This window comes from Grimontia celer (genome assembly GCF_900055185.1).
GTDB classification, from domain to species: domain Bacteria; phylum Pseudomonadota; class Gammaproteobacteria; order Enterobacterales; family Vibrionaceae; genus Enterovibrio; species Enterovibrio celer.
This window is the reverse complement of sequence record NZ_FIZX01000002.1, coordinates 1,499,459-1,845,124: the sequence shown is the minus strand read 5'-3', so window position 1 is coordinate 1,845,124 and position 345,666 is coordinate 1,499,459. Positions and strand designations below refer to the sequence as shown.

334 protein-coding genes and 1 pseudogene (1 of these 335 running past the window's edge) are annotated in these 345,666 nt (G+C 47.7%); 147 read left to right on the top strand and 188 right to left on the bottom strand.

Annotated features, from left to right (window positions below; translation table 11 throughout):
• The first annotated feature begins 189 nt into the window (after positions 1 to 189).
• On the top strand, positions 190 to 717 hold the full coding sequence (locus tag GCE9029_RS18585; RefSeq protein WP_062665564.1) for a DUF4395 domain-containing protein: 528 nt from the start codon (positions 190 to 192) through the stop codon (positions 715 to 717).
• A 59-nt stretch (positions 718 to 776) separates the two neighbouring features.
• Here GCE9029_RS18585 and GCE9029_RS18580 read toward each other — a convergent pair whose 3' ends face one another.
• Positions 777 to 3,023, bottom strand: coding sequence for a DNA/RNA non-specific endonuclease (locus tag GCE9029_RS18580; RefSeq protein ID WP_062665563.1), 2,247 nt, complete (start codon positions 3,021 to 3,023; stop codon positions 777 to 779).
• A 203-nt stretch (positions 3,024 to 3,226) separates the two neighbouring features.
• Here GCE9029_RS18580 and GCE9029_RS18575 point away from each other — a divergent pair, with 203 nt between their 5' ends.
• A complete protein-coding gene (locus GCE9029_RS18575) occupies positions 3,227 to 3,457 on the top strand; it encodes a DUF3820 family protein (protein ID WP_062665561.1) in 231 nt (76 codons plus the stop codon).
• A gap of 182 nt (positions 3,458 to 3,639) precedes the next feature.
• Positions 3,640 to 4,002 (top strand): MerR family transcriptional regulator, encoded by a 363-nt coding sequence (locus GCE9029_RS18570; protein WP_062665559.1) that lies wholly within the window; start codon positions 3,640 to 3,642, stop codon positions 4,000 to 4,002.
• Between the two features lie 53 nt (positions 4,003 to 4,055).
• Here the strand turns inward: GCE9029_RS18570 and GCE9029_RS18565 are convergent, their stop codons facing one another.
• Entirely contained in the window at positions 4,056 to 5,018 is a 963-nt protein-coding gene (locus tag GCE9029_RS18565) for an aldo/keto reductase (RefSeq protein WP_062665558.1), read from the bottom strand.
• Between the two features lie 241 nt (positions 5,019 to 5,259).
• Entirely contained in the window at positions 5,260 to 6,087 is an 828-nt protein-coding gene (locus tag GCE9029_RS18560; protein ID WP_062665556.1) for a hypothetical protein, read from the bottom strand.
• Positions 6,088 to 6,661: 574 nt separating this feature from the next.
• Between GCE9029_RS18560 and GCE9029_RS18555 the strand changes: the two genes are divergently transcribed.
• The 4 genes from GCE9029_RS18555 (at position 6,662) to galM (ending at position 10,595) form a co-directional block, all read left to right on the top strand.
• Positions 6,662 to 7,144 (top strand): YbaK/EbsC family protein, encoded by a 483-nt coding sequence (locus tag GCE9029_RS18555; RefSeq protein ID WP_062665553.1) that lies wholly within the window; start codon positions 6,662 to 6,664, stop codon positions 7,142 to 7,144.
• 147 nt (positions 7,145 to 7,291) lie between these two features.
• Complete coding sequence (locus GCE9029_RS18550; protein ID WP_062665550.1) at positions 7,292 to 8,344, top strand: UDP-glucose--hexose-1-phosphate uridylyltransferase; 1,053 nt, start codon at positions 7,292 to 7,294, stop codon at positions 8,342 to 8,344.
• Between the two features lie 15 nt (positions 8,345 to 8,359).
• The gene (galK, locus tag GCE9029_RS18545) at positions 8,360 to 9,532 is read left to right on the top strand and encodes a galactokinase (RefSeq protein ID WP_438356869.1); all 1,173 of its coding nucleotides are present in this window, start codon (positions 8,360 to 8,362) and stop codon (positions 9,530 to 9,532) included.
• A complete protein-coding gene (galM, locus tag GCE9029_RS18540; protein ID WP_062665548.1) occupies positions 9,525 to 10,595 on the top strand; it encodes a galactose-1-epimerase in 1,071 nt (356 codons plus the stop codon). Before galK ends, galM begins: the two co-directional genes overlap by 8 nt.
• A gap of 63 nt (positions 10,596 to 10,658) precedes the next feature.
• Here galM and GCE9029_RS18535 read toward each other — a convergent pair whose 3' ends face one another.
• Positions 10,659 to 11,621, bottom strand: a complete 963-nt coding sequence (locus GCE9029_RS18535; protein WP_062665546.1) for a nucleoside hydrolase — start codon at positions 11,619 to 11,621, stop codon at positions 10,659 to 10,661.
• A 232-nt stretch (positions 11,622 to 11,853) separates the two neighbouring features.
• Positions 11,854 to 12,420, bottom strand: coding sequence for a hypothetical protein (locus GCE9029_RS18530; RefSeq protein ID WP_062665544.1), 567 nt, complete (start codon positions 12,418 to 12,420; stop codon positions 11,854 to 11,856).
• A 202-nt stretch (positions 12,421 to 12,622) separates the two neighbouring features.
• On the opposite strand from GCE9029_RS18530, the gene GCE9029_RS18525 reads away from it, so the two are divergent.
• The gene (locus GCE9029_RS18525; protein ID WP_062665541.1) at positions 12,623 to 13,822 is read left to right on the top strand and encodes an iron-containing alcohol dehydrogenase; all 1,200 of its coding nucleotides are present in this window, start codon (positions 12,623 to 12,625) and stop codon (positions 13,820 to 13,822) included.
• 136 nt (positions 13,823 to 13,958) lie between these two features.
• A complete protein-coding gene (locus GCE9029_RS18520) occupies positions 13,959 to 15,293 on the top strand; it encodes a DEAD/DEAH box helicase (protein ID WP_062665539.1) in 1,335 nt (444 codons plus the stop codon).
• A 45-nt stretch (positions 15,294 to 15,338) separates the two neighbouring features.
• Here the strand turns inward: GCE9029_RS18520 and GCE9029_RS18515 are convergent, their stop codons facing one another.
• The 3 genes from GCE9029_RS18515 to GCE9029_RS18505 all read right to left on the bottom strand — a co-directional run bounded on the left by GCE9029_RS18515 (position 15,339) and on the right by GCE9029_RS18505 (position 18,432).
• Positions 15,339 to 16,730, bottom strand: coding sequence for an MATE family efflux transporter (locus GCE9029_RS18515; RefSeq protein ID WP_062665537.1), 1,392 nt, complete (start codon positions 16,728 to 16,730; stop codon positions 15,339 to 15,341).
• 84 nt (positions 16,731 to 16,814) lie between these two features.
• Positions 16,815 to 17,453 carry an acyltransferase gene (locus GCE9029_RS18510; protein WP_269449280.1) on the bottom strand — a complete coding sequence of 213 codons (639 nt, stop codon included), beginning with the start codon at positions 17,451 to 17,453 and terminating at the stop codon, positions 16,815 to 16,817.
• 40 nt (positions 17,454 to 17,493) lie between these two features.
• Positions 17,494 to 18,432, bottom strand: coding sequence for a glycosyltransferase (locus GCE9029_RS18505; RefSeq protein WP_062665533.1), 939 nt, complete (start codon positions 18,430 to 18,432; stop codon positions 17,494 to 17,496).
• Positions 18,433 to 19,619: 1,187 nt separating this feature from the next.
• On the opposite strand from GCE9029_RS18505, the gene GCE9029_RS18500 reads away from it, so the two are divergent.
• Positions 19,620 to 20,684: a DUF3541 domain-containing protein gene (locus GCE9029_RS18500; protein WP_062665531.1), complete on the top strand. Its 1,065-nt coding sequence runs from the start codon at positions 19,620 to 19,622 to the stop codon at positions 20,682 to 20,684.
• Positions 20,685 to 20,758: 74 nt separating this feature from the next.
• Here the strand turns inward: GCE9029_RS18500 and yegD are convergent, their stop codons facing one another.
• Positions 20,759 to 22,111: a molecular chaperone gene (gene yegD / locus GCE9029_RS18495; protein ID WP_062665529.1), complete on the bottom strand. Its 1,353-nt coding sequence runs from the start codon at positions 22,109 to 22,111 to the stop codon at positions 20,759 to 20,761.
• Between the two features lie 247 nt (positions 22,112 to 22,358).
• On the opposite strand from yegD, the gene GCE9029_RS18490 reads away from it, so the two are divergent.
• Together GCE9029_RS18490 and GCE9029_RS18485 are read left to right on the top strand one after the other, a co-directional pair.
• Positions 22,359 to 22,700: a hypothetical protein gene (locus GCE9029_RS18490; protein ID WP_062665527.1), complete on the top strand. Its 342-nt coding sequence runs from the start codon at positions 22,359 to 22,361 to the stop codon at positions 22,698 to 22,700.
• A 492-nt stretch (positions 22,701 to 23,192) separates the two neighbouring features.
• Positions 23,193 to 23,942, top strand: coding sequence for a phosphoglycolate phosphatase (locus GCE9029_RS18485; protein ID WP_062665525.1), 750 nt, complete (start codon positions 23,193 to 23,195; stop codon positions 23,940 to 23,942).
• 29 nt (positions 23,943 to 23,971) lie between these two features.
• Here GCE9029_RS18485 and creD read toward each other — a convergent pair whose 3' ends face one another.
• From creD to grxC, 4 genes are all read right to left on the bottom strand, one after another.
• On the bottom strand, positions 23,972 to 25,423 hold the full coding sequence (creD, locus tag GCE9029_RS18480) for a cell envelope integrity protein CreD (RefSeq protein ID WP_062665524.1): 1,452 nt from the start codon (positions 25,421 to 25,423) through the stop codon (positions 23,972 to 23,974).
• Between the two features lie 295 nt (positions 25,424 to 25,718).
• On the bottom strand, positions 25,719 to 27,485 hold the full coding sequence (locus tag GCE9029_RS18475; protein ID WP_062665523.1) for a choice-of-anchor Q domain-containing protein: 1,767 nt from the start codon (positions 27,483 to 27,485) through the stop codon (positions 25,719 to 25,721).
• A 364-nt stretch (positions 27,486 to 27,849) separates the two neighbouring features.
• Positions 27,850 to 28,347, bottom strand: a complete 498-nt coding sequence (locus tag GCE9029_RS18470) for a YkgB family protein (RefSeq protein WP_062665522.1) — start codon at positions 28,345 to 28,347, stop codon at positions 27,850 to 27,852.
• Between the two features lie 41 nt (positions 28,348 to 28,388).
• A complete protein-coding gene (gene grxC / locus GCE9029_RS18465; RefSeq protein WP_062665521.1) occupies positions 28,389 to 28,658 on the bottom strand; it encodes a glutaredoxin 3 in 270 nt (89 codons plus the stop codon).
• 109 nt (positions 28,659 to 28,767) lie between these two features.
• Here grxC and GCE9029_RS18460 point away from each other — a divergent pair, with 109 nt between their 5' ends.
• The 8 genes from GCE9029_RS18460 (at position 28,768) to GCE9029_RS18430 (ending at position 34,549) form a co-directional block, all read left to right on the top strand.
• On the top strand, positions 28,768 to 29,616 hold the full coding sequence (locus GCE9029_RS18460) for an AraC family transcriptional regulator (RefSeq protein WP_062665520.1): 849 nt from the start codon (positions 28,768 to 28,770) through the stop codon (positions 29,614 to 29,616).
• A 156-nt stretch (positions 29,617 to 29,772) separates the two neighbouring features.
• Positions 29,773 to 30,225, top strand: a complete 453-nt coding sequence (locus GCE9029_RS18455) for a pyridoxamine 5'-phosphate oxidase family protein (RefSeq protein WP_062665519.1) — start codon at positions 29,773 to 29,775, stop codon at positions 30,223 to 30,225.
• 95 nt (positions 30,226 to 30,320) lie between these two features.
• Complete coding sequence (locus GCE9029_RS18450) at positions 30,321 to 30,983, top strand: CatB-related O-acetyltransferase (protein ID WP_062665517.1); 663 nt, start codon at positions 30,321 to 30,323, stop codon at positions 30,981 to 30,983.
• Positions 30,984 to 31,288: 305 nt separating this feature from the next.
• The gene (gene msrB / locus GCE9029_RS18445) at positions 31,289 to 31,729 is read left to right on the top strand and encodes a peptide-methionine (R)-S-oxide reductase MsrB (protein ID WP_062665515.1); all 441 of its coding nucleotides are present in this window, start codon (positions 31,289 to 31,291) and stop codon (positions 31,727 to 31,729) included.
• 110 nt (positions 31,730 to 31,839) lie between these two features.
• A complete protein-coding gene (locus GCE9029_RS18440) occupies positions 31,840 to 32,769 on the top strand; it encodes an alpha/beta fold hydrolase (RefSeq protein ID WP_231870152.1) in 930 nt (309 codons plus the stop codon).
• 93 nt (positions 32,770 to 32,862) lie between these two features.
• Entirely contained in the window at positions 32,863 to 33,000 is a 138-nt protein-coding gene (locus tag GCE9029_RS26570) for a hypothetical protein (RefSeq protein WP_165015169.1), read from the top strand.
• A gap of 148 nt (positions 33,001 to 33,148) precedes the next feature.
• Positions 33,149 to 33,787, top strand: coding sequence for a glutathione S-transferase family protein (locus GCE9029_RS18435; protein ID WP_062665513.1), 639 nt, complete (start codon positions 33,149 to 33,151; stop codon positions 33,785 to 33,787).
• Positions 33,788 to 33,799: 12 nt separating this feature from the next.
• Entirely contained in the window at positions 33,800 to 34,549 is a 750-nt protein-coding gene (locus GCE9029_RS18430) for a class I SAM-dependent methyltransferase (RefSeq protein WP_062665511.1), read from the top strand.
• Positions 34,550 to 34,587: 38 nt separating this feature from the next.
• Here the strand turns inward: GCE9029_RS18430 and GCE9029_RS18425 are convergent, their stop codons facing one another.
• The 4 genes from GCE9029_RS18425 to opgC form a co-directional block, all read right to left on the bottom strand.
• Positions 34,588 to 35,097, bottom strand: coding sequence for a MerR family transcriptional regulator (locus GCE9029_RS18425; protein WP_062665508.1), 510 nt, complete (start codon positions 35,095 to 35,097; stop codon positions 34,588 to 34,590).
• Between the two features lie 161 nt (positions 35,098 to 35,258).
• Entirely contained in the window at positions 35,259 to 36,014 is a 756-nt protein-coding gene (locus tag GCE9029_RS18420; RefSeq protein ID WP_062665506.1) for a YadA C-terminal domain-containing protein, read from the bottom strand.
• Between the two features lie 283 nt (positions 36,015 to 36,297).
• Positions 36,298 to 36,612, bottom strand: a complete 315-nt coding sequence (locus tag GCE9029_RS18415) for a hypothetical protein (RefSeq protein WP_062665498.1) — start codon at positions 36,610 to 36,612, stop codon at positions 36,298 to 36,300.
• A gap of 158 nt (positions 36,613 to 36,770) precedes the next feature.
• Positions 36,771 to 38,321 (bottom strand): OpgC domain-containing protein, encoded by a 1,551-nt coding sequence (opgC, locus tag GCE9029_RS18410; protein WP_062665496.1) that lies wholly within the window; start codon positions 38,319 to 38,321, stop codon positions 36,771 to 36,773.
• Between the two features lie 591 nt (positions 38,322 to 38,912).
• On the opposite strand from opgC, the gene GCE9029_RS18405 reads away from it, so the two are divergent.
• Positions 38,913 to 39,188 (top strand): hypothetical protein, encoded by a 276-nt coding sequence (locus GCE9029_RS18405; protein WP_062665494.1) that lies wholly within the window; start codon positions 38,913 to 38,915, stop codon positions 39,186 to 39,188.
• 442 nt (positions 39,189 to 39,630) lie between these two features.
• Positions 39,631 to 40,377 carry a DUF805 domain-containing protein gene (locus tag GCE9029_RS18400; RefSeq protein WP_062665493.1) on the top strand — a complete coding sequence of 249 codons (747 nt, stop codon included), beginning with the start codon at positions 39,631 to 39,633 and terminating at the stop codon, positions 40,375 to 40,377.
• A 602-nt stretch (positions 40,378 to 40,979) separates the two neighbouring features.
• Here GCE9029_RS18400 and GCE9029_RS18395 read toward each other — a convergent pair.
• Complete coding sequence (locus GCE9029_RS18395) at positions 40,980 to 43,094, bottom strand: methyl-accepting chemotaxis protein (protein WP_062665491.1); 2,115 nt, start codon at positions 43,092 to 43,094, stop codon at positions 40,980 to 40,982.
• Between the two features lie 398 nt (positions 43,095 to 43,492).
• Here GCE9029_RS18395 and GCE9029_RS26820 point away from each other — a divergent pair, with 398 nt between their 5' ends.
• The 6 genes from GCE9029_RS26820 (at position 43,493) to GCE9029_RS18365 (ending at position 49,160) form a co-directional block, all read left to right on the top strand.
• Positions 43,493 to 44,188 carry a hypothetical protein gene (locus GCE9029_RS26820; protein WP_062665490.1) on the top strand — a complete coding sequence of 232 codons (696 nt, stop codon included), beginning with the start codon at positions 43,493 to 43,495 and terminating at the stop codon, positions 44,186 to 44,188.
• Between the two features lie 4 nt (positions 44,189 to 44,192).
• The gene (locus tag GCE9029_RS18385; RefSeq protein ID WP_157487827.1) at positions 44,193 to 44,675 is read left to right on the top strand and encodes a hypothetical protein; all 483 of its coding nucleotides are present in this window, start codon (positions 44,193 to 44,195) and stop codon (positions 44,673 to 44,675) included.
• Between the two features lie 38 nt (positions 44,676 to 44,713).
• Complete coding sequence (locus GCE9029_RS18380) at positions 44,714 to 46,027, top strand: hypothetical protein (RefSeq protein WP_062665486.1); 1,314 nt, start codon at positions 44,714 to 44,716, stop codon at positions 46,025 to 46,027.
• Positions 46,028 to 46,040: 13 nt separating this feature from the next.
• A complete protein-coding gene (locus GCE9029_RS18375; RefSeq protein WP_062665484.1) occupies positions 46,041 to 47,498 on the top strand; it encodes an OmpA family protein in 1,458 nt (485 codons plus the stop codon).
• A gap of 202 nt (positions 47,499 to 47,700) precedes the next feature.
• Complete coding sequence (locus GCE9029_RS18370; RefSeq protein WP_269449279.1) at positions 47,701 to 48,591, top strand: DMT family transporter; 891 nt, start codon at positions 47,701 to 47,703, stop codon at positions 48,589 to 48,591.
• Between the two features lie 365 nt (positions 48,592 to 48,956).
• Positions 48,957 to 49,160, top strand: coding sequence for a hypothetical protein (locus tag GCE9029_RS18365; protein ID WP_062665481.1), 204 nt, complete (start codon positions 48,957 to 48,959; stop codon positions 49,158 to 49,160).
• Between the two features lie 129 nt (positions 49,161 to 49,289).
• On the opposite strand, the gene GCE9029_RS18360 is transcribed toward GCE9029_RS18365, so the two are convergent.
• Positions 49,290 to 50,810 carry an FMN-binding glutamate synthase family protein gene (locus GCE9029_RS18360; RefSeq protein ID WP_062665479.1) on the bottom strand — a complete coding sequence of 507 codons (1,521 nt, stop codon included), beginning with the start codon at positions 50,808 to 50,810 and terminating at the stop codon, positions 49,290 to 49,292.
• Positions 50,811 to 51,098: 288 nt separating this feature from the next.
• On the opposite strand from GCE9029_RS18360, the gene GCE9029_RS18355 reads away from it, so the two are divergent.
• Entirely contained in the window at positions 51,099 to 51,635 is a 537-nt protein-coding gene (locus tag GCE9029_RS18355; RefSeq protein ID WP_062665477.1) for a DUF924 family protein, read from the top strand.
• Between the two features lie 50 nt (positions 51,636 to 51,685).
• Here the strand turns inward: GCE9029_RS18355 and GCE9029_RS18350 are convergent, their stop codons facing one another.
• Positions 51,686 to 52,579: an MBL fold metallo-hydrolase gene (locus GCE9029_RS18350; RefSeq protein ID WP_062665475.1), complete on the bottom strand. Its 894-nt coding sequence runs from the start codon at positions 52,577 to 52,579 to the stop codon at positions 51,686 to 51,688.
• 104 nt (positions 52,580 to 52,683) lie between these two features.
• Between GCE9029_RS18350 and GCE9029_RS18345 the strand changes: the two genes are divergently transcribed.
• Positions 52,684 to 53,571 carry a LysR family transcriptional regulator gene (locus tag GCE9029_RS18345; protein WP_062665474.1) on the top strand — a complete coding sequence of 296 codons (888 nt, stop codon included), beginning with the start codon at positions 52,684 to 52,686 and terminating at the stop codon, positions 53,569 to 53,571.
• Here GCE9029_RS18345 and GCE9029_RS18340 read toward each other — a convergent pair.
• Together GCE9029_RS18340 and GCE9029_RS18335 are read right to left on the bottom strand one after the other, a co-directional pair.
• Positions 53,568 to 54,791, bottom strand: a complete 1,224-nt coding sequence (locus tag GCE9029_RS18340) for an allantoate amidohydrolase (RefSeq protein ID WP_062665472.1) — start codon at positions 54,789 to 54,791, stop codon at positions 53,568 to 53,570. The genes GCE9029_RS18345 and GCE9029_RS18340 overlap by 4 nt on opposite strands.
• Positions 54,792 to 54,794: 3 nt before the next feature.
• On the bottom strand, positions 54,795 to 55,448 hold the full coding sequence (locus GCE9029_RS18335) for a DUF1028 domain-containing protein (RefSeq protein ID WP_062665470.1): 654 nt from the start codon (positions 55,446 to 55,448) through the stop codon (positions 54,795 to 54,797).
• Between the two features lie 160 nt (positions 55,449 to 55,608).
• On the opposite strand from GCE9029_RS18335, the gene GCE9029_RS18330 reads away from it, so the two are divergent.
• The 6 genes from GCE9029_RS18330 (at position 55,609) to GCE9029_RS18305 (ending at position 62,265) form a co-directional block, all read left to right on the top strand.
• Positions 55,609 to 57,192 carry an ABC transporter substrate-binding protein gene (locus GCE9029_RS18330; RefSeq protein ID WP_062665468.1) on the top strand — a complete coding sequence of 528 codons (1,584 nt, stop codon included), beginning with the start codon at positions 55,609 to 55,611 and terminating at the stop codon, positions 57,190 to 57,192.
• A gap of 118 nt (positions 57,193 to 57,310) precedes the next feature.
• On the top strand, positions 57,311 to 58,258 hold the full coding sequence (locus tag GCE9029_RS18325) for an ABC transporter permease (RefSeq protein ID WP_062665466.1): 948 nt from the start codon (positions 57,311 to 57,313) through the stop codon (positions 58,256 to 58,258).
• Positions 58,255 to 60,132, top strand: coding sequence for a dipeptide/oligopeptide/nickel ABC transporter permease/ATP-binding protein (locus GCE9029_RS18320; RefSeq protein WP_062665464.1), 1,878 nt, complete (start codon positions 58,255 to 58,257; stop codon positions 60,130 to 60,132). The genes GCE9029_RS18325 and GCE9029_RS18320 overlap by 4 nt, the downstream gene beginning before the upstream one ends.
• Entirely contained in the window at positions 60,129 to 61,082 is a 954-nt protein-coding gene (locus GCE9029_RS18315; RefSeq protein WP_062665462.1) for an ABC transporter ATP-binding protein, read from the top strand. Before GCE9029_RS18320 ends, GCE9029_RS18315 begins: the two co-directional genes overlap by 4 nt.
• Positions 61,054 to 61,833, top strand: a complete 780-nt coding sequence (locus GCE9029_RS18310) for a FadR/GntR family transcriptional regulator (RefSeq protein WP_082804382.1) — start codon at positions 61,054 to 61,056, stop codon at positions 61,831 to 61,833. The genes GCE9029_RS18315 and GCE9029_RS18310 overlap by 29 nt, the downstream gene beginning before the upstream one ends.
• A gap of 156 nt (positions 61,834 to 61,989) precedes the next feature.
• Entirely contained in the window at positions 61,990 to 62,265 is a 276-nt protein-coding gene (locus GCE9029_RS18305; RefSeq protein WP_062665459.1) for a DUF3081 domain-containing protein, read from the top strand.
• Positions 62,266 to 62,292: 27 nt separating this feature from the next.
• Here the strand turns inward: GCE9029_RS18305 and GCE9029_RS18300 are convergent, their stop codons facing one another.
• Positions 62,293 to 63,363 (bottom strand): acyltransferase, encoded by a 1,071-nt coding sequence (locus tag GCE9029_RS18300; RefSeq protein WP_062665458.1) that lies wholly within the window; start codon positions 63,361 to 63,363, stop codon positions 62,293 to 62,295.
• Between the two features lie 481 nt (positions 63,364 to 63,844).
• On the opposite strand from GCE9029_RS18300, the gene fusA reads away from it, so the two are divergent.
• Positions 63,845 to 65,932, top strand: coding sequence for an elongation factor G (gene fusA / locus GCE9029_RS18295; RefSeq protein WP_062665456.1), 2,088 nt, complete (start codon positions 63,845 to 63,847; stop codon positions 65,930 to 65,932).
• Positions 65,933 to 66,004: 72 nt separating this feature from the next.
• Here the strand turns inward: fusA and GCE9029_RS18290 are convergent, their stop codons facing one another.
• The 3 genes from GCE9029_RS18290 to GCE9029_RS18280 all read right to left on the bottom strand — a co-directional run bounded on the left by GCE9029_RS18290 (position 66,005) and on the right by GCE9029_RS18280 (position 69,148).
• The gene (locus tag GCE9029_RS18290) at positions 66,005 to 66,472 is read right to left on the bottom strand and encodes a DUF302 domain-containing protein (RefSeq protein WP_062665454.1); all 468 of its coding nucleotides are present in this window, start codon (positions 66,470 to 66,472) and stop codon (positions 66,005 to 66,007) included.
• Positions 66,473 to 66,987: 515 nt separating this feature from the next.
• Positions 66,988 to 67,659: a response regulator gene (locus GCE9029_RS18285; protein ID WP_062665452.1), complete on the bottom strand. Its 672-nt coding sequence runs from the start codon at positions 67,657 to 67,659 to the stop codon at positions 66,988 to 66,990.
• Positions 67,652 to 69,148, bottom strand: coding sequence for an ATP-binding protein (locus GCE9029_RS18280; RefSeq protein WP_062665450.1), 1,497 nt, complete (start codon positions 69,146 to 69,148; stop codon positions 67,652 to 67,654). The genes GCE9029_RS18285 and GCE9029_RS18280 overlap by 8 nt, the downstream gene beginning before the upstream one ends.
• 160 nt (positions 69,149 to 69,308) lie before the next feature.
• Between GCE9029_RS18280 and GCE9029_RS18275 the strand changes: the two genes are divergently transcribed.
• A complete protein-coding gene (locus GCE9029_RS18275) occupies positions 69,309 to 70,841 on the top strand; it encodes a cytochrome-c peroxidase (RefSeq protein WP_062665448.1) in 1,533 nt (510 codons plus the stop codon).
• A 301-nt stretch (positions 70,842 to 71,142) separates the two neighbouring features.
• Here the strand turns inward: GCE9029_RS18275 and GCE9029_RS18270 are convergent, their stop codons facing one another.
• The 4 genes from GCE9029_RS18270 to GCE9029_RS18255 form a co-directional block, all read right to left on the bottom strand.
• Positions 71,143 to 71,322, bottom strand: coding sequence for a hypothetical protein (locus GCE9029_RS18270; protein ID WP_002538184.1), 180 nt, complete (start codon positions 71,320 to 71,322; stop codon positions 71,143 to 71,145).
• Positions 71,323 to 71,519: 197 nt separating this feature from the next.
• A complete protein-coding gene (locus GCE9029_RS18265) occupies positions 71,520 to 72,179 on the bottom strand; it encodes a c-type cytochrome (RefSeq protein ID WP_062665446.1) in 660 nt (219 codons plus the stop codon).
• A gap of 4 nt (positions 72,180 to 72,183) precedes the next feature.
• The gene (locus GCE9029_RS18260) at positions 72,184 to 73,497 is read right to left on the bottom strand and encodes a molybdopterin-dependent oxidoreductase (RefSeq protein WP_062665444.1); all 1,314 of its coding nucleotides are present in this window, start codon (positions 73,495 to 73,497) and stop codon (positions 72,184 to 72,186) included.
• Between the two features lie 220 nt (positions 73,498 to 73,717).
• A complete protein-coding gene (locus tag GCE9029_RS18255) occupies positions 73,718 to 74,992 on the bottom strand; it encodes an amino acid deaminase (protein WP_062665442.1) in 1,275 nt (424 codons plus the stop codon).
• 127 nt (positions 74,993 to 75,119) lie between these two features.
• Between GCE9029_RS18255 and GCE9029_RS18250 the strand changes: the two genes are divergently transcribed.
• Both GCE9029_RS18250 and GCE9029_RS18245 read left to right on the top strand, forming a co-directional pair.
• Positions 75,120 to 76,565 (top strand): N-acyl-D-amino-acid deacylase family protein, encoded by a 1,446-nt coding sequence (locus tag GCE9029_RS18250; protein WP_062665440.1) that lies wholly within the window; start codon positions 75,120 to 75,122, stop codon positions 76,563 to 76,565.
• Positions 76,562 to 76,954 (top strand): RidA family protein, encoded by a 393-nt coding sequence (locus GCE9029_RS18245; protein WP_062665438.1) that lies wholly within the window; start codon positions 76,562 to 76,564, stop codon positions 76,952 to 76,954. The genes GCE9029_RS18250 and GCE9029_RS18245 overlap by 4 nt, the downstream gene beginning before the upstream one ends.
• A gap of 118 nt (positions 76,955 to 77,072) precedes the next feature.
• Here GCE9029_RS18245 and GCE9029_RS18240 read toward each other — a convergent pair whose 3' ends face one another.
• From GCE9029_RS18240 to GCE9029_RS18230, 3 genes are all read right to left on the bottom strand, one after another.
• Entirely contained in the window at positions 77,073 to 77,930 is an 858-nt protein-coding gene (locus GCE9029_RS18240) for a sterol desaturase family protein (RefSeq protein ID WP_062665436.1), read from the bottom strand.
• Positions 77,931 to 78,051: 121 nt separating this feature from the next.
• Positions 78,052 to 78,330: a VF530 family protein gene (locus GCE9029_RS18235; protein WP_062665434.1), complete on the bottom strand. Its 279-nt coding sequence runs from the start codon at positions 78,328 to 78,330 to the stop codon at positions 78,052 to 78,054.
• A gap of 118 nt (positions 78,331 to 78,448) precedes the next feature.
• Entirely contained in the window at positions 78,449 to 78,778 is a 330-nt protein-coding gene (locus tag GCE9029_RS18230) for a hypothetical protein (protein ID WP_197475383.1), read from the bottom strand.
• Positions 78,779 to 79,111: 333 nt separating this feature from the next.
• On the opposite strand from GCE9029_RS18230, the gene GCE9029_RS18225 reads away from it, so the two are divergent.
• The 9 genes from GCE9029_RS18225 (at position 79,112) to GCE9029_RS18185 (ending at position 85,818) form a co-directional block, all read left to right on the top strand.
• Positions 79,112 to 79,510, top strand: coding sequence for a PleD family two-component system response regulator (locus tag GCE9029_RS18225; protein ID WP_062665432.1), 399 nt, complete (start codon positions 79,112 to 79,114; stop codon positions 79,508 to 79,510).
• 106 nt (positions 79,511 to 79,616) lie between these two features.
• On the top strand, positions 79,617 to 80,387 hold the full coding sequence (locus GCE9029_RS18220; protein ID WP_062665430.1) for a DUF3450 domain-containing protein: 771 nt from the start codon (positions 79,617 to 79,619) through the stop codon (positions 80,385 to 80,387).
• Complete coding sequence (locus tag GCE9029_RS18215) at positions 80,384 to 81,718, top strand: MotA/TolQ/ExbB proton channel family protein (RefSeq protein ID WP_082804380.1); 1,335 nt, start codon at positions 80,384 to 80,386, stop codon at positions 81,716 to 81,718. Before GCE9029_RS18220 ends, GCE9029_RS18215 begins: the two co-directional genes overlap by 4 nt.
• Positions 81,715 to 82,266, top strand: a complete 552-nt coding sequence (locus GCE9029_RS18210; protein ID WP_062665420.1) for a MotA/TolQ/ExbB proton channel family protein — start codon at positions 81,715 to 81,717, stop codon at positions 82,264 to 82,266. Before GCE9029_RS18215 ends, GCE9029_RS18210 begins: the two co-directional genes overlap by 4 nt.
• The gene (locus GCE9029_RS18205) at positions 82,263 to 82,667 is read left to right on the top strand and encodes an ExbD/TolR family protein (protein ID WP_062665418.1); all 405 of its coding nucleotides are present in this window, start codon (positions 82,263 to 82,265) and stop codon (positions 82,665 to 82,667) included. The genes GCE9029_RS18210 and GCE9029_RS18205 overlap by 4 nt, the downstream gene beginning before the upstream one ends.
• Entirely contained in the window at positions 82,667 to 83,326 is a 660-nt protein-coding gene (locus GCE9029_RS18200; protein ID WP_062665416.1) for an energy transducer TonB, read from the top strand. The genes GCE9029_RS18205 and GCE9029_RS18200 overlap by 1 nt, the downstream gene beginning before the upstream one ends.
• Entirely contained in the window at positions 83,323 to 84,507 is a 1,185-nt protein-coding gene (locus GCE9029_RS18195) for a tetratricopeptide repeat protein (RefSeq protein ID WP_062665414.1), read from the top strand. Before GCE9029_RS18200 ends, GCE9029_RS18195 begins: the two co-directional genes overlap by 4 nt.
• Before the next feature lie 220 nt (positions 84,508 to 84,727).
• Entirely contained in the window at positions 84,728 to 85,276 is a 549-nt protein-coding gene (locus GCE9029_RS18190) for a hypothetical protein (protein ID WP_062665412.1), read from the top strand.
• A gap of 143 nt (positions 85,277 to 85,419) precedes the next feature.
• The gene (locus GCE9029_RS18185) at positions 85,420 to 85,818 is read left to right on the top strand and encodes a GFA family protein (protein WP_002538202.1); all 399 of its coding nucleotides are present in this window, start codon (positions 85,420 to 85,422) and stop codon (positions 85,816 to 85,818) included.
• Between the two features lie 49 nt (positions 85,819 to 85,867).
• Here the strand turns inward: GCE9029_RS18185 and GCE9029_RS18180 are convergent, their stop codons facing one another.
• From GCE9029_RS18180 to GCE9029_RS18160, 5 genes are all read right to left on the bottom strand, one after another.
• Positions 85,868 to 86,107, bottom strand: coding sequence for a hypothetical protein (locus GCE9029_RS18180; RefSeq protein ID WP_062665410.1), 240 nt, complete (start codon positions 86,105 to 86,107; stop codon positions 85,868 to 85,870).
• Between the two features lie 195 nt (positions 86,108 to 86,302).
• The gene (locus GCE9029_RS18175; protein WP_062665408.1) at positions 86,303 to 87,106 is read right to left on the bottom strand and encodes an AAC(3) family N-acetyltransferase; all 804 of its coding nucleotides are present in this window, start codon (positions 87,104 to 87,106) and stop codon (positions 86,303 to 86,305) included.
• A 10-nt stretch (positions 87,107 to 87,116) separates the two neighbouring features.
• Positions 87,117 to 88,898 carry a beta-N-acetylhexosaminidase gene (locus GCE9029_RS18170; protein ID WP_062665406.1) on the bottom strand — a complete coding sequence of 594 codons (1,782 nt, stop codon included), beginning with the start codon at positions 88,896 to 88,898 and terminating at the stop codon, positions 87,117 to 87,119.
• Positions 88,899 to 88,919: 21 nt separating this feature from the next.
• Positions 88,920 to 89,999, bottom strand: coding sequence for an ROK family transcriptional regulator (locus GCE9029_RS18165; RefSeq protein ID WP_062665404.1), 1,080 nt, complete (start codon positions 89,997 to 89,999; stop codon positions 88,920 to 88,922).
• Between the two features lie 452 nt (positions 90,000 to 90,451).
• The gene (locus tag GCE9029_RS18160) at positions 90,452 to 91,201 is read right to left on the bottom strand and encodes a calcium-binding protein (protein ID WP_062665402.1); all 750 of its coding nucleotides are present in this window, start codon (positions 91,199 to 91,201) and stop codon (positions 90,452 to 90,454) included.
• 276 nt (positions 91,202 to 91,477) lie between these two features.
• On the opposite strand from GCE9029_RS18160, the gene GCE9029_RS18155 reads away from it, so the two are divergent.
• The 5 genes from GCE9029_RS18155 to GCE9029_RS18140 all read left to right on the top strand — a co-directional run bounded on the left by GCE9029_RS18155 (position 91,478) and on the right by GCE9029_RS18140 (position 95,672).
• On the top strand, positions 91,478 to 92,647 hold the full coding sequence (locus tag GCE9029_RS18155; protein WP_062665400.1) for an MFS transporter: 1,170 nt from the start codon (positions 91,478 to 91,480) through the stop codon (positions 92,645 to 92,647).
• Positions 92,648 to 92,738: 91 nt separating this feature from the next.
• Entirely contained in the window at positions 92,739 to 92,888 is a 150-nt protein-coding gene (locus GCE9029_RS26565; RefSeq protein ID WP_197475382.1) for a hypothetical protein, read from the top strand.
• A 177-nt stretch (positions 92,889 to 93,065) separates the two neighbouring features.
• The gene (gene grxB, locus GCE9029_RS18150; RefSeq protein WP_062665398.1) at positions 93,066 to 93,737 is read left to right on the top strand and encodes a glutaredoxin 2; all 672 of its coding nucleotides are present in this window, start codon (positions 93,066 to 93,068) and stop codon (positions 93,735 to 93,737) included.
• Between the two features lie 234 nt (positions 93,738 to 93,971).
• Positions 93,972 to 94,973 (top strand): cytochrome-c peroxidase, encoded by a 1,002-nt coding sequence (locus tag GCE9029_RS18145; RefSeq protein ID WP_082804379.1) that lies wholly within the window; start codon positions 93,972 to 93,974, stop codon positions 94,971 to 94,973.
• Between the two features lie 12 nt (positions 94,974 to 94,985).
• Positions 94,986 to 95,672 (top strand): MOSC domain-containing protein, encoded by a 687-nt coding sequence (locus GCE9029_RS18140; protein WP_082804378.1) that lies wholly within the window; start codon positions 94,986 to 94,988, stop codon positions 95,670 to 95,672.
• Between the two features lie 48 nt (positions 95,673 to 95,720).
• Here the strand turns inward: GCE9029_RS18140 and GCE9029_RS18135 are convergent, their stop codons facing one another.
• Positions 95,721 to 96,074, bottom strand: a complete 354-nt coding sequence (locus tag GCE9029_RS18135) for a DUF2750 domain-containing protein (RefSeq protein WP_002538220.1) — start codon at positions 96,072 to 96,074, stop codon at positions 95,721 to 95,723.
• A gap of 72 nt (positions 96,075 to 96,146) precedes the next feature.
• A complete protein-coding gene (locus GCE9029_RS18130; RefSeq protein ID WP_062665395.1) occupies positions 96,147 to 97,490 on the bottom strand; it encodes an aminotransferase-like domain-containing protein in 1,344 nt (447 codons plus the stop codon).
• A 186-nt stretch (positions 97,491 to 97,676) separates the two neighbouring features.
• On the opposite strand from GCE9029_RS18130, the gene GCE9029_RS18125 reads away from it, so the two are divergent.
• The gene (locus GCE9029_RS18125) at positions 97,677 to 98,543 is read left to right on the top strand and encodes an NAD(P)-dependent oxidoreductase (protein WP_062665393.1); all 867 of its coding nucleotides are present in this window, start codon (positions 97,677 to 97,679) and stop codon (positions 98,541 to 98,543) included.
• A 65-nt stretch (positions 98,544 to 98,608) separates the two neighbouring features.
• Here the strand turns inward: GCE9029_RS18125 and GCE9029_RS18120 are convergent, their stop codons facing one another.
• The 5 genes from GCE9029_RS18120 to ectA form a co-directional block, all read right to left on the bottom strand.
• On the bottom strand, positions 98,609 to 100,930 hold the full coding sequence (locus GCE9029_RS18120) for a M4 family metallopeptidase (RefSeq protein ID WP_062665391.1): 2,322 nt from the start codon (positions 100,928 to 100,930) through the stop codon (positions 98,609 to 98,611).
• A gap of 642 nt (positions 100,931 to 101,572) precedes the next feature.
• Positions 101,573 to 102,991 (bottom strand): aspartate kinase, encoded by a 1,419-nt coding sequence (locus GCE9029_RS18115; RefSeq protein WP_062665389.1) that lies wholly within the window; start codon positions 102,989 to 102,991, stop codon positions 101,573 to 101,575.
• Positions 102,992 to 103,060: 69 nt separating this feature from the next.
• The gene (locus GCE9029_RS18110; protein WP_062665387.1) at positions 103,061 to 103,447 is read right to left on the bottom strand and encodes an ectoine synthase; all 387 of its coding nucleotides are present in this window, start codon (positions 103,445 to 103,447) and stop codon (positions 103,061 to 103,063) included.
• A 14-nt stretch (positions 103,448 to 103,461) separates the two neighbouring features.
• Positions 103,462 to 104,727, bottom strand: a complete 1,266-nt coding sequence (gene ectB / locus GCE9029_RS18105) for a diaminobutyrate--2-oxoglutarate transaminase (protein ID WP_062665385.1) — start codon at positions 104,725 to 104,727, stop codon at positions 103,462 to 103,464.
• A 32-nt stretch (positions 104,728 to 104,759) separates the two neighbouring features.
• Positions 104,760 to 105,296 (bottom strand): diaminobutyrate acetyltransferase, encoded by a 537-nt coding sequence (ectA, locus tag GCE9029_RS18100; protein ID WP_062665383.1) that lies wholly within the window; start codon positions 105,294 to 105,296, stop codon positions 104,760 to 104,762.
• Between the two features lie 571 nt (positions 105,297 to 105,867).
• On the opposite strand from ectA, the gene GCE9029_RS18095 reads away from it, so the two are divergent.
• Entirely contained in the window at positions 105,868 to 107,313 is a 1,446-nt protein-coding gene (locus GCE9029_RS18095) for a glyceraldehyde-3-phosphate dehydrogenase (protein ID WP_062665381.1), read from the top strand.
• Positions 107,314 to 107,383: 70 nt separating this feature from the next.
• Here the strand turns inward: GCE9029_RS18095 and GCE9029_RS18090 are convergent, their stop codons facing one another.
• Positions 107,384 to 108,253, bottom strand: a complete 870-nt coding sequence (locus tag GCE9029_RS18090; RefSeq protein ID WP_062665379.1) for an aldo/keto reductase — start codon at positions 108,251 to 108,253, stop codon at positions 107,384 to 107,386.
• 186 nt (positions 108,254 to 108,439) lie between these two features.
• On the opposite strand from GCE9029_RS18090, the gene GCE9029_RS18085 reads away from it, so the two are divergent.
• Positions 108,440 to 109,705: an RNA polymerase sigma factor gene (locus GCE9029_RS18085; RefSeq protein WP_062665377.1), complete on the top strand. Its 1,266-nt coding sequence runs from the start codon at positions 108,440 to 108,442 to the stop codon at positions 109,703 to 109,705.
• Between the two features lie 4 nt (positions 109,706 to 109,709).
• Here the strand turns inward: GCE9029_RS18085 and GCE9029_RS18080 are convergent, their stop codons facing one another.
• From GCE9029_RS18080 to GCE9029_RS18065, 4 genes are all read right to left on the bottom strand, one after another.
• On the bottom strand, positions 109,710 to 110,060 hold the full coding sequence (locus tag GCE9029_RS18080; protein ID WP_062665375.1) for a YciI family protein: 351 nt from the start codon (positions 110,058 to 110,060) through the stop codon (positions 109,710 to 109,712).
• 85 nt (positions 110,061 to 110,145) lie between these two features.
• Positions 110,146 to 111,309, bottom strand: coding sequence for a glutathionylspermidine synthase family protein (locus GCE9029_RS18075; protein ID WP_062665374.1), 1,164 nt, complete (start codon positions 111,307 to 111,309; stop codon positions 110,146 to 110,148).
• A gap of 3 nt (positions 111,310 to 111,312) precedes the next feature.
• Entirely contained in the window at positions 111,313 to 111,885 is a 573-nt protein-coding gene (locus tag GCE9029_RS18070) for a DUF1190 domain-containing protein (RefSeq protein ID WP_062665366.1), read from the bottom strand.
• An 11-nt stretch (positions 111,886 to 111,896) separates the two neighbouring features.
• Complete coding sequence (locus GCE9029_RS18065) at positions 111,897 to 112,313, bottom strand: DUF350 domain-containing protein (RefSeq protein WP_062665364.1); 417 nt, start codon at positions 112,311 to 112,313, stop codon at positions 111,897 to 111,899.
• A gap of 299 nt (positions 112,314 to 112,612) precedes the next feature.
• Between GCE9029_RS18065 and GCE9029_RS18060 the strand changes: the two genes are divergently transcribed.
• Positions 112,613 to 114,661, top strand: a complete 2,049-nt coding sequence (locus tag GCE9029_RS18060; protein WP_062665362.1) for a prolyl oligopeptidase family serine peptidase — start codon at positions 112,613 to 112,615, stop codon at positions 114,659 to 114,661.
• A 37-nt stretch (positions 114,662 to 114,698) separates the two neighbouring features.
• On the opposite strand, the gene GCE9029_RS18055 is transcribed toward GCE9029_RS18060, so the two are convergent.
• On the bottom strand, positions 114,699 to 114,884 hold the full coding sequence (locus GCE9029_RS18055) for a Flp family type IVb pilin (RefSeq protein ID WP_062665360.1): 186 nt from the start codon (positions 114,882 to 114,884) through the stop codon (positions 114,699 to 114,701).
• A gap of 456 nt (positions 114,885 to 115,340) precedes the next feature.
• Between GCE9029_RS18055 and GCE9029_RS18050 the strand changes: the two genes are divergently transcribed.
• The 3 genes from GCE9029_RS18050 (at position 115,341) to GCE9029_RS18040 (ending at position 116,914) form a co-directional block, all read left to right on the top strand.
• A complete protein-coding gene (locus tag GCE9029_RS18050; RefSeq protein WP_062665358.1) occupies positions 115,341 to 116,186 on the top strand; it encodes an enoyl-CoA hydratase/isomerase family protein in 846 nt (281 codons plus the stop codon).
• Between the two features lie 116 nt (positions 116,187 to 116,302).
• Complete coding sequence (locus GCE9029_RS18045) at positions 116,303 to 116,545, top strand: HP1242/YdcH family protein (RefSeq protein WP_062665349.1); 243 nt, start codon at positions 116,303 to 116,305, stop codon at positions 116,543 to 116,545.
• Positions 116,546 to 116,680: 135 nt separating this feature from the next.
• Positions 116,681 to 116,914, top strand: coding sequence for a hypothetical protein (locus tag GCE9029_RS18040; protein WP_046303691.1), 234 nt, complete (start codon positions 116,681 to 116,683; stop codon positions 116,912 to 116,914).
• Between the two features lie 79 nt (positions 116,915 to 116,993).
• Here GCE9029_RS18040 and GCE9029_RS18035 read toward each other — a convergent pair whose 3' ends face one another.
• Positions 116,994 to 117,233, bottom strand: a complete 240-nt coding sequence (locus GCE9029_RS18035; protein ID WP_062665348.1) for a hypothetical protein — start codon at positions 117,231 to 117,233, stop codon at positions 116,994 to 116,996.
• Positions 117,234 to 117,449: 216 nt separating this feature from the next.
• Positions 117,450 to 117,905, bottom strand: coding sequence for a cupin domain-containing protein (locus tag GCE9029_RS18030; RefSeq protein WP_062665346.1), 456 nt, complete (start codon positions 117,903 to 117,905; stop codon positions 117,450 to 117,452).
• Positions 117,906 to 118,040: 135 nt separating this feature from the next.
• On the opposite strand from GCE9029_RS18030, the gene GCE9029_RS18025 reads away from it, so the two are divergent.
• Complete coding sequence (locus tag GCE9029_RS18025) at positions 118,041 to 118,607, top strand: TetR/AcrR family transcriptional regulator (RefSeq protein ID WP_062665344.1); 567 nt, start codon at positions 118,041 to 118,043, stop codon at positions 118,605 to 118,607.
• Between the two features lie 56 nt (positions 118,608 to 118,663).
• Here the strand turns inward: GCE9029_RS18025 and GCE9029_RS18020 are convergent, their stop codons facing one another.
• The gene (locus tag GCE9029_RS18020) at positions 118,664 to 119,515 is read right to left on the bottom strand and encodes an SDR family oxidoreductase (RefSeq protein WP_062665342.1); all 852 of its coding nucleotides are present in this window, start codon (positions 119,513 to 119,515) and stop codon (positions 118,664 to 118,666) included.
• Positions 119,516 to 119,845: 330 nt separating this feature from the next.
• Between GCE9029_RS18020 and GCE9029_RS18015 the strand changes: the two genes are divergently transcribed.
• Together GCE9029_RS18015 and GCE9029_RS18010 are read left to right on the top strand one after the other, a co-directional pair.
• Positions 119,846 to 121,984, top strand: a complete 2,139-nt coding sequence (locus GCE9029_RS18015; RefSeq protein WP_062665340.1) for an LruC domain-containing protein — start codon at positions 119,846 to 119,848, stop codon at positions 121,982 to 121,984.
• A gap of 5 nt (positions 121,985 to 121,989) precedes the next feature.
• A complete protein-coding gene (locus tag GCE9029_RS18010) occupies positions 121,990 to 122,532 on the top strand; it encodes a hypothetical protein (RefSeq protein WP_062665338.1) in 543 nt (180 codons plus the stop codon).
• 88 nt (positions 122,533 to 122,620) lie between these two features.
• Here GCE9029_RS18010 and GCE9029_RS18005 read toward each other — a convergent pair whose 3' ends face one another.
• The 10 genes from GCE9029_RS18005 to GCE9029_RS17960 all read right to left on the bottom strand — a co-directional run bounded on the left by GCE9029_RS18005 (position 122,621) and on the right by GCE9029_RS17960 (position 130,417).
• On the bottom strand, positions 122,621 to 123,121 hold the full coding sequence (locus GCE9029_RS18005; protein WP_062665336.1) for a GNAT family N-acetyltransferase: 501 nt from the start codon (positions 123,119 to 123,121) through the stop codon (positions 122,621 to 122,623).
• A gap of 111 nt (positions 123,122 to 123,232) precedes the next feature.
• Positions 123,233 to 123,505: a transposase gene (locus GCE9029_RS27025; protein WP_062665334.1), complete on the bottom strand. Its 273-nt coding sequence runs from the start codon at positions 123,503 to 123,505 to the stop codon at positions 123,233 to 123,235.
• Between the two features lie 96 nt (positions 123,506 to 123,601).
• Positions 123,602 to 124,210 (bottom strand): hypothetical protein, encoded by a 609-nt coding sequence (locus GCE9029_RS17995; protein WP_231870149.1) that lies wholly within the window; start codon positions 124,208 to 124,210, stop codon positions 123,602 to 123,604.
• On the bottom strand, positions 124,207 to 125,127 hold the full coding sequence (locus GCE9029_RS17990; RefSeq protein ID WP_062665332.1) for a 5-oxoprolinase subunit C family protein: 921 nt from the start codon (positions 125,125 to 125,127) through the stop codon (positions 124,207 to 124,209). The genes GCE9029_RS17995 and GCE9029_RS17990 overlap by 4 nt, the downstream gene beginning before the upstream one ends.
• Positions 125,124 to 125,810, bottom strand: coding sequence for a 5-oxoprolinase subunit PxpB (gene pxpB, locus GCE9029_RS17985; RefSeq protein WP_062665330.1), 687 nt, complete (start codon positions 125,808 to 125,810; stop codon positions 125,124 to 125,126). The genes GCE9029_RS17990 and pxpB overlap by 4 nt, the downstream gene beginning before the upstream one ends.
• Positions 125,797 to 126,537, bottom strand: coding sequence for a 5-oxoprolinase subunit PxpA (locus GCE9029_RS17980; RefSeq protein ID WP_062665328.1), 741 nt, complete (start codon positions 126,535 to 126,537; stop codon positions 125,797 to 125,799). The genes pxpB and GCE9029_RS17980 overlap by 14 nt, the downstream gene beginning before the upstream one ends.
• Before the next feature lie 49 nt (positions 126,538 to 126,586).
• A complete protein-coding gene (locus GCE9029_RS17975; RefSeq protein WP_046303681.1) occupies positions 126,587 to 127,897 on the bottom strand; it encodes a TRAP transporter large permease in 1,311 nt (436 codons plus the stop codon).
• Entirely contained in the window at positions 127,894 to 128,460 is a 567-nt protein-coding gene (locus tag GCE9029_RS17970; RefSeq protein ID WP_062665326.1) for a TRAP transporter small permease, read from the bottom strand. Before GCE9029_RS17970 ends, GCE9029_RS17975 begins: the two co-directional genes overlap by 4 nt.
• A 93-nt stretch (positions 128,461 to 128,553) precedes the next feature.
• The gene (locus GCE9029_RS17965; protein WP_062665324.1) at positions 128,554 to 129,531 is read right to left on the bottom strand and encodes a TRAP transporter substrate-binding protein; all 978 of its coding nucleotides are present in this window, start codon (positions 129,529 to 129,531) and stop codon (positions 128,554 to 128,556) included.
• Between the two features lie 52 nt (positions 129,532 to 129,583).
• The gene (locus GCE9029_RS17960) at positions 129,584 to 130,417 is read right to left on the bottom strand and encodes a putative hydro-lyase (protein ID WP_002538258.1); all 834 of its coding nucleotides are present in this window, start codon (positions 130,415 to 130,417) and stop codon (positions 129,584 to 129,586) included.
• Between the two features lie 401 nt (positions 130,418 to 130,818).
• Here GCE9029_RS17960 and GCE9029_RS17955 point away from each other — a divergent pair, with 401 nt between their 5' ends.
• Positions 130,819 to 131,937: a T6SS phospholipase effector Tle1-like catalytic domain-containing protein gene (locus tag GCE9029_RS17955; protein WP_062665321.1), complete on the top strand. Its 1,119-nt coding sequence runs from the start codon at positions 130,819 to 130,821 to the stop codon at positions 131,935 to 131,937.
• Here GCE9029_RS17955 and GCE9029_RS17950 read toward each other — a convergent pair.
• The 5 genes from GCE9029_RS17950 to GCE9029_RS17925 all read right to left on the bottom strand — a co-directional run bounded on the left by GCE9029_RS17950 (position 131,928) and on the right by GCE9029_RS17925 (position 136,483).
• Positions 131,928 to 132,815: a LysR family transcriptional regulator gene (locus GCE9029_RS17950; RefSeq protein ID WP_062665319.1), complete on the bottom strand. Its 888-nt coding sequence runs from the start codon at positions 132,813 to 132,815 to the stop codon at positions 131,928 to 131,930. The genes GCE9029_RS17955 and GCE9029_RS17950 overlap by 10 nt on opposite strands.
• A gap of 439 nt (positions 132,816 to 133,254) precedes the next feature.
• Positions 133,255 to 133,752 (bottom strand): thiol peroxidase, encoded by a 498-nt coding sequence (gene tpx / locus GCE9029_RS17940; protein ID WP_062665315.1) that lies wholly within the window; start codon positions 133,750 to 133,752, stop codon positions 133,255 to 133,257.
• 143 nt (positions 133,753 to 133,895) lie between these two features.
• Positions 133,896 to 135,029: a serine protease gene (locus GCE9029_RS17935; protein WP_062665313.1), complete on the bottom strand. Its 1,134-nt coding sequence runs from the start codon at positions 135,027 to 135,029 to the stop codon at positions 133,896 to 133,898.
• A 38-nt stretch (positions 135,030 to 135,067) separates the two neighbouring features.
• Positions 135,068 to 135,691 (bottom strand): hypothetical protein, encoded by a 624-nt coding sequence (locus tag GCE9029_RS17930; RefSeq protein WP_062665311.1) that lies wholly within the window; start codon positions 135,689 to 135,691, stop codon positions 135,068 to 135,070.
• Positions 135,692 to 135,787: 96 nt separating this feature from the next.
• Complete coding sequence (locus GCE9029_RS17925) at positions 135,788 to 136,483, bottom strand: outer membrane beta-barrel protein (protein WP_231870148.1); 696 nt, start codon at positions 136,481 to 136,483, stop codon at positions 135,788 to 135,790.
• A 706-nt stretch (positions 136,484 to 137,189) separates the two neighbouring features.
• Between GCE9029_RS17925 and GCE9029_RS17920 the strand changes: the two genes are divergently transcribed.
• From GCE9029_RS17920 to GCE9029_RS17910, 3 genes are all read left to right on the top strand, one after another.
• Positions 137,190 to 138,113: a winged helix-turn-helix domain-containing protein gene (locus GCE9029_RS17920; protein WP_062665309.1), complete on the top strand. Its 924-nt coding sequence runs from the start codon at positions 137,190 to 137,192 to the stop codon at positions 138,111 to 138,113.
• Entirely contained in the window at positions 138,062 to 138,583 is a 522-nt protein-coding gene (locus GCE9029_RS17915) for a hypothetical protein (RefSeq protein WP_231870147.1), read from the top strand. Before GCE9029_RS17920 ends, GCE9029_RS17915 begins: the two co-directional genes overlap by 52 nt.
• A gap of 63 nt (positions 138,584 to 138,646) precedes the next feature.
• Positions 138,647 to 138,940, top strand: a complete 294-nt coding sequence (locus GCE9029_RS17910) for a DUF6506 family protein (protein WP_062665307.1) — start codon at positions 138,647 to 138,649, stop codon at positions 138,938 to 138,940.
• A gap of 296 nt (positions 138,941 to 139,236) precedes the next feature.
• Here the strand turns inward: GCE9029_RS17910 and GCE9029_RS17905 are convergent, their stop codons facing one another.
• On the bottom strand, positions 139,237 to 139,695 hold the full coding sequence (locus GCE9029_RS17905) for a hypothetical protein (RefSeq protein WP_062665306.1): 459 nt from the start codon (positions 139,693 to 139,695) through the stop codon (positions 139,237 to 139,239).
• A 1,507-nt stretch (positions 139,696 to 141,202) separates the two neighbouring features.
• On the opposite strand from GCE9029_RS17905, the gene GCE9029_RS17895 reads away from it, so the two are divergent.
• Entirely contained in the window at positions 141,203 to 142,420 is a 1,218-nt protein-coding gene (locus GCE9029_RS17895) for an EAL domain-containing response regulator (RefSeq protein WP_062665802.1), read from the top strand.
• Positions 142,421 to 142,451: 31 nt separating this feature from the next.
• Here GCE9029_RS17895 and GCE9029_RS17890 read toward each other — a convergent pair whose 3' ends face one another.
• Positions 142,452 to 142,745, bottom strand: a complete 294-nt coding sequence (locus tag GCE9029_RS17890) for a hypothetical protein (protein ID WP_062665303.1) — start codon at positions 142,743 to 142,745, stop codon at positions 142,452 to 142,454.
• Positions 142,746 to 142,868: 123 nt separating this feature from the next.
• On the opposite strand from GCE9029_RS17890, the gene gcvA reads away from it, so the two are divergent.
• Complete coding sequence (gcvA, locus tag GCE9029_RS17885; RefSeq protein WP_063856897.1) at positions 142,869 to 143,777, top strand: transcriptional regulator GcvA; 909 nt, start codon at positions 142,869 to 142,871, stop codon at positions 143,775 to 143,777.
• A 62-nt stretch (positions 143,778 to 143,839) separates the two neighbouring features.
• Here the strand turns inward: gcvA and GCE9029_RS17880 are convergent, their stop codons facing one another.
• On the bottom strand, positions 143,840 to 147,163 hold the full coding sequence (locus GCE9029_RS17880) for an alkaline phosphatase (protein WP_062665301.1): 3,324 nt from the start codon (positions 147,161 to 147,163) through the stop codon (positions 143,840 to 143,842).
• A 491-nt stretch (positions 147,164 to 147,654) separates the two neighbouring features.
• Complete coding sequence (locus GCE9029_RS17875; RefSeq protein WP_062665299.1) at positions 147,655 to 148,515, bottom strand: AraC family transcriptional regulator; 861 nt, start codon at positions 148,513 to 148,515, stop codon at positions 147,655 to 147,657.
• Positions 148,516 to 148,747: 232 nt separating this feature from the next.
• On the opposite strand from GCE9029_RS17875, the gene GCE9029_RS17870 reads away from it, so the two are divergent.
• Positions 148,748 to 150,370, top strand: coding sequence for a methyl-accepting chemotaxis protein (locus GCE9029_RS17870; protein ID WP_062665297.1), 1,623 nt, complete (start codon positions 148,748 to 148,750; stop codon positions 150,368 to 150,370).
• Positions 150,371 to 150,531: 161 nt separating this feature from the next.
• Entirely contained in the window at positions 150,532 to 152,142 is a 1,611-nt protein-coding gene (locus GCE9029_RS17865; protein WP_062665800.1) for a methyl-accepting chemotaxis protein, read from the top strand.
• Between the two features lie 43 nt (positions 152,143 to 152,185).
• On the opposite strand, the gene GCE9029_RS17860 is transcribed toward GCE9029_RS17865, so the two are convergent.
• Entirely contained in the window at positions 152,186 to 152,764 is a 579-nt protein-coding gene (locus GCE9029_RS17860; RefSeq protein WP_062665295.1) for a NapC/NirT family cytochrome c, read from the bottom strand.
• A 55-nt stretch (positions 152,765 to 152,819) separates the two neighbouring features.
• The gene (locus GCE9029_RS17855) at positions 152,820 to 154,277 is read right to left on the bottom strand and encodes a multiheme c-type cytochrome (RefSeq protein ID WP_231870145.1); all 1,458 of its coding nucleotides are present in this window, start codon (positions 154,275 to 154,277) and stop codon (positions 152,820 to 152,822) included.
• 421 nt (positions 154,278 to 154,698) lie between these two features.
• Between GCE9029_RS17855 and ompW (GCE9029_RS17850) the strand changes: the two genes are divergently transcribed.
• Positions 154,699 to 155,343, top strand: a complete 645-nt coding sequence (ompW, locus tag GCE9029_RS17850; RefSeq protein ID WP_062665291.1) for an outer membrane protein OmpW — start codon at positions 154,699 to 154,701, stop codon at positions 155,341 to 155,343.
• Between the two features lie 50 nt (positions 155,344 to 155,393).
• Here the strand turns inward: ompW (GCE9029_RS17850) and GCE9029_RS17845 are convergent, their stop codons facing one another.
• Complete coding sequence (locus tag GCE9029_RS17845) at positions 155,394 to 155,678, bottom strand: LysR substrate-binding domain-containing protein (RefSeq protein WP_231870146.1); 285 nt, start codon at positions 155,676 to 155,678, stop codon at positions 155,394 to 155,396.
• A 57-nt stretch (positions 155,679 to 155,735) separates the two neighbouring features.
• On the opposite strand from GCE9029_RS17845, the gene GCE9029_RS26375 reads away from it, so the two are divergent.
• Positions 155,736 to 155,882 carry a hypothetical protein gene (locus tag GCE9029_RS26375; RefSeq protein WP_157487826.1) on the top strand — a complete coding sequence of 49 codons (147 nt, stop codon included), beginning with the start codon at positions 155,736 to 155,738 and terminating at the stop codon, positions 155,880 to 155,882.
• 161 nt (positions 155,883 to 156,043) lie between these two features.
• The gene (locus tag GCE9029_RS17840) at positions 156,044 to 157,654 is read left to right on the top strand and encodes a methyl-accepting chemotaxis protein (protein ID WP_062665800.1); all 1,611 of its coding nucleotides are present in this window, start codon (positions 156,044 to 156,046) and stop codon (positions 157,652 to 157,654) included.
• Positions 157,655 to 157,697: 43 nt separating this feature from the next.
• Here the strand turns inward: GCE9029_RS17840 and GCE9029_RS17835 are convergent, their stop codons facing one another.
• Both GCE9029_RS17835 and GCE9029_RS17830 read right to left on the bottom strand, forming a co-directional pair.
• The gene (locus GCE9029_RS17835) at positions 157,698 to 158,276 is read right to left on the bottom strand and encodes a NapC/NirT family cytochrome c (RefSeq protein WP_062665295.1); all 579 of its coding nucleotides are present in this window, start codon (positions 158,274 to 158,276) and stop codon (positions 157,698 to 157,700) included.
• 55 nt (positions 158,277 to 158,331) lie between these two features.
• Positions 158,332 to 159,789 carry a multiheme c-type cytochrome gene (locus GCE9029_RS17830; protein WP_231870145.1) on the bottom strand — a complete coding sequence of 486 codons (1,458 nt, stop codon included), beginning with the start codon at positions 159,787 to 159,789 and terminating at the stop codon, positions 158,332 to 158,334.
• Positions 159,790 to 160,210: 421 nt separating this feature from the next.
• On the opposite strand from GCE9029_RS17830, the gene ompW (GCE9029_RS17825) reads away from it, so the two are divergent.
• Positions 160,211 to 160,855: an outer membrane protein OmpW gene (gene ompW / locus GCE9029_RS17825; protein WP_062665291.1), complete on the top strand. Its 645-nt coding sequence runs from the start codon at positions 160,211 to 160,213 to the stop codon at positions 160,853 to 160,855.
• A gap of 50 nt (positions 160,856 to 160,905) precedes the next feature.
• Here the strand turns inward: ompW (GCE9029_RS17825) and GCE9029_RS17820 are convergent, their stop codons facing one another.
• Positions 160,906 to 161,787, bottom strand: a complete 882-nt coding sequence (locus tag GCE9029_RS17820; RefSeq protein ID WP_062665288.1) for a LysR family transcriptional regulator — start codon at positions 161,785 to 161,787, stop codon at positions 160,906 to 160,908.
• Between the two features lie 112 nt (positions 161,788 to 161,899).
• Here GCE9029_RS17820 and GCE9029_RS17815 point away from each other — a divergent pair, with 112 nt between their 5' ends.
• Together GCE9029_RS17815 and GCE9029_RS17810 are read left to right on the top strand one after the other, a co-directional pair.
• Positions 161,900 to 162,403 carry a lactoylglutathione lyase family protein gene (locus GCE9029_RS17815; RefSeq protein ID WP_039849885.1) on the top strand — a complete coding sequence of 168 codons (504 nt, stop codon included), beginning with the start codon at positions 161,900 to 161,902 and terminating at the stop codon, positions 162,401 to 162,403.
• Positions 162,404 to 162,587: 184 nt separating this feature from the next.
• Entirely contained in the window at positions 162,588 to 163,781 is a 1,194-nt protein-coding gene (locus tag GCE9029_RS17810) for a hypothetical protein (protein ID WP_197475381.1), read from the top strand.
• Positions 163,782 to 163,847: 66 nt separating this feature from the next.
• On the opposite strand, the gene GCE9029_RS17805 is transcribed toward GCE9029_RS17810, so the two are convergent.
• Positions 163,848 to 164,732, bottom strand: a complete 885-nt coding sequence (locus GCE9029_RS17805; protein ID WP_062665284.1) for a LysR family transcriptional regulator — start codon at positions 164,730 to 164,732, stop codon at positions 163,848 to 163,850.
• Positions 164,733 to 164,849: 117 nt separating this feature from the next.
• Between GCE9029_RS17805 and GCE9029_RS17800 the strand changes: the two genes are divergently transcribed.
• The gene (locus GCE9029_RS17800; RefSeq protein WP_062665281.1) at positions 164,850 to 165,713 is read left to right on the top strand and encodes an MBL fold metallo-hydrolase; all 864 of its coding nucleotides are present in this window, start codon (positions 164,850 to 164,852) and stop codon (positions 165,711 to 165,713) included.
• Between the two features lie 52 nt (positions 165,714 to 165,765).
• Here the strand turns inward: GCE9029_RS17800 and GCE9029_RS17795 are convergent, their stop codons facing one another.
• Positions 165,766 to 166,605 carry a LysR family transcriptional regulator gene (locus tag GCE9029_RS17795; protein ID WP_062665279.1) on the bottom strand — a complete coding sequence of 280 codons (840 nt, stop codon included), beginning with the start codon at positions 166,603 to 166,605 and terminating at the stop codon, positions 165,766 to 165,768.
• Between the two features lie 89 nt (positions 166,606 to 166,694).
• Between GCE9029_RS17795 and GCE9029_RS17790 the strand changes: the two genes are divergently transcribed.
• Positions 166,695 to 167,123: a Cif family virulence factor gene (locus GCE9029_RS17790; protein WP_062665277.1), complete on the top strand. Its 429-nt coding sequence runs from the start codon at positions 166,695 to 166,697 to the stop codon at positions 167,121 to 167,123.
• Positions 167,124 to 167,182: 59 nt separating this feature from the next.
• Here GCE9029_RS17790 and GCE9029_RS17785 read toward each other — a convergent pair whose 3' ends face one another.
• On the bottom strand, positions 167,183 to 167,764 hold the full coding sequence (locus tag GCE9029_RS17785) for a hypothetical protein (protein WP_062665275.1): 582 nt from the start codon (positions 167,762 to 167,764) through the stop codon (positions 167,183 to 167,185).
• 212 nt (positions 167,765 to 167,976) lie between these two features.
• Positions 167,977 to 169,980 (bottom strand): PhoX family protein, encoded by a 2,004-nt coding sequence (locus GCE9029_RS17780; protein ID WP_062665273.1) that lies wholly within the window; start codon positions 169,978 to 169,980, stop codon positions 167,977 to 167,979.
• Positions 169,981 to 170,745: 765 nt separating this feature from the next.
• Here GCE9029_RS17780 and GCE9029_RS17775 point away from each other — a divergent pair.
• From GCE9029_RS17775 to GCE9029_RS17750, 6 genes are all read left to right on the top strand, one after another.
• Positions 170,746 to 171,033 carry an acyl carrier protein gene (locus tag GCE9029_RS17775; RefSeq protein WP_231870144.1) on the top strand — a complete coding sequence of 96 codons (288 nt, stop codon included), beginning with the start codon at positions 170,746 to 170,748 and terminating at the stop codon, positions 171,031 to 171,033.
• A complete protein-coding gene (locus GCE9029_RS17770; protein WP_062665271.1) occupies positions 171,026 to 172,276 on the top strand; it encodes a beta-ketoacyl-[acyl-carrier-protein] synthase family protein in 1,251 nt (416 codons plus the stop codon). The genes GCE9029_RS17775 and GCE9029_RS17770 overlap by 8 nt, the downstream gene beginning before the upstream one ends.
• Positions 172,277 to 172,302: 26 nt before the next feature.
• A complete protein-coding gene (locus GCE9029_RS17765) occupies positions 172,303 to 172,812 on the top strand; it encodes a 3-hydroxyacyl-ACP dehydratase FabZ family protein (RefSeq protein ID WP_062665269.1) in 510 nt (169 codons plus the stop codon).
• 117 nt (positions 172,813 to 172,929) lie between these two features.
• Entirely contained in the window at positions 172,930 to 173,379 is a 450-nt protein-coding gene (locus tag GCE9029_RS17760) for a GNAT family N-acetyltransferase (RefSeq protein ID WP_231870143.1), read from the top strand.
• Entirely contained in the window at positions 173,372 to 173,974 is a 603-nt protein-coding gene (locus tag GCE9029_RS17755; protein ID WP_062665266.1) for a GNAT family N-acetyltransferase, read from the top strand. Before GCE9029_RS17760 ends, GCE9029_RS17755 begins: the two co-directional genes overlap by 8 nt.
• Positions 173,975 to 173,976: 2 nt before the next feature.
• Positions 173,977 to 174,582 carry a CPBP family intramembrane glutamic endopeptidase gene (locus GCE9029_RS17750; protein ID WP_062665264.1) on the top strand — a complete coding sequence of 202 codons (606 nt, stop codon included), beginning with the start codon at positions 173,977 to 173,979 and terminating at the stop codon, positions 174,580 to 174,582.
• Positions 174,583 to 174,593: 11 nt separating this feature from the next.
• Here GCE9029_RS17750 and GCE9029_RS17745 read toward each other — a convergent pair whose 3' ends face one another.
• From GCE9029_RS17745 to GCE9029_RS17715, 7 genes are all read right to left on the bottom strand, one after another.
• Complete coding sequence (locus GCE9029_RS17745) at positions 174,594 to 175,838, bottom strand: ABC transporter permease (RefSeq protein ID WP_062665262.1); 1,245 nt, start codon at positions 175,836 to 175,838, stop codon at positions 174,594 to 174,596.
• On the bottom strand, positions 175,835 to 176,497 hold the full coding sequence (locus tag GCE9029_RS17740; RefSeq protein WP_062665260.1) for an ABC transporter ATP-binding protein: 663 nt from the start codon (positions 176,495 to 176,497) through the stop codon (positions 175,835 to 175,837). The genes GCE9029_RS17745 and GCE9029_RS17740 overlap by 4 nt, the downstream gene beginning before the upstream one ends.
• Positions 176,484 to 177,572 carry an efflux RND transporter periplasmic adaptor subunit gene (locus GCE9029_RS17735; protein ID WP_062665258.1) on the bottom strand — a complete coding sequence of 363 codons (1,089 nt, stop codon included), beginning with the start codon at positions 177,570 to 177,572 and terminating at the stop codon, positions 176,484 to 176,486. The genes GCE9029_RS17740 and GCE9029_RS17735 overlap by 14 nt, the downstream gene beginning before the upstream one ends.
• A 224-nt stretch (positions 177,573 to 177,796) precedes the next feature.
• Positions 177,797 to 179,407 (bottom strand): ABC transporter transmembrane domain-containing protein, encoded by a 1,611-nt coding sequence (locus tag GCE9029_RS17730; RefSeq protein WP_231870165.1) that lies wholly within the window; start codon positions 179,405 to 179,407, stop codon positions 177,797 to 177,799.
• Between the two features lie 973 nt (positions 179,408 to 180,380).
• Entirely contained in the window at positions 180,381 to 180,938 is a 558-nt protein-coding gene (locus GCE9029_RS17725) for a hypothetical protein (protein WP_062665256.1), read from the bottom strand.
• On the bottom strand, positions 180,935 to 181,480 hold the full coding sequence (locus GCE9029_RS17720; protein WP_062665253.1) for a sigma-70 family RNA polymerase sigma factor: 546 nt from the start codon (positions 181,478 to 181,480) through the stop codon (positions 180,935 to 180,937). Before GCE9029_RS17720 ends, GCE9029_RS17725 begins: the two co-directional genes overlap by 4 nt.
• 19 nt (positions 181,481 to 181,499) lie before the next feature.
• Positions 181,500 to 183,173 carry a vWA domain-containing protein gene (locus GCE9029_RS17715; RefSeq protein WP_062665251.1) on the bottom strand — a complete coding sequence of 558 codons (1,674 nt, stop codon included), beginning with the start codon at positions 183,171 to 183,173 and terminating at the stop codon, positions 181,500 to 181,502.
• A 334-nt stretch (positions 183,174 to 183,507) separates the two neighbouring features.
• Here GCE9029_RS17715 and GCE9029_RS17710 point away from each other — a divergent pair, with 334 nt between their 5' ends.
• Genes GCE9029_RS17710 through GCE9029_RS17700 form a run of 3 tightly spaced genes read left to right on the top strand, consistent with a single transcriptional unit; the run spans position 183,508 to position 185,668 of the window.
• Positions 183,508 to 184,266 (top strand): amino acid ABC transporter substrate-binding protein, encoded by a 759-nt coding sequence (locus tag GCE9029_RS17710; RefSeq protein ID WP_062665248.1) that lies wholly within the window; start codon positions 183,508 to 183,510, stop codon positions 184,264 to 184,266.
• Positions 184,266 to 184,940 carry an amino acid ABC transporter permease gene (locus tag GCE9029_RS17705; RefSeq protein ID WP_062665246.1) on the top strand — a complete coding sequence of 225 codons (675 nt, stop codon included), beginning with the start codon at positions 184,266 to 184,268 and terminating at the stop codon, positions 184,938 to 184,940. The genes GCE9029_RS17710 and GCE9029_RS17705 overlap by 1 nt, the downstream gene beginning before the upstream one ends.
• Entirely contained in the window at positions 184,937 to 185,668 is a 732-nt protein-coding gene (locus GCE9029_RS17700; protein WP_062665237.1) for an amino acid ABC transporter ATP-binding protein, read from the top strand. Before GCE9029_RS17705 ends, GCE9029_RS17700 begins: the two co-directional genes overlap by 4 nt.
• Before the next feature lie 96 nt (positions 185,669 to 185,764).
• On the opposite strand, the gene GCE9029_RS17695 is transcribed toward GCE9029_RS17700, so the two are convergent.
• The 8 genes from GCE9029_RS17695 to GCE9029_RS17660 form a co-directional block, all read right to left on the bottom strand.
• Positions 185,765 to 186,790 (bottom strand): Tle-like phospholipase domain-containing protein, encoded by a 1,026-nt coding sequence (locus GCE9029_RS17695; RefSeq protein WP_197475380.1) that lies wholly within the window; start codon positions 186,788 to 186,790, stop codon positions 185,765 to 185,767.
• Between the two features lie 309 nt (positions 186,791 to 187,099).
• Positions 187,100 to 187,867 carry an IclR family transcriptional regulator gene (locus tag GCE9029_RS17690; protein ID WP_062665236.1) on the bottom strand — a complete coding sequence of 256 codons (768 nt, stop codon included), beginning with the start codon at positions 187,865 to 187,867 and terminating at the stop codon, positions 187,100 to 187,102.
• 124 nt (positions 187,868 to 187,991) lie between these two features.
• Complete coding sequence (locus GCE9029_RS17685) at positions 187,992 to 189,488, bottom strand: CoA-acylating methylmalonate-semialdehyde dehydrogenase (RefSeq protein WP_062665234.1); 1,497 nt, start codon at positions 189,486 to 189,488, stop codon at positions 187,992 to 187,994.
• Between the two features lie 31 nt (positions 189,489 to 189,519).
• Positions 189,520 to 190,680: an iron-containing alcohol dehydrogenase gene (locus GCE9029_RS17680; protein ID WP_062665232.1), complete on the bottom strand. Its 1,161-nt coding sequence runs from the start codon at positions 190,678 to 190,680 to the stop codon at positions 189,520 to 189,522.
• A 65-nt stretch (positions 190,681 to 190,745) separates the two neighbouring features.
• A complete protein-coding gene (locus tag GCE9029_RS17675) occupies positions 190,746 to 192,101 on the bottom strand; it encodes a TRAP transporter large permease (RefSeq protein ID WP_062665231.1) in 1,356 nt (451 codons plus the stop codon).
• A gap of 5 nt (positions 192,102 to 192,106) precedes the next feature.
• Entirely contained in the window at positions 192,107 to 192,706 is a 600-nt protein-coding gene (locus tag GCE9029_RS17670) for a TRAP transporter small permease subunit (protein WP_062665230.1), read from the bottom strand.
• A 73-nt stretch (positions 192,707 to 192,779) separates the two neighbouring features.
• On the bottom strand, positions 192,780 to 193,856 hold the full coding sequence (locus GCE9029_RS17665) for a TRAP transporter substrate-binding protein (RefSeq protein ID WP_062665229.1): 1,077 nt from the start codon (positions 193,854 to 193,856) through the stop codon (positions 192,780 to 192,782).
• A gap of 351 nt (positions 193,857 to 194,207) precedes the next feature.
• Positions 194,208 to 194,552 carry a cupin domain-containing protein gene (locus GCE9029_RS17660; protein WP_062665228.1) on the bottom strand — a complete coding sequence of 115 codons (345 nt, stop codon included), beginning with the start codon at positions 194,550 to 194,552 and terminating at the stop codon, positions 194,208 to 194,210.
• Positions 194,553 to 194,763: 211 nt separating this feature from the next.
• On the opposite strand from GCE9029_RS17660, the gene GCE9029_RS17655 reads away from it, so the two are divergent.
• The 3 genes from GCE9029_RS17655 to GCE9029_RS17645 all read left to right on the top strand — a co-directional run bounded on the left by GCE9029_RS17655 (position 194,764) and on the right by GCE9029_RS17645 (position 198,887).
• On the top strand, positions 194,764 to 195,312 hold the full coding sequence (locus GCE9029_RS17655; protein WP_062665227.1) for a glutathione peroxidase: 549 nt from the start codon (positions 194,764 to 194,766) through the stop codon (positions 195,310 to 195,312).
• 167 nt (positions 195,313 to 195,479) lie between these two features.
• A complete protein-coding gene (locus GCE9029_RS17650; protein WP_062665224.1) occupies positions 195,480 to 197,189 on the top strand; it encodes a hypothetical protein in 1,710 nt (569 codons plus the stop codon).
• A 549-nt stretch (positions 197,190 to 197,738) separates the two neighbouring features.
• The gene (locus GCE9029_RS17645) at positions 197,739 to 198,887 is read left to right on the top strand and encodes a Na/Pi symporter (protein WP_062665222.1); all 1,149 of its coding nucleotides are present in this window, start codon (positions 197,739 to 197,741) and stop codon (positions 198,885 to 198,887) included.
• Positions 198,888 to 198,947: 60 nt separating this feature from the next.
• Here GCE9029_RS17645 and GCE9029_RS17640 read toward each other — a convergent pair whose 3' ends face one another.
• The 5 genes from GCE9029_RS17640 to GCE9029_RS17620 all read right to left on the bottom strand — a co-directional run bounded on the left by GCE9029_RS17640 (position 198,948) and on the right by GCE9029_RS17620 (position 202,245).
• Positions 198,948 to 199,718, bottom strand: a complete 771-nt coding sequence (locus GCE9029_RS17640; RefSeq protein WP_062665221.1) for an ABC transporter permease — start codon at positions 199,716 to 199,718, stop codon at positions 198,948 to 198,950.
• The gene (locus GCE9029_RS17635) at positions 199,715 to 200,344 is read right to left on the bottom strand and encodes an ABC transporter ATP-binding protein (protein ID WP_062665220.1); all 630 of its coding nucleotides are present in this window, start codon (positions 200,342 to 200,344) and stop codon (positions 199,715 to 199,717) included. The genes GCE9029_RS17640 and GCE9029_RS17635 overlap by 4 nt, the downstream gene beginning before the upstream one ends.
• Complete coding sequence (locus GCE9029_RS17630) at positions 200,341 to 200,775, bottom strand: acyl-CoA thioesterase (protein WP_231870142.1); 435 nt, start codon at positions 200,773 to 200,775, stop codon at positions 200,341 to 200,343. The genes GCE9029_RS17635 and GCE9029_RS17630 overlap by 4 nt, the downstream gene beginning before the upstream one ends.
• 125 nt (positions 200,776 to 200,900) lie before the next feature.
• On the bottom strand, positions 200,901 to 201,314 hold the full coding sequence (arfB, locus tag GCE9029_RS17625) for an alternative ribosome rescue aminoacyl-tRNA hydrolase ArfB (protein ID WP_062665218.1): 414 nt from the start codon (positions 201,312 to 201,314) through the stop codon (positions 200,901 to 200,903).
• A 49-nt stretch (positions 201,315 to 201,363) separates the two neighbouring features.
• Positions 201,364 to 202,245: a LysR family transcriptional regulator gene (locus GCE9029_RS17620; protein ID WP_062665216.1), complete on the bottom strand. Its 882-nt coding sequence runs from the start codon at positions 202,243 to 202,245 to the stop codon at positions 201,364 to 201,366.
• Between the two features lie 120 nt (positions 202,246 to 202,365).
• Between GCE9029_RS17620 and GCE9029_RS17615 the strand changes: the two genes are divergently transcribed.
• Positions 202,366 to 202,860: an ester cyclase gene (locus GCE9029_RS17615; protein WP_062665215.1), complete on the top strand. Its 495-nt coding sequence runs from the start codon at positions 202,366 to 202,368 to the stop codon at positions 202,858 to 202,860.
• 323 nt (positions 202,861 to 203,183) lie between these two features.
• Here the strand turns inward: GCE9029_RS17615 and GCE9029_RS17610 are convergent, their stop codons facing one another.
• Positions 203,184 to 204,113, bottom strand: coding sequence for a DMT family transporter (locus GCE9029_RS17610; RefSeq protein WP_062665214.1), 930 nt, complete (start codon positions 204,111 to 204,113; stop codon positions 203,184 to 203,186).
• Between the two features lie 194 nt (positions 204,114 to 204,307).
• Here GCE9029_RS17610 and GCE9029_RS17605 point away from each other — a divergent pair, with 194 nt between their 5' ends.
• Positions 204,308 to 204,709, top strand: coding sequence for a DUF805 domain-containing protein (locus GCE9029_RS17605; protein WP_062665213.1), 402 nt, complete (start codon positions 204,308 to 204,310; stop codon positions 204,707 to 204,709).
• A 179-nt stretch (positions 204,710 to 204,888) separates the two neighbouring features.
• Positions 204,889 to 205,428 carry an NAD(P)-binding domain-containing protein gene (locus tag GCE9029_RS17600; protein ID WP_062665211.1) on the top strand — a complete coding sequence of 180 codons (540 nt, stop codon included), beginning with the start codon at positions 204,889 to 204,891 and terminating at the stop codon, positions 205,426 to 205,428.
• Here GCE9029_RS17600 and GCE9029_RS17595 read toward each other — a convergent pair.
• Complete coding sequence (locus GCE9029_RS17595; protein ID WP_062665209.1) at positions 205,394 to 206,482, bottom strand: mandelate racemase/muconate lactonizing enzyme family protein; 1,089 nt, start codon at positions 206,480 to 206,482, stop codon at positions 205,394 to 205,396. The two genes, GCE9029_RS17600 and GCE9029_RS17595, sit on opposite strands and share 35 nt — an antisense overlap.
• Positions 206,479 to 207,321 carry a LysR family transcriptional regulator gene (locus GCE9029_RS17590; protein WP_062665207.1) on the bottom strand — a complete coding sequence of 281 codons (843 nt, stop codon included), beginning with the start codon at positions 207,319 to 207,321 and terminating at the stop codon, positions 206,479 to 206,481. The genes GCE9029_RS17595 and GCE9029_RS17590 overlap by 4 nt, the downstream gene beginning before the upstream one ends.
• Positions 207,322 to 207,477: 156 nt before the next feature.
• On the opposite strand from GCE9029_RS17590, the gene GCE9029_RS17585 reads away from it, so the two are divergent.
• The 5 genes from GCE9029_RS17585 to GCE9029_RS17565 all read left to right on the top strand — a co-directional run bounded on the left by GCE9029_RS17585 (position 207,478) and on the right by GCE9029_RS17565 (position 213,075).
• Positions 207,478 to 208,491 carry a 2-hydroxyacid dehydrogenase gene (locus GCE9029_RS17585; RefSeq protein WP_082804374.1) on the top strand — a complete coding sequence of 338 codons (1,014 nt, stop codon included), beginning with the start codon at positions 207,478 to 207,480 and terminating at the stop codon, positions 208,489 to 208,491.
• A gap of 33 nt (positions 208,492 to 208,524) precedes the next feature.
• The gene (locus tag GCE9029_RS17580) at positions 208,525 to 209,262 is read left to right on the top strand and encodes a class II aldolase/adducin family protein (protein ID WP_062665205.1); all 738 of its coding nucleotides are present in this window, start codon (positions 208,525 to 208,527) and stop codon (positions 209,260 to 209,262) included.
• Between the two features lie 18 nt (positions 209,263 to 209,280).
• Positions 209,281 to 210,180, top strand: a complete 900-nt coding sequence (locus GCE9029_RS17575) for a HalD/BesD family halogenase (protein ID WP_197475379.1) — start codon at positions 209,281 to 209,283, stop codon at positions 210,178 to 210,180.
• A 9-nt stretch (positions 210,181 to 210,189) separates the two neighbouring features.
• Positions 210,190 to 211,110 (top strand): NAD(P)-dependent oxidoreductase, encoded by a 921-nt coding sequence (locus GCE9029_RS17570; protein ID WP_062665204.1) that lies wholly within the window; start codon positions 210,190 to 210,192, stop codon positions 211,108 to 211,110.
• Between the two features lie 372 nt (positions 211,111 to 211,482).
• Positions 211,483 to 213,075 carry a BCCT family transporter gene (locus GCE9029_RS17565; RefSeq protein WP_062665784.1) on the top strand — a complete coding sequence of 531 codons (1,593 nt, stop codon included), beginning with the start codon at positions 211,483 to 211,485 and terminating at the stop codon, positions 213,073 to 213,075.
• A gap of 62 nt (positions 213,076 to 213,137) precedes the next feature.
• Here GCE9029_RS17565 and GCE9029_RS17560 read toward each other — a convergent pair whose 3' ends face one another.
• Together GCE9029_RS17560 and GCE9029_RS17555 are read right to left on the bottom strand one after the other, a co-directional pair.
• Positions 213,138 to 213,428 (bottom strand): DUF2218 domain-containing protein, encoded by a 291-nt coding sequence (locus GCE9029_RS17560; RefSeq protein WP_062665203.1) that lies wholly within the window; start codon positions 213,426 to 213,428, stop codon positions 213,138 to 213,140.
• Between the two features lie 62 nt (positions 213,429 to 213,490).
• Complete coding sequence (locus tag GCE9029_RS17555) at positions 213,491 to 215,491, bottom strand: TonB-dependent siderophore receptor (protein ID WP_062665201.1); 2,001 nt, start codon at positions 215,489 to 215,491, stop codon at positions 213,491 to 213,493.
• Between the two features lie 119 nt (positions 215,492 to 215,610).
• On the opposite strand from GCE9029_RS17555, the gene GCE9029_RS17550 reads away from it, so the two are divergent.
• Positions 215,611 to 216,594, top strand: coding sequence for an AraC family transcriptional regulator (locus GCE9029_RS17550; RefSeq protein ID WP_062665200.1), 984 nt, complete (start codon positions 215,611 to 215,613; stop codon positions 216,592 to 216,594).
• A 14-nt stretch (positions 216,595 to 216,608) separates the two neighbouring features.
• On the opposite strand, the gene vctC is transcribed toward GCE9029_RS17550, so the two are convergent.
• Genes vctC through GCE9029_RS17530 form a run of 4 tightly spaced genes read right to left on the bottom strand, consistent with a single transcriptional unit; the run spans position 216,609 to position 220,185 of the window.
• Positions 216,609 to 217,364 (bottom strand): iron chelate ABC transporter ATP-binding protein VctC, encoded by a 756-nt coding sequence (gene vctC / locus GCE9029_RS17545; protein ID WP_062665199.1) that lies wholly within the window; start codon positions 217,362 to 217,364, stop codon positions 216,609 to 216,611.
• 1 nt (position 217,365) lies between these two features.
• On the bottom strand, positions 217,366 to 218,316 hold the full coding sequence (locus GCE9029_RS17540; protein WP_062665198.1) for an iron chelate uptake ABC transporter family permease subunit: 951 nt from the start codon (positions 218,314 to 218,316) through the stop codon (positions 217,366 to 217,368).
• Positions 218,309 to 219,244 (bottom strand): ABC transporter permease, encoded by a 936-nt coding sequence (locus tag GCE9029_RS17535; protein ID WP_002538339.1) that lies wholly within the window; start codon positions 219,242 to 219,244, stop codon positions 218,309 to 218,311. The genes GCE9029_RS17540 and GCE9029_RS17535 overlap by 8 nt, the downstream gene beginning before the upstream one ends.
• Positions 219,245 to 219,273: 29 nt before the next feature.
• Complete coding sequence (locus GCE9029_RS17530; protein WP_062665197.1) at positions 219,274 to 220,185, bottom strand: siderophore ABC transporter substrate-binding protein; 912 nt, start codon at positions 220,183 to 220,185, stop codon at positions 219,274 to 219,276.
• 418 nt (positions 220,186 to 220,603) lie between these two features.
• Between GCE9029_RS17530 and GCE9029_RS17520 the strand changes: the two genes are divergently transcribed.
• A complete protein-coding gene (locus GCE9029_RS17520; protein WP_062665194.1) occupies positions 220,604 to 220,987 on the top strand; it encodes a DUF805 domain-containing protein in 384 nt (127 codons plus the stop codon).
• Positions 220,988 to 220,997: 10 nt separating this feature from the next.
• On the opposite strand, the gene GCE9029_RS17515 is transcribed toward GCE9029_RS17520, so the two are convergent.
• Together GCE9029_RS17515 and GCE9029_RS17510 are read right to left on the bottom strand one after the other, a co-directional pair.
• Positions 220,998 to 222,104 (bottom strand): flavin monoamine oxidase family protein, encoded by a 1,107-nt coding sequence (locus GCE9029_RS17515; protein WP_062665782.1) that lies wholly within the window; start codon positions 222,102 to 222,104, stop codon positions 220,998 to 221,000.
• A gap of 16 nt (positions 222,105 to 222,120) precedes the next feature.
• The gene (locus tag GCE9029_RS17510; RefSeq protein ID WP_062665193.1) at positions 222,121 to 222,795 is read right to left on the bottom strand and encodes an SDR family NAD(P)-dependent oxidoreductase; all 675 of its coding nucleotides are present in this window, start codon (positions 222,793 to 222,795) and stop codon (positions 222,121 to 222,123) included.
• A gap of 675 nt (positions 222,796 to 223,470) precedes the next feature.
• On the opposite strand from GCE9029_RS17510, the gene GCE9029_RS17505 reads away from it, so the two are divergent.
• Positions 223,471 to 224,427, top strand: coding sequence for a LysR substrate-binding domain-containing protein (locus tag GCE9029_RS17505; RefSeq protein WP_062665188.1), 957 nt, complete (start codon positions 223,471 to 223,473; stop codon positions 224,425 to 224,427).
• Between the two features lie 63 nt (positions 224,428 to 224,490).
• Here the strand turns inward: GCE9029_RS17505 and GCE9029_RS17500 are convergent, their stop codons facing one another.
• From GCE9029_RS17500 to GCE9029_RS17475, 6 genes are all read right to left on the bottom strand, one after another.
• Positions 224,491 to 225,270 carry an MBL fold metallo-hydrolase gene (locus GCE9029_RS17500; protein ID WP_062665183.1) on the bottom strand — a complete coding sequence of 260 codons (780 nt, stop codon included), beginning with the start codon at positions 225,268 to 225,270 and terminating at the stop codon, positions 224,491 to 224,493.
• A 12-nt stretch (positions 225,271 to 225,282) separates the two neighbouring features.
• The gene (locus tag GCE9029_RS17495) at positions 225,283 to 225,924 is read right to left on the bottom strand and encodes a glutathione S-transferase family protein (protein ID WP_062665177.1); all 642 of its coding nucleotides are present in this window, start codon (positions 225,922 to 225,924) and stop codon (positions 225,283 to 225,285) included.
• Between the two features lie 60 nt (positions 225,925 to 225,984).
• A complete protein-coding gene (locus tag GCE9029_RS17490; protein WP_062665176.1) occupies positions 225,985 to 226,683 on the bottom strand; it encodes a cupin domain-containing protein in 699 nt (232 codons plus the stop codon).
• Positions 226,684 to 226,908: 225 nt separating this feature from the next.
• Positions 226,909 to 228,903, bottom strand: coding sequence for a transketolase (gene tkt, locus GCE9029_RS17485; protein WP_062665175.1), 1,995 nt, complete (start codon positions 228,901 to 228,903; stop codon positions 226,909 to 226,911).
• Positions 228,904 to 229,012: 109 nt separating this feature from the next.
• On the bottom strand, positions 229,013 to 229,963 hold the full coding sequence (gene tal / locus GCE9029_RS17480) for a transaldolase (protein ID WP_062665173.1): 951 nt from the start codon (positions 229,961 to 229,963) through the stop codon (positions 229,013 to 229,015).
• Between the two features lie 257 nt (positions 229,964 to 230,220).
• On the bottom strand, positions 230,221 to 231,216 hold the full coding sequence (locus GCE9029_RS17475) for a sugar-binding transcriptional regulator (protein WP_062665780.1): 996 nt from the start codon (positions 231,214 to 231,216) through the stop codon (positions 230,221 to 230,223).
• Between the two features lie 326 nt (positions 231,217 to 231,542).
• Between GCE9029_RS17475 and GCE9029_RS17470 the strand changes: the two genes are divergently transcribed.
• Positions 231,543 to 234,113, top strand: a complete 2,571-nt coding sequence (locus GCE9029_RS17470; protein ID WP_062665171.1) for an EAL domain-containing protein — start codon at positions 231,543 to 231,545, stop codon at positions 234,111 to 234,113.
• A gap of 12 nt (positions 234,114 to 234,125) precedes the next feature.
• Here GCE9029_RS17470 and GCE9029_RS17465 read toward each other — a convergent pair whose 3' ends face one another.
• Complete coding sequence (locus GCE9029_RS17465; RefSeq protein WP_082804373.1) at positions 234,126 to 235,253, bottom strand: anhydro-N-acetylmuramic acid kinase; 1,128 nt, start codon at positions 235,251 to 235,253, stop codon at positions 234,126 to 234,128.
• Positions 235,254 to 235,374: 121 nt separating this feature from the next.
• On the opposite strand from GCE9029_RS17465, the gene nagZ reads away from it, so the two are divergent.
• Positions 235,375 to 236,394 carry a beta-N-acetylhexosaminidase gene (gene nagZ, locus GCE9029_RS17460; protein WP_062665166.1) on the top strand — a complete coding sequence of 340 codons (1,020 nt, stop codon included), beginning with the start codon at positions 235,375 to 235,377 and terminating at the stop codon, positions 236,392 to 236,394.
• Positions 236,395 to 236,570: 176 nt separating this feature from the next.
• Here nagZ and GCE9029_RS17455 read toward each other — a convergent pair whose 3' ends face one another.
• On the bottom strand, positions 236,571 to 236,882 hold the full coding sequence (locus GCE9029_RS17455) for an ArsR/SmtB family transcription factor (RefSeq protein ID WP_062665164.1): 312 nt from the start codon (positions 236,880 to 236,882) through the stop codon (positions 236,571 to 236,573).
• 107 nt (positions 236,883 to 236,989) lie between these two features.
• Here GCE9029_RS17455 and GCE9029_RS17450 point away from each other — a divergent pair, with 107 nt between their 5' ends.
• Positions 236,990 to 237,898 (top strand): permease, encoded by a 909-nt coding sequence (locus tag GCE9029_RS17450; protein WP_062665778.1) that lies wholly within the window; start codon positions 236,990 to 236,992, stop codon positions 237,896 to 237,898.
• Between the two features lie 58 nt (positions 237,899 to 237,956).
• On the opposite strand, the gene GCE9029_RS26555 is transcribed toward GCE9029_RS17450, so the two are convergent.
• On the bottom strand, positions 237,957 to 238,118 hold the full coding sequence (locus GCE9029_RS26555) for a hypothetical protein (RefSeq protein ID WP_197475377.1): 162 nt from the start codon (positions 238,116 to 238,118) through the stop codon (positions 237,957 to 237,959).
• Between the two features lie 655 nt (positions 238,119 to 238,773).
• Here GCE9029_RS26555 and GCE9029_RS17445 point away from each other — a divergent pair.
• Positions 238,774 to 239,103, top strand: a complete 330-nt coding sequence (locus GCE9029_RS17445) for a MaoP family protein (RefSeq protein WP_062665162.1) — start codon at positions 238,774 to 238,776, stop codon at positions 239,101 to 239,103.
• Positions 239,104 to 239,210: 107 nt separating this feature from the next.
• Here the strand turns inward: GCE9029_RS17445 and GCE9029_RS17440 are convergent, their stop codons facing one another.
• The 5 genes from GCE9029_RS17440 to GCE9029_RS17420 all read right to left on the bottom strand — a co-directional run bounded on the left by GCE9029_RS17440 (position 239,211) and on the right by GCE9029_RS17420 (position 245,812).
• Positions 239,211 to 240,674 carry a hypothetical protein gene (locus tag GCE9029_RS17440; RefSeq protein WP_062665161.1) on the bottom strand — a complete coding sequence of 488 codons (1,464 nt, stop codon included), beginning with the start codon at positions 240,672 to 240,674 and terminating at the stop codon, positions 239,211 to 239,213.
• A 90-nt stretch (positions 240,675 to 240,764) separates the two neighbouring features.
• A complete protein-coding gene (locus GCE9029_RS17435; protein ID WP_062665160.1) occupies positions 240,765 to 240,935 on the bottom strand; it encodes a XapX domain-containing protein in 171 nt (56 codons plus the stop codon).
• A gap of 318 nt (positions 240,936 to 241,253) precedes the next feature.
• Entirely contained in the window at positions 241,254 to 243,455 is a 2,202-nt protein-coding gene (locus tag GCE9029_RS17430; protein ID WP_062665159.1) for an immunoglobulin-like domain-containing protein, read from the bottom strand.
• Between the two features lie 665 nt (positions 243,456 to 244,120).
• Positions 244,121 to 245,011 (bottom strand): aspartoacylase, encoded by an 891-nt coding sequence (locus GCE9029_RS17425; protein WP_062665158.1) that lies wholly within the window; start codon positions 245,009 to 245,011, stop codon positions 244,121 to 244,123.
• Positions 245,012 to 245,155: 144 nt separating this feature from the next.
• Entirely contained in the window at positions 245,156 to 245,812 is a 657-nt protein-coding gene (locus tag GCE9029_RS17420) for a pyridoxamine 5'-phosphate oxidase family protein (protein ID WP_062665157.1), read from the bottom strand.
• Positions 245,813 to 245,918: 106 nt separating this feature from the next.
• Between GCE9029_RS17420 and pdxR the strand changes: the two genes are divergently transcribed.
• The gene (gene pdxR / locus GCE9029_RS17415) at positions 245,919 to 247,388 is read left to right on the top strand and encodes a MocR-like pyridoxine biosynthesis transcription factor PdxR (RefSeq protein ID WP_062665156.1); all 1,470 of its coding nucleotides are present in this window, start codon (positions 245,919 to 245,921) and stop codon (positions 247,386 to 247,388) included.
• Here the strand turns inward: pdxR and GCE9029_RS17410 are convergent.
• Entirely contained in the window at positions 247,378 to 247,893 is a 516-nt protein-coding gene (locus GCE9029_RS17410) for a M23 family metallopeptidase (protein WP_062665155.1), read from the bottom strand. The two genes, pdxR and GCE9029_RS17410, sit on opposite strands and share 11 nt — an antisense overlap.
• 209 nt (positions 247,894 to 248,102) lie before the next feature.
• On the opposite strand from GCE9029_RS17410, the gene ybiA reads away from it, so the two are divergent.
• The 4 genes from ybiA to GCE9029_RS17390 all read left to right on the top strand — a co-directional run bounded on the left by ybiA (position 248,103) and on the right by GCE9029_RS17390 (position 252,094).
• Positions 248,103 to 248,561 (top strand): riboflavin biosynthesis intermediates N-glycosidase, encoded by a 459-nt coding sequence (gene ybiA, locus GCE9029_RS17405; RefSeq protein ID WP_062665153.1) that lies wholly within the window; start codon positions 248,103 to 248,105, stop codon positions 248,559 to 248,561.
• Positions 248,562 to 249,135: 574 nt separating this feature from the next.
• The gene (locus GCE9029_RS17400; RefSeq protein ID WP_062665152.1) at positions 249,136 to 250,485 is read left to right on the top strand and encodes a sigma 54-interacting transcriptional regulator; all 1,350 of its coding nucleotides are present in this window, start codon (positions 249,136 to 249,138) and stop codon (positions 250,483 to 250,485) included.
• 238 nt (positions 250,486 to 250,723) lie between these two features.
• On the top strand, positions 250,724 to 251,038 hold the full coding sequence (locus GCE9029_RS17395) for a hypothetical protein (protein ID WP_062665151.1): 315 nt from the start codon (positions 250,724 to 250,726) through the stop codon (positions 251,036 to 251,038).
• A gap of 348 nt (positions 251,039 to 251,386) precedes the next feature.
• The gene (locus GCE9029_RS17390; RefSeq protein WP_062665776.1) at positions 251,387 to 252,094 is read left to right on the top strand and encodes a UTRA domain-containing protein; all 708 of its coding nucleotides are present in this window, start codon (positions 251,387 to 251,389) and stop codon (positions 252,092 to 252,094) included.
• Here GCE9029_RS17390 and GCE9029_RS17385 read toward each other — a convergent pair.
• From GCE9029_RS17385 to GCE9029_RS17375, 3 genes are all read right to left on the bottom strand, one after another.
• Complete coding sequence (locus tag GCE9029_RS17385; RefSeq protein ID WP_062665150.1) at positions 252,081 to 252,497, bottom strand: response regulator; 417 nt, start codon at positions 252,495 to 252,497, stop codon at positions 252,081 to 252,083. The genes GCE9029_RS17390 and GCE9029_RS17385 overlap by 14 nt on opposite strands.
• A gap of 106 nt (positions 252,498 to 252,603) precedes the next feature.
• Positions 252,604 to 253,821: a glycosyltransferase family 4 protein gene (locus GCE9029_RS17380; protein ID WP_231870141.1), complete on the bottom strand. Its 1,218-nt coding sequence runs from the start codon at positions 253,819 to 253,821 to the stop codon at positions 252,604 to 252,606.
• Between the two features lie 182 nt (positions 253,822 to 254,003).
• Positions 254,004 to 255,851, bottom strand: a complete 1,848-nt coding sequence (locus GCE9029_RS17375) for a diguanylate cyclase domain-containing protein (RefSeq protein ID WP_062665148.1) — start codon at positions 255,849 to 255,851, stop codon at positions 254,004 to 254,006.
• A 1,064-nt stretch (positions 255,852 to 256,915) separates the two neighbouring features.
• Between GCE9029_RS17375 and GCE9029_RS17370 the strand changes: the two genes are divergently transcribed.
• From GCE9029_RS17370 to GCE9029_RS17360, 3 genes are all read left to right on the top strand, one after another.
• Positions 256,916 to 257,263 (top strand): hypothetical protein, encoded by a 348-nt coding sequence (locus tag GCE9029_RS17370; protein ID WP_062665147.1) that lies wholly within the window; start codon positions 256,916 to 256,918, stop codon positions 257,261 to 257,263.
• Between the two features lie 408 nt (positions 257,264 to 257,671).
• A complete protein-coding gene (locus GCE9029_RS17365; protein ID WP_062665146.1) occupies positions 257,672 to 258,040 on the top strand; it encodes a hypothetical protein in 369 nt (122 codons plus the stop codon).
• 183 nt (positions 258,041 to 258,223) lie between these two features.
• The gene (locus tag GCE9029_RS17360) at positions 258,224 to 259,750 is read left to right on the top strand and encodes a GGDEF domain-containing protein (RefSeq protein ID WP_062665145.1); all 1,527 of its coding nucleotides are present in this window, start codon (positions 258,224 to 258,226) and stop codon (positions 259,748 to 259,750) included.
• Positions 259,751 to 259,761: 11 nt separating this feature from the next.
• On the opposite strand, the gene GCE9029_RS17355 is transcribed toward GCE9029_RS17360, so the two are convergent.
• A complete protein-coding gene (locus GCE9029_RS17355) occupies positions 259,762 to 260,337 on the bottom strand; it encodes a DUF6151 family protein (protein ID WP_062665144.1) in 576 nt (191 codons plus the stop codon).
• Positions 260,338 to 260,380: 43 nt separating this feature from the next.
• A complete protein-coding gene (locus GCE9029_RS17350; RefSeq protein ID WP_062665143.1) occupies positions 260,381 to 261,535 on the bottom strand; it encodes a GNAT family N-acetyltransferase in 1,155 nt (384 codons plus the stop codon).
• 324 nt (positions 261,536 to 261,859) lie between these two features.
• Between GCE9029_RS17350 and GCE9029_RS17345 the strand changes: the two genes are divergently transcribed.
• A complete protein-coding gene (locus GCE9029_RS17345; RefSeq protein ID WP_062665141.1) occupies positions 261,860 to 262,495 on the top strand; it encodes a 2OG-Fe dioxygenase family protein in 636 nt (211 codons plus the stop codon).
• Positions 262,473 to 263,711, top strand: a complete 1,239-nt coding sequence (locus GCE9029_RS17340; RefSeq protein ID WP_062665140.1) for a cysteine desulfurase-like protein — start codon at positions 262,473 to 262,475, stop codon at positions 263,709 to 263,711. The genes GCE9029_RS17345 and GCE9029_RS17340 overlap by 23 nt, the downstream gene beginning before the upstream one ends.
• A 56-nt stretch (positions 263,712 to 263,767) precedes the next feature.
• On the opposite strand, the gene yqfB is transcribed toward GCE9029_RS17340, so the two are convergent.
• From yqfB to GCE9029_RS17315, 5 genes are all read right to left on the bottom strand, one after another.
• Positions 263,768 to 264,088 (bottom strand): N(4)-acetylcytidine aminohydrolase, encoded by a 321-nt coding sequence (yqfB, locus tag GCE9029_RS17335; RefSeq protein WP_062665139.1) that lies wholly within the window; start codon positions 264,086 to 264,088, stop codon positions 263,768 to 263,770.
• A gap of 162 nt (positions 264,089 to 264,250) precedes the next feature.
• Entirely contained in the window at positions 264,251 to 265,480 is a 1,230-nt protein-coding gene (gene gltS / locus GCE9029_RS17330; protein WP_062665138.1) for a sodium/glutamate symporter, read from the bottom strand.
• A gap of 164 nt (positions 265,481 to 265,644) precedes the next feature.
• Positions 265,645 to 265,977 carry a DUF4144 family protein gene (locus tag GCE9029_RS17325; RefSeq protein ID WP_062665137.1) on the bottom strand — a complete coding sequence of 111 codons (333 nt, stop codon included), beginning with the start codon at positions 265,975 to 265,977 and terminating at the stop codon, positions 265,645 to 265,647.
• Positions 265,978 to 266,042: 65 nt separating this feature from the next.
• Entirely contained in the window at positions 266,043 to 266,597 is a 555-nt protein-coding gene (locus tag GCE9029_RS17320; RefSeq protein WP_062665136.1) for a cytochrome b, read from the bottom strand.
• A 149-nt stretch (positions 266,598 to 266,746) separates the two neighbouring features.
• The gene (locus GCE9029_RS17315; RefSeq protein WP_082804371.1) at positions 266,747 to 267,526 is read right to left on the bottom strand and encodes a class I SAM-dependent methyltransferase; all 780 of its coding nucleotides are present in this window, start codon (positions 267,524 to 267,526) and stop codon (positions 266,747 to 266,749) included.
• 273 nt (positions 267,527 to 267,799) lie between these two features.
• On the opposite strand from GCE9029_RS17315, the gene GCE9029_RS17310 reads away from it, so the two are divergent.
• From GCE9029_RS17310 to GCE9029_RS17300, 3 genes are all read left to right on the top strand, one after another.
• Positions 267,800 to 268,303 carry a hypothetical protein gene (locus GCE9029_RS17310; protein ID WP_062665135.1) on the top strand — a complete coding sequence of 168 codons (504 nt, stop codon included), beginning with the start codon at positions 267,800 to 267,802 and terminating at the stop codon, positions 268,301 to 268,303.
• A gap of 186 nt (positions 268,304 to 268,489) precedes the next feature.
• Positions 268,490 to 269,221 (top strand): glycosyltransferase family 2 protein, encoded by a 732-nt coding sequence (locus tag GCE9029_RS17305; RefSeq protein ID WP_062665134.1) that lies wholly within the window; start codon positions 268,490 to 268,492, stop codon positions 269,219 to 269,221.
• A gap of 41 nt (positions 269,222 to 269,262) precedes the next feature.
• Positions 269,263 to 270,540, top strand: coding sequence for an LssY C-terminal domain-containing protein (locus tag GCE9029_RS17300; protein ID WP_062665132.1), 1,278 nt, complete (start codon positions 269,263 to 269,265; stop codon positions 270,538 to 270,540).
• 87 nt (positions 270,541 to 270,627) lie between these two features.
• Here GCE9029_RS17300 and GCE9029_RS17295 read toward each other — a convergent pair whose 3' ends face one another.
• The 3 genes from GCE9029_RS17295 to GCE9029_RS17285 all read right to left on the bottom strand — a co-directional run bounded on the left by GCE9029_RS17295 (position 270,628) and on the right by GCE9029_RS17285 (position 273,333).
• Complete coding sequence (locus GCE9029_RS17295; RefSeq protein WP_062665131.1) at positions 270,628 to 271,968, bottom strand: ATP-binding protein; 1,341 nt, start codon at positions 271,966 to 271,968, stop codon at positions 270,628 to 270,630.
• On the bottom strand, positions 271,958 to 272,617 hold the full coding sequence (locus tag GCE9029_RS17290; protein WP_002538405.1) for a response regulator transcription factor: 660 nt from the start codon (positions 272,615 to 272,617) through the stop codon (positions 271,958 to 271,960). Before GCE9029_RS17290 ends, GCE9029_RS17295 begins: the two co-directional genes overlap by 11 nt.
• A gap of 86 nt (positions 272,618 to 272,703) precedes the next feature.
• The gene (locus GCE9029_RS17285) at positions 272,704 to 273,333 is read right to left on the bottom strand and encodes a LysE family translocator (RefSeq protein WP_062665130.1); all 630 of its coding nucleotides are present in this window, start codon (positions 273,331 to 273,333) and stop codon (positions 272,704 to 272,706) included.
• 149 nt (positions 273,334 to 273,482) lie between these two features.
• Between GCE9029_RS17285 and GCE9029_RS17280 the strand changes: the two genes are divergently transcribed.
• Positions 273,483 to 274,271 (top strand): DODA-type extradiol aromatic ring-opening family dioxygenase, encoded by a 789-nt coding sequence (locus tag GCE9029_RS17280; RefSeq protein WP_062665129.1) that lies wholly within the window; start codon positions 273,483 to 273,485, stop codon positions 274,269 to 274,271.
• On the opposite strand, the gene GCE9029_RS17275 is transcribed toward GCE9029_RS17280, so the two are convergent.
• Together GCE9029_RS17275 and GCE9029_RS17270 are read right to left on the bottom strand one after the other, a co-directional pair.
• Positions 274,272 to 275,102, bottom strand: coding sequence for a helix-turn-helix domain-containing protein (locus GCE9029_RS17275; protein WP_062665128.1), 831 nt, complete (start codon positions 275,100 to 275,102; stop codon positions 274,272 to 274,274).
• A 13-nt stretch (positions 275,103 to 275,115) separates the two neighbouring features.
• Complete coding sequence (locus tag GCE9029_RS17270; protein WP_062665127.1) at positions 275,116 to 275,709, bottom strand: LysE family translocator; 594 nt, start codon at positions 275,707 to 275,709, stop codon at positions 275,116 to 275,118.
• A gap of 470 nt (positions 275,710 to 276,179) precedes the next feature.
• Here GCE9029_RS17270 and dcuC point away from each other — a divergent pair, with 470 nt between their 5' ends.
• Positions 276,180 to 277,541: a C4-dicarboxylate transporter DcuC gene (gene dcuC / locus GCE9029_RS17265; protein ID WP_062665120.1), complete on the top strand. Its 1,362-nt coding sequence runs from the start codon at positions 276,180 to 276,182 to the stop codon at positions 277,539 to 277,541.
• A gap of 98 nt (positions 277,542 to 277,639) precedes the next feature.
• The gene (pepT, locus tag GCE9029_RS17260; protein WP_062665118.1) at positions 277,640 to 278,881 is read left to right on the top strand and encodes a peptidase T; all 1,242 of its coding nucleotides are present in this window, start codon (positions 277,640 to 277,642) and stop codon (positions 278,879 to 278,881) included.
• 55 nt (positions 278,882 to 278,936) lie between these two features.
• Here the strand turns inward: pepT and GCE9029_RS26550 are convergent, their stop codons facing one another.
• Positions 278,937 to 279,101, bottom strand: a complete 165-nt coding sequence (locus tag GCE9029_RS26550) for a hypothetical protein (RefSeq protein WP_197475376.1) — start codon at positions 279,099 to 279,101, stop codon at positions 278,937 to 278,939.
• Positions 279,102 to 279,275: 174 nt separating this feature from the next.
• Between GCE9029_RS26550 and GCE9029_RS17255 the strand changes: the two genes are divergently transcribed.
• On the top strand, positions 279,276 to 279,695 hold the full coding sequence (locus tag GCE9029_RS17255; protein ID WP_231870140.1) for a hypothetical protein: 420 nt from the start codon (positions 279,276 to 279,278) through the stop codon (positions 279,693 to 279,695).
• 409 nt (positions 279,696 to 280,104) lie between these two features.
• The gene (locus GCE9029_RS17250; protein WP_062665116.1) at positions 280,105 to 281,322 is read left to right on the top strand and encodes a diguanylate cyclase; all 1,218 of its coding nucleotides are present in this window, start codon (positions 280,105 to 280,107) and stop codon (positions 281,320 to 281,322) included.
• Between the two features lie 73 nt (positions 281,323 to 281,395).
• On the opposite strand, the gene GCE9029_RS17245 is transcribed toward GCE9029_RS17250, so the two are convergent.
• The 4 genes from GCE9029_RS17245 to GCE9029_RS17230 all read right to left on the bottom strand — a co-directional run bounded on the left by GCE9029_RS17245 (position 281,396) and on the right by GCE9029_RS17230 (position 285,693).
• Positions 281,396 to 281,866, bottom strand: coding sequence for an ASCH domain-containing protein (locus GCE9029_RS17245; RefSeq protein ID WP_062665113.1), 471 nt, complete (start codon positions 281,864 to 281,866; stop codon positions 281,396 to 281,398).
• A 54-nt stretch (positions 281,867 to 281,920) separates the two neighbouring features.
• Positions 281,921 to 282,451 (bottom strand): MltR family transcriptional regulator, encoded by a 531-nt coding sequence (locus GCE9029_RS17240; RefSeq protein ID WP_062665111.1) that lies wholly within the window; start codon positions 282,449 to 282,451, stop codon positions 281,921 to 281,923.
• A gap of 76 nt (positions 282,452 to 282,527) precedes the next feature.
• The gene (locus tag GCE9029_RS17235) at positions 282,528 to 283,676 is read right to left on the bottom strand and encodes a mannitol-1-phosphate 5-dehydrogenase (protein WP_062665769.1); all 1,149 of its coding nucleotides are present in this window, start codon (positions 283,674 to 283,676) and stop codon (positions 282,528 to 282,530) included.
• A gap of 67 nt (positions 283,677 to 283,743) precedes the next feature.
• On the bottom strand, positions 283,744 to 285,693 hold the full coding sequence (locus GCE9029_RS17230) for a PTS mannitol transporter subunit IICBA (protein WP_062665110.1): 1,950 nt from the start codon (positions 285,691 to 285,693) through the stop codon (positions 283,744 to 283,746).
• Between the two features lie 567 nt (positions 285,694 to 286,260).
• On the opposite strand from GCE9029_RS17230, the gene GCE9029_RS17225 reads away from it, so the two are divergent.
• Positions 286,261 to 286,524, top strand: coding sequence for a DUF5062 family protein (locus tag GCE9029_RS17225; protein ID WP_039850626.1), 264 nt, complete (start codon positions 286,261 to 286,263; stop codon positions 286,522 to 286,524).
• A 59-nt stretch (positions 286,525 to 286,583) separates the two neighbouring features.
• On the top strand, positions 286,584 to 287,045 hold the full coding sequence (locus tag GCE9029_RS17220; RefSeq protein ID WP_062665107.1) for a DUF3429 domain-containing protein: 462 nt from the start codon (positions 286,584 to 286,586) through the stop codon (positions 287,043 to 287,045).
• Between the two features lie 85 nt (positions 287,046 to 287,130).
• Here GCE9029_RS17220 and GCE9029_RS17215 read toward each other — a convergent pair whose 3' ends face one another.
• Complete coding sequence (locus GCE9029_RS17215; RefSeq protein WP_002542441.1) at positions 287,131 to 287,403, bottom strand: hypothetical protein; 273 nt, start codon at positions 287,401 to 287,403, stop codon at positions 287,131 to 287,133.
• 175 nt (positions 287,404 to 287,578) lie between these two features.
• Between GCE9029_RS17215 and GCE9029_RS17210 the strand changes: the two genes are divergently transcribed.
• Positions 287,579 to 288,970: a class II fumarate hydratase gene (locus tag GCE9029_RS17210; protein ID WP_062665106.1), complete on the top strand. Its 1,392-nt coding sequence runs from the start codon at positions 287,579 to 287,581 to the stop codon at positions 288,968 to 288,970.
• A 16-nt stretch (positions 288,971 to 288,986) separates the two neighbouring features.
• Here the strand turns inward: GCE9029_RS17210 and GCE9029_RS17205 are convergent, their stop codons facing one another.
• Both GCE9029_RS17205 and msrB (GCE9029_RS17200) read right to left on the bottom strand, forming a co-directional pair.
• Positions 288,987 to 290,366: a sensor domain-containing diguanylate cyclase gene (locus GCE9029_RS17205; RefSeq protein WP_062665103.1), complete on the bottom strand. Its 1,380-nt coding sequence runs from the start codon at positions 290,364 to 290,366 to the stop codon at positions 288,987 to 288,989.
• Positions 290,367 to 290,606: 240 nt separating this feature from the next.
• The gene (msrB, locus tag GCE9029_RS17200) at positions 290,607 to 291,050 is read right to left on the bottom strand and encodes a peptide-methionine (R)-S-oxide reductase MsrB (RefSeq protein WP_062665767.1); all 444 of its coding nucleotides are present in this window, start codon (positions 291,048 to 291,050) and stop codon (positions 290,607 to 290,609) included.
• A 142-nt stretch (positions 291,051 to 291,192) separates the two neighbouring features.
• On the opposite strand from msrB (GCE9029_RS17200), the gene GCE9029_RS17195 reads away from it, so the two are divergent.
• Both GCE9029_RS17195 and GCE9029_RS17190 read left to right on the top strand, forming a co-directional pair.
• The gene (locus tag GCE9029_RS17195) at positions 291,193 to 291,837 is read left to right on the top strand and encodes a hypothetical protein (RefSeq protein WP_231870139.1); all 645 of its coding nucleotides are present in this window, start codon (positions 291,193 to 291,195) and stop codon (positions 291,835 to 291,837) included.
• Between the two features lie 128 nt (positions 291,838 to 291,965).
• Positions 291,966 to 292,637 carry an HAD family hydrolase gene (locus tag GCE9029_RS17190; protein ID WP_062665100.1) on the top strand — a complete coding sequence of 224 codons (672 nt, stop codon included), beginning with the start codon at positions 291,966 to 291,968 and terminating at the stop codon, positions 292,635 to 292,637.
• Between the two features lie 19 nt (positions 292,638 to 292,656).
• Here GCE9029_RS17190 and GCE9029_RS17185 read toward each other — a convergent pair whose 3' ends face one another.
• From GCE9029_RS17185 to GCE9029_RS17145, 9 genes are all read right to left on the bottom strand, one after another.
• Entirely contained in the window at positions 292,657 to 293,544 is an 888-nt protein-coding gene (locus GCE9029_RS17185; RefSeq protein ID WP_062665098.1) for a lipase secretion chaperone, read from the bottom strand.
• An 18-nt stretch (positions 293,545 to 293,562) separates the two neighbouring features.
• Complete coding sequence (locus GCE9029_RS17180; protein WP_062665096.1) at positions 293,563 to 294,501, bottom strand: lipase family alpha/beta hydrolase; 939 nt, start codon at positions 294,499 to 294,501, stop codon at positions 293,563 to 293,565.
• Between the two features lie 284 nt (positions 294,502 to 294,785).
• Positions 294,786 to 295,853, bottom strand: coding sequence for a succinylglutamate desuccinylase/aspartoacylase family protein (locus GCE9029_RS17175; RefSeq protein ID WP_062665093.1), 1,068 nt, complete (start codon positions 295,851 to 295,853; stop codon positions 294,786 to 294,788).
• Positions 295,837 to 296,745 carry a 30S ribosomal protein S6--L-glutamate ligase gene (rimK, locus tag GCE9029_RS17170; RefSeq protein ID WP_062665091.1) on the bottom strand — a complete coding sequence of 303 codons (909 nt, stop codon included), beginning with the start codon at positions 296,743 to 296,745 and terminating at the stop codon, positions 295,837 to 295,839. The genes GCE9029_RS17175 and rimK overlap by 17 nt, the downstream gene beginning before the upstream one ends.
• 4 nt (positions 296,746 to 296,749) lie before the next feature.
• Positions 296,750 to 297,241: an ATP-dependent zinc protease family protein gene (locus GCE9029_RS17165; protein ID WP_062665089.1), complete on the bottom strand. Its 492-nt coding sequence runs from the start codon at positions 297,239 to 297,241 to the stop codon at positions 296,750 to 296,752.
• A 453-nt stretch (positions 297,242 to 297,694) separates the two neighbouring features.
• Positions 297,695 to 298,543, bottom strand: coding sequence for a type 2 periplasmic-binding domain-containing protein (locus GCE9029_RS17160; protein ID WP_062665086.1), 849 nt, complete (start codon positions 298,541 to 298,543; stop codon positions 297,695 to 297,697).
• Between the two features lie 101 nt (positions 298,544 to 298,644).
• On the bottom strand, positions 298,645 to 299,133 hold the full coding sequence (locus GCE9029_RS17155; RefSeq protein ID WP_062665084.1) for a GNAT family N-acetyltransferase: 489 nt from the start codon (positions 299,131 to 299,133) through the stop codon (positions 298,645 to 298,647).
• Between the two features lie 29 nt (positions 299,134 to 299,162).
• Entirely contained in the window at positions 299,163 to 299,636 is a 474-nt protein-coding gene (locus GCE9029_RS17150; RefSeq protein WP_062665082.1) for a GNAT family N-acetyltransferase, read from the bottom strand.
• 310 nt (positions 299,637 to 299,946) lie between these two features.
• Complete coding sequence (locus tag GCE9029_RS17145) at positions 299,947 to 300,810, bottom strand: DMT family transporter (protein WP_062665079.1); 864 nt, start codon at positions 300,808 to 300,810, stop codon at positions 299,947 to 299,949.
• Between the two features lie 122 nt (positions 300,811 to 300,932).
• On the opposite strand from GCE9029_RS17145, the gene GCE9029_RS17140 reads away from it, so the two are divergent.
• The 10 genes and pseudogenes from GCE9029_RS17140 (at position 300,933) to GCE9029_RS17095 (ending at position 307,274) form a co-directional block, all read left to right on the top strand.
• On the top strand, positions 300,933 to 301,415 hold the full coding sequence (locus GCE9029_RS17140; RefSeq protein ID WP_062665077.1) for a MarR family winged helix-turn-helix transcriptional regulator: 483 nt from the start codon (positions 300,933 to 300,935) through the stop codon (positions 301,413 to 301,415).
• A gap of 72 nt (positions 301,416 to 301,487) precedes the next feature.
• Entirely contained in the window at positions 301,488 to 301,751 is a 264-nt protein-coding gene (locus GCE9029_RS17135; protein WP_062665075.1) for a hypothetical protein, read from the top strand.
• A gap of 155 nt (positions 301,752 to 301,906) precedes the next feature.
• Positions 301,907 to 302,830, top strand: coding sequence for a YeeE/YedE thiosulfate transporter family protein (locus GCE9029_RS17130; protein ID WP_062665073.1), 924 nt, complete (start codon positions 301,907 to 301,909; stop codon positions 302,828 to 302,830).
• 33 nt (positions 302,831 to 302,863) lie between these two features.
• Complete coding sequence (locus GCE9029_RS17125; RefSeq protein ID WP_062665071.1) at positions 302,864 to 303,277, top strand: BLUF domain-containing protein; 414 nt, start codon at positions 302,864 to 302,866, stop codon at positions 303,275 to 303,277.
• Between the two features lie 335 nt (positions 303,278 to 303,612).
• Positions 303,613 to 303,954 (top strand): DUF1428 domain-containing protein, encoded by a 342-nt coding sequence (locus tag GCE9029_RS17120; protein ID WP_062665070.1) that lies wholly within the window; start codon positions 303,613 to 303,615, stop codon positions 303,952 to 303,954.
• Between the two features lie 174 nt (positions 303,955 to 304,128).
• The gene (locus GCE9029_RS17115; protein WP_062665068.1) at positions 304,129 to 304,608 is read left to right on the top strand and encodes a cupin domain-containing protein; all 480 of its coding nucleotides are present in this window, start codon (positions 304,129 to 304,131) and stop codon (positions 304,606 to 304,608) included.
• 3 nt (positions 304,609 to 304,611) lie between these two features.
• The gene (locus GCE9029_RS17110; protein ID WP_062665066.1) at positions 304,612 to 305,370 is read left to right on the top strand and encodes an SDR family oxidoreductase; all 759 of its coding nucleotides are present in this window, start codon (positions 304,612 to 304,614) and stop codon (positions 305,368 to 305,370) included.
• A gap of 52 nt (positions 305,371 to 305,422) precedes the next feature.
• The gene (locus GCE9029_RS17105) at positions 305,423 to 306,001 is read left to right on the top strand and encodes a hypothetical protein (RefSeq protein ID WP_062665063.1); all 579 of its coding nucleotides are present in this window, start codon (positions 305,423 to 305,425) and stop codon (positions 305,999 to 306,001) included.
• A gap of 164 nt (positions 306,002 to 306,165) precedes the next feature.
• Positions 306,166 to 306,459, top strand: a pseudogene (locus GCE9029_RS17100) (SDR family oxidoreductase); the annotation flags it as partial.
• A 14-nt stretch (positions 306,460 to 306,473) separates the two neighbouring features.
• The gene (locus tag GCE9029_RS17095) at positions 306,474 to 307,274 is read left to right on the top strand and encodes a hypothetical protein (RefSeq protein ID WP_062665061.1); all 801 of its coding nucleotides are present in this window, start codon (positions 306,474 to 306,476) and stop codon (positions 307,272 to 307,274) included.
• A gap of 75 nt (positions 307,275 to 307,349) precedes the next feature.
• Here GCE9029_RS17095 and GCE9029_RS17090 read toward each other — a convergent pair whose 3' ends face one another.
• From GCE9029_RS17090 to GCE9029_RS17080, 3 genes are all read right to left on the bottom strand, one after another.
• Positions 307,350 to 307,817, bottom strand: a complete 468-nt coding sequence (locus GCE9029_RS17090; RefSeq protein ID WP_062665059.1) for a hypothetical protein — start codon at positions 307,815 to 307,817, stop codon at positions 307,350 to 307,352.
• Between the two features lie 312 nt (positions 307,818 to 308,129).
• Positions 308,130 to 308,684: a GNAT family N-acetyltransferase gene (locus GCE9029_RS17085; protein ID WP_062665057.1), complete on the bottom strand. Its 555-nt coding sequence runs from the start codon at positions 308,682 to 308,684 to the stop codon at positions 308,130 to 308,132.
• Between the two features lie 366 nt (positions 308,685 to 309,050).
• On the bottom strand, positions 309,051 to 309,743 hold the full coding sequence (locus tag GCE9029_RS17080; RefSeq protein ID WP_157487825.1) for a hypothetical protein: 693 nt from the start codon (positions 309,741 to 309,743) through the stop codon (positions 309,051 to 309,053).
• A gap of 315 nt (positions 309,744 to 310,058) precedes the next feature.
• Here GCE9029_RS17080 and GCE9029_RS17075 point away from each other — a divergent pair, with 315 nt between their 5' ends.
• Complete coding sequence (locus tag GCE9029_RS17075; RefSeq protein WP_062665052.1) at positions 310,059 to 311,021, top strand: transposase; 963 nt, start codon at positions 310,059 to 310,061, stop codon at positions 311,019 to 311,021.
• Between the two features lie 128 nt (positions 311,022 to 311,149).
• Here GCE9029_RS17075 and GCE9029_RS17070 read toward each other — a convergent pair whose 3' ends face one another.
• The 3 genes from GCE9029_RS17070 to GCE9029_RS17060 all read right to left on the bottom strand — a co-directional run bounded on the left by GCE9029_RS17070 (position 311,150) and on the right by GCE9029_RS17060 (position 313,318).
• Positions 311,150 to 311,620 carry a hypothetical protein gene (locus GCE9029_RS17070; RefSeq protein ID WP_062665050.1) on the bottom strand — a complete coding sequence of 157 codons (471 nt, stop codon included), beginning with the start codon at positions 311,618 to 311,620 and terminating at the stop codon, positions 311,150 to 311,152.
• A gap of 644 nt (positions 311,621 to 312,264) precedes the next feature.
• Positions 312,265 to 312,606: a hypothetical protein gene (locus GCE9029_RS17065; RefSeq protein ID WP_062665048.1), complete on the bottom strand. Its 342-nt coding sequence runs from the start codon at positions 312,604 to 312,606 to the stop codon at positions 312,265 to 312,267.
• A 103-nt stretch (positions 312,607 to 312,709) separates the two neighbouring features.
• Positions 312,710 to 313,318, bottom strand: coding sequence for a Shedu immune nuclease family protein (locus tag GCE9029_RS17060; protein ID WP_062665046.1), 609 nt, complete (start codon positions 313,316 to 313,318; stop codon positions 312,710 to 312,712).
• Positions 313,319 to 313,730: 412 nt separating this feature from the next.
• On the opposite strand from GCE9029_RS17060, the gene GCE9029_RS17055 reads away from it, so the two are divergent.
• On the top strand, positions 313,731 to 314,126 hold the full coding sequence (locus tag GCE9029_RS17055; RefSeq protein ID WP_062665763.1) for a hypothetical protein: 396 nt from the start codon (positions 313,731 to 313,733) through the stop codon (positions 314,124 to 314,126).
• Positions 314,127 to 314,148: 22 nt separating this feature from the next.
• Here the strand turns inward: GCE9029_RS17055 and GCE9029_RS17050 are convergent, their stop codons facing one another.
• From GCE9029_RS17050 to GCE9029_RS17010, 9 genes are all read right to left on the bottom strand, one after another.
• Positions 314,149 to 315,027 carry a helix-turn-helix domain-containing protein gene (locus GCE9029_RS17050; RefSeq protein WP_062665044.1) on the bottom strand — a complete coding sequence of 293 codons (879 nt, stop codon included), beginning with the start codon at positions 315,025 to 315,027 and terminating at the stop codon, positions 314,149 to 314,151.
• A gap of 8 nt (positions 315,028 to 315,035) precedes the next feature.
• Positions 315,036 to 316,514, bottom strand: coding sequence for a xylulokinase (gene xylB, locus GCE9029_RS17045; RefSeq protein WP_062665041.1), 1,479 nt, complete (start codon positions 316,512 to 316,514; stop codon positions 315,036 to 315,038).
• A 4-nt stretch (positions 316,515 to 316,518) separates the two neighbouring features.
• A complete protein-coding gene (locus GCE9029_RS17040) occupies positions 316,519 to 317,328 on the bottom strand; it encodes an L-iditol 2-dehydrogenase (protein ID WP_062665040.1) in 810 nt (269 codons plus the stop codon).
• On the bottom strand, positions 317,325 to 318,725 hold the full coding sequence (locus tag GCE9029_RS17035) for a mannitol dehydrogenase family protein (protein WP_062665038.1): 1,401 nt from the start codon (positions 318,723 to 318,725) through the stop codon (positions 317,325 to 317,327). The genes GCE9029_RS17040 and GCE9029_RS17035 overlap by 4 nt, the downstream gene beginning before the upstream one ends.
• Positions 318,718 to 319,824, bottom strand: coding sequence for an ABC transporter ATP-binding protein (locus GCE9029_RS17030; RefSeq protein ID WP_062665036.1), 1,107 nt, complete (start codon positions 319,822 to 319,824; stop codon positions 318,718 to 318,720). Before GCE9029_RS17030 ends, GCE9029_RS17035 begins: the two co-directional genes overlap by 8 nt.
• Complete coding sequence (locus GCE9029_RS17025; protein WP_062665035.1) at positions 319,821 to 320,654, bottom strand: carbohydrate ABC transporter permease; 834 nt, start codon at positions 320,652 to 320,654, stop codon at positions 319,821 to 319,823. The genes GCE9029_RS17030 and GCE9029_RS17025 overlap by 4 nt, the downstream gene beginning before the upstream one ends.
• Positions 320,655 to 320,663: 9 nt before the next feature.
• Positions 320,664 to 321,524, bottom strand: coding sequence for a carbohydrate ABC transporter permease (locus GCE9029_RS17020; RefSeq protein ID WP_062665033.1), 861 nt, complete (start codon positions 321,522 to 321,524; stop codon positions 320,664 to 320,666).
• Between the two features lie 63 nt (positions 321,525 to 321,587).
• Complete coding sequence (locus GCE9029_RS17015; protein WP_062665031.1) at positions 321,588 to 322,904, bottom strand: ABC transporter substrate-binding protein; 1,317 nt, start codon at positions 322,902 to 322,904, stop codon at positions 321,588 to 321,590.
• A 237-nt stretch (positions 322,905 to 323,141) separates the two neighbouring features.
• Positions 323,142 to 324,041 carry a mechanosensitive ion channel family protein gene (locus GCE9029_RS17010; protein WP_062665028.1) on the bottom strand — a complete coding sequence of 300 codons (900 nt, stop codon included), beginning with the start codon at positions 324,039 to 324,041 and terminating at the stop codon, positions 323,142 to 323,144.
• Positions 324,042 to 324,520: 479 nt separating this feature from the next.
• On the opposite strand from GCE9029_RS17010, the gene GCE9029_RS17005 reads away from it, so the two are divergent.
• On the top strand, positions 324,521 to 327,160 hold the full coding sequence (locus tag GCE9029_RS17005) for a M4 family metallopeptidase (protein WP_082804370.1): 2,640 nt from the start codon (positions 324,521 to 324,523) through the stop codon (positions 327,158 to 327,160).
• Between the two features lie 18 nt (positions 327,161 to 327,178).
• Here GCE9029_RS17005 and GCE9029_RS17000 read toward each other — a convergent pair whose 3' ends face one another.
• Positions 327,179 to 327,763 (bottom strand): chloramphenicol phosphotransferase CPT family protein, encoded by a 585-nt coding sequence (locus GCE9029_RS17000; protein ID WP_062665026.1) that lies wholly within the window; start codon positions 327,761 to 327,763, stop codon positions 327,179 to 327,181.
• A gap of 427 nt (positions 327,764 to 328,190) precedes the next feature.
• Here GCE9029_RS17000 and GCE9029_RS16995 point away from each other — a divergent pair, with 427 nt between their 5' ends.
• Positions 328,191 to 329,549, top strand: coding sequence for a DUF4397 domain-containing protein (locus GCE9029_RS16995; protein ID WP_062665024.1), 1,359 nt, complete (start codon positions 328,191 to 328,193; stop codon positions 329,547 to 329,549).
• Positions 329,550 to 329,591: 42 nt separating this feature from the next.
• Here the strand turns inward: GCE9029_RS16995 and GCE9029_RS16990 are convergent, their stop codons facing one another.
• From GCE9029_RS16990 to GCE9029_RS16960, 7 genes are all read right to left on the bottom strand, one after another.
• Complete coding sequence (locus GCE9029_RS16990) at positions 329,592 to 330,872, bottom strand: cytosine deaminase (protein WP_062665022.1); 1,281 nt, start codon at positions 330,870 to 330,872, stop codon at positions 329,592 to 329,594.
• 18 nt (positions 330,873 to 330,890) lie between these two features.
• Positions 330,891 to 332,129 carry a cytosine permease gene (codB, locus tag GCE9029_RS16985; RefSeq protein WP_062665020.1) on the bottom strand — a complete coding sequence of 413 codons (1,239 nt, stop codon included), beginning with the start codon at positions 332,127 to 332,129 and terminating at the stop codon, positions 330,891 to 330,893.
• Positions 332,130 to 332,563: 434 nt separating this feature from the next.
• Complete coding sequence (locus GCE9029_RS16980) at positions 332,564 to 333,094, bottom strand: DUF4136 domain-containing protein (protein ID WP_062665018.1); 531 nt, start codon at positions 333,092 to 333,094, stop codon at positions 332,564 to 332,566.
• Between the two features lie 100 nt (positions 333,095 to 333,194).
• Positions 333,195 to 333,854 (bottom strand): hypothetical protein, encoded by a 660-nt coding sequence (locus GCE9029_RS16975; RefSeq protein ID WP_062665016.1) that lies wholly within the window; start codon positions 333,852 to 333,854, stop codon positions 333,195 to 333,197.
• Positions 333,855 to 334,023: 169 nt separating this feature from the next.
• Complete coding sequence (locus tag GCE9029_RS16970) at positions 334,024 to 334,773, bottom strand: LytR/AlgR family response regulator transcription factor (RefSeq protein WP_062665014.1); 750 nt, start codon at positions 334,771 to 334,773, stop codon at positions 334,024 to 334,026.
• Positions 334,761 to 335,780, bottom strand: a complete 1,020-nt coding sequence (locus GCE9029_RS16965; RefSeq protein WP_062665012.1) for a sensor histidine kinase — start codon at positions 335,778 to 335,780, stop codon at positions 334,761 to 334,763. Before GCE9029_RS16965 ends, GCE9029_RS16970 begins: the two co-directional genes overlap by 13 nt.
• 348 nt (positions 335,781 to 336,128) lie before the next feature.
• Positions 336,129 to 337,937, bottom strand: coding sequence for a GGDEF domain-containing protein (locus GCE9029_RS16960; protein ID WP_062665010.1), 1,809 nt, complete (start codon positions 337,935 to 337,937; stop codon positions 336,129 to 336,131).
• Between the two features lie 258 nt (positions 337,938 to 338,195).
• Between GCE9029_RS16960 and GCE9029_RS16955 the strand changes: the two genes are divergently transcribed.
• Entirely contained in the window at positions 338,196 to 339,788 is a 1,593-nt protein-coding gene (locus GCE9029_RS16955) for an ABC-F family ATPase (protein WP_062665008.1), read from the top strand.
• A 67-nt stretch (positions 339,789 to 339,855) separates the two neighbouring features.
• Here GCE9029_RS16955 and GCE9029_RS16950 read toward each other — a convergent pair whose 3' ends face one another.
• Both GCE9029_RS16950 and GCE9029_RS16945 read right to left on the bottom strand, forming a co-directional pair.
• The gene (locus tag GCE9029_RS16950) at positions 339,856 to 341,652 is read right to left on the bottom strand and encodes a M3 family oligoendopeptidase (protein ID WP_062665006.1); all 1,797 of its coding nucleotides are present in this window, start codon (positions 341,650 to 341,652) and stop codon (positions 339,856 to 339,858) included.
• 121 nt (positions 341,653 to 341,773) lie between these two features.
• Positions 341,774 to 341,953, bottom strand: coding sequence for a DUF2986 domain-containing protein (locus GCE9029_RS16945; protein ID WP_062665004.1), 180 nt, complete (start codon positions 341,951 to 341,953; stop codon positions 341,774 to 341,776).
• A 364-nt stretch (positions 341,954 to 342,317) separates the two neighbouring features.
• On the opposite strand from GCE9029_RS16945, the gene GCE9029_RS16940 reads away from it, so the two are divergent.
• Entirely contained in the window at positions 342,318 to 342,839 is a 522-nt protein-coding gene (locus GCE9029_RS16940) for a DUF3332 domain-containing protein (RefSeq protein ID WP_062665002.1), read from the top strand.
• A 132-nt stretch (positions 342,840 to 342,971) separates the two neighbouring features.
• Positions 342,972 to 343,322, top strand: coding sequence for an SMR family transporter (locus GCE9029_RS16935; protein WP_062665000.1), 351 nt, complete (start codon positions 342,972 to 342,974; stop codon positions 343,320 to 343,322).
• A 30-nt stretch (positions 343,323 to 343,352) separates the two neighbouring features.
• On the opposite strand, the gene GCE9029_RS16930 is transcribed toward GCE9029_RS16935, so the two are convergent.
• Positions 343,353 to 344,300: a GGDEF domain-containing protein gene (locus GCE9029_RS16930; RefSeq protein ID WP_062664998.1), complete on the bottom strand. Its 948-nt coding sequence runs from the start codon at positions 344,298 to 344,300 to the stop codon at positions 343,353 to 343,355.
• A gap of 123 nt (positions 344,301 to 344,423) precedes the next feature.
• A protein-coding gene (locus GCE9029_RS16925; protein ID WP_062664996.1) for a methyl-accepting chemotaxis protein crosses the window boundary here: on the bottom strand, positions 344,424 to 345,666 show its 3' portion. It continues 713 nt past the right edge of the window; only the last 1,243 of its 1,956 coding nucleotides appear in the window; the start codon falls outside the window, past its right edge; the stop codon is at positions 344,424 to 344,426.

The window sequence follows — 345,666 nt, the reverse complement described above, 5'->3', positions numbered from 1 at the left end:
TAACGCAAGGGGTGTGCCAGTGATGGAGTTCAATGAAAACAGAGACTTAACTGATTTCCAAAAAGGGGAGAGCAAGGTATTGCTTGTGCGTTGGGCGAAAAGTTGCTCAGCGAGCAAGATTTGGCCGGGACTCAGGTAGGAATTTAACCAGCGTATAGACTTAAAGGAAAATGATTCAGGGAAAGGTTCATGCGCGCTGACGAATTAAAACAATACCATACCTTCTTCACCACCCCGATTTTGGCAATGGGACAGAGTATTCCGGGTGAAAGCGATCTGCGGATCAACGAGACTGCCACGCGTGCCCGAGCGGGACTATTGAATGTTTTATCCGCGGTCACCATGGTGATCCTTCTGGTTCGCCCTGAGTGGGATCCTGTGATTTATGTCGGCCCTTATGTGATTTTCGATATGGTGATGGCGGCGATGTTCGGGCTGACGCCCTTAAGCCCGTCAGGATTGTTGGGAACGGCGATGACCATGCACTCCAAGGCCATTTGGAAACCGATAAAGCCCAAACGCTTTGCATGGAGCCTGGGTGCCATTATGGGGATCACCTGTCTGACATTTCGCTTACTGGAAATGCCGGATATCTGGCTGTTTGCTGTGTTGGGCATCTGCTTTATGTTGACCTGGCTTGAAGCGGTGCTGGGGTTCTGTGTGGGCTGTTGGATGCATGCAAAGATGTTTGGTTGCGAAACCTGCGCTTTGGATTGACGTATTGAAAGAAGAAAGGCGCGGAGTTCCGCGCCTTTGGCTTTGGTTGCGAAGATTCGTTAACTGAAGTTCAGTACCTGCCCCTCAGCGCGTCGGCTCACCGATTTGTATTCCACTTTGGAAATGACAGTATCTTCCGTATCCAAAAGCTCAATCACTGTCCCTTTATTCGAAAGTGCTGCCCCGCCGCCCCCTGCGCGAACAACAATTTTGTGCTCACGACCTGGTGGTAACTTGGTCTTCTCGCGAAGGACTGTGGTGCCGGATTTAGTTCGGATTTGCCAGCCCGTCACGTCAATCAGTCCCGGCGTTTCATTTCGAATGGAGACCCACTCATTTTGATCGCCGACACCCGGTGGATTTGGCATCGCAGAAGCAATGACCACATCGCCTTCGTCATACAGCAAGACATCGGTATTGGAATGCGGAGCCAATAACGGATCGCGATTATCGCGACTTTTAAGTACCGGATAGAAAGAGCGTAAGTGAAAGCCGCGATCCTGGTTTTTCAGGGTCTCGCGGTATAGCACCAAATCGTAGCGCCAGCCGTTGATGGCGGCTCTGCGTTTGGATTCGCCATCAAAAAACGACAGTGGCTGGGTGTCGTTGCGGAAGCTTTCAAACGTCAGCATGGTGCCCAGTGCCAAGAGGCATTCCGGGCTCATACCCACGAAGAATCCGCCTTTCTCTTTCCATGCGATCTTCTCGCCCACGCGCCAGCTCATCGCCAATGTCGCGACATCGGTATTCAGGTTTCCTTCAGGGCCGTCGTAGAAAGAGCCTAGATACTCCAAATCGGCTTTTCCGCCGTTACCATTTTGCTCATCCCAGAAGAACTTCGCCCAGAAGTGATAACCCCCGATTTCATAGCGGGAGCCCTCACGCTTAATCTCGCCAAGAAAAACATGCTCAAAGCCCGAAGCATGTTTCACCTGACGGTTGCCAAAGTTGTTGGTATAGAGCCCGAACCAAATATTTCTGACTGTTTCGCGGAAGGTCTCGATGCTGGTTAGGTCTATGTACTGTCCTTCACCAAAAGTGGTGCTGGTAAAAGGCATTTCAGTGAGTTTGGCTTGGGCAAATCCAAGACCGCCTTCACTTTGATCATCCGTGATGTATTGGTAGACCGACTCCATGAGTGAAATCCGGTCTTCATCGTCGTAGCGGGCAAAACAGGTATCGAGGAAATGCTCAATCTCGGCCAGTTCAACATCGCTGTATTTCTCTTCGTCGCGTTCAAGCTCGTTATAGTTATCAATCAATCGCTTAAATGCCTGATAAGAAGGCAGGAACATCAGCTTGTCGGTATTCACTTCATCGAAGAGGAAGAACTTGGCCAAATCACGTTTGCCTGGGCGTCGGTAGCCTTGCTCATAGAGGCGGATATCTGCGTTCTCGTTCATCCAGCGACCATCTGCAAGACGGGTGACATCGAAGCGGTTGTCATCGGCATCCCAAAGTTCCTGGATGATGTCGGTGTATTTTCCTCGGTTATCCACGATGTCAGTCGGCGATTCGATAGGGCGCATTTCTGGCGTGTCGATATCGTTTGATGTGGTGAAGTTGTTTGGGGAGTAGAACATGGGGTTTGTATCGTAGAGCGCTTGCTGGAAATAGAGGTCAGTGAGCTCTGTGATTTGGGTAAGCGAAACCTGATAGCTTTCCAGATTAAGGGTATTCCGACCATCGTGATCGTCCCAGAACTCGCTTTGCTTCATCAAAAACGCGCGGCATTGAAGTTCGCCACCTTTGGTGAACACAATCACTTTCCAGAACGCAGACGGGATGTAAGTGCCTCGGTAAGGTTGGTCATTGATGGTGTTGATTGGGCCAGTGAATACAGAAAGTTTATCGTCGAGGTCTTCTTCTTCCAACAACCAGTTTTCCAGTTCCAGCCATTCATCCTGATTGAACTTCGCGTGCTGCAAATTGGCGTTGGTATAGAAAAAAGAGTCTTTGTTTGCCTGACTTGCCTCAGGACGGGAGCCCCAGGTAATGGCCGCACGACGCACCATATGGCCACGGTCCCAGACGTTGTTTTTGTACACCTCGGGGCCCGCCTGATAGTCAATGTCGACGCGGGGATCGAGCTTCCATCTGGCGCGCTTCAGGCTCATGAGTGTTTGCCTGTCGATATTGTGGGCGGTGTAGAACGCCATTTTTGTTTCCCGGTTCATCACCAGTGAAAAGTGTTCACAGTGCAAAGGCTCACCGTATTCCCAAGCCACATCTAACAGGCTCTCGCCCAGTCGTGGCAGTGAAACAGGAACACTCAAAAACTCGGTATTAAATCCTTGTGAAGGCATGGCAGTCACCTCTAGCTGTCATCATGAAGTGATACACATTAGTCAGCGTTTATGTCGCTATTGTTTTAACTAAGGATGAATAACCCATTTTGCCTACAACTGAGACGCTATCTCATGCTTGCTTTGACAGGTGGGGAGAACATCGCGCGAGCTGCACAGCGTGATAGACTCTCATTCTGCCCAATAGGAAGTGAAAAACGACCATGCTCGAAAAAGAAAACATGCTCAAACTGGCGAGAATGAAAATGCCGTTTGGCAAATATGCCGGAAGGGTGTTGATTGACCTACCAGAAGAATATTTGCTTTGGTTCGATAAGCAGGGGTTTCCCAAAGGGGAGTTGGGTCAACTCTTGGCCTTGTGTCTAGCACTGAAAATTGAAGGGCTGGATGAGGTCGTTAAACCACTAAAAGATGGACATACTTATCGCCAATAGTGCTGCCTTATTATATTGAAATTAAAAAGGATATATTGATTTATTAGACTCGCATTTTTCACTTTGAGCGATAGGGTTTCCGCTCCAGCATGTATATCGTGATGCCTACAACTAAATAGAGTTAAGGTGTTTTCGCCTATCGTTGGAGGAATCGTTTTAACCCGCTGTCATCAAGGTCATCTATGCGAATTCAAGAAGCGTCGGCTGCGAGTGGTTTGAGTTGCCACACGCTGAGATATTACGAACGAAGTGGTTTGATTTATCCAATTCCTCGCGATAGTTCAGGTCATCGATATTACCGTGAGCATGATATTCGCTGGTTGCAGTTTGTTCAGTGTTTGAAAGTGACCGGAATGCCGCTGAAAGATATTAAATCGTACGCAGAACAGGTCCAAGACTCAGAAAACAAAGCGAACCAACTGTTGAACATTCTGTTCAAGCACAAGGAAAGGCTCGAAAATAAGTTGGCTGAAACGCAGGATTTTCTTAAACACATCGACTGGAAGATAAACCACTACTCCGAAATTCTTCATGATCATCAATAGATTGTAGCGAGTGAAGCAGGCTTAGAGCCTGCTTTATCGTACGATGATTCTTCCTATACCGTCGCCATATCTAAAAAATCACTAATCTTCGAAAAATCCTCTGCTGATAGCGATACCTTTGACGCGTTTATCAACCCTGACAATTGATCAGGAGTTCGGGCACCAATAATCGAGCCTGTGGTTGCAGGATGAGATAGCGTCCACGCGATGGCCACTTCCGCAACGGTGCAGTTTCTTTCGTTCGCAATATCTCTCAGCGCCTCAACGAGAAGCAGGCTTTGCGAGAACCCTGGCTCCTGAAACAAATGGTTCTTGTGACGCCAATCTCTCTTGTCGAGCTGCGCAAACCGCGCTTTTGTCATGGAGCCAGTCAGGAGACCAGAAGCCATTGTTGAGTGGTGGATGGTGCCAACATTGTGCTCCGCGCACCAAGGTAATACTGCTTCTTCAATCGTGCGGTTGAGTAGGGAGTAAGCTGATTGGTTGGAGGTAATCGGTACGATCTGATGAAGCATCTCCATCTGTTTTACAGAAAAATTGGATACGCCTATGTGACGAACCTTGCCTTGCTTTTTGAGTTCAGCAAGCGTTTCCCAAGCCTCGCTAATGTTGGCTTCAGGAAGTGGCCAGTGTATTTGGTAAAGATCGATAGTTTCTACATTCAGTCTGCTGAGGCTATCTTCTACTTCTTTGGTTATCGATGCTTTTGAAAGTCGATTAAAAAGCGCTGTCTCGCCTTGGTTCCAACACAAACCGCATTTGGTAAAAATGTAAGGTTTACGCTTGGCTTGTCTTAGCGCTTTATTGATAACCACTTCTGCATTACCCAACCCATATGCGGGTGCGGTATCAATCCAATTTATACCGTTGTCTAGCGCTGTAAGGATGGTATTGATTGAGTCCTTTTCGGATTGCTGACCCCATCCCCAATCGCCAATGTTGCCACCAATAGCCCAACTGCCGAGTCCCAGTCGGCTAATATTCAAATCCGAATGACCAAGTTTCTTTGTATCCATTCTCGTTCCTTTGTCTTAATAGGTTTAATCGAACGACGACAGGAATAAGGGTTTGAGTAAGCTCTAAGTCAAAGGCCAATTCGATAGAACGTTGAGTTGATAGTTTTCTTTTCGATGGATGTCACGATGTATCAGGGTGGATTTCTTCTCCTCTTTGGACTTGGGGCTTCCTCTAATATTGAAAGGTAAGAAACAAAAAACGCGAGCCCGAAGACCCGCGTTTTTGCACCGATGAGTGACTTTACACCCACATAAACTCATCAGCTGCTGGCATTGGGTCAGTGCCACAGCCACACGCTGTTTCACCGTGACCACCATGGCCACCAGTACCATGTTCACCTGAACCATGCTCACCAGAGCCATGACCTTCATGCTCGCCAGTCAGCCAACCCATGCCCATTTCAGAGTGGGAAAGACCATCGACTGTGTTGCCGAACACTTCATTGTTCAGATGTTCCCAACCTTCGACAGCGGGTACAAAAATGCCGTCATGAATCACGTCGTCGAAGACAAAGCTCTGCGCGTCATCAAGCACCAATGGTGCTTGAGAAATGTGGTTTTCGCCGATAACGCCTGTCAGCAGTTCGCTTGTCGCTTCAGAGACGACTTTGATTGGGATCTGAAGAAGTTCGATGTCGTGCTCCAGGTGCATCGCCAAATGCTCTTCGGCCGTTTCAACGATGTCACCAACGCCATCTTTAATGATTTCCGGTACGCAATGCCCATTGCCTTCTGCGACAGCTTCAATTACTTCGCCTGTGGTATCGATGACTTCGCCAACGGCTTGACCAACCTGAGCCACGTTCATGGCAAAGTGGTGGGTGACAATCTCAGCCGCATCGGTCACACCGTCCACCACGGTAGCAACGGCGGCTGTAATGCCGTTGATTATCGGTATGTCTGCGGTGGCTTCCGCAATTTTGTCCCCAACCCAGCTTAGGCCTTCATCGATAGCACTGACTGCTGTACTTACAACGTTCGCAATGCCAGTTGCTACATCAGCAATCGCTTCGCCTACTTTTGAAATCGCTTCACCAATTCCACTGAACAGATTTGCAAAAAATCCCATGTTAAATTTCCCCTTTGTCGTGAAGTATTTTCACGTTTCCTTTTTGATGTCTCGTACTGCTAATCCGAGCCCTGCGAGTGCAAGCTGACGGTGTTTGAACTCCGCGAGCTGCAATGCTCTTTTCTCTGTGCCTACCCTTTTTATTGGAAAGGTCACGTCGTAAATTGCCTGTGCGTGGCACATAAAAAATACTGTTCAATTAGAAAGGGAAGGACAACCGAAAAGTCATGTTGTTAGGGGGTTTAATACGTTGATTTCTCACAAGGATTCAGGTGACTCGATGACTGAAATGTGCTGTAAAAATTGATAGAAGACTGAGAGAAAATTAAATAGGAATGAAGCCTATCAATCGGTGCCCATCAGCCATAGTTCCTTTTAAGCGGTGAGTTCGGTGTGCTAAACGCTGCGTGTTGGTCAATATCACCACTCTATGTGCGGGTACTGGGCGTATCAGAAACAGGAGAATTCAGGCTTTTTTGATGGCGCTCACTTGCAGGGATTTCTTATTACCCGTTCACTGGGCTTAACGACATTTTGGCAGGATAGGAAAGAAATATTGAAGGAGGTGGTCTAAATGGAAAACGCACTGAAACCAGCATCACAAAGGGTACAGACATTTTTGTCAGAACGCGGAAAAGCCTTAAAGGTGAAGCAGATGCCGGCCTCTACACGTACCGCTTCGGAAGCGGCTGAAGCGATAGGATGTACAGTTGGTCAAATCGCAAAATCCCTGATCTTTGAGGATAAAGCGTCGGGAAACCCCGTGCTGATTGTGGCCTCGGGTACCAACATGGTAAGCATGGACAAAGTGAAAGTTAATGCAGGATTAGATCTGAAAAAATCCAATGCGGATTTTGTTCGGGAGCAAGTGGGTTTTGCAATTGGTGGTGTGCCGCCTATTGCGCACAAACAAAATGTGATCACTTTGCTTGATGCCGATCTCAAACAATTCGAAGTGATATGGGCGGCAGCAGGTACGCCTAACTCAGTGTTCGAACTGACTCCCCAGGATCTTGATGATCTGACTCAAGGACGTTGGGTAGAGATTTCCCAATAAACCAATGTCCGCTTTTTTCATCAACAAACTGGTTATGTTTCTAACGGGTGCTATCATTTCTTTGTAAACGTTTACAATTAAGATAATTGCTCCGATACGAGAAGCGTTGTCTGAAGGACGCAATAGAGAAACAAGGCAGTTGATACCGTGAATACCCCGTTTGATCCAACCGATCACCCACATCGCAGATATAACCCCTTGACTGGGCAATATGTACTAGTCTCACCGCACCGTGCTAAACGGCCATGGAGCGGACAGGATGAAAAACCGTCAGAAGAGACACTTCCTGCTTATGACAGTGGCTGTTTTCTTTGTCCCGGTAACACACGGGTTTCTGGTGATGTGAATCCGGCCTATAAAGGCACTTTCGTGTTCGACAACGATTTTGCCGCTTTGATGACGGATTCTCCTAATCCAGAGGAAAGCGACAACCCACTGTTCAAAATCGAGGGTGCACGTGGTCTGAGTCGGGTGATTTGTTTTTCACCGGACCACAGTAAAACGTTACCAGAGCTTTCCCTAAAGGCGATTCGGGGTGTGATAGAAACCTGGAACGAGCAGATTGAATCTTTAGGTAAAGACTACCTCTGGATTCAGGCGTTCGAGAATAAAGGCGAGGCAATGGGATGTTCTCAGCCCCATCCTCACGGACAAATCTGGGCAAACAGTTTCCTGCCTAATGAAATTGCCAGAAAAGACGAACTCTTGAAAGCGCACTTTGAACGCTATGGAAAGAACTTGTTGGTGGAATACGTAGAGTCAGAGCAGAAAGAAAGAACGCGCATCGTCGTGGAAACGACACATTGGCTTGCAGTAGTCCCATTTTGGGCTGCGTGGCCTTTTGAAACCATGCTGCTACCAAAAGCACCGGCAAAACGCATGAATGATCTCGGGGAAGAGCAGCGTGAAGATTTGGCGCTGGCACTGAAAAAACTCACATCGCGTTACGATAACCTCTTCCAATGTCCATTTCCCTACTCTATGGGTTGGCACTATGCGCCGTTTTTCCAAGATGGTTCAGACACAGAACACTGGCAACTGCACGCGCTGTTTTACCCACCTTTGCTCCGCAGCGCAACGGTACGAAAATTTATGGTGGGCTATGAAATGTTGGCTGAATCTCAGCGCGATATTACACCAGAACAAGCCGCGGAAAGGCTTCGAGCCCTCAGCGACATTCATTATAAAAGCCTCGAATAAGGAACTATTTAGGGTATGAAGAGCGTAATGACGACGGATCTAGAAACGATAACTTCGGCTGCTTTTTCCCAGCATTTTGGCGACGCGCCGAGTCATCTTATTCAAGCGCCTGGCCGGGTCAATCTGATTGGCGAACACACAGATTATAACGATGGTTTTGTCTTGCCGTGCGCTATCGATTATCAAACAGTCATTGCTGCAAGCCGCCGTGACGACGATTTGGTAAAGGTAGTCGCACTGGATTATGGCAATGAGGAAGACAGTTTCTCTCTGGATGAAGATATTGCCTTTCTCCCTGAAAAAATGTGGGCGAACTATGTGCGTGGTGTGGTGGATTGCCTGAAAAAGCGGGGATTGGTTTTTGGCGGCGCGAACCTTGTGATAAGCGGTAATGTTCCGCAAGGCGCGGGATTGAGTTCGTCGGCAGCGTTAGAAGTGGTGGTGGGTCAAACCTTTCAATTGCTTTATGGCTTGCCCATCTCGCAGGCCGAAATCGCGTTAAATGGCCAGAAAGCGGAAAACGAATTTGTTGGCTGCAACTGCGGCATTATGGACCAATTGATCTCTGCAGAAGGTCAGGCAGATCATGCTCTGCTGATTGATTGCCGCTCCCTAAAAACTAAACCGGTTTCGATGCCGGAAGACATCGCCGTAGTCATCATCAACTCAAACAAAAAACGTGGTTTGGTTGATAGCGAATACAACACCCGGCGTCGTCAATGTGAAGAAGCATCTTCGTTTTTCGAAGTCAAAGCGTTGCGGGACGTATCGCTGGATACGCTGAATGAGCGTCGTGAAGCATTGGACGACGTGGTGTTTCGAAGGGCTCGCCATGTCATCACAGAGAACCAGCGAACTTTGGATGCGGCAGATGCACTTCGCCTTGGTGATATGACCGCGCTCTCTGCGCTAATGGCAGAGTCTCACACATCTATGCGTGATGATTTTGAAATCACTGTGAATGAAATCGACACACTGGTAGAGATTGTTAAAGAGGCGATTGGCGAGCAGGGCGGTGTGCGAATGACTGGTGGTGGTTTTGGCGGATGTGTGGTGTCTTTGGTGCCTGCCGCACTGGTAGAAACCGTCAAGTCGGCGGTTGAGATGCACTACGAAAAAGCCACAGGGCTTCGCGCTGAGATTTATGTTTGCCATGCCAGCGAAGGTGCGGGAGCAGTGAATGTCTGAAACCTATCTTGAAGCCTTAACGTCTTCGATGACCGCCACGCCTGCTTTCGATGGTTTACCGGCAAAAATTATCCACCTGGAAAACGCGGTGGGCATGACGGTTTCTCTGATGGATATTGGCGCCACATGGTTAAGCTGCAGAGTGCCTGCTGGTAATGAAAAAAGAGAAGTTTTGCTTCGTGCCAAGGACATGCCAGCCCACCAGGCTCAATCTGCCTATTTAGGCGCGACGGTTGGACGTTTTGCCAACCGGATCAAAGCCGGGCAGTTTGAAGTAGATGGGCAAAGCTTTGACGTGACCACCAACAACCTTGGCAATGCATTGCATGGCGGCACTGAAGGGTTTGATAAACGCCGCTGGGATGTCATTGCTGCATCCAAACAATCGGCGGCTTTCCGACTCATCTCACCGGATGGCGATCAAGGTTTCCCGGGAAACCTGTCAGTGACCGTCACTTATACGCTCAGTGATGACAACTCGCTTTCTATCGATTATGAGGCTCAGTGCGACCGCACTTGCCCGGTGAGTTTGACCAATCATGCATATTTTAACCTTGATGGGGAAAGTAGTGGCGAAAGTATCAAGAAGCATGCTTTATGGCTGGGTGCGGCGCGTTTTCTTGCATCGGATGAAGCACTTATTCCAACAGGTCAAGTGCGGGATGTGAAAGAAACAGGGCTCGACTTCACCCAACAAAAAACCATCGAACGTGATTTCATGAAGGATGAGGCGCAGCGTTTGGCTGCGGGTTACGACCACGCTTTCTGGTTTGATGAAAAAGATTGTGATGGTGAAAAGCGGGTAGCCAGACTAGTCTCTTCCTCTGCAGACTTAGCGATGTCTGTTGCGACGACAATGCCCGCGATTCAGGTTTATACAGGGAATTTTCTTGAGGGCACCCAAGGAGCGAGTGGAGATTATTTAAATCGTGCTGGCATTGCGCTCGAAACCCAGTTTTTGCCTGATGGTCCGAATCATCCAGAGTGGGGCAAAGCAGGCGGTATATTGGAGGAAGGTGAGGTCTACCGACATGTCACCCGCTATCAATTTTCGGGCAAATAACGCACAAAAAATGGTGAATCAAAAAAGGGGCACTCGCCCCTTTTAGTTTTTGGTGATTAGCGACTAATCGCTGTAGCTGGTGATGGCGTCGAGATACAAATCCAGCAGAGCCTGATCGTTAACACTCACCGCCACATTCTGTGGGGGATAGTTTGCCCACTCATCTGTCTTATGACCCGTATCTTTGTATTTCTGCAGCGTCAGACCTTCAGCGGGGCCTTCGCATACTACGCGGATTGGGCCTTTTCGCACTTCAAACAGGTCTGGGTCAATCACGTATGCAATGGCGGAGGGGTCATGCACAAAGCAGCCATCAACGCCCATACGTGTTTTGTAGAAGTCGAGATAGAAGCGGCTGATGTCCCACATAAATTCTCCAACCTCGCCACAGGTATCGCGCAATGTGTCGATGTAGTCAGTCGAGAAGAAGGCTTCATGGGTGACATCCAGGCCGACCACGGTGACAGGCCAGTCAGCAGTGAATACGATATCCGCCGCATGAGGGTCGTCGTGGACATTGGCTTCGGCGAAAGGTGTCACGTTGCCCGTGTGTTCATGAGTACCAAAAGCGCCACCCATAATCACCACTTCTTTTACCAGTTTGGTAATTTCCGGTGCCTGTTCGAGTGCCAGTGCAAGATTGGTCAGCGGACCAACAGCCACTAAGGTGATCTCGCCGGGCGAAGCCTTCAGCATTTCGATAATGTACTGGTGGGCAGGTCGGGAGTCAGCGCTGATGGTGGGGGGCTCAATGGGGACATCACCAAACCCGTTTTCACCATGAACGGCGACACTTGCGCCAACAGGTTCTCGTTTTAAAGGTTGCGTTGCGCCCTTTGCCACATCGCATTGGAAACCAAAGCGTTGTTTGAGGTATAGGGCATTTCGTGTGCTGGTGTCGATGTCTGCATTGCCATAGATTGTGGTTAAGCCAACCAACTCGATCGCCGGGCTTGCCTCTGCAAAGAGAATCGCCATTGCGTCGTCGATCCCTGGATCAGTGTCCAGAATAATTTTTGTTGTCATTGCTAATATCCGGCAGAAAAACTTCCCTTATTCTATGACGGCTTGAGGTACTCCACCGCCCATGAATTGACTTAATATTGTGATTCCGTTCAATATTCAGCAGCAAGCATGAGTAAGGTGTATTCATTTATTCAAGGAAGAACTAATAAATATGCAAGATCAGTTTTAAAAGCCAAGTTTTTGGACAAGCAAGGCAGGAGTGAGAACGCGGCATTAGCCGCGCTCGAAAGGGCTATTCGTCGACGCTAATACCCGCTTTCGCGGCGATGTCGGTTTCAAAACCATCAAGGCTGACCTGATTCTTCTTCAACCAATATTTTTGTATGCCTTCCGCACCTTGACGCTCAGACCATTTCGCCAATTCTTCCCTGTCACCTTCATAGTTGTAGAAGGGCACAGACATTCCGCAGGAAGCCTGCACCATATCAATATCCAACAGAAATACTTGGCGTGAAGCGATGCTTTCCGGGAACAGTGAAATGTAGATCTCCCATTCCGGATCGTTTCGATGTAGTGCCCGTGCCTGCCCGTAAGCGCGCAGAATCAATGGGGCACCTTCAAAAGCACACCACATCACGGTCATTCGGGCGTCTTTCATCACATGCGCAGCGGATTCATTGCCGCTTCCTGTCAGGTTGAGCCAAGCCAGGGTTTTGTTATTGATCACGCGAAGCGAATCGCCACCTTTGGGGGAGATATTCACTGAGCCGGAATCGGCAGCAGTGCCAACAAAATAGATTTTCTGCTGTTCAATAAAACTGATTTGTTTGTCGTTGAGCGATTTGGTGGTTTGTCCCATCAGTGTATTTCCGTCCTTTTGGCTGAAGTTTAACCAACATAACACCCAGTGAACTAATGACCAATTCCATCAGCGCTATTGAAATCCGTTTCTTACCGAAATATGAGTTCTGCGTGATGAATCGCTGTTTTCTATGGGAAATTTCTAGTGGACGCTTCAATGCTTGCCTAGTCTGAAATGACAGTAACAGGAGGTTTTATCCATGTTGGTGAAAGCAACTCACAAAGGCTATATGAAGGCGCTGAAAATAGCGGCGCGTGTCATTCCTATTCCCCGCCCCACGCTTTTTACAGGGGCTGAAAGTGCGGAGCAGCTTTGTGAAGCGATTAGTCTGATGAACCTCGGAAAGCTCTTGCTCGTCACCGACGAAGCTTTGGTGGAAGTGGGAATTGTAGACCAAGTAGAAAGCGATTTACGTCGACACGGTGTCGAATTTGTCAGGTTTGATAAAGTGACGCCTGATCCAACGTATCCGCAGGCAGAAGAAGGCTTGGCGGTTTACAAGCGAGAAAGTTGTAAGGGGATTCTCGCTGTGGGTGGCGGTTCACCGATTGATTGCGCCAAAGTGATCGCTGCGCGGGTGACTAACAACAAAGCAATCAAAAAGCTGGCAGGGCTGTTGAAAGTATGGCGTTCACCGGCACCTTTGTTCGTGATCCCAACGACGGCAGGCACTGGTTCTGAAGTAACCGTCGCCGCCGTTATTTCTGACCCAGCCAATCACCAGAAAACACCCTTGATGGATCCCAAGCTTGTGCCTCTAATGGCAGCGTTGGATCCGCAGTTGATGACAGGTCTGCCACCGCATATCACTGCAGCAACCGGGATGGATGCACTGACGCACGCTGTTGAAGCTTATATCTCGCTCAATGCCACCACAGAAACCGATGCTTACGCCACAGCTGCGCTGAAACTCATTCATGGCAATTTGATTGCTGCATACAAGGATGGTCAATCGCTGAAAGTCAGGCTGAATATGGCGATGGCATCTTATTACGCTGGGTTAGCATTTACGAAAGCGAGTCTGGGTTACACGCATGCCATTGCCCACAACCTGGGCGCTAAATATGGTACACCTCATGGCGCAGCCAATGCGCTGGCTTTACCTCATGTATTGGAAGTGTCGATACCTTCCGCTAAGGCGCGTATTTCGAATTTGGCCAAGATGGTGGAAGTAGGGGATGAAAGCTGGGATGACCAAACCAATGCCAGCGCCTTTGTGAATTACGTGGTGTCACTGCAGGAGGCAATGAACATGCCGCGTTCCTTGCCGGACATCAAACCGGAAGACATCACCCAGATAGCGAAGAACGCCATTCGCGAAGCCAACTGGAATTATCCTGTTCCACATTATCTCACCTTGGGTGAATGCGAACAGCTTGTAGCCAAGATTAGGGCTTAGCGCCAACTCAGCCCAACGGTCAACAGACCCTAACACTGTCATTTCATCTTCCACATGTTAGAATGCGCGCCCTTTGGTCAGGCGCGCTTTTGCCGTTCTGCCGTACTTTGTCTTCTCAACTATGCCGAGATTTCTCATGTCATTCTCCAAACTGGGCCTCAGCCAACCGATCGTTTCCGCCGTGACGGAATTAGGTTATCAGCATCCAACGGCTATTCAGGAAAAAGCCATTCCTGTCATTTTGCGTGGTGAGAACCTATTGGCAACAGCGCAGACAGGCACTGGTAAAACGGCAAGCTTTCTGCTTCCTTTGATGGAAATGCTGAGTCAGGGCGAAACTCAACGCAAAAAGCGTGTGCGTGCGCTGGTGCTGGCTCCGACCCGAGAACTGGCCGCGCAGGTAGAAAAGAATGCTAACGAATACGGTAAGCTGTTGTCTCTTAAAACACTGGCAATGTACGGTGGCACAAGTTCAGCATCTCAAAAGCAAAGTCTGATCGAAGGTGTGGATATTCTGGTAGCCACGCCGGGACGTCTGCTGGATATGATGTCACAGCGCGCTGTTCACTTCGATGAGCTGGAATGTCTTGTTCTGGATGAAGCTGACCGTATGTTGGATATGGGCTTTATCGAAGACATCAACAAAATCATTGAACGCCTGCCAGTTGACCGCCAGAACCTGCTGTTCTCTGCAACCTTGTCAGACAAGGTTCGTTTTCTTGCTAAAACCGCCGTGCCTAATCCGGTTGAAATCAGTTCAGAAGGGAATAGTAAAGCGGACATTGAGCAATGGCTGACAACCGTCGACAAAGACAAGAAATCGGCACTGCTTGCGCATCTCATCACTGAAAATGGTTGGGATCAGGCGCTGATCTTTATTGAAACCAAACATGGTGCAGCCAAGCTGGTGGAGCAACTGGGTAAGCGCAGTATTGAAGCAGAGTCTTTCCACAGCGGTCGCAGCCAGGCTATGCGCGAGCAGTTACTGGAAGATTTCAAATCCGGCAAGCTGCAATTCTTGGTTGCCACCGGTGTCGCAGCGCGTGGTATCGATATTGAAGAGCTGAAGCGGGTAATTAACTATGACCTGCCGTTCCCAGCCGATGACTACATTCACCGTATTGGCCGTACCGGCCGAGCTGGGGCAAAAGGCGAGGCAGTCTCTTTTCTTTCAAAAGACGATTTCAAGAACCTTTGCATGATTGAAAGCCGTCTGGGGCATTTGATTGAACGACGTGAAATCGAGGGCTTTGCCCCAAGAAAACCCGTGCCTATTTCTATTCTGAATTACGTACCGAAAAATAAGCGCGAGCCAAAAGCGGGTGGCGAGAAAAACACGAAAAACAGCAAGCCTAAGCAGGCGGCAAAACCATCAAGAAAGCCGCAATCCAACAAGCGCGCTGAACGCAAACCATCAGGCGAAGATCGCGTTAATCCTTGGGCGACATTGAGCCCTAAGAACACTAAGTAAACCTGACCCGTGCTGAAAAAGGAGCCAAATTGGCTCCTTTTTTGATCAACTCATCGCTGCGGCAAGGTTACGAATCCATCTTCCTGACTTGAGTCGCCAAAGGCACACAACCAGCTTTAAGCTTTCTTCTACAAGCACCAAGCCAAACAGATAAACGGCAGGCCATTGAAGCCAGTGAGTCAGCAAAAAGGCGCAGGGTAACAGCACAATCCATTGGGCGAAAATATCGGTGAACAGACAAAATGAGGCATCTCCGCCTGCCCGTAGTACACCCACGATAAGCATCATAGAAAGACTCTTTATGACCAATGAAAACGCCATAATGTCATAAAGAGTGAGTGCCAATGCTTCTGCATTTGAAGGAACGTCATTGTGGAAGAACAGCGATACCAAAGGCGTTTTGAACAACATCAATAACACCGCTGAACCTATCCCAACCACCAAGCTGGTAATGAGGTTGGCACGCACGGTATCGGAAAGCTCGCCTTGCTGTTCTGCGCCCACTTTATTTCCCACCAGAATCGAACCTGCAGTCGCCAAACCGATCAACAGGGACATGGCTAAGGCTTCAATCGGTGCTAATACGGAAAGCGCAACCAGAAGATCCGCATCTCTGTATCCAAGAATGGCATGAAAGGCGAAAAGGCCAGCAGCCCAAACCACGCTGTTAATCGCAGCAGTTATTGAAAGCTTACTTACTATCCGAATGTCGCTGACTTTCAATGTGGTGAATTGGGAAGGGCGAAGAATAGCGAGAGGGTGCTTGGTGAGTTTTAGGTAGCCAATGAGCAGCAGACACTCAACAACGGCACTGATCAATGTGCCGATAGCCGCGCCTTTAATTCCCATGGCTGGCATTCCCCAATGACCAAAGATCAGAACCCAATTCAGTAACAGGTTGAGGACGACACCAATAAGGCTAACTTTAGTGGCGATGCCGGGTTGGTGCATAGCGCGCAGACCACAAGCCAGAGACGATGTCACGGCAAAGCAGAAAAGGGTGAATGCAATGGGTTTTAGGTAGTCGGCACCTTTAGCAATAACATCAGGTGACTGGGTGCCCAATGCCATGAGGGCTTCCGGGAAAACAAAGAGCAAAACGAAGAAACAAGCTGCTGTCGCCAGACTTAGCAACAGAGTGATTAAAACGGTGTTGAGGAGCTTTTTCTCTCCGCGCACTCCCTTTTCGCCGAAGCATTGCGCAGCGACCTGTCCGCCACCAATGCTCAAACCAATGATGAAAAAACTGATGATCATTTGCGCTTTTGCAGCGAGACCAACGGCTGCTATTTCTAGCTCTCCAATCCCACCAAGCATCAAGGTGTCAACGACACTCTTACTAGAAAATACTGCGGTTTGGAGAGCGACGGGTAAGGCGAGGGCGAATAAAGGTCCATTCGCCAGAAGTCTTGATGACAAGGCGTAAGATTTTGACATAGGAGTATCCGGAAAAAGCAGATCCTTCGAGCTTTTCGAGGGCTTAATGACTTCAGTTTGAAGAATGAAGGATCTGCAAAAAGGTTAGGAAACAGCGTCCAGTTGTTTAACGATGGTCGCGGGGTTTCCCATTGCTATACAGTTGTCTGGCACATCTTGGTAAACAACACTGTTTGCGCCAACGACGGCATTTTCACCAATGGTCACGCCTTTGAGGATCGTGGCTCCCATACCAATCCAGGCATTGTCTTTGATGGTGACTTTGGCGACGCGTGTGCGTGCTGCTTCATCATCACTCCAACGTCCTGTTACCGGATGACCACTGCTGTCCATAATGGTCACTTTTGGGCCAAACAATACTTTGTCGCCAATTTCTACTTCGTTGTAAGAAACAATCGCTGTGCCTTGCATGACACAACCTTCACCGATCGAAATCTTGCCGGACTGACTGCTATTCACCTTCACAACCGTCAGACGTACTGCGCGGTTTTCGAAGGCTAGATTGTCTTCGGAGTACAAAACCGTTCCTTTACCGATGGAAATGCTTTGAGCGAAATCCTGCGCATCAATCAGCGAGTACTGAGCATCTCGGGCGTAGTTATCGGAATCCCTTGCGAGCGTAAACGCGATATGAGGGTCTCCGATAAAGGTGGCATCCTCATCCAGAGCTATCTGTTCGCAAAAAAGAGTTCGGACATCTTCCGTTGTTCTTCCTTCAGACACGGGGAAGATATTTTCATAAACACACGGCATAAATCTGATCTTATTCCTGCGCTACGATTGGCTGGGTTTTAGGTTGTGGTTTATACAAAGAGGGGTCAGCCATAGGATGATTAGGGCTGCTTTTCAGCACTTTGATCAGCTTGTTTAAGGGGAGATCGTTAATCTCATGGTCCAAGCCGTAGTAGCTGGTTTGCCAGATGTTGTATTTGCTGTGAATTCGCTCAGCAGCGCTGCGTGAACTTTCACTGGTATCTTTCACTTCTTTTGGATGAGGCCAGTGGAAGGAAGACATCGCTTTATCAACGATAAACATGTTGTTGTTGATGAAAAGGCGAACGCCCAGATCAACGTCTTCACCACCCCAGCTATTAAAACCTTCATCAAACAGACCAGCCTTGATCAGTTGCTCGCGCTCTGCCGAGACGTGGCAAGTCCAGAATAAGTCAAAAGGCGCAGGCCAGTCACAGATGTTGTGTCCAAGGTCATCGTACTGAGATTGGCGTATGTCGTAAGCACCCTGTGAATCCAGCTCAGCCAGAATTTGGTCAACGTTCGTAGGTGTGATGACAGATTCCATTTTTTTAATGCCTTCGTCATCAAGATCAAAGCCATAAACATAACCAACAATCGCAATAGGGTGCGTGGAAACCTTATGTCTGAACAGATGTTCTTCCAAGGTACCAGTGCCTGGAAGCACACCAGTGTCGAGATAAACGATGTATTTGCCTTCTGCAATAGCAGTGCCTACATTTCTAGCTTTCCCCGCTCGAAAACCTTTGTCCTCTTGCCAGAAGTACTTAATATTTAGTCGGTCTGAAAAAGACAGAGCAACATATTCGGAATCATCCATTCCACCATCGTCAACAACAATAACTTCGAAAGTTTCTTTAGGAAGGGTTTGCTCAGATAAAGCCGTTAACGTATGTGAAAGAAGATCTCTTCTGTTATAGGTGGGAATAACAACACTTAATTCGATCATTTTTACTTCTCTATTATTTTCTAACCAACGAAAGGAATAATAAGAGCTGTGTTTTTAGAATCAACATCACATTTTTTCAATTATTTACAATTGCAAACCTCTGATTTTGATTATTGTTCTTAATAAACAATTAGTTAAATGGTTTTCTCGGCTTTATTTACGTTTTGATTCATGCGATAGATATCACATTGAGTGTTGTGTACATTGCAGGGTATTGCATGAAGCACATTTTTAAATCGCATTAATTGCGGCTGTTTTAATCAATCTGAAAATAGTTTAGGTATATCCATTGTTGAAATTATATACAGATTGTGAATGAGAGATATAAGAATGAACCAGAGATTTATTCTTTAATTAAACGCTATGTTTCTTAATTTTTGGTAATTATTGATGTACACAATAAAGTTCTAAAAAATAAAGACGCTCTAGAGTTTTCGTGTGTCTTGAAACTTGTATTTTCTGCTGAGTGTTGATACTGGGTTAGGGTTCAAACTAATGTTTTGTTTGGGCTAGTAGTGAGATTGGGGGGTGTTACCAGAATATAATGTGCTAATGATAACTATTACCAACTAATCATCTAAGAAAGATAATGTGAAAGATGTCGCAGTGGAATAAGCGAAAACTGTCTCAACGTAGATGTGCGCCGCACTAAGGGTTCTCTGAGCTCCAAATCAACTTAATTTGTGTCATAAATGATGTCTATCTCAATAGCGGAATGCGTTGAGGTGCTTTTTAACTATCAGCTATCCACTGCCTTTTGTTTGCTGATGACTCTCTTGTCACTGGTTGTTGTCCTTTGGTGCACTGGAGAGGTTTCGTCAATACTTGGCGAACACCCACCTGAACATTTCTCCCTACGAAAATAGGTTCAGGTGGGTGGTTTCTTCCTTCTTCCCAGCTCTCTTGTTCAAGCTACGTGCTTCCAAACCTTCGATTTCATCTCAACAGCCCCTAGCAGCGAATCGACTTTGCTCAGCGCCTCCGGCCGCTTGGTTTACAGCATACTTCCAAACCGTTTGCCAGTGTTCAAATAATGGTTTGTCAGAAAACTTTGCACAGTCCTGTTTGTTTAATGACACAGCTGCGATAGCTTGAGCGCGAAACAAGTTCACTGTGCCAGAGTGTATGTGTTCAAAACCGGAGAACGCATATGACCAGAACCGAGAGAAGCCGAATTGAAAAGACGAATGACTAGGGTCGCTGTAGGTATGTTAACCGCTGCCCTTTTGCTGACTGGATGTGCACAACCTTCAACGGAAAAGCAAGATGCAGCAGTCATCAAGAATACGTACGACACCAATTTGGCGGAACTGTCAGCCTACCAATTGGGACATTATGGTTTGCGTATGTACCGCCAGACTCAGGACGACAAATACAAAGCTGCGGTTTGGACGGACATGGCGCGTGTGGCTGATCGTCTCAATGAATATGCAGCGACCATTCACAACAAAGAAGATGTGGTGAAGCTGGGTAAAGTTAGACTGAAAGTGTATGACTCTGGTGACTCCGAGCGAGATGCGCTGCGTCATGCGGCTGCGCAAGGTCGGGAAGAGTATCTGGTTCTGGGGGCCGGCTTGATTAGCAGCATGGCTCGCGCCAATGAATATGGTCTTGAACACATTGATGACGAAAGGCTGCACGAAATCCTGAGCTGGTATGATTTCAGTGAATACGCGACGAATCCTCAGATGATCCGAGCATGGGCAGCGCAGCTTGCCAATCAGGTTTACTGGTTGAAGCAACTTGGCGAGCAGGACCATACGGCAGCATTCGATAAAGCCTTCCGTGATACCTATCCTGATAGTCAGGACGTGAACCTTACAACTCAGCAATTCAACAACAAACTTTATGGGATGACACACATCATTCTGGCCGCCTCTGAGTACTACAGAAAGCCCGTCAACGAAGCGGACTTCCAGTGGATTTACGATTACTTCCGCGACAATTTCGATGAGATTGCAGCACGTTCAAAAGAAGATGTGATTGCAGAAATCGGTATTACTTTCCTGCTGGCAGGGCTTGATGATGATCCTATTGTTGCTCGTAGTCAGGACATTATTCAGGAAGCGATTAACCGTGATGAAGGCATGGTGCCATCCGTTACCGGCAGTACAGACTTGGCCAAGGGGGAACACCGTAATGTTCTGGCTATTATGTTGCTGGATTGGCAGGGTGCGAATGCAGTGCCAATGGCCGGGCAGGACAGTCGTGTCGTATCCAATGCACCTTGGGGACTGGAAGCCAAAGAATAGGCGAAAGACACCGTGGGAAAAGACACAGTGAGACAAGGGTCGGCATGCCGACCCTTTTTGTTATCAGTAAAAGTTCAACGGAACGACTTTTCGGCGTAACGTGCCAGGCCAGAGGTGACTGAGCCAAAGAAGTCGCCGGCAACGATAGGCACACCTGGTAGAGTGCTTTCCAGCAAGGCGCGCAAGATAGGTGAACGTGCGCTGCCGCCAGTCATAAAAATAGCGTCCGGTTTGGTTGCGGATTGTGCCAGCGCTTCGTTAACCAGTTCACTGACTTTGGCCACTGGATTGGCAATGGCATCGGCTAACTGTTGTGATGTCACATTCGCGCTCAGAACTTCCTGAACAATCGGTAGGTCAATGTGTGCGTTGTCGCGCTCAGATAGGCTGATTTTCAGCTCTTCAGCGCAGCGGACAATCTGATAACCCAGTGTTTCACGGTGAACGCGCAGCAGGCGGGCAATTTTCTCCGGCTCGCTGGCATCACGCATCAGTTGCTCCAATACGGCGCGGTTTGCCGACGCATAAAAATCAGATTGCGCAACCACATTGTTTATAGCAATCGGGTTCCAGAACTGGGTCACAGGCATCGCAATACCACGCTGTAGGGTCGAGTCTTTACCAAACATCGGCATCAGCTGTTCGAATGCAAGATGAATATCCAGATCGTTACCGCCTACTCGACAACCAGAATGCGCTAACAATGAAGCACGACGGTCTTCTTTATTTCGCCAGCTCGGCCCCATCTCAATCAAACTGCAGTCCGTTGTACCACCACCGATATCCACAACCAGTACAGTACTGTCTTTTTCCAGCGTACTTTCGTATTCAAGGCCAGCGGCGACCGGTTCAAACTGAAAAATGATGTCTTTAAAGCCTGCGCGTTTTGCAGCACGGGTCAGAATAGATTCAGCTTGCTCGTTGGCTTTATCGCCACCGATACCCTGGAAGTTGACCGGCCGACCGATAACGGTCTGCAAGATATCCTGCTGAGTTTCAGCTTCGGCTTGTTGTTTAATGTTCGCCATCATGGCGCAGACCAGATCTTCAAAGAAGCTGATTTGCACATCGCGCAGTCCGGTGGCACCAAGGAAAGATTTTGGAGATTTAACGTAGTAAACCTCTTCAGGATCCTCGAGGTAAGTGTCGAGAGCTGCTCGGCCAAAGCGGAGATCACCCGGCTCAACATCAATGCCTTCTTCACGGTTAAAACTGACCGCACGGCGCAGGAGTTGCTCGCCGACCTGATCGGTGGGTTTGATGTTGAAGTGACGCCAAAGGTATTCACTCACTGCTTCACGGGTAGGTGCGCAGAGGGTGGACGGAATAAATGGGCTATTGCCTTCAAGGGGTAACAGGCGCGGTGTGCCGTTTTCCATCATGGCGACAGAACAGTTAGCTGTTCCATAGTCGAAGCCGATAAACATCGGAGATCTCCAGCGTCAAAAAGGCGAAGTAGTTTACGTGAACGGTGAATGATATCAAGCGAGAAGAGCTGAATGAAAATGACCGATACGCGTTAGCGCTTCCTAATCAAGCAATTACGAGAATGTCGTGAAACTTTATAAGTGAAGTTGCATAAACGATACATGATGTGATGAAGATCAAATTAGGCTTTAGACATGCCACTTCAAATAGGTGGAAGTGTAATTCCTTGATTTTAAGGAGGACACCATGAAAAGTGCCAAGGAGTTTGCGGCTTGGTTAATGGAACGCTTCGACACACATTCTGATGTCTGGCTCACGCGAAATGATATTACTGAGCTCACTAGTCGTCAGTCAGTGAGGAGCGAGTTCATCCATGATGTTCACTGTGAGTTGATGAACTTTGGACGCGCCCTCATCGCCGACATTAAAAACAATCGCTACTACATGGTTTCTCTCAGCGATACCTATTGGAAAGATGTTGGTGATATCTATGCAGAACAGGCCAACAAGTCTTCGAGTCAGCTTAACGACGTTGAGGCCCTCCCTCCTGATAGAGACAACACGAGGGTGACGCCACTTCGAAAATAGATTTCTCTCTTAGTCCACTGCCATTGTTTCTCTTTTTGTCTTCTATCTTGGGCCTGTATTTCAGGCCTCTTTTTTGTTCAACCCTAGCAATACGAGATCCTATACGACGGCCCTCTTGATTGTGCGCTGAAATGAGACAAAGTGAAGATTTTTTGAAAATTTAATCTCTCATTAAAACAGAAAGATAGACTGGTTTTTTATCCTGTAAGGTCAAAGATCAAAGACATAGACAACGTACGGAAAAGCAGTCCCGTTTGCTTTTCCCACGACTCTGCTAAATTAGAAATACGACGTCATTTCTTACGGACTGCCGCCTTCAAATTTGTAGTCAAACGTCGTCAGGGTTAGCGGACAAAGACAGTGCATTTTCGATATTCCCCGCCTTTACAGAACTGAAAGGTCTGACACCAAAAACGCGCGCCAGAAGTGGCTCTGGCGAACTCTGGGATCTGCAGGCCGGATCCTCATCATAAGAAAAACATGGAGTGACCTATGTTGCCAGCAACAGAGGTAAAAGCAGTCGTTTTTGAATTAGATGGTACTTTGGTGAACACGGCGGCGGATGTGCGCTATGCTGCGGAAGAAATGCTCGCCGACCTAAAACTTCCCAGTCTGAATGTTGAACATGTCAGCGACTGGCTGGGCGATGGTTCAGACAAACTGATTCACCGTATTCTTTCGCGAAAAATAGATGGCTCGGTGCCTGATCCGGTATTCCGGTTAGGGAGCGCGTTATTCCTTAAAGCATATCAACGCCGCAATCATGCCAGCGCAGAGCTCTACCCGGGCGTAGAGGTGTGTTTGCGTCAACTAACAAAAAAGAAAGTGCCGATGGTGGTCGTCACCAATCAGGCAACGTCATTGGCTAATGACTTACTTACCCAACTCGGGATTCGACATCACTTTGCCCTGGTGCTAGGTCGAGATGCATTGCAAGAGCCCAAACCTTCACCTGACGGTTTGTTGGAAGCGGCTTTGCTGTTGCAGGTTAACCCTGATCAACTCGTGATGGTCGGTGGCAGTGTGAATGATGTGAATGCGGCTAGAGCAGCAGGTTGTGGCGCAGTATGTGTCAGCTATGGATACAACTACGGTGTGGACATTCGCTACGCTGCACCTGATGCGGTTTTGGATTCTCTGGCTGACTTCCCCACTTACCTGCAGGACGATAAACCACGAGCCACGAAGGCAAGATCAAGGCGGGGTAAGAGCACAGCAACATCTGCAAAAGAAAGGCGCTGAAAAGCGCCTTTCTTTTCCCACTAGGATAATTACTCCTCGGCCACTTGTTCTGCTTTGTTGGCCTGCCTTCTGGTGAGATACATCAGCGTCAGAAGCACTGCAACCAATAAGCCACTTCCCATCAGGAGGGCATAATCTTCAAGACGGAGAATGGAGTAGAGAAGGGTGTACAAACCCAGCAGCATTGAGAGCATGATCAGCCCAGCATTGCGATTCCCTGTCGCGCTTCCCACGTATGCAGGGATACTGACTATCGGCATTACAGCGGCTGCAATGTATGCCATGGTGAAGCTCAGATGCTCGGACAACGCAAGCAACACAAGATAGAACAGTGTCATCGCGGCACCGACCATCACATATTGCAGCACTGAAAGGCTGTGTCCCTGACTGAGCTCGAACATCAGCAAAACAATAAAGGTCAGCGCGACGAACAGAAGACCGTACTTCAGTGAACGCTCGACCTTTCCGTAGTGGGTCACAGGTTCGAAGAGCTGGGTGTGTGCTTGCGCTTCGACCAGATTAGCACCGCGGCTTTCCACAAAGATCTGAGGATAGTTGCGGCTCAGATGACTGATTTCCCACAATGCCGAAAAGCCAGTATCTGAGATATTTCTCTCTGTTGGCAACATACCGCTGAAGCTTGGGTGCGGCCAGTCTGTGGTCAGAGCAAAGGTCGATGTTTCCCCAAGAGGAAGGAACCCAATGCCTTGCGAACCGCGAAGGCGGATTTTGAAATTCAATGAAAAAGGGACCGGATTTTCTGATAGTGCTATTGGACGGTGAAAGCCTCTTCTCAGTGCTTCGGTGGTGACGCCAGTACCAGACATCAGGTTGGCTTGAGGTTCGAGCCCCTCACCTGTCACAGTAAACACATCAACGCCATCAATGGCTTTGTTGGCTGAAAGCCCGAACACCAAACGTGCAGCATCAAAATAGATGTGTTCAACGTTGTTGATAGTTGGCACCTCGAAATCAAACTGGGCTTTACCTTCAATGGTGCTTTGGTAAACAAGGGAGTGGTAAATGCCACGGTCGCGGAAATCGTGGTTCAGTTGTGCCTTGATATCGAGGTCTTTTGGTAAAATGATCAACTCATCTTGCATCACGGTTCGGCGCTCTTTTCGTTCACCGTCGTCGTTAGTTTCCTCGGTGATGACCACGTAGCTATAGGGTATTGCCAGTACCGGGCCAGCCAGCAGCTGTTCGCTGCCCCAAGATTCGCCAATTTCATGGACGACATCGCGATACAGGCTCTCGCGTTCCCAGGCCATGTCTTGCACCATTGCCAGCGGTGCGATAATCAGCACGCAGAGCACAGCGGCTAACACGCCTTTTAGAAACAGTGAGCTTTTTGCTTTGAACACGGGGCTTTCGATATTGCCGCCGAAGCGGGCCAATCCACCCTTGATAAGCGCAAATGCGCCAAAGCCGAATACGGCAACGATGATGAGGATGACTATCCCTGCAAAGAATTCAATCATGATGCTTCCTTGGTGGTAAGTGAAATATCAATTGGTTTAGTGAATGCCATTAAACCAAAGGAAGTCACTCACAGGAGGGCAGACTGATGATCAATTGTGGCGAAAAAAGGGCGATGCGAAGGGGGATTAGTTTAAGGCAAGAGGTAACTGGAAGAATTCAGTCTCAACAGAGGAGAAAAAACTACCTCGTGAAAAGGTGGCTTTTTCTCCTTCGACTTTCGTCATTTAAATCTGAGTGGGAATTAAATGACGGTAGATATAGTGAGAGTAGGTGTTTATCAGATCTGAGTGTGGATCAGTTAAAAATATCAGCGGGGTCTGGCAGTTCTACCGCACCGATATCTACTTCTATTCCCACAATACGAGGGTGTCCGCGCTGGTCTGTTATCGGGTTACTCGCGGCTCCTCCAACTCCAAGATCAACGAGTGGGCTACCCGGAATTGGCATATGAGTGGGAATAGGGCCACTACCATTGTAATTCAGCGGGGCTAACTGAGAAGGGCCAACCAGTGTCGCGTTACACGTTCCATCGTCAATGTGAACACCGCCGTTCAGTGTGACGTTACTGCTGGCATCCAAATCGCAATGGCCTCCAGCCAAAACCGTATTTCTCAATACACTGCCTGTAGAATTAAACGAAAACAGTGAGCCGCCGTCATTCTCGGCAAACGTACTGTTGTCTATTTTTACCGCAGAGCTGTTATTGGCATAAAAGGCCCCGCCTCCAATGCCAGAGTGATTGCCAGAGAGCGTGCTGTTGGTTAGTTCAACAATGCTCATGTCAGATTTGATTGCGCCACCATGAATACTTGCACTGTTAGCGGATAGAGTACTTTCGCTGACTATGATGTGTGCATTGTATTTAGCAACGACTGCCCCACCGATATTGGCACTGTTTTCCGAAAAGAAACTTCTGGTGAGTTTGATGATGCTAGGGAACACAGAGCTCCCCCTAGCGCTCATCACCCCCCCACTAGAGGAGTGGTTGCCTGAAGCCATGATCGAGTTCAGATTGACCGTACCTGAGTAAAAGAAAAAGGCACCACCTTCAACGCCGGCATGGTTGTTTGAAAAGGTACTATTTATCGCATCGAAAGCGACATTACCCTCTGTGTAAACCGCCGCAGCATAAACCCATGCATGGTTATTTGAGAATTCACTGCGGGCAACGTTTAACGACGTAAATTGTGAGGATCCCGCTTGAATCCGAATCGCCCCTCCAGTGTGAGCAACGTTACCTTCAAACACACTGTCGATCACGTTGGCTTCCACGCCTGGACCGGCAAAAAAAGCGCCGCCATAACCTACTGTGGAGTTGTTAGAAAAATGACTGTTCCGGATGTTTATACCGGTAGGTGATGACCAGCCAAAGGCGGCAATTGCACCACCAAAAGCGGTGCTTACCGTGGATGCACTGTTGCCCGTAAAGGTACAGTCAGCTATCTCTATCTGAGCGCCTTGATGGGCATAAATAGCGCCGCCATAGTTGGCTGAATTGTTTGAAATGAGGCAGTTTGACAGGTGGACGGTGGAAGATGATTCAGCATGAACGGCTCCTCCACTTCCCTGGGCAACATTGTTGAGGAGTTTACTATCAGTGGCGGTGACAATAGCCCCGGATAGGGCGGCAATGGCCCCTCCGCTTGCCCCGAAGATACTCGAAGTTGTGCCATACCCCTGCACTAACTCCAGATTTGATAGATTCAGTCTGACCCCATCTACAACAAAAATTGAATAGGCATCGCCACCGCTGATAGTTAGCGTATTACCGCCTGTGGGGCCAGTGATGGTTAGGTCATCTGTGATCAGCGGTAAGTCTGCGCTTAGCGCAATCGTGCTGTTATAGAGATTGCTGGTGAAGATAATTTCGTCGCCGCCATTGGTGCCAGCGGCACAGCCAGCGGAAGTGCTGCCCGTGTTCGCTGCAACAATGGCATCGGCCAAGCTGCATTGGCTGCCTCCACTACCTCCATTGGCTGTATTTACTGTGATAAGCGCTGCTTGAGCGTTAAAAGACATGAATACGATGAACAATAAAATCAATTTCGAAAGTCGATGCATAACGTTATCTCCTAGTGGTATGAAATAAGGAAGCTAACTGTTTAATGCTCAGCGCTAAGATCGTGTTCAAACGACCAGAGCTAGTTGGCACTGAGTCTATTCTCCGAGTTGATTAGGCTCGACATTAATCATCGGGCTTCCTTGGTGGTAAGCGAGATATCAATTGAGTTGGTGAATGCCATTACAGCAAAGGATGAGATTCAAAGGGGGGCAGACTGGTGATCAATTGTGGCGGAAAAGGGGCGAAGAATATTTAAAAGAGGATTTAACAAAATGACGTTCATATGTCGTCGATGGTTAAGCGTGAAGCATGACAAAAAAAGATAGACCCTGAGGCCTATCTTCATTTAGCAGTTTTTGTTTTTTATTCATCACGCAGTAGCGCTTTTGCAAGCAGGGAAACCGCTGCTGACAACAGAACAATATCTTTCAGCAGGAATTGTCCTGGTACGACTGAGATTGCAGGGAAGCCACCTAGGCTTGCTTCAGCAATCGGCGCAGTAAACAGGAAGCTGGTGGTTACAGCGAATGTTACTGTCGCGCCTACTGCACCGATAATGGCAATAGTGCGATGAAACGGCGCCAACAGCAGGGCAACAGCTGTAGCAATTTCCACTGCGCCAATCAGGTTAGAAGCGCCCTGCAGACTGAATACACTGTATAACCAGCTCGTCAGTGGGCTTGATGCCACAAGACCTTGAATCGCTCCTGCCTCATAGCCGGTAAATTTCATGGCGCCAATCCAAGCCAGCACGATAACGATAGAGAAACGCACTGCGTTGTCCGCAATATTATCGAGTGTGTAAACCCAGTTGGCACGTTGGTTGTTGATTCGGCCGTGTACATTGTTAATCGTCGTCATGATGCTTCTCCTTAAACTTGTATGTCGTCTTATTTTTTTGATTAAACCGCGTTGGTTTGGCTTTCCAGAATCTTTTCGAATTGCCCGTTTCTGATGGCGCGTTGCAAGTCGTCATTACCGCCGACATGCACGTCTCCGACAAAAACCTGTGGCACTGTGCGGCGTTGGCTCCTTGTTTTCATTTCGTTAAACAAGGTTGCGTCGTCACTGACTTCAATTTCGCGATAAGCGATTCCCATGCGCCCCAGTGTCTGTTTTGCTGCTCGGCAATGAGGGCAGTAGCTCTTGGTGTAGATTTCAATCTTCGGCATGGTCTTGCTCCGTTGTGTTTGTGTATGGCTTTACTTTAGGTGTTGCGCTCAGGACTATCTATGCACAATAATCTTGAATAAATACATCGATCGTACAGTAGGGCTATCAATGGAAGTGATGAGCGATATCCTCCGTGCCATTCGGGTGGTAGGCAGTGTGTATTTCTGCAGTCAGGTAGAAGCGCCGTGGACGAAAACCTTTCAAGATCTGGATTACGCCAGCTTCCACATGATTCGTCGTGGTGCCTGCTGGGCAAACATCGATGGACAGATTGAAAAGCTGGAAGCGGGGGATTTGATCTTCCTAGGCCCTGGGCAAAACCATGAGCTTTCCAGCCAGTCTCCGGAAAAGGGAAAGCCGGATCTGAATGACACGACACTGCTGCTCTGCGGTTCATTCAGCTTTTCGCGTGCTGCGACAACGCCTCTGATGGATGTGTTTCCCCGCATCACAATTGTGCGAGATAAAGACTTTGCCAATCATCCTTGGCTGCGCAGCACTTTTGATCAGCTAAGCGCCGAATATATGTCGCAAGGGCCAGGCTCTGAGCTTATCGTCAACAAACTCACTGAGATCATTCTTGTCGAACTCATTCGCATTAACTTTGGACGTGAACAATCGAGCCCATTTCTGGATGCGCTGAACGACAAACGCATTTCCCGCGCGCTACAGCTTCTTCATGACAACCCAGAGCAAAGTTGGACGCTGGAATCAATCGCCAGTCAAATAGGCATGTCCCGGGCGGCGTTTGCCAACCGATTTTCATCGTTGGTCGGTCAGCCCATGTTTGGTTATCTCACCAACCTTCGAATGCAAAAAGCCCAGGAACTACTGCGAGAATCTCTGCTGCCGATTTACGAGATTGCAGAACAGGTGGGTTACGAATCGGAGCGCGCTTTTACGCTCACCTTTAAAAAACATTCGGGAACCACGCCTAAGCGGTTTCGGACCCAGTAGCACCCTGCTCAATAGTGCCCTGTCCAATTGTCACCATGACAATTTTTTAATTGAATTCAAAGAAGTGGGGCATTGTTCTCTGCCGTACATGCAAGAGAATGGTCGTAGAGAAGAGGGTATTTATAAGATGTCAGCGATGGGAATTAGGAGGCTAAAATGACGATTAAAGAATATGCAGACAAAAGCGTACTTTGCTGGCTGGCGACAGTCGATGAAGGTTTGATGCCCAATGTGTCGCCGAAGGAGCTTTTTGCAGCGCTTGATAATGAAACCCTACTCATCGCGAATGTCGCGTCACCCGTCAGTGAAAAGAACATTCAGGTCAACAACAAGGTATGCGTTTCCTTTATCGACGTTTTCGAACAGCGTGGATTCAAGGTGAAAGGCACAGCGAGAGTGATTGATGCTGCAAGTGCGGAATGGAAGGGGTATTTGGCTGAACTTCGAAAGCTGGCTGACGAAAGATACCCGATTAAAAATATCTTTGAAGTGAAAATAGAATCCAGCGCAAGGATTATTGCTCCCAGCTATTTCCTGTTTCCAGAGACGACGGCAGAAAGTCAGGTAGAGTCAGCACTGACAACTTATAAAGTACGAAGGAACGGGTGATTCAAAACTCATCAAGTATTGCTTGCTAGCCCGTAAATTCAGTGCTTTGATTGCACCAAATGCCCTCCCTGTTTTCGCATTCTCTGAGGCACTGAATGAATTCTGACAAACTCTATCCCATCGAAGGCTTTACCAACACTCTTCTCCTTAAACCCTTGATAGCCCAGAGCGATGTAAGGAATGTCGAGGTAGGTGAATTCAGCTATTACAGCGATTTCGAAGACCCAACTAAATTCCTTGAAAACAATGTGCTGTACAACTTTGGGTTTTCAGGTACATCCCTACGAATAGGAAAATACAGCGCCATTGCCCATGGCACCAAATTCATCATGGCTGACGCAAACCATGCAACCCAAGGGGTAACCACTTTTCCGTTTGCGGTGTTTGGCGGTAAGTGGGCAGAAGCCAAACCACTGACCGATTACCCCTTTAAGCAATACAAAGACATTGTGGTGGGTAACGACGTCTGGTTGGGTTTTGAAGTGACCGTGATGCCTGGTGTGACGATTGGTAACGGCGCGATTATCGGTGCTAAGTCGGTGGTCGCCTCAGATGTTCCTGCCTATGCAGTGGCAGCAGGTAATCCTGCGAAAGTCATTAGACAGCGCTTCACTGATACAGAAATTGAAAAGCTGGAAGTCATGCGCTGGTGGGATTGGCCGCAAGAGCATATAGAGAAGGCGATCCCGATGCTGGTTGAAGGAGGTGTTGAGACAGTTTGGGACTACGCGGTTAGTCACTCGCTCGTCTCAGCGTAATTCTGTGGGGTGCGACCTGCCCCAAAACAGGCCTGGTTACTGTCACCTTTCTGTTCAGGACCTGCCCATAATACGTGGGAAGGCTCGTTAAGATAAATCATTGTTATCAGAAGGGATTAATGGAAAGTGTTACTCAAGGTTCTTTTCACGAAAAAGCACTTTTTATTTGCAGTAAATGAACCCAGACAATCACGGGAATCACTCAGCGAATCAACCTCGATCATTTTTTGGTTAGAAAGGTGCCAAAAATATACCAGTTCTGGTATCTAGGTTTTTGAGACATTACTAAACCATTGGATACTGAAATGACGACTTACTCTAAAGATCAGGACGCGATTGATAAGCTCACCGAAGAGCAGTATCGCGTGACACAGGAAAACGGCACGGAGCGCCCGTTTTCAGGGGAGTACAACCGCCATTTTGAATCAGGCATTTATGTCGATATCGTTTCTGGCGAGCCGTTGTTTTCCTCCTCTGCAAAGTTCAGCTCAGGTTGTGGATGGCCCTCGTTTTCAAAACCCATCATCAAAGAACATGTCACAGAGCACTTTGATACCAGTCACGGCATGCGACGCGTTGAAGTGCGTTCCAAGCATGGTGACAGCCACTTAGGGCATGTGTTTACTGACGGTCCTAAAGATCAAGGGGGCTTACGCTACTGCATTAACTCCGCATCTCTACGCTTTATTCCCAAGGCGGAAATGGAAGCGGCAGGTTATGGGGATTACTTGGACCAAGTAGAATAAACCCGACTTCTTTCAACGTTAACGTCCCTGTTGATCGGCTATGCTGAAGCTCATGCTCAAAATCCGGACGATGAAGAGCAATAAAAACTTCAATAACAGGGACGGACAACGTGTTTTATATCCTCGTATTTATATTGCTGCTTGTTATCGCCTATGTGATGACGCCTGCTGAAAAACGTTTTGAATGGGGTGTTGCCACCGAAAGGAAAATGGCAGGCCTTGTGCTTAAAACGACCACTATTTCCGAAGGGGAAGTTCGCTATTTGGAAGGTGGCTCGGGTACACCTCTCTTGCTACTTCATGGCTTTGGCGCCGATAAAGACAACTGGGTACGAATGTCGAAACACCTCACTGGCAAGTATCGGGTTATAGCGCCAGATCTTCCCGGGTTTGGCGAGAGCCTCAAGCAACCTGATTTAAACTACGATGTACCTGCTCAGGTAGAGCGTCTGAAAGCATTTGTAGAAGCTATTGGCCTGTCAGAGTTTCACATTGGTGGCAATTCAATGGGAGGTTATATTGCGGGAAATTATGCAGTGGAGCACCCTGAACAAGTACTGAGTTTGTGGCTTCTAAACCCGTTAGGCGTCGCCACTTCACCAGACAGTGAGATGTTTGCCATGTTGCGCCAGCAAGAGCGTCCTGCAGTGCTGGTGGGTGATGCCGAGCAATACAAAGAGCTTTTGGCCTTCGCATTTCACAAGCCGCCATTTATTCCCGGTTTTATCATCAAAGAGCTGGCCAAAAGAGCTCAGGTTAGCTTTCCGTTAAACAGCCAAATCTTCCAGCAGATCCACCACATCGATGATGGACAGGTTCATTTCACTGTGCCGTTGGATACTGTGCTTGAAGGCTTTCATAAGCCAACGCTGATTACCTGGGGAGATAACGACCGTGTACTGCACGTTGCCGGAGCTGACATCCTCGGTAAATTAGTCCCTCAATCAGAAGTACAAGTGATGAAGGATATGGGGCATCTTCCGATGATTGAAGCTCCTTCCCAAACGGCGAAGCAATTCCTTCAATTTCACCAAGCGTAAAGCAAGGTAAAGCTAAGTAAAGCGCCTTCTTTTTCCTGAAAAAATCACGATACTTGCGCGTATTGTTGAGCATGAATAAGAAGGAATAACTCAATGAAAAAATTAGCGATTGCCGCTTTGGTATTGTTTGGTTTGATGGGCACCGCTTTTGCTTTCGATACGCATTGGACGCACGGGTTGGAAATGCCAGAAATGTCCTTGTTTGGTTGCGATCACGGTAGCCATCACTGAGATTGAAACGCGCGATTGATGAAAAGGCAGGAGTATATACCTGCCTTTTCTATTTGCGAGTTGTGATGAATGTTCCTTTCCCGATAAATCAACGCCTTATGCTTCGGTGTTATGATTCATACACATAGCAGCTACCCGGGACATCGCTTTGTATAAGCTCTTTTACTATCCACGTAATGCAAGTTGGGCGCCCCACATGTTGATGGTGGAAATAGGATTGCCCTATGAGCTGATATTGGTCGACAGAAAGGCCAATGCTCAGAAATCCGAAAGCTATCTGAAACTCAATCCGACAGGGCGCATTCCAGTGCTTGTCGATAATGAACGAGTGATTCATGAAAGTGCAGCTATCGGACTGCACCTATGTGAAAAACACCCGCAGTCTTGTCTAATTCCTGAACTTGGAAGTTCTGAGAGAGCTTCGTTTTTCCAATGGTTGTTCTACCTGACATCCTCGCTTCAATCTGAGCTAATGGTCTATTTCTACCCGCAAAGACATACAGAGAACGTCAATGAAGTGGCGGCGATCAAAAGTGCACAAGAAGACCGAATCACAGAAATGTTTGCTTTGATCGATAGCGCACTGGAAGGAAAAGACTTTCTAGTTGGAAACCGGGTCAGTATGTGTGATTTCTTTCTGTTCATGCTTTCTCATTGGGGGAGCGATTTGCCTAGACCGCCGCTCTCTTTTCTTCACTTAGGCCAGTATCTGAAGGCAATGGCAAAACGGCCATCAGTTGTGCAGGCAAGCGCATTGGAAGGAACCAACTTGGACATCTATCGCTAAAGGAGTGAGGAAATGAAAATACATAGCCTGTTTAACGACAAATCAGATCTATACGAGAAAGCGAGGCCCGTTTATCCCGATGAGATTTATCGCTATCTGGTAAGTATCTCTCCATCGAACCTTAAAGCATGGGATTGTGCTTGTGGAAACGGCCAGGTGTCAGAAGGGTTGTCACATTGTTTTGAAGGTGTCATAGCGACGGATGTCAGCGACCAGCAAATTGCGAATGCAAAACGGTTCGACAACGTCATTTACCGTGTTATGCCATCGGAAAGCACAGATTTCCCTGACGATAGCTTTGATTTGGTATGTGTGGCTCAGGCTCTCCATTGGTTCGATTTCCCCGTTTTCTGGCCGGAAGTTAAACGTGTATTGAAGCCAGGTGGTGTATTCGCTGCTTGGGGATATATATGGCCAGTGTTGCCATATGAAATAGAGAGAATTTTCCACGATCAAATTCTCAATGTGATTGCGCCTTACTGGGCGACCCAAAATTCACTTCTGACCGGTCACTACAAGGATGTGGAGTTTCCTTTTGAAGGACTGAGTTCACCAAAATTTGAGATGAAGGTTGAATGGAACCTCGATCAATTCTTCGATTTTATTAAGACGTTCTCTGCCACCCGACGGTGCATTGAGGAACATGGCGAGGCATTTCTTGATGTTGCTTACGAGCAGATTGAAACTTATTGGTCTGCCGATGAAAAGGCGAGGGTCATTCCGCTTGAGTTCGTCTTTTATGCTGGCCGGAATACCGAGTAAAATGAAAACCCGCCTGCAAGGCGGGTTTGGTTATTCACCTACAGTGCACGGATTCGGGTTATTTCATCCGCCCCAATGCCAAGTGATTCCAAAAACTTCTGGTGTTCAGCAGGCTCCATTTCTTCGAATTTCTGATGCCATTTGACCATGTCATTTTCCGAAAATCCGGCTGCGGCCATAATCTGTGTCCAACGTTCTTTATTCACGATGTTTTCCTCCAAAAGATGGGGTGCATGCAGCAGCGCGACAATCGCTTTCTGCTGCGCTTTCAGGTTCTGGATTTCATTCTCAAGCGCATGGAAATGCGTTTTGAGGATCTGAGCCTGATCCATATCTTTCTGCTCAAGCAATGTTCGAATGCTGGAAACCGGTAACCCATAAGCACGATAAGCCGCGATATTCCTTAACCGTTCAACCTCCTTTTTTCCGTACCAGCGATAGCCATTATCACTTCGACAGGCAGGTGTCAGGAGGCCTTCTCTTTCGTAATAAAGAATGGTGGCACGTGAGATATTAAACTCCCGTGCGAGTTGGGTAACTGTCAACATAAAAACACCGTTTGGCTGAAAGAACAGGCATCGTGAACCCTGATCCTATAGTCGGGTCAAGCTAGCATTATGTAGGAAAAATCAAAAGGGGGGGCTAGTGGGATGAAAATGGGGGAAAACAAAGCGGCCCCGTCTCCGGGGCCTAAGTTCGCTGAGAGAACTTAAAACTTGTATTGGATGCCGACACCGCCAGCAACTTCTGAACCAGATACCTTGCCAGATGTTTCGTAGTGGAAGGTGCCTGAAACACTGATTTTCTCGTTGAAGCCGTAAGCACCACCGATAGCCAAGGCTTCTTTGCTGCCTGAGAAGCCCACACCGGCACCGATTGCAAATTCACCTTCGGTCACAAATGGGCGTGCATTAGTAATAGCGTGCATACCTGCTCGAACGCCATCCATGTGCTCTTCCATCTCAGCAAAGCGTTCGTTCATTTGCTGCTGTAAGTCAGCAATGAGTTCACGATCTGAAGTAGGTGTAACACCAAACTCAGGATCAATGACGATAGGGTTTTCTGGCTGCGTTGGGTCTACACCAAAATCAGGGTCTGCTGGCTCTGGACGGTCAGGTGTAGAGTCTACATCTACACCGAAGTCTGGATCAGCTGGCTGAGGGCGTTCTGGCGTATAATTTGGACCATCACGGTCTGGTACGTTGCTATCCGGAGTGACACCGAAGTCTGGGTCAGCAGGTTGAGGGCGCTGTGGCGTATAGTTTGGGCCATTACGATCTGGCACATTGCTATCGGGTTTAACGCCGAAGCCTGGGTCAACAGGCTGCGGGCGCTCTACAGGAATTTCAATACCGTTCCCAGGTACGTGTGGCACGCTGTTGTCGATGTCAATATTGATAGAGTTTGCCATTGCGCCAGCAGAAAACAGGCCAGCAAGCGAAAGTGCGATTACAGTCTTTTTCATAAATTTGCTCTCTTAGTAAGTTTCAATCAGCGAGAGCATCCTTGCATCGAGTGTATAACTCGTTGTGATTCCTTATCTTTGACTGCAAGTCTACGGACGGGAGAGCACCCTTTCTAAGTAGGTGTGGTGATGTCGGTAATAAGCATTACTTATTAGATGAAATTGAATTTTCAACCTTTCTTCTTAATCAAGGTCAGCCCTTCATTTGCTCGGCGTATGAAAAGAAAAAAGCCGCCAGATAAATGACCTGGCGGCTTTGCTGATTGTTTCTAGGAATGGTTTTTTACCCTAGCACCCAATCCACCAAGTCTTTTGAGGCCGTGTTGTTGATTTGATAAGGCTGACCGAGCAGTTTGGCTGCTTGATTGCTATCTGCGTGGATGTGGAGTTCCTGACCATCTGTAAAAGTAAGGCGAAAGCCCATGAACACACTGGTGAACATGCCATTTCCTTCAAATTCTTCATGAATTTCGCGACAGCTTTTTACGCGGCGGTTGGACTTTCCGTCGTTAAAGTAAAGGGCAATGCCTTGTTCGAAAGCGTTGTTTTTCAGCAAGGGACCGATAAGTGCGGCTGAATCAATGTTAAAAATAATCACTTTTCCGTGTTCTCATATTTATGGAATGTATGGCGCGGTGTGATTTCTATCACGATTTAACATGGGTTGTGGTCGGAGGTGTGTAATTTAGAGGGTGGTAACATGTTTAAAAGTAAGGCATTTCGGTTGCATCTTGAGCCGAAATGCCTGTTTGGGATTCAATATAAGTTCAATAAGTGAATGGTTTGGTCTTGTGCTTCATGGTGGGCGAACTTGATCAGTGCCATAGAGGGTGGCCCTTGCGGCGCAGGGTTATTTGAAAAACCAAACCCTTCAGAAGGGATCCCATTCGCACCAAACGACAGCGTGTTGTTACCATCTATATCTTGATACGCCATGATGCCGTAAAAGCCTGATGGCAGTGCTTCCAACGTGATGCCCTCACGGGCTTCGTCTGATGTATAATGGTTGGCATGGGCAGTTGGCGCGCCTCCCATCAAATTGTCTGTTTCGTTGTAAACCAACACCACCACCCCCGCTTCTTCCACTTGAATGTCCGTGATTTTAATCGTCAGCGGATAGGATTCACCCTGTGCGAATGTCGGCGCTTCTTTGGGCTGCTTGCTGATTAAACTGGCACTTAATACCACAACAAAAATCGACGCAAGAGCCGTAACAGGTATCAATGTATTACCAGCCTGCTTGCGGCGTTCTTGAAGCCAGGATGCCATCCACAATGTCGCCGTCAGAAGCAGCACAAACAAGGTGTAATAACCATTGAGAACGGTTTCGCTGAGGAAAGGTGCGGCAAAGTAAATCAGCACCGCGTGCCAAGTGAAAACCTGAAGTGAGTTTTTACCAATGTAGCTCAATGGACGGAATACCAGCGCTGATGGCCATTTATGGATAACAGTCGCGACAAGGTATACCCAAACCATCAGGTTCAGCATGCGCAGCCAACCCAGCTCGGGCTTGTCAGCAAAGGAATAAAGCACACCCTGATGGATACCCATTGAAAGAAACGCGTCGTGGTGAGCAGCAAATAGCAATGCAGCGATAGCCAAACAGACCGTGGCAACGGCAGGGTGATGCCAGCGCAAATTGCCTTTGGCATTGGAAAAGCCAATGGCAGCGCCACCAATAAACAGTAACTGCCACGCAAACGGGTCGAAGTAGCCGACCTGAACGTTTGTGTTAAACAGTGATGAAAGGAGGCTGGCGTTAATCTGTGTGCTGATTGCCCAAACCCCGACACTGATTGCCAGCACCAGCCATATCCACCCACGGCGGAACGCGTATAGCGCGATGGGTAGAATCAGCATGAAAATGACATACAGAGGCAGTATTTCGAGGTAATCCGGTTTGTTGATCAGCAGGGCGCTCAACAAAATGGTGGCCAGTGGCGCTTCCCCGAGATTGTTAAAGCTGCTGCCGAGGGATTGCGCGACAGCGGGCAACGCAAACGCGCAATAAGAGAACCACACCATCACCAGAAGCAGGCTGACCATATGGTATTTGTAGATGGTAAAAGCGCGTCGCAGGACTTTACCTGTGGCCTCCCTGTCTGACAGCTCCGCGCGGCTATAAACCGCGCCTGCCAGCAGGCCGGAAATCATCACAAAGCCTTCCGCCGCACCAAACTGACCGAGTGGTTGAAGGGTAAAGTATTGGAGCAGGCTTCTGCCGCCACTGAGCCATATCAGGTGGTTAATGGTCATTAAAACCAGCAGCAAACCGCGCAGGCTATCGAGCGCAGGTATTCTTTTCATAACTCGTCTCCCTGTGACTTATACCCAAACGACCTGAATCCGGTAGCTTCAGGTCGCTTGGGTATCTTGCAACTGATTGTGTCGCAAGAAAAAAAAGAGCATCTGACAAAAATTGCGGTTTTGAATTTAGAAAGAGTTTTGTAGGAAGGATTGATAGACGCGTCGAAAAAAGAGCCTCCATTGAGGCTCAATTGCATATCAGTGTGTGACGGTTATTTCTGAACTCTTTGTTCGATGATGTTGAGCCAGAATGACAAGCTGTTGAGCTTGTAATCGAACTGAACCTAAGCCCTGCTCCTTTGAGCTAAATCGTTTTTGGACATCAACGTGGCAAAACGGTTCGGCCTGACAAGAGGCGGTACAGAAACGGGTTAGAGGCAACGATCTATTTTATTTGGTTCGGATTAGTTTAATTTGTGTGAAATGTATAGTGGCTATTCCCCTAAAGTTGGCCAGATGCTTTTGCTGGCATCTACTCATCACACTTTGCAGATACCCGATAACCAAAAGGCAATTCTGCGGATGTCTGGGAACCGAGTAAACGTTTAGCGAATCTATCAGCTTTGACCAAGCAAAAGGACAAATTCAAACATGGCAGATATACAACCCATTGGTAATCAGCTAGCAGAGCGTGTTTATGACCTTGTCATCGAGGGACACACGCTTGGGTTCTGTCATTACGGCTACTGCGGTGTTGGTTTTGTCAGTGAAGAAGGCATTGTTCAATACACCCACTTCGATGAGTGGCTTTCCACTCAAACTGACCATTCCTTATCAGGCTCTGAAGCCGAGGATAAGTGGTATAGTTATAATCAACGGGTAACAAAAGATAGATTGGAAGATTTTGCCACAAAACTCACTGTTTAATTCTAACGATCTCGATACATTAAACTTTGAGTTAACTTAAGAAGAAACAGGACCATCAAGCTAATCTAACCTCGCCTAATAACCATGTATCGCATCAGCCTGTTCGGATGGCGCTTTCAACTTCTTTTATGCACCATCTAGCATCAAACCCAATGTATCTACACTCTCTTTGGGGCGAAAAAAATTAAGCTAGTAGATGCAGATTGCTGGTGGCTATTTCGGGGGGCGATGCGTGTCTTTCTCATTGTTTAGAAAAGAGATCTTTAGTGGATTCGCTCGGACAATGTGTTGACGCTTTCAATTGAAATTCATACATTAGCGCCACGGAGGCTATTGGCCAAATAAAATTCTGCGTTGATGGCTGTTTATTTTTTTTGATTAAAAAAAGTCAGACCACATAGTTCAGCTAGCTGAGACGAGTAAGAAAAATCTAGGAGAGTATATGGAGTTTTACCTAAAAGGATGGCAGGAGTGCTTCAATTACAGAGGTCGGACAGGACGAGAAGAGTTCTGGATGTTCAACCTGTTTAGTCTTATTCTAGCTTACTTTGCAACGATATTGGACGATATTTTAATTAGCTTCAGATATTTTAGGTTTGAGGAAGATTATTACGCCAGTGTCACTGAGGGTTTAGCCTTCACTTTAAATGATATTGTGTTCGGTCCTTTTTATTTTGTTTTTATAACTTTGTCAGTGTTTCCTGCATTGGCAATTACCGTTCGACGTTTACATGACGTAGGTAAATCAGGTTGGATGATGCTCCTACCACTCATTCCACTTATCGGTACTGTGTGGTTAATTGTTTTGATGCTCAAGAACTCTGATGCAAATGAAAATAAATTTGGTCAAGGTACGCAGATATCAGATGAGGATAATGAAAGTCGTCGCGATTCGCTGGTCCTTTCTGGAGTTATTCTTATTATTTATGGGCTGGGTGGACACTATATATTTCTAACAACAGATTTAATGTCCTTTCAATTTGAACCCACTTCTGTTTACTTCGCTTACACAGGAAGCTCCTATGAAGTGCTGACGCATATTTGGAAGACACTAGACCTTAGTTCAGTTTTTGGTATTGGTTTACTGTTACTGAGTTTAAGGAGTAAGACTATAAAAGGTATCCTGTTTACTTTACTTGCTATTTTGATTGCCTGGGTGTGGTTTAGCTATTCTTATCCAATCTCCTAATACAGATACAAAGTTTCTGGTTCAAACCTATTGTCTGAAATCTAGCTCTTTACTACTCGATTTTTGCACACTCCACATTTGATTAAGCATCATAAGTGATCAGCCCCCTTTTAGGGGGCCGTTTCAAAGCCAGCTGCTTTGCCGGTGAATTTTTACTTGGACTAGTTTTGCGCATTGAGTCCGCTTCTAAATGCGTGCGACTGGACACAATACTGTTATTTGCCTTCGTGGCGAAATTCACGCTTGTACGTTCAATTCCTTCGCGTTAAATCTCAGGTCTGTTCCTCGCGAGTCTTGACCTAGAATATGTGGATATTAGTGAAGCGGTAACTACATCCACATCACATTGGTTCTAAAAAGCTTTTGGACACAACCAAGCCTGAACAAACCGCCAATTAGATTGCGAATTTCAATAAAAAAGAGCCTCAATTGAGGCTCTTTTGCATTTTAGTGTGTGAAGATCACTTCTGAACTTTTGGCTCGATAATATTGAACCAGAATTCGAAGTTATCCAGCATTACCGCGATGTCGGTCAGCGCTTTACCTTGACCTACCATTTTGGAGATAGAGGTTTTGCCCATCACCACTTTGTTAAGCCGAGACTAGACCGTGAAATGGCTGACCATTTTATCCAGAGATTCCGCGGTTTCTTTCAGCTGCTGGCTGCTGCTCTGTGATTGGCCTGCCGCGCTGGAAAGTTCGGTCACTACCTGGCTGATCTCTACCAGATCCTGACTGACTTGCTCTGACACCATGCTTTGCTGCATGGCAATGCTTGCCACTTCTGTATTTAGCATCGAAATGTTGTCCACCTCGTCTGTCATCTGAGTGAGCTGCGCAGCCGCATTATTTGCCAGTTCGACGCAGGCCTGCGCACTCTGACTACCTGCATCCATCACTTCAACCGCACTTTCAGCATCAACCTGCAACTGGTTAATCAAATCGTAGATTTGTTGGGTAGAAGACTGGGTGCGTAGTGACAGAGAACGTACTTCGTCAGCCACCACGGCAAAACCACGGCCGTATTCGCCGGCGCGAGCAGCTTCAATCGCCGCGTTCAGTGCCAACAGATTGGTTTGGTCTGCAATGCCTTTGATGACATCGATAATGCCATGCACGTTCTGGCTGTTTTCACCAAGGCGGGTGATCACGTTAGACGCTTCCGACACTTCGCTTTCCAGCTTTTCGATCGCCTGTTGTACCTCGTTCAGCATTTGCTGACCGCGAGCGGCGGCGTGTTGTGTGGTTGTCGCGGCAGTAGCGGCACTTTCTGCATGTTGTGCCACTGTTTGCGCCGTGGTACTCATCTCGGTTGCTGCGGTAGCGACCTGGTTCACCATCTGCATTTGGCGACTGACACCTTCCAATGTTTGCTGGGAAACCGCAGAAGACTGAACAGCGTTGTCAGACACCGTATGGCTGGTCGCAGTCACTTGCTTGATCACCGCCTGAGTCTGGTCAAGGAAGGTGTTACAAGCACGCGCCAGCTCACCGGTTTCATCCGGGGCGTCTGCTTCGCTGCTTAATCGGCGGGTAAAATCACCATCAGCGACTTGAAGCATAAATTCAGACGTACTGCGGATCGGGGCAGCAATGCGGCCTGCAATTACCCAAATCAGGGCAATATTTGCCAGCAAGACGACCACACCCATTAGTAGCGAAATCAGGGTTTGTTCGCGCTGATCTTCCCGTGCTTGCTGCTGCAGTGCGATAACGTTTTTCAGCACCAGCGCCTTGTCCAGTGTGACGACTAAGGTCCAGGGCGCGATGTCGGAATTGGCTCTGACAGGGATCATGGCCGTGATGCGTTGATCATCAGCACTGGTAAAGCTGTGATAGCCGTCACGACCTAAACGGTTTGCCCATTGGTTAGCATCTCCGCCGAGCGATTTGACAGAATCGCCCAGTGCGCGGTCGTTGCTGTCTGCGGCAATCGTTCCGCGATCGGTTACCAGCATCACGTGGCTTTGACCTTGGTAAAGGCGTTGGCTTAAAGACTCCGCAACGTGCGAAAGCTCTGCCAAAGAGATATCCAGACCTGTTATGCCGGCAAATCTGCCGTTGACCAGAATGGGTGAGACGACAGAGGTCAGCAGCACGTTCTGGCCGTTAACGGGATAGACATAAGGGTCGAGCAGACAGTTTCGGCGACTGTCGCGGGAACATAGATAGTATTCACCCACACGCGCGCCGCCTTCCGTGCGGGTTTCATCCGCATAGCCTGCCAGTGGTTCCAGTTGGAAACGACCTGCAGCATCACGGTTCCAATAAGGAATGAAGCGGCCGCTTCCATCGTGACCGGTTTGTCCTGCATAGAGGTTATCCATGCTATCGAGGGCATTCGGCTCCCATGCGGTGAAGACACCGAGAGCATTTGGGTTGCTCTCCAGCAGCCCCTTCAATTGGTGGTTTAAGGTGGCGCGTAAGTTATCTCGGGTGTCCTGATCACTCGCTTTTTGCTGGCGGGAGAAGTTTTCTGCCATCAAAGAGGTTTGCAGGAAGCTGTCTGACAACTCTCCGGCGATCATTTCAGCGGCAGAGCTTAATTCCGCCTGCAAGCCGTTGTTAAACATCTCCAGTAATAACGTCTGGTTTCGATGGTTTGACTGAGTTTGCAGTTGGGTTGAGGAGTAGAGTGAAAAAGCCGTCATCGCACTGATTGCGGCTAAGGTGGCAACACCAGTAAAAGTACTGATCTTAAGCTTAATGGACTTCATAAAAGTGTGTCTTTAGATCCGAAAAAGGAAGGAACTAAATAAACCCAACATCAGAAAATGGTGCACATTTCGTCCGTTGAGCGTAAAAGGCGCGCAATATTCGATGAAGTCGTCATAAATGTCTATATCTCCGGCACAAAATAATTTCAATATTTAACAGCTAATGCTTCATTGGTAAGACAGGGTGAAGTATTACCGTTTTTTCTAAATCTTTAATTCAATTTCTTTATCGAAACGCCCGAAAGCTTTGTTTTTGATAGTCTGGAAGTGTCGAGTGACTGGGGCTTTTGGCCTTTCCTAATTAGTGGCAAGTCTAATGAATAAAACATTGGGCATATCGACGTACCGTGTCGGGGAGATTATCGTTTCATCTTGACTCACCAGCCGCAGGGACGTGGATGGACACGCAATACAACGACCTTTACTGGGGCGCCCGCTATCACCTCAAACAAGATCCCGATGGAAATTTCTACCTGATTGGGATGCAACAGAAAATTTGGAAGGTATTTGGCTTTATAGCGCTGGTACCAATGAGCGCGTCAATCGTCATGGCGTTTGTCTCCTGGATGGAAAGCGATAATCAGATGTACTTCTTTCTGATCGTGGCTGCCTTTCTTTTTCTTATTTCTCTCATTCTGATGCGTCGTACAGAGCGTTTTGTTTTCAGCGGTGGTCGCGTTTCTCATCGTCGGGGTTGGGGAAAAACACCCCCTGAAAAAGCCTCATGGTCCATTCGTGATTGCAATGTCACGGTAATACCGATTGTTGCACATAAGTCTGGTTGTTGGTTGCAGTTGAATGCGGACGGGAAGTCCATGACCAGAAACAGCATTGGTCAGTTTGATCAAACTGCGGAAATGGCTTTATTTCTCACCAAAGAAGTCGGGATTACCGCGCTTGATAACGTCACTGATTGGCCTGAAATCCGTTCTTTGGAAATGACTGCAGCAGGCAAACCCCGCTACGTAAAACCGTCACGCATTGAAGGCGCAGAGTTTGAGGTTCAGGGTTCGATATGGCGTTTGCTTTGGATATTCCCGTTTACGTTAACCCTCGGGACGATGCTGTTTGTGCTTAATGGGATTCAAGGGTGATGCCATGGTGAATGCAACTCATGACACAACAAACAGCGTTCGAAAACTGCATTTAGGCGGAGGAGGTTTGCTGAGGTTTTTCGGCATTCTGTTCTTCGTGATGGCAGGGCTTTTGATTTGGTATCGCACAGTGGATTCGCTGCAATCGATACTTACATGGGCAATGTGGTCAGGCTTTGCCTGGCACATGATGTTTCTCGACCACCATATAAAAATAGACCTTCGTAAAGGGACCTTAACCCGGCAAATTACCAGCCTTTATCCCGTCTATCGACTAAAGGCAAACCTCCACACTATCAGCGGATTTTCTGTGGCAAGAAGCCTTCGTTCCCGTGACAGTCATGGTGGAAAACTGCATGAGCTGGTCATGCTTTTTGATACCGGAGAAAGAGTAAAACTGATGTCTGGCGGCCAAACCAAATTGATTGACCAAGGTAAGAAGATTGCCGAAATGTGCGACAAGCCTCTTGTGGTCGATGGACAGTGAACGTTTGCATCGTTCAAGCGGTTAGAAAGGAAATGAGTATGTTGAATTCCAAGCGCCATACAGTCAGTAAGACAAGCCGATTGGCAACCCTGTTGTTTGCCGCCATGCTGTCTTTGCCCTCTGTGGTATATGGGCAGATTGACCACAACATTCAGTTGGTGGAAGATCTGCAAAGAAAGACAGCATCCTTGATGGAAGAAAGTCAGCAGAACGGCGAGGCTTACCAAGAAATTATCGCAGCCATGACAGATGTGCTTGAAAAGACGGAAAGCCCTTTAACAGCAGTTCGTAGTGGTGACCTTGGTCGTTTGGCTTCACTGGCACGGAGTAACGCTTCGCTGGGGAATGGTTATGTCACTGAGTACAAAGCTTTCCTTGATAAAGTCGATCAGAGCTCAACCTGCTACAGACCGGATTTGGTGACGGAATACCGACAAAGCATCGAGGAGCTTAATGACTTTGCCGATGCGATTCCCTCCTTAAAAGCTGCCGCGAATACTGACATGGCAGCATCAGATGTGATGATGGCGTTGAACATGAATGCCATGTTAATGGCCACGGTTCCCTCAACCTTCATGGTCCATAACCTTTGTGTGGTAGGGGATGCTGAACCTATTCTGCAGCAGTTTAATGAAGTGGAAGGAGCTATTGTTAAGGCGTTGGTTGGGCAGGCTATTTTGGCTGAAGACTCAGATTTTGATTTACCGCCTGAAATGCTTGGTGATGAGTTTGCGGATGAATACTTGGCGAATGCTGACAGCTACCCGGATGCTGGTTTTGTAGAAGGCGACCATTTCCAAGATGAGTATGAGGAAACGGTGTCACCGCTGATCAGTGAGTTGGCTTTCGCCGATCCTCAAATCGAAAAATGTCTTAAACAGTCCGCGGAAATGGATCAAGCAGAGCGCGTCAATGATCTGTCTACGGTCATTTGTGAACTACCAACATCCGCCAAGATCCGTCTGAATGATTTGGCGCAGTTCCCAACTATTAGCGATGTCATGCTCAGTGGAGGGGAGATTGAATCCCTTTCGCCGCTTAACAGTGCGGAGTCTCTTTCTCAAATTCTGATCGACCACAGCACTATCCATAGCTTCGGCGATCTTTCCAATGTTTCGGCAACTGCCGTGTTTTCAAATGTGAACTCTGGAGACTGGGGGTCACTCACTCAATCAGGCATGGACTACATCGTAATTGAACAGCCTGGCGATTGCGGCCAATTAGCACCCCTTCTGGGGTCAGGAGCAGTTATCGTCAAGTTTGCTGGGGATGATGCACCTAACCTGACCTATGAAGACGTGAAATCGTCCAAAGTCGTGGTTACCGACTGTCGTAAAGACAGCGTGTTTTGAAGAGGGATAAGCAATGAAGTTGTGGCTAGGGAAAGTAAAAATAGAATTCGTATTAGGTTTAGCGCTTACGACATTGCTGGTAACCACTGCATCGGCTGGAGAGCTGTTTAGTGCGCCGCCGGAAAGTGAACTTAAAGAAAGAACAGTTCAACATTACACCAAGTTTCCTTTAGTGATGGGAATAGATGGTGGAGCCCCAATAGTGCAGAAACAAGGGGGTAGACTGACTCGTTTAGGCTATGAGCTTCCTGCTGGCTTCGAACCCTTTCACCTAGTTAACAATTACAAAGCTCAAATCGTAGCATTGGGAGGGGAAGTTCTATTTGAATGCGAGGAAAAGGCGTGTGGTAGGGTGAAGGGCTTGAAGAACCTACTTGAACCTAGCAGCAACATATTATCCGGTAAAGCGGCTCTTCTAGTGGCTAAATTGAGTCACGAAACTAAACCGATTTATCTATCTCTTTACTCGGTAAAGACCAACAATAGAACAGGATTACAGGTTGATGTTATCGAAGACGTTGAGGAGCCTCTTGACCTGATTAGCGTCGATGCAGCTTATTTGAGTGCGCCCGTGGAAGTGCTGACCTTTGAGGATAAATCCGGTAAAGACAGACAAGGTAGCAAAGATCATCCAATGGTGCAGAGACTGCCAGGTGCCCGGATCGTCGAGTATACCCAGCTTGGATTCGGGAGAACTAAAGTGCTAACGGCAGTCACAGAAAAGCGAGAGCACCAGATTGTGGCCTTAGATGGAAAAATCACAGATATTGGGTACAAACTGCCAAGGCAATATTCAGAATACGAAGCGTTTGCCAACTACCAATCAGCGTTGAGTAAACTGGGTTTTGTTCCTCAGTTTCGTTGTGAGGGAAAGGAATGCGGTGATGAAGACAAGCTTCATGAGGGATTGAACACGCTTGTTCATATCGGTAATGAAAAAGACCAATTTTATGGCCTATACAAGCTTGACCGTCCAGAAGGCAATGTTTATGCAATGGTCTACGTGATCGGTTTTTCCGGTGGTCTTTGGGGAGAGTTGCGCGTTATCGAAGAAACTGAGCTTAAAGATGACCGTTTAGTTATCGACCTCGAAGGATTAACAGACAAGATTGCACAGACGGGGCATGTGGCGTTGGATGGCTTGCTGTTTAAGTTCGACAGCGATCAGATGTTACCAGAGTCGAAAGCGGTGATTAATACTCTGGCGACCTATTTGAAAGCACATCCAGACTGGAAATTTTATGTGGTGGGCCATACCGATGACAAAGGCAGCGAATCCTACAACCAAAAGCTTGCGGATAAGCGGGCAAAGTCTGTGGTGAAAGCGCTGACCAGCGAATATCAAATCCCCAAAAGACAGCTGGTAGCGAAAGGGGTAGGTGAGTATGCGCCCGTTGCCAATAACCTGAATGAAGATGGCCAGAAGCAAAATCGCCGGGTTGAACTGGTATTAAGGTCCGACACGAAATAGCTCGCCCTCAATGTTCGAGTTGGCGGGATGCAAACACCCGCTAATTCGAACGGTTTCTTTGCGAATGGAATGGTCGCTCACAAAACTCAGGCATTCGCTAAATCTCAATAAAACATATTGTTATAGTTGAGCGCCACAGAGACAGCCGTTCTCTATACCACACGCCGCAATAAGGCCTCCTATCTAACCTATCAGTCAGCACGTGGAGTTTACCGTTATCGTTAAAGCAATTTTATGGATGTCTGGGACGCTCTTATCTTTTTGTTTAATGGCGGTTGGAGCAAGAGAACTCAGCGGAGAAATTCATACTTCACAAGTCATGCTGTTCAGGAGTGTGCTTGGCCTGCTGGTTATTTGCTCTATTCTATTGATCACCCAAAACAACCGCGGTTTTCTCACCACGCGGATCGGCTTACATGGCCTGCGAAATACGTTTCACTTTGCCGGGCAATACGGATGGTTACTGGGAATTACTGTCCTGCCCCTTGCGGAAGTTTTTGCACTGGAGTTTACCGTTCCACTTTGGACAGCCATGATTGCGTGGTTGTTTTTAGGTGAATCCATTACTGCTCGAAAACTCGCCGCCATTGGATTGGGGCTGGCTGGTGTGTTAGTCATATTGAAACCCGGTGTTGAGGTCTTTAATTGGTATTCACTGATCGTGCTGGCAGCCGCTTTTTGTTATGCCATCTCACATGCTTCTACCAAGTCACTTTCAAACACTGAAAGTCCGCTGACTATCCTGTTTTATATGTGTCTTATTCAGCTACCAATAGGGTTTATGTTTGCGCTGAACAACTGGACTGCACCTGTTGGGATGCAGTGGTTTTGGTTGGTGATCGTAGGCCTAACTGCCCTGAGCGCGCATTTCTGTATGACAAAAGCGATGCAATACGCTGAGGTTAGTACGGTGGTCATTCTGGATTTCCTGAGATTACCGGCGATTGGTATGGTGGGTGCGCTGGTCTATGGAGAAAGTGTCGAAGTCTCTTTGTTTGTGGGCGCGTTAATCATGCTGATTGGCAATTTGCTTATCATGTTTAAACCTCAACGAAACCCGCAGAAGATGTCAGGTGGCGATGCACCATCTTGATGGTCATCGCCCATCACTTGTCTGCAAGTCGTACTGGGTAAATTGGGTGGCTGGGTCAACCTTACTGCTGTATGCGGTCGTTAACCTTATGATATTCAGGATATAAATAAATTAGGCATAGAAATTCCTATCTATTCCCTCAGCAACCTGTATAGTTTGGCGAGCTCTGGAGTCAGAGCTATAAATGAAACATTTAGTCCAAGTATTTTCTCAGTCTCCATTCGATTCATTTCGTCTTCAGTGAATTCTTCTTCTTAATCGCCCATTTAGTAGCTTCTCTCTGCGAGCCTAATTTCCGTCGTTCAAAGTGAAAATCCCACACTGAGACATTCAAGTTTCAGGGGGTTTCAAAAAAGGACCTAGCAATGAGAAAGAAAAGAGCAAACCTTCAGAAACAGGCTTGGAAAAATGGCCATGAAGCCAGATTTGAACAGATGGTAAGTGAATACCACAAAGAAAAAGCAGTGCTGGAAGCAATGACCGCGGGTTCTGAAGAATATGACAAGCAAAAGAAGCTGTGTGAAAAACTGTTTGCTAACGCTGAACGCTTCTTCAAGCAGCATCAGTAAACTGACATTGAGCAACTGACAGCTGGAATCAGTGGTAAGCCCGGCAGGATTCGGGCTTAAGCTTTCTTTCTACGTCATTTCTGCGGTATCTGGACCATCAATCTCCTGCGACACCCTCCAAACGCTCCACTATAACTTAGCTTGATACTCAGGCTTCACTTCTGCTGGTGGGTGCAGTTCATCCAACGATTGCGGTAATCCATGGTCGTTGATCATCTGGGCATGGAAGCGGCGTAACCTGCGCGGCTCCGCGACACCACAGGAGTGGGCTATCACACCCACTTCATACATCATGTTTTTCGCATAATGGGCGACTCGCTCAGCTTTGTCGGATACCACCAAGCCCTTTTGAAGTTTGGGATCATGTGTGGTGATGCCCGTTGGACAGGTGTTTTTATTGCACTGAAGTGCCTGAATACAACCCAGTGAAAACATAAAGCCTCGGGCTGAAACTACGAAATCTGCGCCGATACACATCGCCCAGGCGACTTCCGCTGGGTTAACCAGTTTGCCGGAAACGATCACTTTCACCCGTTGTTTCAAGCCATAGCTTTCCAGCACATCAACCAGCAAAGGCAAGCTGCGTTTGATAGGCAGACCCATAAAATCCATCAGTGACTGCGGCGCTGCACCGGTACCGCCATCGGCGGAATCGAGCGTGATGAAATCCGGTGCGGACTCAATACCACGTTCATGTATGGCTTTCATCAAACCATCCAGCCAACCGTAAGCACCCAGCACCATTTTGAAACCGACAGGTTTGCCCGTGACTTCCCGAACTCTCGCAATCATATCCAACAAATCATCGATGCTTTGAATATCAGTGTGACCATTCGGGCTGATGGAATCTTGACCTTCCGGTATACCGCGAATTGCAGCAATTTCAGCATTCACTTTGTTGCCAGGGAGTATGCCGCCTTTGCCCGGTTTGGCACCCTGGCTCATTTTGATCTCAAACATCCGCACCTGCTCGTGGGCTGCAATCTGCTTGAGCTTCTCGTCACTCAAGTTTCCTTCTTCATCACGCACACCGTATTTGGCGGTACCAATTTGGAAGATGATGTCAGCGCCTCCTTGAAGGTGATACGGCGAGAGGCCACCTTCTCCGGTGTTCATCCAAATACCGGCCTTCTTTGCGCCTTTGGAGAGGGATAACACGGCGGGTACGCTTAACGCACCAAAGCTCATACCGGAGATATTGAAAAAGCTCGACGTGATGAATGGTGTTTTCGCTACGCCTTCACCGACGGTGACAGAGCTAGCGGGCACAGCATCTTCAGAGAGTGTCGGGAAAGGACAGTTGAGAAAAATGACATCCCCCGGCTGGTTTAGCGGACGTGTTGAACCGAAAGCAATGGTACTGTCGACGTTCTTTGCCGCGCGGTAAACCCAACTACGCTGAGCCCGGTTAAATGGCAGTTCATCGCGGTCTTGCGCGAAAAAGTACTGGCGGAAAAATTCGCCCATATGTTCAAACCAGTAGCGGAAACGGCCAACCACGGGATAGTTTCTGCGAATGGCTTGCTTGGTTTGTGTAATGTCGCGGACGTAGACATAGATAAGTGCTAATACACCGCATCCAATCAGGAAAACGAATAAAGCGGCACTGATCTCGAGCACACGGGATGCCCAGCTGGTAACAACTTCCATTTTATATCCTTATTAAATCACCAGAGATAAACAGACCCTATATTTGGTGGGGATTTTTTTTGCTCACGATTCGATAGACCGGATAGGTAAGCTTACGCTTTCCACTACTTTCAGGAGGCTCGTTATGAGGCTTGGAAGAATCGTTTTCATTCCGGACACTTGCATTTAAAGTGAGTGTTTGGACAAAACATCAAATTATCTGAGTGGCGAGACAGTTATATTCAACGAAGTGCGCTATACCCTATCAAGCTAGTAACAACGGAAGTTATAAAAAGAGGGAGGGAGAAGATGTACAGAAAGGTGCTGACATTCTGGTTTGAGGAGCTCACACTAAAGCAGTGTTTTGCCAAAGATGAGCAGTTGGACCGAACCATCAAGTCGCGCTTTGGTGAGGTGCTGGAGCAGGCATCTGTATCCGAGTGTTTCAACTGGCGTGAAGAGCCAGAAGGGCGTCTGGCGGAAATTATCGTACTCGACCAGTTTTCCCGTAACATTTTCCGGGATACACCACGTGCTTTTGCGCAAGATCCTCTTGCTTTAGCGCTGGCGCAGGAAGCGGTTTCTTTAGGTATTGACCGTGAATTGCCGCCGATTCAGCGTAGCTTTCTTTATATGCCTTATATGCACAGTGAATCTAAGATTGTGCACGAGGAGGCACTGAGTTTGTTTAATCAGCCGGGGCTTGAAAACAATTATGAGTTTGAAGTCCGACACAAAGAAATTATCGATCGTTTTGGGCGTTATCCGCACCGAAATGAGATTTTGGGGCGCGAAAGTACGTCAGAGGAAATTGAGTTCCTGAAACAACCGGGATCCCGCTTCTAACGACACCACCAGAAAGGCCGGAGATGACTCCGGCCTTTTGTGTTAACTGCTCAGTTCTTCACTTCGTACCATGGATAAGGCCCCATAAATTCGTCGGACAAAATCCGCCAAACGTTCATTTCCAGCCATTGGTCATAACCTACCCAGTTTTCATATTTTGGCAGTTTGAGTACTTTAGGAATTTGCATGGGGTTAGTGCCTTTTTGAAGCTCAGCATAGAAACCTGCCCGTAAATCCTGAATGAATTCGAGCTGGGATTGTATTTCTGCTTTACCACCGCCTTGCAGTGGATTTTCCGCTTCATTGTGAGAAAACACTGCCCGGTCAAAATCCAGCTCTAATATCTCACCCAGCGATCGTTCCCATTCGCGGGGATTGAAATCCGGCACCACGGCGAACACAACACGGTTTGGCGTGACCAAATCGGCAATGTAGGCAATGCGTTGTTGCGGCAGAACGAAAACCGTCATGCCAGTACCGTGGTTCAATCCCAGAAAATGTAGCTCGACTTTCATATCCCCAAAGATGAGGTCTTTGCGTGCGCCAGACCAGGTGTCGGTTGGGTTCACCATGTCTGGATACGGGTTGGCTTTGATCCAGGCTGCGGCATCTTCATGGGCGAGGATTTTGGTGCCTTCGTTAAGGAACACCTGACCGCCACTGGAGTGATCCCAATGATTGTGGGTTTGAAGCGCCCAGATAATCGGTTTGTCCGTCACGGATTTTATGGCTTCGACCATGGCTTTCGCGTGGGGCGTATTAACGGTTTCAAACACGATCACACCATCGTCTGTGACTGCAAACATCGAAATGTATTCACCGCTTTGTGAAAAGGTATAAATGTTATCCGCAATTTTCACCACGCCACTTTCTTCTGCTTGTGTTGTGCTGATAAATGCAAAATATGCAATAAACAACCCGATGAATATTCTTAGCTTTCTCATCTTGTTACTCCTGTCTTTCCTTATATAAAGCAACGCTAACAGCTGTGACAGTGAGAAAAGAAGGTGCTAATTTGCATTTATGGATTGTTAAAAATGCAATAAGTATGCTGACTCCAGAACAGGCTTTTCTTCAGGTGGTTGAGTCGGGCAGTTTTAAAAAAGCTGCTGTTCATTTGAATGTAGAAGCGTCCTCACTTAGTCGAAAAGTGGCGGCGCTGGAAGCGAGGCTTCAGGTTAAGTTGCTTCAACGCTCGACCACGCGCTCTTTGCCAACAGATCTGGGAAAGGAGTACTACAAAGGGCTTCGTAAACTGATCAGTGAACAATCTGCGCTTGAGGAAGAGATAACCGGTGGCTCTTCTTCTGTACGCGGAAAATTGCGGGTGAGTGCGACGGTGGACTTTGGTGAGCGCTTTCTGGTTCCAGCTATCCAGCACATCCAAACCCAGGCGCCTGATCTATCTATAGAGCTGTTGCTCGGCAGTGATGTGGAGAACCTGCTGGAGAAAAACCTCGATGTTGCCTTTCGGTTTGGTCCGCTTGCAGATTCATCTCTCTATGCCCGTCATGTTGGAGACATTCCACGTGTATTGGTGGCGAGCCCAGATTATCTCTCACGCTTTGGGAAGCCCGATAAAATCGAGGATCTGTCATCCCATCAATTTGTGCTGTATTCCCTCTCTCAGGCACGGGTAGACATTGCGTTCGACGATGGCAGTGTATTCTCTCATCAGGGCATTCACAGCAATGTGGCGGCGAACAGTTTAAGGGCGATCCGTCCTCTAGTGATTGGTGGAGCTGGGGTCCATTGGGGCCCGAGATGGTTATATCAAGACGACCTGATGTCCGGAAGCGTAGTGGAATTGCTTCCGGATGACCCGGTAAAAGGATTCTCGATCTTTGCGGTCTACACAGCCAGAGATTACCTGCCGCAAAAGACGCGATTATTCATTGATTGTGTCATTGAACAACTCTCTGATTTAAAGAGTTAACACTGTAAATCGCTCAGTAACGCAATTAAGGCATCGATCGCCAAACCCATATCTTGGTCACTGGCATATTCGGCTGGATTGTGGCTAATACCTTTCTTACAGCGAACGAATAGCATTGCAACGCGTGTGAGATCAGCCATCGCCGAAGCATCATGCGTGGCACCTGAAGGTAAGTGGTGAACCCGGTTATTGGTGGAAACGATGGCACGAGCTAACGCCAGTTGCAGCGAATCGTCACACTCAGTCGCCTGCTGGCTGTAAGTACGGGTGATTTCGCAACCAAGCTCCCTCAATTGGGCAGTTTCTTTGGCAAACGCCTGAAGCATTTTCCCGGCTTTTTCCCGAACTTCATCTACCGGTGAGCGAAGCTCAATGACCATAGAAACACGTCCGGGCACGGCGTTTGGAACATTTGGTGTAACGTCCAGTTGGCCGACTGTCGCGAGTAAATCAGGAAGTTTTATCGCAAGTTTTTCAGCCTCGATTGTGATTGCAGCGGCTGCTGTTAATGCATCTTTACGAAGATGCATGGGCACAGTCCCTGCGTGCGCAGCCTGACCAGTGAAGGTCAAATGGTGCCTCTCAATGCCGCATATGGCTGAAACGACACCTAAAGGAAGCCCTTCGTGTTCAAGCACTGGCCCCTGTTCTATATGGGTTTCGATAAACCCGAGGATATTGTCGGGATTGCGTTTTAGCTGACTAATCTTGTCTGGTTCAAGCCCGAAATCCGACAATGCTGTTCGAAGGGAGGTGCCCCCTTTATCTTTTCTATCAACGACGCTTTCGTCTATGGTTCCTGCTAACGCGCGTGGACCAACAAGCGCGGTAGGGAAGCGCACACCTTCTTCATCAGCAAAAGCAAGGACTTCGACAGAATAGGGCAGTTTTCTTCCCTGACGATTCAAGTAATCTAAGGCAACGATAGGCAGCACTATCCCCATGATCCCATCATAGGCACCGCCTTGTTTGACGCTATCCTGATGGCTACCCATTAAAAGGGTGGGTGCGTTATTTCCTGCATCATAGCGGCCGACCAATGTCCCTGCTTCGTCCATGTGAACACTGAGACCAGCTTCTTGCATCCAAGCTGTCAGCAAGGCATTGGCGCGTTTATGTTCCGGTGTAAATGGAAAACGGGTGACGCCGATTTCTGATGCAGAACAATCGGCAAGTTGTTTCAAATATTCCTGGGCCCTTTGGCCTAAAAGGTGGTTCATCGTTTAACGCTCCGGTTGTTCTAATGTTGGCAAGGTTGCCCTCCATGCCTGATAGTCGGGATCACAGTGTTTTTCATACAAGGTTCGTAGAGCGAGTAACGGTGAATCGTGGTAATCAATACGCAGAGTGGTGGGTGGTGAATCTGGTTTGTAAATGAGAAGAGCTGCCGACATCAGGCCGCGATAATCGCCACCTGATCGCTCTGCAGCAAAAAGAGCAGCAAGCAATCTCTCTTCAAAACCAAGCTGGCTATTTTTGAAAGCCAGCATCATGGCGTCGAGCACTTTAGTGTCTGACAGTAGATTGCCACACACGACAACGTTGTTTTCTACCAAACTGCCATGGGCTAATCCATTTTCACTGCCAGTATGAACGGCCCCATTTCCATGAAGATCTAACGCAGCAAGTTGCCGGTACGCGGCACCTGAATCCACGCTGGTCACTGCATTCACCGCAGATGAAGCCGTCGAACCCGCAGCCATTTGGGACAGTACATCTTCGCCCCAGAGTGTATTGGGTTTTGCGCCCTGAGATGCGGACATCCCCGCGCGTAGATCACCCCTGATCACCCAACCGCCTACGCACAGCGCGCCCGTGGCGGCTGCAGCACCTATCGAGCCAGTTTCTGGATCTCGTGCCAATATTGAATAAGTCATAGGTCTCGCTCCTGAGCCAGTGAACTAAGTGTGACTTGGACACTCATTAGTGTCAATTTATCATGATAAATACTTGCGGCAAGTAATTTATAGTGATAAATGTGAATAAAAGTTAACCAATGCTTAACTTCACATCCACAAACTGGGAAGGAGTTTCCCCATGAAACAAATGAGAAGTGATTTCATGACAAGGCTGCGGCGTGCAGCCAAGACCGCATTGATCGCGGTGTGTGCGATAGTGCCTTTGTCCGCTGCAGCGCAAACACCACCTAATGTGCTGATCGTGGGTCAGGTCGCTGAACCTAAGTCTCTCGACCCTCATGCTGTGACGGCCGTGAATGATTTCCGGATCCTGATGAACCTTTATGAGGGTCTGGTGCGCTACAAAGATGGCACTCTGGAAGTTGAACCTGCGCTGGCAGAGGGCTGGACAGTCAGTGAAGATGGTAAAACCTACACGTTTAAGCTCCGTGAAGGTGTGAAGTTCCATGATGGAACAGCGTTAACGTCAGAATCGGTGAAGTTCAATTTTGACCGTATGCTTGACGAGAAACACCCATACCACAATACCGGCCCCTTCCCGCTCTCTTTCTTTTTCTCGTCGATAGAAAACGTGGAAGCGGTTGATCCTCAAACTGTGAAATTCACCCTTAACGCTCCCTATGCCCCTTTCCTTTCCAATCTTGCGTACCCTACGGGCCTCATTGTCTCCCCTGATGCCGTGAAAAAACATGGTAAAGACTTTGGTCGTCAGCCTTCGGGAACGGGACCTTTCCGTTTCGCGGAATGGGGTTCAAATACCAAAGTGGTTGTGGTTCGCAACGACGACTACTGGGGTGACAAAGCCAAGTTGGAAGCGGTGGTATTCCGCCCCATCACTGATGCCAATACTCGCGTCGCTGAAATGCTGGCAGGGAGTATCGACATGATGGTGGAAGTGCCGCCAAACGCGTTGTCTGAGTTCGAGAATAATCGTTATCAAGTGGTGGAGCAGGCTGGCCCACACGTATGGTTCCTTATCCTGAATGCCAAGGAAGGCCCCTTCGCGGATAAGCGAATGCGTCAGGCTGTGAACTATGCCATCAACAAAAAAGCCTTAGTGGAAGGTGTATTGGAAGGAACGGCTGAAGTCGCTGCTGGGCCAACACCTCCTGCTTTTGCTTGGGCGTATAACGACAGCTTGCAGCCCTATCCTTATGACCCTGAAAAAGCCAAAGCACTGATCAAAGAAGCAGGTCAGGAAGGTGCGAAGCTGACATTTTACGTCACTGAAGGCGGATCGGGCATGTTAGATCCTGTTCCTATGGGGACGGCGATTCAGGCAGATCTGAAAGCAGTGGGCCTGAATGCTTCGATTGAAACCTACGAGTGGAATACCTTCCTTGGCAAAGTGAACCCTGGTCTGGAAGGCAAAGCCGACATGGCGGAAATGGCGTGGATGACCAATGACCCGGATACTCTGCCATACCTGGCGCTTCGCACTGATGCCTGGCCGGATAAAGGCGGTTTCAACTCGGGTTACTACTCAAACCCTGAAGTCGATAAATTGTTGGAAGCAGCACGTGAAGCGACAGACCAAAGCGAGCGCGCCAAGCTGTACCGCAAAATGCAGAAAATTGTGCAGGAAGATGCGCCTTGGGTTTTCGTGGCGAACTGGAAGCAGAACGCCGTGACCAATAATCAAGTGCAAGACTTCAAATTACAGCCTTCTTTCTTCCTTATTCTCAAGGATGTACAAAAATAAACTTAACGGCCAAATGACCTGAATATGCTTTTATTCAGGTCATTTGGATGAGCAACGTCAGTTAGCAACATAGGGCGGGGAAACCCGCCCATCTTTTTTGCAGAAGGGAGCACTGCGCGTGGGTAACTATTTTCTTCGACGATTGCTGTCCGCGATCCCGGTGCTTCTCGGGATAACGGTTATCGTCTTTCTCATCATGTCGATGATTCCCGGCGATCCGGCAACCGCCATTCTTGGCGCCTATGCAACGCCGGATAATGTCGCCAAAATCAATAAAGATCTCGGTCTTGACCAGCCTTTGGTGAGCCAGTATTTCATCTGGCTGTCGAACATGCTTCAGGGAGATTTTGGCCGCTCTTACTCGCTGAACCGACCCGTGATTGATGAAATTCTCGAGCGTTTCAATGCCACGTTGATTTTGGCAGGCGTTTCATTTGTGCTCTGCGCTCTGTTGGGCATTATCGCCGGTGTGGTCTCGGCGGCACGTCAATTCTCGATGGCTGATAAAGGCATCACTTTAGTGGTGCTGCTGGGTATTTCCATTCCTTCTTTTTTCCTCGGCATGATGATGATTTTGCTGTTCGCAATTAATCTCCGTTGGCTGCCGGTTTCAGGTATGTACGCAATTTATGGCGGTGGTGATTTACCTGACTTGCTGAAGCATTTAGTCATGCCAGCTGTCGCTTTGGCATCGGTGGCAACAGGTGTCATTGCCCGGCTTTCTCGCTCAGCCATGTTGGAAGTACTAAGGCAGGACTATATCCGTACAGCGCGAGCTAAAGGTGTGCATGAACGTCAGGTAGTCTGGAAGCATGCACTGAAAGCGGCCATGGTCAGCATTATTCCCGTGCTAGGTATTCAGGCCGGGTTTGTGCTTTCCGGCGCAGTGTATATCGAGATGGTCTTCCAGTGGCCGGGTGTCGGAAAAATGCTGGTAGAGGCGATCCTGAAACGTGACATTTTACTTGTGCAGGGCGGGGTAGTGTTTGTTGCGTCTTGCTATGTGCTTTTCAATATTGCTGTAGACATGCTGCAAAGTTGGCTCGACCCGAGGATCAAAGCATGACGGCATTTTTAAAACTTCTGGCTCGGAACCGACTGGCTGCCTTTGGCGGCATTGTGATGTCCATTATCGTCTTTCTGGTTTTGGTGACACCTTTGTTGGGTCTGCAGGATCCTGCCGTTACAGACACGGCAAACCGCTTTTTGCGTCCTTTCAGCGATGGGCATCTTTTAGGCACTGATCATTTGGGGCGGGATTTACTTTCCCGCTTGCTTTGGGGAACTCAACTGAGCCTTGCGGTTGGCTTTGCTGCAGCTTTAATTGCTGCCTTGATTGGCTCAGCGATTGGTATTGTTGCCGGGTACTACGGCGGCCGCGTCGATAACGTCTTTATGCGTTGCATCGATGTGTTGATGGCGTTTCCTTATATCTTGTTGGCGTTGGCCATTGTCGCGGCATTGGGCCCTGGATTATTGAATGCACTGATTGCTGTCGCGGCGGTCAATATTCCTTTCTTCGCAAGAAACATTCGTGGCGTGACTGTCTCTTTGGCACAGCGTGAATTCGTTGAAGCTGCCAAGCTTTGCGGTATGTCTGACTTACGCATTATCTGGTCCGAAATTGTGCCTAATGTTATCCCTGTGATTGTGATTGCTATGTCTACCACGATTGGCTGGATGATTCTGGAAACCGCAGGGCTTTCATTCCTTGGTTTGGGCTCTCAGCCACCACAGGCTGATCTGGGTTCGATGCTCGGTGAAGCGCGAAACTCATTGATCACGGACCCACATGCCAGCGTGGTGCCGGGCATCATGATTTTCCTCATCGTAATGAGCATTAACCTTTTGGGTGACGGCATACGTGACGCGTTGGATCCAAGATTGAAGTCTGGTGCGCTCACCCGTCCTCAACCTGCCACCAAAGTGAGTGATGCGTTCAATGCTGTTGGTGCTGATGAAACCAATAACGCGGTATTGAAAGTTGAGAAACTTGAGACGCAATTTCACATTAACCGCCGTGTTTACAAAGCGGTGAATCAGGTGTCATTTGAAATTGCACCGGGAGAATGTCTGGGGTTGATTGGAGAAAGTGGTTCAGGGAAATCGGTGACAGCATTATCAGTCATGGGGCTTGTGGCTTCTCCTCCCGGCGTGATTTGTGGCGGTGATATCCGCTTCAAAAACGAATCCCTGATTGGCGCGAGCTACGAGAAACTGCGTGCACTGCGCGGTAAAGATGTCGCCTATATTTTCCAGGATCCGCTCGCCACCTTGCATCCGCTCTATCGGGTGGGAGAACAGATGATGGAAGCGATACTGGTGCATGAGAAGGTGCCAGCAAATGAAGCAAGAGAGCGTGCGATTTCGCTTCTGGATGCGGTGCATATTCCCAACGCAGAAGAGCGGATGAAGGCATTTCCTCATGAGCTTTCCGGCGGGATGCGTCAGCGTGTGGCGATTGCAATGGCTTTGGTGAACAATCCTTCACTTATCATTGCGGATGAGCCCACCACAGCGCTGGATGTGACTGTTCAGGGGCAGATACTTGCACTATTGGATGAACTTCGCCGCACCAGAAATGTGTCGGTGCTGTTTATTACTCATGACTTTGGCGTCGTGGCTCAGCTGTGTGACCGTGTAGCCGTGATGTATGCAGGAAAGATTGTAGAAACTGGACCAACCGAAGTCGTACTGGATTCTCCCGCACATCCATACACTAAGAAGCTTATTGCCTGCGTACCTGAACTCGGACGAGGAAAAGGGACATTGGAAGCTATTCCAGGATTGCCGCCTGTGGTCGACAAATTGCCCAAAGGTTGCGCGTTTGCCGCAAGATGCAGCAAAGCAGCAGAAGCTTGTCAGCAAGGAGAGGTGGCCAGAGATGAAGCATCAGGCCGTATGGTGCTGTGTCATTATCCAGAGGAGAAGTTGGTATGACGGCTGCGTTGCAAATTCAGGGATTGAAGAAAACCTACTTTTTTAAAAAGCCAATGTTTGCTCCCGCACTTCCGGGTGTAAAAGCGGTACAGACCATCAGCCTGGATGTAGCTCAGGGCGAAACACTGGGCATTGTTGGCGAATCCGGCTGCGGCAAATCTACGCTGGCAAGAATGCTGGTGGGACTGACGACACCGACAGAAGGTCAGGTACTTGTTGAGGGGGAGGTGCTGTCGCCGGATAGTCCCGAAGAGAATGGAAAACGCATTCAGTATGTTTTCCAGGATCCTATCAGTAGCCTTAATCCACGCAAAACTATCCGCCAGTTGATGGAAGTACCTCTGGTTTATCTTCACAACATGGATAAAGCCAGCCGTGATTCACGTATTCGAGAGATTTTTGCGAGAGTAGGTCTTCGTGAAGAATTTCTTGAACGTTACCCTCATGAATTCTCCGGCGGTCAGGCACAGCGCATTGGCATTGCCAGAGCCTTAGCGGCCAACGCCAGAATATTGGTCCTGGATGAACCGGTTTCTGCACTGGATGTGTCAGTCCAGGCACAGGTATTGAACCTTTTGGCTGAGCTAAAGCAATCGCTCTCGCTGACATATCTTTTCATCAGCCATGATCTTGCGGTAGTCGAAGCGGTCAGTGATAGAGTTGCGGTGATGTACTTTGGTTCGTTGGTAGAACTGGCTCCCGCTGAAATGATTTTCAATTCCCCAAAACATCCGTACACTCAGTTATTGGCGAACAGTGCTCCGGTTGTTGGCAGACCGCTACAGGTACCAACACAACACGCAGAATTGCCTGACCCGCTTAACCCTCCTCAAGGTTGTGCATTTGCGGGTCGATGCCCCAAAGCGCAATCTGACTGCCTCGCTGCTCCACCACCGCTAACAAAAATAAAGGAGAACGAATTTGTCGCCTGCTACTTCCCGCTCGAATGACTCCGTTTCGTCCGCAAAAATGCGCCGCCCCTATAAAGTGGCGGAAGCGATCAAAAGCTGGATTGTGGAGCAGGGCTTACAACCGGGAGATAAATTGCCTCACGAGCAAACCCTGATGGAGCTTTTTGGCATGTCAAAAGGCACCATTCGTGAAACCATGCGTGTGCTGGAAGCCCAAGGCCTGATCGTGACCAGAACCGGTCCTAAAGGCGGAGCTTTCATCAATGCGGTTTCTGAGCCAATGGCAAGCAGTTTGCTCAGCAACTATTTTTTCTTCAATAAACTTTCAGTGAAAGATATCTACCAACTCCGCTGCCTGTTGGAGCCGGAATTGGTGGCATCTCTGGCTGGAAATATGTCTGAAGAAGATTTGGCAAGGCTCGAAGCCAACATTCAAAAATATGCCCAACCGGCTCTAGATGCTGAGGGCGAGCGCCTTCAACACATCGACTCCCTCCAGTTCCATATCATCTTGGCAGAACTTGCAGGCAACGAACTGCTGGGTTTCATTATCCGCTTCATGGTGAGAATGCTGACAGATCTGACGGTTTACCGCCGTTTGTATGAGCCGCCTAATCATGAGCTTTGGGAGCAAGGTTTTATGCACCAGAAAGATCTGATTGTCGCGTTGCGTGAAGGCCGATCAGACGATGCTCGCGACATTATGCGCGAGCACATGGAAGTAGCTAAAAAACTGATGGAAGCTCAGGAAGCGGAAATGGCACGTCGTTTTATGTTGCACGCGCCTTAAGTTCTCCAAGCGTTGAATTTGCCATATGTCATATCGTTACTGATCGACCTTTGGTGATCCCTGATTGGCGTGCCTCTGTATTAAAAATCATACTTTTAATGCAGAGATACCGCTCTGCACTTACTGCCAGAGAGTGGCAGTTGTGAGGGAATGGCGATGAAAAATGAACTCAACCCGGCGAAACTGCTCGCGGCCTTTGAAGTTGTGATGGAAAAAGGCGAAGACACTGAGTTTGGTAAAATCTATGAGGGTGTAGAGGCGTCAACCGACTACGATGGTTACAACGTCTACTTAAGGGGGAATGGTGTAGAGCTACACATTGGTTTCCACAACACCTATGATCTGAAATACGATCAAGCCCATCTAAGAGACAGTTTCCTAAAAAAAGTGGATGCATTGGTGACCGACAGGGTCGTCGACGACCATCATTAAAAAAGCCCGGAGAATCCGGGCTCATGTCTATTTTGTGGTTTCTACTTCGGCCAAAGGCTCTCTTTTGCTATGCGTCATTTGCACCAAATAGTGTGTTAATGGCGTTTTCTCTAAAAGCCACACCAAGCCTAATGTCAGTAAAACGGTCAAAGGCACGACGAGGATGTCTTTAACTGGCCCTTCAATGCCGTAAAAGCCGAACAAATTAAAGAGCAGAATAAGTGGCACGAAATGCGCCACGTAAATACCCAGAACACGTTTGCTCAATGCAAATGTTATCGGTCCATTGCCAAGGTTAGGGTGATTCAAAAGCAAGGCGAAGAGGCCCAACGCCATCAAAGGCGTGCCAAGCAGAAAGTCATGGTTTGCCATCCAAACATCGTAACGAGAGAGGTTGAAGCCTTCAGCTAGGCAAAGCGCCATACCGCCAAGCATCATGGACCAAGCCGCCTTATTGGAGAAACTCATTTTGCGGCGCCTTACTTCAAACCCTGCTGTGACCATCAATAAACTGAAAAACGGACCGTTGCGCGTAAAAATTGGTGCCTCACCTTCCATTATTGGTTGATAACTGCCAGCACCCAGCCCCCAAACGTATAAGCCCAGTGCTAGCGGCATAATAAGACTTTGCTGGTTTTTCTGGATCAACAAAGCCAGTATGCCGAGCGCACACAGCAGCCCTGGGATATACCAAAGATGCACCAGGCCACCTTCAAACAGGGTGTTGAAAGGTGTTTCCAGAAGGTAGTTCCAGTACCCAGAACGTTCTGTCAGGTATCCGTCGGTCATGGCGATATCCAGTCGGAAAGGCATGGCCAGATAAATAACACTCCAGGCAAGCCAAATCGTCATCAAAGGCTTGGCGTAAAGGACGAAGGTCTTTGTTGGGGCTTCAACCAGTTTGGGTTGAACAAAGTAACCAGTCATTAAGAAAAAGAAAGGGACGGCAAAGCGGCAGATTTGGTTAATCACATCGGAAAATGTATTGAAGCCTTCACTGTATGCCTCACCACGCAGTGGGCCTGCATGGATGATAATAACGGCCAGAATAGCCAATAAACGACCCATCTCTAATGAAGGGATACGGGCGTTGGACATGTTGTCTCCTCAATTTGCACAGCGTGCACAAGTAGAAAAAGCAGAGTGAGCACGAACTATATGTAATTTTTGTCGTTAATCTGAGGGGTGATTCTCGAATATGCGAAGGCAGGAATTAAAAGCGTTGCAAATTGTAAGTGATTGGTTGAAAAAGCATCGGCAAATCTCCACATAGAAAAGCCAAACCTAATCACGCATTCGGGTCTACCCTGTATAGTCGAACGACCCTATTCCCGTGGGAAGCGATTTCTCATGAAGGGTGTTTGGATATTCTGAGCTTGCCGAAACGTTGAAGGCGAGCACAAGGGTCAATAGACCCTAGAAGCGAGGAAAGTGGCACCAAGATGCGCAGAAATGTATCGAATCGGCTATCAGTGAAAACTTATCTGATATCACTGTGTTCTACATGTTTCTTTACGCGACGACGCCTGCTATACTCCCGGCCCTGATATAAGCCAGTAATTGTTTATAGAGACGAACAATGACAGATCTAAGTAAATACAGAAACATTGGTATTTTCGCGCACGTTGATGCGGGTAAAACCACTACTACCGAGCGTATCCTGAAGCTAACCGGTCAAATCCACAAGACTGGTGAGGTTCATGATGGTGAATCGACTACTGACTTCATGGAACAGGAAGCTGAGCGTGGTATTACTATCCAGTCTGCAGCTGTAAGCTGTTTCTGGAAAGACCACCGCTTCAACGTTATCGATACTCCGGGACACGTTGACTTCACCGTTGAAGTTTACCGTTCTCTGAAAGTACTTGATGGCGGTATCGGTGTTTTCTGTGGTTCTGGCGGTGTTGAGCCTCAGTCAGAAACCAACTGGCGTTACGCTAACGAATCAGAAGTTGCACGTATCATCTTTGTAAACAAGCTGGACCGTATGGGTGCAGACTTCTTCAACGTTGTTGAGCAAGTTAGAAACGTTCTGGGTGCAAACCCAGTAGTTATGACTCTGCCAATCGGCCGTGAAGATGAGTTCGTAGGTGTTGTAGACGTTCTGAACCGTCAAGCGTACGTTTGGGATGACACTGGTCTGCCAGAAAACTACGAAATCAAAGACGTTCCAGAAGACATGCTGGACCAGCTGGAAGAATACCGTGAGATGATGATCGAAACTGCTGTTGAGCAAGACGATGATCTGATGATGGCTTACATGGACGGCGAAGAGCCTTCTATCGAAGACATCAAGCGCTGCCTGCGTAAAGGTACTCGCGACTGTTCATTCTTCCCAACTTTCTGTGGTTCTGCATTCAAGAACAAAGGTATGCAGTTGGTACTGGATGCAGTTGTAGATTACCTGCCGTCTCCAACAGAAGTTGACCCACAGCCGTTGACTGACAAAGAAACTGGTGAGCCAACTGGTGAAGTTGCAACTGTTTCTGCTGACGAGCCACTGCGCGCGCTGGCGTTCAAGATCATGGACGACCGTTTTGGTGCCCTGACCTTTATCCGTATTTACTCAGGCGTAATGAAGAAGGGTGACACCATCCTGAACGCAGCGACGGGTAAAACTGAGCGTATCGGCCGTATGGTTGAGATGCAAGCTGACCAGCGTAACGAGCTTACTACAGCGCAAGCGGGTGACATCATCGCTGTTGTTGGTATGAAGAACGTTCAAACTGGTCACACTCTGTGTGATGTTAAGCACGAATGTACTCTGGAACCAATGATCTTCCCTACTCCAGTAATCTCTATCGCTGTGTCTCCTAAGGACAAAGGCGGCTCTGAGAAAATGGGTATCGCGATCGGTAAGATGGTTGCAGAAGATCCATCATTCCAAGTTGAGACTGACGAAGATTCTGGCGAAACCATCCTGAAAGGTATGGGCGAACTTCACCTGGATATCAAAGTTGACATCCTGAAGCGTACTTACGGTGTAGATCTGATTGTTGGTCAACCACAGGTTGCTTACCGTGAAACTATCACTCAGCCAGTTGAAGACAGCTTCACTCACAAGAAGCAGTCTGGTGGTTCTGGTCAGTTCGGTAAGATCGACTACCGTATCAAGCCAGGTGAGCCAAACTCAGGCTTCACTTTCTCTTCTTCTGTTGTTGGTGGTAACGTTCCTAAGGAATTCTGGCCAGCAATCGAGAAAGGCTTCGCGGGCATGATGGAAAACGGCGTACTGGCTGGCTTCCCAACTCTGGACGTTGAAGTTGAGCTGTTCGACGGTGGCTTCCACGCAGTTGACTCATCAGCAATCGCGTTCGAAATCGCAGCGAAAGGTGCGTTCCGTCAATCTATGCCAAAAGCTGGTCCACAGCTTCTTGAACCAATCATGAAGGTTGACGTGTTCACTCCAGAAGATCACGTTGGTGACGTAATCGGTGACCTGAACCGTCGTCGTGGTATGATCAAAGACCAACAAGCTGGCGCAACTGGCGTTCGCATCAAGGGTGATGTACCACTGTCAGAAATGTTCGGTTACATCGGTACCCTGCGTACTATGACTTCTGGTCGTGGTCAGTTCTCTATGGAGTTCGCACACTACGCACCATGTCCAGCAAACGTTGCTGAGAAAGTTATCGCTGAAGTTAAAGAGCGTAACGCTAAGAAGTAATTCTTAACGACTTTCTAAAAGAAAACCCCGCAGCTTGCTGCGGGGTTTTTGTTTGTCTGAAGAATGTCTTTTTTATTGCTGAGGCGTTGGTTGTGTCGCCAGTTTTGCCAGAGAGACCAAAGCCTTTTCTACCTTCTTCACTGCTAAATCACACTTATCCAATCTGTGTCGCTTCACCACGTAGTTTGGATTGTTATAGCCAAGCCAGACTGTGCCATCATCATCTTCCCAAATAAGGGCTTTTTGCGGCAGGTCTATCCCAGCTGTTTGGCTGCATTCCATTAACGGCGTACCCACCTTAGGGTTTCCGAAAATTACCAACTCTGTGGGGCGCAAGTCTTTGCCTGTTTCTCGCGCTCCATCCTCATGGTCAATACGGCCAATGACATTCAATCCTCGCGCTCTCACTGCCGCAATAAGACGGTCTGTGGTAGTTCGGACATCGTATTGACTCTGTACCTGAACCATTCCTTCCAGCGCCGTTGAAGGCAGGCTAAAGAAGGCAGCAATGAACGCGAAAAGTCGGATGTTCAATCTCATAGTTGAATCCTTTTTTGCGAATACCAAATCAAAAAATCGTCAATACCCGATCCATCAAGTTAGCGGGACTGATTGGCTTTAACTGCCCGAAAATCCAGTTTCACCTGAGTGATTGGGTATGCAGAAGACACCATTCATCACACTTTAATGGATGAAGTAGAACTGCATGCCGACACATAAAGACTAGCAAATTGTTTTAGAAGTCACTTAAATGACTGAGAATCAAATGTGGGATTCTAGGGGCTGTTGTTCTTTGGTGATGGTTTTTGCAGCAGTTTGTGGGGATTTTATGCAAGGCAGAGGCTTCGAAATGTAGCAGGCCTACATGAGAAGCCGATAACGCAGGAGAAAGTCCCCACAAACGCTGCCCGAAGGGTTCTTCCCTAAGCGTTTTATGCTTTGTTGAGGTGTATTTGCTTAGAATGACTAGGCGGCATACACCTCGCCGCGCCTAAAACGCTTAGGGATAGAACAAAATTCAACCACCAAAGGTCAACAGCCCCTACTCAAGCTGTTTAAAGTACCAGCTTGTAACCGACGCTATAGACGGATTGCACAACCTCGTCTTCAGGGTTGATAGCATTGAGTTTTTTGCGCAGCTTTTTGATATGACTATCGACGGTCCTTTCACTGACAACTCTATGATCTTGATAAATATTATCAATGAGTTGCTGTCGAGAAAATACCCGTCCTGGGTCGCTAAACAGAAGATTCAACAGGTTGAACTCGATGGCAGTTAATGCTACTTCCTGTTGTTTGAACGTCACGATGTAACGTGACTCGTCTAGCTCGAGATTATTTTGGGTTTCTTGTTGGTTCGTCTGATTTCCAAGGCGACGAAGCACGGTTTTTACTCTGGCAACCACCTCTCTGGGGGAGAAAGGTTTACAGATATAGTCATCGGCTCCTAACTCCAATCCGAGCAATCGATCAATCTCTTCGACTTTCGCGGTAATCATGATAATGGGAACACCGCTTTGCTGTCGGATTTCACGGCATACAGTCAGTCCGTCTTTCTCCGGTAACATCAGATCTAACAAAATCATATCCGGTCGATGGGTTTGTTCCCACTCTACCGCTTCAGCACCAGTAAACTGTTGGGTAACGTCATGCCCAGCTTGAACGAGATAGTCTGTGATCAATTGAGAAATTTTAGGTTCGTCTTCAACAACAAGTATCTTAGCCATGCTCTTTTCCTGTGTTAAAGGCATTGGGTAAGTTCACGATTATTCTTAGCCCGCCTAATGGTGAGTGGCTGGCCTGAATACTTCCAGCATGCGCTTCGGCAATTTTCTGTACGATAGCGAGCCCAAGGCCTGAGCCGCCTTTTTCCCGATTTCTTGAGCTTTCTACCCGGTATAGCTTCTCGAACAAACGGGGTAACGATTCATCTGGTACGCCGGGTGCAGAGTCTTCGACAATCAGATTAACTAGGTTATGCTCTCTTGCCAGAGATAATCGAATAGTGCCCGGAGAATCGGTATATTTCTCGCTGTTGCTCAGCAGGTTCTCAACAAGCTGTTGTATTCGTGTCTCGTCACCGTTAATCCAGATCGATGCATCGCCTGCTTCCCATTCCAGATTTAGCCCAAGCTTTTGCATTTGAAGCGCGCGTCGCTGACAGGTTTCTTCCACCAGCTCGCTGATATCCAAGTCAGACATTTTATAGCGATACGCACCTATGTCCGCGTTTGTCAGCTCATACAAATCCTCGATCAATTTCTGTAGATGAATGATCTCTTCTTCAATGGAGGCTAACGTTTTTTGGTTAGCAGGTCGGATTCCGTCAATGATTGCTTCGAACTCTCCCTTGATGATGGAAAGAGGCGTCCTGAGTTCATGGGCTGTGCTGGCTAGCCATTCTTTGCGGGCACTTTCTGCAGACTCTAGTGTGGCTGCGAGCGTATTAATGTCAGCCGCTAACTTGGCCACTTCGTCTTTTCCGTAAACCTTCGTGCGGGCAGAATAGTTACCTTTCGCTATCTCCCCAGTGGTTGAGGCGATTTGGGTGACAGGCCGGATAAAAGCTCTTGAGAAGAACAAAGCAGCAATGGCACCAAACAACAGCGCTACCAAAGCTAACAAAAGAAATGCATGTTTCTGGCTTTCTGCGAAGGCTACATCATAGGAAGCTTCCGGCACTTTGGATGGCGGCCAGGCAAGGTAAGCGATAAGCGTGTCATCGACAGTGATGGGTAAAATAGAGAAATCTTTCTTAAAAGGACCTTTGACGGGTACACGATTTTCGTTGAGCAGCGAAACGCGGAGTTGATCTTGTGGGTGAGGATGTCGACCACGCTTCCTCTCGTGAGGCTGCGGTGGTTTGTTGCCAAACTCTCTTTTCCTTGGTGGCGGCCGGTGGGCTTTATCTGGCTCAAAAAGCTTAGTCATCACCCAGTTGTCCATCAATTCATCGGTAAGGGTTTCGCCTTGCTTTGAACTCTCCAGAAGTTGTCGCCAGTAATAGGGCTCTTTCTCTATCAAAGACAGGTTGCCATTTAACTCATGGAAGCGCTTGATGTTGTCCGCCAATGTTTGGAAAGCAACAGCTTCACGTTGATTGATATAGCGGATTAAACCCTGGTCAAAACTCCATTGAATGGCCATGTAGAGCAGCATGAGAATCGCGCCCAACGTAATGAGAAAACTAAGCCATAAGCGGACAAACAGTGACATGAAAACTCCAATTCTTTGACTTAACAAGAGTATAAGTAGAGTGATGTCGCTGCGAATACCTCGTGGCCAACTTGCACAATTGATCCACATTTCTTGCACAAGGTCTGCACTTTTCCTTTGTAACCTAAAAAAGACACAGGTTGTGTTTAGGGGAAAGACAATGGAAATTGCAGCAAATAATAAAAGTCATTGGGCTGCACTGATGTTATGTAGTAGTGCGTTGATCGGGTGTGGCGGAGGCGGCGGCGATGACGGCAGTGCCCAAACGATGCAGACAGCAGAACAAACTGAACTGGCGGGGATAATAGATAGTTTGGGGTTAGCCGTGAGCCCACTGTCGGGCAGGACGGTTCCTAATATCAATGATCCGCTCCCTCAGCTCGGGAAAAAGTTGTTCTTCAGTAAAAGCTTGAGCGGCGATCAGGACGTAGCATGTGCCAGCTGTCATCACCCCATGTTGGGTGGCGCTGATGGACTGAGTCTTCCTGTTGGTGTCAATGCGATACAACCGGAAGTCATGGGAGAGGGCAGGGTTGATGCGGACAATCTGCCTGATGTTCCAAGAAATAGCCCAACCATTTTCAATGTCGCACTCTGGGATACCAGTTTGTTTTGGGACTCTCGTGTTGAAAGTCTGGGTAAAGAGGCTGGGCAAAATGGTTCAGTCTCTGGTATCAGTACGCCGGACTCCGGTTTTGGTGTTGCAGATTCTAATGCGGGTAACAATCTTGTTATGGCACAGGCTAGATTTCCGGTGACATCCGATGAAGAGATGAAAGACACCACCTTTGAGTCTGGCGAAACCAATGATTCAATTCGCGACCATCTTGCTGCACGGATCGGCGATTATGGTGAAGGTTCTGGCGAACTTGCCACTAACGAATGGCTGACTGCTTTCCAGACTGCATTCAACAGCAGTGATGGCGCAGCAACACTGATTACTTTCGATAACATTGCGTTGGCTCTGTCTGAGTATCAACGCTCCATGGTATTTGTGAATTCGCCCTGGCAGAACTACCTCGATGGAGATACCAGCGCGTTAAGTGATGATGCCATTGAAGGAGCGATTCTGTTTTATACCTCAACGGATGATGATGGCGGAGGCTGTGTAAACTGCCACAGTGGATCGCTGTTTAGTGATGGTCAACAGCACACCATTGGCTTTCCGCAAATTGGCCCGGGCAAAGGGGTAGGGAATGATGATGATTTTGGCCGTGAGTCCATCACTGGAGATAGCGACGACAGGTATCGTTATCGCACACCATCGCTGCTAAACATCGCAGTGACCGCCCCCTATGGTCATGCTGGCGCGTATGCTGATTTGAATGATGTGCTTCGTCACTACAATAACCCCAGAAACACCGTCGACGACTTCTTTGATGACGATGAACTGTGCGATTTACCGCAGTTTGAAAATGTATCGGGTTGTACCAGTCTATACCCAGATTCCCGCCAGAATTCATTCCGCGCATTGAACAAGTTGGATGATGAGCAGGACGACGGAACATCGCTTTTTGGCAACATCAATATTAACGGTAACGAGAGAAATCAACTAGAAGCGTTTCTGAATGCGTTGACCGATCCCTGTGTGACGGACAGGGACTGCATGAGCTCATGGATTGCTGATGAAGTCGCGGATAACCCAGACGATAATGTACTGATCGCGACGGACCAATTCGGCTCGCCACTATAGTGTTTAAATACTTGCCCAAAATTGGTCAGATTCTCTCTTGGCCAGGTTGTTGTTCTGGAAAAAGGAGCATTAACCATCAACGCCAAGGGTGACCGCAGAAATAAAAAATGCCCCGAATGGGGCATTTTTTCTTGAGCGAGAAAAAGCTTAGGCTTTCTTAAGCGCTTTTTTGATTTTCTTCACTTTCGCTTTTGCTTTCTTCAGTGATTTTTTCAGTTCTTTCTTTGACTTTGCCATGATGCAATCTCCATTTAATTCTCAAATGAAGCCCTTTGGTAATGCTTAATCCGAAGAACTCCTGTTAAAGGCCGTTTGACCCATTTTCCTTTAGGAACTGTTTAATAAACTTGCGAATTTCCCGTGCCGCCGAACTGTCCAGTTCTTCACAGAGCGACACAAATTCATCCCTTTGTTGGCCGTTGATCCGGATGATGAGTTGGCTGTCTTTTTTGTTGGTGTCACTTTTCTTTTTACTGGCCATGCACAAAATCCGTATCGCCATTAGATATACAATGTATATACACAAAGATGGCCAGCATCTAGCAAACTGTCGGCTTTTTGGAGGAGGATAACGTTGCGGTGCAAGCCGAAGCATTTCAGGTCGAGGGTGATGGGATTTGAGTTGGAAAATGGAAACGCCTGCCAATGTAACCAAACAAACGTTTCCGGTAGTGGGATTTATAAACCGTAGTAGGTAGAGAGATAAACCAGTACCGCTTCGTGGTCATCAGGATCTAATTCGTCCATGCCTTGCTCATCCATCATCCATTCAAGGGTTTCATCCCAACTGTCTTTACTCAAACCTTGCTGGACGACAAGATGAAGCGAGTGGCAGGCTGAACAAACAGCAGCAACCAGCGCCATGTTTTCTCCGGGCTTGAGAATACCGTCGCCCACAGACTTCACAGGAGCACCAGCGTAAGCGGTCGTCCAGAGCGGAGGATTCGGATTTTTAGTGGCAAGCCAGGCAATAATGGCAGCCCTTGCACCAGGGTCTTCAACACCGGGAAACACCATATTGGTGCCCGGAGCGAATGTTGCTGGAGACTGCAAAAAGGCATCAAGCTTTTCTGCGTCCCATTGCCCTTGATGCTGTTTGAGCCCGCCGCTGTAGTTAAAGCCTTCCACCGACGCGATGTTCCTATCAGCCAACCCCCACAGGGGCGGGCCGACAACCGCAACACCATCAGGCTCTACCTGATGACAGGCTTTGCAAACCAGAGCTTGCTGTTCTCCTAACGCTATCAATTCTTCATTGGCGAAAAGCGCAGTACTGAAGAAAAAAAGCAAAGATAAAGAGAGCGGATTAAACCGCTCAATGAAGTTGAATCCATGCATCCACTTACCCCTTCACGACAACCGCAACACGGTGAAAGCTGTTGTTGAGATAGCCTTTGGGGTTCCATGCAATGGCAAAGGGTTGGCTCACGCCCTGATCATCAGTGGCTTTTGCCCACACTTCGTAGTAGCCGGGTTGGGGGAATTGCACCTTAGCATTGAAGGTTTGCCATGCGCCTTCGTTTGCTGGATCTGATAGATCCGTATCCATCCATGTTGCTCCGAAGTCTGTGGAGAGTTGTACGCTGTCTACTTTGCGGTCTCCTGACCAGGCGTGGCCTTTCACCATTAACTCATTACCACTGATTTCAGTATTGGTTTGTGGCGACGTGATGAGCGACTTCACTGGCATACGCTCAATGATGACGAAATCTTCTTTCGCCACTTTCTCGCCCGGTGCGACAGGACGGTTGGGAACTCGGTAAGCCTTGCCCGTCATTTTTGGACCGTCATGAACCTGATCCCTAACCTGAATGCGAGTTAGCCATTTCTGTGAACAGGAACCTGGCCACCCTGGGACCACCAGACGGAGTGGCGCGCCATTCATTGGATGAAGAGGTTCGCCATTTTGTTCAAAGGCAATCAGATTTTCTCCGCCCATGGCTTTAGCAATGGGTAATCCACGGGAGATAGGGAGCTTATCTGCTTTGCCGGAAAGGTGCTTGTCAGCGCTGTAGTGCGCGGTGTAGACAGCGCCATCCCGAACCCCAGCTGCTTTGAGTACATCGGCGAGCCGAACGCCTGTCCAGTTTGAGCATGCCACGGCACCGTAAGTCCACTGGTTTCCTTTGGCTTTGGGCTCAAAGAAAGCGCGGCCATTACCGCCGCACTCCACCACTAGTTGCTGTTCAACCACATCGAAGTTTTTCTTAAGATCCCCAATGGTCAACGTCATCGGCTTATCAACCAGACCATCAATGGTGAGTGTCCAGCTATCTGCATCGACATCTGTTGGGGGAATACCATTATTACGGATAAAGTGTCGTGTGGTGGGCGTGATGTCATCGTTCAATAGGTGAGGTGGCGTTTCTGCATTCATGGGTCTGTCGTTTAAAACGGTCAAACCGTCCTTTCCCTCAATCACCACATCTTCAAGGCCTTCTGCAAAAGCGGCGGGAATCATGCCCGCAGGCATATTTCGGTGAAAGGGAATAGCTCCTCCCAACACGGCAGCCATAGTGGCTAACCCTGCGCCTTTCAAAAAGCCTCGTCTGTCTGGGTAACTAACCCTTCCGAACACTTTGTCATCCGCTGTTTCTGGATTTTTTTCGTAGTACTCGTAGATACCTTTTGGTGCGTTTTTGTCTTCTTCTTTCATACTGCGTTCCTTCTTTTAGCCAACATCCTGGTAACTAGTGTCAGTTACTCATCTACAAGCCCGTTTTAAATGTGCTGCAAAAAGCGTAGTCAGCACCTTGAGAGACGGATCTCTCGGAACCGATAAAACAGTGAGGTACAAACAAAGGGACGGTGAAAGAAAGTCGTTAGATGCGATAGAGAGACAAAAAAATGCTCACCGAAGTGAGCATCTTAGGAAGTTAAAATTGAGTGGGTAACCAATGCTCAACAGTAAAGTCGTCATCAGCTAACGCGATATAGCGCCACTTATCGAAAGTCAGGCAAGGATGTGACGTTGAAAAGGCGATGACATCACCTACCTGTAAATCGCAGTTTTCCGGGACATCGACAAAGGTGTGCTGATCCATCACGGCTGTGGCGATCAACCCGTCGATATCGATTGCCGAGCCGTTTCGGAAGCCGCGCTCTGCAATAGGTAATCCGGCATCATAGGAGGCATCACGTTTGCCCATACCAATCACTGCCTTGCCCGGCTCTGGAGTAGAAACTACGCAAGCCCATACCTCCAGCGCGTTCTTCAAATCGCCACCCATGCGGCAAGCGACTCCCTGATTTTTCTCTGCACGGGCCATCACTTTCTTCTGCGCAACATCGTAAATACCGGTGTCATGGGTGAGATAACAGCCGGGGCGGATAACAGGGAGTAAGTCGTTATATTGGGAGAAGGTCTCTGCCACCAAATCATACCAAGCCGAACCTGCACCAGTGACGATGGCATCTTTGGTGTCAATTAGACCCTGGTCTTTGAGGGATTTTGCAAATTCAGCCGTTTCGGCAATGAAGGCACGGACACGCGCTTCGGCATCGTCACCGGAAATGACGCCTTCGTAGACTTCGACACCTGAAAGGGCAGTACCAGGTAATTTGTGAATGCGTTTAGCAAGTTCAGTCGCCGCTTCAATTCCCCGCACCCCACACCGTCCACCAGCCACACCAAGCTCAATGAATACCTTCACTTGCTGGCCACGTTCTGCGAAGAAGTTTGATAACTGCTCCACATTCAATGTGGAATCGACACTACAGTAGAAATTCACATCGAAACAGGACTGCAGTCTGGCGACTTCTGCCATGTTGGTTTTACCTACCAGCTGGTTTGCCATAATGATGTTCTGAGCGCCTGCCATCGCAGCAATCTCGGCATGAGCAGGGGTTGCTATTGTCATGCCCCAGGCACCTTGTTGAAGTTGTCGTTTGAACAGGTAAGGTGTCATAGAGGTTTTGCCGTGGGGGCACAAATTCACTTGATGCTGGTTTGCGAACGCTTGCATCCACCGGATATTACTCTCTACGGCACTTTGCAGTATCACTGCAGCGGGTAAACTGATTTCCTCTTCGATCAGGCTGTAGCGCCCGTTATCTTTCTGCTCTGCCCAAACACCTTTGGTACCCGGCGGGAAGTTTTTTTGGAGTGACACTTGATAGTTATCAATAGGTTGTTGCGCATAGTGACTCATTCCTTATTCTCCTAACATCCACTGTGTGCCATTGCGCTGGCTGATAAGTATTCAAAATACTAAGTCTTCCATCCGGCGCTGGCTACAGCAAATCTCTCCCAATTCGACAAGCAACAAGGACAGATCGATGGACTTCGATTTTGTGGTAAGTCGCGTAAATCTAATAGACGGTTCGGGTAAGCCAGCCTTTGAGGCTGATGTGGCAGTGAAGGGCGATCGGATAGTAGCCATTGGCGACCCGGGTTCTCTATACGCTGAGAAGCAGATAAACGGGAAAGGTCTGGTGCTGGCTCCCGGTTTTATTGATGTTCACACTCACGATGACACCAATGTAATACGCCAACCGGAATGTTTGCCAAAGATCAGCCAAGGGGTCACGACAGTACTGGTCGGTAACTGCGGGATCAGCGCATCCCCTGCTTTGCTTAAAAGCGATCCGCCAGATCCGATGAACCTGTTGGGTAAACGCAGTGATTTTGATTACCCAAGCTTTGCGGAATATGTGCATGCGGTGGAAAAAGCGCAGCCTTCGGTCAATGTTGCAGCGCTGGTGGGCCACACTACCCTTCGCAACAATGTGATGGACGACTTGCACCATCCTGCGACTGAGCTTGAAGTTCAGAAGATGCAACGCACCTTGCGTGATGCACTGGAACAAGGTGCTTTGGGATTAAGTTCAGGATTAGCCTATGCCTCTGCAAACAGTGCACAGACGGAAGAATTGAAAACACTGACGGCAGAATTGGGGGCATTTAATGGGATTTACACCACTCATCTTCGCAGCGAATTCGAACCTATTTTGGAAGCGATGGAAGAAGCGTTTGATACTGCTTCCCATGCCAACGTTCCGGTTGTTATTTCGCATCTGAAATGCGCAGGTGCGGGCAATTGGGGACGTACAAAAGATGTGATCTCTCTGATGGATATGGCAGCGGCTAAACAGGATATAGGCTGCGATTGTTATCCCTATACAGCAAGCTCTTCCACGCTGGACTTGAATCAGGTGACTGATGAAATTGAGATCTTTATTACGTGGTCGGAACCGCATCCAGAGCATGCGGGTAAAACACTAAAAGCGATTGCGAAAGCTTGGAACCTGCCGCTAATGGATGCAGCCAAAAAGCTGCAACCGGCGGGCGCTGTTTATCACTGCATGGCAGATGAAGATGTAGAACGGGTATTGCAGTACCGCCTTACCATGATTGGTTCCGATGGCTTACCGAATGACCCTCATCCTCATCCTAGGCTTTGGGGGGCTTTTCCACGTGTGCTTGGGCATTATTCAAGAGAGCAAAAGCTGCTCAGCCTTGAAGTCGCAGTGCACAAAATGACAGGGCTTTCGGCTTCAAGATTCAACCTAAAAGATCGCGGAGTTATCCGTGAAGGTGCATTGGCGGACTTGGTGTTGTTTAACCCTGAAACCATTAGAGACAGCGCTACGTTTGAAATGCCGACGCAAGCGGCACAGGGCATTATTCGCGTTTGGGTGAATGGTACCGAAACATGGACAGAACAAGGGGCGACAGGTCAACGGGCAGGTCGCTTTTTACGAAGAAACGGAGAACGGAAATGACGATTAAACGCTATGGCGTAGAAGGTGGCACTGGCACTGGTGGACAACATTTACCCTTTGCACGCGCGGTAGAAGCGGGCGGATTTTTGTATGTGTCTGGGCAGACGCCAATGACTGATGGCGAAGTTGTGGAGGGCGGGATCGTTGACCAAAGCCGTCTGGCGATTCAGAACTGTGTCGATATCATGGAAGAAGCAGGCTATGGCCTTGAGGATGTGGTACACGTCAAAGTGGTGCTGACGGATTCCCGTTATTTTCAGTCATTCAACAAAGTGTTCAAAGAATTCTTTGGTGCTAACCCACCAGCACGGATTTGTTTGGTCGCGGATCTAGTGGTTGATGTGAAAGTGGAAGTGGACGTGACCTGTTACCGCGACGACCGTCGATAACAGTATTTGTGGGGAATTTTCTACTGCGTTATCGGCTTCTCATTTAGGCCAGCTACACATTGACGCCTCTGCCTTGTATAAAGCCCCCACAAACTGTTGCAAAAATTATCACCTAAGGTCACTGCCTCTTGATTTCCGCGTTATCTGCTATTTTCGGCGCTCCGAAAAGATAGGCTATTCGCGTTTTGAAAGGTACACCCGGTGACAACGCCAATGTGAGCATCGTCTTCCACTGATGAAACGTAGCGACGAACGGGTTCCAACTATTGATCGGTTTTGGGATGCCGTAATCAATGTTTATGTCCTGTCTCTCTTCCACAAAAGTGCCAAACATCTTGTCCCAGATGATCAAAACGCCCGCAAAGTTACGGTCGATATACTCTGGATTTCTCGCATGATGCACGCGGTGGTGAGATGGCGTATTGAACACTTTTTCAATCCAGCCAAGTTTGCCAACCACCCGGGTATGAACAAAAAACTGAAATCCGAGGTTAAGCGCGACAACCAGAATCACCAGCTTAGGCGGGAAACCTATTAAAACCAGCGGCGTCCAGAACAGCCACATGCCGGAAATTGGGTAGGTCAGGCTTTGGCGGAAGGCAGTGGTAAAGTTCATGCGTTCTGAGCTGTGATGGGCGATATGTGAGGCCCAGAGCCAGTTAACGTGGTGAGAAGCGCGGTGAAACCAGTAGTAAAAGAAATCCTGCAGGATGAAAACAGCAAACAGGGTGAAGGGGGTCAGTGTGATATCAAAAAGACGGAACTGAAATAGCCCAAGGAAGAAAGGCATCAAGAGCAATGTCGCGATGACATCTGCCCCTTGGTGAAAACCGGCAAGGCTGAAGTTACAGAACAGTTCTTTTAGCGAGTAATCCTTCTCTCCCTGCTTTTTCAAGATCCGGAATTCTAGGATCATGCACAGCAGAAAAATCGGGGAAAGGAATAGCAGTGTGAGTGACTCCCAACCAGTATCCATGTCATTTCCTTTGCCATTGGTTAGATTAGCCAAACCAATGGTCTGGCCAGTTACCTCAACCATACATCAGGTAAATGTTGGTGACAAAATGCTCAGGATGTTTTTGGGGCGTTAAGTCAACTCACTCATTATCGAGCTTTTTGAGCGCCGCTGCCCAAGGGTCGGCTTTTTCAGCTTGGTCTTGGCCGAAGAAAGTGTCGATATAAAGCTGTTCGACTTTCTCTCGTGCCCAAGGTGTTTTGCGCAGAAACTTCAGGCTGGATTTAACAGAAGGGTCGCTTCGGAAACAGTTAATGGCGATTTCATTGCCAAGTGCCTGCCAACCATAGTGCTCCACCAGCTTGTTGATGATTTTTTCGAGCTTCACGCCATGAAGCGGGTTGTTTGGTTGATGGTCCATAATACTGCTTGAATAGGTAATGACAGCGGCGAATGTGCCACAATGAGTGGGGCTGTTCAATGAAAAACAGGAGCTCAATAGCTCCTGTCTAAGTTTTTATGTTTCAGCGGGGCTGGACTTAGCGACGCATTGAAAGGCTTTGGTCACTGAACTGGTTCATGCGAAGACGGGTTTTGATGTCTTCACAAGCACGTTGGATGCTGAAGGTATCTTCATCACTCATGTGCAAAGAGAGAGTGCCGCTAAAGCGAACATCTTCACAGATGTCGGCAAGACCGATCAGATCGGCAATCTTTGCATCCTCAGGATCTTTTAGCAGTTTCTCGTGCTGTTTTTGAATTTGGATTGCATAGATTTTGCTGGAATAGGTGATGGAAAAGAGTGTCAGGCCAATCATTGCAATCAATAAAACGGCGGTGGCGATAAATATAGGTTTGTTGTTAGACATAGCGCAATTCATACCAACTGAAGTGAATTTAAGTATCTTATTTTGTAGGGGGAAGTCTACGCTTCTGGGCATTATGTTCGCAATAGTTTCAAATTTATAAATAACAGAAAACTGAGACTGCGCTCCAAAAAAAGTAAGTTACTCTTATTCAGAGATAGATACCCACACAACCTGCAGATGCTGGATTCTGCGAGTTTGACTGGCGTTGTGAATGCGAGCACCTCCAGGTCATTTGGTTAAAAGGGAGCATTCCCCCAATGAAAGTGAGTTGTATTTAGCGCAATGGATGTGAGATAGTAATGAGAATGAATATCATTAGCGGTTTTGAATGCCATGCGTGAACTACTGCTTATAGAAAATGTATTGTCACCTTGTGGCTGGATAAAGAGCGTGCTCGCAGAGCATGGTTGTAAGGTCACAAGGGTGCTGCATGTCAAACAGGCCGAACGGGCACTAAGCCAGACCCGCTTCGATATGATCCTGTTGGCTGGGGAAGGCACACTGCCGTGCGTGACCGATGTTAAACGGCTGCGCCAGTCTACGTCTTTACCTGTTGTTGTCATGCTTCCACAAACCAACTCTGACGATGAGTCTCACCTTTACTATGTTGGTGTTGACGGATTGGTGAGTGCTTCGATGCCCCGCAACGAATTGTGGGAAGTCGCGAAAACAGCTTATGACAATGCTATTCCCGAGCCTGTCGTCAGACAAGGTTTGGCTCGACACACATAGTTCTGACACCGCGCGCTGGGTGGATTAAAATCGCAACCTGCCGCGCTTAACCTGAAAAGTGTGTGCTGTTATACACTATGCTTTACGCCCAGAGAGACACAACTTCATGAATGCTGTAAAGCGCTTCGGCGCTGCAACCCTTTTAAGCCTGCCTTTATTCGCGCACGCGACGGACATTGATAAAGCGGCTGCTATCGAGACCCAAACAGTGAAAGCGGCAGCGGTATCGCAACACCGTATTAATGTTAGCGACGAGCAAGCCCAATCCACCAAAGCGGAAATCGAAAGGCTGCAACGCGAAATCGAAAACCTCACGCTTTACCGCAATCACCTTAAATCTCTGGTAGAGAATCAAGAGCAGGAGCAGGCTAGCCTGAACCAGCAATTGACGGACATTGCCCAAACACGGCAGGGTATTGTGCCATTGATGTACCGGATGATTGATGATCTCGATATCTGGGTGAACCAGGATCTCCCGATTAAACCTGAACAGCGTCAAAGCCGTGTCGATGGTTTGAAGACTTTGATGACACGCGCTGATGTGGCAGATGCGGAAAAATTTCGTCGTATTCTGGAAGCCTACCAAATCGAGCTTGATTACGGCGCCAAGCTTGGCGTTTATCAGGAAACCCTGACACTTGAAAATGTTGACCGAGAAGTCGATGTACTGCACCTCGGTCGCCTTTCTCTAGTAGCAAAAAGTCTGAACGGTGATGCGTTCTGGTTCTATGACCAGTCTGCGGCGAAATGGTTGCCAGTTGATAAGCGTGCTCATGAAGCGATACAGCAAGCGTTTGACGTGGCGAATAAGAAACAGCCTCCAACACTGATGTCGCTGCCACTTTCTATTTCCATGGCAAAAGGATCAGTGCAATGAAAAACATCTCTGCATTTGCGCTGAGCGCCATGTTGCTCGTTGCACCCGCATCGGCGGATTTGGTGAGTGAAACCAAAACTGCTCAAGCTGAGTCGCAACGACATAATGCGACCCGTGAAGCTGGATTTAATGCGTCAGAACAAGAACTGAAAGCCAAACTTGAGGCGCTAAAAGCCCAACAAGTGGCTTTGGAAACCGAAACCGAGCAGCTCAGCGACGTGTTCAGCGCCAATGAGGAAACACTGGCCGCGCTGGAAGAAACATTGAGACTCGAAACCGGTAGTCTGGGTGAAGTGTTTGGTGTTGTTCGTCAGGCGGGTCGTGAAGTGAATGCCGAGCGCTACAATGCGCCCGCCACTATCAATCAGGCTGATATGGATAGCGCATTGGATGCGATATCAGACGCAAAATCCTTACCTTCTCTTCCGACACTGTCGGCGTTCTGGAAAGGCATGCACGAAGAGCTCAAAAACAGTGGCGAGATCGGTTCAGAAACGGTCAGTGTGCGTGACAACAGCGGTGTGGTGACTCCTCAAGAGGTGCTGCGTCTCGGGAATATTGGTCTTGTTAACAATGACGGATATCTTGAGTGGGACAGTGCCCGCCAACAGGCCAACCAGCTTCCTATGGTTGAAGGGGGCTTGAACAGTGCATTGCTATCTTCGCTGCCGAGTGGTGAGTTAGCATTGGTGGATCCGACTCGTGGCACTGTGATTAAGCAACTGGCAAACACGCCGACACTGGCAGACCGCTTTGATCAAGGTGGGATAGTTGGGAAAATTATCGCTGCGCTGTTAGCAGTTGGACTGATCATCGCCTTGGTTCGCGGCTTTAGCATGTTCCGAGCGCGTATTGCCATTGCTAAACAAATCAAAACACCTATGCAGCCGGGTGATAACCCATTGGGTCGAATTCTTAATGTCTATCGCAATGAGCCGGACCGATCGCTCGACACGCTGGAACTGCGTTTGATGGAAGCCATCATGGATGAGCAACAGCATTTCGAGAAAGGTCTGTCGATGCTGAAATTGTTGGCTGCGCTCGCTCCAATGTTGGGTCTTCTGGGAACAGTAACGGGGATGATTGAAACCTTCCAGGTAATCACCCAATACGGTAACGGTGACCCCACTATCATGGCGGGAGGCATCTCAATGGCGTTGGTGACCACAGTTCTTGGTCTTGTCGCCGCCATTCCGCTTTTGCTTGCTCATAACATTCTCAGCACCCAAGCTGATACGTTGCGTGGCACGCTGGAAAAAGTGGGTGTTAGCTTGGTGGCTGAACAGTCTGAAACCTCAAATAACGTTCGACCAATAGTGAAACTGGCATGACAGAAATAACCATTCTGCAGTTGCCAGGTGTTCAAGACTGGTGGCTCTCCCTTAATGACTTTATGACCCAAGGCGGCCCAGTACTTTGGGGCTTGGCCTTGGTTGCAGCACTATGTTGGTTGCTGGTGTTTGAACGTTTACTGTTTCTTATCACCACCTTTCCCGGCCTGAAAAAGCAAACTATTGAGAAATGGCAATCAAGGGAAGATAAAACCTCATGGGTGTCGCGGTCTATGCGCGAAAGCTGGTTGTTTGAAGCGCGTACCCAACTCTATCGTAATCTCAATTTCCTGAAAGCTTTGGTAGCGATTTGCCCAATGCTCGGTCTGCTCGGCACAGTGACGGGGATGATTTCGGTGTTTGACTTGATGGCGCTGGAAGGGACGGGCGAGCCCCGCTCAATGGCTGCGGGTATTTCACTGGCGACTCTGCCAACCATGGCTGGTATGGTCATTGCGCTGGCAGGGCTGTTTGCCCATGCAAGGCTTCAGAAAACCTGTGAGCGCCGTGAGGCATCATTGACTCAGGCACTAAGGAGTCAGGCATGAGATTTCAACGTCACCAAAAACAGCGTGAAGATGCACAAATCGATCTGACTTCGATGCTCGATATCGTCTTTATCATGCTGATCTTCTTTATCGTCACGAGTACCTTTGTTCGTGAGTCTGGTGTGGATGTGAACCGTCCAACGGCGAGTAATGCCACCGCACAAAAGAGTGTTGGGATTTATGTCGCGGTCACCGCAAACAACGACATTTTCATCGACAAAACCCGTGTTGATGAAGAACGTGTCGAAGCGACCCTGACCCGTCTGGTCAGTGAACAGCCTGAAGCCTCACTGGTTATCCAGGCGGACGAGCACGCTTACAGTGGCACAGTTGTGAAAGTGATAGATGCAGCGAAAGGTGCAGGCATCGTGAAAATTGCGTTGGCAGCGGAGAAGCCATAATGCTGCGAATGCTATTGGCATTGCCGATGGGGTTATTGAGCGCTTTTGGTCTTTTCGCGCTCATGGCTACCATGGTTGCTGCACCGTCTGGCTCCCCGAAAGACGAAGACTTGCCGTTTGCTTTCGACGTTTTTATGACTGAGCCGGAAAGTGAAATTGAACGTCGTGATCGTGTCGCACCACCAAAACCTGACGTGCCGCCACCGCCGCCGAGTATGCAAATGAGCGCGCCAACTGCAGCAGCGACCACGCCATCAATTCAGCCTGTGATGCCGGACATCGCGATGGATATGCAGGTGGATGGTATGAGCATCAATATGCCAGCCATAAAAGCTGCGCCTGCGCCGGCAGTAGGTGAACTGACGCCTTCATTTGGGCAGGGTAATCAGGCAGCAATGCCTCTGGTTCGTGTTCAGCCAAGCTACCCGGCTAAAGCGCTAAGGCGCGGAATTGAAGGGTATGTCATCGTGAGCTTTACGATCAATCAAGAAGGCCGACCGACAGGCATGAAAGTGATCGAAGCGTCACCAAAGCGTATTTTTGACCGCGAAGCATTACGAGCTTTGAAAAAGTGGAAATACACACCATTGCTTATCGACGGTAAACCGGTATCGCAACCTGGTCAGACAGTAAAACTGGAGTTTGCACTCACAAAATGAAGCGTCTCATCCAACAAATAATCAGTCGTCGTTCAATGCTTATTTTGCTGGTGGGCGCATTCTATTTGTCTCCTGTGCATGCTGCTGAGCTAACTGCAGCAACCGCGAGGCAAGTTCAGAAAGCTCTGGAACTCCAAGCCGAAGAACAGTGGAAAGACGCTGCAGCGGTGCTTGAAAGTGCCGGTACGCCGACTGAGTACGATAAAGCATTTGTGAACCGTATGCTCGGGGTGGTCTATTGGCAGAAGGGAGATGCACTGAAAGCCATCAATGCTTTGTATGCGTCCGTGAATAGCAAAGTGCTGGAAGAAGAGGCGCAATTAGCATCCGAGCGTATGCTGGCAGATTTGCTGATGACGCAATCGCGCTATCAGGATGCATTAAAACTCTATTATCCACTGTCAAAATCCAAAACGCTGCGTCAGAAAGATCGTGGAGAAATTTGGCTGCGAATTGCTCAGGCACATTATCAGAATGAACAGTACAACGATTCACTGAAAGGTATCAATGCCCATTTGAAGCTGGTTTCTGCGAAATCTTCTTCGTTGTCGCTGAAGTTAGGATCGCAACTCAAACTCAAGCATTGGAAAGGTTCGACCCGAACGCTAAAGCAACTAATCGCTATTGAGCCAGAAAAGAAAACCTGGTGGATCCAGTTGGTAAGCAGCTATCAACGTCTCAACGATCAAAAACAGATGCTTAATACGCTGGTGTTGGCAAAACGTGAAGGTATTGCTCTATCAGAGTCTGAAAAGGTGATGATGGCGCAGTTATACCAACAACGGGGTGTACCTGAAAAGGCGGCTGCACTAATGCGCGAAGTCAACCAAGGTGACGCAGAGACGACGCGCTTGGTGATGGAAGCGTCTTACTGGCAACAGGCCAAGGAATGGAATAAGGCCATTGTTGCCTGGGAGCGCGCCGCTGCTGAAGCACCAAAATACTATTGGGTTGCTTCACAGCTGTCGCTTCAACATGGTCAATACCAAAAAGCGTTGTCGTTGCTAGAGAGGGTCAACAGCCCAGAAAAAGCCTCTGATGTTGAACTTGCCCGTGCGTTGGCATATGACAAACTCAATGAGTTTGATAAGGCGCTTCTCCACGCCAAAAGGGCGAACGAACTGAAGCCGTCAAACCAAAGTGAGTCGTGGATTCAGTACCTTAGCCAGAAGACCCAATAGGCTTGATGCAGAGAAGCATCAAGCCCTCTAATTCTCACATCCTCAATCCCCAAAATACTCGTTGATTAGTACATCAATATCACTTTATTATCGGTCTCAGCCCCGATAACCGTCTGCAAGCACGTTAATGAGTGGTTATATACTCGGCAAGACATACCTGCCGGTGATGGAAAACACACCTCCGAGCTAATCACGCTCACCTGTAAGAGAAGTACCCTGAATGACGTTAGATCTCATCACAGAAATCCTAGGATGGACCTCTGTTGCTTTTTACATTGGTATTACGATTTTCAACAGCATGAAATTTACCCGTTTTGCTGCATTTGGCTCGGCGGCAAATGACACGCTTTGGGCATTTCTTATGGGCTGGTGGCCGAAAGTTATCCTGAACCTTTCGGTTGCGTCTCTGAACACTTATCGCTATGCGAAAGACTTCACCAATGCATCAAAGTCAGTGATTCTGACGCTGGGGGCTGTAATGGCGGCGGGCATTGTTTACATCGCCTATGTTGCGGTTACCGCTTTCATTGCGGACCCAACGCTGCCAGTGGCGCTGCAATTCGCTGATTTGGGTATTATCTTGCTTGCGCTCTACATGACGACATTGACCAATTATCGCAAGTTGATGCTGCTATCAGGCTTCATTGGTATGGCTGCCTACTATGGCAATCCGCAGATGATGATCATCAAGGCTCTAGTTATCGGCATCATGAGTTACAAGCTGATGTTTGATAAATCGCAGAAGCTGGAAACGGCCGAAGCGGCATAAATTGATAGAAGTGTATAAAAGGCATCTCATAGAGGTGCCTTTTTTATATTGTTGATTTATAGATAAAACGATGAGATTGTTGCCTGAATAATAAACAGGATTACCGGAGCAGTAGAAAGGTGATCACTCAATAAGGAGAAGTGATGAAAGGAAGCTGTCTTTGTGGTGCTGTTCAATATGAAGTTAAAAAGTTAAGTTCACCGATTACACACTGCTCGTGTAGCGCTTGCCGAAAATCTAACGGGGCTGCGTTTAACACGGCAGCTGCAGTTCTTCCAGAAGACTTTCAATGGCTGAAAGGTGAAGAGAAAGTTTCCCAGTTTGAATCCTCACCGGGCACAAAGCGTCACTTTTGCTCGGTGTGCGGCAGTCCTTTGGTGAAGATGAAAAAGGGTGGTGCGTTCCATGCATTGCGGGTTGCTTCGCTGGATGAAGATCCTGGTCAGATCCCAGAGCTTCGCATATGGAAATCAGACGAAGTCAGTTGGCTGAGTTACGAACATGACATGCCACAATATGATGAGTGGCAACCAGGCCGATAACAAAAAAGCACCGAAAGGTGCTTTTTTAGCTTTGGGTATGGCTGTTGGCTTATCGAACAAAGCCATCATCGATGCACATTCTCACACAGCGCTCTGCAGCCTTGGTTGCATCTTCCTGACTTTTGAAAATTGAGAGTGACTTGTCAGAGTTCATTAGCTCATAGGCTTTCGAGACGGCATCACCTTGTTCTGAGGAAGAGGTGAAAGAAAACGAGGCAGCAAACCCGCCTAGATCTTCTCTTTCGTTCACCTTAACTATGTAACTGATATTATTGTGGGTTCCTTTCATATTTTATGTCCATTTTTGTTACATGTGTTTAACAAAGTAGACATAAAAGCTGAGGTCGTCAAAGTTCTTTCAGTATAAGTGCTGGTATGTGTGCTCAGTTGACTAAAGAATATAAAAAAAGCCTGAAAAGTGACGGCGTCACTAATTTCAGGCTAAGGGCAGAAATAAGGATGGTCAGGTTCTGATTTCAGCGAGCTAATTTAAGGTTTTAACTCCACCAAGTGTCATATCTTCACATCGCGGACAATCATCAGAACAACGTATTATTGAGGGATTCGTCCGAAATGCTTGCGCGCATGCATCGAGCAGTGCTTCAAGTGGATATGCTGTCCAAGTGCTTTCCCCGACCCGCTTTTTAGTCTGGATTGGTGACAGGTACGGCTGAAGATAGATAAATCCTTCGGAACAAGATCCCACACATGTCTCAACGACGCCCCGATTGGCTGTAAGGGCCCAGCGACGGAAAAGCGCTTTGCCAGCCAATTGCTCTGCATAATGAATAGGTGTAATGCTGTTTGGCGTAACTCCCATTGAGAGCACAACTGCATTTCTGGCTTGAGGCGATTGGTAAACGCCATACACATTGAAATCATCTTGGGGGGCAAGGGCCGCTTCAGCGAGCGGACCCACTGCGGCATAGCTGTTCATCGGATGTTCAGTTCTGATGCGTTTGGGGTGGTTAAGCACAGCTTTGGCAAAGGCACCCATTGAAGGCTCAATGTCATTGGCATGGGCGTCGTAAGGAGATGGGTCTATTTCAAGCTCCCCACGATAACCATTTTGAGGATATTCGATACCATCTGGCGAATGGCACATTGGAAAATAGGTAAACGTCGGCGCGACCACAGTGCAGCCGGCAGAAAGAAAAGTGTCCAGCAGCCTGTCAGCGCCGCCTTCAAATCCGCCAAATGAACGCATAGCGCAGTGGGCAAATATAATCTTGTCAGCCAGGTTCAGTGCTTCTATCGCAGTCTTGATGTTTTGTTCTGTGGTACTCACAGAGCGCCTCCTAGTGTGTTTGATTTATCTCATTGACGGTCAGAAGCGAAGACAAATACTCAAGACGACTGCTACTTTGCATCATGCCTCCGGGTCGGTAATGTTCTTGCCAAAGTTCGCGATAACGCTGAATTAATGGCTGCAATCTCGCTTTTAAGGCCTGTTTGCGTTCATCGCTGAAATCCTGTGTAAGGCGGTGTTCTTCCTCTGCGTACCCTTTTACAATCAGGCAAGCCATCTCTAACGCATCAATAGTCCAAAGAAGGTCATTTCTCAGCTCGTTGTCTGGGAGCGGGTCGAGGCGCACCTTCCAGCTTTTCAGCTCGGTGAGCGAGTGTTCAAGGTTATGGGTTGTGAGCCCCTTCATCCGCTTAATATGACGCCCTGATTGTTGGTCAAATAATACTGGACCAAAAAAGGCGCAGTTAGGTGTTTCAATACCGCTTGAGTGATAGATATCCTGAAGCTCGATCAGCGCATTCAACTCAATCTCAGACGCGTCAGGATAATACCAACTGAGCGGAATGATCATGTCACTGTCTGTTTGCTGTTCTTCACCCCATGCCATGGCGCTTGCGAAGGCATAACCTGGAATTGGCATTGCATGTTGCTGGCCATGCCCCATGTCACCCCATTCGGTCACCATGTAGCCTTCTGCACCAAAGCGTTTGGCTGATTTAGCGGCGCGGCGCATATGTGTCGTAGCGGCATTCCATCTTCCTGCGACAGAAGCAAAACAATCGGTAGAGACCACGACATGGAATGGATAGCCAAACAAAGCTAATTGCTTATGTTCAGCATCGAACGGGTGATCAGCTTCGTAACCCCAGTTCAGCAGGGTGAGGTTTTCGGGGAGCTGGTCGATAAGGTTCGGATATCGGAACAACATGTCACTGAAAATCTGGCATTGTTTCCCTTTCGACTCGGCAATTTCCAACACCTTGTTGAGGTAATTGAGGAATACTTTTCCTTTGCCGAATATCTCGCAAGCCGACTTACTGGCATTCACACCCAAATCCATGGTTTCGTCGAAGTTGATGTTCAGAATGTCGCTGGAAAAATTTGGCGTGACTTCCGTTAGTAGCTGATCAACAAATTCTGCGGTTTGTTCACTGATGGGATTCAGCCCAAAAGCGCCGGGTCTGAAATCACCTCGCTGATCAAGAAAGCCTGTGGTTTGCTCTGCAAGATGTTGGTATTCGGGATGGCGGAGCCACTTTTCCATGTGTCCGAACGTTGCCTGATTGGCGACCAATTCAATACCGAACTGTTGGCAGTATGCGTCGATTTCACGGATTTCTTCTGCCGTCATTGGCGAGTAATCTCGCCACACTGTTTCATGTTTACGGTAAGCGAAGGTGTGCTCAGTATAGAGCTGGAACTGGTTAAAGCGCAGAGCACTGAAGTAATCAATCAGTCTCTTCAGTGTATCCATGGTGGGCACACGATCCCGGCTGATATCGAGCAGCACTGAGCGCGTGGGAAAATCTGGCCAATCTTCAATCACAGCGTCTTGTTTGACGACTGCCTGAGTATCAATGAGCTGATTGATGGCGAGATGAGCATAGCGAATCCCTTGAAGGTCACTGTATTCAATGGTGACTCCATCACTGGGAAAGCTAACCCGGAATCCTTGTTCGGGCAAATCCGGATCGTGCCGATACGTGAGAGCTGCGTGATGTAGTTTTGCGCCAAAATTGACCGGACAGATCGCGATGATGCTGGAAACACAAATGCGTTCACTGGCGTATCCGGGCAAGTAGCGTTTTGGTGCGGGAAAAATGGTTACCATCAGACTTCCTTGTCATTCACCCTAAATCGAAAGATTACCGTTCTCGGGCAGGCTTAGGCTCTCTGCCAGTTTCAGTTCTGCCGTGAGTAATTTCTGCCAGGCCATTGAGGCCGCCCCCATCGCCGCGGCCTGAGGCCCCAGCAATGAAAATTCAATGTTTGGTTTTAGAATCAGGGAACCCGATAGAGAATCGCTGTGTTTGCGAAGAGAAGTCGCGAGTTCAGAACCGAAAGAAAGACCATTCCCGCCGATGACAATACGGCGAATACTCATCAGGCTACAAAGATTGACGGCGAGTGCAGAGAATTCTTCGATGATGACACTGGGAGTCGGCTCTGCGCCGCGCATGAGCTCCTGACTGTTAAATTGGCCTGCCATATAGTTCTCGCCATAGAAAAGCTGACGGTTAAGTACAACACCAACACCAACACCAAGACGATGATAAAGCTCTCGGGCATGGTGGGTAGAAAGCAACACGTAGAGGAAATGGTCATAGGGTAGACTGCGTTGCTGCATCAGTTCGCCCCAGGCACCGCAATTGGCATCGTTATCCAGAAAAACCGGGTAAGGGAAAAGTCGTTTGAACTGGGTAGCGAAGTTAATTGACGAACGCACCGACAGTGCATGGGAGACTAAAAGTTGGTTTTTGTCAGGATCGATGACACCGGGCATACCAATACCGATCGCAAGGATTCGGGGAAACAGCTTCTGAATAGCATTAACACTGGGAACAAGCGCCGCCAACATTGCTTTGTCGATAGTAGTGTGAGTGTCGATAGGAAGCATGTCGTGATAAACGACCTGACCGAGCAAGTTGACGACGGAAACTTTCAAGGTATCAGAGTTAACATCGACCCCGATGAGCACGCCAAAATCCGGATTAAAGACGAGGGAAACCTTAGGGCGACCGCCTTTACCCGTCACCATTTGCGGCTGTTCGAGGATCATCCCGATATCCAGCAGGTGGTTGACGGTTTTGGTGACGGTGGATTTATCCAACCCTAGCTTGGCTGCGACATCAATGCGGGAGACGCCCGGAGATTGCCAAAGGGAATTGATAATGCCAGCCGTATTTGTCGTGCGGCTTAACTTGATCGACAAGGCTTTAGTTTCCAAAAACAACTTAACTATCGAATATGTTATTGGTGGTGTTTAAAAAAACAACGAAATGCCCAGAATTCACGGCGCGTTTCACTACATAAATTCAATAGATTGAAGTGAGTCGAATTGATTTTGAAATAAGCGAGTTGAATATCAAATACCTTCGAGTGGTGACATCTTAGGATGCAACCAAATGTTAATGGGATAATTAGGCGCGTTCGTGGGCGCCAGTGTCATGAAACAGTGACTCTATTTTCATGTCACTGAAACATGGGAGCATCAAGATACCCCTGCTTTCCGATACATCATTCACTCTCTGGTTATGTCCCTGAAAAGGGCATTGAACACCACGGTCACAGACCATGGCCTCAGCCTCTTTGCGCTGAGGTTTTTTTTCGCAGTCACCAAACAAGAAAGCATCGCCTGAGCGATGCTTTTCCGGTTGTTTCTATTCAATACAAGATCGGGTCTATTGGATCGGGTTGGTTGTTGGCGAAGAGATCGCTCATGGTAACGGTATTGCTATCAACACCGTGCAGCATAATGGTCACTTTGTCCTCAAAGTCGATGACCATATTAGAACCCATTTGTTTGATGATGTAGGAGGTATCCTCATTCGTCCGGTATTCATCGCTGTAATAGTGGAAGTTGAGGCTGTCGACACCGACTTCAAAGTCTTTGATGCGAACCACTGAGTTAGTCGGGTCGATATCTTCATGGGCTTCGAATTCGTAGAACCGGAATATGTCCGCGCCTTCTCCACCAATACAAAAGCTGACGCCAGACTGCGCCGCCCCTAAATCGCGGAAGGAGAAAATGTCGTCGCCTGAGCCGCCATCCATGGTGCAGTTTTGGGAGCTTTCTGATGACAGCACATCGTTACCTGAGCCACCTGAAAGCACATCACGGTATTCACCACGATCATCATTGGGGTGGTTTTTACTCAGCAGTTGATCGTCGCCCGAGCCTCCGCGCATGACGTTGCTACCATAACGAGAATAGATGAAGTCATTACCAGCGCCGCCAACGAGCAGGTCGTCGCCGTAGCTTCCAAAGATATCGTCATCGCCCTTGTAAGCAATGACGGTGATATCATCAGTGTCTTGTTCCAAGTTGAAATAATCGCGCTGGGTTGACCCGTAAAGGAAATCGACATCAGACTCGCCATAAATCTCGACTGGCTCATTCGAAATCACCGACATGTTCAGCACCTTCCTTGTTGATTTGATAGTGAATTCCTACCACATACAGATTCACACAAATTGTCGGACTTGCATGAATTAATTTCGAGACAGGAGTGTTAGAACTCCTTACACCAAGTAGAGCGCGGGTTTGGGCGGATTCGCAGATTTTCCGGATGACTGTATTGTTGGAAGCTCTGATTTGCAGTGTCGATAAAGTCAGGCCAAGAGGTTGCTGTATGTCACATGCTGCGGGATACTCGAATCTTCGTCCCGCCTTTTCAGGAATTTCATGGAATGAATAGAAATGTCTGGTTGTTGGCACTTTGTCAGGCGCTGCTAATGAGCGGCAACATTGTGCTGATATCTGTAAATGGATTGATAGGCCAACAGCTTTCACCCAGCGATACTTGGGTCACTCTGCCCGTTTCAACCCAGTTTGTCGGCCTGATGATGGCGACGATTCCTGCATCGCTTATCATGGCGAAAATTGGACGTAAGAATGGCTTCCGACTCGGCAATATCATCGGTATTTTCGGGGCGCTACTTTGTGTCTATGCCCTGCAACAAGGGGCGTTTTGGCTGTTTTGCTTTAGTACCTTGTTATTAGGTATCGGGATTGGTTTTGGCACCTTGTACCGTTTTGCGGCGATAGAAGTGAGCGACCCGGAAAGTCGTGACAAGGCCATTTCGCTTTCCATGGCAGGTGGCGTGTTGGCAGCTATTCTAGGACCAAACCTCGCTATTGCCAGCCAACATTGGCTACCTGGTACCCACTTCAGTGGCGCTTTTATCGGAATCACAGTCCTCTATATTCTCTCTTTACTGGTACTGAATTTTATTGCCTTACCTGCTGCTGTACCGACAGAGGATCAACCAGCCCAAAGCTCTGTAGGGCAAATTCTTAAAGCGCCGGGTTACCTTGTGGCTGTTATCGCTGCCGTTGTGGCTTATGCGGTGATGAATCTGTTGATGACAGTGACACCGATTGCCATGCATAAACACGGTTTTCACTTTGAGCAAGCGGCATTAGTGATTGAGTGGCATGTGCTGGGGATGTTTGTACCCTCTTTCTTTACTGGCAGTATTATCGGAAAAATTGGTGCACGCATGACGATCCTTCTTGGAAGTCTGTTTTTCGTTGGCTGTATTCTGGTGAATCTAAACGGTGTCTCTGAATGGCATTTCCGTATTGCGCTTGTGCTGCTGGGTGTCGGGTGGAATTTCATGTTCATTGGCGCGACCAGTCAACTGACCCAAACTTACCTGCCACAAGACAAACCACGTGCCCAGGCAATCAATGAATTTGCCGTGTTTGGCAGCGTTACACTCACAGCGTTGATGGCCGGTAACCTTGAGGTGAACTTAGGCTGGCAGACATTGAATTTGGTGATGCTTCCTTTTGTTTGTGCGGTTCCGCTTATTTATCTGTTGTTTACCAGAACACCAAAAAAGGTTGAGGCTTAGCCTCTTTCTTTTGCTCTGCTTTTCGGGTTTAGAAAACCCGCTTTCAGTGCCTTTCGACTGCTATCTTTATTGAAGTATAGGAGTGAATGATATGGAACTGGAAAACGAGCGTGGAGAAACCATGCATCTTGCTGACGACCTGACATTAAAAGAGATGGTTGATATGGGGCTTCTGGTTGTGTTGTCAGATGCCAACGATGAAGCTGAAAATTGCTGGATTCCCACAGAGCCACTCGAATAATCTGAAAAGCCCCGACAAGGGGCTTTTTTGTGGTGATGAGATTTTGTTCGCGAATTAATCGCGGTGTGATCCTGCTTGAAACATCATCATTTTCCTTTGAGAGAAAAAACTCTACAATCTGCGCGTCATATTTGTGCCACAAAAGTGTAGGCGCACCTGTTTCAATAAGGATGTTTCATGAAACTGTTTGTGTTTGACCACTGCCCGTTCTGCGTAAAAGCGATGATGGTTGCCGGATTGAAGAAGGTAGACCTGGAACTTGTTTATCTTCAAAACCACGATGTCGACGCCCGTATCGAAAAAGTTGGCGCCAACCTGGTTCCGATCCTTCAAAAAGAGGATGGTAGCTACATGGCAGAGAGTCTGGATATTGCTGCGTACCTCGACAATCTCGATGGTAATCCAGCGGTTGCTGAGGGCACAATGAGTGATCGTATTTCAGCTTGGATGGACGTTGCCGGGCAGTTCGGCTCGCGCCTGATTTATCCGCGTTGGATGATGATTGAACTGCCGGAATTCCAGAGTGAAGAAGCTAAAGCCTGGTTTACTAAAAACAAATCAGCCATGATCAAAATGTCTTTCGATGAGGCGTTTGCTAACAGTGAAGAGTACATTGCTAAGCTGAACGTTGAACTGCTGAAGCTCGATTGGTTGGTTCCACCTTCACAGCGCAATAACGTGCTGACCTATGACGACATCAATATATTCCCATTTCTTCGAAACTACACAGTGACGAAAGGTTTGCGCTATCCAGGTAATGTTCGTCAGTACTTGGATGAAGTGTCCAAACTGACGGGGGTTGCGCTGTTCGATAGTGTGGCAGTTGGGGCGCCAGTCGCGACAGCCTAACTAGCAAAATTGAGAAAAGTGGGGCGAAATAGCGCCCCTTCTTTTTTGGCCATTCTTCCGCCTAATCTGCACTTCTGATCGATATTTTCCCGTGTATCAATGAACTAGGTCAGTTTGAGATTGATAGCGTTCATCTTCATTGATAATTCCGAGGATTACTATCGGATAAATTAATTGTATTGACTCGAAACTATGTGTTAAGTGTTTTCTATCCTCAGTGAAAGGAAAATGCACATGCAAATAAACAGTTTGGCAAGGTTAAGCAAAGCTGCGTTAGCAGTTGGGTGGTTGTTTTCGTTGGATGTCATGGCATCAGAAGATCTTCGGCAATTGGGTTTAAGTGTTTTTGGTATCATGCCGTATGCCATGCCCGGTAGTGAGAAAGACACGCCAGAACAAGTTGCTCTGGGAAAGGCCCTTTACTTTGAAACCGCACTATCAGGCAATGGCAGTCAGTCGTGTAATAGCTGCCATGACCTGGATAAATCCGGCTCGGGTACAGAGCCGTTATCGGTGTCTGTGGGGGCATTAGGGAAACAGGGTAGCCGTAATAGCCTCACTACCTGGAACGCGGGCTTCCAATTCGTACAGTTTTGGGATGGCAGAGCGAAAACGTTGCATGAACAGGCAAGAAGCCCAATTCTGAACCCGATTGAAATGGCGCTGTCTTCGGAGGAAGAAGCAGTGCGAAGACTGAAAGAGAAAGGCTACCAACCTAAGTTCGACCTTGCTTTCCCTCGTGATGAAAACCCACTGGTGTTTAACAACATCACGCAAGCTTTAGCGGCGTTCCAACGTACATTGGTGACGCAAGACAGATTTGATGAATGGCTGATGGGTGACGATACCGCACTATCAGCGCAGGAAAAGCGGGGAATGAAGCGGTTTATTACGGTGGGTTGTCATGCCTGCCACAATGGCCCTTTGATGGGAGGCCAACTCTTTATGAAAATGGGATTGGTGAATCCATATCCCAATGAAATCGACAAGGGAAGAGCGTCAGTGACTGGAAACAGCGCAGATAATTTCATCTTCAAAGTTCCCACCATGCGAAATGTCGGTCAGACTTCACCTTACTTCCACGATGGCGCAGTATTTTCACTGGAACAGGCGGTGCGCGATACGGCGTGGCATCAACTGGGTGTCAAACTCAATGAGCAGGATGTTGACGACATGACGGCGTTCCTGCAATCGCTCGACAATAAAAAGAAAATCGAATTCTCGAACCACGAATAACAGGGAAGGACGATGCAAAAAATGTATTCCATCAACAAGGTCTTTACCGGAAAAGTGAAAAGTCAGTTTGGCATGATGACTGCCATGGGAAAGCAGCCGATCGAAGGGGAAATATTCCTATCCGCACTGGGGCTTCAGGGGGATGAGTGTGCGTCTGACAAACACCATGGTGGTGTTGAAAGGGCATTGCATCAGTATCCTTCTGAGCATTATGACTTTTGGCGCACAAAGTTTGGTGATAAGGCCGACTGGCAGCCCGCAGGGATGGGGGAAAACATCAGCACTGAAGGCATGACAGAAGACGATGTCTGCATTGGTGATAAATATCAGTGGGGTAAAGCAGTAATTCAGGTAAGTCAGCCCCGCTCACCGTGTTACAAGCTCAACAAGCGTTGGGATGTAGAGACGTTTTCAGAGGTGATGCAGGAAACGGCCAAATGCGGCTGGTTGTATCGTGTGATCACGCCGGGGTTTGTCAGTGCTGCAGAGCCTTTGATTTTGATTGAGCGCGCTGAAAACGCTTTGACCATCAAACAAACCTGCGATTACTACTTTGGCGATCCATTAAACCCGGAAGGCTTGAGATTAATTGCGGCGCAGGAGGGGTTGTCAGCTAGCTGGACGCGTACCGTCCACAAACGCATGGAAACGCAGCAAGTAGAAAACTGGACGCCAAGGCTGAAAGGCATTTTCGCCTAAACGAAAAAGCCGCGAACATGGTCGCGGCTTTTTGGGAAATGATGACCCTTACAGGTACATCTTCGCCAGCTCAGAAGGCTCGACTTCTTTGCCTTCCAGCTCTGCATTCCAGTTGGTACCGACCAGCACGCCGTCTTCATCCAGCGTGATAAGCCAGTCTTCAACAAACACATCCAGTGGGATTTCAGTGATTTCGAAATCAGCCCACTCATCGACGTTGTGTTGCGCAGCGTCTTCTTTTGAAGACCAGAATGGCATCACTTCGCTTTCTTCGAACTCGCTCGAGTCACAAGCTAGCCAGCCTTCCTCTTCGTTTTTCAGACCCCAAACCACGTTAGTACGCTTGGTTTCTTCAACGAACAACATCAGATTTGCCTGAACGTCTGCAGTTAGTTTGCTCATTTTTCAATTCTCATGGGAAATTTCGCCGTAAGAGTAACACTTTCATTCCAAAGGTGCTTTATTCCTGTGTCGTTAATTCAGGAAATCACTGAATGGCATAGGTTTGCTGGCCAATAATTCTGCGAATTGGATTAGCCCTTCTTCAAACCGATCTCTTGAGCTTATAGACATCAGCGACAGTCGGACGCAATTAGGGGTGTCACCGACTGAAAAATACCCGCCGTGACTGACAAGAATCGCACGCTTTTTCGCTTCTTCTACCAATCTGTCTACCCGCCAATGTTCAGGTAACTTCAACCAGATATGAAAACCCGACGCTGTTTCGTAGAAGTCTTTGAGGATATCTGCTGCCACAGTTTGGCGATACTCTGCCTCGCGAAGTTGTGCGCTGGCCAGTTCAAAGGCGGTACCTTGTTCAATCAGGCCTGTCGCAGCCGCGAAGTTAATGGGAGAAGCCAGCCAGATGTTGGCGCGGATATGAGCAGCCAGAACAGGCAGTAAGGCATCCGGTGCTTTGATATAACCGCAGCGCATCGCTGGACTGACAGCTTTCGACAAACTGGTGATATAGATGCTTTGCTGCGGCAGCAGGTCAGAAATAGCTGGGATGGGAGTATTGTTCAAGAAGGCATAGATGTCATCTTCGACCAGATAAGTTGAAGAGGCTTTGATGACGTCGGCGATTGCCTGACGTCTTGAAACAGACATGGTGATGCCAGTTGGGTTTTGGTGTGAGGGAATGCAGATAACCAGCTTCGGGGAGTGCTGCTTGATCACCTTCCTCAAATGTTTGGGACAGAGGCCATCATCATCAAGGTTAACACCGACAACCTCTCGGCCAGCGAGATTGGCAATCGCCAGAATACCGGGGTATGTCAGCGCTTCGACCGCGATGGTGTCTCCAGGCTCTGTCAAAGTTTCAACTAAGAGCGACAATGCGTGCTGCGCACCGTTTGTTAGCAGTACATTCTCGGAGCTTGCAGATTGGAGGCCATGTTTCTGCAACCAGATTGCTCCAGCCGCCCGGTGGGCAGAATGGCCTGAGTCATCAGCATACGCGAGTAACGTCGGTGAAAGGGTTTCAGCTGCCTGAGTATATGCCTCGGTAAGTGCATTGAGGTTCAAAACCAAACAGGGCTGGAGAATAGAAAAGTTAAAATCTAATTCCTGGTGCTGAGGTTGGATAACCTGATTAAGAGCAGACTTGTCCCGAACGAAGGTGCCACGCCCAACAAATGATTCAACACGTCCTAATTCCGCCAGTAGCTTATAGGCTTTTGAAACGGTGGCTGGCGTGGTGCCAAGTTCATTGGCCAATTCCCTGTGAGGCGGTAGTTTGGCCCCAGCGGCGTAAATACCTTGCTCGATTCGAGAGGTTATCTGATTGGCAATGTCTTTGAATTTGGTTTCACTCAAAAGGTCTTTCCTGTGTCTGCTCGCGGCATGGACTAAATTATGACCAAAGGTGCGAATAATTGAAATAACTTAATTATGTCATTATTTAAAATTGACATATGTCAATTGATGCAATTATAGTCGCTCAAGAAATGGTTAAACGAACTTCATCACGGACATCAACGCATACCAAAAGGAGAAGTCATCATGGCTCAGGAAAAAGTCGCATTTATCGGTCTCGGCGTTATGGGCTATCCGATGGCAGGCCATCTCAAAAACGCTGGATTCAACACCACCGTTTTCAACCGTACCACTTCAAAAGCTCAAGCTTGGGCAGATGAATACAAAGCTGACTTCGCCGTTACGCCACGTGAGGCTGCACAAAGCTGTGATGTGGTCTTTGTGTGTGTTGGCAATGATGATGATGTCCGCAGTGTGATTTATGGCGATGATGGCGTACTGGCCAGTATGAAAGCAGGGAGTGTGCTGGTGGATCACACCACTACATCCGCAACGTTGGCTGAAGAACTCTCTGTCGCATGTCAGGATAAAGGTATCCACTTTATTGATGCGCCTGTTTCTGGCGGTCAGGCAGGCGCGGAAAACGGGGTATTAACCGTAATGTGTGGCGGCGACCAGACAGTCTTTGATGCGGTGAAGCCTGTGATTGATGCTTACGCCAAACAAGTCGTTTTGATGGGTAAAAATGGTCAGGGTCAGCGCTGTAAAATGGTGAACCAAATCTGTATCACAGGTATCTTGCAGGGCTTAAGTGAAGCGTTGGTATTGGCGCAGGCCTCAGGTCTGGATATTGAACAAATGGTGAATGTACTCAAGCACGGTGCAGCGGGTTCGTGGCAGATGGAAAATCGTGCCATCACCATGGCGCAGGACAAATTCGATTTTGGATTTGCTATTGACTGGATGCGCAAAGACTTGGGGATCTGTTTGGATGAGGCCACTGGCAAGGGTATAGAATTACCACTCACCAAAGAGGTGGATGAAAAGTACGCCAGCCTTCAAGCTCAAGGTTTTGGTCGAATGGATACTTCCGTTCTTATTAAGGCCCAGTGACGCATTAAGCCCCCGAACAGCCAGTAAAAAAGAGCAGCCAAGCTGCTCTTTTTTAATTTACAGAGTTAAGAACAGGGCCCCAAGTTCTTCCAAACTCCCCACTCGCCCGTCGTACCAGGCTCTTCATTTTGCGTCCACCATTTTGCTTCATACGCACTGCCTTTATGGGAAACGCGCTCTCCAGTGCTGTAAACCGTACCTGACTGCCAAACGGGATAGCACTCTGTTGTCGGATTATCATTGGAAACCACAATCGTGGTGACTTTCTCGTCGGTCACTCCCTTGGTATCAGTCACAATAAGCTTCACTCCATAGCTACCTTGCTGTTGGTAAGTATGCGTCGGGCTTTTTTCTGATGACTCAGTGCCGTCCCCAAACTGCCATGTTTGGCTAGCAATGCCAACATCATCGGTTGATATATTTTGGAAGCTGACGGTCAGTGCTGAAGCGGAGAAACTGAAATCTGCAATAGGAGGGAGGTTATCTCCCGGTGATGTATGGCAGTCTCCGTTTACCAACCAGACTTGAGGGTAAATATCCGGTTGTGCGCCAGTAGACCACCAAGTCGCTTTGTACGTTTTACCTTGAAAACTCACAATATCACCTGAGGAATAGCTCTTGTTGGGATCCCAAGCAGCAACTGAACATGAATTGTCTGAATCAGACACTGTTACCGTATTAACTGCAACGTCACTGTTCCCCTTGTTATCAGCGACTCTCAACGAGACTGAATAAGTCCCACTTGTCGCATAAGTGTGTGACGGACTCTGCTGAGAAGAAGAGCGGCCATCACCGAAATCCCATTGATATGAAGCAATCGGGCCTGTCGAAAGGTTGCTGAATACTGCGGTTAGTGCTTTGGTTTTATGTGAGAAAGAAGCATCAACAACAGGAGAAACGTCTTTGCAGTGCTCACCCGTTTTGCTGCCAGCAGCGACCCCCACTTGTTGGAAGGCGTCAACGACATCATCGACACAGTACCCCAAGTCACTGGCGGCATTGAAAACGCCTGACGCAGCATGGTTAAACGTTGATCTTGCCTGCCAGTAAAGCTGGTTTGCGTGAAGGAAAATATCAAACCCTTTGCGTATATCCCAATCCGGCTTCGTGGCCAATAGATAGAAGGCTTTGTTAAATACTCCAGAGCTGTGGTGTACATCTATCCCTGAATAGTAGTCTTTAGCATGGCCAATGGATTTTCCGTCCAGTGGAGGATTATCCATATGGCGCATGGCACCACTACCTTTCTTGATCCTGTCACCAATTTTCCAGTTGTAGCTTCCTTCCAGATAATAAATTGCCGCTGCGCCTGCAATATCAGAAAACGCTTCGTTAATGCCTCCCGACTGATTTTTGTACTCCAGATCGGAGTTTTGCTGAGTGACACCATGGCTGACTTCATGAGAAACAACATCCAGAGAAACAAGAGGATAAAAGTAGGATTGACCGTCTCCGAATGTCATTTGTTGGCCGTCCCAGAAAGCATTTTCGTAATTACGGTCGTAGTGAACCCGCATACGAAGTTTCTGGCGTATGGGAGCGATGCCATACCACTCCTTATACATGTTAAAAACAATTTGTCCGAAGGCATGAGCGTCATTTAACGGGGAGTAGGCGCCGTTGACCTCTCGTTCACTGTTTTCGAAGCAGTTAAAACTATGGACAGTGCCTCCACTTTTTTGATGCCTCATATCTAGAGTTTCGACGTTTTCGCTGTCCAAATAACATGTGCTTCCAGACTGCGTAACGTCAAATGCAGGATAGTCAGTACCAAAATGGTAGCGGCCGGTTTTTTGATTTCCACCCGGCCCTGTGCTTTGCGCATGATTTAGGCCTTCCCAGCTGTCCAGCACTTTACCGGATAGTGCGTCAATAAAGCTAATAGGGCGTGTTGGCTTATCGCTGTAAACAACATACGAGACCTTCCATACTAGGTGGGCGGTATCATTTTCGTCCAACCAAACCATGAGCTGCTTTTCGGGATGTTGGATCTGGTATAGCTCGTGTCCTTTTAGTGCAAGTAAGGTTGACAGTGCTTCATCATCGCTAATTGAGGGTGTTGTTGTCGGGAGGTCTTGTTCGATACCAGTGATAGCGCTCCCAACAAAGCCGCTGAAACGTCCTAGCAGACCCTTGTTTGCTACAAAGCTCTCTCCATAAATGGGAAGACCTTGATAGGTTTGATTAATTCTCACCACCTCGTTACCGCTAAGGTCTCTTCCTGAAAAGCCCTCTATGTAAGACTGGCCCTCCAGTAATGCTTCAATCTGATTGTCCGATTTGGCAAAGCTAGAAAGTTCGAGATTAATCCGTTGTGCAGCAACAGAGGGCAGCGATGTTACTGCGAGCGCGACGCCAAGAGACAGCATATAAAATTTCGGTTTCATTTATTTGTTCACCAATGTGTATTTATGGGTTAGAGGTAACAGCGATAAATACCTATCTATTTTCAGCTACGTTAAAACAGCTGACTTTTATCAATGAATGTGTAGAGGAAATTTGGCAACTATTCGGCTTGCGATTTTTTAATTAATTTTAATAGTGAAGGTGAAATGATGATTAAGTTGATATTTAAATGCTTTATCCGTTGGCTTGTTGCACAATTAATACGATATAACTCGTAAAAAACAGTGGGTTTGGTTGGTGGTTGGTGCTCTTTTTATCGGTTGTGTAACGAAATTGTTGCGCACATTGTTTTATGGGATTGTGTGACGGCGACTGTTTGGCTTATGTGATTTCTTAAGATATTGAAAAATATAGGGTGGAAATCATTATTTTGTTTGTTCAATGAATATTCGCCTAACGAGACGGTAGGAAAGAATATCTTACATTTTTAACAATTCATGTATGAGAATTCTAGCGTTACAAAAACGGCTGGTATTTGATTTTTTCAAGATGTTATGCCTATACCCAAGCACCTTAAGTTGTTTGGGTATAAGTGGCGACAACAAATTCGTTTCCACTATTTAAATATAAAAAGCCGGAGATAACTCCGGCTTAGGCGTTAATGTAAAAATGAGGGCAGTAATCTAAGCGACTTGCTTGTCTTTCTTCGCTGCTTGCACAAAAAACTCGTCGTGTAGTGCTCGAATAGCACCTTCATACATCTCGTCTTTTACCACAAACTGCACGTTGACGTTGCGCATTGAAGAGTGAACAGCAATCGGTGAAATATCGCTGTTCATCAGCGCCAGGACACCTTTGCTCAAGGTAGTGTTGGTATTGATCTGTGAACCAATCGCGGAAATCAGAGCAACCATGTGACTGGTGATTGTCGAATCAGGGAAGCGTTTTTCTGCGCGATAAAGTAGCTTGTTGAGATTCTTAGCGACACCGCTGAGATAGTAAGTGAGGGAGTTGGCACTCATCTCTTTACCGACCAGATTTACGCTTTCGTCTGCGATCATTTCCATCAGTTCATAGCCAACGTTATCAACGTTACCCACCATCGCCTGATCAAAAATGTGCAGGGCGAAAACCTTGTCGCGACCTGCAATGATTTCGATTTTCTCGGAATCTGGTTGGTAAGCCTGAGAGATCAAAGTGCCTTTGTGCTCTGGCTCAAAGGTGTTTTTGATTTGTAGCGGAATTTCTTTTTTACGAAGACCGGAAGCTGCGTTCGGGTGGATGGCTTCCATGCCGAGGTTGGCTAGCTGGTCAGCGACATCAAAGTTACTTTGGCCAATTGGCAATACGTTTTCTGGACCCGCAATACGAGGATCAGCGCTACTGAGGTGATATTCCTTGTGGATAATCGCCAGATCCGCAGAGGTTTGGCAGGCAATGCGGCTGAAGGTCATTTCGCTGTAACCGCGATCATAAGTCTTCATCAGGCCTTCGTCACAGTAGGCATAGCCAGTCACAATTGGCAGCTCGGTAGTGACATCAACCTCTTTAAACGCTTCAACAATCACTTCATCCAGCGTGCCGGAAAGCTTGTTGTCCCATCCTGAGAGATCGACAAACTTGGCATTTACACCAAGAGTTCTTAGCTTCAGAGCAGTGTTGTAAGCGCTGTGGGCTTCGCCGATTGAAGATAAAAACTCTCGGATTTGTGGCAGGTATTGGCGCAGCGTGAACTGACCATAGCTACATGTCGCGAGAATGTTTGAAATACAGTCTTTGGCATCTTTCAGACGCTCAGCAATGAAGTTGTCTGCACGGGTACGGTTGAGAGGATCTGCAAACAGATTTTCATTGATCATTTTCAAACGCACTTCGAGCGCATCGATGGCATCGGCCCACTGTTCATCACGCTTGGCAACCAGTTGGTAGATGCCTGGCTCGCCAGAACGTTTGCTTTCAAGCAGGGCATCAGTAATGCCGCCATAGGCAGAAACTACAAATACACGGTTATACGGGTTCTTGGGGCGAAGAAAAATGTTGTCCAGTACAGCATCAAATGCCGACATAGACGTGCCGCCGATTTTCTCAACGGTGTAAGTCATAATTGCAATCCTTGTCTGTCGTAAATAGAAAAAGGGGGCAAAATGGCCCCCAAAAGACATATATTTTTATTAATCTACCAGCGGATAAACGCCGTTTTCATCGTGAATTTCCTGTCCGGTAATTGGCGGGTTAAATACACATGCCATTACCATGTCCGCACCTTCGTAAGCGCGAAGGAAGTGTTCATCGTGTTTGTCCAGAATGTAAAGTGTGCCCGGTTTGATTGGGTAAGTTTCACCACCTACCACTTCAATTTCACCTTCGCCAGACATGCAGTACACAGACTCCAAGTGGTTTTTGTAGTGAATGTGGGTTTCAGTGCCTTTAAAGATGGTCGTGATGTGGAATGAAAACCCCATCAGATCATCTTTCAGCAGCATACGAACACTTTCCCAGGTTTCTGATGCTACGCGGCGCTCGCTGTTTCTACACTCTTCCAGAGTTCTTACGATCATGTTTCTTATTTCCCTTAAGATGCTTTGCGGGTAAGTTCATTAGCAACTTCCTGAGCTGCTTTTTCAAAGATGTGCAGACCTTGCTCAAGCTCTGACTCACTGATTGTCAGCGGACAGAAGAACTTCACAACTTCATCGTCAGGACCCGCGGTTTCAATGATCATGCCTTTTTCAAAGCAACGACGGGAAATCGCGCTGGCGATATCACCGCTTTTACACTCAATACCTTGCATCATGCCGCGGCCTTTTGCGCGAACAAACAGAGAAGAAAGTTGCTTCAGCGAGCGGTCGATAGTCTTGGAAACTTGCTGGCTACGGTCAGCAATGTGGCCTTCGAAATCATCATTCTGCCAGTATTGCTCAATCGCTTTTGTTGCCGTAACGAAGGCGTGGTTGTTACCACGGAAAGTACCGTTGTGTTCACCTGGAAGCCACTTGTCCAACTCAGGTTTCAGCAGCACCAGTGCCATTGGCAAACCGTATCCGCCGATAGACTTAGACAGGGTCACGATGTCTGGATTGATACCGGAAGGTTCGAAGCTGAAGAATGTGCCAGTACGACCACAGCCAGCCTGAATATCATCAACGATCAGCAGAATGCCGTGAGCTTTACAGATTTTGCTCAGCTTCTGCAGCCACTCGTTTGAAGCGACATTCAGACCACCTTCACCTTGTAGGGTTTCCAGCAACACAGCAGCAGGCTTATCGAGGCCACTTGAGTTGTCGTTCAGCATGGTTTCAAACAATGCAAGGCCATCAATATCGGCATAGCCTTCATAAGGAATGCGGGACGTGCCAAATAAAGGCGTACCTGCGCCACCACGGTGATGTTGATTGCCGGTGGCCGTCAGTGCGCCCATGGTGCACCCATGGAAGCCGTTGGTGAAAGTCACGATGTTGGTGCGGCCCGTCACTTTGCGCGCCAACTTCATCGCTGCTTCTACTGCATTCGTGCCGGTTGGTCCGGTGAACTGCACTTTGTAATCAAGATTTCGTGGCGCGAAGATGTGATTACGGAGTGCGGTTAGGAAAGCAGCTTTTGCTTGGGTGAACATATCCAAACCATGGGTAATGCCATCATTCGAGATGTAGTCTACCAAGGCTTTTTTCAGAACTGGGTTGTTATGACCGTAGTTCAGCGAACCAGCACCAGCCAGAAAATCAATGTAGCGTTCTCCTGAATCGGTAGTCAGCCAACACCCTTTTGCTGAGGTAAATACAACAGGGAAGCTGTTGCAATATGACTTAACGTTTGACTCTTGCTTGTTAAAAATTTCCATTTGGAATCCGTTTTATATTTTTAAGAATGTTTTTATTTCAAAGGAATACGGAACAAAAACTCCGTGTCGTGTTTTCCTTTGAAATGCTGTTTTTCGTCGAGAAACACTGTGACTTCACCGTTTTCACCATGTGCGGCGTCGAGCTTACGAAATAAGCTCCAGGAACCTTTGTTGGATCCAGTGATAGTGGTTTCTACAACATTGACGTCTGAGAGGTGGTCGCGCATCAACAGCTCTTGCAGCATATGAAAGGCGAGACCTTTGCCGCGTGCTTCTGGAGAAACCGCGACTTGCCAGACAAACAGCTCATTAGGGGCTTCAGGCTTTAGGTATCCAGAAATGAATCCAGCTACGGAACCCTTGTGCTCTGCGAGGATGCAGGTCTTGTTGAAGTGGGAAGATTGGAGGAAGTTGCAGTACGAGGAGTTTTCATCGAGTGGGGGACAACTGGCGATAAGCTCGTGGATCCTGATGCCATCTTCGATTCGCGGAGTGCGAAATACCCAGGCGTCTTCGTCCGTCCTCAAACGCGTCAATGTCGCGCTCTGGTGTATCGTCTCGGTACTCATTGTTTCAATTAATCCTTTAGAGGTCTAAGCATTTAAGCCCTTTAAATGATACATCTGATGGAATTTTTATCAAGTCTGAGTCACAAATAAGCATATTTATGTCTATAAGTTGCTGTTTTATATGTGCTCAATAAAAATGACGCAAAATTGAAACATTTAGATGTGTAATCAATATGCTTTAAGTGAATCATTCTGTATCGATAAAGGATAAAACCCGAATACAGCGACAGATCCCGCGTTAACTGTTGTTGTTTCGCTGATCAAAGGGCGATAACACCTATGGTGATGTCGTTTTTTAGTGAGGCGTATTAAGTAGATTTGGAGGAAAGAACTGAAAGTTTTACGTAGTAAACTTTCAATCAGATTTTAAGAGAAAGAAAATGAAAGCGTTTTACACTTGTAATATTTTAACGGAAAGAGGAGTAACTGGCTGAATTTTAATGAGATAAATGATGACTTATTTTTGCTAGGTTAATAATAATCAGGCCGTTAGACTCGTCGCCAAAATAATAAAAACAGTTACTGATTAAACTTTTATACCCTAAATCCCAAAAAGGCAAAGAAAGTCACGATGAGTCCAGAACAACATCTTACCCAATGGCAACAAAGTCAGGCCGACGCAGAAACCATGTCACCTCTCATAAGCAAGCTTTACCGTGAGAAGGGCGTCGAAATTCAAATTTATGGTCGTGCTGTGATTAACGCCAGTACGATTGACCTGCTGAAGTCACACCGTGTAGCGCGCTGGTACACTGGACAGGAAGTGACTACAGCACACACGCTCCCTATTCTGGAAGCATTGGCACAAATGCCACTTTCTCCTTGCCGAATCGATATTGGTCGTCTTGCCAACGTTTACTGGCGTGACCATGAAGACTTGGCCCAACTAGATGATTTCCTCAAAACAGCAATCGCAGACCTGCCGCCGTCCACGAGTCTTAAGGAGCCCAGAGATATCGTGTTGTATGGCTTTGGCCGAATTGGGCGTCTGGTCACGCGCCTAATGGTAGAAAAAAGCGGACCTGGCTACCCACTGCGTCTACGCGCGATTGTTGTACGTGGCGGTAAAGATGGCGACCTTGAAAAGCGCGCCAGCTTACTGCGTCGTGATTCTGTTCACGGGCCTTTTAACGGTTCCATTTTGGTGGACCATGCCCGTAACGCTCTGATCGTGAATGGTAACTACATTCAGATCATCTATGCTAACCACCCTTCAGAGGTAGACTACGAAGCCCATGGAATTAAAAATGCCGTTGTCGTTGATAATACAGGCATGTGGCGCGATGTTGATGGTCTCAGTAACCACCTGACCGCCAAAGGCGCGGGTAAAGTGTTGCTGACCGCACCAGGTAAGGGTGACATCAAGAACATCGTATTTGGTGTTAACCACGGTGACATCAAAGACAGCGATACAATAGTGTCAGCGGCAAGTTGCACTACTAACGCAATTACACCTGTGCTGAAAGCGATGAATGACCGCTACGGTGTTGAGTCTGGTCATATCGAAACCGTCCACTCGTTCACCAACGACCAGAATCTGATTGATAATTTCCACAAAGGCGATCGCCGTGGACGTGCCGCGTCATTGAACATGGTGCTTACATCTACAGGTGCAGCAAAAGCCGTGGCGAAAGCTCTGCCAGCGCTAAAAGGTAAACTCACTGGCAACGCGATTCGCGTACCCACGCCGAATGTTTCCATGGCGATTGCAAACCTGAATCTAGGAAAAGAAGTCGACCGTGATTCGCTGAATGCTTACCTTCGTGAAACGGCGCTGATGTCTCCACTGGCGGGTCAGATTGATTACACCCAATCTACTGAAATCGTCTCGTCAGACATCGTAGGTTCACGCTACGCAGGCGTCGTGGATAGTGAGGCGACCATCGCCGATGGTAACCGCTGCGTACTTTACATTTGGTATGACAATGAATTCGGATACAGCTGTCAGGTTATCCACTGCATTGAGCAGATGGCCGGCGTCCAGTATCCAGTGATCCCTGCTGTAAATCAGCACTGATCATTTAAAGAAAACATCCCCCTAAGCCAAAGCGACTCATCTGAGTCGCTTTTTTCTCTTGGACTAAGGGCTATTTGAGCTTTTTCACCAAGGCGAAGTTCTCTTTGATGCGTTTGACCTTGCCGGACATGCAAAGTGGAATGATGCCGTCGTTAGCAATATGACGGAGTACCAAAGCTGAAGGGCTCATCATTATCATATCTGCTTCTGCACGGAGCCCTGTTACATACCTTTCGTTTTCATGAGTGTCATACGCGTCTGGCAACTTACCGCCATGTTCAAATGCGCCATCGAGTAGCGGCGAGTATGCAACCAGCGTGACGTTGGGGTGAACTTCTTTCAGTAAGCTTCGGATTTCAGGTGTCAGGCATAGTTGCACACCAAAATCATAATCCAGTGTCACGGGTTTGATCACGCTGTGGCGGTATTGCGCAAAGCTTAGTGGTGCGAGCTTTTCCTGCTCAATGAGTACCAGCAATTCTTCAAGCCGCTCCAGCGTGTAGTTGGAAATGCCAAGCTTTCTCACCACGCCTTTCTCTACATAGCTAGTTAATGCCGACCGAGTTTCTAGAAGTGGCGTTTTCAAGTCATCAATGTGGCAATAGAGCACATCCAGATAATCAGTACCCAGACGTTCAAGAGACGCAGTAATTGCTGATTCTATGGTGGTTTTACTCAGTCCTTCCGGGTTTGAAATATCATTTCCATCCAACGGGAGGCCACCGATTTTGGTGTGAATTTCTACCGAACCGCGGTCAACGCCTGCCAACCACCGGCCAATAACAGATTCACTTTCACCGCCATGTCCTGCCCAAAATGCATAATTGTTGGCGGTATCAATGATCTTCCCGCCCATCGCGACATAAGTGTCCAGCACCTCGAAGGCGTCATTTTGGGAAATCGAAGTGCCAAAGGCGGCGGTGCCGAGGCCTGCTTTCATAAATTGCTCCTTGTTGAGATAAGGAAGACAAAGGCATTGTTTGCCAGGGAGAAGGGATAGCGCTGAAATTATGGTGAAGTTCGTGTCGTGAACTCAAGATCAAACATAGATTACAAAAACCTAGGGTTAGGCTCTGTATCAAGAAAGAGCAATAATAAAGATTGAGCTGGGGGCGAAGGGAATGTCATGAAAAAGAGTCAGCGTCTTGAGGACATCTATCACGCCGAGTCCGCAAAAATTCTGGCGGCTTTGGTGCGTCTTTTTGGCAAAGACAATATTGAATTAGCAGAAGACACGCTGCAAGAAGCGTTCAAGCGGGCAATCGAAGTTTGGGACGAAAAGGGGGAACCAGAAAACCCTTCAGCCTGGCTGATGTTGACTGCTAAGAATCAGGCAATTGATGTCATTCGTCGAAACAAACATCAGGTGAGTTACTCCTCAGAACTTGCAGACTTCCTTGATAGTGAATGGACACTGGCGACCGCAGTTGACCGCGCCTTTAAAAACAATGCAATCCAAGATGAAACCCTGTCGATGATTTTCTGGTGTTGTCAGTCCAATCTAAAGCCAGAAAACCTGATCCCACTGATTCTGAAAGTGCTGTGTGGGTTCAGTTTGAACACTATTTCCAAGTCTCTCTTCTTACCCGAAGAGACGCTAAAAAAACGCCTACAAAGAACAAAATCCCAGCTTAAAAAATCCCCTTATAGCGCCAATGTAACGCCCGATCTTGAATCAATGGAAACGGTTCATTTGGCGCTGTATTTACTGTTTAACGAAGGGGTGTATAGCTCTGAAGAGCGTAAGATCATTAATATCGATTTTTGCCATGAGGCCATGCACCTATTGGAGCAATTGGTTGTCTCTCCCGATATTGCTAACCGCGAAACCCTCGCACTTTACGCGCTGATGCATTTTCACATGGCAAGGCTGGAATCGCGGATTGATGATAATAGAGAGCCTGTGCCCTTGGATCTGCAGAACAGAACAAAGTGGGATCAGTCATGTATATCGAAAGGCTCACATTTTCTTGAACTTGCAGGGGCCAACAAAGAAGCATTCGGTAATACAGGACGCTTTTTCGAAGAAGCGAGTATTGCCCATGAGCACTGTAAAGCAGAGAGCTTTGAGCAAACAAATTGGCAGCAGATCGAGCAGCACTATAACAATCTCGTTGAGTCATCTCAGTCGCCACTTGCTAAGTTAAATCAGGCAATTGCGATTGCGTATCAGGGGGAGAAAGACCGCGCGCTTGTGGTTGTTAGTGAAGCGCAAAACACAGATATGCTTGCGGAGTCTTACCTTCCGTTTGCCACATTGGCTCATATCTATGCGTTGAATGGAATGAAGGAAGTGGCGTATTTCAACGCAGAGCAGGCCAGAATGAAAGGAGGCTCGAAAAAAGAGCATACACAATTGCTTGCCCAGTTAGCTCGCCTCCTTGCCAGATAAGCGTCTAGCCCATTTGGACGACCTCGCGAACCTCTACTGTGACGCCAGGGGATTCAAAGATCGGACAAAACTGAGCGATGGCGACCGCATCGTCGATGTTTTCCGCGCGAACGATGGAATAACCACTCACCAACTCTTTCAGCTCAACGGCAGCAATGTCGGTCACCATTTTGTTTGCATCAAGGCGCTTTCCTGAGTAATGCAAAGGTGCGCCACCTGATACCAGTTGGTCTGATGCCGCCAGTTTTTCCATCCACGCTTGCCAAAGTGCCATCAATTCGGCCATTTGCTCTGGCGTCGCATTGATTGCCCAATCCGGATCACCACCTTGATAGATAAACATGAACTCTTTCATTTTCTGTACTCCGTGTTAGTTAAATATCGTGTGAGATTTAGGTCTCCCTATCTCAACGAATGACGGAAAAAAATGGGGACACTTTTTAAAGAATGACGTGAGGCAGGTATCTTGCCAGATCCTGCGTAACGAGTGATGCGTCTTCTCGAATCGAAATGCCAGCCGCGCGATCATTGACCAGCCAGCTGCCTATTAAGGTGAAATTGTTGCCGAACTTTGGCAGTGGTTGGTACTGTTGAACGATGGCTTGGGAAAGATCATAAGGCCCATCAGTTTTAAAGGTCGACGCGCCATTTCTGATGACTTCGATGTTGGCACCCTCGCGCGAAAATAACGGCTTCACCACATAGTCAGACAGGGAAGATGCTTTCGGATCATCCGCGAAGTAAGCAGGCAACAAATTAGGATGATTAGGATGGAGTTTCCAAAGCATCGGAAGCAGTGCTTTGTTGGAAAGCACTGACTTCCACATCGGCTCCAGCCAGTTAATGGTGGCGCTACTCAAGAACTGGGCATATTCCTCATCGAATATGAATTCCCAGGGATATAGCTTGAACATCCAGCGGATGACCCGTCCTTTCATGTCGACAAATTGGCCGGCATCATTCACACCAATGTCTTCAACGTAGACAAAGCCCGTGTGTAATCCCGCCTCTTTGGCGCAATCTTCGAGGTACTGAACCGTCGCCCGGTCTTCCTCTGTATCCTTACAACAACTGAAATAAAGCGTCTGACCAGGCTGACGTTTAGCAAGCTCGGCAAAGCGCTCCATGATGTAATCCTGAAGGATATTGAACTGGTCAGCACTCTGGTGGATGCGTCCGCTGTTCACCACATCTTCAAGCCATACCCATTGCCAGAAGCCGGTTTCAAAGAGAGAAGTTGGTGTGTCTGCATTGTTTTCATAAAGCTTGGCTGGATTGACACCGTCATAGGTGAAATCAAGACGGGCATAGAGAGATGGGTCCCGGCGTCGCCAGGAGCCTGCGACCAAATCCCACATGGCTTCGGGAATGCCGAACTTGGTCAGCAGTTCATCACTTCGGGTGACGCGCTCGACCACATCAAGACACATCTGGTGGATCTCTTCGGTGGGCTTTTCAAGATCCTCTTCGATTTGCTGGAGGTTGAATTGATAGTAGGCGGTTTCATCCCAGTAAGGTTCGCCATACATGGTATGAAATCCAAACCCGTATTGCTTTGCCAGTTCGCGCCAGTGAGGGCGCTCAGGGATATCCCGCCTAAACATCGTTTAACCGCCGCTACGAGATGAAGAAGACGCACGTGATACGGATTTACCGAAACCGCCGCGTGACATCACTTGTCCGATAGTACCGCTAGACTTTGGCTTGGTGATCGAGCTGGTGGAGACTTTCACCGATTTGTTGCTCGATGAGCTGAAGAAGTTACCATCGCCGGAATAGTACTTTCCGCGATAGCCATACAGTGGCTTGGAATAGTAACGTTTCTTCTTTTTCTTGAAGTAGTCGTCATCCAGCATGTTGGCGAAGAAAAAACCCGCCATCGCTGGAATGTACCAGTTGTTGTAACGATCACAGCCATCTAAAAAGTCCGCTTCGCACTCGTATTCATTGTTATAACGGGGTGCAGATTGCGCTGCATCCGCCAGTGCATCCTGATAGGCGATACGACACTCTTCAATTTGATCCGGAAAAGAGCGCGCACAATCTTGTGCAGACTGGAACACGAAACCTTCAGTTTCAGGTTCGAAGAAACAACCTGAAATACCTCCGACAAACGCAAAAGGGATCACTTTGGCGGCTTTGTCCATGTTTGGACGAATAACGTTTTGACTCCGTTTCATGACTGCCTCCGTTAGTAGGTCAGACACGCAGCGTTCAGTACGCCGATGGAAACAGAGACGACTGCCAGAATAATACCGGCTGGCAATTCGTCGTTTTCAATGCGAGTAGTCAGCTCTTTCAGCATGACAAAGCGGACAATGGCAAAGGCAATAAATTGTGCCAGCATGGCAATCACGCCCCACACCATAAAGTCGACGATGTTGACGGAGTTTTGCGCCGCACCGGCAATGGCAATACAGTAACCCAAGAATGCACCGCCAAGAGCGACTGCTGCTGTTACGCTTTGCTTATCTTTGATCAGTGACCATTCATCGTATGGCGTAATCCGGATATAGATGAATTTGAAAATCAGTACAAACGCCAGCGAAGCAGCAAAGTAGATGATGAAGTTTGGTAGACCTGCAAGCAGTCCGGCGAGCATATCCATAGTGGTATCCTGTCAGTCCTTGAATCATTATCCCCACCTGAGCTAAAAGCTCACTGGGGTCGATAAGTATAAGCTTATGTTTGTTAGCGAAAAACGGCCTTAAACTATCACGACTTTGTGAGGCAAACCGTCTCAAAATTAAAGACACTCAGTTATTGCTGGAATTATTGGTTTACAACGTTCCTGAGAGTGAGTTTGCGAGTTGTCTACGAAAAACACTTTTTAAGCAAGGTCGCATTCAACCCCGCTTTCTATAATTCTCGCACTATATCTATACCCAAACCATGGATGGAGAAGTCATGTTTGATTACCCAAAAACACACAAAGATACGATCGTCGATACATATTTCTCCGAGAAAGTCGCCGACCCTTATCGTTGGCTGGAAGATGATTTAAGTGATGAAACTGCGCAATGGGTAGAATCTCAGAACGCAGTGACCTTTGACTATTTGCATAAGATTCCTTTTCGCAATGCGATTCGTGAAAAACTCGAAACCGCAAACAACTACGTGAAAGAGTCTGCCCCGTTTGACCGCGGCGGCTATATCTATTTTTACCGCAATGATGGACTGCAGAATCAATCCGTGGTGTATCGCGCCCAAGGTGATTTGTCTGATGCCAAGGTGTTTCTTGATCCAAATAGCTGGAGTGAAGAAGGCACAACATCACTCGACCAATTGCGTTTTTCCCGTGATGACAAGTTCATTGCCTATTCAACCTCTGAGGGGGGCAGTGATTGGCGGACCATCTATGTGATGGATGCGGAAACGGGAGAGTTGTTGGTGGATAAAATCGATAACGTAAAATTCTCCGGCATCGAATGGCGTGGCAGTGAGGGTTTTTACTACTCGACCTATGACAAACCTGAGGGCAGCGAATTATCAGCGAGGACCGAACATCACAAACTTTACTTCCATACATTAGGGACGTCGCAGGCGGAAGATGAGTTGGTATTTGGTGGAGAGAATGACCCGCAGTTTCGCTATGTCGGCGGCTACACCACTGAAGACGACAGTTTCCTTGTGATCACTGGCGCCAATGCAACATCGGGGAACATGCTTTATGTGCAGGATCTGAGAGGTAATGGCGAGCGCTTGTGTCTGACTGACGATGACAGTGCAGATAGTGATGTGATTGAGCATCAAGATGGCAAACTCGTCATCTACACCAATCTGGATGCACCGATGGGACGCATCGTGGTGACGGATGCGCAAAAACCTGATCAGGCTAATTGGAAAGACTTGATTGCCGAAACAGAGCACGAACTGAGTATCTCAACTGGCGCGGGCTATCTGTTTGCGAGCTATCTGGTTGATGTGCAGACCCAGGTGAAACAGTATCGCCTGAGTGGTGAGAAGGTGCGTGATGTGGTTCTGCCAGATGTAGGAACAGCGTCCGGCTTCTCAGGTCGCGAAAAAGACAAAACGCTGTATTTCACCTTCACCAATTACACGACAGCAGCAGACACCTATCGCTTCGATCCAGAAACAGGGGTTACTGAACGCTATCGTCAAAGCGCCTGCACTATCGACAGTGAGAAGCTTGAATCACGCCAGGTGTTTTACACCTCAAAAGACGGCACCAAAGTTTCGATGACCATTTGCTATCGCAAAGGCATTGAACTGGATGGCTCACATCCAACCATTCTTTATGGTTATGGCGGTTTCAATATCAGCTTAGAGCCTGCTTTCAACCCAAGTATTGCAGCATGGATTGAAATGGGCGGCATTTATGCGGTTGCAAACCTGCGAGGTGGTGGTGAATACGGTAAAGCATGGCATCAGGCAGGCACTCAGCTTCAGAAGCAAAATGTGTTCGATGATTTTATTTCTGCTGCAGAGTTTTTGATTACTGAAAACTATACATCACCCGAAAAACTGGCGATTCGAGGTGGTTCTAACGGCGGCTTGCTGGTCGGCGCGTGTATGACGCAGCGACCAGACCTGTTTAAAGTGGCGTTGCCTGCTGTCGGTGTGTTGGATATGCTTCGCTACCACACGTTCACGTCGGGTGAAGGCTGGAAGTATGACTACGGCACGTCTTCGCAAAGTGAAGCTATGTTCAAGTATTTGTTGGGTTACTCTCCGGTGCATAACGTTAGGGAAGGCGTGGTTTACCCTTCAACCTTGGTCACAACGGCAGATCATGATGATCGCGTCGTGCCTGCCCACTCATACAAATTCATCGCTGAGCTACAGGCAAAACATGCGGGCGAAAACCCTGTGTTGATTCGAATCGATGTGAATGCAGGACATGGAGCTGGCATGCCGATGCATAAAGTGTTGGATTTAGGCGCTGATGTGTATGCTTTCTGTCTTGACCAGATGGGTGAAGAGCCCGTGCTGTAACGGGATAAGAAAAACGCGCCAGATAAGGCGCGTTTTTTTAATTGCCAGCGGCATTAATATTGGTTTCTATGACTGTGATTGCGCTAACCAACGCACTTGGAAGCGCAGAATTTTCTGCAAACATGGCTAGCGTAATAACAGAAACAGCAACGCCGATAATGGCATACTCGATGGCGGTCACTCCGGACTCATCCAAGATGTAACGTCGAATGTAATTGAACATTCTCATACCTTTTTGGTTCTTTTTCCTGCTCTAACATAGCCGTGTGCTGTCCGATATTCCAGTCATGGTCAAATTTTAACTAACCCTTTAAATTCTCGCCGCTTTATGTAGAAATACGTAAAGTGTCCTACTAATAAAAAACTGATGAAAACAGTAGAATTATTTTCAATATATTTGTGTCTCATATGGCAAGTTTGATTATGAGCATGAGGCCTATTAAATAGATTGATTAATGCCATTGTCTTGTAGAGACGAATTCATTATTCCATGAGCGCTATCACATTGATTTTTGGCCTTTATAAGGTCTACTGGCCTTTGATGGTTAAATTTTGCTCTAGTCCTAAGCATTTTCAACTTTTAGCGGAAACTGTTTCCTTCCTTTTGTTTATTGTTGCTGTTCGGTGCCGTTGTTAGCTTAAAAGTCGACCGAAACAAAAAAACAAAAGGACGCTCAACATGGCTTATGAAGGCTACACCACATTTACCGCTAGTCAGGACGAAGGTGTCCTGACAGTGACTTTCGATTTTGGCTCAGTGAACGTTCAGGGACAGGAAATGTTGTCTGATTTGAACGGACTGGCGATGCGTCTGGAACGCGACCGCGATATAAAAGTGGTTGTCTTTCAATCTGCAAATCCTGAAATCTGGGTATGTCACTACGACACCAATCTGTTAAAAGATATGTCGACCGAAGCTGTTTCCCGCGAGGAAGCGAAGCTGCTCGATTTGCAGGCAGTGCTGGAGCGTATCAGCAAAGTGCCTCAAGCAACCATCGCCAAACTGGAAGGTTTTGCCCGAGGTGGCGGCCATGAGTTTGCGTTGGCATGTGATATGCGCTTTGCAGCTCGCGGAAAATACAAGTTTATGCAGATGGAAGTTGGCATGGGCATCTTGCCTTGCGGCGGTGGTGCATCGCGTATGGCTCGTCAGGTCGGTCTTGGCCGTGCACTGGAAATTATCCTGAGTGCGCGAGACTTCGATGCAGATGAAGCAGAGGCTTATGGCACCATCAACAAGGCATTGGAGCCGGATGAGATTGGTGAATATGTTGATACCTTGGCGAAGCGTATTGCGAAATTCCCTGCAGAATCTATCAATGCTTGTAAGCAAATGGTTTACGAGTCCATCGATAAACCTATCGATGAAGCACTGAAAGCTGAGGCTTACTGGCTGTATCAGGCAACTAGCAAAACCCCAGCAGTGAAGCGCTTCCAGATCGCTGACGATCAAGGGCTTGAGCACGATATCGAGAACCAGCGTAATTGGAATAAATTGGTCATGGATGTGCAAAACATCAACTGACCCAGTTTTAGCTAAAGCGAGAAGTCGACTATTCTCAACCATGGGTATATCTACATGGTTGAGAATTTTTTATGGTGAAAGCTCAACTACCAAGGAAATAAAAATAAGGGGCTGATATGTTAGGTGAAAACCACTCACTCGTTAATGAGTTCCCAGAGTTCAAGGACCTGATCGCTGAGCTCTCCAATCAAGATACTGCATTCGCAGAAGACACAAAAAAATACAATGCGCTTGATAAAGAAATTCGTAGTCTGGAGCTGAGAGATTCTCCGATTGATGATGAAGAAATGCACAAGCTTAAGCACGACCGTGCCGTGTTGAAAGACTCGCTTTATCACCGCCTACAACAGGCAAAATAGAAAGCAGTCAGTTTTGAACGACAAGACGCGCCGCCGGCGCGTTTTTTTATTCTCCTTATCCCAAATTCGCGCTCTCTTTACTGGAAAAAGTGTGCTTACATAAAGGCCTGAATACCCCAAAAAAGATGGTGTTTAATGAAAAAACTCACCCTAATTTCACTGATGGCACTATTGATGGCCGGCTGCGCAGAGAATGCTGCAGATACTGACACCATGGTAGGCGCAGATCGTGATAGCCATGGCTGCATCCCTTCTGCAGGTTATCAGTGGTGTGCCCATACTAACCGATGTGAGCGCCCCTGGGAGCTTGCTGAAGTTGAAGGGTTTGATAATACGCCCGAACTCTTTGAAGCATTCTGCGCTGAGTAACAACAGTGTCGCCAAAGCGGCGCACAAAAACGCACCACTTGCGTTTGCAAGTGGTGCGCTTTCATTGAATCAAAGGGATTTAACGGATTCCCGGAAATAGACCCATGACCACACCGAAGGTAGCGTAAGCATGAATGCTCTCTTCTTGGCTGGCCTGATATTGTTCCATAGCTTTCAGAATTGTCGGTGCTGAAACAATCTCACCTGACGCCATAAAACCTTGCTCAGTCAGCTGCCTGATTTCTTCTTTCGTGGTTGGTGTATCCAGTTTCACGTGAGTCACAACGTCTTGCGATTTATAGAACTGAAATCTGAGCATAGTGTTCTCCTTATTGGCTTCACCTTAACAAGGGTAAATAGAAGGTTTCTACCGTGAGTCAATAAGTTAGACGCTCTGTGCTACCCGTTAATAATACCATTGAGCAGGACGGAGAAGCCGCCATTATCGGTGGGCATGGATCGCACAATTAGCTAAGAGAAAGGCGGGTGATAATGAAACTCAACCCGCCTTGATTTGAAAATTTGAAAGGTGCTTTTACCAGATAACAGGGCGATTGACTCCACGGCCATCTTCAATGGTATTTTTCACCGTTTCACTACCTGCTTTTACCTGAAGAACGGCATAGTAAAGCGGTGAATTAGAGGTATTTCTCCAACAGCGTACGCCTTCGGGAGCCACACGGACGACAGAGCCAGTGGTGATCTCGAATCGATTATCATCCACCATAAATTCGCCTTGTCCTCCCATGAAAATGTAGATTTCTTCATGCTCGATATGGACATGGTGAAATGGCATAGAGGTATGTGGAGCCAGTGAATTAAGAGAAAGGATACCGCCGGACATCCCCAGAGCCTCGCTAACGAAGACCTTTCCTTCAACATCTACTGGCAAAGCTTCATGTTTAAATGTGAAGGTATCGATGGCATCTATCCCGCCAGTAGAAATTGCATCGTAATTGGTGCCCTTAGATAATGTGTTAAGCATTCCCATGATCTTCTCTCCTTAAATAACGCTTTGAATAAAAATGTTTTCTTGGTAGAAATTTGCCGACTTAAATCTTCCGTGGTTGTAGAGAGGAGATTAAGATGATTGACTATATGTTCAACATAATATTTTGGATGATTTATGCCTTGGCCAACGACAAGAAAGCAGGAAACGCGTAAGAAGATTCTGAAAAGTGCGGTGAGATTGTTTGCACAACGGGGATTTCACAATGTATCGCTTGGCGAGGTAATGGAAGATGCAAAGCTAACGCATGGCGCTTTCTATGCCCATTTCAGTTCAAAACAAGAGCTTTATAATCAGTCCGTTTACGCGGCAACCGAAGACAGCCCTTTGGCTGGGATTATGCGTGAGTCAGAAGGAGATTTGAGTTTTAACAAGATCGTAAAAACGTATCTTTGCTCAGAACACGTGGAACAGAAGGTTTCTCCTTGTCCGCTTGCTGCATTCGCCACTGATGTGTCGAATCAAAATGATGACGCAAAGCAAGCTTATTCTCATGTATTTGAAGGCTTATTGGATATACTCCAAACACGCAGCGGCGGAGAGATACCGGACAGACAAAGTGCAATGTCGCTCGCTGCCCTGATGATAGGCGGTGTGGTTGTGTCCCGGGCATTGAACGATGAAGAGGTTGTTGATGAGCTGCTTGAAGCTTGTATAACCAAAGCTTCGCAGCTCATGAAGTAAAAACGCGCCAGTAAAGCGCGCTTATTTACTCTAAAAGGACTGATAAAACGGGTTGCTCAATCTTCCGTCTCTATATCCGCAAAGTAATCTCCCCAGCTCTGGTGTTCGCGTCCTGCGGCTTGAAAGTAGTGGCTGGGATTATCGACTTTCCCTTCACTGATGCCCTGGTAAATACCAGCAATCACGGTGCCGATAAACCCGCCAAGTTCTGCGATGCGATCTTCCCGATAATCTTCAAAAGAGAGCGGCACGTAAGTTAGGTGCGTATGGTAAGTCGCATTCAGATATTCAGTTAATTGGGTTTGGGTAAGCGCTTCACCATGCAGGTTATAGGTTTGCCCGTTGTGCTTGTCTTCGGTCAGCATTCGAGCGTAAGCATACCCAAGTTCGCCGCGGGTGGTATAACCGCATCTACCTTCACCCGCACAGTTGGTGATAACCCCAGCTTTTTTGTAGTTCTCGATGTATTCGATATCCGGTTCAATGTAGATACCATTGCGGCCTATCACCCAGTTAAGCCCCGATTCACGAACATCTTGCTCGGTTTGTCTGTTGCTTTGAATAATGGGTGAAAACGCAGTGCCTTCTTCAGCGCCTTGAACACTGGTGTAAACAATCTTATTAACCCCTGCTTTTTTGGCAGCATTAATCACATTGCGGTGCTGGCCAATGCGCTTGTCTGGCGCATCCATTCCGGACACCAGTAACAAGGTATCAATGCCTTGTAGTGACTGTTCAAGCTCTTCAGGCTCTTCGTAATCACCGGGACGGATTTCAACACCAAGTCCTTTGGCGCGCTCTGGGGTGCGGGCTAAAGCAATGACATTTTCTTTCGGTATTACGTCAATCAGCGCTTTGACGATTTCTGAGCCCAATTGCCCACTGGCGGCGGTAACGGCAATTTTCACGGTCTTTTCCCTCATCGATAAACGGGCAAGCGAGTGATGATTGGCTTGCACTATGTTCCTAATAAATGTAGCTCGGGTACATTGTGCAGGAAGCGCTTTCTGAGTTTTGGCTTATGGAAGATACAAACAATGACTAAGTGTTACTTCATCCTGTTTTCTCAAAATGACACAGTACAGCTCTGTTTTCTCAGTACTGGATTTGATGTGAGAGTATTCCTGAGACGCAAATTGATAAATTATTTATAATCAATAAGATAAATACATGGCATGGATGTTGTCTATGTGCTCTTAAGCCCGGACTTAATTGGAGCCTATGTCGTGCGTCTACCTATGCCCATTTTTTTATCAGTTCTTTTCGCTTTCTCGGTAAACGCTGAAACACCAGCTTCCGTTGAGCCTTTCGATACATGTCCCAGCAAAGCCTTCCTGTTCCAAAGCTCACCCAGTAAAGTTTATGGTGTGAACCTTGTCACTGGTGGCTATTCAACGCTGGCAGAAACCACTGGTCTCAACACCCATATCAACGCTGTTGGGTTTAACCAATCAGACCGCTATATATACGGTTTTGATTACGACAACGAAGTGGTGATACGGATTGGCCAGAACTATGTTGGTGAACAACTCACAGTGAATGGGTTGCCTAACAACACTAAGTTTATTAGCGGTGATGTGCATGACCAGGTTTACTATCTGCACCGCAGAGAGCTGGGAATCATCAAAATTGACCTTTCTCCGCTGGAATCAGACCCTTCGGCGACATTAACAGCGACCACATTAGACACCGACCTCAATAACCTCAGAACGTCAGACGTTGCGATCAACCCGATTGATGGCAATCTCTATGCAGTCAACAACAACTCCTACAACCTGTATCGCGTGGACTTAGAAACAGGTGATTCCGACATGGTTTACAGTTTGGTGGCTGATATCGGCCCACCATCTGGTGGCTTTGGCGCAGTCTATTTCGACGTTGATGGCAACTTCTACATCTCCCGAAACGATGATGGCAAAATCTTCAGAATCGACCTTTCTAACGAAGACGATATCGATGATAAAAACCTGGAGGCAGTGCTGTTCGCTTCTGGGCCGGTATCTGGACAAAATGACGGTGCACGATGTGCTAATGCCCCCATTATTGATGAGGATTCGACGATTGATTTTGGTGACGCACCAGACAGCTACAAAACGTTGCTTGCTTCAAACGGTCCGCGTCACGAAGTGGATAGCGGTTTCTACTTAGGCTCCATCGCACCAGACAGCGAAGGTGATGGCTTCACATCCCCTCTTGATGACAACAAAGCCGGTTTAGCGGATGAAGACGGTGTTGGCTTTGTTACCGCATTGGAAGTGGGTAACACTTCTCTGGTTTCTGTTCAGGCATCTACTGCTGGTTATTTGTCAGCATGGATAGACTGGAACCAGGACGGCGATTTTGAAGACGTAGGTGAGAAGGTCTTTAGCGACAGTTTGCTAGCGTCGGGTATCAATTCACTCTCCATTGCGGTTCCGGCAGGGGCGACGATTGGTTCGACCTGGTCTCGTTTCCGTTTTGCAGAAGCATCTGGTCTCGATTACTTTGGTGGTGCCACAACCGGCGAAGTTGAGGATCATCCTGTGACTATCATGGAAAATGGCTCCTCGCTGCGTTACTACCCCAGCGAGAATGGATATGCCACGATCGCTTTTGAGGACAACTGGCCCAAAGAGGGGGATTACGATCTCAACGATGTTGTCTTTAAATTCCGCATCACAGAAACACTGGATGAAAACAGCGCGATTACCCGTGTATTGATTCAAGGTTATCTTTCAGCCTACGGCGCTGGTTATCACAATGGGTTTGCATTCAGACTCGGGGGAATAAACCGGTCTGACATCAGCTCAGCGAGCACTTTGACACACAATGCAGTGTTACAAGAGAGCAACGGCTTAGAGAGCGACTCCAATGAGGCAATATTCATTGTTTCAGACGATCTCAAACAGAAACTCCCAGCAGGCTGTATGTACTACCGAACGGCGCAGCATTGTCAGGAAGCGTTGGTCTTCGAGTTCGAAATAGATGTGTATTTCAACGAGGGTACTGATACGAGCTCTCTCATGACAATGCCTTATGACCCGTTTATTTTTGCCACACCGGGCGCTTATGTCCGCGACGGGCTCTGGTATAACCCTGGACGAGGATTAGAAATCCACCTCGCCGATCAGGCGCCGACAGAGCAATTCGACACCTACTGGCTGGGGTGGTGGAGCGACTCCAGCGACCCAGCAACATCACGTTACTTTAAAACCTCTTCGAATCATCCTTGGGCGCTGCTTATTCCGGATGAGTGGTCTTGGCCGAGAGAGCATGTCGACCTTGTCGAGGCATACCCAGAGTTTGCAGGCTATGCGGAGTCTGGTGGTGAAAATAATCTTCAGTGGTATTTATTAGAAAAAGCGACTGAAAACAAATACTACTTGTCTGAGGAGTAAGTGTCATGAATAAGAATATCAGTCTGTTAGCGTTAATGGCCCTTCTGAGCGCATGTGGTGGCGGTGGTGATGGAAGCGGCAGTTCAAACGTGTCTTCAACCGTTACCGCTGATGAGTCTGCACCGGAAAGTAATGTTGAAGTATCCAGTCTGTCAGAGTTTGAAATTATGGTTGATACCTCTGGTGGCGAAGCAAACATTCCGGAGACCGTCACCAGTTCAGCATCGAGTTTTAACGAAACAGTTGTGCCTGATGGTTTCTCATATAGCCCTGTGTTGGAGCAGAGTTTTGTCGTCGACATCAGTGGTTATTCAACATCACCCGGTGTCGTGTCGATATACAGCGAGTTTTCTGAGAATGACAACGGAACCTACACGGCAGCCTACAGCAGTCGAATGGCTTTCTCTTCCTTGGAATCAGGAGAAGCGATTGTCGATTTTGTTTCTTCAGAATCTCACTATTACGTGCTTGCTGAGGTGTGGTTTACCGATGGAACGCCGCCTGTCCATAAGAGGATTCCGAATACAGAAACGAGCTGGGTCTGGTAAGCAGTATAAATTTAAAAACGATACGACCCCGAAAAAAAACAGCCCAGACACTTGTCTGGGCTGTTTTTTTAATAGGCAAATTTAAACGTTACAGAAACAGTTCCAGCGTAATCTCATCGATGTACTTGCCGCCAATTTTCGCATGATTTTTCGCTCGTCCTGACACTTCAAAGCCATGTTTCAAATAAACGTGCAGCGCGGTTTCATTGTCAGCTCGGACTTGGGCTACCAGCTTTTCAAAACCGCGTGAGCGCGCGATATCGAGCGTGGAAGCAAACAGCGAGGTTGCGACGCCTTGTCGATGATGTTTTTCTTCGACATAGGTGGTGATGATGCCGACATGATCGAGTGCGCGTGAGTAACTCGCGTATGGCTCAACGGTTTGGTAGCCCAGAACAGTTTTCGAGTCATGGTCTTCAGCAACCAAAAATACGCCATTAACCGGGAAGTATTGGATGAAGAAACTTTGGTCTGACACCGAAAACGTGGAGTCGAGAATCACGTATCGACCGCTTTCGATAATGGGATTGACGATGTCGGTGATGCTTTTGGCATCTGAAGCTAGCGCAGTTCTTGTTATTAGATTCATATTTCTTTGTTTTTCTGACAGTAATCAAGCAAAGGGTGTAGGCGAAGCGTAGCGTAAAATTGTCACGTCGCGCCAGTGGATTAAACGGCGTTATCGGTCATATTGTGGTGTCTATTCATTGTCCATTTTTTTGTTGGCAAGCAATTTTCTTAATTTATGATTTTCCGAGCTAACATCAGTGAACTTTTTTCGAAGCTGAGTATTTTCTGCTTCGAGCTTTATAATCTTCTCTAGCTTGCAGTCCTCACCATATTTGTACTGCCAGTTACAAAATGTTGTTCTGCGTAATCCATGATTTTGACAAATCTCGTCGACTGTCTTGCCAGAATCGACTTCTCTGAGAATTGAAGAGATTTGAGATTCAGTAAACCATGGCCTTTTCATAGTGTTCTTCTCCAAAGCACTAGCAAGTATTTCTTATCAATCAATATTTACTACGTCAGCGATTTGATGAAGCTAATCACTGTTGTGCTGTTATTCCTACTCCAGAAAGTCCTTCACTGTTTTTAAGTCCTCTATCATCGGTATTTCAATACTCAGGGAACTGCTGAAACACCAAGGGTAGGGCAGTTCGCCTATCCCATTGAGCAAGTGATCTTTATTGGAATAGTTGATGGCAGCCATGTACTCAATGGTGATGGTGAGCTTGTCCACTTTCGGGTCTTTTGCCGAGATGGAAGAATCATCACTGAATAGCCAGTCGTAATAGCCACAACCGATGCGCAGTATGTCATTGTCTTTTTCTGTCATCACGACGAGCCACTTGCAGGTGAGAAGACTGTCATCCCTGATAATGGAGTCCGACAAGCAGAAGGTATAAACATTCTCAAAACGCTGGTTAAACTGGGATGACAACACGTGGCGGATTGCTTCAACGCCAACTACATCTGAGGGAAACGAAATACTGTCGGTATTAACCTTCATTTCCAGCAGTGATTCTTCCGTAAACACTTTGGTGAGCAGGTGTGGCTTGTTGTTATCTTTGGCTGAGATATACCGATTAATCGCCTTGAGAAAAGGGCGCACATCATCCGGCCTCGCATTCGTGGCCTTGTCGATGTGCACCATTTTCCCCTGAGATGGACTCATCCGAAAATGACCCGGTTGAAGAGCCTTCTTTCGACTTCGGCATCCGCAACATCCATGGGGGAGAAGGTAACAATCTGCCCGGGTTGACGCTGCGAAAGTTGGCCGGCACCTAAACTGCTCAAACAGCCTATTTTGGGGTAGCCGCCGATGGTTTGCCTGTCCTTCATCAGTACGATCGGTTGGCCGTCATTCGGAATTTGAATCGCACCAAAGGCGATACCTTCTGAGATGATGCCATCGAGACTGCTTTTCACTGGCGCACCAGACAAGCGATAACCCATGCGGTCGATGTTTTGGCTGACTTCATACTCACTGGTGAAGAACGTCATCTGTTCATCATGACTAAATGACGCATGCTGATAGGACGGCATCACCCCTAGTTCGAGCGGCGCATCGTAATCGGGAATCGCCCATTTCGGCGTGCGCTGTTCGGTGAATTCAGTCGTTGCGGTAAAGGGCAGAATATCCCCCGTTTTCAGGGCATCACCAAGACCGGTCAAACCGCCCAGTTGCTCCCTTTTCACCGTGGAGCAACTCCCGAGCTTAGGCTCACATTCGAAGCCGCCAGCCACGGAGAGATAGGTTCGCAGCCCACTTTTCGGCGCACCAAACGCCAGGACATCACCGGGTTTTACTGTATAGGTGAGCCAGGGCTGAATAGCTTTGTCGTTTAAGGTGGCGGAAAGATCTGCGCCGGTAATAGCAACGGTTGTGGCGGCATTCACCTGTAGCTGCAGTTGGCCGAAGGTGATTTCGAGTTGCGCTGCATCTGGCTTGTTTCCCAATAGACGGTTTGCCCAGTAAAAAGCATGCTCATCCATTGGGCCTCCTGTGGTGATGCCCAAATGCTGGAAGCCGATGCGGCCACTGTCTTGCAGTAGGGTAAGCATGCCAGGGTTCAGTACTTCAAAACTCATAACACGCCGCCTTGCTTCAAAAATTCGTCTTTGTCGATAGGGCAGAACCTCACCCGGTTGCCGACGTTTACTTTTGCCAGTGATTCACTGTCCCAGTCCACCATATTCAGTGGTGTACGGCCAATAATTTGCCATCCTCCCGGCGTGCTGCTGGGGTAAATGGCTGTTTGGTTATCCGCCAACCCTACACTGCCCGTTGGTACTTTTAGGCGTGGTGTGGATTTACGCGGCATGACTATGGCGTCATCTAAGCTGCCAAGATAGGCAAAGCCGGGACTGAAGCCGATGGCGTAAACGCGGTACTCGCGCTCGCTGTGCAGTTTGATGACAGACTTACTGTCGAGGCCAGTTTTTTCACACACGTCCGACATATCCAGCGCGACTTCCTCACCGTAGTAGACGGGAATCTCAACTACCTGATTGTCGTTGTTATTGGTGACGGCGTCAGTGTTGGATTCTAGCGCCAGCCGGATGCGTTTGATGATGTCAAAACGGTCCGTTCTGTTTAAGTCAAAGCCAATCAACATTGAGTTGTAGGAGGGGATGATGTCTGTGACCAAATCACCCAGACTTTCCCTGACTTGAAAGATAGCAAGGTTGACGTCAGCGGCGATGGCATCGTCAATTCTGTCCCCAAAATACACAATCAATGTCTGTTCATTGACTGCCTCAATTTGCGCCATTTGCCCTCCATTGCTTCAATGCCTGGGCCACTGCTGAAGCGTGGGGACCATCTCCGTGAATGCAGAGCGTATCTGTATCCACCTTGAACGTTTTTCCACTCAACGTTGTGACAGAACCGTGTTCAACAATCTGTTGTACCTGCTTGATAATGGCGTCAGGACTGCCGTGAACCGCGCCTTCAATACGACGGTCGACCAGAAATCCCTCATCGTCATAAGCGCGGTCAGAAAAAGCTTCGAACATCACGTCAATGCCGACGTCTGCCGCCAAATCGAGAATAGGTTGGCGCTTAGGAATCGCCATCACCACCAAGGGACAACCCGGCGCAGCGGCTTTCACTGCGCGCATCACGGTTTTCAGCACCGCCATGTCTTTCATCATGGTGTTGTAGAGCGCGCCATGGGGTTTTACGTAATCCACAATGGCTTTTTGCTGACGACAAATGCCTTTCAGCGCACCGATTTGATAGCCAAGCCAGGCAAAAAGCTCTTCTTCTGTACAATCAAATTTCCGGCGGCCGAATCCCATTAAATCTGGGTAGCCAGGGTGGGCGCCAATGGTGACGCCATGTTCAAGGGCTAAGGCGACGGTCTTTTGCATCGTGACTGGATCCGAGGCATGGAAGCCACAGGCGATGCTTGCCATATCAATACAGGGCATCACTTCAGCGTCTTTCCCCATGGTCCAGGCACCGAAGCTTTCTCCCATGTCGCAATTTAATTTCATCTCAACTCACTCCTTGTTGCTCTGCTTTCTTTGGAAGCAGTTTGTCCTGCTAGCGCTGACTCATGGTGGTCGGCAGGTAGGTCACGATTTCCGGGAAGGCCGTAATCAACACTAACCCTAAAAGGATCAGCATAAAAAACGGAAACGCAGCGCGTGCGACATACAGAATGTTTTTGCCCGTGAGAGCCTGAATAACAAACAGGTTGAAACCGACGGGCGGGGTGATTTGCGACAGCTCCACCACAAGAACGATGAAGATACCGAACCACAGCAAATCAATGCCTGCCTGCTGCACCATTGGCAATACAACTGCAACGGTCAGAACCACCACAGAAATACCATCCAGAAAGCAGCCCAGCACCACAAACAGTATGGTGAGGTAAAGCAGGAGTTCAAACGGGGACAGCGACATCGCAGCAATCCACTCCGCTAGCGCGCGGGGAATGCCGAGAAATCCCATTGCCAGTGTAAGAAAATGCGCGCCCACGAGAATAAAGCCAATCATACAAGCACTTTTTACGGCACCCAGTAGACTGTCGATAAAACTCTGGCGACTCAACGAGCCGGTAAGGGCGGCCAAAACCATGGCGCCAAACACGCCAAGCGCTGCTGCTTCTGTCGGTGTAGTGAAACCGCCGTAGATCGACCCCAAAACAAAGGAAATAAGGGCGACTATCGGGAGCAGCTTTTTCAGCGCTTTGAATCTAACTTGCCAATTAACATCGTTGCTCGAGTGCTGAGGCACTTCATTTTTATTCATCAATGCCCAGATGGTGGTGTAACCCACAAACAGGAGCATCAACATGATGCCGGGAAGGGCTCCGGCGATAAATAAGCGTCCAATGGACACTTCTGCAGCCACCCCATACACAATGAGAATGATGGAAGGCGGAATAAGAAGACCCAGAGTACCGGAACCTGCTAGCGTGCCGACGGCCATTTTCTCGCTGTAGCCCTGTGCTTTCAGCTCGGGCAGAGTCATGCGTCCAATGGTAGCCGCAGTGGCGGCGGATGAGCCTGATACCGCAGCGAATATGCCACAGCTCAACACATTCACATGCAGCAGTTTGCCGGGAAAACTGCTCAGCCAAGGCGAAAGACCTTTAAACAGATCTTCCGAGAGTCGAGTTCGGAATAAAAGCTCACCCATCCAGATAAACATTGGTAGGGCTGTCAGTGACCAACTGGTGCTCGCTCCCCAGCTTGAAGAACCAAACAGCAGGCCGATTTGTTCGTTGCCCGTCATGTACAGACCCATGACACCGACACCAATCAAGGCAAGGGATACCCATAAACCAGCGGCTAAAAACAGCAGCATGGAGATGGCAAGAATAAAAGAGATTAAGGTCATGTCCGTCATTTTGCGCGCTCCTTGCTGCTTGCCTGCGTAGCTATTGCTTCGTCAGGGTTTTCAATCAGTTCGAGCGAAACGTCTTCACCTTCCAACTGTTTGTAATAGGGGGTAATACCGCGAATGTTGTCAATCAGGCTATCCAGCACGGCGAGATTGAATGCAATCATGCCGACCGCGAGTGGCACTTGTGGAATCCACAGAGGAATCGGAATGTAACCGTGGGTGACTTCTTCAAAGTCGTAGGATTCCCAGACCATGTAAGTGCAGTAATAGCTACAGAAACAAAGCAGCAAAAATGCAAGGGTTAGGACCAGAGTTTCCAGAGGGCGTTGCAGCGTTTCTGGCAACCTTTGAATAGCAAGGTTAACGCGTATATGACCACCTTCACGAAAGGTATAGGCAAGGCCAAAGAAGGTTGAGGCAGCCAAAGCGTAACCGGAGAAATCTTCTGCCGACGGGACAATAAAGCCCATCATGCGGCCAATAATTTGGGCGAGGATGATCAGCATGATCAACACAATAAAGAAGCCGGATAAACCACCCGACAGCAGGTACAGAGCTCGTTTCATAATAATGCTTCCAGACAGGCGTAGCTCAGGGTATTGAAGCCCTCCCCAAGTCCGTTTCCAGGGGAGGGTACGTCGTAGTAAGTAACTACTTACTTAGTTTTTATAGGCTTTCAAAACAGGCGCTAGCGCTTGTGAGTTTTCTGCTTCCCACTCTTCAGTCATGGTCACGCCAATCGCCTGAAGCTCGTTTAGCAATTGTTCGGAAGGTTTCGAAACCACAATGCCGTTGTCAGCGAGTGTTTTGGTGTCTTTTGCTTCTTGATCTAAAACCTCTGCCCAGCCACGTGCCTCGGCTGCTGCAGCAGCATCCAAAATGGCTTTCTGAGCGTCTTTGTCCAAACGCTTAAATGCGCGCTTGTTCACGACGACAAAGTTCTTTGGAATCCAGGCCTTGATCTCGGTGAAGTGGCTCAGATAATCCCATGCTTGACCGTTTGCGCCCGTCGATGGTGATGTCACCATCGCATCGATAATGCCGGTGCTGAATGCCTGTGGAATATCCGGCACCTGAACCGTGGTGGGTGTGGTGTCCATCAGATCAGCAAGACGGGATGTTGATGGGCTATAAGCGCGCATCTTGGTGCCTTTAATGTCAGCCAGCGAGTTCACCGGCTTTTTGGTGTAAAGGCTTTGTGCAGGCCATGGCACGGTGTAGAGCAGTATCATGCCTTCTTTACTGAGCTGTTTCTCAATCTCTGGTTTGGCTGCTTCCCACAGTTTCTGGGCTTGCTCATAGTCAGTGGCGAGGAAAGGAATGTTGTCGTGCTTAAAAATAGGGTGGGTATTACCCATGATGCCAATGAAGACTTCGCCAAGCTGCACCTGACCGGTGCGCACTGCGCGAGGGATCTCAGGGTGCTTCATCAAAGATGCGCCTGAATGAACCTTGATATCGACTTCACCGCCTGTGGATGCTTTGATTTGCTCAGCAAAGTCATAGGCGATTTTGGTCGGCAAGTTAGCATCACCGTAAGGTGTCGGCATGTGCCATTGTGCAGCGAGTGCAGAAGGCACTGAAAGTGCAGCGAGAGACACTGCCATAGCTGGCAGCAGGTTTTTCAACAACTTCATCGGAAGTCTCCTTTTCACTAGTGTCCTATTTTGGGTCAACAGACCCTACTACTTATAAAACTGAGAGTTGCTCGTTACTGATATCCGTTACCAGCATCTTGCCGGGTGCATGGGTAATGGCGATGGGCGGCTTAGCATTAATAATGGCCAACTGTGGCGTTACACCACATGCCCAGAAAACGGGGATTTCACCGTCCTTAATAGGTACTGCATCACCAAAATCCGGGTTGGAGAGATCTTTGATGCCAATGTCGGCGGGGTTTCCTATATGTACTGGCGCACCATGGGATTTCGGATAGCGGGAAGTAATTTGAATGGCGCGAATAGCGTCTGCTGGTTTAAACGGGCGCATAGTAACCACCATGTTACCACTGAAATACTGGCTTGGTGTCGTCGCCAAGTTGGTGCGGTACATTGATACATTCGATTGGCAATCAATGTTACGAAGAGACAGGCCAGCACGAATCAAAGCATCTTCAAACGAGAAAGAACAACCCAAGACAAAAGTCACCATGTCATGCCACCAAAGATCTTTAATGTCATGAGTTTTCTCAGCCAATTCACCGTTTCGGAAGATATGGTATTCAGGTACATCGGTGCGAATATCGATATCCTTACCAAGCAAATCAATCATTGGTTCACCCGGGCTGGATACTGATAACAGAGGACAAGGAACGGGGTTCTTCTGACAAAATACAAGAAAGTCGTCCGCCCAGTCTTTGGGAAGAATGACAAGGTTTCCCTGTGCGATGCCAGGGGCAAATCCACTTGTCGAACCAATAAACTTGCCGTCACGTGTCAGATTTCTTAATTCACGTGCCTGTGTCAGGGCTGCTTCGTAGTGATTGGATGAAAGAGGGGCTTCTTGTCCTGCAAGTTGACTCATGGCTTTCCTTCGCCTCGTTGAATGAATGTTGTGTTAAGTAAATGTTGCAGGTTGGTGTCATTTCGTCCAATTATAGTTTTTTACCTTTTCCGATAAATAAAATTAATGTCCTGCTCTGTCGACAATGTGATGTGAATACTCAGTGGCCATGAGCAATTTACGAGACACCCGCTTAAATCACGGGTACTAAGTCATTGATACACTGTCAACTTCATGAATATGCATGGTTTGTCTCGGCTTTGCTCACGGCTCACCTCCTATCAGTGCATAGAATTTCAGACTGAAAGCCATTGAATAAAGATGGTTCACAACAATAAAAGCACACCCCGGCGGCACAAAAACTCCCGCTTTGGTCACAGAGGTTTTGGAGAAAATGTGAAGTTTTGGGGTAGGAGGTATCTATGCCTGAAAACGAAGCAAAGTCTGAAAGTGAAGCTGCGTCATATTACGGTGACCCGAAACAGAAACTCATCGTCCTTTTCGACGGCACGTGGAATGACCCACAGGATCAAACCAATGTCTTCCTGATGTCTCAATGCATCACGCCATACGATGCCGATGGCATTAAACAGCGATTTTTCTATGACCCTGGAGTGGGAACTTCCCGCTTTACCCGTTTATTAGGGGGAACAACAGGATGGGGTTTAACCAAGAACCTCATGCAGGGATATGCGTGGCTTTCCAAGCACTACCATGAAGGTGAGCAAATTTGGATCTTCGGTTTCAGCCGTGGTGCTTATACAGCGCGGAGTCTGGCTGGGCTCATCCGAAAATGTGGTGTATTGAGAACAGCGACGCCTGATTTGTTAGAGCAAGCAAAAACGCTATATCGCAATAAGGCACTGTCACCCAATTCCAAAGAATGTATCGCTTTTCGAAAAGCCTATAGTGACGAACCCAAGGTGCATTTTCTTGGTGTTTGGGACACTGTGGGTGCGCTTGGCGCGCCGGGCACAGTGTTCTCTGAAAGGGGCATTTTCAAATGGCATGACACCAAACTTTCCCGAAGCGTGTTAAGTGCCTTTCATGCAATGGCGCTGGATGAGCACCGCGCAGCTTATGACACTGCACTTTGGACACTTCCGGTTGGTTCTGAGGAAAAACGGAGCCCTGATAACGTCGAACAACGTTGGTTTATCGGAGCGCACGCCAATGTTGGTGGTGGCTACACAGACGATGAATTGAAGCAAATACCGTTTAAATGGATGGCAGAAAAAGCGCAACGGAAGGGCTTGGAATTAGATCTTTCCAGAATGGTCTTTGATGCCAATGCATGGCAGACAGAGCCACGAGATTCCTATGAGGAATTTCTTAAAGGCGTATATGGCATGTTCCGCCGTTTTAGAGGGAAAGGTGATGACCACGGCCGCTTCCATCGCGCATTTGGTGGTAATAAACCTGATGAACTGAAAGCCGTGAATGTCAGTATTGATGGTTCAGTGTGGAAAAGGTGGAAAGCGGGAGAGTACCGACCGAAGACTTTGGTGAACGCGGCGCAATCCCCACCTAGTCAGCCTTGATGTATCGCTGCCACTTCCACCGCCAGTTTTGCCGCTTCTTCCGCCGCGCCATTCATTGGAGCATGCAGGTAAGAAGCGGTGAAGCCAAGTGGGGAAGGTACCCAGCCGCAATCAACAAGCTGCAAATTTCCGGCTTCAATTTCAGGCTCAGCGATCACTGTAGGTAAGGTAGCCAAGCCCAATCCGTCTTTGGTCATCCGCAAACAGGCGGAGAGAGAACTCGATGTAAAGAAACGGGCGTTAGCCGCATCAGCCTGTGCGAACTGTTCTTTGATTTCTCCGAATGGTTGTGTGTTGCGGGCGTAAGTAATGATGGGGAAGTCAGCCAATTCAGTTAACGACATAGAAGTGTTAGAGATTGGCATTGACGTGCTTCCCACCCATACCAACGGATAGCGACAAAGTGGCATGTTCTGGACGGAAGGCTCCGAAATCGGTCCCATCAGAAAGGCTAAATCCAGCGTTCTGTCCAACAAGTCATGACGCAGGTTCGACGTGACATCCACCGTAATATCGATATCCAGCCTTGGAAACTTATCGTTAAAGCTTCGAAGAAACTCCGTCAGCCAGGTGTGCACAACGGTTTCTGAAATTCCCAGTCTCAAGGTTCCCGTAAACAGCGCATTGTTCTCTGCGCGCTTTTGAAACTGTTCCGCACTGAGCAGCATTTTCTCAGCGTAAGGTAATAGCTCACGCCCTTTGGCTGTTAGCGTGATAGGCGAGGCCTCGCGGTCAAAAAGAGTAACGCCCAGTTCCTTTTCTAAACTTGCGATGCGAGATGAGATAGCAGGCTGTGTGGTGAATTGCTGCTCGGCGGCTTTGCGAAAACTGCGAAGGGTGGCGACGAGTACAAAGGTTTCAATGCGTTTCAGGTTCATGAGAGGCTCTACAAACTGCGTGTACCTGAAAAGATAGAGCAAAACCCAAAGGATTCAATTGCGCTAGAGGTTTCTGAGAATTAGATATATCAATATGACCTACGGCGATGATCTTCCTGTCTTCTTCTCTCTAGGGGGTAGAACACCCCCTAGAGAGAAACGCTGTCAGTGCGTGTCAGGTGTTTTCAATTAGGTGATAAGCAGATGTCATAACTTCGGTTGATTCGAAATTGAATGTACATTTGCACCACATGATTTCATGTCTAATGCGTTCCAGCACCATATCTCGTATGACAGATTTCTTAGCCATATCAATGGATTTACTTCGAACAAAGAGGCAAGTAATGAGGGTATGAAGCTCATCAATATGCTGACCCTCTTGTCCAGTCAATGCCTGATATTCGGCAATTAAGTCAGTGAGTTGAGTCAGCATGTGTTGTTAAAGAATTGACAGAGCTGTTTCGTATGAAGGTTCTTCAGTAATCTCATTAACAAGCTCACTGTGAATAACGATTCCATCTTCATTGATAACGATAACCGCGCGTGAGGCGAGACCTGCTAGTGGACCATCAGAAATCGCCACCCCGTAGTTTTCGGCAAAATCAGGTGCGCGGAACAAAGATGCTGTCTGTACATTGTGGATGTTTTCCGCAGAGCAGAACCGTTTGGTCGCAAATGGCAAGTCTGCAGAAATGCAAAGCACAACCGTGTTTTCCTTACTTGCGGCAACTTCGTTAAATGTTCTGACACTGGTGGCACAAACTGGTGTATCTATGCTCGGGAAAATGTTGAGCACCACCTTTTTACCTTTGAAGTCTGCCAGTGTGATGTCCGAAAGATCGACAGTGCAAAGCGTAAAACCAGGTGCAATTTGTCCAGCAGTTGGTAGGCTTCCAGCAATGGAAACTGGGCTTCCAAGAAAAGTAACAACTGACATTTTAGATCTCCTTTTTTTTGCTTTTTAGGTTGGGTATTACCCACTCGTTGTTTTTATTCATCAGTGACGTTTATTGTCGCGATGTTTAGTAAAACCAATTGCCACAACGTTAAAATTTCACACCCGGACAATTGGATGGGATATCAATCCGCATGGAAGATGCGCTTTTCACGTCGCCTAAACGTGAGTAGTAAGAGGGTACAAAGCGTGACGGCACCTAAGGCGCCGTCAGACGCTTTTGGATTACTGGGTTTTGCTGGTGTCACTGCGTCGGGTTTTTCCGGTGTGAGGGTTTGCGTGGTACTACTCTTGATAACGTTTGCATCTTGGCAGTTGCCAATCATGCATTGCTCAATCCAGTTTTTGTATGTGGAAACCTGCGTGTAAACAGTAGAGGTTAATCCGCAACGGTACCCACTTCTTAAATGGTTGCCTCCCCAGCTGGTGATACCCATTAGATACTTGGTGTTATCAGAAGGATTCTCCCATACCATTGGTCCCCCAGAGTCTCCCTGAAAAGCCCCAATTTGCTGAGTAGGGTCATTTATACTCATGTCTTTTGCACCCGCACAGATAAAAGCGTTCTCGTCATTGAGCATGTTGGGAATGTAAGCACCGCGGTTTGCAAATGTATTGAACTCTTGCTGACACTGCTTATCTGTGATGGCATAGGTATAGACCGCTTGAAGTCTGTCCAGCATGATGACTTTGCTTACTTTCGGGTTTACATGGCCATAGCCGCTAATAAGCTGTGAGCGATTCGGTGAGTGTTTTGTGTTTTCCGCACTCGAATCGTAGTCCTGTTGCACGCTGTCTGACGCCAAAGCGATAGCTTTTGCCGGCTCTGATACTGGGCTGTGGAGTTCAATTAAAGCAATGTCGCTATACATATCATTACTTTCTTTATCCCAATCTTTGTGGATGTAGACCGTCTTAGCTTGAACAGCACGTCGTTTGAACTCGGCATCGCCTTTGTCTGCTACGCCGGTTGAAACAAAGACATCATCCGCTGAGTCAGGGAGTGTGCGATAAATGTCGGCAACATTTACATCCATGCAATGCGCTGCTGTCAGTACCCATCTCGCTTCTCCGCTGTCGACGTCTTTAATGACAGACCCGCCACAGCTTGAAGCATATCCAAGTGCATGACTCTCAACATAGGCCTGCCAAGGAACATCCTGAATATCGGTATCGCTGCCGTTTAAAATGTAAGCAGAAACGTTACTCTGTGAGGCAAATGCTTGGGCGTGAAGAAGCGAAGCCAATGCCAGTGACATGGGCCAAATAATCTAATACATAGATACTCCGGAGATACTCAGTTCAGGGGTTTAGAAAGTGGGAAGTTGTCGCGTGATTCCAATTGATTCGCATGTATTGCATCGACTTTCACGGCAAACTTTTGGCTGCATTCAGAGATAGCAGTGTTCCAGACTCTCGCTAGAAAGGCCTTGAATGACGCGCCCGTTAAGCTGTCGAATGGCATCAAAAAATGAGAGGTTGTTTCGCTGCTGTTCATCTCATCACGAAAAGCGCAACGTTCAATCCCAGATAGAAGAAGGTTATTGTCGCGATCGTAAAGCTTGAAGGTCACACTCGCAGCAGCATTACTTTCGCCGAATATCGTTCCTGGGATTGCCATTGATTTATCTTCCAGTTGATATTCGACCGTGTAATTCACGTGTTTAAGAGTATTGGCTTCAGTTGATGGGGTGTTGTTGACTGAATAGCCTCTGTCCACAAGTGCTAACTGTGTTTGATGAGCAATAGAAGAATAAAAATCAAACTCAAAATGCTGGATGTCGTATTGCTCAATACTTTCTATATTATTGTTTTGAACATCAGCTATTAGATTGATTGACGCTTTGCAATCATTGACGCAGTTAGAGATGTCGCTGTCATTATTGAGATGTACGCTATGCGTGCAAGCAGAAAGCAACATCGCAGCAGCTATGTAAAAAAGTGTTCGCATAATAGGGAGTTTTTTGGTGGTTGAGAAAGCGGCTTACATCAAAGCAATATAAGCCACTCTTATTTATTAGAAGCTGTAATTTACGCCGGCGAATACACTGAATTGTTTGTCATTTTTGTATTCGAAGTTTGAGCCATTGTTCTCGAACTTGGTGACGTTGCCATTGAGATGCATATAGTTAACACCAGACTCAATTGACCAGTTCTGATTAATTGCATAACCAATACTAGTATTCACACCCAAAGCAAGGCCTTTTGACGTCAGTTTCGTTGAGTCGGTGCCGCGAAAAATTCGCTGAGAATCAATTGTTACTTCTGAGTTGTAACGACCTAGGCTACCTCCAATTACCCAGTACAATCTATCGCTCAGTGGTTGCAGATAGTCCAAGCCAAGACCGAAGATATTTTCCTGCCTTTTTATATCTACTGTGCCAATTTGAGTGTTTGAACTATCCATAATTCTAGAATGAGCAGAATCTTCACTCGACACACGCCAAAAAGTATAGGCTCGTAGGTTATTATTGATGGTGTAACCTATTTTTAAATCATTGTATAGTTGGTCATCAATGGCATCGCCAGTGTCTTTTAATTTCTGCTCAAAACTTCCAATTGTATTCGAGGTTGTCATCTCTGAGTTGTTTTTTGTATAGCCCAGATCAAAGCCAAGATATACTTCGTCTTGATTAAATGGTGTTGCTGAAAAGGCACCTGTTGAAAATAAAGTCAACACACTTGCTGCTAAGTAAACACTCTTATTCATCATTATTTCTTCTCAATATGTATCTATGAAGAGGATATATTATGTAGTGATAATATGAACTCTTGGTTTTTATTTATTCACTGTCGTAATTACTTGCTCTCGCTGCGCGTTGCACCTATCAGCAACGTAACGATACGCTAGGAGTGAAATCGAGGAGCATTCTGCATAGAAATGTGATGTTGATCTAAATAGTTATCAAATAAAAATCACACCACTTTCAAATTCACGTACAAATCCAGTGGTTTAATGTTGCTTATCTATCTGAAAATAAAGGTTTTATGTTTTTGTCTGTATTTGGTGCAACGGGTCGCCGCTGAACTATGGTGTGGGTGAGCAGAAAGCAGTTGCTCTAGAGTTTTGGTTTCGTAGTTAGTCGTCAAATTCAAGTCTCAACACTTGGAATGTCTATCTGCGACTAGAGGACGTAATAGAATTATGAAAATAAAATTGATAAGAGTATATGGACAAATGATTAGACTTGAAATTGCCATTTTCTAGCCCTAGGCTGTAAGCTTCTCAGTGTTTTACAATACTTTTAATTAGTGCTGGCTAATGTTTGTATTGGAAGAAAAGTGGGTGTTTTAATTGAGATAAAGTCAAACTACAATTAACAGGTAACCTTGAATGGTTAAATAGGCGGTTTTATAAAAATGAGAGGATGTATTTTATGAAGTGTCTAAAAGTCTTGTGTGGAAATTGGAAGTAGTCAATGCCAGATACATCTAAAGCATATGGCTTCTCGGATATTGTTTACTTCTCGGGTACAAGAACACTTGTTTTTGAGTCTGGACGGAAAGAGCAACTCAGCCCGATAGCGGGAAAAGTGTTTATACTGCTGCTAGAGAATGTAGGCACAAGCGTAACTAAAGAAGAGCTCTTCTCTTCATGTTGGGGTAACGCGGTCGTTTCTGACCAATCTCTGACAAATGTTGTCTCAAACCTCCGAAAAACTTTAAAATTGAGCGTTAAAGGTGGCGCTCAGATAAAGACCATCAGTAAGGTTGGCTATATCCTTAATATTGATGGAGATATCTCCGTCAGTATTGATATGGATGATTCGGGGAGTTTTAGCTTATCCACCGAATCTGTGGGTATAGAGTCCCAGACAGGTAAGCCGCTTTATCATGACAACTCAATCGAGCTTGAAGACTTAGCGTTATCAAAAGAATCTGGCGCAACGTATTACGGTAAATCACTCCCTAATAAAAGCATTAGCAAAACGTTTATCGCGATGTTAGTGATAGTAGCAGTGACGTTCACTTGGATGACTTTCTTTGTTATCTCCAAGATTGAAACCAGCGTTAGTCAGTTACCTTACTTTATTGATGTTGAAGAGTATGCACTTAGCCACCGAATAGGTGACGTGACTGTTTTTGCAAACTCGGAGAGCGCACTGGAAGCAGCATCTGCCTTTTTGGAAGGGGATGGCAATAAGATTATAGATAACTGCCATTTAACCTTTTACTTGCGGCGATACTCTTCAATTGATCGACCTTCACTGAATGCCTTGAACATATTCATTGTTAATCAGCGAAATCAAACGTTGAACTATGTTGTTTCAAAATTTGAGCACAGTACATCATGGATACCTTTAAAAAATCTCTTATCAAGCGACAATTTATTCTGCCGATAGTGCTCTTTTTCTCCGGCTTAGCTGGCGTCTTTCTCTATGAACTGCATGAAGAGCGGAAATATGAAAGTTTGGTCGCCACCAGCTGGCATTGTGAAACGCTGAAAACCGGATTCTTATCGGAGGCCTTCCATAACTATCTTTCCATTTTCGAGAGGATGACTCTGACCTTTGCATCCCGAAGCCAACTCAATATTAGAGAGTTTGTTGAGGTGACGGACAAGGAGGGTAAAGTCGAGAAGCTGGAGAATCTTTACTTTGGCACTTACCTCCTGAAAGGAAACGAATTAATCGTCAGCTTTCAGGATGTCAGGCAGAATCTGCAGCATTCTGATGATGTGATCAACCGTGATTACCTTGAGTTCAAAGGAGCAGAGGTGAGATACGCATTGAGCGTAAATGACGAAAATCTTTATTTCTACTCCAATACTCGTAACGAGATTTACAACATGGCTTGTTTTGCGTCTTCTTAGACGCAATACCGATTTTTGATTTTACTGCGCTGAGCGACAGCGTCTAATAAAGGAATTGACACAGTGATCTCCCACTACGGGTTTATCATCAAAGCGCCGGATTACCAGCAAGATGAACACCAATCTGTCATTGAATCACCTCTGTTCCGCACTGAAGTCTTGGGTGTCAGATCCGACGAAGAAGCAGTGATAGCGGCCAGAGCACTGATTAAAAGCGGTGCTCAGGTCGTTGAACTTTGCGGCGGCTTTGGTGCAGAAAGTGCTGAGAAGATCATCGCTGCGCTGGGCAGCGATGTTCCGATCGGGTTTGTGAGCTTCAGCGAACAGGAATTGATAAAGCTGGGGGAGAATGCTTAGGGGCTGTTGACCTTTGGTGATGATTTTTGCAGCATTTTGTGGGGATTTTATGCAAGGCAGAGGCTTCGATGTGTAGCTCGCCTACATGAGAAGCTGATAACGCAGCAGAAATTCCCCACAAACACTGCCCGAAGGGTTCGACTGCGCCTCCCGTACTCTAAGCGTTTTATGCTTTGTTGAGGCATATTTACTTAGAATAACTAGGCGGCACACACCTCGCCGCGCCTAAAACGCTTATAGCGAGAACAAAATTTAACCACCAAAGGTCAACAGCCCCTAGAGTCAACAAACCCTAGTTAGCTTTCAGGATTCTGTTCTGCGCTGATCTCTGCATAGGTGTGTAGCAGTTCTGTGAGTGTGTTAACCCAGCCGAAGACATCCTTGGGCGTGTTTTTCAGCAGTTTCTCGACTTCTTCACAATGGGTTTCCAGCGTAATCGCCTGTTCCAGGTGAAAAGAGATAGCGTAGAAATGCCAAAGCAGTAGTCTCGTCATTCTCTCGCTGTTTTGCTTTGCATGCTCAGAGTCATCAAACGCTTGCTGGGTTTCGTTCAGTGCGATTGCTGTCATGCGCAACATGGCGTCGAGGCGAGCAGACAACAAACGTTCTTCGCTATCTATCTCTTCTTGCTCGAACGTGAATATTTCAGTCATCACATCCTCTGGCACCATTCGGCCGATCATTCGGGCACTGAATTCTTCCAGTTCATGGCGTGGCATGGTGACAAGGCATTCGAAGGTATAGTCGCGAGACATAAAGACACTCTCATTCATTGCAAGATTTAATGCCCGCATTCTAGATATTGAGGGGTTATTTACCACTCTTTTCTTTGAGTATCACTCCACTAGATGCCTTTTAAGGACAATGGTTTTATCTTTATACCCAAACAACCTGAATACGCATGATTCAGCGAGATTGACTGGCGTTGTGATCGCGGCGTTCCTTTGCAGGTGTAGTTATCTCCATCAAAAAGGAACAACAATGAGCACGGCGTCAGTCAACTCGCCCGAAGGGAGGCCCTCAATGCGCCCACTTCTTCGTTAAACTCCACGGAAATAGAATGACTATTCCTCGCGGAATTTGCCTCGAATTGAACGCATTGATGACCTCTGAACGCGAGCATCTTCAGGTTGTTTGGGTATACAGTTTGAAGGAATGAATCACAGAGATGTGAATTATCGGTAAGTGATGATCTTTTTGCTTGTTGTCTACATATTATCGTCATAAATCCAGACAGAATGGACTTCAAAATATCATTCTAACTTATCAATTTGTTGCGCAATTGGTCTATACAACTAAGCTACACTGATTCATGGCAACTCATTTTTCATGAACAAAGTTGCGTAATATTTTTGTTTCCAAATGATATTTCTCGATTTTGATCTGGGTGTAGCCACTGTTGTATCTGAAATGATTTTGGAATAGTCCTCACCTTTTTGACAAGAATACAAAACTCTCTTTTCGGCTCATTCTTCATTTTATATCTGCAGTTTGATGATCTTGCTTCCAACAAGGAAATTGATTTGTGGTATTTGATGCAGTGAATCAGTCTCCTTACTTCTAACGCTTCTTCTCATTTTTCTCCTTTATATTAAAAATCTCTAATCATAAAAGTTAAATTTTCTTGTTGGAGATTAAGGAAAAATAGGATGCATGGTTAAGAGTGGTGGATTTATGACTGCAAGCGCTTTCTTATGTTTTAAATGTCCGTTTAAATGTATTTCACTAATATGTAGCGTTAAGAGAAGCATACAGAATGGGAAAGCCTAATTTCATTACCTGAATTTAATATGCTCTTTTTATTTGAAAATTATATGCGATTAGATTCATAGTTTTGCAACGTGTGGCTCAAAAAAAAGACCATGAAACGCATATGAAACTTTGAGACAATGTTTGAAATTAATGTCTCGTTGCATATTGAATTATTTATCCTTACAAAACATGTAGATAAGAAAACTAAAGCCAAATTTTCCAAAAAAGGAGACAAAAATTTTCATTTCATTTGGCGCAAAGCTGATATGTTTTCTATTAATAATAAACAGCTTAAAGAATATTCTATTGATGGCTATTGACAGCGATTAATAAACTTTCATATAGAAGGTTAGTGTTCATGGCCCTTCTCGATTACAACAAAAACTCGAGAGAGAAGGGTGGTCAACTTCAGCGTTTGAATTCTAATTACGACAATGCGCAAAGTTTAAAATTGGCAAACACATTGGGATTTATTCTTAGCACTAATAGGACATTGGGTTGGTGGGGAGAGTGAAAAGTACTAAACATGTTGCAGTTATAGACGACTCTGAATCCGTCTTATTGTTGATTAAAAAAATGCTTAGCTGCCTAGGGTACGAAAAGGTGAGTTGTTTCTCGTGTCCGCAAACAGCATTAGATGAAATCAACTTTGGAAGGACTCACTATGACGTTGTGTTTACTAACTTAGGTATGCCTGATATTGATGGAATGTGCGTTATCCGCGAATTGGGAAGAATGAACTTCCGTGGCGCGGTATGCATTATTTCCGACTTAGAGAATCGGGTAACGGAATTGGCTGCTGAAATAGCAAAATTGCAGTGGGTTTACCTATTGGGCAGTATCGCGAAGCCCATTACGTTAGACGCATTGGAAAAAACGCTGAATAAGCTTCCAAGACCTGATGAAATGCAATTTGCACAGAATTCTGCCATGTCACGTGAGGAGTTGATCAAATACCTCATTGGCGGAAATGTGGTGCCTTATTATCAGCCGAAAGTGAACCCTCTGACCAAGCGCGTAGAAAGCGTTGAAGTCTTGGCGCGTATTTTCGACCCCGAAAGAGGGGTGGTAATAATGCCAAGTTGCTTCTTGGCCACTGCGGTTCAGCATGGGTTGGTGGATTTACTCACTACAACTATTGCGGAAAAAACAGCAACGGATATGGAAACGCTTTCCGCGATATTTGGGCCGGATGTGACGGTGAGCATCAACTTGTCTGCGCAGCAACTGGGTGATTTGAGTATCCCAAACCGATTAGATGCGCTGTTTAAAGCAAAGAACGTGCTGCGACAAAGAATTACGTTAGAAATTACAGAGGAGTCAGCACTGAGTTCGCCTGAGCAACTCGAATCCTTAAACCGTTTAAGGATGCAGGGTTTTGGTGTCTCTTTGGATGACTTTGGAACCGGTTTTGCCAACTTCCGCCACTTGCGGCATTTGCCCTTTACTGAAGTGAAGGTGGATCGATCGCTTATCAGCAAGATCCACACCGATCATTTTGGTCAGGCAATTGTTCGCTCGTTGGCGGACTTTTCTTTAGAGTCGGAATGCAAAGTCGTTGCTGAAGGTGTTGAACTTTCCGAAGAGTTGGAATACCTGACTTCCAATTATCCGAGCATGTTGGTGCAGGGATTTTTAATATGTCATCCCAAACCCATAGAGGAGTTGGAAGCCTGGTATGTAAAGTGGGCAGCACAGTGTGAATATAGCGAGAAAGTAAAATCCTGATTGGAGCGCTCACCCTGAATAGGGTGAACGTTTAGTTTCTTCTCACACTGTGCGCTATTTGTTCTGACTTCAATTGAATACTGCGGGTTTTAATGACACTGATCTCTTCCGGACTTAATCCAAAATCCTTAAGGAGGTAGTCCGGATAGCTCGAAAGCGAGTCGCGAAGTTTCTCTCTTTGATGCTTTAGCCTGAAAGCCTGATACCCCGCCATTACACCTTCCACCAATTTCCAGATCATTCGGCTGATTTCAAGACGCGTTTCTCTACTCTGCCCATAAGGCGCGACCAACAGGGTGTGGCTTTTCTTCTCTGAAATCCTCATTTGCCTCTCCTCCAGTTTGTCTCTTTGTTAATCAAGAAATACTTAAGTTCAGCTCAATCTTGAGATACTCTTTCCTTAACCACAAACGAGGTTTTCTGCTTTATGGATAAGGAAAACTAAATCATGGAAGTACAGTTTCCCCCATTGAATGCTCTGAGAGCTTTTGAAAGTACGGCGCGGCACCTCAGTATTAAACAGGCAGCGGAGGAGTTGCATGTCACGCCTGCCGCCGTCAGTCAGCAAATTAAAACGCTGGAAAGCTATCTGGATATTGCGTTGTTTGAACGTAAGGTACGCGCAATTTCACTCACTGAAGCGGGTGAGCAGCTTTATCCGTTCATGGAGGAAGGATTCGCGAAACTCGAAGAGGGGATCCGACAATTACATCGGCACCGTCATAGCAATGAATTGGTGGTGAGTGTGTCACCGACTTTTGCCGCAAAATGGTTACTGCCAAGATTAGGCAGTTTTTACCAGCAGTATCCGGCGTATCGTTTGCGGGTAGACGCCAGTGAGTCTTTGGTTAACTTCCGGCGGGATGGCGTAGACGTTGCGCTTCGTTATGGTGGTGGCGATTACACTGGTTTGCATTGCGAGGTGTTAATCCCGGAAGAGGTGGTGCCAGTTTGCAGCCCTGCCTTGATGGAAGGCAAGCGTCCCTTACATTTGCCAAAGGATCTGAAATATCACATGTTGTTGCGCTCTGATTGGCAAACCACTCAGGCGCAGGCACCCTGCTGGGGTATGTGGCTGCGCGCGGCAGGGGTTGATCATCCAGATGCGAACTCTGGTCATCAGTTTTCCAGTGAAGCGCTGGCGATGCAGGCGGCTATCGAAGGGCAGGGTGTGGCATTAACGTCGACCGCGTTAGCCGATCTGGATGTGAAGGCGGGGCGTTTGATATATCCCTTTGGACGGGAACATAACCAAAAAGTCGCGTTCGGGTACTACTTTGTCTGCCCGGAATCGCACTTCAGGATTAAAAAGGTGCAGGCATTCCATAACTGGATAGTTTCAGAGCTCTCAGCCTGATATAAAAACGCCAGACATAAAAAAACGGCCCCTTGGGGCCGTTTGCATCCTAAAGCGACTTATTAGGTAAAGTCGAACATGTCCGTAGATACACGGTCCACATCGAAGTTTTCCAGGGTAATCGTCGCTGCGCCATCATTAACCGAAATCACAGTATCAGCGCCGCTTTGCCAGTAGAGAAGAGCGTCTGTCCCGCTGGCGAGTGAACTGTCAATCTGGATGCTGTCTTCACGCAGATTAAAGTCGGTAATGGTGTCAGAGCCAGACTCGCTGTCGAAGAAAAACACGTCAGCATTCTTACCGCCTGTGAGGGTGTCAAATCCAGCACCGCCGGAAAGGAAGTCCTCACCGTCTTGACCTTTCAACTCATCGTTGCCTTCATCGCCGTAGAGCTCATCATCGCCTTGGTTACCTTCCAGACGGTCATTGCCCGTACCACCGTGAAGCTCATCGTCATAACCATTACCTTCAATGGACATGGTGTCATAGCCAAAGCCAAGCTCTACAGAGGCAGCATTGCCATCGGCATCCACCAGGAAGTAGCTGCCGTCTTCTGTCTGAACGATAACAGGCGGCGTGTTGTCATTCTGAATGCCAGTGACGTTGAGCTGGTGAACCAACTTGCCATCTCCATCGATGGTGTAGAGGTCGACACCTTCGGTTGCATTTGGCATCACAAACACAGGCTCTCCATCCACATACCCTGCCGATGACATGTAAGCGCCACCACCAGAGATAGTGTCAGTGAGAGTGAGCGTGCCTTCTTCGCCGACAGCAAATACAGACGCGTAGTCCGCGCCGCTACCAGAAGTAATGGCGTAGGTAGCACCATCTGACGTTTGGTAGAAGTTAACGGAGTTGCCACCACCTGCAGTGACTGTTTGGGTATCTGCCAGCGTCAGGTCGCCGGTAACGCGATTAACGTCATACAGGTTGACGCTGCCATTGGCGCTTGAAACCACGTAAGTTTGTGAGCCGATGGAAACGATATCGATTCCGGAAACCAGATCTCCCGCCTCAACGGTTTTACCTGTTTCGGCGATTTTCCCGGTTTCAGAGTCGTAGGTCAGAATATCAATGCGGTCATTCTGAGAGCGGGTGACATACAGATATTCGGTACCGTCGTTTGCTTCAAATACCACGTTTTCACGCACGATACCGCCACGTAACCCGGTTTGCGATCCGCCAAAGTTAGACAGGCCACCATCAAGAGAGAGTTTACCGTCGTCTGAAATATGCCAGGTGGTGATAGAGCCACTGTTCTGTGAAGTGAGGAACAGGGTGGCTTGTCCATCGACATACGTCATGTTGGAGTGCGTCAGGCCATTACCCATAGCACCCACTGACAAACCTGCATCTTCCACCTGCGCGGTAATGTCACCCTGTGAGGTGGTGGTGACTGTCTTGGTGCTGTTGTTGAACACCATGCGGTCGGTCTCTGTTAGCGTACCATCGTTCTCCACACGGGAGAGGATGGCCGCGCCGCTGTAACCCCATACCGTGGTTAGGACATAAGGCACACCGTCGATGTCGATAGTGGTGGTGGTCCAGCCGGAGTTGGCATCATTGGTGACCGCATTGCCTTGCTGGAAAAGACCAATTTCAGAGGCTGAGCCATTGTCACCACGTAAAACATCATTGCCAGCACCACCTTCCAGTAAATCATTACCGTCTCCACCGAACAGCAAATCATTGCGCGGTTCGCTGAAGAAATCGTTAACCGCCAATTTCACGGAAGAGGCATTGCCGTCTGCATCGACAAGGTAATAGCTACCATCAACCGTCTGGACAATCACGGGTGGGGTATTGTCGTTCTGCAGGTCAGTGATGGTTGTGCGAAGCTCAAGCTCGCCATTTGCATCAATGGTGAAGAGATCCACGCCTTCGGTGGCATTTGGCATCACAAACACAGGCTGACCTTCCACATAGCCTGCTGTAGACATGTATGCACCGCCACCGTCGACGGTGTCAGTCAGCGTTAGAGAGCCATCAGCACCCAATTCAAAGACCGAGGCATAGTTACCGCCAGAGCTTGAGGTAATGGCGTAAGTGGTTCCATCAGCCGTTTGGTAGAAGTTGACTGAGTTGCCGCTGCCATTGGTAACTGCTTCGGTGTCAATGGCAGTGAGATCGCCAGTCGTTTCGTTCACTGAGTAGAGATGAACGCTGGCATTGCCACTCGCCACGGCAAACGTCTGGCCGTAGGCTTCGATAATATCGATGCTTGACGTGATATCACCGGCGACAACGGATTTTCCGGTTTCTGCCATTGCGCCTGTTTCCGGATCGTAAGTCAGAATATCGACACGATCCTGGAAAGGGCGGGTGACATACACATATTCGCTGCCGTCGTTAGCTTCAAAAACCACATTTTCACGGATTATGCCGTCACGGAGCCAGGTTTGCGAACCGCCGAATTCTGACAAGCCACCTTCCAGAGAGAGAGTACCGTCTGGAGAGATTTCAAACGTGGTGATAGAGCCGCTGTTCTGAGATGTCAGGAACAGGGTTGCTTTTCCATCAACAAACGAAATATTGGAGTGGTGGAGACCATTACCGAGTGCGTTAACCGAAAGGCCTGCATCAGCCATGTCAGCGGTAATGTCGCCGCTGGAAGAGATAGACGCTGTTTTGGTGCTGTTATCAAAGGTGATGCGATCGGTTTCTGTTAGGGTGCCATCTGTTTCTACGCGGGAAATGATGGTGGTACCACTATAGCCGAACTGTGTGGTCACCACATAAGGCAAACCATCGATAGTGACAGTCGTGGTGGTCCACCCGGTGTTTGCAGCACTTTCAATGGCTGGACCATCGGCTTTCAGTTGGACACCGTTGCTACCGCTTGAGCCATCGCCAACGTCAGGGTCATTGCCATCATCACCCACGAGATGATCATTGCCTTCATTTCCCCAAAGGACGTCGTTGCCTGTATCGCCATTAAGGATGTCATTTCCTTCGTTGCCGAAAAGTACATCATTACCTGTGCCACCGTGAAGTGTGTCGTTACCTTCGCCACCTCTTAAACGGTCATTCCCCTCTTCGCCATACAGGACGTCTATCCCTTCACCGCCGTAGAGGAAATCATTGCCTCTGCCGCCGTAAAGGAAATCATCGCCTGTATTGCCTTCGACGCGATCATCGCCATCATCGCCGTAGAGAAAATCGTTGCCAAAACCCCCGCGCACCCAGTCATTACCGGCATCGCCATGGACGATATCCTCATCGTCTCCACCGATGACCGTATCATCGCCATCGCCACCGTAAACGTAGTCGGTGTTGCCATCCGCCTGGATAAAATCATTACCGCCGTAACCGTAGATTGTGTCTACGTCATTGGTTCCGCGTAGGTTATCGTCTTCTTCTGTCCCATTGATAATGTTTGCCACGTCATAGTCTCCCTGTTGAGCATGTCTTGTTATTGTTTTGTGCTGGTTTATTCAGCTTTGAAATATAAAGGTCAAAAACCGTACAGGGAATGTGGCTAAGTCTTAGTAATGAGATGATGTTGTCAGTTGCATATAAGGAGTTTTAGGGAAGTATGAAGGATGAAAATCTGCCGCCAAATAGCCATGCGAAAAGTGGGGTTGCAACTGACTGTATCTAATGATCATTACGCTATTTGTAATATTCATTACTGAATTTTTATTCGCCATTTTGATTGGGAATGAAAAAAGCATGAGATTTGATATCTAAACGTTAACGTTTTCTGTTGTCTTCAACCTTGTAAAACAGCAGGTTTAGTTAGGTTTTTGGGGCAGTATTCGGGTATGAATATGGAGATGTCTGATTATTAATACTCTAAATAACAGAAGATTAAGGCGGCTAATTGAATGCCGCCTTGAATGGCGTGTTTACTAAAGAATATGGGGAATAAATCCTATTCAAGAGGGATGTAAATATCCGTTAGCAGCTCAGTTTGTGGTACGGAATGAACATCATTGAGATACTCTTCGTAGGCCGGTTGGTTGCCCACACGCTCAGTGGAATTTGGTAACCATTCAGAAAATAACCAACGATAGGCCGCGTCCATATTTGCGTATGGGCCTTTGTAGCGCATTACCGCACATTTGCCTGCTTGAATATCAAAACGCTTCAATCCCTCTTCCATAGGGAACTCATCTGGATTCGCTACTGTGATACAAGCCAGAGAGCGCAACTGGTCGGTAGGCACAGTATCCGGATCATCAAAATACACGCCGAAGAAACGGATGCTTGGATCAATGAGGTTGCGGGTCGCCAGCCAGCCCTGCAGCTTCTCGAATTGCTGCCCAACCTTCATATAATCGCCGTGGTGTTCGAATCCGATAAGTGTCAGTGCTTCACTGTCTTTTACTGTGATCTCTTGCATAGGGTAGTCCTCGTTTTTCCGCATTGGTTGCGTAAATTGAACATGATCACCTTCACGCCTGAATCGGGCGGGTGGCATGCCAAAGGCTTCACTGAAAACACGGGTGAAACTCTGCACAGAGTTGTATTTCGCCATGCGGCCAATCGCTTCAATGCTCATGTCCGTCTTTATCAACCTGTCCGCAGCATAGTGAAGACGTATCCAACGGATCGAGTCCGTCAGACTATTGCCGTAAATCCCGCGATAGATGCGGTGCAGGTGGTAAGGCGAGATCAGCGCAACCTCCGCGAGCCTATCCATATCGAGATCATCTTCCAGATTTTCGTAGATGTAATCCGACAATACGGAAAGTCGCTTCTGGTAGTGCTCTGCCGTTGACTGGCGTTTCATTGCTGTTTCTCCCTTGTCTCCATCCCTACAAGTTATCAGCAGGCTTTTTAACAAATCCTGCGCATTTTTTGTTCGAAAACTAACTCTCTGAATAGTAACGCATGATGATCGGATAGAGGGCCGAACGTGATGTGGAGGTTGCGTTGATGTTCGATTTATCACTAAAGCGAATGGTGTGTAGGTCGATACATCATACGGTAAATGATTTATTTCATCGGGAAGGAGAAGCAGCATGTTGAGGAAGCTGACAGTCAGTCAAAAATTGTACTTGGGGTTTGGGGGCATTCTAAGCCTGTTAGTCACCATGGTGGCGTTTGTATGGATAAAACTGGCGTTTCTGCAGGAGGTCGGTATTGAAGTAAGAACCGATGACGTGCCGGAAGCCATTGGCTATTTAGGATTGATTGATGAGGCGGGTGATGTCTACCGTGATTCTGTGGGGGTGATAAATGGAGTAACCGATGCAGCGAAAGATTTAAAGAGCAATACCAAAGAGTATATGGATTTGATTGCCCAAGTACGGTTACTGGAAACACCGGGATCGGAAGACTTTCAGAAACTGGCTGAAATTGAAGACCACATGAAGGCTTACCTGACCGCTTTTGAAAACAACATTCTTCCGCGGGTTAGCAATAGTGGCGAAATGGCTGAGCTGGTCGAAGAACTTCATGATGTTTATCTACTTCATCTGTCGCCCATCGAAGATATTCTCGACCAAGTTTCTTCTGAGGAAGTGGAAGAAACTGATAAGGCACTTGGCAGTCTGCTTGATGCCTATGAAGTCATGCGAATGACTCTGCTTTCACTCGCAGCTGTGGCCATTTTGCTCTCCTGCGGTATTGCTTACTTGCTTTCAACCTCCATTACCCGCCGATTGAAAACGTTGAATGAGGCAGCGCAGCGTATCGCGAACGGCGAACTGTCCAATGATTCTATCGAAGATAAATCTGGCGATGAATTGGCAAGTCTGGCCGTGTCTGTGAATGCCATGCAAGCGTCTCTGGTGAGTCTGATTTCCTCAATCCGTGGGGTGACAGAAGAGGTGCATTCATCAGCTAAAGCACTGTCTACCATCAGTCAGGATGTGGTTTCAGGCGCTTCGATGCAGGCTGAAAAAGCAACCTTGATTGCGACCGCATCAGAAGAGTTGAGCCTGACGATTTCTGAAGTCGCAAATCAGGGCACAGCCACCTTTGATGAAGCCAAGCGTTCAGAAGAAGCCGCGCACGAAGGGCGCCAGGTCATTAGCGAGATGGTAAGCAGCATTCAGCAGGTGTCTGTGCAGATGCAGGAAATGTCGGTTTCTATGCGTGAACTGGGTAGCCACAGTGAAGAGATTGGCAATGTAATCAAGGTGATTCAAAGCATCGCAGAACAAACCAATCTGTTGGCGCTGAATGCGGCGATTGAAGCAGCACGCGCAGGTGAGTTTGGTCGCGGGTTTGCCGTGGTTGCTGACGAAGTTCGCGCACTGGCGGAGCGGACTACGCAGGCAACACAGGAAGTTTCTACCATCATTCAGTCCATTCAGGCGGGCACACAAAATGCCGTCACCAGTACTGAAGAAAACTGTGGCTTGGTTGAGATTGGTGTTAACCACAGCGAGAGTGCCGTGAAAGCGCTGGATGATATCTTCAATGGTGCGGCATCGGTGCAAAGCATGATCAGTTCTATTGCGACGGCTGCTGATGAGCAAACATCCGTGACCCGAGAAATCGCCTCAGACATTACTGCTATCAGCGATATTTCTTCCAAATCATTGGACAGTGCACAGGAAAGTGCAGAGCGTATTGCCTCACTCGACAGAAAAGTTGACGAGCTCGATGCGCTGATTGGCAAGTTTAAAGTGTGTTGAGGTTAAAGAATTGTGGTTAGGACATGGGGTCTTATACCTGATAGTTATATTCGGAATTTAAAGCCCTAACAAAAAAGATTAAAGTTAACGTTATTGCATAAGATACAATGTACTTTTAGCTTGCAGTTGATGTATAGAATGGAGCGGGTGCAATGGGTGGGATGAGTGTAAGTAAGAAGTTGTATTTGGGGTTTGGTAGTTTGGTTGGATTGTTAGTCGCAATGACTGCATTCATAGTGATCGAGCTTTCCGTGCTGAAAGGGATAGCGAGCGAAATCCGGAATGATGACGTACCTGAGGCGATTGCTTACCTTATATTGGTGGATGAAGCCGGGGATGTTTATCGGGACGCCGTAGGAGTTGTGACTGGCGTTGAGGGAGCTCAAGCCGACTTAACATCGAATAAAAATGAATTTGCCGCGGTACTAGCCGAAGCGAAAAGTCTAGAAGTCCCCGGGTCATCGGACTACCAAAAGCTGCTTCAAGTTGAGCAGCATATGAGTGATTTTGATGTGGCGTTCAACGCAAATATATTGCCTCAAGCGGATAGCAACCAAAGTATGGCATTGTTGGTTTCAGAGCTAAGGACGCTTTATGAACAACACCTACAGCCTATAGAGGAGTTGCTTGATTCGGTGACGTCGGCTGAGCAGGAACAAATGCTTTTGGCTTTGACTGGTCTGCTGGATACATTCGATGAGATTAAAAGCCTGGCATTGTATGCTTCGTTATTCGCATTGGTGGTTGCATGTGCTATCGCTATTAAGCTTGCATCATCTATCACAAAGCGTTTGACTAAACTGGATAAGGCTGCACAGCGCATTGCCCGTGGTGAATTGTCTCGAGATGAGATTGAAGATAAGTCCGGTGATGAGTTGGCAAGTCTTGCAGCCTCAATCAATGTGATGCAGCGTTCTTTGGTTGATTTGATCGGGTCTATTAACACGGTCACCGAAGAAGTTCATGTGTCTACCAAAGCGTTGGGTGCAATTGGCCAAGAGGTAGTCTCTGGTTCATCCATGCAGGCAGACAAAGCCACGTTGATAGCCACAGCATCTGAAGAGCTAAGCCTGACCATTTCTGAGGTGGCGCATCAAGGTACGTCTACCTTTGACGAAGCAAAGCGAGCAGAAAACTCAGCACAGGAAGGGCGTCAGGTAATCGATGGCATGGTGAACAGTATCCAGCAAGTGTCGATGCAGATGCAAGATATGTCTATTTCTGTGCAAGAGTTGGGTAACCACAGTGAGGAAGTCGGTTCTGTCATCAAAGTTATCCAAGGGGTTGCGGAGCAGACCAATTTGCTGGCTTTGAATGCAGCTATTGAGGCGGCCCGGGCGGGTGAGTTTGGTCGTGGTTTTGCAGTGGTCGCAGATGAAGTTCGTGCGTTGGCAGAACGCACTACACAGGCGACACAGGAAGTTTCAAGCATTATTGAAGCGATTCAGGCTGGTACACAGGATGCTGTCTCACGTACTCAAGATAACTGCCAGTTGGTGGAAATTGGTGTACAGCAAAGTGAGAATGCTGTGAGAGCATTGGAAGACATCGTGGCTGGTGCGAGCTCGGTACAAAACATGGTGAGTTCAATTGCTACTGCAGCGGAAGAGCAAACTGCTGTAACAAGAGAAATTGCGTCCGACATTACCTCAATCAGTGATGTATCAGCGCAATCTCTTGCACGCGCGGAAGAAATTGCTGATCGCATCACATCACTCGACAATAAAGTCGAAGAGCTCAACGTTCTTATCGGCAAATTTAGGGTGTCATGAGCTTGGACTTCACAAAATAGCCGCTCTTAGAGCGGCTATTTTTTTACTCTACAGTAATCCGCTTGTGCGCGATGCCGGTGTGGCAGTCGATACAGGTCTCGCCTCTTGCATCCATTTGCTGATGGTTCAGCCTTGCCCGCTGAGGCTGTTTGCTCAGGTCAAAGTTGTCTCCAACGTGGCAATGGCGACAGTTGGCCGAGTTTTCTGCGGTCATGTCATCCCACACTCTTTGAGCGAGCCTCGGACGTTCCTGCTCGAAGTTCTCCTTGGTAATTTTGCCAATGAACATGTAGTAGATATCAGCCGTTGCAGTGATCTTCACACGCATCTTATCGACAAACTCGTGCGGCACATGGCAGTCGGCGCAGGTCGCATGAACCTTATCCTCACTGACATAATGCGGCGACGCTTTGTACTCCTGAACAATAGTGTCCATCTTCAGATGACAGCTAAAACAAAATACATTTTGATTTGAAGCCACCATCACGCTCTGAAAACCAGCAAGGCCAATCACAAGCAGATAGATCCCAATTGGAATGCTCAGTAGCCATGGCTTTTTCAGCCAGCGCCAAAGCCTTTCTCTTCGTGACAGAGCAGATGCTGAAGACGTCGGGTCATCCATAGATCCTCCTCAGAACAACAGCAAAGACAAGCAGTCCTTGCTGTTGTCCGCGCTATCAGTTGCTATCGTCGAGGTAACGGGCTTTGAAGGCTTCCTGCGCTTCTTTGCGGGCGCGCTTCACTTCATCAGGTTCATTGCCACTGAACCAGGCATGTTCAGAGCGGGCAAGAATATCTGCCAACACAGCGCGGGCACGTTCTGCGCCTTCCTGATTGCCATTGTGGGCGGCTTTTTCCACCACTTCGAGGAACTGCGGCACCAGTTCGATATAGAAACGCTCGGCGACTTCATACAAGCCATGCCACTGTACATAGTCAGGTGCCTGCATTGCAGCGCCATGTCGGGCACGTCTGCCTTCGTGGTGCCAGAGGTAGAACCAGGTCCATTCGATTTCTTCATCGAAGCCGGTTTCTGTCAACATGTTTTCTTGCTGAAGCACTGCCATAAGCTGCTTACCGGGGCGGGCAAACTTTTCGTTGTAGAGCTCGACCAGCGAATCAAACTGAATGTAGAAGTTCTCGACCATCGATTTGGTGTGGCAGGACTGACAGACGTTCTGCATGTCAGCGCGACGTGCTTCCCAGGATTTGGTTTCCTTGCCGAGTGCTTTGTCCTTGGCGTCGATTTTCTCGGAAATGGCTGGCCTTAATGTCCACGAAATCCGATCGCCAACATCATGAGTGACCGCCAGCTCGCGGGTCGCTGACATGTGGCAAGTCGCGCAGGTTGGGGCAGAATCATAATCTTCGCCGACAATCCATTTCGCGGAACCGAGGTTCATCTGATCCACATGGGCATAGAAGTTAATGCCGTGTTTGGACTCTTCGTAAATCTCTTTCTGAGGATGGTCAGGACCAAGATGGCACTTGCCGCAAGCTTCCGGACGACGGGCTTGCACCATATCAAACTGATGGCGCTGGTGGCATGCACTGCATGCGCCAATTGAGCCATCAGGATTGATACGACCGATACCTGTATTTGGCCATGTGGCAGGGTCGAGATCGCCATTTTCGAGCACTTTGACTTCAGAGCCATGACATTGCCAACAACCGTTAACGGCGGCAGGTGAGGTGCCATTCAGCATCAGAGAGCCTTCCACAACTTCTGCGAGGAAGTTATCCAGCGATCCTATGATCTGTCCGGCTTTCGCGTGATGACTGGCATCGAACTCTTCGACTTCCTGAACATGGCAACTGCCGCAGTCTTTGGGCGAGACAATAACCGCAATGTCCACGCCTTCATGTCGGATGGCATCGGCGTCGCCGGGTTCTGCTTTGTGGCACTCATAGCAACCCACATTGGCACCATAGTGCTTCGAGCGACCCCATTGGGCATAGATGGATGGATTCTTTTCTTTATGGCAGGCAGCACACTCCTTGCTTTGATCACTGAGTTGATTGAATGGCTTCATCACTAAAGCCTTTGGGGCTGCGTTCAGGCTTCCTGCAGGGAATAGCAGGAGAAAAATGGCCAGCAGCGTGGCGAACACGACGTTACTAATTTTCGTCAACAATCCTGAGTCCATGGTGAACCTCACTCACTTTGCTCCGGTACGTTGCCGGCGCATTTTTATGGAGATGTTGACTGACTCACTCTCTCACCTTGAGAGTAGTTGTGTGGTAAGAGTCCTTATTTTTTATAAGGTATATTTGTGATGCTACTTCACGAATATCTGCCACGGCTATTCAAGGTGTTGGATAGCAGTGGATGGAAAGGTTGGGCGCTTGCTGAGTGGCGGGTGTGGGAATTTCCTGCATTACATGAATGTGTCTGAAATGGGTGATTTGTTGATCTCTGCGACAGCTTATTTAACCGAAAAGGACAACTTGTTTACAAATTGATTTCCATCAAAACTGTGTGGTTTTTGCATGGTAAATTGCGGCGCAGTTCAAAAATAAAGCGATTACGAAGCCCTACCAAGTAAGGAAACCATAATGAAAAAAACGATGAGTCTGATTGCCATGATGGCTGCCGCTGCTTCTTCGCCTGCGCTTGCCCACAGTGAAGGAGATATTATCGTCCGCGCCGGTGCCGCCTATGTTTCTCCGAATGACAGCAGCGATAAGATACTTAACTCTCAAGACGAGTTTTCAATTGACTCTGATACTCAATTGGGTCTGACCGTTGGCTACATGATAACCGACAATTTCAGTGTAGAATTGTTGGCAGCAACGCCTTTTAAACACGCTATTTCAACCAGTTTTGGCAATCTGGGGGATATTGGTGAAACCAAACATCTGCCGCCAACTTTGATGGTTCAGTACTACTTCGGAACAAAAGACAGTAAGTTTCGACCGTATGTTGGGGCGGGTATTAATTACACGACGTTTTTTGATGAAGAATTAAATAGTAATGCACAAGCAAATGGTCTTTCGGACCTGAGACTGGAAGATTCTTGGGGTCTCGCAGCAAACGTTGGCGCAGATTATGAAGTTTATGACAATTGGTATGTGAACGGTTCGATTTGGTATGCGGATATCGATACGGAAGCATCATACAAAGTAGGCACAGACGAACATAAAACTGACGTCAGCATAGACCCTTGGGTATTTATGATCGCAGTTGGTTACTCGTTCTAAACAGCTAGAGCGCAGTGAGAAAAGGGAAGCGAATGCTTCCCTTTTTACGTTTAGCGGGTCGCCTCATGGATAATGTTCATCACCGCTTCGAATCGCTTCGGCAAATCACGATGTTTCTTCTTCGAAAGAAACAGGGATTGCGAAATCGGTGATTCAAGTGGAAGCGACGTAAGCTGTTCTTTTTGCTCAAATCGACTCATGACGCTTTCTGGCAACACGGTGAAACCAATGCCTTTTGATATGGGTAACAGGATCTGCGCCAGTTGGTTGACGTAACCGCGATGATCCAAGGATTCGACGCCACGATATTCTTCGGGGAAGTTACTTCCAAGCACTAAGTCGGCGTAGTGTTTTCCATCGGGGTGATGGATATAGCCCAACGAAGCAAGCGTATGGAAATCGCCTCAGACATTACTGCTATCAGCGATATTTCTTCCAAATCATTGGACAGTGCACAGGAAAGTGCAGAGCGTATTGCCTCACTCGACAGAAAAGTTGACGAGCTCGATGCGCTGATTGGCAAGTTTAAAGTGTGTTGAGGTTAAAGAATTGTGGTTAGGACATGGGGTCTTATACCTGATAGTTATATTCGGAATTTAAAGCCCTAACAAAAAAGATTAAAGTTAACGTTATTGCATAAGATACAATGTACTTTTAGCTTGCAGTTGATGTATAGAATGGAGCGGGTGCAATGGGTGGGATGAGTGTAAGTAAGAAGTTGTATTTGGGGTTTGGTAGTTTGGTTGGATTGTTAGTCGCAATGACTGCATTCATAGTGATCGAGCTTTCCGTGCTGAAAGGGATAGCGAGCGAAATCCGGAATGATGACGTACCTGAGGCGATTGCTTACCTTATATTGGTGGATGAAGCCGGGGATGTTTATCGGGACGCCGTAGGAGTTGTGACTGGCGTTGAGGGAGCTCAAGCCGACTTAACATCGAATAAAAATGAATTTGCCGCGGTACTAGCCGAAGCGAAAAGTCTAGAAGTCCCCGGGTCATCGGACTACCAAAAGCTGCTTCAAGTTGAGCAGCATATGAGTGATTTTGATGTGGCGTTCAACGCAAATATATTGCCTCAAGCGGATAGCAACCAAAGTATGGCATTGTTGGTTTCAGAGCTAAGGACGCTTTATGAACAACACCTACAGCCTATAGAGGAGTTGCTTGATTCGGTGACGTCGGCTGAGCAGGAACAAATGCTTTTGGCTTTGACTGGTCTGCTGGATACATTCGATGAGATTAAAAGCCTGGCATTGTATGCTTCGTTATTCGCATTGGTGGTTGCATGTGCTATCGCTATTAAGCTTGCATCATCTATCACAAAGCGTTTGACTAAACTGGATAAGGCTGCACAGCGCATTGCCCGTGGTGAATTGTCTCGAGATGAGATTGAAGATAAGTCCGGTGATGAGTTGGCAAGTCTTGCAGCCTCAATCAATGTGATGCAGCGTTCTTTGGTTGATTTGATCGGGTCTATTAACACGGTCACCGAAGAAGTTCATGTGTCTACCAAAGCGTTGGGTGCAATTGGCCAAGAGGTAGTCTCTGGTTCATCCATGCAGGCAGACAAAGCCACGTTGATAGCCACAGCATCTGAAGAGCTAAGCCTGACCATTTCTGAGGTGGCGCATCAAGGTACGTCTACCTTTGACGAAGCAAAGCGAGCAGAAAACTCAGCACAGGAAGGGCGTCAGGTAATCGATGGCATGGTGAACAGTATCCAGCAAGTGTCGATGCAGATGCAAGATATGTCTATTTCTGTGCAAGAGTTGGGTAACCACAGTGAGGAAGTCGGTTCTGTCATCAAAGTTATCCAAGGGGTTGCGGAGCAGACCAATTTGCTGGCTTTGAATGCAGCTATTGAGGCGGCCCGGGCGGGTGAGTTTGGTCGTGGTTTTGCAGTGGTCGCAGATGAAGTTCGTGCGTTGGCAGAACGCACTACACAGGCGACACAGGAAGTTTCAAGCATTATTGAAGCGATTCAGGCTGGTACACAGGATGCTGTCTCACGTACTCAAGATAACTGCCAGTTGGTGGAAATTGGTGTACAGCAAAGTGAGAATGCTGTGAGAGCATTGGAAGACATCGTGGCTGGTGCGAGCTCGGTACAAAACATGGTGAGTTCAATTGCTACTGCAGCGGAAGAGCAAACTGCTGTAACAAGAGAAATTGCGTCCGACATTACCTCAATCAGTGATGTATCAGCGCAATCTCTTGCACGCGCGGAAGAAATTGCTGATCGCATCACATCACTCGACAATAAAGTCGAAGAGCTCAACGTTCTTATCGGCAAATTTAGGGTGTCATGAGCTTGGACTTCACAAAATAGCCGCTCTTAGAGCGGCTATTTTTTTACTCTACAGTAATCCGCTTGTGCGCGATGCCGGTGTGGCAGTCGATACAGGTCTCGCCTCTTGCATCCATTTGCTGATGGTTCAGCCTTGCCCGCTGAGGCTGTTTGCTCAGGTCAAAGTTGTCTCCAACGTGGCAATGGCGACAGTTGGCCGAGTTTTCTGCGGTCATGTCATCCCACACTCTTTGAGCGAGCCTCGGACGTTCCTGCTCGAAGTTCTCCTTGGTAATTTTGCCAATGAACATGTAGTAGATATCAGCCGTTGCAGTGATCTTCACACGCATCTTATCGACAAACTCGTGCGGCACATGGCAGTCGGCGCAGGTCGCATGAACCTTATCCTCACTGACATAATGCGGCGACGCTTTGTACTCCTGAACAATAGTGTCCATCTTCAGATGACAGCTAAAACAAAATACATTTTGATTTGAAGCCACCATCACGCTCTGAAAACCAGCAAGGCCAATCACAAGCAGATAGATCCCAATTGGAATGCTCAGTAGCCATGGCTTTTTCAGCCAGCGCCAAAGCCTTTCTCTTCGTGACAGAGCAGATGCTGAAGACGTCGGGTCATCCATAGATCCTCCTCAGAACAACAGCAAAGACAAGCAGTCCTTGCTGTTGTCCGCGCTATCAGTTGCTATCGTCGAGGTAACGGGCTTTGAAGGCTTCCTGCGCTTCTTTGCGGGCGCGCTTCACTTCATCAGGTTCATTGCCACTGAACCAGGCATGTTCAGAGCGGGCAAGAATATCTGCCAACACAGCGCGGGCACGTTCTGCGCCTTCCTGATTGCCATTGTGGGCGGCTTTTTCCACCACTTCGAGGAACTGCGGCACCAGTTCGATATAGAAACGCTCGGCGACTTCATACAAGCCATGCCACTGTACATAGTCAGGTGCCTGCATTGCAGCGCCATGTCGGGCACGTCTGCCTTCGTGGTGCCAGAGGTAGAACCAGGTCCATTCGATTTCTTCATCGAAGCCGGTTTCTGTCAACATGTTTTCTTGCTGAAGCACTGCCATAAGCTGCTTACCGGGGCGGGCAAACTTTTCGTTGTAGAGCTCGACCAGCGAATCAAACTGAATGTAGAAGTTCTCGACCATCGATTTGGTGTGGCAGGACTGACAGACGTTCTGCATGTCAGCGCGACGTGCTTCCCAGGATTTGGTTTCCTTGCCGAGTGCTTTGTCCTTGGCGTCGATTTTCTCGGAAATGGCTGGCCTTAATGTCCACGAAATCCGATCGCCAACATCATGAGTGACCGCCAGCTCGCGGGTCGCTGACATGTGGCAAGTCGCGCAGGTTGGGGCAGAATCATAATCTTCGCCGACAATCCATTTCGCGGAACCGAGGTTCATCTGATCCACATGGGCATAGAAGTTAATGCCGTGTTTGGACTCTTCGTAAATCTCTTTCTGAGGATGGTCAGGACCAAGATGGCACTTGCCGCAAGCTTCCGGACGACGGGCTTGCACCATATCAAACTGATGGCGCTGGTGGCATGCACTGCATGCGCCAATTGAGCCATCAGGATTGATACGACCGATACCTGTATTTGGCCATGTGGCAGGGTCGAGATCGCCATTTTCGAGCACTTTGACTTCAGAGCCATGACATTGCCAACAACCGTTAACGGCGGCAGGTGAGGTGCCATTCAGCATCAGAGAGCCTTCCACAACTTCTGCGAGGAAGTTATCCAGCGATCCTATGATCTGTCCGGCTTTCGCGTGATGACTGGCATCGAACTCTTCGACTTCCTGAACATGGCAACTGCCGCAGTCTTTGGGCGAGACAATAACCGCAATGTCCACGCCTTCATGTCGGATGGCATCGGCGTCGCCGGGTTCTGCTTTGTGGCACTCATAGCAACCCACATTGGCACCATAGTGCTTCGAGCGACCCCATTGGGCATAGATGGATGGATTCTTTTCTTTATGGCAGGCAGCACACTCCTTGCTTTGATCACTGAGTTGATTGAATGGCTTCATCACTAAAGCCTTTGGGGCTGCGTTCAGGCTTCCTGCAGGGAATAGCAGGAGAAAAATGGCCAGCAGCGTGGCGAACACGACGTTACTAATTTTCGTCAACAATCCTGAGTCCATGGTGAACCTCACTCACTTTGCTCCGGTACGTTGCCGGCGCATTTTTATGGAGATGTTGACTGACTCACTCTCTCACCTTGAGAGTAGTTGTGTGGTAAGAGTCCTTATTTTTTATAAGGTATATTTGTGATGCTACTTCACGAATATCTGCCACGGCTATTCAAGGTGTTGGATAGCAGTGGATGGAAAGGTTGGGCGCTTGCTGAGTGGCGGGTGTGGGAATTTCCTGCATTACATGAATGTGTCTGAAATGGGTGATTTGTTGATCTCTGCGACAGCTTATTTAACCGAAAAGGACAACTTGTTTACAAATTGATTTCCATCAAAACTGTGTGGTTTTTGCATGGTAAATTGCGGCGCAGTTCAAAAATAAAGCGATTACGAAGCCCTACCAAGTAAGGAAACCATAATGAAAAAAACGATGAGTCTGATTGCCATGATGGCTGCCGCTGCTTCTTCGCCTGCGCTTGCCCACAGTGAAGGAGATATTATCGTCCGCGCCGGTGCCGCCTATGTTTCTCCGAATGACAGCAGCGATAAGATACTTAACTCTCAAGACGAGTTTTCAATTGACTCTGATACTCAATTGGGTCTGACCGTTGGCTACATGATAACCGACAATTTCAGTGTAGAATTGTTGGCAGCAACGCCTTTTAAACACGCTATTTCAACCAGTTTTGGCAATCTGGGGGATATTGGTGAAACCAAACATCTGCCGCCAACTTTGATGGTTCAGTACTACTTCGGAACAAAAGACAGTAAGTTTCGACCGTATGTTGGGGCGGGTATTAATTACACGACGTTTTTTGATGAAGAATTAAATAGTAATGCACAAGCAAATGGTCTTTCGGACCTGAGACTGGAAGATTCTTGGGGTCTCGCAGCAAACGTTGGCGCAGATTATGAAGTTTATGACAATTGGTATGTGAACGGTTCGATTTGGTATGCGGATATCGATACGGAAGCATCATACAAAGTAGGCACAGACGAACATAAAACTGACGTCAGCATAGACCCTTGGGTATTTATGATCGCAGTTGGTTACTCGTTCTAAACAGCTAGAGCGCAGTGAGAAAAGGGAAGCGAATGCTTCCCTTTTTACGTTTAGCGGGTCGCCTCATGGATAATGTTCATCACCGCTTCGAATCGCTTCGGCAAATCACGATGTTTCTTCTTCGAAAGAAACAGGGATTGCGAAATCGGTGATTCAAGTGGAAGCGACGTAAGCTGTTCTTTTTGCTCAAATCGACTCATGACGCTTTCTGGCAACACGGTGAAACCAATGCCTTTTGATATGGGTAACAGGATCTGCGCCAGTTGGTTGACGTAACCGCGATGATCCAAGGATTCGACGCCACGATATTCTTCGGGGAAGTTACTTCCAAGCACTAAGTCGGCGTAGTGTTTTCCATCGGGGTGATGGATATAGCCCAACGAAGCAAGCGTATGGAAATCGCCTTGGGGAATATCTGCACTGGAGGGCACGATCACACAAAGTGCTTCTTCACCGAGTAAGGTTTCCTCAAAGGCAGAGTGATCGAATTTTTGAGTAGTGATGCCAATGTCGGTTTGGTTATCCATCAGCATCTGACGAATTCTATCTGCGGGTGCGGCTTCAAGCTGCACTGATAAGCCGGAGTGTAAAGCTTGTAGGTTCAACAAAGACGGATACAGCTTCATCGCCATTGCGCCGGAACAGGCAATGCGGATGGCCCCTTGATGCGGGTCATCGTCTTTCATTCTTGCCAGAAAGTCTGCTTGTTGCTGCTTTTGCTCGGCGATAAAGGCGTTCAGCATGATGCCTTCACGTGTCAGTTCGAACTGCTTTCCTTCGCGGAATATCAGGGTTTCGCCCAATTCGTCTTCCAGCTTTTTCACATGCTGACTGACGCCGGGTTGCGTCATGTAAAGTCGTTCAGCGGTTTTGGTAAAGCTGCCGGTTTCAACCAGCGTGGCGAAGGTGTGAAGCCATTTGGGATTTAGCATATAGAGGTGGATAAATAAATATTATGGATTTAATAATAATCGATAATTTTTCAATGAAAAAGGTGCCGAGTAAACTTCTCTTCATCCGATAACGCATTGAGAGATTTTAACCATGACAACGCCATATCCACGTAACTTTTCACACATTGGTATTTCCGTTCCTGACTTGGAAGCAGCGGTGAAGTTTTACACCGAAGTACTGGGCTGGTACCTCATCATGGAGCCGACTGAGATTGTTGAAGACGACTCTGCCATTGGTGAAATGTGTACTGACGTATTCGGTGCCGGCTGGGAACGTTTCCGCATCGCGCACCTTTCTACTGGTGACCGCATTGGTGTTGAGTTGTTTGAATTCAAGAATCAGGAAAACCCAGAGAACAACTTCGAATATTGGAAAACCGGCATCTTCCATTTCTGTGTGCAGGACCCGGATGTTGAAGGTTTGGCAGAAAAAATTGTCGCGGCAGGTGGCAAGAAGCGCATGAAAGCACCACGTTTCTACTACCCAGGTGAGAAGCCTTACCGCATGATCTACATGGAAGACCCGTTCGGTAACATCCTGGAGATCTACAGCCACTCTTATGAGCTGCATTACGCGGCGGGTGCATACAAGTAACATGCTGTTTTAGCGCTAATTTACAAGGGGTGACATTTGCCGATTTCTACAGAATACTGTGAAGTGTTTTTGTGTATCTCCAAAATAATACAGATCATTTAAATATTACCTGACTTATAATCAGGAAAATAGATTTCTTTATGGTAATCCTATGTTGTTTTCAAATTTCCGAAAATCAGCATTATTGAATAAATCTGAAAGTATTTTTTATGAGGTTTTACGCTTAATTTTAGTCGTATTTCCTCTTGTTTTTATTGCTATATCTGTAAATGAGATAGCGGGTAGAGATAGTTTGTTAAGCCGTCTGGAAAAGGAACAGAATGAGCTACTGAAATACCGACTAGATATGTACAATGGATTCGAAGATACTTCAACGACGGACATAGAGATAGAAATAAATAAAGCAATGATCAAAGATCTTAAATTCTTAATTGTTCATGGATGGACTGAGCTTGGTTTAATTAGGGATGAGATTTTGGAGTATCATATAATCAGCCCAGAAACGGCAAAGAAAAAACTTGACAACAGAATTAACAGGGAAGAGGCTGAAGCAACAGGTAGATATACTAATTCTGAATTAATTACGGTTGGTTTTAAGTCTGAGTTAGTCTATTTAAATGATGAAATTGAATTATATAATAAGTTATATAATTCAATTTCCGAGGAAATGGAAATTGTAGATTTTGAGATCATAGACGATAATGGCGATTTTAACGATGATTATGTTAAGTCACTGTATTTAAAGTATATAGATGATGATTATGTAAGTTATGGAACTCTTGAAGAGTTTTTGCAGGCAGTTAAAGTCGCATATGATACCAACTCTGAAACTACCACTACTGAAATAAAATCAACCCTGGAAAGTATTTCAATTGATCTGAAAGCTGAAATTGCTAGTAGTGAAGCAAGAAAGGAAATTATAAATAGAAAGTTGAATGAGATGAAAGCAGATGAAGGAAAAGTAGATGATAAAGAAAAAAATAATAATATATATGAAGAGTATTATTTGGAAAGCCAGTCAAATGATACTTTGCTATTAATTGTCTTTCTCTCTTCTGGGGTTTTAGGTGCTACTATAGTGACAATGAGAAAAGAAGATGTGAAATTAAGCTTTGAACTGGTCTTAATCGGGGCTTCTACAGGGGTTATATTGTATTTTATTGTTAAAGGTGGTCCTAAGATATTTGTTGATCAAGTAATCTATCAGGGAGTTAATACTGCCAATCCTTATTCCTGTGCCCTATTTGGACTATTGGGAGGGCTTTTTTCTGAAAGGGTTTATATTATGTTGGATGGCTTGTTAGGTGGGAAGGGGTCTGATGAGGATAAAGATGATAACAAAAGAACCCATAGTGGAGGTAGAGATTCGAGTTTATAATGCCCCTGTCATAAATCATTACTTATAAACATATAATTCATAGAGTGGTGAGTGTTTTACCTTTACCTAAAATCTCCCATCAAAATACTCGACCAGAAAATCAATCAAAGCGCGCACGGGCCTCGAAAGGTGCTTGCGTGACGCGTAAAGCAAATAAATGGTCAGGGTGTTCAATTCCCATTCCGGCAATACCGCTTCCAGCTCGCCTTTTTCCAGCATTTCTTCGACCAGATATGTCGGCTGCATGGAAATTCCCATGCCCGCTAGTGAACCATGAAGCAGCACTGTGGCTTCGTTTCCAGTGATAGGACAGTTCACTTCAATGGTTTGTTTATCATGACCTTTGGTGAGATGCCACTCGTGCCGGCCAAAGTTCTTATAGCCCAGGCATTCGTGCGCCTTGAGATCTTCCGGCTCCAAGATAGGCGGCCGCGATTTCAGATAAGCGGGAGAGGCAACCAAGGTTGATTCACAGGGCGCAAGCGGTCGGCCAATCAGAGAAGGATCAGGATTGCTGGCGGTGCGAATAGCGAGATCAACACGCTCAGCGACCAGATCAACCGCTCTATCCTGTGCGTCGATATCAATGATGACATCGGGGTGACGCTCCCGAAATTCATGCAGTGCTGGCATCAACAGGGAAAAACCAAAAGACATACTGGTGCTGATGCGGATAAATCCGCTCAGTGCTTCGCCGGGCATCAGGCTCTCTTCCAGATGCAGCGCCTGTTCCACCCATCGCTGCATATCTGGCAGTACTTGCTTACCCATATTGGTGAGTGACACTTTGCGGGTGGTACGGTTTAACAGCCTCGCCCCAAGCCAGTTTTCCATCGTTTCCACATAGCGTGTCACCATTGGTCGGGACATCTCTAATCTGTCAGCGGTGGCGGTGAAACTTTCCGTTTGCGCCACATCGAGAAGCACCCTTGCGGCAGTCAACTTATCCATAAGTTCACTCTTTATCTGTTCGATTTGAGAAATAATGATGCAAAGAATAGGCGGTATTTCCGAGCATATCCAATCGTTATGCTTCTTCCCAAGCCCAAATAACGAGGAAGTACAACAATGAAAACAGCAATCGCATTAGCTCTATCTTTCGCTTTGACCGCGCCGGTGATGGCGGAGACTACACCACTGACCTTTGACGTTTACTACGGAGACGACAACAGCTTCAACGTGACTTCTACCGTCGTTGCTGGCGAAAAAGAAGTGATGATTATCGACACAGGTTTTACCCGCGCCGATGCGCTACAAATCGCCGCTAAAGTATTGGACTCTGGCAAAGAGCTGAAAACCATTTACATCAGTCAGGCCGACCCGGACTACTACTTCGGCGCTTCACAGCTGCTGGAAATTTTCCCACATGCGAATGTGCTGACCACACAAGCTGTGCGAGACGCTATCGTGAAAAAGCTGGAAACCAAGATCAGTTTCTGGGGCCCTAAAATGGGTTCGAACGCGCCGAAACAACCACGTGTACCGGATGTATTCAAAGGTACTGAGCTGAAAATCGATGATTCCGTTATCGAAATAAAAGGCACTGATGGCGTGCTGGCGCATCGTCCGTACCTCTGGATCCCATCTGAGAAGGCCATCCTTGGTAACGTCGGCATTGTTGAAGGTATGCACGTTTGGATGGCAGATACCCAAACCGATGAAGAAGTCTCCGCATGGTTGGATCAACTCAAGGAGATGCAATCTTTGAAGCCTGAACTGGTGATCCCGGGTCACATGAAAACCGCTGGTAAACTGGACCCCTCAACCATTGATTACACAGCCACTTGGATTGAGCGTTTTGCAGACGCTAAAGCCAAGAATGAAAACAGTAAAGGCGTGATTGATACTATGGTGGGTTACTACCCGAAACTGGGTGCCACCTTCACGCTGGAGCTAGGCGCGCAGGTGCACGAAGGTGAAACCCAGTGGTGATGTGCTAACAAGCAGCGCTTAAAACGGTGACTCTGGTGGTCACCGTTTTTGTTTAGTCCATGTTTGACTGTGAAAGCTGGAATTGCGACAGCAGCGTGTCGATAACCAGACGGATTCGCGCGGGTGTAAACTCTGAGAATGCGTGAATGGCGTGAACATGACGCTGTTGTTCTGGTTCAGGCTCGACTTCTGAAACCAATTTCAACAACCCTTGCTCACAACATGACTGGGCAAAAAGATCAGGCAGCAATACACGACCCAATCCCTGTTTTGCCATTTCTGCAGCGGTGAGAATATTGTTTACACGGAGCACATTGGCATGCTCTGCGGTTTGCCATGGCAACAAAATCTGATCATCTGAATCTTCTGCCAGTTCAGGTGACTGATACCAGCGTTGGTGAAAGCGGCCGAGCAATCTAGCTTTCAAATTGCTATCTGGGAGGTTTCCGACACGAATCGCCACATCGATATTTTCCTGCAGCAGATCCTGAATGGCATCCGTCACGGCAAGCTCGATATCCAGTTCAGGATGTTCGTACCTCAAGGTTTTTATTGCAGGAACAACTAATACCGATGCCATGGCTGTCGGGCAGGAAATCCGGACTTTTCCTTTTATGCCCATTTGGGTCGAAGAGATATCTTCCTGGGCTTTTTCCAGCAAACTTTCCATTGCTACGGCATGTTCAAAAAAGCGCTCGCCGGAATCTGTCATTCGCAACGTGCGGGTGGTGCGATGCAACAACAGGGTGTTTAGCGATTTCTCTAATCCACTGATTTGCTGACTGAGCCAAGAGCGGGTAATGCCCAGTTGTTCTGCTGCCTGAGTAAAATTGCCAGCCCGAACCAAGGCAACGTAAAGCTGCATTTGGTAGCCAATATGTTTAGTATCCATAAACAGTGTTTTCTATTATGCGATATATATCTAACAATACTGCGTTGGTACTCTTTGCTCAACCCAAATAAAGTGACGTGGAGTGAAGGATGAAAAAGCAAATAATGACAGCGGCAATCGCGACTCAAATGGTATTCGCAGGTGCAGCTTATGCAGGCCCGATTGAAGAGGCACAAGAAGCATCGAAACAGTGGATCGTTGCATTCAATAAAGGTGACTACCAATATCTGGGTGATGCTTACACCATGGAATCGACCATGATCTCCCACCCGTTTGGTGTGTATCATGGCCGCCCGGCGGCAACGGCATTCTGGAAGCAATTGATCAGCGATGGCGCGACAGATTTGGTTTACATAGAACCAAAATTTACTGAGCTGGATGACAAAACTGTGGTGATGGAATCCCGCTGGAAAATGAATATCGGCGAAGGCCATATCACGCTGGAGAAGTGGGTGAAAGAAGCTGATGGCGTTTGGCGTCTGGAGCTTGATGATTTCACCGTTGAAAAGCGTTACTAACAAGCACCATTTAGTTATAGAAAGGGACGCAGATGCGTCCTTTTCTGTTTGGTATCTACTTAGCTTGCTGTGGGAAAACCGCAGAAGTTACAGCCTAGATAGGTAATCACTAGACGGTTCTGATAGCGGTTCTGGTAGTTCCACGGAGATACATCATAAGGTGCTCGCTGATAGCGGCCTTGGATGAAAATAGTCTCGCCTTTTTCAAGCTGCATAATGCTGTTTACTGCTGCGACGCCAGGAATGGCGCAACCCGTATCGTTATTGGCAAATGTTACTGGCCCGATAGAAGCATTGCTGCCTGGTGGGACAGCATTTGGCAGTGAGATGCCAATCCGAAGCAGGTACTTAAACCCGCAAGTACGCTGTGCATAACGGGCATCGATATTATAAAGACCAGCCACAGGTGCCGTGAACATATGAGACGTGGTGTCAAAAGCGTAGTTAAAATTGATCGCCGTCTCATTGTATTCGACAACTTTGATGGCGCCATTGTTGGCCTCCGTCAACTCATCACCGCCTATGTAAGCGTCGACAACAACGCTGTTTGACGGCAGGTATGGTGTGGTATCAGCAAACACGCTTGCTGAAAACATCAGCGCTGCTGAGGAAAAAATAGATACTGGTAGCGAGTATTTCATCCGCATTCTCCATACGACTATTGTGTGTAAATCAATGGGAATATTAGGACGGAAGTGGTTAACAGTTGTGTCTCTCGAGTGAGACTTTTTTGCCACTTTATTATGTCGTTAATCGTTGCATATCAACTGTTTTGTGTACTTCTGTTGAAAGTGGGAGCAGTGTTCGCTACTCCCATGTTTCTTGGCGTTTTTTACGTTGAATCAATAGCAGATTAAGTACCGATTGGACCACCGTCGTTACGGCGAATCACTACGGTTGCGGCGCGTGGGCGCAAATCCACATCGCTCGGGGTTTCTTCCGTCGCATCATCCGAATATGGCCAGTTACCAGGGTGTTGGATGTTCACGAACACGGAACGGTAGTCAGGGCTAACAGCAAAACCTGTCACCTCACAGCCGTTTGGCCCAACGAAGAAACGGCGCAACTCACCTTGGTTTTCTTCGCTGATCGGGAGTTGGTTAAATTCGTCGTCCATCAACGGCGAAGGCACCACTGCCAGCATTTGGTCGTTGGTGTACTCTTCCACTTCATCTGCGCCATTATCAGTTTGAATCCACATGATGCCGCGCTGATCAAATGCCAAGCCATCAGGGCTTGCGAATTGGTTGAATTCAGTCAAGCCAGAGCGGTTAGTATCCGCATCACCATCAGCCGGTGCACCAAAGACAAAGATATCCCAGCTGAACTCAGTAGAACGGCGACCTTCATCCCAACGGATAATGTGGCCGAATTTGTTGTTTACACGTGGATTCGCTGAATTGCCTTCGATACGGCGGGTATTGTTGGTCAACGTCATGTAAGCCGAGCCAGAGAAGGGGTCAACTGCGCACCACTCAGGGCGATCCATCGGGGTTGCGCCCACTTTGTCAGCGGCTCCTGGTGTATTTAGGATAATCGCTTCCAGCGAATCGAAATGATCTGACAAAGTGCCGCCGTCAGTCGTTGCACTGTTGAGCGTCAACGGTAACCAGGTGCCTGTACCATCGTCGTTGAAACGAGCAACATACAGCGTACCTTGGTCCATATATTTATCACCGACAGAAAGGCGATCAGCACGGCGCGCATCACGCTTGTTCCATCGCGCTGCAGATTCAAACTTGTAGATGTATTCAAAGCGGGAGTCGTGGCCTGAGTAGAACACGACAGGCTTGCCGTGTTTCACGTTGCCAAATACACAACCCTCATGGCGGAAACGGCCAAGCGCGGTACGTTTACGGGCGCGGGAATCAGCTGTGTAAGGGTCGATTTCAACAATGTAGCCGTGGCCGTTGGCTTCATTGCGGTAATCGTCAGACGCGGATGCACCGGAAGGCGTCACATTGAAGCGGGTGAATTCATCGTCTAATTCTTCCGCGTTGCCAGCCAGTGTTTCCCAAAGATAGCGGGTGTTGTCGTCAGAGACACCGAGGCGATCCTGGTCCTTCGTCTGAGTGCCCGTATTCACAAAGTAACCGGGCCAGTTTTCCTCACAGGTCAGGTAAGTGCCCCAAGGCGTATAGCCATTACCACAGTTGTTCAGCGTACCGCGTGCAGTGTTACCGTTTGGCGAGTGTTTAGTCACCAAGAGCGGGGTGTATGCCAGCGGGCCGGAAACATCCATTTCCGTTGCACCTGTGTAGCGGCGATTCAGTGGGTCGTTATCGACCATTACCCACTTGTTAGCTTCCAAGCGGATACGCACCACGCTCACGCCATGCGCGTTAATTTCTTTGCGAACTTCATCAACGATAGTACGAAGACCATTGTCCACGGTTGGCCCATTCGGGTGCAGGGCACGCAAATCGATGTACTCATGGTTTATACACAGCAGACCTTCTTCGTCGCTATTGTTTAACGGGAAAAAATGCATGCCATCGTGGTGCATGCCAATGGCGTTCATCTGGTCTTCTGAAGTGTTGGTGCCGTCATCTTGCCATGTGTTGCCATATGCGTTTAGTGGCGTTCCCCAAGGAACAAGCACCTGAGCGTTGTAGCCAGGAGGCACCGCTACCGCGTCAGTCAGTGAGCCCGGAATTGACTCAAAATTCAGCTTGGCTTTCGATACGTTCGGGTAGAAACAACCGGAAAGGCCGAGTGAGCTCATCGCAGTGAGTGCGCCAACACCCACGCCACCTTTCAATACGCTACGTCGTGACAGGTTGGCTTCCAGAACCTCATCGAACGGTTTGTTGCCGCTATGGTTACGTAGCGTAGGGTCAAACGTTTCCTTACTCATTGCTCAATTCCTATTGGTTATGTTTATGTCGCAACCAGTCTGGGAGCAGAAATTGACGCTTTTGATGAACAAAAATGAACTTTAGGTGGAGGAAAAATGAACGTCGTACGGTTTGCTGGTTACTTTGGGGGGGGGGCAACGAGCTCCCTTTCGAAATGTGCTTCGAGCTTGAATTTGCAAGTGAGTTAACGCGCTTTTAGATTCTACAAAGATCGTTTTTCTAGAAATGGCTGAATATGTATTTTGAATTTTTACTAATTCTAAAATGATGTAACAAGCCCAAACCTTAAATTATTTTATGAACTAAAAGTCAGTAATTTTAATTAAATTAGTATGAGGGAGAATGAAAGTTGCGAAGTGCCTATATTCTTGTGTTGGTTTGATTAAATAAACTGAGTGTTTTTATTATATTTTCACGTTTCAAACTTGAGATGGTTTGATAATTTTTTGAAATAAATTTTGATGGACTATTTGAGATGGATAGCGGCCAAAACACAGACAGATAAAGTTAGTGTGATTTTATATTAAATTCTTATTATACATGATCTTGTGTTGGCTATGGCCTGGTTTTTGTTCTGTTTTTCTCTGATTTTCATCTCTCATCTTGAAGACGTGACTCAGGCTAAATGCGGGATTTATATAAAGCATGAAAGCCTTGGCGCTGTTTGACGCTGATTAAAGCCCTTGGTAACATTTTTCGAAAGGATGAAAGACGCATAAATAAATATATTTGTGTAATTAATTCATGGATTTGGTGGTAGTAACATGAACTCTTTTATAGAAAACTCTCAATATTTAACTGACTCACTAATTTCGGAAATTATGGGCCGCTTAGAATCTGAATCCGAAAGTGGTATTGCAGCGAAAGATATTGTTCCTTCTATGTCATTGCGCGATGACCTTGGTATGGATTCTATGCAGGCTGTCTCGCTGACATTGGACTTGGAAGATTCTCTGTCGATAGCCATTGATGATGAAGACCTAATTAAGCTTGAGACTGTGAGTGATCTTTTGGAAATCATTGAATCTAAGTTAAGTCAAAAAAATGGATAATCGCAGACGTGTTGTTGTAACAGGGGTTGGTGTCGTTTCATCAATAGGTAATGATTTTGACACGTTAACTGAATCGTTGAAGCTTGGCCGCAGTGGTATACGCGCTGTCGAAGCTTGGTCTGAATACGGACTAACGAGTCGTGTTGCGGGCTTGATTGATTTAGATGAATCAAAAATTCAAGCGGCGAATATCCCGCTTAAACTCCGCAAAGCAATGCCTACCTCAACGCTGTATTGCAGTGTTGCTGCCAGTGATGCAGTCACTTCTTCTCGTTTGACGCCTGAAGAGCTCGCGGATCCAAAAACCGCCTGTCTTGTTGGCAGCGGTGTGGCTGATGTCAGCGTGATACACCGAGAAGGGGTAAGGTACTTCGATGGTCAGGTTCGCCGATCTGAACCTTATACCGTACTAAAATCCATGAGTAGCACAGCGAGCGCAATACTCACCAAGCTCTTTGGTATTACTGGCCGAAGCTACTCAATATCGTCTGCATGCGCGACTGGTGCACACAATATCGGCCACGCTTACGAGCTGATTCGTGATGGAGTGATAGACAGAGCCGTCACCGGCGGCTGTGAGGAAGTTAACGAGCTGATCGTCGCCTCTTTTCAAGCCTTGAGAATGGCACTGTCTACCGGTTTTAATGACACGCCAGAAACTGCATCACGCCCTTATGATCGCGATAGAGACGGCTTTGTCATTAGCGGCGGGGCGGGTGTGCTTGTCTTGGAATCGCTTGATTCCGCTTTAGCGCGCAACGCACCCATCTATGCTGAAATCGCGGGTTATGCAGCAAACTCCGACCCTTATGACTTAGTGCTGCCACAAGCTGATGGCGGAACATTTGTTGATTGTATCTCCAGTTCATTAGAAGACGCGGGGATCTCTTCGGCGGATGTTGACGCCATCAATACACATGGGACTGGTACAGGGCCCGGTGATGTGGCAGAGGTCAATGGATTGCGACGAGCTTTTGGTGAGAAAGTGCCTAGGTTCTCGTCGACGAAATCGATGACTGGGCATGCGATTGGTGCGGTAGGAGCCATAGAGCTGATTGCTTGTATCGCGATGCTGAAGGAAGGCTTCATTGCTCCTTCTATCAACATTGAAAACATTGATCCTTTGTTTGCTGATGCACCTATCGTGCGTGAAACCACGCCAGCTGATTTGAAAACGGTATTATCGTTGAATTTTGGCTTTGGCGGCACGAATGCGGCGACTGTCCTGCGAAAAATGGACTGACATTTTGTTGTCTGTGGGTAAAGCATATGGATAGAAGCTTCATCGATGGGTTGCGGAACTCACAGGGCGAACTCGACAAAGAGGCCATTCGTTCCATCTTGGCTTACGGCGATGCCTTTCTGTTTGTGGACTTAGTCAGAGAGCTAACTGAATCTAAAGTCGTCGCACAATACGAGATACCCGAATCTTCTGAGTTGATTGATGCTCACTTCAAACATGTCAGCATGATGCCCGGTGTTTTGATGGGGGAAGCATTGGCACAAGCTGGTATTGTCTTGGTTCATTACCGGAGTGAGTTTGAAGAAGAGACGGATGTGATTGCCAGCACCGTTAGCCAGATGCGATTTAAGTCGCCTGCGCTACCGGGCAATACCTTGGAAGCACACGTCACGATAAAGGCTATCAACCGTCTGGGTGCCAGATTAATGGGTAACTCCTATGTCAATGGGCGTGAAGTCTTGTCTGCGACGTTTGATGTGACCTTTATAAAACGAAAGAATCTTATCGAACATATCTCTCAACAGGTCATGAGTTGAGCTATATATTGGTCTGCTGTATACGCCGAATCGATAATTTATTAAAGCTGTAATTATAAAATGATAACGCTGTTCAGTTATATGACATGTAATCAAAGAATATGATTGGAGATTTTAGTGCCATTTAGATTAGCAACTTTAGATGATTTTTTAGATTTGGAGTCATCAAGCTTTAGATATTCAACTTATAAGAATTTGGCTTATCCACTCGGTTGTTCAAAGTCCGAGCTTGATTCAGTGTTGGGTGAAGGTGACTTTGTTGTATTTAATAATTCAACAAAAGTGGGGTTTGTCAGAATAAAATCTGTTTTTGAAGGAATTGCCTATATTGATGTCCATTTGTTATGCGACGCTGCTGATGAAGATATTAAAGGCGTAATGGAATGGTTGGCCGAAAATTATAATCTCGGAAAATATTATGTCCAGTTACTCCCCAATGAGAAGTTAGAAATAGACTGCTTAAAGCGTTTAGGTTTTACCGAGGAAGCCCGTCTTAAAGATCAGTTGTTTGTAGAAGGCGCGTATTACGATTTACTAATAATGGGAAGTGAGGATAAGCGTGTTTGATAGTGTCCGTGGAATCTATTGCGCTCTGCGCCGTCCTAACCTCGAAGATCTTGATACCATCGTTCGTTGGCTAGATGACCCTTACCTGAATTCGACCGTCTTCGACAGCTCTAGCTTTGTTAACGGTGCTAAGGACCAGGCAATGACCTGGCTTGAGGAGAATGCGGCTGTTTATGGTGGGGACAACCTTTTAGGCTTGGTCTGCTCCGTTAAGAGTGGCAAGCCAATAGGGATGGTCTGGTTTAATAACATCGACTGGAAAAGCCGCACTGCAGATCTTCGCTACCTGGTTGGAGAGGAAGAGTATCGCACCAGCGTTTTTGGTCCTGAGATTGCTTTGTTAAGTCTACAAATGGCTTTTAATGTGATGAACTTACATAAAGTCTATGGGTATGTCTTATCTGGTAATAATGATTCAATTAGCCTTGCAGACTTTGGTGGTAGAAAAGAAGGTGTATTGAAAAATTACGTGCGGGCTGGTGATGGATGGAATGACTACCACCTCTATGCCATGTTCTCAGAGGATTTCAGAGCCTTTTTGCAAGAGCACAAAGAGGGCGTATTACGTCGTCACTTTAAAAAAGGAATTTTCTAGAAGTGGGCTTGCTCGCGTTACTGCTTATTGCAGTTTTGAGTTTGTCTTTTTTATACCCGAGAGTGATTGGTGATCGTCTCGGTTTCATATTAATGCTTCCTGTCATTGCTTATACGACATATTTCTATATTGACTGGCAGGTTGCATCTTTTTTCCAACTTTTCACAATAGCCCTAGGCGGGGTGTTTGTTGGTGTGGCCTTGTTGTTATTGGGGTTGCCAATGAGTTCCCCGGAACCCAAAAAGTTTGTCGCTAATACTTTTTATGGGTTTAAGTTTCTTAAAGAGAACAAAGGCTACCTTTTCTTTCAATTAGGAATCACAGGTTACGAAGAGTTCATATGGCGGGCGTTTTTAATTAGCACATTGATGCTAGCACTCCCAGTCTGGGCCGCCATTTGTCTTTCTTCAGTCCTGTTTTGGGTCGTTCACGAAGAAAATAGGCCGCTGGGATGGCATTCACTTGAGTTCTTTATCTTTGCACTGCTACTCGGCGTCGCTTATGTCGTGACTGGCTCAGTGCTATTCGTTTGGATTGTTCACCTCACCAGAAACGCTCTTATCCTGTCAGCGTCATTTTACGAAGAACACGATGCTAGCCTTGGCTGACGAGCTTATCTTCATGAATCCCTAAGTGCATCGACTGGCTTCATTTGTGCAGCTCTTCGAGCTGGCAAATACCCAGCGACTAATCCAACCAAGATGGAGACAACAAGGGCAATACTGACCCCCAGAATGCCGGGAAATAACGGAAAGCCGGTAAAAAAGTCCAGCACAACGCCAATAAGCATGCCAACGGCTAAACCCGCCAGACCACCAATCAGACAAATAAGCACCGATTCCACGATAAACTGAATCATGATGTGGCTGCGATGAGCGCCAATGGCTGCACGAATACCGATTTCGCGGGTTCGTTCAGCAACGGCCGTGCTCATGATCCCGCCGACACCGATAGCCCCGACGATAAGCGCGCTAGAGGCGGCAATGATGCCTATGATGGTGACTCCGCCGAGAATGTTATCCGTGGTTTTTATGTAAGAGGCGAGAGTACCGCTTTCATATTCAAATACGCCTTGGTAACGCCTGGAAAGAACACCTTTCAGTTGTGTAGCTGCCGCTTCAGCGGATTCAACGGTAGTGGCTTGAGCTTGAATGTAACTCACGTCATCATTGCCATTGAGCGCCTGTATCAGCGGGTAACTCACTAATATCCGGTTATTCACATCGCCGCCTGCAGAACCAATACTGGCGAGCAAATCCCGACTTTTAGAGCGAAGTACGCCAATCACCTGATATTCACGGCCTGAAATCCGAAGCGTGCGGCCCAGAGGATCAGAAATGCCAGGATAGAGATCTGAGGCGACAGTTTCCCCAATCATAGCGACAGGTCTGCGATTTCTGATTTCGACTTCTCTCAGGCCTCTTCCGACACGTAACTGGTCATTATTAATGGTTAAGTAGTTCATGTTGACGCCAGTGACGTGTGCATTACTGTAGCGGTTTCCCGCCTGAACGATAGGGGCAGAACCGCTCGGAGAAACGATAGGACTGATCAGGCTAACCGAGGGGCAGCAGTCTCCTTGTAGTGCGACTAAATCTTTATTGGTGATGCCTGTGCCTGTTCTTGTTCGTCTGTGCGGGTCTTTACTGCTATTTGCGCGATATACCCAAACAGACTTGAGGCCAAAGGTTTCTAACTCCTGCATGACGAAAGCTTTACCGCCAGTACTAACAGTATCTACCGTCATGACTGCGGCGATACCGACGGCAATACCAATCATACTCAGCATGGATCTGCCCCAGTTCGCCAGCATGGCAAGCCGGGCTTCTCTGAACAAATCAGGCAGAATGCGTAATTCCTTCATACCACTATCCTGCCATCCCGCATATGCACAACTCTATCAGCCGCCTGCGCTAAATGCGCATCGTGTGTGACCATCACAATGGTATGACCCTCAGAATGCAACTCCTTGAACAAGTCCATCACCTGCTGACCTGTTTTACTGTCTAAAGCGCCGGTGGGTTCATCTGCAATCAGTAGTTTGGGTTTGTTGACCAGTGCCCGAGCGATGGCAACGCGCTGTTGCTGACCACCTGAGAGTTGATTAGGTAAGTGAGTGGCACGATCTGCGAGGCCGACGCGTTCAAGAGCGGCAATAGCAAGCGCCTGGCGCTGAGAAGACGGAGTGCCTTGATACACCAATGGAAGTATGACATTCGCTAATGCGTCACGGCGCGAGAGCAAGTTAAACGACTGAAATATAAAACCCATTAAAGAGGAGCGGAGTTTTGCAAGTCCATCATCGTCAGTTTGATGAACACCTATGCCGTCTAAGTGGTAGGTGCCTTTATCTGCTTTGTCTAAACAGCCAATGATGTTGAGAAGGGTACTTTTTCCCGAACCAGAGGCTCCCATGATCGCGACGAATTCCCCCTGATCGATAGTCAGGTCAACACCCCTGATGATGGGTAACGGGGTGTCTCCCCGAAAATAGGATTTATGCAAGGATTCAATTTTGATCATCGTTAGTGACAAACCTTGCTGAACGCCCAATCTCCAGATATCCGCTATCAAACAGCGCAACTGTCTGTCCTTCTTGAACCCCGCTGAGTATTTCGACATGTGTGTCGGTTTCTAATCCTGATTCAACAGGTCGTAAGCGAATCGTACCTTGTTCAATCAGTGCAACTTCAAAAAGCCCCGGCTCGCGCTCGCGTAAGGCGCTGTAGGGCAGGCTGAGCGCATTGCCACGTTCTTCGATAACAATTTCGATATCCAGTTGTTGCCCCAAGAGCAATTGTGGCGCATCTGCTCCCAGTGCCATGCGAACGGGAAAGGTGTTCAAATAGCGCTCTGTTGAGCGTTCAATCGCGGGGCCTATCCAATGGATTTGGGTTTGCCAAACTAGGTCAGGAAAAGCATCAGAACTTACGTTGACGACCTGGCCAAGATGAATTCTTCCAGTGTCCACAGCATCTAAATTGGCTTCTATTTCCCAACCCTCGACAGCAACGAGTTGGAAAAGCTGTGTGCCGGCCTCTACCCATTGCCCGGATTCGGTCCACTTATCCGTGACAACGGCATCGAAGGGAGCGTCCAGTCTTTGCCAATCTTGTTCAATAGCGCTCATTTGTGCGTCGGCTTGAGCGATAGCAACCGCGGCTTTCGCCGTTTCGAGTTCATATTGAGCTTGGTCGAGGGCTTCGACAGCGACGAGCTTTCTATCGGAGAGTTCGGACAATCTGTTGTAACGTTGTTTCTGCTCTTTCAAGCGAACCGTTTCTTGCTGAACGACGGCTTGAGCGCGTTTGAGTCTGGCAATTGATGCGCGGTTATCCATGGAAGCCAAGGTGTCGTCCTTTTTCACCCGATCGCCTCGGGCAACATAAACTTCCTCTATACGGCCATTGACCAAGGCGGTCAGGGAAACGGTTCGGTCATTGATCACCTCACCTGTAACGCGAATGATGTAGGCCATGTCATTACGTTGCACCTCAACACCGGAAACACTAAGAGGCGGCTCTTCATAGAAAAAGTAGCCAGCAGCAACGGCAACCAGAATGATGGCGGCGAATATGCTTTTGAAATAGCGTCTCATTGATTGTGTCCATACTGTTTTAACTTCATAACAGAGGTTTTCAATTCCCTATGTACCCAAACAACATGAAGACGTTATCTCGTTTATATTGTTCGGCTTTTGAGTCGGTTGTTAGAAGGGGCGTCCCTTTGATTTTTCAGCTGCCGCCTAGCCTCACTTAAACATCCTGAGTGTGTTGATGACTACCAAAGATTGAGATTTCGTAGAAAAACCACACTTTCGTCCTACTTACCTTGTCTAGTCGATGTTTCTGTCACTCGAGTTGAATCGTTTGAACTGTCATTTTCAAGGTAAACGACCCGATCAACCGCATCAAATAAGCGGTCATCATGGCTAACAATCACGACAATCTTGGACTGTTTTTGTGTTCGAATGATATCTATAAGTAACTTTACTGCTTTACTATCCAGGTTATTGGTAGGTTCATCCATTAACAGAACTGGTGTATCCCGCAATAAAGCCCGAGCCAGGCCTAATTTTTGAATTTGCCCGCCAGATAGTTCTGAATGTGTGTCTTTGATGACATGATCGATACCTTGCTCGAGTCGTTGCACCCAGTTATCCAGACCCACTAGAGACAACGCGTTGTGAATCTTTTCATCCTCAACATCCACACCAAAAGAGACATTGTTGCGAATGGAATCGGAAATAATATGGATTCGCTGCGGAACCATTGAAATCCACTGAGAGCGGTTTGATAAGGTGTCTAAAAGCGCCGTGTCCAGCTTGATATGCCCTGACTGGGGTTTCAGCTCTCCACTCAAAATGGTAAGCAGCGTCGATTTACCTGCACCGTTACCACCATTGATCAAATGTGCCCTGCCTCTATCGAATGCTAAGTTGAGATAAGAGAACAAAGGGTAGTCGCGTTGGTAGGAAAAACTCATTCCCTCTATTGCCATGGCTTCAATGAGAGGAGATAGCTCAGTGTTGCGCTCCGAAACTGGTTCAGATTGCGCCTGAGCTAAATCGCACAATTCCTTTACACGCATTAAAGCCGTCAATTCATTGGGGATGCTTGAAGCAAACTCAATAATTCTAATCAGTGAAGGTACCATCAAGTTTAATGTGGCTGTATAGGTGATGATTAAGCCAATGGTGAGTTGCTCTTCAATAACCATCGCACCGCCAAGGTACCAAATGATCACCATCGCCAGCATGGGTATTCCCATAATGATCATGCTCACTTTGGTATCGTATAACTGACGGATCAAACGTTTATGTTCTAGGTTTTCAACCGCTTTTCGGCAGTACTTTAAAAAGAAACTTGAAGAATCATATAGTTTTATTTCAGCATCAGCTTCAATGGTTTCTTGTATGACTGTGATTTTTCTTACTGAGGCATCAGTTTCATCTCTAGAAGATGACCACAGCGCGCCATCAAATCTCATGTAAACGATAACGGCTGCAGGCAATAGAACGAGTAATATTAAACTCAATTGCCAGTTCATAATGAAAATGATGATTAATAACACTAAAGATAAGACGATATGGTGAACGGCACTTGATAGTCCGTAAGGCATAATATCTTCGAATTGTTCGATATCCCTTGTTACCCGAGACAAGAGATCGCCATTATTTATTCTAAGTCGTTGATTATAATTCATACCCAGAATGCTCTTTATCACATCCTGATTGAACTCAATCATGATCTCTTTCCGTACTTTTAGACGAAACCATGCATTAACGTAGCTTAGAATCAGGTAACTGCAGTAAAGCGCTGCGAGCAGTAATACTGTCTTGAGTAGCAAATTTGAGTCTGAGCTGGGAAGAACTTGGTCGATGAGATGGCCAGACAGATAGGGAAGCGGCGCTTGAGATGCGGTTAACAACATTGCCAACAGCAAAAATGAAAAAGAATGAGATTTTCTCGTTTTATAGATAAGTTGATATAAATAAGAAATTCTTGTCACAATCTTCGAGCAATGTAAAGGAAATATATTTCAATTATAAAATCAAAAAGACATGTTAGGAACCACGAGTCTCACAACTTTAATACAAAATGGGGATGAATGAACATCCCCTCAATTTAAGAATAACAATGCCTTTTAAAAGGATTTTCTTAAATTATGTTATTTAAATTTCAGAGATTAGGAGTCTACTCTAAAATATTAAGGCGTACAGCAAGGGCCTGGGTTCGGACCTGGGTTAGGACCTGGCTTGTGAGGCTTGCTCTTAGTGGCTAAAACAGGGCCTTTTTTTGCAACGAAATTGACTTTCTTCATCATTTTTCCCTTTTGCTAATTAAATTAATGATTAACGGAATCAATATATGCATTTAGTTTATCGATTAAACAAATGCAGCTCCATTGTTGTAGAGGAGTTTTTGAAAGTCAACTCATGACGATACGTACAATGTTTAAATTAAAGCTGTAAATTCTATACCTGTTAATTAATTTTTAATTGATTACCAATTAAAAACTAGTTGGATTAAAGTTCATGTCTAATTAATTTCTAATCCAATGAATTAAATACGGGTGATGTTTTAAAATTGAGCATTGAGGACCGAAAGAATGTTGTCAGCCAAAATAAGCGACTAACGCATTGATTTAACGATATTAAATCTAATGGTCAGGTTTGGCTGTGTATTGGGGTTGTAGACGTGATATTTGGGTCGATTTTGTTGCTATGGTTGGTCGCAGTCTCTATAGAAGTTAGCGTACTCAATGTCAGTCAAACTCATCTAAGCCAAAATTGTCCGAAATCTCCATCTAACTTACCCCTTGTAAGATTAAGGGAAAGCTTTTATCCAAAAGTGGAAAAGATCTCTTTTCAAAGACAAGATCTGGCGATAAACCAGATCTCACTTTATTTTCCTTCTGTTTCTACCAAAATTCTCAGTCTTTGCGGTAGCTTCTCGAGCAGAGTTGGGTCATCAGTCAGCATCTGCTTTAGCAGTTCACGTGCTTTTTGCTCTTTGCCTGCATTCAGCAGCTTTTCGACTTCAGAAAACTCAGTATTTGTTGCGTCTTCCCGTTCCATCTCCATATGCGGCAGGGATTTCGCCGCAGCAGGTGAATTGCGGAATAGACGCTGCTCCTCAGGCTTTGGTGGCAATATTTCCATAGACGGGACCGCTTCTATTGCGCTGTCGGACAATGCTTCCTCGCTCATGGTTTCTGGTGTGCTCATAAACTCAATGTCCTGGGGGGCTTCAAGGGTCTGATCCACCCACTGCCAAGGCGCAAGCAAGGCGACAAAAGAGACTGTTGCCGCGAGACCTGCGTAGGTCCACCAAGGTATGCGTTTTTTATGCTGGCTGTTGGCGTAAGCAAGGATGCGATTGTCCAGGTCTTTGCCTGATGTCTCTGTCGCGCTTTCCTTGTACAGCGCGACGATGTCTTCGTCTTTGATTGGCGCTGTCATCGTCTGTCTCCGAGTTTTTTGGTCAGGCACTGGCGAAGTTGATTCATGGCATAGCGAAGCCGGGTTTTCACAGCCTCTGCTTTCGCACCGACGATTTCGCAAATTTGTGCTGGCTCAAAGCCTGCTTCATGGCGAAGTAGAAACGCTTCCCTTTGCAAAGGGGCTAGCAGTGCCATACAGGCTTTGATGGCAGTTTGCTTATCGCCATCCCAATCAGGCACTTCAATCTGTTCGTCGTCTAGTGATTGAGCATAGGTGCTGGATGACATCATTTTTCGGTGTTCATCAATCACCAAATTATGGGCAATATGATACAGCCAGGTGGTGAACTTGGCGGTCGGCGCATAGCTTTCCCGCTTATCAATCACGCGGTACCAGACATCCTGATATAACTCTTCGGCACGGGCATGTTGTGCCACGCCTAATTGACGCATGAAATAGCGATACAAAGGATTTTTATGGCGCTGATAGAGCTCAGCAAAGGCGCGCTGGTCGCCTTTGCTAAAGTTCACCATCAATGTTTCGTCGGTTTGTGTATCCATGGATGCCTGTTAACAGCCCCTAAAGGTTCTGTGCTATCTCCACCAGACTGATAAATTCGCCGCGGTAGTTGAATGGGTCTTTGCCCCGGTTTTCACGCGCGATATCAGCTATTTGACTGTAGGCTAAACCATCGACATAGTGATTGTCTTTGAGCTTCTGCGCAAAGGCGGAAACCGCGGTGGCAAATTGGAAATCAGCACTGGCTTGTTTGAATGTCAGCTTGCCTTTACTGCCATTAATCACTTGAGTGGTGAGTTGGCTTTTTTCTTTGCCGGGCAGCTTATATCGGACTTTGACCTGAGCGAGTTCGTCACTGTGTGAGACGGCGTCTGTCTTTTTCTTCTGATAGTGCAGGTCGTCAATGCGTCCCTGGTCGCCAACCAGTGTCAGTTCATACAAGGCTGTAACTGTGTGTCCTGCACCGATTTCGCCGGCATCGACTCTATCATTGTTGAAATCTTCATCACGTAGCGCTCGGTTTTGGTAGCCAATCAGGCGGTATTCCTTAACCGTATCTGGGTTGAATTCGACCTGAATTTTTACATCTTCCGCGATGCTTTGCAGCGTGCCGCTCATCTGCCGTAATAGGACTTTCTGTGCTTCATGAAGCGTATCGATATAGGCATGGTTGCCGTCGCCGATGTTGGCGAGTTGCTCCATCATGGCATCGTTGTAGTTGCCACGACCAAAGCCCAGTGTGGTGAGTGAAATGTCGTTCTCACGTTCGTCTTCCACCAAATCTTTTAGCGCATCCAAACTGGTCATTCCGACGTTGAAATCTCCGTCTGTCGCCAGAATGACGCGGTTTACGCCATCTTTGATAAAGCCTTTTTTAGCTTGCTGGTAAGCCAGTTTGATTCCGCTTTCACCATAGGTGCCGCCGCCTGCTTGTAGGCTTTTGAGTGCATCGACGATCGCTTGCTGATTGTCACCGCTGGTCGGTTCGAGCACGACGGAGGCATTCCCCGCATAAGTCACCAGACTCACCTTGTCTTTCTCTCCAAGGTTTTTAGCGAGCAGAGAGAGGCTTTGCACCAACAGTGGCAGTTTATTGGTTTCATTCATGGAGCCTGACACATCGACCAGAAACACCAGATTCGATGCTTTACGCTCGTTGACCGGAATGTCGTAACCTTTGAGCGCAATGCGCACTATTTTACGTTCGGCATTCCATGGCGCAGGCGCAAGTTCTGTGCTGACAGAAAAAGGTCGGGCTTTGGTTGCCGGCGTCGGGTAGGCGTAATCAAAGTAGTTGATGAAGGCTTCTTCGCGAATGGCATCTGCAGGTGGCTTGTTTCCCATCTTCAGATAACTACGCACATTGGCGTAACTGCCGGTGTCGACATCAATAGAAAACGTCGACAAAGATGACACTGTCACTAATTTTGTAGCATTGCTCGGTGTATCGAGGTAATTGTCGCGGTTTTCGGTTTGTATATAAGGGTCAATGCCGGGCATGGGCATCACCATAAATTGATGGTTTGCCGCAACGCGGCTATGCGCCATTTTAGTGGTTGGCGCAGCGGGTAGGGCATTCGTTGCATCTATAACTTCCAGTTCCACCAACTCTTCCTGAATCCTTGACGATTCTTGTTGAGGCGTAGTTTGGGTTGAGTCGTTCATGGATTCTGAACAGCCAACAACCACGGTCAGTGCTGTGACAATAGCGATAGTGACTTGATTGAATTTCATATACCGATTCCTTTTTCTTGCTGGTTTGTCGGTATAAACGGGCGGGTGAGGCAGAGGGGTGAATTTTTTTACGGCTTTTTATAATTCGATGGAGCGAGGATAGCTCAGAGTATTGTTTGTACAAAAAGTAATCAATGCGGCGGATATATCTATAAATGCTCTTATTTGCAGATTATTACATAGAACATTTCGTTATTTATCACAAAAAAATGTATGAGTTACATTTGGCTCCATAAATCGAAACACCTTACGAACATTAAGCGTATCGAGAGTAAGGTGTTGAAGCCCAAAGGCCGTTTGGGGAATAAACAGAATAACAATTGGAGTTGTAACCATGCCTTCTATGAAAAACGTTTTGCTTGCTACTGTCGCACTTGCAGCAAGCTTCACTTCGACCGCTTCGCTTGCCCAAGAAGAAATTAAAGTGGGTATGTCTGGCCGCTACTTCCCATTCACGTTTGTGAAAATGGACAAGCTGCAAGGCTTTGAAATCGATGTATGGAATGAAATTGGCGAGCGTGCGGACTACGACGTTGAGTTCGTGACTGCAAACTTCTCAGGCCTTTTCGGCATGCTGGAAGCGGGCCACATCGACACTATCAGTAACCAAATCACCATGACTGACGCGCGTAAAGCAAAATACGCTTTCTCTGTTCCTTATGTGGTAGACGGTGCACAGGTGGTTGTGCGTAAAGGCCGTGAAGACATCGAAGGTATCGAGGATCTGAAAGGCAAGAAAGTGGCGGTTAACCTTGGCAGTAACTTCGAGCAACTGCTGCGCAATTACGACAAAACCAACGAGATCAATATCATCACTTATGATTCTGGTTTTGAGCAAGACGTTGCATTGGGCCGTACCGATGCGTTCGTCATGGACCGCGTTTCTTCAGCACAGCTGATCAAAAAGTCTGGTTTGCCACTGCAACTGGCGGGTGAACCGTTCGAAACTATCCAGAATGCGATGCCATTCCTTAACACTCCTGAGAAGCTGGCTATCAAAGCCAAAGTGGATCAGGCACTGACTGAAATGAAAGCTGATGGCACCCTCAGCGAGATTTCAGAGAAGTGGTTTGACTCTGACATCACGAAATAATGCAGAGCTTCGACTTTAACTACATGCTGGAGTTGTTCCCGATACTAGTGAAGTATCTGGGAATAACTCTGGAAATGTCACTGATTGGCTTTGCGATTGCTCTGGTGCTGTCGGTGCTGCTGGCACTGGTAAGGGTGTTCAAAGTCAAAGTGCTCGACTCTATCGTCGCCGTGTACATTTCGTTCTTCCGCGGCACACCGCTGCTGGTGCAGCTCTTTTTACTGTATTACGGACTGCCACAGGTCTTCCCGATATTTGTAGGGATGGATGCTTTTACCGCGGCTGTGATTGGCTTGTCGCTCCATTTCTCCGCCTACATGGCCGAGAGTATTCGCGGTGCGATTCTGGGGATTGATAAGAACCAGATGGAAGCCAGCCTGAGTGTCGGTATGACCGAACTTCAGGCGATGAAACGCATTATCCTGCCGCAGGCAGCGCGCGTCGCAACACCTTCATTGATGAACTACTTCATCGACATGATCAAAAGTACCTCACTGGCGTTTACGCTGGGTGTGGCAGAAATCATGGCGAAGGCACAGATGGAAGCCTCTTCGAGCTTTAAGTTCTTTGAAGCCTTCATGGCGGTGGCTTTGATTTACTGGCTGGTGGTGATTTTCTTCACCCGTCTTCAAACGGTGATGGAAGTCCGATTGAACAAGGCGTATGCACGATGATTGAAGTTAAAAATTTGAGCAAACGCTTTGGTGATGTCGAGGTCCTGAAGCAAATCGATCTCGACGTCAAACAAGGTGAGATTGTGGTGATTATCGGCCCGTCTGGCACGGGGAAGTCAACACTGCTTCGTTGTCTGAACTACCTGGAAGTGCCAAGTGGTGGTGAAATCCAGATTGGTGATGTGCGTGTTAACGCTGGCAAGGTATCAAAGAACGAGATTCACCAGCTTCGTAAACAAAGCAGTTTTGTGTTCCAGAGCTATGCGTTGTTCGCCAACAAAACCGCACTGGAAAATGTGGCGGAATCGCTTGTCACCGTGTGGAAAGAGCCAAAAGATAAAGCGCTGGAAACTGCACGTAAATTGTTGGTCAGCGTCGGGATGGAAGCGCATTTAGAGAAATATCCTGCGCAACTTTCCGGTGGTCAGCAGCAGCGTGTCGGCATCGCCCGTGCTATGGCGTGTAAAGGCGAAGTAATCCTTTTTGATGAGCCAACTTCTGCGCTCGACCCTGAATGGGTAGAAGAAGTGTTGGCGGTAATGAAAGCACTCGCCAAGCAAAAGCAAACCATGATTGTGGTGACCCACGAAATGCAGTTTGCCCGTGAGATTGCCGACAAGGTGATCTTCATGGAAGGCGGCGTGATTGTCGAGCAGGGTCCGCCATCCCAGATTTTTGGTAATCCTCAAAACGAACGCACCAAAGCCTTCGTGGCTCGTGCGGCGTAACAAATTCAACTGTTCCCCCTGGTTGATGTTCCCTTAAATTAAAGCCCCATAATCTGGCCGATTAAGGGGCTTTTTCTTGCCTAGCCAACTTTGTTGTTAAAGATCTTCAAGGAAGCTTGGGAAAGAGTTAATGGCGTATTCAGCTTGCCACGCCATCAAGTCCAACGTGTCGTCAGTCCAATCGATATAGAACAGGGCCGTAAATCCATTAATGTCGTTGTCGATGCTGTTCCAGTCATTGGCATTAACACGAAAAACCGGTTGGGAAAGAAATTGCAGTTCTTCTCTCAGTGGCGTAGTAAAGTGGCGGGAAAGGCCAGTATCGAGGAAAAACAGAGGTGTGAAACGTGCGGCGGAGAGGTAGAAAATATTGCCATACTGTTTTGAATCCACGCCAATCACATCGGCATCTTGTTGGTAATCGCCATCAGATACGAATTCGCCTTCCAGGTTATAGTTGGTGATTCGCCCGGCATTGGTTGACCACGATGCGGCGCTAACACCTGCGTTAGCCATGGACTGTTGAATTTCACTCAATACGGCGTTCCCTATGCCTGATGCGTCGAAGACGGTAGCAGGCTTGCCCGTGCGAATGGCAGCAACCGTAGCAAGACCACCACCAAGGCTGTGGCCAGTGTAATGAATGTTGTAGCTGCTGTATTGGCTAGCGAGTCGCGCTGACTCTGAAATGGCTAAACGGTACTGCGGTGGCACTTCTCCGGCGGCCATAATGCCATTGTTTACCCAATCAGAAGTCCCCAGTTCGCTGCCACGGAATGCAATCACTGCGTTGCTGCCACTGGTATAAACGGCGGCATGAAAACCCGTACTGCTATCGTGAATGGTTTCCGTCAGCGTCCATCCGCTTGGTGCGCCCCAACTTTTGTAAACATATTCGGCAAAGGCAAGATAATGCAGCGCATCACCAGCTTGATTAATGGATGGCGGCTGGTGGGTTTTGTATGTTGTGCCTGTTGTGTTTGCAGTGTTGGTCATGTTTGGATTCAGGATTGAATCAACATAAGCGCCAATATTGCCCAGCTCTTCCTGTGTTGTTGCTGAAGCTGAGTGAACGGAAAAGCCCATCAGAACGGCTAATGAGCATACGGTGATCTTCTTCATGAGAAATTATCCCTTTATTGATGATTGACGATACTGCCTTGTGTCAAAACGATACTTAATGTATCGATATTCATCGTAGGGCGTCTGAAATATCCTGCCAGCCCAAAACTGTAGCAATGATAAGACTACTTAATTTTAGTATGGGTATTGTCCGAAAATGATTTTAAATATATGAAATATTTATAAATATATTTATTAGAGTGGTCTTAAATATGATGGGTTTACCCACAAAACAAGCCTGCCGACATCATGGGTGATGTAGCAGGATAGCTGTAGGGCGGGCAGGTAAAAATCGGGATTCTAAGTGTCTTAACCTTCCTTCATGAGGGCTTCAAGGTCCCTTGCTGCACGTCGAAGTTGCGGCTCAAACTTCAGCAAGTCTTCCAATGAACTTCTAAATACCGGGGCATGGGTAAACAAGCATGCATGCAGTTGCCCATCTTCATTGCGAATAGGTACTGCGATCGCTGCCATACCATCGATAAACTCTTCATTGTCGATGCCAAGATCCTGCTTTTCGATCTCCGTGAGCGCACGCTCTAAATCAATGGGATCTGTGATGGTGTTTTTCGCATGCCGCTCCAGGCTCATATTATTGATAAGTCTTTGGCGGCGTCGTTTCGACAGGGTGCTGAGATAGAGCTTGCCACTGGCAGTGCACCAAATAGGCGTATGGCTTCCAGTCTGCAAATTAATCTGCAGGGGCCAGTTGGTTTGCACGCGGTCGAAATAGATCATGTCGACGCCATTTGGTAGAGAGACACCACAGGTTTCACCCACCTCATTGGCGAGCTTTTGCAAAATGGCCTGTCGAATAGCTTTAAAGTGTGTGGTGTGTAATACACCGAGCGCGATGTCATGCATACGGTTCGCTGGTACAAGGTTTCCACGCATGTTGGTTTGTACAAAGCCTTCCCGTTCTAGCTGTTGCAGCAATCTGTGAATGCTGGGTTTAGGAATATCGAGCATGATTGACAGTTCGGCTGGACTTGGCGGCCGCTCTGAGCAGGAGATTGCTTCGATAATTTCCAATACACGGGTTATTGATGAGGCTTTTTCGCGTCTTTCTGTCGTCATCCCTGCACCTGATTCAGTCGATATGGTGAAAGTATATCTGCATCAGACAGCAAACCGTATTGTCGGGGCGCACCTGTATAAGCTCGCTCACACAAGTGGGCCCCTTAAGTATCACGCTTTCACACTATTTCATCACTGGCATTGAAAATGACACACCCTCTCGCACGGCTTCAGACGGCCAGCGCTGGGTGATGGTTTTTCTGCGCGTATAGAAGCGAACGCCATCTGGACCATAGGCACTCAGGTCGCCGAAGAAGCTGCGCTTCCAGCCACCAAAGCTGTGATAGGCGACGGGAACCGGTAAAGGCACATTAATGCCAACCATACCGACTTCAATATGATCCGAAAAATAACGGGCGGCCTCACCATCGCGGGTGAAAATACAGGTTCCGTTTCCGTATTCGTGATCATTGATGAGCTGCATGGCATCAGCCATGGTATCAACGCGAACCACCTGCAAAACCGGGCCAAAGATCTCTTCTTTGTAGCTCTCCATTTTCGGTGTAACGCGGTCAATGAGGGTCGCGCCAACAAAGAAGCCTGATTCGAAACCTGCAACCAAAGGTTCACGACCATCAACAACAACGTCTGCTCCCTGTGTTTCTGCACTTGAAATCAAACGCACCACGCGGTCGCGGTGCGCGCCGGTAATCACAGGACCGAAGTCATTGTTGTTGTCGTTACAGGCTCCAACGCGAAGATCTGTCATTTTCTCTTTGAGTTTGGCAATGAGCGCATCGGCGGTGTTGTCACCAACTGCGGTAACAACAGAAAGCGCCATGCAGCGCTCACCCGAAGAACCAAACGCTGCACCAAGAAGCTGGCTGACGGCGTTATCTAAGTCAGCATCTGGCATCACGATGGCGTGGTTTTTTGCCCCACCCAATGCCTGACAACGTTTCCCAGCAGCACTCGCGCGGGAGTAAATGCTTTCTGCCACGGGCGTTGAGCCGACAAAGCTGACGGCGCTGATGTCTTTGTTGTCGAGCAGGGCATCAACCGTGCCTTTGTCTCCGTTGACCACATTCATCACGCCCGGTGGCAATCCGGCTTCCTGCAACAACTGGGCGACGAAGAGTGTCGAGCTTGGGTCGCGCTCTGAAGGTTTGAGAATAAAGCAGTTCCCACAGGCGATAGCGAGAGGGTACATCCACAGTGGCACCATGACTGGGAAGTTGAATGGAGTGATACCGGCAACGACACCAAGGGGCTGGAATTCACTCCAGGCATCAATGCCCGGCCCCACGCCGCGGCTGTGTTCGCCTTTGAGAAGTGTCGGGATCCCACAGGCGTACTCGACGTTTTCGATGCCACGCTGAAGCTCACCCATCGCATCATGTTTAATTTTACCGTGCTCGTGGCCAATCATTTCGCAGATGGTGTCCGCGTTCTCTTCCAGCAGTTGCAGAAATTTCTGCATGATTCTGGCACGGCGGATTGGCGGCGTATTACGCCAAGCCGGATAAGCCTCTTTGGCAAGCCGTACCGCTTCGTTGACGGTTTTGGCGCTTGCTACATCGGCTTGTGTAGCCACATTGCCTGTGGCTGGGTTGTATACGGGCAATGTGGTTTGACCTTCGGTGATTAAAGCACCATTTATCAGATGTCCAATCGTGTTCATGTTTAACTCCCTTTAGTGGATAAACTTGGGCTTACTGCCAAAGCTGGCTGTAAATATCGACCATCTCTTCATGGCTCGGTAATCTCGGGTTATTTGCGGGTGAACCTGACGCCATCGCCTGCTTAGCCATGGTGTCCATATTGGTAAAAAAGGCGGTTCTGTCGATGCCAAATCCTTCTGGCGTTGGGACATCCAAATCGCGGTTGAGTGCGTGCAATTCGTCGAGCAACTTTTGACATGCAAAGTCAGTGTCATCCTGCGGGTCAGCAACGCCCATGGCTTTCGCGCAGTCGGCATAGCGCTCTGGTGCTGCGGGTAATGAAAAAGCAGTAACAGAAGGCAGCAACATGGCGTTTGAAAGGCCGTGCGGCACATGGAATAACGCGCCAATAGGGCGGCTCATACCATGCACTAAAGCTACGGATGCATTGGAAAAGGCGATACCTGCTAGGGTTGCGCCCAGCATCATGTCTGCACGCGCCTGAATATCACTCCCATCTTGGCAGGCGCGACGGAGATTAGGCGCGATCAAGCGCATCGCCTCTCTGGCGTGATAGTCGCTAAAGGCATTGCCTTTTCGGCTAACGTAAGATTCAATCGCGTGTGTCAGAGCATCGATGCCAGTATCTGCGGTCATTCGCGTGGGCAGGGTATGGGTAAGCTCGGCATCCACTAACGCGGCGGTCGGCATAAATGAGGGGCCGACGCAGAGCATTTTCTCGTCATTCTCTGCATCCGTGATGATGGTGAAACGGGTAACTTCTGAGCCAGTTCCGGCTGTGGTTGGGATCGCCACCAGTGGTAATGCCGTTTCTGACACAATGCGAGGGAAACGGAAATCACGCATTTCGCCCCCAGAACCAGCCAATACAGCCATGGCTTTGGCACTGTCAATCACGCTGCCGCCACCCAATGCAATGAGGCAATCATAGTTTCCAGTGCTAATGGCGTTAACACCTGCCGAGATGGAAGCATCAGTGGGTTCAGGAATGGTGTCATCAAAGACAGTGGATTGAATCTCTTTCTGTTGCAGCAGACTTTCCACTTTCGCAGCCTGTCCCAGCGTTACCATGGTTTTATCAGTAATGATGATGGGACGATGGCAGCCAAGCGCACGCATCATATCCGGTAGCTTTTGTAATGCACCGTCGCCAATTTCCATCAGGCGCGGAAGAATAATCGAATGAGACATAACGACTCCTTGTAAATCTATGTGTGAACCAGTCACAAATAACTTTCTTGGGTAAAAGCGATAAATCAGGGTGAATAAACCACCTTGGGTAGCCAGGTCACGATGGATGGCATCCAAAACACGATCGCGAGACCGAGTAGCTGCAACAGAATGAAAGGCACCACACCACGATAGATATGGATGAGGTGGATACCTTTAGGAACAACGCCTTTTAGGTAGAAGAGAGCGAAGCCGACAGGCGGCGTCAGAAAAGACGTTTGCAGGCAAACCGCAAACAGCACAGCGAACCACACCAGATCAAAGCCCAATGCACTGACCACTGGGGCCACCAAAGGCAAAATGATGAGGGTGAGTTCAATCCAGTCGAGGAAGAAGCCGAGAATAAAAGTCACGACCAGAATGGCAATGACGATGCCGCTGGGGCCGAATGGCAGACTGGTAAGGGCTTTCTCTATCAGTTCATCACCACCCAATCCGCGTAGGATCAGAGAAAACGCAGTCGCACAGATAATCAACGCAAAGATAAATGCCGTGGTTTTGGTGGTTTCCCTACCCACTTCGCGGACAACCTCGAGCGTCAGTTTTCCACGGGCGAAGGCCAAAATCGTTGCTCCCAACGCTCCAACACCGGAGGCTTCTGTTGGTGTCGCAATACCCATAAAGATTGAGCCAAGCACTGCAATGATAAGCGCAGCAGTCGGCAAGGCTGCACTTAGCGCACTGAAAATGACTTTTAGGCTGATAGGCTCGGCGTCTTTTGACACTGGGGCGATATCAGCACGGAGATAGCCCAGTGAAAGGATGTAGGTAACGTAAAAGCCCGCGAGCATCAGCCCCGGAAACACCGCGCCAAGGAACAGATCACCAACTGACACGCCAATACGATCGCCCATCATCACCAACATAATGCTGGGAGGAACCAGAATCCCGAGCGTGCCGGTTGATGCGACTGTGCCGCAGGCCAACTCCTTGCTGTAGCCATCACGCATCATCATTGGCATTCCCAGCACTGCCAGTAGTACGACAGATGCGCCGATTATCCCGGTAGACGCTGCAAGCAACAATCCAACAAAGGTAACGGTGACTGCCAGTCCGCCTCGTACACGACCAAAAAGGCGCACCAGATTGCCCATGAGATCTTCGGCGGTCCCGGATCTGTCCAGCATCAGACCCATAAAAATGAACATGGGCAGGGCGACCAATACCCAGTTGGTCATGATGTCCCACATTCTTGGGACGACCAGCGAGGCGTAATTCCAGTCAATTCCGATAAAGGCATCAAACCATTCATCCGCCAACATGGCGACAGGCACAAATACCAATGAAATGCCGCAAAGTACCCAAGCGACCGGGAAGCCGGTAAACAGCAGCAGGATAAACATCCCGAACATGATGAGGACGAGAATTTCATTCACTTCCATGGCGATTACTCCTCTCGTTCAGTGCCTGCACGGGCAGCAAGTTGGTGTGCGGTAGATTTATTGGAAAACAGCAAAGCGCAAATGCGGCTGAGTCTCGAAAGGGTGGCAAATGCTAGTAACCCGAAAGCAAGGAGCAAGACCGCTTTCATCGCCCATCGATAAGGCAAGCCACCCGGCGCTGCAGAAACCTCGCCGAGTTCCCATGAGTAAAGAAAGAAGGGAATCGCATACCAAAACACCAGCACCAGAAATGGCATCAGCAGAATGATGAGACCAAGCAGCTCGATTTTGGCCTGGGTTCTGAGTGAAAAGCGCTCGCGCAGCAAATCAACCCGGACGTGGCTATCCGTGACCATGCAATAAGAGAGGCCGACCAACCAGCCAAGTGCGTAAAGGTGCCACTGCAGTTCTTCAAACTCGATGCGGCCTTCACCCAGTAGGTAGCGCATCGCCACATTGGTGATAATGACCAACATAAGCACCACCCAAACCCAAGAAAATGCGTTACCCAGGCTAAGTAAGAAGCCATCGAGCGCGCGCGAGAGTCGGGTTTCTGGCAGTGCTTCGGTGTCTTGTGAGGCAGAGTTGTGATTATTGTTATGCATAGCGCATCCTTGCCCAAAAAGGGCTCCCCAGTGCACGAGGCGGGGGAGCAGTTATGTCATCCCAGTTGACGAATTACTCGAAATCCCTTGGCAGGTAAGCCATCTGTTTCCAGAGTTTGTAGTTGCCGAGGAACTTCTGTTGGGACGCGTAGATGCGTTTGAAGTCAGGATCTGAATCTGCAATTTCCTGCATCACTTCGGTGGAAAGCGAATGCAGTGACTGCAGCAGTTCTGGGTTGAGGGTGCGGGCTGTAACGCCTTTTTCTTCAAAGCCTGCGAGCACTTCACCTTGCAGCGACTCACCGCGGGTGAGGGCACGGAACGTACCGGCTGTACATGCCATGTCGATGGTGGCTTTAGTGGATTCCTCCAGTGCATTCCAGACATCTTTGTTAATCACGAGGTGGGAGGCCGTGAAGGTCTGGTGCCAACCAGGGAAATAATTGTTCTTGGCGATTTTGTCGAAGCCCATCAAGCTATCGATAGCAGGCATGGAGAACTCAGACGCATCAATCGCGCCTTTTTCCAGAGCCGGGAATATCTCGCCGCCCGGGAGAACGGTGACAGAAGCGCCCGCTTTTTGCAGCACTTTACCGCCAATACCTGCGAAGCGGATTTTGAGCCCTTTGAAATCGTCGAGTGAGTTCATCTCTTTGGTAAACCAGCCTGCCGTTTCCGGACCGATCACGCTACACAGCACAGGATGAACACCATGTTTACCGTAGAGTTCTTCGGCTAACTGCTTGCCTTCGCCCTCGTACCACCAGGTCGCGTATTCCCATGGTTCCATGCCAAAAGGAACCGCTGCAAACAAAGCGGCTGCAGGGATTTTGCCTTGGTCGTAACCTAACCAGGTGTAGCCGGCATCGATCTGCTTGTTTTTGATAGCTTCAGTAATACCGAAAGGCGGGACCAGTTTGCCAGGTTCATAGATTTTGAATTTGATATTGCCATCAGTGGCTTTATCCACCTGTTCCGCGACCTGAGTAATGGGGTCCCCCAGTGCGGGTAAGTGAGTGCCAAATACTGCCTGAACTTTCCAGCGAATCTTTTCCTGCGCCCATGCTGGTGCTGCAAGAACGGATGTCATTGCAGCGCCCACAAGCACGGCTGCCCATGTTTTTCTTCCCTTTAACCAATTACTTCTCATTGCCTTGGTCCTCATTTGTTGTCACCCCAGAGGGAATGACTTCGTCCTGTTGTTAACTAAAACGATACGATATTTATCATTTTATTAACTTTGTGGGGTTGGCAAGCTGATAGGGATGTTGATACGAAATGAATCGATATAATTTACGGGTGACTCATTTATTTGCTTTCTGATTCAATAGTGAGAATGTTGGGCGAAGTATCCAGATAAAACATAGGGTTACCTGGCAAGTTGGTAGATGCGAATACAGGGAGATAAGCCGTTTATTGGAAAAGTGATTATTAAATATGAGACTTATCAGCGCCTGTAAAACTTGACTCCGGGCGCTGATTTTTTAGGAAGAATATAGGCTTAGCGTTTCAGTTCAACTTCGAGCAGCCTAATTGGAGTTGTTCCCACATTCCTCACATTGTGAGTGGCAGCAGGTACATAGAGGGTCATTCCTTCCATAAATTCGATGGTGCGGGTTGGTTTGCTCGAATCATCAGGTACAAGTTCTGCAGTGCCGCCTTCTAAAACATAAACGACCCGGTAAGGGTAATCATGTCCATGCATGCCAGATTCTGAACCTGGCGGATAGGTATGGCGCACGGCCATCACTGCATCGTTTTCTAATAGATGCTCTGTCTTTCCTTTCTCTGCGGCAAAACCAGAGAAGGTGGTCAGCAATAGTGCGGTAACAAGCAAAATTTTCATGGGAACGTCCTTATCGTTGTGAGTATTGGCCGACGTTATCTCTGAGTCGGTTAGTAGCCAAATCAATACGACGGTTCTTTGAGAAGGCTCCGATGAGAATGAGAAAGGAACAAGGGAAGGAAGCATTTTTGTGTTCTGGCACGATGATCTGATCTTTTTTCTCTGGTTTAGGTAATGCTCAATGTCGACAACTACTCAAAGAGGTTTGCCTATGAAAATGCTCATCCCCGCCGTTATCACGCTGGCTCTCAGCGCCCCAGCATCAGCACAAAGTTGCCCCGATATTCTCAATGGCTCGCAGCGAAAGCTTAACTCTAATGAGACAGTCGACCTTTGCGAGACCTTCAAAGGCAAAACCTTGCTGGTGGTGAATACGGCTAGTCAATGCGGATATACGCCACAGTTTGAGCAATTAGAAGCACTGTACCAAAAGTACAAAGATGAAGGCTTCAGTGTGATAGGTTTTCCGTCCAATGACTTTAACCAAGACAGAGGTAACGAGGAGCGTTCAGCTAAAGTCTGCTACCTCGATTATGGCGTGACGTTTCCGATGATGGCGAGAAGTCCTGTAAAAGGGAGTGATGCTAACCCAGTGTTTGCAGAAATCAGTAAGCAGGCAGGGGTCGAACCGAGATGGAATTTCTACAAGTACCTGATCAATGCAAAGGGTGAAGTGGTTGCTACATTTCCAGGCTCAGTCAGTCCAATATCCTCAAATATAACAATGATTTTGGAGAGTATAATCTTTAAAACCAAATAGCTCTCAAATGAAAACTATTTTTATTTGCAACAAAATTTGAAGACTCTCCATAAGTTAGAATTACAAGTAAATTATTGATTATGTAATCGATTGCCGTTATTGAGCTCGTGAATGCAACTTCATAGTGTGTGCATAGAGGAATGTGAAGAAACGGACAGGGAATATCTATGCGCACAATGATTTGTCTACCAATAGCGTTGGCTCTATTGGGCTGTGGTGGAGGAAGTGGTGATTCAGCTAGTACGAGTAATGGCGGGTCGACTTCTCCTGAAGAATCAACACCCAGCAGCGGTACGCTTGAATCATACTCTTTGGCGTACGATCAACGAACTTTTATTCCCCTGCCAATGGACAACAAGGGAGCTCTCCATCTTTTTGCCGGTGAGTCTTCAACGTTTACTGCAACAGTTGAAGGAGAGGGGCTCCCCGAGCACGAGTGGACCTTGAAAGAGGTCAGCACTGGCAGCATGGCGGTGTTGTCCGAGTCCCAAGGCGATTCCTATATATTCATGCAAAACAACCCAGGTGAATTTTTACTAACGGGCTGTGCTGATAAGTCGGGCTACGATAGTGAGACCTTGGAAGGTTTTGAAAAGTGCATCAATGTAGCCATTACCAACCACAGTTCAGACGTGATTACGCTGACAACGGACAAAGATACCGACAAAACAGTTGGTGTGGATGTGTTTAGCGATCTGGACCTAAAGTTTGTTGAGGTTGAGCAGCCAAACCGCGGACAGCTAATCGTCAATCAGACAAGAAACACGCTCACCTATCGCCCCTTGAATCATTACGATTATTTGATGGATACAGATGAGGCAGAAACTCAAAAAGTAGCTGTCCGACTTGAGGGCAGTGGAGAAGTTATAAAGCGGTATTTGAACATCGAAGTGAATGGAACGGCAACGCTGCCAACATGTCATGATGGCAATAGTATATTGATAGCGCCGGCGAATCCTGCAGCAGTGGTAACCGTTGATCCCGACCAGTGCGTTGAGCTTGATGCCGCTGCCTACGGCGAAAACGGGTATTGGGATTTGCTAAAAAGCCCGTTGGATAGCTTCCTGATTTATGCAGGTCTCGAAGAAGGAATGTCAGTACTGCGCTTTAAGTATCCGCAGTATGGTGACTTGCACTTTATGTGGTGCTATGACTCAAATGACTGCGAGTCTGACACTTGGCAGGTCGCTTCGTCTTTGACGGATGATGATGTGATTTCGAGCCCTAGACTTGAAAATCTCACGAGCCAATCGGAAGAGACTGTATCTACAACTATTACTCGAAGTGTTCAGATTACGAATGAAGCGGATTATACAGCACCAGATCCTATCACTTATGAGTGGTCTCTAACGGATAGCACTTATGCGGAGCACCGCGTACTGAATCTTCTCACCAGCGAAAAGCATTTGGACTTTGACCTTCCTGACAGCACAAGGAATTTTAAGCTTGAGGTAAGAGCAATTAATGGTGCGTATCAAGATGAGTATTTTGGGAACACAGCTATAGGCTACAACGTGTCGCAATACATCTACGCAAGAGGAGACAGAACAGACGCTCCTACAGCTATAGTGAGAGTGAATGGTGAAGAATATAATGGAGAGACAAACAAGAGAGTGAACTTACATGTTGCCGACGCAAAACAAGTCAGCTTTGATGCGTCCTCCACTATCTTTAAATCGGACAATCCATTCAACCGAAGCGTTTTTGTGGCTGCCGCTAGTATGGTTGCTGAATCGACTTATCAATTTAGTGAGACTTATACACACGACCTTTCTTCAGGCCAGGTACAACCCGTTACCTTCTGCGCTCAAAATGACTATAGCTGGACCTACGTAGATAACAGCTGCATCACGTTTATCATCTACCCAGGTGAGTAAGCACTTTAGTCATCTCAAGGAGCCAGCTACGACCTTGTTAAGCTGGCTCAGATCCCAACATAAATTGGGGCGTTATATTGTGTGAGATGGCCACACTCCCTACAAACAGAAACAACGCGATTAGACATGCCTAGCCAGAGCCGCTGGAGATGCAGTCGCTACGTTTCTAAGCTCAGTGACGCCCTTATCACAGAGGAAGGCGCCACATCTGGAAACTCAAGGTGGTTAAAAATGGCATGGTGAGAAATTCTGCCTATCAAGATCTTCGTAAAATAAATTCCCATTGTATGAAATTTAAGGCGGCAAGCCTGACTTTATAGGTGTTGTTTTGCGGTCATATTGTGAAGAGAAATAGTAACAGCTCGAAACATCTTTATGGCTTGTCATGAAGGATTTTTCTGCTAGCCATTTGGGAAATTTCTGTTTGGTCATATTTTGAGCGCAAAAAGAGTAAAAAAAGTGCCGTCGCAATCTTGGATTCATATTTCTGTAATATTTAATTCATAGCATCCACTTCGAACTGAAAACATTACTATCAGGAAGTGAGTTATGAGCATCCAGTCTGATGCGCTACAAGGACCTCAGTCCGCGAATCCAAAACGTGCAATGCAATGGGCAACACTCATTGGTATGTTGTATCTTCTGCTGGTTTCCGTATCCATGATCGGCAGTGGTTTCAAATGGGCTGTAGGTGAGCAGGCAAAAGAGCTTTTCGAATTTGCCTCTAACCCTGTTGCAGGTTTGATGATTGGTATCGTCGGTACCGCGTTGATTCAATCTTCAAGCACAGTCACTGCGATTATCGTTGGTCTTGTTGCTGGTGGTCTGCCAGTTGCAATGGCAATCCCAATGGTGATGGGCGCAAACATCGGCACTACGGTAACAAACACCTTGGTGAGTTTGGGTCACGCACGCTGTAAAGAAGAGTTTCGTCGCGCATTTGCTTGTGCCACCGTACACGACTTCTTCAACCTATTTGCGGTTGCCATTTTCCTTCCGCTGGAAATGATGACCGGCTTCCTGGCGAAAATCTCCGCTTGGCTCGTATCCCCACTGATGCAAGCTGACAACCTCAGCCTGAAAGGCCTGAACTTCATCAAGCCTTTGACTAAGCCGGTTGTGAGTGGTGCTAAATCAGTATTCGAAATCTTCCCTGGGTCGTTCGGTGGTGTAGCGCTGGTTCTGTTCGGTATTCTCCTGGTTGTTGTCTCTATCACTGTGATGGGCAAACTGATGAAGAAACTGATGGTAGGTAAAGCGCGCGAAGTACTGAACGGTGCAATCGGCCGTGGTCCGATTCACAGCATTGCATCGGGTACGCTGGTGACTATTCTGGTTCAGTCTTCTTCAACAACGACAAGCCTTGTTGTTCCGCTGGTAGGCACTAACGTACTGAGCGTGCGTCAGGTTTACCCATTCACTCTGGGTGCGAACATCGGTACTTGTATCACGGCACTGTTAGCTGCAACCGCAGTAACAGGTGGTAACGCAGTATTTGCTCTTCAGATTGCACTGGTTCACTTGGCATTCAATGTTCTGGGTATTCTGGTTATCTTCGGTATTCCGTTCCTGCGTGAACTGCCGCTGAAAGCAGCAGAACTTCTGGCCGACTACGCTGCGAAGACAAAACTGGCTGTAGTGGCCTACCTGACCGCTGTGTTTGTTGTACTGCCAGGTTTGGTACTGTCAGTGTCTTAATCGACAGCCAACCGAATAACGAAAGCCCGACCATCTGGTCGGGCTTTTTGCTATCTAGCACTAGCTGTTCAATCTGCCGTAGCTATCAGTCAGTCGCAGGCTACTCAGTTTGAGTGTGGTGGCGACTGACAAGGTGACTGTGATGAAAATGGCTACCATAATCACCAGTTGATATTTCACCGCCAGCAAGGGCTCTGTACCACCCAGAATTTGCCCTGTCATCATTCCAGGTAGGCTGACAATACCTAAAGTGCTCATGGCAGCCAATGGCGGTCTCAGGGCGGCAGAAAAAGCTTCTTTCAGAAATGGCTTACCCGGCTCTTTCGCGCCAAGAGCCACATAAAACTGATATTCCGCGTGGCGCTGTTTCATGCTGGAATGCAGACGTTCAATCGCCAGCACATTGGCAGACAGCATATTGCCGAGCAACATCCCCGCCACAGGGATTAGATATTGTGCCTGCCACCACGGAGAAGTTTGAATCACCCCGACCATCAATAGTGGCAGCACAATTCCAAGGGAAACTAATTGTCCGCTCAGCACGGCGGGCAACATTTTGCGCCATGGCGTGTCGGCTTGTTTGCAGATAGTCCAGCTTGCCACCAGTATCATCACCAGCAACCAAGCCGTGTTAAGCCAGAAGCTGGCGAAGTTAAACAGGGTTTGGAGATAAAGACCGACTACTGCGAGTTGTAGGGTCATTCTCACCACTGAGGTGATCAGGCTTTTACTTAGCCCCAATTGCCAGCGCTGGAAAAGCAGAAGTGGGATCAGGAAAACACAATAGAGGCCAGCTAATGCCCAGGGACTGATTTCGAGCGCGCCATTCATGATGCGACTCCCATATTAAATTCGACATCTGCTGCTGCGATCCAAACTGGGTCGTGGGAGACAGAGACCGCAATAATGTCTTTGGCCTTCAAAAGCGACATCACGATATCGCGACTATTGCCATCTAGCGCTGACGTGGGTTCATCCATCAGCCAGATTGGGCGTTCCAATATCAGGGCACGGGCAATGGCAAGGCGCTGTTTTTCGCCGCCAGAGAGTGAGGAAATTTCAGCGCTGAGTGCATGTTGGAGCGAGAGCGATCTCAATACTTCTTGGCATTTAGCGGGATCTGGCTTGCTCAGTGTGGTCGCCTGCATTGACCAAGGCAGCATCAACACCGCTTCGATAGTGTCACCACCCATGACCGGATCCTGTGGCAGGTAATTAACCTGAGTGCGCCACCATGACAGTGATTCCAGAGTAACGCTCTTTGAGTCCCATTGAATACTTCCTTCCGAAGCAGGCAACAATCCACAAATCACTTTGAGTAGGCTGCTTTTGCCACAGCCTGAAGGGCCGTGAATCACCAGATGTTGCCCATTTGAGAGGGAGATATCCAGTGGAGATACGCTCCGGCTTTCAAAGCCAGAGCGCAGTGCAGAAAGCGTGAGGGAGTTTGCGGTCATTGACCACCCACATAAGCTTGAAGTCCTTCCAGCGTTTCAGCAGGAATAGGACAGCTTTTCCCTGTGTTGAAATCGCAATACACGATCAGCGCTTCTCCTTCTGCCACGCAACGTTGTTGGTTATGGCTGTGGATCTCATATTTCATGGTGTAGCGTTTTTCCTGAATGTTTTCGACCCAGGAAATCGTAGTGATAGTGTCTGGGTAAACCAGTGGCGCGCGGTAATCGCACCGTGTTGAAGCGACGACAGGGCCAATGTTGTGGCTTTTGACGAAATCGAACACTTTGAGCGCTTCGAGCATGACGACGCGAACATCCTCGAAGTAGCGGAAATATACGGTGTTGTTGATGTGTTGCAGCGCGTCCATGTCGTTCCAGACGATAGCCTGCGTTTGTGAGAGCGGGTATTCCTTAAAGTCTACATTGGCCACTGGGTGGTCCTCCTTTTTTGTTGTACTTTGATTGCACAACAAGACGTCACTGCAAACAAGCCCGACGTAAGGAATGGGCTGAGTAATGTGACATTAGGCCAATGAGTTAGGAGGAGTAGAGAAGATCAGAACTGGACTTTGCCGCGAAGTGATTTGGTCTTCCCGCGCTGGGTTTTACTGTCCATGCGCTTTCTTTGTGATGACTTGGTCGGCTTGGTAGCACGGCGCGCTTTTTGCACTTGAGCGACGCTTTTGATCAATTCCTGAAGGCGCAGCAGTGCATCCTCACGATTCTTCTCTTGTGTTCTGAACTGTTGGGCTTTGATCACGATGACACCGTCTTTGGTCAGGCGACTGTCTTTCAGTGCCAGTAATCGTTCTTTATAGAACTCTGACAGCGACGATGCCTGCACATCAAAGCGAAGATGCACCGCTGAGGAGACTTTGTTTACGTTCTGGCCGCCAGCGCCTTGCGCGCGGATATACGAGATATCAATCTCGTCATCGGGGATAGAAACGTTGTGAGAAATAAACAGCATTTTTCGCGACTTCCGTTTTGGATCTGGGCGCCACTATAACGAATGCCAATCACTCTGCAAACTGCATCAGGTAATCAATAAACAACCTAGTACGCAGAGAGAGGTGTTTTCGCGACGGATAAAGCAGGTAATAGTAAAAATCCCTGCCATACCAATCCGGTAGCAGTTTGACGACGCGGTTTTCGTTGAGCGGGTCTTCCATCATCCTATCTGGTTGAAGGCCAACGACCTGACCGGAGAGCACCATCTCCCGCATCATAGTCGGGGAATTGGTTTTGTCGAAATGGGTGGGGGTAAAGGTCAGTTTTTTTTCGCTATTAGAGAGGGTTACCAAATTATTTGGCGTCATGGCTTCAAACAGCACCCAAGGGTAATCCGCAATGTTGTTATCAGTCGCCGTATTGCCCATTTGATTCGCCAATTCAGGTGAGCAATAAACGCCGGCTTTATCTTTAAACAAAGGACGGGCGATATATCCCGCTTCTTCAATGTTGGCGATTCGCACGGCAAGATCCACTTTCTCCTTCACCAGATCAATACGCTCATCAGACAGGACGTAGTCGATATGGATTCCGGGGTACTGCACCTTAAAACCAGCGGCTTTAGGCAGCAACCAGTTCGCGGCAAAGTCGTAAGTTGTCGTAACCCGAACTGTCCCCTGCGGTTTGTTCAGGTTCAGGCTTGGTTCTGCACTGTCGAGACCGTTAACAATCGCTTTGGCTGAAGGATATAGCGCCTCACCATCCGCTGTTAGAGTGAGCTGGCGGGTGGTGCGTTGCAGCAACCGGACGCCCAGCCCTTCCTCTAGCTTACTGATTTGCTCGCTGACCGCAGAGCGATTCAAGCCCAGCGCTGAAGCTGCTTTGGCAAAGCTTCCTTTGTCTATTACAGTGGCAAAAATGGCGAGCCCTTTTAAGTAGTGCAGATTCATTTCCTCTCCATTGTTCTGATTATCCGAACAAACCAATTCAAATATAGCGTCTTATCAGAACCTCAGTGTTCTCTTAGTCTGGAATGACAGATAACAAACCAAAAAACTCAGGGAGATACGATGAGAAAAATAATGATGGGTGCGCTGGCAGGTACGGTGTTGATGGCAACCGTGCCGGTAGCAGCAGAGCAACTGACCATTGAAGAAGGTCAGGCGATTGTGAAGCCTTTTTACGATTTGTTTAGCCTACAGGGTTCTGAGGCTGCCGCTCGCGCGAATATCTCGCCGGATTGGAAGTCGTACTATAGCAACACAGGTTACAAAAATCTGGATGACACAATGAAAGCGGTTGCCGGTGCGTTTCCTAAGATTTTGCCAGACATGAAGTGGACACAGGATGATATTTCCGTCACCACTGAAAATGAAGTGGTGGTGCGCGGCACATTGTCAGGCACACCTGCTGGTGACACCTTCTTTGGTCAGCCAGTGAATGGAAAAACGTTTGAAACCATGACTCTGGATATTCACACCATCGAAGACGGCAAGATTGTGAAGACTTATCACATCGAAGATTGGTTCCGTGCTTTGGGGCAACTCAAACCACAAGAAAAGTAATTCACTCTAGGGGCTGTCGACCTTTGGTGATGATTTTTGCAGCAGTTTGTGGGGGTTTTGTGCAAGGCAGAGGCTTCGATGTGTAGCTAGCCTACATGAGAAGCCGATAACGCAGCAGAAATTCCCCACAAACGCTGCCCGAAGGGTTCTGCTCTAAGCGTTTTATGCTTTGTTGAGGTGTATTTGCTTAGAATAACTAGGCGGCACACACCTCGCCGCGCCTAAAACGCTTATAGCGAGAACAAAATTTAACCACCAAAGATCAACAGCCCCTTTCTATCCCTTGTTGGATCTTCCGCGCTCGCCTGCTGAGCGCTTTTTTTTCAGTGCTTCACCGAATCTGTGTGATGGGAACCGCCAGAGATATTCGCCACCACGATACCCGTGACGATAAAGCCAATTCCTAACCAGTGGTAATTCTCTAATCTTTCTCCAAGAAGCAGCATGGAAAAAATCAGCCCAAATACCGGGATCAAATGCATAAATTGCCCGGTGGTTGCTGCTCCCATTCGCTGTACGGCTGCATTCCAACAAAAGAAGGCAATACCGGATGCGAAAATACCGGTGTAGAGAGAGATAGCGAAACTTTCCTTGGTCATTGGCATGGTTTCGAACCACAGTGATTCCCCAAGGTAAAACGGAAGCAGTATCAGGTTGCCGAGAAAAACGGTGTAACCCAACATAGGTAAGCCCTTGAGTGCTTCAGGGAGTTTTTGCACCAGCACGGAATAGGTCGCCCAAACCAGAATCGCGAAAAGTGCAATAAGCTCACTATTGCCAATATGGAAGTCACTCACCAGTTGACCTTTGGTGATAATGAGTAAGACGCCAATCGCTGAGACGGAAATAGCGACAGCCTGTTTGAGCGTGGTGAGTTGACGAAAGAGCAGAAACTGCACCAAGAGAATCCACAAAGGTGAAGAAGATTGCAAGATCACCACGTTGGTGGAGAGGGTGTTTTCCAATGCAATGTATACCAGCGTGTTGTAACCCGCGACACCGAAGAGCGCCAATAACACCATCAACGATGCATTGGCTCTGAATAATGGCCATTGTTCACGCATTGGGCGCAACACAAACGGAGCCAGAACCAGCGAGGCAACTGTCCAGCGCCAGAAGGCAAGTCCTATCGGCGGAATGGATTCATTGACCAGCTTTGCCAGCGTAATGTTACCCGCCCAGCTCATGGTAGCGATTACCGCGAGCAGAATGGGAAGCCAGGTCATTGATGAAGATGGGTGATGCTTTTTCATATCCCTTTGATGAAAAATGCCGCTGAGTCATTCAGTTAGTCAGCTTGTTAACCAATATGCAACAACTCAGCGTCAGCAATGTGCCTTCACTCACTGTGTCAGGTTGTTCAATAGGTTGGATAATTTGTTAAAATAAGCGCTGACTTTTTGCCAGTGGGCCGGTGTTTCCGCTGGCTTATTACTCGGAGAGAACCATGAATTGGTATTTCGGCGTGTTGAAACAATACGCGAACTTCAAAGGCCGCGCGCGCCGCAAAGAATACTGGATGTTTTTAGCGTTCAACATGCTGTTCACTTTTGCACTGGCATTTGTGGATCAGGCGTTGGGCACATTTAACCCTGATATTGGCATTGGCACAGTGGGAACGGTATACGCGATAGCGGTATTTATTCCGACGCTGGCAGTCACCGTGCGCCGTCTGCACGACACAGATCGTGTGGGCTGGTGGGCATTGATCGGTATTTTGCCGTTTGGTGTCATTGCATTGCTGGTACTGAATGCTTTCGATGGCACCAAAGGCAGCAACCGTTTTGGTCCGGACCCTAAGTCGGGCGAACGTACTGACACAACAAAGACCGGCACGTTCAGCGGTTAATCATAAACAAAGCGCCTGCATTCAGCAGGCGCTTTTGTTTTCTTCGTTTATCTTCCCCTAGTCGTTTTCATTTTTGCCATGTCGCAAACAGCGCAATTCATGTACGCGATGCCGCAAATCACCCCAGATGATCTGGTTTCTGCTAATAAGTCACAATCACCGATATGAAGGTGCCATTCATGGATATTGGCTTTATCGGGTTGGGCAAATTGGGAGAGCCCGTTGCTCAGCGTATTTTGACTTGGTGTCAAACTCACGGCTGTCGCTTGTATGTGTTTGATGCTACTCAGCGGGAAGCGATGGCAAGGCTCAAAGCCTCGGGTGCGAGAGAAGGAATCAACACTGCATCTATTGCTGAGCGATGTACAATTTTGTTCAGTCTGTTGCCAGGGCCGGAAGATGTCATGGCCGAAGGGCTGGGAGAGAAAGGTATTCTCCACAATGCAGAAGGGTTGGATATCTGGTTTGAATTGAGCCCCTTTCAGAATGTCCGTTGGGACTCCCTTCGGGAACAGGCCCCACCGGATTTAGTTTTGGTGGATGCCCCAATAAGTGGAGATGAGTCACTGGCGAAATCTGGCCAGCTTAGTATGGCGTTGGAAGGTGCTGAGCCAATCCTGCAGCGTTATCAGGCTTTGCTCAGCACCTTTGTCTCGCGCTGTAAAGTGACTGAATTAACCCAAACTACACCTTCATTTTTTCGACTACCTGATGATTAAAGGTGAAACCGCATCCTGGTCTTATAGGTATTTCAAGCTTTCCGTCTTTTATGATCATCTCTTCATTAAACAGAGGTGCGAACCAAGGCATGTGTTCAACAGAAACACAGTTAGTGCTGCTTCCCGCAATGCATAAGCTGTGCTCAGTGAAGATATGCGTAGAAATAGGAATGTGGTAGGCCGAGGCCAATGCGGCAGTTTTACGCATTTCGCTCAGTCCGCCAATACGCTGTAGATCTGGCATTAAAATATCGCAGGCACGTTTTTGTAGCATCGCTTGCATGCCAAACCGTGAGTATTCGGTTTCACCGCTGGCGATATCAATATCCAATGCGCGCCTGACTTCGACATGCCCATCTAAATCATCCGCAGAGACAGGCTCCTCCAGCCAACTCAGGTTAAACGGAGCTAGTGCTTTTCCAAGGCGAATGGCCTGTTTCACAGACAGAGATTGATTGCAGTCTGCCATCAATACCACATCGTCGCCGACAGCTTCCCGCACTAAGCCTACCCGTCGGACGTCGCGTTGAATGTCAGCGCTGCCGACCCGCACTTTCATTGCTTTAAAGCCTTGCTGGATAAAGTTTTCAGCGTCCAGCTTCAACTGTTCTTCACTGTCCATCAGCCAGAGGCCACCGCTCGCGTAAGTCTCCACCTCATCCCGACAAGCGCCGAAAAGTTGATGGAGAGGAAGTGAAGCAAGCTTGCCATTTAAATCCCAGCATGCGGTATCCAGAGCTGAGAGCGCAGCGATAGTCAAGCCTTTGTGTCCGCTGGGATTCACCTCATTCCAGACTTTTTGCCAATGCCGCTCTACATAGCGGGGATCTTCTCCAACAAAGAACTCGCCAAGTCCTTTGAGCATTTCATCAAATGCGTTCAGGCGAACCCCATTGAGTGTGAAGAGATAACTCTCGCCGCAGATACCCTGATTGGTTTCGATAGTGACCAGAACGCAGCCGACGGAACGCATGTCATGAATGGCTGTTTTTATTGGACGCTCAAAGGGAATGGTCACTTTTTGACGCTTGATAGCCGTGATCTTTACACTCATACGATTGCCTTAAGGCCGTCAACAGCAGCCTGAACGGTGGGTTCATCTTTTCGGTAGTGTAGACAGACGAGATAAACGGGAAGATTCATAGTGGCAGCGCCTCCGACTTCAGTCAGTCTGCCACTTTGTAGGTGCTCAATGACTAACTGTCGGGGGAAATAGCCGGAGCCGCCGAACCGCTCAATGTGTGCCAGTGCCACCACGGCTTGGCTGATTTCGATGCGGTGATAGGGTGCCTCAGGATAAAGCCGGTTATGTTGGGTACGAAAGCTTTCTCCCCAATCGACATAAATATAACCAGGTACTTGTTTCTCCTCGACATGTCTGGCTTCACTGGAAACCAATACCAGTTCATCCTCCCCCAGAAACTCAGCGGCGAGTTGAGGACTTTGCTGTGGCTCGTGAACCACAACCAAATCCACCAATCCTTCCTTTAGGCTATTGATTAAAGGGAGAGAAGCGTCAGCCCTTGCCTGGGTGGCGAGTTGGGGGTGGTTGTCCGTCATCCAGCTAAACCAACTATCCGCCCAAAGTGGCCATACATTGAGATGAAAACCGATGGTGACGACGGATTGCGAATCATCAGGCAAGGTGATTTCGAGTCTTGCATGCTCCCAGGCTTTCACCATGGTCGTCGCATGGCGCAGAAATTTGTGGCCGCCCGTAGTGAGAACCACACCATGTCTTGTGCGCTGAAACAGAGGCCTGTTTAGCCTTTCCTCGAGCCCTTTAATTCTCGCACTCATGGTCGATTGTGTGATGTAGAGATTATCGGCGGCCTGCTGGAAACTGCCAGTCGAGACCACTTCCAGAAACGCCCTGATGGTTTCTATGTTCAACGCTTTGCCCTTCCTTCTCGCTTACGTTAGCTGTCCTGATCCCTGCGTTTTACTTGCTCCAGTTAGATATCGAAAAAAACGAATTAATGTACCAATTATATTTGTTTTACACATATTTCATGGTCGGTCAATATTTGAGCGATGTGAAAGTGAGTAATGTGTCAGAACGGGTACAACATGGCGATTTTGCTCAACAATATGGGATACGGGAACGCACCTTGGCATCAAATGCTGAGCGAGCTGTTGCCTGATGATCGCATCGTGCTGCCTGATGATGATTTTTCTCCTACGGACATAGAATTCGCGTTGGTCTGGGATCATCCGCACGGAGATCTCGTCCGATACCCCAACCTACAAGCCATCATGCTATTAGGCGCGGGCACAGAGCATATTGATCAGGAAGTATCGTTGCCCATGGTGCCAATCGTCAGATTGGTTGACCCAGCAGTCGTCATGGATATGGCGAGATACGCACTCTATTGGGTCCTCCATTTCCAACGTCAGTTTGATGTCTACAGCCAGCAGGAGAGGGCGGCTCATTGGGAGCGTCATGATGCGACTATGCCAAAACACTTCCCGGTGACTGTGCTTGGGCTTGGACAAATCGGCGGGAAAGTCGCGCAGCATATCGCTCTGAGCGGCTTTTGCGTGAAAGGCTGGGATGCAGAGCCAAAACAAATTGAAGGGGTTTGTAGTCTTGCCGGAGCAGAGCGTTTGGAAGAGGCGTTAGCTCATGCTGAGATAGTCGTGAATTGTCTGCCGCTGAACCCTTCGACTCATCATTTACTGGACGACAACACTCTGGGTTTTCTACCAAACGGAGCCCGGGTAGTCAGTATTAGTCGCGGCGCAGTGATAGACGAAACTGCACTGGTTGATGCCTTGGACTCCGACCGTTTGTCCGCTGCCGTTCTGGATGCGCATCAAACCGAACCTTTGCCTTCTTCATCTCCACTGTGGCAGCACCCCAAAGTGACGGTAACACCGCATATATCGGGCGCGACGCTCGCTTCAAGTGCTGCAAAAGTAGTGGTGGAAAACATTAACCGGACAAGAAAGGGGGAGCTGCCACAGCCCCTGCATTTGCCGCCTTGCCACAAAAATCATGTCGCAACCAAAACACTGTCGGGTCGCGAAAGTGTAATCCCGCTCGACAATCGGGACGGATAGTAATCGTATAACGGCGTATAGAGGAAAGTAAGAATGGATAAGCAATCGCCAACACTTGCCCAGCAACAATGGGATGTCAGGGTCGATCTGGCAGCGATGTTCAGATTAACGGCGCACTTTGGGTGGGACGATACGATTTGGAATCACATTACTGCCCGTGTACCGGGTTCTGACCATCACTTCTATATGCACCGCTTTGGTTTGATGTACAACGAAGTCACCGCGTCGAACCTGATTAAAGTGGATGAAGAAGGCAATGTCTTGGAAGGACCGGAAGACGTCAACACGGCCGGATTCATTATCCATAGTGCGATTCACCTCAACCACGCTGAGAACAAATTCGTGTTCCACGCTCACCCTAAAAGCGCGATTGCCGCGACTGCCATGAAAGAGATCCCTTTCTGGGTTCAGGACTCTTCAATGCTTTACGGAAAAGTCGGTTATCACGATTGGGAAGGCTTATCGGTCGATCCTGATGAGCGTTTCCGTATTGCCGAGAATCTTGGCGATAACAAATGTCTGGTGATGAGAAACCACGGTTTCCTGTCTGTTGGGAAAACAGCCGGTGAGGCTTTCATGAACATGTACTACTTGGTGCGGCTTTGTGAAGTGGCCATCCAGCTTAATGGTGCCCGGTTTGATATTGACCCCGGCCCAGAGGACATCTGGAAATTGAGCGCCAAACAGTACGAAGCGTTTTCCCCCGGTATGTACGAATGGCCTGCGTTGCTGCGGCTGTGCGACCGCCTGGACAGTTCCTACAAATTCTGACGAGTCTGGAGACAAGCAATGATGTTACAAGGTCTTCATGCCCCAATGCCGAGTGCTTTCTCAGCGGCGGAAATAGCATTGGAAGCGATTGTCGATCTCGACACCTTTCCTATACACGATCTTCAGCACCCTAAGCGCAAATCACTGGTGGCTGATTGCTACGAATCACTTCAGGAAACGGGTTGTGCCCACATTCCGAGATTTATGCGTCAGGACGCTATAGAAGCGATGCGTGAGGAAGTGTCCAGACTCAGGAAGGATATCCGACGCTCGGAAGATACAGTTAACGCCTATTTCACCAACGATGATGATTCGCTTCCGTTGGAACACCCTAAACGTCATTTTATGAGCCGCCGGAGTGCGTTCATCAATTCGGACAAGCTAGAGTTCCAATCTATTCTGCGGCAGTTCTACGACAGTGACGTTATCGTACATTTTCTCAGTGACTGTCTGGGCGTTGCACCGATTTACCGTTGGGCGGATCCATTGGCGCGCAACCCTTATAGTGTGATGCAGGAAGGAGATCATTTCCCTTGGCATTTCGATGGCAATGACTTCACCGTCAGCATCCTTGTTCAACAGAGTGAAGGGGGCGGTGACTTTGAATATTGCCCAAATCTCAGAAACCCCTATGACGAGAATTTTGATGGTGTTTCCGCTGTATTGGGAGGAGACAGAAACCCCGTGCATGTGTTGACACTTCAACCTGGCGACTTACAACTGTTCAAAGGCCGTTACTCACTGCACAGCGTCACGCCCATCGTGGGAAAAACGGAGCGGATCATCGCACTGCCAACCTATGTGACCGACCCTTATGCGGTGAATCGTCCTCATCACGCTAAGACGGTTTATGGCGAAGCCTTACCTATCCATTTCGAACGCGAGCGGGCAGTTCGGGCTGACAACCTCATTGATTAGGCCAGACAAATGAATATCGGTTTTATTGGATTAGGGCAAATGGGCGGAGGTATGGCGGCCAATTTGCTTGAGTGGTGCAAGGTCAATGGTCATACATTGATGGTGTTAGACCTGAACGCGGAAGCTGTAGAGCGAATGGTTGAAGGTGGTGCCCTTCATGGCCAAAACGTGGCGAATGTGGCCCAGCAATGCACTGTGCTATTCACATCCTTGCCCACAGCAAGAGAAGTTAATGCAGTCGCTCTGGGAGATGAAGGGATTTTTGCCAATGCGGATGCGCTGGAGGTCTGGTTTGAAACCAGCACCAATGCGCTTGCAGATTGGGACGAATTGAAAGCAGTTGCACCTGATGATCTTTTGCTGATTGATGCTCCGGTAACAGGCGGTGCTGAAGGTGCAGCAGCAGGGACCTTAACCATGCTGATTGGTGCCGAGCCCCTAGTATTGGAGCGTTTTGAATCCTTGCTGAGTGCATTCACGAAAAAACGGGTTGTGATGGGACCGAGTGGCGCCGGATACGTTGCCAAGCTGTGTCAGTTGCACCTTAACTATCTGGTCGCACAGGGCATTGGTGAAGCACTGATGTTGGGTAAACGTGCGGAGCTGGACATGGATACGCTCTGGGATGTCCTCAACAGCAGTTGTGCACGCAGCTACGTGGTGGAGTCGTATGTACCTAAAGTACTTGATGGCAGTTATGACCCTTCATTCACGCTGGCATTGGCGACCAAAGACATGCGACTGATTAGCGAACTCGGTGAGCATCTGACAGTGCCGTTAACCTTGGGTGATACGGTTTTTGACAGTTACCGGGATGCCTTATCGCAATATGGTGATAAAGCGCCGCACCTCTCGATTGTCCGGCTTATCGAAGAACATACCGGCCAATTACTGCGAAGCAATGCAGGAGGACCAGAGCGAACAGTGTGAAGATGAGACCTTTTTTCTCGATATAGCTTGGAAGGCTACAGCGACTTTTGCTTTCTTTCTCTATATTGAACAGCTTGTCTTGGAACTGGCCATGTTACGCTTTTGCCCCAATGTTCGATTGATCATATTTGTCGGCCGAACAAATTAGGCCACGCGCCAAAATGCTTTTCGGGAGAGCTCTAACCGGCTTCCCTTTCAATTAAGCCCATCTTAACAGGGGTGTTAGAGCTGCATTTGTTGGATTGGTGAGCATACACCGACCTAGCAGCAACACACCTTGTCCTCAGGCCCTCTGGTCTTTTTGTCCAGATGGCGATTTTCTCTATCCGTTCTACTTCATAGATGAAGCAGGGCGTTTTAAAAGGTAATGCTATGACAGAGCCTACAACAACCGTAAACAAAAATGATGATGACCTATACAACACGGATTACCAGGTAGGTCAGGACAATGTGAACTTCCTGGGGTTAGATTTTCATAATCCCGTCTTCCCAATCTCCGCCATCATGGTGGTGGTGTTTGTACTGGGTGTGCTGATCTTTACGGATCAAGCAGCCGACTTCTTCGGTTGGTTGCGCCCCGCTATCACCCAATCCTTCGACTGGTTCTTCGTGATTTCAGCCAACCTTTTTCTCATCTTCTGTTTAGTGCTGGCAATCCTACCTGTCGGAAAAATTCGATTGGGTGGCGAAGAAGCAACGCCGGATTACTCCTACCCAGCATGGTTCGCAATGCTGTTTTCCGCGGGCGTAGGTATCGGCCTGATGTTCTACGGTGTGCTTGAGCCGATGAACCACACTCTAACACCTCCTTTGGGGTTAGAAGCCGGTTCCGATGATGCAAGAAGCATTGGTACTGCCGCTGCGATATTCCACTGGGGCTTCCATGCGTGGGCAATCTACGCCGTTGTCGGTCTGGCGCTGGCATTCTTCCACTACAACAAAGATCTGCCGCTAACATTGCGTTCAGCGTTTTATCCGCTGCTGGGCGATCGTGTTTGGGGTCTGTGGGGACACATTATCGATATCATGGCGGTATTGGCCACTTTGTTCGGTTTGGCGACGTCTCTCGGTATCGGCGCAAACCAAATTGCCGCAGGCCTTAACTACCTGTTCGGAATCGATTCAGGCATTGAAACAAAATCCATCCTTATTCTGGCTATCACCATTGCTGCTCTCGTATCGGTATACCGTGGCATGGACGGCGGTGTGAAGCGCTTGAGTGAAATCAACATGGTGATGGCAGCCATGCTGATGGTGTTCGTGATGGTGGTGGGCCCAACGGCACTTATCTTCTCGGGTATTGTCAGCAACACGGTTGATTACCTGAGCTGGTTGCCAGCGCTGTCGAACTGGGTGGGCCGTGAAGATTCAGGCTTCTACCACGGTTGGACGACCTTCTACTGGGCATGGTGGGTATCCTGGTCACCATTCGTTGGTATGTTCATTGCACGTGTATCACGCGGCCGCACCGTTCGTGAGTTCATTCTGGCAGTGCTGATTGCACCAACCATTGTGTGTATTGTGTGGATGACCACTTTCGGCACAACCGCGCTGAATCAAATGGATGGCGGTTATATGGGCGTGGTTAACCTGATCACCAATGGTAACTGGCAGCCTGAGCTTTCTATCTACAAGATGTTTGAAGCGCTGCCATTCACTGCGGTGATTAGCTTCTTCGGTATGGTGCTGACCATCATCTTCTTCGTGACTTCGTCAGATTCCGGCTCACTGGTTATCGATACGATTACGGCGGGTGGCAAGATTGATGCGCCGGTTTCGCAGCGCATTTTCTGGTGTACCATCGAAGGCCTGGCGGCAATCGCCCTCTTGATGGGCGGCGGCTTGGGTGCGCTCCAAGCGGCAACTATCTCTACAGGTCTGCCGTTTGCGGTATTCCTGCTGGTGATGTGTGTGAGTCTTTACATAGGGCTTTCGCGAGAGCTGCGTAGAAAGCAGTTCGCGTAAAATCGATGAGTGAAAAAGAAACCCGCCTGATGGCGGGTTTCTTTTTACTTATTCTTTGCTTTCTAGGCATAGGTCCAATTTAACTGGATTTTCTCCCTGCGAGAGAACAGATCAACATGGCCGGTAATAATCGCTTTCTGTATCTCAAGCTTCTCGTCGCTATCGGCTTCACACTGAATGGTGAGTGCTGTTTCTTCCTCATTCACGGCAAATTTGGTGGTGCCGGCAGGAAAATTCACTTCGCCATACTTCTCATCCCAGTCAGCCGATACCTTTCTTGCAAAGTGCCGACAAAGCGTAACGAGGTACTTTGCGGCATGTTCAGATTCAATTTCTGTCATCGCCTTTTTCATACGTGTCTCCGGAAAAAAATGAGGCGGAAGCAAGACGCTTTCCGCCCTCAAGAGTGAAAAAGTTAGAATTGGTAAGATGCAGACAACTTCACGTTGCGGCCTGGCTCGTAGTCATCAAATGTCGCGCCGCGGCCTTCGCCTGAACGTGAGGCGTGAGATACGTAAAGTTCGTCAAAGACGTTATCGATACCGAAGGTCAGTGTTAGCGAATCCACTGAAGAGGGTGCCCATTGCGCGTAAAGGTTATGAACGTTGTAACCGTCTTTGATGGGTTGGCCGTCTTGCACGTTGTCCTCGTCTTCCACAAAGAAGCTTGTCCAACCGAATAGAGTTTCAATGTCACTGGAGTAGTAATTCAACGCCAGTACGACAGTGTCACCTGTGTCCATGCTACGGCCATTACCTGCCAGAACAGGACCACCAGTGGTGACGTTTTCGATGTCAGAGCGTGAATAAGAGAGCTTGCCTGAGAAGGTTTTATAGGCGTAGGTTGAACTGATTTCAAAGCCTTCCAGCTCAACATCGCCAATATTCTCAATCAGATAATTGTCATCTGTGCGGCTATATGACTCAGCGATGTAGTCGTTGATTTTGGTTTGGAACACGGTGGCATTCGCACCAAATTGATGTGCGCCATGGTGGGTTGCGAACCTGAAACCACCTTGGGTGTTGCTGCCTGTTTCGGGTTTAATATCGTCTGCCAGGAATGTCACATCCTGATAGCGAATATAGGATTCCAGCAGTTCAGGACCTTTGAACAGTGAGCGTGTGTTCGCAAAGAGTGTCCAATCCTCGGAAACAGCCCATTCGGCCCCCAATGACCATGTGATGTCGTCGTAATCTGTATCACTGGTTTCCGCTTTACGCTGGTAATCGTCATAACGAAGTCCTGCCACTAAGGTGATGGAGTCAGTAACTGCAATGCTGTCCTCTACAAAGATGGCAGTAGAGACGGTGGTTTCGTCCATGAACTGTTCACCACCGTATGAGCTGGTGGTATTACGGTCGATGTAATCAGTGCCGTAAGTGAGGGTATTTTTGAGCTCTGCCAGTTTAAAGTCTGACTGGAATTGAATGTTCAGGCCGAGGTTATGGTTGTCTGCTTTGTTACGTGAAGTGCGGTTTGGACGCCATCGAGGTGCGAGTACAGACTCATCGCGGTCTATCTCAGTCTTGCTGCTATAAAGAGCGATCTTGCCGTTGTGTACCTCCCCAGAGAGTTTGTAACTCAGGGTTATAGTGTCACGATCGTATTTGGTTGGAACCAGGGAGTCACCGGAGAAGATCTGGTTGGCATCGCCGGACATATCAGGGCGTACACTGTAGTCACCTTCATCACGATAGGCGTCAAAGGCAAACTGCAGGCGTTGTTCGTCATTAATCTGGTAGCCAACTTTAAATAGTCCATTGAGAACGTCACCTTCAGAGCCAAAAGTCTCTTCGCCATTACCGTCTTCAAAGTTGTCTCTACTGACGAGGTGAGTGTATAGCATCATATCGATGTGCTCGGTAAGCAAACCGTAAGCTGTCAACGAACCCTGTTGACTCTTGTTGGAGGCTAAACCACCGTGGACACGTAAACCGTAGTTTTCGTCGTAACGAAGCAAATCCAACGCATCTTTGGTTTCAAAGTAAACCGAGCCACCAAGACCATTTTGAACAACAGAGTTGTTTCCGACTTGAATGTCAGCAGACTTCAGAATGTCGGGGTTAAGCGTTAAGTTACCGATGTGGTGGAACATGTTGGCGTGCTGAGACGCGCCATCCAAACGAATATCCAAATCGTCCTCACCGAGACCACGAATATTGATACGTTGGTTAACGGAATGGGTTCCACCCACATCGACCCCCGGGATTTCTCGCAGAAGGTCAGACATATGGTCAGCTTGCTTCAAAGCGAATTCGTCAGACAGCAGTTGCTCAGAATTACTGGTAACGCGGGTACCCCACACCACCATTTCTTCTTCGGCCTGTGTTTCGGCTAAGACAGGTGTGCTGATCGCAGCCATGACGGCTGACGCAAGGGCTGTGGGTTTGAAAGCGGCAGTGATCTTCAATTCCATGACAATGATATCCAAATACAAATGATAATGATTCGCAGGTATGGTATGGTTTTGCATTCGAGTGATGAAGTGCGATCACTTATGCGAAATCGCCTAGCTGTTATGAGGAAAGGTCAAAGATGGAACTGGGTCGTCGTCCTCGTCAGAAACCTACGAAAGTTGCGTTAGCTGAAAAAATTGAGCTGACAGAGAAACAAATGATTGTTTCCAAAAATCGTGGTCAATCTAAGGCGCTATTGGAGGGAAACTTCGTTGCTTACCAATATGGTGATGGCATCGCCATGCATGGTGGTACAAGCATGGAGCTGCATGATTCTAATATTGTCTCCTCGGCCCCCTCTTCATTGATTCTGACCTTGCTTCTCGAAGGACAACTCAGCTTTGGATACGACGAACTGCAATTTGAATTAGACGCCAATGTAACGCCCAAAGCGGTGTTGGTTAATTTGGCTCGTCCTGCTCATTTTCGCCGTGCTATTCGCAAAGGAAACCCGGTGAGAAAGATCAATGTGATGTTCAAGCCTGATTGGGTCAGAGAACGCGCCGATAAACACAGTGAAATGCTTCGCCTGCTTTCCACGCATCAGGCACACATTAAGATCCATGTGAATGAGAAGGTGTTGACCATCGCTAATAAGCTTGTCGAAGCTGGCACGCCGGAAACCTTTGGGGAAAAGCTGGCAGTAGAAAGTTTGATACATCAACTTGCTCTGCATGTGCTGAGCGAGCTAGAAATGTCTGAGATGCAGACAGGTGAGAATGCCGTGTCTGAAACTGCAAGGCGGCTCGATCCCACGGTGGAGAACATTGTTGGGTATATTGAGACGCAGTTGCAGCAACCTTTAACGTTGGAAAGCCTGGCGAGTGAGTTCGCAATCAGCGTGTCCAAGCTGCAGCGTCTATTTAAAGCAAACCTCGATCTGACTGTTCAAGGCTATGTTCGCCAGCGTCGCTTGGAAATCGCGCGCCAGCAACTAGAGAGGGGATTGGTTGGCATTACTGAAGCAGCGTATGAGGCTGGGTACCAACATCCTTCCAATTTCACGGCAGCATTTAGACGTGAATTTGGTGTATCCCCCAAGGCGCTGCTCAGTAAAAAGTGAGGGCGAATATACCCTCAGTAGTAAAGACACATTCGCTTGCCGTTGGCTTCGACAATAGTAAATGGCGTGTCGTAGATGTTTTCCAAAACCGCTTCCTGAATCACTTCATCAACCACGGCATTGGTGGCAATTTTGCCTTGCTTCATCGCGATGATGTGGTCGGCATAACAGGCAGCAAAGTTGATATCGTGGATGACGATAACCACGGATTTCCCCATTTCGTGAGCCAAACGTTGAATGGTGCGCATGATGCTCAGTGAGTGGCGGATATCGAGGTTGTTCAGAGGCTCATCAAGGAACACATAATCTGTGTCTTGCGCGATCACCATGGCAATAAACGCCAACTGCCTTTGACCCCCACTTAGCTCATCGAGATAACGGTTTTCCAAAGACTTCAAATCCAGATAATCAATGGCTTTGTCGATGACTTTATTGTCTTCGGTGGTCAGGTTTCCCTTTGAGTAGGGAAAGCGCCCGAACGAGACTAATTCGCGCACGGTAAAGCGCATGGTGATTGAATTCGCCTGACGAAGCACGGCAAGACGTTTTGCCAGCTCACCGGTATCCCATTCGGCGATGGCTTTGCCATCTATCAATACATGGCCACCATCGGGAGTGACGAGGCGGCTGGCCATAGAAAGCAGGGTGCTTTTTCCTGCGCCATTTGGACCTATGATGGCGGTCACTTTACCCTTCTCGAATTCGCCGCAGGCTTCATCTACGACGCGTTGTTTACCAAAAGCTTTGGTCAGGTTTTTTAAGGTGATCATGTTAAACAACTCGGTTCTTCAGCAGCATCCAGAGGAAGTAGAGTCCTCCAGCGAAATTCACGACAACACTTAGCGTGGTATCAAACTTAAACAGGTTTTCTACCACCCATTGGCCGACCAACAAGGTGCAAATGGACATCAACGAACATCCCACCAGTAAAACGCGGTGCTCATAGGAGCGAAACAGTTCTCGGGTCAGGTTCGTGACCAAAAGGCCAAAGAACATGACAGGGCCAATCAATGCGGTCGACATGGCGATGAGGACAGCGGAGAGAATTAGCGCTTTACGTGTAGTTTTCTGCACATCAACACCCAGACTGATGGCGTTGTCCTTATCCAGCCAGAACACATCTAATGTCCGGTGCATGCGGTAGAGCAGGAAGCTGGCTATCAGCAAAAGTGGCAAGCACAAATACACCAACTCAATCTTGATATTGTTAAAGCTCGCAAACATCTTGCTTTGCACCACCAGAAACTCGTTCGGGTCCATTAGCATGGTGAAAAACGAGGCGGTGCTTGAAAATACCTGTCCGAGGATTAGGCCAATCAAGAGCAACACAATCAGGTTGCGGCCGTCCTTGCCAAAGTAGAAGCCAAACAACAGCAGCGAGAACCCCACCATGACGGTCACGGCAATGGCGAAGTTAATGTAGGTGTTGATCAGGAAAAAGCTGAAGCCACCAAACACAGCAACCAGCAGTGTCTGTGTCAACACATACAGGGAATCAAACCCCATGATGCTTGGTGTGAGAATCCGGTTGTGGGTGATGGTCTGGAATACCAACGACGACTGGGCAACCGCAATGCCAGCCAGCACCATTGCGAGCACTTTCGGGACACGACGAGACAGGAAATACCCATAGTTGGTGGCCGTGAGTCCAATGCAGATAAACAGGGCGGCAAAGACAAGGGCCGTAATAGCCATTGCCCACATTTTCTTTGTATCAGACATTTTTTGGCCCTTTGGTAATGAGATAGATAAAGGCCAATCCACCCAAAATACTCACCAGCATTGAAACGGGTATTTCGTACGGGAAGATGATTAAGCGGCTGACAATGTCGCAGGCAAGCACCAAAAGCGCGCCGACAATCGCCACGCGGGAAATGTTCTTGCGAAGGTTGTCGCCATAGAAAATGCTGACAAGGTTAGGCACCAACAAACCAATAAAGGGTAGGGCGCCCACAATCATCACAACACTCGCCGACAGAATGGAAACCAGCATTACGCCAATCACTAACACCTGTCTGTAACTCAGTCCAAGACCAACCGCAAAATCACGTCCCATGCCGACAGCGGAAATCCGCGCGGCGTAGGCATAGGTGAAGGCTGCAATCGGCAGTGCGATATAGAGAAGCTCATAATCACCTTTCAAAATGCTGGCAAAGTTGGCGACTGTCCAACTGCTTAGCATCTGCAGGGCATCATACTTATATGCGAGGAACGTGGCGCATGAGCTGATGATACTGCCGTAGATAATGCCAATCAGCGGTACAAATACAGCATTACGAAATTGGATGCGTTGGATTAGGGTAACAAACAACAAGGTGCCAAAAATGGAAACGGAAAAAATCAGCCAGAGTTGATTACCATTGCCGAAAAACACAAGGCTAAGCATATAGCCGAGCATGGCACATTCAATGGTGCCTGTAGTGGAAGGCGCAGCAAACCGGTTTTGGCTGATTTGCTGCATCACCAGACCTGCAATGCTTAAGCCTGCACCTGCGAGCACGATGGACAGCAAACGGGGAAGGCGGCTGGTGAAGAGAAGTTCGAGCGCTTGGCTATCTCCTGCCAACAAAAGGGCAGGAGACAACTCGCTGACACCGACAAATAGGGATGCCAGACTCAGCAAGCCCAGAAGAAACAACAACTTTAACAAGGTATACCTCAGTTTCTTAGGGCTGTCGCTTATAGATCAACGCTATTTTTGATGTCAGAAATCATTTGCTCAGTCGCAGTGATGCCGGACATAGACAGATACCAGGCGTTCAAATCCAGATAGGTCATCTTGTTGTTCTTGTAAGCTTGGGTTGCTTTGATCAGATCGTTATCAAACTGCTCACGGGTTTCACTTTCAGCAGGGTTGATCAGGGTATCACGGTCAATCACCAGCAATGTTTTTGGGTCAGACTCGCGAATAAATTCAAACGAGATCATATCGCCGTGGTTTGATGCTTTGATGCCTTTTACAGACTCGTTAAAACCAAAGTCTGTGTAGATGGCAGAGAAACGGGAGTCAGCACCAAAAGAAGACAGTTTGCCGCCAGCACTCATGATTGTCAGGGCATCGACAACATTTGTCTGGTTGTAGTTGTTAATGGCTTTGAACTCTTTATCCATGGCTGCGATTTTTTCTTCAACCAATGCTTCTTTGCCAAAGACTTTGCCCAGATTGCGCCATTGCTCCTGAGTGGCTTTCCAGTAGCCTTTTGAGTTGTCCGCGGCGAAGACCACTGTTGGGGCAATTTTAGAGAGTTCGTCGTAGCTGGTGGAGCTACGTGGGCCCACTATGATGATGTCTGGGTTCTGGTTATAGATTTCTTCGAAATTCGGTTCAAACAGGCTACCGACATTGGCGTACTTGTCGTCTTTGTATTTTTCCAGGTAAGCAGGGACTTGAGGCAGCGTTTTGGATACCGCAACAGGATTAATACCCAACGCGTTGACAGCATCTAGAGAGCCCAAACCAATGACGACGACGCGATCAGGCACACCGTGAACTTCGGTTTGTCCCATGCGGTGTTCTATTACAACCGAGTCTGACGCCATAGCAGAAGTGGCGGCCAAAGAAAGCAATGCGGCGTGGATGAAAGTTTTCATTTACTTCTCCTTTTCATAAATGAAAATGGTTATCAAAATCGTTCGCAATATACATTTGAGCTTGCGCTTATTCAACTGGATATCTTGAAAAGGCGCGTTTTGAGGATTCAAAGCTTTGAAAGTTGCGACGACGATGGTTGTTTGGAGGTAGTGAGTAATGACGAACTGAGGCTCGCTGGCGCTTGAATTTGAAGGGTTTCATTAAAGTTTGTGACTTTTTAGAGCTGAGAAATACGCCTCAAAAATGACAATGCCAGCGTAAATGAAAGCCAAAACGGTCGTTTTGTGTAGTGAGTTCACCTACAAAGGTCAGGCTTTTGGTAGTTTAAACCCGCGTTTTAATCAGTGGCGCTAAATACCCCGAGCCAAGGCCATACAAAACAAAAATAACGTGGCCTGCAGTAGTAAGGATACGAGAATGAAATGGCTGTTTGTTGCGTTTTTGAATTACGCAAAGTTTTCAGGCAGGGCAAGACGGCGGGAATACTGGGGCTTTTTCCTCATTCAAAACATAGTACTGGCTCTTTGCATCTGGATAGATATTGCCGAAGTGGGATTGAACAATTTCCAGGTGACAGATTTACATGCCGCACCTTTGTGGTTTGCCATTACATTGCTTCCTGCAATCGGTGTGACTGTCCGTCGATTGCATGATATCAACAAATCCGGCTGGTGGTGGATGATTAACATCATTCCTGTTGTAGGGCCTTTGGTTTTTCTGGTCTTCACTTTGCTGCGTGGCACCAAAGGAACCAATCGTTACGGTTGCGATCCCAAAGGCATTTTCAGCAATAGTTTTTGAAGATACCCCTTTAGCAATGCTGAAGGGATGTTTCCATCAAGGCTTCGACGGCCCTTTCAGCCGCGTCTAACGCGCCTTCCAGATATCCGCCATAAGCGCGGGAGGATTCTGTCCCCGCAAAGAAAACGTTTGGGTGGTTTTCATCTTGCTGGCTAAAGCCATACAGCCCATGCATTGTCGCCATGTCATCATTGGTAGCCGTGTACTTCTCCTGAAACCAATCGATATACTGAATGGAAACGGGATTTTCAGCATCAGACCCAAACATTCTGACAAGTTGTTGCTGAATGAGTTTTTTCAATGTCTCATCGCCTGCGGTTTTCCGCGCTGCGGCGTTAATGCCCATAAAGCCCATGATTGCTCCATATTCGGGCTGACCATTTAACTCTGGCGAAGCGTCATGGATTTCCACTAAAGGTCCTACATTGCTCGAAGCTGAACCCGAAAAACCATTGTCGCGCCAGAAAGGTTTGTCATAGATAAATACAGCTTTGGCATGTGCCGCCATCCAGGTCTCCGTGCCGTCAAAAGTATTCAGCAGATCAGGGTTCAATGACGGGGTAAAACTCACAGTGCGTGCAATCAATCTCAGCGGCATAGCAAAAATAATGTTTTGTGTCTGCAGCGTCTTAGTCTCCCCCGACTTCGTATAGCTCAGGGTGTAAGTGCCATTGTTCAAAGAAACTTCCGTTAGCTTGCTGCCCGTAATTCGTTTTTCCGCTTGAAGCTTTTCCAGTAAGCCATCGACCATCGCTTGCATACCGCCTTCAAGGCGAAAGGTGTCAGGCATAATGTCATACCCAACATTTATCGCTTGCGGCGGCGCCCCCCGGGCTTTTTCGACAAGATAATGACCTTCACCATGTTGCTTATAACTTGGAATACCAAGGGCTTCGGCCAATGCGGAAATTCGTGGGTTGATGTTCGGCCAGAACCAGGATGGGCCGAGATCGACTCTGGCTGTCTGTGCATCCGGTGACGCAGAGACTATTCGTCCTCCAAAACGATCCCGTGCTTCTAACAACAGGTAATCCTGATTTTGTTGCTCTAGCAAATAGGCAGCATAAAGTCCGCTTAGTCCGCCGCCGACGATGACGGTTTGAGTATGCTCGTTCATCATCATGTCTCCTTGTTCAAAACAGCTCGTTATATGGGCGAATATCTATTTCCTGAGTCCATGCGCTGGCAGACTGTTTGGTCAGGCTAAGATACGCACTGGCGGCTTCGTTTGGATCGATGGCGTTCTCGTGCTGAAGGGCTGGGAAGCGATCGCGACTTTTCGGTGACCACAAAATTCCATCAACAATCACGTGGGCGACGTGGATGCGCTGTGGCTGGAATTCTCTTGCGAGCGATTGAGTGAGACCGCGTAAGGCAAATTTTGCAGATGAGAACGCGCTGAAGTTCTTGTTGCCGCGGATACCTGCTGTTGCACCCGTTACCAGCAAGGTGCCACCGCCTTGCTTTATCATCATTGGAATCACTGCCTGTGAGATATTGAAAACGCTCATCACGGACCTACGCCAAGTTTCTTCAAACCTTGCTGGTGTTGTTGAAAGGAAGCGCTCAATAGTCAGCATAGCGGTGTTGCAAATCACGACATCCGGTGTGCCATGAAGGGCACTGATCTGAGCAAACGCGCGATTAACTTCATTTCTATCTGTTGTGTCTGCAAGGAACATCCCACCTGAACGGCTGATGGTGACAACGTGGTAACCATCGTTCTTGAAAGTGTTTTTGAGTGCTTCTCCCAGACCCTCACCGTAGCCAGCGATCACCGCCAGGGGTTTTGCAGCTGATGTCGTCATTGCAACCTCCATGATTAACGTACTGATTCTGAATGCTAACGCGTTCACGGCTCGGGTCGAGGCATGTTTGATTGGGAGGCGGAGAAGTTTTTCTTTGTCGCCAAAAGAAAGCACTAAAAATGTTGCTGTGTCTTAGTTTGTCATCTGAGCACTAAAGAATACGCCTTCAGGAGAATTATTAGCGCCTATTAGGTTTGGATTAATTTCATATTGGCTTTAAGTGATGATTTTTATATTTCCACCTTATCTTTTTCAAGAAAGTTAGCATGATAAAAGTACTAGATGATCGTTCACTATAAAGCAGTGATTTTGCCTTTTTAAATACGTGTAAGTTAGTAAGTTATTAAATAATAGTGACTAATTTTCATTCCTTTGATGTTTTTTGGCTTTTTAGTCTTATATAATCTGATTGCTTTGAGCTATTGCTAATATAATGGTGTTTGTATCTCTTCTATAATCTGATATTTTTAATTGAATGTTAATTATATTAAATTTTACTTCGTAATGATTAATTTTTGTCCGGTTTCTCCTACATAATTAGGTGTTGTTAATATAACAGAATGAATAATCCAAGTGTGCATCTATATTTAAAAAAGGCCCTAAGGTTGTTTGTGTATATCTGTTATCGGGATGACCAGCTCAGATCAGAGAAATTGTACAAATACAAAAGGTTGGATGATGGATTCACCAAAGAAACGTTTTTATAAAAAGAAAGGGAACAGGATTGCCCATCTTAATGGGATAAGAGCGTTTGAAGCGGCAGCAAGGCACCATAGCTTTGCTGGTGCTGCGCAAGAGCTTAGTGTAACACCTGCAGCTGTTGGTCAGCAGGTTAGACAATTGGAAGATTGGCTTGATATCCGACTCTTCGACAGGGCGACATCAGGTTCCTCGAGACTGACCTTAACAGAAGATGCCCTTCGCGCGTTTCCCGATATTCATCGTGGCTTTGAACTGATTGGCCGGGGCCTGAACAGCTTGTTTGATGAGCATGAAGAAAATGCTATCACTGTTTCAGCAAGCCCCTCTATCGCATCCAAATGGCTGCTTTCAAGAGTAAATACTTTTCAGTTGGAGCATGAGGATTGTGATATTCAGGTTGAGACTGACGTTGCGTTGGTCGATTACGCTGAGCGGAATATTGATATTGGTGTGCGTTATGGGTTGGGGCAATGGGAAGGATTGTGTGCACAGCATTTGATGTTTGAAGATATCTTCCCCGTCTGTTCACCTGAGTTTGCTCAGAAGTATGGCTTGACTGAAAAACCGCCTGAGGGTTTGCAAGGCATACCTCTGCTGCATGATTATTCTGTTCCCGCGAGCAACGGGTATCCGTCATGGCAAGAATGGTCAGACAATGTCGATGTGCCCCTTCCTGGAAAGTTGCATGGGCTTAAAATAAACGATTTTTCCAGTGTTATCGAACTCGCTCGCCGGGGTAGTGGACTGGCTCTTGGACGGAGCCGGTTAATCGAGGATGAGTTGAGGTCCGGGGAGCTTGTTTGCCCGTTTACCCCGGAAAAATATCAGTTCCGCTCGCGATTTTGCTACTTTTTGGTGTGGAAAAACGAAGCATCGGAAGAGGAAAGGATCAGCGTGTTCCGTGACTGGTTGCTGTCGACAGTAAGCTAGAGGTGACAGGATCTAAATTTCAGAGAAAGAAGACTGGATATCTTATCCAGTCTTCTTTTATCTTCAGGCTTTAGGTAGTTTGAATGTCAGGTTGAAAGGCACCGCTATGTCTAGCAACTTCGGTGCTTTTAGCGAGCCATCACGCTGGTTTCTGGCGAAGACATATTCATCGATGGTTGTGCTTTGACGCAACATGACGTTTCTACGTTTTTGCCAATCCAATTTCACACACATAGTTGGCGATGCACCCATAGGTGGGTAATCGTGGCAAAGGTAAACATTTGTGGTGCTAGGGAGTGCATACAGCTTTTGAACCGAGCGATAGAGCTCTTCTGCACTACCACCAGGGAAATCAACTCTGGATGTTCCTTTGTCTGGCGCAAAAAGCGTGTCTCCCACGAATACGTTATCAGCGATTTTATATGTGACACATGCTGGCGTGTGGCCCGGTGTTTCAATAACTTCAATGATTTTTGAGCCGAAGTGAAGTTTTGAGTTGCCGTTCACTAAAAAATCAAACGTGGCGAGTTTGCTAAGCCCGAATTTACTCTTCCACTGTGAGAAAACATCTTTGATTCTCTGACTGATCACCGTCTTCGCTCCGGTAGATTCGCGCACATAGTGTGATGCTGATAAGTGGTCAGCATGGATATGTGTGTCTAGCACGAAACGAAGCTCAAGGCCTTTTCGCCTGATGTATTCGAGAATATTGTCGATATGGCTATGCGAAATATCGCCGTCTTTGTAGTCCAAAACCGGGTCGATAATCAGTGCTAAACCACTGTCGGAGACAACATAGGTCAGGGAGCCGGTCTCAGTGTGGAAGAAAGGCTGCACTTTCATGGCGCATCTCCTTTAGCTTGCAGAAAAACAAGGCCGCTCCGACATAGTTTGTCTCCAACCAATTAGGTTGGTGAGCTCCGCCGGAATATCGATGCCAGCAAATTCTGCAAATGCCAGACCGTAGAATAACGTGATATCAGCCATCGAGAAGGTATCTGCAGCCACGTACAAGTTGTGCTCCAGGTGTTGGTTGAAGTACGAAAAACCGGCTAGTGCACGTTGCTTCTGATGATTGCCCCACTCACTGCACTGATAAGTTTCGAGTGCTGGACCCAGACCTTTTGTGGCATGGTGGAAATAGGTGCCGACTGCATCCATCACCATAGCTTCGGCACGGCGTTGCATCATGTGAATCATGCCACGCTCAAGTGGGGTTGTACCTGTGAGAGATGGCCCATCAAAAAAGGCATCAATGTACTCGGTAATAGCGGTAGATTCTGAAAGGTATTCACCTTCCAGCGTACGCAATACAGGTACCGTTCCCAATGGGTTTATGGCGTAAAACGCTTCAGTTCGATGCTCAAGGTTCATCACATCAACCTCGATAAACTCTACCTGACTCAAAGATCCTTTTTCAGCCAACGCTGCCCGAACACGTGCAGGGTTGGGGAAGCCCGTAGTTTCATATAACGCGATTTTGCTTTCCGAAGACATGACTTTTCCTTATCCGGTTTTTCCGGCTGTTGTTTTTTATGAATATGTTGAGCAGAAGGGTTAAACGCGTACTTCGCCTGCACCAATTTTTCTGTAAATCATCGCGCCGCTATTGGTAGCGATCGTGACAGGCGTGTTTGCGGGGAAGCGCATCCAAGAGTGATGTTCATACTGAGTACCATTGATGGTTGCACTACCAGAGAGAACAAAGTATTCAACGACCTTGTCGAAGGTTTCTTCTGTGGATTGATAACCCGCTTTTAGCTGATTTAACGAGGTTTCTTCGAGGTCTGAATCCCAGAGAGACAGCGTTTTGTGGAGCTCAGACACTGATGTCCAATCAGCTTCGTTGGTGTTGAGGTAGAAGTAGTCCGGTTCGGTCGAAGGCACTTGAGAAAGTTTCACGAAGATCTCACAACCTTCTTTGGTAAAAGGGGCGTGAGTTGAACCAACCGGATTGCGTACATACCAGCCTTTGGTGAAGTCACCATTTTGGTCAGAGAATGTACCCTCCAGCACAACGTATTCTTCACCACCTGGGTGGCTGTGTGGTTTGAACGAGCTTCCTGGTGCATAGCGAACACAAGAGGTAGCACGTCGGGCAATTTCATCACCACGACGTTCAAACATCATGCGTTTTACGCCCACCATAGGGGTGTCTGAGAAAGGCAGCGAACCGCCTTTTATTGAGATTGGGGCCGAAAGGTCAACATTCCATTCAATGTATTCCTGACTGGCTGTTTTGGTGTCCGTTGTCATGCTGTCACTCCTTGTTCGTGATTTTTTGTCAGTCTAAGGAGGCGATACGAAAGGGACGAGGCACAAAAATTTGTAGGGTGGGAAAGTTTTGTTTTTTCAGGGGCGCCTAAAGCATGGTATCAGATTGAAAGTAATGAATAATTTCAGTTTGCTCTTAAGCGTTCATAAAAGAAATAGACAATAAAAAACCCGCCAAATGGCGGGTTTTCAGTATTGAGTGGGTGCTTACGCCAGCAGTTCTTTTGCCGTCTCAACCACGTTTTCAGTGGTGAAGCCGAACATCTTGAACAGCTCACCCGCCGGTGCAGATTCACCGAAGGTGTGCATGCCGATGATACGACCGTCAAAGCCCACGTACTTGTACCAGAAGTCCGCAATGCCCGCTTCGATAGCCACACGTGCTGTCACGTCTGATGGCAGCACCGCTTCACGGTAAGCCGCATCTTGCTTGTCGAACACGTCAGTCGATGGGATAGAGACCACGCGAACTGCTTTGCCTTCTGAAGACAGCTGTGCTGCTGCTTCAACTGCCAGTTCAACTTCTGAACCAGTCGCAATCAGGATAAGTTCAGGTTTGCCAGCACAATCTTTCAGGATGTAACCACCCTTGGCGATGTTTGCCACTTGCTCGGCGTCACGCTCTTGTTGAGCGAGGTTTTGACGCGAGAAAATCAGCGAGCTTGGACCGTCTTTACGCTCAATCGCCAGTTTCCACGCAACCGCAGACTCTACCTGATCACATGGACGCCATGTGCTCATGTTTGGTGTCAGGCGCAGAGACGCGATTTGTTCAACCGGCTGGTGCGTTGGGCCATCTTCACCCAGACCGATGGAGTCGTGGGTGTAAACCTGAATGTTCTGCACTTTCATCAGTGCCGCCATACGCATCGCGTTACGCGCGTATTCCATAAACATCAGGAAGGTCGCGCCGTATGGGACGAAACCACCGTGCAGGGCGATACCGTTGATGATCGCGGTCATACCGAACTCACGCACACCGTAGTGGATGTAGTTGCCGGAAGCATCTTCACCGGTCAGGGCTTTTGAGCCAGACCACATGGTCAGGTTAGATGGTGCCAGGTCAGCTGAGCCACCCATGAATTCAGGCAGCATCGCACCGAACGCTTCCAGCGCGTTTTGAGACGCTTTACGTGACGCAATGTTTGCTGGGTTCGCTTGCAGGTCGGCGATGATTTGGTTGGCTTTTTCTTCCCACTCAGCAGGCAAGTCGCCGTTTACACGGCGTTTGAACTCTGCCGCCAGCTCTGGGTGTGCAGCTTCGTACGCAGCCAGTTTTTCGTTCCAAGCCGCTTCTTTTGCTGCGCCAGCTTCTTTTGCGTCCCACTGACCGTAGACGTCAGCCGGGATTTCAAATGCAGGGTGTTCCCAACCCAAGAACTCACGTGCCGCTTTGATTTCGTCAGCGCCCAGTGGTGCGCCGTGACAATCGTGAGAGCCTGCTTTGTTTGGTGAGCCGAAACCGATGATGGTTTTGGTACAAATCAGGGTAGGACGACCAGTTTCTGCTTTCGCAGCTTCAATCGCTGCGTTAATCGCATCAGCGTCGTGGCCATCTACTGCTGGGATAACCTGCCAGCCGTAAGCTTCGAAACGCTTAGGTGTGTCGTCAGTGAACCATCCTTCAACGTGACCGTCGATAGAGATGCCGTTGTCATCCCAGAACGCGATCAGCTTGCCCAGACCCAGCGTACCTGCCAGCGAACATGCTTCATGAGAGATACCTTCCATCAGACAGCCGTCACCCAGGAACGCATAAGTGTTGTGGTCAACGATGTCGTGGCCTTCACGGTTGAACTGAGCAGCCAGTGCTCTTTCTGCAATCGCCATACCGACAGCGTTGGTGATACCTTGACCCAGAGGACCAGTAGTCGTTTCTACACCTGGCGCGTAGCCGTACTCAGGGTGGCCTGGAGTTTTAGAATGCAGTTGACGGAAGTTTTTCAGATCGTCGATAGACAGATCGTAACCGGTCAGGTGCAGCAGAGAGTAGATCAGCATAGAGCCGTGACCGTTTGACAGCACGAAGCGGTCGCGGTCTGCCCACTCAGGGTTTTGTGGGTTGTGGTTCAAGTGGTCACGCCACAGGACTTCGGCGATATCTGCCATGCCCATAGGGGCGCCTGGGTGACCAGAGTTAGCTTGTTGTACACCGTCCATGCTGAGGGCACGGATCGCATTGGCAAGGGTTTTACGTTCCATCTTGGGCTTACCTTGTTGAATTAGATTTATCTGACCGGGTTTCAGAACCGGATCATATATGAAATAAGAGAGCGGCAATAGCCGCTCTGAGTAATTCTGTTTTTCTGGATTACAGCATGTTACGAATCATGACTTCCAGCTTACCTTGGTCAACCGCGAAGTTGCGGATACCTTCGGCTAGCTTTTCGACGGCCATCGCGTCCATGTTGTGTTCCCAAAGGAACTCAGCATGCGTCATTGCGGCTGGGCGCTCTTTCACTTCCACGTCGTCGTTCAGCTTCTGCACCACTTCACCTTCTGCATCAGACAGTTCTTGGAGCAGTTGAGGGCTGATGGTCAGGCGGTCACAGCCTGCCAGTTCCAGAATTTCGCCGGTGTTACGGAAGCTTGCGCCCATAACAACAGTCTCGTAGCCGTGTTCTTTGTAGTAGTTGTAGATGCCGGAAACAGACAGTACACCTGGGTCTTCTGCTGCTTCGAAATCACGGCCTTCTTTCGCTTTGTACCAGTCCATGATGCGGCCAACGAAAGGAGAAATCAGGTAAACACCTGCTTCAGCACATGCGCGAGCTTGGGCAAATGAGAACAGCAGAGTCAGGTTACAGTTGATGCCTTCTTTTTCCAGCACTTCTGCAGCACGGATACCTTCCCAGGTAGACGCCAGTTTGATCAGAATGCGGTCGTTGCTGATACCCGCTTCGTTGTACATGCTGATCAGCTTACGTGCTTTCGCAACGCTACCTTCGAAATCATAAGAAAGGCGTGCATCTACTTCAGTAGAGATGCGACCAGGAATCACTTTCAGGATTTCTTTACCGATGTTGACGGCCAAACGGTCGCCCGCATCAGCCAGTTGTTGATCAACGTCTTCGCTTTTCGCTTTTGCGTAAGCAATCGCTTCTTCAATTAGCGGAGCATATTGCGGGATTTCAGCAGCTTTCAGGATCAGAGAAGGGTTTGTTGTCGCGTCTTGCGGCTGGTATTTGGCGATCGCATCGATATCACCCGTGTCAGCAACCACGGTTGTGAGCTTGCGTAATTGTTCCAATTTAGTGCTCATCTTTTAAACCTTTTGTTGTATCTAATAGGGGGCTCAGAAGTGCCTCAATTGGCCATTCAATGCATCGGGGTAGAAGTTGAATGAACAAATGCAACACACCTGAGCAAATGATTGGGTCATATTTGTGTTTTTGTGCGACAAAGTCAACGCTCAGATTTGATAAACCTCACCGGGATCTCACAGAAACGTTTGCGTATAACAAGATCTGTTGGAATCCTGTTGGTTCATTGACCAGCAGGGCGTTTAGCGGTTCAAAATCAACCTTCGTTGTCGACCATATTCAGCAGCGCCATGGCGCAGCTTGCACTGGTTGCCAAAACGTCAATCGTGCCTGTTTTCAATGCACCGAGAATAGACAAAGCCTTGCGGCTTTCACTAGCCATAGCAATGACATTTGGAATCAGTCTCAAGTCACGCATTTCAAGTCCGACAACGCGATCACGCATTAGTGTGTTGGCGCGACTGCCGTCGAGCTTGAAGAAATCAAATCCACCAATATCACCGACAATACCATCATTCACACGTGCTTCAACGAATTCACGCGCTGAGAAGCAGCCGAGCTTTACCATATGGCTGTTTTCATCCATGTCACCAATACCCACTAAAGCGAATTCCGCCTTACGCGCTTGGTTGAGTGTTTCGTTGATATTGGGGTGGTTTAGGAATACATCGCGGATTTGCGGCGTATCGACATAGGCTGGTGCATACAGGGTTTCGCTGCTGCCACCGAACTTCTTGGCTAGGCGGCGGCAGATGTGGTCTGCATTGATAATATCGCCACTACGGTGTGTACCGCCGATGGCACAAACAAATCGGGCGTTTCGATGAGAGACGATACCTGGGTGGTCTGCAACGGCTGCGACGTTTTGACCCTGACCGACGGCAACAACCATGCCCTCTTGCAAGTTACCATCAATAAAGGAAGAAACCAGCGTTGCTACTTGGTTGCGCTGCTCTTGAACACTGGGTTGGTCCAGGGCGATTAATGCGCGTTTCAGACTGAACTTTTCCATCAGCCTTTGTTCCAGTTGGGCACTGTGTACCGGGTGGAACTTGACGGAAATTTCTACAATACCTTCTTCACGCGCACGACGAAGTAGACGGCTGACTTTGGCTCGGCTGATGCCGAACTTTTTGGAAATCTCTTCCTGCGTTGTGTTTTGCTGATAGTAAAGAATAGCAATCTCAGTGAGGAGGTTGGTGTCATCAAGCAGGCTTTCGAAGTTGCTGCTTAACGTGCGTGTCGTGGTCATGACTCTATCCTGCGGCAGGTAATCAGCCTCAGAGTCTACGAAGTTTTCACTGCGTGAACAAATGTTCATGTGCCATTCATATGCTCGAGGTCACATTTGAATGTGATCTATCCGTAATGTCCGCAATATTTCGGGTTTTTCATGTGGTGATGTTTGAAAAAGTAGTCATCCGTATCTAGATTGAAACATGTCATTGTAGGAATTTTCAGCAGCTCCGGATGATAAGAAGAGCTGCGTCATGGTTGGCATATGACTAGGTATCCTAATGCTCTTGCTTTCCCGAATTTTTCACTTCAGTTCAAGGCTCAATTTGGTCGGGAGAATGAATGAAATTTCAGCCTTTAATCCCTAACCGCACGTTGTGGATTGCGGCGACGTTTTTTATCGTCATTCTTTGTACGCTGGCGGGCACTCGATTCGCCGGACTCTTCCCTACGCTGTCATCTTCCCCCGAAAATGTCGAAGTTAACTACGGCTACTTTATCGACAGCACAAACAGCCACATTCTCCGCTATGTTCGCGAGTCGGCGATTTTTCGTCACATTGATGACCCGGTGGAGGTTCCTTGGGAGCTTGGAAATAAATCCTATTGGATAAAGCTCGAAGTACAAAACCTCGAGTCTGAACACCGTCATCTGTCACTCTATTTCGACACACCCATGATTGATAGATTGAATATTTACCAGTTTGACGACAAGGGCCATGAGGTGAAACGGTGGCGGTTGGGTGACAGCCTTGAGCGCGGTTACATGGTAGGTGATATGCCGCCAGCGGTTCATTTTATGATGGATGGTTTTGAGCGCTATGAGCTTTACCTGCATGTTTATTCCGAAGGCTTCCCGGCCATGCCAATCTGGCTGTTAGATCAGCACGAATATCATACGCTGACGCAACTGCTGCATGCGATTTGGGGAGGTTTCACTGCCATCATGCTGGCTGTGGCGGTATATACCTTCGCTGTGTATGTGTCACTGCGTGAACGGGTTTATGTCGTGTATACGGGTTATGTGGTTACCAGCATGATATTGCTGGGTGCTGTCCACGGTTTCGGCATCTATCTATTCCCGTCAGCGATTCAGATTTTCTTTAGTAATAACACTGTGGGATTAACCTTTGCGCTGTTTATCCTGTCATTGTTGTTCGCCCACCTATACCTCCGTGTTCACAAGGTGCAGAGCTTGCTACGCCAAGTGGTGAACTATGCCTTGATGGTGCTCATGGGGTTAATGATCATTTCGATGGTGATCCCAGAGCATATTGCTGCGACCTTCCTGATCGCCATTCAACCTGTCTTTTATACCCTGATTGGGGTTTTGGTCTGGCGTCGCTGGACAGTGGCGCAGAAGTGGAGCCCGATGTTCACCCTCTCCTGGTTGCCGCTGGTCGTTGCGGGTGTGTTCCCGCCATTGCTGGTGACTGGCCATGTCGAATACACCTTGGCAGCACGTTACGCGTTCATGATGGGGAATGTGATGACTGTGATGCTGATGGCATTAGCTCTTGCCGAGCGATTCCGACAGCAACGAGAAGAGTCTGTTTATCAGCTGACTCATGACATGCTTTCGTCATCGCCCAATGTCAATGTCCTGACGCTCGTGGTGGACCAGCTGGTTGATAAAAACCGCGAATTTACGTTGTGCTGCTTCCAGATAGATCGCTTTAATTCGCTGGCACCCTATATGTCAGTGGATCAGAAGCAGCACTTTGTGAGTGAGGTGTGTGAACGCCTGCACATTGCGCTCGACAGTGATGCTGTAAAGGTGCTTGAAGGTGGCTACCATCGCAAACACCGCATCGCCTGCATAAAGGAAGGTTTGTTTGGTTTCGTGGTGATGTCGACAAACCAAGAGAAAATCAAGCTTCTGCTGGCAAGTGCACTTGATGAAGTCGACCACTATGTGGAACTCAGTGAATTGAGTATTCGCACGCAAGGCACCATTGGTACCAGTGAGTTCCCGAAAGATGGCAGTACAACCGATGTCTTGCTGCGCAAGTCTATGCAGGCAGTGGCGGAAACTTCTACCGCTGAAAAGCGCTTTAACGCATATGACTCACTTAACAGCTTCAATCGGACAATGAACATGTCTTTGGTTTCCGATCTGAAAAGGGCGATTGAGAGCGACGAGCTGGATTTGTATCACCAGCCTCAGATTGACCTGCGTACTGGCTCAATTCATGGCTCTGAGGTTTTGCTGCGTTGGGACCATCCTAAATTCGGTCAGGTTTCCCCTGAAGTGTTCGTGAAGCTGGCAGAGGAAGTCGGCCTAATCAATGACCTGACGCTCTGGGTAATTAAACGCGCTTTCTACCAACAGAGCAAACTGATAGAGCTTGGCTTTAGCCGTCGTTTATCGATAAACGTAAGTGCTTCAGACATCGCGATTCCTAATCTGGTGGACAAAATCGCGGATGTTGCGGAGCAATACCATGTACCCACAGGCACGCTTTCGCTAGAGCTGACAGAATCGACCATGGTGTCGGATTATGAAAGGCTGCATCAGGTGATTGATCGCCTGTCTCAATACGATATTGAAGTATCAATTGACGACTACGGTACAGGTTATTCTTCGCTGACTTACCTTTCACAACTGCCGTTTACCGAGCTTAAGATCGACCGAAGCTTTATCAATTCACTGACAAACAGCCCAAGAAAGCAGAACATCGTCCGAGCAACTACCGAAATGGCAAAATCACTTGGCTTGATGGTGGTGGCAGAGGGGGTAGAAGATCTGGAAACGGCGTCTGTGCTCAAGCGATATGGTGTCGATATTGCTCAGGGCTACCACTACTCTCGTCCACTCAGCTTTAGCCAGTATCTGCTTTACTTGAAGCGCACCAGTCATCAGATGCCAGTAGCGCTGAAACGTCCGAACCGTTTTGGCACTCAATCAGGCTAGGGTCAAAGGACTTTAATCGGGATAGTAAATAGCTCCCAGTCGACAAGAACGGCTGGCGCCAGTGACATCCGGCAGGTTCCCAGGCTTTCCTTCCAGCGCTTGATGTGCCAGCCAGGCAAAGGCTAACGCTTCTAACGAATCACCATTTACGCCTTTCTCATCTGTCGCCATCACCTGCCAATTGGGCAGAGCAGTTTTTAGCGCAGCCATTAATGCTTGATTCCGCGCACCACCACCGCATACCAGAAGCTCACCTTGTCCAAAGCGTAGAACATCATTTGCGATAGATTGCACGGTGAACGCGAGCAGGGTTGCTTGCACATCTTCAGGGTTCACTGGCTTGTTGAAAACGTTTAGTTGAGCTTCTAGCCACCCGCGATGGAACAACTCACGACCGGTGCTTTTGGGGGCAGGTTGAGCAAAATATCCATCACTCAGCATCTGGTTCAGTAGCGCTTGATTGACTGTACCGATTGATGCCCATGCGCCGTCTTTGTCATAGGGTTTGCCTTTGTGTTCACTTATCCAACTGTCCATCAGCATATTCCCCGGGCCCGTGTCATAACCGACGATGGATTGGTTGGGGGTGAGTACTGAAATGTTGGCGATGCCACCAATGTTCAGCACTACCTTGGTAGAGGCATCTGTGCCGAAAAGGAATTGATGAAAGGCAGGAACAAGCGGTGCACCTTGGCCACCAAGCGCCATGTCTTTGCGGCGGAAATCAGCAACCGTTGTAATGCCTGTCAGCGCTGCAATGATGTTGGCATCGCCAAGCTGCATGGTAAAAGGCATTGGTCCAGTAGGTTTATGGAAGACAGTCTGACCATGGCAGCCAATAGCAGTAATATCGTGTGCTTTTAGGTCGTTTTCGGCTAAAAAACGATTCACAGTTTCCGCGTATGTTTTACCGAGGAAGTGATCGATGGTGCCGAATTCTTCCAATGTAACAGGCGCGCCTTGGCTTAAGGCTATCAGCTTCTCTTTCAGTGTTTCTGGAAATGGATATTCAGCCTGATGATGCAGGGTAACGCTTTGGTCTGAAAAAGAGGCGGCGACCATATCAATGCCGTCCAGACTGGTGCCTGACATTATGCCGATGTACATGATTTGTTCGCCTCTCTTCTTTTTAGACTTCAGTTGCTAAGTTTCTCATAGGATTGCAATTCCCAGCACCAAATTTTGGTATCAGGCTTTCTAGAGTGTGCGTGTCAGCGTAATATGTTGCCAGCTTAAAATGAAATTCAAACAGGAGTGACCCATGGGCCCATTGTGGCTTGATCTTGAAGGGTGTGAGCTGGACGCTGAAGAGCGCGAATTGCTGGAACACCCAAGTGTAGGTGGCTTAATTCTTTTCGCTCGCAATTACCACGATAGTCGCCAGCTGGCAGCGCTGACAGAGTCCGTTCGTAAAGCGGCTAAACGTCCAATTTTGATTGGTGTTGATCAGGAAGGTGGTCGTGTTCAGCGATTCCGAGAGCATTTCACTATCATTCCGCCTGCGCAGTCTTACGCGCAAATGGAAGACGGCCTGACATTGGCGCAAGAAGCGGGTTGGCTAATGGCCGCTGAGTTGATGGCGCATGACATCGATCTGAGTTTTGCTCCTGTGCTGGACCGGGGTTTTGATTGTAAGGCTATCGGCAGCCGCGCATTTGGCGATGACAATGATACCGTTATCCGCTACTCAACGGCATTTATGGCTGGCATGAAAGAAGCTGGTATGGCAACAACAGGGAAGCACTTCCCAGGCCATGGTGCTGTGATTGCAGATTCACACTTCGAAAGCCCGAAAGATGAGCGTGACGATCTTTTCGAGCAGGACATGGCAATATTCACTGCGCAAATTGAAGCCGGTGTACTGGATGCCATGATGCCGGCACATGTTATCTATCCACACTATGATGATTTACCAGCGAGTGGTTCACCGTTCTGGCTCAAAAAAGTCTTGCGAGAGCAGCTTGGTTTCCAAGGGATTGTGTTCTCAGACGATCTGAGCATGGAAGGTGCGACAGTCATGGGTGGTCCGGCAGAGCGTTGTCAGCAAGCGCTGGCAGCAGGCTGCGATATGTTGCTCTTGTGCAACAACCGCCAATCATCAATTGAAGCACTCGACAACTTGCCAATTATTGAAGTGCCTCAAGCAGCGTCACTGGCGAAGAAGCATCAATTTACGGTTCGAGACCTGCAGAGCGCAGAGAAGTGGCGAGACGTGAAAAAGCGTGTGGAGCAACGCCACGTCGAGTGGCAGGAAAAGCAAAGCCAACCATACCAATCGTAGTAAATATCTGCTCATCCTAGCTTGTTAAAATGCTCGATAACTGCGTTGGAGAATTTGACTGTAGAATAACTACTTATCGAAATTTTCCGCCTTGTTCTCGAGTATTTTTCCTGCGCTATTTCTGAGCACCTACTTACTGTGATTGGTATCAGAAGCAGGGCAATTGCCCTGCTTTTTTATCCGTTTGAAGCTTCTTCGGCGGATTCATCTGCACAACATTCTTCCCGAAGAAACGCCAACACACCTTCTAATTGTTCATATCTGGGCAGGCAATAAAGGGTGCGGCCTTCACGACGTTGTTCAATCAGATCGGCTGACATAAGGCTAGACAAATGATGGGAAAGGGTTGAACCAGGAATGTCCAATTCCTCCTGAACTAAACCCACTGCGATACCGGCATGCCCACCTTTGACTAACCTTTTGAATATCGCTAACCGAGTAGGATGTCCCAGTTCTTTCAATGCTTTAGCAACGGCTTCGAGTTCCATAGCGTTTCCCGTACAAAAATAATATTTCGATAATAACAGAAATATCTTGCAGAGGAGAGCGTGAATCTCTATATTTCGAATATTCTAGAAATATAGAGATTTTAATGATGACAATGGAGACCATTCAATCAACCCTGGGCATGTTCGCCTTTCTGGCCGTGGAAATCACCATACTGTTCTTGGTGATCAGTTATCTAGTGGGTGTATTGCAGCAATATATCCCGCCGGAAAAAATCCGCAGCATGCTGAGTAGCCAAAACGGTAAAGGCTATGTGATGGCAGCTTTTCTCGGTGCAATCACACCATTTTGTTCTTGCTCGACGATTCCTTTTCTTAAAGGTCTGATTCGTGCACAGGCAGGATTTGGCACCATGATGGTGTTCCTGTTTGCAAGCCCGTTACTCAACCCAATGATCATTGGCCTTTTTGCAGTGACCTTCGGTTTAGAGGTGACGGCGTACTATTTTGCTTCTGCTCTGGTGATTTCAGTGGCATCAGGTTATTTACTGGAAAAATTGGGATTCGAGAAGTATCTGAAGCCTTCTACCTATGAAGAGCCGGAAAAAAGCTGCTGTGGCTCTACCTGTGGCACGAAAAAGGTAGAAGAGAACAAGTGGATGAAGATTTGGCGCGGAGTGTGGAAAGACTTTAAAACGGCGATGCCTTACATTTTCATCGGCGTTGGTGTGGGCTCTTTGATTTACGGTGCAATGCCTGCGGAATGGATTGCTTCTATCGCGGGTGAGGATAATCCATTTGCTATACCTTTGGCGGCAGTGATTGGTATTCCGCTTTACATCCGCGCTGAGGCAGTGATTTTGCTGAGTGCGCCGCTACTGGCTAAGGGCATGGGCATAGGAACCGTAATGGCGCTGGTTATTGGTAGTGCTGGCGCAAGTATTACTGAAGTCATCATGCTCAAATCCATGTTCCGCAACCAGATGATTCTGGCATTCCTAGCGGTGGTTCTTGGCATGGCAGTACTAACGGGCTACACCTACCAAATGTTTTTCTGATGGTACGTTAACACTTGAGATATCAAAGCCAGCGCGAAGACGCTGGCTTTTTTTTTCATCAATCGAACGGGTAATCCTCATGAGATGAGCGGCTCGGTTTTGCCTTACGGCGCGCCTTCTTGTCGCGTTGAGGTCGATCGTCAAATTCGTCATTGAATTTGGAATTAAACTTCTCTTTACGGTTTGTGTCGTTTTTCAGCCACTGTTCCCACTTGGCCATTGTATTTACCCTGTTCGTTTAACAATACTTCGGAATAGTTTTTTGTAGAATAAAAGGATGTTGATTATTTCGCTAACCCTTTGTCTCATCAAATATAGCCGAAGTTATGTGACTAATTGATGAAAGTTCCTTGGCATAACGATGACACCAATTCCTCCCAAGCATAAGTCCAGCGATACGATTAAATAAAACGAAAAAATTCACTGTTTTTGATTAATGTTTTCGATTGTTACGAAAAGAATCTCATCAGTAAGTAAAGATTGAATGGAAAGGGAAGTCTTTGTTTCTATCGTTGTGAGCTGAAAGCGCTACAGGCCAGTAAAATTGTGAGGTTTGGCTCATAAATAGAGTCGAGGAAAGGTGTTGGCTAAGCGGAGCCTTCTAGGCTGTCTTAGATGGAATTTTGTCAATTTTTGACGTTTTTCACATTGTTACAAAGGCTTACTTTCTATTGTCTCGACCTGGGAAAACTTCTCAGATAAGTTACCTGCAGAATTCATCATGAATTTGTCGTTAATTGCTCGACAGAATTCAAAATCACCGCTATAAACCGGATTGAGAATTAAATTTCTTAATCGTCAGATCAACAATATTTTGCTTTACACCTTAATGGTTTAATGAAGAATATTGCGCAAATTTGTTAAGGAGCTAAATAATGTTTAGTGGTCAAAAGTTTTTTGATGACAAGCATTTTCCAAAAGGTTTTGCTCGATCAGGCTATTTCACCATCAAAGAAGCACAACTTTTGGAAACTAGTGGGCGTACCATGAAAGCACTGTTCGAAGGTGCAATGGTTCCACAAGATGAAGAGCAGCAGAAATTTGTTGATGAAGTGAATGGCCGTCGTGCAGCTGAATCATCATATGCTCTTTGCTGGTTGAAATACCTGAAAGAAATCAACCACAAGCATGTCGTTTACAACTTGTGCTCTACTTCCCGTGGCGGCGTAAGTGAAGACTACTCAGAAGCTGAAGCTGACGAGTAATCTGGTTTTGCATTCAATGAAAAAAGCGAGCTATAGGCTCGCTTTTTTGTTTTCTTGCGGTGATAAAGGCGTAAATAGAGCCGAATAAATCTATCGCACCCTAACGATTAAGCCAGTAAATTCGCCAAAGTGTAAGGATGACGGGCTAGCCCCAAAGCCTGTGCTGGCGTAACACCTTCGCTGTTTTGATGGCAAAGGTTATTCCACGCCCGGAAAATGTCGAGCAGTGGTAGTAAGCCACCGGGACGCAGTCTACGCCTTGGTTCGTCTATCAGGGAACGGAAATGCAGGTGGAAGCGATCTTGATAATCTTCCAATGCAGTTGTTGTCGCTTGCTGCAGCCATTCTGCTTCACTACCGCTTTCTTTCCCTAAATGGCAAATTGCTTTTGCTGCTTGGCCTTTTTGAGTAAATGCCCAGCGATCCCGCCACCAACTCAACAACATGATATCGATGCTGCCGGCGCTGTCATGCTCTAGCCATTGCGCGTTTTGCACGACATATATAGGGTGGCACTGTTTTTCCTGCAGTCGGTCTTTGAACACACTGATTATGGCGGAACGAAGCAAAGGCTCTTGAGGTAAGTAAACCTTGAGATCTCCCCAGCCCTCCGTCAGTTCTTTCAATCGAAGATACTGCGCATATGCCGCGTATTGTGGGCGGATCAGGCAGCCTTTCGACGGATAATCGACGTGGATTGGACGTGTGTAAAGGTCTTCAACATTACTGCGCGACAAAACTTCTTTGTATTTTTCGTTCACTTGATTGAGCAACCCTTCTGGGTTCGATTCAAATGAGTCAGTAAAGTGATTGAAGTTGTCCGGCATCAGTCTGGCATTTTCTGCATATACATCTTCAATGTCTTCCGGCTTTTCTTCGTCGGATGAGTAATTGATGTTTTGCAGCAATACATAACCATGTTCCGCATCACCCGTCGTTAGCCACATCACGCCGTTGTCGCTTCGCGGTTGCAGTGTTGTCAGAGCCGAAGCTAGCGGATTTTCTTTTGCCAGTTGCAGGAATCGCGCATCGACGCTGGCCAGTTTGTTTCGGCAGCGAGCGGCAATTTGCTCCAAGTGATCATAAAAGGTCTTTGGGTTGATATGCAGTTTTCTGCAAATCTCACGAACCGGGTGGCCTGTAAAAAGCAAACCCAATAGACGCTGTTGAATGTCCAGTTTCGGGTTGGCATTGGACCATTTGTCTACGAACGTCGCCTGACAGTGTTTGCAGCGGTAGCGCTGACGCTCACCGCTGTAGCCAAACGCATGATAATGCTCGCGGTGTGTGAGCACGGGCTTATCAAAGGCTTCGCAGCCCTCAGTATTGCACGCGGCGAGATTGCCTGAGTCTTGCTGTTTCAGGCGACTCAGTTCTTCAATCACACCCTGGTTGTTAAGGAGAGGAGGAAAGGCACCACACTCTCGGCACACCAAGCCGGGACGAGATGGATCCGAATCTTGAAGTAAATAATACTTCTCATCACTCAATCCAAAGTTTCGACACGCCAATGTTTTACAGAAGTTGAGTTGCAATCCATCTGCCGCCGGCGGTAGCTTCCCTGTCGACACCAGTCCTCCTCGAATTCTCTACGTCGTTAAAAAAAAAAATTCCAGCGCTCAAACTACGGCGCTTAATGGGGTAAACGAATAGGGGCGATACTAAGAAAAGAATCGCGTGACCATTGTCTGATAAGCCATGCCGCCGAGGTAAATCCCAACGATACCCATGATCCCGGAGATCACCGGTGGCGCAGGAAGCGGTAACTTCACGGCACTAAAGAAAAAGCCAACGATCGCACCAGCAAAAACTGCTAATAAAACTTCACTCATCAATGTATCCCTCTGTGTTTGCATTTAAAAACAGCAATATTTTTTAATTTATGTGTCATTACTGTTAATGTTTCGGGCTCCAGTCTAAGGAACCTGCAACACCCTTCAGCAGATCGGGATCACATTCACCGCGTTTCTATTTCAGTTTTTGCTTATTGATTACTTATTTTGTTGGAATGGTGACATTGATCTATTTGGCTGGCAAATGGATGCCCCGTTTTTATTGGGCTTCAGAGGAAAGCTGACTTTACGGTCAAAAAAAGCACTACAAATAGTAGTGCTTTTTTGTTTTTAACAATCTGAATTGTTTAGGAAAGGTTACAATTTATCCCAGGCATCTGCCCAGTAAAGGCTGTTACCCGGCGCGTAAGATGCGCTTGCACACCAACCTGTGTAAGGCCATGGTTTGCACTCGTAAATATTGCCATCAATGCCAGTTACGCGATCACCTTCGGTATAGTTAGTACCTGCTACATATGCAGGGTACTCGCCGCCTGGAGGTGGAGTGACGCTACCCGTTTTCACGGTAAACGCAGCATTCTGAATCAGTGTTTCACTACTGTCCGTTTCGGCAGTTGCTGTTAGTGTGTATGCGCCCGCTTCCACGTTGGAAAGTGATAGAGACAGCTTGATTGAACCATCAACATTCAGTTGTGCCTCTCCGCCAGAAATCACAGAAGCTCCTACTACAGAAACCTGTACTGACATTGGCTCGTTGGTTTTCAACGTCAAATCAAGTGACATTGTGCCGTCGTCAGTGGTGTAGCTGGATTTCACTCCCGACAAACTCAGTGAAGGGGCCGGAGAAGGAGTGCCTGTGTCTCCACAATCACTGTCTCCGTCAAGACGCCAAACGCCCCATTCTCCGGTTGAGCCCGGTTCTTCGCCGCGTGTCCACCAAGCAGCTTTCCAGTTCTTGCCTACATGGCTGACGATATCGCCACCGTTATAAACCTGGGTTTCCTCCCAGGCATTTGAACAGGTGCTGCCGTCAGTGACAGACACCACGCGGTTTGTTGAAACGGTCTGGAATGCGCTATCGGTGACTGAGTAAGTCAGGGTGTATTTACCGATGGCAGATGTATTTACGCTTCCTTCGAGGGAAATATTTGCGGTGAGGTTCCCGTCTTCAGCGTCTGAGGCGCTCACACCCTGCATTGGGTCAAAGCTGTCACCGATTTTCACGCTGGTGTTGTTTACACCACTGAATACTGGTTTCTGACTGTAAACCTCGACCAACCGCGTCGCTTTGGTTTCGTTGCTGTCTGAGTCAGTCACACTGTAAACCAGCACATTCGGACCTAGGCGTGAGGTATCGACGTTTCCGTCAACCAAAATGCTGTAGGTCAGATCGCCATCTTCTTTGTCTTTTGCGGTCACACCCGCCAGAGCGTCAAATTCATTACCGTGAAGGACACGTGAGTCAGTCACGCCACTAAACACTGGCTTGCCTTCGGAAGGAGGCGGTGGTGTTTGTCCGTGAATGAATGGGCCGTAATCTTTAATGAATTGCTCGTTGTAAGGATTACCTGCTGCGTCTGTGCCCATGTCCCAGTTTACTGACCATGTCATCACACCACGAAGAGGCTGGCCTTGGTCGCGGAGCTGACCAAATGCCGCATAGAGCTTGTTTGGATCTTTCACAAAACCGGTTGCTGCTGCGTCATTACTGGTTGGAATGCCAAATACCAGCTTGTCGTGCTGGATCTGATGGAAGCTGCGGGTACCGTTAACCAGTGAATCCGAGATGTAGTAAATGAACTCCTGCTTTAGATTGTCATTGTTCTGCGCGATCCAGCCCACGCTGTCTACATAAACACCGTCACCGCCTTGATTGTAAAACTGAGGGTTAATCCAGTCGTAGTAACCTTCCAATGCGGTGATGTAAGGCACGTACTTACCGCTTTGAGTCAGGTAAGGAAATTCTGGTGCCATTGTAATGAGGAAGTTTTTACCTTGCGCAGCATAATGGTCTTTTACCAAACGCAGCGCTGCAGGAATCACAGTTTGGTTGTCGGCTGCGGTGACTGCGGCTTGCTCTAGGTCGATGTCCAAACCATCGAAGCCGTAGAGGTCAGTGACACGGATGATTTCGTCAGCGAATGCCTGTTCATCGCCTGCTTTCAGTTCAACGTGCGCATCGGCGCCGCCCAGCGCAATCAACACTGAGCGGCCTTGTTTGTTCAGCTCGCCAATTTGATTAATAAATTCTTGCTCAGACAGACCAATCATTGGATCGAGGCGGAAAGTCGGAATGCGACCTTCTGCTACATCGAAGACTTTCATGAAAGAGACGTTAACCACGTTGTACATTGGATTGATCTCTTCCAATGTCACACAAGGTGCGTTACCGCCTTTATAACCAGCACCATCACACCAGTTGTGCCAGTAACCGACAACTACACCGCCTTGCGGATTTACCATATCGTTGGCGCTATACGAAGAAATTGCAGCGTGAGAAGTAAAAGTTGCCATTCCCATAAATAAGGCGGAAAAAATTGCATTGGGCTTGAACGTCATAGCCGTTTCATTCCTTTTTTAACAGAGGTCAATTATTTTTATCGGTAACTTATCTGAATAGCTGTGAATTCGATAAGTGAATTTTTTGTCGGCATTTTTTACATGGAAGTATGATCACGTGATATCGAAAAATTACTGAGATGAGTACAAGAAACCTCCATGTAACTCACTGAAAATTAGCGCGGATTTTAGGGTTTATTAGTGAGGTGAATATCAGGGTAAGGAAGGTAAATCGTCAGGGGAATGTCAGCAAAAATGCGATTGATTGATAATTAGCCAAGCATATATTAATAAGCTAGACATCATGCCGATAGAAATTAAATTAACTCTCAATTTGAAACGAGTTAAATAAAAAAGCACTGCATTAAACAGTGCTTTAATTATGGAATTAAGATAACAGTTTATACCCAAACGACCTGAAGATGCAGGGTTCAGCGAGATTGACTGGTGTTGTGACCGCGGCGTCGCTTTGCTGGTGTAGTCACCTACATCAAAAAGGGACAACAAAGAGCTCGGCGCCAGTCAACTCGCCCGAAGGGAGGCCATCCATGCGCCCACTTCTTCGTTAAATTCCACGGAAATAGAACGACTATTCCTCGCGAAATTTGCCTCGAATTGAACGCATTGATGACCTCTGAATACAAGTATCTTCAGGTTGTTTGGGTCTATTTAATCACGGTGATATCAACCTTCTCACCCAATGACATGGCAAGGTTGTTATCGTAGTAAGCGGCTTCATTAATAAAGTGAGGGTAGGCCTCGTAGTCGCCATCCCAATGCACTTCAGTGCCATCGAACTTGGTGAAGATAGGGTCGCCGTTTCGCAGTGGCGTGAAGTCAGCATCCTGCACATTCTTATGCACCATGCCGATACGTTCGCCCTGCTCGTTTTCAGGCAGCTTCAAGGTTTCCACATAGCGGTATGCCGAAACAGTATCCGGTAGCGTCGGGACTTCGTCTTTATTAAACAGCTCAACAAAGTCGAGAATGTGGCGTGTCATATCGTCCATCCACTCCAGCACGTCCTGACGAATAACAGACTGTGGCTGGGGGCCCACTTCAATAATGATGCCCTGATCAGCGATGGAACAAAGGAAGTAATGCTCTTCCATTGAACAGTGGTCTTCAAACAGAATGACTGCATTATCCATGCGTGCGGCCACGTAAGCGGCTAGCTGGGTATTGAAGGCATCGTTTTTCAGCAGGATCAGAGTAGGGCCCATATTGCTGGTGGTGTTGTGCAGATCAATGATGAGATCGGTTCGAGCGTTGCCTTTCGGTCCCAATTGAAGGTTGATGGCTTTGGCTCTGCTTTGCTCATAATTACCCAGTTCTGGGTTCGCAAGATCGGCAGGGATGAACTGGCGGTTCAAATCGCAATCTAAATAACGTCTGTTATCTCGAAAAGCATTTGGGTTGCCGAAAAGGGTTTCAGTTTCAAAGGTGGGGCGGCTGATAAGTGCAGGGCTTTCCTGCCACTTTTTAAGAAGATAAATGCCGCTGAATTCGTTCCCGTGGGTACCGCCGACAATGGCTACCCGATTGAATGTGCTCATCCTTGTCCTCTCCTGATAGACGAAAGCTCAATATATCAGGGAGCTATATACCCAAACAACCTGAAGATGCCTGATTCAGCGAGCTTCTTCAGATTGTTTGGTTATTCACTCTCTAGGAGGCAAGAGCTCTTAGAGAGTGAATTTTTATACGCACCAACGACCAGAGTATGCGGCCGAATAGTCCGGTGTTTCGTCGACACTGTTATCAGCGGTTGGTTCTAAAGGCCCTGCTACTGTACGGAAAGGAAGGATTCCCGCCCAAACGGGTAAATCCATATCGGCCAAATCATCATTTACGCCATGACGGCCAATCTTGACTGAAGCTTCAGCGAGTGGCATCACCAAAAGCTCTGTTGCTGTCAGTTCCTTTTCATTACCGGGGCGAGCTTCTTTGCTTCTTCCTGGAGCGATTTGCTCCAGGAACTCATCAAAAGCAGCGGCTTTTTTTGTGTTGTCTTCAACCACCTCAAAACGTCCAAATGCCATTGCACAACGGTAATGTGCACTGTGGTGAAAAGCGGAACGCGCTAACACCCAAGCATCCAGAATAGTAAAGGTCACACAACAATCCGCGCCGTTTTTCAGGTGTTTGAGCATCTTGCTGTTTCTGGCGCCGTGAATGTAAATGTTGTCACCTTCACGCCATGCCAGCATAGGGATCACTGTTGGGCCTCTCTCATCGCTAAAAGCAACGTGCGCGAGTTTGGATTCATCAATAATGCTGTAAAGCGCTTCTTTGTCTTTAACCGCTTTGTGAGCAGCTTTTTTTACTGTTGTGCGTTGTGTGTTGCCTAGCGTCATAAACGTCTTCCTTGTTTGTTCATTGCTTCTTCGTCGCTCATTCCTGTAGTGTAGTGAAAAATGGCTCCATAAATAGAGCCAGTTTAGATAAGTGGATGGATCCAATATGCAGCCGATCGACATTGGTGATTTGCAACTCGCCAGTGAAAAAAGCTCAAAACAAAGCGCACTCTATGCCGCGATTCAGGAGAAGATTCTGAACCAGCGTTGGCCTCATCATGGCAGGCTTCCCGCTACCCGTTTTATGGCGCAGGAATTGGGGTTGAGCCGAAATACAGTGACAGCGGTTTACGAGCAGTTGAAAGCAGAAGGGTATTTGGAAAGCCGCCGCGGCGCGGGCTACTTCGTGAATGTGTCGACTCCTGAGCAATTTCTTCAGGCAGAAAACGGCCAATCGTCAGTTACGCTATCGCACTCTGATGAGACCGCAGCAGCACCAGAAGCTTTTGATACCCAAAAAAGAAACCGTGCCTTCGCGCCGGGTGTGCCTGACCTTGTCCATTTCCCCTACAAGAAATGGGCGAGAGCGATGCAGCTGCAGTTTCAGCGAAGTTTCATCGCTGGGCAAAATGACATTCAGGGAAGCCTGACTTTCAGAAAAGCACTGAGCGAATACTTATCTGTCAGCCGATCTGTTTCCGCGCCCGCGCATCGGATTATTGTCACTTCTGGTGCGCAGCAAGCGCTATATATCGCGTCGAATGCCATTTTGAAGACAGGTGATAGCGTGATGATGGAAAATCCTGGCTATGTGCAAATGCGCAAGGTACTAAAGCGAAGTGGCATGAAGATCGAAGAGCTACCAGTAATGCCAAAAACCGGCGCAGATGTTGACAAGATTGAGCAATTCGAAGGTCAAGCCGTTTACCTGACACCAAGTAACCAATACCCCATGGGCACTAGTCTCAACACCACGCAGAGAATGCGCTGTATTGAGTGGGCAAGTCAGAAAGCCCGTTGGATCATCGAAGATGATTACGACAGTGAATTTCAGTTCGCTAACCGCCCTTATCCTTCGCTTCAGGGACTCGCGACGCAATTACATGGCGATGATGCGCGGGTGATATACATTGGCACCTTCAGTAAGGCATTTTTGCCCTCTGTGCGTGTTGGTTACCTTGTCGTGCCGGAAGCCTTGGTGGAACCATGCTTACAAATTAAGGATGCAATCGGTGGCGATACCCCGATCCATATAGAAGAAGCGTTGGCGACTTTTATCTCCGAAGGCGATTACCTCAGACATATCAGAAAAATGCGCAGCCTATATCAGGAAAAACAGCGGCTGTTTGTTGAATTGCTAACCAAAGCTTGTGGTGAGCAAGTAGAGATACTGAGTCAGGCTGCGGGGTTACATGTCACTTTTCGTTGGAAAGAAGGACCGACTGCGACAGAGGTGAAGAGGCGGTTTGATGCGCTGGGATATACCATAAGAACGCTGGACTACTACTGCGACAGCCATCAAGACAGCGTATGTCCTGTAGAAACAGAGCGCGCTATGGTGGCCGGATTTGGAAACAGTTCCTTAAGCGATATCCGAGAAGGCGTCGCACTGCTTGCCGCGCTGATTAACGGTTAGCACATTGGGCGAACTGGGCAGCTGGGTCGAGATAAAACATCTTCTTCCAACCTTGGGTTTCTGTGCTGAACAGCCAAGGATAAGGGATCAGTGACATCACGGAATAGTGCAGGTGAGCAGGTTTGTTAATGGCGTTACCTGTGCTGCCTACCGTGCCGATCGATTCACCTTGTGTAAGCCACCCTGAGGTGTCCGGAGCGATTTCATCCAAGTGGGCATAATAGTGTAAACGCCATTTTGGCCCAAGAATGGCAACGACTTTACCACCTTTGGCTATCTCTCCGGTGTACAGCACTAGCCCGCCTGCGGCTGACATTACCGGTGTCCCTGATGGGGCAAAAACGTCTATGCCTTTATGTACCCCTGAGCTTCCCCAAGGTTCGAACCAAAAAGTCTTCGCATTCCAGTCATTGCAGTCCGCGCCTTTGACAGGAATAACAGCGTGAACAGGAACAAATAACACCGCACAAACCATGGCTAAGATAACCAACGCAGCCAGTTTCATATTTTCACTCCATTTGAACGGGGTAATCCTTCAATCCACTGAAACAAAACCATGATAGGGCAGTGTCAGCGCTTTGAAAGGATTTGCACTGTGAGGAAACTGAGTGCCTATCAATAGATTTAATTCTGCTCACATTTCTTAGACATTTTGGACGGAAAATCAGGCTGTTGACTAAGCTAACAATAAGATGTCAACGCGGAACGAATACCATGTCAGTCAATGAAATTCGCTTTTATGAACCTGACGAGCCTTATGGTTTCTTGTCTAACTTTTACCCAGCACCGATAGAAGTAGATGGTGAGAGCTGGGCGACCACAGAACACTTCTATCACGCCCAGAAATTCACGGACCCTGAATTGCAGCGCCGAATGCAAATAGCGAGCACGCCTTGTGAAGCGTTTAAGCTCAGTCGCGAATTGGCACACTTTGTGCGTGGAGATTGGATAGATGTGAGATACGACATTATGCACTTTGCAGTGATGGAAAAGTTCATTCAAAACCATGATTTGTGCCAGCTGTTACTTGAGACTGCGCCTGCCACTCTGATTGAAAACTCGCCATGCGACAGCTATTGGGGATGTGGAGGAAAGGACGACGGCGAAAACAAACTGGGACTCATACTTATGTCAGTACGAGCGCAGTTTTCGGTTAGAACTCGGCACGTTTAGGCGGAATTTATCCTTTTAAATTCAGAGAATGTGCCTACAAAATAAGAATTAAGCGCAATTCCTACCATTATCGGAAACGTTTCCAAACTACGCTGCTAGAGTATTTCTCGAGCGAAAGAATCAGCTCGGAGAAGCTTTGCGGCGTTCAGTGTGAAAGTTGTATCGACACTGACAGACCGACAAGTCAATAACAACAAAGAAAAGCTTGACCGTACCGACCTGCCTCATTTCCTCAAAACGTGTCGTCACCGCGTGTTTTCCAGAATTCCCGTGTTTTACAGACACGCAGCGAATTGATAGCGAGTTAGGGCCTCGCGCCTTTGGGTTAGTGAATGCTGCGTAAGAACGTTAGAAAGCACCGTGACTTTTAAAGATTCCGGTTGGTAAAGGACTGTTGTTGGTGGAGTAACTCTGTGCCCAAACTGACAGCATTTTTACTGGTACCCGTTGGATCTGTAACGCCAAAAAGGCAAAAACACGGACGTCCGTGTTGCTTCCGGAACGTGTGGGAAACTGCTCGTTAGTGGCCTGAGGCAAATCTAATACACGGTGTTAATACCCAAAGGGGAGATTCATGGTTGATACCGAGCCAAGCCTGACCACAAGACGTCAGGACGCACTGCTAATAATTGATGACGATCCTGCGTCTCAACGGCAACTTAGCCAAATTCTGGAGGATATTACCTCCGTCGTTTCTGCTCCTACGCAAAGCGTGGCAACAGCGCTAAACCAAATGCTCACATCAGTGGTTGTGATGGGCAGTAGCGACGCTATCGCGATTAATCTCATCAAAGACATCCATTCATTTGCTCCCCGGACCAAAATACTGGTGGTAGTGAACAGTGAAAAAGATGCAGTGCTGGCGCTGAAAGCTGGTGCAACCGATGTGATAGAACGTCCTTTCAGTGATGAACTTCTCCGCATGATGGTGAAGCGGGCAAGGCATACAGCCAAGCTTGAGCATGAAGTGGAGCGGCTAAAAGCGTTTGAGCGTCAACAACAATCTATTCTTGGTGGCAGCCCGCCAATGGTGCAAACCTTGCGTATGGTAGATCGTGTTGCCAACACCGAAGTGAATACTCTTATTTACGGTGAAAGTGGTACAGGTAAAGCGCTGCTTGCCCGTGCCATTCATGATCGTAGTCCGCGCAGTGATCGCCCTTTTATTACTGTTAACTGTGCGTCCATCCCTGAAGACCTGCTCGACAGCGAACTATTTGGTGTTGAGAAAGGCAACTTCGATTCCCGTCAGGTGAAGATTGGCAAAATCGAAGCGGCTCATGGCGGCACCCTATTTCTTGATGAAATCGGCGATATGCCACCTTCGATCCAGGCAAAAATCTTGCGCTTTTTGCAGGAAAGAATGGTTGATCGTATCGCGGGTCAGCGCTCGATTGCTGTTGACGTGAAAGTGGTGGCAGCGACACATCAGGATCTGAATCACCGATCTGGCGATCGCAAATTCCGTGAAGACCTGATCCACCAGTTAGGCGAAGTGACCATTACGATCCCACCGCTTCGCGAACGTGAAGATGACACCTTATTGCTGGCAAAAACCTTCCTGTTGCAGTTCAACCACAGCATGAACCGCAAGCTGGTGGGTTACACCGAAGATGCGGTAGAAGCGTTGATGTCTTATTCCTGGCCAGGCAATGTGCGTGAGCTTCAGAATAAAGTGCAGTCAGCGGTGATCATGGCTGACGGCACACAAATTACTGCGGTGGATTTAGCACTTACCAAAGAGCATCGTAAAGACAGTGGATTACCATTGAATTTACGTCAGGTTCGTGAAGAAGCAGAACGTCATGCCGTTACCCGGGCCCTTGCCCGAGCCGAAGGCAATATGTCTCAAACGGCTAATCTTCTTGGTGTTTCGCGCCCTACGCTCTATACCCTCATCGAAAAGTACTCACTCCAGCGTTAATGCGGGATTGAGGCGAATACAATGCCCCTGTACCGACGTGCACAGGGACATTGTTTTGTCTCAATGTTGCGACCTTTTGATAATTACCCACGATTACCGTGTGGGAAACAAGAATCAGCATATACAGTTAAATTGTCGCTGCTGTTATCTGTCGGGTTCGATGGCGCAAAGTGACTATACCCAAGCTATTTGAATACTGAATTTAGATGGTTTAGGTATACGTAGTGGAGTAGTAACGATGAGAATGACCGAGCTAATAGATAATAATCTGGTGCTGAAAGCAGATGTCGAAGTCTGCCTTGCAGACGGGTTCTCGTTGGATATTTGTAGCTACGAGTCTGGTGATCAAATGGTGCTGTTTAGCCCTGCGAATGGTGATGTGATGGTGTGTGATAGCGCAACCAGCGTCTTCCTCTCGTTGCTTGAAAAAAACCTTCCTTTGGGTGCGGCACTATCAGCACTGTCTGTCTGTGAGCCCGAGTATGCCCGAAACTTGCTGCGTGAACTCGAGCGCATGGAAATCATTTCCTTGGCGGGAGTGCGCTGGAGTTAGTCATAGGTTGATATACCCAAACAACCTGAAGATGCATGATTCAGCGAGATTGACTGGCGTTGTGATCGCGGCGTTCCTTTGTGGGTGTAGTCATCTCCATCAAAAAGGAACAACAACGAGCACGGCGTCAGTCAACTCGCCCGAAGGGAGGCCCTCAATGCGCCCACTTCTTCGTTAAATTCCACGGAAATAGAACGACTATTCCTCGCGAAATTTGCCTCGAATTGAACGTATTGATGACCTCTGAATGCGAGCATCTTCAGGTTGTTTGGGTATATAACTGGCTGTATTCCCATGGTTAGTGAGGTATGCTGAATACAATCATTGACTGCTTTCAAATGGCCACCCTTGCAATACATTAAAATCACAGATGCCATCCGCGAACAAATTCAAAGTGGTCAGTTAGCTGCTGGCACCAAACTCCCATCCGAAAGAAAACTCGCTGAAGCATTCAAAACCACACGCGTAACACTGCGGGAAGCCTTGTCCCTGCTAGAAGCAGATGGACTGATTTTTCGTGAGGATCGTCGAGGTTGGTTTATTTCCCAACGCCCACTGATCGTGAGTCTTTCTAAACCCTATGACTTTAACGATGTCGCCGTTTCCCAAGGGAGAAAACCGTCGACAGAAGTTCTTTCCAGCGACAGCATGATGGCAAACAAAGAAAGCAGTGAAGCATTGTCACTCCCACCTTTCTCTGATGTGTTCCGCTTTGAAAGGGTTCACGGTGTCGACGGGCGCCCAGTCATGTATGCCGAACATTATCTCCGTGCAGAGCGCGTTCCAAACCTATTGCAACATGGATTGGAAGGTGATCTCTCGGAGCTTTACCATTCTCAGTGGCAGCTCCGTTTCACAAAGTCATGCTATCGATTAGTGTCGACGACGTTCGACAAGGATGTGGCGCTGGCGACTCGTTCAACATCGGGATCACCGGCCATGAAGATAACGAAAGTGAATTTCGATGAGTCAGGAGTTGCTCAGGAAGTGGTGTTTGAATATTGGCGCTGCAGTGCGATAGAACTTGAGATGGAAGCGGCGTTTAACCTCCGCTAAACCAGCCTTTCTTTTCCGCTCTCTCTTTTTCCATCGCCTGCTGGCGTTCAATGCGATTAAGCTGTTTTTGCAGGGTGACACCGTTAAAGGGTTTAACAACAAAACCATTCACACCATGCTGGAGCAGCTCTTTCACTTTGTCCTTGTCTTGTTCGCAGGACACAATCAGCACGGGGGTGCGGGACAATTTCTCGTTGCCGCGAACTTCTTGCAGCAGTTCACGACCGTCCATTTTCGGCATGTTTAGATCGGTGATCAGCAGATCGTAGGTTGTTTTCTGCATCATCTGAAATGCCTGCCAGCCATTGGTAGCTTCTTCCAAATCGAGATAACCAATGCTTCGAAGCAGATTTAACATCACGTGTCGCATGGAAGTCATGTCATCGACAACCAAAATTTTCATCGTCAGTCGCTGCCTTTATTCACAGTGCCTGACTAAATAGTAGTTCACACATTCTTGATTTTGCGACAATGATTGTGTCGGAAAAAATTACATTGAAATGATTCTCTCAGCGATTTAACTGAGACGGTGTAATTCGTGGGGTTGGCGCTTCTTCTTCGTGCAGCAAAGGCCGATTTCGCTTTGCGAGTTCGTACAATGCACGGTAACGAATGCGGTGTTCATGGTGGTTGTGCTTCTGCATGACGTAGCTGCGGGAGGCTTGACCGAGTTTCAGACGTAAGCGGCTGTCTGAAAACAGTGTCAGAAGCTGATACTGCATGAGGGGATCATTCTTGGCCACTTGCCACCGCAGGGGATGGTCACCTTCACTTTCACCTGATTCTGAACGGTTGGTAATAACGGGCAACCCCATCGACATTGCTTGCAGTAAACCGACCGGTGTTTGCTTTTCATCGTTGAGGCTTACAACCACATCTATGTGGCTGTAAAAACGGTCGTTATCGGAAAGGTGACTATAAAACCGCACACTTTCTTCCGTGATACTGAAACTGTCCAGAACATTTCGGTAAGCACGAAGGTGGGGGCTGTTGCCCAGTAGCAGGAGTAAGCACTCGCGGGCGAATGCTGGTGACTGCTTTCTCGCCGCCATGTATTCATCCAGAAAAGACAATACAGTCGATTTGCTGAATCCAGAGACCGGAACACCCACTACGAACCGTTGTGTAGGGATTGGCACCGTGCCGATAAAATGGTTCGTGATGTTTGGGTCGACTTCACGAAGCGGTGGACAGTGATGACGGTTGTCGATACCTGTGCGGATAAGGTGTGCCTTGCCGGGCTCCAGCCCAACTTTTTTTTCCAGCCAAACCAAACCTTCATCTTCAGAAGTAACAACAAAGTCAGTGGAGTGGGAAAGCACACGGTATTTCCATTGTCGTAAAATGCGACTAAGTCCGTTGGGGCGATTAACACTGTCTGCATGAATATGAAGCTTCACCGGGATATCAAGGCGGTGCGCCAGCCACTGGATCGGGAAAGTGGTATCGCCATATGTTTGGCAAACATCCGGCTTCAGTGCTGAAAGGGCTTTGTTGCATTCACAAAGGCGGCGAATGAGTGACCCTTTTAGGGCAAGCTCCAAACAGCTAACCTGCCTTGGCAACTTTACGGGTTGTACTTTGGATTTCTTCAGTACAACAAGTGTGTGCTCATAATGGGGTTGAGGAAACTGGCGAATGTTGGCAAAAACCAGATCATTCTGCGCGGTATCGCTCAGCGAACTGACGATATGGCAGATTTGTCTTGGTGGTTTGACATACCCCATAAGGAACCCCATGCACATGCAGTTTATCGATGACTAATGTTTGCATAGTTGGGAAATCCAGAGTTTCTGATTTAAGAGACAATCAGTGAAAAATCATCACCAAAGGTCAACAGCCCCTAGGAACATGTTGATAGGAAAGAAAAAGGGCAGTAAGACTGCCCTGGCTGCATCGGCTTGTTGTGTTACACCACTTCTTCAGTTGATGCATTGTAGCGTTTGAGCTCTGCGCGATTTCGTCCTGCACGTTTAGCTTTATAGAGACACTGGTCGGCAGATTCCAACAATTGGTTTGGCTGGGTGTCAGGCGTCGGCTTGCAGATGATACCGCCGATACTAATAGTGATAATGCCACTGTTTGCGCTGCCCTGATGGGGAATGCATAAGTCGCGGATCGTCTGACAAAGCTCCCACGCCACCTGCTGAGCGGAATCTTCATCACTTTTTGGCAACAGCATCGCAAACTCTTCACCACCAAATCGTGCCAATGGTGCGTGGTATTCCTTCGCCACTTTGTCCATTGCGCGCGCTACATAGCTCAGCACTTTATCGCCTTGAAGGTGACCGTAGATATCGTTGTAGGCTTTGAAGTGGTCAATATCGATCATCAGGATGGTGACCGAGGCGTCTTCATCCACCGCATCGTATAGCGCGGTGCTGAATAGTCGGCTAAATGGGCGTCGGTTAAGCAGCCTTGTCAGCTCATCAGTTTCCGCTTCCAAGCGCAACCTTTCGTTCGCCATGATGAGCTCTTCCTGAAGTTCGGTCATCGCCAGATGATCACGTTCTCGGATAGTCAATTCGCTCAACATGGTCGCAAATCGCTTCAACAGCAGGCTTTTGTTTTCGTTCCACTGCATTGAACGGTGATTAGTGGTGGCAGCCACCAGACCAAAGCTCTTGCGGCCGTCGGTTAGTGGAAACATAGAAAGGCTGTGAACGCCTAAGTGCTCCAGGAAATCTCGCTCCGCAATAGCGTTTTCATCGATATTGTTAATATCAACAGTCGCAACTTCATGCGCTTCCATCAGCCATCGTTTGACTTTGTAGTTATCGCTGAAATCAATGGGTGGTTCGTCACTGTCGATGGGGTAGGAAGCGCGATAAGACACTTTTTCCTGATCGATGGAAAGCCAGAATACATGGTCTGATTCAAACAACTTTGCCAGTGTTGGCATGCAGATACGTACATCATGCTCCACATTGGTTTTGTGGCCCTTCAGCAAGCGAAGGGAAAGATCAGCGAGCAGTTTATTAGCCAGACTTTGCCATTCTAATTCCTGCGCACGCACCGATACTTCTTCCGCCAGTAGGGTTTTATGTTGTTTAAGCGTGCGCTCTTTAAGCTTGTTATGTACGAAGTCGCCACGTATACGCATATAAAGTTCTTGGATAGAACGCGCTACCTGACCGAGTTCGTCTTCGCTGCTGGTCAATTTTTCAGGAATGGCAAACTTGTTCACGCGGTTTAGGTCGATGCGATCAACGCTTTCAACCAGTGCACGGATTCGGCGGGTAAAAGTGCGGCGGACGATAACAATCAGCAGAAAGGCCACCAACATGGCTTCGAAAATATAAATCAGTGCAGAAGGCGTGGCACTCTGGAAGGCATCGTCTTTAATGGCGTCATAATCCAGATAGATTTCCAAATCGCCAATGTCTTTGCCTTGATAGAACAAATCATGGTGCATGAAATGTTCATCAGTTTTGCTGCGTGAGGCATTGTCAGCCCAGTATTGCTGACCGTCATCACCGATAAGGTACACATTGCTGACGTAAGGCATATCCGCCAGTTGTTGTATTTGGCGAACAAGCAGTGTGAGGTCATCTTGCTTGAGGGAATAGCTGATGGTGCTAATTGTACTCTTAACGCGCTTTTCGAGAGATTTGGTGGTCCACTCTACGGTGTGGCTGTAGTTAATGCCGAGCTGAACAGTCACCGAGACTAATGCAAACACAAGGCTAACGCCAAGGACGATGGCGGAAAGCTTGGTTTGGATGCTCTGACGTGATTTGTAAAGACTTTTTAGCATTCAAGGCTCTTATCGGGTTCGACGGCTCTTATTATGTAAGACGGCATTCTCGATTTGGATGCGTCTTAGCATATATGACACAGAATATGACGGTATGTTCAAGGATAGTGGCTGAACGTGTCATGATTTTGTTAAACAAAAGCAAAATGCGATTCTGGTCTCTCGTCAAAAACTGAGACGGCACGCACTGTGCAGCAGAGAAAGCAACATTCTGGCCTGAGGAACATGCTTGATATAAGAGACCGCTTCCGGGGCAGTCACTACAAATCCGGGTGAAAAATTGTATAAATAACAATTTGATCCAGTTTGTCTCTCACTATCAATCATCTTTGGGTCAATGTGCTTCTCATTCCCCGTACTGACTTTGATTTTTTTGCTATCAATAAATTTGTCAGTTTGTGTGCATTTTACAGGAAAACTGACTCAAAAATAGCGCAATGAATGAGCGGTTAGCTTTATCAAACGCCGTTTGGATATAAATCAGTCAAATGAAAAGAGGATGTAGCGAGTAGGTGAGGTGAAGATGTTTTTCATTGTATTTGATTGTTTCTATCTATGAATAGCGAAGTTTACGAAACGGGAAATTTACGTTGATCATTCGTGTTTGGTGACACAAACGCGATGACTACCAACACTGGTTTGCTGTCCCATATCAAGACAAGCATCAAGATAGGTAAATTTCTGATACTCAACACCGAATATAAAAGCACCAATTACCATCACAACGACGATTATCCATCGGAAAATCTTCAATTTCATGTAAACTGCCCGCCCCCTGTAAACACAACAAATGCTACCGACTAAAAAGCGTAGTTTAGGTTACGAGGTTGTGTTGCATTAATCCTGATTATAGTCAGAACAATATTCTGAATAACGGTGAAGGGGCAGTATTAGCGAGTTTTTGCTTAGACCTATTTTCCAAAAAAGGAAAACAAAAACAGCAATTTATTTCGCTTTTCGCTGTGGCGACTATGAAATCAGCTTCTATACTCAAAACTGTATGTGCCTGAAGCCACTGTGCTTTCAGGAACAACGGGTTTTCACATGGAATAAGAGAAATCACATTGAAAACGACAAAACGAATCCGCAAGTTTTTCCCTTTGGACTTCTATGGTGAAGATAGAGGTTGGCGGTTTGTTATCAGAGCATACAATGCCGCTGAAGTTTTCGATGCGCTAATGTGGCGTTCCTATCTTTCTGTCCGCCGACAGGACTTCAATTTGCTGCATCTTGCCATTGAAACCTTTCAATATGTCAATGACTACTCTGAAGGCCGTATTGCTGAAGTGGCTGGATCTCATGGTACGCTGATGCGCGTGAAAATGTTGGGACCAGTAGTAGAAGTCAGTGCGCTGAATCAGGCCTATCTCGACAAGAAATTGTTGGAAGAGAACCTTTCTTCAGTCGCTTAAATCTGGTCTTGTATAGAAAAAGCCGGGAGTTTACCCGGCTTTTTTGTGCGCAGCACTCTGAAGAAAGTGTGAGAAAGAAGAGTACGCTGAGTGGTATACCCTCATAAAAATAAGGTGTTAAAAAGGCTGACAGCTCTTCGAACGCCTACTCGCACCGCATATTCTAACATCTAATTCGTAACGAAATGTTTCCAAGGGTAACAAAACAACAAGTTTTTAACGCGTTGTTTTATCGCTAAGTGATGGAAATATAGTCACATTGATTCCAGTAACCCACTGATTAGTCATTTATATGTTACAGGATTGTAATATTTTCGGGTTTCGCGCTTTACCAGGAAATATGTGAAAATAGCCGCAACTGAGCAAAATGTGCTCAATCTTTCATTAACCTTGCTTATTGGAGTAGAAATGGCCTTTTTTGCGGTTGTTTTTCTTTCAGTTGTTGGTGGCATCCTCGCAGGCGATCACTTCCATTCTTTTATGGTGGGCTTTTCGCTGGCAACGATAGCTGTTGGGTGTTGTTATTGGCTGAGTTTCCGTCACACCAAATACCCTCAACTCGCTCTCCTGTTATTGATTTCAGGTTTTGCGGTTAAGCTGGGTATCACGGTGTTTGGCGTGATGTGGAGCCTGGAGCGTGAGTTGATTACCTCACCGTTTGTTTTCGCACTGTCTTACCTGTTCTTCTCTTTGGTAGCGACCTACGGTTACTTCAAGTACAGAGAGTTTTGGAACAAACGAATGGAAGCAGTGAAAGCGAAACTGCAGACGACCTAACCAATAACAGATCAACCAAAAGGCAGCTTCGGCTGCCTTTTTCATTTTATGGTCTAAAAACCATTAATTGAGGATGGAATTGAATAGCGCTTCCAATTCACAAATCAATCATGCAAGGCACTGTAAATAGTAACGATGTCTAAACTAAAAGACAGATGACTTTTAAATTAGGCAAACTGCCTCATGACATTCCGGAAGTTGAACATTCTCTTGGTCGTGCTTACGCTCTCCGTCGGTGCGATTTTGGTGTTTCATAATGTTCGCCAAGCAGAGTATGTTCGCGAGATGAATGAGTCTTGGAATCAAGCGTCTGTTGAAACGATGCAGATTGCGCTCGACCTTGCTGCGCTTGAGCGATCTTTTGGCTATGTCGGTTTCATCCACCATTTTAAAAACTATGTACTACGTCGTGATGAAACCTACTACTTCGACGCGACAGAGAGCTATTGGCAAACAGTGGATGCGCTGCGACGCTTGATGATGTCTGAACTTCCGGAACGCGACCGCTTGGATTTGCTTGTTGTTCAAAGAACCCTGAATGCTTACTTTCGTAAACTCAACGATCTTTACCTGAACCGCGCCGATCTTTCCGCCGTGGATGCTGATAGATATGTGACGGTGGATGACACGAAAGCCCGGGAGGCTTTGGTTAGGCTGCGTGCAGATCTTATCCCAAACCTTCAAAACCAGTATTACCAGACAGCTGCGAGTAATCAGGACAATGCTTTTTGGATATTACTGAGTAGTACTTATCCTTTGCTCATCATCCTTGCGTTCGCTTTCTCTATTTCTGTGATCAGCCGAAAAGTACTGATGCGTGCAAAAGAGATAGATACGATTTTTAATTCCTCTCCAGATGCGTTTATCTATTCGAATTCGAATGGGCAGATCCTCAGAACGAACAAAATGGCGACAAAGATTTTTGGTTACAGTGAGGAAGAGCTACGGGAAATGAGAATCGAAGATCTGGTCGATTCCGCTCTCCGAGATAGCCATAGAAAGCTTCGGGAAAAGTTTGTCAGTGAAAAAGGAAGCCGGGTGATGGGGGCAGGTAACTCCAAGATCACGGGTTTAACCAAGACAGGGCGTCATGTTCCTCTCAATGTGTCTATCTCCTCATTTGGCTTCGGTCGTCATAAGGGCATCATCGCGATCGCCCGTGACATGACCACCATGAATAAGCTCCAGCTTGATTCCACTCATGACGCGCTAACCGGGGTATTTAATCGACGTCACATTGAAGTGAGGTTAGATGATGAAGTCAAGCGGGCAAAACGCTATGGCAGAGGCTTATCTGTCTTCATTGTTGATTTAGACAATTTCAAAGGACTCAACGATTCAGAAGGGCACCGCGCGGGAGATAGAGGATTGGCGGTAGCCGCTGAACACCTTCGTTTGCAGTTGAGAAAGCACGATCACGTCGGCCGCTGGGGAGGAGATGAGTTTTTGGTTATTTGTCCTGAAATTAGCCAGACTGATGCCACAGAGATTGCTGACCGGATTCGGCGGCGGTTCGAAGATCTTCATTTTCCGTGGCACTGTAAACTGACCATGAGTATTGGTATTGCCACGCTACAGCCGAACTCTGCGACGATAACGACGCAAAACCTTTTCGACGAGGCAGATCAAGCGCTATATGTCGCCAAGGAAAGAGGGCGAAACCGTGTTGAACACTTCGCAGAGCTTCAGCGCCCGAAACGCATTAAATAGAAAGAGGGCTTTCAATCCCGGTTGATAGATTGGTCGGGAGGCGATATCGATTTCCCATCATCTTTAAAAAACGGGGTTGGGACATTCCTTCCTTTGATTTTGTTTTTCAGCATAAAGCCGATCACCGCAACGAGCGACTTCATGGAAAACTTAGGATGAGGTTTTGTTGGTGGTGTTCCTTTTGCAAAAGAGCCCATGACATAACACTTCACTGGCCCAAGAGCTTCTTCCTTTTTCGCGCCATGAATGACAGCTGTAGGAATACCGACGAAAGGATGTTTACGACTGATCGTGTTGGCAATCGGCGCGTGGCAACAAGCGGTATAAAAGCGATAGATGCCGCCTGGTGTCATTCGAACACACCTAAGCTGTTCAGCACCTTTATCAATCACAACATCGGCAGGAGCAAGCTGAAAAACGTCTGTGCCGCCCCATTCGTCCAACCACTTTTCTTCATTGCCGACATGCTTTGCGAAACCTTGGCAGTCATTACAGTAGCAAACCATATGATTGCCCGATTGTGGTGACACATGCTTTAACGTTCCTTCAAGCTCGCCACATTCGCAGCGTAGAGTGAGATCTGTCATGAGAGCCTCTTTTGCTGTTTATTTTAATTAAGCATTATCTAACTTATTGTGAGTCTGAGATTTGTTTGAAAGGTAAATGAGCCAGTGCATCTTCGTAGTAACCCTGAATCAAACCGTGCTCGCGTTGCAGGTAGTCATCAATCGTTTGATGGAAACCTTGATGTCGCAAATGATGAAGCGAGTGGGTGATGACAGGCTCAAACCCCCTAAGCAGCTTGTGTTCGCCTTGTGCTCCTGCATCAAAACGGGAAATGCCATTGGCAATGCAGTATTCGATGCCCTGGTAATAGCAAAGCTCGAAATGAAGGTTCTCAAACTCGGCTAAGCAGCCCCAGTAACGCCCATACAAAGTTTCTTCAGAGCGAAAGTACAACGAGCCAGCAACACGTTCGCCGTCGACCAAAGCAAACACCAATACCAATGCGTTGGGTATTGCGGTCATTAGTTGTTCAAAGAAGTCCTGGTTCAGGTAGCCTGTGTGGCCTGAGCGCTTGAGGTAAGTGCGTTGGTAGAATTGATAGAACCGACTCAACTGTTCTGTTGTCACCTCATTCCCTTCGACAACTTCCACTGAAACACCTTGCTCGGCAACGCTTTTACGCTCTTTGCGTATGTTTTTACGCTTGCGTGAGGTGAGGGCATTCAGAAAATCATCAAACTGACAGTATTCGCGGTTAAACCAGTGAAACTGAACGGCACGTCTTTCCAAGAAACCTGTAGGCTGACTTTCTTCAATCAAAGTCTTTGGTGGGAAAAGAATGTGAATCCCTGAACATTCGAGTTGTTCGGCGAGTGAATGCATAGCACCTAACAGGTATCGACGAATTTCCTTGTCATCTTGACCCTCTGAAACCAAAAGGCGCGGGCCTGATGCCGGAGTGAACGGTACGGCACAGATAACCTTAGGGTAGTATTCCAAGCCCGCATCTTCGTAAGCTTCCGCCCACGACCAGTCAAAGACATATTCACCATAAGGGTGGGTTTTGAGGTAACAAGGTGCGGCACCGATCAGTTCATCGCCGCGGAAAACACCAATATATTGGGCGTACCAGCCACTTTTCCCACTAATGGTTTTACTGGTTTCAAACGTTTTCAGGAAGGCGTAGCGCAGAAAAGGGTAGTCGTCAGTGAGCAGCGCATTCCAGGCTTTTTCACCAAACTCTTCAATGTGTGCTACAACCCTGCATTCCAATGTCATGGATTCTCTAACTTCCTTTAAGTGATGGAATAAATAGTGACTGACCCAAATGAAAGATCAACCCACACTCACTGGGTGATTGATAGCAATCTCCAAAGACAGCTCTATTTCACTACGGACGATCTAGATCACGGAGATTAATTCTATGCTGATCCTAAAATGCAATCAGATATTCTAATTTACGAAAGTGGCGAGATTTAATACTGGCATATCAAACTTTATTTAGTTTTTGCTATTGATGAAATGTATTTAGGTGGCATAAGATTCTTTTAACAATCTAGTAACAGATTGGGTTTTGTCAGACCAATCCACAAGGAATGAGATATGCAAAACAAGTTTCTGATTGAAGCCTTCCAAACGCCAGAGAATGTCGCTTCGACCTTGCTCCCTTACTTCGGTGAGTTACGCAAAGACCCTTATGTCGATAGCGATGTCCGTTTCCGAAGCTATGCCCGCTTTTCGCTCTCTGACAAAGGAGGGCTAGTTCGTCTCCCTCATGCACCATTTATGCAGTCCTCAGAGGTAAACCGGGTGGTGGGCGATATTGAGCGTCACTTTGAACCCATGTCTGATGACATGATTGATTTGCCCGAGTTTCAACATCTGCTGAAATCCTTTGCCAGTGCTACGGGGCTTGAGCACACCGGCGCTAACATCGATGTGCATCAAATCCGCGTAACTTGCTCAGCCAACGACACCAGTGCGCCTGCTCCGGAAGGTATTCACCAAGACGGCTTCCGCTTTGTGGGCATTTTTTGTGTACAACGCAAAAACATTGCTGGTGGTTTCACTCAGATTTTCTCATCACCTGTGGATCAGCATCCGCATCTGAATACAGTGCTGGAACCAAACCAATTCATCATTCTGGATGACCAACGATACTATCACCACATCTCAGAAACACTGTCGAGCAACCTAGGCGAGGAGGGAGTACGCGATGTCTTCGTATTCACCGCTTAACCGTAACAATATCCAAGCATTAAGAGCCCAATTTCCAGCGTTGCAGCGCGAAGTGAAGGGCGTAACACCGGTTTATCTTGATGGCCCTGGCGGCACACAAATGCCTGATTCAGTGATTGACGCATTCAGTAGCTATCTGAAAGGCGGAAACTCTAACCTTGGTGGCAAATTCCAGGTGAGTCAGGAAACAGTAGACTTAGTGACCAAAGCCCGTGAAAGTGCCGCAGCACTATTAGGCTCTGAACCCAATGAAGTCTTCTTCGGGGCGAACATGACGTCGGTGACGTTTAGCTTCAGCCGTGCTTTGAGCCAACAATGGGAAGAAGGCGACGAAGTGATCGTGTCAGTCGCCGATCACGGTGCCAACCGATCAAGTTGGATCATGGCCGCCAAAGATCGTGGCGTCACGGTTCATCATCTGCCGATCAAAGATCGGTCCGGGGCGCTGGATTTGGACACGCTGGGTACCTTACTCAGCGAAAAAACCAAATTGGTGGCGGTGACAGCAGCCAGCAACATTACGGGTACTATCACTGATCTAGAAGCTGTGATTGCCAAAAGCCATGCAGTGGGCGCAAAAGTGTTTGTTGATGCCGTGCATTTGCTTCCTCACCAACTGTTGGATGTAAAAGCGTTGAATGTCGACTTCCTCGCGGGTTCTGCCTACAAGTTTTACGGCCCTCACCTTGGTTTTCTTTACGGGAAATTCGATCTGCTTTCGGCCGTGGCGCCTTACAAAGTGGAGCCAGCCCCAAGCTTTGCACCCAATAGTTTTGAAACGGGCACATTGAATTTCGAAGCGTTAAGCGCCTTCGTCGCTTCGGTAGAGTATCTAGCCTCATTGGGTGATGGCGATACGCTTCGCAGTCAGTTGGCAGATGGCTACAATAACCTGAATCAATATGAATCCGCGCTTTCTGCTTATTTTCTTGAAAAGCTAGAAGCCATTGAGGCTGCAGAGCTCTTCGGCATTAATGATGCTGAGGGGAGAACTGCGACGTTTGCGTTGCGATTTGGCGAACGCGATCCAATGGAAATTGCAGAAGCTTTGGGTAAGCAGCAAATCTATGTTTGGAGTGGTCATCTCTATGCAGACAAACTAACCGATGCTTTTGGCGTGACAGACAAAGGCGGTATCTTGCGTGTCGGACTGATGCACTACAACACCTTCGAGGAAATTGACCGTTTCTTTGATGCGCTGAAAAGCATTCTGTAGCAGAAAAAGAAAGGCCACCCCTCGGGTGGCCTTTGCGTATTTTCGTCTACTAGAAGTTAGGCGACCAGCGTATAGGTGATCACATAGAAATCTTCGTCGTTCGGGTAGATTTCACGAATCAATGGCTTTAATTCTTCCAGCGGAATGAATTCCTGAGCAGCATGCTCTTCGTTGATATCTTCAAAGCTAATCTTTTCTACTGACACGATATCAATCTGGCAGACGTATTCGTCCTTCTCCAGCGTGTGAACATCGACGCGCGTTCCCGGCACATAGTGACTTTCTGATTCATCGCGAATGGTGATGGTTTTCTTTCCTGATGCGACAAGCGGCGTCAGCCATTCAAAGAAAGTAATTTTTGTTGGCGCTGCACTCATGATGATACCTGTGTGTGGAGTAACTGAGCGCGGAGTATATTCGCGTTTTTGCTCCCTACAAAGAAAACATTAAAGGGCGCCTTGCAGGAAGATACCGCCTTGTATTTTGCGTAGAGTAAAGTTTGACACTTGGCGTACGAGCCAAGTGCCAATATAAGTCGATCAGAAGTTCGCCAAGAAGAAGGGAATCATCAACGCGTTGACCAAATCGATAAAGAAAGCACACACCAAAGGCACGATAATGAATGCCAAATGTGAGTTACCGTAGCGCTGAGATACGGCTGACATGTTCGCCATTGCAGTTGGCGTGGAACCCAGCGAGATACCACCAAAGCCACTACAAATCACTGCAGCATCAAAATTCTTACCCATGGCTGGGAACACCACATAAATATTGATCAATACCGCAACGAGGAATTGGGCGGCGAGGATGGTAAATATCGGGCCTGCTAAATCGATGAGCGTCCAAAGTTGCATGCTCATCAAAGACATTGCCAAAAATGTACCCAGTGAAATGTCTGCCAGCAAAGCAACAGCAGGCTTGCGTGATGGCCATTGCGTGCCTGTTAGTCTTGGGAAAGACTTGGGGACGAGGTTAGTCATGATGATGCCCGCAAACAAACAACTGACAAACAGCGGCAGTTGCAGACCAAGCTCAGAGATTCCCTCATTGATAGCAAAACCCAGAATAATACAGATATGAATCGCCAGAACGGCATCCAGGAAATCGAAGCTGTTGATTTGCTTTGGTGCTTGGTTTTCTTCTGAGCCGATATCTAAAGGTTCAACGGTTTGCGGTTTTAGTTGGTGTTTTTGAATCAGGAATTTAGCGATGGGGCCGCCCATCAAGCTGGCGAGAATGAGGCCAAAGGTGGCGCTGGCGATACCAATTTCCATCGCATTTGAAATACCGTATTCCTCGGCAATTCTTGGCGACCAAGCGATCGCTGTGCCGTGTCCACCAATCAAGGAAACGCTGCCGCCTAGCAATCCAACAGGCGATTCAAGACCAAACAACCCTGCAACGGTAATCCCCGTCAGATTCTGCACCACCATATAGCCAATTGTGATGAGCAGGAGAATCACCAGAGGTCGTCCGCCTTTCATCAAATCTCCGAGGCTAGAGTTGATGCCGATAGTGGTAAAGAAATAGACCAGCAAAATGTCTCTTGCGACGAGATTGAAGGAAATTTCGATACTTGTGAAGGCATAAAAAAGTGAAAACAACACAGAGAACAGAATGCCGCCAGTAACAGGTTCAGGAATGCTGAACTCTTTTAATACAGGGATGGCCTGGTTCAATCTACGTCCGATAAACAGAACCAAAATGCCGAGCGTTACGGCGAAAAAAGAGCTTACCTGAATCAGGTTTTGTTCAAGCAGAAATTCCACGTTATCTCACCCAATCGTTGTTTTTAGTGTCGAGTGAAGCTAGCTAAACATAGGGTTATGACAAGGAACAGTAAAGATCGGATAGATTGCTTAAATGACTGATGATGAAGGGACTAAATGCGGTAAAAATCACAAAGTGCTAATTTGAATTTCATTGAGCGCATTCAGCGCTTGAATGGCGCTAAGGCCGCGATGGCTTCTCTGACCGTTGGGAACTGGATTTTGGTCAGGCAAACCTCGGCTTTGCAAAACTCATGAGCTTGAATCAGTGCGGAAGCTTCAATGGCATTGAAGTGCTTAGTGTGTGGAACGAGTGAAATTTGTCGGTTTGCCATTGATAGTAAAAAGCTGGCACCTTCGGAATCGATCAGAATATCTTCATCGCTGAATATCATATCTGTTGCTTCATCTTCAAACTGGCTTTGATTGGCAATGAAAAGCAGCTCGTCATCACCATCGAGTTTTAATATGGCTGGCCAAACTGGGGTAGAGAGCATGATTATTCTCGCTATGCATGTGGCTGGTCAGCGTATCAAAGACCTGTCAGCAAATCACTGGGAAATCATACTGATGCTACTTTCGACCCCGTGGCAGATTTGAAGGCTCCGATCATGTGAATGACGACGAGTACACCAAAAAGTACCGCCAGCGCTTTGTGGTACCCGGAGGCAATGCCAGCTAGCTCGAAATCGGCGTCTCCTGTCATGAAAAGTATTTCGCTGGTGCCATCAGGCAAGTAATTCACTAGGTATATGCCGAAAAAACGGATCCCGTAGGGATGAGAGGTCAAATACCCTGAGATTGGCAAAGCAAACATCAATAAATAAAACAGAGCATGCACGAAGCGGGAAGTAGCACTCGCAAAAGTATTGGGGTAGTTTTTCCAGTGTGGAATGGATGAAGTGAGCCGGTGCCAGACGCGCAGGAAAACAAGCGGGATAAGCAGTAAACCGAATGATTCATGGGCATCGCGAATCACCCATTTGATGGTGCTCATGTCGGAAAGCTGAGGTGTCAGAAATCCAGTGATCAGCATGCCTAACAAGAGCACCGCCATTACCCAATGAAGGATTTTAAGGCGGTGAGAGTAACCTGACATGATTGGCATTTTGGGCATGAACAGACTCTGGGCTCGTCAAAGAGATTTGGAGAGTGTAAAAAATGCCGGACTGTTTTTCGATGTTACCTATCGCTCAACAAAAGACTTGGTTCGGTGGGCATTAAGAATGAGCCGTAGGGTCTTTCTTTCGTCGTGCTGAAAAGCATTTAGCAGTCTTTCGTGGCTTTGATGGCATATAGCAATGGCACTTGCTGACCTTTGTGAAGCAATTGATAGCCTTTTTGCTCTACATACTCCAAACCTTCGAAGCAGTTATAGGGGCTAAATGGATACTCAGCAAAAGCATCAATTCGAAGGCCTGCCTGAATCAGCGCATTGATGACTTCGCTGAGTGGATGTGGCCAGGTAGCCATGGTCGATGTGGTGCCATCGCAGTTTTCTGTGTAAGTGCCTTCCTCTTCAATATCTGGTTCCTCACTTGGAAAGTAGGAGTAACCGTAGAGTAAGTCATTAAAAGTATGGAACTCGACGAGGTGGAATTCCCCGCCCACTTTCAGTGCGCCTGCGACTGTCTTTGCCCAGCGCGAAAGATCCGGTAGCCAACAAAGCACGCCGTAAGAGGTGAAAACGACATCGTATTGCTCTGTGTTGTTCTCTCCAAACTCGTAGATATCGCTTTCAATAAACCTTGCTTCGAGGCCCAAGTCGCGACTGAGACATTGGGCTTGTTCAATCGCAGTGGGAGACAGGTCTACGCCAGTGACTTTTGCGCCTAAACGCGCCCAAGAAAGGGTATCCAGGCCAAAGTGACATTGCAGATCAAGGAGGGATTTGCCTGCAACGTTACCGACTTGTTCGAGCTCGATGGCATTGAGTGAAGACTTCCCCTGTTTAAACGCTTCAACATCATAGAACTTTGATTCGATGTGAACCGCTGTTCGCTTGTCCCACGCTTCTTTGTTGAGTCTTAAATAATCCAATTCCATCGCTGTTCACCATTAATGTGGCTTTTGAAAACTAATCTGGACTGACCCTATATCTCATTGCCAAGCAACGCCAGATATTCACTCATAAACTAGATACGTTTCTCAGCTTCAATCAATCTGAAGAGATTCAAGGGTTTTGCGAACCACATAACGTTGTCCGATAAAGTAAGCCCTGTCTTTTTGCGCCTTCACCCTGATCCACGCTATACCGTTTTGGCAGGCATTGTTGCAACCACATTTATTCATCATTCGAACGCAACGCAGGGAAGAAAAATGCCTAAATACCAATTCGTTAAATCGGAAAATATGCTTATTCCGCTCGACGCAGAATCACCGGTTTTTGAAGAAGAAAAATCGCAATTGCTTGAGCAAGGGTTTGAGTTAGCGAGCGGAATGATAGAAGCACAGACTGCAGAAGAAGCGGAATCTTTGTTGTATCAACAAGGCCAAATCTCTTCATCTGAAGTTTTACCAAAAAGCCATTCAGGGACTAGTTACAGCAAGGTGTTGAAAGATACCGTAGGCAACATCGTCGACGGTGGGCCAGTCTCAGAGCACCATTACCGACTGTTTTGTCACCAGTGCAAAGCGGTGACCAAGCACATAGCGATTGAATATGAAGAAACGCCTAAGTGGGGTAAATCAAAACATGCAGGCTTCCTTGGTGTACTGTTTAGTTTGATTGACGGGCTTTCCACTATGATTATGGACACCGGCATGGACAATCGGGCTTCTCACAAATGTTCCCAGTGCGGCAACCTGTTTAACGGTGATTAAATAAGAAATTAAGAAACCCAGCGATTTTTTGCTGGTTTTTTAATTTTTAATGTTCTGATTTAAAAAGACTAAATTCCCAATCGCCTTCTTCGCTTCTAACATGAACTGAATCTGAATATCGCACTCACCGGGCGTTAAGTGTGGGTTCTTTATTCTCTCTCTATCAATCAAATGAAGGAGAAAGAAATGGAACCTATCAGCGTAGTCATTATTACCCTCAATGAAGAAAAGCGTATCGGCCGACTGCTGGATGACTTGGTCAACCAGACTCATCAAGACTTCGAAGTAGTGCTGGTGGATTCAAACAGCGACGATGCGACCCGCGATGTTGCCCGCTCATTTGAAAAGCATCTGCCAGCATTGACTGTGCATCGCATGGAAACCCGTGGTGTCAGCCTTGGTCGTAACACGGGCGCTTCCATTGCTAACCATGAACGCGTGTTGTTTCTCGATGCCGATGTGCGTTTGGAACCAGAATTCCTCGAAAAATCAGTGAAAGAACTGAATGAAAAGAATCTTCAGGTAGCTGGTGTTTACATGGGTGCCAAGGCGCTGCCAGCGATCCAGAAGGTGTGCTACGCAGCATTTAATGGCGGTATGTTTGCCACACAGTTCTTCTTCCCGACAGCCGTGGGTGCATGTATTTTCTCAACCCGCACGGCACACAAACAGCTCGAAGGCTTTGATGAAAAGATCACCCTATGCGAAGACTGTGATTACGTTCGCCGTGCCAGCAAGCTGATGCGCTTTCGCTTCATTAATCAGGCTTTCCAGTTCGATCCGCGCCGATTGGATCAAGACGGCATGGTTGCAACAGGCTTTGTATACCTGAAGGCCAACTTCCGACGCTTCTTCTTCGGTGAGATGCGCAATAACGAAATGGAATATCGCTTTGGTCACTATCAGGACCAAAAGTAAGCCCGACGGAATGAATCAAAGCGAAGGATTAAGAGGTCATCATGTTTGAGTCTATCGGATTATTTCTGGGCGCTTTTTTCGATGCGCTGATAGGCCCCAACTTATTTGTGCCAGCAGAGCCTTTCCTGCTGGCCGCGGGTTACCAGCTTTATGACGGCATTATCACAGGTGTGATCATGGTCTTGCTGGGCGGTTTTCTCGGCGACCAACTCAGCTATCTGGCAGGACGGAAATTCGGTAAACCCGTGCAGCAAAAACTGATGAAGTGGCAGCCAAAAACCCGCAGAGCATTTGCACGTTGCCGACGTTTGATGGCGACAAAAGGGGCCTATGCGATGACCTTCGCCCGACTATTGGGGCCGGTTGCCTGGGTGGTTCCTTTTATGGCTGGTTCACAGAAGGTGTCATGGAGACGTTTCACGTTCTACTCGACAATCGGTTTGATTCTGGGCGCAGGGCAGTTCATCCTTTGGGGTTATTTGTTGGCCACAGGTGTTGAGCAATTTCCTCTGTTGGACACCATTGTCTCGATGGTCAGCGAGCACCAATATAGCTTAATGGCCATCGCGGCGACCGCGACTCTTGGGTGGGTAGGCTATGCCTTCCAATGGAAGAAATTAGTGCCAAAAGTCAGTGCGTTCTTCCTAGTCGCCATGCTTGGCGTAAATTACAGCCATTACTTCTGGTATGCCGACAACTTTGTCGATGCGGTGCCGACAGAGACGGTAACGCCGGTTTCATTGACCTACAAAGTTTACCCTGGCAAATCGCCATTCTTTGATGCGCAAGGGGTGAATGTGCTTTATGTTGGTGAGTCGCCAAGAACCATGATGAATGAATTAGGTTGGCTGGAGAATCAAACTTTCTCCCGTAACGATATTGATTGGGCTGACTATGTTGATCTGCTGAAAGGCCAGACACCACCTGTATCCGATTTATTCTGGAATGAGCGCCCTCAGGATATGGCGTTCCAATTGCCGGGCGACTTACTGAAACGCTCACATATTCGCTGGTGGCAGGCAGGGATTGATAAAGATTTGAATCAGCCACTGTGGGTAGGTGCCATTAGCTATGACGATGGGTTAAAGCTGACCATGTATTCAGGGATCATCACCGTACTACACAGCATTGACCCGAATATCGACGCAGAGCGCGATGAACTGGCGAACATGATCAATACGCAGCTTCCTCAGCTTTCAACAGAGTACTATCAGGCATTGACCCCGTTGGCGGTGGATGACCAGCACGATTATTACAGCGATGGTAGGGTGTTGGTGGTTAGCGACAACGAGATATCGCTGGCGAATGTTAGCCCTTAGATAAAGTTAGCCCTTAGATGAAAAAGAGCCGCCATCATTGGCGGCTCTAAATAGTCCAAATCCTTCTTCCCTTAAGGTCAACAGACCCTAGCGGGCGAGCTTCACTGTCAGCACCGCTTTTAATCCGCCCATGCTTCCTTTTGTTAACTCAAGACTTCCACGATAGCTATGGGCAATTTCATTGACAATATTGAGTCCAAGGCCCGTGCCGGGTGTGGATTCATCGAGTCTGACACTGCGTTTGAGAACGTTCGTCAGCTCTTCGTCGGGAATGCCTTCTCCATCATCTTCAACACAGATTTGAACGGTTTCTTTTCCCGCATCAATAGCGTAAATCCGCACCAAGGTGTTTGCCCACTTATAAGCGTTCTCGATGAGATTCCCCAACATTTCATCCAAATCAGCAGGGTCGACGGCAACGTCAAATTCATCATCTAGCTCGTTAATGACAATGACTTCACGAGAAGCATAAACCTTGTCGAATGCCAGCGTGATCGCATCCACCCGTGTACTCGGGTTGGACTTCACTGCGAGGATATTCATTGAGCCTGCGACCCGGGCGCGACCAAGGTGGTAGTCAATCTGGTTCTGGATACGCTCAATCGAGGGCAGCAGCTTTTTCTGGCTATCCTCATCCAGTGAAAGCACGTCATTTTTAAGCACGGATAAAGGCGTTTTAAGCGCGTGGGAAAGATTGCCCGCATGTTGTCGGGCACGGGAAAGTAACTCGTGATAGTGAAACAGTAAGGCATTGAGATCGGACACCAGTGGCGAGACCTCCTGCGGGTAGTTAGTGCTTAGGACATCTTGTTTGCCTTCTTTAAGTTTTACCAACTCCCGCTGCATGTCATTCAGCGGCAGCAGTGACCATGCGACTTGCAAGCCAACCAACACAATCACGCCCACAAACAGCATGGATAAAATTACCCAAAGCTTACTGGAGAGGCTTTGCAATACGTCTTCGGTGGGATCTTCATCGATACCAATTTTGACGGTGACGGGCGTTGTTCCGCCGTTGGGTACGAACGTCTGGGTAATGGTGATGAGAGGTTCTTTCCTCGCACCAAGTATTTCCTTGATGGGCCCGTCGGAGAGTTTGAAATCTTTCTCCGCCAGTGACGGTGATCGCAACACTGTCGTTCCCTGAGTAATACGCCAATACAGCCCACTGAAAGGACGTTCAAAACGGGCGTCTGAGAGAGGCTGTGCCAACACCAACTGTTGGTTTTCATCAAGCTGCAAGTTGTTGGAGATTTCATCCATCGACAGCTGTAAGCGCTCTTTGGTCGCCGTTACGAGATAATCGTTCATCAGCACTGGGATTCCGATCCCGGCAATAGAAATCATGACGGTTGCCCAAATCACCGTTGCCAAAAGCAGGCGGCTTTTCAGGCTCAGTTTGCCGATATAGCTGACTCTACTGCGCATTGAGTTGGTACCCTAATCCGCGCACGGTTTTGATAATGTCTGGCGCTATCTTTTTGCGTATTCGCCCAATGAAAACTTCGACGGTGTTAGAGTCGCGCTCGAAATCCTGCTTGTAGATGTGCTCCACCAGTTCGGTTTTTGAAATCATCTTCTCCGGGTTATGCATGAAGTAAGCAACCACTTTGTATTCAAGCGCAGTCAGTGTCACCGCCTGACCTTGCCAAAGCACGGTCGACGTTCGGGTATCAAGGCTCAAATCACCCATCTGTAGAACAGGCGATGCACTGCCGGAAGCACGTCTTAGATGAGCACGAAGTCTGGCAATAAGTTCGAGCATTTCGAACGGCTTGGTGAGGTAGTCATCCGCACCGGCATTCAAACCTTCAACGCGCTGCGAAAGGGTATCGCGTGCGCTGAGGATGATAACCGGGGTGTTGATATTCTCGTCGCGAATACTTTTCAGTACTGTCAGGCCATCGATTTTCGGCAGCCCTAAATCGAGCACAATCGCATCCCAAGGCTCTGAGGTAGCGCGATACAGGGCATCGATGCCATCTTCAGAGAGCTCCGGCACCCATCCATTCTTTTCTAAGGTATCGAGTATTTGTTCACTTAATTGTGGTTCGTCTTCTACCACTAATATTTTCATTTCTTATCCTGTTTGATCTCGAACTATCAGAAGTATGGTCGAGGAAAAGTGAAATTTAGGTAAAACAGCGAGCTAGAGATGAAAACTCACTCTTTGCTAAAGGCTATTTTCCCAGCTAGACCGATCAACAGAACTCCTGAAGTCCCTTCAATTACACGTGAGAATCGTTGGGATTTCGCCGATGAGAACAACCAGCTTCCCACAATGGCATACGAGAGATTGCAAAGCGTGGCGGTGATGCAGAAGACGACGCCAAGAACCAGAAGTTGGTATTCGGGGGAGGCCGCTTTCGGGTCAATAAACTGGGGAAGGAATGACAGGAAGAACAACGCGACTTTGGGGTTCAACACTGCCACCATCACGCCTTGTTTAAAAACATTGACGTTATTGCCTGCATCGGAAGCGCTGATATTGATTTTTGAGTTGCCAGTGAAGAAGTTTCTCAATGCACAAATGCCCAAGTAGAGCAGGTAAGCCGCCCCCAAATACTTCACGGCCATAAAGGCGACAGCTGAATTGACGATAATCGCCGAAAGGCCAAATACGGCTGCGAAGGTATGCACGAAGTACCCTACACCTAAGCCTGTCGCGGCGCGAAGCCCCATCTTTAGCTTTCCTGCCATTGTGTTGGACACGATATAAACGACATCTTGACCTGGGATCAAATTGATAGAAAGTGAAGCCACCACAAATAGCAACAAGGTTTGGATTTCCATATCAGCGCCTCTGTTCGATTTTTCTGAACAAGATTGTCAAATTCAAGTGGTTAATTCTTGGACTATATCTGCTGTAACGTTAGATATCGATACCGCAGACACATCGAAATAAAAAAGTTAGCGGGGAGGTTAGAAAAGGAGACACATCAATGAATAAGACTCAACCAGTTCTGTTTTTATCGCACGGCGGTCCAACGCTAGCAATTGAAAACAGCCACGCTTCCCAGTTTATGAAATTGCTGGGTGGCACACTCAACAAACCTAAAGCGATCGTCATTTTTTCAGGTCATCTCGACAGCGATGACGATGTCGTGATTACTTCCGGTGCCTCGCCTTCAGTGATCTACGACTTTTATGGTTTTCCAAAGCCGCTTTATGAACTGACCTATCCTGCGCCGGGCGAGCCCGATCTGGCATACAAAATAGCGGATATGGTGTCAGCATCAGGCTACAAAGCCGTTTTAGATGAAGATTTGGGCTGGGACCACGGTGTTTGGATCCCGCTACGACTGATTTATCCAGACGCTGACATTCCTGTGGTGCAGATATCTATCAGCAGTAAGCAAGGCGCAAAGATGAACTACGAGCTCGGAAAAGTGCTCGCGCCGCTAAGAGAAGAAAACGTTCTGCTGATTGGCTCAGGGGCGATAACCCACAATCTTCGTGAAATTTTCGGACGTCAGAAAACGCCGAATGGCTCTGCGATGGCAGAAGCGTTTACCGATTGGATTGCGCAAAAGCTGGAAAACAAAGACCATGAAGCGGTGGTGAACTATCTGACTGATGCGCCCAATGCTCGCTTTAATCACCCAACGGATGACCATTTCCTGCCATTGGTTGCTGCGCTTGGTGCAAGCGGGGAAGACGACGCAGTGCGCATTCACCAAAGCTGGCAAGATGACAAACTGCTGGCGATGGATGCTTACCGATTCGGCTGATCAGTTGCTGATAAAATGGGACTGGTAGTACTTAGGTGTCACTGCCAGTTTCTTTTTGAAGTGGCGCTGAAAATGCGCCTGATCGGAAAAGCCGAGTTCGAAAGCCACTGCTGAAATTTCCTTCCCTTCACGAAGCAGCACTTTCGCACGTTTGATTTTCTCATCCATCAGGTAAGCGTGAGGTGGCAGACCAAAATGCTGTCTGAATGCACGAATCAATTGATAGCGGCTCATTCCCGCTTCTTCTGCCAAGTTGTCGAGCTGATGGGTCTCGGTGAGCTCATCCAGCATTTTTTCCCTGACTCGCAGAACATCGCCCTCACGTTGAGTTTTCTCTGTGCTCAACCCGTGCTGCCAGAAACTGGATTCAATAAAGTCATAAAACGCTACCTGCGCCTTTAGTGGACTATTGTCATCTATCAATGCTTCCAACAACGTCAGAAAACGGGTTTGAATGAGCGGATTGCGCTCCAAATCGTTCTTGAAAGGTGTGTAATCCTGATTGTAACCACGGTGCGCGTGTTGAAGGATGTCCCGTTGGATTTCGCCCATTTTCAGCGTATCGACGAACAACATGCTGTAAGACCAGGTGTTGCCTTTTGGATTGCAGGAATGCACATCAGCGGGATTAATGGTGACGATGTCGCCGACGCGAACATCGTTCACGCGATGGCGGTTTTTATAGTCAGAATGGCCTTGCTCAATAATGCCGAATGAAAACTCATCGTGGGAGTGGGCTTCATAACAGGCGCGGCTTTGATTGGCGACGCGCATTTCCACCCAAGGCAACAGCGTGCTTTGTTTGAACTGTGTGGTGGTGTCCTTTTTCATTGCTCGTCCCTGATTAAACCCATATAGCCGCGACAGACAACGCCAATACAATCGCCATCACTCTATTAAATTGGCGCTGATGAGCTGGGTTTTCAAGCTTGCTGGACAAAATATGTCCAAGCACAGCCCAAAAGCCGATGCTAATCAGACACACCAGCAAAGAAACGAAAGTATACATCCCCAGCCAATACACTTCGTTTTCCCTGCCAACCACATAAATGCTCACGCCGGAAAGGGCATATAACCATGCCTTTGGATTGAGAAGCTGAGTGATGGAACCTGTCCACCAACCGGACTGAGTTTGTGATGTCTTTTCAATGGCAGATACTGGAGCAGTGAAAATTTTGTATGCCAGATACAAAAGAAACCCGCTACCGAGTAACTGCATCATGGTTTCCAAAGACGGAATCAGTGTCAGCAAGCTTTGCATCACCCCGCCACACAGAATCACTACCAGAGCATACGCCAGCGACGCCGCGACAACATGTTTGATTGCTTCTTTTAGCCCTTGGGTAATTGCAGTGCTGGTGGCGAGAATATTCACTGGGCCAGGTGTTACCGCACCGACAAAGGCAAAGGTGGTCATTGCCAGAATCAGACTGTTCATTGCTTTCTCCTTTCTGATGAAGAAGACGTTAGCAAAGCCAAAAGCGAAGTTATTGAACGATATTGCAGCGATTTATGGAGGTGAGTACAAGCAATAACCACAAACAGGATAAATTGCATGCAAATGTTAGTGTGCCAATAATATTTCCTGATTCGAATAATAGACATTAATCAATTAATTGATGGAAATATTATTATTAGTCTGATTCATTTTTAAATAACTAAGTCCAATCACAGAACCTATCACCAGAATTCCATTTTCCTTGAACTCCCCTAATGGCAGTGGAAGTATGCTTTTGAGGGATCTTCCGCACTAGATACGAAAACCCCTCATTAAGCATTGTTAATTAATTGTTTTATTTTCATTGTCTTAGGGTTTTCTGGTGTTCTGCCCGATTGCCACTATCTCAGTGTCTTTAGAAATTCTCGTTTTGAAATAATGACATTTTTCAGTATCAGATGAGGGTCTAAATGGTTACTTTTCTTGCCTTGCCAATAATATTTGGTGTCGGCTACTTCATTGTTAAAAAATATAATACCCAAGCAGTTTTATTTCTTGCCGGTTTGTTAATGATTGCACTCGGCGTCATGGACGGTGCGACTGACTTTATTCCGAAAGGGGGTAAACCAACCGGCTCAGTGATTGTCGACTTCTTCGAAGTCATCAAGGTACTTTCTTCTTCCACGCTGGCGAAGCTGGGTCTTATCATCATGGCTGTTGGCGGCTTCTCAAAGTATATGGGTCATATTGGCGCTGCCAATGCCATGGTACAAATCGCTACCAAACCGCTGTCGCACATTAAAAACCCTTATCTGGTATTGGCGATGGCTTACATCATCGGCCAGCTGATCAACATCTTCATCCCTAGTGCAACCGGTCTGGCGCTCTTGCTGTTGGTGGCTATGTACCCTGTATTGGTGGGCGTGGGTTGTAACCCTGCTGCTGCTGCGGCGGTTGTCGCAACCACAGGTTGTTTGGATTTGGGCCCAGCGTCTTCGGCGGCGAACAAAGCCGCAGAAGTGTCAGGCATTGACGTGGCGACCTACTTTGCAAGCTACCAGCTGCCTGTCGCTATCGTGACCATGATTGTGATTGCGGTTCTGCACTTCTTCAGCCAGCGCCATTTCGATAAGAAAGACGTGGAAAAAGGCGTGACTTATGAATTCAATATCGATGCAAAAGAGCAACGTGAAGCGCCAAAATGGTTTGCGGTTCTGCCTGTTCTGCCGCTGATGTTGCTATTGATATTCAGCAAGTTTGCGGTTACCAGCGTGCGAATGGACGTGGTGACGGCGATGTTTATCGCGCTGTTTGTTGCCATGGTTGCTGACTTCATTTACACCCGCGATGGCAAGCAAGTCGCGGCGTCTCTTAAAGTGTATCTGGAAGGTATGGGCAACGTATTCACCAGTGTGGTAAGCCTCATTATCTCTGCACAGGTATTCGTGGTCGGCCTGACAACCATTGGTTTTATCGATCTGCTATTGGGCAGCGCTGCAAACCTTGGCTTGGGCTACCTGGCAATGGTGCTGATTCTTGTGGCCATCATTGTGGTGGTGACCATGCTGTCTGGCTCGGGTAACGCTTCATTCTTCAGCTTCTCTAATCTGGCACCGGATGTGGCAGCGCAAGTGGGTACTACCGCGGCACACGTTGCTATGCCAATGCAGTTGGCTGCGGGCATCATGCGTTCTGCGTCACCAGTGGCGGGTGTGGTTATTGCCTGTGCGGCGACAGCAAACGTGTCGCCAATCGAACTGGCAAAACGCACCATGATCCCAATGGTGGGCGGTCTGGTGACCTCGCTGGCTTGTTCTCAATTCCTTGTTTAAGCAGCACTAAAGGTCAACAGACCCAAATAAAGAACGATAATTTTACTGAGGCTGTGGGCAAATCGTTCATGGCCTCAGTGGTATGGAATGGATGGAAAATGAATATCGTCGACCGATTTTTGCAATACACCCGTATCAACACCACCACCAGCCGCGAGAAAGGCGCAGCAGGCATCATGCCGTCGTCTGATGGTCAAATGGAGCTGGCACGCCTGATTAAATCCGAACTTGAAGCTCTGGGCCTGGTGGATATCGAACTGCGAGATACCGCCATTCTGACCGCAACCTTGCCTTCCAATTTGCCCGCGGACCAGAAAGTCAAAACCGTATCCTTCTTTGCGCACCTCGATACCAGTGCAGAGCAAACCAATGACACCAAAGCAAAAATTGTCGGCTACGAAGGCGGAGATATCTGCCTGAACGAAGCGCAGGGCATTACCCTGAAATTGGCAGAGTTTCCAGAGCTGGCGAATTACATCGGCGATGACATCTTGGTAACAGATGGCAACAGCCTGCTGGGCGCAGACGACAAAGCCGCGATTGCCGCGATTATGGATGCAGTAAGGCACCTCGTTGCTAACCCTCACATCCTTCATGGTGACGTGAAAGTGGCGTTCGTGCCGGATGAAGAACAAGGACTTCGCGGTGCAAAAGCGTTTGATGTGGAGGCGTTTGGAGCTGATTTTGGCTACACCCTGGATTGCTGCGGTATTGGCGAGTTTGTGCATGAAAACTGGAATGCGGGTGATGTGGTTGTCACCTTTACAGGCCAATCTGCGCACCCTATGTCTGCCAAGGGTAAGCTGAAAAACTCACTGCTGATGGCACACAAATTCATCAGTATGTTGCCGGAAGGCGAAGCGCCGCAATATACCGAAGGCACGGAAGGTTACTACTGGGTGAAGGAGATGTCCGGTAACAGTGTGAAAACCGTGCTCAAAATGGACGTGCGTGACTTTACCAAAGACGGTTATCAAGACCGCATGAACTTCCTGAAAAACCTTGCTGAAAGCTGTTGCGCTTTATGGGGTGAAGGAAGTGTTTCCATTACGCTGGCAGATCGCTATGAGAACGTGGCAAACAGCCTGGAAGGTGATGCCGGTTTCCCGATTGATATTGCCAAGCTGGCTTACGCGCGCAACGACATTGAGATGAAGGCCATACCAATGCGTGGAGGTTATGACGGCGCAGTGCTTTCCCAGAAGGGATTGCCATGTCCGAACATTTTCACTGGTGCGCATAACTTCCACTCGATCTACGAATACCTGCCGGTGAAGTCACTGAAAGCGGCCAGCGCTGTGGTAGTGGAAGTTATCAAGATTACCGCTGAACGCGGCTGACAGGGCGCTTAGATAAAAGGAAGGCGAGCCAGATGGTTCGCCTTTTTTGTTGTCCTTACTTCTTGGTTGTGGGCGGAGTAACAGCACAGGAAGCTTTATCTTTATCAAGCTCTGAAGACGCACAGCAGCTGCTCTTAATTGGCTTGCGGGAAAACACCACACCTATCGCCAGCAAAACGACACATGTCAGAAAAACAATCACGGTAAGAACGAGAGTCATAACAACATCCTCCTACAATTTCTTGTCTATGCAGTGTTGGCTATTCCTGTGAATTCCACAATGGTGGTGTTGTAACCAGTTATAACCCTTGCCAGATAAAAACCTCTGCTCTCTAATTGACCTGATGGCGTGAGAAAAGTGCTCACCGAAAGCATCAAGTTGGGAGTGAAAAGATTGAACAAGCTATTGGGAATAGGGTTGTTATTGTTGTCATTGGGTTGCCCAGTATTTGCTGAGTCGGCAGGTGAACGCGTTTTAGAAGCCAGAAACCAACTCAAGGACTATGCATTGGCATCTTGCCTGATGACCATTGATCCAGAAAGCCAGGTAGCCAAAGATCTTTCTTATACCAAGCGCTCTTTGTCCTTCATGGGTAAAGGTTCCTATATGGTGATTCAGGATGAAGAGACCTTCGAAACCAAGCATGACCCCTACCCAGAAGCCGAAGCGATGATGTTACGGGAAGCTGAAAACCTTGTAGGTTATCTGCAAAGCGGTGACATCTCCAAAAGCTATGGCTGTTTTCGGGCTTATCAATCAAAGGCTTTCAACGACTATATTATTAGCCAAGATGGTTTTATCGTTGTTGAATAAACGAATTCGCCTTTCCTGAATAGATCAGAAATTGAATATTTCTCCCGCTTATAATGTAAGAAATCAATACATACCATCTTGTTTTTAAGACTGCAAAATCAGACTTTTTTACGCTTCTTGATTGCCTGCCAAATTACTGTTTTTGACAGCTAAATTTGATGATTAAATAACCTTACTCGTTGCTATTTTTCTGCGTGTCATCTCTTAATTATTGTTTTATAAGAGTTTTTATTTTTGATCTGAAATATAAAATAAAATGATGTGCAATTGAATGATTACATTATTCAACTATGCTGAAGAGAGGTGTGGAAAAGCGATCTACATCAATCTAGTCGGAAAATTTGATAGCGATGTATAAATAGTTAGCTATTGTTAAAATAATTAGTACTAGGAAATTAAGGGTTATTCCTTGAGCAAAAAAATACTGGTTGTGGAAGACAGTCGCGCTTTTAGAAATTATTTGAACCAAATCATCACGCAAGCGGGCTATGAAGTACTTCTGGCGGCTAGCTACGAAGAAGCAGAACTCATTCTCTCTTCAAAGCCGGAGCTGTTATGTGCAGTGTTGGATTACTGCCTGCCGGATGCGCAAGACGGTGAAATCATCGATCTTTTGTTGGTTCAAAAACAGAAAGTGATCGTGCTGACTGCGATGTTTCAAGAAGACATACGTGAGAAAATGCTGGCGAAAGGGGTGCTTGATTACCTTTTGAAAGACAGTATGGCGTCTGTGTCTTACCTTCTGCCGCTAATTAATCGCCTCACCAACAATCAGCATCATAAATGCTTGGTGGTGGACGATTCCATCACGGTTCGTCGTCACGTCGTGCAGTTGTTAGAACATCAGTATATTCGAACATTGCAGGCGGAAAACGGGCAAGAAGCCATAGAAATTATTGAGAAAAATCCTGACATCACACTTGTACTGACTGATCACGATATGCCGGTAAAAGATGGCATTACCATGATTCATGAGTTGCGCCAGAAGATAGACAAGAATCAATTGGCGATTCTTGGGATCTCCGGCAGTGATGCCAATACGATAACCGCCCGTTTTTTGAAAGCTGGTGCGAATGATTTCCTGAACAAACCTTTTAACCAAGAAGAATTTTATTGTCGAGTTCACCAAATTCTCGAAATGAAAGAGGCCAACACGGAACTGTTCCGGATGGCGAATCAGGATGCGCTCACTGGGTTGTGGAACCGTCGCTTTTTGTTTGGTGATGCCTGTGGCGATTGCGAGAGAAAGCGGAATATTGCCATGTTGGATATCGACTTCTTCAAGAAGGTCAATGACAACTATGGCCATGATGTAGGCGACGCAACCATAGTGATGGTGGCGAATATCCTGAAAATCTATTTCCCGAATGACGTGATTGCCCGTTTTGGTGGGGAAGAGTTTTGCATCAAGGCGGATGGTAACTTTGACGATTTCGTGACCTGCCTTGAGAAGATGCGACAACGTGTGGAAAGAACACCCATTCCACATCAGGAAGAGAACATACAAGTCACTATTAGCATCGGAGTGTCTAACGTTGAGGGAAACCTCGACCAGCAAATCAAAGTAGCTGACGATCGTTTATATGAAGCCAAAGGTAATGGTCGTAACCAAACCGTGTATCAGTAGCCAGCTAAAACCAGTTGGTACTATAACAATGAAGCCCTGCACAGCAGGGCTTCATTGTTAATTCTGGTTTGCTTTACTCAGCGTCGTACACTACTTGGAAGCGCTCTAGGACGAGCAACATATCTTCCCGCATTTCCAAGCCCAACTCTTCGCATTCTTTGCTGAAGAAATTCCAGTGAGCTTCTCGCCACCATTCATAGCTTTTGTCCCCTTCACCTTCAGATGCGGCAAACTCGGGCGTCACTTCATTAAAAGGGCAATGGGAGACATCAGTAAGTTCGATAATACAGTGCGGGTTGCCATGCCAATCAGTCACAACATGCAGGTGACCGACTTTGGGGCGTTCTTCACCTTCCTGACTGTACCAAAGCTCCAAACTACAGCTAGCACGCTTTTCACCTTTCTTAATCAGTTCCGCACATGCATTGGCGTTGTATTCGTCGGCGCAGAAATAGTCAGCGGTAAAGCTGGTGTAGCTGTCGCGCTTTTCTGAGGAGAGAGTGTTGAGAAATGCGTTGAGATATTCTTGAGAGCGAGCGTCCATGCTTTTATCTTCTGGCGGGTAGTTCGTGCCGGAAGTATATCGCTTCCAATGCGTTTAGAAGGGGCTCTCTTTGTTAAGTTCGTTACAGATTTCCACAATGGCAAGAGAAAGGCCTGAAGCAATCATTTGTTGCTGGCGTTTAAGTTGTAGCTGATAAAACTCTAGGTCCACATCATCATCCGGCTGCATGACTTCCAGCTTTACCATTCCCATTTTCTCAACCAAGTTGAGTGACTTGATCGCGCTGATAATGAATGGATCCGTGAAAGTGTATTCTTCGCCATCGCTGTTAAGCTGGTTGCGAAGTTTGATGATTTCATTGATGTCCTGATAAATGGGATCAGGCAGCACACCTAAGCCATAAAGCAGTTTGAGTCGGACAGAGAGATCGCCCAGGGGTCCAGTGGCATCAAGCAGAGGACCGACCACTGACTTCACCGCGAAATCGTCCTTACGAAAAATGCGCTGGATGAGCTGGTCGATAGCGTCTGCAAATACATCAACAGAGGCAATAAAGAACCCTCGCACAGTCGGCGCAGCGTTCAGTTTTTCTAGTATGTTCGTTTCGTTTACCGGCGCTACCATTTTTGCCTTAGTTGGTTTTCTCTTTGGGGAGGGCTTTCGCCCTCCTTTTGGTTTCCCTTCCAGCAAAGGGATAGGTTTAAAGCTGGCTGAAGATTGATTCAATGCTCTGAGCCTCTTTGCTGGTTGCCTCTAGGCCGCAATAATGGGTGAGGGTCTTCATCACACCATACTCTTGCAAATAAGCCTGCAACTCGACGGCTTGGGGGTCAGTGGCGTTTTCATATTTGAGTGCCGCTGCTATGCCCTTGAGCAACGCATCGTTTGCCGTACCGTACTCAATTGTACCGAGTAACGGTCTGATTAATCTATCATTTCTGCCAAGTTTTCTGATGGGCTCTCGTCCAACCCTTGCGACTTCATCTACTAAGAACGGATTGGAGAAGCGCTCAATGATTTTCTCTATGTAGGCGTAGTGCAATTCGCGGTCAAACCCGTAGCGCTGAATCAACACCTCGCCGCTTTCTTTCATTGCCTCCGTCACATCCATGCGGATGATAGGGTCGCCAATTGCTTCACGAATGGTGCGGTAGCCTGCCATGCATCCCAGATAGGCGGTAATGCAGTGCCCAGTGTTCAGCGTGAACAGTTTGCGTTCTACATACGCCATCAGGTTGCTGGTGCGTTCCATACCCACAATAGAAGGGATTTCTCCCTTAAACTGCTGGTCGTCCACAATCCACTCGCTGAAGCTCTCAACGGTGACTTCAAGTGGGTCGTCGTTCGCCGCATCCATCGGGGGAACGATACGGTCTACGGCAGAATCGACGAACCCAACGTACTCGTCTGCCTTGGTTTGCTGCTCCTCATTGAGATGAGCATAAACTTCGGCTTTCAGGTGTGTGCTGCCACGCACCATGTTTTCGCAGGCAATGATATTCAGAGGTGATTCATTACCTTGCTCAAAGCGTTTCACCAAACCTTCTGCAATTGTGCGGGCAATCTTATCCAACACATTTGCGCCAACTGCGGTGGTGACCATGTCTGTATTCGCGATTTGGTCAACCACGTCTTTGCTCATTGAGTTGACCGCAGTGATGTGTTTCACCACATCTATCTTGCTGTCTTTTCCTACCACTCGAACATTGTATTTTTGCTCGTGGCTCAATTGGTCAATCAAAGGACCATTCACGTCTGCAAATGTCACTGCGACGTCTGAATCTGCAAGCAATTTGCCGATAAAACCACGGCCGATATTGCCTGCGCCAAAATGGACAGCTTTTTTCATCATCATTACCTCACCAACAAAATTAAAGGGGAGCCAGAACTGCCTGGCTCCAATCTTTCGGGGGGCGTTATGCCGCCTCTGTCGCAGACAGGATTTCGAGCACTTCACTGACGTCTTGCGTGGAGGCAAGTCGTTCAATGGCGCTGTCGTCATCCAGTGCGTTGGTGATGGAGGTAATAACCTGAATGTGTTCGTCGTTCTTCGCGGCGATGCCAATAACCAGTTTGGCGACGTCGTCTTCGTCATCGGTAAACTGCACACCTTGTGGGTATTGGCAGATCACGATGCCGGTTTTCTTCACTTTGTCCTTCGCTTCAATAGTACCGTGCGGTACAGCGATGGATTCGCCAAGGTAAGTAGATACCAGTTTCTCGCGCTCGAACATGGCATCGACATACTCAGGCTCAACATAGCCGAGTGCGACAAGCTGTTCGCCCGCAAAGCGGATAGCTTCCTCTTTATTGGTGGCTTGAAGGCCAAGGTGTACGTTCTTTTTCTCGAGCTGGAAAGCTGGCGTTGGCTGTGGTTCGAGCGTTTCATCATTCGCGGCCAATAATGGCTTTTTGATGTACTCCGCATCGTTAGCTGCCTTTGGGCCTTGTGCCGCCATCAGCTGAGTCACTAAGTTGTTGTAAACTTCACTATCAAGGAAGTTTTGCAGTGAAATATGCTGGGCATTTTCAGCATGCGTACGAGCGCGGTCTGTAAGATCTGAATGGGTGATAACAATGTCCACGTCTTGCGGGAGATTGTTGATGGCCACATTGGTGACTTTGATATCTAACCCTGCATCTTGCACTTTCTTGCGCAGCAAACCTGCGCCCATGGCGCTCGAACCCATGCCCGCATCACACGCAACAATAATGCTTTTCACGTTAGCCATATCAACACGGTTGTTGGTGTTCTTCTCAGCAACCATACCTTTAGATGTGGCCTTCATGTCTTTCATTTGTGATGTTGCTTTGGTCAGTGCGTCTTCGTCACCATCTTCATCTTCCGTACGTTGAGCTTTCAGCAGTACTGATGCAACGAAGAAGGATACGCCAGTTGAAGCGGCAACCGACAGCAGCACGCCGACCAAAGAGCTTTTCGGTGTCATCAACAGAATCGCGAAGATAGAACCAGGAGAAGCAGGTGACACCAGACCAGCGTTGAACACTGTCAGGATAAATACACCTGTCATACCGCCAGCAATCGCTGCCAACAGAAGGCGAGGATTCATCAGAACGTACGGGAAGTAGATTTCGTGGATACCACCGAAAATCTGAATGATAGATGCGCCGCCGGCGGTTTGTTTTGCCGTGCCTTTACCAAAGAACATGTAGGCCAACAGAATACCAAGACCTGGACCTGGGTTAGCTTCAATCAGGAAGAAGATCGATTTGCCTGTTTCTGCAGCTTGCTGAATACCGAGAGGTGAGAAAATACCGTGGTTGATAGCATTGTTCAGGAACAGGATTTTTGCTGGCTCAACAAGAATAGAAGTGAGAGGGAGCAAGTGCGCATCCACTAGGAAGTTAACGCCTGACGCCAGCATGTCGGAAACGACTTTTACGAATGGACCAATCAGGAAGAAGGCCACAATCGCACACAGCATACCGATGATGCCTGACGAAAAGTTGTTAACCAACATCTCAAAGCCGCTTTTGACTTTGCCTTCCATCTTTTTGTCGAAGGTTTTAATTGCCAGACCACCCATAGGACCAACAATCATTGCACCCATGAACATGGGAATGTCAGAGCCGACAATCACACCCATCGTGGTGACGGCACCCACTACAGCGCCGCGCTCGCCGCCAACCAGTCGACCACCGGTATAACCGATAAGCAGTGGCAGCAGGTAGGTGATCATTGGGCCAACAAGTGCTGCCAATGTTTCATTTGGCCACCAACCTGTTGGAATAAAAAGCGCTGTGATAATACCCCACGCGATAAACGCGCCAATGTTGGGCATAACCATGTTTGAGAGAAACCGACCAAAATTTTGTACTTTGATCTTCGCATCTGGTGATATCATAAGAATTACCCGTCTGAAGTCTCTTTAGAATTTGTGTGGAGCGGTTCGCCAAAACCGCTGGTTTGTTTTTGCACAACTACAAATTACCACACTCTTCTCCGAAGGCACTGATGACGGGTTTTTTGTGACTTTGATCTCTAAAACCCCAGTGGCACCCCACCAAAAAAGTGAGAACAATCTCACATTGGCTCTGTAGTTTTCTTTCAAATTGCAACTATTTTAAAAGTCAATAAAAACCGTCATAACTAATGATGATCTAAATCTCTTTTTTCACACCGCGCTACTTAATATTTATTGTGACAAAGATCACTTAATTGACTAATTCAAATCCTTCATGAAAATTTAAAGTGATTTGAATCACGTTAAAATTGTTAATTCACTTCTCGAATAAATTGAACTTACTCGCATTAATTTTTCTGTAATTTTTATACGCCTCAGATTTGGTGATCGGGGACACGTTTATTGTCACCAAGCGCATACTCTTTTTGTCTTCCAAAACGTGCATCTTGAGACCGTTTTGATGAAGTGACTCTGCTATGCTGGCGAAAACAACAGCGGAGTAACACCATGAAAAAAATTAAGCATGAGGCACAGTTGCTCAAAAAAGCGCTCCAGATCGGTGAGCAATACGCCCGTAAACGTGGCTTCGCAACCTTCGACGAGGGAACGTCGAATAAAATTAAGATTGAGTGTATTTATAGGTTGTTAGTGGAAGATAAGGTGCTAACACCTCTGGCGTCGGATAAAGAAGATGGTCCAAACATGAAGCATAAACTGGTGCTTTGGATCCATAAACAACTTCCCGAAGGACACCCATTGCTTCAGGACTGATCGGTTTACTTCTCCCATTGCGTAGCGAGAAACAAGGAATAGAAACAAGCGAGCCAAATATGAAGAAAACAGCGTTGACGTACGGTGCATTGGGACTTGTCCCGTTCATTGCTTTCGGCATTTTACTCCCTGTCTGGCCGGATGCCTGGCAGCACGGGCTGGTGTATGCCTTTAATAGCTACAGTGCAATGATTCTGGCATTCCTTTCTGGTGCCGTGTGGGGGATGACCATCAGCGGCGCAAGACCGGACAAACCAACTAACGGCTTAACGGTAGGTATCGTCTTTTCACTGGTGGCAGTCGGTGCATTGCTGATGCCGTTGCCTTATTCCATCTATTTATTGATTGTGTCGTTTGCCGTGCTGTTTATTCTGGAAGTGGTGCTGATGTTTAAAGGTATTTACCCATTCTGGTACACCATGATGCGTGCGATGTTGACGGCTGTAGTGGTGGTTTGTCATATCTTCTTGTTGTACTGGCTGAATGATCTGAGCGTCATTTCTTCACCCATGCAGGTTTAGGCACATATCGTCTTTTCAACAACCAAATAACGAAAAAGCGCCTGAGGGCGCTTTTTTAGTGTTGGAGGTGATGAATGAAAAGACCTTAGTCTTCCAAATCATCCTGCCATGGCATCTCTGGCAGCATGTCGAGATGCTCTTCGTAGCGCTTCAGGTTAAATTCACCTTCACCTTTTGCTACGTCGTAAATCTCAACCATCAGCGCGCAAGCAATGTATTCCAACGCTTCTTCTTGCGTTGAGCCCGTCATGCGAAGACGCATCAGCGTTTCTTTCACTTTCTTAGGGTTGTTGTCGGCCAACTGGTTTTCAACGATCTCAATCAGGTTTTCACTGGTCAGGATATCGTCATCATTCATGGTTATACGCCTTGCTTTAGAGTCGAAATTACGGCGTATGTTAAGCGAAATGATGTGTCTTTCACAGGGCTTTCCAATGTCAGAGAGAAAGTGCCAAGTGATAGGGCCAGTGAGACACTAATTTTCAATGTAGAGGTCATACTGGTAGTAGGAATTAGTCTGCAGGGATAAGGCAATGAAGAAAAACGATACCCGTACAGAGCGGGACAGTATGGGCGTGGTGGAAGTACCGCAACATGTCCTTTATCAGGCACAGACTCAACGGGCTGTGAACAACTTTTCCGTTAGCGGACGCACCATGCCTGTGCCATTTATCCGCGCATTGGCGATGGTGAAATACTGCGCTGCTAGCATTAATAGCAGTTTGGGTTTGCTTGACCCGCAGATAGCAGAAGCGATTACTGAGAGCTGCGATGAAGTCATTGCTGGGGATCATCTGCAGCATTTCCCTGTTGATGTGTACCAGACAGGTTCCGGTACCAGCTCCAACATGAATATGAATGAAGTGATTGCGACGCTTGCGGCGATTAAATGCGGTGTCGCTGTTGGGCCAAATGACCATGTGAACATGAGCCAAAGCAGCAATGATGCTATTCCCACTGCCATTCAGGTCAGTACCGTTCTTGAAGTCGAAAGTCGGTTATTGCCTGCTATTAATGTGTTGTTGGATGCCATAAGCGCAAAAGAAACGGAAGTCGGGCATATCGTCAAAACCGGTCGCACACACTTGATGGACGCGATGCCCGTGACCTTCGGGCAGGAAATGGAAGCCTGGCGACGCCAGTTTGAAAGCTGCCAGGAGGGCATTCTGTTCAGTCTGAAAGGTATGAAGAAACTGGCGCAAGGCGGCACCGCAGTCGGTACGGGCGTGAATGCTCACCCTCAATTTGCCGCACTGTTCGCTACAGAAGTCTCGGCACTGACTGGCGTGGGCTTTGAAGCCAATCCTCATCCCTTCAATGCGATGGGTAGCCTGGATGCTGCCGTGGCATTGTCAGGCCAATTCCGAAACCTTGCTGTGGCTTTGATGAAGGTTAGCAATGATCTTCGCTGGATGAACTCTGGCCCCTTAGCGGGTTTGGGAGAGATTGAGCTCGAAGGCTTACAGCCGGGCTCGTCGATTATGCCGGGGAAAGTGAACCCGGTGATCCCCGAATCAACCGCCATGGTGGCAGCGCAAGTGATGGGAAATGACGCCACACTGAGCCTTGCCGGGCAATCTGGTAACTTCGAGTTGAATGTGATGTTACCGCTGGTGGCAGACAAACTATTGGAGAGCATTAATCTGCTTTCTAACGGCTTAACCATGCTGGCGGTGAAAGCGATTTCCAGCTTCAAAGTCAGGGAAGAGGTTGTAGAGGAAGCATTGGCGAAAAATCCGATTCTGGTGACCGCCTTGAACCCTGTTATCGGTTATGCCAAAGCTGCTGCGATTGCCAAGAAAGCGTATGCTGAAGGCCGGCCGATCATAGACGTGGCTGAAGAAGAGACAGATTTAACTCGTGAGAAGCTCGAAGCGCTTCTGAACCCTGCTCTGTTGACGCGTGGCGGTATCGCCGACCGCTAAGTGGGGTAGGTTCGCATCAGGAAATGATGGTACGGTTTCTACCATCTTCCTTGGCTTGATAAAGCAAGCTATCTGCGCGGCCGAGAAGGGAATCTTTCGGCTCGGGCGATTTAAACACGGCAGCGCCGATACTGATGGTAATACTCAGTTCAACATCCTGATAACGCGAGATATGGGATTCACAGCGCGTCCGTAAACGCTCAAGCGCCTTAAAGGCTTGGTCTTCGTTTGTGCCGGGGAACAGGATCGCAAACTCTTCGCCACCTACCCGCGCTAACAGGTCGGAATCGCGCATTTCTTCCTGCATAAGCAAAGCAATGTCCATCAACACCACATCTCCGAAGGCATGGCCATAGGTATCATTGACCATCTTAAAATGGTCAACATCAATCATGGCAACCACCAGTTTTTTCCCTTGTTTCGATGCATGCTCAAACTGCTTTGCAAGCTCTGGGAAGAAGGCATAGCGATTTGGCAATCCGGTCAATTGGTCGGTGCGCGCTTTGGACTGCCATTTATCTCTGGAACGCGAGACCACATTCAATCGTCTGACATGCAGCCCGATGGCCAGCGGCGTGATGACACTCATCAGAACGTAAGTAAGCAGCGAAGCATGACCTTGCACTTTATTGGGCAAATCAAAGGGGCCAAGGTTATAAGGTGCGATGGTGGTAACAATAATGCCCATGCCAAACAATGCAGCAAGCGAGGCAAGCTCCTCGCCTTTAAATGCCAGAATTAAAGGGATGACAGGGGCGACAAAAATCAGCCCTGGCGCGCCTGCGATAAAGGCCAGAATGGTGAGAGTGAGATAGAGAACAATGCTCAAAATTGCGTTTCGGGAAAACTGACGAAATGGGTCTTCTTCTAGGCGCCATAGTTGATAGAAAGGAGCAACCAGAAGAATGCCAAGCGCATAGGTCGAAGTGAGCTCATAAAGATCGTAAAAGTAACCGCCTTTTCCGGTGTAGCTGCCATACAGAGAATCCGAAGCGGCAACCAAAGAAACGAGGAAACCGGGCAGGATACAAACCTGTAAAACATAGTGCTTCAAGGTTTCAAAGCGCACGCCGCCATTGCTGAACAAGTTCTTCCAGATTTGTGCGGAGAGATAACAGGCCAGAGGCATGACTGCACCAGTAACAAGTGCAGGAATGAGCGGGGCAGTAGGGTCCCAGCTATAAATGGCTAGTCCAAAAGCGAGTGTGGAAGCAAAGATCAGGGCGAGGAGGGTGCGAATACCGCCGTAAAGGCAGCCAATCATCCCAATGCCGGAAGCGATACTGACCTGCGCGATATTGGCATCGTGAAGATTGAACGGCGTTGTGCCGGCAAAAGATGCCAGAAAAAAGATCAGTGTTACGACTGCTGCCCACGCCGTCGAACCTCGTGCCATTCAGTGACTACTCCAGTTTCGAATTGGCCGCAATACCGCATTCAATAAGTGAATGGGCAGTGCAATTGATTCATTTGATTATAGGAATTTTACTGCTGTTATTGTGCAATTCGTAGCAAAACACTTTGAATCGTTGGGATTTGTTTGAGCTGGAACGCCCATTGTCGGGGAAGTTATACACTCAGTTGGCGGGCAAGAAAAAGGCGTCCAAGGGACGCCTGATTTTGAGTGCCGATGTTCTCACTTCTCTTTAGCGAGTGCCACGGCATTGATGCAGTAGCGAAGACGCGTTGGTAAAGGACCATCCGGAAATACATGCCCAAGGTGCGCATCACACACATTGCAGGTCACTTCGACACGTGTCATGCCATGAGAGATATCCATATTGTACGCGACCGCGTTTTCGTCCAAAGGCGCGGTAAAGGAAGGCCAACCTGTGCCTGAATCGAACTTTTCGTTGGCATTGAACAGACGCTCTCCACAACAAACGCAAGTATAAATACCGGGTTCAAACAAGCCGCACATCTCAGAGCTGAAAGGACGCTCAGTGCCATGTTTGCGGGTTACGTAGAACTGCTCCTGGCTTAGCTCGGCCTGCCACTCCACCTCTGATTTCTCAACCCGGCGGGGTGGTACAGGGTTGCCGTTTTTGGCAGTGGTAATCACAGAATCCCAGTTAAGCATAATGTTCACCTTAATCTTGGTTAATACAGTCACCAACATAGAGAAAGTCCGTGTTGGTGGAGTAATTGACCGCAAGTTCCAGAAATTAATTTCATCTCACTCCCCGGGCAGCGTTTTTATAGAGTTGTACTAAGGTTGAACCATGGCTTTAGATCAACGCACTTTAACGCTGATATCACCAATGCTGGCTTATACCTTGCTGCTTCGAGGCTTGGCATGGCTGGTGTTGCCGCTATTTCTGCTCTCCGGTTGCGCGTCAGATAACACTAGGTCAGATACGTGGATAGACTTTTCTCAGATCAAAGATGATGAGGTCATGGTGGTGGGAAAAATATCAATTATCCCTGCCGTGATTGCGCAAGATCTTAAGCAAGAGACTGATACTTTTAGGCCCTTCGCGAATGAGCGTGCACTTTTGTGGATTTCTGATGATGTAGGGAGCAACAAGGAACGTTTGGGCTTGCTGGCGGACTGGGATGAAACCTTCTATTTCGCCTTGCCGCGCCAAACCATGCGCCTTTCGGAGTTGGAGCGTGCCTTTGATGAGGACGATGAGCTCGTCTATCGCGCCTTGCCACTCCCTGAGATGATGAAATTTTTAGTAAGAGTAGATGACAGGGCAATCTACGTTGGCAACCTGAGACTTTACGTTGACGAGTACGATCAAATTGTCGCTCTCGAAGTGGTGGACGAGTCTGCTGCTGCGCAGCAAGCATTTCAGCGCAGATTTGGTACCACGGTTCGTCCGCGGGTTTCTTTGATGGCACCGGAAGCTTATTTTCGATGATTGCCTCTCGGATTTAGTTTGCCCAGCTCTCACAATTGTGTGTTCAGTTATCTCACTGTCATCAAGTTGTGCCAAGATTAAGGTTAGTCAGAAACACCCTCATCACTCTATAAATCAAGGGGATAACCATGGCAGCACATCTTGCTGTGTTCGATTTGGATGACACGCTGGTGGAAGGTGACTCTATGTCCCGCTGGCATCAATACCTGATCGATTTAGGCATGGTGAATGATCCGGACTTTCTGAAAAAAGATGAAGAGTATATGGATGCCTACTTCGCGGGCACCCTGGAGCTGGATGGGTATTTGGCGTATAGCCTTTCACCGTTGAATTCATGCTCGGTCAAAGATGTTGATGCGCTGGCGGAGCGTTTTGTACAAGAACGTATGCTGGAGCACATTTACCCTGAAGCCAAAGCGCGGTTTGAAGCGTTGAGGGCAGAAGGAGCCAGCATTGTCATCGTGTCAGCTTCTCTCGGTTTCCTGGTGCATCCTATAGCTAAAGTGCTGGGTGCGGACGTTTCAATGGGTGTTGATTTGGTGGTGGAGAATAACCAGTACCAGCCCAAGCCTGACGGCATACCCTCTTTTCGTGAAGGCAAAGTGCATCGCTTGACCCAATGGATTGCAACCCTTGATGAAGATTTCGAGCACGTCAGTTTTTATTCCGACTCGATTAACGACCTGCCGATGTGTCTGTTTGCCGACGAAGTGTATGTGGTGAACCCTTGCAGTCAGCTGTTCAAAAAAGCAGGAGAATACCAGTGGCCAGTGTTGAAATGGGGTTCTCAGGCCGACTAACGCTTTAGCTCAATGCCAGTTAAATCGCATTGGCGTTGGTTATCGCTTCGTCGTCGTGAATACGTTCCAGCGCTTCAGCACGGCGGCGTTCTTCATCAGTAAAGTATGACTCTCTTAAAGCACCCAGTGCCTGTTCACGCTCGGTATCGGACAGATAACTCTCATCCAACAAATGTTGCCGCTCGGTCAGATATTGCTGAAATTGAGTGTCAAACTTTGCTTCTTCCTGCTCAAGTGCCTGCAATCTCAGCATGGCTTCTTCACCGACCAACTCATTCAGTTGTTGATACTTTTCGCCCGCTTCCAGCGTCGAGAGGGTATTCATTTCTCCCAACAAAGCTGCGTTCTGGTAGCTCTCTTTCATGTCAGGCGTTAGTTGATCCAACTCGGCCTGCCATTGGGCATTCATTGCGTCTTGCTCTAACCCCAATGCTTCCAAACGCATGCGTTTGATGGTCATTTCCCGTGCGAGGTTTTCCTCATAGAAAATGCGTTTTCGCTCGGCATCAGCAAAGTGCTCGGATTGCAGCTTCAGCATTTGCTCGTGAATTGAAGTGAGGTAGTTGAGTCCAGACACGCCGTTAGGCATGGGAATACGAGCCAGCGATTGGCGATAAGCCTGATATTTTTCGAATTGCGCTTTCTGTTTTTCTCCGAAGCTCAGTGTGTCAGCAAAGGCTTCGTAATCTTCGGTGATCTGGGCGAGATCGCGCTCGCCCAGCGTGGAGAGGAAGTACTCAAACGTATCACGATCAGACGATATATCGACTTCCGTTCCTTCATGAGAAGGCGCTTGTAACTTGGCTGTGTTTCCTCCGTTTCCGGGGTAAAAGTAAAGCGCAGCGAGAAACAGCACGCCAGCAATGACGACGATAGCGATCTTATAAGCGGTGAACGTGATACGCATAATGAGTCTCCTTATCGATTACAGCCCCTGTAACTTCAGGCGGTTCGCATGTTGGCGATACACGGTGACAGGATCAGTTTCAAACAGGTCGTGCAGGCCAAACAGTTGGTTCACTTCATCCAAGTGATTCATGCGGTAGTTGCTGCGAATGACTTTACCCAGATGCGTCGCGCAGCGACCCACCAAACCGTCATTCGCTTCCGAGAAGAAAAGGCCAGTGGTAAACATGGCAGGGTCACTGATATCCAATACGTTGGTGACCGTGCTGGTGCCAGACCAGGAGTAGTAATACACACCGTTTGAAGCGCGGTAAGAACCTTCGCCACAACGGCTAGTTGGGACACCTTCAGGGTACTTAGCGTTAAACGCCAATGAACCTTTGGTGGTCAGAGAGTGGAGAGACGCCAGAGGGTCTTGAGGCAGGCTCGCACCGCCGGACAGGACGCTGATAAGGCCAGAAAGTGCGTGAGCAGCGGTCACAGCCAATCCTTCTCCCACACTACCTGGAGGGATGCCACGAACAGCATCTGCAAATTCAGAACCTTTATTTACGCCGCCAACACTGGTGACTGATGCCACATGCTGTGGTGCGACAGAAGCGACATAGCGGGCTGTAGGGCTGCCGTGACTGTGTCCAATAAGGTTCACCTTGTTTGCACCGGTGACTGCCTTCACCCAACGAACCTGTTGTAGCAGTTGTTCGCCGCGTTGTTCTGAACTGTTAGTTGCAGAAACCTGCGCAACAAACACTTTGGCGCCACTGCGGGACAGGGCTTGTGGAATAGCATGGAAATAATCAATACCTGCAATGCTGTCAAAGCCGAACAGTCCGTGTACCAGCACGATAGGATATTTCGTTTGGGTGTATCCGGTGGTTGATGTACCTGATGCGGTTGAACCTGCAAACGCCGACAAAGACGTCATCGTGAACAACACCGCTAGAACGATTCCTTTCATTTCAAATCTCCTCTGGTCAGTCCTCTGATGTCGTTCAAATATTAGCCAGTGGTTAACTCTGAGTCAGGTATCAAAAGTGAGAATGAAAAGATCATGTTAAAATAAAGTGAATATTGTGTTTTTCATCACTATTTGAAGGGGTAATGAACATGGTTCGTTTCATAGTCTTGCAGGATGGGTGTGGTGGGCTAGACAGTGACTCTTTCTAAATTAATGAAATATAAGAAATTAAAGCCATTAAAAAGGAGCGCAATGCGCTCCTTTTCTGTTGGTCATCGAAGTGCTTATTGCACGCCAATACCCCATTTAATTTCGTTGCTTGAGTCGTCAACCACTTCGTCGAGGTAGTTTTCAACCTGCTGTTCGACCAATTTGTCCGGTTCTTCGAAGTAAGCAATGTGATAAATCGCATCACCTTCGTTTACCAGTGGCAGGGTTTGCTGGCCAATAATAATACCGCCTGCTGGTGCGTAGATTTGGATCTCTTCGCTACCGGTTGGTGCACTGATTGAAGCCAGTGACTGGCCTTTGCTAACACGTTGGCCAAGTGACACATGTGAACGCAAAATACCATCAGCTTCTGCTCGAACCCAACGGGTTGCACGCGCAATCACAGGTTCAACCTGAGTCTTACGTTTGGTACTCTTGCGAATCATACCAAGATGCTGCATCACACGCTTAACGCCTTTCACGCCTGCAGTGATCGCATATGGCTCAAAACGGAGCGCTTCACCGGCTTCATAGGTCAGTACCGGAATACCAATCTTTTCAGCTTCAGAACGCAGAGAACCTTCACGCAGGGCAGCATCGATAACCACTGGGGTACCGAAAGCCAACGCCATGTCGTAGGTCTCTTCGTTAGATAGATTCGCACGGATTTGAGGCAGGTTAGTGCGGTAGATAGCCGCGGTGTGCAGGTCAAGAATATGAGTACAGCGACGAACGATTTGTTCGAAAATCTGATACGCCATACGGCCTGCGATAGATCCACGCTCAGAACCTGGGAAACAGCGGTTCAGGTCGCGACGGTCTGGAAGGTAACGGGATTTATGAATGAAGCCGAAAACGTTAACCACAGGAATCGCAATCACCGTGCCTTTCAGAGTGGCAGGGTTAAGACGATCCAGAATTTGACGAACGACTTCAACACCGTTTAGCTCATCACCATGAATGGCCGCGTTTATCATCAAAACAGGGCCGGGCTTCTTACCATGAATAACTTCCGCTGTCACAGACAGCGGTGAGTGTGTGTAAAGCTTAGCAACTTCAAATTCAACACTTGCGCGTTGACCTGGCGGGATACTTGTCCCGCCAATTTCGAATGCATTATTTTTGTTATTTGCTTTTGACACGTGTCCTTGTCCTCGGAGAAGAGACTATTTTCTCTATATGATCAATGATCAGTCCTGCCACGTCTTTACCGGTAGCAGTCTCGATCCCTTCAAGACCCGGTGAAGAGTTCACCTCCATCACCAGAGGTCCGCGCTCAGAGCGCAGCAAATCAACGCCTGCTACGTGAAGACCCATCGCCTTCGCAGCAGCAACCGCTGTTTTACGTTCCTCAGGAGTAATACGTACCAGTGACGCACTGCCACCACGGTGAAGGTTCGAGCGGAACTCGCCTGGCAAGGCCTGACGTTTCATCGCTGCGATCACTTTGTCGCCGATAACGAAACAGCGAATATCTGCGCCGCCCGCTTCTTTGATGTATTCCTGAACCATGATGTTGGCTTTCAGGCCCATAAAGGCTTCGATCACACTCTCTGCCGCTTTACGGGTTTCTGCCAGTACTACACCGATACCCTGAGTACCTTCCAGCAGTTTGATCACCACAGGGGTGCCACCAACCATGCCCAGAAGGTCTTTAATATCGCCCGGTTTGCTCGCAAAACCTGTGATTGGCATACCAATATTTTTACGAGACAGCAGCTGCAGTGAACGAAGTTTGTCACGTGAGCGTGAAATCGCCACGGAATCGTTCAATGTGTAAACACCCATCATTTCGAACTGACGCAAAACCGCACAGCCGTAGAAGGTTACAGACGCGCCGATACGCGGAATCACTGCATCAAAACCCACCAGATCTTCACCTTTCAAGTGAATAGAAGGCTGGGTCGAGTTGATGTTCATGTAACAACGCAGTGCATCAATAATTTTGTATTCGTGGCCGCGTTGCTCACACGCCTCGATCAGGCGGCGAGTGGAATAGAGGTTTTCGTTTCTAGATAGAATTCCAATTTTCATATTTTTAACCTTGTGGCGCCTGAACGAGGAAAGATTTAACCGGGTCGACAATCAGTCGGTTTTCCATCGCTGTGCGACCCAGCAGCATTCTAAATACCATGTTGTCACGGGCAGTCAGTGTCATCTCGATTGGGTATGACAGAGTGCCAACAACAAAAGTTGTTTCGATAACGTAGCGCAGCGTCTCGTGACCACCAGAGTCACGCACAGTGCGCATATCTTTAACTTTGGCGTGACACTCTTTCTCGGTCACGCTGTCGTCTTGAACTGGATGGATCATGAACTTCACCCACTTCTCGCCGTCTTTTTCATATTCTTCGATACCGAAAGTGTGCAGGCACGAAGTGCGCGCGCCGGTGTCAACTTTCGCTTTAATCGCAGAGATACCTAAATCTGGTAAGGCAACCCATTCACGCCAGCCAACAAGCAATCGGTCATTAGAAATAGCTTGGTTATCGCCCTCGACTGCTGGTCGAGCGGTGTTTTTGTCAGTCATTGCTGTCAATGCCCCAGGTAGTGATTTTCGTACGGATGGAGTGAGCGCATCAGTCGTTGACACTAACTCAAGTAAACGATAGTTGCTCTGCGGGAACGTGCCGCTCACATTTGTAAGAACTGATTGAATAATCAAGACTATCGTTATCGCTGGTTGCCCAGACAGGGCCGCTACTCAGCGTACTGAACTCCGGCGGCGCACATCATCATCCACTTACTCAGCACCGCACCAAAGAGCGCGCAAGTTACAGCTTTGCGAAGCAAGCGACAAGTCAATTTGTCGTTCGTGACGATAAAAGATATTGATGAATGATTGGCGTCAATTTCATGAAATATCATGTGCTTGGCTTGTCGGTTTATTGGACGTTTTACGGGAAATTTGTGTCCTGAGAGTGAGATTAAAACAGGGGAAGCTACGCGGAATAGCGGTATAGCGCGCGTTCCAGCCCAAGATTCAAATGCGCAGGGCTTCACCATCGCTGATTCGCTTAAACCATTGATACATAGGCGTGGAAGCCGAGTTATCGATATTTGGCGCGGAGCGATTTTCGATAATGTCGTTTTTATTGATGGTTCGCCACTCCACACTGAAGCGTATTTTTCCCGTGCGGTTAATTCGGCTTGCGTGAAGGTGTGCAGAAGAGAAACAGAGGATCTCACCGGGTTCGATAATCGGACAGAATCGATTGCTTTCATCCACGATTTCTGTGGCTTGTGGTGAGCTGGGATAGGGTACCTTTGTGTGCAATGGTGTGGATTTTCTCGTTTGTAAGAAGTCAGAAAAAGACCAGCTATCCGTGGTATTGGCGATGGGTTGACGCCAATAGTCAGGGTAAAACGCCATGCTGCGTCCCGTTTCTAATTCGAATATAGGTAGCCACCAATTCTGCTGGCAGTAAATATTCGCGCCCCATGTATCTCTGTGATGGCGAAGTGTCGCATTGTTTCCTTTATCGAAGGCATCGAGACAAGGGACGATGCGAAGCACACGCGAGTCGATGTAATTGTGTTCTGGGTTCACGCCACAGGCTTGCAGTAAATGATTGATTGCCTCTTTGACTTCCGTGCTTTGTTTAAATGCATCCTGCGTGGCGGCGGCGAGGCCTAGATATTGTTCCGGCGAGAGATAAAGGTGTGCAAGTTCTGGGTCTGGCACAACGAAGTGTTTGCGAATGATTTGCCGGGCAATGCTTACCAATGGATTACAGGCTTCCTGCTCTTGGAAAACCAGCAACTCCCCTTGAAACAACCTTTCGCTTCGCTGGGTTTCATCCAATGGACCCTGAACGGGAGAGACGTGCATAAAGTAAACTCACCAACCTGATGGAATCATCATTCAGATTAGGTGAGTTTTCTCAGCAGAAGTAGTGATAAATCGTCGGTAGTCAAACTGAACGCGACAGGTTAGCTAAAGGCGTAGCGGAGTTCCGGGTAGTCGTCTTCGCGCTGCCATTCGCAAAGCACATCGGTTAAGCCTTCTTCATTGTCATGCTGGCCAATCTGCTTCTCTTCAAAACCGTGTTTTTGCCAAAAGCATCGGGCAGGGGCATTCATCTCGAAAGTGTATAACTGAAGGTTCTGGCTGGTGGTCTCTTTTGCCAGATCTACCAAGGCGCTGCCAATCCCCTGATTCTGGTGATCGCAGTCGACATAAAGCTGGGTAATAAAGTTCTCATCAAAAGCAATCATACCGAGTACCCGTTCAGCGCGTTTTTCGACAGCGAGATAAACGCGGTTGCTCGTGGTGAGGATACGATTGAGATAGTAGCGGTGCGCTTCAAAATCATGAGCCTCGGGAATACCCAAGGCTCTCTCTTTGCTGGCGCGCCACATGGAAATGGTTTGTTCTGTGTAGCGCGGGTGGTAATCAATAATTTCTATTCTTTTGTTCATATAACCCTGAATCTACGTTGTCCGTAACGTTAGGCAGGACTGAACTGTTGCAATGCTCGGGTATAAAAGACGCTGTTAGGGTCTTCCACATATTCCCCGAATGGCGAGCAAGCTTCGAAGCCGAAACGTTCGTAGAGACGATGCGCTGGCTGAAATTCTGGTTCAGTACCTGTCTCTAAACTTAGACGCGTGTACTGACGCCTGCGTGATTCTTGGAGAATATGTGCGAGCAAGTTCGCAGCGACACCTTTTCTCAGGTGATTTTGTGAAGTGCGCATAGATTTGATTTCACCGTGAGAAGGGCCAATTTTCTTCAATGCACCACAACCAGCAAGCTCCCCCTCGATCCACACACTCCACAGCGTCACATCTGGTGATTTCAGGGCGCTGAGGTCCAGTGCATGCACACTTTCCGGCGGGCTGATTTCGTGCATATTATTCAAGTGTTCCTGGAGGAGGCCTTTGATTTCCGGGCCGCTGAGATCGTCGATACGAATTTCCATGATGTCTTCCTCCATTCCTTTGAGTGAAAGAACATTTAGCATTGGCTTTAGGCGCTGTTCAAGTTGAGCTGAAAAGCGTATTGGTGTGTTGTTATGAAGCTTAATAGGGCTAAATCGCCACTTGTTTTACGTTGGGTGAATTTTCATTCTGCATTTAATGTATATGAAGGAGTATTTATCCAAAAAAGCATTAGAGGGATATGCATCCGCTTGAGGGTAAATATTAGATTTGCTTCAACCTTTTATGTATCTCAATCACCCTGCTGTCTTATCTATAAAAAGCCCCTTTGCAGGGGCTTTGGAAACTTGATTATTGAGCGTGCTTCAACGCCAGCTTTCGTTGCGTTCTTTGTTTGCTGTAAACCATGAGTACCAAACTCATCATCACCATGGCAATGCCGAGCCATTGATAAGGCCCCAACACTTCACCCACAAGGAAAATACCCAGTGTCACGGCGACGACGGGGTTCAGCATGCTGATCATTGCCATGCTGTCAGCGCCAATCTTCTTAATCGAGCGTGAAAACGCCCAATACGCGAATGAACTGTTGAGCAAGCTAACCCAAATTAGACCCGGTAATTCATGGGTGGTAATGGGTTTTGGTGCGCCTTCCACAATAAATGCCAATGGCACCAGCAATAAACCGCCCAGTGTTAACTGCCAGGCTGTCAGGCGGAAAATATCGGTAACAGGCCAGTCTTTCAGCCAGAGTGATGCCCTTGCGACCAACGCGGTCGCCGCCAGTGCGGCAGCAGCACCAATCGGGTCAATGTCAGCACTAGGATTCAGGATCATCACAATCCCTGAGAAGCCGACCAATGCCAACAGCAGCATTTTAAGCTGTGGCCGTTTTCCTTCAACTAGCCACTGCATCAACATCAGTTGGAGTGGCAGTGTTGCGCCAAGCGTACCTGCCACAGAGCCGGGCAGACGATAAGCTGCGATAAACAGGAGTGGAAAGAAAGCTGCGATATTGAACACGCTGAGCAAAGTCATTTTGGACCATGGAAGCGGCGGGCGACCCGGTTTCAACAGCAGAAGCAATAAACCTGCAGGCAATGCACGCCATACCGCTACCCAGAAAGGGGAGAGATCATGCAAGAAAAGGCTGACGGCTGCGTAAGTGCTCCCCCATAAAATAGGGACGAGTGCAGCTAACAGGTAATTTGCCACGTGTGTCTCCGGTCAAAGTTTTTTCAAAAAGTATCTTTTGTGAAAGATAAAGTATTCCCTTTACCTCTTTCGATCAAGTATCTTTTTAAAAAGATAAATTGAATGCCGAAGTGAAAGTTGTAATGAAAGCCGATCATGTCGATACCATCATCGCCCAGTGGGCGACACAAAGACCGGATTTAGACTGCTCGCCAATGGGTGTGATTGGTCGTCTTGGAAGGGCGAAACAGATCATCACACCGAAGTTGGATGACGTGTATAAGCAAAATGAGCTCAGCAGTATTGAGTTCGATATTCTCGCTTCCCTGTGCAGAGCTGGCGAGCCTGTTACCCCGACTGATCTCTATCAAACCCTGATGCTGTCTTCCGGTGCCATGAGTACGCGTGTTGATGGTTTGGTGAAGCGTGGTCTTGTCATAAGGCAAGCCAGTGAAACCGACAGAAGAAGCTGTTTGGTGACCCTGACAGAAGAAGGCAGGGCGCTGATAGACAAAGTGGTCGAGCAGCATGTTGAGAATGAACGCCAGATACTTGCTGTACTGTCAGAGGAAGAACAAACGCAATTGGCTGACCTTTTGAGGAAATGGCTGGCTGCCAATGAATAACCGTTTGCACTGAAGCTGAGACGCCAAAGTGAGTTCACCCAGTGCATACTCAAGGTTGAAGGGAGTATGCCAATGAAAATGATGAAAGTTAGCGAACTGGTCGCAATGGATTTGAACTGGGTTCGGGGAGAGGATACGCGGTTCAAGTCTATCCTCAAGGAGCTCAAGCAGGGGGCAAACATTAACGAAGCGATTCAGATGATCCGCTGCGCATGCGGGAAGACCTATGTGCTGCAAGATGGTGGTCATCGCATCAGTGCAGCTTTCAAAATCTATAAAGACACAGGTAAAGACCTCGATATTCCCGTGAATCTGTTTCAATCCTCCATTCCTTGATTCCGTATCTTCTGCTTTGGAACGCAGCACAATTTAACCGTACTTAATACGGCCTATTTCTTTGTTTTTTATCTAAACATTGAGCCAAACCGGCTTCATGATTTTCACTACAATCAAATCTATCACCAAGGAATTTATTCAGGTTTCAGCAGTCCGTGACCTTCTTTCTTATCGCCATCCTGTTTCTTTTTACGCTCGGTTACCTCGCCCAGACGACAGGTCTCTGTTTGGTCAAAGGCGTCAATCAGGCATTGGATAAACGCCCTCAGTTTCTCATCGCCATTTTATTGAGCGGTGTGTTGGGGTGGGTATCTTTGCTGGTGGCAGAGATGATGGTGATAGATGTTCCTTTCCGTGTTTACGCCATTCAGTGGACAGCGCTTCTCGGTGGTGTGCTATTCGGATTTGGCGCGGCCATTAATCTTGGTTGTGGTGTGTCGACCATCAGTAAGTTATCGCGTGGCGACACCTTAATGATTGCGACCGTTTCAGGTTGGTTAATCGGTTGGATTCTTCTGGCCAGTGTGGCAGAAGACTTGCCACCAAGGCTTTCATCCGCGCTACCGCAATGGCATCTCCATGCATTGATTGTCGCTTCCATCATTATTGGAGCTGGAATTTTGCTGATAAAGAAATGGGATACGCGGCTTTGGATCAGCATGCTGACAATCGGTTTGATGGCTAGCCTGACTTTTCTCTATGAACCGAAATGGACGCCTAGCGGTTACCTTTCTGATCTCAGTCTCTCCGTGTGGGAAGAAACACACGAGCGTTGGCCCTCCATGGAGCGCACTTTGCTGCTGCTTGCGTTAGTCGGAGGCATGGCTTCGGCGGCTTTGATAACGCGCTCTTTTAAGCTGAGCATCCAGCATTTCTATCAATATTGGCGACACCTCTTCGCCGGCATTTTGATGGGCATTGGTGCGTCGCTGGCAGGAGGCGGAAATGACAGTCAGTTGCTTCTTTCACTCCCGGCATTTTCCCCATCCGGTTTTACCGCCGTATTGAGTATGTTATTCGGTATATTCATAGGCTTACGACTTCCCCCTTTGCTGTCGAGACCAACTATAGTTAGTTGATAAATCGTCATATGAAAGCAGCTTGGGGGAAGAATGATCCGAATCATTTATGCCAGTTCTGCTACCGTTGAGTTTACTGAAAGCAAACTGATGCAATTGCTGGGGAAAGCGCGCCAGAACAATGGAGAGCTGGATGTTAGCGGGCTTTTGCTCTATGCCAAAGGCAACTTCTTCCAGATCCTGGAGGGTGATGAGCAGAAGGTTGATGTGCTCTTCAACAAAATTGAGCAGGATGACCGCCATGGTAGTGTTGTGGTACTAGACCGAGCTGAAATCTCAAAGCGTGCTTTTCCTAACTGGTCAATGGGCTTTCGAAATCTGGAAAGCTTCGATAAATCGCAAATTCGTGGCTACAACGATTTTCTGGATAGGAAACTCACGGCAGAAGAATTTGGCGATATTGGTGATGAGGTCATTTCCCTAATCAACCAATTCCGCACTATTTGAAAACCTTCGCTGATTCGAAAATACCTCTAAATAGGCCTGTCTGTTTCATCTGAAAAGAGGCAGGTTTACCTTTCCTTCAGAAATATTTTTTCCTTCCAATATCAAGCACAAATAAGAAACTTTTTGCATGTCTCTCTTTTGAGTCAGGAACTGACAAGTCGCTAGAGGTAGTATTTCCGTAACAAGGAAGAGAAATGGTGATGTGCTGGGTGCCTTCACTCGGATTAAAACAATAATTGTATTAAATCAATAATATAGAAAGTCAGTGGCTTGATCATAAAGCCGTTTACAGGGTCGCTATTGGAGTGGAACTGAATCGGCGGAGGTTGTGGATCATGCTATATGTTGATGGACTGGTAACGGCCTTACCCGTTGCCAATAAAGAAGCCTACAAGCGTCTGGTTCAGGACGCTATCCCCTTGATGCGTGCTTATGGCGCACTCAATGTGGTGCACTGCAATGAACAAGAATCTTCTCGAAAGCTCACGGTAACAGAACTTGAGGATGGCCCTTCAGTGGTGCTGTTTTCCTGGATCATCTGGCCTTCACGTGAGGCGCGGGATCAAGGCATGGAGCGCATGCTGGCTGACCCGCGAATCGACAACGTAATGAATCCGGTCTCGCTACATGGTGAAAGGCTGGATTTAGACGAAGACTTCACCCCTCATTTCCATTGAGTGAGACCTTACAAGGCTGAACCTTCAAAGCGTAATCAGGAAAATCCGCTGCAAAGTCAGCGGTTTTCTTCTTATCCCTCACGCGACAACGATCTCATTTCTCCGCATCGCCCAATTATCACGTTGATTCTCCCCACAAAGGCCGTGCATGGTTGAACAAAAAGGAGAGAAGCAATGAGCCAGTACATCGTCAAAAAGCAAGATATCGAATCCATGGAAGGGCAGACCAAAACCCACTTCCTGAACCCCAACGCGGTGCGAACGGGCAAATCTCTCGGTGATTTGGTGGGCCTGACCGGACTTGGTTTCCATATTGTCGAGATAGAGCCGGGGTTTGATTCGACCGAATATCATGTCCACTACTTTGAAGACGAGTGCGTGTATGTTCTCTCTGGAACTGCGATCGTCACGATTGATGATGAAGATTTCGAAGTGGGTGAGGGCGACTTCATCGGCTACCCTGCTGACGGGCTGCCACACGTCATGACCAACACAGGCAACGAAACCCTTCGTTGCATTGTGGTAGGTCAGCGTCTCGACCACGATGAAGCGGATTACCCCAAGCAGAATAAACGCATCTTCAGAAACAAAAACCGCCCTTGGCAGGTGGTGGATATCGACGACATTGATTTTCCGAACGCAGGGAAGAAGTAAGCCATGAACCACAAGAATGAAATCGCGCTGGTGACAGGCGCAAGCCGTGGCATTGGTGCTGCGACAGCAACGCTGCTGGCTTCACAAGGCTATACGGTTTGCGTGAATTACCATTCCCGCAAAGAAGCAGCAGACCAAGTGGTCAGAGAAATTGAAGAAAAGGGCGGCAGTGCCTTTGCAGTGATAGCCGACATTTCAACAGAGGAGGGCGTCGCCACGCTTTTTGCAGCGATTGATGCCCAAGCTCAGCCTCTGACTGGCTTGGTGAACAACGCAGGTATTCTTTTCACCCAAAGCAAGCTGGTGGATTTAACAGCCGAGCGTATCAACAAAGTGCTGACAGCCAACGTAACGGGCAGTTTTCTTTGCGCCCGCGAAGCCGTAAAACGCATGAGCACCGAACGCGGCGGAAAGGGCGGAGCGATTGTGAATGTTTCCTCTGGCGCATCGCGTTCTGGCTCGCCAGGTGAGTATGTCGATTACGCCGCCAGTAAAGGCGCGGTGGATACCTTAACCATTGGACTTGCCAAAGAGGTTGCTGCTGAAGGCATTCGCGTTAACGGCATCAGACCGGGCTTTATTCATACCGATATTCATGCCGACGGCGGAGAGCCAAACAGAGTAGAGAGACTTGCGCCGCGCATCCCCATGCAACGTGGTGGAGAGCCAGAAGAAGTTGCGAGAGCTATATCTTTTTTACTCTCTGAAGATGCGTCATACACAACAGGCAGTATTTTGGACGCCACGGGTGGAGTGGTTTGATGTTTAACTCTATAAGAAGCTTTTTTGTATTTTGACTAAGGCTATCAATAAGATGTTTAGACTCAAAGCATGGTTGGTTCTTTTAGTATCCCTTTCGATTAACGCCAATGAGGTGAAGGACTGCGGGGATTTGTACAGTAGCTTCGTTGATAACAAAAAGCGCGCTATAGATTTCTCTGTATTGGCAGAAAAAAGAGATGCTTGGATTAAACAACACTTAGATATCCATTTTGATTATGACGATGGGTCGAATGCATCTACAAGGTTTCGAATAGTCAAATTTGCCATTATTGAAAAATTGCAGTCAGACCCATCTTTATACTTAGACCCCAATTTTATACCAACAGCGATATATGAACTCTCTAGGTATTGGTCTTATTACGGGGTAGATGCTGATACTGAAAAAGTGTTTGTTAATATGAAAAAGGGGAGTGTTAGCTTTCTCTTTAAAGATGTTGAAGAACACGGCATGTCCACCGCTATTTACGTTCTAACATCTGGAAATCATGCGTTGATAGAAGCGATGTACAAGCCACTGGGTGACGCTGTCTTTTCTTTAGATGCACTCCTACCACTTTACCCAGAACTAACGGGAAGTGATTTACAAGATTTTTACTTCTGCCGATTCTAGTGCCACCTATATCTTCCCGCACTCCGAACATCAGAATAGTATCTGATGTTTTGCCGACCTTAAGCTGATTTTAACGTTTAAAAAATTTTTTAATTTCAAGTGTTTAGATATGAAATTACAAGCCGATAGGATAAGCGGATAGTATCTTTCTTGTAGTGTCTGTCCCTGCTGGTTATTTCGATGCCAGTAAAGGCGCGGTGGATACCTTAACCATTGGGCTTGCCAAAGAAGTTGTTGCCGAAGGCATCCGCATTAACGGCATCAGACCGGGTTTTATTCGCACCGGTATTCATGTCGACGGTGGAGAGCCAAATAGATTAGAGAGACTTGGACCGCGCATCCCCATGCAAAGAGGCGGAGAGCCATAAGAAGTTGCGAGAGCAATTTGCTTTTTACTTTCTGAAGATGCGTCTTACACAACAGGCAGTATTTTGGACGCCACGGGTGGAGTGGTTTGATACTGAGTTGAGAGATGGAAAAAAGAGCGAACGGTTTTCTTGTCCTGTTGTTGGGTGTGGTTATCGGGGCAAGTGGCGGGTCTTTTATCACCTACCATGCCACCCGCGCTCAGATTCATGCGGCTGAAGTAGGGCAAGACATCAGCCGTGAATCGCTTTCCGAAAGCGCGTCTAATACATCTTTGGCTTTCGTCGAGACGCCTGACCCTACCGAAAAAGTACTTCCTAAAACAGCCCCTTCATTTGACTCAAAACCTGCCGAGGCAGAGCTTCCTTTAGAGGATTTTCTGGCGTCCACTGACGACTTTGAAGAAAACGATACGGAAGATGACTCCTCACAGGCTTATTCCAACGCCCCGGAATCTGAGCTTAATGACCGAGTTCCGATTGCCGAGCAAGAGAGCGAGCAAGGGACTGAAGTCACTGTACAGGAGAACTACGATCCTTACGAAAGACTTCTTTCGCCGACAGAGTCCAATAAGGTATTCAATCACTTCCAAGAGAGGTATGCAGAGTTCGCCAAGCAAGAAAAGACCGATGAACATGCTCATATCGCCCAAAGCTTTCAGGACTACTTTGACATTTACGTGGTTTCAGAAGACGCCCAGTTAGATAAAGCGGAATGCCGAGTTAACGCTTGTGAATTGCGGATCAGCAGCCCAAATACCTCCTTTAGTGTGCCGGGCAAAGTCTTCGATATCGTGAAAGAACTGGATATAAAAGCAAAAGGCATGCAAGGCGTTGATAGTTATGATGTTGAGCTAGAAAGAAAAATCTATATGCTCTTGATTGAGATGGAAGAGTTTGAGGGTTAGAGGGGGAATCGGTAAAGACCGTTTTGATAGGATGCCAATAACCTCTAAGGCAATTAGGCATCCCGATCCGCTGTTTCAGCCTACCTCTTTAAGATCACCGATATGCTTACACATACGGAAGTAAAGAAGCGCAAACCAAACTTGAAAAAGTATCACTTCGAAGGGGGTAGTGACGATTTCTTCCTCTATGGGAAACGCATAGAAATAGTAAACCCCCAAGCCAACCAGCATCGGTATCAACCAAGGCAATAATCTGAGGGTCACAACAAAGTTGATACTGAAATAGCGCCCAAGAAAATCTGTACCTTTGTCTCCGCCATTGGCTTTATAGGCGAAAAAGGTTCCAACAACCGTAATGACAAGCAAGCCGAAGTCATCAATTTTGTCCCAAAGGTTTGGGCTTTCCATGGGAAAGTAAGCTCCAAACGACATGCCAAACAAACCCAGCACGATATATATCAAGACGTAACTAAAGCGATCTTTCTCTGAGAAACCGCCTTGCTTGATGTTGCTTTTTAGCGCTTCAATATTCCAAAAGTACACCTATCATCTCCTTGACTGATCAGTACCCATCAAAGTGGCCAGGCAAGCTAAGCTATTACGCATTGCTCTGCCGAAGCCAAATCAAAAACTGAAGGCATAGCATGACAAAAGCTATTGAGAATTATTACCAGAGGAATACAGAACGTCACAACTATTGAGATGTAAAACAAATCTTCAACTGAATTCTTGGAGAGTTCAAAGCACAAAACCGTGAATTACCCCAATATTTTACCCGTAGGCCTATTCCGGTAATGATTTATCTCGTTTATTGGGGAAGATAAAGTAGGCACTGAAAGCCAATGTTTAACCGGGCTATTTAGATTTCTGAAACCACTGCTCTCGTGAAATCTTATAAAGACAATGTCTTTCTAAATCATGCCCTTTGGGGAGCTTGGGATGGTCAAAGTTCTGATTAATGTTTTCCATGCCCAGCTTGGTCATAACGCGTTGTGAAGGCTTATTGGGTAGAGCGGTAAATGCGTAAACTGAAGGGGAACCGAGCTTACAAAAAGCAAACTCCAGCGCGCCATATGCAGCTTCTGGGGCATAACCTTTTCCCCAAAATTCAGAAGATAATCGCCAGCCAATCTCCACAAAAGGCGCACATGGAATACCACTCTGCTCATCTTGGTTGTGAAGCCCAACAAAACCGATAAATTGCCCGGTGGTTTTCAGTTCAACGGCCCAAAACCCCCAGCCTCTCTCGGTAATCAACGATTGTATCCGCATCGCCTGTTCATTGCTTTCTTCTTGGGAAAGGGTTGAAGGGAAGTGCCGCATCACTTCAGGGTCGGCATTTAACCGAGCAAAAGGAGCAAAATCTTCTTCTTTCCAGTCTCGTAATATAAGCCGGTTTGTTTCGAGCACAACTTAGTCCCCTTGATGATGATTAACGTTAAAGCTGGTCGTGATGGAGCAGACCCGCCACATTTGGTGTAGAGCAGTATCTTTTTAATTGTATATACCTATACGCATTATCACATCATCTATGACCATATTGGTGTTATCTAAAAGGCACTGCAGAACGATTAGAAATTCGATGATATCGTCTTACTTGCTTGGATAGGAAAGCTGAAGAAGTAAAGACAGACACTTCTAAAATCTTAGAACTGTCTGTCTCTATAACGTTACCATGATACCTGCCAATTACCGCTACAAATTACCAGAGTAAAGATAAGATACTGTTTATACACTAGAGGAACATAAACTCCATCGAGTACATTTGTCTATATATCACTCACCAAGATTGAGATAGTTCACAATCTTACCATTCTTTAAAATGAACAAATATGGGCTTATTCGAGCATTGCGCTCTTCATTCCATGCATCAACATGAACTCCGGCAAACTTAGCAAAGATCTCATCTGACGAGTCAAATGCTACCGCGCTCAAGGTTGTTCTTGTAGGGATGGAAACTATTATCTCTTCTTTACCTAACTCTCGGTGGATCCTATTCATTTGGTTTTCTGATAGGATTGTTTCGCTGACAAAAGCATCAGGCTTTGCTGTTAAAACTTGGTTTTCAAATCCATTCGGATAAAAATATTCTACTTTTAATGAATTGATATTTTTAAATGCATTTGAAGCGGCCTTTTCAACATCCAAATCACTATCCCAGTTTAAAAAGAAATAATTTTCTTCTGTATCTGCTGCGTATGCTACGACCAACTTTGGCGCTTCTTCTGTACCTATCAGCACTTGATATACTGACGAGGCTCCTATCCCTACCCAATCACCAGGCTTAATAAGAGGATAGTAATCCTCTTCGGTGACACCTTTCAGGAACTCAATAGCTTCTGGAGGTGCTTCCTTAAGGATATTGGTATTGCTGTTTGGAGCATCGGAAGCATATGAAAGAGTTGCGAGGCTAAAAGTGATCATTGCCAATAAAGCGTGTACTTTGAAATTTCCTTTTCTATGTCTCATTTACAAACCCAAAATAAATTTCCATGTCGAATAACCATGCCCAAAGAAAGAGGGCAATCACCCAAAAGCTCTTAAACTTTAGCATCGCCAAATGAAAGGTGTATCGTAGTTTCTCGGATGATAGTCACGTTTAAGACTGATTTATTTGCAGATAGTGGTGACAGGGAAATGAAAGACAGACACTTTAAGAAAAAGACCTACTTATCAGTTTCATACGTTCGTGCACCCCTCCCCGTTACCAATCATTCAACATGCAATGATATATTAGCTGAGGTAGGTTAAATCTATTCTTAAGCCATGTTTTTCTGACCCAAGATGACCACAGCGCGTGCTTCACTGATTAACGTCGATGCTACTCCCTATTATCACTGCGTTTCGCGTTGTGTCCGTCGCTCTTTTCTTTGCGGCTATAACGATGAACAGGGAAAGTGTTTTGAGCACCGGCGTGGCTGGATAGAACAACGTTTGCTAAAGCTAGCTAACGCATTCTGCATCGATGTGTGTGCCTACGCCATAATGAGCAATCACTATCATGTTGTTTTGCACATTAACAAGGGTTGTGCGAAGGCATTATCACCGATTGAGGTTATCGAGCGCTGGCTGACGTTCCATCAAGGCCCTCTTTTGATTCAACGTTTTATGCGTGGCGAGGTTCTATCAGAAGCCGAACAAGAACGTTGCATGGAAATCATCGAAATTTGGCGAGAGCGGCTGACGAGCATCAGTTGGTTTATGCGGTTATTGAATCAACACATTGCGGCGGAAGCGAACCGAGAAGATCAATGCACAGGACACTTCTGGGAAGGTCGCTTTAAAAGCCAGGCATTGCTTGATGAAAAGGCTCTTGCGGCAGCTATGGCGTATGTAGATCTCAACCCCATACGAGCAGCAATCGCTGATGCTCCCGAAACTTCTGAGTACACATCGGTTAAAGCTCGAATTAAAGCGTTAAGAAATGACCAAATAACCCCTGAAGGTCTGCATGTTTTCGCAGGATATCCCCGCAAAGATCAACCAGAAGGTATTCCTTTTCGTCTATTGGATTATCTGGAGTTAGTCGACTGGACTGGCCGACAAGTTCGTGATGATAAGCGGGGACAAATCGATTCCACCCTCCCGCCATTACTAGAGCGCCTTGGTTTTGAGCCAAAGCAGTGGCTAAAAACAGCATCGTATATTGAAGTCGGAAATATGGTGGGTAGTGAGACTTCAGTCAAAGCGGCTTTGCCACTTCTTGATCGTCAAAGAGCATCGGGTATACGTTTGCCCGATAGCTAATTTACCTATTTCACCCACATTCTGAACATCAGGCCAATGCCTGATATTTTTGTTGTCCGAAATTTAAACTAACCCTGCTGAAAGTGTCTGTCCCTACTAGCTCCACATAACGTGTGCGCTACCGGCTATTATTTGGGATTTAACCTGAATCTTCTCGCTTCTTGTTGATCAATACGTGTTGCAGTAATCCGGCCATTCTCATGCTCTTTTATATCTGCAAGTTCTAGAATTAATGTGTTGTTGGACATCGGCTTGGATTTGGCCACGATGCCCCAATTTTTGTCACTCTCGGGATTTTGCTTAACTCTAAGTACGTAATAAATAGATTTACCGGCACTGACAGCATCACGAAGATTATTTCGCTCGCGTTCTATTTTGCCCAACAGTTGCTTCGATGCACCTTTCTCAATCGCTTGCTCGTCTGAGCTACAAACATCTACGATACCAGTTTTAAAATCAGCCGCACCTTTCCAACCCAGGTAAAAAAACGCATTCTCTGTTTCACATGACCAGTCATAAACACTTTTCAGGGGGGCCTTTAGGATAACTTTACAAAAATCAGTGATATTCATCATCAGTCCACATGTATCAATTACCATAAAATACACTGTACCATATAGATATTTAGAGGTGTAACATTTTTGTGATGTGATTTTTAAAGTGTCTGTCCCTACTAGTTCCGTAAAGAAATAAGCGAACCCCCTTGAAAACTGAGAATCCCAAAATACACAGACAAAGTCCTACGGCGCTTCTCGTTAAAAAATAAATAACCAACGAAGATGCCATGCTTTGAAAACTCTGGGAAAGAAGGAAGGAAAGGAAGGACAGACACTTTAGATTTGTACTGGACGACAAGTTCGTGATGATAAGCGGGGGCAAATCGGTTCGACCCTACCGCCATTACTAGAACGCCTTGGTATTGAGCCAAAGCTTTGGTTAAAAACAGCATCGCATATTGAAGTCGGAAATATGGTGGGTAGTGAGACTTCAGTCAAAGCGGCTTTGCCATTTCTTCATCGTCAAAGAGCATCGGGAATACGTTTGCCCGATAGCTAATTTACCTGTTTCTACCTCCACCTTGAACATAAGGCCAATGCCTGATGTTTTTGTTGTCCGCAAATTGAGCTAATCCTGCTGAAAGTTACAAAACGCCAAAATTAAAGACTGATTGCGTGACTTCTCGGGAGTGAGGAAAAAATCGATAGGGTAAGGGACAGAATCTTTCTTAAAGTGTCTGTCCCAGCTAGTTTCTTTTACTCTTGGCATAACATGTTGGGCAAAAAGGAACCCCTGATGGTTTACCTGCATCATTTTTCATATATCTAGCGCCCAAGAAACCAACAGTTTCACTACTATCTTGAAGTTTTTTCTCAAGCTCAGCTATGAACTGGTCTTTCTCCTGCACAACCGCTTGTATATCTGCCAATTCAATTTTTACATCGGCTAATGCACCAATTAGCTCCGCAAATTTCAATTTAATTTCGGCTTGCTCAAGCGAAGATGCTGAGTCCTTTAGAATTTTTGCAATCTCTGCAGCTGTTTTAACACCACTAAGAGCCGCTGCGATTGAAGCCATATCTGGCATATTATCTCCTTTGAACAAAAAATCAGTGTAAGGGGCTAAAAAAACACTTTTTGAGAAATAGACCCCCTAATCTCCAAAACATCATTTTTAAAAGTCTCTGTCGCTATGGGTTTCGTTTTAATTTGAATTCTCTTTGAACATAATGATATGTGTCAATCACTTCATTGTACAAATTGTTTGGAGGCAAAAAGGAATTCATTTCCCTCGCAAATCCATCATATGTTCTTATCTCTATGAAGTTATTTTCCGTGGTTTTTTGGGCCCATCGTTCTTTTCTTCGAATATTGTTTATTTCTGAGCTTCTGCCATAAATCAATAGCCCTCGAGCATTATAGTACCCTACGGAATCACCTGACCTTTGTCTCAGAGGTTCGAGTAAGTTATATAGATATCCTGAGTTATTAGAACACCAATAAATCCAGTCATTAACTTGCTGAAGAGCTTGATTGAATTCTTTAGTGAATTCATCACTTTGTGTGAATATTGACTTTCCTGGTTTTTCTATCTCAACAAGGTGTAGAAATGTATAGCCTGATTGGGGATTTATATAAGCAAAATCAGTTTTGTATTCATTACCAAGCGGTAGCTTTGAAATTACACAGTTCCCCATTATATATTTTGTTCCACAAATTGCGGATGGGCACTTTTCAAGGAATTCTTGTACAGGCTGTTCTAAAGGTTCTTTATCTACAAGGTTTATTAAATCGTTCATTAGATTCCTCTTATCTCAATAAATCGTGAGCTTAACAACTTATAAGCGGCGATAAAGCCCCTTAGCCCACTTGGTCCCCGGATGCACCCGCCATACGTTCCCAATAAGACCTTGGTTTGTTTCTCACCCAGCCCAAAGCTACCACCCTCCGCTCTTCGGCAAACAAGACACAATCTCTGTCCAATTTATCCGGCGAAATATACTACAAGGTGCACAATTTAAGACGCGACTGAGTTCGCAGTCTTATCGAAATTGGTACGACTTTGTTCAAAGAATTCAGAAGGTTGTTTATTGAGAGGAATATCGACAGCATTTCGTTACACTCTCTGAGTTCAAAAATCGGGTGTGCGCCTCAACAATAAGTCTCATCTATGGAATAATCTCGCCACACGTTAATGGACTGATGGAAAAGATGTCGTTGTTTATACGTTTTTTCTCCCGCGCACTTGCCGCTTTTTTGCTTTTACTACTCGCACCAACAGCCTATTCTGCCGCGCCTCTCGATGTTGAAAACGTCAAGAGCGCCCGAAACACCTTCGACCGCCAGCAGGCGAACGTCAGCGAACCTATCTGTCGCAACAATCTGCGCACTCAATTGCTTGCCCAGCAAATCGCGTTCAGCGACAGCGAAAACTCGCCAGAAGAACGCCGCCTAGCGGAAGAGAGCATCGATTATGCCCGTGGGGTGTTTGAAGAAAGCCAGAGCTACTGCGAAGCCAGTTTTGCGCTCACAGAGTTTTTAGACAGGGATTTGCTGGATAAGGCGCAGGTGCCGAAGTCCGGACAGGTTCAGAGCTTCGACCCTTAACGCCTGAAAAGAGGATAGGGTTCTACATCACTCTTGGAGATGCATGCTTCTTGCGATACGCCAAGGGGCTGAGTCCTTTGATGCGTCGGAACTGACGGCTGAAATTCGCCAGATTATGAAAGCCCACCGTTTGGCTGATATCGGCAATGGTATCGTCTGAATCACTCAGCAAGACACAGGCGCGCTGAATGCGCACACGGTTAACGAAGTCGGTGAATCGGTGTCCTGAAGATTGATGGAAAAAGCGCGAGAAGTAGGATTCTGTCATCCCCAGCTTGTCTGCCACGGTTTTCAAACGGATTGGCTGCTGGTAGTTCTCCATCACGTAATCCACCACTTCATTAATGCGGGTCTGAAGTGTACCTGCATCTTTCACCGCGGAAGCTGGCATGCTTGAGAGCAAGCGGGTACTGCCTTTGCTCAGGTAATCAATAAACGACAGGAAGTTCACCAGTCGTGTCATGCCCGAACTTTCCCTCACTTTAATAAAGTGCTCTACCGCTTTGTCGAAAGGCACATTCAAAAACTCGATACCCATTTTTGCCTGTTCAAGCAAAGGGGTGAGCTGCGTCAGTTCGGGAAAAGATTTGGCGGCGGTGTTGAACAAGTCTGGTTCGAACAAGATCACCATGTCGCGCAGTTGATGGGTTTCACCGGGCGATAAATTACTTTCCCAGTTATGCGGAAGCCAAGGGCCAACTAAGGTGAGCTGGCCGGGCGAGAAGGGACCCAGGTGGTTGCCAATCATGGCTTTGCCGTTGGTTTTAACAATCAAATGCAGTTCATATTGCTCGTGAACATGCCAGTGAATGCTGTGATGAGGCACCCCATGTTCTTTGTAGAATATGGACTGCTCCTCAAACTGTATGAACTCCCAAACGGGATCCTTGGCTGCAGACATAAGCTCACCTAATCCTTTTCGCGCGCACCCATCGTTGGCTCAAGCCGTCGGTAATAATCGGTAAAGATCTGATATTTTTCCCGATGATACGCCTGACGGTCTGCCTTTGGTTGGAACGCTTCCGAGACAGCCGGTGTGGTACAGACTTCTTCCAGTCTTCCGCCCTGTACCGAGATCATAGCCAATCTGGCTGCACCCAGCGCGGGGCCTGTTTCTCCGCCGACATACTGATTGATTGGCACTTCAAGCACATCAGCAATCATTTGAAGCCAGTATCGGCTGCGTGCGCCACCACCAATAGCGCCCAGTTCCTGAAACGGCAAACCATCTTCTGACAGCGCGTTTAAACAATCCCGTAGGCTGTAAGCAATGCCTTCGAGGATGGCTTGTGTCATATGGTGGCGTTCTGTAGTGGAAGTGACGCCCTGAAAGCTGCCCGTCGCGAACGGATTATTGTGCGGAGTACGCTCGCCGCTGAGGTAAGGCAGGAACATTTCTGAACCATTTCCAGTGCCATGTTGCTCGGCTTCTTCCAGCAGGGTTGGCACTGGCTGGCCGCAGATAGACCCAAACCAGGCCAGTGGGCTTGCCCCATTGAGCAGACACGCCATTTGGTACCAGCGGTCTGGAATCGCGTGGGCAAAGGCATGCACCAGCTTTTGTGGGTTGGCGACATAGCGCTCCTTCGCCACGAAGATTTGGCCGGAGGTACCGAGCGAAACAAAGGCGTCGCCTTCGTTAATTGCCCCAATCCCAATGCCCCCGACGGCAGCATCACCGCCTCCGCCACAAACGGGCGTCTCTATAGAAAGGCCAAATTCCACGGCCGTTTCTACCGTTAGCGTGCCACTGATTTCGTTGCCTTCAATTAGCTTTGGCATGTGCGAGGTAGTGATGCCACTGGCGGCAAGGACGTTTTCATCCCAGCTTCTCAAATGTTCGTTCAACCACAAGGTGCCCGCCGCGTCGCTGACATCGGTACAAAGCTCACCAGTAAGTTTCAGGCGCACGTAATCTTTCGGCAGAATGACTTTATGGATTTTGCTGAAGGTGTCCGGTTCGAACTGTTTCAGCCACAGTAGCTTTGGTGCAGTGAATCCCGGCATAGCAGGCACGCCAGAGCTTTCGCCAAGGTGAGGAAGCTGTTGGTTGAGGGTGTCACACTCTTTAAATGCCCGTCCGTCATTCCACAAAATAGCAGGGCGGACGGGATTGTTCTGTTGATCAAGACACACGGCGCCGTGCATTTGACCGGAAAGCCCGATCCCAGCAACCGCACTCCAGGCGTAAGACTGGCGGGTGCGGATTTTGGTCATCGCAGCGCGGGTGCCCGTCCACCAAATCTCCGGGTTTTGTTCTCGCCAGAGCGAGTGGGGTGAGTCGAAGCCATAGGACTCTGATTGCGAGTCGAGCACATCGCCGTTTTCACCCATCAGAATGACTTTAACGGCGGAAGTGCCAATATCAATGCCAAGGTATGTGGCCATAGGCTTAGCTCATCACGTTGCCGCCATCGACATTGTAGGTCTGGGCGGTGATGTAATCAGAAAGGGAAGAGGCTAGGAACAGCGCGGTGCCTGCAATATCGTTTGGCACGCCCATGCGCCCTAATGGCACTTCTTCGCCCACCAGTTTTTTCTTTTCACCAGGTTTTCGGTTTTCATATTTGGCAAATAGGGCATCGACATGATCCCACATCGGCGTATCCACCACGCCGGGTGAAATACCGTTGACGGTGATGCCGTGTTCCGCCAACGCGAGCGCCGCCGATTGGGTGTAGCTGATCACTGCCGCTTTGGTCGCGCAGTAGTGAGCAACGAGTGCCTCGCCACGGCGACCTGCCTGTGAAGCCATATTGATGATCTTGCCGCCTTTGCCCGCTTCAACCATGGCGTTTGCGACATCTTGCATCAGGAAGAACATGCCTTTGACATTCACGTTGAACAGTCTGTCGAATTGTTCTTCTGAGGCTTCCAGCAGTGGCCCCATATCGAATATCGCGGCGTTGTTGAACAGCACATCAATGGAACCAAACTGTGAAATCGTTGAGGTCACCAAATGATGCCGTGCTTCTGTGTCCGTGATGTTGCAGTGGTGGTATGCCACATTTTCACCGAACTGACTTTGCAGTGCCGCCACGCCCGGCGACGGGTCCAAAGGAATATCTGCAATCACACACTTAGCACCGCTGGCGAGATAGGCGTATGCCACTGCCAACCCGATGCCGCCGTTGGCACCGGTTAGCAGTGCCACTTTTCCCTCAAGTAATGGTGCGCCATTTTGTTGTAGTGATAGTGTCATGGGTAACGTTCCTGATAGCCATCAAGCGTTTGTTTGATTTGCGCTTCGAGCTGTTCTCCAAACAGTGGAAAACGTTTGTTCAGCCCTTGCCAGATGTCGGGGTCAGCAAGGAAAGCCTTGACTGGATCGGACTCCTGCATCCATTTTTCAGCGATGTGGAGATAAGGATCTTTATAGTTGAATTGGAATCTGCCGTTGAGATACAAAGCGAGAAAACAGTACCAATGGCTGACCAATGTCATCGCCGCGGTTGGCACGTATCCGCGCTCAAGATTCAATTTGATGGTGGGCAAAATAAACTGCGGAAACTTGCTGATACTGTCCATCGCGATACGTTCAATCGAATCGGCGATAAACGTATTGCTGAACCGCAATACAATGACTTGGCGATAATTTTCCAAATCAAAAGGGTGATCATAGATAGTTGGGATGACTTCGCGTTGATGGTACTGCTTGAGCAGTTCATTCAGTTCGTCATCACGTACATTTTCGTCATAGGTTTTGTAGCCGCGCAATGCACCCACATAAGAAAGCCCAAAGTGTCCGCCGTTAAGGATGCGGATCTTGGTTTCTTCGAACGCATGTACTTTGTCTGTAAAGGTGACGCCGACTTTTTCTAATGGCGGAAATTCAGCGGCGAATTTAGATTCAATCACCCACTGCTCAAAATCTTCCCCCATGATAGGGCAAAGGTCTTTTTTACCGACAACGCGATCAATTTCCTCGGTCAAGTCTTTAGGAGGAACAGGGGTAATTCTATCCACCATTGAACATGGAAAAGTGACATTGTCACTAATCCATTGCGTCAAATCATCTAATCCTGTGGCTTCAACAAACTGAGCAAAGGCATGTTCAAGTCGGTTGCCATTGTCGCGAAGGTTGTCGCAGGTAGCGACTGTGATGGCGCCGTTGGGCATTTTCTGACGAACCAATAGCGCCAGCGTTAAGTAGCCAAACAGGGTTTTCGGTTTGCCATTACCTGATTTCACCACTTGGATGTCGTGGGCTATCTCAGGGTGGGTGAGATTGAGGTCATCAGATTCAGTCAGGTAGTAGCCGCCTTCTGTCACCGTAATCGTGATGGCTTTGACCGCATCATCATTGAAAATAGTATTGATGATTGAAGGGTCTGAGGATGCATCCTCAACCCTATCAATACTGGTGATTTCGATGTAATCAGCGTTGCCATCTGGCGCGATGCGCTTGAAGTGAAATCGCCCGTTTTGCTTACCTAACGCTTCAGGAATGGCGCGGGTTTCTTCCCGAAGGTTCACATCGGTGTAGTACCAACGCTCCGCTTCCGGGAGCTGTTGGTTAAGTAGGTGCAGGTAGTAAGCCTGGTGTCCGCGATGAAACGCACCGATCCCAAAGTGGACTAGGCGGTTGTGCTCAGACATGGCTGACCTCTCCATAAATGTTCACGGCATTTTCGTTCGCATCGAACAGATACACGCGGGATGGATCCAGCTTGACGCCGATGACTTCGCGCAGCTTCGGTGTGTATTTCGGATCAGCACGAACCACCACTGTTTCGCCGCTCATGGTGCGAATGTAGGTCAGGGTTTCAGAGCCTAATTGCTCTATCACTTCCACATCGCCTTTCAGATCACCTTCTTCCGGTGAACAGAAGGAGAGGGATTCCGGGCGGAAACCGATGGATTTCGCGTCCACGGCTGATTCCTCAAACAGTGAAGGGTCGAGCTGAATGTGGGCATCACTATTGAAGTTAACGTTCAGCGCATCGTGACTGTTGATCGCCGTATCCACTGGTAAAACGTTCATTTTCGGCGTGCCGATAAAGGTAGCGACAAACTGGTTGGCTGGCTGGTGGTAGAGCTCCAACGGCGTGCCGATTTGTGCCACTTCACCCTGACTCATGATCACCACTTTGTCAGCGAGGGTCATGGCCTCGATTTGATCGTGGGTAACATAAATCATGGTTGCACCAAGCTCCTGATGGAGACGGGAAAGCTCGATACGCATTTCTACGCGAAGCGCAGCATCCAGGTTGGAAAGGGGTTCATCGAACAGAAACACTTTAGGGTTTCGCACGATGGCTCGGCCGATCGCCACACGTTGGCGCTGACCACCAGAAAGCGCTTTGGGCTTCCTGTCCAGCAGGGCATCCAGCTTCAGGGCTTTTGAAACCTTGGTCACTTTCTCCTGAATTTCTGTTTCCGGACGCTTTGCCAGTTTCAGCGCGAAGGACATGTTGTCTTTCACTGACATGTGCGGATAAAGCGCGTAACTCTGGAACACCATGGCCACATCACGTTTGGATGGATGGGTTTCGATGATCGACTGACCGTCTAATTGGATGTCGCCATCTGACGAGTTTTCCAACCCCGCAATGGTGCGCAGCAAGGTGGATTTACCACAGCCTGACGGCCCAACGAAGACGACGAATTCGCCTTTTTGAATTTCAAAATCAATGTCTTTGAGTGCCAGCGTGTCGCCGTATTTTTTATATAGATGATTGACTTGTAAGTAGCTCATTTTACAGCCCCAAAGGTTAATCCCTGAACCAGTTGTTTCTGACAGAACCAACCGAGAATGACGATAGGCGCACAGGCCAAAGTAGAGGCGGCAGAAAGCTTCGCCCAGAACAGTCCCTCCGGACTGGAGTAAGTAGAAATCATGGTGGCGAGCGTGCCTGCGTTTGCCGAGGTCAGATTGATTGACCAGAAGGCTTCATTCCAACTCAATACGATGGAAAGCAGCGCCGTTGAGGCAATACCACCCAGTGACAGCGGCAACAGCACATAGCGAATCTCGCCCAGTGTGTCAGCACCATCCAGTCGCACCGCTTCGAGAATGTCTCTCGGAATATCTTTGAAATAGGAGAAGAGCATCCAGACCACGATGGGCAGGTTGATCAGGGTGTATATAATCGTGAGCGCCAAGGTGGTATCGAGTAGCCCCGTCTTCTGACAAAGAATGTAGATAGGCACCAGTACACCGACGGCTGGAAGCATCTTTGTGGATAGCATCCAGAGCAACATATCCTTGGTGTGTTTCTTGGGGTAGAAAGCCATTGAATAGGCCGCTGGAATCGCAATGATCAACGCCAGAATGGTCGAGCCAAATGCCGTTATAACGGAGTTGATGGCGAATTTCAGGTAGTCACTACGCTCCTGAACCAAACCAAAGTTTTCGATGGTGGGTTCAAAGATAAAGCTGGGTGGTACCTCAATCGCTTGCTGCTCCGTTTTGAATGCAGTGATCAGCATCATCAAAATGGGAAAGAACACCAGCAGCGCGATAGCCCAGCAAATGATGGGGCGCAGCCAGCCTGTCTGATCGATTAATGAAACATGTTTAGCCATAACGCCCCCTTAGGTCACCAGGTTCTTGCCGATCGCGCGGATCAGGAAGAATGCGACGATATTAGCGAGTATCACGGCGATAAGGCCGCCGGCAGACGCAACGCCTACGTCGAATTGCATCAATGCCTGCCCGAAAATCAGGAAAGCGAGGTTGGTGGATTCATAACCTGGACCACCGCCAGTGGTGACGAAAATCTCTGCGAAGACGGAAAGCATAAAGATGGTTTCAATCATCATGACCACGGCGATTGGACGTGCGAGATGGGGCAGTGTGAGGTAGCGAAATACCTGCCAGCCAGTTGCGCCATCCAGCAGCGCTGCTTCTTTCTGCTCGTGGTCCATGGATTGGAGCGAGGTAATAAAGATCAACAACGCAAAGGGCATCCACTGCCAACTGATCATGGCAATGATTGAGCCGAGCGGAAATTGTTCAAGCCAGTCAACCGGCTGTAAGCCCACGCTTTCCCAGAGTGCAGCCAGCACGCCGTAAACCGGGTGCATCATCATGTTTTTCCAGATGAGTGCGTTCACGGTTGGCATGATGAAGAAGGGTGAAATCAACAGTACGCGCGCCACACCGCGACCGAAGAAGGGTTTGTCTAACGCGATGGCGATAATGAGTGCGCCAATGACGGTGACAACCAGCACCATACCAACCAGCGTCAGGGTGTTGATGATCGCAGGCCAGAAAGCTTCGTCCGTGTAAAAGAATTCGAAGTTCAACGAACCAATGTATTCGTTGTCTCCCGGGTAAAGTAAGTTATATCTGATGGTTGAGAAATAGATCGTCATGGAGAGAGGGACGATCATCCAGAGCAGCAAGCTGACAAAGGAAGGCGCAACCAACAGCCTAGGCAACCATTTTTGCATTAGAAATTACCAGTACAGCTGAGAAGGAAAAGCCGGGCAGGTGAATGCCCGGCAATGAGGTGCTTACTTGTAGTAGCCAGACTTGCGCATCTCGCGATCCGCAGACTTGTTAGCATTTTTCAGTGCCTGCTCAACAGATACCTTGCCAGCCAGTGCCGAGGTGAACTGTTGACCCGCTGCGATACCAATCGCTTGGAACTCAGGGATAGCAGCAAACTGAACGCCCACGTATGGGGTTGGTTTCAGGGTGCTGTTTGCTGGGTCTGCTGAGTTGATTGCTGCCAGTTCTGCTTCAGCGAATACTGCGGCTTCCTGGAAGTTAGGGTTGTCGTAAGTTGACTGGCGGGTGCCGGTCGGTACGTTCGCCCAGCCGTTCTCTTTCGCGACCAGATTGATGTAGTCCTTAGACGTTGCCCAAGTGATAAACTTCTGCGCTTCTTCAGCATTTTTGGTTGCTGCAGGAACTGCCAGCGCCCATGCCCACAGCCAGTTTGCACCGCGGTCTGTCACAGCAACTGGTGCTTGTGCGAAGGCCACTTTGTCTGCCACTTTGCTCTGCTTAGGATCGGAGATGAAAGATGCTGCGATGGTGGCATCAATCCACATACCACACTTGCCTTCGTTGAACAGTGCCAGGATTTCATTGAAGCTGTTTGAGCTTGAACCCGGAGGACCGTAAGTGCTCAGCAGGTCAACGTAGAAGCTCACGGCGTGGTTCCACTCTGGCGAGTTCAGCTGTGGTTTCCAGCCTTCGTCAAACCAGCGCGCACCAAAAGAGTTTGCCATGGTGGTGATGTACGCTGCGTTGTCGCCCCAACCTGGCTTACCGCGCAGGCAGATACCGTAAACGCCGTTGTCTGGATCGTGAATTGCCGCAGCAACGTCACGGATATGGCCCCAAGGTGCTCGGTCAGGAACAGTCAAGCCCGCCTTCTCGACCAAGTCTTTGCGATACATCACCATGGAGCTCTCGCCATAGAATGGCACGGCATAGAGTTTGCCGTCGTAAGACAGGCCAGCTCGCATTGCTGGTAACAGGTCGTCAACGTCATAGGCAGCATCGGTTTCGACTTCTTTCAACCAGCCTTTTTCGCCCCAAATTGGGGTTTCGTACATACCGATTGTCATTACATCAAACTGACCGCCTTTGGTCGCGATATCTGTAGTAACACGCTGGCGAAGTACGCCTTCCTCAAGGGTTACCCAGTTCAGTTTGATATCAGGATTTTCTTTTTCGAACTCCTTACTCAACTTCTGCATTTCAATCATGTGGCCGTTGTTCACCGTCGCAATTGTCAGCTCAGTCGCCGCAAAAGTGGAGGCGGAAAAGGCCGCGCAGGCAGCAGCAATCGTTGTTAGCGTTTTCCTTGTAGACAGCATTATTACGTTCCTCTTTGATAAAAGATGTACTTCGAACGGGTGTTAACATCTGTATAACAATAGAAGATCAAAAAAAGGCAAGTGAAAATAAAAGCGGTGCATAAAAGTACTTTTATGACGAAGGAATGATGAAATTTTTACTTCCTGAATTTAACAAAGTTGAAAAATTTGGACGAAAAAGCAAAAAGGCTGCCTTTTTATATAGGCAGCCTTTTGTTTTCGAAAGTGGAAGATTTTTCAGCAGTGTAGGGCGCTGGAGTCTGTATCTGATAGCAGATCTTCAGCAATCGTGACAGGAGGCTGTTTTAAGACTCTTTCACAGTACATGGTCATGAAATCTTCGCGGATAAGTTGTTCCAATTCGGTGGCACGTTCGGTTGGACAGAACAAACGAACATGGACCTGCGGGTCGCCTAATTCTGAAGAGGTAACGTGAATATGTGGATCTGCCCCGGGTAGGTCAACACCTGCGTGGCGCTCAATCACATGGTTGTACCGTGTAGCGACTTCATAGAAATCTTCACAGTGATCGTCGATTCTCGCCAGCAAACTTGGCACCAACGGGTAAAGGTTCGCGGTTTCTTTCACTGTGATATTAAATTCATGATAAACATAGCGTTTCATGAAATTAAGGTTTTTCACGGGCGTGGTGAAAAACAGGCTGTTCGGGAAGGTAACTGTCTTGCCTGTGTAATTGTAGGTGCCGTGGTGAAGGTCGATCTCCTGGATTTTGGTTGCCATCAAATTGTGTTCGATAACCTCACCGCAGAGAGAACCAACTTCAATCCACTCGCCGATTTGAAATGATCGGGAACTGGCGCGTTGGATTGAGCCAGTGAAACACAGAATGATCTCTTTTGAAGCCACGACGACGGCAACCGCTATCGCAGTCAGTGATAACGCGAACTCGTTGATTTCTGAACGCCAAACCAAAAACATGACGACGAGAAGCATGGTAAATGAGCCGTTTTTGGTGCGGGAGATCCATTTGCGTTGTTCTTCGCTTAGGAAGTTGGAATCACCCCAGATAAATTTGATCAGCACACGGCGGATCAACATGAAGATGGCGATCACAACGAGGGTGAAGAGAAATTTGTGTTCCGTAAAAAAGGAGATAAGAAACTCTAGCTGTTCCACAACAATATCCTGATTGTTTTTATGACGATGGTCGGTAAATGAGTATGGCGCATTCCATCCGGTTACAACACTAAACACTCATTCTAAACCGCGCAATAGAGAATCACGCTTAATTTTCCTCGAATTTCCGTTAGTTAGAAGGACAGTGCTAGTTATGAGTGCCTAGAAATCGAACGGGTGAAATTTTCTAGCTGAAGAGAGACAAATAACAACTCGTTTATGTCTCCAGTTTCTTGTGTCGTTCTCGTTTACATGCAATCGATTGATATCAACTCAAACTGCTATTTCTCGCATTAACAATAAATAATTGATAAATATAAATTTAATATAAAGGCTATGAGCTTTTAATTTTCCAAGTATCAAATACGAATCACAAGCGTCAAAAAATAACCATTTTCGCTTTATCAATACCCAACCCTCAACCATGATTAATCATAGGTGAAACGTATGTTTCTAGTTTGAAACTATTGGAGGGGTCGATGCTTCGCCGTGCGCTATTCCTTTTTGGCTTTATTTTTCTTAATTTTCTGATTTTAAAAGGGAATGCTGCCGAGGTTTCTGTGGCAGACGATTCTGTGTTTCAAAATGCGCCTGCTGCAGCAGCAATGCGTAGCAGTTTATCGTCTTCAAAAACCGGCTTTTTTCCCTCTGAAACCGTCATCTTGCCTAACGGAAAAGTGAAGGTGAAACACCAACAGTATTATCAAGGTGTTCCCGTCAGAAAAGGTCGTGTGGTATCGGATAGCGAGAATAGTCAGTACAAAAACGCCCGCGGTTTGAAAGTCTCTGCACTCAGCAACACAATGTCTTCTGTTGCGCCTTCGATGAGTCATCAGCGTGCTATCCAAATCCTCAAAGACCAGCATTTGATCAACGCGCCTGCTGCTGAGATCGTGATTCCTGAGAATGAAAAGTCTGAGCTGTTTGTCTGGCTGGATGAGCAGGGCTCTCCACGCTTGGTTTACGAAGTTAGCTTTTTCCTTCCTGCCAGAAAGCCAACCCGTCCACGCGCTTACATTGACGCCAAAACCGGTGAGATTTTGAAAACCTGGGAAGGTCTTGCCCATGTGGAAGATACTGCGCATGGCCCCGGGGGGAACGAGAAAACAGGTCAGTACCTGTTTGGTACGGATTATCCGGCCCTGAAAATCGACAAAGTGGGTTCGACGTGTACGCTTGAAACCGCTAACGTGAAAACGGTGAACCTGAACCATGGGACTTCTGGCTCATCGGCGTTCTCGTATAGTTGTAACGATGCGAATAATACGAATACCTTCAAAACCATCAATGGTGCTTATTCGCCTCTGAATGATGCGCACTTCTTTGGCAATCTGGTTTTTGATATGTATCAGGATTGGTTGAACATGTCGCCGTTGACCTTCCAGCTGGTGATGCGTGTGCACTATGGCAGCAACTATGAAAACGCCTTTTGGAATGGATCATCTATGACCTTTGGCGATGGCCAGTCGCGCTTTTACCCGTTGGTTGATGTGAACGTTTCAGCGCATGAAGTCAGTCATGGCTTTACCGATCAGAACTCAGATCTGATCTACTCGGGTATGTCTGGCGGCATCAACGAATCCTTCTCTGATATCGCCGGGGAAGCAGCCGAATATTACTGGAAGGGAAGTGTGGACTGGCAGGTAGGCCGCGCGATTTACAAATCCACCGGCGCTTTGCGTTACTTCGAAACTCCTTCTGATGATGGTCGTTCTATCGACCATGCCAACCAATATTACGCAGGCATGGATGTACACTACTCCAGTGGTGTATTCAACCGCGCTTTCTATTTGCTCGCCAACAAACCAGATTGGGATATCGTAAAGGCGTTTAAAGCCTATGCTTTCGCAAACAAACTTTACTGGACACCAGACTCTACATTCGATGAAGGTGGTTGTGGTGTTGTCAGAGCGGCGGACGATTTAGGTTACAGCACGGCAGACGTGGTGGATGCGTTCGATCAAGTTGGTGTTTACGCCTGTTTGGATGCGACAGAACTGACTGATGGCGTGCCTGTGAACAACACTACGGGTGGCGCAGGTTCTGAGACTCACTACTACTTCACCTTGCCTGCAAATACGGATTCAGCATCCGTCACTCTCAGCGGTGGTTCTGGTAACGCTGACCTCTATGTGAAATTCAACGGGTGGCCAACAACCACTGATTACGATTGTGCTTCAACGACATCTGACAACAACGAGTCCTGTGACGTTACGTTGCAAGGTAGCGGTGAATATAATGTTCTGGTGGTCGGGCAGAGCGCTTATTCAGGTGCTGCGATTCAACTAGATGTAGTTGAAGCGCCGCCTCAGGTGCTAAATGTGGGTGACTCTGTTTCGAGTCTTTCTGGTAGCCGTGGCGACATGTTGTTCTATAGTTTCACCCTGCCTGAAGATGGCAGCAGTTTGCGCATTGCTATGGCTGGTGGTTCCGGCGATGCCGACCTTTATTTGAAAAAAGGCAGCACACCTTCTCAGTCAGATTACGATTGCCGACCTTACTATTACGGCAACAATGAAAGTTGTATTGCACAGGGTAATCCGGGCGATGAGTTCTTTGTGATGGTTCATGGTTATGCGGCGTTCTCGGGGGTTTCTGTTTCCCTCACGCAAAACAGTTCTGAAGCACCCGAACAGCGCGCTGATCCGATTGATACCTCTGCGCCGATATCGAATATTCAGGGCAGTGCTGGTGATGCAATTTACTACTCCTTCACAATTTCGAATGCTGGCGTGCTCTCTGCAAACCGTGCGTCTGCAATGTCTGTGAGCCCACTGTCTGGAGGTGGTGTGACGATTGCACTGACCGGTGGCCTGGGTGACGCAGATTTGTATGTACGCTCTGGCGCTGCGCCGACGACAACTGTCTATGATTGCCGTTCTATATCCAGTTCAAATCAGGAGTCTTGTTCGCTTTCGAACATGTCTTCGGGAACTTACTATGTGATGGTATACGGTTCGCAGGCATTCGAGGGTGCGACCTTGTCGCTATCTCAAACTTCAACGCAAGATAATGTCTCCGGCGGCGGAGGTGGTGGTAGCTTGGGATGGTTTAGCTTGTTATCAATGTTGGCACTGGGCTGGAGGAGAAGCAGTTCCTCAGCCCATGCCAAGCATTAATAATGACGTAGAGCTAATTTAAGCCGCACTTAAACATGCTTTGAGCTTTTTCTGACTGCGCTGAGCGCCCAACAATGTAGGGTTGGTTTCCAGCCATTTAAGCAACTCTACCGTTGCCGCTTCCGGTGACTGATTTGTGGTATCAAGCTCAATATCGTAATGCAGGTGCTGGTGTACGTGGTTATATTCACTCTCAGCCAGCCCAATTGCTCGGTCTCCGCGCTCTTTCTCCCGCTTTGCTGCGATGAGCAAGTGGCATTTCACCCCAACCATGCAAATGTTAAATCCTTCCAACGCGGTCAGAAGGTTTCGCTTTTCTTCGTCTATTGTCCAGGCGTTATCGAGGATCAAGTAGCAGCCAGCTTTGGCTAATCCTTTCGCGGCTTGGTGATAGCCTTCGACTAAGGTGGGGTAGTTGTACCCTTCCCGAAAGATAGGTTTACCTTCCATCATGGCTTTCAGATCGGAAGGGGGTAGGGCGTAAAGCACGCTATCAATGCTGAAGTTCAGGTACTGGCGAGGTAAGCGTTCAATGAGTTCTTTGGCAATGCTGGTTTTCCCCGCACTGCCCGTTCCGTTGAGAATAATAATTTGTGGAAACATGTCACCAACTTTGTCTGATCGTATTTTTATATTCCATTACCAACTGGCAATACGAATATGTAATTAGATGCTTATGTCGATTTTATGTACAGGAAAGTGGCTGCAAATTTAAGCAGAGTTCACACAAAAATCATGGTGTTATTTTGCGAATTTTGTTTCGTTACAGAGACTAAGATAAATCACTGGTTATATTAGAGTATCTTAATGAACTGAGCCAATGGTAGTGAAGGTTGTGCGATTGTTTTTGCGTTATCTATAAAATACAAAATGTTGTATGAAAAGCCGTTGTTCTCTCTTGGATCACTTTCTCTAACAGCTTGTCCTTACGTTGGTATTTGCATGCAGCAACCTTCAAATTTGACCTTCTGATCCCACCCGTACGCTGTTGTGTAACACAGTCACTCGTTGAAAAAAGAGGAGTGACGAGATGAAACAATGGCTAATGATTCTGTATGTGATTTTAGGCTTTTCGCTATACGGCTGTGGTGGAAGCAGCGGAGGAGGAAATTCTCATACCCAAGCTTCACTCAGGGTGATTCATGCTGGTGCCGACGCACCGAAAGTGAATATTCTGGCGAATCAATCTGCGCTGGTTGATGGACTGGACTATGGGGAAAGTAGTGGATTCAAGCAGGTAGCATCGCAGAACTACAACGTTAAAGTGAATGCACAATTACCAGACCAGGCAACACCCACGGTTCTGATCGAAGATTATGATCTGAAAGCTGAGCGCAATTATTCTGCCGTAGCGTTGGGGAGTGTTGCTGACAACACGCTCGAAGTGCTGGTGGTTGAAAATGCCGACTCTGCTGTCGCGAGCGGCTATGTCAGGCTTCAGGCCGTGCACGGCTCCCCGGCTGTACCTGCAGTCGATATCTATGTAACAGCACCGGGTGATGACATTGCATCGGTTTCGCCCACTTTGACGCTGAGCTATCGCCAGTTCAGCGACCAGCTTTCAGTTCCTGCGGGGGATTACCGCATTCGCATTACACCGGAGGGAACTAAGACTGTGGTCTTTGATAGCGGAACTGTGCCATTGGCTTCCGGGACTGACTTGTTGGTGACTGCCGCGCCGAACGTTTATGGCGGCAACACCACATCTCCCGTTGTATTGGTTGCTGCGTCTGGCAAAGGCGCGTCAGTGATTTTTGACCAAACGACAGGCGCAGACCTGCGTGCGGTTCATGGTGTAGCTGATGCACCAGCAGTGAATGTCGTGCTAAACAACAGTGCGACGCCAGCCGTTGCGGGCCTGACTTATTTGAACGAATCTCCATTCTTGCAGGTTCCTGCTGGCACGCAGGACGTCACTGTGAATGTGCCATCTCTGACAACAGACGTACTGAAGGATGTGCCAGTGCCACTTGAGCAAGGTAAATTCTACAACGCTATTGTGTTGGGTTCAGTAGATGCATCAGATGCGTTTGATATTGAATTGCTGCCATTTGAAGAAGACCGCCGCAAAGTTGCTACAGAAGCCAAAGTGTCATTGGTTCATGGCTCTGTTTCCGCTGGAACTGTGGATGTTTACATTACACCGACGGCAGATATTTCCAGTGCGAGTCCGACTATCAGCAATTTTGCCTACAAGCAGACCATCACAGGCGTCGGCTTGATGCCGGGAGAGGCAGTGATTTCAGTAACACCCGCAGGCTCGAAAACGGTCGCTATCGGTCCGCTGACAGTGAATTTCGAAGGCGGAAAGTTGTATGGTGCTGTCGCTCAAGATGCGGCCAGCGGTGGTGCTCCGTTGGGCGTAAATGGTTTTGACGAGCTGAACTGATTCAGTGGATAAGAAAAAGCCCCGCGTTTGCGGGGCTTTCTATTAACGCTTAAAGGTGACGGCTTCAGTCTCTTCAAGGTGTAATGATGTGGTAGCAGGTTGAGTGTCTGCAATCACTTTACCTGCACGGATCGAGTAGCGAACAGGCACCTGACGACGCAGCGCGTCAAAGTCGTTCTCAGCAGGGAGGATAAGCAAGTTACCCGGCTTGCCAACTTCCACACCGTAGTTGTCTTGAATGTTCAGTGTTTTTGCCGAGTGATGACTGATGAGATCCAACGATTGGTTGAGTTGGTCGTAACCCATGATTTGGCAAACATGTAGACCCATGTGAAGCACTTGCAGCATGTTGGCGGTACCCAATGGATACCAAGGATCGAATACATCATCATGACCAAAACAAACGTTGATGTCTGATGCCAGCATTTCTTTTACCCGGGTAACACCACGGCGCTTTGGATAGTCATCAAAACGACCTTGCAGGTGAATATTGACCAAAGGGTTGGCGACGAAACTGATGCCAGACATACGTAGCAAGCGGAACAGGCGAGACGCGTAAGCACCATTGTAGGAATGCATCGCCGTTGTGTGGCTGGCCGTCACTTTGTGCCCCATCTCGTACTTGTGTGCGAGCGCTGCTACAGTTTCGACAAAGCGTGATTGTTCGTCGTCAATTTCGTCACAGTGCACGTCAATCAGGCGGTCATATTTACGTGCGAGTTCAAAGGCGTAGTGGAGAGATTCCACACCGTATTCGCGGGTGAATTCGAAGTGTGGAATGGCACCTACAACATCGGCACCCATTTTCACTGCTTCTTCCAGTAACTCCTTACCATTCGGGTAGGAGAGAATGCCCTCTTGAGGGAAAGCCACGATTTGAATATCAACCCAAGGCTTCATTTCTTCACGCACTTCAATCATGGCTTTCAATGCGGTCAGAGTAGGGTCTGATACATCCACGTGAGTGCGGACGTGCTGGATACCGTTAGCAATTTGCCATTTCAGGGTTTGTTTGGCGCGTTTTTTAACGTCTTCGATAGACAGCATGGCTTTGCGCTCAGCCCAGCGCTCGATACCTTCAAACAAGGTGCCCGAAATATTCCAACTTGGTTCACCCGCAGTTTGAGTGGTGTCTAGGTGGATGTGGGGTTCACAGAAAGGTGGCATTGCCATTCCGCCTTCTGCATCAATGACAGTTGCGTCTGTTTTCAGCTCGGCGTTGTTGTCTTCGATAGCGCGGATTACGCCATCTTCGATCAGGATTTGCGATGCCTTTTCCTGACCACGAATAACAACATTTTTAATCAGTAGAGATGCTGACATTGAGGTTTCCTCTTTGGCTCACACGCGAGCAGATTTAGTCTTCTTATTATCGTTTAGCATATCCAGTACAAGATAGCTGATTGCACCGCCCAATACGGCGTTCAAAGGCACGATCCCAGGCAGCAGGTGTCCAGCTGCAATACCGGCAGCAACGCCACCAATCGCTGCCCAGTTCACGGTCTTAAACTCGGCGTTGGCAAAATCTTTGTAACGCGCGCGGTGCTTGATGAAATCGGCAATGATGATACCACCAATCGGCGGAATCGCTGCTGAAAGGAAGGTCAGCCAGCCAACAAAGTTGTTGTAGAGCCACAGTGCACACAGGGTACCAATAATACCGTTGGCAACGGACAGGTATTTACTTGGCAAGCCAGTGATATTGGAGAAACCAAGGCCAGATGCATATAGGGCGTTATCGTTCGTCGTCCAAATGTTCAAGCCAAGCACAATGATTGCTGGAAGCAATAGCCCTTGCATCATCATCACTTCAGAAATGTCTGACTGACCAGTTGCTGCTGCGCCTGCTGCTCCGAAGATAAACATCAGACTGTTACCGATAAAGAACGCCACCATGGTCACAACGACAGCACCCTTCGCGCTCTTGCCGAAACGCACAAAATCAGCCGTTAGTGTGCCTGCAGAAATGAAAGAGCCGACCACCAGAACCAGCGCGGTTGAGAAAGACATCGGGTTGTCAGGAGAGATGAGCTGGAGTTTTTCGATACCACCCAGACTGTCGACAGCTTCGATGACTGAGTATCCGCCGAGAAGGGCAATAGCAGGAACGGCGATGGCGGAGAGAACCATAAGGGCTGAGATACCGAAATAAACGGTGGCGGTCATGGCGAGACCGGCGACTGCAATCAGGATGTTGGTATCAATGCCTGTTGCTTTCTGGACTGGCAGGGCAAACATGGCAACGCCAACACCGAACCAACCAACTTGTGTACCACCGAGAATGAGAGAAGGAAGCCAGGAACCTGTGGTTCCGAAGGAGAATCGAGCAAGAAGGTGAGTAGAAAGGCCAGAAGAAGCGCCAATGTAACCAAGAAATGAAGTGTAAATACCGAGGAGAAGATTACCGATGAGAACTGCGAGGAAGAAATCTTTGAAGGAGAGGCCAGTGCCTAACGTTCCTCCTGTCCACATGCTCGCCGAAAAGAAGGTTAATCCCAACATGACCATCGTCAGGGATAGGATGCCCTTTCGAGCTGACTGGGGAACTGGTCCCAGGCTGTAGTTGTTGTCCGCCGCCATTTTACACCTCAATAACAAAGAGAAACGCGCCCGATATGAGATTCTATCGGTTAAACGGCGCGGTATTTTATCGACGAAAAAGGTGATGTCAATTGAATAAGGTCTGTTTTTGTTGGTTATTGGATATCTTGTTTTTAACTTATTGAATATGAAGGACTGTTTGTGTGGCTGTACGGCGTTGCACAGACAGATGTCACGGTTGTAATCGGTTGCTGTACCCCGAAAAGTTTATAAACACGATGTTAAAATCAGAATTTGTTTAAAAGTCGACGGTTGAAGAAAATTGAATGCCAAAAGCAGTTGTTGATGGAAATTTGAGGGCAGTTTTTAGCTGCTCTCGAATACGAGCAGCTAAAAAATCAGCGATGACCGCGAAAAATAAAGGTTATGATATTCTTTTTAGATGTAATGGTCAGAACTGAAAATAAAGTCGCTTATTCTTCGCCCACAGAAGGGGGGAAGTTTGCAAACATGTCTTTCACCTGTTCATTGATAAACTCATTCTTACTTGAAGGTGTCATGCTATCAGTGAGTTTTCTGTTGGATACCGCGCGCCAAACAACTTGATTGCTTTGGTTATCGACCATCTCTACGACCAACTGACCATAATCTCTTTCTTCAATTCTAACCGGTGTTTCATAGCGGGCACCAAAACGGCGGCTGCCATAGCCAAAGCTAAAAGAGGGTCCATATGCCACGGCTTCGGTTTTTGGTTGCACGAAATAGCGTAATGTCACATTTGGGGATGTGTCTGTTTCCTGAATTCCTTTTGCCGCCATTTCTTTTTCCAGCGCTCGTTCAATGCGACTGTCATCCAATGAGATCGGAGACGTCGACGACTTCATTGCAATATCGTAGGTCTCTATTTCCTGATAGGGGAACTGTTGGTCAAAATCGGTGTAAACGCTTTTGGCACAACCGCCAAGTAAGAGCACAAAGAGAACGGAGAGAATTCGCGCGGACATAACATCGCCTCGTCTTGGGAGCTAAGGATCGTGGTAATAAGAATATATGGGTATAGACCCCAGCGATGGGCAGAAAGTTGCGTATTTGGACGGCGGTCGATTAGTTTTCGATCAATTCCAGTGCTTGTTGCGTGTAGGGGTGGGTCGGGGCAAGGCGCTGCATCTCGTTGGCCCACTTGGTAGCCGTAGGCGCGTCTTCCATATTTATTGCGGCTTTAACTGCTCCAATATGAATCCAGGCGCGCGGGCCGAAAGGATAGTAACCCAACTCTTCCGATGCCATCATATCTTTGAGCATGGCAAAGCCGCGTTCGCGCTGGTCGAGAGATTCAGGTAGGTTAATGAAGGTGATGGCAGCAAGCGACTGTATGTAAAGCCCTTCATTGAGCCCGTAATATGGTTTGTCGAACGACTCATCTGATAGTTGATTTAATGATTTGTTGAGTGAGTCGACACCGATTTGCGAAAACTTCTGGCGATTCCAAGGGAACCAGGCGTCACGAGCTTTCATTGACATAGTGCTGCCGTAGTAAGCCGTTAGTAACGCATCTTCCGGGTATTGAATGAGCAGGTCTTCAACGGCACTGAGAACGTGCTCGCCTGCATCACTATTACCCGTGCTGGCATCCATGAAGGCGTCTTGAAGCGTCTTTTGCATAGGGCCAGCATTAACCTGATTTAACCAGGCCGGAGTTGCCGCAATGATAACGACAATACTAAACAGCGCGATGCGGCTCAGCCAATTGTCCTTAATCTTCATTGCGTTTCTCCTGAGGGGGTTGACGTTGTTTCAGGTTGCCAAGCTACAGCAGATTGTTCGAAAGAAAAGGGCGATGAGACCAAATGCAGTTTTGGCTGATAAACAGCATTTGGCGGATTTGAAATGACTAGTACGATTCAGGCAGCTTTCGGCTGCCTGAATAAGAGTTTTACATTTGTTTGAACAGAGAGTGGGCGTTTCGACTGACAGGCAGTTGGTTTTGGTTTGAAGCCACTTCAACGACCATTTTACCTGTGATGTCTTTAAACACTCGGCCAATCGCGGATACTTTTATGATTACCGAGCGATGAATCTGCCAGAACGTTTCTTCGCACAGCATTTGGGATAGATTTCGCAGCGGTGTGCGAATGATGTATTCCGAGTCGTTAGTGACGACAGTGACGTACTTATCTTCTGCCCTAAAATACTCAACGTCATCAACATGAATCAGGTGAATATCTTCACCTTTTGCCGCTTTCAGCCAAGTGAGAGGCGCGCATCGTTTTTCCTGTGCCTGGGAGAGGATTTGGGTGAACTCATCAGCATTGAGTGTCGGTTTGGTTCGAGTTTTTAAACGCGCGCAGGTTTTGGTGAGGCGTTTTTCATCGATAGGCTTGATCAGGTAGTCAATCGCGCCATGTTCAAATGCTTCAATGGCGTAATGATCGTATGCAGTGACAAAAACAATGCGGGGCGGGTTTTTCATTTCTCCGATGAGATTGGCGACTTCCAACCCATCTAACCCAGGCATTCTGATATCTAGAAATACCACATCAGGTTGAAGTTTCTTGATGAGGTCCAAAGCTTCAATGCCGTCTTTCGCACTGCCAACCACATCAATATCTGATGAAACTGCACCAAGCAGTCGACTCAAATGATGACGAAGAATGGGTTCGTCATCAGCAATTATTGCTCGCATTGAAATGAAATCCTTGTCGTGAATCCCCCTCCTTGATGGGGAATGAGTTTGAGTCGTCCCTTCTCGCCATAGAGTGTTGAAAGGCGTTCTTTCACGTTTCTCATGCTCACTCCATTTCCTTTGGAGCCGTCATTGAATCCGATACCGTTATCGGAAACTTCAACGGTGAGCACGTCTTCCTGTTTCGAGAAGTTGATTTGGATGTAGCCCCCTTTTACTGAAGGCTCAATACCGTGAACCACAGCATTCTCTACGGCTGGCTGGATCAGAAAGGGTGGAATTCGGGTTTGTTTTGAAATAGATGGGTCAACCTTGATTTCAAATCCCATACGATCAGACAGACGAATTTGCTGAATGGAAAGGTAGCTATCAAGGAGTTTTAACTCGTCATTGAGTGAAACTGTGTCTTTGCGCTGTTGCTTCAAGCTGGCGCGAAGTAAATCAGTGATTTTCTCTAGCAGCACTTTGGCCTTAGGGGCGTCAATGTCTATCAGCACCTGGATGTTCGCGAGTGTATTAAATAAAAAGTGAGGCTCCATCTGGCCTTGAAGACTTTTTAGCTGGCTATTGATTAATGCCTTTTCCTGTTCGGCCTGTTGAAGCTTTGAGTCTTTAAGGTCGTTTTCGGCTTGCCTTGCCCGCTCACGCATGATGAAAAAGCAAGCAGTAAATATTGCGACTGATACCGTGAATATCAGCGTGGGTAACAGCACCTCAGGGCGCCAAAACCCCCGGTATTGGTATATCCACAACTGCATGTTCATGGTGCCGATGATCGATCCTGTCGTAATAGCAATTGCGGTACGTGCCGGATTTGACCATTGTGGGAAGTTTCGCAGCAGAAAAACGTGCAGAAAGTTGAAGGTGATACCGTAGCCAAGTGAAATGGCTAGATGATAGAAAAATGCGCCGCCGAAAAGAAAGCCTGTAATGTATGCAATTACAGAACAAATTCCGATAACGACGAGGACGCGTGTGCGTTCTAGGTATGGGATTGTAGGGTTCATTGTGCTCTATCTTTCCTAACAAATGAGATGTTAGTTTTTATTGTTTTTCCTTGAAATACCTTGCCGTCCTTATATTGGTGAAGATGATCGAGAATTTTGATTCCCGACTTATTTTTATGGGTAGAGATGTTCTTGTTTTCGGCTTAAAAAAGAGGCGCAGCATAAAACATGCGCGCCTTTCGATAAGGTATTTCGGATGCACAGTAGCTTTTCCGTAAAAATCTAAGGAAAAACAACCAACGAAGCCACATTAACCGAATTGAGAGAGAGTGAAAGCGCAATGCGATAAAAGCACCGATATCATGATGATCGGTGCTATTTGGGAGTGAAGGGAAGTCTCTTTTAACGCTAACCGTTGTTTGAAGAGCCCGGCTCAGAATGTGTGGCGATAACATCAGAGCGGGTTCCGTTCCCACCTTGTTTCTCTGCATCGATTCGCATCATCTCGCTGGTATTGAACATATGCTGGGGATTAATGCGTTCGCCACTCGCTTCAAGCGATGATAAGCCGATACTGAGGGTGACAGCGCCCGTGCTGGAAAGGATAAAGGGCAGATTTTTAGCGCGTAAATGGTCGTGCAATTTCTGGCAAACAATGTGCGAGTTTTCGCGTGTCGTGTGCGGAAGGATGATGGCAAACTTTTCATCGACTAAATGGGCCAGCACGTCAGATGAGCGTTGACAGGTTTCAGAGATGACTTGACTGATCCCTGTAAGCACAGCGTTGGCTTTCTCTTCACCCTGCGCTGATTTGTAACCTTCAAACTGGTCTACCGATATCATCAGTAGACTGAGTGGAGTTTTGTAGCGACTGGCCCGGCGCAGTTCTTTGTCTAGCATATCGTTGAAATGACGGAAATTGCTCAATCCAGTCAGTTCATCAATCGGATTCACTTCTTCGAGCTGGTGGGTCACATCATCAAGTGCTTCTTGATTCAAATCTAACGCATGGGTGAGTTCGACATTTTCATCGCTGATCTGGTGAATGGTTTCACTTTGTCTTTTGGTCAGCAGTGAGAAAGCAAGAACTAAGGAAGCGAGGCCGAATATGATCACCAGTGTGGTTAAGGCTTCAGTTTTGTATTCCTGCCAAATAGGTGGTTGATAGTTAATAAAGCGCGTACCTTCAGGCAAGGCATCTCGAGATATATTGTGCTTGTCCAAAGAATCGAGGTCGAAAAACAAGGAAGCAGGTGCAGACTTTGCAGAGGGAAGTGCGGTGGCTACGTCTTTTGAAAGTACTTCAAGCGCTAGCTGAGCGGCCGCCTTACCCTGACTGTAACCAGTAACTATCTGACCCCCGATAGCCCCGTGACCGATGTGTGAGTGCCAATAGGTATAAACGGGGAAGGGAGTGATCGAGGAAAGCAGTCGGGCTGTTTCTGCTGGGCTGTACTCCGTCCCATCTGACTTAGGTAGAGTGTTGCTAAGCAGAAAAACCAAAGAATTCGCAGGGAACTGGCTCAATTCCTTATCCAGTGCTTCTATAGATTTATCGACGATGATTTCAGTATCAAGAATGTCAGTGTAAGCAGGAAGAACTGTTTCTTTGACGATGTCTACCACCCGTTGGTTATGGCCTTCTTCGGTTGTGCCGATAAATACGATAGATCGCGCATCACTATGAAGTGACAAAGCCAGGTCGACGGCATTTTTATAGTCTGTGTACTCAGATATCCCGGTTGAATTCAAAGACTGGCTTAATGTCTCGGCAGAGTAATCTTTCAGCGCGGTATAAAGAATTGATTGGTTCGGGAAGAGTGTTTTTTGATGGCGCAAGGCAAAATCGAGCGCTGCATTGTCTGATGTGATAATGAGGTCCTTGGAATCAGCGACTTTCTTAAGCGCTAATAGCTCTGCGACTTTCTCACTGACTGCTTCTACTTCATGGCGCAGAGAGTCGAGGTAAACCACGGACAGATCGATATTGGTTCCGGATGCATCAAAAGTATCTCGGATCCCGCTCTCTATTTCATCACTCCAGCCATATCCACGGTGAAACGCATTGATATACAGCACCTGCTTTGCCCCGGCATCTGCTGAAGCATTGGAAGAGGCTACAGCAACCAGCATAGTCGTAAAAAATGCGCCGACAACCAGACCAAGGATAGGCAAGCTAATGAAGCGGGAAAATGTCGAGTTAGTTTTATTATTCATAGTGGTCTCGAAAGTGTTCTTGGACTGCCGACGGCTGTTCTTAATTTGAGACAAAGTAATCCAGTAAGTGTAGTTAGAAATTCCCCGAATTTGGGGTCTTGCAGGTGGAATGTAGGAGCTTGGGACGTGGCGCAAATTTTTTCCGCAAAACGGGGCTGGTAATGACAGAAATGTGACTTGTTTCTCCGTTTGCTTGAAGTAGTGGACTGAACTCTGTAGTCTTGCGGCGTTTTCCATTCTCAGTTCAGGATTATTGCCTTGCTTAGTACAGCTAATATCACCCAGCAATTCGGCGCCAAGCCACTTTTCGAAAACATTTCCGTTAAGTTCGGTGAAGGTAACCGTTACGGCCTAATCGGCGCGAACGGCTGTGGTAAATCGACGTTCATGAAGATCCTGAGCCGTGAATTGGAACCAACCAGCGGCAACGTTAGCGTTGATCCGAATGAGCGCGTTGCCAAGCTGAACCAGGACCAGTTTGCTTACGAAAATTTCACGGTTATCGACACCGTTATCATGGGTCACAAAGAGCTGTGGGAAGTAAAGCAAGAGCGTGACCGTATCTACTCGCTGCCAGAAATGAGCGAAGAAGACGGTATGCGTGTGGCTGACCTGGAAGTTGAGTTTGCTGAGATGGACGGCTACATGGCAGAGTCCAAGGCTGGCGAATTGCTGCTGGCAGTCGGCATTCCTGTTGAACAGCACTATGGCCTGATGAGCGCGGTAGCACCGGGCTGGAAACTGCGTGTGCTTTTGGCACAGGTTCTGTTTGCTGATCCAGATATCATGTTGCTTGACGAACCGACGAACAACCTGGATATCGACACCATCCGTTGGCTGGAAGATACGCTGAACGAGCGTAACTGCACCATGATCATCATCTCGCACGACCGTCACTTCCTGAACTCAGTGTGTACCCACATGGCTGACCTGGACTACGGCGAACTGCGTGTTTACCCAGGTAACTACGACGAATACATGACAGCAGCGACGCAGGCACGCGAGCGTCTGCTGGCAGACAATGCGAAGAAGAAAGCACAGATTGCTGAACTTCAAACCTTCGTTGCGCGTTTCTCTGCAAACGCCTCTAAAGCAAAACAAGCGACTTCACGTGCGAAGCAAATCGATAAGATTCAACTGAGTGAAGTGAAGGCATCGAGCCGTCAGAACCCATTCATTCGTTTTGAGCAGTCAAAAGAACTGTTCCGTAACGCACTGGAAGTCGAAAACCTGAGCCAAGGTTTTGAAGCTGATTTGTTCGCTAACTTCAGCGGTATTTTTGAGGTGGGTGAGCGCGTTGCCATTATCGGTGAGAACGGCGTGGGTAAAACCACTCTTCTGAACACGCTGGCAGGCGTACTTGAACCACGTACCGGTGAGTACAAATGGTCTGAGAACTCAAACATTGGTTACTACGCTCAGGATCATGCTCATGACTTCGAAAAAGACATGAACCTGATGGATTGGATGGGGCAGTGGCAACAAGAAGGCGATGACGAGCAAACCGTGCGTGGTTTCCTTGGCCGTATGCTGTTCTCTCAGGATGACATCAAGAAGTCTGTAAAAGTCCTGTCTGGTGGTGAGCAAGGTCGTATGCTGCTTGGTAAGATCATGATGCACAAACCAAACATGCTGCTGATGGACGAACCAACCAACCACATGGACATGGAATCTATCGAGTCATTGAACACGGCTTTGGAGCAATTCAAAGGCACACTGTTCTTCGTGTCGCATGACCGTGTGTTCGTTGACTCGCTGGCAACCCGTATTATTGAAATCCGTGACGGCAAGATCACTGACTTCAAAGGCACTTATGCTGAGTTCCTGAAATCACGCGGCATTGAAGGCTAATCAAGACTTCAATGACAAAAAGAAAAACACCCGCTTCGGCGGGTGTTTTTGTATCTGAACTCAGGAGCTAGATCTTTTCGACCAGCGCTTCAAATGCTTCAATACGTTTCTCGGCGATCTGGATACTTTGCTGCCAGAAGTCCGGCTTAGTCAAATCGACGCCTAAATGAGCTTTTGCCACGTCTTCCGCGCTCATTCTGCCAGTGTCTCTCAGCAGTGCTTTGTAGTCGCTGTAGAAGGCTGAGCCCTTTTCAGCGCGTCTAGCATATACACCGGTACTGAAAAGATAACCAAACAAGTACGGATAGTTGTAGAAACTGATTTCGGCGATGCTGAAATGCAATTTAGTTGCCCAGAACAGATCGTTAGGCTCAGACATAGCATCTCCATACCATTCATTCCAGGTTTCCGCCATCAAAGCGCGGAGCTTCGCAGACGAGCATTCGCCTTGCTGTCTTTGCTCATAGAAGGCTTTTTCAAACCCATAACGCACCGGAATGTTGAGCATCAACGCAACTGCGGTTTGAGCTTCTTCCCAGAGCATCAGTAGTTTGTCACTGTCGCTCTCTGCTTTCTCTAGCAGGGCGTCACGTACCACGTTCTCTGCAAAGATTGAGGCGGTTTCTGCCAAAGTCATCGGATACTCAGTTTCGACGAATGGCATATCGCGCATCACCCAGTTGTGGAATGCGTGGCCTAGCTCATGTGCAAGCGTTAATACATCAGACATACTGCCGCCATAACTCATAAACACCAGTGGCGTGCGGGTTTTGGCAATCTTGGTGCAGTAAGCCCCCATGCTTTTGTTTGGCTGTGGCGCTGCATCAATCAGGTTTTTCTCGACCATCATATCGACGAACTCGGCCATTTCTTTGTCGACGCTTTCGAACGCCTTACGGATGATGGCAATCGCCTCTTCAAACGAATACAACGCAGGCTTTGATGCGCCAAATGACGGCATGGCCGCCATCTCATCCCAAGGCTTCAACTGACTAGTGCCAAACACTTTGGCCATCGCTTTTGCTGCGCGACGGGAGAGATCCTGACTGGCTTTGGTGGCATCCAGCATGGCATCCAACGTTGGTTGCACAATACGGGCTTCTTCAAGCGCGGGGTCGAGGAAATGCAGTGGTTTGGTATGGCTGCGTTTTTCATACTCGGTGAGTCGATTGCCTGCTAGGGCATTCAGGATGGCAGCGAAGGTGACTTCTTGTTTGCCCATGGCTTCGCGAATTGCATGCCAGGCTGGCTCACGTCGATAAGTATCACCACCGTAAAGCAGGCTTGCTGCTTGTGACAGCCCCATTTCTTCTTCGCTGCCATCTGGGAATTTGAGACTGACTTTCAGTGTGCCTGTAATGTCGTCGTAGAGACGGCCCCATGCGTTTTTACCGTCTACCTGCATAGCTGACAGCAACTGCGCTTCAGGCACCGAAAGACGGAAGACCTGCTGTTCACGCAAACGGGTGAGGCTGAATGCGTGGCGTTGATAGCTCCCTGTGCTGTCTGAGCCGCTGAGCACACTTTCGAAAAAGTCAGCATCGCTGGTTGCCAGCTTATCTTCAAACGGGCTAAAAGCCTGTGTGAGGTTTGACTCCATTACGTCCGCTTTAACTACCACGGTTTTTGCTTCGGCATCCGTGGCGTCGACAGTCGACAGACAACCAGCGTAGCTGGATGCCGACTGAAGCAGGGTAGAAGCTTCATCGAACAAACTGAGGGCTTGTTGGCAGTTTTCAACGGTATCGGGTGAGAGATTTTTTAGTGCTGCAATGTTATCGCTGCAGCGTGCGAGATCGTTTTGTAGCGCTGTGTCTTGAAGGCTTTGGTAGACAAATGAGAAGTCCCAACTTGGTGCTGACATGCCTTTCTCCTTTTCAATTGGCGGGATTACTCTATCGCAATCCTCTAGGTGATGAACAGGAGGGGGCAGGTTTCACAATGCATTCCGTTGCATTGTGTCGGAAAAACGCGCGTGGTGTCACTTACTCTTCGTTATCAGTCTGTGCCGATTCGCCTGCTTCGGTTTGTACTTCTTCTTGTTGAGCCATTTTCTCGCGCTCAGCTTTAGAGATGTAGCGGGGCTTGCTGCTTTTGTGCATTTTGGCTTTCTGTTTCTTATCTTTCTTTTTCAGCGTTTGGATAATTTTCTTTTTACGGTTCATGGTGACAGCCAGGGTCAGTTGACCTTTGAAATTGAAGGTGGAGGATTGTATAGGAAAGGGCCGCAGCTTGCACTTAGGATGAGTACTTTACGCATTGTTGGTTGTTTAAAATTTCGGCAAACAAACAGGCTGAGAAAGGAAATTGTTAATATTCACAAGGTGAATGCATGGCATTCACTCGGGCAATAAAAACAGACTGATATCGTCGGCATTTAACTTAGGGTTAACCACTCTGACTTTGCGCTTACAATTACCTGTAAACCAGTTGTTGCCAGAGCCTGTTGGAAGGGGAATATGGCCTCTTTTCATCATAAAAATACACTGTATACTTCGCCGACTTTTTAAACTCACAGTGTGTGAAACGATGAAAAAATTTGCAATCAAAGCTGTTGCAGCAGCAGTTCTGACGGTGTCTCTGACAGGTTGTATCGGTCAAATGGCGACTTCAGGTGCAGTAATGAAACTGAACCTGTCTGCTGTAGATAACCGCTATGCTCGTGCAGGTCTGTACGTACTGATGAGCCCAGTTTACGGTGTAGCAGCAGCGGCTGACCTGTTCATCTTTAACTCAATCGAGTTCTGGACGGGTACCAACCCAATTTCTGGTAAATCTCCAGCAGTTGCTGATACCCCAATGAGCGCAGTTATCAAGATCAACCAAAAGCTGGATAAAGATCTGACTACCGCGCCAATCAAGATTTCTTCTGCTGACGTTAAACAACTGAACGACAAGTCTCTCGAAATGTCAGTTGCTTACGCAGACGGCACGACTCAAATTCTGCGTGGCGAGAAGGACGGTGAGATGGTTAACTTCTTCCTGAACGACGAATTCATCACTGCAGTTTCTGTAGAAGAGCTTAACCAATACGCTGCAAACCGCGTATAATTGTTTAGCTGATTATATCCAGCTGACTGGTTTAGTTGGATATGACAAGCCCTGCACTTGGCAGGGCTTCGTTATTTTTGGGGCAGGATGCCAATACGATTTAACCTGCACCATGAGGAAGTTTGAGTCATTATGCTGAAACTCATCACCACATTGCCGCCATTCGTTACTTTGTCTGTAGCTATTCTTTTTGAAATTGTCGCTACGTCAATGATGCCGAAAACCCAGTCGTTCACGCAGCCGATTGCAACCACATCGGTACTGGTCTGCTATGCCATTTCTTTCTATCTACTGTCTATCACTGTGAAATCGATGCCATTGGGTATCGCTTACGCGATATGGAGCGCAGCGGGTATTTTGTTGGTCTCTTTAGTGGCTTGGATGTTTTACGGGCAACAGTTGGATTTGCCAGCGGTTATTGGCATGTCTCTGATTGTGGCCGGAGTGGTCATCATCAACGTGTTTTCTTCAGTAATGCACTAAAGCGACACCGAGGTTAACTAGTCTTCCTAATTATCCTTTCGCTTTGATGGCTAAATTTCGGGCAACATCAACCAGGTGCCCGAAATCATAATCCGCTTCTGGTTCAGCCCAAGACACGCCGACGTAATAATCCAACGTATAAGGGAGACGATTCTCTACCGCGTAGCGATCAACGCGCTCTTTGAATCTATCCAGAATATCCCGCGTGTTCGCGATGGGTGTGTTAGTCATCAGTACTGCAAATTTGTCGCTTTCCAAACGTGCGAGTACATCGGAATCGCGAAAACCAAACTTCAATAAGTCTGCAAAGAAGACTAACGCTCTGTCGCCTTCCACATTGCCTTGAAGCTTGTTAATCATCTTTAATCCGCGTACATCGAAGAACGCCAGCGAAGCCGGGGCATTGAGCCGTTCACACATATTGAGGCTGTTCTGGCACAGCACTTCGAAACCGTGCTCGTTCAGCAAACCGGTGAGGTGGTCTTGAGTGGTGAGTTGCATCGAGGCTAGCTCATTCTCAACTAAATCGACGATGTCTTTCATGCAGCGTAGGTCGTAATCATCAAACCCTCTTGGTTCATCATCAGCAATGCTAAGGGTTCCGAGTAGAGAGCCGCTAACATGACGAATTGGATAACCTGCATAAAAGCGAATGTTGGGCTCACCAAGCACAAGGGGATTATCTGAGAAGCGGACATCGGCTTGGGTGTCGTTGACCACCATAGGATCGCTGTCCAGGATGGTGTGAGCACAGAAACTGATGTCTCTTGGGTATTCTGTTTCCAACCCAATACCGGATTTCACCCATTGCCTGTTGATATCAATAAAACTAATGGCGGCGATTTTTGAGCCAAACATTTGCTTGGCGAGGCGGGTAAGTCTGTCAAAGCGCTCTTCATTACCAGTATCAAGAATATTCAGGTGATGCAGTACCTGCAGGCGGTGTGTTTCATCGACTGGTAATTCTGGCTTTTTCATAGTTAACCCGATGTTTGAGTGTTTTCATTAATATAGACGATATACAGCAGTAGCTTGTTAGCGAGAGATTAGGGGACTTTGATAGCGAAAGAAGAGGGACGCCGGAGCGCCCCAATTTATGCATTATGCGCGGGCAAACGCCATATTGACGTTTTCGCTACTGTCTTTTGTCGAAATAGCTTGCGGTTGTGATTGGCCAGTGAAAGTACCAACCAGCTTATCAAGCTCATTTGCCAACTGTTCGATGGCAGAGGCGGATTGGTTGGATTTTTTCGCGGCGCTGGCTGTATGTTCTGCCAGCTCAACAATGGCGATGATGTTTCTGTCTACACTCTCAGTCACCACTGTCTGTTCTTCAGAAGCCGTGGCGATTTGTAGGTTCTGACCAGCAATATCTTCAATTTGTGAAACCATGGCAGCCATTACCGAAGCGCCTTCCCGAGCTTGTTCGACACTGATTGAGGCCATCTCACTGCTCTGATTCATCAAGTCGACGCTGTGACGGATACCGTTTTGTAGTTGCTCAATAATCTTGGTGATTTCATCTGTTGACTGGTGGGTCTTCATCGCGAGCTCCCGAACCTGATCAGCAACTACCGCAAAGCCACGCCCCTGATCACCTGCACGAGCTGCTTCTATCGCCGCGTTCAAAGCAAGCAGGTTGGTTTGTTCAGTGATAGAGCGGATAACATCAATGACTGAACCAATTTCTTCGCTGTCGGTATTGAGCCGCTGCATGTTGTCGCTGGCGCTGCGCATACTTTCCGAGAGCTGGTTGGCTTTGGCAGACGTTTCACCATTCACTTCACGGCCGGTTTGCGCCGAGTCCTGGAGTTCTTTGGCCACGTTTGCCGCTGTCGATACGCTTTCTGCAATCTCGCGGCTGGTGGCCGTCATTTCTGTCATTGCCGTAGAAACAGAGTCTGACTCGGCGCGCTGCTTCTCTGCATTGGTTGCGGTATCGCTAGCCATCATCAGGCTGCGTCTTGCGTTACTTGAAAGCTCTGAAGAGATACCCGCAATTTTCTCCATCGTGTGCTGGAGATTACCGATAAATTGATTGAAGTAAGATGCCATTTCAGACAACTCATCTTTACCACGAAGGTTCATTCGAACCCGCAGCGAGCTTTCGCCTTCTGCGATCTTTTTCATCAAGGCATTCGCTACGGAAACTTTGTGAGTCACTAAACGGGTAATCAGTCCAAGTGTCAGGCAGACAATAATCGCCAACGCGCCGCCGATCAGCGTCAATCGCTTGGTAACACTTTTCTCACGGCTATCGATGGCGGTAACCAAGTCTTCACTGAGCGCCCTCATTTGTCTCTCAGCTTCTTGAACCGAGGCACGCAAACTTCCATGCAAACCA

Coding starts and splice junctions, on each gene's coding strand:
- GCE9029_RS18585 (WP_062665564.1), top strand. CDS start 190: ATGCGCGCTGACGAATTAAAACAATACCATACCTTCTTCACCACCCCG.
- GCE9029_RS18580 (WP_062665563.1), bottom strand. CDS start 3,023: ATGCCTTCACAAGGATTTAATACCGAGTTTTTGAGTGTTCCTGTTTCA.
- GCE9029_RS18575 (WP_062665561.1), top strand. CDS start 3,227: ATGCTCGAAAAAGAAAACATGCTCAAACTGGCGAGAATGAAAATGCCG.
- GCE9029_RS18570 (WP_062665559.1), top strand. CDS start 3,640: ATGCGAATTCAAGAAGCGTCGGCTGCGAGTGGTTTGAGTTGCCACACG.
- GCE9029_RS18565 (WP_062665558.1), bottom strand. CDS start 5,018: ATGGATACAAAGAAACTTGGTCATTCGGATTTGAATATTAGCCGACTG.
- GCE9029_RS18560 (WP_062665556.1), bottom strand. CDS start 6,087: ATGGGATTTTTTGCAAATCTGTTCAGTGGAATTGGTGAAGCGATTTCA.
- GCE9029_RS18555 (WP_062665553.1), top strand. CDS start 6,662: ATGGAAAACGCACTGAAACCAGCATCACAAAGGGTACAGACATTTTTG.
- galK (WP_438356869.1), top strand. CDS start 8,360: ATGAAGAGCGTAATGACGACGGATCTAGAAACGATAACTTCGGCTGCT.
- galM (WP_062665548.1), top strand. CDS start 9,525: ATGTCTGAAACCTATCTTGAAGCCTTAACGTCTTCGATGACCGCCACG.
- GCE9029_RS18535 (WP_062665546.1), bottom strand. CDS start 11,621: ATGACAACAAAAATTATTCTGGACACTGATCCAGGGATCGACGACGCA.
- GCE9029_RS18530 (WP_062665544.1), bottom strand. CDS start 12,420: ATGGGACAAACCACCAAATCGCTCAACGACAAACAAATCAGTTTTATT.
- GCE9029_RS18525 (WP_062665541.1), top strand. CDS start 12,623: ATGTTGGTGAAAGCAACTCACAAAGGCTATATGAAGGCGCTGAAAATA.
- GCE9029_RS18520 (WP_062665539.1), top strand. CDS start 13,959: ATGTCATTCTCCAAACTGGGCCTCAGCCAACCGATCGTTTCCGCCGTG.
- GCE9029_RS18515 (WP_062665537.1), bottom strand. CDS start 16,730: ATGTCAAAATCTTACGCCTTGTCATCAAGACTTCTGGCGAATGGACCT.
- GCE9029_RS18505 (WP_062665533.1), bottom strand. CDS start 18,432: ATGATCGAATTAAGTGTTGTTATTCCCACCTATAACAGAAGAGATCTT.
- GCE9029_RS18500 (WP_062665531.1), top strand. CDS start 19,620: ATGACTAGGGTCGCTGTAGGTATGTTAACCGCTGCCCTTTTGCTGACT.
- yegD (WP_062665529.1), bottom strand. CDS start 22,111: ATGTTTATCGGCTTCGACTATGGAACAGCTAACTGTTCTGTCGCCATG.
- GCE9029_RS18490 (WP_062665527.1), top strand. CDS start 22,359: ATGAAAAGTGCCAAGGAGTTTGCGGCTTGGTTAATGGAACGCTTCGAC.
- GCE9029_RS18485 (WP_062665525.1), top strand. CDS start 23,193: ATGTTGCCAGCAACAGAGGTAAAAGCAGTCGTTTTTGAATTAGATGGT.
- creD (WP_062665524.1), bottom strand. CDS start 25,423: ATGATTGAATTCTTTGCAGGGATAGTCATCCTCATCATCGTTGCCGTA.
- GCE9029_RS18475 (WP_062665523.1), bottom strand. CDS start 27,485: ATGCATCGACTTTCGAAATTGATTTTATTGTTCATCGTATTCATGTCT.
- GCE9029_RS18470 (WP_062665522.1), bottom strand. CDS start 28,347: ATGACGACGATTAACAATGTACACGGCCGAATCAACAACCAACGTGCC.
- grxC (WP_062665521.1), bottom strand. CDS start 28,658: ATGCCGAAGATTGAAATCTACACCAAGAGCTACTGCCCTCATTGCCGA.
- GCE9029_RS18460 (WP_062665520.1), top strand. CDS start 28,768: ATGGAAGTGATGAGCGATATCCTCCGTGCCATTCGGGTGGTAGGCAGT.
- GCE9029_RS18455 (WP_062665519.1), top strand. CDS start 29,773: ATGACGATTAAAGAATATGCAGACAAAAGCGTACTTTGCTGGCTGGCG.
- GCE9029_RS18450 (WP_062665517.1), top strand. CDS start 30,321: ATGAATTCTGACAAACTCTATCCCATCGAAGGCTTTACCAACACTCTT.
- msrB (WP_062665515.1), top strand. CDS start 31,289: ATGACGACTTACTCTAAAGATCAGGACGCGATTGATAAGCTCACCGAA.
- GCE9029_RS26570 (WP_165015169.1), top strand. CDS start 32,863: ATGAAAAAATTAGCGATTGCCGCTTTGGTATTGTTTGGTTTGATGGGC.
- GCE9029_RS18430 (WP_062665511.1), top strand. CDS start 33,800: ATGAAAATACATAGCCTGTTTAACGACAAATCAGATCTATACGAGAAA.
- GCE9029_RS18425 (WP_062665508.1), bottom strand. CDS start 35,097: ATGTTGACAGTTACCCAACTCGCACGGGAGTTTAATATCTCACGTGCC.
- GCE9029_RS18420 (WP_062665506.1), bottom strand. CDS start 36,014: ATGAAAAAGACTGTAATCGCACTTTCGCTTGCTGGCCTGTTTTCTGCT.
- opgC (WP_062665496.1), bottom strand. CDS start 38,321: ATGAAAAGAATACCTGCGCTCGATAGCCTGCGCGGTTTGCTGCTGGTT.
- GCE9029_RS18405 (WP_062665494.1), top strand. CDS start 38,913: ATGGCAGATATACAACCCATTGGTAATCAGCTAGCAGAGCGTGTTTAT.
- GCE9029_RS18400 (WP_062665493.1), top strand. CDS start 39,631: ATGGAGTTTTACCTAAAAGGATGGCAGGAGTGCTTCAATTACAGAGGT.
- GCE9029_RS18395 (WP_062665491.1), bottom strand. CDS start 43,094: ATGAAGTCCATTAAGCTTAAGATCAGTACTTTTACTGGTGTTGCCACC.
- GCE9029_RS26820 (WP_062665490.1), top strand. CDS start 43,493: ATGGACACGCAATACAACGACCTTTACTGGGGCGCCCGCTATCACCTC.
- GCE9029_RS18385 (WP_157487827.1), top strand. CDS start 44,193: ATGGTGAATGCAACTCATGACACAACAAACAGCGTTCGAAAACTGCAT.
- GCE9029_RS18380 (WP_062665486.1), top strand. CDS start 44,714: ATGTTGAATTCCAAGCGCCATACAGTCAGTAAGACAAGCCGATTGGCA.
- GCE9029_RS18375 (WP_062665484.1), top strand. CDS start 46,041: ATGAAGTTGTGGCTAGGGAAAGTAAAAATAGAATTCGTATTAGGTTTA.
- GCE9029_RS18365 (WP_062665481.1), top strand. CDS start 48,957: ATGAGAAAGAAAAGAGCAAACCTTCAGAAACAGGCTTGGAAAAATGGC.
- GCE9029_RS18360 (WP_062665479.1), bottom strand. CDS start 50,810: ATGGAAGTTGTTACCAGCTGGGCATCCCGTGTGCTCGAGATCAGTGCC.
- GCE9029_RS18355 (WP_062665477.1), top strand. CDS start 51,099: ATGTACAGAAAGGTGCTGACATTCTGGTTTGAGGAGCTCACACTAAAG.
- GCE9029_RS18350 (WP_062665475.1), bottom strand. CDS start 52,579: ATGAGAAAGCTAAGAATATTCATCGGGTTGTTTATTGCATATTTTGCA.
- GCE9029_RS18345 (WP_062665474.1), top strand. CDS start 52,684: ATGCTGACTCCAGAACAGGCTTTTCTTCAGGTGGTTGAGTCGGGCAGT.
- GCE9029_RS18340 (WP_062665472.1), bottom strand. CDS start 54,791: ATGAACCACCTTTTAGGCCAAAGGGCCCAGGAATATTTGAAACAACTT.
- GCE9029_RS18335 (WP_062665470.1), bottom strand. CDS start 55,448: ATGACTTATTCAATATTGGCACGAGATCCAGAAACTGGCTCGATAGGT.
- GCE9029_RS18330 (WP_062665468.1), top strand. CDS start 55,609: ATGAAACAAATGAGAAGTGATTTCATGACAAGGCTGCGGCGTGCAGCC.
- GCE9029_RS18320 (WP_062665464.1), top strand. CDS start 58,255: ATGACGGCATTTTTAAAACTTCTGGCTCGGAACCGACTGGCTGCCTTT.
- GCE9029_RS18315 (WP_062665462.1), top strand. CDS start 60,129: ATGACGGCTGCGTTGCAAATTCAGGGATTGAAGAAAACCTACTTTTTT.
- GCE9029_RS18305 (WP_062665459.1), top strand. CDS start 61,990: ATGAAAAATGAACTCAACCCGGCGAAACTGCTCGCGGCCTTTGAAGTT.
- GCE9029_RS18300 (WP_062665458.1), bottom strand. CDS start 63,363: ATGTCCAACGCCCGTATCCCTTCATTAGAGATGGGTCGTTTATTGGCT.
- fusA (WP_062665456.1), top strand. CDS start 63,845: ATGACAGATCTAAGTAAATACAGAAACATTGGTATTTTCGCGCACGTT.
- GCE9029_RS18290 (WP_062665454.1), bottom strand. CDS start 66,472: ATGAGATTGAACATCCGACTTTTCGCGTTCATTGCTGCCTTCTTTAGC.
- GCE9029_RS18285 (WP_062665452.1), bottom strand. CDS start 67,659: ATGGCTAAGATACTTGTTGTTGAAGACGAACCTAAAATTTCTCAATTG.
- GCE9029_RS18280 (WP_062665450.1), bottom strand. CDS start 69,148: ATGTCACTGTTTGTCCGCTTATGGCTTAGTTTTCTCATTACGTTGGGC.
- GCE9029_RS18275 (WP_062665448.1), top strand. CDS start 69,309: ATGGAAATTGCAGCAAATAATAAAAGTCATTGGGCTGCACTGATGTTA.
- GCE9029_RS18270 (WP_002538184.1), bottom strand. CDS start 71,322: ATGGCCAGTAAAAAGAAAAGTGACACCAACAAAAAAGACAGCCAACTC.
- GCE9029_RS18265 (WP_062665446.1), bottom strand. CDS start 72,179: ATGCATGGATTCAACTTCATTGAGCGGTTTAATCCGCTCTCTTTATCT.
- GCE9029_RS18260 (WP_062665444.1), bottom strand. CDS start 73,497: ATGAAAGAAGAAGACAAAAACGCACCAAAAGGTATCTACGAGTACTAC.
- GCE9029_RS18255 (WP_062665442.1), bottom strand. CDS start 74,992: ATGAGTCACTATGCGCAACAACCTATTGATAACTATCAAGTGTCACTC.
- GCE9029_RS18250 (WP_062665440.1), top strand. CDS start 75,120: ATGGACTTCGATTTTGTGGTAAGTCGCGTAAATCTAATAGACGGTTCG.
- GCE9029_RS18245 (WP_062665438.1), top strand. CDS start 76,562: ATGACGATTAAACGCTATGGCGTAGAAGGTGGCACTGGCACTGGTGGA.
- GCE9029_RS18240 (WP_062665436.1), bottom strand. CDS start 77,930: ATGGATACTGGTTGGGAGTCACTCACACTGCTATTCCTTTCCCCGATT.
- GCE9029_RS18235 (WP_062665434.1), bottom strand. CDS start 78,330: ATGGACCATCAACCAAACAACCCGCTTCATGGCGTGAAGCTCGAAAAA.
- GCE9029_RS18230 (WP_197475383.1), bottom strand. CDS start 78,778: ATGTCTAACAACAAACCTATATTTATCGCCACCGCCGTTTTATTGATT.
- GCE9029_RS18225 (WP_062665432.1), top strand. CDS start 79,112: ATGCGTGAACTACTGCTTATAGAAAATGTATTGTCACCTTGTGGCTGG.
- GCE9029_RS18220 (WP_062665430.1), top strand. CDS start 79,617: ATGAATGCTGTAAAGCGCTTCGGCGCTGCAACCCTTTTAAGCCTGCCT.
- GCE9029_RS18215 (WP_082804380.1), top strand. CDS start 80,384: ATGAAAAACATCTCTGCATTTGCGCTGAGCGCCATGTTGCTCGTTGCA.
- GCE9029_RS18210 (WP_062665420.1), top strand. CDS start 81,715: ATGACAGAAATAACCATTCTGCAGTTGCCAGGTGTTCAAGACTGGTGG.
- GCE9029_RS18205 (WP_062665418.1), top strand. CDS start 82,263: ATGAGATTTCAACGTCACCAAAAACAGCGTGAAGATGCACAAATCGAT.
- GCE9029_RS18200 (WP_062665416.1), top strand. CDS start 82,667: ATGCTGCGAATGCTATTGGCATTGCCGATGGGGTTATTGAGCGCTTTT.
- GCE9029_RS18195 (WP_062665414.1), top strand. CDS start 83,323: ATGAAGCGTCTCATCCAACAAATAATCAGTCGTCGTTCAATGCTTATT.
- GCE9029_RS18190 (WP_062665412.1), top strand. CDS start 84,728: ATGACGTTAGATCTCATCACAGAAATCCTAGGATGGACCTCTGTTGCT.
- GCE9029_RS18185 (WP_002538202.1), top strand. CDS start 85,420: ATGAAAGGAAGCTGTCTTTGTGGTGCTGTTCAATATGAAGTTAAAAAG.
- GCE9029_RS18180 (WP_062665410.1), bottom strand. CDS start 86,107: ATGAAAGGAACCCACAATAATATCAGTTACATAGTTAAGGTGAACGAA.
- GCE9029_RS18170 (WP_062665406.1), bottom strand. CDS start 88,898: ATGGTAACCATTTTTCCCGCACCAAAACGCTACTTGCCCGGATACGCC.
- GCE9029_RS18160 (WP_062665402.1), bottom strand. CDS start 91,201: ATGTCGGTGATTTCGAATGAGCCAGTCGAGATTTATGGCGAGTCTGAT.
- GCE9029_RS18155 (WP_062665400.1), top strand. CDS start 91,478: ATGAATAGAAATGTCTGGTTGTTGGCACTTTGTCAGGCGCTGCTAATG.
- GCE9029_RS26565 (WP_197475382.1), top strand. CDS start 92,739: ATGGAACTGGAAAACGAGCGTGGAGAAACCATGCATCTTGCTGACGAC.
- grxB (WP_062665398.1), top strand. CDS start 93,066: ATGAAACTGTTTGTGTTTGACCACTGCCCGTTCTGCGTAAAAGCGATG.
- GCE9029_RS18145 (WP_082804379.1), top strand. CDS start 93,972: ATGCAAATAAACAGTTTGGCAAGGTTAAGCAAAGCTGCGTTAGCAGTT.
- GCE9029_RS18140 (WP_082804378.1), top strand. CDS start 94,986: ATGCAAAAAATGTATTCCATCAACAAGGTCTTTACCGGAAAAGTGAAA.
- GCE9029_RS18135 (WP_002538220.1), bottom strand. CDS start 96,074: ATGAGCAAACTAACTGCAGACGTTCAGGCAAATCTGATGTTGTTCGTT.
- GCE9029_RS18125 (WP_062665393.1), top strand. CDS start 97,677: ATGGCTCAGGAAAAAGTCGCATTTATCGGTCTCGGCGTTATGGGCTAT.
- GCE9029_RS18120 (WP_062665391.1), bottom strand. CDS start 100,930: ATGAAACCGAAATTTTATATGCTGTCTCTTGGCGTCGCGCTCGCAGTA.
- GCE9029_RS18115 (WP_062665389.1), bottom strand. CDS start 102,991: ATGACTTACACCGTTGAGAAAATCGGCGGCACGTCTATGTCGGCATTT.
- GCE9029_RS18110 (WP_062665387.1), bottom strand. CDS start 103,447: ATGATCGTAAGAACTCTGGAAGAGTGTAGAAACAGCGAGCGCCGCGTA.
- ectB (WP_062665385.1), bottom strand. CDS start 104,727: ATGGAAATTTTTAACAAGCAAGAGTCAAACGTTAAGTCATATTGCAAC.
- ectA (WP_062665383.1), bottom strand. CDS start 105,296: ATGAGTACCGAGACGATACACCAGAGCGCGACATTGACGCGTTTGAGG.
- GCE9029_RS18095 (WP_062665381.1), top strand. CDS start 105,868: ATGAGTCCAGAACAACATCTTACCCAATGGCAACAAAGTCAGGCCGAC.
- GCE9029_RS18090 (WP_062665379.1), bottom strand. CDS start 108,253: ATGAAAGCAGGCCTCGGCACCGCCGCCTTTGGCACTTCGATTTCCCAA.
- GCE9029_RS18085 (WP_062665377.1), top strand. CDS start 108,440: ATGAAAAAGAGTCAGCGTCTTGAGGACATCTATCACGCCGAGTCCGCA.
- GCE9029_RS18080 (WP_062665375.1), bottom strand. CDS start 110,060: ATGAAAGAGTTCATGTTTATCTATCAAGGTGGTGATCCGGATTGGGCA.
- GCE9029_RS18075 (WP_062665374.1), bottom strand. CDS start 111,309: ATGTTTAGGCGGGATATCCCTGAGCGCCCTCACTGGCGCGAACTGGCA.
- GCE9029_RS18070 (WP_062665366.1), bottom strand. CDS start 111,885: ATGAAACGGAGTCAAAACGTTATTCGTCCAAACATGGACAAAGCCGCC.
- GCE9029_RS18065 (WP_062665364.1), bottom strand. CDS start 112,313: ATGGATATGCTCGCCGGACTGCTTGCAGGTCTACCAAACTTCATCATC.
- GCE9029_RS18060 (WP_062665362.1), top strand. CDS start 112,613: ATGTTTGATTACCCAAAAACACACAAAGATACGATCGTCGATACATAT.
- GCE9029_RS18055 (WP_062665360.1), bottom strand. CDS start 114,884: ATGTTCAATTACATTCGACGTTACATCTTGGATGAGTCCGGAGTGACC.
- GCE9029_RS18050 (WP_062665358.1), top strand. CDS start 115,341: ATGGCTTATGAAGGCTACACCACATTTACCGCTAGTCAGGACGAAGGT.
- GCE9029_RS18045 (WP_062665349.1), top strand. CDS start 116,303: ATGTTAGGTGAAAACCACTCACTCGTTAATGAGTTCCCAGAGTTCAAG.
- GCE9029_RS18040 (WP_046303691.1), top strand. CDS start 116,681: ATGAAAAAACTCACCCTAATTTCACTGATGGCACTATTGATGGCCGGC.
- GCE9029_RS18035 (WP_062665348.1), bottom strand. CDS start 117,233: ATGCTCAGATTTCAGTTCTATAAATCGCAAGACGTTGTGACTCACGTG.
- GCE9029_RS18030 (WP_062665346.1), bottom strand. CDS start 117,905: ATGGGAATGCTTAACACATTATCTAAGGGCACCAATTACGATGCAATT.
- GCE9029_RS18025 (WP_062665344.1), top strand. CDS start 118,041: ATGCCTTGGCCAACGACAAGAAAGCAGGAAACGCGTAAGAAGATTCTG.
- GCE9029_RS18015 (WP_062665340.1), top strand. CDS start 119,846: ATGCCCATTTTTTTATCAGTTCTTTTCGCTTTCTCGGTAAACGCTGAA.
- GCE9029_RS18010 (WP_062665338.1), top strand. CDS start 121,990: ATGAATAAGAATATCAGTCTGTTAGCGTTAATGGCCCTTCTGAGCGCA.
- GCE9029_RS18005 (WP_062665336.1), bottom strand. CDS start 123,121: ATGAATCTAATAACAAGAACTGCGCTAGCTTCAGATGCCAAAAGCATC.
- GCE9029_RS27025 (WP_062665334.1), bottom strand. CDS start 123,505: ATGAAAAGGCCATGGTTTACTGAATCTCAAATCTCTTCAATTCTCAGA.
- GCE9029_RS17995 (WP_231870149.1), bottom strand. CDS start 124,210: ATGAGTCCATCTCAGGGGAAAATGGTGCACATCGACAAGGCCACGAAT.
- GCE9029_RS17990 (WP_062665332.1), bottom strand. CDS start 125,127: ATGAGTTTTGAAGTACTGAACCCTGGCATGCTTACCCTACTGCAAGAC.
- pxpB (WP_062665330.1), bottom strand. CDS start 125,810: ATGGCGCAAATTGAGGCAGTCAATGAACAGACATTGATTGTGTATTTT.
- GCE9029_RS17980 (WP_062665328.1), bottom strand. CDS start 126,537: ATGAAATTAAATTGCGACATGGGAGAAAGCTTCGGTGCCTGGACCATG.
- GCE9029_RS17975 (WP_046303681.1), bottom strand. CDS start 127,897: ATGACGGACATGACCTTAATCTCTTTTATTCTTGCCATCTCCATGCTG.
- GCE9029_RS17970 (WP_062665326.1), bottom strand. CDS start 128,460: ATGAAACGAGCTCTGTACCTGCTGTCGGGTGGTTTATCCGGCTTCTTT.
- GCE9029_RS17965 (WP_062665324.1), bottom strand. CDS start 129,531: ATGAAGTTGTTGAAAAACCTGCTGCCAGCTATGGCAGTGTCTCTCGCT.
- GCE9029_RS17960 (WP_002538258.1), bottom strand. CDS start 130,417: ATGAGTCAACTTGCAGGACAAGAAGCCCCTCTTTCATCCAATCACTAC.
- GCE9029_RS17955 (WP_062665321.1), top strand. CDS start 130,819: ATGCCTGAAAACGAAGCAAAGTCTGAAAGTGAAGCTGCGTCATATTAC.
- GCE9029_RS17950 (WP_062665319.1), bottom strand. CDS start 132,815: ATGAACCTGAAACGCATTGAAACCTTTGTACTCGTCGCCACCCTTCGC.
- tpx (WP_062665315.1), bottom strand. CDS start 133,752: ATGTCAGTTGTTACTTTTCTTGGAAGCCCAGTTTCCATTGCTGGAAGC.
- GCE9029_RS17935 (WP_062665313.1), bottom strand. CDS start 135,029: ATGTCACTGGCATTGGCTTCGCTTCTTCACGCCCAAGCATTTGCCTCA.
- GCE9029_RS17930 (WP_062665311.1), bottom strand. CDS start 135,691: ATGTTGCTTTCTGCTTGCACGCATAGCGTACATCTCAATAATGACAGC.
- GCE9029_RS17925 (WP_231870148.1), bottom strand. CDS start 136,483: ATGATGAATAAGAGTGTTTACTTAGCAGCAAGTGTGTTGACTTTATTT.
- GCE9029_RS17920 (WP_062665309.1), top strand. CDS start 137,190: ATGCCAGATACATCTAAAGCATATGGCTTCTCGGATATTGTTTACTTC.
- GCE9029_RS17915 (WP_231870147.1), top strand. CDS start 138,062: ATGGATACCTTTAAAAAATCTCTTATCAAGCGACAATTTATTCTGCCG.
- GCE9029_RS17905 (WP_062665306.1), bottom strand. CDS start 139,695: ATGTCTCGCGACTATACCTTCGAATGCCTTGTCACCATGCCACGCCAT.
- GCE9029_RS17890 (WP_062665303.1), bottom strand. CDS start 142,745: ATGAGGATTTCAGAGAAGAAAAGCCACACCCTGTTGGTCGCGCCTTAT.
- gcvA (WP_063856897.1), top strand. CDS start 142,869: ATGGAAGTACAGTTTCCCCCATTGAATGCTCTGAGAGCTTTTGAAAGT.
- GCE9029_RS17875 (WP_062665299.1), bottom strand. CDS start 148,515: ATGAAACGCCAGTCAACGGCAGAGCACTACCAGAAGCGACTTTCCGTA.
- GCE9029_RS17870 (WP_062665297.1), top strand. CDS start 148,748: ATGTTGAGGAAGCTGACAGTCAGTCAAAAATTGTACTTGGGGTTTGGG.
- GCE9029_RS17865 (WP_062665800.1), top strand. CDS start 150,532: ATGAGTGTAAGTAAGAAGTTGTATTTGGGGTTTGGTAGTTTGGTTGGA.
- GCE9029_RS17860 (WP_062665295.1), bottom strand. CDS start 152,764: ATGGATGACCCGACGTCTTCAGCATCTGCTCTGTCACGAAGAGAAAGG.
- ompW (WP_062665291.1), top strand. CDS start 154,699: ATGAAAAAAACGATGAGTCTGATTGCCATGATGGCTGCCGCTGCTTCT.
- GCE9029_RS26375 (WP_157487826.1), top strand. CDS start 155,736: ATGGAAATCGCCTCAGACATTACTGCTATCAGCGATATTTCTTCCAAA.
- GCE9029_RS17840 (WP_062665800.1), top strand. CDS start 156,044: ATGAGTGTAAGTAAGAAGTTGTATTTGGGGTTTGGTAGTTTGGTTGGA.
- GCE9029_RS17835 (WP_062665295.1), bottom strand. CDS start 158,276: ATGGATGACCCGACGTCTTCAGCATCTGCTCTGTCACGAAGAGAAAGG.
- ompW (WP_062665291.1), top strand. CDS start 160,211: ATGAAAAAAACGATGAGTCTGATTGCCATGATGGCTGCCGCTGCTTCT.
- GCE9029_RS17820 (WP_062665288.1), bottom strand. CDS start 161,787: ATGCTAAATCCCAAATGGCTTCACACCTTCGCCACGCTGGTTGAAACC.
- GCE9029_RS17815 (WP_039849885.1), top strand. CDS start 161,900: ATGACAACGCCATATCCACGTAACTTTTCACACATTGGTATTTCCGTT.
- GCE9029_RS17805 (WP_062665284.1), bottom strand. CDS start 164,732: ATGGATAAGTTGACTGCCGCAAGGGTGCTTCTCGATGTGGCGCAAACG.
- GCE9029_RS17800 (WP_062665281.1), top strand. CDS start 164,850: ATGAAAACAGCAATCGCATTAGCTCTATCTTTCGCTTTGACCGCGCCG.
- GCE9029_RS17795 (WP_062665279.1), bottom strand. CDS start 166,605: ATGGATACTAAACATATTGGCTACCAAATGCAGCTTTACGTTGCCTTG.
- GCE9029_RS17790 (WP_062665277.1), top strand. CDS start 166,695: ATGAAAAAGCAAATAATGACAGCGGCAATCGCGACTCAAATGGTATTC.
- GCE9029_RS17785 (WP_062665275.1), bottom strand. CDS start 167,764: ATGAAATACTCGCTACCAGTATCTATTTTTTCCTCAGCAGCGCTGATG.
- GCE9029_RS17780 (WP_062665273.1), bottom strand. CDS start 169,980: ATGAGTAAGGAAACGTTTGACCCTACGCTACGTAACCATAGCGGCAAC.
- GCE9029_RS17775 (WP_231870144.1), top strand. CDS start 170,746: ATGAACTCTTTTATAGAAAACTCTCAATATTTAACTGACTCACTAATT.
- GCE9029_RS17770 (WP_062665271.1), top strand. CDS start 171,026: ATGGATAATCGCAGACGTGTTGTTGTAACAGGGGTTGGTGTCGTTTCA.
- GCE9029_RS17765 (WP_062665269.1), top strand. CDS start 172,303: ATGGATAGAAGCTTCATCGATGGGTTGCGGAACTCACAGGGCGAACTC.
- GCE9029_RS17745 (WP_062665262.1), bottom strand. CDS start 175,838: ATGAAGGAATTACGCATTCTGCCTGATTTGTTCAGAGAAGCCCGGCTT.
- GCE9029_RS17740 (WP_062665260.1), bottom strand. CDS start 176,497: ATGATCAAAATTGAATCCTTGCATAAATCCTATTTTCGGGGAGACACC.
- GCE9029_RS17735 (WP_062665258.1), bottom strand. CDS start 177,572: ATGAGACGCTATTTCAAAAGCATATTCGCCGCCATCATTCTGGTTGCC.
- GCE9029_RS17730 (WP_231870165.1), bottom strand. CDS start 179,407: ATGTTGTTAACCGCATCTCAAGCGCCGCTTCCCTATCTGTCTGGCCAT.
- GCE9029_RS17725 (WP_062665256.1), bottom strand. CDS start 180,938: ATGACAGCGCCAATCAAAGACGAAGACATCGTCGCGCTGTACAAGGAA.
- GCE9029_RS17720 (WP_062665253.1), bottom strand. CDS start 181,480: ATGGATACACAAACCGACGAAACATTGATGGTGAACTTTAGCAAAGGC.
- GCE9029_RS17715 (WP_062665251.1), bottom strand. CDS start 183,173: ATGAAATTCAATCAAGTCACTATCGCTATTGTCACAGCACTGACCGTG.
- GCE9029_RS17710 (WP_062665248.1), top strand. CDS start 183,508: ATGCCTTCTATGAAAAACGTTTTGCTTGCTACTGTCGCACTTGCAGCA.
- GCE9029_RS17705 (WP_062665246.1), top strand. CDS start 184,266: ATGCAGAGCTTCGACTTTAACTACATGCTGGAGTTGTTCCCGATACTA.
- GCE9029_RS17700 (WP_062665237.1), top strand. CDS start 184,937: ATGATTGAAGTTAAAAATTTGAGCAAACGCTTTGGTGATGTCGAGGTC.
- GCE9029_RS17695 (WP_197475380.1), bottom strand. CDS start 186,790: ATGAAGAAGATCACCGTATGCTCATTAGCCGTTCTGATGGGCTTTTCC.
- GCE9029_RS17690 (WP_062665236.1), bottom strand. CDS start 187,867: ATGACGACAGAAAGACGCGAAAAAGCCTCATCAATAACCCGTGTATTG.
- GCE9029_RS17685 (WP_062665234.1), bottom strand. CDS start 189,488: ATGAACACGATTGGACATCTGATAAATGGTGCTTTAATCACCGAAGGT.
- GCE9029_RS17680 (WP_062665232.1), bottom strand. CDS start 190,680: ATGTCTCATTCGATTATTCTTCCGCGCCTGATGGAAATTGGCGACGGT.
- GCE9029_RS17675 (WP_062665231.1), bottom strand. CDS start 192,101: ATGGAAGTGAATGAAATTCTCGTCCTCATCATGTTCGGGATGTTTATC.
- GCE9029_RS17670 (WP_062665230.1), bottom strand. CDS start 192,706: ATGCATAACAATAATCACAACTCTGCCTCACAAGACACCGAAGCACTG.
- GCE9029_RS17665 (WP_062665229.1), bottom strand. CDS start 193,856: ATGAGAAGTAATTGGTTAAAGGGAAGAAAAACATGGGCAGCCGTGCTT.
- GCE9029_RS17660 (WP_062665228.1), bottom strand. CDS start 194,552: ATGAAAATTTTGCTTGTTACCGCACTATTGCTGACCACCTTCTCTGGT.
- GCE9029_RS17655 (WP_062665227.1), top strand. CDS start 194,764: ATGAAAATGCTCATCCCCGCCGTTATCACGCTGGCTCTCAGCGCCCCA.
- GCE9029_RS17650 (WP_062665224.1), top strand. CDS start 195,480: ATGCGCACAATGATTTGTCTACCAATAGCGTTGGCTCTATTGGGCTGT.
- GCE9029_RS17645 (WP_062665222.1), top strand. CDS start 197,739: ATGAGCATCCAGTCTGATGCGCTACAAGGACCTCAGTCCGCGAATCCA.
- GCE9029_RS17640 (WP_062665221.1), bottom strand. CDS start 199,718: ATGAATGGCGCGCTCGAAATCAGTCCCTGGGCATTAGCTGGCCTCTAT.
- GCE9029_RS17635 (WP_062665220.1), bottom strand. CDS start 200,344: ATGACCGCAAACTCCCTCACGCTTTCTGCACTGCGCTCTGGCTTTGAA.
- arfB (WP_062665218.1), bottom strand. CDS start 201,314: ATGCTGTTTATTTCTCACAACGTTTCTATCCCCGATGACGAGATTGAT.
- GCE9029_RS17620 (WP_062665216.1), bottom strand. CDS start 202,245: ATGAATCTGCACTACTTAAAAGGGCTCGCCATTTTTGCCACTGTAATA.
- GCE9029_RS17615 (WP_062665215.1), top strand. CDS start 202,366: ATGAGAAAAATAATGATGGGTGCGCTGGCAGGTACGGTGTTGATGGCA.
- GCE9029_RS17610 (WP_062665214.1), bottom strand. CDS start 204,113: ATGAAAAAGCATCACCCATCTTCATCAATGACCTGGCTTCCCATTCTG.
- GCE9029_RS17605 (WP_062665213.1), top strand. CDS start 204,308: ATGAATTGGTATTTCGGCGTGTTGAAACAATACGCGAACTTCAAAGGC.
- GCE9029_RS17600 (WP_062665211.1), top strand. CDS start 204,889: ATGGATATTGGCTTTATCGGGTTGGGCAAATTGGGAGAGCCCGTTGCT.
- GCE9029_RS17595 (WP_062665209.1), bottom strand. CDS start 206,482: ATGAGTGTAAAGATCACGGCTATCAAGCGTCAAAAAGTGACCATTCCC.
- GCE9029_RS17585 (WP_082804374.1), top strand. CDS start 207,478: ATGTGTCAGAACGGGTACAACATGGCGATTTTGCTCAACAATATGGGA.
- GCE9029_RS17580 (WP_062665205.1), top strand. CDS start 208,525: ATGGATAAGCAATCGCCAACACTTGCCCAGCAACAATGGGATGTCAGG.
- GCE9029_RS17575 (WP_197475379.1), top strand. CDS start 209,281: ATGATGTTACAAGGTCTTCATGCCCCAATGCCGAGTGCTTTCTCAGCG.
- GCE9029_RS17570 (WP_062665204.1), top strand. CDS start 210,190: ATGAATATCGGTTTTATTGGATTAGGGCAAATGGGCGGAGGTATGGCG.
- GCE9029_RS17565 (WP_062665784.1), top strand. CDS start 211,483: ATGACAGAGCCTACAACAACCGTAAACAAAAATGATGATGACCTATAC.
- GCE9029_RS17560 (WP_062665203.1), bottom strand. CDS start 213,428: ATGAAAAAGGCGATGACAGAAATTGAATCTGAACATGCCGCAAAGTAC.
- GCE9029_RS17555 (WP_062665201.1), bottom strand. CDS start 215,491: ATGGAATTGAAGATCACTGCCGCTTTCAAACCCACAGCCCTTGCGTCA.
- GCE9029_RS17550 (WP_062665200.1), top strand. CDS start 215,611: ATGGAACTGGGTCGTCGTCCTCGTCAGAAACCTACGAAAGTTGCGTTA.
- vctC (WP_062665199.1), bottom strand. CDS start 217,364: ATGATCACCTTAAAAAACCTGACCAAAGCTTTTGGTAAACAACGCGTC.
- GCE9029_RS17540 (WP_062665198.1), bottom strand. CDS start 218,316: ATGTCTGATACAAAGAAAATGTGGGCAATGGCTATTACGGCCCTTGTC.
- GCE9029_RS17530 (WP_062665197.1), bottom strand. CDS start 220,185: ATGAAAACTTTCATCCACGCCGCATTGCTTTCTTTGGCCGCCACTTCT.
- GCE9029_RS17520 (WP_062665194.1), top strand. CDS start 220,604: ATGAAATGGCTGTTTGTTGCGTTTTTGAATTACGCAAAGTTTTCAGGC.
- GCE9029_RS17515 (WP_062665782.1), bottom strand. CDS start 222,104: ATGAACGAGCATACTCAAACCGTCATCGTCGGCGGCGGACTAAGCGGA.
- GCE9029_RS17510 (WP_062665193.1), bottom strand. CDS start 222,795: ATGACGACATCAGCTGCAAAACCCCTGGCGGTGATCGCTGGCTACGGT.
- GCE9029_RS17505 (WP_062665188.1), top strand. CDS start 223,471: ATGATGGATTCACCAAAGAAACGTTTTTATAAAAAGAAAGGGAACAGG.
- GCE9029_RS17500 (WP_062665183.1), bottom strand. CDS start 225,270: ATGAAAGTGCAGCCTTTCTTCCACACTGAGACCGGCTCCCTGACCTAT.
- GCE9029_RS17495 (WP_062665177.1), bottom strand. CDS start 225,924: ATGTCTTCGGAAAGCAAAATCGCGTTATATGAAACTACGGGCTTCCCC.
- GCE9029_RS17490 (WP_062665176.1), bottom strand. CDS start 226,683: ATGACAACGGACACCAAAACAGCCAGTCAGGAATACATTGAATGGAAT.
- tkt (WP_062665175.1), bottom strand. CDS start 228,903: ATGGAACGTAAAACCCTTGCCAATGCGATCCGTGCCCTCAGCATGGAC.
- tal (WP_062665173.1), bottom strand. CDS start 229,963: ATGAGCACTAAATTGGAACAATTACGCAAGCTCACAACCGTGGTTGCT.
- GCE9029_RS17475 (WP_062665780.1), bottom strand. CDS start 231,216: ATGACCACGACACGCACGTTAAGCAGCAACTTCGAAAGCCTGCTTGAT.
- GCE9029_RS17470 (WP_062665171.1), top strand. CDS start 231,543: ATGAAATTTCAGCCTTTAATCCCTAACCGCACGTTGTGGATTGCGGCG.
- nagZ (WP_062665166.1), top strand. CDS start 235,375: ATGGGCCCATTGTGGCTTGATCTTGAAGGGTGTGAGCTGGACGCTGAA.
- GCE9029_RS17455 (WP_062665164.1), bottom strand. CDS start 236,882: ATGGAACTCGAAGCCGTTGCTAAAGCATTGAAAGAACTGGGACATCCT.
- GCE9029_RS17450 (WP_062665778.1), top strand. CDS start 236,990: ATGACAATGGAGACCATTCAATCAACCCTGGGCATGTTCGCCTTTCTG.
- GCE9029_RS26555 (WP_197475377.1), bottom strand. CDS start 238,118: ATGGCCAAGTGGGAACAGTGGCTGAAAAACGACACAAACCGTAAAGAG.
- GCE9029_RS17445 (WP_062665162.1), top strand. CDS start 238,774: ATGTTTAGTGGTCAAAAGTTTTTTGATGACAAGCATTTTCCAAAAGGT.
- GCE9029_RS17435 (WP_062665160.1), bottom strand. CDS start 240,935: ATGAGTGAAGTTTTATTAGCAGTTTTTGCTGGTGCGATCGTTGGCTTT.
- GCE9029_RS17430 (WP_062665159.1), bottom strand. CDS start 243,455: ATGACGTTCAAGCCCAATGCAATTTTTTCCGCCTTATTTATGGGAATG.
- GCE9029_RS17425 (WP_062665158.1), bottom strand. CDS start 245,011: ATGAGCACATTCAATCGGGTAGCCATTGTCGGCGGTACCCACGGGAAC.
- GCE9029_RS17420 (WP_062665157.1), bottom strand. CDS start 245,812: ATGACGCTAGGCAACACACAACGCACAACAGTAAAAAAAGCTGCTCAC.
- pdxR (WP_062665156.1), top strand. CDS start 245,919: ATGCAGCCGATCGACATTGGTGATTTGCAACTCGCCAGTGAAAAAAGC.
- GCE9029_RS17410 (WP_062665155.1), bottom strand. CDS start 247,893: ATGAAACTGGCTGCGTTGGTTATCTTAGCCATGGTTTGTGCGGTGTTA.
- ybiA (WP_062665153.1), top strand. CDS start 248,103: ATGTCAGTCAATGAAATTCGCTTTTATGAACCTGACGAGCCTTATGGT.
- GCE9029_RS17400 (WP_062665152.1), top strand. CDS start 249,136: ATGGTTGATACCGAGCCAAGCCTGACCACAAGACGTCAGGACGCACTG.
- GCE9029_RS17395 (WP_062665151.1), top strand. CDS start 250,724: ATGAGAATGACCGAGCTAATAGATAATAATCTGGTGCTGAAAGCAGAT.
- GCE9029_RS17385 (WP_062665150.1), bottom strand. CDS start 252,497: ATGAAAATTTTGGTTGTCGATGACATGACTTCCATGCGACACGTGATG.
- GCE9029_RS17380 (WP_231870141.1), bottom strand. CDS start 253,821: ATGGGGTATGTCAAACCACCAAGACAAATCTGCCATATCGTCAGTTCG.
- GCE9029_RS17375 (WP_062665148.1), bottom strand. CDS start 255,851: ATGCTAAAAAGTCTTTACAAATCACGTCAGAGCATCCAAACCAAGCTT.
- GCE9029_RS17365 (WP_062665146.1), top strand. CDS start 257,672: ATGGCCTTTTTTGCGGTTGTTTTTCTTTCAGTTGTTGGTGGCATCCTC.
- GCE9029_RS17360 (WP_062665145.1), top strand. CDS start 258,224: ATGACATTCCGGAAGTTGAACATTCTCTTGGTCGTGCTTACGCTCTCC.
- GCE9029_RS17355 (WP_062665144.1), bottom strand. CDS start 260,337: ATGACAGATCTCACTCTACGCTGCGAATGTGGCGAGCTTGAAGGAACG.
- GCE9029_RS17350 (WP_062665143.1), bottom strand. CDS start 261,535: ATGACATTGGAATGCAGGGTTGTAGCACACATTGAAGAGTTTGGTGAA.
- GCE9029_RS17345 (WP_062665141.1), top strand. CDS start 261,860: ATGCAAAACAAGTTTCTGATTGAAGCCTTCCAAACGCCAGAGAATGTC.
- GCE9029_RS17340 (WP_062665140.1), top strand. CDS start 262,473: ATGTCTTCGTATTCACCGCTTAACCGTAACAATATCCAAGCATTAAGA.
- yqfB (WP_062665139.1), bottom strand. CDS start 264,088: ATGAGTGCAGCGCCAACAAAAATTACTTTCTTTGAATGGCTGACGCCG.
- GCE9029_RS17325 (WP_062665137.1), bottom strand. CDS start 265,977: ATGCTCTCTACCCCAGTTTGGCCAGCCATATTAAAACTCGATGGTGAT.
- GCE9029_RS17320 (WP_062665136.1), bottom strand. CDS start 266,597: ATGCCCAAAATGCCAATCATGTCAGGTTACTCTCACCGCCTTAAAATC.
- GCE9029_RS17315 (WP_082804371.1), bottom strand. CDS start 267,526: ATGGAATTGGATTATTTAAGACTCAACAAAGAAGCGTGGGACAAGCGA.
- GCE9029_RS17310 (WP_062665135.1), top strand. CDS start 267,800: ATGCCTAAATACCAATTCGTTAAATCGGAAAATATGCTTATTCCGCTC.
- GCE9029_RS17305 (WP_062665134.1), top strand. CDS start 268,490: ATGGAACCTATCAGCGTAGTCATTATTACCCTCAATGAAGAAAAGCGT.
- GCE9029_RS17300 (WP_062665132.1), top strand. CDS start 269,263: ATGTTTGAGTCTATCGGATTATTTCTGGGCGCTTTTTTCGATGCGCTG.
- GCE9029_RS17295 (WP_062665131.1), bottom strand. CDS start 271,968: ATGCGCAGTAGAGTCAGCTATATCGGCAAACTGAGCCTGAAAAGCCGC.
- GCE9029_RS17290 (WP_002538405.1), bottom strand. CDS start 272,617: ATGAAAATATTAGTGGTAGAAGACGAACCACAATTAAGTGAACAAATA.
- GCE9029_RS17285 (WP_062665130.1), bottom strand. CDS start 273,333: ATGGAAATCCAAACCTTGTTGCTATTTGTGGTGGCTTCACTTTCTATC.
- GCE9029_RS17280 (WP_062665129.1), top strand. CDS start 273,483: ATGAATAAGACTCAACCAGTTCTGTTTTTATCGCACGGCGGTCCAACG.
- GCE9029_RS17275 (WP_062665128.1), bottom strand. CDS start 275,102: ATGAAAAAGGACACCACCACACAGTTCAAACAAAGCACGCTGTTGCCT.
- GCE9029_RS17270 (WP_062665127.1), bottom strand. CDS start 275,709: ATGAACAGTCTGATTCTGGCAATGACCACCTTTGCCTTTGTCGGTGCG.
- dcuC (WP_062665120.1), top strand. CDS start 276,180: ATGGTTACTTTTCTTGCCTTGCCAATAATATTTGGTGTCGGCTACTTC.
- pepT (WP_062665118.1), top strand. CDS start 277,640: ATGAATATCGTCGACCGATTTTTGCAATACACCCGTATCAACACCACC.
- GCE9029_RS26550 (WP_197475376.1), bottom strand. CDS start 279,101: ATGACTCTCGTTCTTACCGTGATTGTTTTTCTGACATGTGTCGTTTTG.
- GCE9029_RS17245 (WP_062665113.1), bottom strand. CDS start 281,866: ATGGACGCTCGCTCTCAAGAATATCTCAACGCATTTCTCAACACTCTC.
- GCE9029_RS17240 (WP_062665111.1), bottom strand. CDS start 282,451: ATGGTAGCGCCGGTAAACGAAACGAACATACTAGAAAAACTGAACGCT.
- GCE9029_RS17235 (WP_062665769.1), bottom strand. CDS start 283,676: ATGAAAAAAGCTGTCCATTTTGGCGCAGGCAATATCGGCCGTGGTTTT.
- GCE9029_RS17230 (WP_062665110.1), bottom strand. CDS start 285,693: ATGATATCACCAGATGCGAAGATCAAAGTACAAAATTTTGGTCGGTTT.
- GCE9029_RS17225 (WP_039850626.1), top strand. CDS start 286,261: ATGAAAAAAATTAAGCATGAGGCACAGTTGCTCAAAAAAGCGCTCCAG.
- GCE9029_RS17220 (WP_062665107.1), top strand. CDS start 286,584: ATGAAGAAAACAGCGTTGACGTACGGTGCATTGGGACTTGTCCCGTTC.
- GCE9029_RS17215 (WP_002542441.1), bottom strand. CDS start 287,403: ATGAATGATGACGATATCCTGACCAGTGAAAACCTGATTGAGATCGTT.
- GCE9029_RS17210 (WP_062665106.1), top strand. CDS start 287,579: ATGAAGAAAAACGATACCCGTACAGAGCGGGACAGTATGGGCGTGGTG.
- GCE9029_RS17205 (WP_062665103.1), bottom strand. CDS start 290,366: ATGGCACGAGGTTCGACGGCGTGGGCAGCAGTCGTAACACTGATCTTT.
- msrB (WP_062665767.1), bottom strand. CDS start 291,050: ATGCTTAACTGGGATTCTGTGATTACCACTGCCAAAAACGGCAACCCT.
- GCE9029_RS17195 (WP_231870139.1), top strand. CDS start 291,193: ATGGCTTTAGATCAACGCACTTTAACGCTGATATCACCAATGCTGGCT.
- GCE9029_RS17190 (WP_062665100.1), top strand. CDS start 291,966: ATGGCAGCACATCTTGCTGTGTTCGATTTGGATGACACGCTGGTGGAA.
- GCE9029_RS17185 (WP_062665098.1), bottom strand. CDS start 293,544: ATGCGTATCACGTTCACCGCTTATAAGATCGCTATCGTCGTCATTGCT.
- GCE9029_RS17180 (WP_062665096.1), bottom strand. CDS start 294,501: ATGAAAGGAATCGTTCTAGCGGTGTTGTTCACGATGACGTCTTTGTCG.
- rimK (WP_062665091.1), bottom strand. CDS start 296,745: ATGAAAATTGGAATTCTATCTAGAAACGAAAACCTCTATTCCACTCGC.
- GCE9029_RS17165 (WP_062665089.1), bottom strand. CDS start 297,241: ATGACTGACAAAAACACCGCTCGACCAGCAGTCGAGGGCGATAACCAA.
- GCE9029_RS17160 (WP_062665086.1), bottom strand. CDS start 298,543: ATGCACGTCTCTCCCGTTCAGGGTCCATTGGATGAAACCCAGCGAAGC.
- GCE9029_RS17155 (WP_062665084.1), bottom strand. CDS start 299,133: ATGAACAAAAGAATAGAAATTATTGATTACCACCCGCGCTACACAGAA.
- GCE9029_RS17150 (WP_062665082.1), bottom strand. CDS start 299,636: ATGGAAATTCGTATCGACGATCTCAGCGGCCCGGAAATCAAAGGCCTC.
- GCE9029_RS17140 (WP_062665077.1), top strand. CDS start 300,933: ATGAAAGCCGATCATGTCGATACCATCATCGCCCAGTGGGCGACACAA.
- GCE9029_RS17135 (WP_062665075.1), top strand. CDS start 301,488: ATGAAAATGATGAAAGTTAGCGAACTGGTCGCAATGGATTTGAACTGG.
- GCE9029_RS17125 (WP_062665071.1), top strand. CDS start 302,864: ATGATCCGAATCATTTATGCCAGTTCTGCTACCGTTGAGTTTACTGAA.
- GCE9029_RS17120 (WP_062665070.1), top strand. CDS start 303,613: ATGCTATATGTTGATGGACTGGTAACGGCCTTACCCGTTGCCAATAAA.
- GCE9029_RS17115 (WP_062665068.1), top strand. CDS start 304,129: ATGAGCCAGTACATCGTCAAAAAGCAAGATATCGAATCCATGGAAGGG.
- GCE9029_RS17110 (WP_062665066.1), top strand. CDS start 304,612: ATGAACCACAAGAATGAAATCGCGCTGGTGACAGGCGCAAGCCGTGGC.
- GCE9029_RS17105 (WP_062665063.1), top strand. CDS start 305,423: ATGTTTAGACTCAAAGCATGGTTGGTTCTTTTAGTATCCCTTTCGATT.
- GCE9029_RS17095 (WP_062665061.1), top strand. CDS start 306,474: ATGGAAAAAAGAGCGAACGGTTTTCTTGTCCTGTTGTTGGGTGTGGTT.
- GCE9029_RS17080 (WP_157487825.1), bottom strand. CDS start 309,743: ATGAGACATAGAAAAGGAAATTTCAAAGTACACGCTTTATTGGCAATG.
- GCE9029_RS17075 (WP_062665052.1), top strand. CDS start 310,059: ATGACCACAGCGCGTGCTTCACTGATTAACGTCGATGCTACTCCCTAT.
- GCE9029_RS17070 (WP_062665050.1), bottom strand. CDS start 311,620: ATGGTAATTGATACATGTGGACTGATGATGAATATCACTGATTTTTGT.
- GCE9029_RS17065 (WP_062665048.1), bottom strand. CDS start 312,606: ATGCCAGATATGGCTTCAATCGCAGCGGCTCTTAGTGGTGTTAAAACA.
- GCE9029_RS17060 (WP_062665046.1), bottom strand. CDS start 313,318: ATGAACGATTTAATAAACCTTGTAGATAAAGAACCTTTAGAACAGCCT.
- GCE9029_RS17055 (WP_062665763.1), top strand. CDS start 313,731: ATGTCGTTGTTTATACGTTTTTTCTCCCGCGCACTTGCCGCTTTTTTG.
- GCE9029_RS17050 (WP_062665044.1), bottom strand. CDS start 315,027: ATGTCTGCAGCCAAGGATCCCGTTTGGGAGTTCATACAGTTTGAGGAG.
- xylB (WP_062665041.1), bottom strand. CDS start 316,514: ATGGCCACATACCTTGGCATTGATATTGGCACTTCCGCCGTTAAAGTC.
- GCE9029_RS17040 (WP_062665040.1), bottom strand. CDS start 317,328: ATGACACTATCACTACAACAAAATGGCGCACCATTACTTGAGGGAAAA.
- GCE9029_RS17035 (WP_062665038.1), bottom strand. CDS start 318,725: ATGTCTGAGCACAACCGCCTAGTCCACTTTGGGATCGGTGCGTTTCAT.
- GCE9029_RS17030 (WP_062665036.1), bottom strand. CDS start 319,824: ATGAGCTACTTACAAGTCAATCATCTATATAAAAAATACGGCGACACG.
- GCE9029_RS17025 (WP_062665035.1), bottom strand. CDS start 320,654: ATGGCTAAACATGTTTCATTAATCGATCAGACAGGCTGGCTGCGCCCC.
- GCE9029_RS17020 (WP_062665033.1), bottom strand. CDS start 321,524: ATGCAAAAATGGTTGCCTAGGCTGTTGGTTGCGCCTTCCTTTGTCAGC.
- GCE9029_RS17015 (WP_062665031.1), bottom strand. CDS start 322,904: ATGCTGTCTACAAGGAAAACGCTAACAACGATTGCTGCTGCCTGCGCG.
- GCE9029_RS17005 (WP_082804370.1), top strand. CDS start 324,521: ATGCTTCGCCGTGCGCTATTCCTTTTTGGCTTTATTTTTCTTAATTTT.
- GCE9029_RS17000 (WP_062665026.1), bottom strand. CDS start 327,763: ATGTTTCCACAAATTATTATTCTCAACGGAACGGGCAGTGCGGGGAAA.
- GCE9029_RS16995 (WP_062665024.1), top strand. CDS start 328,191: ATGAAACAATGGCTAATGATTCTGTATGTGATTTTAGGCTTTTCGCTA.
- GCE9029_RS16990 (WP_062665022.1), bottom strand. CDS start 330,872: ATGTCAGCATCTCTACTGATTAAAAATGTTGTTATTCGTGGTCAGGAA.
- codB (WP_062665020.1), bottom strand. CDS start 332,129: ATGGCGGCGGACAACAACTACAGCCTGGGACCAGTTCCCCAGTCAGCT.
- GCE9029_RS16980 (WP_062665018.1), bottom strand. CDS start 333,094: ATGTCCGCGCGAATTCTCTCCGTTCTCTTTGTGCTCTTACTTGGCGGT.
- GCE9029_RS16975 (WP_062665016.1), bottom strand. CDS start 333,854: ATGAAGATTAAGGACAATTGGCTGAGCCGCATCGCGCTGTTTAGTATT.
- GCE9029_RS16970 (WP_062665014.1), bottom strand. CDS start 334,773: ATGCGAGCAATAATTGCTGATGACGAACCCATTCTTCGTCATCATTTG.
- GCE9029_RS16965 (WP_062665012.1), bottom strand. CDS start 335,780: ATGAACCCTACAATCCCATACCTAGAACGCACACGCGTCCTCGTCGTT.
- GCE9029_RS16960 (WP_062665010.1), bottom strand. CDS start 337,937: ATGAATAATAAAACTAACTCGACATTTTCCCGCTTCATTAGCTTGCCT.
- GCE9029_RS16950 (WP_062665006.1), bottom strand. CDS start 341,652: ATGTCAGCACCAAGTTGGGACTTCTCATTTGTCTACCAAAGCCTTCAA.
- GCE9029_RS16945 (WP_062665004.1), bottom strand. CDS start 341,953: ATGAACCGTAAAAAGAAAATTATCCAAACGCTGAAAAAGAAAGATAAG.
- GCE9029_RS16940 (WP_062665002.1), top strand. CDS start 342,318: ATGAAAAAATTTGCAATCAAAGCTGTTGCAGCAGCAGTTCTGACGGTG.
- GCE9029_RS16935 (WP_062665000.1), top strand. CDS start 342,972: ATGCTGAAACTCATCACCACATTGCCGCCATTCGTTACTTTGTCTGTA.
- GCE9029_RS16930 (WP_062664998.1), bottom strand. CDS start 344,300: ATGAAAAAGCCAGAATTACCAGTCGATGAAACACACCGCCTGCAGGTA.